This window comes from Halorhodospira halophila SL1 (assembly GCF_000015585.1).
Taxonomy (GTDB): domain Bacteria; phylum Pseudomonadota; class Gammaproteobacteria; order Nitrococcales; family Halorhodospiraceae; genus Halorhodospira; species Halorhodospira halophila.
The window spans coordinates 1,122,109-1,572,829 of sequence record NC_008789.1 but is presented as its reverse complement, the minus strand read 5'-3'; the positions used below and the strand labels follow the sequence as shown (position 1 = coordinate 1,572,829).

General features: G+C 67.5%; 415 protein-coding genes, 5 tRNA genes, 1 other RNA gene, 6 pseudogenes and 3 riboswitches (2 of these 430 running past the window's edge). Of the genes and pseudogenes, 237 read left to right on the top strand and 190 right to left on the bottom strand.

The window, feature by feature from the left end:
• From bamA to dnaE, 6 genes are all read left to right on the top strand, one after another.
• A protein-coding gene (gene bamA / locus HHAL_RS07375; RefSeq protein ID WP_011814247.1) for an outer membrane protein assembly factor BamA crosses the window boundary here: on the top strand, nt 1–208 show its final stretch. The gene continues 2,135 nt to the left of window position 1, outside the view; the window shows 208 of its 2,343 coding nt (coding positions 2,136–2,343); its start codon lies off the left edge, out of view; its stop codon occupies nt 206–208.
• 221 nt (nt 209–429) lie between these two features.
• The gene (gene fabZ / locus HHAL_RS07370; protein ID WP_041595097.1) at nt 430–891 is read left to right on the top strand and encodes a 3-hydroxyacyl-ACP dehydratase FabZ; all 462 of its coding nucleotides are present in this window, start codon (nt 430–432) and stop codon (nt 889–891) included.
• On the top strand, nt 888–1,664 hold the full coding sequence (gene lpxA, locus HHAL_RS07365) for an acyl-ACP--UDP-N-acetylglucosamine O-acyltransferase (RefSeq protein WP_011814245.1): 777 nt from the start codon (nt 888–890) through the stop codon (nt 1,662–1,664). Before fabZ ends, lpxA begins: the two co-directional genes overlap by 4 nt.
• Nucleotides 1,665–1,697: 33 nt before the next feature.
• A complete protein-coding gene (gene lpxB / locus HHAL_RS07360; RefSeq protein WP_011814244.1) occupies nt 1,698–2,837 on the top strand; it encodes a lipid-A-disaccharide synthase in 1,140 nt (379 codons plus the stop codon).
• Nucleotides 2,834–3,421 carry a ribonuclease HII gene (locus tag HHAL_RS07355; protein ID WP_011814243.1) on the top strand — a complete coding sequence of 196 codons (588 nt, stop codon included), beginning with the start codon at nt 2,834–2,836 and terminating at the stop codon, nt 3,419–3,421. The genes lpxB and HHAL_RS07355 overlap by 4 nt, the downstream gene beginning before the upstream one ends.
• A 63-nt stretch (nt 3,422–3,484) precedes the next feature.
• Nucleotides 3,485–7,036: a DNA polymerase III subunit alpha gene (dnaE, locus tag HHAL_RS07350; protein WP_011814242.1), complete on the top strand. Its 3,552-nt coding sequence runs from the start codon at nt 3,485–3,487 to the stop codon at nt 7,034–7,036.
• On the opposite strand, the gene HHAL_RS07345 is transcribed toward dnaE, so the two are convergent.
• Nucleotides 7,033–7,758 (bottom strand): HAD-IA family hydrolase, encoded by a 726-nt coding sequence (locus tag HHAL_RS07345; protein WP_011814241.1) that lies wholly within the window; start codon nt 7,756–7,758, stop codon nt 7,033–7,035. The two genes, dnaE and HHAL_RS07345, sit on opposite strands and share 4 nt — an antisense overlap.
• Nucleotides 7,759–7,900: 142 nt before the next feature.
• On the opposite strand from HHAL_RS07345, the gene HHAL_RS12645 reads away from it, so the two are divergent.
• The 5 genes from HHAL_RS12645 to frdD are packed head-to-tail and all read left to right on the top strand — an operon-like array spanning nt 7,901 to nt 12,533.
• A complete protein-coding gene (locus HHAL_RS12645; RefSeq protein ID WP_011814240.1) occupies nt 7,901–9,205 on the top strand; it encodes a transposase in 1,305 nt (434 codons plus the stop codon).
• A 52-nt stretch (nt 9,206–9,257) separates the two neighbouring features.
• Nucleotides 9,258–11,030 (top strand): fumarate reductase (quinol) flavoprotein subunit, encoded by a 1,773-nt coding sequence (gene frdA / locus HHAL_RS07335; protein WP_011814239.1) that lies wholly within the window; start codon nt 9,258–9,260, stop codon nt 11,028–11,030.
• The gene (locus HHAL_RS07330; RefSeq protein WP_011814238.1) at nt 11,027–11,791 is read left to right on the top strand and encodes a succinate dehydrogenase/fumarate reductase iron-sulfur subunit; all 765 of its coding nucleotides are present in this window, start codon (nt 11,027–11,029) and stop codon (nt 11,789–11,791) included. The genes frdA and HHAL_RS07330 overlap by 4 nt, the downstream gene beginning before the upstream one ends.
• Nucleotides 11,788–12,186, top strand: a complete 399-nt coding sequence (locus HHAL_RS07325; RefSeq protein ID WP_011814237.1) for a fumarate reductase subunit C — start codon at nt 11,788–11,790, stop codon at nt 12,184–12,186. The genes HHAL_RS07330 and HHAL_RS07325 overlap by 4 nt, the downstream gene beginning before the upstream one ends.
• Entirely contained in the window at nt 12,183–12,533 is a 351-nt protein-coding gene (frdD, locus tag HHAL_RS07320; protein ID WP_011814236.1) for a fumarate reductase subunit FrdD, read from the top strand. The genes HHAL_RS07325 and frdD overlap by 4 nt, the downstream gene beginning before the upstream one ends.
• 4 nt (nt 12,534–12,537) lie before the next feature.
• Here frdD and HHAL_RS07315 read toward each other — a convergent pair whose 3' ends face one another.
• Complete coding sequence (locus HHAL_RS07315) at nt 12,538–14,634, bottom strand: putative bifunctional diguanylate cyclase/phosphodiesterase (RefSeq protein ID WP_011814235.1); 2,097 nt, start codon at nt 14,632–14,634, stop codon at nt 12,538–12,540.
• A gap of 8 nt (nt 14,635–14,642) precedes the next feature.
• Nucleotides 14,643–15,497 carry a fumarylacetoacetate hydrolase family protein gene (locus tag HHAL_RS07310; RefSeq protein ID WP_041595096.1) on the bottom strand — a complete coding sequence of 285 codons (855 nt, stop codon included), beginning with the start codon at nt 15,495–15,497 and terminating at the stop codon, nt 14,643–14,645.
• Nucleotides 15,498–15,609: 112 nt separating this feature from the next.
• On the opposite strand from HHAL_RS07310, the gene HHAL_RS07305 reads away from it, so the two are divergent.
• The 3 genes from HHAL_RS07305 (at nt 15,610) to tilS (ending at nt 18,383) form a co-directional block, all read left to right on the top strand.
• On the top strand, nt 15,610–15,993 hold the full coding sequence (locus HHAL_RS07305) for a hypothetical protein (RefSeq protein WP_011814233.1): 384 nt from the start codon (nt 15,610–15,612) through the stop codon (nt 15,991–15,993).
• 105 nt (nt 15,994–16,098) lie between these two features.
• Nucleotides 16,099–17,055 carry an acetyl-CoA carboxylase carboxyltransferase subunit alpha gene (locus HHAL_RS07300; RefSeq protein WP_011814232.1) on the top strand — a complete coding sequence of 319 codons (957 nt, stop codon included), beginning with the start codon at nt 16,099–16,101 and terminating at the stop codon, nt 17,053–17,055.
• A 5-nt stretch (nt 17,056–17,060) separates the two neighbouring features.
• Nucleotides 17,061–18,383 (top strand): tRNA lysidine(34) synthetase TilS, encoded by a 1,323-nt coding sequence (gene tilS / locus HHAL_RS07295; RefSeq protein ID WP_011814231.1) that lies wholly within the window; start codon nt 17,061–17,063, stop codon nt 18,381–18,383.
• Here the strand turns inward: tilS and HHAL_RS12640 are convergent.
• Nucleotides 18,365–20,350 carry a M1 family metallopeptidase gene (locus HHAL_RS12640; RefSeq protein ID WP_011814230.1) on the bottom strand — a complete coding sequence of 662 codons (1,986 nt, stop codon included), beginning with the start codon at nt 20,348–20,350 and terminating at the stop codon, nt 18,365–18,367. The two genes, tilS and HHAL_RS12640, sit on opposite strands and share 19 nt — an antisense overlap.
• A 111-nt stretch (nt 20,351–20,461) precedes the next feature.
• Here HHAL_RS12640 and HHAL_RS07285 point away from each other — a divergent pair, with 111 nt between their 5' ends.
• From HHAL_RS07285 to truD, 8 genes are all read left to right on the top strand, one after another.
• Entirely contained in the window at nt 20,462–20,908 is a 447-nt protein-coding gene (locus HHAL_RS07285) for a helix-turn-helix domain-containing protein (RefSeq protein WP_011814229.1), read from the top strand.
• Between the two features lie 90 nt (nt 20,909–20,998).
• Complete coding sequence (locus HHAL_RS07280) at nt 20,999–22,654, top strand: CTP synthase (protein WP_011814228.1); 1,656 nt, start codon at nt 20,999–21,001, stop codon at nt 22,652–22,654.
• Nucleotides 22,641–23,477: a 3-deoxy-8-phosphooctulonate synthase gene (kdsA, locus tag HHAL_RS07275; protein WP_011814227.1), complete on the top strand. Its 837-nt coding sequence runs from the start codon at nt 22,641–22,643 to the stop codon at nt 23,475–23,477. The genes HHAL_RS07280 and kdsA overlap by 14 nt, the downstream gene beginning before the upstream one ends.
• 15 nt (nt 23,478–23,492) lie before the next feature.
• Entirely contained in the window at nt 23,493–24,779 is a 1,287-nt protein-coding gene (gene eno, locus HHAL_RS07270) for a phosphopyruvate hydratase (protein WP_011814226.1), read from the top strand.
• Between the two features lie 39 nt (nt 24,780–24,818).
• Entirely contained in the window at nt 24,819–25,091 is a 273-nt protein-coding gene (ftsB, locus tag HHAL_RS07265; protein ID WP_011814225.1) for a cell division protein FtsB, read from the top strand.
• A complete protein-coding gene (gene ispD / locus HHAL_RS07260) occupies nt 25,091–25,819 on the top strand; it encodes a 2-C-methyl-D-erythritol 4-phosphate cytidylyltransferase (protein ID WP_011814224.1) in 729 nt (242 codons plus the stop codon). Before ftsB ends, ispD begins: the two co-directional genes overlap by 1 nt.
• A complete protein-coding gene (gene ispF, locus HHAL_RS07255; protein WP_041595513.1) occupies nt 25,819–26,307 on the top strand; it encodes a 2-C-methyl-D-erythritol 2,4-cyclodiphosphate synthase in 489 nt (162 codons plus the stop codon). The genes ispD and ispF overlap by 1 nt, the downstream gene beginning before the upstream one ends.
• A gap of 20 nt (nt 26,308–26,327) precedes the next feature.
• Nucleotides 26,328–27,320 (top strand): tRNA pseudouridine(13) synthase TruD, encoded by a 993-nt coding sequence (gene truD, locus HHAL_RS07250; RefSeq protein WP_242464072.1) that lies wholly within the window; start codon nt 26,328–26,330, stop codon nt 27,318–27,320.
• A gap of 19 nt (nt 27,321–27,339) precedes the next feature.
• On the opposite strand, the gene HHAL_RS07245 is transcribed toward truD, so the two are convergent.
• A complete protein-coding gene (locus tag HHAL_RS07245) occupies nt 27,340–27,909 on the bottom strand; it encodes a Smr/MutS family protein (RefSeq protein WP_011814221.1) in 570 nt (189 codons plus the stop codon).
• An 89-nt stretch (nt 27,910–27,998) separates the two neighbouring features.
• Here HHAL_RS07245 and surE point away from each other — a divergent pair, with 89 nt between their 5' ends.
• The 7 genes from surE (at nt 27,999) to HHAL_RS07210 (ending at nt 33,363) form a co-directional block, all read left to right on the top strand.
• On the top strand, nt 27,999–28,754 hold the full coding sequence (gene surE, locus HHAL_RS07240) for a 5'/3'-nucleotidase SurE (protein ID WP_011814220.1): 756 nt from the start codon (nt 27,999–28,001) through the stop codon (nt 28,752–28,754).
• Nucleotides 28,754–29,416, top strand: coding sequence for a protein-L-isoaspartate(D-aspartate) O-methyltransferase (locus tag HHAL_RS07235; protein WP_011814219.1), 663 nt, complete (start codon nt 28,754–28,756; stop codon nt 29,414–29,416). Before surE ends, HHAL_RS07235 begins: the two co-directional genes overlap by 1 nt.
• Nucleotides 29,417–29,998, top strand: coding sequence for a YqaA family protein (locus HHAL_RS07230; RefSeq protein WP_041595094.1), 582 nt, complete (start codon nt 29,417–29,419; stop codon nt 29,996–29,998). It abuts the gene before it with no gap.
• A gap of 7 nt (nt 29,999–30,005) precedes the next feature.
• Entirely contained in the window at nt 30,006–30,743 is a 738-nt protein-coding gene (locus HHAL_RS07225) for a peptidoglycan DD-metalloendopeptidase family protein (RefSeq protein ID WP_011814217.1), read from the top strand.
• Nucleotides 30,744–31,001: 258 nt separating this feature from the next.
• Nucleotides 31,002–32,012, top strand: a complete 1,011-nt coding sequence (rpoS, locus tag HHAL_RS07220) for an RNA polymerase sigma factor RpoS (protein WP_011814216.1) — start codon at nt 31,002–31,004, stop codon at nt 32,010–32,012.
• An 86-nt stretch (nt 32,013–32,098) separates the two neighbouring features.
• Nucleotides 32,099–32,965, top strand: a complete 867-nt coding sequence (locus HHAL_RS07215; RefSeq protein ID WP_011814215.1) for a response regulator — start codon at nt 32,099–32,101, stop codon at nt 32,963–32,965.
• A gap of 38 nt (nt 32,966–33,003) precedes the next feature.
• Nucleotides 33,004–33,363, top strand: coding sequence for an ArsR/SmtB family transcription factor (locus HHAL_RS07210; RefSeq protein WP_011814214.1), 360 nt, complete (start codon nt 33,004–33,006; stop codon nt 33,361–33,363).
• A 59-nt stretch (nt 33,364–33,422) separates the two neighbouring features.
• Here the strand turns inward: HHAL_RS07210 and HHAL_RS07205 are convergent, their stop codons facing one another.
• From HHAL_RS07205 to HHAL_RS07195, 3 genes are read right to left on the bottom strand one after another with little or no spacing between them, the layout of a single operon-like run.
• Nucleotides 33,423–34,760: a DUF1302 domain-containing protein gene (locus tag HHAL_RS07205; protein WP_011814213.1), complete on the bottom strand. Its 1,338-nt coding sequence runs from the start codon at nt 34,758–34,760 to the stop codon at nt 33,423–33,425.
• Nucleotides 34,761–34,766: 6 nt separating this feature from the next.
• The gene (locus tag HHAL_RS07200; protein ID WP_011814212.1) at nt 34,767–35,612 is read right to left on the bottom strand and encodes an outer membrane lipoprotein-sorting protein; all 846 of its coding nucleotides are present in this window, start codon (nt 35,610–35,612) and stop codon (nt 34,767–34,769) included.
• Between the two features lie 3 nt (nt 35,613–35,615).
• The gene (locus HHAL_RS07195) at nt 35,616–38,213 is read right to left on the bottom strand and encodes an efflux RND transporter permease subunit (protein WP_011814211.1); all 2,598 of its coding nucleotides are present in this window, start codon (nt 38,211–38,213) and stop codon (nt 35,616–35,618) included.
• Nucleotides 38,214–38,335: 122 nt separating this feature from the next.
• Between HHAL_RS07195 and HHAL_RS07190 the strand changes: the two genes are divergently transcribed.
• From HHAL_RS07190 to HHAL_RS07155, 8 genes are all read left to right on the top strand, one after another.
• Entirely contained in the window at nt 38,336–38,671 is a 336-nt protein-coding gene (locus HHAL_RS07190; protein ID WP_144446113.1) for an ArsR/SmtB family transcription factor, read from the top strand.
• 79 nt (nt 38,672–38,750) lie between these two features.
• A complete protein-coding gene (locus HHAL_RS07185; protein WP_011814209.1) occupies nt 38,751–40,061 on the top strand; it encodes an ATP-binding protein in 1,311 nt (436 codons plus the stop codon).
• A gap of 42 nt (nt 40,062–40,103) precedes the next feature.
• Entirely contained in the window at nt 40,104–40,640 is a 537-nt protein-coding gene (locus HHAL_RS07180; protein ID WP_011814208.1) for a response regulator transcription factor, read from the top strand.
• A gap of 94 nt (nt 40,641–40,734) precedes the next feature.
• Nucleotides 40,735–41,172 (top strand): DsrE family protein, encoded by a 438-nt coding sequence (locus HHAL_RS07175; RefSeq protein WP_011814207.1) that lies wholly within the window; start codon nt 40,735–40,737, stop codon nt 41,170–41,172.
• Between the two features lie 106 nt (nt 41,173–41,278).
• Nucleotides 41,279–41,938, top strand: a complete 660-nt coding sequence (locus tag HHAL_RS07170) for an ABC transporter ATP-binding protein (RefSeq protein ID WP_244857300.1) — start codon at nt 41,279–41,281, stop codon at nt 41,936–41,938.
• The gene (locus HHAL_RS07165) at nt 41,935–44,466 is read left to right on the top strand and encodes an ABC transporter permease (RefSeq protein ID WP_011814205.1); all 2,532 of its coding nucleotides are present in this window, start codon (nt 41,935–41,937) and stop codon (nt 44,464–44,466) included. The genes HHAL_RS07170 and HHAL_RS07165 overlap by 4 nt, the downstream gene beginning before the upstream one ends.
• On the top strand, nt 44,459–45,622 hold the full coding sequence (locus HHAL_RS07160; protein ID WP_011814204.1) for a lipocalin-like domain-containing protein: 1,164 nt from the start codon (nt 44,459–44,461) through the stop codon (nt 45,620–45,622). The genes HHAL_RS07165 and HHAL_RS07160 overlap by 8 nt, the downstream gene beginning before the upstream one ends.
• A gap of 10 nt (nt 45,623–45,632) precedes the next feature.
• Nucleotides 45,633–46,535, top strand: coding sequence for a universal stress protein (locus tag HHAL_RS07155; protein WP_011814203.1), 903 nt, complete (start codon nt 45,633–45,635; stop codon nt 46,533–46,535).
• Nucleotides 46,536–46,550: 15 nt separating this feature from the next.
• Here the strand turns inward: HHAL_RS07155 and HHAL_RS07150 are convergent, their stop codons facing one another.
• Both HHAL_RS07150 and HHAL_RS12635 read right to left on the bottom strand, forming a co-directional pair.
• The gene (locus tag HHAL_RS07150) at nt 46,551–46,979 is read right to left on the bottom strand and encodes an acyl-CoA thioesterase (RefSeq protein WP_244857299.1); all 429 of its coding nucleotides are present in this window, start codon (nt 46,977–46,979) and stop codon (nt 46,551–46,553) included.
• A 52-nt stretch (nt 46,980–47,031) separates the two neighbouring features.
• On the bottom strand, nt 47,032–47,901 hold the full coding sequence (locus HHAL_RS12635; protein WP_187147850.1) for a MotY family protein: 870 nt from the start codon (nt 47,899–47,901) through the stop codon (nt 47,032–47,034).
• 441 nt (nt 47,902–48,342) lie between these two features.
• On the opposite strand from HHAL_RS12635, the gene pufB (HHAL_RS07140) reads away from it, so the two are divergent.
• Entirely contained in the window at nt 48,343–48,570 is a 228-nt protein-coding gene (gene pufB / locus HHAL_RS07140; protein ID WP_011814200.1) for a light-harvesting antenna LH1, beta subunit, read from the top strand.
• A 12-nt stretch (nt 48,571–48,582) separates the two neighbouring features.
• Nucleotides 48,583–48,777, top strand: a complete 195-nt coding sequence (gene pufA / locus HHAL_RS07135; protein WP_011814199.1) for a light-harvesting antenna LH1, alpha subunit — start codon at nt 48,583–48,585, stop codon at nt 48,775–48,777.
• Nucleotides 48,778–49,058: 281 nt separating this feature from the next.
• Here the strand turns inward: pufA and def are convergent, their stop codons facing one another.
• From def to HHAL_RS07100, 7 genes are all read right to left on the bottom strand, one after another.
• Nucleotides 49,059–49,547, bottom strand: a complete 489-nt coding sequence (gene def, locus HHAL_RS07130) for a peptide deformylase (protein ID WP_011814198.1) — start codon at nt 49,545–49,547, stop codon at nt 49,059–49,061.
• Nucleotides 49,548–49,634: 87 nt separating this feature from the next.
• On the bottom strand, nt 49,635–49,850 hold the full coding sequence (locus HHAL_RS07125; RefSeq protein ID WP_011814197.1) for a light-harvesting protein: 216 nt from the start codon (nt 49,848–49,850) through the stop codon (nt 49,635–49,637).
• A 14-nt stretch (nt 49,851–49,864) separates the two neighbouring features.
• Complete coding sequence (gene pufB / locus HHAL_RS07120) at nt 49,865–50,044, bottom strand: light-harvesting antenna LH1, beta subunit (RefSeq protein WP_011814196.1); 180 nt, start codon at nt 50,042–50,044, stop codon at nt 49,865–49,867.
• A gap of 588 nt (nt 50,045–50,632) precedes the next feature.
• Nucleotides 50,633–53,377, bottom strand: a complete 2,745-nt coding sequence (acnA, locus tag HHAL_RS07115) for an aconitate hydratase AcnA (protein ID WP_011814195.1) — start codon at nt 53,375–53,377, stop codon at nt 50,633–50,635.
• Nucleotides 53,378–53,442: 65 nt separating this feature from the next.
• The gene (gene hflD / locus HHAL_RS07110; protein ID WP_011814194.1) at nt 53,443–54,072 is read right to left on the bottom strand and encodes a high frequency lysogenization protein HflD; all 630 of its coding nucleotides are present in this window, start codon (nt 54,070–54,072) and stop codon (nt 53,443–53,445) included.
• Nucleotides 54,069–55,220: a tRNA 2-thiouridine(34) synthase MnmA gene (gene mnmA, locus HHAL_RS07105; RefSeq protein ID WP_011814193.1), complete on the bottom strand. Its 1,152-nt coding sequence runs from the start codon at nt 55,218–55,220 to the stop codon at nt 54,069–54,071. Before mnmA ends, hflD begins: the two co-directional genes overlap by 4 nt.
• Nucleotides 55,221–55,304: 84 nt before the next feature.
• Nucleotides 55,305–56,312, bottom strand: a complete 1,008-nt coding sequence (locus HHAL_RS07100) for a LysR family transcriptional regulator (RefSeq protein ID WP_011814192.1) — start codon at nt 56,310–56,312, stop codon at nt 55,305–55,307.
• 276 nt (nt 56,313–56,588) lie between these two features.
• On the opposite strand from HHAL_RS07100, the gene aceA reads away from it, so the two are divergent.
• The 3 genes from aceA to clpA all read left to right on the top strand — a co-directional run bounded on the left by aceA (nt 56,589) and on the right by clpA (nt 60,662).
• Nucleotides 56,589–57,857: an isocitrate lyase gene (gene aceA / locus HHAL_RS07095; RefSeq protein WP_011814191.1), complete on the top strand. Its 1,269-nt coding sequence runs from the start codon at nt 56,589–56,591 to the stop codon at nt 57,855–57,857.
• Between the two features lie 131 nt (nt 57,858–57,988).
• Nucleotides 57,989–58,309: an ATP-dependent Clp protease adapter ClpS gene (gene clpS, locus HHAL_RS07090; RefSeq protein ID WP_011814190.1), complete on the top strand. Its 321-nt coding sequence runs from the start codon at nt 57,989–57,991 to the stop codon at nt 58,307–58,309.
• Between the two features lie 82 nt (nt 58,310–58,391).
• Complete coding sequence (clpA, locus tag HHAL_RS07085) at nt 58,392–60,662, top strand: ATP-dependent Clp protease ATP-binding subunit ClpA (RefSeq protein ID WP_011814189.1); 2,271 nt, start codon at nt 58,392–58,394, stop codon at nt 60,660–60,662.
• 61 nt (nt 60,663–60,723) lie between these two features.
• On the opposite strand, the gene infA is transcribed toward clpA, so the two are convergent.
• The 3 genes from infA to aat all read right to left on the bottom strand — a co-directional run bounded on the left by infA (nt 60,724) and on the right by aat (nt 62,514).
• The gene (infA, locus tag HHAL_RS07080) at nt 60,724–60,942 is read right to left on the bottom strand and encodes a translation initiation factor IF-1 (protein ID WP_011814188.1); all 219 of its coding nucleotides are present in this window, start codon (nt 60,940–60,942) and stop codon (nt 60,724–60,726) included.
• A 121-nt stretch (nt 60,943–61,063) separates the two neighbouring features.
• Nucleotides 61,064–61,774 (bottom strand): arginyltransferase, encoded by a 711-nt coding sequence (locus HHAL_RS07075; protein WP_011814187.1) that lies wholly within the window; start codon nt 61,772–61,774, stop codon nt 61,064–61,066.
• A complete protein-coding gene (gene aat / locus HHAL_RS07070; RefSeq protein ID WP_011814186.1) occupies nt 61,771–62,514 on the bottom strand; it encodes a leucyl/phenylalanyl-tRNA--protein transferase in 744 nt (247 codons plus the stop codon). The genes HHAL_RS07075 and aat overlap by 4 nt, the downstream gene beginning before the upstream one ends.
• 52 nt (nt 62,515–62,566) lie before the next feature.
• Between aat and HHAL_RS07065 the strand changes: the two genes are divergently transcribed.
• On the top strand, nt 62,567–65,140 hold the full coding sequence (locus tag HHAL_RS07065) for a DNA translocase FtsK (protein ID WP_081432195.1): 2,574 nt from the start codon (nt 62,567–62,569) through the stop codon (nt 65,138–65,140).
• A 9-nt stretch (nt 65,141–65,149) separates the two neighbouring features.
• On the opposite strand, the gene HHAL_RS07060 is transcribed toward HHAL_RS07065, so the two are convergent.
• A complete protein-coding gene (locus HHAL_RS07060) occupies nt 65,150–66,343 on the bottom strand; it encodes a GGDEF domain-containing protein (RefSeq protein ID WP_011814184.1) in 1,194 nt (397 codons plus the stop codon).
• Between the two features lie 168 nt (nt 66,344–66,511).
• Between HHAL_RS07060 and lolA the strand changes: the two genes are divergently transcribed.
• From lolA to serS, 3 genes are all read left to right on the top strand, one after another.
• Nucleotides 66,512–67,138 (top strand): outer membrane lipoprotein periplasmic chaperone LolA, encoded by a 627-nt coding sequence (gene lolA / locus HHAL_RS07055; RefSeq protein WP_011814183.1) that lies wholly within the window; start codon nt 66,512–66,514, stop codon nt 67,136–67,138.
• Entirely contained in the window at nt 67,135–68,418 is a 1,284-nt protein-coding gene (locus HHAL_RS07050) for a replication-associated recombination protein A (RefSeq protein WP_011814182.1), read from the top strand. Before lolA ends, HHAL_RS07050 begins: the two co-directional genes overlap by 4 nt.
• Nucleotides 68,419–68,505: 87 nt before the next feature.
• Entirely contained in the window at nt 68,506–69,783 is a 1,278-nt protein-coding gene (serS, locus tag HHAL_RS07045; protein ID WP_011814181.1) for a serine--tRNA ligase, read from the top strand.
• Nucleotides 69,784–69,906: 123 nt separating this feature from the next.
• Here serS and HHAL_RS07040 read toward each other — a convergent pair whose 3' ends face one another.
• Nucleotides 69,907–70,587: a Bax inhibitor-1/YccA family protein gene (locus HHAL_RS07040; protein WP_011814180.1), complete on the bottom strand. Its 681-nt coding sequence runs from the start codon at nt 70,585–70,587 to the stop codon at nt 69,907–69,909.
• A gap of 213 nt (nt 70,588–70,800) precedes the next feature.
• Here HHAL_RS07040 and thrH point away from each other — a divergent pair, with 213 nt between their 5' ends.
• Genes thrH through HHAL_RS07020 form a run of 4 tightly spaced genes read left to right on the top strand, consistent with a single transcriptional unit; the run spans nt 70,801 to nt 78,017 of the window.
• Nucleotides 70,801–71,409 carry a bifunctional phosphoserine phosphatase/homoserine phosphotransferase ThrH gene (gene thrH, locus HHAL_RS07035; protein ID WP_011814179.1) on the top strand — a complete coding sequence of 203 codons (609 nt, stop codon included), beginning with the start codon at nt 70,801–70,803 and terminating at the stop codon, nt 71,407–71,409.
• A 33-nt stretch (nt 71,410–71,442) separates the two neighbouring features.
• Nucleotides 71,443–71,979 (top strand): metallophosphoesterase family protein, encoded by a 537-nt coding sequence (locus HHAL_RS07030; RefSeq protein WP_011814178.1) that lies wholly within the window; start codon nt 71,443–71,445, stop codon nt 71,977–71,979.
• 9 nt (nt 71,980–71,988) lie between these two features.
• Entirely contained in the window at nt 71,989–75,927 is a 3,939-nt protein-coding gene (gene hrpA / locus HHAL_RS07025; protein ID WP_011814177.1) for an ATP-dependent RNA helicase HrpA, read from the top strand.
• Complete coding sequence (locus HHAL_RS07020; protein WP_011814176.1) at nt 75,924–78,017, top strand: tRNA(Met) cytidine acetyltransferase TmcA; 2,094 nt, start codon at nt 75,924–75,926, stop codon at nt 78,015–78,017. The genes hrpA and HHAL_RS07020 overlap by 4 nt, the downstream gene beginning before the upstream one ends.
• Here HHAL_RS07020 and HHAL_RS07015 read toward each other — a convergent pair.
• Entirely contained in the window at nt 78,003–79,292 is a 1,290-nt protein-coding gene (locus HHAL_RS07015; protein WP_011814175.1) for a hypothetical protein, read from the bottom strand. The two genes, HHAL_RS07020 and HHAL_RS07015, sit on opposite strands and share 15 nt — an antisense overlap.
• Nucleotides 79,293–79,406: 114 nt before the next feature.
• Between HHAL_RS07015 and HHAL_RS07010 the strand changes: the two genes are divergently transcribed.
• The 4 genes from HHAL_RS07010 to HHAL_RS06995 all read left to right on the top strand — a co-directional run bounded on the left by HHAL_RS07010 (nt 79,407) and on the right by HHAL_RS06995 (nt 83,345).
• Nucleotides 79,407–79,970: a hypothetical protein gene (locus tag HHAL_RS07010; RefSeq protein WP_011814174.1), complete on the top strand. Its 564-nt coding sequence runs from the start codon at nt 79,407–79,409 to the stop codon at nt 79,968–79,970.
• Between the two features lie 20 nt (nt 79,971–79,990).
• Nucleotides 79,991–81,565: a BCCT family transporter gene (locus tag HHAL_RS07005; RefSeq protein ID WP_011814173.1), complete on the top strand. Its 1,575-nt coding sequence runs from the start codon at nt 79,991–79,993 to the stop codon at nt 81,563–81,565.
• A gap of 6 nt (nt 81,566–81,571) precedes the next feature.
• Entirely contained in the window at nt 81,572–82,168 is a 597-nt protein-coding gene (locus HHAL_RS07000) for a methyltransferase domain-containing protein (protein ID WP_011814172.1), read from the top strand.
• Nucleotides 82,169–82,256: 88 nt separating this feature from the next.
• Nucleotides 82,257–83,345 carry an SO_0444 family Cu/Zn efflux transporter gene (locus HHAL_RS06995; RefSeq protein ID WP_011814171.1) on the top strand — a complete coding sequence of 363 codons (1,089 nt, stop codon included), beginning with the start codon at nt 82,257–82,259 and terminating at the stop codon, nt 83,343–83,345.
• On the opposite strand, the gene HHAL_RS06990 is transcribed toward HHAL_RS06995, so the two are convergent.
• From HHAL_RS06990 to HHAL_RS06980, 3 genes are all read right to left on the bottom strand, one after another.
• On the bottom strand, nt 83,342–84,139 hold the full coding sequence (locus HHAL_RS06990) for a response regulator transcription factor (RefSeq protein WP_011814170.1): 798 nt from the start codon (nt 84,137–84,139) through the stop codon (nt 83,342–83,344). The two genes, HHAL_RS06995 and HHAL_RS06990, sit on opposite strands and share 4 nt — an antisense overlap.
• Nucleotides 84,140–84,199: 60 nt before the next feature.
• On the bottom strand, nt 84,200–84,742 hold the full coding sequence (gene msrA, locus HHAL_RS06985) for a peptide-methionine (S)-S-oxide reductase MsrA (RefSeq protein WP_011814169.1): 543 nt from the start codon (nt 84,740–84,742) through the stop codon (nt 84,200–84,202).
• 87 nt (nt 84,743–84,829) lie between these two features.
• Nucleotides 84,830–86,182, bottom strand: coding sequence for an OmpP1/FadL family transporter (locus tag HHAL_RS06980; RefSeq protein ID WP_011814168.1), 1,353 nt, complete (start codon nt 86,180–86,182; stop codon nt 84,830–84,832).
• Between the two features lie 283 nt (nt 86,183–86,465).
• Here HHAL_RS06980 and HHAL_RS06975 point away from each other — a divergent pair, with 283 nt between their 5' ends.
• The 3 genes from HHAL_RS06975 to HHAL_RS06965 are packed head-to-tail and all read left to right on the top strand — an operon-like array spanning nt 86,466 to nt 89,467.
• Nucleotides 86,466–86,924, top strand: a complete 459-nt coding sequence (locus HHAL_RS06975) for a PaaI family thioesterase (protein ID WP_011814167.1) — start codon at nt 86,466–86,468, stop codon at nt 86,922–86,924.
• Complete coding sequence (locus HHAL_RS06970; protein WP_011814166.1) at nt 86,917–87,375, top strand: PaaI family thioesterase; 459 nt, start codon at nt 86,917–86,919, stop codon at nt 87,373–87,375. Before HHAL_RS06975 ends, HHAL_RS06970 begins: the two co-directional genes overlap by 8 nt.
• A gap of 1 nt (nt 87,376) precedes the next feature.
• Nucleotides 87,377–89,467: a S9 family peptidase gene (locus HHAL_RS06965; RefSeq protein ID WP_011814165.1), complete on the top strand. Its 2,091-nt coding sequence runs from the start codon at nt 87,377–87,379 to the stop codon at nt 89,465–89,467.
• A gap of 63 nt (nt 89,468–89,530) precedes the next feature.
• On the opposite strand, the gene HHAL_RS06960 is transcribed toward HHAL_RS06965, so the two are convergent.
• Together HHAL_RS06960 and HHAL_RS06955 are read right to left on the bottom strand one after the other, a co-directional pair.
• A complete protein-coding gene (locus HHAL_RS06960) occupies nt 89,531–89,986 on the bottom strand; it encodes a NapC/NirT family cytochrome c (RefSeq protein ID WP_011814164.1) in 456 nt (151 codons plus the stop codon).
• A 22-nt stretch (nt 89,987–90,008) separates the two neighbouring features.
• The gene (locus HHAL_RS06955; RefSeq protein ID WP_011814163.1) at nt 90,009–91,619 is read right to left on the bottom strand and encodes an ammonia-forming cytochrome c nitrite reductase subunit c552; all 1,611 of its coding nucleotides are present in this window, start codon (nt 91,617–91,619) and stop codon (nt 90,009–90,011) included.
• Nucleotides 91,620–91,775: 156 nt separating this feature from the next.
• On the opposite strand from HHAL_RS06955, the gene HHAL_RS06950 reads away from it, so the two are divergent.
• Complete coding sequence (locus HHAL_RS06950) at nt 91,776–92,228, top strand: hypothetical protein (RefSeq protein ID WP_011814162.1); 453 nt, start codon at nt 91,776–91,778, stop codon at nt 92,226–92,228.
• Nucleotides 92,229–92,281: 53 nt separating this feature from the next.
• Here the strand turns inward: HHAL_RS06950 and ccmI are convergent, their stop codons facing one another.
• The 10 genes from ccmI to HHAL_RS06900 form a co-directional block, all read right to left on the bottom strand.
• Nucleotides 92,282–93,178 carry a c-type cytochrome biogenesis protein CcmI gene (ccmI, locus tag HHAL_RS06945; RefSeq protein WP_011814161.1) on the bottom strand — a complete coding sequence of 299 codons (897 nt, stop codon included), beginning with the start codon at nt 93,176–93,178 and terminating at the stop codon, nt 92,282–92,284.
• A 15-nt stretch (nt 93,179–93,193) separates the two neighbouring features.
• Nucleotides 93,194–93,721 (bottom strand): cytochrome c-type biogenesis protein, encoded by a 528-nt coding sequence (locus HHAL_RS06940; protein WP_011814160.1) that lies wholly within the window; start codon nt 93,719–93,721, stop codon nt 93,194–93,196.
• Entirely contained in the window at nt 93,718–94,251 is a 534-nt protein-coding gene (locus HHAL_RS06935; RefSeq protein ID WP_011814159.1) for a DsbE family thiol:disulfide interchange protein, read from the bottom strand. Before HHAL_RS06935 ends, HHAL_RS06940 begins: the two co-directional genes overlap by 4 nt.
• Entirely contained in the window at nt 94,248–96,272 is a 2,025-nt protein-coding gene (locus HHAL_RS06930) for a heme lyase CcmF/NrfE family subunit (protein ID WP_011814158.1), read from the bottom strand. The genes HHAL_RS06935 and HHAL_RS06930 overlap by 4 nt, the downstream gene beginning before the upstream one ends.
• Nucleotides 96,273–96,274: 2 nt before the next feature.
• The gene (gene ccmE, locus HHAL_RS06925) at nt 96,275–96,724 is read right to left on the bottom strand and encodes a cytochrome c maturation protein CcmE (RefSeq protein ID WP_011814157.1); all 450 of its coding nucleotides are present in this window, start codon (nt 96,722–96,724) and stop codon (nt 96,275–96,277) included.
• Nucleotides 96,725–96,727: 3 nt separating this feature from the next.
• Nucleotides 96,728–96,916 carry a heme exporter protein CcmD gene (gene ccmD / locus HHAL_RS06920; RefSeq protein WP_011814156.1) on the bottom strand — a complete coding sequence of 63 codons (189 nt, stop codon included), beginning with the start codon at nt 96,914–96,916 and terminating at the stop codon, nt 96,728–96,730.
• Nucleotides 96,916–97,740, bottom strand: coding sequence for a heme ABC transporter permease (locus tag HHAL_RS06915; RefSeq protein ID WP_011814155.1), 825 nt, complete (start codon nt 97,738–97,740; stop codon nt 96,916–96,918). Before HHAL_RS06915 ends, ccmD begins: the two co-directional genes overlap by 1 nt.
• Before the next feature lie 93 nt (nt 97,741–97,833).
• Nucleotides 97,834–98,502 carry a heme exporter protein CcmB gene (gene ccmB, locus HHAL_RS06910; RefSeq protein ID WP_011814154.1) on the bottom strand — a complete coding sequence of 223 codons (669 nt, stop codon included), beginning with the start codon at nt 98,500–98,502 and terminating at the stop codon, nt 97,834–97,836.
• 9 nt (nt 98,503–98,511) lie between these two features.
• Nucleotides 98,512–99,189, bottom strand: coding sequence for a cytochrome c biogenesis heme-transporting ATPase CcmA (ccmA, locus tag HHAL_RS06905; RefSeq protein ID WP_011814153.1), 678 nt, complete (start codon nt 99,187–99,189; stop codon nt 98,512–98,514).
• A gap of 127 nt (nt 99,190–99,316) precedes the next feature.
• Nucleotides 99,317–99,658: a high-potential iron-sulfur protein gene (locus HHAL_RS06900; protein ID WP_011814152.1), complete on the bottom strand. Its 342-nt coding sequence runs from the start codon at nt 99,656–99,658 to the stop codon at nt 99,317–99,319.
• Nucleotides 99,659–99,837: 179 nt separating this feature from the next.
• On the opposite strand from HHAL_RS06900, the gene HHAL_RS06895 reads away from it, so the two are divergent.
• Genes HHAL_RS06895 through apbC form a run of 3 tightly spaced genes read left to right on the top strand, consistent with a single transcriptional unit; the run spans nt 99,838 to nt 103,199 of the window.
• Complete coding sequence (locus HHAL_RS06895) at nt 99,838–101,616, top strand: ABC transporter transmembrane domain-containing protein (RefSeq protein ID WP_041595092.1); 1,779 nt, start codon at nt 99,838–99,840, stop codon at nt 101,614–101,616.
• Nucleotides 101,617–101,641: 25 nt separating this feature from the next.
• The gene (locus HHAL_RS06890; RefSeq protein ID WP_011814150.1) at nt 101,642–102,064 is read left to right on the top strand and encodes a molybdenum cofactor biosynthesis protein MoaE; all 423 of its coding nucleotides are present in this window, start codon (nt 101,642–101,644) and stop codon (nt 102,062–102,064) included.
• A 37-nt stretch (nt 102,065–102,101) separates the two neighbouring features.
• Nucleotides 102,102–103,199 carry an iron-sulfur cluster carrier protein ApbC gene (apbC, locus tag HHAL_RS06885; protein ID WP_011814149.1) on the top strand — a complete coding sequence of 366 codons (1,098 nt, stop codon included), beginning with the start codon at nt 102,102–102,104 and terminating at the stop codon, nt 103,197–103,199.
• Between the two features lie 40 nt (nt 103,200–103,239).
• On the opposite strand, the gene HHAL_RS06880 is transcribed toward apbC, so the two are convergent.
• From HHAL_RS06880 to HHAL_RS06870, 3 genes are read right to left on the bottom strand one after another with little or no spacing between them, the layout of a single operon-like run.
• The gene (locus HHAL_RS06880) at nt 103,240–103,983 is read right to left on the bottom strand and encodes a glutamine amidotransferase (protein ID WP_011814148.1); all 744 of its coding nucleotides are present in this window, start codon (nt 103,981–103,983) and stop codon (nt 103,240–103,242) included.
• 57 nt (nt 103,984–104,040) lie between these two features.
• Nucleotides 104,041–105,279 carry a GGDEF domain-containing protein gene (locus HHAL_RS06875; RefSeq protein ID WP_011814147.1) on the bottom strand — a complete coding sequence of 413 codons (1,239 nt, stop codon included), beginning with the start codon at nt 105,277–105,279 and terminating at the stop codon, nt 104,041–104,043.
• A gap of 31 nt (nt 105,280–105,310) precedes the next feature.
• Entirely contained in the window at nt 105,311–106,480 is a 1,170-nt protein-coding gene (locus HHAL_RS06870) for an HD-GYP domain-containing protein (protein WP_041595091.1), read from the bottom strand.
• Nucleotides 106,481–106,590: 110 nt separating this feature from the next.
• Between HHAL_RS06870 and HHAL_RS06865 the strand changes: the two genes are divergently transcribed.
• Complete coding sequence (locus tag HHAL_RS06865) at nt 106,591–107,154, top strand: class I SAM-dependent methyltransferase (protein ID WP_011814145.1); 564 nt, start codon at nt 106,591–106,593, stop codon at nt 107,152–107,154.
• 1 nt (nt 107,155) lies between these two features.
• On the opposite strand, the gene HHAL_RS06860 is transcribed toward HHAL_RS06865, so the two are convergent.
• The gene (locus HHAL_RS06860; RefSeq protein WP_011814144.1) at nt 107,156–108,331 is read right to left on the bottom strand and encodes an HD-GYP domain-containing protein; all 1,176 of its coding nucleotides are present in this window, start codon (nt 108,329–108,331) and stop codon (nt 107,156–107,158) included.
• A 231-nt stretch (nt 108,332–108,562) separates the two neighbouring features.
• Nucleotides 108,563–108,736: riboswitch (cobalamin riboswitch) on the top strand.
• Nucleotides 108,737–108,866: 130 nt separating this feature from the next.
• On the opposite strand from HHAL_RS06860, the gene HHAL_RS06855 reads away from it, so the two are divergent.
• The 14 genes from HHAL_RS06855 to HHAL_RS06790 are packed head-to-tail and all read left to right on the top strand — an operon-like array spanning nt 108,867 to nt 123,685.
• A complete protein-coding gene (locus tag HHAL_RS06855; protein ID WP_011814143.1) occupies nt 108,867–109,982 on the top strand; it encodes an ABC transporter substrate-binding protein in 1,116 nt (371 codons plus the stop codon).
• Nucleotides 109,975–111,066 carry a FecCD family ABC transporter permease gene (locus HHAL_RS06850; protein WP_011814142.1) on the top strand — a complete coding sequence of 364 codons (1,092 nt, stop codon included), beginning with the start codon at nt 109,975–109,977 and terminating at the stop codon, nt 111,064–111,066. The genes HHAL_RS06855 and HHAL_RS06850 overlap by 8 nt, the downstream gene beginning before the upstream one ends.
• Nucleotides 111,063–111,851: an ABC transporter ATP-binding protein gene (locus HHAL_RS06845; protein WP_011814141.1), complete on the top strand. Its 789-nt coding sequence runs from the start codon at nt 111,063–111,065 to the stop codon at nt 111,849–111,851. Before HHAL_RS06850 ends, HHAL_RS06845 begins: the two co-directional genes overlap by 4 nt.
• On the top strand, nt 111,848–112,627 hold the full coding sequence (gene cobM, locus HHAL_RS06840) for a precorrin-4 C(11)-methyltransferase (RefSeq protein ID WP_011814140.1): 780 nt from the start codon (nt 111,848–111,850) through the stop codon (nt 112,625–112,627). The genes HHAL_RS06845 and cobM overlap by 4 nt, the downstream gene beginning before the upstream one ends.
• A 12-nt stretch (nt 112,628–112,639) precedes the next feature.
• Nucleotides 112,640–113,464, top strand: coding sequence for a sirohydrochlorin chelatase (locus HHAL_RS06835; RefSeq protein WP_011814139.1), 825 nt, complete (start codon nt 112,640–112,642; stop codon nt 113,462–113,464).
• 12 nt (nt 113,465–113,476) lie between these two features.
• A complete protein-coding gene (locus HHAL_RS06830) occupies nt 113,477–114,145 on the top strand; it encodes a precorrin-8X methylmutase (protein WP_011814138.1) in 669 nt (222 codons plus the stop codon).
• Entirely contained in the window at nt 114,142–115,437 is a 1,296-nt protein-coding gene (locus HHAL_RS06825) for a bifunctional cobalt-precorrin-7 (C(5))-methyltransferase/cobalt-precorrin-6B (C(15))-methyltransferase (RefSeq protein ID WP_011814137.1), read from the top strand. Before HHAL_RS06830 ends, HHAL_RS06825 begins: the two co-directional genes overlap by 4 nt.
• The gene (gene cobI / locus HHAL_RS06820) at nt 115,434–116,186 is read left to right on the top strand and encodes a precorrin-2 C(20)-methyltransferase (protein ID WP_011814136.1); all 753 of its coding nucleotides are present in this window, start codon (nt 115,434–115,436) and stop codon (nt 116,184–116,186) included. The genes HHAL_RS06825 and cobI overlap by 4 nt, the downstream gene beginning before the upstream one ends.
• Nucleotides 116,183–116,923: a cobalamin biosynthesis central domain-containing protein gene (locus tag HHAL_RS06815; RefSeq protein WP_011814135.1), complete on the top strand. Its 741-nt coding sequence runs from the start codon at nt 116,183–116,185 to the stop codon at nt 116,921–116,923. Before cobI ends, HHAL_RS06815 begins: the two co-directional genes overlap by 4 nt.
• Nucleotides 116,923–117,321 carry a cobalamin biosynthesis protein gene (locus HHAL_RS06810; protein ID WP_011814134.1) on the top strand — a complete coding sequence of 133 codons (399 nt, stop codon included), beginning with the start codon at nt 116,923–116,925 and terminating at the stop codon, nt 117,319–117,321. Before HHAL_RS06815 ends, HHAL_RS06810 begins: the two co-directional genes overlap by 1 nt.
• A complete protein-coding gene (gene cobJ, locus HHAL_RS13040; protein WP_011814133.1) occupies nt 117,318–118,625 on the top strand; it encodes a precorrin-3B C(17)-methyltransferase in 1,308 nt (435 codons plus the stop codon). Before HHAL_RS06810 ends, cobJ begins: the two co-directional genes overlap by 4 nt.
• A 9-nt stretch (nt 118,626–118,634) precedes the next feature.
• The gene (gene cysG, locus HHAL_RS06800) at nt 118,635–120,089 is read left to right on the top strand and encodes a siroheme synthase CysG (protein ID WP_011814132.1); all 1,455 of its coding nucleotides are present in this window, start codon (nt 118,635–118,637) and stop codon (nt 120,087–120,089) included.
• A gap of 15 nt (nt 120,090–120,104) precedes the next feature.
• A complete protein-coding gene (locus HHAL_RS06795; RefSeq protein WP_011814131.1) occupies nt 120,105–122,498 on the top strand; it encodes a helicase-related protein in 2,394 nt (797 codons plus the stop codon).
• A gap of 5 nt (nt 122,499–122,503) precedes the next feature.
• Nucleotides 122,504–123,685, top strand: coding sequence for a BaiN/RdsA family NAD(P)/FAD-dependent oxidoreductase (locus HHAL_RS06790; protein ID WP_011814130.1), 1,182 nt, complete (start codon nt 122,504–122,506; stop codon nt 123,683–123,685).
• Here HHAL_RS06790 and HHAL_RS06785 read toward each other — a convergent pair.
• The 4 genes from HHAL_RS06785 to HHAL_RS06770 are packed head-to-tail and all read right to left on the bottom strand — an operon-like array spanning nt 123,682 to nt 127,736.
• Nucleotides 123,682–125,055, bottom strand: coding sequence for a sigma 54-interacting transcriptional regulator (locus tag HHAL_RS06785; RefSeq protein WP_011814129.1), 1,374 nt, complete (start codon nt 125,053–125,055; stop codon nt 123,682–123,684). The two genes, HHAL_RS06790 and HHAL_RS06785, sit on opposite strands and share 4 nt — an antisense overlap.
• On the bottom strand, nt 125,052–126,539 hold the full coding sequence (locus tag HHAL_RS06780) for a sensor histidine kinase (protein ID WP_011814128.1): 1,488 nt from the start codon (nt 126,537–126,539) through the stop codon (nt 125,052–125,054). Before HHAL_RS06780 ends, HHAL_RS06785 begins: the two co-directional genes overlap by 4 nt.
• The gene (locus tag HHAL_RS06775) at nt 126,536–127,396 is read right to left on the bottom strand and encodes an ATP-binding protein (RefSeq protein ID WP_049751504.1); all 861 of its coding nucleotides are present in this window, start codon (nt 127,394–127,396) and stop codon (nt 126,536–126,538) included. Before HHAL_RS06775 ends, HHAL_RS06780 begins: the two co-directional genes overlap by 4 nt.
• The gene (locus HHAL_RS06770; RefSeq protein WP_011814126.1) at nt 127,356–127,736 is read right to left on the bottom strand and encodes a PAS domain-containing protein; all 381 of its coding nucleotides are present in this window, start codon (nt 127,734–127,736) and stop codon (nt 127,356–127,358) included. The genes HHAL_RS06775 and HHAL_RS06770 overlap by 41 nt, the downstream gene beginning before the upstream one ends.
• A gap of 169 nt (nt 127,737–127,905) precedes the next feature.
• On the opposite strand from HHAL_RS06770, the gene HHAL_RS06765 reads away from it, so the two are divergent.
• Both HHAL_RS06765 and HHAL_RS06760 read left to right on the top strand, forming a co-directional pair.
• Nucleotides 127,906–128,289, top strand: a complete 384-nt coding sequence (locus HHAL_RS06765) for an SEL1-like repeat protein (protein WP_041595090.1) — start codon at nt 127,906–127,908, stop codon at nt 128,287–128,289.
• A gap of 82 nt (nt 128,290–128,371) precedes the next feature.
• Complete coding sequence (locus HHAL_RS06760; protein ID WP_011814124.1) at nt 128,372–128,857, top strand: thioredoxin fold domain-containing protein; 486 nt, start codon at nt 128,372–128,374, stop codon at nt 128,855–128,857.
• Nucleotides 128,858–128,899: 42 nt separating this feature from the next.
• Here the strand turns inward: HHAL_RS06760 and HHAL_RS06755 are convergent, their stop codons facing one another.
• The 5 genes from HHAL_RS06755 to HHAL_RS06735 all read right to left on the bottom strand — a co-directional run bounded on the left by HHAL_RS06755 (nt 128,900) and on the right by HHAL_RS06735 (nt 133,472).
• Nucleotides 128,900–129,145, bottom strand: a complete 246-nt coding sequence (locus HHAL_RS06755; RefSeq protein ID WP_011814123.1) for a hypothetical protein — start codon at nt 129,143–129,145, stop codon at nt 128,900–128,902.
• Between the two features lie 127 nt (nt 129,146–129,272).
• On the bottom strand, nt 129,273–129,665 hold the full coding sequence (pyp, locus tag HHAL_RS06750) for a photoactive yellow protein (protein ID WP_011814122.1): 393 nt from the start codon (nt 129,663–129,665) through the stop codon (nt 129,273–129,275).
• Nucleotides 129,666–129,679: 14 nt separating this feature from the next.
• Entirely contained in the window at nt 129,680–131,770 is a 2,091-nt protein-coding gene (locus tag HHAL_RS06745; RefSeq protein WP_011814121.1) for an AsmA family protein, read from the bottom strand.
• A 63-nt stretch (nt 131,771–131,833) separates the two neighbouring features.
• Nucleotides 131,834–133,138 carry an NAD(P)/FAD-dependent oxidoreductase gene (locus HHAL_RS06740; RefSeq protein WP_011814120.1) on the bottom strand — a complete coding sequence of 435 codons (1,305 nt, stop codon included), beginning with the start codon at nt 133,136–133,138 and terminating at the stop codon, nt 131,834–131,836.
• 13 nt (nt 133,139–133,151) lie between these two features.
• Nucleotides 133,152–133,472: a c-type cytochrome gene (locus HHAL_RS06735; protein WP_011814119.1), complete on the bottom strand. Its 321-nt coding sequence runs from the start codon at nt 133,470–133,472 to the stop codon at nt 133,152–133,154.
• Between the two features lie 90 nt (nt 133,473–133,562).
• Here HHAL_RS06735 and HHAL_RS06730 point away from each other — a divergent pair, with 90 nt between their 5' ends.
• A complete protein-coding gene (locus HHAL_RS06730) occupies nt 133,563–134,513 on the top strand; it encodes an SDR family NAD(P)-dependent oxidoreductase (RefSeq protein ID WP_011814118.1) in 951 nt (316 codons plus the stop codon).
• On the opposite strand, the gene HHAL_RS12625 is transcribed toward HHAL_RS06730, so the two are convergent.
• Nucleotides 134,492–136,510: a hybrid sensor histidine kinase/response regulator gene (locus tag HHAL_RS12625; protein WP_011814117.1), complete on the bottom strand. Its 2,019-nt coding sequence runs from the start codon at nt 136,508–136,510 to the stop codon at nt 134,492–134,494. The genes HHAL_RS06730 and HHAL_RS12625 overlap by 22 nt on opposite strands.
• Before the next feature lie 190 nt (nt 136,511–136,700).
• Here HHAL_RS12625 and HHAL_RS06720 point away from each other — a divergent pair, with 190 nt between their 5' ends.
• Nucleotides 136,701–137,153: a DUF2141 domain-containing protein gene (locus HHAL_RS06720; RefSeq protein WP_049751500.1), complete on the top strand. Its 453-nt coding sequence runs from the start codon at nt 136,701–136,703 to the stop codon at nt 137,151–137,153.
• A 38-nt stretch (nt 137,154–137,191) separates the two neighbouring features.
• On the opposite strand, the gene HHAL_RS06715 is transcribed toward HHAL_RS06720, so the two are convergent.
• Both HHAL_RS06715 and HHAL_RS06710 read right to left on the bottom strand, forming a co-directional pair.
• The gene (locus HHAL_RS06715; RefSeq protein WP_011814115.1) at nt 137,192–137,458 is read right to left on the bottom strand and encodes a nucleotidyl cyclase domain-containing protein; all 267 of its coding nucleotides are present in this window, start codon (nt 137,456–137,458) and stop codon (nt 137,192–137,194) included.
• Between the two features lie 74 nt (nt 137,459–137,532).
• Complete coding sequence (locus HHAL_RS06710; RefSeq protein ID WP_011814114.1) at nt 137,533–137,988, bottom strand: c-type cytochrome; 456 nt, start codon at nt 137,986–137,988, stop codon at nt 137,533–137,535.
• Between the two features lie 214 nt (nt 137,989–138,202).
• On the opposite strand from HHAL_RS06710, the gene HHAL_RS06705 reads away from it, so the two are divergent.
• A complete protein-coding gene (locus tag HHAL_RS06705) occupies nt 138,203–138,862 on the top strand; it encodes a cytochrome b/b6 domain-containing protein (protein ID WP_011814113.1) in 660 nt (219 codons plus the stop codon).
• 39 nt (nt 138,863–138,901) lie between these two features.
• Here the strand turns inward: HHAL_RS06705 and HHAL_RS06700 are convergent, their stop codons facing one another.
• Nucleotides 138,902–139,666 (bottom strand): SDR family NAD(P)-dependent oxidoreductase, encoded by a 765-nt coding sequence (locus HHAL_RS06700; RefSeq protein ID WP_011814112.1) that lies wholly within the window; start codon nt 139,664–139,666, stop codon nt 138,902–138,904.
• 121 nt (nt 139,667–139,787) lie between these two features.
• A complete protein-coding gene (locus tag HHAL_RS06695; protein ID WP_011814111.1) occupies nt 139,788–140,612 on the bottom strand; it encodes an alpha/beta hydrolase in 825 nt (274 codons plus the stop codon).
• A 133-nt stretch (nt 140,613–140,745) separates the two neighbouring features.
• Between HHAL_RS06695 and HHAL_RS06690 the strand changes: the two genes are divergently transcribed.
• The 5 genes from HHAL_RS06690 (at nt 140,746) to HHAL_RS06670 (ending at nt 145,271) form a co-directional block, all read left to right on the top strand.
• The gene (locus tag HHAL_RS06690; protein ID WP_011814110.1) at nt 140,746–141,396 is read left to right on the top strand and encodes a hypothetical protein; all 651 of its coding nucleotides are present in this window, start codon (nt 140,746–140,748) and stop codon (nt 141,394–141,396) included.
• Nucleotides 141,397–142,087: 691 nt separating this feature from the next.
• The gene (locus HHAL_RS06685) at nt 142,088–142,570 is read left to right on the top strand and encodes a winged helix-turn-helix domain-containing protein (protein ID WP_011814109.1); all 483 of its coding nucleotides are present in this window, start codon (nt 142,088–142,090) and stop codon (nt 142,568–142,570) included.
• Complete coding sequence (locus HHAL_RS06680) at nt 142,567–143,079, top strand: hypothetical protein (protein WP_011814108.1); 513 nt, start codon at nt 142,567–142,569, stop codon at nt 143,077–143,079. The genes HHAL_RS06685 and HHAL_RS06680 overlap by 4 nt, the downstream gene beginning before the upstream one ends.
• An 83-nt stretch (nt 143,080–143,162) precedes the next feature.
• Complete coding sequence (locus HHAL_RS06675; protein WP_011814107.1) at nt 143,163–144,767, top strand: Na/Pi cotransporter family protein; 1,605 nt, start codon at nt 143,163–143,165, stop codon at nt 144,765–144,767.
• Nucleotides 144,768–144,899: 132 nt separating this feature from the next.
• Nucleotides 144,900–145,271: a sensor histidine kinase gene (locus HHAL_RS06670; protein ID WP_011814106.1), complete on the top strand. Its 372-nt coding sequence runs from the start codon at nt 144,900–144,902 to the stop codon at nt 145,269–145,271.
• A 158-nt stretch (nt 145,272–145,429) separates the two neighbouring features.
• Here the strand turns inward: HHAL_RS06670 and HHAL_RS06665 are convergent, their stop codons facing one another.
• The 3 genes from HHAL_RS06665 to HHAL_RS06655 form a co-directional block, all read right to left on the bottom strand.
• Nucleotides 145,430–146,119, bottom strand: a complete 690-nt coding sequence (locus tag HHAL_RS06665; protein WP_011814105.1) for a TorF family putative porin — start codon at nt 146,117–146,119, stop codon at nt 145,430–145,432.
• Nucleotides 146,120–146,213: 94 nt separating this feature from the next.
• Nucleotides 146,214–146,849 (bottom strand): magnesium transporter, encoded by a 636-nt coding sequence (locus HHAL_RS06660; protein ID WP_011814104.1) that lies wholly within the window; start codon nt 146,847–146,849, stop codon nt 146,214–146,216.
• 149 nt (nt 146,850–146,998) lie between these two features.
• A riboswitch (M-box (ykoK) riboswitch) is annotated at nt 146,999–147,180 on the bottom strand.
• A gap of 285 nt (nt 147,181–147,465) precedes the next feature.
• The gene (locus HHAL_RS06655) at nt 147,466–148,467 is read right to left on the bottom strand and encodes an MBL fold metallo-hydrolase (protein WP_049751496.1); all 1,002 of its coding nucleotides are present in this window, start codon (nt 148,465–148,467) and stop codon (nt 147,466–147,468) included.
• 324 nt (nt 148,468–148,791) lie between these two features.
• Here HHAL_RS06655 and HHAL_RS06650 point away from each other — a divergent pair, with 324 nt between their 5' ends.
• From HHAL_RS06650 to HHAL_RS12620, 10 genes are all read left to right on the top strand, one after another.
• Entirely contained in the window at nt 148,792–149,094 is a 303-nt protein-coding gene (locus tag HHAL_RS06650) for a DUF3006 domain-containing protein (protein ID WP_011814102.1), read from the top strand.
• Between the two features lie 239 nt (nt 149,095–149,333).
• A complete protein-coding gene (locus HHAL_RS06645) occupies nt 149,334–149,684 on the top strand; it encodes a hypothetical protein (RefSeq protein ID WP_011814101.1) in 351 nt (116 codons plus the stop codon).
• A gap of 169 nt (nt 149,685–149,853) precedes the next feature.
• Nucleotides 149,854–151,077 (top strand): ComEA family DNA-binding protein, encoded by a 1,224-nt coding sequence (locus HHAL_RS06640; protein WP_011814100.1) that lies wholly within the window; start codon nt 149,854–149,856, stop codon nt 151,075–151,077.
• A gap of 418 nt (nt 151,078–151,495) precedes the next feature.
• Entirely contained in the window at nt 151,496–151,684 is a 189-nt protein-coding gene (locus HHAL_RS13320) for a hypothetical protein (protein WP_144446111.1), read from the top strand.
• Nucleotides 151,685–151,918: 234 nt separating this feature from the next.
• Entirely contained in the window at nt 151,919–152,434 is a 516-nt protein-coding gene (locus tag HHAL_RS06635; protein ID WP_041595088.1) for a hypothetical protein, read from the top strand.
• Between the two features lie 110 nt (nt 152,435–152,544).
• Nucleotides 152,545–153,231 carry a hypothetical protein gene (locus tag HHAL_RS06630; protein WP_011814098.1) on the top strand — a complete coding sequence of 229 codons (687 nt, stop codon included), beginning with the start codon at nt 152,545–152,547 and terminating at the stop codon, nt 153,229–153,231.
• Nucleotides 153,232–153,770: 539 nt separating this feature from the next.
• Entirely contained in the window at nt 153,771–153,974 is a 204-nt protein-coding gene (locus tag HHAL_RS06625) for a hypothetical protein (RefSeq protein ID WP_041595086.1), read from the top strand.
• A 15-nt stretch (nt 153,975–153,989) separates the two neighbouring features.
• Nucleotides 153,990–154,361, top strand: coding sequence for a hypothetical protein (locus HHAL_RS06620; RefSeq protein ID WP_041595085.1), 372 nt, complete (start codon nt 153,990–153,992; stop codon nt 154,359–154,361).
• 754 nt (nt 154,362–155,115) lie between these two features.
• Nucleotides 155,116–155,769 carry an SOS response-associated peptidase gene (locus HHAL_RS06615; protein WP_011814096.1) on the top strand — a complete coding sequence of 218 codons (654 nt, stop codon included), beginning with the start codon at nt 155,116–155,118 and terminating at the stop codon, nt 155,767–155,769.
• A gap of 257 nt (nt 155,770–156,026) precedes the next feature.
• The gene (locus HHAL_RS12620; RefSeq protein WP_011814095.1) at nt 156,027–157,706 is read left to right on the top strand and encodes a GGDEF domain-containing protein; all 1,680 of its coding nucleotides are present in this window, start codon (nt 156,027–156,029) and stop codon (nt 157,704–157,706) included.
• Between the two features lie 196 nt (nt 157,707–157,902).
• On the opposite strand, the gene HHAL_RS06605 is transcribed toward HHAL_RS12620, so the two are convergent.
• Nucleotides 157,903–159,435, bottom strand: a complete 1,533-nt coding sequence (locus tag HHAL_RS06605) for an IS3 family transposase (RefSeq protein WP_011814094.1) — start codon at nt 159,433–159,435, stop codon at nt 157,903–157,905.
• A 45-nt stretch (nt 159,436–159,480) separates the two neighbouring features.
• Here HHAL_RS06605 and HHAL_RS12615 point away from each other — a divergent pair, with 45 nt between their 5' ends.
• Nucleotides 159,481–160,410: a ComEA family DNA-binding protein gene (locus tag HHAL_RS12615; protein ID WP_011814093.1), complete on the top strand. Its 930-nt coding sequence runs from the start codon at nt 159,481–159,483 to the stop codon at nt 160,408–160,410.
• Nucleotides 160,411–160,731: 321 nt separating this feature from the next.
• On the opposite strand, the gene HHAL_RS13465 is transcribed toward HHAL_RS12615, so the two are convergent.
• On the bottom strand, nt 160,732–161,259 hold the full coding sequence (locus tag HHAL_RS13465; protein WP_011814092.1) for a DNA polymerase Y subunit UmuC family protein: 528 nt from the start codon (nt 161,257–161,259) through the stop codon (nt 160,732–160,734).
• 142 nt (nt 161,260–161,401) lie between these two features.
• Between HHAL_RS13465 and HHAL_RS06590 the strand changes: the two genes are divergently transcribed.
• Nucleotides 161,402–161,773 (top strand): DUF2237 family protein, encoded by a 372-nt coding sequence (locus HHAL_RS06590; protein ID WP_011814091.1) that lies wholly within the window; start codon nt 161,402–161,404, stop codon nt 161,771–161,773.
• 150 nt (nt 161,774–161,923) lie between these two features.
• Here the strand turns inward: HHAL_RS06590 and HHAL_RS06585 are convergent, their stop codons facing one another.
• Complete coding sequence (locus HHAL_RS06585) at nt 161,924–164,374, bottom strand: DNA/RNA helicase domain-containing protein (RefSeq protein WP_011814090.1); 2,451 nt, start codon at nt 164,372–164,374, stop codon at nt 161,924–161,926.
• Nucleotides 164,375–164,382: 8 nt separating this feature from the next.
• A complete protein-coding gene (locus tag HHAL_RS06580; protein WP_011814089.1) occupies nt 164,383–164,745 on the bottom strand; it encodes a nucleotide pyrophosphohydrolase in 363 nt (120 codons plus the stop codon).
• 469 nt (nt 164,746–165,214) lie between these two features.
• Between HHAL_RS06580 and HHAL_RS13035 the strand changes: the two genes are divergently transcribed.
• Nucleotides 165,215–165,496 carry a helix-turn-helix transcriptional regulator gene (locus tag HHAL_RS13035; RefSeq protein WP_011814088.1) on the top strand — a complete coding sequence of 94 codons (282 nt, stop codon included), beginning with the start codon at nt 165,215–165,217 and terminating at the stop codon, nt 165,494–165,496.
• A gap of 18 nt (nt 165,497–165,514) precedes the next feature.
• Here HHAL_RS13035 and HHAL_RS06575 read toward each other — a convergent pair.
• Both HHAL_RS06575 and tnpB read right to left on the bottom strand, forming a co-directional pair.
• Nucleotides 165,515–165,850: pseudogene (locus HHAL_RS06575) on the bottom strand (transposase); the annotation flags it as partial.
• 138 nt (nt 165,851–165,988) lie between these two features.
• On the bottom strand, nt 165,989–166,591 hold the full coding sequence (gene tnpB, locus HHAL_RS13030; RefSeq protein WP_081432185.1) for an IS66 family insertion sequence element accessory protein TnpB: 603 nt from the start codon (nt 166,589–166,591) through the stop codon (nt 165,989–165,991).
• Between the two features lie 538 nt (nt 166,592–167,129).
• Between tnpB and HHAL_RS13310 the strand changes: the two genes are divergently transcribed.
• Nucleotides 167,130–168,116 (top strand): hypothetical protein, encoded by a 987-nt coding sequence (locus HHAL_RS13310; protein ID WP_011814086.1) that lies wholly within the window; start codon nt 167,130–167,132, stop codon nt 168,114–168,116.
• A gap of 159 nt (nt 168,117–168,275) precedes the next feature.
• On the opposite strand, the gene HHAL_RS13025 is transcribed toward HHAL_RS13310, so the two are convergent.
• The 3 genes and pseudogenes from HHAL_RS13025 to HHAL_RS13020 all read right to left on the bottom strand — a co-directional run bounded on the left by HHAL_RS13025 (nt 168,276) and on the right by HHAL_RS13020 (nt 171,108).
• Nucleotides 168,276–168,428: a transposase gene (locus HHAL_RS13025; RefSeq protein ID WP_187147848.1), complete on the bottom strand. Its 153-nt coding sequence runs from the start codon at nt 168,426–168,428 to the stop codon at nt 168,276–168,278.
• Nucleotides 168,429–168,460: 32 nt separating this feature from the next.
• Nucleotides 168,461–169,619 (bottom strand): annotated as a pseudogene (locus tag HHAL_RS06560) (IS3 family transposase).
• Nucleotides 169,620–169,791: 172 nt separating this feature from the next.
• Nucleotides 169,792–171,108: a WD40 repeat domain-containing protein gene (locus tag HHAL_RS13020; protein WP_187147847.1), complete on the bottom strand. Its 1,317-nt coding sequence runs from the start codon at nt 171,106–171,108 to the stop codon at nt 169,792–169,794.
• Between the two features lie 405 nt (nt 171,109–171,513).
• Between HHAL_RS13020 and HHAL_RS13735 the strand changes: the two are divergent.
• Nucleotides 171,514–172,242, top strand: a pseudogene (locus HHAL_RS13735) (IS256 family transposase); the annotation flags it as partial.
• Nucleotides 172,243–172,281: 39 nt separating this feature from the next.
• Here the strand turns inward: HHAL_RS13735 and HHAL_RS06545 are convergent.
• Nucleotides 172,282–173,438, bottom strand: a protein-coding gene (locus HHAL_RS06545; protein WP_144446176.1) for an IS3 family transposase whose coding sequence is annotated in 2 segments (ribosomal slippage) — nt 172,282–173,186 and nt 173,186–173,438 — 1,158 coding nt in all. Because the reading frame shifts where the segments join, the coding sequence is not laid out codon by codon here.
• 79 nt (nt 173,439–173,517) lie between these two features.
• Between HHAL_RS06545 and HHAL_RS13730 the strand changes: the two are divergent.
• A pseudogene (locus HHAL_RS13730) lies at nt 173,518–174,302 on the top strand (IS30 family transposase); the annotation flags it as partial.
• A 6-nt stretch (nt 174,303–174,308) separates the two neighbouring features.
• Here HHAL_RS13730 and HHAL_RS12610 read toward each other — a convergent pair.
• The 4 genes from HHAL_RS12610 to HHAL_RS06520 all read right to left on the bottom strand — a co-directional run bounded on the left by HHAL_RS12610 (nt 174,309) and on the right by HHAL_RS06520 (nt 176,685).
• Complete coding sequence (locus HHAL_RS12610; RefSeq protein WP_081432182.1) at nt 174,309–174,641, bottom strand: DUF2779 domain-containing protein; 333 nt, start codon at nt 174,639–174,641, stop codon at nt 174,309–174,311.
• A gap of 12 nt (nt 174,642–174,653) precedes the next feature.
• Nucleotides 174,654–175,238: a hypothetical protein gene (locus tag HHAL_RS12605; RefSeq protein WP_049751490.1), complete on the bottom strand. Its 585-nt coding sequence runs from the start codon at nt 175,236–175,238 to the stop codon at nt 174,654–174,656.
• Between the two features lie 34 nt (nt 175,239–175,272).
• Nucleotides 175,273–175,536 carry a hypothetical protein gene (locus HHAL_RS06525; RefSeq protein WP_041595081.1) on the bottom strand — a complete coding sequence of 88 codons (264 nt, stop codon included), beginning with the start codon at nt 175,534–175,536 and terminating at the stop codon, nt 175,273–175,275.
• 147 nt (nt 175,537–175,683) lie between these two features.
• On the bottom strand, nt 175,684–176,685 hold the full coding sequence (locus HHAL_RS06520; RefSeq protein ID WP_011814080.1) for a helix-turn-helix transcriptional regulator: 1,002 nt from the start codon (nt 176,683–176,685) through the stop codon (nt 175,684–175,686).
• A 183-nt stretch (nt 176,686–176,868) separates the two neighbouring features.
• Here HHAL_RS06520 and HHAL_RS06515 point away from each other — a divergent pair, with 183 nt between their 5' ends.
• Nucleotides 176,869–178,110: a ComEA family DNA-binding protein gene (locus HHAL_RS06515; protein WP_011814079.1), complete on the top strand. Its 1,242-nt coding sequence runs from the start codon at nt 176,869–176,871 to the stop codon at nt 178,108–178,110.
• A gap of 465 nt (nt 178,111–178,575) precedes the next feature.
• Here the strand turns inward: HHAL_RS06515 and HHAL_RS06510 are convergent, their stop codons facing one another.
• The 3 genes from HHAL_RS06510 to umuD all read right to left on the bottom strand — a co-directional run bounded on the left by HHAL_RS06510 (nt 178,576) and on the right by umuD (nt 181,098).
• Complete coding sequence (locus HHAL_RS06510; protein ID WP_011814077.1) at nt 178,576–179,304, bottom strand: hypothetical protein; 729 nt, start codon at nt 179,302–179,304, stop codon at nt 178,576–178,578.
• A gap of 94 nt (nt 179,305–179,398) precedes the next feature.
• Entirely contained in the window at nt 179,399–180,670 is a 1,272-nt protein-coding gene (gene umuC / locus HHAL_RS06505) for a translesion error-prone DNA polymerase V subunit UmuC (protein WP_011814076.1), read from the bottom strand.
• The gene (gene umuD, locus HHAL_RS06500; RefSeq protein WP_011814075.1) at nt 180,670–181,098 is read right to left on the bottom strand and encodes a translesion error-prone DNA polymerase V autoproteolytic subunit; all 429 of its coding nucleotides are present in this window, start codon (nt 181,096–181,098) and stop codon (nt 180,670–180,672) included. The genes umuC and umuD overlap by 1 nt, the downstream gene beginning before the upstream one ends.
• 299 nt (nt 181,099–181,397) lie before the next feature.
• Between umuD and HHAL_RS13010 the strand changes: the two genes are divergently transcribed.
• Together HHAL_RS13010 and HHAL_RS06495 are read left to right on the top strand one after the other, a co-directional pair.
• Nucleotides 181,398–181,982: a porin family protein gene (locus HHAL_RS13010; protein ID WP_011814074.1), complete on the top strand. Its 585-nt coding sequence runs from the start codon at nt 181,398–181,400 to the stop codon at nt 181,980–181,982.
• A gap of 543 nt (nt 181,983–182,525) precedes the next feature.
• Complete coding sequence (locus HHAL_RS06495; protein WP_011814073.1) at nt 182,526–183,557, top strand: IS30 family transposase; 1,032 nt, start codon at nt 182,526–182,528, stop codon at nt 183,555–183,557.
• Here HHAL_RS06495 and HHAL_RS13005 read toward each other — a convergent pair.
• The gene (locus tag HHAL_RS13005; protein WP_081432181.1) at nt 183,487–183,909 is read right to left on the bottom strand and encodes an Arm DNA-binding domain-containing protein; all 423 of its coding nucleotides are present in this window, start codon (nt 183,907–183,909) and stop codon (nt 183,487–183,489) included. The two genes, HHAL_RS06495 and HHAL_RS13005, sit on opposite strands and share 71 nt — an antisense overlap.
• A gap of 314 nt (nt 183,910–184,223) precedes the next feature.
• Nucleotides 184,224–184,298 (bottom strand) — tRNA-Val (locus HHAL_RS06490).
• A gap of 117 nt (nt 184,299–184,415) precedes the next feature.
• On the opposite strand from HHAL_RS06490, the gene gltX reads away from it, so the two are divergent.
• Both gltX and HHAL_RS06480 read left to right on the top strand, forming a co-directional pair.
• Nucleotides 184,416–185,834, top strand: coding sequence for a glutamate--tRNA ligase (gene gltX / locus HHAL_RS06485; protein ID WP_011814072.1), 1,419 nt, complete (start codon nt 184,416–184,418; stop codon nt 185,832–185,834).
• Between the two features lie 66 nt (nt 185,835–185,900).
• A tRNA-Ala gene (locus HHAL_RS06480) sits at nt 185,901–185,976 on the top strand.
• Between the two features lie 150 nt (nt 185,977–186,126).
• Here the strand turns inward: HHAL_RS06480 and HHAL_RS06475 are convergent.
• Entirely contained in the window at nt 186,127–186,669 is a 543-nt protein-coding gene (locus HHAL_RS06475) for a CIA30 family protein (protein ID WP_011814071.1), read from the bottom strand.
• Nucleotides 186,670–186,883: 214 nt separating this feature from the next.
• Between HHAL_RS06475 and HHAL_RS06470 the strand changes: the two genes are divergently transcribed.
• The 4 genes from HHAL_RS06470 (at nt 186,884) to recD (ending at nt 196,581) form a co-directional block, all read left to right on the top strand.
• The gene (locus HHAL_RS06470; protein WP_011814070.1) at nt 186,884–187,261 is read left to right on the top strand and encodes a thiol-disulfide oxidoreductase DCC family protein; all 378 of its coding nucleotides are present in this window, start codon (nt 186,884–186,886) and stop codon (nt 187,259–187,261) included.
• A gap of 77 nt (nt 187,262–187,338) precedes the next feature.
• Nucleotides 187,339–190,833 carry an exodeoxyribonuclease V subunit gamma gene (gene recC, locus HHAL_RS06465; RefSeq protein WP_011814069.1) on the top strand — a complete coding sequence of 1,165 codons (3,495 nt, stop codon included), beginning with the start codon at nt 187,339–187,341 and terminating at the stop codon, nt 190,831–190,833.
• Entirely contained in the window at nt 190,820–194,542 is a 3,723-nt protein-coding gene (recB, locus tag HHAL_RS06460) for an exodeoxyribonuclease V subunit beta (protein WP_011814068.1), read from the top strand. The genes recC and recB overlap by 14 nt, the downstream gene beginning before the upstream one ends.
• Entirely contained in the window at nt 194,539–196,581 is a 2,043-nt protein-coding gene (recD, locus tag HHAL_RS06455) for an exodeoxyribonuclease V subunit alpha (protein WP_011814067.1), read from the top strand. Before recB ends, recD begins: the two co-directional genes overlap by 4 nt.
• 282 nt (nt 196,582–196,863) lie before the next feature.
• Here the strand turns inward: recD and thiC are convergent, their stop codons facing one another.
• Nucleotides 196,864–198,474 carry a phosphomethylpyrimidine synthase ThiC gene (thiC, locus tag HHAL_RS06450; RefSeq protein WP_011814066.1) on the bottom strand — a complete coding sequence of 537 codons (1,611 nt, stop codon included), beginning with the start codon at nt 198,472–198,474 and terminating at the stop codon, nt 196,864–196,866.
• 89 nt (nt 198,475–198,563) lie between these two features.
• Nucleotides 198,564–198,669, bottom strand: a riboswitch (TPP riboswitch).
• Between the two features lie 52 nt (nt 198,670–198,721).
• Here thiC and HHAL_RS06445 point away from each other — a divergent pair.
• Nucleotides 198,722–200,011 (top strand): glycerate kinase type-2 family protein, encoded by a 1,290-nt coding sequence (locus HHAL_RS06445; protein ID WP_242463951.1) that lies wholly within the window; start codon nt 198,722–198,724, stop codon nt 200,009–200,011.
• Nucleotides 200,012–200,103: 92 nt separating this feature from the next.
• Nucleotides 200,104–200,433 (top strand): 4a-hydroxytetrahydrobiopterin dehydratase, encoded by a 330-nt coding sequence (locus tag HHAL_RS06440; RefSeq protein ID WP_011814064.1) that lies wholly within the window; start codon nt 200,104–200,106, stop codon nt 200,431–200,433.
• Here HHAL_RS06440 and moaC read toward each other — a convergent pair.
• Nucleotides 200,430–200,945, bottom strand: coding sequence for a cyclic pyranopterin monophosphate synthase MoaC (gene moaC, locus HHAL_RS06435; protein WP_011814063.1), 516 nt, complete (start codon nt 200,943–200,945; stop codon nt 200,430–200,432). The two genes, HHAL_RS06440 and moaC, sit on opposite strands and share 4 nt — an antisense overlap.
• A gap of 30 nt (nt 200,946–200,975) precedes the next feature.
• On the bottom strand, nt 200,976–201,668 hold the full coding sequence (gene gpmA, locus HHAL_RS06430) for a 2,3-diphosphoglycerate-dependent phosphoglycerate mutase (protein ID WP_011814062.1): 693 nt from the start codon (nt 201,666–201,668) through the stop codon (nt 200,976–200,978).
• A 137-nt stretch (nt 201,669–201,805) separates the two neighbouring features.
• On the opposite strand from gpmA, the gene HHAL_RS06425 reads away from it, so the two are divergent.
• The 5 genes from HHAL_RS06425 to HHAL_RS06405 are packed head-to-tail and all read left to right on the top strand — an operon-like array spanning nt 201,806 to nt 205,237.
• Nucleotides 201,806–202,279, top strand: a complete 474-nt coding sequence (locus tag HHAL_RS06425) for a CYTH domain-containing protein (RefSeq protein ID WP_011814061.1) — start codon at nt 201,806–201,808, stop codon at nt 202,277–202,279.
• A complete protein-coding gene (locus tag HHAL_RS06420) occupies nt 202,267–202,809 on the top strand; it encodes a L,D-transpeptidase (RefSeq protein ID WP_011814060.1) in 543 nt (180 codons plus the stop codon). Before HHAL_RS06425 ends, HHAL_RS06420 begins: the two co-directional genes overlap by 13 nt.
• A 25-nt stretch (nt 202,810–202,834) precedes the next feature.
• Nucleotides 202,835–203,875 carry a beta-N-acetylhexosaminidase gene (nagZ, locus tag HHAL_RS06415; protein WP_011814059.1) on the top strand — a complete coding sequence of 347 codons (1,041 nt, stop codon included), beginning with the start codon at nt 202,835–202,837 and terminating at the stop codon, nt 203,873–203,875.
• 37 nt (nt 203,876–203,912) lie between these two features.
• Nucleotides 203,913–204,506, top strand: coding sequence for a hypoxanthine-guanine phosphoribosyltransferase (locus HHAL_RS06410; RefSeq protein WP_011814058.1), 594 nt, complete (start codon nt 203,913–203,915; stop codon nt 204,504–204,506).
• Complete coding sequence (locus tag HHAL_RS06405; protein ID WP_011814057.1) at nt 204,506–205,237, top strand: S-methyl-5'-thioinosine phosphorylase; 732 nt, start codon at nt 204,506–204,508, stop codon at nt 205,235–205,237. Before HHAL_RS06410 ends, HHAL_RS06405 begins: the two co-directional genes overlap by 1 nt.
• Before the next feature lie 78 nt (nt 205,238–205,315).
• On the opposite strand, the gene HHAL_RS06400 is transcribed toward HHAL_RS06405, so the two are convergent.
• Genes HHAL_RS06400 through HHAL_RS06380 form a run of 5 tightly spaced genes read right to left on the bottom strand, consistent with a single transcriptional unit; the run spans nt 205,316 to nt 212,005 of the window.
• Nucleotides 205,316–206,122, bottom strand: coding sequence for a peptidoglycan binding protein CsiV (locus HHAL_RS06400; protein ID WP_011814056.1), 807 nt, complete (start codon nt 206,120–206,122; stop codon nt 205,316–205,318).
• Nucleotides 206,119–209,628, bottom strand: coding sequence for a transcription-repair coupling factor (mfd, locus tag HHAL_RS06395; RefSeq protein WP_081432180.1), 3,510 nt, complete (start codon nt 209,626–209,628; stop codon nt 206,119–206,121). Before mfd ends, HHAL_RS06400 begins: the two co-directional genes overlap by 4 nt.
• Nucleotides 209,567–209,953, bottom strand: coding sequence for a DUF4870 family protein (locus HHAL_RS06390; protein WP_011814054.1), 387 nt, complete (start codon nt 209,951–209,953; stop codon nt 209,567–209,569). Before HHAL_RS06390 ends, mfd begins: the two co-directional genes overlap by 62 nt.
• 40 nt (nt 209,954–209,993) lie before the next feature.
• Nucleotides 209,994–210,896, bottom strand: a complete 903-nt coding sequence (locus HHAL_RS06385) for a carbon-nitrogen hydrolase (protein WP_011814053.1) — start codon at nt 210,894–210,896, stop codon at nt 209,994–209,996.
• The gene (locus tag HHAL_RS06380) at nt 210,893–212,005 is read right to left on the bottom strand and encodes an agmatine deiminase family protein (protein WP_049751487.1); all 1,113 of its coding nucleotides are present in this window, start codon (nt 212,003–212,005) and stop codon (nt 210,893–210,895) included. The genes HHAL_RS06385 and HHAL_RS06380 overlap by 4 nt, the downstream gene beginning before the upstream one ends.
• Before the next feature lie 124 nt (nt 212,006–212,129).
• Here HHAL_RS06380 and sfsA point away from each other — a divergent pair, with 124 nt between their 5' ends.
• From sfsA to lolD, 3 genes are read left to right on the top strand one after another with little or no spacing between them, the layout of a single operon-like run.
• Entirely contained in the window at nt 212,130–212,855 is a 726-nt protein-coding gene (sfsA, locus tag HHAL_RS06375; RefSeq protein WP_011814051.1) for a DNA/RNA nuclease SfsA, read from the top strand.
• 4 nt (nt 212,856–212,859) lie between these two features.
• Nucleotides 212,860–214,104, top strand: coding sequence for a lipoprotein-releasing ABC transporter permease subunit (locus tag HHAL_RS06370; protein ID WP_011814050.1), 1,245 nt, complete (start codon nt 212,860–212,862; stop codon nt 214,102–214,104).
• Nucleotides 214,097–214,813: a lipoprotein-releasing ABC transporter ATP-binding protein LolD gene (lolD, locus tag HHAL_RS06365; RefSeq protein WP_011814049.1), complete on the top strand. Its 717-nt coding sequence runs from the start codon at nt 214,097–214,099 to the stop codon at nt 214,811–214,813. The genes HHAL_RS06370 and lolD overlap by 8 nt, the downstream gene beginning before the upstream one ends.
• Here the strand turns inward: lolD and HHAL_RS06360 are convergent.
• The gene (locus tag HHAL_RS06360) at nt 214,810–215,370 is read right to left on the bottom strand and encodes a DUF2062 domain-containing protein (RefSeq protein WP_011814048.1); all 561 of its coding nucleotides are present in this window, start codon (nt 215,368–215,370) and stop codon (nt 214,810–214,812) included. The two genes, lolD and HHAL_RS06360, sit on opposite strands and share 4 nt — an antisense overlap.
• 168 nt (nt 215,371–215,538) lie before the next feature.
• Between HHAL_RS06360 and HHAL_RS06355 the strand changes: the two genes are divergently transcribed.
• The 7 genes from HHAL_RS06355 to HHAL_RS06325 are packed head-to-tail and all read left to right on the top strand — an operon-like array spanning nt 215,539 to nt 222,827.
• Nucleotides 215,539–217,626 carry a ComEC/Rec2 family competence protein gene (locus tag HHAL_RS06355; protein ID WP_187147845.1) on the top strand — a complete coding sequence of 696 codons (2,088 nt, stop codon included), beginning with the start codon at nt 215,539–215,541 and terminating at the stop codon, nt 217,624–217,626.
• A 60-nt stretch (nt 217,627–217,686) separates the two neighbouring features.
• Nucleotides 217,687–218,319 carry a MotA/TolQ/ExbB proton channel family protein gene (locus tag HHAL_RS06350; protein ID WP_011814046.1) on the top strand — a complete coding sequence of 211 codons (633 nt, stop codon included), beginning with the start codon at nt 217,687–217,689 and terminating at the stop codon, nt 218,317–218,319.
• Entirely contained in the window at nt 218,316–218,738 is a 423-nt protein-coding gene (locus tag HHAL_RS06345; RefSeq protein ID WP_011814045.1) for an ExbD/TolR family protein, read from the top strand. Before HHAL_RS06350 ends, HHAL_RS06345 begins: the two co-directional genes overlap by 4 nt.
• A gap of 9 nt (nt 218,739–218,747) precedes the next feature.
• The gene (gene msbA / locus HHAL_RS06340; RefSeq protein ID WP_011814044.1) at nt 218,748–220,568 is read left to right on the top strand and encodes a lipid A export permease/ATP-binding protein MsbA; all 1,821 of its coding nucleotides are present in this window, start codon (nt 218,748–218,750) and stop codon (nt 220,566–220,568) included.
• 4 nt (nt 220,569–220,572) lie between these two features.
• On the top strand, nt 220,573–221,556 hold the full coding sequence (gene lpxK, locus HHAL_RS06335) for a tetraacyldisaccharide 4'-kinase (RefSeq protein WP_011814043.1): 984 nt from the start codon (nt 220,573–220,575) through the stop codon (nt 221,554–221,556).
• Nucleotides 221,553–222,326, top strand: coding sequence for a 3-deoxy-manno-octulosonate cytidylyltransferase (gene kdsB, locus HHAL_RS06330; protein WP_011814042.1), 774 nt, complete (start codon nt 221,553–221,555; stop codon nt 222,324–222,326). The genes lpxK and kdsB overlap by 4 nt, the downstream gene beginning before the upstream one ends.
• Before the next feature lie 12 nt (nt 222,327–222,338).
• Nucleotides 222,339–222,827 carry a low molecular weight protein-tyrosine-phosphatase gene (locus HHAL_RS06325; protein WP_011814041.1) on the top strand — a complete coding sequence of 163 codons (489 nt, stop codon included), beginning with the start codon at nt 222,339–222,341 and terminating at the stop codon, nt 222,825–222,827.
• Between the two features lie 57 nt (nt 222,828–222,884).
• Here the strand turns inward: HHAL_RS06325 and rne are convergent, their stop codons facing one another.
• Nucleotides 222,885–225,671 carry a ribonuclease E gene (rne, locus tag HHAL_RS13000; RefSeq protein ID WP_011814040.1) on the bottom strand — a complete coding sequence of 929 codons (2,787 nt, stop codon included), beginning with the start codon at nt 225,669–225,671 and terminating at the stop codon, nt 222,885–222,887.
• Between the two features lie 398 nt (nt 225,672–226,069).
• Between rne and HHAL_RS06315 the strand changes: the two genes are divergently transcribed.
• Complete coding sequence (locus tag HHAL_RS06315) at nt 226,070–227,047, top strand: RluA family pseudouridine synthase (RefSeq protein ID WP_011814039.1); 978 nt, start codon at nt 226,070–226,072, stop codon at nt 227,045–227,047.
• A complete protein-coding gene (locus HHAL_RS06310; RefSeq protein ID WP_011814038.1) occupies nt 227,044–227,994 on the top strand; it encodes a S49 family peptidase in 951 nt (316 codons plus the stop codon). Before HHAL_RS06315 ends, HHAL_RS06310 begins: the two co-directional genes overlap by 4 nt.
• Nucleotides 227,995–228,055: 61 nt before the next feature.
• Here HHAL_RS06310 and HHAL_RS06305 read toward each other — a convergent pair whose 3' ends face one another.
• Nucleotides 228,056–228,637 (bottom strand): Maf family protein, encoded by a 582-nt coding sequence (locus HHAL_RS06305; protein ID WP_011814037.1) that lies wholly within the window; start codon nt 228,635–228,637, stop codon nt 228,056–228,058.
• A 91-nt stretch (nt 228,638–228,728) separates the two neighbouring features.
• Here HHAL_RS06305 and HHAL_RS06300 point away from each other — a divergent pair, with 91 nt between their 5' ends.
• From HHAL_RS06300 to HHAL_RS13570, 8 genes and pseudogenes are all read left to right on the top strand, one after another.
• The gene (locus HHAL_RS06300) at nt 228,729–229,241 is read left to right on the top strand and encodes a YceD family protein (RefSeq protein WP_011814036.1); all 513 of its coding nucleotides are present in this window, start codon (nt 228,729–228,731) and stop codon (nt 229,239–229,241) included.
• Between the two features lie 50 nt (nt 229,242–229,291).
• Nucleotides 229,292–229,471 carry a 50S ribosomal protein L32 gene (gene rpmF / locus HHAL_RS06295; RefSeq protein WP_011814035.1) on the top strand — a complete coding sequence of 60 codons (180 nt, stop codon included), beginning with the start codon at nt 229,292–229,294 and terminating at the stop codon, nt 229,469–229,471.
• A 58-nt stretch (nt 229,472–229,529) separates the two neighbouring features.
• Nucleotides 229,530–230,561, top strand: a complete 1,032-nt coding sequence (gene plsX, locus HHAL_RS06290; protein WP_011814034.1) for a phosphate acyltransferase PlsX — start codon at nt 229,530–229,532, stop codon at nt 230,559–230,561.
• A complete protein-coding gene (locus HHAL_RS06285; protein ID WP_011814033.1) occupies nt 230,558–231,529 on the top strand; it encodes a beta-ketoacyl-ACP synthase III in 972 nt (323 codons plus the stop codon). The genes plsX and HHAL_RS06285 overlap by 4 nt, the downstream gene beginning before the upstream one ends.
• Before the next feature lie 39 nt (nt 231,530–231,568).
• Entirely contained in the window at nt 231,569–232,522 is a 954-nt protein-coding gene (gene fabD / locus HHAL_RS06280; protein WP_011814032.1) for an ACP S-malonyltransferase, read from the top strand.
• 29 nt (nt 232,523–232,551) lie between these two features.
• Nucleotides 232,552–233,307: a 3-oxoacyl-ACP reductase FabG gene (gene fabG, locus HHAL_RS06275; protein ID WP_011814031.1), complete on the top strand. Its 756-nt coding sequence runs from the start codon at nt 232,552–232,554 to the stop codon at nt 233,305–233,307.
• Nucleotides 233,308–233,441: 134 nt separating this feature from the next.
• Nucleotides 233,442–233,681: an acyl carrier protein gene (gene acpP, locus HHAL_RS06270; protein ID WP_011814030.1), complete on the top strand. Its 240-nt coding sequence runs from the start codon at nt 233,442–233,444 to the stop codon at nt 233,679–233,681.
• An 88-nt stretch (nt 233,682–233,769) separates the two neighbouring features.
• Nucleotides 233,770–233,850 (top strand): annotated as a pseudogene (locus HHAL_RS13570) (hypothetical protein); the annotation flags it as partial.
• A 53-nt stretch (nt 233,851–233,903) separates the two neighbouring features.
• Here the strand turns inward: HHAL_RS13570 and mnmE are convergent.
• Genes mnmE through rpmH form a run of 5 tightly spaced genes read right to left on the bottom strand, consistent with a single transcriptional unit; the run spans nt 233,904 to nt 237,676 of the window.
• The gene (gene mnmE, locus HHAL_RS06265) at nt 233,904–235,313 is read right to left on the bottom strand and encodes a tRNA uridine-5-carboxymethylaminomethyl(34) synthesis GTPase MnmE (protein ID WP_011814029.1); all 1,410 of its coding nucleotides are present in this window, start codon (nt 235,311–235,313) and stop codon (nt 233,904–233,906) included.
• Nucleotides 235,271–236,923 carry a membrane protein insertase YidC gene (gene yidC, locus HHAL_RS06260; protein WP_011814028.1) on the bottom strand — a complete coding sequence of 551 codons (1,653 nt, stop codon included), beginning with the start codon at nt 236,921–236,923 and terminating at the stop codon, nt 235,271–235,273. Before yidC ends, mnmE begins: the two co-directional genes overlap by 43 nt.
• A 6-nt stretch (nt 236,924–236,929) precedes the next feature.
• On the bottom strand, nt 236,930–237,163 hold the full coding sequence (gene yidD, locus HHAL_RS12995) for a membrane protein insertion efficiency factor YidD (protein WP_081432178.1): 234 nt from the start codon (nt 237,161–237,163) through the stop codon (nt 236,930–236,932).
• A complete protein-coding gene (gene rnpA / locus HHAL_RS13455; RefSeq protein WP_011814027.1) occupies nt 237,148–237,516 on the bottom strand; it encodes a ribonuclease P protein component in 369 nt (122 codons plus the stop codon). The genes yidD and rnpA overlap by 16 nt, the downstream gene beginning before the upstream one ends.
• 19 nt (nt 237,517–237,535) lie before the next feature.
• Nucleotides 237,536–237,676, bottom strand: coding sequence for a 50S ribosomal protein L34 (gene rpmH / locus HHAL_RS06250; RefSeq protein ID WP_011814026.1), 141 nt, complete (start codon nt 237,674–237,676; stop codon nt 237,536–237,538).
• Nucleotides 237,677–237,905: 229 nt separating this feature from the next.
• Here rpmH and dnaA point away from each other — a divergent pair, with 229 nt between their 5' ends.
• The 4 genes from dnaA (at nt 237,906) to gyrB (ending at nt 244,113) form a co-directional block, all read left to right on the top strand.
• On the top strand, nt 237,906–239,255 hold the full coding sequence (gene dnaA / locus HHAL_RS06245) for a chromosomal replication initiator protein DnaA (protein ID WP_011814025.1): 1,350 nt from the start codon (nt 237,906–237,908) through the stop codon (nt 239,253–239,255).
• 220 nt (nt 239,256–239,475) lie between these two features.
• Nucleotides 239,476–240,576, top strand: a complete 1,101-nt coding sequence (dnaN, locus tag HHAL_RS06240; protein ID WP_011814024.1) for a DNA polymerase III subunit beta — start codon at nt 239,476–239,478, stop codon at nt 240,574–240,576.
• A gap of 5 nt (nt 240,577–240,581) precedes the next feature.
• Nucleotides 240,582–241,631, top strand: a complete 1,050-nt coding sequence (gene recF / locus HHAL_RS06235; protein ID WP_011814023.1) for a DNA replication/repair protein RecF — start codon at nt 240,582–240,584, stop codon at nt 241,629–241,631.
• A 58-nt stretch (nt 241,632–241,689) separates the two neighbouring features.
• Nucleotides 241,690–244,113 carry a DNA topoisomerase (ATP-hydrolyzing) subunit B gene (gyrB, locus tag HHAL_RS06230; protein WP_011814022.1) on the top strand — a complete coding sequence of 808 codons (2,424 nt, stop codon included), beginning with the start codon at nt 241,690–241,692 and terminating at the stop codon, nt 244,111–244,113.
• Nucleotides 244,114–244,162: 49 nt separating this feature from the next.
• Here gyrB and HHAL_RS06225 read toward each other — a convergent pair whose 3' ends face one another.
• From HHAL_RS06225 to glyQ, 4 genes are read right to left on the bottom strand one after another with little or no spacing between them, the layout of a single operon-like run.
• Nucleotides 244,163–244,909: a lysophospholipid acyltransferase family protein gene (locus HHAL_RS06225; RefSeq protein WP_011814021.1), complete on the bottom strand. Its 747-nt coding sequence runs from the start codon at nt 244,907–244,909 to the stop codon at nt 244,163–244,165.
• On the bottom strand, nt 244,906–245,454 hold the full coding sequence (gmhB, locus tag HHAL_RS06220) for a D-glycero-beta-D-manno-heptose 1,7-bisphosphate 7-phosphatase (protein WP_011814020.1): 549 nt from the start codon (nt 245,452–245,454) through the stop codon (nt 244,906–244,908). The genes HHAL_RS06225 and gmhB overlap by 4 nt, the downstream gene beginning before the upstream one ends.
• A gap of 8 nt (nt 245,455–245,462) precedes the next feature.
• On the bottom strand, nt 245,463–247,553 hold the full coding sequence (gene glyS / locus HHAL_RS06215; RefSeq protein WP_011814019.1) for a glycine--tRNA ligase subunit beta: 2,091 nt from the start codon (nt 247,551–247,553) through the stop codon (nt 245,463–245,465).
• Complete coding sequence (gene glyQ, locus HHAL_RS06210) at nt 247,546–248,460, bottom strand: glycine--tRNA ligase subunit alpha (protein ID WP_011814018.1); 915 nt, start codon at nt 248,458–248,460, stop codon at nt 247,546–247,548. Before glyQ ends, glyS begins: the two co-directional genes overlap by 8 nt.
• 131 nt (nt 248,461–248,591) lie before the next feature.
• Here glyQ and HHAL_RS06205 point away from each other — a divergent pair, with 131 nt between their 5' ends.
• The 5 genes from HHAL_RS06205 to glnG all read left to right on the top strand — a co-directional run bounded on the left by HHAL_RS06205 (nt 248,592) and on the right by glnG (nt 254,072).
• On the top strand, nt 248,592–249,656 hold the full coding sequence (locus tag HHAL_RS06205; protein WP_011814017.1) for a tRNA (5-methylaminomethyl-2-thiouridylate)-methyltransferase: 1,065 nt from the start codon (nt 248,592–248,594) through the stop codon (nt 249,654–249,656).
• Nucleotides 249,643–249,876: a sulfurtransferase TusA family protein gene (locus tag HHAL_RS06200; protein ID WP_011814016.1), complete on the top strand. Its 234-nt coding sequence runs from the start codon at nt 249,643–249,645 to the stop codon at nt 249,874–249,876. The genes HHAL_RS06205 and HHAL_RS06200 overlap by 14 nt, the downstream gene beginning before the upstream one ends.
• Before the next feature lie 136 nt (nt 249,877–250,012).
• The gene (gene glnA / locus HHAL_RS06195) at nt 250,013–251,428 is read left to right on the top strand and encodes a glutamate--ammonia ligase (RefSeq protein WP_011814015.1); all 1,416 of its coding nucleotides are present in this window, start codon (nt 250,013–250,015) and stop codon (nt 251,426–251,428) included.
• A gap of 162 nt (nt 251,429–251,590) precedes the next feature.
• Entirely contained in the window at nt 251,591–252,664 is a 1,074-nt protein-coding gene (glnL, locus tag HHAL_RS06190) for a nitrogen regulation protein NR(II) (RefSeq protein WP_011814014.1), read from the top strand.
• Nucleotides 252,657–254,072 (top strand): nitrogen regulation protein NR(I), encoded by a 1,416-nt coding sequence (gene glnG / locus HHAL_RS06185; protein ID WP_011814013.1) that lies wholly within the window; start codon nt 252,657–252,659, stop codon nt 254,070–254,072. The genes glnL and glnG overlap by 8 nt, the downstream gene beginning before the upstream one ends.
• A gap of 26 nt (nt 254,073–254,098) precedes the next feature.
• Here glnG and HHAL_RS06180 read toward each other — a convergent pair whose 3' ends face one another.
• From HHAL_RS06180 to HHAL_RS06170, 3 genes are read right to left on the bottom strand one after another with little or no spacing between them, the layout of a single operon-like run.
• Nucleotides 254,099–255,097, bottom strand: coding sequence for an NAD(P)H-dependent glycerol-3-phosphate dehydrogenase (locus HHAL_RS06180; RefSeq protein ID WP_011814012.1), 999 nt, complete (start codon nt 255,095–255,097; stop codon nt 254,099–254,101).
• 4 nt (nt 255,098–255,101) lie between these two features.
• Complete coding sequence (gene secB, locus HHAL_RS06175) at nt 255,102–255,623, bottom strand: protein-export chaperone SecB (protein WP_011814011.1); 522 nt, start codon at nt 255,621–255,623, stop codon at nt 255,102–255,104.
• 6 nt (nt 255,624–255,629) lie between these two features.
• Nucleotides 255,630–256,070 (bottom strand): rhodanese-like domain-containing protein, encoded by a 441-nt coding sequence (locus tag HHAL_RS06170; protein WP_011814010.1) that lies wholly within the window; start codon nt 256,068–256,070, stop codon nt 255,630–255,632.
• Between the two features lie 127 nt (nt 256,071–256,197).
• On the opposite strand from HHAL_RS06170, the gene HHAL_RS06165 reads away from it, so the two are divergent.
• From HHAL_RS06165 to HHAL_RS06150, 4 genes are read left to right on the top strand one after another with little or no spacing between them, the layout of a single operon-like run.
• Nucleotides 256,198–257,346, top strand: coding sequence for a murein hydrolase activator EnvC family protein (locus HHAL_RS06165; protein WP_011814009.1), 1,149 nt, complete (start codon nt 256,198–256,200; stop codon nt 257,344–257,346).
• A gap of 27 nt (nt 257,347–257,373) precedes the next feature.
• Nucleotides 257,374–258,621, top strand: a complete 1,248-nt coding sequence (locus HHAL_RS06160) for a S41 family peptidase (protein WP_011814008.1) — start codon at nt 257,374–257,376, stop codon at nt 258,619–258,621.
• Nucleotide 258,622: 1 nt separating this feature from the next.
• Nucleotides 258,623–259,441 carry a divergent polysaccharide deacetylase family protein gene (locus HHAL_RS06155; protein ID WP_011814007.1) on the top strand — a complete coding sequence of 273 codons (819 nt, stop codon included), beginning with the start codon at nt 258,623–258,625 and terminating at the stop codon, nt 259,439–259,441.
• A complete protein-coding gene (locus tag HHAL_RS06150) occupies nt 259,438–260,004 on the top strand; it encodes a DJ-1 family glyoxalase III (protein WP_011814006.1) in 567 nt (188 codons plus the stop codon). The genes HHAL_RS06155 and HHAL_RS06150 overlap by 4 nt, the downstream gene beginning before the upstream one ends.
• 19 nt (nt 260,005–260,023) lie before the next feature.
• Here the strand turns inward: HHAL_RS06150 and ubiB are convergent, their stop codons facing one another.
• The 10 genes from ubiB to lptM form a co-directional block, all read right to left on the bottom strand.
• Nucleotides 260,024–261,685 (bottom strand): ubiquinone biosynthesis regulatory protein kinase UbiB, encoded by a 1,662-nt coding sequence (ubiB, locus tag HHAL_RS06145; protein ID WP_011814005.1) that lies wholly within the window; start codon nt 261,683–261,685, stop codon nt 260,024–260,026.
• Nucleotides 261,682–262,260: a ubiquinone biosynthesis accessory factor UbiJ gene (locus HHAL_RS06140; RefSeq protein WP_011814004.1), complete on the bottom strand. Its 579-nt coding sequence runs from the start codon at nt 262,258–262,260 to the stop codon at nt 261,682–261,684. Before HHAL_RS06140 ends, ubiB begins: the two co-directional genes overlap by 4 nt.
• 13 nt (nt 262,261–262,273) lie before the next feature.
• The gene (locus HHAL_RS06135; protein ID WP_011814003.1) at nt 262,274–263,023 is read right to left on the bottom strand and encodes a class I SAM-dependent methyltransferase; all 750 of its coding nucleotides are present in this window, start codon (nt 263,021–263,023) and stop codon (nt 262,274–262,276) included.
• Nucleotides 263,024–263,069: 46 nt separating this feature from the next.
• Entirely contained in the window at nt 263,070–264,398 is a 1,329-nt protein-coding gene (gene hslU / locus HHAL_RS06130; RefSeq protein ID WP_011814002.1) for an ATP-dependent protease ATPase subunit HslU, read from the bottom strand.
• A gap of 4 nt (nt 264,399–264,402) precedes the next feature.
• The gene (gene hslV, locus HHAL_RS06125) at nt 264,403–264,957 is read right to left on the bottom strand and encodes an ATP-dependent protease subunit HslV (protein WP_011814001.1); all 555 of its coding nucleotides are present in this window, start codon (nt 264,955–264,957) and stop codon (nt 264,403–264,405) included.
• An 86-nt stretch (nt 264,958–265,043) separates the two neighbouring features.
• On the bottom strand, nt 265,044–265,958 hold the full coding sequence (gene xerC, locus HHAL_RS06120) for a tyrosine recombinase XerC (protein ID WP_011814000.1): 915 nt from the start codon (nt 265,956–265,958) through the stop codon (nt 265,044–265,046).
• A gap of 2 nt (nt 265,959–265,960) precedes the next feature.
• On the bottom strand, nt 265,961–266,671 hold the full coding sequence (locus HHAL_RS06115; RefSeq protein ID WP_011813999.1) for a DUF484 family protein: 711 nt from the start codon (nt 266,669–266,671) through the stop codon (nt 265,961–265,963).
• Between the two features lie 18 nt (nt 266,672–266,689).
• A complete protein-coding gene (dapF, locus tag HHAL_RS06110; protein WP_049751694.1) occupies nt 266,690–267,538 on the bottom strand; it encodes a diaminopimelate epimerase in 849 nt (282 codons plus the stop codon).
• A 19-nt stretch (nt 267,539–267,557) separates the two neighbouring features.
• Nucleotides 267,558–268,814: a diaminopimelate decarboxylase gene (lysA, locus tag HHAL_RS06105; RefSeq protein WP_011813997.1), complete on the bottom strand. Its 1,257-nt coding sequence runs from the start codon at nt 268,812–268,814 to the stop codon at nt 267,558–267,560.
• Nucleotides 268,811–268,927, bottom strand: coding sequence for an LPS translocon maturation chaperone LptM (lptM, locus tag HHAL_RS13725; protein ID WP_420842063.1), 117 nt, complete (start codon nt 268,925–268,927; stop codon nt 268,811–268,813). Before lptM ends, lysA begins: the two co-directional genes overlap by 4 nt.
• A 156-nt stretch (nt 268,928–269,083) precedes the next feature.
• Between lptM and tal the strand changes: the two genes are divergently transcribed.
• Entirely contained in the window at nt 269,084–270,190 is a 1,107-nt protein-coding gene (gene tal / locus HHAL_RS06100) for a transaldolase (RefSeq protein WP_011813996.1), read from the top strand.
• 54 nt (nt 270,191–270,244) lie between these two features.
• On the top strand, nt 270,245–271,081 hold the full coding sequence (locus HHAL_RS06095; RefSeq protein ID WP_011813995.1) for a symmetrical bis(5'-nucleosyl)-tetraphosphatase: 837 nt from the start codon (nt 270,245–270,247) through the stop codon (nt 271,079–271,081).
• 8 nt (nt 271,082–271,089) lie between these two features.
• On the opposite strand, the gene ampD is transcribed toward HHAL_RS06095, so the two are convergent.
• The 13 genes from ampD to HHAL_RS06030 all read right to left on the bottom strand — a co-directional run bounded on the left by ampD (nt 271,090) and on the right by HHAL_RS06030 (nt 284,861).
• The gene (gene ampD, locus HHAL_RS06090) at nt 271,090–271,650 is read right to left on the bottom strand and encodes a 1,6-anhydro-N-acetylmuramyl-L-alanine amidase AmpD (protein WP_011813994.1); all 561 of its coding nucleotides are present in this window, start codon (nt 271,648–271,650) and stop codon (nt 271,090–271,092) included.
• Between the two features lie 77 nt (nt 271,651–271,727).
• Entirely contained in the window at nt 271,728–272,678 is a 951-nt protein-coding gene (locus HHAL_RS06085; RefSeq protein ID WP_011813993.1) for a carbohydrate kinase family protein, read from the bottom strand.
• Nucleotides 272,679–272,705: 27 nt separating this feature from the next.
• Nucleotides 272,706–274,172 carry an aminomethyl-transferring glycine dehydrogenase subunit GcvPB gene (gene gcvPB / locus HHAL_RS06080; RefSeq protein WP_011813992.1) on the bottom strand — a complete coding sequence of 489 codons (1,467 nt, stop codon included), beginning with the start codon at nt 274,170–274,172 and terminating at the stop codon, nt 272,706–272,708.
• Nucleotides 274,173–274,174: 2 nt separating this feature from the next.
• Nucleotides 274,175–274,672, bottom strand: coding sequence for a thiol peroxidase (tpx, locus tag HHAL_RS06075; RefSeq protein ID WP_011813991.1), 498 nt, complete (start codon nt 274,670–274,672; stop codon nt 274,175–274,177).
• A 40-nt stretch (nt 274,673–274,712) separates the two neighbouring features.
• On the bottom strand, nt 274,713–276,095 hold the full coding sequence (gene gcvPA, locus HHAL_RS06070) for an aminomethyl-transferring glycine dehydrogenase subunit GcvPA (protein WP_011813990.1): 1,383 nt from the start codon (nt 276,093–276,095) through the stop codon (nt 274,713–274,715).
• Nucleotides 276,096–276,124: 29 nt separating this feature from the next.
• Complete coding sequence (gcvH, locus tag HHAL_RS06065; RefSeq protein ID WP_011813989.1) at nt 276,125–276,517, bottom strand: glycine cleavage system protein GcvH; 393 nt, start codon at nt 276,515–276,517, stop codon at nt 276,125–276,127.
• A 54-nt stretch (nt 276,518–276,571) separates the two neighbouring features.
• Nucleotides 276,572–277,654: a glycine cleavage system aminomethyltransferase GcvT gene (gcvT, locus tag HHAL_RS06060; RefSeq protein WP_011813988.1), complete on the bottom strand. Its 1,083-nt coding sequence runs from the start codon at nt 277,652–277,654 to the stop codon at nt 276,572–276,574.
• 91 nt (nt 277,655–277,745) lie between these two features.
• On the bottom strand, nt 277,746–279,395 hold the full coding sequence (locus HHAL_RS06055; RefSeq protein ID WP_011813987.1) for an ABC transporter permease: 1,650 nt from the start codon (nt 279,393–279,395) through the stop codon (nt 277,746–277,748).
• A gap of 5 nt (nt 279,396–279,400) precedes the next feature.
• Entirely contained in the window at nt 279,401–280,408 is a 1,008-nt protein-coding gene (locus HHAL_RS06050) for a Fe(3+) ABC transporter substrate-binding protein (protein WP_011813986.1), read from the bottom strand.
• Nucleotides 280,409–280,499: 91 nt separating this feature from the next.
• Nucleotides 280,500–281,711: an FAD-dependent monooxygenase gene (locus HHAL_RS06045; protein WP_011813985.1), complete on the bottom strand. Its 1,212-nt coding sequence runs from the start codon at nt 281,709–281,711 to the stop codon at nt 280,500–280,502.
• Complete coding sequence (gene ubiH / locus HHAL_RS06040) at nt 281,708–282,949, bottom strand: 2-octaprenyl-6-methoxyphenyl hydroxylase (RefSeq protein WP_011813984.1); 1,242 nt, start codon at nt 282,947–282,949, stop codon at nt 281,708–281,710. The genes HHAL_RS06045 and ubiH overlap by 4 nt, the downstream gene beginning before the upstream one ends.
• Nucleotides 282,950–282,951: 2 nt before the next feature.
• Entirely contained in the window at nt 282,952–284,310 is a 1,359-nt protein-coding gene (locus HHAL_RS06035) for an aminopeptidase P N-terminal domain-containing protein (protein ID WP_011813983.1), read from the bottom strand.
• Nucleotides 284,307–284,861 (bottom strand): UPF0149 family protein, encoded by a 555-nt coding sequence (locus tag HHAL_RS06030; protein WP_011813982.1) that lies wholly within the window; start codon nt 284,859–284,861, stop codon nt 284,307–284,309. Before HHAL_RS06030 ends, HHAL_RS06035 begins: the two co-directional genes overlap by 4 nt.
• A gap of 117 nt (nt 284,862–284,978) precedes the next feature.
• Here HHAL_RS06030 and HHAL_RS06025 point away from each other — a divergent pair, with 117 nt between their 5' ends.
• From HHAL_RS06025 to HHAL_RS12595, 6 genes are all read left to right on the top strand, one after another.
• Nucleotides 284,979–285,191, top strand: a complete 213-nt coding sequence (locus tag HHAL_RS06025) for a TIGR02449 family protein (RefSeq protein WP_011813981.1) — start codon at nt 284,979–284,981, stop codon at nt 285,189–285,191.
• 3 nt (nt 285,192–285,194) lie between these two features.
• Complete coding sequence (locus tag HHAL_RS06020) at nt 285,195–285,485, top strand: cell division protein ZapA (RefSeq protein WP_011813980.1); 291 nt, start codon at nt 285,195–285,197, stop codon at nt 285,483–285,485.
• 45 nt (nt 285,486–285,530) lie between these two features.
• Nucleotides 285,531–285,714, top strand: a non-coding RNA gene (gene ssrS, locus HHAL_RS12990) — 6S RNA.
• Between the two features lie 68 nt (nt 285,715–285,782).
• Nucleotides 285,783–286,394, top strand: a complete 612-nt coding sequence (locus tag HHAL_RS06015) for a 5-formyltetrahydrofolate cyclo-ligase (RefSeq protein ID WP_011813979.1) — start codon at nt 285,783–285,785, stop codon at nt 286,392–286,394.
• Complete coding sequence (locus HHAL_RS06010; RefSeq protein WP_011813978.1) at nt 286,391–286,855, top strand: EVE domain-containing protein; 465 nt, start codon at nt 286,391–286,393, stop codon at nt 286,853–286,855. The genes HHAL_RS06015 and HHAL_RS06010 overlap by 4 nt, the downstream gene beginning before the upstream one ends.
• 131 nt (nt 286,856–286,986) lie before the next feature.
• On the top strand, nt 286,987–287,997 hold the full coding sequence (locus tag HHAL_RS12595) for a glucosaminidase domain-containing protein (protein ID WP_049751475.1): 1,011 nt from the start codon (nt 286,987–286,989) through the stop codon (nt 287,995–287,997).
• 19 nt (nt 287,998–288,016) lie between these two features.
• Here HHAL_RS12595 and HHAL_RS05995 read toward each other — a convergent pair whose 3' ends face one another.
• Both HHAL_RS05995 and ilvA read right to left on the bottom strand, forming a co-directional pair.
• Nucleotides 288,017–289,129: a polysaccharide deacetylase family protein gene (locus tag HHAL_RS05995; RefSeq protein ID WP_011813976.1), complete on the bottom strand. Its 1,113-nt coding sequence runs from the start codon at nt 289,127–289,129 to the stop codon at nt 288,017–288,019.
• A gap of 25 nt (nt 289,130–289,154) precedes the next feature.
• Nucleotides 289,155–290,726, bottom strand: coding sequence for a threonine ammonia-lyase, biosynthetic (gene ilvA / locus HHAL_RS05990; RefSeq protein WP_011813975.1), 1,572 nt, complete (start codon nt 290,724–290,726; stop codon nt 289,155–289,157).
• A 71-nt stretch (nt 290,727–290,797) separates the two neighbouring features.
• On the opposite strand from ilvA, the gene rpiA reads away from it, so the two are divergent.
• Together rpiA and HHAL_RS05980 are read left to right on the top strand one after the other, a co-directional pair.
• The gene (rpiA, locus tag HHAL_RS05985; RefSeq protein WP_011813974.1) at nt 290,798–291,457 is read left to right on the top strand and encodes a ribose-5-phosphate isomerase RpiA; all 660 of its coding nucleotides are present in this window, start codon (nt 290,798–290,800) and stop codon (nt 291,455–291,457) included.
• A 23-nt stretch (nt 291,458–291,480) separates the two neighbouring features.
• Entirely contained in the window at nt 291,481–291,690 is a 210-nt protein-coding gene (locus HHAL_RS05980; protein WP_200343001.1) for a DUF2905 domain-containing protein, read from the top strand.
• Between the two features lie 8 nt (nt 291,691–291,698).
• Here the strand turns inward: HHAL_RS05980 and HHAL_RS05975 are convergent, their stop codons facing one another.
• Nucleotides 291,699–291,938, bottom strand: coding sequence for a MoaD/ThiS family protein (locus tag HHAL_RS05975; RefSeq protein ID WP_011813972.1), 240 nt, complete (start codon nt 291,936–291,938; stop codon nt 291,699–291,701).
• A gap of 111 nt (nt 291,939–292,049) precedes the next feature.
• On the opposite strand from HHAL_RS05975, the gene menA reads away from it, so the two are divergent.
• The 3 genes from menA (at nt 292,050) to HHAL_RS05960 (ending at nt 294,462) form a co-directional block, all read left to right on the top strand.
• Nucleotides 292,050–292,988, top strand: a complete 939-nt coding sequence (gene menA / locus HHAL_RS05970) for a 1,4-dihydroxy-2-naphthoate octaprenyltransferase (RefSeq protein WP_011813971.1) — start codon at nt 292,050–292,052, stop codon at nt 292,986–292,988.
• 126 nt (nt 292,989–293,114) lie between these two features.
• A complete protein-coding gene (locus HHAL_RS05965) occupies nt 293,115–293,582 on the top strand; it encodes a DoxX family protein (protein ID WP_011813970.1) in 468 nt (155 codons plus the stop codon).
• Between the two features lie 10 nt (nt 293,583–293,592).
• Nucleotides 293,593–294,462 (top strand): PH domain-containing protein, encoded by an 870-nt coding sequence (locus tag HHAL_RS05960; RefSeq protein WP_011813969.1) that lies wholly within the window; start codon nt 293,593–293,595, stop codon nt 294,460–294,462.
• 13 nt (nt 294,463–294,475) lie between these two features.
• Here HHAL_RS05960 and HHAL_RS05955 read toward each other — a convergent pair whose 3' ends face one another.
• Together HHAL_RS05955 and HHAL_RS05950 are read right to left on the bottom strand one after the other, a co-directional pair.
• Nucleotides 294,476–295,849: an ABC1 kinase family protein gene (locus tag HHAL_RS05955; protein WP_011813968.1), complete on the bottom strand. Its 1,374-nt coding sequence runs from the start codon at nt 295,847–295,849 to the stop codon at nt 294,476–294,478.
• Complete coding sequence (locus tag HHAL_RS05950; protein ID WP_011813967.1) at nt 295,846–296,370, bottom strand: c-type cytochrome; 525 nt, start codon at nt 296,368–296,370, stop codon at nt 295,846–295,848. Before HHAL_RS05950 ends, HHAL_RS05955 begins: the two co-directional genes overlap by 4 nt.
• A 140-nt stretch (nt 296,371–296,510) precedes the next feature.
• Between HHAL_RS05950 and HHAL_RS05945 the strand changes: the two genes are divergently transcribed.
• The 5 genes from HHAL_RS05945 to HHAL_RS05925 all read left to right on the top strand — a co-directional run bounded on the left by HHAL_RS05945 (nt 296,511) and on the right by HHAL_RS05925 (nt 301,764).
• Nucleotides 296,511–297,185 (top strand): hypothetical protein, encoded by a 675-nt coding sequence (locus HHAL_RS05945; RefSeq protein ID WP_144446107.1) that lies wholly within the window; start codon nt 296,511–296,513, stop codon nt 297,183–297,185.
• Between the two features lie 2 nt (nt 297,186–297,187).
• Nucleotides 297,188–297,736, top strand: a complete 549-nt coding sequence (locus tag HHAL_RS05940; RefSeq protein ID WP_011813965.1) for a DUF2058 domain-containing protein — start codon at nt 297,188–297,190, stop codon at nt 297,734–297,736.
• A 365-nt stretch (nt 297,737–298,101) separates the two neighbouring features.
• Nucleotides 298,102–300,210, top strand: a complete 2,109-nt coding sequence (locus tag HHAL_RS05935) for a molybdopterin-containing oxidoreductase family protein (RefSeq protein WP_242464206.1) — start codon at nt 298,102–298,104, stop codon at nt 300,208–300,210.
• A complete protein-coding gene (locus HHAL_RS05930) occupies nt 300,207–300,986 on the top strand; it encodes a 4Fe-4S dicluster domain-containing protein (RefSeq protein WP_011813963.1) in 780 nt (259 codons plus the stop codon). Before HHAL_RS05935 ends, HHAL_RS05930 begins: the two co-directional genes overlap by 4 nt.
• Nucleotides 300,979–301,764: a formate dehydrogenase subunit gamma gene (locus HHAL_RS05925; RefSeq protein WP_011813962.1), complete on the top strand. Its 786-nt coding sequence runs from the start codon at nt 300,979–300,981 to the stop codon at nt 301,762–301,764. The genes HHAL_RS05930 and HHAL_RS05925 overlap by 8 nt, the downstream gene beginning before the upstream one ends.
• Before the next feature lie 61 nt (nt 301,765–301,825).
• Here the strand turns inward: HHAL_RS05925 and HHAL_RS05920 are convergent, their stop codons facing one another.
• The 3 genes from HHAL_RS05920 to thpR all read right to left on the bottom strand — a co-directional run bounded on the left by HHAL_RS05920 (nt 301,826) and on the right by thpR (nt 304,221).
• The gene (locus HHAL_RS05920) at nt 301,826–303,130 is read right to left on the bottom strand and encodes an NAD(P)/FAD-dependent oxidoreductase (protein ID WP_011813961.1); all 1,305 of its coding nucleotides are present in this window, start codon (nt 303,128–303,130) and stop codon (nt 301,826–301,828) included.
• An 8-nt stretch (nt 303,131–303,138) separates the two neighbouring features.
• Entirely contained in the window at nt 303,139–303,462 is a 324-nt protein-coding gene (locus HHAL_RS05915) for a c-type cytochrome (protein ID WP_011813960.1), read from the bottom strand.
• A gap of 234 nt (nt 303,463–303,696) precedes the next feature.
• Nucleotides 303,697–304,221, bottom strand: a complete 525-nt coding sequence (thpR, locus tag HHAL_RS05910) for an RNA 2',3'-cyclic phosphodiesterase (RefSeq protein ID WP_011813959.1) — start codon at nt 304,219–304,221, stop codon at nt 303,697–303,699.
• 162 nt (nt 304,222–304,383) lie between these two features.
• Here thpR and HHAL_RS05905 point away from each other — a divergent pair, with 162 nt between their 5' ends.
• From HHAL_RS05905 to HHAL_RS05900, 3 genes are all read left to right on the top strand, one after another.
• The gene (locus HHAL_RS05905; protein ID WP_011813958.1) at nt 304,384–304,677 is read left to right on the top strand and encodes an aldo/keto reductase; all 294 of its coding nucleotides are present in this window, start codon (nt 304,384–304,386) and stop codon (nt 304,675–304,677) included.
• A gap of 526 nt (nt 304,678–305,203) precedes the next feature.
• Nucleotides 305,204–305,431 carry a type 1 glutamine amidotransferase family protein gene (locus HHAL_RS13295; protein ID WP_144446106.1) on the top strand — a complete coding sequence of 76 codons (228 nt, stop codon included), beginning with the start codon at nt 305,204–305,206 and terminating at the stop codon, nt 305,429–305,431.
• A gap of 62 nt (nt 305,432–305,493) precedes the next feature.
• Nucleotides 305,494–305,805 carry a hypothetical protein gene (locus HHAL_RS05900; protein ID WP_011813957.1) on the top strand — a complete coding sequence of 104 codons (312 nt, stop codon included), beginning with the start codon at nt 305,494–305,496 and terminating at the stop codon, nt 305,803–305,805.
• A 719-nt stretch (nt 305,806–306,524) separates the two neighbouring features.
• On the opposite strand, the gene HHAL_RS05895 is transcribed toward HHAL_RS05900, so the two are convergent.
• Complete coding sequence (locus tag HHAL_RS05895) at nt 306,525–309,206, bottom strand: hypothetical protein (RefSeq protein ID WP_011813956.1); 2,682 nt, start codon at nt 309,204–309,206, stop codon at nt 306,525–306,527.
• A 56-nt stretch (nt 309,207–309,262) separates the two neighbouring features.
• Nucleotides 309,263–309,478 (bottom strand): helix-turn-helix transcriptional regulator, encoded by a 216-nt coding sequence (locus HHAL_RS12590; RefSeq protein WP_011813955.1) that lies wholly within the window; start codon nt 309,476–309,478, stop codon nt 309,263–309,265.
• Nucleotides 309,479–312,013: 2,535 nt separating this feature from the next.
• On the opposite strand from HHAL_RS12590, the gene HHAL_RS05890 reads away from it, so the two are divergent.
• The 7 genes from HHAL_RS05890 (at nt 312,014) to HHAL_RS05860 (ending at nt 322,902) form a co-directional block, all read left to right on the top strand.
• The gene (locus HHAL_RS05890; RefSeq protein WP_011813954.1) at nt 312,014–313,993 is read left to right on the top strand and encodes a type I restriction-modification system subunit M; all 1,980 of its coding nucleotides are present in this window, start codon (nt 312,014–312,016) and stop codon (nt 313,991–313,993) included.
• Nucleotides 313,994–314,162: 169 nt separating this feature from the next.
• Complete coding sequence (locus HHAL_RS05885; RefSeq protein ID WP_049751470.1) at nt 314,163–315,110, top strand: Abi family protein; 948 nt, start codon at nt 314,163–314,165, stop codon at nt 315,108–315,110.
• On the top strand, nt 315,107–316,396 hold the full coding sequence (locus HHAL_RS05880) for a restriction endonuclease subunit S (protein ID WP_011813952.1): 1,290 nt from the start codon (nt 315,107–315,109) through the stop codon (nt 316,394–316,396). Before HHAL_RS05885 ends, HHAL_RS05880 begins: the two co-directional genes overlap by 4 nt.
• The gene (locus HHAL_RS05875) at nt 316,393–317,397 is read left to right on the top strand and encodes a GIY-YIG nuclease family protein (RefSeq protein WP_011813951.1); all 1,005 of its coding nucleotides are present in this window, start codon (nt 316,393–316,395) and stop codon (nt 317,395–317,397) included. Before HHAL_RS05880 ends, HHAL_RS05875 begins: the two co-directional genes overlap by 4 nt.
• A 119-nt stretch (nt 317,398–317,516) precedes the next feature.
• Nucleotides 317,517–320,696: a type I restriction endonuclease subunit R gene (locus HHAL_RS05870; RefSeq protein ID WP_011813950.1), complete on the top strand. Its 3,180-nt coding sequence runs from the start codon at nt 317,517–317,519 to the stop codon at nt 320,694–320,696.
• A gap of 30 nt (nt 320,697–320,726) precedes the next feature.
• Nucleotides 320,727–321,905 (top strand): hypothetical protein, encoded by a 1,179-nt coding sequence (locus HHAL_RS05865; RefSeq protein ID WP_011813949.1) that lies wholly within the window; start codon nt 320,727–320,729, stop codon nt 321,903–321,905.
• A gap of 211 nt (nt 321,906–322,116) precedes the next feature.
• The gene (locus HHAL_RS05860; RefSeq protein WP_011813948.1) at nt 322,117–322,902 is read left to right on the top strand and encodes a hypothetical protein; all 786 of its coding nucleotides are present in this window, start codon (nt 322,117–322,119) and stop codon (nt 322,900–322,902) included.
• 95 nt (nt 322,903–322,997) lie between these two features.
• On the opposite strand, the gene HHAL_RS13720 is transcribed toward HHAL_RS05860, so the two are convergent.
• Complete coding sequence (locus HHAL_RS13720) at nt 322,998–323,147, bottom strand: hypothetical protein (RefSeq protein ID WP_081432172.1); 150 nt, start codon at nt 323,145–323,147, stop codon at nt 322,998–323,000.
• 34 nt (nt 323,148–323,181) lie between these two features.
• Nucleotides 323,182–323,529, bottom strand: a pseudogene (locus tag HHAL_RS13565) (transposase family protein); the annotation flags it as partial.
• A gap of 239 nt (nt 323,530–323,768) precedes the next feature.
• On the opposite strand from HHAL_RS13565, the gene HHAL_RS13290 reads away from it, so the two are divergent.
• Nucleotides 323,769–326,261 carry a DEAD/DEAH box helicase family protein gene (locus HHAL_RS13290; protein ID WP_187147888.1) on the top strand — a complete coding sequence of 831 codons (2,493 nt, stop codon included), beginning with the start codon at nt 323,769–323,771 and terminating at the stop codon, nt 326,259–326,261.
• Between the two features lie 98 nt (nt 326,262–326,359).
• On the opposite strand, the gene HHAL_RS13285 is transcribed toward HHAL_RS13290, so the two are convergent.
• The 7 genes from HHAL_RS13285 to HHAL_RS05815 all read right to left on the bottom strand — a co-directional run bounded on the left by HHAL_RS13285 (nt 326,360) and on the right by HHAL_RS05815 (nt 334,055).
• Nucleotides 326,360–327,049, bottom strand: a complete 690-nt coding sequence (locus tag HHAL_RS13285) for a hypothetical protein (protein ID WP_144446104.1) — start codon at nt 327,047–327,049, stop codon at nt 326,360–326,362.
• A 67-nt stretch (nt 327,050–327,116) separates the two neighbouring features.
• Nucleotides 327,117–328,263, bottom strand: a protein-coding gene (locus tag HHAL_RS05845; protein WP_200343002.1) for an IS3 family transposase whose coding sequence is annotated in 2 segments (ribosomal slippage) — nt 327,117–327,938 and nt 327,940–328,263 — 1,146 coding nt in all. Because the reading frame shifts where the segments join, the coding sequence is not laid out codon by codon here.
• A 513-nt stretch (nt 328,264–328,776) separates the two neighbouring features.
• A complete protein-coding gene (locus tag HHAL_RS05835; RefSeq protein WP_011813942.1) occupies nt 328,777–330,015 on the bottom strand; it encodes a tyrosine-type recombinase/integrase in 1,239 nt (412 codons plus the stop codon).
• Nucleotides 330,016–330,291: 276 nt separating this feature from the next.
• A tRNA-Phe gene (locus HHAL_RS05830) sits at nt 330,292–330,367 on the bottom strand.
• Between the two features lie 54 nt (nt 330,368–330,421).
• Nucleotides 330,422–330,694: an oxidative damage protection protein gene (locus HHAL_RS05825; protein ID WP_011813941.1), complete on the bottom strand. Its 273-nt coding sequence runs from the start codon at nt 330,692–330,694 to the stop codon at nt 330,422–330,424.
• 81 nt (nt 330,695–330,775) lie between these two features.
• A complete protein-coding gene (gene mutY / locus HHAL_RS05820; protein ID WP_011813940.1) occupies nt 330,776–331,852 on the bottom strand; it encodes an A/G-specific adenine glycosylase in 1,077 nt (358 codons plus the stop codon).
• A gap of 4 nt (nt 331,853–331,856) precedes the next feature.
• The gene (locus HHAL_RS05815) at nt 331,857–334,055 is read right to left on the bottom strand and encodes an AsmA family protein (protein ID WP_011813939.1); all 2,199 of its coding nucleotides are present in this window, start codon (nt 334,053–334,055) and stop codon (nt 331,857–331,859) included.
• A 120-nt stretch (nt 334,056–334,175) separates the two neighbouring features.
• Here HHAL_RS05815 and HHAL_RS13450 point away from each other — a divergent pair, with 120 nt between their 5' ends.
• The 3 genes from HHAL_RS13450 (at nt 334,176) to HHAL_RS05805 (ending at nt 334,968) form a co-directional block, all read left to right on the top strand.
• Nucleotides 334,176–334,316 (top strand): hypothetical protein, encoded by a 141-nt coding sequence (locus tag HHAL_RS13450; RefSeq protein WP_011813938.1) that lies wholly within the window; start codon nt 334,176–334,178, stop codon nt 334,314–334,316.
• 5 nt (nt 334,317–334,321) lie between these two features.
• Entirely contained in the window at nt 334,322–334,861 is a 540-nt protein-coding gene (gene moaB, locus HHAL_RS05810; protein WP_011813937.1) for a molybdenum cofactor biosynthesis protein B, read from the top strand.
• A gap of 30 nt (nt 334,862–334,891) precedes the next feature.
• Nucleotides 334,892–334,968: transfer RNA gene (locus tag HHAL_RS05805), tRNA-Arg, on the top strand.
• A 15-nt stretch (nt 334,969–334,983) separates the two neighbouring features.
• Here HHAL_RS05805 and HHAL_RS05800 read toward each other — a convergent pair.
• Nucleotides 334,984–336,294 (bottom strand): NAD(P)/FAD-dependent oxidoreductase, encoded by a 1,311-nt coding sequence (locus HHAL_RS05800; RefSeq protein WP_011813936.1) that lies wholly within the window; start codon nt 336,292–336,294, stop codon nt 334,984–334,986.
• A 23-nt stretch (nt 336,295–336,317) separates the two neighbouring features.
• A complete protein-coding gene (locus HHAL_RS05795; RefSeq protein ID WP_049751466.1) occupies nt 336,318–337,337 on the bottom strand; it encodes an alpha/beta fold hydrolase in 1,020 nt (339 codons plus the stop codon).
• A 164-nt stretch (nt 337,338–337,501) separates the two neighbouring features.
• Here HHAL_RS05795 and HHAL_RS05790 point away from each other — a divergent pair, with 164 nt between their 5' ends.
• Together HHAL_RS05790 and HHAL_RS05785 are read left to right on the top strand one after the other, a co-directional pair.
• Nucleotides 337,502–339,535, top strand: coding sequence for a transglycosylase SLT domain-containing protein (locus tag HHAL_RS05790; RefSeq protein WP_011813934.1), 2,034 nt, complete (start codon nt 337,502–337,504; stop codon nt 339,533–339,535).
• A 106-nt stretch (nt 339,536–339,641) separates the two neighbouring features.
• Nucleotides 339,642–340,694 carry an AI-2E family transporter gene (locus HHAL_RS05785; protein ID WP_144446103.1) on the top strand — a complete coding sequence of 351 codons (1,053 nt, stop codon included), beginning with the start codon at nt 339,642–339,644 and terminating at the stop codon, nt 340,692–340,694.
• Nucleotides 340,695–340,761: 67 nt separating this feature from the next.
• On the opposite strand, the gene HHAL_RS12585 is transcribed toward HHAL_RS05785, so the two are convergent.
• The 9 genes from HHAL_RS12585 to HHAL_RS05740 all read right to left on the bottom strand — a co-directional run bounded on the left by HHAL_RS12585 (nt 340,762) and on the right by HHAL_RS05740 (nt 350,761).
• Nucleotides 340,762–341,322: a Spy/CpxP family protein refolding chaperone gene (locus HHAL_RS12585; RefSeq protein WP_011813932.1), complete on the bottom strand. Its 561-nt coding sequence runs from the start codon at nt 341,320–341,322 to the stop codon at nt 340,762–340,764.
• 91 nt (nt 341,323–341,413) lie between these two features.
• On the bottom strand, nt 341,414–341,794 hold the full coding sequence (locus HHAL_RS05775; RefSeq protein WP_011813931.1) for an MAPEG family protein: 381 nt from the start codon (nt 341,792–341,794) through the stop codon (nt 341,414–341,416).
• Between the two features lie 115 nt (nt 341,795–341,909).
• Nucleotides 341,910–343,289 carry an AMP-binding protein gene (locus tag HHAL_RS05770; protein WP_011813930.1) on the bottom strand — a complete coding sequence of 460 codons (1,380 nt, stop codon included), beginning with the start codon at nt 343,287–343,289 and terminating at the stop codon, nt 341,910–341,912.
• Nucleotides 343,286–344,287, bottom strand: coding sequence for an o-succinylbenzoate synthase (menC, locus tag HHAL_RS12580; protein ID WP_011813929.1), 1,002 nt, complete (start codon nt 344,285–344,287; stop codon nt 343,286–343,288). Before menC ends, HHAL_RS05770 begins: the two co-directional genes overlap by 4 nt.
• A 2-nt stretch (nt 344,288–344,289) precedes the next feature.
• Nucleotides 344,290–345,141 carry a 1,4-dihydroxy-2-naphthoyl-CoA synthase gene (gene menB / locus HHAL_RS05760; protein ID WP_011813928.1) on the bottom strand — a complete coding sequence of 284 codons (852 nt, stop codon included), beginning with the start codon at nt 345,139–345,141 and terminating at the stop codon, nt 344,290–344,292.
• Between the two features lies 1 nt (nt 345,142).
• Entirely contained in the window at nt 345,143–345,913 is a 771-nt protein-coding gene (menH, locus tag HHAL_RS05755; RefSeq protein WP_011813927.1) for a 2-succinyl-6-hydroxy-2,4-cyclohexadiene-1-carboxylate synthase, read from the bottom strand.
• A 3-nt stretch (nt 345,914–345,916) separates the two neighbouring features.
• A complete protein-coding gene (gene menD, locus HHAL_RS05750; RefSeq protein ID WP_011813926.1) occupies nt 345,917–347,590 on the bottom strand; it encodes a 2-succinyl-5-enolpyruvyl-6-hydroxy-3-cyclohexene-1-carboxylic-acid synthase in 1,674 nt (557 codons plus the stop codon).
• 12 nt (nt 347,591–347,602) lie between these two features.
• Nucleotides 347,603–348,991: an isochorismate synthase gene (locus HHAL_RS12575; RefSeq protein WP_244857314.1), complete on the bottom strand. Its 1,389-nt coding sequence runs from the start codon at nt 348,989–348,991 to the stop codon at nt 347,603–347,605.
• A gap of 171 nt (nt 348,992–349,162) precedes the next feature.
• Nucleotides 349,163–350,761, bottom strand: a complete 1,599-nt coding sequence (locus HHAL_RS05740) for a methyl-accepting chemotaxis protein (RefSeq protein WP_011813924.1) — start codon at nt 350,759–350,761, stop codon at nt 349,163–349,165.
• 220 nt (nt 350,762–350,981) lie between these two features.
• Between HHAL_RS05740 and HHAL_RS05735 the strand changes: the two genes are divergently transcribed.
• The 11 genes from HHAL_RS05735 (at nt 350,982) to HHAL_RS05685 (ending at nt 362,352) form a co-directional block, all read left to right on the top strand.
• Complete coding sequence (locus HHAL_RS05735) at nt 350,982–352,550, top strand: PAS domain-containing hybrid sensor histidine kinase/response regulator (RefSeq protein WP_049751463.1); 1,569 nt, start codon at nt 350,982–350,984, stop codon at nt 352,548–352,550.
• Nucleotides 352,551–352,563: 13 nt separating this feature from the next.
• Nucleotides 352,564–353,004 (top strand): GIY-YIG nuclease family protein, encoded by a 441-nt coding sequence (locus tag HHAL_RS05730; protein ID WP_011813922.1) that lies wholly within the window; start codon nt 352,564–352,566, stop codon nt 353,002–353,004.
• The gene (locus HHAL_RS05725) at nt 352,995–353,591 is read left to right on the top strand and encodes a carboxymuconolactone decarboxylase family protein (protein ID WP_011813921.1); all 597 of its coding nucleotides are present in this window, start codon (nt 352,995–352,997) and stop codon (nt 353,589–353,591) included. Before HHAL_RS05730 ends, HHAL_RS05725 begins: the two co-directional genes overlap by 10 nt.
• Before the next feature lie 43 nt (nt 353,592–353,634).
• A complete protein-coding gene (locus HHAL_RS05720) occupies nt 353,635–355,422 on the top strand; it encodes a glycoside hydrolase family 15 protein (RefSeq protein WP_011813920.1) in 1,788 nt (595 codons plus the stop codon).
• The gene (locus HHAL_RS05715) at nt 355,419–356,789 is read left to right on the top strand and encodes an alpha,alpha-trehalose-phosphate synthase (UDP-forming) (protein ID WP_011813919.1); all 1,371 of its coding nucleotides are present in this window, start codon (nt 355,419–355,421) and stop codon (nt 356,787–356,789) included. The genes HHAL_RS05720 and HHAL_RS05715 overlap by 4 nt, the downstream gene beginning before the upstream one ends.
• Nucleotides 356,786–357,727, top strand: coding sequence for a glucokinase (locus HHAL_RS05710; RefSeq protein WP_011813918.1), 942 nt, complete (start codon nt 356,786–356,788; stop codon nt 357,725–357,727). Before HHAL_RS05715 ends, HHAL_RS05710 begins: the two co-directional genes overlap by 4 nt.
• A gap of 48 nt (nt 357,728–357,775) precedes the next feature.
• Nucleotides 357,776–359,089: a GAF domain-containing sensor histidine kinase gene (locus HHAL_RS05705; protein WP_011813917.1), complete on the top strand. Its 1,314-nt coding sequence runs from the start codon at nt 357,776–357,778 to the stop codon at nt 359,087–359,089.
• Entirely contained in the window at nt 359,082–360,245 is a 1,164-nt protein-coding gene (locus HHAL_RS05700) for an alkaline phosphatase family protein (RefSeq protein WP_011813916.1), read from the top strand. The genes HHAL_RS05705 and HHAL_RS05700 overlap by 8 nt, the downstream gene beginning before the upstream one ends.
• Nucleotides 360,229–361,251: a 6-carboxytetrahydropterin synthase gene (locus HHAL_RS13715; protein ID WP_242464236.1), complete on the top strand. Its 1,023-nt coding sequence runs from the start codon at nt 360,229–360,231 to the stop codon at nt 361,249–361,251. Before HHAL_RS05700 ends, HHAL_RS13715 begins: the two co-directional genes overlap by 17 nt.
• 3 nt (nt 361,252–361,254) lie before the next feature.
• The gene (queE, locus tag HHAL_RS05690) at nt 361,255–361,884 is read left to right on the top strand and encodes a 7-carboxy-7-deazaguanine synthase (RefSeq protein ID WP_011813914.1); all 630 of its coding nucleotides are present in this window, start codon (nt 361,255–361,257) and stop codon (nt 361,882–361,884) included.
• An 81-nt stretch (nt 361,885–361,965) separates the two neighbouring features.
• Nucleotides 361,966–362,352: a DUF3775 domain-containing protein gene (locus HHAL_RS05685; protein ID WP_011813913.1), complete on the top strand. Its 387-nt coding sequence runs from the start codon at nt 361,966–361,968 to the stop codon at nt 362,350–362,352.
• Nucleotides 362,353–362,367: 15 nt separating this feature from the next.
• Here the strand turns inward: HHAL_RS05685 and HHAL_RS05680 are convergent, their stop codons facing one another.
• The 3 genes from HHAL_RS05680 to HHAL_RS05670 all read right to left on the bottom strand — a co-directional run bounded on the left by HHAL_RS05680 (nt 362,368) and on the right by HHAL_RS05670 (nt 363,858).
• Nucleotides 362,368–363,042 carry an alpha/beta hydrolase gene (locus HHAL_RS05680; RefSeq protein ID WP_011813912.1) on the bottom strand — a complete coding sequence of 225 codons (675 nt, stop codon included), beginning with the start codon at nt 363,040–363,042 and terminating at the stop codon, nt 362,368–362,370.
• Nucleotides 363,039–363,389, bottom strand: coding sequence for a metalloregulator ArsR/SmtB family transcription factor (locus HHAL_RS05675; protein ID WP_041595069.1), 351 nt, complete (start codon nt 363,387–363,389; stop codon nt 363,039–363,041). Before HHAL_RS05675 ends, HHAL_RS05680 begins: the two co-directional genes overlap by 4 nt.
• A 100-nt stretch (nt 363,390–363,489) precedes the next feature.
• A complete protein-coding gene (locus tag HHAL_RS05670) occupies nt 363,490–363,858 on the bottom strand; it encodes a phasin family protein (protein ID WP_011813910.1) in 369 nt (122 codons plus the stop codon).
• A 224-nt stretch (nt 363,859–364,082) separates the two neighbouring features.
• On the opposite strand from HHAL_RS05670, the gene HHAL_RS05665 reads away from it, so the two are divergent.
• The gene (locus HHAL_RS05665; protein WP_011813909.1) at nt 364,083–364,292 is read left to right on the top strand and encodes a cold-shock protein; all 210 of its coding nucleotides are present in this window, start codon (nt 364,083–364,085) and stop codon (nt 364,290–364,292) included.
• 145 nt (nt 364,293–364,437) lie between these two features.
• Nucleotides 364,438–366,993: an alpha-glucan family phosphorylase gene (glgP, locus tag HHAL_RS05660; protein ID WP_011813908.1), complete on the top strand. Its 2,556-nt coding sequence runs from the start codon at nt 364,438–364,440 to the stop codon at nt 366,991–366,993.
• A 14-nt stretch (nt 366,994–367,007) separates the two neighbouring features.
• Here glgP and malQ read toward each other — a convergent pair whose 3' ends face one another.
• Genes malQ through glgC form a run of 3 tightly spaced genes read right to left on the bottom strand, consistent with a single transcriptional unit; the run spans nt 367,008 to nt 371,495 of the window.
• On the bottom strand, nt 367,008–368,501 hold the full coding sequence (malQ, locus tag HHAL_RS05655) for a 4-alpha-glucanotransferase (protein ID WP_011813907.1): 1,494 nt from the start codon (nt 368,499–368,501) through the stop codon (nt 367,008–367,010).
• Complete coding sequence (locus HHAL_RS05650) at nt 368,498–370,171, bottom strand: glycoside hydrolase family 57 protein (RefSeq protein WP_144446172.1); 1,674 nt, start codon at nt 370,169–370,171, stop codon at nt 368,498–368,500. The genes malQ and HHAL_RS05650 overlap by 4 nt, the downstream gene beginning before the upstream one ends.
• 58 nt (nt 370,172–370,229) lie before the next feature.
• Complete coding sequence (gene glgC / locus HHAL_RS05645; protein WP_011813905.1) at nt 370,230–371,495, bottom strand: glucose-1-phosphate adenylyltransferase; 1,266 nt, start codon at nt 371,493–371,495, stop codon at nt 370,230–370,232.
• A gap of 78 nt (nt 371,496–371,573) precedes the next feature.
• Between glgC and glgB the strand changes: the two genes are divergently transcribed.
• Nucleotides 371,574–373,820: a 1,4-alpha-glucan branching protein GlgB gene (glgB, locus tag HHAL_RS05640; protein WP_011813904.1), complete on the top strand. Its 2,247-nt coding sequence runs from the start codon at nt 371,574–371,576 to the stop codon at nt 373,818–373,820.
• Entirely contained in the window at nt 373,817–375,250 is a 1,434-nt protein-coding gene (gene glgA / locus HHAL_RS05635) for a glycogen synthase GlgA (protein ID WP_011813903.1), read from the top strand. Before glgB ends, glgA begins: the two co-directional genes overlap by 4 nt.
• Nucleotides 375,251–375,278: 28 nt before the next feature.
• Here glgA and HHAL_RS05630 read toward each other — a convergent pair whose 3' ends face one another.
• Entirely contained in the window at nt 375,279–377,300 is a 2,022-nt protein-coding gene (locus tag HHAL_RS05630; RefSeq protein WP_011813902.1) for a YgiQ family radical SAM protein, read from the bottom strand.
• A 125-nt stretch (nt 377,301–377,425) separates the two neighbouring features.
• Between HHAL_RS05630 and HHAL_RS05625 the strand changes: the two genes are divergently transcribed.
• Nucleotides 377,426–377,845: a secondary thiamine-phosphate synthase enzyme YjbQ gene (locus tag HHAL_RS05625; protein WP_011813901.1), complete on the top strand. Its 420-nt coding sequence runs from the start codon at nt 377,426–377,428 to the stop codon at nt 377,843–377,845.
• Between the two features lie 93 nt (nt 377,846–377,938).
• Here the strand turns inward: HHAL_RS05625 and HHAL_RS05620 are convergent.
• From HHAL_RS05620 to HHAL_RS05595, 6 genes are all read right to left on the bottom strand, one after another.
• Nucleotides 377,939–378,014, bottom strand: a tRNA-Ile gene (locus tag HHAL_RS05620).
• An 81-nt stretch (nt 378,015–378,095) separates the two neighbouring features.
• Complete coding sequence (gene rpoD / locus HHAL_RS05615) at nt 378,096–379,904, bottom strand: RNA polymerase sigma factor RpoD (RefSeq protein WP_011813900.1); 1,809 nt, start codon at nt 379,902–379,904, stop codon at nt 378,096–378,098.
• Nucleotides 379,905–380,005: 101 nt separating this feature from the next.
• On the bottom strand, nt 380,006–381,850 hold the full coding sequence (gene dnaG, locus HHAL_RS05610) for a DNA primase (RefSeq protein ID WP_011813899.1): 1,845 nt from the start codon (nt 381,848–381,850) through the stop codon (nt 380,006–380,008).
• Between the two features lie 54 nt (nt 381,851–381,904).
• A complete protein-coding gene (locus tag HHAL_RS05605; protein WP_011813898.1) occupies nt 381,905–382,366 on the bottom strand; it encodes a GatB/YqeY domain-containing protein in 462 nt (153 codons plus the stop codon).
• A gap of 19 nt (nt 382,367–382,385) precedes the next feature.
• Complete coding sequence (gene rpsU / locus HHAL_RS05600; protein ID WP_011813897.1) at nt 382,386–382,601, bottom strand: 30S ribosomal protein S21; 216 nt, start codon at nt 382,599–382,601, stop codon at nt 382,386–382,388.
• Between the two features lie 99 nt (nt 382,602–382,700).
• Complete coding sequence (locus tag HHAL_RS05595) at nt 382,701–383,612, bottom strand: lysophospholipid acyltransferase family protein (protein ID WP_011813896.1); 912 nt, start codon at nt 383,610–383,612, stop codon at nt 382,701–382,703.
• Between the two features lie 164 nt (nt 383,613–383,776).
• On the opposite strand from HHAL_RS05595, the gene HHAL_RS05590 reads away from it, so the two are divergent.
• The 17 genes from HHAL_RS05590 to HHAL_RS05510 all read left to right on the top strand — a co-directional run bounded on the left by HHAL_RS05590 (nt 383,777) and on the right by HHAL_RS05510 (nt 398,412).
• Nucleotides 383,777–384,322 (top strand): hypothetical protein, encoded by a 546-nt coding sequence (locus HHAL_RS05590; RefSeq protein WP_011813895.1) that lies wholly within the window; start codon nt 383,777–383,779, stop codon nt 384,320–384,322.
• Nucleotides 384,323–384,595: 273 nt separating this feature from the next.
• Complete coding sequence (gene dtd, locus HHAL_RS05585; protein WP_011813894.1) at nt 384,596–385,060, top strand: D-aminoacyl-tRNA deacylase; 465 nt, start codon at nt 384,596–384,598, stop codon at nt 385,058–385,060.
• 64 nt (nt 385,061–385,124) lie between these two features.
• Nucleotides 385,125–385,718, top strand: coding sequence for an imidazoleglycerol-phosphate dehydratase HisB (gene hisB, locus HHAL_RS05580; protein ID WP_011813893.1), 594 nt, complete (start codon nt 385,125–385,127; stop codon nt 385,716–385,718).
• Between the two features lie 2 nt (nt 385,719–385,720).
• Entirely contained in the window at nt 385,721–386,371 is a 651-nt protein-coding gene (gene hisH, locus HHAL_RS05575) for an imidazole glycerol phosphate synthase subunit HisH (RefSeq protein ID WP_011813892.1), read from the top strand.
• Nucleotides 386,368–387,108, top strand: coding sequence for a 1-(5-phosphoribosyl)-5-[(5-phosphoribosylamino)methylideneamino]imidazole-4-carboxamide isomerase (gene hisA / locus HHAL_RS05570; RefSeq protein ID WP_011813891.1), 741 nt, complete (start codon nt 386,368–386,370; stop codon nt 387,106–387,108). Before hisH ends, hisA begins: the two co-directional genes overlap by 4 nt.
• Nucleotides 387,098–387,862: an imidazole glycerol phosphate synthase subunit HisF gene (gene hisF, locus HHAL_RS05565; protein ID WP_011813890.1), complete on the top strand. Its 765-nt coding sequence runs from the start codon at nt 387,098–387,100 to the stop codon at nt 387,860–387,862. Before hisA ends, hisF begins: the two co-directional genes overlap by 11 nt.
• Nucleotides 387,859–388,203 (top strand): phosphoribosyl-ATP diphosphatase, encoded by a 345-nt coding sequence (locus HHAL_RS05560; RefSeq protein WP_011813889.1) that lies wholly within the window; start codon nt 387,859–387,861, stop codon nt 388,201–388,203. Before hisF ends, HHAL_RS05560 begins: the two co-directional genes overlap by 4 nt.
• A gap of 44 nt (nt 388,204–388,247) precedes the next feature.
• The gene (gene tatA, locus HHAL_RS12570; RefSeq protein ID WP_011813888.1) at nt 388,248–388,541 is read left to right on the top strand and encodes a Sec-independent protein translocase subunit TatA; all 294 of its coding nucleotides are present in this window, start codon (nt 388,248–388,250) and stop codon (nt 388,539–388,541) included.
• Nucleotides 388,542–388,585: 44 nt separating this feature from the next.
• On the top strand, nt 388,586–388,939 hold the full coding sequence (gene tatB / locus HHAL_RS05550) for a Sec-independent protein translocase protein TatB (RefSeq protein WP_011813887.1): 354 nt from the start codon (nt 388,586–388,588) through the stop codon (nt 388,937–388,939).
• Nucleotides 388,936–389,730, top strand: coding sequence for a twin-arginine translocase subunit TatC (gene tatC, locus HHAL_RS05545; RefSeq protein WP_011813886.1), 795 nt, complete (start codon nt 388,936–388,938; stop codon nt 389,728–389,730). The genes tatB and tatC overlap by 4 nt, the downstream gene beginning before the upstream one ends.
• A gap of 86 nt (nt 389,731–389,816) precedes the next feature.
• Nucleotides 389,817–392,654 carry a 2-oxoglutarate dehydrogenase E1 component gene (locus HHAL_RS05540; protein WP_011813885.1) on the top strand — a complete coding sequence of 946 codons (2,838 nt, stop codon included), beginning with the start codon at nt 389,817–389,819 and terminating at the stop codon, nt 392,652–392,654.
• 51 nt (nt 392,655–392,705) lie between these two features.
• A complete protein-coding gene (odhB, locus tag HHAL_RS05535) occupies nt 392,706–393,995 on the top strand; it encodes a 2-oxoglutarate dehydrogenase complex dihydrolipoyllysine-residue succinyltransferase (RefSeq protein WP_011813884.1) in 1,290 nt (429 codons plus the stop codon).
• A 66-nt stretch (nt 393,996–394,061) separates the two neighbouring features.
• On the top strand, nt 394,062–395,483 hold the full coding sequence (gene lpdA, locus HHAL_RS05530) for a dihydrolipoyl dehydrogenase (protein ID WP_011813883.1): 1,422 nt from the start codon (nt 394,062–394,064) through the stop codon (nt 395,481–395,483).
• 100 nt (nt 395,484–395,583) lie between these two features.
• On the top strand, nt 395,584–396,423 hold the full coding sequence (locus tag HHAL_RS12565; protein ID WP_011813882.1) for an META domain-containing protein: 840 nt from the start codon (nt 395,584–395,586) through the stop codon (nt 396,421–396,423).
• 2 nt (nt 396,424–396,425) lie between these two features.
• Entirely contained in the window at nt 396,426–397,073 is a 648-nt protein-coding gene (locus HHAL_RS05520; RefSeq protein WP_011813881.1) for a class I SAM-dependent methyltransferase, read from the top strand.
• Nucleotides 397,074–397,164: 91 nt separating this feature from the next.
• A complete protein-coding gene (locus HHAL_RS05515; RefSeq protein WP_011813880.1) occupies nt 397,165–398,133 on the top strand; it encodes a patatin-like phospholipase family protein in 969 nt (322 codons plus the stop codon).
• 9 nt (nt 398,134–398,142) lie between these two features.
• Nucleotides 398,143–398,412 carry a hypothetical protein gene (locus HHAL_RS05510; RefSeq protein WP_011813879.1) on the top strand — a complete coding sequence of 90 codons (270 nt, stop codon included), beginning with the start codon at nt 398,143–398,145 and terminating at the stop codon, nt 398,410–398,412.
• Nucleotides 398,413–398,415: 3 nt separating this feature from the next.
• Here the strand turns inward: HHAL_RS05510 and HHAL_RS05505 are convergent, their stop codons facing one another.
• Genes HHAL_RS05505 through HHAL_RS05480 form a run of 6 tightly spaced genes read right to left on the bottom strand, consistent with a single transcriptional unit; the run spans nt 398,416 to nt 405,974 of the window.
• Nucleotides 398,416–398,997, bottom strand: coding sequence for a class I SAM-dependent methyltransferase (locus HHAL_RS05505; RefSeq protein ID WP_011813878.1), 582 nt, complete (start codon nt 398,995–398,997; stop codon nt 398,416–398,418).
• Nucleotides 398,998–399,003: 6 nt separating this feature from the next.
• Nucleotides 399,004–400,023 carry an ABC transporter ATP-binding protein gene (locus HHAL_RS05500; protein WP_011813877.1) on the bottom strand — a complete coding sequence of 340 codons (1,020 nt, stop codon included), beginning with the start codon at nt 400,021–400,023 and terminating at the stop codon, nt 399,004–399,006.
• Complete coding sequence (locus tag HHAL_RS05495) at nt 400,020–400,997, bottom strand: ABC transporter ATP-binding protein (RefSeq protein WP_011813876.1); 978 nt, start codon at nt 400,995–400,997, stop codon at nt 400,020–400,022. Before HHAL_RS05495 ends, HHAL_RS05500 begins: the two co-directional genes overlap by 4 nt.
• Nucleotides 400,997–402,331: an ABC transporter permease gene (locus HHAL_RS05490; RefSeq protein ID WP_011813875.1), complete on the bottom strand. Its 1,335-nt coding sequence runs from the start codon at nt 402,329–402,331 to the stop codon at nt 400,997–400,999. The genes HHAL_RS05495 and HHAL_RS05490 overlap by 1 nt, the downstream gene beginning before the upstream one ends.
• Entirely contained in the window at nt 402,328–403,440 is a 1,113-nt protein-coding gene (locus HHAL_RS05485; protein WP_011813874.1) for an ABC transporter permease, read from the bottom strand. Before HHAL_RS05485 ends, HHAL_RS05490 begins: the two co-directional genes overlap by 4 nt.
• A gap of 2 nt (nt 403,441–403,442) precedes the next feature.
• Nucleotides 403,443–405,974, bottom strand: coding sequence for an ABC transporter substrate-binding protein (locus HHAL_RS05480; RefSeq protein ID WP_011813873.1), 2,532 nt, complete (start codon nt 405,972–405,974; stop codon nt 403,443–403,445).
• Nucleotides 405,975–406,253: 279 nt separating this feature from the next.
• Here HHAL_RS05480 and HHAL_RS05475 point away from each other — a divergent pair, with 279 nt between their 5' ends.
• The 4 genes from HHAL_RS05475 to HHAL_RS05460 all read left to right on the top strand — a co-directional run bounded on the left by HHAL_RS05475 (nt 406,254) and on the right by HHAL_RS05460 (nt 410,890).
• Nucleotides 406,254–407,258, top strand: coding sequence for a YhdH/YhfP family quinone oxidoreductase (locus HHAL_RS05475; protein ID WP_011813872.1), 1,005 nt, complete (start codon nt 406,254–406,256; stop codon nt 407,256–407,258).
• Between the two features lie 61 nt (nt 407,259–407,319).
• Nucleotides 407,320–408,225 (top strand): methylisocitrate lyase, encoded by a 906-nt coding sequence (gene prpB, locus HHAL_RS05470; RefSeq protein ID WP_011813871.1) that lies wholly within the window; start codon nt 407,320–407,322, stop codon nt 408,223–408,225.
• A complete protein-coding gene (prpC, locus tag HHAL_RS05465; protein ID WP_011813870.1) occupies nt 408,222–409,343 on the top strand; it encodes a bifunctional 2-methylcitrate synthase/citrate synthase in 1,122 nt (373 codons plus the stop codon). Before prpB ends, prpC begins: the two co-directional genes overlap by 4 nt.
• 101 nt (nt 409,344–409,444) lie before the next feature.
• Nucleotides 409,445–410,890, top strand: coding sequence for a bifunctional 2-methylcitrate dehydratase/aconitate hydratase (locus tag HHAL_RS05460; RefSeq protein ID WP_011813869.1), 1,446 nt, complete (start codon nt 409,445–409,447; stop codon nt 410,888–410,890).
• A 58-nt stretch (nt 410,891–410,948) separates the two neighbouring features.
• On the opposite strand, the gene HHAL_RS05455 is transcribed toward HHAL_RS05460, so the two are convergent.
• Nucleotides 410,949–411,305, bottom strand: coding sequence for a hypothetical protein (locus HHAL_RS05455; protein WP_011813868.1), 357 nt, complete (start codon nt 411,303–411,305; stop codon nt 410,949–410,951).
• 184 nt (nt 411,306–411,489) lie between these two features.
• Nucleotides 411,490–412,266, bottom strand: coding sequence for a class I SAM-dependent methyltransferase (locus HHAL_RS05450; protein WP_011813867.1), 777 nt, complete (start codon nt 412,264–412,266; stop codon nt 411,490–411,492).
• Between the two features lie 118 nt (nt 412,267–412,384).
• On the opposite strand from HHAL_RS05450, the gene HHAL_RS05445 reads away from it, so the two are divergent.
• The 3 genes from HHAL_RS05445 to HHAL_RS05435 are packed head-to-tail and all read left to right on the top strand — an operon-like array spanning nt 412,385 to nt 416,217.
• Nucleotides 412,385–413,821 carry an aminotransferase-like domain-containing protein gene (locus HHAL_RS05445; protein ID WP_011813866.1) on the top strand — a complete coding sequence of 479 codons (1,437 nt, stop codon included), beginning with the start codon at nt 412,385–412,387 and terminating at the stop codon, nt 413,819–413,821.
• Nucleotides 413,822–413,874: 53 nt separating this feature from the next.
• Nucleotides 413,875–415,536, top strand: a complete 1,662-nt coding sequence (locus HHAL_RS05440) for an ABC-ATPase domain-containing protein (protein WP_011813865.1) — start codon at nt 413,875–413,877, stop codon at nt 415,534–415,536.
• Nucleotides 415,537–415,569: 33 nt separating this feature from the next.
• Nucleotides 415,570–416,217 (top strand): SDR family oxidoreductase, encoded by a 648-nt coding sequence (locus tag HHAL_RS05435; RefSeq protein ID WP_011813864.1) that lies wholly within the window; start codon nt 415,570–415,572, stop codon nt 416,215–416,217.
• A 10-nt stretch (nt 416,218–416,227) separates the two neighbouring features.
• Here HHAL_RS05435 and HHAL_RS05430 read toward each other — a convergent pair whose 3' ends face one another.
• The 3 genes from HHAL_RS05430 to HHAL_RS05420 are packed head-to-tail and all read right to left on the bottom strand — an operon-like array spanning nt 416,228 to nt 421,406.
• Nucleotides 416,228–416,419, bottom strand: a complete 192-nt coding sequence (locus tag HHAL_RS05430; protein WP_011813863.1) for a YgaP family membrane protein — start codon at nt 416,417–416,419, stop codon at nt 416,228–416,230.
• 53 nt (nt 416,420–416,472) lie between these two features.
• Nucleotides 416,473–419,970: an FAD-dependent oxidoreductase gene (locus HHAL_RS05425; RefSeq protein ID WP_011813862.1), complete on the bottom strand. Its 3,498-nt coding sequence runs from the start codon at nt 419,968–419,970 to the stop codon at nt 416,473–416,475.
• Nucleotides 419,967–421,406, bottom strand: a complete 1,440-nt coding sequence (locus tag HHAL_RS05420) for a DUF4139 domain-containing protein (protein ID WP_041595066.1) — start codon at nt 421,404–421,406, stop codon at nt 419,967–419,969. Before HHAL_RS05420 ends, HHAL_RS05425 begins: the two co-directional genes overlap by 4 nt.
• Before the next feature lie 76 nt (nt 421,407–421,482).
• Between HHAL_RS05420 and HHAL_RS05415 the strand changes: the two genes are divergently transcribed.
• On the top strand, nt 421,483–423,558 hold the full coding sequence (locus HHAL_RS05415; RefSeq protein WP_011813860.1) for a TonB-dependent receptor family protein: 2,076 nt from the start codon (nt 421,483–421,485) through the stop codon (nt 423,556–423,558).
• Nucleotides 423,559–423,653: 95 nt separating this feature from the next.
• Nucleotides 423,654–424,559, top strand: coding sequence for a DMT family transporter (locus tag HHAL_RS05410; protein WP_011813859.1), 906 nt, complete (start codon nt 423,654–423,656; stop codon nt 424,557–424,559).
• An 8-nt stretch (nt 424,560–424,567) separates the two neighbouring features.
• Here the strand turns inward: HHAL_RS05410 and HHAL_RS05405 are convergent, their stop codons facing one another.
• From HHAL_RS05405 to gltB, 4 genes are read right to left on the bottom strand one after another with little or no spacing between them, the layout of a single operon-like run.
• Nucleotides 424,568–425,038: an NUDIX domain-containing protein gene (locus tag HHAL_RS05405; RefSeq protein WP_011813858.1), complete on the bottom strand. Its 471-nt coding sequence runs from the start codon at nt 425,036–425,038 to the stop codon at nt 424,568–424,570.
• Nucleotides 425,007–426,101 (bottom strand): uroporphyrinogen decarboxylase, encoded by a 1,095-nt coding sequence (gene hemE / locus HHAL_RS05400; RefSeq protein WP_011813857.1) that lies wholly within the window; start codon nt 426,099–426,101, stop codon nt 425,007–425,009. Before hemE ends, HHAL_RS05405 begins: the two co-directional genes overlap by 32 nt.
• Nucleotides 426,102–426,111: 10 nt before the next feature.
• Nucleotides 426,112–427,521 carry an FAD-dependent oxidoreductase gene (locus HHAL_RS05395; RefSeq protein ID WP_011813856.1) on the bottom strand — a complete coding sequence of 470 codons (1,410 nt, stop codon included), beginning with the start codon at nt 427,519–427,521 and terminating at the stop codon, nt 426,112–426,114.
• Nucleotides 427,522–427,562: 41 nt separating this feature from the next.
• The gene (gltB, locus tag HHAL_RS05390; protein ID WP_011813855.1) at nt 427,563–432,023 is read right to left on the bottom strand and encodes a glutamate synthase large subunit; all 4,461 of its coding nucleotides are present in this window, start codon (nt 432,021–432,023) and stop codon (nt 427,563–427,565) included.
• A 260-nt stretch (nt 432,024–432,283) separates the two neighbouring features.
• On the opposite strand from gltB, the gene HHAL_RS05385 reads away from it, so the two are divergent.
• A complete protein-coding gene (locus HHAL_RS05385; protein WP_011813854.1) occupies nt 432,284–432,718 on the top strand; it encodes a MaoC family dehydratase in 435 nt (144 codons plus the stop codon).
• Between the two features lie 25 nt (nt 432,719–432,743).
• Here HHAL_RS05385 and aroE read toward each other — a convergent pair whose 3' ends face one another.
• The 4 genes from aroE to hemB are packed head-to-tail and all read right to left on the bottom strand — an operon-like array spanning nt 432,744 to nt 436,554.
• Complete coding sequence (aroE, locus tag HHAL_RS05380) at nt 432,744–433,556, bottom strand: shikimate dehydrogenase (protein ID WP_011813853.1); 813 nt, start codon at nt 433,554–433,556, stop codon at nt 432,744–432,746.
• A 15-nt stretch (nt 433,557–433,571) separates the two neighbouring features.
• Nucleotides 433,572–434,822 (bottom strand): inorganic phosphate transporter, encoded by a 1,251-nt coding sequence (locus HHAL_RS05375; RefSeq protein WP_011813852.1) that lies wholly within the window; start codon nt 434,820–434,822, stop codon nt 433,572–433,574.
• A gap of 3 nt (nt 434,823–434,825) precedes the next feature.
• Nucleotides 434,826–435,500, bottom strand: coding sequence for a TIGR00153 family protein (locus tag HHAL_RS05370; RefSeq protein ID WP_011813851.1), 675 nt, complete (start codon nt 435,498–435,500; stop codon nt 434,826–434,828).
• 4 nt (nt 435,501–435,504) lie between these two features.
• On the bottom strand, nt 435,505–436,554 hold the full coding sequence (gene hemB / locus HHAL_RS05365) for a porphobilinogen synthase (RefSeq protein ID WP_011813850.1): 1,050 nt from the start codon (nt 436,552–436,554) through the stop codon (nt 435,505–435,507).
• A gap of 166 nt (nt 436,555–436,720) precedes the next feature.
• On the opposite strand from hemB, the gene HHAL_RS05360 reads away from it, so the two are divergent.
• Nucleotides 436,721–436,966: a hypothetical protein gene (locus HHAL_RS05360; protein WP_011813849.1), complete on the top strand. Its 246-nt coding sequence runs from the start codon at nt 436,721–436,723 to the stop codon at nt 436,964–436,966.
• 101 nt (nt 436,967–437,067) lie between these two features.
• Here HHAL_RS05360 and HHAL_RS05355 read toward each other — a convergent pair whose 3' ends face one another.
• From HHAL_RS05355 to HHAL_RS05345, 3 genes are all read right to left on the bottom strand, one after another.
• Nucleotides 437,068–437,955, bottom strand: a complete 888-nt coding sequence (locus HHAL_RS05355) for a phosphoribulokinase (protein WP_011813848.1) — start codon at nt 437,953–437,955, stop codon at nt 437,068–437,070.
• A 47-nt stretch (nt 437,956–438,002) separates the two neighbouring features.
• Complete coding sequence (gene rpe / locus HHAL_RS05350; protein ID WP_011813847.1) at nt 438,003–438,683, bottom strand: ribulose-phosphate 3-epimerase; 681 nt, start codon at nt 438,681–438,683, stop codon at nt 438,003–438,005.
• A gap of 98 nt (nt 438,684–438,781) precedes the next feature.
• Nucleotides 438,782–439,738: a LysR family transcriptional regulator gene (locus HHAL_RS05345; protein WP_011813846.1), complete on the bottom strand. Its 957-nt coding sequence runs from the start codon at nt 439,736–439,738 to the stop codon at nt 438,782–438,784.
• 198 nt (nt 439,739–439,936) lie between these two features.
• On the opposite strand from HHAL_RS05345, the gene HHAL_RS05340 reads away from it, so the two are divergent.
• The 8 genes from HHAL_RS05340 to fba form a co-directional block, all read left to right on the top strand.
• The gene (locus tag HHAL_RS05340) at nt 439,937–441,358 is read left to right on the top strand and encodes a form I ribulose bisphosphate carboxylase large subunit (RefSeq protein WP_011813845.1); all 1,422 of its coding nucleotides are present in this window, start codon (nt 439,937–439,939) and stop codon (nt 441,356–441,358) included.
• Nucleotides 441,359–441,377: 19 nt separating this feature from the next.
• Nucleotides 441,378–441,737: a ribulose bisphosphate carboxylase small subunit gene (locus tag HHAL_RS05335; protein ID WP_011813844.1), complete on the top strand. Its 360-nt coding sequence runs from the start codon at nt 441,378–441,380 to the stop codon at nt 441,735–441,737.
• Nucleotides 441,738–441,915: 178 nt separating this feature from the next.
• Complete coding sequence (locus HHAL_RS05330) at nt 441,916–442,722, top strand: CbbQ/NirQ/NorQ/GpvN family protein (protein WP_011813843.1); 807 nt, start codon at nt 441,916–441,918, stop codon at nt 442,720–442,722.
• Nucleotides 442,723–442,762: 40 nt separating this feature from the next.
• The gene (locus HHAL_RS05325; RefSeq protein ID WP_011813842.1) at nt 442,763–445,108 is read left to right on the top strand and encodes a nitric oxide reductase activation protein NorD; all 2,346 of its coding nucleotides are present in this window, start codon (nt 442,763–442,765) and stop codon (nt 445,106–445,108) included.
• Between the two features lie 129 nt (nt 445,109–445,237).
• Nucleotides 445,238–447,244, top strand: coding sequence for a transketolase (tkt, locus tag HHAL_RS05320; protein ID WP_011813841.1), 2,007 nt, complete (start codon nt 445,238–445,240; stop codon nt 447,242–447,244).
• A gap of 48 nt (nt 447,245–447,292) precedes the next feature.
• Nucleotides 447,293–448,477 (top strand): phosphoglycerate kinase, encoded by a 1,185-nt coding sequence (locus HHAL_RS05315; protein WP_011813840.1) that lies wholly within the window; start codon nt 447,293–447,295, stop codon nt 448,475–448,477.
• A gap of 32 nt (nt 448,478–448,509) precedes the next feature.
• Entirely contained in the window at nt 448,510–449,946 is a 1,437-nt protein-coding gene (pyk, locus tag HHAL_RS05310; RefSeq protein WP_011813839.1) for a pyruvate kinase, read from the top strand.
• 33 nt (nt 449,947–449,979) lie between these two features.
• Nucleotides 449,980–450,721 carry the 5' portion of a class II fructose-bisphosphate aldolase gene (fba, locus tag HHAL_RS05305; protein ID WP_011813838.1) on the top strand. 323 nt of this gene lie beyond the right edge of the window, so only the first 742 of its 1,065 coding nucleotides appear in the window; its start codon is at nt 449,980–449,982; its stop codon lies off the right edge, out of view.

Sequence of the window (450,721 nt, the reverse complement as noted above, 5' to 3'; positions counted from 1 at the left end):
CCGCCTGGATGAGTACGAGTTCGACAGAGAGATCATTCCGGATGGTCTGGATCGGGTGGACCTGAGCGAGCTGCGGGCCGCGGCCGGTGTCTCGCTGATCTGGATGTCGCCGGTGGGGCCGCTGACCTTCAGTCTGGCCGAACCGCTGAACGACACGGGGGACGACGAGACCGAGACCTTCCAGTTCTCGCTCGGGACGGAATTCTAGGGCTGCCACGGCAAGGCGCGCAGGGCGGCCGACGGCCGTCCGCCGCCCCGCCGGGTCGTTGGGGACGCGTCTCAACCGGGGGCCGGGTGTGTTAAGCTCTGCCGCTTGTAGCTCCGTCCGCGGGCGCGGGCAGCCTGCCGGAGCGGCAGGTGAGTCGGGCGGACGGAGGGCGAGGGGCGGTACGCCCCGGTGTGACCGGATCTGAAGACGGAGGAGACAGCGTGAGCGAGCGTGACGCGCAAGGCGCAACGGACATCGAAGGCATCATGAACCTGCTGCCGCACCGGTATCCGCTGCTGCTGATCGACCGGGTGCTCGATTTCCAGCCCCACGAGCATCTGGCCAGCATCAAGAATGTCACCATCAACGAGCCGTTCTTCGTCGGCCATTTCCCGCAGAAACCGGTGATGCCCGGCGTTCTGATCCTTGAATCGCTGGCCCAGGCCTGCGGCATGCTCGCGTTCAAGAGCGTCCAGGATACGCTGACCGACAACGACGTTCTCTATCTGGTGGGGATCGATAAGGCGCGCTTCAAGCGCCCGGTTCAGCCCGGGGATCAGCTCCGCCACGACGTCTCGGTGCGCCGGGTGACGCGGGGCATCTGGATCTTCGAGGCCCGTGGCAGCGTCGACGGTGAGCTGGCTGCCGAGTGCGAGATCCGCTGCACGGTGCGTACGGTTTGACGCGAATCCACCCGAACGCCCTGGTCGATCCCAAGGCTCGCCTCGGTGAAGAGGTCGAGGTGGGGCCGTTCAGCGTCATCGGTCCGGATGTGGAGATCGACGAGGGGACCTGGATCGGCCCCCACGCGGTTATTCAGGGCCCGACCCGCATCGGTCGGGACAATCGGATCTATCAATTCGCTGCGCTCGGTGAGGCCCCCCAGCACAAGGGGTACCAGGGGGAACCCACCGAGCTGGTGATCGGTGACGGCAACACCATCCGCGAGTTTGTTACCTGCCACCGCGGTACCGCTCAGGGGCGGGGCGAGACCCGGATCGGGGATCACAACTGGCTGATGGCCTACTGCCACATCGCCCACGATTGCCGCCTGGGCAATCACCTGCTGTTCGCCAACTCCGCCTCGCTGGCTGGACACGTGGACGTCGGCGATCACGCAACCCTGGGCGGCTTCGCGTTGGTTCACCAGTTCTGCCGCATCGGCCCCTACGCCTTCTGCGGGTTCGGCAGCGGCATCAACCGGGACGTGCCGCCGTTCGTCACGGTCTCCGGGCAGATGGCTGTCCCCCACGGCATCAACTCGGTCGGGCTGCGTCGGCACGGCTTCTCGCGGGAGCGTATTCGGGATATCAAGCGTGCCTACCGCACGATCTACCGCCAGGGTCTTCGGCTTGACGACGCCCGCGAGGCGTTGTGTCAGCAGCTCAGTCACTCCGCGGACGTGCAGGGCATGGTCGATTTCATCGACAACAGTCAGCGCGGCCTGTTGCGCTGAGGCCACCATCCGCCGGCGTAGGGGGGTCTGATCATGGCCAGTCCCAGGGTGGCGATCCTCGCCGGTGAGCTCTCCGGCGATGTCCTCGGCGCCGGGCTGATGCGCGAGCTCCGTCGCCGGTCGCCCGGTGTGCAGTTCGAGGGCATCGGCGGGCCGGCCATGGCAGCCGAGGGGCTCGAGTCCCTGGTCCCCATGGAGCGGCTCTCGCTGATGGGCGTGACCGAGATCGTCCGGCATCTGCCGGGGCTGCTGCGGCTGCGTGCCGATCTCGCCAGGCGGTGGCGCGAGGCCCCGCCGGACTGCTTCATCGGCGTCGATCTGCCCGACTTCAATCTGGGTCTGGAGCGGCGCTTGCGCGCCGCCGGCATCCCCACCGTCCACTACGTCAGCCCAACGATCTGGGCCTGGCGTCCCGGGCGGGTCAAGGGGGTCCGGCAGTCGGTGGACCGGATGCTGACCCTTTACCCCTTCGAGGAGAAGTTCTACGCCGAAAGCGGCGTGGATGCCGTGTGTGTCGGCCATCCGGCCGCCGACCGCTACCCGATGCAGCCCGATACCGGGGCAGCGCGCCGGACGCTGGGCCTGGCCGAGGACGCCACGGTGGTGGCGTTGCTCCCCGGCAGCCGGAGCAGCGAGATCGATCGCCTGCTGGAGCCCTTCCTGGGCGCCGCGGCGCTGCTGGCGCAACGGCCGGATGCGCCGGATTTCGTCATCCCCGTCGCTGCACCGCGGTTGCGCGAGCGGATCGAGGCAGCGGTGGCCCGTCACGATATCCGCCTGCGGACCCGTCTACTCGAAGGCGATACAGCCACGGCGGTCACGGCGGCGGATGTGGCATTGACCGCCTCGGGGACGGCAACCCTGGAGGTCATGCTGGCCAAACGGCCCATGGTGGTGGCCTATCGTCTGTCGCCGCTGAGCTACCAGATCATTCGCCGCCTGATCCGCGTGCCCTGGGTGTCGCAGCCCAATCTGCTGGCGGGCGAACCGCTGGTGCCGGAGTACTTCCAGTCTGACGTCGATCCGCAGATCCTTGCTGAGGCAGCGGCGTACTGGCTCGACGACGCCCCCGCCCGCCTGCAGCTGGTGGGCCGTTTTCGCCACCTCCACGAGACGCTGGCCCGGGGCGCCGATGCGCGGGCGGCGGAGGCGGTTCTCGAGGTGCTGCAGTGACCCCCTCGCGCGGTGCATGGGGGGTGGTGGGCGTTGACGAGGCCGGACGCGGACCCTGGGCAGGGCCGGTGGTTGCCGCGGCGGTGGTCCTGGCGGAACCGATCGCCGGGGTTACCGACTCCAAACGGCTTTCCGCGCGGAGCCGCGAGCGCGCTGCAGCGCTGATCCGTAGCGAGGCCGTGGCCTGGGGGGTAGGGCGGGCCGATGTTACCGAGATCGATGCCTTGAATATTCGTCGTGCCACCTTCCTGGCCATGGCCCGGGCGGTGGCCGTGGTGGCCGAGACCAGCCCGATCGCCGAGGTGCTGGTGGATGGTCGAGAGATCCCGGACGATCTGCCCGCCCCGGCGCGACCCGTAGTGGGTGGGGATGCGCTGGAGCCGGCCATCTCCGCAGCCTCGATCCTGGCCAAGACCCTGCGTGACGCCGAGATGGTGCTGCTTGACGAAGCCTACCCGGGGTACGGTTTTGGGCGGCACAAAGGGTACGGCACGGCCGAACATCGTCGGGCCCTTGAGGAGCTCGGTCCGTGCCCGATGCACCGGCGCAGTTTTGCACCGGTACGCCGGCTGCTCGGTGGCTGAGCGCCGCAGCGCTCGATCCACCGGACTCGTTCCCGACCGCCACCCTGATATCCTGACGCGACCATGAGTGAAGACCCTCCGCCCTTCGTCCACCTGCGCTTGCACAGCGAGTTCTCGCTGGTCGACGGCATCGTCCGAATCAACGAGGCGGTGTCGGCGGCGCGCGAGGCCGGTATGCCCGCGGTGGCCATCACCGATCAGTCGAACCTGTTCGGGATGGTCAAGTTCTACCGCGCGGCGCTGGCTGCCGGGGTCAAGCCGATCATCGGTGGCGATGTGTGGCTGGCGGACGACACCGTGGAGTTTGGCTACGCCCGGCTGACGCTGCTGTGCCGGGATCGCGGTGGCTACCGGGCGCTGTCGCGCCTGCTCAGCCGGGCCTATCGCGAGGGCGCCTGCGGCGACATCCCGGTGATCCGGCGGGAGTGGCTGCAGGCGGATGCTGGCGGGCTGTTGGCCCTCTCCGGCGGCGCCCAGGGCGATATCGGCCAGGCCCTGTTGCGCGGTGACGAGGCCACCGCCCGGCGATACGCCGAGGAACACCGCCGGACTTTCGGCGAGGACGGCTTCTATCTGGAGCTCCACCGGCTGGGACGGCCGGGGGACGAGCGCCACCTGCACGCCGCCGTCGCATTGGCTGCCGACGAGGATCTACCGGTGGTGGCGACCAACGATGTCCGCTTCATGCGTCCGGAAGACTACGACGCCCACGAGGTGCGCGTCTGTATCCATCAGGGGCGCACGCTGGACGATCCCAACCGGCCGCGCCACTACACCGAGCAGCAGTACTTCGCTGATGCGGCGGACATGGCTGAGCGTTTCTCCGACCTGCCGGAGGCGCTAGAGACTAGCGTCCGCATTGCCGAGCGCTGCAGCGTCGACCTGGAGCTCGACACCAACTACCTCCCGGACTTTCCGGTCCCCGAGGGGCACACGGTCGCCTCGTTCCTGCGCGCCGAGTCCGAGCGTGGCCTGACACAGCGGCTCGAGCAGCGCGGTCTGGCGGAGGATGAAGACGCCGACGAGGTGGAGGCGACCTATCATCGGCGGCTCGATCACGAGCTGGCGGTCATTGAGCAGATGGGGTTCCCGGGGTACTTCCTCATTGTGGCTGACTTCATTCGCTGGGCGCGGGATAACCACATCCCGGTGGGGCCGGGGCGCGGTTCCGGGGCGGGCTCACTGGTCGCCTACGCCTTGGGGATCACCAACCTCGATCCCCTGCGCTACGATCTGCTCTTCGAGCGTTTCTTGAACCCCGAGCGGGTGTCCATGCCCGACTTCGACGTGGACTTCTGCATGGAGCGCCGCGACGAGGTCATCGAGTACGTCTCGGATCGTTACGGCGCCGAGAAGGTCTCACAGATCGCGACCCACGGCACCATGGCGGCGCGGGCCGTGGTCCGCGACGTGGGGCGCGTCTACGGTCACGCCTTCGGTTACATGGACCGGATCGCCAAGCTGATCCCCTTCGAGATCGGCATGACGCTGGATAAGGCGTTGGAGCAGGAAGAGGACCTGCGCGCCGAGTACGACAACGACGAGAACATCCGCGAGTTGATCGATACCGCGCGCAGCCTCGAGGGGATGGCGCGCAACGTCGGTAAGCACGCCGGCGGTGTGGTGATCGCCCCCACGGATCTGACCGATTTCTCGCCCCTCTACCGGGATCCGGAGGAGCGCGAAGACGCCGAAGCCTGGAAGGTGGCCACCCACTTCGACAAGGACGACGTCGAGGCGGTGGGCCTGGTCAAGTTCGACTTCCTCGGTCTGCGCACGCTGACCATCATCGACTGGACCGTGCAGGCGGTGAATCGCATCCTCGAGCAGCGCGGTGAGCGGGCGCTGGATATCGACGGGATCCCGCTGGATGACAGTGCCACCTTCGATCTGCTCAAGCGCTGCGCCACGACCGCCGTCTTCCAGCTGGAATCCCGCGGCATGAAGGAGCTGATCAAGCGGCTCCAGCCCGACAGCTTCGAGGATATCGTCGCCCTGGTGGCGCTGTTCCGGCCCGGGCCGCTGCAGTCGGGTATGGTGGATGACTTTGTCGAGCGCAAGCACGGCCGCTCGGCGGTGGCCGGCTACCCGACCCGGGAACTGCACCACCCGGATCTGATGCCGGTGCTCCAGCCCACCTACGGCGTCATCCTCTACCAGGAGCAGGTGCAGCGGATTGCCCAGGTCCTCGCTGGCTACAGCCTGGGGGAGGCGGACCTGCTTCGCCGCGCCATGGGCAAGAAGAAGCCCGAGGAGATGGCCAAACAACGGGCCAAATTCCTCGAGGGGGCCCAGGCCCGCGGCCTCTCCGAGGGTCACGCCACCGGCATCTTCGACCTGATGGAGAAGTTCGCCGGCTACGGCTTCAACAAGTCGCACTCGGCGGCCTATGCGCTGCTCTCCTATCAGACGGCGTGGCTCAAGTGCCACTTTCCCGCGCCGTTCATGGCCTCGGTGCTGTCCTCGGACATGGACAACACCGACAAGGTGGTGATCTTTCTCGACGAGGCCCGGGCCATGGGGCTCGAGGTGCTGCCGCCGGATGTCAATCGCAGTGACAAGCCGTTCCGGGCGGTGGACGAGCGGACCATCGTCTACGGTCTGGGGGCCATCAAGGGGGTCGGGGAGTCGGCGCTCGATGCGGTGCTCGGCGAGCGCGATGCCCATGGCCCCTTCGGCGATGTCTTCGACCTGTGCCGGCGGGTGGACACCGGGCGCGCCAACCGCCGGGTGCTGGAGGCCCTGTGCCGTTCCGGGAGCCTCGACAGTCTGGTCCCCAACCGCGCCACCGGGATGGCGCAGATCCCGGCCGCGCTGGCTGCTGCCGAGCAGGTGACGCGGGATCAGGCGGCCGGGCAGACCGACCTGTTCGGTGGTCCCGCCGAGGCGGTGATCGCCCCAGGCGGGGCCGGGGAGGAAGTCGCCGAGGAGCCCGAGTGGCCCGAGGAGGAGCGCCTGGCCGCCGAGAAGGCCACCCTCGGCCTCTTTCTCACCGGCCACCCGATCGACCGCTACGAGCACGAACTCCCTTACCTGGCCACCGATCGCTTGCAACGTCTGGCCAGCGGCGCCGGCGGTAGTGGCGGGGATGGGAACGGCGGTCGGGGGCGGTCGGTGACGGCTGCCGGGCTGGTGGTGGCGTTGCGCGTGCGGAGCACTTCCACCGGGGGCCGCCTGGCGACCCTGACTCTGGACGACCGGACCGGCCGGATCGAGGTGGTGCTGTTCCCGGAGGCGTTCAGCAAGAATCGCCACGCCTTGGAGAAGGACGCGCTACTGGTGGTTCGCGGAACGCTGGATTACGACGACTTCAGCGGCGGCTACCGGATCACCGGGGAGGAGGTGCTGGACATTGCCCAGGCACGGGAACGGGCGGCCGGACGGTTGGTGATCCCGGTGAGCGCAGCGCACGCTGCCAACGGGCTGGTGCCGCAACTGCGCCAGTTGCTCAGCAGCCACGCCGGGGACAGCCCGGTCCACGTCGATTACCGTCATCCGCGGGCCCGCGGGCGGGTCGTCTTCGGTCGCAACTGGACGGTGACGCCCAGCGATGAGCTGATCAAGCGGCTCGAGGCCGTGGTCGACGGACGGGTCGGGGTCGAGTACCCCCGCTAAGCGCCCATACTGTGGACGGCGATCAGGTCGTCGATTCCCATGGGGACGCCCTCGGGGCCATGGTCCAGGTCGTCGATGACTGCCGCGGCCCCGGTGAAGTCGTCGTCCCGGGTCCAGAGGTTGTGGGTGATCAGGGTGGGGATGCCCGCCGCACGCGCAGCGCGCAGCCCATTGACTGAGTCTTCCACGGCCAGGGCGGCGCGGGCCGGAAGCCGGAGCGACCGCAGCGCCGCCAGATAGGCCTCGGGGTCGGGCTTCTTGGCGGCTACGTCGTCCCCACAGATGTACACCTCGAAGACCGATTGGAGCGGGGCGGGCAGTACACCGTTGAACAAGGCCTCGACGTTGGCGCGGGCGCTGGTTGTGACCACGGCGAGGCGGATGTCGCGTTGCCGGGCCTCGGCGATGATCCGCTCGATGCCGGGGCGGGGTGGTATGCACCCGGTGCGCAGACGCTCGGCATAGAAGCGATTCTTGGTCTCGTGTAGTTGCCGCGCCAGCGCGTCGATGTCCCCGTGCCCGGCGGGAGGCGGCTGTTGGCTCAGGGCGTCGCCGAGCCGCTCCCGGCCTCCGGGGACGGCGTTGAGTAGGCGGCGGTAGGTGTTCTCATCCCAACGGTGCGGTAGGCCGAAGGCCTCGAAGGCGGCGTTGAATGCCGGTAGATGGCCCGCCCCCTCGGTATCGGCCAGGGTGCCGTCGACATCAAAGAGCAGCGCTTGCATGTGGTTTCCGGTCTCCAGGGTGTCGGGTCCGTGGCGGCGCCAGCGTTATCATCTTAGGGTTCTTGACCCGTCCGGGAAAACGGGCTGGAGTAACCCCGTCGACGGACTCGCCGTATCCGCATGATCCGGAGGAAAGCATTGCATGGCTGAGGGTCGCCCGAAATACTCGCCGGAACTTCGGCGCAAGCTGGTCGAACTGGTCGAGGCGGGACACACACCGCAGGAACTGGCGCGCACCTACGAGCCAGCGGCCAAGACGATCCGCCGCTGGTATCAGGAGGACCGACAAGAGGCCAGCGAGCGAGGCAGCGGAAGCGCCAGCACGGGCCGCGCCGGCAAGGCAGGGAAAAAGCGTGGAGGAGCCACAGGCGCCTCGGCGTCCTCGGGCCGTTCCGGGGAGCAGGGGGGCGCGGCGAAGACCCGGGGTAAGCCGGGGAGTAGCAAGGGGCGCCGGCTCGCGGGCAAGCGGGTCCTGGAGAGCCCGGCGCCGGAGGCCGATGCCGGAGGGGCGACAGCGGAGTCCATCGAGGCCGAACAACCTGAGGAGGCCCTCCCTTCGGTCACCGGCGAGGTGATCGTCGAACCCGAGCCCGAGGTCGTCGTCGATGAGCAGCGCGATCCCGCGGATGAAGCGGAGGGCGCAGCCGACGCGGAGATGGATCCGGAGGAGCTGCTCGAGATCGGCCTCGAGCGTGCCGACCGGGGAGACGCGGTGTACGACTCGGAGGGCCCCGAGGCGGCACTGCCGCTCTATCAGGAGGCGCTCGATCTCCTCGATGCGGCGATCAGTGCCGGGGTCGGAGGGGATGCTGCGCGGCGCGATTGGGGCATTACCCTGGAGCGCTTCGGTGATGCCATCTTCGAGGTCGACGGAGCGGGTGCCGCCCGGCCCTGCTACGAGGCGTGGTGCGATCTGGCCGAGGCCCTGGCCACCGAGCATGCCACGGCCCAGTCGCTGCGGGACTGGAGCGTGGCGCTCGGTCGGTACGGCCAGGTGGTGCTGGTCGAGAAAGGGCCCGAGGCGGCGCTACCCTACTATCAGCAGGTGGTTGAACTGCGTGAGGACATCGTCCGCGAGCGGCAGAGCGCGGACGCCTACCAGGACTGGGCGCTGGCCCTGGAGCGCTATGGCGCCGTGCAGGAGGCGGTGGAAGGGCTGGCCGAGACGGTTGAGACCTACCGCCATGCCCTCGAGGTCCGCGAGGCTCTCGCCGAGCAGCACGATACGCCGCAGGCCCGTCGGGCCCTAGGGGTGGCCCAGGAGCGCCTGGCGATGGCGGTACTTGCTGCCGACGGAGCCGAGGCCGCCCTGCCGTACTTCGAACAACTGGCGGAGCTCTTCACCGAGCTGGCCGAGGAACTTGGTACCGAAGAGGCCGACGCCGAACGGCGGCAGGCCGATACGATGCTCGGCAAGGTGCAGATGGCGGCGCTGGACCTAGAGTGATTCGGCCCGTGGCGGGTGACAGCCGAGCGGGTCCGGGAGCGCAGGAGGTGCGTTGGAGACGATAGAATCGATCGATTGCGACCTGGTTGTCGTTGGCGGGGGCGGTGCCGGGCTGCGCGCCGCCATCGCCGCGGCGGAACAGGATCCCGGGCTGCGCATCGCCCTGGTCTCCAAGGTGGTGCCCATGCGCAGCCATACGGTGGCGGCGGAGGGTGGGGCTGCCGGCGTGGCCCGCGAGGACGACAGTCTGGAGGGTCACTTCAACGACACCGTGGCCGGTGGCGACTGGCTCTGCGATCAGGATGTGGTCGAGCGCTTCGTCGCCGAGTGCACCGCCGAGATGGTCCAGCTCGAGCAGTGGGGGTGCCCCTGGAGTCGGCAGGAGGATGGCCGGGTCCACGTCCGGTTCTTCGGCGGCATGACGACCCAGCGCAGCTGGTATGCGGCCGATAAGACCGGGTTCCATATGCTGCATACGCTCTTTCAGACCTCGCTGCGTTATCCGAGCATCCAGCGCTACGACGAGTACTTCTGCTCCGACCTGCTGGTGGATGATGGCGAGGTCTGCGGGGTGCTGGCGCTGGAGATCGCCAGCGGACGGCCGGTGCGCTTTGGCGCCCCGGCGGTGGTTCTAGCCACTGGCGGGGCCGGGCGGGTCTACGGGCAGAACACCAATGCCGGGATCGTGACCGGCGAGGGCATGGCCATGGCGCACGCCCAAGGGGTTCCCCTGCGCGATATGGAGTTCGTGCAGTGGCATCCCACCACGCTGCCGGGCAGCGGTATCCTGATCACCGAAGGGTGCCGCGGTGAGGGCGGTATCCTCACCAACTGCGATGGTCGTCGCTACCTGCAGGATTACGGTCTCGGTCCGACCGAGCCTTGGCCACGCCCGAAGGCGATGGAGCTGGGCCCGCGGGATCGGCTCTCCCAGGCCTTCTGGTACGAGGATCGCGCGGGTCGCACGGTCTCCACGCCCCAGGGCACGGTCGTGCAGCTCGATCTGCGCCACCTGGGCGAGGCGCGCATCCTGGAACGCCTGCCGATGATCACCGAAGTGGCTCGCCGCTATGCCGGGGTGGATCCGGTCCGGGCCCCGATCCCGGTGCGTCCTGCGGTCCACTACACCATGGGGGGGATCCCCACGGACGCCGACGGCGCGGCCCCGCTTCCGGGGTTGTTCGCGGCCGGAGAGTGCGCCAGCACCGGCATCCATGGCGCCAATCGCCTCGGGTCGAATTCGCTCGCCGAACTCCTGGTCTTCGGTCGGGCAGCCGGGCAGGCAGCCGCCCGGCGTGCCCGCACGGCAACACGGCGGCCCCATCGCGTGGTGGAGCGGTTGGCCGCCGAGGCGTTGGCCCCACGGCTCGCGTTGCTGGACAACGACGGTGGCGAGCGGCTGGCCGTGCTGCGCGCGGGACTCCACCAGGCCATGGAGCAGGGCGTCGGGATCTTCCGCAACGAGACGGGGCTGGAACAGGCCTGCCATGCCCTCGCGGTGCTCCGCGAGCGCGCGGCCCGCGGGATTCGGCTGGACGACCGCAGCCGGCCGTTCAACACCGAGTGGCTGACAGCCATGGAGTTCCGTGACAGCCTTCAGGTCGCCGAGGCGATGGCCTGGTCGGCACGGGCGCGCAGGGAGTCCCGTGGCGCCCATGTGCGCGATGACGCCCATACCGAGCGGGATGACGAACGCTTCCTGGTCCACACCCTTGCTTACCCGGGTGGTGAGACTGGGCCGGTGATCGATCACGCGCCGGTAACCATTACCCGTTCCGAGCCGCGGCGACGGGCCTATGGGGCCGAAGGGGAGGGCCGGTCGTGAGCGAGTGGCAGCACATCACCCTCGAAGTGCAACGCTACCACCCGGAGCAGGATGCCGCCCCGCGCTGGCAGCGTTACACCGTGCCGTATACGCCGGATATGTCCGTTCTCGAGGGCCTGCAGTACATCAAGGACCATCTGGATGGCACCCTGACCTTCCGCTGGTCGTGTCGCATGGCGATCTGCGGAAGCTGTGGCTGCATGATCGACGGCGAGCCTGAGCTGGCCTGCCACGTCTTCCTCCGTGATTACGCGCCGGGGCCGGTGCGCGTGACGGCACTGGACCATTTCCCCATTCAGCGGGACCTGGTCATCGACCACACCGACTTCCTCGAGAAGCTGGAGACGGCCCGCGCTTACCTGATCCCGGCTGACGACCGGACCCCCGCTGACGGGACTTACCGGCAGACGCCCGAGGAGATGTCGGACTACTACGCCTACGCGCAGTGCATCAACTGTCTGCTCTGCTACGCTGCTTGCCCGCAGTACGGCTGGCACCCAGACTTCCTGGGACCCGGGATCCTGGCGCTGGTGCAGCGGTACAACCTGGATCATCGGGATGGGGGTAGTCGGGCCCGAGAGGGGGTAGTCGATGCCGAGGAGGGTGTCTGGGGGTGCACCCTGGTTGGCTACTGTTCCGAGGTCTGTCCCAAGGGGGTCGACCCGGCGCGCGCGATCAATCAGAACAAGCCCGCGAGCAGCGCTCGCTATCTGCTCGACTGGCTGCGCCCGGGCGGCCGCAAGCGGGAGGGCTCGGAATGAGTCGGCCGCACGCTTACCGCCCGACCATGCGCGGCTGGTGGCAGCGGCACCCGGCCTACCGCCGCTACCTGTTGCGGGAAGGGAGCAGCGTTCTTCTAGCCCTCTACGCGATCTGGCTGCTGATCGGGGTGCTGTGCCTGGCTGCCGGAGAAGCAGCCTACGAGGGGTGGCGGGCACTGCACGGCCATCCCTGGCTGTTCGGTCTGCACCTGGCCGCGCTGCTGGCTGCTATCTTCCACGCCGTCACCTGGTTTCGGCTGCTGCCCCTGACGTTGCCGGTCCTGCGCTGGCGCGGCTACCGGCCCACGGACCGAATGCTGGTATGGGGCGGCTGGGTGCTCTCGGCCGTCCTCTCGGGTGGCGTCTGCCTTTACATCCTCGGAGGGGCTGGATGAGACGTTCCCACGAACCGCCGCTGTGGCTGCTCTTCGGCGCCGGGGGGCTGCTGGCGGCGCTGCTTGGTCCGGCACTGATCCTGTTGACCGGCATCGTGATGCCCGTCGCCGCGGAGCATGGGGTCGAGCTGCTGGGCTACCAGTCGATGCGGGAACTGCTGGCCCGGCCGGTGGTGGGTCTGGCGGTGGCTCTGGGGCTCGGGGTGGTGCTCTGCCACGCGGCCCACCGGATCTACCACACCCTGCGCGACCTCGGGGTCCGGGCCGGACGGGGTACCTGGTGGGCGTGTTACGGCAGCGCCGGCGCCGCGGCGCTGGTCGCCGTGGGCGCCGTCCTCACCCTGTAGTGGGCTACGGCGGATCATTGGACGCTTGCGCGCTGCAGCAGCGCAGGTGGGGATGGGGCTCCGGGCGCGCCCACAGGAAACCCTGGGCGACCCGGCACCCGGCGTCGATCAGCTGATCGCGTTGCTGGATGGTCTCCACCCCTTCGGCCACGACCTCCAGGCCGAGCACGTGGGCCAGCTGCAGGATGGTATCGACGATGGAGCGGGATTCCGGCGTCGTCCCCATGTCCCAGATGAAGCCGCGGTCGATCTTGACCCGGTTGATCGGTAGGCGCTTGAGATAGAGCAGGGACGAGTAGCCGGTCCCGAAGTCATCGATGCTCAACGATACCCCCGCCCGGCGCAGAGCGGCCAGTCGCTCCAGGGTGCGGGGGCTGAGGTCCATGATGGTCGATTCGGTGATCTCCAGTTCCAGGCACTGGGCCGGCAGGCCTGTCTGCTCCAGGGTGCGCCGGACGGTCTTCTCGATGTCGCCGTTGTGGAACTGGGCGGCGGACAGGTTGACAGCCACCCGGCCGAATTCGCGCCGCTGGTCCAGCCAGGTGCGGCCTTGCTGACACGCCTGCAGCAGGATGTCCTCGCCGAGGGCGGCCATGGTTCCGACCTCCTCGGCCACGGGGATAAAGGCGCCGGGGGTCAGCAGCCCCCGTTCGGGGTGGTGCCAGCGCACCAAGGCCTCGATGCCGACGACGCGGCCGGTGGTCAGGTCGACCTGATGCTGGAAATAGGGGATCAGCTCGCCCCGCTGGAGCCCCTGGCGCATCTCCTGGGCAAGGTCCAGCCGGCGCTGGGCCCGCTCGGTCAGCTCCTCGGCATAAAAGCACGTGGTATTGCGGCCCTCCGCCTTCGCGTTGTGCAGCGCCGAGTCGGCGTTGCGGATCAGCTCTTCCACGGTTTCGCCGTTGTCGGGATACATGCTGATTCCGATGCTGCATCGGCATTGGAACCAGCGTTGGCTGTACTGGAAGGGCCGCTCCAGCTCCTGGTGGACCGTTTCAGCGCAGGCCAGGGCATCACGGTGGTCGCGGATCTCGGCCAGGCAGATGCTGAACTCGTCGCCACCGAGACGGGCTAGGGTGTCGTCGGCACCCAGGCGTGCCTGGAGTCGGTGGGCGACCTGACGGAGGATGCGATCGCCGGCGGTATGGCCCAGGCTGTCGTTGACGTCCTTGAAGTGATCCAGATCGATGAACAGCACGGCCAGCTGCTCTTCGGACTGGCGGGAACGTTCCAGGGCGCGTGCCATGCGGTCCTTGAACAGGAGCCGGTTGGCCAGTCCGGTGAGCGCGTCGTGGTAGGCCTGGAACTGCAACCGCTCCTGGGAGCGCTTGAGCTCGGTCAGGTCGCTGAAGACCGCGATGAAGTTGATGACCTCGCCGTAGGCGCCGGTGACCTTGCTGATGGTGACCCATTTCGGCTGCAGCGTCCCGTACTTGGTGCGGTCCCACAGCTCCCCGGACCAGCTGCCTTGCTGGTGGATGGACTCCCACATGACCCGGTAGAAGTCTGCGTCGTGGTGGCCCGACTGCAACACCCGGGGCGTCCGTCCGAGCAGTTCTTCCTCGGCGTAGCCGGTGATCCGCGTGAAGGCGTCGTTAACCTGGAGGATGCGGCTGTCGGCGTCGGTGATCAGGATCCCGTCGCGCGTAGCGGTGAAGACCTTGGCAGAGAGCTGCAGCCGCCGCTCCATCTCCTTGCGCCGGGAGATGTCACGCAGTGTCGCGCAGCACAGGGTCTCGTCGTCCAGGTGCAGGGGAGTGAGCACGATTTCGAACCACAGTCGCCCGCCCTCCGGGGAGGTGTGGATCCACTCGAAGCGTTGTGCGCCCTCGCTCACTGCGGCACGAAGCAGGCTTTGGACCCGATCCGCTGCCGACGCGCCGTCCGGCTGTATTTGGGGGGAGATAGCCTCCGGGCGCAGCCCGATCAACTGCTGCGGATCGTCCCAGCCGAGCATGCGGGCGGCTGCCGGGTTGCAGGCGACGAAATGGCCATCGCGCAGCACCAGCATACCGTCTTCGCTCTGTAGGAAGAGGGTCTGCGTCAGACTGCTCGACAGTGCCCGGGTGGAGGTGGTGGGGGAGGCCAAGTCGTCTTTCACGGCTCAGCTCACGAATCCGGTGCCACAATGCGATTACGCAGCGTACCGAGTCCCTCGACCTCGGAGGTCACGATATCGCCGGCCTGCAGGAAGCGGGGCGGCGTGCGCGCAAAGCCGACGCCGGCGGGGGTGCCGGTGGCGATGATATCCCCCGGGATCAGGGTCATGACCCGTGACAGCTCGGCGATGATCCTGGGGATGGAGAAGACCATCTCGCCGGTGTGCGACTGTTGCTCGGTGGTGTCGTTGATCCGGCAGGAGAGGGCGAGGTTGTGGGGGTTCGGCACCGCATTGGCGGTGGTGATCCAGGGCCCCATCGGGCAGCTGCCGTCCACCGATTTGCCGAGGAAGAACTGCTTGTGTCGGAACTGCAGGTCCCGCGCGGAGAGGTCGTTGACGACGGTGTAGCCGAAGACGTGCTGAAGGGCGTCCTGTTCGCGGATGTGTCGTCCGCCCCGGCCTATGACGACCGCGAGCTCCACCTCCCAGTCCAGCTCGCTGGTGACGGACGGGTCGAGGATGAAATCGTCGTAGGGACCGGCGACACTGGTTGTTGCCTTGGTGAAGACCACCGGGGCTTCGGGCAGGGCGAGCTCATCGCCCTTGGCCTGCTGGGATTCCCGGGCGTGGTCGGCGTAGTTCAGCCCGAGGCAGATCACATTGCGCGGTGGGTGTGGCAGAGGCGCGAGGAAGGTCAGGGCCTCGGCGGTGACCCGTGGCCAGTCGTAGCCGGCTTCGGGGACGGTGCCGGCGCATAGGTGTTCACCCAGATCCCCGGGAGTGGGGGATACCGCCCAGCGGTCGCCCTGCTCGTGAACGGCGATCCGGGAAACGCCTTGATGACGGACGGTGGTGATGCGCATGGTGCCGTTTCCGCGTGTGGGGTTGCGATCGGGCCTGCCAATCGCCATTGTCCCGCAAATGGCGCCGTGCGTCGACGGTGGTGCACTCGGGGCCATCGGAGGAGGGGTGTAGATGCACGATCACGCTGGCGATGGCCCCCTGGAACGGCGGGTGCTTGAGGCCATTCGGCGAGTGGCTGCAGTCTTCGCCGATCCGCTCCTGGCGCCGCTGGATGCTGGCGCCGATGGTGTGGCCGAGCGCCCGCCTGCGGAAGGTGACGAGCAGCCCGAATATGTGCTGGCGTTGACCAGCACCGCCGGATGCCGGGTCGAGGTGCGCATTCCGGAGGCGGATCTGCTGGCGCTGGAGGGAGATGGCGTTGCCCATTCGGTCTATCAGACCCTGGTGCGTGAGTGCGGCGCCCACCTGGCCGAGCGCGAGACGCTGATCGTCACCACTCGCGGGCGTCCGGGTCCGGGCCAGTTGTTCCGTGTTTATCGACAGCGGCTCGGGTAGGCCAACCCGCCGTCCCCACAGGGGTTTCGCTTCTGGTAAGGTACGGCCAGCACGCAGGCTGCCTGCGGTATTCGCCCGCCCATCCGAGAGGTCAACGGGGAGCTCATGACCAAGAACTTTCTGGATTTTGAGCAGCCGATCGCCGAACTTGAGGCCAAGATCGAAGAGCTGCGCAACGTCGGCCAGGATTCCGAGGTCAACATCAACGAGGAGATCCAGCGCCTCGAGGCCAAGAGCCGCTCGCTGACGGAGAAGATCTTCTCCTCGCTGAGCGCCTGGCAGATCGTGCAGCTGGCCCGTCACCCCGAGCGCCCCTACCTCTTCGACTACATCGAGCGCATCTTCACCGATTTCCAGGAGTTGCACGGGGATCGGGCCTACGCGGACGATGCCGCGATCGCCGGCGGCGTGGCCCGTTTCGACGGGCGGCCGGTGATGGTTATCGGGCAACAGAAGGGGCGGGATACCAAGGAGAAGGTGCGCCGCAACTTCGGTATGCCCCGTCCCGAGGGGTACCGCAAGGCGCTGCGGCTGATGCGCATGGCCGAGCGCTTCGGGCTGCCGATCTTCACCTTCATCGATACGCCGGGCGCCTATCCCGGGGTCGGGGCCGAGGAGCGCGGACAGAGCGAAGCTATCGCCCGCAATCTTGCCGAGATGGCCCAACTGCGCGTGCCGGTGATCTGCACGGTGGTGGGTGAGGGCGGATCGGGCGGGGCGCTGGCAATCAGTGTCGGCAACCGGCTGCTGATGCTGCGCTACTCGGTCTATTCGGTGATCTCGCCCGAGGGGTGCGCCTCAATCCTGTGGAAGAGTTCGGAGCGGGCCGCCGATGCCGCCGAGGCGATGCAGATGGCGGCCGAACGGCTCCACGACCTGGGCATCGTCGATCGCGTCATCCCCGAGCCGCTGGGCGGTGCCCACCGCGATTACGAAGCCATGGCCGAGACGCTGCGCGAGGCGCTCCGCGAGGAGTGGGCGCGGGTCGGCCAGATGAGCCCGGATGAACTGGTGGCGGACCGCCACCAGCGCCTTGCCGCGATCGGCCAGCCCCAGGGGTAACGGCCGTGCTGGACCGCCGGGTGCTGGTGGCTCGATTGCTGGGCCTGGCGCCCGCGGCCGCGGCTTACCGCGTCGCGTTCAGCGGCGGGCGGGACTCCACCGCTTTGCTGCATGCCCTTGCCGAGGTTCGCGACCGGCTTCCGGCCCCCTTAGCCGCTGTCCACATCGATCACGGTCTGCATCCCGAATCGGCCCGCTGGGCCGAGGCGTGTGAGAGCGTCTGCGAGCGCCTCGGGGTGGGGCTGGAGTGTCGCCGCGTGGTGGTTCCGCCGTCGGCCGGTCAGGGGCTGGAGGCTGCGGCCCGCGAGGCTCGCTATCGAGCCTTCGGCGAGCTCTTGGCCGCGGGGGACTGCCTGGTTCTGGCCCACCACGCTGATGATCAGGCGGAGACCTTTCTGCTCCGGGCGCTGCGCGGTGGGGGGTTGCACGGTCTCTGTGCCATGCCGGCCTGGCGGCCGCTGGGACGGGGCCGGCTGGTGCGTCCCCTGCTGGAGGTGCCGCGCACGGCGCTGACCGCCTACCTGCAGTCCCGGTCCCTGGACTGGATCGAGGATCCGGCCAACCGAGATCCCGCCCATGACCGGGTCTATCTGCGCGAGCGGGTGCTGCCGGTGCTCGCTGCACGTTGGCCGGATGCCACCGGACACCTGCAGTCGGCAGTGGCCTCGTTGCAAGCGGATCAGGCCCTGCTGGGCGGGTATCTGGACCGTGATCTGGCGACGGCGCGTGCCGCCGATGGCCGCCCCGCGGTGGCGGAGCTGCGGCGCCTCATGCCGTATCAGCGTCAGGCGGTGGTACGGCACTGGTTGGTCTGCTCTGGCTATCGCCCGCCACCGGGGCGCCGCTTGGCCGCCGGCGTGCAGGCGCTGATCGAGTCGGGCCCGGATGCCCAGCCGGAGTTGCGGTGGACGGATGGGTGCATCCGGCGCTATCGGGGGCGGCTCTACCTGTTGGCTGCCGTCCCGCCGCCTGCAGATCCCGAGCCGCGCCCGCAGGCCTGGGCCGGGCAGGGGCGGCTGATCCTCGCCGGCGGGGCGTTGTCCGCGCAGTGGAGCCCGGCGGGGATCGATCCCGAGCGGCTGGCGCACGGGGTCACGGTGGTCTTTCGCAGCGGGGTGCTGGAGGTGGCGGCGCGGCGCCGGCTGCAGCGGCTGTACCAGCGTCTCGGCGTGCCGCCGTGGGAGCGCGATCGGGTGCCGCTGCTGTTCGCGGGCAGCCGCCCCGTGGCCGTGGCTGGGTACGGTATTGCGCCCGGTGAACGGGCCAGGCCGGGGTTGCGCATCGTCTGGCAGCCGTCTCGCCCTGCGGCTCAGTCGCCGTCGAACTGATCGGCCAGCGGTAGACGCAGACCGTGGCGATCGGCGGGTTCGTAGAGTCCGGTCTCGGCGTCGCCGCGGGCACTGCCGAAACCGACGTAGCTGTGGCGGCCGTAGCGCGCCAGACGCTGCAGCGCCTGGCGCGCCTGCTCTCGATCCTTAGCGGCGAGGACGATCAGCGGTTGTCCGCCACCGGTGGTGCTGGCCCAGGCGACGGTGTCGTGGTCCACGGGGCGGATGCGCTCGGTGATGCACGACTGCGCCGCCTCCAGGTGTTCGCCGACGGCCTCTCGGGGCGCCACGATCAACAGCGGGCGATCCCGGTCGGGTTCGCCGGGTTCGACATCGCCGCGCAAAGCCTGGTTGGCGGTTGCCTCCAGGTCTTCCCAGGCGCTGACCAGGGTCACAGATTCCGCCAGTAGGGTGTCACGTAGGATGGCCACCCCCTCGCCCAGGGCCAATTGTCGGTACACATGCTGATCGGGGTCGGCCTGCAGGTAGCGGGGGCGCGTTTCGCTGGCGAGTTCGATGCGGGTGCGCTCTCCGGGCTGCAGGTGGATCTCCTGCTCGTTCAGTCGGCCCTCGTCGCCCTTGAGGGCGACCGGGATGGAGACCGGATAGCCTTCCTCGTCCCAGTCGATCTCGACCTCGACCCGGTACCGGTCGTCGCCGTCGCGGGCAACGGTCAGCGTGCGTTCGTCCATCTCAAGGTCTGGGAGCTCGGTGGCTGAAAGGAACCACCGGAAGAGCGCCTGGATCGTTTCGGTCTCAGCGTCGTCGGCCTCGGCGGCGTCGCTGAAGGTGGCCTCGAGATCCGGCCAGCCGGCCTCACGGTGGACTTGCTGCTCATAGAACCGGCGGATCGCCTCGTCGAAGCCCGCCTCCCCCAGGGTGCGGTGCAGGGTGTGGAAGAGGGAAGCGCCGCGCTGGTAGCCGACGATCTCATCCGCCGAGCCGCGATTGTGCCGGAACTCGCCCAGCGGGTAGTCGGCTACCTCGGGGAGGGCGGCCTGGCTGCGCAACCAGTCACCACGCAGGCGGCGGGCCTCGTCGATATCCCGCTGCAGGGCCTGGTGGTAGTCGCCCATGTAGTAGGTCAGCGCTTCATTCCAGTTGCCGTCGTCATAGTCGGTGTAGACGCCGCGTCCCCACCAGTTGTGGACGACCTCGTGGGGCAGCGAGGTGTCCGGGATGAAGGGCAGGGGGATCACCTGCTCGCCCAGGGCGGTGAATCCGGCGAAGGCCAGCCCCACGGGGTAGGGAGTGGCCAGCACCGAGAAGGTCTCGTGTGGGGGTGGGCCGATCCACTCGCTGTACTCGTCCAGGTAGGCCGCGGTGCGTTCCAGATAGGTCTCGTGGTGCTCCGCCAGGGTCTCCGGGAAGAAGGTGTGGACGGTCCCGTGCCGAGCCTCGCGGGTGCGGTGCTGCCACTCGCCGGCGAACAGGGCGATGCCGAGTGCCGGTGCCGGGTGGTGGAATTCGACGCGGCGCAGTCCGTCCTCACTCTGCTCCTCGGCCCGCGTCCCCTCGGCGACCACTTGGAGCGGCTCGGGCACAGCGATGATCAGCCGGTAGCCCATCCGCCGCGATGCCGGACGGGGGTGCCAGCCGGCTGCCGCCTCGAGCCAGGCCCCCTCGGTGTGCAGGTGGCTGCCCCGGCCCTGTCCGTCGGGTTCGCCGGACCAGCGCAGCCGGGCTTCGGTGGCCTCGTCCGGATGCAGGATGACGCCCCGCTGACCTAGGGTCTCGACCCTTCCGGCGGTCAGTTCGGTCTGATCGATCCGAAACCCTGGGCCAACCGCCAGGGACAGCGGCTCTTCGTCCGGCAATCGCAGGGCCATGCGCCCCTCCAGGCGGCCGTCTTCGGGGTGCAGCCGAACGTCCATCTCGGCTTGAGGGGTGTCGGGCCACGCGGCCACGGCCGCCGCCGGCAGGGCGGCGAGAAGGAGAGCGGCGAGGATCCGGGTAGGCCTGCGCATATCCGGAGCATAGCGCAGTCACCCCGGCTTCGTCGCCCAGCCACTGCGGGACAACCAGCAATTGTCGTAACGACAACTGCCTTTTTGGGTCGCCGTTCTTACGCTGCCCTCATGGCAAGAAAAACCCCACGTGATCAGGCGCGGGCCGAGTTCGCAGAGCGGTTGCGGCAGGCCATCCACCGGTGTGGAATCGGTCCCCGGGAGTATGCCGAGCTGGGCCGCAGGGTCGGGGTCTCCAAGCAGGCCGCCCGCCTGTGGGTCGAGGGGCAGAACCTGCCGACCCGCGAGAACATCGCGAACCTCGCTCAGGTCCTTGGGGTGCGTCAGGCCTGGCTGGAGTATGGGGAAGGGCCGATGTATCCGGTGGCGACGGCCGAGCCAGATAGCGCTGAATATCGCCTTTGCGGCCCCCCCGGCCTCGATGAGCGCGAGGCTCGCCTGATCGTCGCCTACCGCCGGCTCGATGTCGCCTCACAAGCCGCTCTGGAGCACATCATCGACCGTATGATCCCGCGCAACGGGGCCGGCCCTGACGGGCCGCATAGCCGGGACTCCTGACCGATCCGTGCGTTGTGGGCCTACCCCCCTTCTGGTAAGGTTCCGCCATTCTGTTTCCCGGTCCATCCTTCCCTCAGCCTGGCTCTGTCCATGACGCGTTATCTATTTATTACTGGTGGCGTGGTTTCCTCCCTGGGTAAGGGCATCTCGGCCGCTTCCCTGGGGACCATCCTGCAGGCGCGCGGTCTGAGCGTGACCCTGATCAAGCTCGACCCCTACATCAACGTCGACCCGGGTACCATGAGCCCGTTCCAGCACGGCGAGGTCTACGTCACTGACGACGGTGCGGAGACGGACCTGGATCTGGGGCACTACGAGCGGTTCGTCCGCGCCCCGGTCAGCCGTCGCAACAACTTCACCACCGGTCGGATCTACGAGAGCGTGATCCGCAAGGAGCGCCGCGGCGACTACCTCGGCGGGACGGTGCAGGTCATCCCCCACGTAACCGACGAGATCAAGCGGTGCATCCAGGAGGGGGCCGACGACGTCGACGTCGCGCTGGTGGAGATTGGCGGCACGGTGGGCGACATCGAGTCGCTGCCCTTCCTCGAGGCGATTCGCCAGATGGGGACCGAACTCGGGCGCGAGCGGTGCATGTTCATGCATCTGACCCTGGTGCCGTTCATCGGCACGGCTGGGGAGATGAAGACCAAGCCGACTCAGCACTCCGTCAAGGAGCTGCGCTCGATCGGCATCCAGCCGGATATTCTGGTCTGCCGCGCGGCGCACCCGATCCCGGAGGAGGAGCGCCGGAAGATCGCGCTGTTCACCAATGTCGAGCCGCGGGCGGTGATCGCCGCGCTCGACGTGCCGAACATCTACCAGATCCCCGAGGAATTGCACCAGCAGGGCCTGGACCATATTGTCGCCGAGAAGTGGGGCTTGGAGCTGCCTCCGGCCAACCTGGCGGATTGGCACCGGGTGGTGGAGATCATGTCCAACCCGGAGGGGGAGGTCACGGTGGCCATGGTCGGCAAGTATGTCGACCTCACGGACGCCTACATGTCCCTCAACGAGGCGCTGCGCCATGCTGGTATCCAGACGCGTCAGCGGGTGAATATCCGCTACGTGGATTCGGAATCCCTGGAGCGCGAGGGGTGTTCGGCGCTGGAGGGGGCGGATGCCATCCTGGTGCCGGGCGGTTTCGGGCAGCGCGGCATCGAGGGCAAGATCGAGGCCGTGCGCTTCGCGCGTGAAAGCCGGATCCCCTATCTCGGCATCTGCCTGGGCATGCAGTTGGCGGTGATCGAGTATGCGCGGCACCAGGCGGGGCTGGAGAACGCTCACAGCACCGAGTTCGTCCGGCACCCGCACCATCCGGTGATCGGCCTGATCACCGAGTGGATGACCGACGAAGGCGAGGTGGAGCAGCGCGACGAGGCCGATGACCTGGGCGGCACCATGCGCTTGGGTGGGCAGCCGTGCCGCCTGGCTGCCGGGACCCTGATCAACCAAGTCTACGGCAAGGATCGCATCGTCGAGCGTCACCGCCACCGGTACGAGTTCAACAACCACTACCGCGAGCGCCTGGCCGAGGCCGGCCTGAGCTTCTCGGGGTGGTCCCAGGACGGTCGCCTGGTCGAAGTGGTGGAACTGCCCGAGCATCCCTGGTTTATTGGCTGCCAGTTCCACCCGGAGTTCACATCCACGCCACGGGATGGGCACCCGCTGTTCGCAAGCTTCCTGCGGGCGGCGATCGCCCACCGCGATGGCACTGCGCAGGCATTCAACCATGAGCAGCATTGAGCTCTGCGGTTTTCGGGCCGGCATCGAGCAGCCGCTGTTCCTGATCGCCGGCCCGTGCGTGGTCGAGTCCGAGGCGCTGGCCCTGGAGAGCGCCCTGGAGCTGCGTGATCTCTGCGCTGAGCTCGGGGTGCCGCTGATCTACAAATCCTCTTTCGACAAGGCCAACCGCTCATCGGCGCAGAGCTATCGTGGCCCCGGGATGGAGGCAGGTCTGCGCGTGCTGGAGCGCGTGCGCCGCGAGGTTGGGGTGCCCGTGGTCACCGATGTCCACGAGGATACCCCGCTCGACGAGGTGGCCTCGGTGGTCGATGTGCTCCAGACCCCCGCGTTCCTCTGCCGTCAGACCAACTTTATCCAGCGGGTGGCTGCCTGCGGGCTGCCAGTCAACCTGAAAAAGGGCCAGTTCCTTGCCCCTTGGGACATGACCCATGTCGTCGACAAGGCGCGCGCGACCGGCAATGAGCACATCCTGGTTTGCGAGCGCGGGGTGTCTTTCGGCTACAACAACCTGATCTCCGACATGCGGGCGCTGGCGGTGATGCGCCAGACCGGGGCGCCGGTGGTCTTCGACGCGACCCACTCGGTGCAGCTGCCCGGGGGGCAGGGCCACGCCTCGGGGGGGCAGCGGGAGTTCGTGCCCGTGCTGGCGCGCGCCGCGGTGGCCGCGGGCGTGTCGGGGCTGTTCATGGAAACCCATCCGGATCCCGATGCCGCGCTGTCCGATGGCCCCAATGCGTGGCCGCTGGATCGTATGCGCGAACTCCTCGCGACGCTGATCGCGCTGGATCGCGTCGTCAAGGAGCAGGGATTCGCCGAGCAATGAAGGAGCGACTGAATCATGGCGAACATCGAGCGTGTCATCGGCCGCGAGGTCCTCGACTCTCGCGGTAACCCGACCGTCGAGGCCGACGTCTGGCTGGACGACGGCAGCTTCGGTCGGGCCGCGGTGCCCTCCGGCGCCTCCACCGGGAGCCGTGAGGCGGTCGAGCTGCGTGACGGCGGGGGGCGTTACAACGGCAAGGGGGTGCGCACCGCGGTGGAGAACGTCAACACCACCATCCGCGAGGCGCTCCAGGGGGGGAGTGCCGACGATCAGGCCGCTCTGGACCGGCAGCTGATCGACCTCGACGGCAGCCCCAACAAGGACCGTCTTGGTGCCAACGCCATCCTCGCCGTATCCATGGCCGTCGCCCAGGCGGCAGCGCGCAGTCGCGGTCTGCCCCTCTATCGCCACCTGCAGCAGGAGGGGTCCGCTGCCCAGCTGCCGGCCCCGATGATGAACATCCTCAACGGTGGGGAGCACGCCGACAACAGCGTGGATATCCAGGAGTTCATGATCATGCCCATCGGGTTTGATCGGTTCTCCGAGGCGCTGCGCTGCGGTGCCGAGATCTTCCATGCGCTCAAAAAGGTCCTCCACGAGCGTGGGCTCTCCACTGCCGTGGGCGATGAAGGTGGCTTCGCCCCGGATCTGCCCTCCAACGAGGCGGCCCTGGAAGCCATCATCGAGGCCATTCAGCGCGCCGGCTATCAGGCCGGTGATCAGGTGGCCCTGGCTCTGGACGTGGCCAGCTCGGAACTCTATCGCGACGGTCGCTATCACCTCGCCTCGGAAGGGCGGGACTTCGACGCCGCCGGGTTCGCCGATTACCTGGCGCAGCTCGTCGATAAGTATCCGATCGTCTCCATCGAGGACGGCATGGATGAGTCGGACTGGGACGGCTGGAAGGTGCTGACCGAGCGCCTGGGTGGTCAGATTCAATTGGTGGGCGACGACCTGTTCGTCACCAACCCGCAGATTCTGCAGCAGGGGATCGACCGCGGCATCGCTAACTCCATCCTGATCAAGCTCAATCAGATCGGGACCGTGACCGAGACCCTGGAGGCGATCCGCATGGCCGACGAGGCCGGCTACACTTCGGTGGTTTCTCACCGCTCCGGGGAGACCGAGGATGTGGCGATCGCCGACCTGGCCGTGGCCACGCGGGCGACACAGATCAAGACCGGCTCGTTGTGCCGCTCCGATCGGGTGGCCAAGTACAACCAGCTGCTGCGGATCGAGCAGGAGCTCGGCGACGACGCCCGGTACGTGGGTCGAGACGCGCTGCGTCCTGAGCAGGGGTAGGTCAGTGATCGCCGCGTGGGGCCGTCCCAGGAGGGCGCCATGCGTTGGGTGAACGGGTTGCTCGCTGTGCTGCTGGTCCTCTTGCAGGCCCAGCTCTGGTTTGGGCAGGCCAGTATTCCCGGCTTGCTCGAACTGCGCGGTGCCGTGGCCACGCAGCAACAGCAGAACGAGCAGGCCGAGGCGCGCAACGAGGCGCTGGCGGCCGAGGTGGAGAATCTTAAGGAGAGCACCGAGGCCCTGGAGGAACGGGCCCGTTATGAACTCGGTATGATCCGGGACGACGAGGTCTTCTACCAGGTTGTGGAGGAGTAATGGGGCGCTACTGGGCGGTGATACCGGCGGCCGGTGTGGGCCGGCGTATGGGGGGCGGGGATCGCCCCAAACAGTATCGCCTGCTGCTGGGGCGGCCGGTGATCGGCTGGGCCCTGGAACGGCTGCTCGGTCACCCGAAGGTGGCCGGGGCCGTGGTGGCGTTGGCCGCCGACGACCCCCACTGGGACGCCCTGGGACTGGACAGGCAGGTGGCGGGGAAACCCGTGCACCGCGTGGAAGGGGGGGCAGAGCGGCGTGATTCGGTTCGGGCCGCGCTGGCCTACCTGGGCGGGATCGCCAACCCCGAGGATCGGGTGCTGGTCCACGACGCCGTACGGCCGTGCCTGAGTGCGGCCGAACTGGACCGACTGATCGACGAGGGGGGGGCAGCCGTCGACGGCGCCCTGCTGGCGACCCCGGTCCGCGATACCCTCAAGCGCGCCGATGGCGACTGCGTCGGTGCCACCGTCTCCCGGGAGGGGCTGTGGCAGGCCCAGACGCCTCAGCTTTTCCCGCTGCGGCGTCTGTCGGCGGCGCTGGACGCGGCCTTGGCAGCTGGTGTGGCCGTCACCGACGAGGCCCAGGCTGTGGAATGGCATGACGGCCAGCCGCGGCTGGTCACTGGCGAAGCCGGCAATCTGAAGATCACCCATCAGGCTGACCTGGATCTGGCTGCTGCCGTGCTTACGGCGCAGCGGGCGGCCACGGAGAGGGAGCAAACCGCGTGATTCGCATTGGGCAGGGTTTCGACGTCCACCGGTTCGCCGGCAAGGGCGAGGGTTTTCGGCTGGGCGGGGTCGCGGTCCCGTACCACAAGCGGTTGGAGGCCCACTCCGACGGCGATGTCCTCCTGCACGCGATCACCGACGGCCTGCTCGGCGCCTGTGGGATGGGGGATATCGGTCGCCACTTCCCGGACGACGACCCGCGCTGGCGGGACGCCGACAGCATCGGTCTGCTGGCCTCGACGCTGCGTTTGGCTGCCGAGGCCGGATGGGTGCCGGTGAATGTCGACGGCACGGTGATTGCTCAGGCCCCTAAGCTGGCTCCCTATATCGGTGCCATGCGCCAGGCCACCGCCGACGCCATGGAGCTGTCGCCCGGGGCGGTGAACGTCAAGGCGACGACCAGCGAGCGCCTCGGCTTCACCGGCCGGGGAGAGGGGATCGCCGCGATGGCAGTGGTCCTGGTGGAATCGGCCCCGGGGCGGGGTTGATCCGGGCCCACGGCGGACCCTTGGGCACGGCGCGCCTGCGCGCCTGCCCCGAGGACTTCCGCGTGGATGAGCAGCTGCCGTTTCAGCCCTCCGGGGTGGGCGAGCACTGCCTGATCCAGGTTTGCAAACGCGGCTGGACGACCGAGGCTGTCGCCAAGATATTGGCGGCTCGGGCGGGGGTGTCGCGGGGCGCCGTGAGCTTTGCCGGTCTCAAGGACCGGCACGCAGTGACCACCCAGTGGTTCTCGGTGCATGCGCCGAAGGCGTGCCCGGCGCTGCTGCCGGGATGTTTAGAGGACGGCGTCGAGATCGTTGCGGCTACCCGCAACGCCCGCAAGCTGCGCCGCGGCGCGCTCGGCGGCAACCGCTTCCGCCTGCTGGTTCGCGAAGTATCGGCGCCGCGTCGGGCGGTGGAGCGCCGCCTGCATGCCATTTCCCGGCGGGGCGTCCCCAACTATTTCGGGCCCCAGCGTTTCGGGCGCGGGGGGCGCAACCTGCAGCAGGCGCGGGCCTGGTTGCTCGAGGGCGAGCCGGTCCGAGGTCGTACCGTGCGTGGGCTACTGATCTCTGCGGTGCGTTCGGATCTGTTCAACCGAGTGCTGGCCCGGCGGGTGGCAGCCGGTACCTGGGATACGTTGCTGGCCGGAGAACGGGCGGCGCTCGATGGAACCGGTAGCCATTTTCCGGTGGTGGCGGTGGATGCCCCCCTCCGGCGGCGTGTCGCCCAGGGGGATGTCCATCCCAGCGGGCCTTTGCCCGGGGTTGGTGGGGATCGGCCGGAAGGTGCGGTGGCGGCGCTTGAAGACGAGGTCCTCGCCGAGGAGCCCGAGCTGCTGGCCGCACTGGCCGAGCGCGGGGTGCGCGCCGACCGCCGTCCACTGCGCCTGATGCCCCGGCAGTTGGTCTGGCACTGGCCCGACGCACAGACCCTCTCTCTCGACTTCACGCTCACCGCCGGGGCCTACGCCACCACGGTGATCGCGGAAGTCTTGGAGACCGCCGCGGAAGAGTGACATCGCTCCTGCCCCGGGGTTACCGCGGGCCCGGCTTGCGCAGCAGCACGTAGACGGCGCCGGTGCCGCCGTCACTCTCCGGTGCCGAAGCGAAGGCCAGCACGTCGTCCCTACGCCGCAGCCAGTGATCGACGGCGACCTTCAGCACCGGCTGCGGCCGCTGCGATCCGCGCCCCTTGCCGTGGATGATGCGCACACAGCGGTGGTTGCGTTCCGCGGCATGCGCCAGGAAGAGCGTCAGCTCTCGGTAGGCCTCACGCCGGGTCAGTCCGTGTAGATCGAGTTGGGCTGCCGGCGGGTAATGGCCGCGCCGCAGCTGTCTCAGCACGCGGCGCTGAACGCCGGCGCGGTAGTAGAGTAGCTCCTCCCCGGTTTCAACTTCGGCCGGGTCGGGCGGGGGCTCGAGCAGGCTCTCGACCACCCGACGCTCGTCGGCTTCACGCTGGATGGGCCGCGGTGGGGGCGGCGGCGGGCGCCTCTCGGTCTGATCGTTGTCGTAGCGGCGCACGTCGGCCATGGCCTGACGGAACAGGGCCGTTTCATCCGCCGGATCCCGCGAGTCGCCACTGCCGTCTTGTTGGTCGCTCATGCCGAACCCCCACGGTGGTGCTCCGGGACACGTTATACTGCCAATCTTGGCGGCAACTGTGTGTTCGAGGCTTCGCCTGCAGGAGCAAGATGTACATTCTGATCAGCAACGACGATGGTTACCAGGCCGAGGGGATTCTGAAGCTGGCTGAACGGTTGGGTACCGTGGCGAGGGTGACCGTGATGGCCCCGGAGCGGGATCGCAGCGGGGCCAGCAACTCGCTGACGCTGGAGGATCCCATCCGCGTCCATCCCATCGAGCCCGACCGGTTCCGGGTCCAGGGCACACCGACCGACTGTGTGCACTTGGCGCTGACAGGGCTGCTGGAGGAGGATCCGGACATGGTCTTCTCCGGCATCAACGCCGGCGCCAATCTGGGCGATGATGTGCTTTACAGTGGCACGGTGGCAGCGGCGATGGAGGGGCGCTACCTCGGCCTGCCGGCGGTCGCCATCTCGCTGGCCGGTACCTGGGCGCCGGTGCACTACGACACCGCCGCTCGGGTCGCCGTGAAACTGCTTGAGCAGATCCAGGATGACCCGCTCCCCCCGGACAGTATCCTCAACGTCAACGTGCCGGACCTGCCCTGGGACGAGATCCAGGGGTTTCACGCCACGCGGCTCGGCTGCCGGCATCGCGCCGAGCCGGTCATCAAGCAGCACGACCCGCGGGGGCGCACCATCTACTGGGTGGGGCCCCCGGGCTCGGAGCAGGACGCGGGTCCCGGGACCGATTTCTACGCCGTACGCAACGGGTTTGTCTCGGTGACCCCGATCCAGGTCGATCTAACCCGGCATGCGGGGCTCGAGCAGGTCCGCGGCTGGCTGGACGGGGTGACGTGGTGATGCGCGAGCGGAACGCAGCGGGGATTGGCATGACCTCTCAACGGACCCGGGATCGGCTGGTGGATGCATTGGCGGCCCAGGGTATCCAGGACGAACGGGTGCTCTCGGCGATGCGCGAGGTGCCCCGGCACCTGTTCGTCGACGAAGCCCTGGAGAGCCGCGCCTACGAGAATACCCCGCTACCCATTGGCGAGGGGCAGACGATCTCCCAGCCCTGGGTGGTCGCACGGATGACCGAGCTGCTGCTCGAGCCGGGGGTCCCGGAGCGGGTGTTGGAGGTGGGGACCGGCTCCGGCTACCAGGCCGCGGTGTTGGCCCGGCTGGTTCCGCGGGTCTACAGCATCGAGCGGATCGGTTCCCTGCTGCGCCGGGCCCGAGAGCGGCTGCAGGCGGTCCGCCTGTTCAACTGCCAGCTTCGCCACGGTGATGGCTATGAGGGGTGGCCGGAGTACGCCCCCTACGACGGCATCATCGTGACCGCGGCGCCGGACGCGCTGCCGGAGGCGCTGCTTGAGCAGCTCGCCGACGGGGGGCGTTTGGTTGCACCGATCGGTGGCGCCGGCTATCAGGAGCTTCTGGTGGTGGATCGTCGGGGGGATGCGTACGAGCAGCGCCGGGTGGCCGGAGTCTCGTTCGTGCCGATGCTTGAGGGGCGGGTCTGAGTGCGAGTGTTCGGGCCGTTGTACAGCTGGACGGTGCGGTGGGCCGGCCACCGTCGGGCCCCCTGGGCGCTGGGTGGGCTCAGTGTCGCTGAGTCCTCGGTGTTTCCGATCCCGCCGGATGTCCTCCTGGCCCCGATGGCTCTGGCGCGGCCGAATCGGGCCGCATCCTTTGCCCTCATCGCCACGGTGGGGTCGGTGCTCGGTGGGCTGATCGGTTACGCCCTCGGGTACTTTGCGCTCTACCTGGTCGAGCCGTGGATCGAGGCGGCCGATTACGAACAGGCCTATCGGACGGCGGTGGAGTGGTTCCGCGAGTGGGGATTCTGGGTGGTCCTGGTGGCCGGTTTTTCGCCCATCCCGTACAAGGTCTTCACGGTGGCGGCCGGGGCGACCGGGGTTGCCCTACTGCCCTTTATTATCGCCTCGCTGCTGGGTCGCGGGGCGCGGTTTTTCCTGGTCGCCGGCCTGGTAGCCTGGGGTGGCGCTCGGCTTGAGCCCTGGTTGCTGCGCCACGTCGAGCGGCTCGGGTGGATCAGCGTCATCGTGTTACTGCTCGGAATACTGTGGGTCAAGTACGGGTAGCCGTCCGATGCTGGGCACCGCGTCGCGCATCCTGGTCTGGGCCTTGATCCTCCTCCTGATACCCGGTTGCGCGACGCTCTGGGACGGTGACTGGGAGGAGGATGGCCACCGGCGAATCTATCTTTACGAGGTGCAGCCGGGCGACACCCTAAGCCGCATCGCCTGGCGACATGGGTTGCGTGTCGAGCAGCTGCAGCGCTGGAATGAGCTATCCAGTCCGGACCAGATCCAGGCCGGGGCGTATCTGGTCCTGAACCCGCCAGGCGGTGCCGCGGACGGCGACGACCCGACACGGGATGCAAGCGAGGCACCGGCGGGTGACACCACCAGCGAACCGCCGCCCCCTCCGGATGATCCCCCCGCCTATGAACTCGACTGGGTCTGGCCTGCCGAGGGCGAGGTGCAGAGGTCCTATGCCACCGATAGTGGGGGCAAGAGCGGTATCCAGATTGGCGGTTCGGAGGGGGACTCGATCCGCGCTGCGGCCGATGGCGAGGTGGTCTACAGTGGTAGTGGGCTGCGGGGGTACGGCAATCTGGTCATCCTCATGCACGATGATCGCTTCCTGTCGGCCTACGGCTACAACCGCACCCTCAAGGTTCAGGAAGGGGATCGAGTCAGCGGTGGGGATCCGATTGCGGAGATGGGGCGTGCACCCGGGGCCGAGGCAGCCAGTCTACACTTCGAGATCCGCATCGATGGCGAGGTGGTGGACCCGGAGGCCTACCTCCCGGCGCGAGATTAGGACAGGTTAAAAAGAAGTCGAATCGTTCATACTTTTCCTATTGCGCTCTTGCCGGTTTGGTAATAGCTTAACCATAGAAATTTGATTACCGTCAAAACAACGATCATCAATGCGAGGGTTGAAAGCGCCTCGCAGCAGGGGGTTTGGAGGCGGCGCGGCCGCGCCGGGAGTTGACCAAGGAGCTGATCCTCCATCGGCTGTCCAAGGAAGCCGGGCGGGGAAGCCCGGCGAGCGGTTAGAGACCACTGGGAGGTCCATATGACCCTCGATACGGCGGTTGTCAGCGTGCACGCGTACGCTGATGTGGACGCAGAGCGCGATCCCCCGATGATCGATGACCCCGGCGAGCTGATCCAGCCCTACGGCATCGATGAGGGCAGCGAGCCCGAGCCGGCTCGCCGGCCCCGTAGGAGCCGATCCAGCACGGAGTGTCGCACCGCGCTGGACGCCACGCAGCTCTACCTGAATGAGATCGGCCACGCCTCCCTGCTCACGGCCGAGGAGGAGGTCGCGCTGGCGAGACGCGTTCAGCAGGGCGATGCGGCAGCCCGGGCGCGCATGATCGAGAGCAACCTCCGGCTGGTGGTCAAGATCGCCCGGCGCTACATGAACCGCGGCCTCGCCTTCCTGGACCTCATCGAAGAGGGCAACCTGGGGTTGATCCGCGCCGTGGAGAAGTTTGATCCCGAGCGCGGGTTCCGTTTCTCGACCTATGCGACCTGGTGGATCCGGCAGACCATCGAGCGCGGCATCATGAATCAGACACGCACCATCCGGCTGCCGATCCACGTCATCAAAGAGATCAACCAGTACCTGCGGACCCAGCGCCGCCTGACCCAGACACTGGATCACGAACCCACGGTCGATGAGATCGCCGATGCTATGGGGCGTTCGCCGGAAGACGTCCGACGCATGCGCGGTCTCAACGAGGGGACCACCTCGGTGGATGTGCCGATCGGCAAGGATTCCGACCGGGTGCTACTCGACGCCATTCCCGACGAGACGCAGGGCATGCCGGAGAATGTCCTCGAGGACGACGACGTCGTGCGGCATCTGCAAGACTGGCTCGGCTTCCTCACTGACAAGCAGCGGGCCGTGCTGGAGCGGCGTTTCGGGCTCAACGGCCACGAGCGCTACACGCTCGAGCAGGTGGGCACGCAGGTGGGGGTGACCCGCGAGCGGGTACGACAGATCCAGATCGATGCACTGCGGCGGCTGCGCGAGCTCATGGAGCGCGATGGCTACTCCCAGGAGGCGGTCTTCGGCTAGCGCGGGGCCCCGCGCAGGGATCAGGGCGCACCTACGGCAAAGGGTCGGGGATTTGGTAAGCTGACCCGGTAGCCGTAGGAGGCGTCATGGCGAAGAAGCTCCACATCCTGGTCGTGGACGACGCGACCTTCACCCGGGATCTAGTCAAGAAGGGGGTCAAGCTTGGCTACCCCGGGTTCGTCGTGCACGAGGCTGCCAACGGTCGGCAGGCGCAGGCGAAGCTGACCACCGGTGGCTTTGATCTCGTCCTTTGTGACTGGGAGATGCCGGAGGTCAGCGGCCTCGAGGTGCTCGAATGGATGCGCTCCGACGAGAATCTTTCCGACATCCCGTTCGTGATGATCACCAGCCGTGGGGATCGGGAGCACGTGGTTCAGGCGGTGGAGCGCGGCGCCACCAACTACATCGTCAAGCCGTTTACCAATGAGAAGCTCTTCGAGGTGGTGACCCGGGCGCTGACCAAGTCGCTGGGGGTCTCCGCCAAGGCGCTGAAGAAGCTGGGCGGGGCTGAATCCCAGGTCCAGGGGGGCGACTCGGCCGCCGTGCTTGCTGGCGGGCTTTCGGGTGATCTGAATATCGCCGAACGCCTGGAGACCGACGCCAGCGTGCCCAGCTCCCGCAAGGAGCGTGCAACGCCTCGGGATAAGGTCATCGCCCAGGTGCGCCACTCGGGCGGCACGATTGGCTGCCTGGTCAAGGAGATCGACTTCAACCAGGTGGTGGTGGTCTTCAAGCGGCCCGAGCGCATGCCGACCCTGCTCGATCAGGCCACCTTCGATTTCACTACCGACGAAGACGGGCGGACCTCCCGCGTCAACGCCTATATTCACGCCCTGCAGGCGGCCGAAAAGCGCCAGGATACTGATATCCTGCGCATGACCCTGCGGTTTGTGGATGACGATCCCGATAAGCAGGATCACCTGGGGTACTATTTCACTGTCATCGACGGCTGAGAGCCGCGTTGCATTCGCGAAGCAGTCCGGAGCCGACCATGTCGACGGAAACCGTGCAGCCAGAGATCCAGAGTAGCGCACCCGACGAGGGCGTGATACCGGACCCGACGGAGATGGACACGCGGGCCGCCGATGCCGCGGCCTTCCTCAAGGCCCTGGCCAACGAGCGGCGGTTGATGATCCTCTGCCATCTGGTCGCCGGGGAGCGCTCGGTGGGTGAACTGGAACAGCTCCTCAAGATGCGCCAGCCGGCCCTGTCACAGCAGCTAGCGCGGCTGCGCGAGGAGGGGATCGTGGCCACACGGCGCGAGTCTCGAACCATCTACTACCGCCTGGCTAGCCCCGAGACCGAGGCCCTGCTGGAGCGCCTCTACGAACTCTTCTGTCAGCGCTCCTAGCGGGCCGGAGGCGGCGCCCCCCGGCGACCCCTGGCGGGTCTCGTGGGGGCGTCTACGGCTCAGAAGCGATAGCGGACTCGGGCGTAGAGGTTGGAATCCCGCTTGAACTGCCCATAAAAGGTGTGGTCGCTGTCGCCGCCGAACAGGTTTCCTCCCACCGAATAGCTCAATGCATCGGAGGCGCGGTAGCGCACCGACGGCCGTAGGTAGTAATCCTCGTCGTCCGGCGAGTAGAAGGCGAACAGCGAGCCGATCAGGTTGTCCCGCCACACGCTGTAGGTGAGCCGGGTGGTGAGCACCTGGCGGTACTCCTCGGGGAGCAGGTCGTCGTCCGCCTGCCATCGGGCCTCCAGGTCGTCGTAATCCTGTAGCCACTCCAGGTAGTACTGCAGACCCACGTCGAAGTTTGTCGCCGCCTCCCAGGTGTAGCCCAGCAACGCCCGGAACTCCGAGTTCGGGACCTGCACGCTGCGATCGCCGTCGCGGTTGTCCACCGAGTCGTAGTAGCCGACCTCGGCGTTGGCAATGCCCGGGCCGAGCCGATCCCGGATGCTGGCGCCGTAGGCGTTGAGCCGGGCGTGGGTGAGGCGGTCGTTGGCCTGCTCCTCCGGCTGCGGGAAGAAGCCGCGGTAGAAGTACCCGGCCAGCTCGGCGCTGCCGATGCGGTGGGTCAGCCGCGCCGCCAGCTCACCGTCGTCCGGGAAGCTGTCCGGGTCGTCGGCGGGTGGCGATTGCTCGGTTTGGCGCTCCTCACGGAGGTCAAAGTAACTCAGCCGCTCCCCGTTCGGATAATCGTCGGGTTCGAAGACGGGGGTCCAGACCAGGTCCAGGGTCACGTTGTCGCCGTACCAGGTGCCGCGCACCGCATCGGAGGGACCCTGCAGGTAGTCCTCGTCGCGGCCGGTGAGGAACGAGTTGAAATCCTTGGGGAAGAGATCGTTGATGAAGAGCAGATCGCCGGTCCCCCAGGCCAGTACCTGACGACCGACCCGCATGTCCAGCCGCTGCCCAACGGGGAAGGCAACCCGAGCCTCGCGCAGCTCGCCGCGGATCTCCTCCTTGACCTGGTCGGCCACGCCGTCACCGCGGACCCGGAAATCGAATCGGCGCCAGTCCCCCCGCGCCTCCAGGCGCAGGCGGGCCTCGGCCAGGTTGTAGTCCTTGTCCAGGACCTGGTTATCCCGGGTGTGGTGGCCGCCGGCGATCTCCACGAAGCCGTCCACCTCAAAAGGGAGCCACTGCTCCTCCTCGTCCCAGGGGTCGTCCGCCCACGGATCGTCGTCCCAGTCGGCCAGGGCCGGCGAGCCGACCCCGGCGGCCAAGGCCAGGCCCGCGATCCAACGGGGCGGGCGGACACGGCGCCCGGACCGGGCGCCGACGACGCTTGCCGTGCTCATGGTGATCTACCTCCCTAACCAGTCGCGGGGCGGGTTACGCAGGCTGCGCTGGGTGAAGACGCTCTCAGGGAGCCCCAGGTCGTACTCCTGACCGCGGAACTGGACCTCCGTATGGCCGCCCATGCGTTCGTCTTCGACACGCATGCGCATCGCGGTGGGGTAGCCGTCGATCTCCTCGACGTCGGAACTCTCGATACGGCGGTAGACGCTGCCGTCGCTGTCCTCGTACTCGGTGATCAGGGGCAGGTAGGTATCGCGGTCGATCCATGTCGTGTAGGCCGCGAACTCCACGTTGCTATCGTCCCGCGGGGTCGAGCGCACCTGGTAGTGCTCGTCGGTGACCTCGATCAGCTCGTGGTCGTCGTCCTCCAGGTGGCGGCCGGAGACGTCCTCATAGAAGACGTGAGACCCGACGAAGCTGGTCCGCTTGTCGCCCGGAGCGATGCGGCGTTCCAGATCCTGGTCCGGCAGGTAGAGCCAGCGGTCATCATCGCCGCCGGGGTGTTTCTCGACCAAGAAGACGACCCCGCGGAACTCGGAGGGGCGGCTGAAGGCGACCAGGTATTGCTGATCGCCGCCGTCCTCGACATCCCGGCGAAGGATGGTGAATTGCCGGGTCTGGGTCCGGTCGCGGTCATCCACGATCCGCATGCGCGCCTCGGAGCGGCCATCCTCCCCGGCGTAGTAGGCGGCCAGGTTGGCTCGTTCGACGATCTCGGCGACATCGGTATCGTGCCCCTCGTCGGCCCCCGCCCACGGGGCGGCGAGCAGGAGCGCCGGGAGCAGTGTGGTCATGCCGCGCCAGCGCGGGCGGCCTGGAGTTTCCTTGCAGCGGTTGAGGTCTCGGTCCATGGGTTATACCTCCTGTTGCGGTTGCGCCGTTTGCTGGGCGCGGGGGAAGAAAAGCCGGGGGGCGAAGGCGACGATCGCCGGCAGGGCCAGCAGGGTCACCAGCGCCGAGGCCGCCATGATGCTGGCCAGGAAGGTGCCCACGGTGATGTACGGCACCAGGGGGGCGGCGAGTAGCGGCAGGAAGCCCACCGCGATGACGATGGCGTTGCGCGTGATGGCGCACGCCGGCTCGCGGAAGACCTGGGTCAGGGCGCTGCGCCATTCTCGGGTCTCGGCGAGGGCCATGCGCAGGCGCTGGATGAAGTGGATGGCGAAGTCGACCGACAGGCCGATCGACAACGACGAGAGCACCGCCACCGGCATATCGTAATCCTTGCCCACCAGCCCCATGACGCCGTAGATGAAGGCGATGGTGACCGTCAGCGGCAGCATCGCCAGTACACCCAGCGTCAGGGAGCGGAACAGGGCGATCATCATCACCAGCACCACGGCGAAGGCGGAGAGCAGGGCAAAGAGCATCCCTTCGACCATCTCCCCCTGCCAGACCAGGTTGATGTAGGTGGCGCCAGCCCAGTCGAGTTCCACGCCCTCCGGCGGGGGGTGCTCGGCCACGAACGCATCCACGGCGTCGAGGACCCGGGCCATATCCTGGTTATCGCCGCTGGGCAGCTGCAGCCAGACGTTGGCCTCGGTGTAGTCCGGGGTCACGAAGCGCCACAGATCGTGGGGGCGGTGGGAGCCCTGGAAGCTGAGGATCGCCTGGGAGACGCCGCCGGAGGTCCCCGGCAACCGGTAGTCCTCCGGCTCGCCGCTGATCAGCTCGCGGTTGACGGTCCGCACTAGGTCGGCCAGGGAGTTGGCCTTGCCGACCACACCGGCCTCGACCAGGTGCTCCTGGAGTTCGGCCATCCAGCCCAGATGCTCCGGACTCTGGAAGGCGCGGGTCTCGGTGCGTGCCGCTTCCACGGCATCGAGCAGGGCCTCCCAGTGCTCGGCCTCGTCCAGATCGACCTCGAAGAGCAGGTCGTCGATCTCGGTGGCCAGTGCCTCCATTCGATCGCCGATCGGTCCCTCGTCGGCGGCTTCGGCGTTGAGCCGCTCCCAGCGCTCTTGCAGCTCGAAACCGTCGTCTTCCGCAGCCTCCAGGATCTCCTGCGCCTCGGCATCGAGGCGTTCGGCGACCTCCTCCAGGCCGGTCTGGCGCAGTCGGATATACGCCTCGTAGGTCCCGGCGAAGCGGTCGTTGAGGACCTCGTCGGCGACGCGGATATCGTGGTTCGCCTTGAACCAGCGGGTCGGGTTGTCGTTGATCTGGATCTGCGTGATCCCGAAAACCGCGACAGCTACCAGGACCACCAGTCCGCCGACGATCCAGGCGCGGCCACGCACGGCCAGGCGGCCGGTGGTATCGAGCACGGCGCACATCCGTGACCCCTCGGTGTCGTTCTGCTGGCGCCGGACCCGCTCGGCCATGCGGTCGAGGTTCTTGCGGGACAGGCTGCCGACGTAGGCCGGGATGAAGGTCAGGGTCAGTACCAGGGCGAGGAGCACCCCAAAGCTGATAAAGCCGCCGAACACCTGCACCGGCGGGATCGGCGTGAACATCAGTGAGGCGAACCCGACCCCGGTGGTCAGCGCGGTGAACAGCACCGGCTTGTAGAGCCGCTCCATGACCCCGGCCATCACGCGCCGCGGGTCATCGCCGGGTCGGTAGCGGTCGGCGAAGTTCGACAGGACGTGGATGGAGGCCACCACGGCGATGGGCATCAGGAAGATGGGGATCATCGAGCTCATGATGTGCACCGTGAAGCCAGTGCCGATGAGCAACCCCATGGTGGCGATCACCGTGGTCATGGCCAGCAGCATGGGGGCGATGACCAGGGGGATGTTGCGGAAGAAGAAGAGCATCACCAGGAAGATGATCAGCCCGGCCAGCGGTGCCGAGATCGCCATCTGTTGGAACATCTCCACGCCGAAGGTGTCCTGGGCCACCGGCTGACCGGTGATATGGAGTTCGTCCTCGATGCCGAGCGCCTCGGCGGCGGCGCGGATCTCACCGGCGATGCGGTGGCTGTGGTCCTTGCTCTCGATGGGTACGAAGATGCCGGCGGCGGTGCCGTCCTCGGAGGCCAGGGTCCCCTGGTACATGGGCAGCCGCTCGACGGCAGCGCGGATCCGGTCGGCCTCCTCTTGGGTCTCCGGTGGCGTGGGAATCAGCCAGTCGTAGTCGATGGTCCCCGGCGCCGCCTGCTCGACGTTGTCCACGGCGGCCATGGAGAGCAGGTCGCGTCGGACCACGCCGTCGATCTGCTCGATGGCCCGGGTCAGCTGGTAGTGCGCGGCGAGGGAGTCCGGGTTAAAGACCCCCTCTGGATGGTCGTCGTTGACCTGGCCGACGACGATCATATCGTGCAGGTTGAACTGCTCCTGGACCTGGTCGTGGAGGATCCGGTCGGCCTGGTTGGCCGGGAGCATGTTCTCCGGGTCGGTGTCGATCTGGATACGGGGGATGAGCACCCCCAGGGTGATGGCCAGCAGGGCCATCGCTGCGAAGATCCATCGCCGGTGGTCGATGCACCAGCTCGCCAGCCTCTCGCCCATCGGGAACTCCCTTTTTATAATGGATTCGCTCACTTGTATATGAGAGTATATGCATATACTGCTACACGCATCAATAGTCGCCGGGGCCTGCCCGGCGCGGCGGAGGGGGTGAGGTTATGGGCATGGGAGAATCCCAACCGGATGCAGAGACATTGGCGTTCATCGCCGCGCAGTTCCGGGCGCTGGGTGAGCCGCTGCGCCTTCAGCTGCTCCACGCCCTGCGGGATGGTGAGAAGAGTGTTGGGGAGCTGGTGGAGCTCACCGGCTCTTCGCAACCGAACATCTCGCGGCACCTGAGCGTGCTGCGCCAGCACGGCCTGGTGCGGCGGCGCAGTTGCGGAACACTGGCCTACTTCGCCATCGCGGCCCCCCACGTCTTCGATCTGTGTGATGCGGTGTGCGGCGTCCAGGGGGGCGGGCAGCCGGCGTCCGCGCCGCGTCAGCCCGACGTGCCGTAATCCTTGCGGGCCTGTCCGGCGGGGGGCGGTTAGCTGTTAGACTGAGCCGCCATCGACGGGTCCACAGAAGGCGAACAACATGGCCGCAGGAACAGAGGGCGTGCCGCGTTTCGAGCCCGCCCAGGCGGTGCGCATCCTCGCCTGGATGCGCATCACCGCCACCACGGGGCAGATGATCACTGTCCTCTTCGTCCATTTCGGACTGGGCCTGACCCTGCCGCTGGTGCCGCTGCTGCTGACGATCACCGCGCTGGCTGCATGGAACGTCTTCGCCTTCTGGCGCCTGCGCAACACCCCCGAACAGATCTCCCAGCCCGAGGTCGTGTTCAACGTCCTCATCGATGTCGTAGCGCTCACCGTGCTCCTCGGGCTGACCGGCGGTCCCTCTAACCCCTTCGTCTCGCTCTACCTGGTGCCGGTGGCGCTGTCCGCCGTGGCCATGCCGGCCAACCTGGCCCTGGTCGTAGCAATCCTCTGCCTTGTCCTCTACGGGCTTCTGCTGGCGGTCTATCTGCCGATGGAGGGCCCGCACCCGATCATCGGGGGCGATTTCAACCTGCACATGATCGGCATGTGGGTGAACTTCGTGATCTCCGCCTGGATGATCACCGTGTTCGTCCGTTTCATGTCCTCGGTCCTGCGCCGGCAGGACTGGCGCCTGTCGAGGGCCCGGGAGCATACCCTGCGCAACGAGCAGATCGTGGCCCTCGGTACCGTGGCTGCGGGCGCGGCCCATCAACTCGGGACGCCGCTTTCGACCATGTCCATGGTCGTCGACGAGCTGCGCCAGGAACGTCGCGATGACACCGAGCTTCAGCAGGATCTTGACCTGTTGCGCTCGCAGCTTGCGGTGTGCAAGGAAACCCTGGAAGATCTCAAGGACGCCGGGGCAGCTGGCAGTGATCAGGGGGGACGCACGGTCTCACTGCAGAAGCACGTGGCGCGTATCGTGGATACCTGGCGGCTGATGCACCCGAAGATCGAGCCCAGCGTGGAGTATCAGCAGCCGTTCGTGGATGTCGAGATCAGCCAGGATCCGACGCTCATGCACGCCCTGCTCAATCTCCTGAACAACGCCGCCGAGGCGTCGCTGGAGAATGGCTGCAGTGGGGTCGAGGTCTCGATCAGCAGCGACGGTGGCAAATTGACCCTGGTGATCGATGACGAGGGCACGGGGCTCGACTCCGAGCGCGTGCGTACCGCAGGTCGGGTGGTGCAGACCACCAAGCCATCGGGCATGGGGATCGGGCTGGTGCTTGCCAATGCGACCGTGGACCGTTTCGGCGGCAGTGTCACCCTGATGGATTCACCGAAGGGCCGGGGGGCACGAACGAAGATCGAGGTCTCCCTCGAACGGCTGCGCGCGGACCACAACCGCGGCAGCGACTGAGGGAGAGAGCCGGTGAGGCTTGAGGAGGAGAGGAGGTGAACCATGTTGAACGGGCCATCGATCCTGATCATCGATGACGATACGACCTTCTCCCAGGTGCTGGGGCGCTCGCTCTCGCGCCGGGGCTGCCACGTGGACTCGGCCGAGGAGCCCGAGACCGCCTTGCAGAAAGCGCGCAGTCAGCAGCCGCAGTACGTGGTGCTGGATCTCAAGCTCGGTGAGCACTCGGGGCTCAATCTGGTCGAGCCCCTCAAGGATGCACTCCCGCAGGCCCGCATCCTGGTGCTGACCGGATACGCGAGCATCCCCACCGCCGTGGAGGCGATTAAGCGTGGGGCTTACAACTACTTGCCCAAGCCCACGGATGCCGACACCGTGCTCGCGACCCTGGAAGGCAAGCCTGCCGCTGAGCCGGAAAAGCCGCCGCAGAAGCCGATGTCGCTGCGCCGCCTCGAGTGGGAGCAGATCCAGCGGGTGCTCAATGAGCACGACGGCAACATCTCGGCGGCGGCCCGGGCGCTGGGGATCCATCGTCGCACCCTGCAGCGCAAACTGAGCAAACGGCCGGTCAAGCAGTAGCCGCCTGCGATTTGCATGGGTATGAATGCTTCGCTATGTTGCCAGCTGAGGTCGATCACCGGCCTCGTCCATGCACGCAAGGAGCCAAGCCAAGATGCGAGCTTTCAATAAGGTAGTGGCGGCGGCTGCACTGAGTGTCGCCGGCGTGGGCCTGGTCCAGGCCGATAGTCACGGTCCGGATAAACTGTTCGTCAGCGTGACCTCCGAGGATGTGCAGACCCAGGGGTTTGCCATGATCCTGGCGACTCAGGGCATGCAGCAGGGTCAGGAGCCGCGTGTCCTGCTCTGTGGCCCCGGCGCCGAGATGGCCACGGAAGACTACGAGGCCGACGCCCTGGACCCGGCGGGCGCCAATCCGCAGCAGATGATGCGCAGCCTGATCGGCGAGGGCGTTCAGGTGGATGTCTGTGCCATCTTCCTGCCGAACACCGACTACACCGAGGACGACCTGATCGAGGGCGTGGGTGTGGCGGAGGCGCCGGAGGTGGCCGAGTACATGGCTGATCCGAGTGTCCGCTACTTCTCCAACTGACGGAACGGCTGCCGGGCGGCACAGCGCCGATCGGCAGCCTCTGCGCTCCCGGACGGGTCGTGACGGGGGCGAGGCTGAGGATAGCCCGCTGATCCGTTTGCTGGGGGTGCGCAAGGGCTACCCGGAGGGCGGGGGGGTGCGTGTGGTCCTCGATGGGCTCGACCTCGTCATCCGGCGTGGCGAATCCCTGGCCGTGGTCGGACCAAGTGGCTCGGGCAAATCCACCCTGCTCAACCTGATCGGCGCGATGGAAGGGCCGGATGCTGGCACGATCGGTTTCGGCGGCGAGGATCTGACGACGCTCGACGAGACGGCCCGGACGCTCTTCCGGCGCCGCCATCTCGGGTTCATTTTCCAGCAGCTCAATCTCGTCCCCACCCTTACGGTCCTGGAGAATCTCCTCCTGCCACTGGAACTCAACGGCGTCCTGAACCGCGAAGGGCGGCGCTACGCACGGGAGTTGCTCGAACGGGTCGGCCTGCAGGGCCGAGAAGATACATTCCCGGAGCTCCTCTCTGGCGGCGAGCGACAGCGCGTGGCGGTCGCCCGCGCCCTGGTGCACGGCCCTGATCTGCTGCTCGCCGACGAACCGACCGGTAGTCTCGACGGGGCCACGGCGCAAACGGTGCTCGGACTCTTCAACGAGCTTCGTCGTGAGCGCGGCATGACCGCACTGATCGCCACCCACTCCACCGATGTCGCCGCGGCGGCGGATCGCGTGGTGGCGCTGCAGGGTGGTCGGCTCCAGGAGGTGGCTGCGGCGTGATCCTCGCCCGGGCCGGATGGCGTCACCACCTGCGCCACCCGTGGCAGGGGGCGCTGGCGATCCTCGGGGTGGCGCTCGGGGTGGCGGTCGTGGTGGCCGTCGAGCTGGCCAACGCCTCCTCGGAGCGGGCTTTTACACGGTCCGCCGAGGCCCTGGCCGGAGAGGCCACCCACCGGATCACCGCTGGGACCGCCGGCCTCGATGAGGCGCTTTATACCGAACTCCGGCGCTCCGGTATTCGTCCCGCTACCCCGGTGGTGGAGGGGCACGTCTCCGGCCCGGACGGGCCGCTGCGCGTGCTTGGCATCGATCCCTGGGCCGAAGCCGGGGTGCGGGACGCGGTGGCCGGCGCTGCGCGCGCCGTTGATGCCGGTGCGTGGCTCGAGCGGGACGATCTGGTGGTGCTCTTTCGCGAGGATGCCGCGCGGTTAGGGGTGACCGACGGCGACACTGTGGCGGTGGAGATCGGCGGGCGCAGCCACCGGCTGGAGGTGGCCGCCGTCGCCGAGGCCCCGGACCGACTCACTGCCGAGGGGCTTCGGGATACCGTCGTGGTGGATGTGGCCACCGCCCAGGAGCTCCTCGGCCGGGTCGGACGCCTCGATCGCATCGACCTGGTGATCCCCGGTGGGGTGGCCGGTGAGGCCCGGCTCGCCCGCATCCAGGAGCTTCTGCCCAATGCCGCGGTGATCAGCGAGGCGCAGGAGGGGGCTGCCGCCCTCGACGAGATGACCGCGGCGTTCCGTCTCAATCTGACCGCCTTCAGCCTGCTGGCCCTGCTCGTCGGGGCACTGCTCATCTACAACGCCATCTCCTTCTCGGTGGTCCAGCGGCGGGCACTGATCGGTCGCTTGCGGGCTCTCGGGGTGGGGCGCGGGCAGGTGTTCCGCTCGGTGGTCGCCGAGGGAGCCGCACTCGGGGCCCTGGGTACACTCGTCGGCCTCCCGCTCGGCTACCTCCTGGCGGATGGCCTGCTCGAACTCGTCACCCGGACCATCACCGATCTCTACTTCGTCCTCAACGTTCGCGAGGTCGCGCTGGCGCCCTCTGCTTTGTTCATGGCTGCGGCGCTGGGGCTGTTGGCCGCTGCGGTGGCGGCCGCAGCGCCGGCCTGGGAGGCTGCCTCCGTCGCGCCGCGCACCGCCCTGGACCGGGCCTCACTGGAGGGGCGTGCACGGCGTTGGGTCCGGCCCCTGGCGGGGGGCGGGTTGCTGCTCGCTCTACTCGGGATCGGTCTCCTGTGGGGGGGTACCGGGGGGCTGGTGGTGGGCTTCGGTGGGGTGTTTGCCCTGCTGGTGGGCGCTGCGCTGATGGTGCCCTGGGCCGTCGGGGTGCTGGCCGGCGCGCTGGCCGGCCCGGCCGGCTGGATGCTCGGTGCACCGGGCCGCATGGCCGCGCGTGGCGTCGGCGCCGGGCTTTCGCGCAGCGGGGTGGCGGCGGTTGCGTTGGTGGTCGCGGTGACGGCGGTCATCGGGGTTAGCGTGATGATTGACAGCTTCCGCGGCAGTCTGGCGGCCTGGCTCGATAGCACCCTGTCGGCCGATGTCTACGTCAGCGCCCCGTCCCGGACCGGCGAATCGCCCCCGACGTTGCCCCCACAGCTCCGCGAGCGCCTCGCCGCAGTCGCGGGCGTCGAGTCGGTGGCCACGTCCCGCCAGTTGCGGGTGCCCTCGGAGTACGGCGAGATCCAGTTGCGCGCCTTCGACCACGGGCCGATCGGGGATGCCGGGATGGCCTACAAGGCGCAGGCGCCTTCGGCCTGGACGCGTTTCCGGGACGGTGAGGGGGCCTATATCACCGAGCCCTTTGCCGCACACCATGGGCTCAAGCTCGGTGACCGCATGGTGGTCCGGACCCCGTCCGGCGAGCGAGTGTTGCCGGTGCTGGCCGTGGTTTATGACTACACCACCAGCCAGGGGGCGGTGTTCGTCGCCCGCAGCTTCTACGACGCGCACTGGGAGGACGAGGCCATCGACGGGCTGGCGGTCCACGCCGGGCCGGGGGTCGACCCCGACGCTCTGATCGCCGCGCTGCGCGAGGCTGCCGGCGAGCAGGCCGACCTGCTCACCTTCCGCTCCGATGCCGAGATCCGGCGTCTTTCGCTGGACGTGTTCGACCGCACCTTCGCGGTGACCCGGGTCCTGCAGCTATTGGCCGCCATCGTCGCCGCGGCCGGGGTGTTCGGCGCCCTGCTGGCGCTCTCTCTGGAGCGCAGCAGTGAGGTGGCCGTGCTGCGCGCCCTGGGGTTGACCCCGGCCCAAGTGTGGACGCTGGAGCTGGCCCGTACCGGGCTGTTGGGCGTTTTCGCCGGGCTGCTGGCCATCGGACCGGGGTTGGCGCTGGCCCTGGCCCTGACCGACGTGATCAATCAGCGCGCGTTCGGCTGGAGCCTGCAGTTCCAGGCGGACCCGCTGTTGCTGGGCCAGGCAGTTGCGTTGGCCACGGTGGCCGCCTTGCTCGCCGGGCTCTATCCGGCCTACCGTGCGGCCCGAGTCCCGCCGGGGGAGGCGATGCGTGAGGATGGCTGAACGGATCGCCAGGCTGCGCCGGGCTGCGGCCTGTGTCCTGCTCGTTCTGGTTGCGGGGTGTATGGATCCACCGGAGGGCGAGGACGCGGCCGAGCAACAGCGCATTACCGTGGCCGGGGCGCTCTCCGGCGAGCAGGATGCCGAGGGGTACGCGCGGGCGCTCGGGCCGCGCCCCCTAGTCTTCCCAGAAGATCATGGCCCCCATCCCGCTTACCGCCACGAGTGGTGGTACATCACCGGCAATCTGTTCGATGAGGATGGTCGCCACTTCGGGTTCCAGATCACCTTTTTCCGGTTCGCCCTGCGTCCCGAGCCGAGTCCGCGGCCATCGGCGTGGGGGACCAACCAGCTCTGGATGGCCCACTTCGCGGTAACCGACACCGAGGGGGAGACCTACCACCACTTCGAGCGGCTGGCACGAGGAGCCCTCGGACTCGCCGGTGCCCAGCCCGATCCATTCCGGGTCTGGCTCGAGGATTGGGAGGTACGCGGTACGCCGGGTGCCGGCCTGGCGCAGTTGCAGACCCGTCTGGAGGCCGGCGGCGTGGAATTGGTGCTGGACCTTGAAGCCCGCAAGCCGATCGTCTTCCAGGGGGAAGACGGGTACAGCCAGAAGGGGGACGCCCCCGGGAACGCCTCCTATTACTACACCGTCCCGCGGCTTGGGGCCGAGGGGCGCGTGGTGGTGCCCGACGGCGAACACGCGGTCTCGGGCACGGCCTGGATCGATCGCGAGTGGGGCAGCAGCACCCTGAGCGAGGAGCAGAGCGGGTGGGACTGGTTCTCTATTCAACTCGACGATGACCGCGAACTGATGTTCTACCACCTGCGCCGGGAGGATGGCAGCATCGACCCGAGGAGCAAGGGCGGATGGGTGGACGAGGACGGCCGCCATCGAGTCGTGACCCGCGACGATGTGACCCTGGAGGTGCTCGACCACTGGACCAGTCCGGATGGTGAGGCCACCTATCCGGCGCGCTGGCGGCTAGACTACCCGGAAGAAGATCTGACGCTGGAGCTCGAACCGGTCCTGGCCGATCAGGAGCTGCGCGACGGGTTCCGGTACTGGGAGGGTGCACTGCGCGGTCGTGGCCAGGCCGCGGGGCGTCCGGTGACCGCCGTGGGGTATGCCGAACTGACTGGATACGTCGACTAGGAGGGGTGTCGTGCACAAGATCCTTTATGCCACCGACCTGAGCGAGCGGACGGAAGCTGCGGCGCAGCGCAGTGTGGAGCTGGCCCGGCGTCACAGCGCCGAGTTGCGGGCCGTGCACGTCATCGAAGCCGACCTCGAAGAAGAGACCCTCCGATTGCTGTTCCGTGAGCAGGGTGCCGGGGCGCAACAGGCGACCCGCGAACTGGAGCAGGCCGGCGAGGCGCGAATGACCGAGCAGCTCACTGCGATCGCCGGAGACGGGGCGGCCCCGAGCTGGACGGTCGGGTGTCGGTGGGGGCGTGGAGCCAGCGAGATCGCCGCAGAGGCCCGGGACTGGGGCGCCGATCTGGTGGCGATTGGCGCCCACGGTCGGCGCGTCGTCCGTGATCTGTTCCTGGGGGCGACCGCCGAGCGGCTGACCCACGAGTTGTCCGCGCCGATCCTGGTGGTCAAGCGTCCACCCCGGGGGGCGTACCAACGGGTCCTGGTGGCGGTGGACGGGTCGCCGCGCTCGCGCCGAGCCGTCGAGATGGCTGCCCGCCTGGCCCCCGATGCGCGACTGCACCTACTGAGCGTTCACGACACGACACCGCTGGAGCGGATCTATGGGGCCGGTGAGGGGGCCGCACAGGAGCTTCAGGCAGCCCTGCAGGCCGGACGGGAGCAGACGGCGGAGGAGCTGAGTCGGTTGGTGGCAGAGCTGCCGATGCGCGACCGTATCGCCCACTATGAGGCACGCAGCGGGAATCCGGCGACGGTGATCGATCAGGTCGCGGGGGAGGCGGACATCGATCTGGTGGCGATGGGCACCCGCGGCCTGTCACGCTGGCAGGGGGCGCTGCTGGGCAGCGTGGCCCGACGTGTCGCCCACGAGAGCGAGCGTGACCTCCTGCTCACCAGCGGTGAAGGGTGAGGGCCGCACTGCTGATCAAGCGCTTGATCGGGCACAGAAGGTGTCGAGAAAGCGCTCCGGGGTGCGGCGCGGCCGGCGGGCGGCATAGTCGAAGAAGGCAATGGTCGTGCGGGCGCGGGCGATCTCCCGGGCATCCGCCGAACGCTCGACGCGGTAGAACAGGTCCGCCCGGCTGCGCCCGATCGCCCCCACCCCGACAGCGATGGAGAGGACGTCTCCGTAGAACGCCTCGGCGCGGTAGGCGATTTCCAGTTCGCTGACCACGATCCCGGCCCCACCGCAGTCCCCTTCGCTGAAGCCGTGGTGGCCGAGGAAGGCCACCCGCGCTTCGTGCAGCAGGGAAACCAGCGCGTCATTCCCCAGGTGGCCGCCGTAGTTGACGTCGGTGATGCGCACCGGTAGCTCTGCGGAGTAGGGCAGTGGCTCGGGTAGTTCGATCTTCATCTTCGACATAGTAGGGGTTGATGGCTGCGGCGGCTTGCCTGGAACACGGAACCTAGAGCGCCGTGCGCAGCTCCACGCGGCGGTTGCCTGCCAGTTCGTGGATGTCCTGCTCGGCGTCCTCGTCATCGATCAGCCGCGCCTCGACCTCGATACGATCCTCCGGTAGCCCCAGATGCACCAGTTCGTCCCGCACGGCGGACGCGCGCGCCTCGGCGAGCTGCTCGTTGACCTCCGCGCTGCCCCGAGTGTCGGCGTAGCCGATGGATAGTATGACGCCCCAGTGGGGGTTGTCCTCGACGGCGCGCACGAATCGCCGGATTTCGTCCAGGGCGTTGCGTGTCAGGTCGTCACTGCCGGTGGCAAAATAGACCTCGGTCCGCGGCCCGCGTGGCAGTCGCGGCAGATTGCCCTCCCAGGTGGGGCCGTCGCTGTCCGCCATCGGCTCGCCAGTGCGGCCGGGGATCACCTGGCCGCGGGTGGCGGTGCCGGCGTCAACACGTTCGTGACGGGCAATGCATTCGCGATAGTGGCCCAGTGCTCGCTGGAAGGCGGCTGGCGTTAGGCCGATCTCGACCAGATCGCCACTGTAGACGGCCTCGTAGCGGATCTGGGGCTCGCGACCGTCCCGCAAGGCATCGAGCAGCCGTTGCGTGGTCCGGCGGCTGAAACGCAGGGTACGGGCGTCGGGGTGCAGCCGCACGGATTCAACGTGGCGCCGTTGATCCCCGCCCCAGACGGGCTGACCGATATAAAGATCGCCGGTGATTTCTTCCCGCGGCGGCCGATTGGCAAAGAAACTCAGATACTGTCGACCGTCGTGCCGGTAACTGATCAGCGCCACCCCTTGACCAGGTATTTCGTGCGCCATATGGCACCCGGAGCGCCCTTCGAAGGCGTGCCACTGGGCGCTGTGCGGGTCCATGCGGTGCGTCTGCTGGCCACCGGCCGCCTGGGCGCTTACGCAAATTGCCGCAGTAGCGCAAAAACCGATTGCAAGGGTCCGGGTACGGTGTTTCATCATATCTTCGGTATCGGCATTTGCGCAGGAAACTGAAGTGGTGGGAAAAGGATTCCACAAGGGGCTACAGGGGTGCGGTTATACGCCACCACACAACGCCCCCATTCCTGCGTTAGTGTTTAGGTCATCGTGGAGGTCGAGCGCTGGACCGGATACGGAAGGGCTCGACACACGAACGAACCTCGAAGACTGGACGGGCCCAGCGTACCGATCCAGCGCTTTGAGGAAGGCCGGCAGCAGCATGCCGGTCGAAACGGAAGTCCCACGTTAGCGTGGGCGACCACCCCCTACCGCGCGGGGGTAGAGCGCGGTACCGGCTGAAACGCTGAACGGAGGACGAAACGTATGGCCGATAACATGTCGCTGACGGGCCTTAGCGATGAGGAAGCTAAGGAGTTCCACAGCATCTTCATGCAGAGCTTCCTGATCTTCACGGCGGTTGCCGTCGTGGCCCACTTCCTCGCTTGGGCCTGGCGTCCGTGGATCCCCGGTGCCGAGGGCTACGGCTCCGTCATCGAGGGTGTTCACAACGTGACCGCCGCTGTTTCCCAAATTGCGCCGCTTGCTGGTTAAGGAGATAGAACCATGTGGAGACTCTGGAAGCTTTACGATCCGCGCCGCGTCCTGATCGGCATCTTCTCCTGGCTGGCCGTGCTGGCCCTGGTGATCCACTTCATCCTGCTGAGCACTGACCGGTTCAACTGGGTCGGTGGTGCTGCGGTCAGCTCGGTGAGTGAGTCCGCTGAAGAGGTGTCCGCTCTGCCCCCGCGGCAGGTCTGACACCCGATCCCGGGTGACTCAGGAGTCTCTCCCGTTCGTCACGAGCGGGAGAGATTCTTCCCGGGTCTTCCTGCCGGACGCGGCAGGATATGAGGAAAAACGGGGCATACGCCCCGTTTTTCTTTGTTACTCCGCACCAGTCTCCGATCTCCTTTAGGGTGCTATCGGTTGTCACCGGCGCCCACCAGCTTGGTTGGGCGCCCGGGCGAGTGCGTCCGGGCGCCCGTTTTTTGTCGAGCGGGGATCGATCGGGGATGACCTCGCCCCCGGTAGGGGGTCTGCTAGCCGCGGAGAAGGCGGCTGGCGCCGATCTTCAGGCGCTTCCAGAACGGCAGCCGGTCGATAAACAGCGTCCCATCCAGGTGGTCGATCTCGTGGTGCAGGCAGACGGCATCTAGGTTCTCGAGCTTGCAGTGGAACCGTTCGCCAGCGGTGTCCTGGGCACGGACACTGACTCGGGTTGGGCGCCGGACCAGGCCTTGCTGGCCGGGGACCGAGAGGCAGCTCTCTTCGATGTAACCGGGTAAACTGCTGCCGGTGATCTCCGGGTTGATGAATACGCGTGGCGCCTGGGCGGGCTCCGTGCAGCAGACAACAATGCGCTGGCGGACATCTACCTGCGGGGCTGCCAGACCGATCGCCGAACGGGCGTGCATGGTCTCGATCATGTCGTCGACCAGTTCGCACAGCGCCTGGTCGAAGCGCTCCACCGGGGCGGATGGTTGTCGAAGGCGGGGATCGGGGTGTTCGAGGATCTCTAACGTGGCCATGGGGGTTCCTGACAAGAAAAGGGGCGAGATCCGCGGACCCCGCCCCAGTGTCGAGCCGTCAATGGGCTGACATCCGCAAAGGCGGATTTACACCATCGACTCGCGCGTTGCCAGCGCGTCGCCCTCGGCAATCTCCGAGGCCGGGATCTCGGCCGCGGCGTTGCCCTCAAAGTAGCTGGGGTACCAGCTGGTGTTCGTCAGGATCGCGCCGTGCACCAGCAGGGCGATCAGCAGCACAACACCCAGCAGCAGCGGGAGGCCGACGCTGGGCTTGACTACGAGCCAAATACGAGCTTGGTTCATGTGTTAACCCTCCCTTAACCGAGCCACGGCGAGTAGGCGAAAGCCAGCACGTGCGCAACCACGGCGATGCCGAAGAAGATGCGCGCGCCGTCGAGCACATAGCTGTGCAGCTCCTCCGCCTCCGGCAGGGTCAGCCCGGACGGCCAGACCCTGTTCGGGTCGTCGAAGTCCACGAAATCGTCGCGATCTCTCATAGTAGCTACTCCTTTTATGAAAGGCGTTAGCCTCCGAACCACCCGCCCAATCAACCGGACTGGAGATGGAGCGGGCACCATCCAAATGTCGCAGGGTTAGATAAACAAGAAGGGCGGGTGGCGGTCAACGCTCGGGGGCGCGGTGCCGCACGGGGTGCGCTGCCTTGCCGCGCCGCCCTGCGCGATCACCGCAGAAAAACGTATAACTACGCGCCAACTGCCCGTTTGTGAAGGGTGTGCGGCAAAATGCCGTCCCTTTGCGCAACGGCCTTGGCTGGGCAGGCTGGGGCGGACACGATGGGTTTCCGAGAATCCCGTGATTTGAATCGATATTCTACGGAAAAAATATGCCCCGGTGGCCTGTTTTGTCCCTGAAGATACTGGATATAAACCCCGGTGGCAGGAATTCATCGGGGCGCGGGCTGATTGACGCAGCGGGATTCGGTGTTAATTCGGGCGCTTTCGGAGGTTTGCCAACACGGGATCGGACGGCCCGTAGCAGACGCTCTGAGCGTCGTCTGACAGCCTGCGGGGAAGGGGCGGGGGTGGCCCGCGGCCACCCCCTTGTCCTTCGGTCTGAGTCGGCGCTCAGGCCGTGCCGGCCAGCCCACGCAGCACGTAGTGCAGGATGCTGCCGTGCCGGTAGTATTCCCACTCCTGAGGGGTATCAACGCGCACGCGCGCCTCGAAGGTGGTCTCCGTGCCGTCGTCGCGGCGGGCTAGCACTCGAACGGTCCGGGGCTGCTCGGTAATGCCTTCGATGTCGAAGGCCTCGTCCCCCTTGAGGCCGAGGGTCTCGGCGTTCTCGCCGTCCTGGAACTGCAGCGGCAGGACCCCGAAGCCGACTAGGTTGGAGCGGTGGATGCGCTCGTAGCTCTCGGCGATGACCGCCTTGATGCCCAGGAGATTCGTGCCCTTGGCTGCCCAGTCCCGGGAGGATCCGGTGCCGTACTCCTTACCGGCGAGGACGATCAGCGGGGTGTCTGCCTGCTGGTAGCGCATCGAGGCATCGTAGACACTGGTCTGCTCACCGCTGGGCACATGCGTGGTCCAGCCGCCCTCGGTGCCCGGCGCCATCTTGTTGCGCAGGCGCACGTTGGCGAAGGTCCCGCGCATCATGACCTCGTGGTTGCCGCGTCGTGAGCCGTAGGAGTTGAAGTCTTTCGGCGCGACGCCCTGCTCCTGCAGATACTGCCCCGCGGGGCTGTCCGGATGAATGGCACCGGCCGGCGAGATATGGTCGGTGGTGATCGAATCGCCGACGTAGATCAGGCAGCGTGCGCCGCGGATGTCCTGCAAGGGTTGCGGCGTCTGGTTCATGCCCTGGAAGTAGGGCGGGTTCTTGACGTAGGTCGACTCGCGCCAGTCGTAGAGCTCGCCGGAGGGGGCGTCGATGCTCTGCCAGGCGGCATCGCCGTCAAAGACATTGGCATACTGCTCGCGGTACATCTCGGCGGAGATGTTGCCGCGGACCAGGTCGGCCACCTCCTGCTGGCTCGGCCAGATGTCCTTGAGGTAGACATCGCGCCCCTGGTTGTCGGTGCCCAGCGGCTCTTTGTACAGGTCCCGGGCCATGGTGCCGGCCAGGGCGTAGGCCACCACCAGCGGCGGCGAGGCGAGGTAGTTGGCGCGGACATCTTGGTGGATGCGGCCCTCGAAGTTGCGGTTGCCGGAAAGCACCGAGGTCACGCAAAGATCGCCCTCGCGAATGCCCTCGGCCACCGCCTCGGGGAGGGGGCCGGAGTTGCCAATGCAGGTGGTGCAGCCAAAGCCGACCACCGAGAAGCCCAGGTGCTCGAGGTCGTCGAGCAGCCCGGCCTGCTCCAGATAGGCAGGTACCACCTGGGATCCCGGCGCCAGACTGGTCTTGACCCACGGTTTGGGCATCAGGCCGCGCTCGCGTGCCTTCTTCGCCACCAGCCCGGCGGCGACCAGCACAGCCGGATTGGAGGTGTTGGTGCAAGAGGTGATCGCTGCGATCACCACATCGCCGTGCTTGAGCATCTCCTTGCGGCCGCCGATCTCAATCTCCACCGCACCGCGCTCGTGGGCATCGTCGATCCCCGGGGCGCTGTGGCCGCCCTCCGATTCGAAGTGCTCCTCGGCTGCATCGGTGGGCACCGTGTGATGGGCGCGCAGGTGGTCCTGCAAGGTCTGCTTGAAGCTGGCCTTGGCCGCGTCCAGCGAGACGCGATCCTGGGGCCGCTTGGGGCCGGCGAGGCTGGGGACGACGGTGGACAGGTCGAGCGACAGCGTGTCGGAGTATTCGGCCTCGCGGCTGCCGGTCTCCCGCCACATGCCTTGGGCCTTGGCGTACTGCTCGGTTAAGTCGATGAGTTCCTGTTCCCGGCCGGAGAGCTCCATGTACGCCAGGGTCTCCTTGTCCACCGGGAAGATGCCGCAGGTGGCGCCGTACTCCGGGGCCATGTTGGCGATGGTCGCCCGGTCGGCCAGGGGCAGGTGATCGAGGCCGTCGCCGAAGAACTCCACGAATTTGCCGACCACGCCCTTCTTGCGCAGCATCTCGGTGACGGTGAGGACCAGGTCGGTGGCCGTTGCCCCTTCGGGGAGCTTGCCTTCGAGCCGGAAGCCCACCACTTCAGGGACGAGCATACTGATTGGCTGGCCGAGCATGGCCGCTTCGGCCTCGATGCCGCCGACGCCCCAGCCGAGGATGCCCAGGCCGTTGATCATGGTGGTGTGCGAGTCGGTGCCCACCAGGGTGTCGGGGTAGGCCTGCGGGGTGTCGCCGTTCTCATTGCGGAAGACCACCTGCCCCAGGTACTCCAGATTGACCTGATGGACGATGCCGGTCCCCGGCGGGACGACGCGGAAGTTGGAGAACGCCGTCTGGCCCCAGCGCAGGAACTCGTAACGCTCCCGGTTGCGCTGGTACTCGATCTCGGTGTTGAGCTGCAAGGCCTGCCGGTTGCCGAAGTGGTCGACCATGACCGAGTGGTCGATCACCAGGTCGGCCGGGGAGAGCGGGTTGATCCGGCTCGGGTCGCCACCCAGGTTCTTCATGGCGTCGCGCATGGCGGCCAAGTCCACCACCGCCGGGACGCCGGTGAAGTCCTGCAGGACGACCCGTGCCGGGGTAAAGGCGATCTGGTCCTTGGGCGTGGCTTTGGGATCCCAGTTGAGGACTGCTTCGATATGCTCGCGGGTGACGTTGACGCCGTCTTCCTTGCGCAGCAGGTTCTCGAGCAGGATCTTCAGGGAGAAGGGCAAGCGATCGACGTCGTAGTCGCGGCGTGGCCCGTCCAGGCTGTAGATCTCGTAGGCCTTGCCCCCGGCTTGCAGGGTGGTCCGCGCGTTGAAGCTGTCCGTCATGATCCCTCCAGTGGTTGTGCGATCAGCGCTTCTTATAGTGTATCGAATCAGTCCTGATGCGTCGCTCACGCCTCAGTGGGCAAGGCCTCGAGAAGATCCCGGGCCGCTCCGGCAATGGCCTGGCGCCGGAAGAGCAGGGTCATCCGGCCGCCGCCGTTGTCCCGCCACAGGCTGGCGCCGCGGATGCCGCACAACAGCAGGGCGCGGATCAGCGCCGCGTTGCGCTCGTTCTCGAGGTGCTGCTGCTCGCCGCGGATCATCAGCCGCGGGCCCATCTCGCTGATGGTCTGGCTGTAAAGGTCACCGACGCTGCGGATGACGCTCGTATGCGCGGGATTCTCGAAGTAATCCGCCTGGCTACGGGCCTGCTCGATGCCCTCGGCGATGCGCTGCAGCACGGCCTGGCGCTTCATGAGGCGGCGCTCGAGGTGGAAGATGCTGGCCACGTACCGTGTGGTATCGGCCTCTTGGGGATCCTCGAGCTGCTCGACCACCCGGCGCAGCCCCGGGGCGAGGCGCGCGGCGCCGTAGAGGGCGTCCGTGGAGCCGTCGTACTCCCCGAGTAGGCCCTCGATCAGGGGCTCATACCGGCTGGTCTCGGTGTCCCCGGTGCGTGCAACCTCACGGATGCACTGCACGGACTGCATGATGACAGCCAGGGTCAGGGCCTGCTCCTGTTCGCGCGACTCGCTCACACCACCTCCGTCGATTGCGTCTGCAGGGCCGGCGGGGCGCTCCGGTCGGCCGGGTGCGCGGTGTCGATGACCCCCCCACCCAGGCACTGTTCACGATCATAGAGAACCAGGTGCTGCCCCGGGGTCGCCGCCCGCTGGGGTTCATCGAAACGGAAAACCACCCGACCGCCTTCAGCGTGGGACAGCTGGCCGGCCTGCGGCTCCTGGCGGTAGCGCACCTGAGCATGCAGCCGGGCCCCCTCGGCGGGCACCGGCGCAAGCCAATGGAAGGGCTCGGTCGAGACCGCGGCACTCTGGAGCCAGGGATGGTCGTGGCCCTGGACGACGAACAGTGCGTTGCGCCGCGCGTCCTTGCCGGCCACATACCAGGGTGCGGAGGAGTCCCGGTTGCGATCGCCGCCGATGCCCAGCCCGCGGCGTTGCCCCAGGGTGTAGAAGGCCAGCCCGCAGTGGCGGCCGATTTCCCGCCCGTCCTCGGTGAGGATCGGCCCGGGGTGGGGGTCGATGTAGCGCTGCATGAACTGCGTGAAATCCCGCTCGCCGATAAAGCAGATCCCGGTGCTGTCCGGGCGGTCGAAGTTGGGTAGCGCCGCCGATCGGGCCTCGGCGCGGACCGTCTCCTTGGTGCTGTCGCCCAGGGGAAAGCGCACGGCGTCCAGTGCCTGGCGCGGGACGCCGGCGAGGAAGTAGCTCTGATCCTTGCTCGGATCGATGCCGCGCAGTAGCGCCGGCTCGCCGTCGCCGGCGCGGCCGGTTCGGGCGTAGTGGCCGGTGGCGACGGCGTCGGCCTCGAACTGCTCCCGGGCGTGACGCAGGAAACGGTCGAACTTGACGTGCCGGTTGCACAGGATATCGGGGTTCGGCGTGCGCCCGGCGCGCAGTTCCTGCAGGGCGTGCTCGAAGACTTCTCGCCGATAGTGCGCGGCGAAATTCACCCGGCGGATGGGGATGCCCAGGTGCTCGGCCACGGCCACCGCGGCGGCGATGTCGTCCTCGGCGGAGCACTGGGTCAGGGTGTCGTCGTCTTCCCAGTTCTTCATGAACAGCCCGATCACCTCGTGACCGGCGCGGACCAGGCGCAGTGCCGCAACGGCGGAGTCCACTCCACCCGAGAGGCCGACGACGATTCGCTTGGGGGATTCAGTCATGGGGCCGGATCTGTCAGATGTCCCGGGCCGAGAGGCTACCACAGTCCGAGGGTGGCCCCGGTAGGCCGGGGGCGAGCCGGACGCTCATTGCGGCTGACGGCCGGGGACCAGCACGCTCTCCTGACTGCCCGCGATGCCGTCCCACTCCGCTGCCTGGCCGAAACCCTGGGGGTCGATCAGTTCCAGGAAACGGCGGGCCTGCGGGGAGAGGTAGCGCCCGCGGCGCAGCATGACGCCGTAGGTGCGGCGCGGGAAGATCTCGGGGAGGTCGCGAATGGCCAGCTGTTCCTGCCCGGTCAAGCAGATGGCGCTGGCGATGCCGACACCGAAGCCGAGCTCGACGTAGCGCTTCATGATCTCCCAGCCGCCCACCTCGAGGCGGACCTGATACGGCACGCTATGCTGCTGAAAGATCAGGTTGACCAGGCGCCAGGTGGTCAGCTGGCGGGGCGGCAGGATCAGTTCGCCGGCGGCCAGGTCCTCGAGAGTGATCTGTTCCTTCTCCGCCAGCGGGTGGTTCAGCGGGGTGATCAGCTTCAGGTCGAAGGTGTGCGTCGCCCGGTAGACGATATCGTCAGGCAGGTCGAGATTCGAACCGACGGCGATATCCACCCGATCCTGCTGCACGGCATGGATCTGCTCCTCGCCGATGAGGTTGTGCAGGCGGACGTGGACCTTAGGGTGGTGCACCATGAACGAGCGCAGCAGATCGGGCAGGACGTAGAGCGAGGTCGACTCGCCGGCGGCGATGTCCAGGTGGCCGAGCTGTTGTCGACGGTTGCGGGCGACGAACTGCTCGGGCAGCGAGTCGATGCCCTCGACCAGCGGTGCCGCGACCTCGTAGAGCCCCTCGCCGTCGGGCGTCAGCCGGATGCGCGGGCCACGGCGCTCGAACAGGGTGATCCCCATCTCGCGCTCGAGGGCCTGGATCTGCAGCGATACGGACGGCTGGCTCAGCTCCAGGCGCTCGGCGGCGCGGGAGATGCTGCGCTCCTGAGCGGCGTGGCAGAAGGCGCGCAGTTGCTTGAGCCGGTTGTGTCGATAGTAATGACGAGGGGACTCGTGATCCAAGGCTATTCGATCTTCAGTCATTGGGCCGATCAATATGCAATATAGTTTGGGAAATATTGTCAAATGCTGCGGCGCGCCATACTATCAATGACGCGTTAGTCAGGCGCGGCAGCGCGCCACCCGGCTGCAGACGCCTGCCAAACGCAGCGGTACGGGTTCTGGGCCCCGGGTTAACCCCGCCCGGGGTTCGTGCCCCACGAGGGCAACCGCGACGGCCCCTCGGGCCGACAGCCATTGACCGTCATACAAGATTTTCGGGGGTACGGTGTACCAGCCCGACTTGGGAGGCAGAGACTGATGTTGAAAGATCAAGCGGCGATTGAGCGTGACTGGGCGGAGAACCCGCGCTGGAAAGGGGTGCAGCGGGGCTACGGGGCCGATGAGGTCGTCCGTCTCCGGGGGACCGTGCACGTCGAGTACAGCCTGGCGCGCCAGGGTGCAGAGAAGCTGTGGCAGTCCATGCACGAGATGCCCTACGTCAACGCCCTCGGCGCCCTGACCGGCAACCAGGCCCTGCAGCAGGTCAAGGCCGGGCTCAACGCCATCTACCTCTCGGGCTGGCAGGTGGCCGCCGACGCCAACCTCGGTCAGACCATGTATCCCGACCAGTCGCTCTACCCGGCGAACTCAGTCCCTGCGGTGGTCGATCGCATCAACAACGCGCTGCTGCGCGCCGACGAGATCAACCACGCCGAGGGCAACCCGCCGTTCGACTTCATGAAGCCCATCGTGGCGGACGCCGAGGCCGGTTTCGGCGGCGTGCTGAACGCCTTTGAGCTGATGAAGGGGATGATCCGCGCCGGTGCCGCGGGGGTCCACTTCGAGGATCAGCTGGCTTCGGTGAAGAAGTGCGGCCACATGGGCGGCAAGGTGCTGCTGCCCACCCAGGAGGCGGTGCAGAAGCTCATCGCTGCGCGCCTGGCGGCCGACACCATGGATGTGCCGACCATCCTGGTCGCCCGTACGGACGCCGAGGCGGCAGACCTGCTGACCTCCGACGTGGACGACAACGACAAGCCGTTCATTACCGGCGAGCGCACTGCGGAGGGCTTTTTCCGCACCAAGCCGGGCATCGAGCAGGCCATCAGCCGCGGCCTCGCCTACGCCCCTTACGCCGACGTGATCTGGTGCGAGACCGGCAAGCCGGATCTCGAATTCGCCCGCGAATTCGCGCAGGCCATTCACGAGAAGTATCCCGGCAAGCTGCTCGCCTACAACTGCTCGCCGTCGTTCAATTGGGCGGGCAACCTGGACGAGGCCACCATCCGCAAGTTCCAGGATGAGCTCGGTAAGATGGGCTTCAAGTTCCAGTTCATCACGCTGGCCGGCTTCCACTCGCTCAACTACTCGATGTTCGAGCTGGCCCGCGGCTACAAGGAGCGGCAGATGGAGGCGTACTCCGAGCTGCAGCAGGCGGAGTTTGCCGCGGAGAAACACGGTTACACCGCGACCCGTCACCAGCGGGAGGTGGGCGCCGGCTACTTCGACCAGGTCACCAACGTGATCCAGGGCGGCCAGTCCTCGGTGACAGCGCTGAAGGGGTCGACGGAGGAAGAGCAGTTCTAACGTCGGTCGCGCCCCGACGCGCGAAGCCTCAGGACCCCGGGACGGTGTAGCCACCGCCCCGGGGTTTTTTTATGGTGACGGTGCGCTCTGACATTGGCCGGTTCGCGCGCGACTCTATAAAATGAAGGGCGATGACCGACGAGCCGAACCAAGACGACCCGCAGGGCCCCGAGGTTGAAGCGGCGAAGCCGTCGCTCAAGCAGCCACCGATGTACAAGGTGGTGCTGCTGAACGATGACTACACGCCGATGGATTTTGTGGTCGAGGTGCTGCAGCGCTTCTTCAACAAGGATCGGAGCCAGGCGACCCAGATCATGCTTCACGTGCACACGCGGGGTAAGGGGGTGTGTGGCGTCTACAGTCGGGACGTGGCCGAGACCAAGGTCTCCCAAGTCAACGACTACGCCCGCGAGCACGAGCACCCGCTACTGTGTACGATGGAGGAAGCTTGAATCGTTCCAGGAACCGTGGCGCGGTTGTCCGGTCCAATCCGGGGGTGGTTCCCCGGTCAAGCCCCAGGCGAGGTAATAGGGCATGCTAAGTAAAGAGTTAGAGTTCACGCTCAATCTGGCTTTCAAGGACGCACGGGAGAAGCGCCACGAGTTCCTCACCGTTGAGCACCTCTTGCTGGCCTTGACCGACAACCCCGCTGCCTCGCAGGTGCTCAAGGCCTGTGGCGCCGATCTCGAGCGGCTGCGGGGGGAGTTACAAGCCTTCCTGTCCGAGACCACGCCGCTGCTCCCGGTAAACGACAGCCGCGAGACGCAGCCGACGCTCGGGTTCCAGCGGGTCCTGCAGCGCGCCATCCTCCACGTGCAGTCCTCCGGCAAGCGTGAGGTCACCGGAGCCAACGTACTGGTGGCCATCTTCAGCGAGCAGGAGTCCCAGGCGGTCTACTTTCTGCACAAGCAGAACATCTCTCGCCTGGACGTGGTGAACTACATTTCCCACGGCATCTCCTCGGTCGGGGGTGAAGAAGACATGGGCAAGGAAGAGAGTGGCCCGGCGGATGAAGAGGGCGCAGCGGAGCCGACCCAGGGCGGGTCGCCGCTGGAGCAGTACGCCACCAACCTGAATCAGCGGGCCCGCTCCGGGCAGATCGACCCGCTGATCGGTCGTCGTTACGAGATCGAGCGGACGGTCCAGGTGCTCTGCCGGCGCCGCAAGAACAACCCGCTGTTCGTCGGCGAGGCCGGTGTCGGCAAGACCGCCATCGCCGAGGGGCTGGCCAAGCAGATCGTCGAGGGCGAGGTGCCGGAGGTGCTCCGGGAGAGCACTATCTACTCGCTGGATCTCGGTGCCCTGGTGGCCGGTACCAAGTACCGTGGCGACTTCGAGAAGCGCCTCAAGGCGTTGCTCCACCAGCTCAAAAAGGACAGCGGCTCCATCCTGTTCATCGACGAGATCCACACCATCATCGGAGCTGGGTCGGCCTCCGGTGGGGTGATGGACGCCTCGAACCTGATCAAGCCGATGCTCGCCTCCGGCGAGCTGCGCTGCATCGGATCGACCACGTATCAGGAGTACCGCGGTATCTTCGAAAAGGATCGGGCCCTGGCCCGGCGCTTCCAGAAGATCGATGTCAGCGAGCCGTCGGTGGAGGATACCGTCCAGATCCTCAAGGGGCTGAAGAGCCGCTTCGAGGAGCACCACAATGTCCGCTTCACGGAGCCAGCCCTGCAAGCGGCGGCGGAGTTGTCGGCCAAGTACATCAATGACCGGCGCCTGCCCGACAAGGCCATCGACGTCATCGACGAGGCCGGCGCCCGGCTGCGCCTGCGCCCGCGCTCGAAGCGGCGCAAGACGGTGGGCCTGCCGGATATCGAGTCGATCGTGGCGAAGATCGCGCGGATCCCCCCCAAGCGGGTCTCCAGCCAGGACATGAAGGTGCTCGAGAACCTCGAGGGCGAGCTCAAGGGACTGATCTTCGGTCAGGACGAGGCCATCGAGAGCCTGGCGTCGACCATCAAGATGTCTCGGGCCGGGCTGGGTACGCCGGATCGGCCGGTGGGCACCTTCCTGTTTGCCGGTCCCACCGGCGTGGGCAAGACCGAGGTGACCCGACAGTTGGCCGAGGTGACCGGTGTCCAGATGATCCGCTTCGACATGTCCGAGTATATGGAGCGGCACACCGTCTCGCGGCTGATCGGTGCCCCTCCGGGGTACGTCGGCTACGACCAGGGCGGGCTGCTCACCGAGGAGGTCATCAAGCACCCGCACTCGGTACTGCTGCTCGACGAGATCGAGAAGGCCCATCCGGACGTGTTCAACCTGCTGCTGCAGGTGATGGATCACGGCACGCTGACGGACAACAACGGCCGCGAGGCGGACTTCCGCAACGTGGTGCTGGTGATGACCACCAACGCCGGGGCTGAGGAGATGAGCAAGCGCTCGATCGGCTTCACCAACGAGAGCGACACCCAGGACAGCATGGAGGCGATCCGGCGGACCTTCTCCCCGGAGTTCCGCAACCGCATCGATGCGGTGGTGCAGTTCCAGCCCCTGGGTCAGGACACCGTGCAGCGGGTGGTCGACAAGTTCATCCGCGAGCTGTCGGTGCAGCTGGCCGAGAAGCGTGTCACCCTGGTCGTCGACGGCGACGCGCGACGGTGGATCGGGGAGAAGGGCTATGACCCGCAGATGGGTGCACGCCCGATGGCCCGAGTCATCCAGCAGCACATCAAGAAGCCGCTGGCCGAGCAGCTGCTCTTCGGCGAGCTGACCGGTGGTGGCGAGGTCGAGGTCACGGTCGAGGATGGCGAGCTGACCATCCACGTCCGGGAGAGGGATACCGAGGGGGCGTAGGCCCGACGGGCCGGTGCTTCCGCCAGCCCCGGCCGAGCCGTGCTTGGCTGGGGTTGGCCCGTTACCGCTCGCGGTAGACGATGCGCCCCTTGTTCAGGTCATACGGGGTCAGCTCGACCGTGACCTTGTCCCCGGTCAGGATGCGGATGTAGTGCTTGCGCATCTTCCCGGAGATATGGGCCGTGACAACGTGGCCATTCTCCAGCTCGACGCGGAACATCGTATTGGGCAGGGTGTCGACGATCACCCCCTGCATGCGGATGGAGTCTTCCTTCGCCATGCGCCTCTCTGATCCGTGGTCGCTGCGGTCGGATGGAGCCCCATTTGTGCGGGGCCTCTAAACGCGCGAACTATACCGGCCTGCGGCCTCGGCGGCAAGGTGGGGCCTGCTCGCCAGTGGGTTATTCTTGAGCCCGCCACCCGCGCCCATCGAAGATCTCGTGTGGCCGGAACGACGCCTTATAGGCCATCGCCGGGGCATCGGCGATCCAGTACCCCAGGTACAGGTGCTGTGCCCCCAGTCTTCGCGCCTCGGAGAGCTGCCAGAGCACGGCGAGGTTGCCCAGGCCGCGGTGCTCGGCCTCGGGGGCGTAGAAGGTGTAGACGGCGGACAGGGCGTCGGGGAGAACATCGGTGACCGCGACCGCTAGCAGCGATCCCTGCGCTTCGGTGCGTAGCTCATAGAAAACGGTGGTGCACCACGGGGCAGCAAGGAATCCCTCGGCCTCCGCGTGGTCCGGGTTGGCCATACTGCTGCGCGGGTGCCGGTGGTCGATGTAGCGCCGGTAGAGGGCTAGGTGCTCCTGGGTCATGACCGGTGGGCAGGCGGTGACGTGGAGATTGGCGTTGGCGCGCTGACATCGGCGGTGTCGCCGCCGTGGTCGAAACCGGGCCACCGGGATGCGCAGGGACTGGCAAGCCTTGCAGCCCGGGCAGTGCGGGCGGTAGACATAAGGTCCGCTGCGCCGGAATCCCTGCTCGAGCAGGAGTTGGTAGCGGTGGTCGTTCAGCCGAAGGGTCGGCGAGAGGAACTCGAGCCGCGCCGTTCGCCCGGATACGTAGGCGCACTCGTGGCAGTGCGTGCGCAGCAGAGTGATCCGGCTGCGGCTCACGGCCCCTCCCGATGGCGGTGTTCAGAGACGGGGTCGAGCTCGGCCTCCAGCGTCCACGGTGGTGGGCGGTGCGGCGCCCGCAGTGCCGGCTCCAGGCGCCTCAGGTATTCGCTGCGCGGGATCTCGCGGACGCCCAGGCGGGCCAGGTGGGGGTTGCTCATCTGGCAGTCGAATAGTGCAAAGCCCCAGCGCCACAACTGTGCCGTGAGCCACGTCAGGCCCACCTTGGAGGCATCCTCCATGCGGCTGAACATCGACTCGCCGAAGAACGCGCCGTTGAGAGCGACGCCGTAGACCCCGCCGACCAACTCCCCATCCAGCCAGACCTCAGCGGAGTGGGCGCATCCCTGCAGGTGCAGCTCGGTGTAGGCGGCGATCATCTCTCGGGTGATCCAGGTGCCGTCCTGATCGGGACGGGGGGCGGCGCAGCCGGCCACGACGGCCTCGAACTCGGTATCCAGGGTCACCTGCATGCGGGTCTGGTTGAGGCGCCGCCGCAGGCTGCGGCTGATGCGGAAATCGCCAGGCAGGAAGACACCCCGGGGGTCGGGGCTCCACCAGAGGATCGGCTGTCCCTCGCCGTACCAGGGGAAGATCCCGTTGCGGTAAGCGCTCATCAACCGCTCGGGGGAGAGGTCGCCGCCCACCGCCAGCAACCCGTTGGGATCGGCCAGGGCCTGATCCGCAGCGGGGAAGGGTTCGTCCGGGACGTGTTCATTGAGCCAGCGTAGCCGCCGCATGGGTAAACCCGGTCTCCTCTCCTCGGGCAGGTTCGCCTCGAAGCGTCCTTGCATGATACCGCCCGGCTCCGGCGTCGTGCAGTCGTCGGCCGGGCGACTTGCCGCTGCCGCGGTGGTCACTGACAATGATGGATTGATTCCTGCAAAGAGTAAGCGATCCGTGGCGGAGCCGGAAGAACAACGCGGGGACGAACCGTTTCTCGGCCATCAACTGCAGCGTCGCCTGCGCGAGGCGGCCATGGTGCTGCTCGGCGGCGTGGCCGCCTTCATGCTTCTGGCCCTGTGGAGTTACGACGCCGACGACCCGAGTTGGAGCCGCGTGACCGCGGTGGCCGATGTCGATAACTTCGGCGGGATCGCTGGTGCCTGGTTCGCCGATATCGCGCTGGTGCTGTTCGGTTATCTGGCCTTCCTGGTGCCCCTGTTCATGGGGTGGGCCGCCTACCGTGTGTTCCGCATGCTGGATGAGCCCGGGTTTGACCCGCTGGCACTGACCGTCCGCTCGGTGGGGCTTCTCCTGGCGCTCTTGGCCGGTGCTGCGCTGGCCAGCCTGCACTTCGAGGGCGAGGCGCTGCCCTTAGGGGCGGGCGGGTTGCTCGGTGAGCTGAGTGCCGGCGAGTTGGAGAGCTGGTTGGGGTTCGTGGGGGCGTCGCTGATGGCCGGTGCCCTGTTCCTCGCGGCGCTGACCCTGGCTACCGGTTTCTCCTGGCTCGCCCTGTCCGAGTGGGTGGGGCGCTGGACGCTGGCGTTCGCGCGGTGGTTACGGCATGTCATCTATCGGCTCTTCGTCGGCGGCGCTCTCCGCGGCCTGGGTGGTCTGCGCGCACTGCGCCGGCGGGCGGCCGAGCGGCGCGATGAGCGGACGGCCGCCCGCCAGGAGCAAGCGGCGACACCGCGCATTGCGCCGCCTGCGGACCAGGAAGAGGGTGGGGCGGTACGCAAGGCGATCCGGCTGCTCCCTCGCTCCCGCAGCGAGGGGCCGCCGGAACAGGTCATCGACCCACCGCCGGTGCAGCGCGAATCGGCCGCCACGGAGAAACCCCGCCGGCCTCGCAAGGCGGAGCGCAAACGCAGTCAATCCGCCGGTGGGGGTGGCTCGCCGGTGCCGCCCGTGGAGCTGCTTGACGAGCCACCGACCGGCAAGGGGGGCTACAGCCGGGAGGCGCTGGCGACCATGTCGCAACAGGTTGAGGAGCGGCTGCGCGACTTCGGCGTCGAGGTCCAGGTGGAGACCGTACAGCCCGGGCCGGTGATCACCCGCTTCGAGGTTTTGCCGGCTGCCGGCGTGAAGGTCAGCCAGATCTCCAACCTGGCCAAGGACCTGGCGCGGGCCATGTCCGTGCGTTCAGTCCGCGTGGTCGAGGTCATCCCCGGTAAGTCCACCGTGGGGCTGGAGATCCCCAACGAGCAGCGGGACGTCATCGCGCTCTCGGAGATCATCCGCTCCCAGGAGTACGGGCGCATGAAGTCGGCGCTAACGGTGGCGCTGGGCAAGGACATCGGTGGCAATCCGGTAACGGCCGATCTGGCCAAGATGCCGCACCTGCTCGTGGCCGGCACCACCGGGTCCGGAAAATCGGTGGGGATCAACGCCATGATCCTCTCACTGCTCTACCGCAACACGCCGGAGCAGACCCGACTGATCATGGTCGACCCGAAGATGCTGGAGCTCTCCGTCTACGACGGCATCCCGCATCTCCTCGCGCCGGTGGTCACCGACATGAATGATGCCGCCAACGCCTTGCGCTGGTGCGTGGCCGAGATGGAACGGCGCTACCGCCTGATGGCGGCGCTCGGGGTGCGCAACGTCACCGGTTTCAACGACAAGGTGCGTGCGGCGCGTGAGGCCGGCGAGCCGCTGCTCGATCCGCTGTTCGATGCCGGCGATCCCAACGAGCAGACATTGGATAGTGACACCCCGCAGGCCCCGGAGCTCGAGGAGCTTCCGTTCATTGTGGTGGTGGTGGACGAGTTGGCCGACATGATGATGATCGTCGGCAAGAAGGTCGAGGAACTCATCGCGCGGCTCGCGCAGAAGGCTCGGGCCGCAGGCATCCATCTGATCCTAGCGACCCAGCGCCCGTCGGTGGATGTGATCACCGGCCTGATCAAGGCCAACATCCCGACCCGGATGGCCTATCAGGTTTCTTCCAAGGTCGATTCGCGCACCATCCTCGATCAGCAAGGTGCCGAGGCCTTGCTCGGCCACGGCGACATGCTCTACGTACCGCCGGGGAGCGGGATGCCCCAGCGCGTGCACGGCGCCTTTGTCTCCGACGCCGAGGTGCATCGGGTGGTGGAGCATCTCAAGGCGGTGGCCGAACCGGAATACCTGGACGAGGTGCTTCAGGACGCCAGCGAGTCGGCACCCATCCCCGGCCTGCCCGGCGAGGGGAGCGGCAGCAGTGGCGGGGGCGGTGGGGAGAGCGACCCGCTCTACGATGACGCTGTGCGTATCGTCACCGAGACGCGTCGGGCCTCCATCTCTGGCGTGCAGCGGCGGTTGAAGATCGGCTACAACCGCGCCGCGCGACTGGTCGAGGAGATGGAGTCCGCCGGGGTGGTCGGTCCGCTGCAATCCAATGGCGGTCGCGAAGTCCTGGCGCCGCCGCCCCCGGACGCCTAAGCGGCTGGATCAGGCCCTGGCGGCCAGGCGTTCCGTGCCGGCGCCACCGATGGCGTTGCCGCCGTCCGCCTTGACGGCGTACATCCGCTGATCGGCGGCGCTGATCAGCTCCTCCAGGGAGCCATTGACCTCCGCCTCGGTCAGCTCGGCCAGCCCGGCGCTGGCGGTCAGCGGGGAGCCGTCCGGGCGGTACCCCAGCCCGTCCAGCAGCAGACGACGCAAGGCTCCCTCGGCCCCTGGCAGCGGGGTATTGGGGAAGAGGATGAGGAATTCCTCGCCGCCCCAACGGATCAACAGGTCCGTCTCGCGCAGGCGGCGACGGAGCGCGTGGGCGGCCTGATAGAGCGCGGCATCGCCGACCTCGTGGCCGTAATCGTCGTTGATGGCCTTGAAACGGTCGAGGTCGATGAACGCCACCGTCATCGGTGCCCCATCGCGCCGGGCGAGGGCGGCCTGCCGTTTAAGTAGCTCTTCACCGTGGGCGCGGTTGATGCAGCCGGTCAGCGGATCCCGGGAAGAGCGTTCCACCAGCTGGGCCATGAAGTGGAGTTGACTCAGGCTGGCGGATGCGGCGACCAGCGTGATCAGCCCCAGCAGCCAGAGGGCACTGTACTGAGCCCCCCAGTCCACAGTGGCGATATCCAGGGCGGCCATCAGGGCCTTGGCCAGGAGCATCGGCAGCGCGTAGATCAGTGCCTCGACGGCTGTCAGGGGGAAAACGCTCAGACCGGCCATCATGACGAAGGGCAGGAAGGCGTAACCAGCCGCAGCAGCTGCTGCGGCCCCGTGGCTGGCGACACTGCCGATGAGCGCGTGCGAAAAGACATAAAAGACCGTCGGGATGGCGAACAGCAGTCCCAGCGCGACCCAGCCGCGTGACAGCTCAGCGGTGTTGCGCAGGCCTACCGCCAGCCCGAGGAAGGCGAGGCTGATGATCACTCGGCCCAGGGCGAGGAGCTGAGCCTGCTCACGGGGGAAGAAGATCACGTCCATGATGATCCACAGCGGCGTGAGCACGGCCAGCAGCAGGGCGATCATGCGCACCCGGCCGATGATGATGCGGGCACGTTGACGGCCCAGGAGGGTGTCGTGCTGCCGGGGGCGCAGCAAGCGACCCCGCTCATCGGGCGGTACCTCACCGAGGATGGCGAAGATCCGGTGGCGGACCAGGCGGTAGAACGCTTCTGGGGTGCTGCCGGGCAATGGCTCCTCCGGGGGGCAGGTCGGGGTCACGGGACCTTCACAATACCATGGGGGGCATGGGGGCGTTGGCCCGGCCTGCTGGCACCGGGGCGTGACGCCCCGCGTCAGCAGGGCTATCCTGAACGGTTGGATTGGCGCATCTGCACGCAACCTAGAGGCACGACGCCCATGAAACGAACCGCAACCCTCCTCGTCGTCGCGCTGATACTGGCCCTGAACACCGCCCAGGCCGGGCAGCTACAGGCGCTGGAGGACTACTACCGCGACGTGGAGACCGTGCAGGGGGTATTCAACCAGTTTACGCTGGATGACCGGGGGCAGGTGATCGAGGAGTCCTCCGGCGACTTTGCCATCCACCGCCCGGACCGTTTCCACTGGTCCTACGCCGGGCCGTTCTCCCAGGAGATCATTGCTGACGGTGAGCGGCTGTGGGTCTACGACGTGGAGCTCGATCAGGTGACCGTGCGGGATCAGCGCGCCGTCCTCGGCAGTGCGCCGGCGCAGCTGCTCTCCGGCGACTACGCGGATCTCGAGGAACTCTTCGAGCTGGCCGAGACGGAGGACTACGTCCGGCTCACCCCCCGAGACGGCGGCGAGGCGTTCGACGAGGCCCGACTGGGCATGCGTGACGGCCACCCGAGCGCCCTGGAGATCGACGACGCCCTAGGGCAAGTGACCCGGGTCGAACTCGACGAGGTGCGGCTCAACGATGCCGTGGACGAAGAGCGCTTCCGCTTCGAGCCGCCCGAGGGGGTGGATGTCTACGAGGCCGATCCGGACGAGGGCATCCGTTGACGGCAGCGCCAAGCGCACCGCTGGCCGAGCGCATGCGCCCGAGGAGCATCGAGGAGATGGCCGGGCAGGGCCACCTTCTCGATACCGGTCGCGCGCTCGCGCAGAGCGTCGCGGCCGGACGGCCGCACTCCATGATCCTCTGGGGCCCGCCGGGGAGCGGTAAGACGACGCTCGCCGGTCTGGTGGCTGAGCACGCCGAGGCCCGGTTCCTCACCCTCTCCGCAGTTGCCGCCGGGGTGCGGGAGATTCGGGCCGCCATGGCCGAGGCGACCGACCTCTGGCAGGCCGGTCGGCGCACCGTACTCTTCGTCGATGAGGTGCACCGGTTCAACAAGGCGCAGCAGGACGCCTTCCTGCCCCATGTGGAGGACGGTACGGTGGTCTTCGTCGGGGCCACCACCGAAAACCCTTCCTTCGAGCTCAACAAGGCGCTGCTCTCCCGGGCGCGCGTCTACATGCTCCGCGCCCTGGACGAGGCGGCCCTGACGAACCTGCTCGAGCGGGCGCTGAGCGACCCGGAACGGGGGCTCGGTGGCCGCCAGCTGCAGGTGACGGAGGCGGCCCGGGCGCTGCTCCTGCGCGCAGCCGACGGGGATGCCCGGCGATTACTCTCGGCCCTGGAGATTGCCGCGGATCTGGCTGAATCGGGGGTGCTCGATGCCGAAGTGGTCACCGAGGCCGTGGCCGGCGGGGCCCGGCGTTTCGACAAGGGTGGCGACGACTTCTACGACCAGATCTCGGCGTTGCATAAGTCGATTCGTGGCTCGGATCCGGACGCCGCCCTGTACTGGTTGGCGCGCATGCTTGATGGCGGCTGCGACCCGCTCTACATCGCCCGTCGGCTGATCCGGGTGGCCTCGGAAGACATCGGCAATGCGGACCCCCGCGCCCTCCAGGTGGCGCTGAATGCCGCCGAGGCTTATGAGCGCCTGGGCTCGCCAGAGGGCGATCTGGCCCTGGCCCACGCCGCCGCGTACCAGGCCTCGGTCCCCAAGAGCAACCGTGTCTACACGGCCTGGCAGGCCGCCGAGCAGGACGTGCGCCGGCACGGCTCGCTGGAGGTGCCGATGCACCTGCGTAACGCCCCGACCGGGATGATGAAGGAGCAGGGCTTCGGTAGTGGTTACCGCTACGCCCACGACGAGCCGGAGGCCTTCGCCGCCGGCGTCGAGTACATGCCGGATGCGCTCGCCGGCACCCGTTACTATGAACCGAGCGATCGCGGGCTGGAGCAGCGCATCGCCGAGCGCTTCCGGCGGCTGCGTGCCCGGCAGGGGTGATCGGTGCCGTGGCGCCGACCGCCTGGAAGTCTTTAAAATGCCCGCCGCCCATGGCGCCCGCCCCGGAACAAGGAGCCTGCGACACCCATGATCGACCCCAAACTGCTGCGTAACGATCCCGAAGGCGTCGCCGCCAACCTGGCGCGGCGCGGATTCGAATTCGATGCGGCCGGCTACCGGGCGTTGGATGCTCGGCGGCGTGACCTTCAGCAGGAGACGCAGACCCTGCAGAACCAGCGCAACGAGCGCTCCAAGGAGATCGGAGCGGCCAAGAAGCGCGGTGAGGACATCGAGCCGCTGAAGGCGGAGGTGGGTCGCATCGCCGAGCGGCTGAGCGAGGCCGAAACGGCCCTGAACGAAGTGCAGGAGCAGCTCGATGAGCTGCATCTGGGCCTGCCCAATCTGCTCGATGAGCAGGTCCCCGATGGTCAGGACGAGGAAGACAACCGCGTACTTCGCCAGTGGGGCGGGATCCCGGCACTGTCCTTCAAGCCGCGGGATCACGTCGACCTCGGCGAGCTGCTGGGCGGGATGGATTTTGAGGCCGCCGCGCGTATTGCCGGGAGCCGCTTCGTCACCCTCAGCGGCCCGCTGGCGCGTCTGCACCGCGCCCTGACCCAGTTCATGCTCGACCTGCACTGCCGGGAGCACGGCTACACCGAGGTCTATGTCCCGTATCTGGTCAATGCCCGCTCCCTGACCGGTACCGGGCAGCTACCCAAGTTCGAGGACGACCTGTTTCGCGTCGAGCACGATCCGAGCCTTTATCTCGCCCCGACGGCCGAGGTGCCGGTGACCAACCTGGTCCAGGAGCGGATCGTCGAGGACGCCGACATGCCGTTGCGTTTCGTCTGCCATACGCCGTGCTTTCGCTCCGAGGCCGGCAGCTACGGCAAGGACACGCGCGGCATGATCCGTCAGCACCAGTTCGAGAAGGTCGAGCTGGTGCAGGTCGTGCGCCCCGGCGAGTCCTGGGATGCCCTGGAGGCTCTCACCGGCCACGCCGAGACCGTACTGCGCCGCTTGGCGCTGCCCTACCGGGTGGTCTCGCTGTGTGGCGGGGACATCGGCTTCTCGGCGGCGCGCACCTACGACCTGGAGGTGTGGCTGCCCGCCCAGGAGCGCTACCGCGAGATCTCCTCCTGCTCGAACTTCACCGACTTCCAGGCCCGCCGACTGCAGGCGCGCTGGCGCAATCCGGAGACCGGCAAGCCGGAGCCCGTGCACACCCTCAACGGCTCCGGACTGGCGGTGGGCCGCTGCCTGGTGGCGATCCTGGAGAACTATCAGGAGGCCGACGGCCGGGTGAACGTCCCCGAGGCCCTGGTCCCGTACATGGGTGGGCAACGGCTCCTGGGGGACTGAGCACCGCGGCGAGCCAACGCCCCGGGCGGACACGCGTCGCTGAATGCTAGGGAGAGGATCTCCGGGATGGAAAGAGGGGGCCGGGCATCGCGCCCGGCCCGATTCGTGCCCCGGTGTGGCGGGTTACTCGTTGGCCAGGCCAAGCAGGTGCAGCAGGCTGGTGAAGAGGTTGTAGATGGCCACGTAGAGGGTGATGGTGGCCATGATGTAGTTGTCCTCGCCGCCGTTTACCATCTCGCTGGTCTGATAGAGGATCAGCCCGCTCATCAGGATCATGAACATCACGCTGACCGCCAGCGACAGGCCCGGCATCTGCAGGAAGTACGCGGCCAGGGCGGCGACGAAGGCCACCAGGATGCCGGCGAAGAGGAAGCCGCGCATGAAGCTGAAGTCGCGCCGAGTGGCCAGGGCGTAGGCCGACAGGCCGACGAAGATCGCCGCCGTGCCCCCAAAGGCCATCATCACCGTCTGCCCGCCGTTGGGCAGCCCCAGGTAGAGGTTGATGATCGGCCCCAGGGTATAACCCATGAACCCGGTCAGGGCGAAGATCGAGGCCAGCCCCCAGACGCTGTTGCGAAGGTACTGGGTCAGGAACAGAAGGCCGAAGAAGCCGCCGAGGACGACGAAGATGTTCAGCCGCGGTGCGTCGGTGAGGACGGCCATGCCGGCCGTGACCGCGCTGAACGCCAGCGTCATCGACAGCAGGATGTAGGTGTTGCGGATCAGGCGGTTGGTGGCCAGCGCCTGGGTGGCGGCACCGCCAGTAGCCGTCGCGACGCGACTATCGGTATAGCGCTCGGACATAGGGTTTGCCTCCTTGTTCGTATCCGTGATCGTGGGCCGCAGGGTCTGCGGCTAGCGCGCCCATTATCGACGTTCCGGCCGGTCAACGCTACATTATCCGCCGGGTCGCGCCGTTTCGCTTGCACCCGGCATCCATTATGAATAGATTGGCGGCGCATTCGCGCCGACCGGGGCTGAGCGCGCCCGGGAAACGCTCGCCAGGAGGACAATCGCTTGAACATCGTCTGTCTCGATCTCGAGGGCGTGCTGGTTCCGGAGATCTGGATCAACCTCGCCGATATCACCGGTATCGACGCCTTCCGTGCCACGACGCGCGACGTGCCGGACTACAACGAGCTGATGACCATGCGCCTGGCGGACATGGACAGGCATGGCCTGGGGCTGGCCGACATCCAGTCCGTGGTCGCCCGGCTCGAGCCGTTGTCGGGCGCCCGGGAGTTCCTCGATGGCCTGCGCGCCGATTACCAGGTCATCATCCTCTCCGATACCTTCTACGAGTTCGCGCGGCCGCTGATGGCCCAGCTCGGCTGGCCGACGCTGTTCTGCCACAGCCTCGAGGTGACCGAGACGGGCCGGATTGCCGACTTCCACATCCGCCTGGCCGATCACAAGCGTCAGGCCGTGGAGTCGCTGCGCGGGCTCAACTTCCGTGTGGCCGCTGCGGGCGACTCCTACAACGACACGCGGATGCTCGGCGCAGCCGACCAGGGCATCTTCTTCTGCCCGCCTGCGGAGATCGCCGAGCAGTTCCCGCAGTTCCCCGTTACCCACGATTACGGCGCCCTGCGCCAGGCCTTGGACCAGGCCTTCGCACGCGCCTGATCGCGACCGCCCTGCGTCAGGGAAGGGGTCTCCATGCGAGTAGGTATCATCGCCGATACCCACGGCTTCCTCGACCCGCGCATCGCCGACCACATCGCCGAGTGTGACCTGGCGGTGCACGCTGGCGATGTGGGCGGGGCCGACGTGCTCTGCGCCATGCAGCCGCGGGAGGAGGTGATCGCCGTTCGTGGCAACGTCGACGGACCGGAGACGTGGCCGGACCACGAGGCCCATATGCTGGAGCAGCTGCCGGCCCATTCGGTGCTGGATCTGCCCGGGGGCGAGCTGGCGGTTATCCACGGGGACGGCTACGAGCCTGCCTCGCGGCGTCACGAGCGGCTGCGTGCGGCGTTCCCCCGGGTGCGCGCCATCGCCTGCGGGCACAGCCACCAGCTGGTCGTCGACGACGCCGCCGACCCCTGGGTGCTCAACCCGGGCGCGGCGGGCCGTGTGCGGGTGAAAGACGGGCCGTCGATGCTCATCCTCACCTGTCAGGAAGATGGCTGGTCCGTCCAGGTGGTGCAGCTGCCGCCGCGCAAGTACCGGGCCATCACCAGCAACGAGGAGTAGTCAGCGCTCGTGGGTGGCGTACCGCGCCAGCTTCGTGAGCTGCGCCAACGTATCGAGGGCGCCTTCGGCCCGCAGCGACCGCCGCTGCGTCGGCGTCTGGCCGGGCTGGAGCGCTGTGCCCGGCAGGGTCGCCCCTTCGACCGGGGAGTGGCCCGCCTGGAGCAGGATCTGGCCGACTCCGAGGCCGAGGTTACCCGGCGCCGGAGTGAGGCGATCGCCCTCGAGTACGACCCTGATCTGCCGGTGGTTCAGCGCCGCGAGGAGCTGCTCGAAGCGCTGCGTGAGCACCAGGTGGTGGTGGTCTGCGGGGCCACCGGCTCCGGGAAGTCGACCCAGCTCCCCAAGATGTGCATGGAACTCGGTCTCGGCACCCGGGGGCTGATCGGCCACACGCAGCCCCGGCGCATCGCCGCCCGGGCGCTCGCCGAGCGGCTGGCCGAGGAGACCGGAACCCGGGTCGGCGAGACGGTAGGCTACAAGGTCCGCTTTACCGACCAAGTCGGTGAGCAGAGTCGGGTCAAGCTGCTCACCGACGGCATGCTGCTGGCCGAGATCCAGTCCGATCGACACCTGGACGCCTACGACACCCTGATCATCGATGAGGCCCACGAACGCAGCCTCAACATCGACTTCATCCTCGGCTACCTGAAACGCCTCCTGCCGCGTCGTCCGGATCTGAAGGTCATCGTCACCTCGGCGACCATCGACCCGGAGCGTTTCGCCGAGCACTTCGACGGAGCGCCGGTGCGGGAGGTCTCCGGGCGGACCTACCCGGTGGAGATCCGCTATCGCCCTTATGAGGAGCGCGAAGGCGTCGAGCAGCCCCAGGCGGTGACCGAGGCGGTCCACGAGCTCGCCCGGGAAGGCCGTGGCGACGTGCTCGTCTTCCTCTCCGGGGAGCGGGAGATCCGCGAGTGCGCCGAGGCGCTGCGCAAGAACCCGCCCCGGGGTACCGAGATCCTGCCGCTCTACGCCCGACTCTCCAGCGCCGAGCAGCAGCGGGTCTTCCACCCCGGCTCCGGGGGGCGGCGGGTGGTGCTCGCCACCAACGTGGCGGAGACGTCCCTGACCGTCCCCGGGATCCGCTACGTGGTGGATACCGGGCGGGCCCGGATCAGCCGCTACAGCCACCGGACGAAAGTCTCCCGTCTGCCGGTGGAACCGATTGCTCAGGCCTCCGCGGATCAGCGCGCCGGCCGGTGTGGCCGCGAGGCCCCGGGTATCTGCATCCGCCTCTACAGTGAGGAGGATTACGAGAGCCGGCCCCGTTACACCGATCCGGAGATCCTGCGGACCAACCTCGCCGGCGTCATCCTGCAGATGAAGGCCATGGGTCTGGGCGACATCGAGCGCTTCCCCTTCGTCGAGCCCCCCGAGCGGCGCTATATCAACGATGCCCTGCGCCTGCTCTTCGAGCTCGGGGCGGTGGATGAAGGTCGCGAACTCACGGACCTGGGCCGCCGTCTGGCGCGGATCCCGGCGGACCCGCGCATCGGCCGCATGCTCCTCGCTGCCCGCGAGGCCGGTGTCCAGCGCGAGATCCTGATCATCGCTGCGGCACTGTCCGTGCAGGATCCCCGCGAGCGGCCCATGGAGGCGCAGGAGGCCGCCGATCGGGCCCACGCGCGGTGGCACGATCCGAAGAGCGATTTCGCCGCCCTGCTGCGACTCTGGGACGATTACCAGGCGCAGCGCCGCGGCCTTTCCCGGCGCAAGCTCACCCAGTGGTGCCGCGAGCATTTTCTGGCCCCGCAGCGCATGCGCGAGTGGGCCGATATCCGACGGCAGTTCGCCGAGATGCTCAAGGAGGCGGAACGCCTCCGCAGCAGCGGGGCCGGGGAGGCGCAGGACGCCACGCCTACGGCCCGGACCGCGGAGGCAGAGTTCCCCTACGAGGCGGTCCACCGGGCCCTGCTCACCGGCCTGCTCAGCCAGGTGGCCACCCTCCACGAGGACCGCATCTACCTGGGGGCACGCGGCGTCAAGCTGCAGATCTTCCCCGGTTCCGTGCTGGCACGGCGCCGGCCGAAGTGGATCGTCGCCGCTGAGCTGATGGAGACCAGTCGCCTCTTCGCCCGCACGGTCGCCGAGATCCGCCCGGAGTGGGTGGAACAGCTTGCCGGCCATCTGGTCTCGCGCAGCTACGGTGAGCCGCGCTGGGAGAAGCGCGCCGGGCGCGTCGTTACAGAAGAGCAGGTGAGCCTGTTCGGACTGACCCTGGTCGCCGGACGCAAGGTCGACTACGGGCGCATCGACCCGCAGGAGGCGCGGCGGTTGTTCCTGCGCGATGGTCTGGTCGCCGGCGAGATCCGCACCCGTGGCGCGTTCCTGGCCCACAACCAGGCCCTGGTCGACGAGGTGGAGCGCCTCGAGGCCAAGGCGCGGCGCCGTGACGTGCTCGTCGACGAGGAGCAGCTGGTGGCCTTCTACGACGCCCGCCTCCCGGCGCACATCCGCGACGCTCCGGCCTTTGAGCGCTGGCGGCGGCGGGCGGAACGCGACGACCCCCAGTGCCTGCACATGACCCGCGAGGCGCTGATGCGCCGGGAGACGGACGACATCTCGGCGGAGCAGTACCCGGATCGGCTGACGGTGGCCGGGGTGGAGGTGGCCCTGGAGTACCACCTGGAGCCGGGCAGCGAGCGGGATGGGGTGACCGCGCTGATCCCGGTGGCGGCGCTCAACCAGCTGCCGCCCGAGCCCTTCGAATGGCTGGTGCCGGGGCTGCTGCAGGAGAAGGTGACCGCGCTGATCCGCGGATTGCCCAAGGCCCTGCGCAAGCACTTTGTGCCGGCGCCGGATTTCGCCCGCGCCGTGCTCGAGGCCGTGCCCCATCGCGAAGGGGCGCTGACCGACGCGGTGGCCCGCCACCTGCAGCGTGTCACCGGGGTGGAGCTGCCGCCGGGTGCCCTGGAGGCCGTGGATCTGCCGGAGCACCTGCGTATGGCCTTCCGTGTGGTGGATCGCGACGGCCACACCCTGCAGGAGGGGCGTGACCTGCTCGTCCTGCAGGCGGGGCTGAGCGAGGCGGCCAGCGAGGAGTTTGCCGTCGCCGGCGGTGGCAGCGGGGCCGGCCCCGGTGCCGAGTGGCACCGCGAAGGCATCACCACCTGGGACTTCGGGCCGCTGCCGGAATCGGTGGTACTGGAAGAGGGCGGTGTCCGCTTCCACGGGTACCCAGCGCTGCGGGACGACGGCGACTCGGTGACGCGGCTCCTGCTCGATGCTGCCGAGCCCGCCGCGGCGCAGACCCACGCCGGGGTGCGCCGGCTGTTCATGCTGGCGTTGCCGCAGCAGGTGCGGGCGCTGCGCAAGCTCGATGAACTCAAGGCCCTGCGGTTGAAGTACCGCGGTCTGGGCAGCGATGACGAGCTGCGCGACGCGCTGCTGCGGGCGGTCTTCGACCGCTGTTTCCTCGCCGACGGGCTGCCCCGGGATGCCGACACCTTCGAGGACCGCCTGGCCGTCGGGCGTGGCGAACTGGTGCCGCGCGCCCAGTCGCTGTGCGCCGCCCTGGACGACGTCCTGACCCGTTACCAGTCGCTGCGCAAGGCGCTGAAACAGCTGAACAGCCCGGCGTTGCTCGAGAGCCTGCGGGATGTCGACGAGCACCTGAACAGCCTGGTCTACCCCGGCTTCCTGGAGGACCTCCCCCCGCAGCGCCTCGACGAGTTGCCGCGCTACCTGCGCGGCCTCGAGCGCCGGGTCGAGAAACTCAGACTCGACCCGGCCAAGGATCGCGCCCCGCTGCGCACCATCCGTCCCTGGCATGAGCGGGTGCACCAGCGTCTGGCCGCCCGGGCCGAGCGCGGGGTGCCGGATCCGGTCCTGCAGCGACTGCGCTGGATGCTGGAGGAGTACCGGATCTCGCTGTTCGCCCAGGACGTGGGTGCGCGGGAGAAGGTCTCGGAAAAGCGCCTCCAGGAACTCTGGCGGGAGGTGGCGTGAGCCGCCGCACGGCGGTGCTCGCTGGACCGCCGCAGTGGGGGCGCGACCTGGCCGCCGGGCAGCTGCCCGATAACGCCCGGATCTGTTGGATCGGCGAACCGCCGGCGGCGGGCCTGCCGGAGGCTGTCACCCGGCTGGCGGCGCGGGATGGTCGCCGGGTGCTCGGACGCACGGTGGATATCCTGGTCTACGATGCCCACGCCGGGCTCGACGCCGACGCCCTGGGCGCCGCGGCCGGTTCGCTGCGCGGTGGAGGCCTGCTGGTCCTGCTGACGCCGGCGTGGGCCGAGTGGCCGACCCGCCCCGATCCGCTACTCGGCCGGCTCATCCCGGCCGGACATGGGCGGGACGAGGCCGGTCAGCGCTTTCTGCGGCGCCTGATGGCCGAGCTTGAGCAGGATCCGAGCGTCACCCTCTGGACCCCGGAGCAGCCGCCGCCGGCACTCGAGCCGACGCCGCCGGCCGCGCCGGGCGGGGCCTACGCCTACGGCTGCCTCAGTGCCGATCAAAAGACCGCTGTGGAGGCGGTGATGCACGTAGTGACCGGCCACCGCCGCCGCCCGGCGGTGCTGACCGCCGATCGTGGCCGGGGCAAGTCCGCGGCCCTGGGCATCGCCGTGGGCGAACTGCTGCGTCAGCGGCGGGTGCAGCGGGTGGTGGTCACAGCGCCGACGATCCACGCCGCCGAGGGTCTGCTCGACCACGCGGCCGAGCGTTGCGGCGGGGAGCGGGTCGAGCGTCGGCGGCTGCGCTGCCACGGTGCCGAGGTGGTCTATCGCGAACCGGAGGCGCTGCGCGAACGCCCGGAGAGCGGCGATCTGCTGGCGGTGGACGAGGCCGCGGGGCTGCCCGTGGATCTCCTTGCCCAGTTGCTCGAGCACGCCGGGCGGATCGCGTTCGCCACCACCGTGCACGGCTACGAGGGCAGCGGTCGCGGCTTCGATCTGCGCTTCCGGGCCATCCTCGATGCCGAGACACCCGGCTGGCAGGCGGTCCGTCTTGAGGCGCCGATCCGTTGGGATCGCAACGACCCGCTGGAGGCGTGGTTGGGGCGGGTCCTCTGTCTGGACGCGGAGCCGGCCACCCTGGAGGACGGCGGCGGCTCAGCGGCGGAGATCGTCCCCGTCACGCAGGATGCGCTGGCGCAGGAGGAGCGCCGGCTGCGTCAGGCCTTCGGGTTGCTGGTGGCCGCCCACTACCGCACCCGCCCCTTCGACCTCCATCAGCTCCTCGATGGTCCGCGCCGCCACCTCTTCCTGGCGGAGGAGGCGGGTGCGGTGGTCGGGGTGGTGGTGGCCGCTGAGGAGGGCGGGCTGGACCCGGAAACGGCCCACGAAGTGTGGGCGGAGCGGCGTCGCCCCCATGGCCACTTGTTGCCGCAGGCGCTGGCCACCCACGCCGGGATCGAAATGGCCCCCACCGGCCGTGCCTTGCGCATCCAGCGCATCGCCGTGCATCCGCGGCGACGGGGGCACGGCATCGGTGCCGCACTGGTGGCTGCGGTGACCGAGCGGGCCCGCGGGGCCGGCTGTGCCCTGGTAGGGACCAGCTTCGGGGCGACCCCGGGGCTGATCGGCTTCTGGCGGGCCTGCGGAATGCACGCCGTGGCGGTGGGAGCCCGGCGGGACGCCGCCAGCGGCGAGCACTCGGCGTTGATGGCGCGGGGGCTGGATGAGCAGGGGGTTGCCTGGGTGCGCCAGGCCGGATTCCGGTTGGGTGCCGGAGCCCCCGCGCTCCTCGGGGAGCCCCTGGCGCGTATGGAGCCGCAGGTCGTGCTGGCGGTGCTGCGTGCGGCGCAGGGTGCCGAGCCGCCGGTGCTGAGCGATTGGCAGCGGCAGGAGCTGGTCGGGTTTGCCCACAGCCTGCGCGGCTACGCAGCAGCCCTGCCGGCGTTGTGGGTCCTGGCCGAGGTGGTGCTGATGGATCCGCACGGGTCGCGCGGGCGCATGGCGCATTGCGAGGCGGCCTTCATCGGCAAGGTCCTGCAGCACCGCCCGTGGGCGGATACGGCGCAGCGTCTGGGAGTCCCGGGGCGGCGCCCGGCGCTCGCGGCGCTGCGCCAGGCGGTGGCCGATTCACTCCCGGAATGACCGGCCGAGGGCCTCCATGCGCGCCCGCTGCTCGTACTCCTGCTGGCGCTCGATCTCCTCGGGGTCGTCCGGGTTCGCGGGGCAGCGGCCCGAATGGACCAGGGTCAGTCGGCTTAGGCACTCCTCGTAGAGTTCCGGGGTCTCGTAGTGGCACTGGCCGCAGTCGGGCATGTGCTGGGTCAGGGTCTCATTGCCCTCATTGAGGGCGATCCGCACCGAGGCGTCGTTCTTGCAAATGTGGTCGTGGTCGGTGACCACCACCTCGCCGTTGCCCTCGGGAATCTGCATCAGGCAGCGATCGCACAGCTCCCGGGTGCGCCGCTCGACCTCCTCGACGATGTGCGGATGCCGCGGGGCGAGCAGGTTGAAGCGTTCCCAGCTCTCCCGATCGTGCTGGCGTCGACCGCGGTCCGAGGAGGTCTCACTGCGGATGGGGATGTGGTGCCGAGGGTCCCCCTCGCTGGCAGCGCGGGCGGCCTCACGGGTCTCGCGCCGGCGGCGCTCCGAGCGGGCCGCGAGATCGAACTTCTTCACGGTCTCGGCCAGGTGGATGTCCTTGCCCTCGACGATGTAGGGCCGCAGTTCCGAGCTGCCCTCCGCCGCGTAGCCCTGGGGGGTGCCGTGGCTGGGCATGGGGGCCCAGAGGATGGGGCGGCCCGAGAAGGCCGCTGCGGTCTCGCAGGCTCGTCGCACCGCATTGGGGTTCACGCCGCGGCCGCCATCCAGGTGCAGGTGCTCCCGGGGCAGGGCGTAGATGACGTAGCGCTGCTGCTCCATCGGCGACTCGATCACCAGGCTGGCGTGATGACCTTCTGGGGAGTGCTGGTCGGTGGCCACCTCGAGTTCGGGCAGGCATTGACGGATGCTGTCGGCCAGCGCCGCGGAGAGTTCCGGGTAAGGCCCGCCGCGGGCGGCGACCTGCCGGCGGCGCTGCTCCCGCTCGCGCGCCTCGCGGTGCCGGCGCCAGGCGGGGATGAGCTTGCTCAGTGCGGCGCCGAAGCAGAGCAGCCCGAACAACAGGAAGACCGGTGCCAGCCCGCTGAGGGTTTCGTACACTGCCCGGGGTAGATCGGGGGCAGGACGGCTGATCAGACTAGGGAGCAGGCTGATGATGAAGAAGATGGCGGCGCCGCGCTGCCAGTACTTAACGTCCCGCGCCACCTGGGCGTTGAGGCCCTCGGCCTGGCGTTCGTAGGAAGCGGCCACCGCCCAGATGAGCAGTGCCAAGACAGTGGCTACGATACTGATGCCGGTCAGCGCCATGGCCCCGATCATAGAGCGGGTTTCCGGCGTCGGCAATGTGCCGCCGGACGGGGAGAGAACCCCCCGGGTTGGGTGAGCGACGGTATTTGCATTACCATCACCGGGTTATCACATCACGGAGGCTCCATGAGCGAGTACGAGCAAAACGTGAACACCGAGGAACATTCCGACCCGCGGGCGCTGAGCATCAGCGAGATCGTCGAGCAGATGCGCATCGTTCGGGTTCGGTACACCCTGGCCGACACCTCGGCCTACGTCCGCTACCTGCCGCGATTCGACCCGCAGCCTGAAGATCTGACCGTCCACGTTGACCCCTTCGCCGAGCACCACGAGGGTGCCGAGATCACCGGGGAGTTCCGGCTTCCGGAGCTGGTGAACGAGCTCATCCACGCCTATATCCGGGTCCACGTCTTCGCGAGCCGCGAGCAGCGCAACTACTTCGTCGGCGGTTTCGACAATGCACTGACGCAGCTCGATTTCGTCGGCGGTGGCTTCGGCTTCAATCGCCTGTGGATCACCGTGGGGACGACGAACATCGGCGTCCCGGTGTGCATCTATCTCGGGCAGCGGACCGCCGTGAACCGCCAGCCCACCGTCTCACTGGTCGACCACCGCGAAAGTTCCCGCGGTGATGTGGTCTACCGGGCCGTGGGTGGCTACGGCGATCACGTCGGCGAAGAGTACTTCTAGAGCACCAGGGGGGGCGAATCGTGCGTGCACAGAAAGGCCCGCTGAAAGGGCTGAATATTCCGTTGACGGGCACGGCCACGCTGATCGTGCTCGCTTTCCTCATCTTCGGTGCCTGGGATCCGGAATACGCCGAGACGGTCTTCGAGGGCATCAGCGGCTGGGTCATCGAGACCTTCAAGTGGTACTACATCGGGGTCGTCGCGTTCTTCCTGCTCTTCGCGCTGTTCCTGATGTTCAGCCGCTTCGGTGACCTCAAGCTTGGGGACGACGACCGGCCACCGGAGTTCAGTTACTTCGCCTGGTTCTCCATGCTCTTCGGTGCCGGTATGGGCATCGGCCTGTTGTTCTGGAGCATCGCCGAGCCGGTCTGGCACTTCCAGGGCAACCCCTTCATCGACGAGGGTGAGACGGCCGCCGCGGCTGACTCGGCCATGCGCCTGACCTACTTCCACTGGGGTATGCACCCGTGGGCCATCTACGCCATCGTGGCGCTTTCGCTGGCCTTCTTCTGCTACCGCAAGAAGCTGCCGCTGGCCATCCGTTCGGCGCTCTATCCGCTCATCGGCAACCGCATCTACGGCCCGATCGGCCACGCGGCGGACGTCCTGGCGGTCTTCGGCACCATCTTCGGCGTGGCCACCTCCCTGGGGTTCGGTGCAATCCAGATCAACACCGGCCTCAACGAACTCACCGGGCTTGAGCTCAGTGTCACCAACCAGCTGCTGATCGTCGCCGTGGTCACCCTGATTGCCGTGGGTTCGGTGATCTCCGGCGTGGGGCGGGGCGTGAAGGTCCTCTCGCAGCTGAACCTGATCCTCAGCGCCGTGATCCTGCTCTTCTTCCTGAGCTTCGGGCCGACCCTTTATCTGCTCTCGAGCTTCGTCCAGGGCATCGGCGACTACCTGCAGAACGTGGTCTACCTCAGCTTCTGGACCGACGCCAGCGGGGCCCGTGAGGCCGGCGACTGGCAGCTCTCGTGGACGGCCTTCTATTGGGGCTGGTGGATCGCCTGGGCCCCCTTCGTGGGTATGTTCATCGCCCGCATCTCCCGCGGTCGCACCATCCGCGAGTTTCTGGGCGGCGTGCTGCTGGTGCCGACCCTGCTCGCCCTGGGCTGGCTGACCGTCTTCGGTGGCACCGGCCTGTACCAGGAGCTCTTCGGTGCCGGGGGGCTGGTCGAGGCGGTGTCCGAGGATGAGACCATCGCCCTTTACTACACCATCGAAGCGGTGGCCCCCGGGGTGATTGCCACCATCTTTGCGGCGATCGCCACGGTCCTCATCGCCACCTACTTCATCACCTCGTCGGACTCGGCGACGCTGGTGGTGACCATGCTGCTGTCTGTCGGCAACACCGAGCCGCCGACCTACCAGCGGGCCTTCTGGGGCGTGGCCGAAGGCTGCGTGGCCGCGGTACTGCTGGTGGCTGGTGGCTTGGTTGCCCTGCAGGCGGCGGCCATCGTCGCGGCGTTGCCGTTCTCGCTGCTGATGCTGCTGATGTGCTACGCCCTGATCCGCGGGCTGCAGGAGGAGAAGCGGCGTATGCAGCTCTCCTGGCAGCCGGGGCAGGGGCCGCCGGCGGCACCGCATCTGTGAGCGGTTGTGAGCGGTGACCCGGACCCCCGTCGCGCGCCCTGGGAGGCGCGCTGGCGGGAAGGGCGCACCGGCTGGGACCGGGGCGGGGTAAGCCCCACCCTGGAGGCCTGGCTGTCGGCTGGGGTGATCCCCGGCCGGCGCGTCCTGGTCCCCGGGGCCGGGCGGGGCTACGAGGTCGAGGCCCTGGCCCGGCGCGGCTATAAGGTCACGGCGGTGGATATCGCCGCCGAGGCCTGTCAGCAACTACGCGACGGCCTGGACGCGGCCGGGGTGGAGGCCCGGGTGGTCCAGGCCGATCTGCTGGCCTGGCAACCGGACACCCCCTTCGACGCCGTCTACGAGCAGACCTGCCTGTGTGCCCTGGATCCGGCCGACTGGCCGGCCTACGAGCAACGCCTGTACGGCTGGTTGCGCCCCGGTGGGGTGCTACTGGCGCTGTTCATGCAGACTGGGGCCTCCGGTGGCCCACCCTTCCACTGTGCCCTCCCCGAGATGGCGACGCTGTTCGACAGCGAGCGCTGGCAGTGGCCGGCCGAGCCGCCGCGCCAGTGGCCCCACCCCAGCGGCCGCTGGGAGGAGGCGGTGCGGCTGCTGCGGCGTTGATCGCCGGCCGTCCCGATACCGCCGATCCCCCTTCGAAAATCCAGCCGACGCGGGCACCATAGGGGCCGGACCAACCGGGGGCAGCCCCATGATCGCGACCGCCATCGAAGCCGGCACCAACATCCTCGACATCACCGTGGCCGTGGCGCCGTGGCTGCTAATCGGCCTGGCCCTGGGGGCGGTCGTCCAGGTATTGGTTCCCACGGACCGGCTCCGGCAGTGGCTGGGCGGGCAGGGCATCGGTGCGGTGTCCCGGGCGGCGGTGATCGGTGCCCCGCTGCCGCTCTGCTCCTGCGGTGCCATCCCCACCGCGCTTTCCCTCCACCGCAACGGAGCGTCGCGGGGGGCGTCGACGGCCTTCCTGGTGGGTACGCCGGGGATCGGCATCGACTCCGTGGTGCTGACCTGGGTGCTGATGGGCCCGTTCATGGCGGGCTCTCGGGTGGTCGGCGCCGTGGCTACGGCCATCGCCACCGGGCTGGCCGTGGAGCGGGTTGCGCCGGGGCCGGTGGGGCCGGCGAGCCAGCGCGACGGCTGCTGCGACGCGGGTTGTGACGGGGGCGCGGCGGCCGAGGAGAGTGCTGCCAAGGGCGGCCCGCTCCGCCGCATGGGCCGGGTGATGCTCGAACTCATCGACGACATCGGCACCTGGGTGGTCATCGGCCTGATCCTGGCCGGGCTGATGCTCACCTTCGTTCCCCCGGGATCGCTGGCCACCTGGGGCAGCGGCCTGTTGGCCATGGCCGTGCTGGCCCTGGTGGGAATCCCGCTGTACATCTGCGCCACGGCGGCCACACCGGTGGCTGCGGCGATGCTGATCGCTGGGGTCTCCCCCGGGGCGGTGCTGGTCTTCCTCATCGCCGGACCGGTCACTAGTCTGGCCACGCTGCTGGTTCTGCGGCGCGAACTGGGAACTGCCGCGGTGACCGCCTACCTGGGGAGCATTGTCGCCGCGGCCCTGGCCGTAGGCCTGCTGATCGACGGGGTGGTGTCGCTGGGCGGGCTGGAGCCGACGGCGATGGTCGGGGCAGCCCGGGAGGTGTGGCCGGACTGGATCGAGCGCACCGCCGCCGGCGTCATGCTCACGCTGATCTTCGCCCCGGCTCGGCGGGCGGTCTGGCGCGCCGCCCACTGGGCCTGGTTCGTGGCGCGCGGTGGGCGAAGCGCCCGCGCCTAGCTGAACAGGCGCAGCAGCGTCTGGCGGGCTGTCTCGGGCTCGAAGGGCTTGTCGCAGATGGTGTCCACCCCGGCCTGGGCGACCCCCGCCAGGCTGGCCTGATCCGGCGTCGAGCTGATCATGAGGATGGGCAGGTGGAGGAACTCCGGCTGCTGGCGGACGTAGCGGGCCAGCTCGGCGCCGTCCATCTCCGGCATGTTGTAGTCGGTGACGATCAGATCGAAGCTCGATCGGTGCAGCGCCTCCACCGCCTCCCGGCCATTGCTGGCCTCGACGAAGTGATCCGCGCCCAGGGTCTCGAAGACCCGGCGCAGGTAGCTGCGGGCCATGCGGCTGTCGTCCACCAGCAGGAAGCGCAGGGTGGTGATGTCCACGTGGTCGAGTTCGAACTCCTGCTCGCTGAGCAGATCGACGCTGGCGCGCACCGCCCGGTCCAAGTCCTCGGCGGAGAACGGTTTGGGCAGGATGGCCATGACCCCGGATTGGCGCAGGGTCTCTAGCTGCTGGCGGTCGCGCACGCTGGAGACCAGCATGAAGGGCTGATCGGCCGTGGCCGGGTCGTTGCGCAGCTCCAGCAGGAAGTCCTCGGCGGTGCCGTCGGGCAGGTACATGGCGCTGATCACCAGATCCGGCCGCATGGCCCGGAAGCGTTCGCGGGCCTCGGCCAGCGAGGCGGTCGCCTCCAGGTGGTGAATGCCGGCCTCGCGCAGGCTCTCGGCGAGGATGCGGCGCTGCACGTCCGAGGGCTCCACCAGCAGCACGGCGAGCTCGGAGACGGTGATGGTCGGGGTCATACCCTGGCTCCTTGCAATGATTCCGACCGCTGGCAGTATGCGCCAGGGCGGCGGTTGCGGCTAGCCTTCGGCGAACCGGTCCGGGTAGCGCTCCCGGGCGCGGGCGATCTTCGGCGCGATCATCGCCCGGCAGTAGGGCGCCTCCGGGGCGCCGTCGTAGTAGCGCTGGTGCTCTGGCTCGGCGGGATAGAAGGTGTAGAGGGGCTCCACCTCGGTGACCACCGGTGCCGGCAGTTCGCCGGCGGCGTCGATCTCGCCGATCACCTCGACGGCGGTGCGCCGCTGCTCCTCGTCGGTGTAGAGAATGATGGAGCGGTACTGGCTGCCCACATCCGGCCCCTGCCGGTTGCGCTGCGTGGGGTCGTGGATGGTGAAGAAGACCTCGAGCAGCTCACGGTAGCTGATCTGCTCGGGGTCGAAGCGCACCTGCACCACCTCGGCGTGGCCCGTGGTGCCGGTGCAGACCTGGCGGTAGGTGGGGGCCTCGACCTCGCCGCCGGCGTAGCCGGAGACGACGGCCTCCACGCCCCTTAGGCGCTGGAAGACCCCCTCGATGCACCAGAAGCAGCCGCCGCCGAAGGTCGCCGCGCGGGTCTCTGCCATGATCACTCCTCCTGCCCGTGAACACCCTGCCATTGTGGCATCGTCCGCCGCCGGACGCGCGGGGGGCCGCGCCCGGCGGCGACGCCCCTAGAAGCGCCAGTTGGCCGAGGTGGTGAAGACCTGGACGTTGGACTCGTACTCGCCGGTGACGCCACCGAAGTCCTCGGCTACCTCGATGTCGGCGTCGTCGAGCCAGATGTAGGTGTAGCCGAAGTCGACGCGGAGCTGATCGGCCTGGGCGGGGGACCAGGTACCGCCGACGGCCAGCCAGGTGCGGTCCTCGTCGGGGATGCGCGGCGTGCGGTTGCTGTCGCCGGTGGGGGTCTGGTCGTAGGCGAGGCCGGCCCGCAGGTCCCACTGCTCGCTGGCGTCGTAGCGGGTGCCCAGGGAGAGGAACCAGGTGTCGTCCCAGTCGTATTCTTCGTAGGCCTGCTCGTCAGTAACTGCGTAGGAATTTTGTCCCTGAGGAATTCCGACAATACCGTCATCGAACTCAATGGCGAGCTCCTCGAAATCGCTCCACTGGGTCCAGGTGGCGTCGGCGAGCAGGGTCCATTGCGGGTCCAGCTGGTGGCTGACGCCGAGGTTGAGGCTGGCCGGGATATCCAGATCCGCCTCGCCACCGGTCTCATCCACGGTGACACCCCCATCATCCACTAACTCCGCCTCGCCGGAGAGGGTATGGCCGAGGCCGTGGCGGTAGGCGACGCCGAGTTGGGTGTCCTCGGTGACGGCGTAGTGGGCGCCCAGGTTGAAGCTATACGACCAGCTGTCGCCGTCGACGGTGAGTTTCCCGTCGTTAGCTGGTGTTGGTGTTGGTGTTGGTGTTGCAGGCGTTGTAGAAAAATCTGTCTCCGGCGCCATTGTGGACAACGTCGCATCGGCGTACTGGGCCGACACCCCGAGGCCCAGGGCGAGCTGCTCGTCCAACCGCCAGCCGAGCTGCGGGTTGATGTCGACGGTGACCAGATCGGTGTTGACGGCGTCGTAGCGGCCCACCCAGTCCTCGGGGTAGTCGGTCTCCAGGCCGTAGGGGACGTTGATGCCGAGGCCGGCGCGCAGGTCCGGGGCCAGGTCGAAGCCGGCGTAGAAGACCGGGGCCAGGGCGCTCTCGCCGCCGCTGGCACTCAGCTGGCCGGTGTCACCGCCAACCGCACTCCAGCCAGGGTCGCTGTCTGCCTCAAAGTCGAAGGTCGGGTCGATGTAGCTCAGCACCAGCTCGGCCTCGGGGCCGCGGCCGGCGTGGACCCCCAGGGTGGCGGGGTTGAAGAACATGTGGCTGATGTCCCCGGCGTCGGCGCTGCGCCCGGCGAAGGCGCTGGCGAGCAGCGAGGCGCTCTGCTCCTGGAGCTGGAAGGCGGCGCCGTGGGCGCTGGTGGCGATGCCGCCGAGGGCGAGCAGGCAGGGCGCGAAGTAGACGGCACGGCGTGTCAGGCGCATGGTTTCCTCCTGGCGCTGGGTGTTGTTGTTGTGTCGTGGTCAGCCGTTCCTCCGGGTCACGCGGCCGCCCACCGGGGCGGGCAGCGGTTCAACGGTAGGCCGGTCTTTGCTGCGGGATCAATAGCTTGGCCGAACGGGTTGTGTGCACCTGCAGCACCCCGGTGCGCCGCGCCGCCCGGCGCGTTGCTTGATCTCTGCCGGCGGGCTCGTAGACTGGGCGGCGTCACCACCCACGTGACGGCGGCCTCACACCGCGCAGGCCGCCGCAGCCAAGGGACAGAACATGACCGCAGAGACGGACAACGCTGCCGGGATCGGCCTCGAGCACGCCCGGCGGCTCTTTCGGGGCTCGCCCCACGGGGCCCTCATCGGCCTGGAGCTGGTGGAACTCGGTGCCGAGTACCTGATCGCCCGGGTGCCGTACCGCCCGGAGCTGATCGGCAACCCCGAGACCGGGCACATCCACGGCGGGGTGATCACCACCTTGATCGATCAGAGCTGCGGGGCGGCCGTGCTGATGGCCACCGGCCCGGAGGAGCGTATCGTTACCCTCGATCTGCGGGTCGATCACCTGCGGCCGGCGGCCCCGGGGCGGGATGTCTACGCCCGCTGCGAGTGCTACCGCCTGGCCAACGAGGTGGCCTTCGCCCGGGCCGTCGCCTACGAGGATGACCCGGCGGAGCCCTTCGCTACCAGCATGAGCGCCTTCATGCGCCTGCGCGAGGGGGTGGGGCGTGGCTGAACTGCTGGAACAGGTTCGCGCCGCCCGTGCCGCCGGCGATTACGAACGCCTCACCGACCTGGTGCCCTACGCCCGCTTGATCGGCATGCGCTTCGAGGCGTGCCCCGAGGGCGAAGGCCTGTGCATCCGCCTGCCGTACCGGGACGATCTCATTGGCCGGCCGGGCAGCGGCTCGCTGCACGGCGGGCTGCTGGGGGCCTTCCTGGAGCACGGCGCGATCATGCAGATCCTCTGGGAGGGGCAGAGCTGCTATCTGCCGCGCATCATCAACTTCCACGTCGACTACCTGCGCCGCGGGGCGCAGGAGACTACCTACGCCGCCGTGGAGATCCGACGTCAGGGGCGCCGCGTGGCCAACGTCCACGCCAGCGCCTGGCAGTCGGATCCCAAGCGTCCCATCGCTGCGGCGCGGGGGCACTTCCTGCTGACACCGCCGGAGGGGACCGACTGATATGACCGAGTCGACGCCGCAGCCGCCCCGGGCCGCCGAGACCCCCGAGGTGATCGAACGCTTCGGGGTGCGCCGCACCGACCCCTACGCCTGGTTGCGCGATCCGAACTGGCGGGAGGCGATGCTCGACCCGCAGCAGCTGCAGTCGTCCATCCGTGCCCACCTGGAGGCCGAGAACGCCTACACCGAGGCGGTGCTGCAGCCGGTGGCCGGGCTGCGTGAGCGGCTTTTCGCCGAGCTGCGCGGGCGGATCAAGGAGGAGGACGCCTCGGTCCCCGATCCCGACGGCGCCTACGAGTACTATGTCCGCTTCCGCGCCGGCGGGCAGCACCCGGTGGCCTGCCGTCGGCCTCGCGGGGGCGGGGCCGAGGAGGTGCTGCTCGATGGCGACGCCCTGGCCGAGGGGCACGCTTACTTCCAGCTCGGCGACTGGGCGCACAGCGACGACCACCGCTACCTGGCCTACGCCGTGGATACCAGCGGTGCCGAGGCGTACACCATTCGCTTTCGGGATCTTGCCGGTGGGGCCGATCTGCCGGATGCCCTGGAGCAGGCCCGCGGCGACTTCGTCTGGGCCGGCGACGGCCAGACCCTGCTCTATACGGTGCTCGATGACGAGCACCGGCCGCGCTGGGTTTATCGCCACTGTCTTGGCACCGATTCGGCCAGCGACGCGCTGGTCTACGAGGAGACTGATCCGGGGTTCTTCGTCGGCCTGGACCGCACCGAGAGCCGGCGCTACGTGCTCATTGAGACCCACGATCACACCACCTCGGAGGTCCACGCTGCGCTGGCCGACGACCCGGCGGCCGGCTTTCGCTGCCTCATGCCCCGCGAGCGCGGGGTGGAGTACGCAGTCAGCGACAGCGGCGACCGCTGGCTGATCCTGACCAACCGGCAGGCGCAGGACTTCCGCATCGTCCAGGCGCCCCTGGAAGCCCCGGAACCGGGGCATTTCGAAGAGGTCGTGCCCCACCGCCCCGGGGTGCTGATCCACGATATGCTGCTGTTCCGGGAGCACCTGGTGCGCCTGGAGAGCGAGGATGCGCTGCCGCGCATCGTGGTCCGTCGTCTGGGCGACGGCGCCGAGCACAGCGTCGCCTTCGACGAGGCGGCCTACGCGCTGGGCATCTCGGGCGGCTTCGAGTACGACACCACCACCCTGCGCTTCAGCTACTCGTCGTTGACGACGCCGGGCCGGGTCTACGACTACGACATGGAGACCCGGGTGCGCAGCTTGCGCAAGGAGCAGGAGATCCCTAGCGGGCACGATCCGGCCGCCTACGTGGCGCACCGCATCGAGGCCACGGCCCCGGATGGTGAGCGGGTGCCGATCTCGCTCGTCCACCGCGCGGATCTGCAGCCGGGCCCGGATACCCCGCTGTGGCTCAACGGCTACGGTGCCTACGGCATCAGCCAGCCGGCGGCCTTCTCGCCGCATCGACTGTCGCTGGTCGACCGCGGCTTCGTCTTCGCCATTGCTCACGTGCGCGGCGGCAAGGAACGCGGCTACCGCTGGTACGACGCCGGCAAGCTCGAGCACAAGCCGAATACCTTCAGCGACTACATCGCCTGCGCCGAGCACCTGATCGACGCCGGTTACACCGGGGCCGGGCGGGTGGTGGTCCACGGCGGCTCGGCCGGCGGCATGCTCGTCGGCGCCGTGCTCAATCAGCGCCCGGAGCTCTTCGGGGCCGCGGTGGCGGATGTGCCCTTTGTGGATGTGCTCAACACCATGAGCGACCCGAGCCTGCCGCTCACCCCGCCGGAGTGGCCGGAGTGGGGCAACCCCATCGAGGACGAGCGGGCTTTCCATACCATCCTCGGCTACTCGCCCTACGAGAACATCCAGGCGCAGGCCTATCCGCCCATCCTGGCCACCGCCGGGGTCTCGGATCCGCGGGTGACCTACTGGGAGCCGGCCAAGTGGGTGGCCCGTCTGCGTGCCCTGAAGACCGACGACAACCCGCTGCTGCTGCAGACCAACATGAGCGCCGGCCACGCCGGGCCGGGCGGTCGCTTCGACTACCTGGAGGAGGCGGCCTTGCGCTTTGCCTTCGTGCTCTGGGTCTTCGGCCGGGCCGTGGGCTGATCGGCCCGCCGCGCAGGGCCCGGCCCGCCGCCGGAGAGATCATCCGGTGACGGGACGAGCCGGCTAGGGCCGCTTCATCCGCTGGAGCTGCCGGTCGTGGCCGGAGTCGTGGCACGCCATACAGGTGGCGGCGTGTTCCATGTAGCGGTTGTGTCGGGCGATGAAGAACGGCTGCTCCTCGGCGATGGCGTCGGTGATGTGGCAGTCGACGCAGTTCTCGGTGGTGTCCTCGGGGTAGCGCGGCAGGGGATCGTTGTGGGGGTTGATCTGTCCGGTGACCGTGAGCCAGACCTTGCGCGTCCCCTGGAGCTTGTCGTAAGCGAAGCCCTTGGTGTGGCACTCGATACAGTCCACCTGCCGGTGCTCGCTCTGATCCCAGGAGGTCTTCTCGTAGGCGTGGCAGGCGGCGCAGAAGTGGTTGTTGATGGTCAGCTGATGGGCGCCGTAGCCGCCGCCCATCAGAATCGCCACCACCACCAGCAGCAGCGCGAAGATGCCGAGGGAGCCGAGGCGTCTCATCCGTGGGGTCCTCCGCGTGGTGTCAGCGCAGACGCTCGTTGCCTTCCCAGATCTTTTCCGCCTCCGGGAGCGGTTCCAGGTACTCGAGCCACGGGTGCGAGGCGAGGTGCTCCTCGTCCATCTGGAGCGCCCGGCTGTGCTCCATGATCGGCGGTACCAGCTCCTCGATGGGGGCGGCGAAGAGATCCGGGGCAATGGCGTAGTCGCTGGCACGCAGGGCCAGCTCCACGGCGCGGTCGCTGTACTGCTGGGACGAGGCCAGGGTGTCGAGGGCCTTGCTCGGGTTGTGGGCGCCGGCGCTGTTCTCGGCCGAGACGTAGTCCCAGTGCCACTGGCCACGGCGGATCAACTGCCGGGCTTCGTCGAGCAGAGCGCCGTCCACCTGTTCATCGTCCAGCTCCCGGGCCAGGCGCACGGCCTCGTGGGCGCGGACGGACTTCTCCTGGGCGATGTTCAGCTGCCGCCAGACCCGCTCCTGGTGGTATTCGGTGCGCTCGCGCAGCCAGCTCGGGGATTGGTCCTCATGACAGCTCTGGCACGCCTTCTCGATCATCTCCTCGCTGCTCAAGGGCGAGGTCAGGTGGTGCGAGGTGATGTCGGCGCGCCCTTTGCTGACCCGGGGCATATGGCAGTCAGCGCAGGCGACGTCCGCCTCGGCGTGGACGCTGCCCTGATACATCTCGAACTCCGGGTGCTGGACCTTGATCATCGGCGTCTCGGAGACCGGGTGCACCCAGTCGACGAACTGCCCCTTGAAGCCGTCGCGCTCCGGATCGCCGTCCTCCTTGAACTCGAACATGTCGCCCGGGTCCAGGCCCTCGTCCCACGGTAGGTGCGGCTTGGCGGCCACGCCGTGATCGCCGTCCTCGAAGTAGTACTCGACGTGGCATTGGGCGCAGACCAGGGAGCGCATCTCCTGGGTAGACTTGTTGCGCCAGTCCTTGCCCTGACGATCGAGGTACGCCTTCAGCGGCACGCTGGTGATCCTCAGCCGCATGTCGTCGTTGGGATCGTGGCAGTTGGTGCAGCCGATGGCGTGGTCCGCCGGATCGTGGATCTTGCGGTAGTCGTGGAAGTTCGAGGACCAGAAATCGTCGCCCTTGGCCTCCAGCAGCTGTGGCATGGAGTTGCCCTTGCAGTTCCAGCAGGTCGCCGGCAGGTCTGCTTCCTCGCTGTAGCGGTTGATCCGGTCGGTGGTGGTCACGTCGATGACGGCGTAGGTGTGCCCGCGGGCGCGTTCGTAGTGCCACGAGAACGGGTAGCCTAGCCACAGGTTCTTCAGGTACGGCTGGGCGTGCTTGTAGCCCTCGGGCAGAGGGTTCTCGCCGTCGTGCTTGTGGTGGGGCACGGAGCCGCCGTACTCGGTCATCACCGTGTCGTCCCAGTTCTTCTGGTAGGAGCGGTACTGCGGCAGGTGGCGGAAGGCGCTGTTGCCGATGCCGAGGCTCCACTCGTCGATGTCGTCGGCGGAGGTATCCGTGTCAGGGGCGTCGTGCGAATCCGTGGCGGTCTCCTCGTCGGCGGTGGCGCCGTCCGCCCCATCGTAAGCAGCGGTGGAAGCGAGACCGACGATGATCCCGATCAGGGTGAAACCCAGTACGGCTGCCCTCAGTTGACGTGTGCGCTCGCCCATTGTTCCCACTCCTCGGTAGACCGAGCCGATCACTGTCATCGTAGTGCTCAATGTTTACGGCCGTCCAATACAGAACCTTGCATGTCCGCGTGCCCGGCGGCAGCCTTGAACGTTGGTGCAGACCGATCATCCATCGCAGAGCAGGGGAGGAGAGACATGGCCGAAACCCGGCAGGGCCCGCCCGGCGGGAAGAAGCAGCGGCCGAAGAATCTGCCGCGCTGGGCCAGTTGGCTACTGGCGGTGGGGGTGCTCTTCGGAGCGGCGGGCCTGATCTGGCAGAGCCTGCCCGGCGGGGGCTTCAGTACCGATCTGAGCCGCATCGGGCAAGGGGAGCCGGTCGGGGTACTGACCCACGAGACCGCCAATCCGACGAGCATGGGGATCATGGATCAGCTGGACGGACTCGGTGAGGTGGAGCGCGCCGGGGTGTCGTTCATTGTCGCCGATCTGGGCACGCCGGAAGGGCAGGCGTTCGCCGATCAGTACGGGGTGAGCACCGCCGGCGTGCTGATGTTCTTCGATGCCCAGGGCGAGTTCCAGGATGCCCTGGCGCCCCCGCGGGATGCGGCGGAGATTCGTGATATGGCAGCGGAGGTCGGCGGCGGCTGACCGCCGGCGCAGGGTGCGGGGTTGTTGACCCCGCACCCTGCCGATGGAGGGCGTCAGCCCTCGCCTTCGGGGAGCTGTCGCAGGTTCGACTGGATGGCCTGGGCCTCTTGGGACTCCGGCGGCACGACCTCCAAGAGATCCTCCCAGTAGGAGCGCGCCTGATCGTAGTCCGCCTGGTTGTAGGCCGCCGTTCCGGCCAGCCACAATGCCCGGACATGGCCCGGATCGATCTCCAGCGCCCGTTCCAGATACTCCATGGGTTCGCCCTGGAGATTGCCGGTGGTGGCCGCCAGGATATCGGCGTACTCGGCGAGCAGGCTCGGGTCGTCGTCGGCCCCCAGGTCCAGGGCCCGCCGGAAGGCGTTCTCGGCCTCGTCCAGGTTCTCCAGGTAGATCATGGTGCGGCCGTAGAGCACCCACCCGGTCGGATCGTCGGGGCTCTGTTCCAGGCGCTCGCGCAGTTGCTGCGCCATGGCCTCGATCTCGTCCGGATCGTGCTGCTGTGGCTGCCCCGGGGCCTCGCCCTGCTGCTGGCGATCCGGCGTGGTGGGCGTGCCGGCCTGGGTGAAGGCACGCTCGTCGCCCAGGGAGTGGTACATGGACAGGGCCAGCACCGGCACCGCCACCGCGCTTAGCGTGGCCGCCGCGGCGACCACGCCGCGGCGGGCCCGGGGCATATAACCGGCCTGATCCTCCTCGCTGTCGATGGCCCCGCTCTGGACCAGATCCCGGTCCAGGTCGGCGATGGCCGCATCGTACTGCGCCCGGCTCAGCGTGCCGTTATCCAGGTCTTGGTCGAGCTCGCGGATGCGGTCCCGGTGGATCGCCGCGTTGATCTGGCGGCGGGATTGCGTCCGCGTCTGTGCCACATCCCGCAGCAGCGGGAAGAGCACGAAGATCAAGGCGATGATGCAGAGGACCACAATGGCCCCGACGAAGGCTCCACTCATCGATTCCCCCTTGGGTTAGTCGCCGCGCCGGAAGCGTTCCAGCGCCCGCCGCTCGGATTCGCTCAGGTCGGTCTGCGCCGCCTTCTGCTGACGATGGCGGACGACCTGCAGCCAGGCCACGCCGCCGATGACCAGCAGCAGGAAGGGGCTGACCCAGAGCAGGGCGGTGTTCATCTGCAGCGGCGGGTTGTAGCGGACGTAATCGCCGTAGCGGGCTGTCATGAAATCGACGATCTCGTCCTTGTCGTAACCGTCCACGGTCATCTCGTAGACCCGGCGGCGCATGTCGCCGGCCAGCTCGGCCGGCGACTCGTAGATGGTCTCAGTCTGGCAGACGGTACAGCGCAGCTGCCGGACCAGGGTGTAGTACTGCTCCTCCTGCTCCTCGGTCTCGAACTCCAGGGGTTCACCGATGGAGACCGCACCGGCCGGGGCCGCCATGGCCGCGCCAGCAAGCAGGAAAAGCGCCACGAGCAGCTCGCGGAGCCCCCGCGGGGTCTCGCCGCGGCGCGCCTGCAACGCTGTAAACAGTCTTGTGCTCATGACCGCTCTGCCTCCAGTTCCTCGATCAAGGGCAGGATGTCGTTACGCAGCACCTCGGCGTTGACCGGTCCGATGTGCTTGTGCCGGATGATGCCTTCGGCATCGAGTACGTAGGTCTCGGGGGTGGCGTACACGCCCCACTCCATGCCGGCCTCGGCCCGCGGGTCGTAGGCGATCTCGCGGAACGGGTCGCCGAAGAACTCCAGATAGCGATGGGCATTCTCTCGGCTGTCGCGATAATTGAAGGCGTGGATCGGGATCCCGCGGTCGGCCAGCTGCCGCCAGTAGGTATGCTCGTGGCGGCAGCTGTCACACCACGAGGCCCAGACGTTGACCAGGGCGATCTCTCCGATGAAATCGTCCCGGGTCAGGGTGACGCCGGCATCGCGCAGCGACTCCAGCTCGAAGTCCGGTGCTGGTTTGCCCACCAGCGGTGAGGGCAGGCTGCGCGAATCCAGAGTCAGCCCCACATACAGTAGCCCCAGGACCGGCAGGGTCAGCAGGAGCGGGAGGAGCAGTCGCTTGTTCATGACTGCGCCTCCGCCGAGGCTGGCCGCACCACGCGATTATCGCTGCTGTCGATGTTGGCCTCGGAGACCGTGCGCCGGTCGCCGGCCATGCGGTAGCGCCGGTCCGCGGCCGCCAGGAACCCGCCGAAGGCCATCAGCAGACAGCCGGTCCACAGCCAGAACATGTACGGCTTGTAGTAGAGCCGCATGGTCCAGGCCCCTCCACCCAGGTCGTCTCCCAATGAGACGTAGACATCGCGGGTCATGCCGCGGTTCAGCGAGGCCTGGTGCATGGGCATCTGCGGCTGTGAGTCGTAGAAGCGCAGCTGTGGGAAGAGCACGTCGATGACCTCGCCGTCCTGGTTGAGGACCTCGACGGTAGCCTGTTGGGCGTCGAAGTTCGGGCCGCGGACCACCTCGCTGTCGAGCATGCGGAACTGGTAGGCGCCGGCCGTGGCCGTATCGCCCGGTTCCAGCCGGACGTCCCGCTCGACCTCGTAGGTGTTGACCATGGCGATGGCCATGACCACCAGGGCGAGACCGGCGTGGGCCAGGTGCATGCCGAAGAAGCTCGGCCGCAGGGCGGCCTGCAGCGCCGTGGCAACGCCCTGCTGACGTCGGCGGTTGAACCGGCGGACCAGGTCCGTCCCGGCGGTGAGTAGGATCCACGCCGCCAAGCCCAGGCCGAAGGCGGTGAGCGGGTTCCAGGCCCCCATGGTCAGCGGCCAGACGCCGCCGATCAGCGCGCTGACCAGCAGGATCCAGCGCAGCTGCCGGACCGTCTCCATCGGATCCGACTGCTTCCAGGAGACCACCGGCCCGATGCCGATCAGGAACAGCAGTGGCAGCATCAGCGGCATGAAGACCGCGTCGAAGTAGGGCGGCCCCACCGAGATCTTGCCGAGATCGAAGGCGTCGAGAGCCAGCGGGTAGAGGGTGCCGATGGCGATGGCCGCACAGGCGACCACCAGCAGCACGTTGTTGGCCAGCAGCAGCGACTCCCGAGAGTACCAGCCGAATACGCCGCCCAGCCCGACCTTCGGGGCCCGCCAGGCATAGAGCGCCAGGGAGCCGAGGAGCGTGACGGCGAGGATCGCCAGCAGGAACACGCCTCGGTCCGGGTCCGTGGCGAAGGCGTGGACCGAGGTGATCACGCCAGAGCGGACGATGAACCCGCCGAGGATGGTGAGCGCGAAGCTGACGATGGCCAGCATCACGGTCCAGACCTTGAACCCGCCCCGTTTCTCGGTCACCGCCAGCGAGTGGATCAGGGCAGTGGCAGTGAGCCAGGGCAGCAGGGAGGCGTTCTCCACCGGGTCCCAGAACCACCAGCCGCCCCAGCCGAGCTCATAGTAGGCCCACCAGGAGCCGAGGCCGATGCCCAGGGTCAGGAAGCCCCAGGCGGCGGTGGTCCACGGCCGCGACCAGCGCGCCCAGGCGGCGTCCAGGCGACCGCCGATCAGCGCCGCTACGGCGAAGGCGAAGGCCACCGCGAGGCCGGTGTAGCCAATGAACAGCAGCGGCGGGTGGATGATCATCCCCGGATCCTGGAGCAGCGGGTTCAGGTCCGTGCCCTCGGTGGGTGCCGGGAAGATCCGCTCGAAGGGATTCGAGGTGAGCGCGGTGAACGCGATGAACGCCACCGCCACCATGCCGAGCACCGCCAGCACCCGCGCCAGCATCTCGCGGGGCAGGGCGCGGCTGAACACCGCGACGGCGACGGTCCAGGCGCTCAGGGTCAGGACCCAGAAGAGCATCGAGCCCTCGTGGCCCCCCCACACGCCGGTGATCTTATAGACCAGCGGCGGCGCGGTGGCCGAGTTCTCGGCCACGTAGCGGATGGAGAAGTCGTTGGTCACGAAGGCCGCCGTCAGGATCAGGTAGGCGGCGAGCAGGAAGACGAACTGCCCGACGGCCAGCGAGCGGCCGGAGTTCATCAGCCGGGCGTCGCCGGTGGCGGTCCCGACCAGCGGCAGGATCGACTGGATGACGGCCAGGCAGAAGGCCAGGATCAGGGCAAAATTGCCGAGCTCACCAAGCATCGTTAGTAGTCCCCGACTTCATCGACGGAGTGTTCGACCCGGTCCAGGGCCTCTTGTGCCTCGGCCGGCATGTAGTCCTCGTCGTGACGCGCCATGACGTTGTCCGCCTTGAACACCCCGTTGGAGGTGATCCGGCCCTCGACAACCACGCCCTGACCCTCGCGGAAGAGGTCGGGGAGGATGCCCTCGAAGTCGACGGGTACGCTCGCCTCGGTGTCGGTGACCCGGAAGCGGACCTGCGTGGAGTCGCTGTCACGCTCCACGGAGCCGTCCTCGACCAGCCCGCCGATGCGGAAGTGCCGCTCGGGCATGTCGGACTTGGCCATCACCTCGGACGGCGTGATGAAGAAGGTCATGTTGTCACGGAAGGCGTTGAGAACCAGCGCCGTGGCGACACTGACCCCGGCGACCACACCGAGTACCAAGAACAGCCTCTGGTGTCGCTTCTTCATCGTTTAGTCCCCCTGCGATTGTGCGGCCGTCGACCGTTGCGACTGCCGCTGAAGCATGGCCTGCAGGCGACGGCGGCGGCGGCCGACCAGCAGCCACTCGATGAGCAGCACCGCTGCCACCATGCCAAACGACCCCCAGACGTAGGCGGCGTGGCCGCCCATGGTCAGGAAATCACCAATCCCGTCCCACATCAGGCTTCTCCTCCCGATTCCGCAATGCGTTGCTCCCGCGCGGTCTCGTCAGCAGCCCGCTCGCGCTGATCGCGGGTGAGGCTGCCGGCTGCCGCCGCCCGGGCCCACTCCTTGCGCGACTCGCGGCTCAGGGCCTCGACCTGGGCGCGGCGCAGGACGATGGCAGCCGAATAGATCCAGAAGGCGGCGGTCATCAGCAGCAGCGCAGCGAGCATCGAGTCGGCCATGCTCGGACCGTCCGCGCGGATGACCGAGGCGCCCTGGTGCAGGTTGTACCACCACTCTACGGAGAAGTAGATTATCGGCACATTCACTGCGCCGACAATGGCCAGCAGCGATGCCGCCCGGCCGCCTTTCTCGCGGTCGTCGGAGGCGGCGTGCAGGGCGATATAGCCGAGGAAGAGGAAGAGCAGGATCAGTGTCGAGGTCAACCGGGCGTCCCAGACCCAGTACGTTCCCCAGGTGGGGGCGCCCCACAGGGCGCCGGTCCACAGGCCCAGGAACGTCATCAGCGCCCCGGTGGGGGCGATGGCCCGGGCCATGATGTCTGCCATCTTGATCCGCCAGATCAGGTAGATGGCGCCATAAAGGGCCATCAGCAGATAGAGGAACATGCCCATCCACGCCGCGGGTACGTGGATGAACATGATCCGGTAGCTGTTACCCTGCTGGTAGTCGGGGGGTGCGACAAAAAACCCCACGTAAAGCCCCGCCGCGGCGAACAATGCGGCGGCCGCCCACAGCCAGGGCACCAGACGCTGGGCGAGCACATAGAAGTTGGCCGGCGCCGTAAACTTGAGCCAGGGAATGGATCGAGCGCTCATGCGGTTTATCCCGTCGTTCTCCGTAGCGCGTTTGTCACTACGCCTTTGATCCCGGAAACGGGTGTCAAGTTCCCGTTACGCGGACGGTGTCGTTCAGTCCAGGGCGATGCGCAGGGCGCCAGCGATCGCCAGCGGCACCAGCGGAACCGCCAGGGCGAGCATGGCGCCGAGCAGCGATAGGTGCGCCTGGTAGGAGGCGTTGAACATCGCCTCCGAGACTGCTCCAGCGCCCAGCACCAGAACGGGTACGTAAAGGGGCAGGATGAGCAGCGCCATCAGGGCCCCGCCGGCCCGCACGCCCAGGGTCATGGCCGCCCCCACCGCGCCGAGCAGGCTCAGCACCGGGGTGCCCAGCAGCAATGATAGCGCGAGTACCAGCAGCTCCGCCCCCTCCAGACCCAGCGAGTAGCCTAGGGCCGGGGAGAGGATGACCAGCGGCAGCCCCAGCGACAGCCAGTGGGCCACCACCTTCGCCAAGGCCACCAGCGCCAGGGGCTGTGGCGACAGCGCCAGTTGCTCCAGGGTGCCGTCGCGCCAGTCATCGGCGAAGAGGCGGTCGAGCGAGATCAGGCTGGCCAGGGCCGCGGCGACCCAGACGCCTCCGGGGGCCAGGGTACGCAGCTTGTCTGGCTCGGGGCCGATGGACAGGGGGAATAGGGTGATGACGATGACGAAAAAGGCGACGACGGTCAGTACGTCCTGACGGCGCAGGACAATCAGCGAGACGTCGCGCCCAATAAGTGTCCAGAGAGACCTCGCCATGGCGTTGTCCTAGTCCAGATCCAGGATGCGCGGCTCGGGTAGGCCGTCGATGGATTGATGGCTGGTGGTGATGACCAGGCCTCCCTGCTCCAGGTGGGCGGCGATGCGCTCGAACAGCCAGGCGACGGCGCGTCGGTCCAGCGCGGTGAGCGGCTCGTCCAGGATCCACAGCTGCGCCGGGGAGAGCAGTAGGCGCGCCAGCGCCGTCCGCCGGCGCTGGCCCTGGGAGAGGTAGCGAACCGGAATGTCCTCGCGCCCCGAAAGCCCGGCCTGCTCCAGCGCGTCGAGGCGTTCGTCCAGGGTGCTCGACTCGCCGCGCAGCCCCTGGTGGATCTGCAGATTCTCCAGAGGGGTCAGCTCGTCCTTGACGGCGTCGCGGTGGCCGACGTAGAGCATCTTTCGGCGCGCCTGATCATCCAACCGGCGTATGCGCTGACCGAGCCAGCGAATCCGCCCGCGGGCCGGTTCGGTCAGGCCACAGAGGGTGCGCAGCAGTGTCGTCTTGCCGCTGCCGTTGCGCCCGCGCACGAAGAGCAACTCACCGGGGCCGAGGGCGAAGGAGAGGTCCTCGAAGAGGAACTCCTCGCCGCGGCGGCAGGCGAGTCCCTCGACCTGCAGGCGGGCGGCGCCGTTGTCTTCGGGCGCGTGCTGTTGCTTGTTCGGTGTATCGCTGCTTAGGGCGTCCATCGTCGGTCCCGGGTTGCCTCCGATGCCCTGTGGCGATCGCGCTCAGGGTATAAAAAAGGGAGCGCCGCCGGGCGCCCCCTTGTCGTTCCGCCAGGCTGGCGGAATCGCTCGCGCGATGGCGAGCAGTTTACGCCGGGGCGTAGACCGAGCACCAGCCCTCGCCCTTGACGAGGACGTCGGTGAAGCTCGGGTGCTCGCAGTAGCCCCAGTCGCCGTCCACGTAGTCCACCCAGAACTGGCAGTTCTCGCAGAGCTGGCCTTCCTGGTAGCGGGCGTGGTCGGTATCGGCGACGTCGTTCACGTAGTCGTGATCGTGGTCGTCCTCCGCCTTGGGCAGATCTTCCACGTCATCGGGCAGACCAGCCACGGCGGTGCCCTTGGTCACCAGCGTGGCCAGCGGGATGGCCGCCACGGCCATGGCGCCGGTCTTGAGGAATTTGCGGCGATCACCGTCGATCGGGTTGCTCATGCTCACCCTCCTTTCGGTCTTCTTCGATGGGTGTCACCGTGTGACACGGACGTTCTGATTTTGTTCCGAGGAGCTACCGGGGCGAGGGTGCCTCACCGGCCAACACGCGGCTCGTGTCCGTATCACGCAGGATGTAACCTTACTCGTCCACCTACTGCCGAGGCAAACGGAGTCGCGCCCTGGGACGTCGATCGACACTGCTGCGCCTGCTGCGGATGCTCCGCCCGTACCGCTGGCGCCTGGCCGCCGCGGCTGTTGCGCTGCTGATTGCAGCCGGTGGCGTGCTGGCCATCGGGCAGGGGCTGCGCCTGGTCATTGACCACGGGTTCGCCGACGGCGATCCGGCGATGCTCGACCGCGCCCTGCTGGCTACGCTAGCGATGATCCTGATCCTCGCCCTGGCCTCCGCCACCCGCTATTACCTCATCACCTGGATCGGAGAACGCCTCGCTGCGGATCTGCGCGGGCAGCTCTTCGATCGCCTGCTGCGTTTGGAGCCGGCGTTCTTCGAGCGCACCGGCGCCGGTGAGGTTCAGTCGCGGCTCACCGCCGATACCACGGTGCTGCAGAACCTGTTCGGATCGGCGCTGTCGATCGCCCTGCGCAACGCCCTGACCCTGGTCGGTGCCCTGGTGTTGCTGTTCGTTACCAGCCCGCGGCTGGCGACGCTGGTGGTGGTGGGGATCCCACTGATCTTGATCCCCATCTTCGGGTTCGGGCGGCGCGTGCGCAGCCTCTCCCGGGATAGCCAGGATCGGGTTGCCGATGTCGGGGGGTACGCTGGTGAGTCCCTCCACGCCATCAGCACGGTCCAGGCCTTCGGTCACGAGGCCGAGGATCGGCGACGCTATGCCGCCCGGGTCGAGGCGGCCTTCGCCACGGCTATCCGTCGCACCTGGCAGCGGGCGTGGCTGACGGGGGTCGCCCTTCTGTGCGTCTTCGGCGCGGTGGGTGCTGTTCTCTGGCAGGGCGGCCACGACGTCCTGGCCGGGCGGATGACGCCTGGCGAGCTGTCGGCCTTTGTCTTCTACGCGGTGCTGGCCGCCGGTTCGGTAGCTGCCATGGCCGAGGTGGCTGGGGAGATCCTTCGCGCCATGGGGGCCACCGATCGCCTCTTCGAGCTGATCGATGCCGAACCCAGGATCCGCGCGCCGACCCATCCGCAACCACTGCCCCAGCCGGTTCGCGGAGAGGTGCGTTTCGATGCTGTGACCTTCGCCTACCCGGCACGGGCCGAGCAGCCGGCCCTGCGTGGGGTGACCCTGAGGGCTCGCCCCGGGGAGCGGGTGGCGCTGGTAGGGCCTTCCGGGGCGGGCAAGAGCACGCTGCTGCAGTTGCTGCTGCGGTTCTACGACCCGGACGCCGGCAGTGTGCGGCTCGACGGCGTCGACCTGCGCGGGGTGGATCCGGCCGAACTGCGCCGATGCCTCGGGCTGGTGGCCCAGGAGCCAGTGCTCTTCACCGGGACGGCCGCCGAGAACATTCGCTACGGCCGTCCCGAGGCCAGTGACACCGAGGTGCGGGCGGCGGCGCGCGACGCCAACGCCCTCGGCTTCCTCGAGCAGCTGCCCCAGGGGCTGGAGACGGAGCTCGGCCCGGGTGGCGTCCAGCTCTCCGGGGGGCAGCGCCAGCGCGTGGCCATCGCACGGGCCATCCTGCGCGACCCAGCCGTGTTGCTGCTCGACGAGGCCACTAGCGCGCTGGATGCGGAAAGCGAGCAGGCCGTTCAGCAGGCTCTGGAGTGCCTCATGGTCGGCCGGACGACGCTGGTCATCGCGCACCGGTTGGCTACGGTGGTGGCCGCTGATCGCATCGTGGTACTGGATCAGGGGCGCGTCGAGGCGCAGGGGACCCATCGAGAGCTGCAGGCGCACAGTCCGCTGTACCGGCGTTTCTGTGCCCTGCAGCTGGGTGCTCTGGAGATCGAGACGCCTGGAAACGGGTCGCCCGTGTCATAATGACGCACAATGGCGAGGAGGTGGCATGAATCGCGTGACCGACGACCCCATCGCGCTGGAGCCGCTGCTGACCGAGACCGCCGACCCCTCGGCCGGGGCCCTGGTGGTCTTCGGCGGCACGGTGCGGGATCACCACGAGGGGCGACGTGTGGCGGCCATCGCCTACTCGGCTTATCGCCCGATGGCCGAGCGTGTGCTCGCCGAGTTGGAGGCTGAGGTGACCGAGCGCTACGGCGTGCAGGCGTGCCGAATCGTGCACCGCGTTGGCGAGTTGGCTGTGGGCGAGGAGAGCGTGGTGGTAGTGGTGCGTGCAGCCCACCGGGCCGAGGCCTTCGAGGCGGGGCGCTACGCCATCGACACGCTGAAGGTCCGGGCGCCATTCTGGAAGGACGAGCATTATGAGGACGGGACCCGCGCGTATCAATCGGGTGTGCCGCTGGCACCCTGACTGGCGCGGTAGGGACAACGACTGCCGGGGGAACGGTATGACGAATCTGACCCGCGAGGCCGTGGAGCAGGGGGTGAGTCAGGTCCAGGATTACTACTTGGGCACGGATCTGATTTCCGCCGGGTGCCTGGGTGAAATCACTGTCGACGGTGAGAGCGTCCGCGTAGAGGTGTCGCTCGGCTACCCGGCCGGGGGGTACCGCGAGACGCTCACCGACGAGTTGCGCGGGGCGATCCAGCAAGCCACCGGGTGCCGGGATGTTCAGGTGTCGGTCCAGACGCGGATCCACGCCCACGCCGTGCAGCCGGGGGTGAAAGCGCGGGACGAGATCAAGAACATCATCGCCGTTGCCTCCGGCAAGGGGGGGGTGGGCAAGTCGACGGTTACGGCCAACCTGGCGCTCGCCCTGCAGGCCGATGGCGCCCGGGTCGGCGTGCTCGACGCCGACATCTACGGCCCGAGCCAGCCGCGTATGCTCGGTGTTCGCGGGCAGCCCGAGTCGAAAGACGGCAAGCACATGCAGCCGATGCTCGGGCACGGCATCCAGGTGATGTCGGCCGGCTTCCTGGTCGACGAGGAGACCCCGATGATCTGGCGTGGCCCCATGGTCACCCAGGCCCTGGAGCAGCTGCTCACCGAGACCGCGTGGGAGGCGCTCGACTACCTGATCGTCGATATGCCTCCGGGGACCGGCGACATCCAGCTCACCCTGGCCCAGAAGGTGCCGGTCAGCGGTGGTGTGATCGTCACCACCCCCCAGGACATCGCGCTGCTCGATGCGCGCAAGGGGCTGCGCATGTTCGAGAAGGTGGATGTGGCGGTGCTCGGCATCGTCGAGAACATGAGTACCCACATCTGCTCGAACTGCGGCCATGAGGAGCACATCTTCGGCAGCGGCGGCGGGGCGGCCATGGCCAGCCAGTACGGGGTGCATCTGCTCGGCTCGTTGCCGCTGGACATCACCATCCGCGAGCAGTCGGATAGCGGCTACCCCACAGTGGCCGCCGACCCCGAGGGCCGGATCGCCACCGACTACCGACACATGGCGCGCAGTGTGGCGGCTCAGCTCTCGCTGCGCGAGCGCAGCACCGGCAGCGCATTCCCCAACATCGTCGTCGGCGGTTCCTCTGAGTAGCTGGCGGCCGGGGGCGCGGCCACGCAGCCCGGGCCGCTAGCTAGCGTGCCCAGGCAGTTGCGTAGCCAGCGAAGCGCTTGAGCAGCCCCGTCGCCTCTGGCGTCGCCTCGACCCCGCGGTAGAGGGCCAGGGGGGTGAAGCCCTCCCGGCGCAGGTCGGGGCGGCGCTGGAAGATGTAGCCGCGGGTGATGGCGGTGTCGAATTCCGGGTGGAACTGCACGCCCCAGGCGTGTCTTCCCCAGCGGAAGGCCTGGTAGGCGTCGTGATCGTTGGCGGCCAGCGTGACGGCCCCCTCCGGGAGTTCCAGGACGGACTCCTCGTGGGTGACGTGGGCCGGGAAGCGCTCCGGCAGGTGGGCGAATAAGGGGTCGTCGCCGGCCGGCGCCAGGCGCTGGACCGAGACCGTGCCGATCTCCCGGCCCCGTGGGTTGGGTCCGGCGCGTCCGCCCAGCGCGTGGGCCAGCAACTGGTGGCCGTAGCAGATCCCCAGAATCGGGATATCCGCGTGAGCGGCCCGGGACAGCCATTCGGCCGCCGCCTCGCTCCACGGCTCGCGATGGGAGACCATTGCCGGCGAGCCCGTGACGATGATTCCGGCCGAGCGTAAAGGGTCCGGCAGGGAGGCGGGGCCGTCAGTGGCGTCTACGGTGCGCCAGGGCGTGCCCCCCAGGCCGGCGCCGATCCAGTCCTCAAAGTCGCCCTGCCAGCGCAGAGGGGGCAGGGTGCGTCCGGTCTTGATGACCCACACCGTCTCGGCGTAGGTGGTGTTGTGCTCGCTCCTCATGCCGGAAAGCTCCTTATCGGCAGTCTGCAATCCCGTAGTGGTTCTCGCGGTGGGTTTCTACCGAGCCAGGCGGTTGCGTCCGCCCTTCTTGGCCCGGTAAAGCGCCTGGTCGGCGGCCTGGACGACGTCGTCGGCGCTCGCCGAGGTGGATTCGGGCTCGGCGACGCCGATGCTGATGGTAATCCGGGTCTCCTGCTCACCCCGCTGGCCCGAGCGTTCGCGACTGCCACGCTTATCGTCCGCCGGCCGGTCGGCGCTGCGCAGGCGAAACGGGGTGTCGGCGATCGCCTGGCGCACGGCCTCCAGTGCCCCGACAGCCTCATCCGGGCTGCGGCCCGGAAAGACCACGGAGAACTCCTCACCGCCGTAGCGGAAGGGCCGGCCGCCTGCGCCGACACGGCCGATATTTGAGGCTACACGGCGCAGCACCTGGTCGCCGATCTCGTGCCCGTAGGTATCGTTAAACGCCTTGAAGTGGTCGATGTCCATCATGGCGATGGTGTAGCGGCCGCTCAGCCCCTGCGTCAGGGTGTCCATAGCGCGCCGGTTGGGCAAGCCGGTGAGCCCATCACGGAAGGCCATGCGGTGGGCCTCCTGCAACACGGCGAAGAGCAGCAGGTGGAGGGCGACGACGGCCAGCAGGGTAGGCAGCACCAGGCTCCCGTGGCGCATCAGGCTCAGCTCCAGGCCGACGGTTGCCGTGACCAGCGCGCTGAAGGCGCCGATATGGGGCGGGTTGGGGTGGAGCAGGGCCCAGGAGAGCAGGCCGGCAACGGCCAGGACGCCGAGCAGCAGGCCCTGGTCGGGTAGACTGCTCCAGCTGCTGACGGCCGCAGGCAGGAAATGCGTCGCCGCCAGGGCCTCCAGCCAAGCCGGCTGGTGGCGGAAAAGGCCCAGCACCAGCAGGACCTGCAGCACCAGGGCCGCGCAGCGCCACAGCCCATCCCGGCTTAGCAGACCGCGTTCGTCGAGTAGCGCCAGGATCAGGATATTGATCGGCAAGAGGATGGCAGCGGCTGTGACGCCGTGGGCAGGTGAGGGCGCTACGCCCAGGCCAGCGATCGACAGGCTGATGACCGCCGCCTGGAGGGCCAGGTTGGCGCGCCGGTAGAGCAGCGCCAGCACGGCCACGAGGCCGCCCCCGACGCCAAGAATCTCCAGCTGGTGGGCCTCCAGCAGCGCGACCGCGGGGCGCGGGAACGGGGCGTTGAGCACGAGGATCCAGCCTGCCAGGGCGGCTAGCACCAGCAGGTGGAGCAGCCAGGCGGAACTGAGCAGGCGTTGTAAGGCGGCCATTCGGTCTCCGTCGCGGCAGCGTCAGGGCAGCCTAGGAATCGTAGCCCCACAGCGAGGCGAGCTGGAAGCGCTGCGTCAGCTGGTGCGTGGGCTCCAGAGAGGCGACGCTGGGCATGTCCGTCTGGCTGGTGTCCCGGTAAAGGGGGCGCGCCGTGGGCTGGCCGTTGGCCTTGATCAGGACCGCCACCACCGGATTGGCCCCGCGATGGCCGCGGTGGATGACGACCCCGCGTTCGCCGCTGTCCAAGGCGACAAAACTGCCGGCCGGGTAGATGCCGATGGTCTGGATCAGCCCCGAGAGGATATCCCGGTCGTAGATCTCTCCACTCTGATCCATCAGTTCCAGCAGGGCTTCCCGGACCGCGGTGGCGGGTCGGTAGACACGGTTGCTGATCATCGCCAGGTAGGTGTCGGCGAGGGAGAGCAGTCGCGCTCCCCGGCAGATTTGATCTTTGCGCAGGCCGTTGGGGTAGCCGCTGCCGTCGAGGCGTTCGTGGTGTTGGGCGACGACCTGGATCCAGGTTGTATCCTCGACCCCGGCGGCGGAGAGGCGTTCGACCGAACGTATCGGATGCTCTTCCAGATCCCTGCGCTGGTTGGCGTCGAGCGGCGTAGTCTGCTGGGCCAGGCGATCCTGGGTCTCGAGCATGCCGATGTTCGCCGACAGGGCAGCGAGGACGATGGAGCGTCGCTCGCTGTCCGGGATGCCCAGCTGGCTGCCGACGACGTCGCAGAGGACCGCCTGGCGGATCGGGTGGCGGATGGAGTAGGCAAACGCCTCATCGAGGTGAGCGGCACCGATGGCGGCATCGGCGTCGCGCTCGACCAGGTCGCCGATGCGGCTGGCCAGGTGGTCGAGGCGGCGGAGGAAGCGCTCGTTGTCCTCGCCGACCCATTTGAAGGTCTCTTGCAGCGCTCGGGAGATCTGATAGATCAGGTCGAAGGGGTTGCGGAAGGCGGCCAGGGCCAGCTCGCGACGCCTCGAGATCCCGCCGGTGTCCTCGCGTCCGGCAGCGACGTGGTAGGGGGTCCGGCCGATCTGCAGCAGCCGCTCCAGCTGCTCTCGGGAGCGCAGGATCGATCCGCGCCGCAACAGCAGATGGCCGTAGGCGTCCTCAATATCATAGGGGACGGGCTTACCGACCACCAGGTCGTTCGGCTGCACGGTGGCGCGCTTGGTGGGGATGGCCCGCTGATTCATGGTCTCTGACTCGCTACCGTGTCGAGGCATTCTATCAAGGAATACGCGGGTATACTCCGGCGTTCAAGGGGTGATACTCGCCGAGTCGTCCGAGGCTGCGTGGAGGTGCAGTGTTCCTGGAAGCGTTGATCTTCGTCGTTACGCTGGGGGGGATGCTGCTGATCGTCGGCTATACGATGGTCACCGGCATCTCGCCGCTGCCCTCCAGTCGCTTGGGTCATGAGCTGGTTCGGGCGGCGCTGCCGGCGGAGCTGGAGGGCACGGTGGTCGAGGCCGGTTCGGGGTGGGGTGGCCTGGCCCGCAGCGTCGGGCGCAGGTGCCCGCGGGCCAGGGTCATTGGCTACGAGCTCTCGCCCCTGCCGTGGCTCTTCGCCTGCGTGCTGCAGTGGCTGTGGCCGGTGCCCAACGTCGAATTCAGGCGCCGCGATCTGCGCCGCGTCTCCTGCAGCGATGCCGCCGCGGTGGTCTGTTACCTGCACCTGGAGGCCATCCGCGAGCTGGAGCCGCGATGGCGGGCGGAGTTGCCGCCCGGTGCGCTGGTGGTCAGCAACACCTTCCGCATACCCGGTTGGCGGCCCAGCGCGATCTACCAGCCCCCGGTGCGGTTGGACGCCCCGGTCTACGTCTACCGGATCCCGCAGGCCTACTGCGGCCGCGTCGAGGCGCGCAGCTAGCTCAGCGGACCCCGTGACGGCCGCGGATCGCTTCGATCTCGACGCTTCGGCGCAGAAAGGCCGCCACGCACTCGGCGCACAGCTTCCCGGCCGCCGCTTCGGCGTGCAGGGTGTCGGCGGCCTCGGTAAACCCCCAGGGGCGCTTGTAGGGGCGTTCGCTGGTCAGGGCGTCGAAGACGTCGGCTACGGCGACGATGCGCCCCTCCAGAGGGATCTGGTCGCCGCGCGCACCGGTCGGGTAACCGCTGCCGTCCAGGCGCTCGTGGTGGTAGGCGACGATATTACGCATGATGGCCGCGCGTCGGTCCTCGCTGAGGCCCAGCTCCTCGGTCATGGCCAGCACCATGGCCACGCCGCGGCTGACGTGTTCGCGCATCTGCGCGAACTCCTCCTCGGCGAGTCGCCCCGGCTTAAGGAGGATGCCGTCCGGGACGGCGATCTTGCCCACGTCGTGGACCGGCGCGAACTGGTAGACCATCTCGATGTATTCGTCGCTGAGGGGGTGGGTCTGGGCCAGTTCCAGGGCGATGAGGCGGCTGTACTCCGCCATTCGTGACAGGTGTCCCCCGGTCTCGTCGTCCCGCGCGCGCCCGAAAGCCATGGCCGTGCGTGCCGCACCCCGGAGGGTCTGCGTAGTGCGGATGGAGGTGATTGCCAGCAGGCGACCCAGGTCGATGTACGGCGCTAGCTGCTTGACGATCGGGCCCTGGAAATAGCCGGGCTGGCGGGAGTTGAGGAACAGGAAGCCGACGAAGGTCTGCTCGTGGTGCAGCGGCAGGATCATCCCGGAACGTAGACCGCTCTCGCGGATGCTGGCGGTATGGCGGCGGGGGCTGGGGTGGTCCTGGTAATCGTCGATGATCCGTACGCCCGGTGCCTCGGCGAGGGCACGCAGGGTGGGGGTATCGGCCAGGTTGGTCTCGTAACGATCCAACGGGCTGGGTGCATCGCCGCCGGCGCCGTAGGTCTTGAGCCGATCGGCGTCCGGCTCGTAAATGGCCACGGCGATGCGGTGGACCGCACCGTGGGGCAGCGCCTGGTTGATATGGGCGCGCAGTCGTTCGAAGCGTTCGCTGAGCCGTAGGTGCGGCTCCTGGTCGCTGAGCGGCAGGACATCGAGTGCCCCGGTTTCGGTGGCATCGCCACAGAAGGACGGAAGGTGTGCCTCTTTGCCCATGACATCTCCGGCGGGGGGTCGGGAGGGGTCGCGGGCGTCCATACCCTTAACGCGCACTTGGGAATCCTGCCACAAGGGGGCGGTCCGTGGCTATTGACCTCGTCGCCCCGCCGCGTTGACAGGCGGCAGCGCCCGCCCGTAGAGTCCAGCCTCCCCAGGTGACCCGGCAGTTGGATCCATGCCGGGGCCGTCCGTTCGGTGTAAGGCCCGTGCGGCGCCACCGCGGACGGTCGGGAAGTCGGTGCGCACTGTGCCCTGCGCGGGCGCAGGCAAGTCCGGCGCTGTCCCCGCAACGGTAGGCGAGTGCGGGCGCTGCATCGCCACTGCATCCACGGTGTCCCCGGCACCCGGTGCGGGAAGGCGCGGCGCTTGGGGCTGGGGCCCCGCTCGCAAGCCCGGAGACCGGCCTGGGGGCCGCAGCCACACGGCGGGGAACCGTGCGTGGCGGTGACGGTCGTTGCATCCGCGCCCCGGCGCGCCCGTTTCCGACCCGCCCCCCCGCATGGCGTACCCGGATCCAGTGACTGGAGGAGCCATGCAGCGTCATCCGTGCATCGCGCTCGTCGCGGGGATCGGTTTGATCCTCGGCGGGTGCGGAGATACCCCCAACGACGAAAGCCGCGATGGGCCCGCGCAGGATACCCATGAGGTCGAGGATATGCTCGGCCGCAGCGTGGAAGTTCCGGAGGCGGCGGAGCGGATCGCCACGGTCAATGTCGATGCCTTCCGCATGGCGCTGCACCTGGGTGTCGAGGATCGCCTGGTCGGAATCCCCAGCGACATGTTCGGCTCGCGCTTTTCCGAGGCCAAGCCGATCGAAGTCCGCGCCTTCGGTCGCCTGGACGAGGTGGCCATGGTCGGCGGCGGCCAGCCCGGGTCGGAGTTCAGCGCCGAGCGGGTGCTCGCCACCGATCCGGATCTGTTCATCTACTGGGCCTTCAGCCGCGGCGACGACGACGAGGCGATGGCCGAGCAGGCCGAGCGCTACCAGCAGCAGCTCGGCGTCCCCGTGGTCGCGGTGAATACCCTGGGCCGCGAGCGGGCCTCCGAGGAGGCCATTGAGGCGCAGATCGAGCAGGCCTATCGGCTGCTCGGCACCGTGACCGGTCGCGAAGAGCGGGCGGAAGAACTGCTCGATTTCTACGATGCGACGGTCTCCGAGGTGCAGGAGCAGGTCGCCGACGAGGAACCGCCACGGATCTACCTGGCCCACCGGCGCAACCTCTACAACCACGTCTCCTTCTACTTTCCCGTCGAGCAGCTGGGTGCCGAGCTGGTGACCGCTGGTCGGCCCGGTGGTGACGGCGAGGTCAGCGCCGAGGAGCTGGTGAGCTGGGATCCGGCGCACATCTTCCTCCACACCCCGTCCCGGGCCAGCCGCGTCGCCCGTGACGAGGTCCTGGATGATGAACGGCTCTCCGGGGTAAAGGCCGTCGAGGCGGAACGCATCCACCGCTTCAAGGGCACCTACATGGGGTGGGATCTGGCCACCGGGCTGATCGACCTGGTGCACATGGCCCGGGTGCTCTACCCGGAGGCTATGGCCGACGTCGATCTCCGGGATCGCGGTGAGGAGATCCTGGAGGTCTTCTACGGCGACCCCGGGCTGTACGATCGGCTCCAGGAGCTCAGCAGCCTGGACGATGACTGAGTTGACCGCCGATAGCGCCTCCCGGCCAGCGCCTCCCGGCGGGCTGCTCGATGATTACGCGCGGGCGATCTGGTGGAAGACCCTGATCCTTTTGGGCCTGGCTGCGGCCCTGGTGGCGACGTTCGTTCTTGGCCTGGGACTCGGCCCCATGGGGATCCCGCTGAGCGAGGTGGTGCAGGCGGTGCTGGGTCGGCCGCTGGGGGCGTCGTGGGTCAGCGCGCAGACCGAGAACGTGGTCTGGAACATCCGCCTGCCGCGCCTGGCCACCGCCGTCGTGGCCGGCATGGGGCTGGCGCTCGGTGGGGTGATCCTGCAGAGCCTGCTGCGCAATCCGATGGCCTCACCGTTCACCCTGGGGATCGCCTCCGGCGCCTCGCTGGGGGCGGCGCTGGCGATCATCTTCGGGTTCTCGGCCTTCGGCGTCTACGGCATCGTCGGCAATGCCTTCCTCTTTGCGATGGCGGTGTCGCTGCTCATCCTGCTCATCGGGCAGTGGAAGGGGGCGACGCCGATGAGCCTGATCCTCGCGGGGATCGCCCTGATGTACTTCTTCGGGGCCACCACGACGCTGCTGATCTACTTCGCCGACGCCGATGCCACCCGGGAGGTCATGTTCTGGAGCGTGGGCAGCCTCAGCCGTGCCGACTGGGAGAGCTTCGTGTTCATCACGGTGGCGTTGACGGTCACGCTGCCGGTCTTCCTGTGGAAGAGTGGCGACCTGAACCGACTACTGCTCGGTGATGAAACCGCCACTAGCCTGGGGATTGCCGTCGGGCGCCTGCGCATCGGACTGATGTTCCTGGTGGCGCTTCTCGTGGCGGTGACCGTCGCCTTCACCGGTGGGATCGGCTTCCTGGGGCTGGTGGCGCCCCATCTGGCCCGGCTCCTGATCGGTTCGGATCACCGTTTCCTGATCCCGGCTGCAGCGCTGATCGGCGCACTGCTGCTGGCCCTGGCCGACTTGGTGTCGTTGCACGCCTTCGCTTCGGTGGTGCTGCCGGTGGGTGTGGTGACGGCCTTCATCGGCTCGCCGCTGTTCATCTACCTGATCCTGCGTCGCCGCGAAGGAGGGTCGGGACCGTGACCCGTCCGGCCATCGAACTACGAGGTGTTCGCTACGCCTATCGGCGCAGCGAGGTCTTGCAGGGCGTGGATACCCGCGTAGCCGCCGGCGAGGTGGTGGCCCTGATCGGGCCCAACGGCTCCGGCAAGAGCACCCTGCTCAAGTGCATCACCGGCATCCTGCGGCCGCGCCACGGGCACATCACCATCGCCGGTGAGCCCGTGAAGGGGCAGCGCCAGGCCCGCATCGCCCGCTCGCTCTCCTACGTCGCGCAGACCACCGATGCCGTCTACCCGCTGACCGTACTTGAGAGCGTGTTGCTTGGCCTGCGCCGGGCGAGTTGGCGTCACGACCCGGCCGATCTTGCCCGTGCCGAGGCGGTGCTCCAGCGTCTGGGCATGGCCGACCTGGCCCAGTCACCGCTGACCGAGATCAGCGGCGGGCAGCGGCAGAAGGCGGCCATCGCCCGGGCTCTGGTTCGCCAGACCCCCTTCCTGCTCCTCGATGAGCCGACCAACCACCTGGACATGAAGCACAAGCGCGACGCCATCGAGATCCTCACCGAGTGTGCGCGGGAGCAGGGGCAGGGGGTGCTGGTGGTGCTCCACGATATCAACATCGCCGTACAGCTGGCCGACCGCATCGTGCTCCTGCGCGACGGCCGGGTGATGGCCGACGGCCCGCCGCAGGCCGTCATCGACACGCCGACTCTGCGTGCCGCCTACGACGTGGACGTTCACGTCGTCGAGCATCAGCGGGCACCGTTTGTGGCCGGTTACCAGTTGCAAGAGAGGGGACGCGGATGAAGGGGGAGGTCTGGTTTGTGGGGGCCGGTCCCGGGGCGGCCGATCTAATCACGGTTCGCGGGCGGGATCGGGTGGCTGCGGCGGACGCCGTGCTCTACGCCGGTTCGCTGGTGCCGGCCGAGGTGCTCGACTGGGCGCCGGCGCACTGCGAGGTCGCCGACTCCAAAGGGATGACCTTGGAACAGATCCAGGACTGGCTGCTCGAGCGCGCCCGCGCCGGGGGCTGTGTGGTCCGCCTTCAACCCGGTGATCCGGGGCTATACGGGGCCTTCGTGGAGATCGTGCGCCCGCTGGACGCCGCGGGGATCCCAGTCCATCTGGTTCCCGGGGTCACGTCGGCCATGGCCGCGGCGGCGGCGGCCGGCGAGAGCCTGACCCTGCCGGAGGGCACGCAGACGGTGATCTTCACCCGGGTGGAGGGGCGCACCCCGATGCCGGCGGGGGAACAGCTTGCCGATCTGGCGCGGCACGGCAGCACCCTGTGTGTCTACCTGTCGATCACCCTCCTGGAACGCCTGGCCGATGCCCTGCGCGGTGGCGGCTGGGACGACGACGCCCCGGTGGTGGTGGTCCACCGCGCCTCCTGGCCCGGGGTCGAACAGGTCCTGCGTACCTGCATCCGCGACCTGGCCGCGGACTGCCGCGCGGCGGGGCTCAACAGCCAGACCATGATCCTGGTCGGTCCGACGCTCGGGGCGCGGGAGGCGGCACCGGCGGCGCGCTCACGGCTTTACGACCCCGGTTTCGGCCACCGTTTCCGCCGCCGCGAAAATTGAGGAACGACATGCATGACTGACTGTATCCTGTTGATTGGGCATGGCTCGCGCCAGGAGGACGGCAACGAGGAGATCCGCCGGTTCGCCGACCTGCTGGCCGAGCACTACCCGGATTGGCTGCTGGAGACCTGTTTCATCGAGTTCGCGGATCCGCTGCTTGGCGAGGGGCTGGATCGGGCCGCGGCGCGGGCGGATCGGGTCATCGCGGTCCCACTGATCCTTAACGCCGCCGGGCACGTGAAGCTCGAGGTGCCCGAGCAGATCGAGGCTGCCCGTGCCCGGCACCCGGGGGTCGATTTCCGTCTGGCGCGCCATCTGGGCGTGAGTGAAACGACGCTGGGCCTGGTCGAGCGCCGCCTGCGTGACGCCATGCAGGCCCTGAGTGTGCCCGATCCGCGGACCACCGGGGTGATCCTGCTGGGTCGCGGATCCTCGGATCGTACGGCCAACGGGGAGTTGGCGCGGCTGGGCCGCTGGCTCTACGAGGGCGGCGAGCACGAACTGGTCGATATCGCCTTCACCGGCGTCACCCACCCCCGCCTGGAGGCCGTGGTGCGGCGTCACTCCCTGTTGGGCATGACGCAGCAGGTGGTCCTGCCGTATTACCTGTTCACCGGGCGGCTGATCGAGCGTATTGAGCAGCAGGTGGCGCGTCTGCGGGTTCAGTACCCGCAGACGGCGTTCGCCCTGGCGGATTACCTCGGTTTTGAACCGGAGGTCTTCGCACTGATCGCCCAGCGGGTGGAGGAGGCGCGTGCGGGACAGGCGATGCTCGAGTGCGACGGCTGCCCGCACCGCGCGGCGGCCGCGCACCACCACCATCACCACCACCACTGAAGAGGTGCGAGGATGTCTCGCGAGCCGTCCGTGACCGAGCAGCAGACCGCCTCCGGGCGCCAGATCGAGGCGTGCTCCTTCGCCCGCGTCGACGCCGAGGCCGGGGATCGCAGTGCCTACGACGCGGCGCAGTGGGCGGTGGTCCGGCGCATGATCCACGCCACGGCGGATTTCGACTTCAATGGCGTGACCCGCTTCCATCCCCGTGCTGTGACCGCGGGGATGGAGGCCATCCGCGCCGGGGCGCCGGTCTTCGTCGACGTGGAGATGATCCGTGTCGGTCTGTCCGCCGCGCGGCTGGGGCACTTCGGGATCGAGGCGCACTGCCTGATGGCGGACCCGCGGGCGGCGGAGCGGGCCCAGCAGGCGGGGACCACCCGAGCTGAGCAGGCGGTTGCCCTGGCCGCCGAGCAGGGGTGGCTCGATGGCGCCATCGTAGCCGTGGGTAATGCCCCGACGGCGCTGCGAGCAGTCCTTGAGCGGATCCACGGTGGCGTGGTGGCGCCGCGATTGCTGATCGCCATGCCGGTCGGGTTTGTCGCTGCCGCAGAGTCCAGCGAGGAGGCCATGGCGCAGCAGCAGGTGCCGTGGATCGCCACCGCCGGGCGCAAGGGCGGGACGCCGCCGGTGGTGGCCTGTCTGCACGCCCTGCTCGCCCTGGCCGAGGAGGGAGACGGGTGACCCCGGTCTGCACCATCGTCGGTGTGCTCGATGACGGTCCCGACGGGCTGGCACCGGTGGCCCGTGAGGCCATTGCCGGCGCCGATCTGCTCATCGGCGGACGCCGGGTCCTCGAGGGCTTTGCCCCCCTGGCCCCCGGAGCACAACGCCGGGACCTGACCGGCGCCGTGGCGGAGGTGCCGGCCTGGATCGAGACCGCGGCCGCCGAGGGGCAGCGCGTGGTGGTCCTCGCCAGTGGCGATCCGCTCTGCCACGGCATCGGTGAGCGGATCACCAGCCACCTCGGGGCCGAGCGCTGCCGGGTCCTGCCGGCACCGTCCCTGGTGCAGTTGGCGTGCGCCCGGCTCGGTTGGCCCGTGGCGCAGACCGCCATCGCCTCGGTCCACGGCCCAGTGGCTGGCGACTGGTCGGCGCAGACGGCGGCGCCGGAGCATCCGCTCAGCGGCGTGCTGCGCGCGCTGGCCGATCACGACCGGGTGGCGGTCTACACCACCGGCGAGAACGGTGCCGACTGGTTGGCCCGGCAGCTGCAGGCAGTGGGGTATCGCGACACCGAGCTGGAGGTGGCAGCGGTCGCCCGCATTGGCCGGGAGGACGAGGCGCTCTACCCGCCGGCCCCCCTTGGCACCGCCGCGGCGCGCCACTATCCGCAGCCCCATGTCGCCCTGGTGCGGCGACGGGCGACGCTGGACTGGCCGTTCGCGGGCGTTGACGAGGCGTTCGCCCAGCGTCGGCCCCAGCGCGGTCTGATCACCAAGCGGGAAGTGCGCGCGGTTACGCTCGCCGGCCTGGCGCTGACCCCGGACAGCCGGGTCTGGGATATCGGCACCGGCTCCGGTGCGGTGGCTCTCGAGGCCGCGCGGCTCTGCCCCCGGGGGCATGTCTGGGCGATGGAGCGTCGTGCCGAGGATCTGGCCATCGCCGAGGAGAACCGGCGCCGTCGCAGGGTGGGCAACGTCACCCTCCACCACGGTCGGGCGCCGCAGGGGCTCGACGCCTGGCTGGATCCGGATGCAGTCTTCATCGGTGGCTCGGGCGGGGCGCTGGGCGAACTGATCGACCTCTGCCTACGGCGGCTGCGCCCGGCGGGGCGGTTGGTGATCAACCTGGTCACCCTGGAGAATCTGCACCAGGCCACGGCCCGGCTCGACGCTGCCGCGGCGGCCGGCGTCGCGGACTGGGAAGCCATCCAGCTGCAAGCCCATCGCAGCGGTGAGCTGGCCGGGATGCGCACGTTCCGTGCTGAGAACCCGGTCTGGATCCTCATGGCGAACAAGACGGAGAGCGCATGACGACGTCGGCAGGGCGATTGATCGGGGTTTCCCTCGGCCCCGGGGACCCGGGCTGGATCACCCGCCGGGCCTGGCAGGTCCTCCAGGGGGAGGCGCGCTGGGCCTATCCGGTGCGCGCCGAGGGGCAGTCCAGCTACGCCCTGGAGATTGTCGAGCGGGGCGGATTGGTGGCGCCGGCCGACGCCATGCCCCTCGTCTTTCCGATGACCCGCGATCCGGCCACCCTGGCGTTGCATTGGGCGCAGGCGGCGAAGGCGGTGGCGGCGACTCTGGGCCAGGGGCAGGACGTCGCCTTCCTGGTCGAGGGGGATGCCTCCACGTACGCGACCTTTGGCCACTTGGCGCGCACGGTCACCGCGGAGGCCCCCGGCGCTGAGGTCGAGACGATCCCCGGGGTGGCCTCCTTTCTGGCAGCGCCGGCGCGGGTCGGCTGGCCGCTGGCCAGCCAGGACGATGCCTTGGCGGTGCTGCCCGGTGGCTACGGCATGGAGACCGTGGAGCGGCTGCTGCCGGAGGTCGATACGCTGGTGCTGCTCAAGGTCAAACCGCTGCTTGCAGAGGTGATCGACCTGCTCGAGGAGCAGGGGTTGAGTGACGCCAGCGTCTTCGTCGAGCGCGTGGGGACTCCGCAGGAGCGAGTGGTCACCGACATCGCCCGATTGCGCGGCGAGACGGTTCACTATCTGTCGTTGCTGATGATTTGCAAGGGCCGCGCCGATTCGCGCAGCGAAGGAGCCGGAGCCGGGTGAGGGAGACGGGCGAAGGGGTGTTGCTGGTGGTGGTGACCCGCGGCGGTGCGGCCAGCGCAGCCCGCCTGGCCGGGATCTGGCCCGAAGCCGAGATCCTGGTCACCGAGCGTGTTGCCCCGTTGCTGGCCGATCACTCGGGGCGTTGCACCCCGGTGGCGGCCGGGGCCCTGGGCAGCGCCCTGGCGGAGCGCTTCGCGGGGGCGCTGCGCCAGGTCGTCTGCTTCTGCTCGGTGGGCGCGTGTGTGCGTCTGCTGGCCCCTTTGCTGGTCGACAAGACCCGCGACCCCGGGGTGGTCAGCGTGGATGAGTCGGCACGTTTTGTCGTCGCGGTGCTTGGCGGTCACCTGGGTGGCGCCAACGCCTGGACGCAGCGGATCGCCGAGGAGCTCGGAGCCGCACCGGTCATCACTACGGCCTCGGACCGCCGCGGGCTCCCAGCGGTGGATCTGCTCGGCCAGGAACAGGGTTGGCAGGTGGTGGCGTCCACGTCCGCCTTGCGGGCTGCGGCGGCAGCACTGCTCAATGGCGAGCCGGTGGCCCTGATCGAGGAGGCCGATACCTGGCGCCCGGCCACACCGCCGCCGCCCAACCTGTACCGCCTCGACGACCCGGCGGCGCTGGATGCGCGGGCGTACAGTGCCGTGCTCTGGGTGAAGGATGAGGCGCCCTCGGTGGACTGGCAGGCGCGCCTGGGCGATCGGCTGGTACGCTACCGAACCGCGCATCCGGGGTCGTAATGGTGCGCGTGGTCGTGGGGATCGGCTGTGATCGCGGAACGGCCACCGAGACTGTGACCGCCGCGGTGTCCGCCGCCTTGGCCGAGGCCGGGCTGTGTGCGGCCGACGTGGTGGCGCTAGCCAGCATTGACCTCAAGCGCGATGAGCCGGCGCTCCACGCCCTGGCGCGGGTCCATGGCTGGCCCCTGGTTTTCTATCCGGCGACGCAACTGGCGGCGATCCCGGTGCCGCACCCCTCTGAGGTCGTGCGCCACCATACCGGGACCCCAGCTGTCGCCGAGGCGGCGGCGCTGTGTCGGGCCCATGCCGACAGCGCCGATCTGATCATCGAGAAACGCCGCTGGCGGGGCGAAGACGGACGCAACGCCACGGTATCGATAGCGAGGCTGAACGAATGACAGGCGATGTTCCCCCTCCGGGGCGGATCCTTCTGGTAGGGATCGGCCCGGGTGACCCGGCGCACATGACGGCGCGGGCCCGCGAGGCGATCGCCGAGGCCGAGGTGGTCATCGGTTACCAGACGTACCTCAAACTGATCCCGGACCTGCTGGAAGGCAAGACGGTGATCGGCAAGGCCATGACCGAAGAGCTCGATCGCGTGGAGGCGGCCTGGGAGGCTGCCCGAGGCGGGCAGGTTGTGGCGCTGGTCTCCTCGGGCGACCCCGGGGTCTACGGCATGGCAGGGCCGACCTACGAGTTTCTGCTTCAGCACGGCTGGCAGGGCCGCGCCGGGGAGGTGCAGGTGGAGGTGGTCCCCGGGGCCTCGGCGCTCTCCACCTGCGCCGCCCTGGTCGGCGCGCCCCTGACCCACGACTTCTGCACCATCTCGCTCTCGGATCTGCTCACCTCCTGGCCAGTGATCGTGCGCCGGCTCGAGGCCGCCGGGCGGGGGGATTTCGTTACGGTTCTCTACAACCCGGCGAGCAAGCGGCGGCAGGCGCACATCGGCCGCGCGCAGGAGATCCTGTTGCGTTACCGCGACCCGCAAACCCCAGTGGCGGTGGTCCGGTCGGCCTATCGGGAGCGGCAGCAGGTCCAGCATCTGTGCCTGGAGGAGCTCCATCGCGCCGAGCCGAGCATGCTCAGCACGGTGATCATCGGCAACCGTTCGACCCGCTGCGAGCACGGGCTGATGGTGACCCCCCGGGGTTATACGGCCAAGTACGCCGAGGGCGGTGCCCCCGTGTCGGGGGAGCAGCGCGGGCAATCGCTTAGCCTGGGGCTGGACGGATGGCCTGTGGTCCTGCGGCAATGGTTGCGCGAACAGCCGGCGCCGAGCCTGGAGGCCGCTGCGGCGCATTTCGACGTCAACTGGGCGGAGGCGCTGGCGGCCGTGGCGGATGACGTAGCGGAGCCGGATACCCCGTTTCTGACCAGTCGGATTGAGGTCTCGGACCTGGCGGCCCATCTTGAGGAGTGCCGCGAGTGGCCCCGAATCCGGGCCGTGGTGCCGGGGCCGGCCGGAACGCGGATGGTCTGCTCGGTGGCGGGGGCCGGGCTCTACTACGACGGTGAGACCCTGGTCCTCGGCGCCGGCGGAGGCCGGGTCGAACTCCACTGGCAGCGCGTGGCCGGGGCGTGGGCCCTGGCCGGCGCCTGCCAGCACTGCAGCCTCGAGCTGGTCGATGCCCGCGGCCGGGGGCTCTTGTCCCTGCAGCGGGTGACGGGGAAGAACCGACCCATGGACCCATCCGGGGGGTGAACTGAACCCATGCACCACTACCCGATCTTCCTCAAGCTCCACGGTTGCCGCTGCCTGGTTGTGGGCGGCGGCGAGGCGGCTGCGCGCAGGGCCGGGGATCTGCTCCGGGCCGGCGCGCGGGTGGAGTTGATCGCGCCGGTCCTGGCGGCGCCCTGCGAGCAACTGCTGGATACCAGCCCCGGCGAGCTCCACCACCGCGCCGAGCCGTTCGCGGCGGGTATGGAGGAGGGCGCGGCGCTGGTGGTGGGGGCCAGCGGCGATGAGGCCACCGACCGTACCGTCTATGAGGCGTGTCGTGCCCGGGGGATTCCCGTCAACGTTGCCGGCCGGCCGTCGCTGAGCACCTACATCACCCCGGTCCAGGTGGATCGCTCGCCCCTGCAGCTGGCGGTCTCCAGCGGTGGCGCCGCGCCGGTGCTGGCAAGGCAGATCGCCAGTCGGCTAGAGACACTGCTGCCGGCGGCCTACGGCCGGCTGGCACGCCTGGCCGGACGGATGCGGGAGCAGGTGCGGGTGGCGCTGCCGGACAAGGACTGGCGGTTGCGGTTCTGGGAGCAGATCTTCGATGGGGCGGCGGCGGAATCGGTGTTGGCAGGGCGCGAGGCCGAGGGGGAGGCCGAACTGCTGCGCCTGCTCGAGCAGGAACAGGCCCGGCCGGCCCCGCAGGGGGAGGTCTTCCTGGTCGGCGCTGGCCCCGGGGACCCCGATCTACTGACCTTCCGTGCGCTGCGCCTGATGCAGCGGGCTGACGTGGTGCTCTACGATCGTCTGGCGGCGCCGGCCCTGCTGGATCTGGTGCGCAAGGAGGCCGAGCGGATCCCCGTGGGCAAGCGCCGCGGTCGGCATACACTGCCGCAGGAGCGGATCAACGAGCGGCTGGTGGAATTGGCGCGTGCCGGTAAACGGGTCCTGCGTCTCAAGGGCGGTGACCCATTCCTCTTCGGCCGCGGCGGTGAGGAGATCGAGGGGCTGATCGAGCAGGACATCCCCTTCCAGGTGGTGCCCGGCATCAGCGCCGCCCAGGGGGCGGCGAGCTATGCCGGTATCCCGCTCACCCACCGGGATTACGCCCAGACCTGTCGCCTGCTCACCGGTCACCGGCGGGCCGGGCACCCGCAGATGAAGGCCCACGCGCCCTATCGCCAGGACGAGACACTCATCATCTACATGGGCCTGGTCAACCTCGAGGCGGTGTGCGAGCAACTGTGCGAGTGTGGGCTGCCGCCCGAGCATCCGGCTGCGGTGGTGGCCCAGGCGACGACGCCGCAGCAGCGCGTGGTCCTCGGCAATCTGCGGACCCTGGCTGAACGGGTCCGCGCCGAACGGGTGGAGAGCCCGGCGCTGGTGGTGGTCGGTCCCACGGTGCAGTTGCACCCGCGCCTGGGCTGGTACCGCGGCGAGGCGGAGGACCGCGATGCGGCGGCCAGCATCGACCCGTGCTGGACGGGCGGCATGCGCGACTGATTCGGTCGATGGGCGATGAGTGACGAACGGGGAAGGACAGCGCTGCCCATCGATTCACTGCGGCCGGACTTCCACCGGGCGCTGGAGCAGGGCCACTGCGTGGTGGCGGCCGCGACCGGCTCCGGCAAGTCTACCCGACTGCCGGTCTGGGCGGCGGACGCTGGCGGGCCGGTGCTGGTCGTCCAGCCCCGCCGTGTGGCGGCCACCAGTCTGGCCGGTTTCGTGGCCGCGCAGTGCGGTACCGCAGCGGGGGACGAGGTCGGTTACGCCGTCCGCCTGGAGCGCCGCTACTCGGAGCGGACCCGGGTCCTCTTCGTGACCCCCGGTGTGGCCCTGCGCTGGCGGGCCGAGGGGCGATTGGCGGGGTTCCAGACGGTGATCCTCGACGAGTTCCATGAGCGGCGCTGGGACACCGACCTACTCCTCGCGTTGCTGCGCGCCGATGGGGGCCAGCGCCTGGTGATCACCTCGGCGACCCTGGAGGGGGAAAGGCTCGCGGCCGCGTTGGACGGGACGTATCTGGAGTCGCCGGGGCGCGGGTACCCGGTGGATGAACGCCATTGTGGCGAGCAGCCACGGGCCATGCCGCAACGCAAGGACCTCGGCAAGCGATTGGCTGCAGTGGTGCGGCGCGCACTGGCGGAGACGGCCGGGGACGTCCTCGCTTTCCTGCCCGGGCAGGCTGAAATCGAGGAGGCGCGGCGCAGTCTCTCCGGGGTGGAGGCTGAGGTGGTTCGGCTCCACGGCGGGGTGCGACTGTCCGAGCAGCGCCGGGCCCTCGAGCCGGGTTCGGCCCGGCGTGTGGTGCTGGCCACGAATATCGCCGAGACCTCGCTGACCGTGCCGGGGGTGACGGCCGTGGTGGATAGTGGCCTGGAGCGCCGGACCCTGCGCCGCAACGGCCGGACCGTGCTTTCCCTGCAGCCCATCTCCCGAGCCAGTGCGGCGCAGCGGGCCGGGCGTGCCGGCCGCCTGCAGCCCGGCACCTGCTACCGCCTCTGGGGGCACGCGGCGCCGCTGCCCGAGCACGCGCCCCCGGAAGTGTTGCGCGAGGATCTGACTGAACTGGTGCTGGCTGCGGCCGGTGCCGGCTACCGGGTCGCCGAGCTCCCCTTCGTGGATACGCCGCGCGAGGAGAGCCGGGAGCAGGCCGAGGGGCTGCTGCGGAGCCTGGGTGCCCTGGATGCCTCCGGGCGGATCACGACGCGGGGCCAACGGCTGTTTCGCATGCCGGTGGATCCGGAGCTGGCCCACCTGGTCCTGGCCATGCCCGATGTCGAGACGGGGGGGCTGATGGCCGACTGGGTGGCCGGGCTGGCGGCGGGGGATCGCTGGCTGCAGGTTCGGGGCGATAGCGACGAGTGCGAGGCCCTGGCCGGGTTGCTTGGGCAGCGCTGCGATGCCCGGTTGCGCGTGGCGGCGCTGCGCTGCGAGCGGCTGCCTGGTGTGCGGATCGACACGCGGGTGCGGGAGGAGGGGCGTCGGCTGGCGGGTCAGCTGCGTGAGCTCCTCGATCTACCGGCTTGGCCCCGGCCGGTTTCCGAGCCGATGAACGAGGGTGTACCGGGTCTGGACTCTGGGCGGATGGAGCGGGCCCTGACCGCCGCCGCCCGGGCGATGCCGACGTGGCTCTATGTGCGTCGCGGGCGCAGGCGGCAGGCGCTTGGCAACGGTGCCGGCGATGAGGTGGTGCTCGGCGAGCACGCCTGGTTTCCGGAGGAGGCCGAGGCGGCCCTGGTCCTCGGCACGCACAGCGTCCCCGGCAAGGGCACCCGGCAGACCATCAGCCTGGCTACGGCCCTGGCCCCCATGCCGCTGCAATGGGTCGTTGCCAGCGGCGCCTGCAGCGAGGGAATCAGCGAGCCCGCATGGACCGGGGAGCGGCTGACGGCGCGGCGCGAGTGGTTGTTTGCCGGGCGCTGCATCGGGAGCGAGGAGGTGGAGCCGGAGGGCGCCGCGGCGCGCGAGGCAGCGGCCGAGCTGATTCTCGAAGACCAGCTGCTGGCGCCGGCGGGTAGCCGGCTCCAGGACGATCTGGAGGCGTGGTCCCTCTATGTCGCCCTCGGGTATGCGGAGGGGGCGGTGCCCGAGGCACGGGCGTGGCTGCTGGAGCAGCTCGAGCGGCTGGGCGTGGAGCGCGGCGAGGACCTGACACTGCTTGAGCCCGAGGATCTGCGCTTCCCCGGGGTGCCGGAGTGGCAACGGCCGGATTTCGACGAACGCTATCCCCGCCGGGTCCAGCTCCCCGATCTCGATCTGCGCATCCACTACCATGTGCGGCGCCGCGAGGTGGTGGCCGAGAAGGTGGGCGGCATCCGCCGCACGGATCCGAAGCGTTGGGAACTGCCCGCCTGGCCGGGCTGGCGGGTGCGCTTCCAGCGAGCCAGTCGCGTTGTCGACATTCGGTAGGAGTGATGACGGAACAGATCGATGTGATCGTGATCGGCGCCGGTGCGGCCGGGCTGATGTGTGCCGCCACTGCCGCCGGGCGGGGCCGGCGGGTGGTGGTGCTCGATCACGCCCGCAAACCCGGACGCAAGATCCTCATGTCGGGAGGTGGGCGGTGCAACTTCACCCACCTTCACAGCGGGCCGGAGCACTTCCTGTCGGCCAACCCGCGGTTCTGCATCTCGGCGCTGCGACGTTATCCGCCGGCCGCCTTCCTGGAGCTCGTGGAGCGCCACGGCGTTGCCTATGAGGAGCGTGAGCCGGGACGGCTATTCTGCCGCGAATCCGCCCGGCCCATCCTCGACCTGCTGCTCAGCGAAGGTCGCCAGGCCGGGGTCGAACTGCGCATGGGGACCGGGGTGCGCAGCGTCCAGGCGACGGCGGAGGGTTTCGCCGTCGCCACCCCGACCGGAACCTTGCACGCCGAGGCGTTGGTGGTCGCTACCGGCGGGCTGTCGATCCCCCGGATGGGGGCCAGCGGCCTCGGATACGCCATTGCCCGGCAGTTCGGTCTGCCGGTGCAGCCCACGCGCCCTGCGCTGGTGCCGCTGACTTTGCCGGAGCACCTGCGCCGGCCGATCGGGGATCTGGCGGGCATCAGCGTGCCGGTCCGGGTGCGCTGCGCCGAGGCTGAGTTCAGCGACGATCTGCTGATCACCCACCACGGGCTGAGTGGGCCGGCGGCACTGCAGGCCTCTAGCTATTGGCAGCCCGAGGTGCCGCTGAGCCTGGATTGGCTACCGGGTGTCGCCCTGCACGACGAGCTTGCCGAGGCGCGGCGCAGGCGCAGCAAGCGGGCTTTGCACCGTTGCCTGGAGGCGCACTTGCCGCGGCGTCTCGCCCGGGTGCTGTGCGATCTGGAGGGGTGGTCCGGCCCATTGCAGGGGTTCAGCAACCGGGGCCTGGAGGCGGTGGCGCAACGGCTTCAGGAATGGCGGCTGACCCCGGCCGGTACGGCGGGCTACGCCAAGGCCGAGGTGACCGCCGGCGGGGTCGACACCGACGCGCTGTCGTCCCGGACCCTGGAGGCGCGTGAGGTGCCGGGGTTGCATTTCGTCGGCGAGGTGGTCGATGTCACCGGGCAGCTGGGCGGGCACAACTTCCAATGGGCGTGGTCCTCCGGCGTGGCCGTCGGCCAGGCGATCTAGTTGTCCTCGTTCGGATCGGTGCCGCCCTTGAAGTCGGCCACCTGGAGGTGGTGGCGACCGAGCAGGCGGTAAAACTCGGTGCGGTTGCGGCCGGCGAGCCGGGCAGCCTGGCTCACATTCCCCTCGGTGAGCTTGAGCAGGCGGATCAGGTAGTCGCGCTCGAACGCCTCACGGGCCTCCGCCAGCGTCGGAATCGAGGGCTCCTGATCCTGGTTCAGCGCCTGCCGTACCAGGCGCTCCGGCAGGATCTCGTTGGTGCTCAGGGCCACGCACTGCTCGATGACGTTCTGCAGCTGGCGCACGTTGCCCGGCCACTCGGCCTGGACCAACGCCTCGATGGCTTCCGGTGACAGGTCTTCGACCTGGCGCCCGTGACGACGCGTGGCCTCGGCCAGGAAGTGCCGGGCCAGCAGGGGGATGTCTTCACGCCGTTCGGCCAGCGGGGGCAGGGCGAGGGTGACGACGGCCAGGCGGAAGTAGAGGTCTTCCCGGAAGGACCCGTCGGCGCGGGCTGCCTCCAGGTCGCGGTGGGTGGCGGAGATGACGCGCACGTTGATGGGGATCGGATCCCGTCCGCCGACCGGTCGGATGACCTGCTCCTGGAGGGCCCGCAGGAGCTTGACCTGCAGCTGCAGGGGCATATCACCGATCTCGTCGAGGAACAGGGTGCCGCCGTCGGCGTCGCGGAATAGGCCGGCGCGATCCCGATCGGCGCCGGTGAAGGCGCCGCGGACATGGCCGAAGAGTTCGGATTCGAGCAGGGTCTCAGGGATGGCGCCGCAGTTCACCGGGATGAACGGCCCTTGCGAGCGGGGGCTGTTACCGTGCACGGCGCGGGCGACGATCTCCTTACCTGAGCCGCTCGCTCCCTGGATCAGGACATTGGCGTCGGAGTCGGCCACCAACAGGGCACGCTCAAGGACCTCTTCCATGCGCGGGCTGCGGGTCACCAGGCCGTGACGCCGACCGGCTTCGCGGGCGGTATCGGAGGTCTGCCCGCCGCGGGCGGTGAGGGCCTTCTCCAGTTGCTCGAGCAGTTCAGGGGGGTCGAAGGGCTTGGTGAGGAATTCGTGCACGCCACGGCGGGTCGCCTCGACCGCGTCCTGGATGGAGCCGTGGGCGGTCAGGATGATGACGGGTAGCGCCGGCCAGCGTTCGCGTACGGCATCGAACAGCGCCAGCCCGTCCATGCCTTCCATGCGCAGGTCGGTGATCACGGCGTCCGCGGGCTGGCGCTCCAGCTCGGCCAGGGCCCGTTCGCCGCTTTCGCACGTGGTCGGTGCGTAGCCGGAGGCCTCCAGGCGCATCTCCATGAGCCGGCAGAGGCTCGGGTCGTCGTCGACGACGAGGATTCGTGGACGTTCACTCATACGTTGGCTCGCTGGGTATCGGTGGGTAGCCACACGCGCATGTTCGCCCCGGGGCCGTCGGATCGCGTCTGTGCGTGGATCGTACCGTTGTGGGCATTCAGGCACTCGTGGACCAGGGACAGGCCCAACCCGCTGCCCTTTACGGAGCCGCTGCCGCTGGTCGCGCCCTGACGGAAGGGCTCGAAGATCAGGGAACGCTCGTGCTCGGGGATGCCCTGGCCGCGGTCCTGCACTTCGAGGATCACCCCGTGGTCGTCACCGCGCAGGTGCAGATCGATGGGCCGGTTTTCCGGAGAGAAACGCAGGGCGTTCGAGAGCAGGTTGTCGACTACGGTGGCCATCAGCTCGCGGTCACCCTCGATCTCCGCCGGTTCCAGGTGGGTGCGTATCTCGATGCCGCGGCGCTGGGCCGTCAGCTGGTGTCGCTCGGCCACTTCGTGCACCAGTGCGGACAGGTCCAGGCGGGCGAAGCGGGCAGGGCGGGCCAGGGCCTCGCCGTGGCGCGCGAAGCGCAGGAGGTTGTCGATCTGGCGGCGCAGTTCATGGCCGTTCTCGCGGACGATGTCGGCGATCTCCTCGCGCCGTTGCGGGTCCCCGTTGAAGGCCGGGTCCCGGAGGAGTTCGGCGCCTTCCAGGACGGCGGCCAACGGGGTCTTGAGTTCGTGGGAGAAGTGGCGCAGCAGCCGCTGGCGCTGGTTCTGCAGGTCAGCCAGTTGTCGGCGCAGATCGTCCAGCTCGCCGCCGAGGTTCTCCAGATCCCGGGGGCCGCGGATCTCCACGGGGCGTTCGAAATCCGCTGTTCCCAGGCGGCGGATGCTGTCCCCGAGGGCCTGGATCGGTCGGTGGATGCGTCCGGCGAAGTAGAAGGTAAAGGCCAGCGTGATCGGCACCGCGGCGAGAAGGTGCCAGACAAAGATCTGGTGGGCCCGATCGGAGAAGGCCTGGACCTGCTCAACCTCCTCGTCGATACGCCGGTAGCCCGCCGCCGAGATGCTCGCCACGGAACGGTGTAGCGCCAGGCTCAGCTCCGGGACCCGCATGGCGGTCTCGGGACGGTCCGGCCCGAGCAGGTGCAGGGTGGTCAGTAGCGTGGACTCGATGACCCGCAGCCCCTGATGGAGCCAGGTGGCCTCCTCGGGGCCGAATGCGCCCGGTGGGGCGCCGGCGGCGGCCAGTTCACGGCGCCAGTGGCGGTACTCCTGAAGCGCGGTCGGGTCGTTATGGGTGGCGTAGCGGCGGGCGGCGCGCTCGATGTCCATGGCCACGCGGGCCATGTGGGCGCTGTTCTCGGTGACGCCGACGGCCTCGTAGATGGCGATCTGGCTGTCGCTGGCCAGACGGTCCACGGACCAGGCGGCGATGGCCAGCGCCAGGATCAGCGGTGCCGCGACCACGGCGAAACCGGTCAGGAGCAGTCGCAGCAGGGATTTGGCAGGGCCGAGCGGGTTGCGCAGCCCGGCTGCGACGGACGGCCAGCGCCTCATGGCGACCCGTCGCCGCCCTGGGCCCAGTCCAGTACCGAATACAGATCCTCCGGTGCCACCGGCTTGGTCAGGTAGTGGTCACAGCCGGCCTGCCGCGCGCGCTCGCGGACATCGTCCAGGGCGTGGGCGGTGAGCATGACGATGGGCGTGCGCGGTACCCGGTGCTGCTGCTCCAGGCTGCGGATTCGTGCTGCCGCCTGATCGCCGTTGGTGTGAGGCATCTGCATGTCCAGGATCATCAGCTCCGGTTGCGCCTCTTGCCAGGCCTCGACGGCCTCGGCGCCGTCGGTCACGGTGGTTACGGCCCACCCCGCGCGCTCAAGCAACGTGCTGAGCAGCAGGGCGTTGGTTGGCTCGTCCTCAGCGAGGATGGCCTGCGGCGTATCGTGGTGCGCTCCCGGGCGGCTCGGTGTCCGGGGGCGATCCGTGTCGACCGCCGCTGGCACGATGGCGTCACATGCGGGCAGTTCGACCGTGAAGCTGAAGGTCGTCCCGCGGCCTTCGGCGCTCTCTACGTCGATCCGACCCCCCATGAGTCCGACGAGTTCCCGGCAGATCGCCAGGCCAAGCCCGGTCCCCGGGGTTTGCGGCACCCCCTGATCGCCGCGGGCGAACGGTTCGAAGATGGTGGCGCGGATGGATTCAGGGATCCCCGGGCCGGTGTCGGCCACCCGGAAGGAGATGCGCTGATCGTGCTGGGGCGTGATGTGAACGTCGACGGATCCGTGCTCTGTGAACTTGATGGCGTTGCCGACGAGATTGGCGAGGATCTGTCCGAGACGGGTGGGGTCGGCGTACACATGCTCGGGCAGGCGTTCATCCAGCTGCCAGTTGAGGCGCAGGCCCCGCTGCAGCACCGGTGAGCGCGCCCTGGTCATCCCGCAGTGGGTTGGCGTAGACCTGGACGGGGAAACCGCTGCCGTCGCTGCGCCAGACGTGGTCCTGCCACGCTTCCAGGGGCTCGCCGGTCTCGAGGACCTGGTAGATGGGGCAGTCCTGTTCCGGGTAAGGACGGCCATCGGGGTGCGTGTGGTGGGTCAGGGCGTGGGCCGACTCGCCGATGACACTGGCCTCGTCGGGGAACCCGAACAGCCGCAGCGCGGCCGGATTGAGAAAGGTCAGTAGCCCCTGGCAATCAACACCGATCACGCCCTCGCCCAGGGCCTGGAGGATCTGCCGTGGCGGGATCTCAAGCATGTTCGCCGTCTTGCCTCCATGCCGACTTTGGAACGTGCGTAGGGTGTCATACAAATCGTCTATGATAACGCGCGCGCCCCTTCTTGGTGCCGATCGCATCGTCGCGGTGCGACAGCGAGTCGATCCTGCGTTACGCTGCGGCTTTCCAGATGATCTCCGGAGAAGACCCATGCAGCTGAAACGCAACCAACGCTTCTGCCTGGCCGCTGTCCTGGTCCTCGGGGTGGCCGGATGGTCCGGAGGGGCTTTCGGCGAGGAGTCGGCAGAGGTCTCCGACGAGGACGAGGAGCTGAGCGAGGCCGATCAAGCCCTCAACAAGGCCTTTGAACTCCATGAGGAGGGCGATCTGGACGCCGCCTATGACGCCTTTCAAGATCTGGCCGATCAGGGGGATGCCGAGGCCAAGGTTCAGCTAGGCTGGATGTATCTGGAGGGCCATACCATGGATCCGGATATGGAGCGCACCGCCGAGCTTTGGGAACGCGCAGCGGAGGCGGGTCATGAGCGTGCCGGGCAATTGCTCAACGCTGTGTTGCCCGGGGTGGAGCACTGAACTAGGTGCCAGGAGTGGGCTGCCCATGACGCGGCGTGGCCAGCCGTTTGATAGACACCGCGGATGAGGGAGTGAGCGATCAATGAGTCGAGCGATGCGTCAGGGGATCCTGGGCCTGCTGGGCGGTGCGCTGTTGATGGTCGGCTGTTCCGACGGCACGCCGGGGGAGTCCGCGAAGGCGGACGTCTTCGATCAGCTGGCCGATAGTCACTACATCACTCACGGGGAGAGTGACTTCCGGGTCTACGCTGTCAAGGACCCGCACTGCCCGGCGTGTACCAACCTCAAGAATGCCGTGGAGAACGGCGCCACGCCGAGTGTGGAGTGGCGGTGGGTGCCGGTCGGTTTCCTCGGTTCGGGCGCCCAGGCGGATGCGGCGGCGATGATCGAGGACGAGAAAGACATCGATGGCTACGATGCCGTCCAGGCCAACATGCAGCTCGCTCAGGATTTGGGCGTGCGCAGCGTCCCCACCGTCTTCTACCGCGATACGGACGGCGAGGTGCGGTTTTTTGTCGGGGGGGATCAACAGGCGCTCGATGCCCTCGAGCGCATGGCCAGCGAATAGTCCGGCATCCGGCCCCGGGTGCTGTCCCCGGGGCCGGCGTGGTTACGCCTCGTCGTCCCAATCATCTCCGGCTTCGTCGTCGGCTCGCTCGACGTGCTCGGCGACAAAGCGGAGGTAGTCGGCCAGGTCCGCGCCGCTCATGTAGTTCCGCGCGAACGACAGGGTCCCGAGCATCAGCGCCTCCACCGTGGCCATCGGTTCGTCGTCCTGGTGATCGACGGCTTCGAGGCCGAGGGCCTGCACCTGTCTGGCAAGGTCGGTGTTGAGTCTGGGGGTCTCTTCGCTCATGCGGCTCCCTCTGGCTTGGGCGTGCGCCCGATCGGCTTAGGCGAGCCCCTATTATCCCCGAGCCCGCCTGCTATGTGCCACGCCCAGTGCTGCGCCGAGCAGCAAAAGGCCGTGGTAGCCGCCGCCATCAGGCTGCCGGGGCGCTGATCCGTTTGACGAAGATCCAGTAGGTATCTCCGCTGAGCGCCCGCTTCATGTGCACCCGCACCTTCGTCGGCGCCATGCGGTAATCGAAGGTGTAGTCGAAGATCTCGTTGAGGTCACCGTGCCGGACACCCTCCTGGAACCGGCCGTAAAAGGCCTCCGTGTGCCCGCACGGTGCGACGTCGTTGAAGAAGTCCCGGCCGATCATCGCCTCTGGATCACGACCGGTGATCGCACCCTCCGTGGCGTTGTAGAGCAGGATGCGCCCGTGCTGGTCGATCTGGATGACCCCGAAGGGGAGGTCGTCGATCTCCTCCGGGGTCATCGCGGCGAGCCGATTTTCCAGGTCCTGGCGGCCGAAGATGAGTGTGCCCATGCAGCTGCTCCCTGCTAGAAGAAACTCTCCAGCTCCTCGCGGAGGCGCCGTTCAGCGTCGTCCCGCTGCTCTTGAGCCTCTCGTTCGAGCCGCTCCCGTTCCTGCTTGGCCTCCTGTTCGAGGCGCTCCCGTTCCTGCTGAGCCTTCTGTTCCAGGCGCTCGCGCTCCTCGTCCACACGCTCGTCAAACTCTTCGCGAGCCGCGCCGAGGCGTTCCAGGCGCTCTTCACCCAGTGCAGCGGCGAGGTCGAGTCGGATGTCCGGGTCGAACAGGAAGCCGGAGATCTCCAGCGGTACCGTGGCTCCGGCAAGGTGATACAGGAGCGGCGCATCATCTTCCGACAACCCATCGGGGAACGTCGCCCGCACCCGGTAGTCGATCTCCTCGGCGAGGATGTCCGCCGAGCCCTCCCCGGTGGCATCGAGCAGGGGGGACTCGAGCAGCAGGTCGTCGTTGCGGGCGACGCCATCCTCGAGGGTGAAGCTGGCGGTCAGGTCGGAGAAGTCCGTCCGTTCCGCATCGCCGGGCGGCTCGGGGGAATCCTCCCGGCGCAGTTGCGCCGCGGCCTCGCGGATCTTGTGGGGAATGTTGAGGCCGAGCAGATTGCCGTCTTCGGCGGCGATGTGCCCCGAGCCGTCGAAATCCTCGATCAGCCCGTGGAGGTGGGGGCCACCGCCGCTGCCCTCGAAGTGGAACTGACCCGTGCCGTGGAGCCAGTCGCGGCCCAGCAGATCCTCGAGCAGCGGGGCGAACGCCACACCCTCCAGCGAGGCGGCCACATCGAAGGCGGGGTCGTCATCGCGGGCGTCGAGCCACGCATGACCGGCCAGCTCGCCCTCGTAGAGGTGCGCTTGCAGGGACTCGGCGCCGAGCTCCCCATCAGCACCGCTCAGCAGGGCTTCGAAGTCGGTGACTGTCAGGTCGGCGGCGCGGAGCTCGCCGATGCCAACTCGGCCATCCAGGATCAGTGGCCGCAGCGGCTCCAGGGGAAAGTCCAGCGCCACCTCGCGCAGGTCGCCGAGGCCCTCCGGTCCGCCGTTATCGTTCGCAGTGGCCGTTTCGCCGTTGCCATTGCCATTGGCTTCTCCCTCGGCGGCCTCCGGCGGCAGATAGCCGTCGAGGTCGATCCGATCGAGCTGTGCGGCGAACTCGATGGTTGGCTGCTCAGGCTCGATGGCCGCCTGAGCCTCGACGCGGCTGTCGTCGAGGTCGAGGATGAGGCGCGTGACGTCGATGCGCTCCGCCGTGGCATCGATGGTTCCGGAGCCGCTGAGGCTGCGCATGACCTCGGGGTCCGTGGTCTCGGGCGGCTCCTCACCGAGGGCCTGGAGCAGGCCCTTGGGGTCGAGGGGATCCAGAGTCCAGCTGGCTGCTATCTCCGGGCCGGCGTCGGTCTGACTCAGGCGGGCCTCGCCGGAGAAAGCCACGCGCTCTTCGTCGCCGACGAGCACGTCGGCGCGCACGCCCACCGGCTCGTCCAGGCGCAGAGTGTCCACCTCCAGGTTCAGCGGGTCCAGCTGGATCTGCCGGTCTTCGCTGCGGTCCTCCCAGTAGACGGCTCCTTCATGCAGCCGCAGTCCGCCAATCACGATCCCGCCGAGGGCCTCGAGATCGGCAGGGCTGTCCTGCGCCGGGCTTTCGGAGTCCGCGGATTCCTGCGCCGCGGTGTCGTCTTCGTGCTCGTCCTCAGCGGCGGCGAACCGTTCGGCCAGGTCCGCCCAGTTGTCCCGGCCATCCTCGTCGCGCATCAGGCGTACGATCGGGCGCTCGAGCTCGACGGCGCGGGTATGCAGCTCGCCGCGCAGTAGGGGCCAGACCTGTACCGCCGCCGACAGCCGGTCGATTTCGACAAACGGCTCGTCGTAGTAGCCCTCGGCGTCGGCCAGGGTGACGCGTCCGATCTCGATACCCAGCCAGGGGAAGAACGACCACTCGATCTCGCCCTCGATCTCGAGCTCCCGGCCCAACTCGCGCTCGGCGAGTTCGGCCAGGTCGTCGCGGTAGTCGTTGGGGTCGATCACCGTAGCCACCACGGCGATGGCGACGCCCAGGGTCACGATCAGGGCGAGGAGGATCAGCAGGAGCCACTTGAGCAGGCGCAACATCGCTGAATGAGTCCTTTCCGCGTGTGGTTGCGGGCCACTCTAGCGTGGCCGGGCACCAATCCGCTATCCGAACATGTCCTTGGTGATCGACTCGTACCACCCAGGGGCGTAGATGGCCTCGATCTGTCGGAAGTCCTGGTCCTCGTCTTCCGGGCTGAGCCCACCGGAACCCTCAACCTCCCGGATCTCGCCGTCCCGGTGTTCGAACACCGCCGCGATGGTGAAGGCCCACTCCGGCGAGACCAGGCTGTAGCAGGTGTTGACCGTGGGGAAATCGGGAGTTGGTTCGCCGGTGAGTTCGCCGACGATGGTGGCGGCGACCAGTTTGCCCTGATTGTTGGCGCTGTGGGCCGACTTGGGCATGGCCCCGGCGATGGCCGCGTCGCCGATCACGTAGACGTCGTCGTGCTTTTGGGACCTGAAGGTCTCCTGATCCACCGGGCACCAGCCACTGTCATCCACCAGATCGGCCTTCCAGGCGATCGCGCCGGCTCTCTGCGGCGGGATGAAGTTGATGACGTCACCCCGGTGTGCCTGGGCACCCCCGTCGGTGAAGACCTTGCGATCCGACACCGAAAGCCGCTCCGGGGCGCCGCCCTCGGAGCCGGGGACCCACTCGATCATATCGCCGTAGAGCTCCTCCCAGCCCTGCTTGAACAGACTCTGCTTCGAGAAGCTGTCTTTCGGGTCGAGCCCCAGGACCTTGGCGCGCGGCTTGTGGGACTTGAGGTAATGGGCGATCAGTGCCATGCGCTCGTAGGGCCCCGGCGGGCAGCGGAAGGGGTCCTCTGGCGGGCAGACAATGACGGTGCCGCCGTCGTCCATGGCCTTGATCTGTTCCCGCAGGATCCGGAAGGGTCGCCCGCCCTCCCAGGCGTGCGGGATCTGTTCGGTATCGTCCTGGTCGATGCCCTCGATTCGTTCCCAGTCGAAGTCGATCCCGGGGGCCACCACCAGACGATCGTAGCGAATGGGATCGTGGTTGCGAGGGAGGACCCGCTTCCCGGCCAGGTCCAACTCCTCGGCGCGATCGTGGATGACTTCCACTCCATGGCGTTCGCGCAGGTTGTCGTAGCCGTGGCCTAGGGTCTCCAGGTCCCGAAATCCGCCGAGGTACCAGTTGCCTGCGTAGCAGGTGTAGTAGGTCTCGTTGGGCTCGATCAGGGTGACCCGCAGGTTAGGGGCGTTCTGCTTGAGGTACCGGGCCACGGTGGCGCCCGCGGAGCCGCCACCAACCACGGCGATGCGCGCATCCAGCTGGGTGCGGGCCAGACTCGGGCCCGGGAAGCCGGCCAGCCCGAGGGCAGCCAGCGTTCCGCCGGTGGCGCCCAGGCGCAGGAATTCGCGTCGGGAGAGTCGTCTGCGCATGGTCGAAGGGCCCTCAGTCGAGTTCGCTCAGGTAAGCGGCAAGCTCGCGGAGCTCTCCTTCGCTGTACCCGGTGGCGTGACGGTCCATCACGGTGGGGTTGCGCTTGCCCTCTTGGAAGTCTTTCAGGTGCTCGACCATCAGGTCCTCGTCCCAGCCGGCGATGGGCGGCATGGTGTCGGCCCCCTGGCCTTGCGGCCCGTGGCAGGCAAAGCAGCTCTGGCCGATGAGTTCACCTCGGGTGAGCGAATCGTCGTCTGCCTGGACGGGGGCGGCGAGGAAGAATCCCCAAAGGGCGATCGGGATGGCGATATGGGATGGTTTGCTGAAGGGCATCGCTCGAGTCTCCTCCCTTTGATGTCGAGCGCGGCGCGATTAAGCTGCAAAGTATAAGCCACGATATCAGCCCCACGGAACGGCCTGCCCATGAGAAAACCCCACGAGTGGCTGCTCGACGCATCCATCTATTTCTCCTTTGACCGCAGTGGCTCCGAGCGGCACGCCCGAACCTGGCCCGGCTTCCGGGATCGTTTGCGAAGCGGGCCCGACGAGGCACTGACCGGCCTGGTCACCGGCGGCAGCCGGGGCATCGGTGCGGCTGCCGTGCATCGCCTGCGCGGGATGGGCCACCGTGTGCTGAGCTGCGGTCGCTCGGAACAGGCCGAGGATACGGATTACCGTACGCTGGATACCGGGGACTGGGCGGCTGTGGCGCGCACGGTGGAGACACTGCCGCCCCTGGACTTCATCGCTCTCAACGCCGGGGCGATGCCGGAGCGGTTCACGTTGAACGCCGACGGCGTCGAGCTACAGATGGCCTCTCAGCTCTTCGGCCACTACCTGCTCGTCCACAATCTGGCGCGGGCCGGCAAGCTGCGCGAAGGGGCCCGGGTGGTTTGGATGAGTTCCGGCGGGATGTACCTTCAGCGCCTGCATCTGCGCCACCTGTTCGAGAACGACCGCTACGACAAGGTGGCGACCTACGCCAACGTCAAGCGCGCGCAGACCATCGTCAACGCGCAGATGGCGCGCATGCCCCTGTTTCGCAACGTCGGGTGCTTTGCCATGCACCCGGGGTGGGTTGATACGGCCGGCGTGCGCGAGGCCATCCCGGGGTTCTGGCGCTGGACGCAGGGCCGGCTGCGGACCCCGGAGCAGGGGGCGGACACACTGGTCTGGCTGGTCACGCGCGCCAGTTCCGGGGAGGGCGCCGCGGATGCCTCTAGCGCGCTCGAGTCGGGCGGCTTCTACTTCGATCGCCGCCGGGTGTCCCCCTACCTGGTCCCCGGAACCCGGGAGACCGCCACGGAGCGAGAAGCGCTGCTCGAATACCTGGAGCGGTTACTGGCGCCGTATCAAGTCGGGGTAACTCCCTGAGCGCCCGGAGGATCGCTACGGGCCACGTGACTGCGCAGATCCGCAGCGCGGACCGGCTTGAGCAGATAGCCGTCGGCGCCGGCCTGCTCGCAGGCCGTACGCACGGGGGGTGCGTCTTGGGCCGTCAGCATGGTGATCGGCGTCCGCCGCCGGCCGGTTTCGGCCTCTTCACAGCGGATGCGCCGCACGACCTCTGGACCTTCCAGACCAGGCATCTGGACGTCGAGGAGCAGGTGGTCCGGGCCCCGATCCCGCCAGGCTGCCAGCGCCCCCGGGCCGTCATCCACGAGGAAGACATGCGCACCCATCTGCTCGAGCAACGCCTGGGTGAGGCGGGCATTGATCGGTTCATCGTCGGCGACCACCACGCGGACGCCATTAAGCGGTTTTTCCGTCTGCTGTGCAGCCATGCTGCCTTGCTGGCTTCGCGTAGCTGGGGTCGACAAGTTGGCTGCCGAAGCTGGCAACGGTAGCAGCAGGGTGAATTGGGCGCCGGGTCCGTCGCGGCGATTCGCGACGTCGATGGAGCCCCCCATGGCGCGAAGGAGCTCCAGGCAAATGCGCAGGCCGAGGCCGATCCCGCCGTGCTCCTCGGTGACCCGTTCGCCCTGAAAGAACCAGTCGAAGATGCGCTCGCGCTCGGCTTCACCGATCCCCGGGCCGGTGTCCAGGACCCGTATCCGGATCCACTCCTCGCCGACACGGGCCAAGCGGACCGTTACGTTGCCCGAAGCAGTAAATTTGACCGCGTTATCCACCAGATTGCTGATTACTTGGCCAACTCGCTCGCCGTCGCCCTCGACCAGCCAGGGTTCTGCGCCCTCGGTGGCGATCTCGATCGTGACCGCCGGTTTTGCCCGCGCGGATTCGACCAACTCGACCTGGCGGCGGACGACATCCAGCAGGTCGAAGGGTTCGTGTTTGAGGTTCAGCCGGCCGTGCTGCAATCGCGCCAGATCGAGAAGCATATCGATCAGGCCTTCCAGCTTCTCGCCGGCGCGCGCGCCCAACGACAAATGCGCTCGCTGCTCCTCGCTCAGCGGTGTCTCCGAGAGCATGTCGATCGCGCCGAGCAGGGCATTGAGCGGGGTGCGCAGATCGTGACTGACGGCATTGAGGAACTGGGTCTTGATCCGGTTGGCGCCCTCGAGCTCTTTGCGGATCTCTTCTCGATGCAAGTATTGGCCCAGAAGCAGGGCGCTGCGTTCGATCAGCCGCTGTTCTTCGGGCAGGAAGGGGTCATCGCCCAGCCCAAGCTGCGCATCGTAGCCCACCGTGATCTGACCGACCCCTTCGCCCCTGATGTGGATCGGGGCGCTAAGGCGCGCCCCCATTTCCGGCGTCGGCTCGTCGGGTGGATAGCGCCTGTCCCGGTAGGTGATGGCGGCGCGGCAGGCGTGTTCGTGCAGAAAGCCAGTGGGCAGGTGCTCGGCGATGGCCGTCAGGGTATCCGGGATACTGGTGGCACGGTGGGTCAGCATGGCGACGCCGCCTAGGCACTCTGCCTCCTTGACGCGCTCGCGCAATTGCCGCGCCATTTCGCCGGCGGTCTGCTCCGCCCGGAAACGATCGGTGATATCGCTATGGGCGATGACGGCCCCCTCCGGCGTGCTGTCTTCGTCGAACCGTAGCGGGGTGGCCTGCATAACGAACCATCGCTCGCGGTCCGGCCCGGGGCAGGGGTACTCGTGGTGGGCAAAAGGCCGGCGACCGGCGAGCAGATCCTCGATGCGTTCCAGGACCACCGCCGCATCGGCGTCGCCAGCTTCGCGGGCATTGCGCAGCGCGGCCATGTAGTCGGCACCGATGCCCACCTGTTCCTGCGTTGCTTGCCCGTCCTGGGCGAAGCGGCGCCAGGCCCGATTGGTCAGGCGGATGCGGGCCTGTAGGTCGATGACCACAATATGGGCATCCAGAGCATCCAGGGTTGCCTGAAGCAGCTGGAGGCCCTGTGTGGATGATCCCTGCGTTCCCCGCCGAAGCAGTTCAAAATGCACGATCGATGGTCCCTCTCGCGTGCGCGCTCGCGACGCCCCCCGCCAGCGTGGCACGCTCTAAGATACGGCTATACGGTCAGTCTAACCAAAATCCTGCCTGGGCAAAGGGGTATAGGGGGTTTACCAGGGAGGGCCCAATGGGAGAGTTTGCGAAGTGCAGGTTCGTGTAGGTCAATGCAGGAGATCGATCGTGCGTGCGATCACCCCGGCCTGGCAGGGTCCGGCGCTCCGGGTTGCGGGCTGTGTGGCCCTGTTGATGGGTATCAGTCCTGCGATCGCGGCAACCTTGCAATTGGAGATCCTGCTGCCCAAGGCAGGTCAGGGCAGTGTCTACGTCGCCGTCTTCGACGATCCAGAAGCCTTCCCGGATCCGGATGGCGCGCTGATCCGTAAGGCTCGCCCGGTCGAAGGCGACGCGGTTGCATTGACGATCTCCGACCTGGTGCCCGGTGAGTACGCCGTAGCGGCCTTTCAGGATCTGGACGGCAGCGGGGATCTGACCACCAACTTCCTCGGCATCCCGCGCGAGCCAGCAGGTTTCAGTCGCGGAGCCATGGGTCGGATGGGGCCGCCCGATTTCGCCGATGCGGCGTTTACCGTGGACGAAGAGGGCACCAGCGTGACGCTGGACCTGCGGGACTGAGGCCGTGTGCTTGGAGCAGGTCATTGCCTGCCCAGACCCTACGCGGCATTCGGCCCCGATCCCGGCGGCACGATGGAGACGCGGTTGCGACCCTGGTGCTTGGCGGCGTAAAGCGCGCAATCGGCGCGCGCCCCCTGGGCCAGCACAGCGTTGACGCGCTGATCGTGGGCTTGCTGCCTGTCCAGCAGGATCGCGCCGCCGATGGTGAGGATGGCGACGAGGGCGGCGAGCAGGAAGCCAATGCCGATCAGGAGTAGTGCGCCGACGCCGATGCGTGGGCGGTATCGTGCGGGGAACAGGGCCATGGCAGGCGGGCTTCCATGCTCGCGAAAGGCGGACGGGGCGCCCCTCGGGGCGCCCCCTGTGGATCGTTAGACGATCAGTTGTCTCGATAGTTGTCGTGGCAGGCTTGGCAGGACTCTGCGACCTGCATAAATGGGCCCTGGATATCGCTCAGATCCTGCTCGCCGCCCTCGGTCGCCTCGGCCAGCTCCCGGGCTGCGGCCTCGAAGTCGGCCATACCCTGCTCGAACTCTTCCCACTCGTCCCAGATGGCCGTCTTGGCGTCGGTGTCGCCGCTATGCGGCCCACCCTCGAACCCCTCCAGGCCCATGCGGCTTAGATCCGCTACACGCTGCGCGTTGCGGGCGAATCGCTCTGCATCATAATCGATTTCGCCCTGGGCCATATCCCCCATGGGGCCGAAGTTGCCGCCGATCACGGTCAATACGGCCTGGCGGTATTCGATCTGTTCCTCGTCGGACTGGGCCATGGTCGTTCCGGCGAGCAGGCATCCGGTGGCGAGGGCCAGGGTCGTGGTCATCAGTCTGCGCATGGTGCTTCCTCCTTCGCGGTTGCGTGGGCGTGAAGCCCCGCGTGGCCAGTCCATTCTCGGCACCCGAACCAGCGTAGTTGGCAGCGTGATTCGGATCAAATGCCGCTGCGACGCTGGGCGCATGACAGCAGACAAGCGGAGACGCTAGCCTGGTGAGGCGTAGGGTGCAGACAGTCGGTCGGATACGGTCGCCCGGAGACATAGCGGGAGGACGATGAGCGAACGGCAGCGGGTCTTCATCTGGGATCTGCCCACGCGGCTGTTTCACTGGGGGCTGGTCTTGGCGCTGGGCCTGTCCTGGTATAGCGCGGAGCAAGGCCTGTCCGGATGGGACCTGCACAAGTGGAGCGGCTACGCGGTCTTGACTCTGGTCCTGTTCCGGATCCTGTGGGGGTTCGTGGGGAGCGAGACAGCGCGTTTCCGTGATTTCCTGGCCGGGCCGCGAACGGTCGGGAGGTATTTGGTGGGGTGGTGGCGCGATCGCACCCCCAGCCGCGGCCACAATCCCCTAGGGGGCTGGGCGGTGATCGTTCTGCTGGCCCTGGTGCTGGCGCAGGCGGTGACGGGGCTGTTCGCCACCGACGATATCCTCCGCAGTGGCCCGCTGACCGGTTGGGTCGGCTCCGACCTGGAGCGGACCATGACCCGGCTGCATACGCAGATCTTCGATGTACTCCTGATCCTGGTGACCTTCCATGTGGCGGCCATCGCGGTGTATCGCTGGGTACGGGGCGAGCGCTTGCTGGTGGCGATGATCAGCGGTTACAAGCGCAATGGCTTCGCCCCGCCATGGATCGCCCCCCTGTACCGTGCGGTGGTCGCCGGGACAGTCGCCGCGGGGGTGGTGTGGCTGCTCCTGGTGACGGCGCCGTGACGGCAGCGGGCCACCGTGCAGCGGCCCGCGCGCGGTAGCTTAGTGTGCCGTCATCCCGCCATCGACCATGTAGTTGGACCCGGTAATCCCGGAGGCGGCCTCGGAGAGCAGGAAGGCCGCCACCGCAGCCACTTCATCGTTGTTGACGTAGCGCCCCAACGGGATGCGGGCCGTAAACCCGCGTTTGACCTCGTCGCCATGGCCGGGGCTCACCTGATCCTCGATGGAGCGCATCATCCGGTTGTCCACCGGGCCCGGATTGACAGTGTTGACGCGAATCCCCTCGGGCCCGAGCTCTGCGGCGGCGGTCCGCATCAGCCCCATGACGGCGTGTTTGCTGCTGACGTAGGGGCTCAGTCCCGCCGCCCCCCGGACACCGGCAACGCTGGCGGTGATCAGGATGCTACCGCCCTGGGCGCGCCGCAGAGCGGGCAGGGCGGCCTGGATCCCGTAGCGCACGCCATGCACGTTCACGGCGAAGACTTGGTTCCAGACGCTGTCATCTGCATCCTCCAGCGGACCGGCTTGGCCCTCGATGCCGGCGTTTAGAAACAGTCCGTGCACGGCGCCGAAACGCGCCTCGGCTTCCTGGATCATGGCTTCGTTATCGGCCTGGCTGGAGACATCGACGGCCATCGCGGCCGCGCCGTCGCCCAGCTCCTCTGCAAGCCGTTGAACGCCTTCGGGCTCGCGGTCGGTCAGCAGCAGGCGTGCCCCCTGCGCGTGGAGATGCCGTGCCGTCGCCTCGCCAATGCCCCCGGCCGCGCCGGTGATGACGATGACCCTGCCTTGTGCTCGGTTCATGGTGGATTCCCCTTCTCTGAGCCGGTGAGCTTGGTGGTACGAACACGGGTCGGTTAGACCGCAGACGCTGCCCCTCTCCCGAGTGAACCATGAGTGTAGGCGGTCTTCCACCGACGCAGTGTTACAGCAGGTGCTGCTCCAGGAAATGCTGCAGTCCCGCCCGGTACCGGTCGCCGCTGGTGAGGAACCCAGTGTTGTGATCTCCCCGGATGGTGAGTCGTTCGGCACTGGCCGATGCGGCCGCACGCAGATCCTCGGCGTGGTGATAGGGGATGATCTCGTCGTTGCGGCTGTGGATGATCAGCGTGGGGGCGTCCACCTCCGCCAGGTAGTCCGCGGTTGCGTACTCCAGACGGGTCAGCCAGCGGGTCGGGTAGAACGGGTAGAGGTCGCGAGCCACCGCTTCAGCGGAGGAGAAGGTCGACTCCAGGATCAGCGCGCCTGGGGGGATCTGCCGCGCCGCGCTGGCTGCGAGGGCACCACCCAGGGATCGGCCGTGGAAGATCGTGAGCTCGCGGGGCACGTTCAACTCGTCGCGGACCCAGCGGGCCACGGCCCGAGCGTCCTCATGTAGCCCCCGCTCATGGGCGGAACCCTCACTGCGCCCATAACCCCGGTAGTCGAAGATGACCACATCCAGGCCGAGATCGCGGAGGATGGCGATGGTGTCGAGGCGGTGGGAGATGTTGCCGGCGTTGCCGTGGAAGAAGACCACAACCCCACGGGGACGATCGGCGGCGACGTGCCAGCCGTGGAGGGTGATCCCCCCGGCACTGGGTATGGCAAGGTCCTGGTAATCCCAGCCGCGGTCGGCGGGTGAGGCCTGCAGCTCCCGGGTCGGCACCTGCGGGAGGTGGACCAGGCGCTCCTGCGCCAGGAAGAGCAGCGCACCGAACCCCACGTAGACGAGCCCCGCGGCCAGGGCAAGGCTCAGCAACAAGCGCACGGTTCTCTCTACGGCTTTTTCGCCCTTATGGTCTGGCGATGGTAACGGCTCCCTCCTGGGCAGGGCGAGTATCCGGGTTCGGTTCGCTACATTGACGGGCCAGGGGGCAGTGCTGCAGAGGGCGGCGGTGGCTATGCAAGGAGTCAGGCTCGGCGGGTATGCCGTGGTGCTGGCCCTGGCCGCAGGATCGGTTGCGGTGGGGGCGGGGCAGGACGTGGCCCCTTCGCCGGGGTCTGCCGACCGCCCATCCTATGTCGGGTTCTACGTGGGGCAGAGCGCGCAAAACCGCCTGGTCCACATCGTCAGTCGATGGTCGGCCAGTCGGCAGGAGAGTTATCTGGTCGGCCTCGTCTACGGCACCCGGGTCGCCCGCTGGGGGGCGCTGGACTGGGAGGTCGAGGGGCAGCTGGCGCGCCATACCGGCATGCAGCGCCACGGGGAGGTCAATGGCGTACTGGTGGCACGCTGGACGCGGTTCCCCTGGGATCGCTGGCTGGACACCCGGGCCGCCTTCGGTGAGGGTTTGTCCTGGGCGACGCAGGAGCCACGCATCGAGCCCCGCGGGGATAAGGACGACGACGAAGACTCGGCGCAGCTACTGAATTACCTGCTACTCGAGATCGAAGGCAAGCCCCCGGGGCGGGACTGGAGCGGTTTTGTGCGTATCCATCACCGCTCCGGGGTCTTCGGGCTGTTCAGCGGGGTCCGGGGTGGTTCGAACTTTGTGGGTGCGGGAGTGCGTCGCTATTTCCGGCCTTGCCGAGCCCAGAAACCACCGGTTTGAGGGAAGGCGAGAAGGTCGCGTTTTAACCGGCGAAAACGAGATCCTGCTCGCCACTTTCATCCTGTAAGCGAAAGGAGAAAGTGGACCGTGTCGGGAACGGGCCGTTGCAGCGTCAAAACAAAGTCCCTATAATCCGGGAAGTCAAGTCTCAAGTGGGCCATAAGAGGTAACCACAAAGGCACAGATGGACGATCCGAGTAGTCGAAGTCGATCTCCCGGCGGGGAGGCTCGCCGTGCCGAGGCCCGCCGCGCCCTGATCTAACCTCAGCCGCCCCGCCAGCCGCCGCCCGGCGGCGACCTGCGGAGCGGCCGGGTTCGACGGGCCGGCCCTCCGCACCGCAAGCTTCCCCTCCGCCCTGAGATCTTCGGATGCCAGGCAGTCACGGATTGCCTGCGTTGCCGATTTTTATCAATCCGCTTCCGGGTGGATTGGGGAGGTTTTTTGTCTGATTCCGAGAGGCGGGCTCAGACGAAAAACACTCCCCTTCGAAGGCAGAAACGGCCAAGTGCGGAGGGGTTCATGGCCTATGGTTTTCCTGCAGTAAATCGCTTCAATCGCAAGCGTCTTGCTCTCTTTTCCCCGTGGGCGTTCGAGCCTCCGGACCAACGTGCGATCCGTCGGGCCCTAGATGGCCCGCGTTGTTGCGCGTCGACCAACCGGAGGATGGAACCATGATGGGGAGAGAGAGCTATGAACAACGGCTGCTTCGAGACGCTGCTCGCCTCTGTACCGCGCCTGACCTCGGGTCAGCGGCAGGCGCTGTTGCGGGCTCTGATGAGCGAAACCGCGGCGGGCGGGCCGGATCCGGTATCAACCTGTGGGGACGGTGGCGCAGCGCACTCGGGGCCCGCAGAGTCGCTGTCCGTGCGCGGGCTGGTGATTGACCCGGCCCGTCACGAGGCCCGGGTTGAGGGTCGCGCCGTCGAGTTGAGCCGCACACAGTTCCGTCTGCTGCATTTCCTGGCGGCGCATCGCCATCGCGTGGTGACGCGCGATGAACTCATCCGCGGCGTCTGGGGGCCGCGTGCCTATCTGGAGTCGCGAACGGTGGATGCGCATGTTCGCCGGTTGCGACAGGCGCTGCGTCCGGCCGGATATGACCGCATGATCCGCACGGTGCGCGGTGTGGGGTACCACCTGGATTCAAGCCGAGCCGAGAAGGAGGCAGCATGAGCTTTGAAGTCATTCGCGGATACGTCAGCGAAGTGGGGAAGGCCCGGGAGGCGAAAAGCGGTCGGGGCACGGAACGCTTTAACGTGTCGGTGCGCGATACCGAGGGTCAGATCCGGAATCTGGAGTCCGTGGAGCTGTTCGGAAGCCTGGGGGAGCGGCTGAGCACCGGGGCTTCGGTGGTGCTCGTGCGGCATTGGGACCGCCGCGGCCGCGGGCGGCTGGTTGCCGGCCACGTAGACGGCGAGACGGAAGTCCACCGCTTCCCTGCTGAATTCCTGGGGGGGTGGGGCATCGGTATCTGTGCCCTGCTGCTGTCACTCGGCGCGGTGACCACTGGCTGGCTGGGGGCCCTGCTCGCTGTAGCCCTGGCCGTGCCCACCGGCCTACCGCTGGTGCTGGTTGGTCAGCGTGAGGTGCAGGTGAAGTTCGAGACCTACCGTATCCTGCGTGAGGAGGGCCTGCTCGGCAGCGAGGAGTCGATCAGCGGCTCTCAACAGCAACGAGCGTGATGCGCGCCTAGGCTTCTGCGTTGCTGGCCAGGGGCCATCTTGTTGCCCTCAGTTTTGCTCCGGGATCTGGGAACGTTGATGCGATGGAGCTGATCAATCTACTGGCCGGCATCCTGCTCATCCTCTTCGGGCTGCGTTTCCTGCGCAAGGGCATTGCGCGGACCCTGGGCGGTGATCTCCTGGACTGGCTGCAGGGGTTTACCCGTACCCGGGGGCGCGCCCTTGTCGGTGGTGTGGCCGGCGGGGCGCTGATGCCGTCGTCGACGGCTACGGCGATGCTCTCGGTACAGATGACCCGCCACGGCCGCGTGTCCTGGCGCAACGTGCTAGCAGTGCTGCTCGGCGCACAGCTGGGCAGTACGGTGCTGGTTCAGCTTGTCTCTTTCGATCTGCAGGACTACCAGGGGCTCTTCCTGGCGGTGGGGGCGTTCCTCTTCCTGTTCCTGGAGGCCGCGCGACCGCGCGGTGTGGGTCAGACGTTGCTGGCCTTCGGCTTTATGCTGCTCGGCATGGGGTTGCTGAGCGAGGCGGCCGTGGCCATGGGGTCGGATCCGGCGGTCGAGGCGCTCTTCGAGGCTCTGGGCCAGTTACCGCTGCTGCTGATGGTCGCGGCCGTGCTGCTGACCCTGCTGGTCCAGAGCGCGACCGCCTCCATTGCGGTGGCCCTGGCTCTGGTGGCGGGTGGGCAGATTAGTCTGGAAATGCTCCTGCTCTGGGTCCTGGGCGCGAACATCGGCCTTTGCCTGACTGTGCTCATCGCGGGTTGGGGCGATGTGCAGGGACGCCGTCTGGGCCTGGCCGTGCTTATGGTCAAGCTGCCTCTGGCGGCGGCCATCGCAGCCCTGTTGTTGGCTCTGCCCGGGCCGCCGCCGGAAGGCTGGGTCGGCGGGTTGCCGCAGCAGGCTGCCTGGGTCCATACGCTGTTCAACCTGCTCGCGTGCCTGGCTGTTCTGGTAGCCCCCGCTCTGGAACGCTGGGTCAGTGCCCTGACCCCGGATCCGGAAACGCCCGAGCGGCCTGCCGTCGCCCGCCTTGATCCGTTACTGCTGGATAACCCGACGTTGGCGATCAATGCCGCCATGCGCGAGACCCTGCGGGTGTTCGATGCCCTGCACCTGACCGGGGAGATCGTCGTGCAGGGGCTGCGCCAGTCCCATTTGCCGGCCCATGCCGCCACGGAGGTTGAGGCGCGCACTCAAGACATCCAGCGGGTCTGTGAAGAACTGACCGAGTTTCTCGATGGCATTCCGGACGACTCCCTCAGCCCCTCGGACCAGGCGCTGAAGGACACCCTGGATGACTTCATGCGCGAACTGCCCATGATTGTTCGCACCCTGGGGCCGGACATGCACGATCAGGTCCGTCGGCTGCTCGAGCACCATGAGGAGTCCGTGGAGGCCTCACGGCCGCTGCTGCTGGAAGCCGCTTCTCGGTTCACCCAGCAGATGAATACCGTGGCCCGCATGCTCATGCGCGAGCGTCCGGAACTGGGTCGCAAGATCCTGATGCGAAAGCAGGAGACCAGCCGCTGGCTGATCGAGGCCAAGCGGCACCAGCCCGGGCTTCCTTACCCGGCCTGGGAAGTGCTTGACGGTTTTCAGCAGCTCAACCGGCGGCTCAGCGGCGTGGTCTACGTCTACTGCCATGACGAGCCGGGCATGGACGCCCTGCAAAGTGAACGAGATTAGAGTTGACCCGTACCGCGATCTTCCCCGGAACCGATCGAGCTCGCCACGCTCATCGAGACGATCGCCCACGATGCGCGCTATGAGTTCGGTGCCGGTTCCGTTGAAGCCGAGGGGGAGGGGCGATCGGTCACCGTGATTCCGGGGCCCGCACTCACCGTCCAGGCGGACCGGTACTTGCTGCGGGCGGTGATTGAGAACGTCCTACGCAACGCCTTGCAGCACACCCCGGCGAACAGCAACGTCACGGTAACCTGGCAGCAGGCAGGGGAAGGGGCCGAGATCCGGGTCTGCGACGAGGGCGCAGGGGTCCCTGAAGATGAACTCGAGCGGATCTTTGAGCCGTTCCGGCGTCTGCCTTCCGGCACTCGACGCGGTGGTCACGGGATTGGGCTGGCCATCGCGCGCCATGCGGTCGAGACCCTGGGTGGTGCGATCAAGGCGCGCAACGGCGATCCGCACGGCCTGGAAATCGTCCTCTACCTGCCGCGTGGCGGTCGGGGATGATGCCGAGGGTGGAGCGGCTGCGCACCCGCGAATGGCAGCGGGGGGGGGGTGTACCGTCTCCGTCGAACAGCCCCGGAGCAGAGCCCATAGCCGCCGGGGTTGCATTGCAGGGAAGCCGGCGAATCCCCATCGGCTCCGCCGGCTTCCCTTCGCCTGGGCTAGAAGCTCACGCTGTAGCCGGCGACGAAGACGTCCTGTGCGCCGCTCTCATCCCGCGAGCCGTAGACCAGCGAGATCTCGCCGACGTCCACTGCGCGGCTGACGCCCAGCTCCCAGAAGGCGTCCCCGCTCGCGTCGTCCGGGTCGTCGTAGCCGATGGTGGCATCGAGGGCGATGTCCTCGGCCACGTCAAACCCGTAGCCCAGGGCGTAGACGATGCTGCCCGCGGCATCACTGTCGTCGGCGTTGGCCATGTAGGCGAGTTCCGCCCCCAGGCCGCGCCAGCCGGCGCCGAGGATCACCTCGCCCTCATCGGCGTCGTCCTGCTCCGGGTAGTAGGCGTACTCGTAGGCGAGGCTCAGGTCCACCTCGCCGGCGGTGAAGCCGTAGCCCAGGTATGGCACCACCTCTTGCCCCTGCTCATTCCCGTCCAGTGTCGAGACGGCGGTCCCGAGGAAGGGCCCGCCCGGATGGCCGTACTCGATGCCGCCCTGGGCGACGGCGTTGTTCTTGCTCACCGATTCGCCGGTGTCGAGGTAGTCGCTGAAGACCCCGAACTCGAAGGTGGTCCGCTCGGCCCAGTCCTCGGCGCTGGCCGTCGGCAGGGCGAGTGCGGCGGCGCTCAGGGTCAGCCCCGCAGCCGCGGCGCGGCGGGGCTGCGGTGTACGCATGGTCGTCGTGTTCATCATCCTGCTCTTTTGGTTCGTCGGTTGGTCTGAAGGCCCCGGGCGCTGGTCGGTGGCGGCGCGCCCGGGGCGTCTTCGCCGGGTTCGTTGGCAGCGCTCAGGCGACGTCGATTCCGATCAGCATCGCGGCGAGGCTGAAGTAGATCGTGACCATGGTGAAATCCTTGACCGTGGTCATGATCGGGTCGCTGGCCGGGACGTGGTCGACGCCGATCTTCAGCAGGCCGTAGGGGATCAGGAATCCGATGGTGGTGGCGATCGGCAGACCGAGGGCCAGTGCCCCGCCCACGGCGAGGCCGACGCTCGGATCCCCCTGCCACAGGGAGGCCGCGATGCCGCCGATGATGCCCATGACCACGCCGAGGACCAGGCCGATGACCAGCTCACGCCCGACCATGCGCCAAAGATTGGCGGTGGAGACGTGGCCGAGGGTAAACCCCCGGGCGAAGGCGGTGGTCGACTGCGTGCCGATGTTGCCGCCCATGTCCATGACGACGGGGATGAAGAAGGCGAGGACGATCAGAGCCTCGAGGCTCTCCTCGAAGCGCTCCACCTGTCCGCCGACCAGCAGCCCGCCGGCCATGACGATCAGCAGCAGCCCGCCGCGGTAAAGGATCGGGTAGTGGATCGGGCCGTTGAGCATGCGGTCGCTGCGGGCCTTATCGATGTCCCGCAGGGCGTTGTCGGCGAGATCGCTGGCGGTGTGTTTCTGTGTGGTGTCGTGGTTGGCCATGGTTACGCTCCTCAAGCTCGGTCAGGGTTGATCCGAGCCCGCGAGGCGAGGCCGCCGGAGCGCTACCAAGAAGGCCGGTCGCCGGGCGTTCGCCGGGACGGTGCAGCAGGGCACCGGGCTGCGCCCACGCCTGTGGGAGCAGGCGTGCGACCAAGTCCCCTTCGTAGAGCTTCGGCACTGTGCGACTCAAAGGCCGCGCGCAGGGCGCGGGCCGCGGTGTGCATTAGACCAAGCCTTCGTTCGGCAGGGCCTGTTCAACCCATTGGCGTCTCTCGACATTTCTGGGCAGCACACCTTGTCGGCACAGGAGCCTCACCTAACGGGACTCGCTGTAGGGGCGTATTCAAACCGAGCGCCTTTTCGGGATCAATTGGTTCCGCGTCCGTGTCATGGAAATGTCAAGAAAAGAAGGTGCGGTTCGGCGTGGGCAACAGCGTTCCAATCTCAGGTGTCTTGCTCGGGCGCAGGATGAAAGAGTCTGGCGCGCGCCGGGGAATACTTGCCTCTCGGCTCTGCGAAGCGATGGGGCGGCTGTTTGACAGTGGCGTCGGACTCCCAAATGGATCTTGCGCTATGGCGGGAGGGATGACGGCCTCACTACGCTAAAGTGATGGGCTCATCGAACACAAGCATCATCCTGTTCCTGGATATCCCGCACCCGAGCCGGCCCGAGGCCGTCGATGGCCTCAAGCTCGGAGACCGAAGACCACGGCCGGCCATCGATCACATCCTCGGCCCGAGTCGGACCGATGTGGATGATCTGCTCAAGGGTCTCAGCCGGTGCCTGATTGAGGTCGATGCACCCGGCACCCGCCCCGTCTTCTGGTTCCCGGTCAGTCCCAGGCTCGTGGTCGCCGGCAACCACGGACCCAGATACCTCGGTGTGCACGCGCCACTCGCCACCGCTGCAGCGCATGCGGATGGTCCCGTGCGCGCCGGTGCCGAGCATCTCGGCGCCCATACGTTCGATGCGGTCAAGGACCTCGCCGTGCGGGTGGCCGTAGGGATTGCCCTCGGCGTATTGCACCACGGCGTAATCCGGGTCTACGGCCTCGAACCACTCCGTGGTCGTCGAGGAGCGGCTGCCGTGATGGCCGAGTTCCAGGACGTCCGCGCTGACGTTCACCCCGGCGCGCAGGATGGCGCGCTCTCCGCTGCCCTCGATGTCGCCGGTGATGATCGCGGAGCAGGCCCCGTAGTCGAGGCGGATGACGAGATTGCGGTCGTGGAGGTGGCTGCCTGAGGTCTGCTCACCGGGGTGGAGGGTGGTCACCTCCAGTCCGCCGAAGGTTCGGGAATGCCCGCGGGTGGGCTCGACGTAGCGAACCCCGCTGCCGAGGGCGGCGTCGAGGAAGGCCTCGAAGGTCTGGGTGCTGTGCTCGTCGCCGGAGTACCAGAGCGTATCTACCGACTTCTCTTCCAGGACGGACACCAGGCCGCCGATGTGATCCGCGTGGGCGTGGGTGGCGACCATGAGATCGAGCGCCTGCACCCCTTTGCCGCGCAGCGGGGCGATGGCGTCCTCCCGTCCCCGGCCGCCGTCGATGAGCACGTAGTGGCCATCAGCGGCGACGAGGGTGGCATCGCCCTGGCCGACATCGAGGAAAGTGAGCGTCATCGATGCGGTGGACGGGGAGGCAGTCGCGACCAACAGGACGGAGAGGGCGAGGGCGCGCCCAAGCGCGCATCGCCGTGGGTGTCGGCTCATCAGCGCGCGCCGTATTGCCAAGAGGAGTGTTGAGCCTGGCGAAAAAAACGACGATTGGCAAGGTTCCCCTCATGCCGCGGCGCCCGGCATGCTGAGGGGGGCGGGCCGGAATGCCTGCTTGCTCATGCGATCAGGGAGGATCGAACCGTGAGGAGCGTTGAGCGTACGGTGGCCGTCGCGCTCGTCTGGGCGGGCGTGGCGTCTGCAACCGGTTATACGGAGGAATCGAGGATCATGGATGAAGAAGGCACACGGTCGGACAGCTCGTCGGCCGACGCAGCGACGACGCCGGCAACGGTCGATGCTATCGAAGACGGGGTGGCCCGCCTGCTCGTCGGTCTGGATCCGGCAGCGGTCTACGAGGTCGAGGTCGATCGGCTGCCCGAAGGGGTGGAGGAGGGTTCCGCCCTGCGGATTGAGGGGGCGCTGACGGACGGCCTGCGCAAGGCCCACTTCACGCTCGACCCGGCAGCCACAGAGGCGCGCCGCGAGCGGGTCCGGACAAAACTCGATCAGCTGCGCGGGCGCAGCGACTGACGGCCGCTCCGCTGTCCCGAAGACGGCCAGGGCCTGGGGTGAGCAGGGTTTGATCAATCGCTGCAAAGCACCGCGCGGCGGCGATCCGCTCATCCTATCCACACCATTTTCCACAGGTTTTGTGGAAACGGTCGGTGCGTGATCTTCGGCTGGCCGTTGAGTCGGAGTGGGCTTACGCTGGCGTCGTCGGGACCACTGGGTGCATTCTGTCGGCTGATCCAACGTTGGAGCCTGAAGTGATGAGCGACACACCCGAGCAGCTGCTGCAAGCTTACCTGGACGAGGTCCGTGCCGCTCGGCCGGCCGATTGCGAGCGGACCCTGATGTGGCACCTGATGAAGCTGGTTGAGGAGCACGGAGGTGACCTCGACGGCGCGGCACACCAGGCCGAGGCGCAGCTCGAGCAGCCGCCGCACGTCGATATCCAGGCCTGGACGGCGTCCCTGATCGATGAGCTTAGCAAGGCGCTGCTCGCTGCGGTCTCCAGCGCCGAGGCGCTCCAGGCGAGCCTCGATGCCAAACGCCACGATCCGGGCAACCCGGACCAAGAGATGCTTGCCGAGCTCGAGCGCCACCTCCCGGAGCAATAGTTGTCGGTTGCGGTCGTTGAAGCAGTCTTGGGGTGGGGCCGGCCATCATGAGCCTTAGCCTTGCGGTGCTCGTTGTGGAGCTGGCGGGCCTCGGGATGGGGGGCGCTGCCATCATGCTGGATGCGCGCAAGCCCTTCCCCGCGTAACACCTGCACCGGTGGGGAAGGCGATGGGCCTGTTCAATCTCGGCAAGAAGGACGCCTACGGCAAGCAGCGGCGCGTTGAGCACCGCGGCAAGTACCTGCGGGCCAGTCGCACCGGCGGCGTGGCGCTGCGCGCCCAGGCCCGGGCGGCGGGTGTGAACCTCACCGCCAACACCCGGCGCGGTGTCCGGGCTTCGATGACGCCGGCGAAGAACACCCAGGTGGCCTTGCAGAACGGCCGTTTCATCCTGCGCGGACGCTACGGGAACGGGCCGACCAAGCTGAACCTCTCCAAAAGCGGTGCGACGGTCTCCACGCGCAACCGGCTCGGCTCGTTCAACTGGCTCAAGCCCAACCGCTCCTCGGCGAAGCTCTTCGGCGTCCAGGTCCGGGGGCAGAAGGCGGCCCAGCTTCAGGTCTTCTATATGCTCTTCGCCGCCGTTGTCGGTGGCGTGCAGCTGCTCCTGATGCTCATTGGCGGGCTGCTGCGCGGCGCCGTTGCCCTCGGGCAGTGGGTGGGTGACCACGTGCACGCCCTGCCGCGGCGTTGGCGCAATGCCCGGTTGCGCCGCCAGCGCGGGCGGATCGACGAGGCCGTTGAGCAGGCGATCAACCGCTGGGACGCGGACCGGCTCAGTGCTGCAGTCGCCCTGGCGGTTGCCCTATGGGGGCGCGGTGAAACGCTCAAAGCGGGGTGGCACCGCGTCCAGCAACGTGTCACCCAGAATCCGGGCTTTGAAGCCCTGCCCCGATCACCGGAGGTGTTCGAAGAGGTCGCTGCCGAGCTCGAGCGCTGCCGGGCCGCGGTGAAGCTGACACAGGATGCGCATCGGATCGTGCTCGCGTTGCTGGCGGAGGCCGCTACGCAAGGGATGGACGGGGGGCGGCGGGCAGAGCTGCTGTTCGATGCGGACGATCTGGCCCTGGCCCGGGGTCCGCGGACCGTGCTGCAGGAAGAGCTGCTCGAGATCTTCGCCGACCATGCGCAACTCTGTCTGGAGCCGGCCTTGCCGGTGGACACGACACAACGGCAGTGCGGCCGATCCCGCCCAGGGCGTGACCTGTCGCAGGGACTGATCGACCTCAACACCGCCTCCATCGAAGAGCTTCAGGTGATCCCGCACATCGGCCCGGAGCGCGCCGAGGCGATCGTCGCCATGCGACCGATTCGGCGGATCGAGCAGCTTGAAGAGGTCGACGGCATCGGACCGAGCCGGCTCGCGGAGATTGCCGAACAAACCCGGGTATGAGTGCGAGCGATGAAACGGAGGACCGTGGCTGTAGAGCTTAGGCTCGCTTTCCACAAAACCTGTGGATAACTATGTGGAGAAACTCGACCGAGGCCTTGGCGTGAGGGCATGCGAGGCTGGGTGGACAAAGACTGATCAGCGGTGCATGCTTTTAAAATCAATAACCTAGCGATTCGCTTCCATGGATCAGCGGGTTGCCAGGCGTCAGATGGGCGCTTGTGCAGAAGCAGGCGCTTGATGACGGCCTCGATCGGGATTGTCAACCCCGCTTTGCGGAATGTGCTCGGCCAGCTGCGTGAATCCCCGGGTTGTGGCGATGGGATCTACCGCAGGATCAGCGTCGCGAGGCGCAGCGGGCCGTTCAGAGGTTCGCCGATGTAGTCCCCGGCCGCCGCCCCTCACCTGGACAGTGATGTAGGTGGCATATGGGCGTTCATCCAGGGTAGTTGAGTTCACCGGCGAGGGTCACCGCAAGGTCTGGGCTAAGCTGCGCCTGCAGCGGTGGCGGGAGCAGTACAACCACAGCTGGCTCCTGGAGCGCCATGGGTTCCGGTCGCCGGCGCAGGTTCGTGCCGACTACCTTGAAGCCACGCCGATGGCGGCGTGACCATGCTTACGGGATGCCTAGGGATCCGGTGTCCTTTTCTTGCGCAACGTTGGTCTTTTGCTAACCTCGATTTCTGAGATGGAAAGGCTGGCGGCCGGGTGGAAGGCCGCCATTGTCCATGCATCACTTGGGGGATTACCTTAGGGCATGCGCTGTTCGCGATCGTTGATAAATTCAGGTGCGCTGCTTCTGTTCGCGCCAGCGGTCACCCAAGCAGCGTTTGACCGAGACCCATTGAATTACGGCAAGATTGCACTGCACCAGTATGCCAGCGCCAGCCCGGCTGGTGAGGATGTGGCGGGCTACAGCCTGGAGGTGTCGTCGATCTTTCACCCGGATTTTATCGACTTCAACCCCGATGTTCTGGCGATGATCGGGTGGGGCGCGTACAGCGACACGGTGGACTATCAGCGGTTTTCTGCACTAATCGGAATTCCCTTTGAAAGCCCGGCGGCGATTCGGTTCTCGCAGGCCTCGCGCGCCTACGTCGCCGGTGGATTCGAGTATCAGAACGCCGACATCGGTACAAATGACCGGGATACCGCACCGACGGTTCGCATTGGAGTCCGAGAACGCCATGGCTCGTTCGAGGTAGACGTCCACGGTCGGCTCGTGGCTGGCGATTTCGATTACTGGGCCTCGGCGGCCGCTGTTCACTACCCCGTAACGGAGGGGTGGGATGTGTTCGGCGGCGCGGAGCTTTGGGATGGTGATTTGGGGGGGGTCGCTGGTGCCTCAGCGAGGTTTTGACGAAGTCGATGGATTTCCGTGCGTCGGAACGAGGGAGGGCGGCAGTAAGCCTTGGCCGCTTTGGCACCGGGGGCGCAGTGCAGAGCGCGCAGTGTCCAGAGGAGGAGTGAATGATGGGGGTTCAAAAAATTCCGACGGCTGCAGTGATGTTCGGTGCGACGGCCCTCGCGCTTACTGGTTGCCAAGCCTACGAGGCCGCCCAGTCAGCAGCCGGAATCTACGAGGGATATCGAACCTACGAGATGGCTAGCGACGTCCGCGATGCCGAGCCGGTCTTCGATGGCGTTGAGCGCGTCGCCGTCGATAGCGATCTGCTCGAGCACGACGGCGAGGACGAGCAAGCGATCGAGGCCGCCTTCGACGAGAACTTCGCCTGGGCCGTCGAGCAGACCCTGGAGGCCGCCGATCTGGATACCGAGGTTACGACCGCCGAGCAGGCGGACAACCCGGATTTGGTGGTTCAATTCCGTCAGGAAGGACACGACGGCTTCGTGGAGCGCTGGACGATGGGCGATCGTCTACTCGGTGACCTGTATTTCCACAGCATGCCCGCCGGCGCGATCGAGGACGAGGCTGAAATGACCGCGGCCAGCGATCACGAAGGCCTGTTCGAGACGATCCAGGGCACCGTAGCGACCCGGGCCCTGGCCACCCGGGCGCAGCAATTGGAGGCCAAAGAGGAAGCCGGCGAGATCGATGCCGAGACGCACGAGAATCGGATGCAGAACTACGTCGACGCCGTTAATGACATCGACTGGATCAAGCCGGAGCACGAACCGAAGCTTGCCGGCGACTGATCCGTCCGGATGAGCCGCCCCGTTGCGGCCGAGCGATGGCGCGGAGCGCATCGCTTTTGACCCCTCACAGGCAGGGCTATCGGGCAGCGAGAATGTCCAGACGCGGAAGGTACGGCCACAGGTCGTCGCGGACCTCAAGGGGGCTGAGTCTCCCCTTGTGGTTACCGGCTACGCAAGCCTTCAAGAACTCGTCCGCCTGGCCGGACCTTTACCGTCCGGCGGACCAAGTGGATGCTCAATACCCTGATCGATCGGAACCCGGATGCCTACCGGGATCGGGCCGGCCGGCTGTGCCGCTACCCAGAGCATCGCGCGCGGACCTACGCCCTGGGCGAGACGGAGGCGGATCGCGACGGCGCTCGGCGTATCCGGGAGCTCCTGGACACGCTCTACGGCGTTCTCCAGCTTGCCGGGAGCGAGATCGGGATGAGCGGCTCCGCTCCTCCCGGGCCGCGCTGGTCGAGCATCTGTGCGGAACGCAGAGGGCGCAGAGAGAGTTTCAGATCAGCTGCTCCCCGAAGGAGAAAACGACAGGCGCCATGCTTGAACAGCTGGATTCAGGGCCGCCGATGCCGGAGAACCATCTGTCCGTCCCGCTGCCGGGCTGGCTCACCGACGTGGAGGCGTGGGAGGCGGCCTGCGCCCATGATCGCAGCGTGCTGGGGCAGGTCCTCGAGGAGGTCCGGGCGATGAGCGGTAACCGGGAGCAGGCCAAGGTAAAGCACCTGCTTTATCTTGCCTAACACCACACGCAGGTGTTGGCCTTCGACAGCTGCCTGATCGCTTTGGCGTACCTGCATGAACGGCTGGTGAAGGAGGATTACCGGCTGTCCATCTGGCAGGCGACGGCCGTGGCGCTTCGCCAGCGGCTGTCCCAGGACCCGGAGGATGGCGACCTTGATGAGAGGAGCGCGGAGCTTCTCGGCCGATTCGTTGAGCGCCTGCCGGAGGCGGAATGGCAGCAGCTTCCCTTGCGGAAACGGCGCGCCCTGGAGGAGATGGGGTATGTATTGGACGCCTTCCAGAAGCAGGCCTCCAAAGACCGGGATACAAGAACGCTTGAACGCATACAGAGAACTGCTGGGCATTCTCCATTGGGAGCGCTCTTCCCTTGCCACAGGAGAGCCTGATTGGGAGGCTCTGGCCGATGGCTGGCTGGCGCTGATCCGGCCCTACTGGTATCGGCATTTGATCGAGCGCCGAGGGCGGGGGCCGATGCGTCTCAGTAAGCTGCGTCCCGTTCTCATCGAGGTCGAGCATGAGCTCGGCCCGCAAGTGCGGGAGCATTTCGCCATGCTGCCTCTGCAGAGTGCTACCGAAGACCGCGTGATAGCCGCGATTCTGGGATTCTCACCTAACCGGGTGAGAACAGCTTGAGAGGCATGCCCGCTGCCGGTGCTTAGCTAACGACTGGAGTTGACGCCCTTTCGTGGGGACCTTGATGCTTAGGCTGTTAGTGGCCACGTAAACTGACCCACACAGCGGAGTGGGTCCGAGGCGGTGGCCATTGACACTCATTGGCCGCACTCGGTTCCGGAATCACACGGAGTGTCGTTTCTGCGCACCCCACGTTGGCCGTTTTCCAGTTCATTGAGGGGTGCCACACCCCCCCCCCAGACGCCGTCACTGGGTTTTGGGGTCACGTCCGCCCAGTGCGAAAGCCGCGAACCGTCGACGGAAGCGGGGTAACTCCAAGATCGGTGCGCTCGTAGCCGATGGTGTCGAGCGTGTGCACGATGACCGACTCCTGCTGCGTTCCGGTGGCGCGGTGGCTACACCGGTCGCGTTGCGGGTTGTAGCCGTGGTGGTCGTGGCCGGATCACACAACGGCCCCGAGGCCGTGCCACAATCGTTTTCGGTCCCCCGAGTACGGAGTCTGTCACTGTGTGTGGCCGGTTCGCCCGTTACGCTCCGCATTCCCGAATCATGCGAGCGCTTCGCATCGATTACGACGACTGCGGCGAACTCTCACCTGACTACAACGTACCGCCGGGCACGCAGCAGCCGGTCGCCGTGTCTTGCGATCACGGCAGGCATCTCTTGCCGTTGCTTTGGGGATTTCGGCCATGGTGGGCCGACGCCAGCCAACCCGCACCGATCAACGCCCGGGCGGAGACGGTCGCCTCCAGCCCTTACTTCCGCTCTGCATTCGCCCATCGCCGCTGCCTGATTCCAGCCAGCGGTTGGTTCGAGTGGCAAAAGGCCGAACAGGGGAAGGTTCCGCACTTCATCGCCTCCCGGGACGACGACCTGCTGTGCTTCGCGGGTGTCTATGAGCCGGCCACCGAAGAACGGGCGGCGTCCTTCGCAATCATCACGCAGCCGTCGAAGGCGCATCTGCAGCCTCTCCACGACCGCATGCCGCTCGTCCTCGCGCCCGAGTGCTGGGACGAGTGGCTGGATCCCGAAATCAGTGATCGGAAGTCCGTGAAAGCGGCAACTCGCGGCCTAAATATGGCGCAGCTGGTCGCACATCCGGTCAGCTCTCGGGTGAACACACCCAAGAACAACGGTCCTGACTTGATTCGCTCCCTCTAAAGAGTCAGTTGTTCGCAACGGGCGCCGGCTGGCAGTTCATCAGAGCGGCGTCGATGTTTCGACGAAGTGCCATCACCCTTCCTTGGGGGGCCGCTTGTAAGGATGTACCAAGGGCCATTTATGCAGGTCGGCGAGTTGTGCCAGACTTGCCGGAACAACTTTCGAGACAATGATCGTCCGATGATCCACACGGGGCGCCCCTCGGGGCGCCCCGTGTGGCGCGCCCCCCTTTTAGCGAGCACGGAAGCCCGCCTGCCATGGCCCTGTTCCCCGCACGATACCGCCCACGCATCGGCGTCGGCGCACTACTCCTGATCGGCATTGGCTTCCTGCTCGCCGCCCTCGTCGCCATCCTCACCATCGGCGGCGCGATCCTGCTGGACAGGCAGCAAGCCCACGATCAGCGCGTCAACGCTGTGCTGGCCGAAGGGGTACGCGCCGAACTGCGAGCCGGCTACGCGGAACTCGAGCGGTTTCTGGAGGCCCGGGAACCCCGCTATCGGCGGGCCCATGAAAAGGCCCGACAGACCATCGAGGAGCGCGGGATCGAGGAGACCGACCTCGAGGCCCTGGCGAAGCGGCTCAGCGAGGAACTCGGCGACCCGGTCCACGTCTACATCGTCACCCCGGAGCTGCGCATCAGCCGAACCACCTTCGAGCCCGACGAAGGATTGGATTTCACTATGGAGGGCATGGAAGATGCGCACGGTATGCTCAAGACTGCGCTCGCCGAGGACCAAGTCCTGATCGGGCCACCCACCCTTGAGCTGGTAAGCCGGGAGTTCCGCTTCTATACCTATGGCCCGCTCGGCGATGACGGCTACGCCCTGGAACTGGGTCTCAGCCCGGCGTTCATCGATGAAGTGTTCCGAGGCATGGAAGAGCGCTTGGACCAGCGGGCGCTTTACGAGGGCGAGCTCTTCTTCCTGGTCAATGGCCAATGGCTGATCTCTCTAGGCCTGGACCCGGCTCTGCAAGAGTTGAACAAGGCCAAGGCCTTCGCCGAGGTCCCGACGCAGCAGGACCAAAAGCTGGAGCGTTTCCAGCGCGCCGTCGGGCAACGGGGCCTCTACCGGCCAGAAACAACGGACCAACCCCGATCGTATTACGCCTGGCTCAACCGCATTGAACTCGACGACGATGGCCACCACTTGGACATCCTCGCCCGGCTGGAAATGCAACACCCCGGTTCTGAGGATGTGCGTAAGATCTGGATTGCGGTGCTAGTCGGCACGGGCGGACTCGTCGTCCTGGCCACTGCGCTCTTCCACCAGATGGCACGCCGGCTATTGGTCACCCCACTGCGACAGACAGCCCAAGCGGCGGCTGCGAGACAGACGGTACCCATCCACGGCCCCGTCCGCTGGATCCACGAACTGCGCCTGCTCGCCTGGCAGATCAACCGCGGACTGGCGCGCAGTCGGCGAGAAATCCATGCGCTGGACCAACAGGCGCAACACGACCGCCTGACCGGCCTGCTCAATCGCAGCGGCCTCGACCAACAGATCGCCACCCAGGTGGCCCAACACCAAGAGACCGGCAAACCCCTGGCGATGCTGCTGATCGATCTGGACCACTTCAAACGGGTCAACGACGAGCACGGCCATGCCGTCGGCGATAAGATCCTCCGCCATCTCGCCGACCAGCTGCGTGCCGGGGTCCGCGAGGCCGACATCGTCGGCCGCTGGGGCGGCGAGGAGTTCGTGATCCTGCTACCCGCCACCGGCCTGGACGGAGCACAGCAGTCAGCCGATAAGCTGCGCAGGGCTCTCGCCGACCATCCGGTGCTCAGGCAACACGGGCTGACGGCAAGCTTTGGGGTCAGCGTCCTGGCTAGCGAAGACAGCGACCGCGACCTCTTCGAGCGCGCCGATTGCGCGCTTTACGCCGCCAAGCACCAGGGCCGCAATCGCGTCTCCATCGTGTCGCCGAGCTGATGGCACGGACGGATAACCCGCGTCCCTCGTCGTACAGCGCTTTGATCCGATGAATCATGACCCACTCCTTCATGGTCCCCGCCTTCCGCAGCTTGGTCAGGCGGCCGACGGTACGGTCTCTCGTGGCCAGGGGCCACCCGAAGGTGGGTCAATTCTGATGGCCGGCTGGGGTATGCGGCTATTTTCTTGGACTGGTTCATGCTGCAATTCCGAGGCTGTCTCGGTACTCAAGAGGGCTCCGGCCTCCTAGCGACAGCTTAACGCGTTTTCGGTTGTACCATTGCAGATAGGCATCGAGTTTCTCGATGAACTGCTCAAGGGTCACGCCGTGCCAGTCACGGGTATAGAAGAACTCGGCCTTCAGGCGTCCAAAGAAGCCTTCACAGGCGGCGTTGTCTGGCGTACAGCCTTTGCGTGACATCGACCGGGTCAGGCCGGCTAACTCAATGCGGGATAACCACCCAGGCCAACGATAGTGCGCCCCGCGATCGCTATGAACCACCGGCTTCTCATCGTCTTTAAGCACCGCAACGGCGTAATCGAGCATCGTGTTCACCAGCTCAGCATCAGGCCGGGTTCCCACCGTCCAACTGACCGCCAGCCCGTCGAAGCAGTCGATTAACGGGGATAGGTAGACCTTGCCGGCCGGAATCTGAAACTCGGTGAGATCGGTCAGCCACTTGCGGTTAGGCGCCGGTGCACTGAAGTCCCGGTTAACCACGTTCTCAGGGGCCGGAGTGATTTCGCCGCGGTACGAGCTAAAACGACGGCACTTGGTCGTCTGGACAACGAGCTGCTCCTCCGCCATGAGCCGCCGGATCACCTTCTCGGAGATCACGATGCCAAGACGGTGGAGTTCGACGCGGATGCGTCGGTAGCCGTAACAGTAGTGGTTGTCCTCAAACAGACTACTGACAAGGCCACGAAGGGCGCTGTACTTCTCCGGCCGTCGCAGCCGAGCCCGATGGTAGAAGTAGCTGCTACGGGCTAGGCGCAGCGGCGTGAACAGCTCCGTGAGCGAGTAGATGTTTCGGAGGGCGTCAACCAGCAGGGTCTTCTCCTTGTTCGTCAGGAGCTGCAGGTTGACGCCGTGGTCTTTTTTTAACAGTTCGTTCGCTTTTGTTAGCAGATCGTGTTCAAGCTGAAGGCGGTGGACGCGCCGTTGCAGCGTTTCGATCTCTTGCTCCAGGGCGCCACGTTCGCTTTGCGAGGTCGTATCGTCACGCGGTTTCATTGGGGGGCGCGCCTCGGCACCGAGTAAGCGGTCCTTCCACTTGTACAGCACCTGCCTGCTGACGCCCACCCTCTCGGCAACCTCTGAAGCCGCCCCTTGCCGGGAACATAGCTCAATGACGGCCTCCCGCTTAGTCTCATCCGACGAAGGAGGCTTCGTTAAGCTGGCGCTCGATCCGGTACGCAAGTCGGGCTCACGCTCCAGAACCCAATGGCTTAGCGTTTCGACACCAGGATAACCTAGCGCCTTGCGAGTCCTCGCTAGACAACGGCCATGGGTCATGTAGTGGTCAACGGCCCTTTGCTTCTGTTCCGCCGAATACCTTGGTTTGCGCTTCGATCGCTTCGGCAAATCACCGGTTGCTGCGTAAATGTCATACCAGCGCCGCAGGTTCTTCTTCGACGGATACCCGAGCTCCCGGACGGTAACTGCCGCGTTCTTGTCGTACTGGATGTAGAGCTCTACTGCCTTGATCCGCTGCTCGTACGTGTACATGGACTACTCCCATCTTGTAGTCCAAGTTTTTATCCGCACCCCACTGTGGGTCAGTCTACGTGGCCACTAACAGCGAAGCTCTTCGGCGTCCAGGCCCGGGGGCAGAAGGCGGCGCAGCTGCAGCTGATCTACATGGTCTTCGCTGCCATCGTCGGCGGTGTGCAGCTGCTCTTGATGCTCATTGGCGGGCTGCTGCGCGGCGCCATCGCCCTCGGGCAGTGGGTCGGTGACAACGTGCACGCCCTGCCGCGGTGGTGGCGCAATGCCCGGCTGTGCCGGCAGCGCCGGCGGATCGACGAGGCCGTCGAGCAGGCGATCAACCGCTGGGACGCGGACCGGCTCAGCGCCGCCTTCGCCCTGGCGGTGGCCGTCTGGGGGCGGGGTGAGGCGCTCCAGGACGGCCAGCGGACGCACCGACGGGTCAGCGAGAAGGCGGGATGGGTCGCGCTTCCGCGCTCCCCGGAGGTCTTCGCGGAGGCGGCACAGGGACTTGAACATTGCCGCGCCGCCGTTCAGCCGAAGGAGGATGCGCACCGGATCCTGATCGCACTGCTCGCCGAAGTGGCGGCCGAGAAACTGGAGGGGTCCCGGCGGGCGGCGCTGCTCTTTGAGGCCGATGACCTGGCCCTGATCCAGGGCCCACGGACGGTGCTCCAGGAGCAGATGCTGGAGATCTTCGCTGATCACGCCCAGCTACAGATCGAGCCGGCCCGGCCGGTGGATGAGGCGACGAAGCCATCCTCAGCGCGGTCGGCTCGTGGTGCACCGGGGGCGGGGCAGGGCGACGAGCCGACGGGGCGCATCGACCTCAACACGGCCTCCATCGAAGAACTCCAGGCGATCCCCCACATCGGCCCGGAGCGCGCCGAGGCGATCGTCGCCCTGAGACCGATCCGGCGGATCGAGCAGCTTGAGGAAGTCGACGGGATCGGCACGAGCCGCCTGGCGGAGATCGCCGATCAGGTGAAGGTGTGAGTGGGCGCGGGAGGAGCGTGCCGCGGCGGTAGAACTGAGATCCCCTTTCCACAAAACCTGTGGAAAACCGTGTGGAGAACGTCGACCGAAGCCTTGCCATGAGGGCATTCGAGGTCGACTGGATAACCCGTAGCCAGTGCTAAAGCAACGGCAAATCAGCAACCTATCGTTACCCTTCCATCCGTCAGTGGGTTACGAGGCGTTTGCTGGGAGCTTGTGCAGAAACGAGCGGTCAATGACTACCGCGACCGGCAATGTCAACCCCGGGCGGCCCTGCTGTTTTCGCCGAGAACGACCCGAGGGTGTCAGCTGAGCATGCCATCACCGTTCGCCGTGCCTGTGGTGGAGGGGGGCGATGGACGCGTTCTCGCGCACCGGAAGGAGCCCAGCCAGGGCACCCACCTTTGTGCCTGTACCTAGAGGGCTGTTGTGCATAACACCATCTGTGGGCACTAACGCTCCCCCCGCCTCACGGACCCAGAACACCAGGTCCGCCGATTGAGCCCGCGCCGCGTAATCCGCCACGGCCTCGCGCAGCGCCGGCTTGTCACGAACCGGCGTGCCGAAAGTACGCGAGCAGACGATCTGCTGCCGGGGCGCCGGTTCGCTTTCAAGGTCGTGGCAGGCGCAGCCCCGCAGCTCCTCCGCCGTTCGCGCCAGGGTCACGGGGAAGTGCTGACGGATCCGCCGCGGGGGTAACCTGGCGAGATCCTCGGTGGTCTGAATGCCGAGCTCAGCCAGGCGATCGGCGAGCCGTTGGCCGACACCCCAGACCGCGTTCTCCGGGGTGGTGTTGGTACCGCTGGCACTGATGCTGCTCCGGCGGTGCATGAATGATGCGGCTGCCATCCCCGAGGTGACTTCCCCAAACAGGAGGTCATCACCCGCGACAATGTCGGGGTGCGCATCGACGGGGTGCTTGACTACTTCGGGCGCCGGTGGATGAGCACCCCTGCCGCATGATCCCCCATCTTCGGAGTTGGAGATCGCAATGAGCCAGCCTTTCGAGTCCCTCAATGTGCTCGGCCAGCCCCTCGCGCCTTGTAGCACTCAGCCTTTGACCGGCTTTTACCGGGACGGCTGCTGCAATACTGGTCACGAGGACGTTGGAATCCACACGGTCTGCGCCCGGCTGGACGAGGCGTTTCTGAGCTTTACCCGGGAGCAGGGCAACGACCTGACGGCCCCCAATCCGGGCATGGGGTTTCCCGGCCTTCAGCCCGGGGACCGATGGTGTCGTTGCGCCGGCCGCTGGATGGAGGCCTACCGCGCGGGAGTGGCTCCGATGGTGGATCTGCACGCTAAGCATGCCGAGACCCTGGCCGTGATTGACCTCGATACGCTGAAGGCCTACGCGCTCTGAGTGAGGGGGCAAAGCCACTGGCTCGGCGCTCCGATTTGCGCCTGTCAACCGGGGTCGACTAGTGCGCCCTGCTGGCCCGCGATTTGGGGCCGGGCGCGCTCTTGGTGGTGAACCACGCCGATTTCGACGGCCGTGTCGATACCCCTAGAGTCAGGCAACGGTGCCCTTGAACTCTCCCAGTATCCGAAGATCCCGCGCCTGCTCTTCCTCAAGCACGATATCCTCATAGCCTGGGGTCAGGGTGTCGCAGGCCAGGGTAATCCGTGAGTGCTGCCATTGGCCGTCGGCCGAGGTGATCTTCTCGCTGTAGTACCGTTTTACAGTCAGCGCAGAATTGTTGTCCGGGTCCTGGATATCCCGGTGGTACGCGAGCACGACCCGGCCGTGCCGCGATCCACCGGGGTTGGCCTCGAAGAGGCACCAGGCGCCATTCGGGATGCGCCGATTCATGGACTCTCCTTTGACGCGTGCAACGAACAACCCGCGGCGGGCGCGGTAGAGTTCCGGCAAAGCAATCCAAGTCTCCGTCTCTTCAAGGCGCTCCGCCTCAGCGAATCCCGCCTGAAACTCTCCGGCAGCGGCCTCCAGTTCGATAAACGGCACAGCGTTATCCGCTGGCGTGACTGCTTCGGCGGGGATAGTGCGCGGTTCATCCTCCGCTTCGGTCGATGACTGTTCATCCAGGGGAATGACCGGCGCCGGCTGCAACGTCGAAGCCTCCGTATTGTCCGAAGGCTGGGAGAAAGCGGCCTCGATCTCCTGCCGGAAGTAGGCCTGTGTCTCCGGATCCGTGCAGTGGATCAGGCACCCCTTGAGGCCGCGGCTCATCAAGGTTCGATAGGTGTTCTTGATAATCGCGTCCGCCCGGGCGTCGCACTCTTCCGGGGCCTCCTTGCGAGCAGTCTTGTAGCCGTGAAGGGATCGGTCCGTGCGGGCCCGTTTGGAGGGCTGGGTGACGACGTGGCCGTTGCGCACGATCAGGTCGGGGCCAATGATCACCCCCACGTAGTCCATCTCCAGACCTTGTACCGTATGGATGCATCCGACTTGATCGATCGAGTGCGTCTTCTCCAGGTAGCGTCCCTCGTCCTCGTAAAGATTCCACCGCATGAAGAGATTCTCTTCCGGGAACGTGATATCCCACGCGCAGGGGTCTTTCTTGCTGATCCAATCCCAGCAGTAACCGGCCACCAAACGAGCCCTGGAACCGTTGCCGTCTAGTTCCACAATGCGCTGGTAGAGGGTTCGGGGGGAGTCAACGGCTTCTAGGTGGTAACGGATGCCGTGCAGGTCCTTCTGAGCCGTGTCGCGGATCTGGAGAGCTTGATCGAGCCACGCCAGGTAGCCGTCGGAACCGCTGCAGCGGAACTGTGACTGCAGTGCGGCGCGATGGATGGTGGCCCCCTCAGCGCGTGCCCAGCGCTCGATTTCCTGGATGGAGCCGGTGTCGTTCCAGGTGACCTGCTGCGCCTCATCGACGAAAAAGACGCTGGTCCGGGCCGCGCGGATGATGTCACGGATCTGGTTGGTTCCAGCGCGCTGCCACCGCGAGCGCTCCTGAAGGCGGTGGGCTTCGTCAACGAGGAGCCCATCCATTTCGTCACGCTCCGCGTTGTCATACGCGGCGGACCCTTTGAAGAGGTTGCTGAACCGGGTTTTGGTCAGAGTGCCCGTCAACCGTCCTTCGTAGACCTGCCGCGGCGCCCGGTTCGGAGTGACGTAGTGGACAGTCTGGTGGCGCTTGGTCAGTTCAACCAGCAAGTTGATGGCGACTACGGACTTTCCCGTGCCCGGACCTCCTTCGACGATCAGTACCTGCTTGCCGAATTCCTGAGCGATAGTCCCGACTTCCAGGGCAGCCTCGTAGGCAACCTTCTGGTCGTCGATCATCAGGAAGTCTCGGTTGCCGCGGATCAGACGGGCGAGGGAACTGGCCAAGTCTTTGGAGGGGCGGATACGCCCTTGGTCGATGCGATAAAGGACGCGGCGATGGTCACCGTACCGGACATACCTCCGAATGAACGCGCGCAGCTTTTGTGTGTCGTGCCGGAGGAAGAGCGGGGCGCACTGCAGATAGCGGTCGTAGAGTGGTTCCTGGAGGCCGCTGCCGTCGGTGCAGTTGTGCAGATAGGCGCACGGGGTCAGCCGAATCCCGCCGTTCTGCACAGCTTCGTTGAAATCCTCCAGTAGCGTGCTGTAACTCCACGCCTGATAGGAGGGGTGAGTGGTTTCCCGGATCCCACCGCCTAGGAGTGTGCGAACGATGGCGTCCTTGCCGGTAGCCTCGGCGTGCTGCCACTGCTTGAGCTCAATGATGACGCAGGACTCGCGTTGTTCGTCATCGAGGCCAGATATGATGACGTCTACCCGCTTGGATGTCTGCGGGATGCGGTACTCCACAGCGATGCCGGCGTCATCCGGGATGTTCGGGTCCTCGACCACGTTCTTCATGTAGAGCAGGGACTGCTCCCAGGATCGGCGTTCGCTCTCACTGACCCCGCCCATACTGCGTCGGGTCATGGCTGCGAGGATGCGATCCGAGATCCGGTTATCCGCTACATCCGTGAGGAAGGTGCTCTTGTCGCCGCTATAGACAAGCATCAGGGTCTTTAAAGATCGGTGTACTTGTCAGACCGCCCGAAGGCGCGGTCCGGCGGATACTTGGCTTCGTTTTCAGCAATCTTATCGCGGACGGCCGCGGCAAGATCCAACTCCAGCCGATTGGCCAGCAACAGCGTATAGATCTGGATGTCCGCCAGTTCACGACGTACCTCTGCTAGCTTTCCCACCGGCAGGCTGTCAGAGGCCTCGTTGCTCAGCCATTGGAAATGCTCGACGAGTTCCCCGACCTCGCCGGCCAGGGCCATAGCCAGGTTCTTCGGGGTATGGAACTGTGACCAGTCGCGCTCGGCGACGAAACTGTGTAGCTGCTGCTGGAACTCTCGGAAGGACTCAGGGTATTGGTCGGACATGATCCTGGTCGTTCGTCGTCAGGCGAAGAAGCGTCCCAGCAACGCGACACCTGTCGCCAGGATGACGTGTTTGCAAGACTCCGAGGGTATCATCCAATGACGCACTTGGGAGCGTCACGGCGGGGGAGGGGGGCGCTGTGAGACTTAAGCGACCCAGAGCCTGGTGGAAGAGGCTTAAGCCGCAGGGAAGTTGGTGGGCGGCGCTGGGATCGAACCAGCGACCCCTGCCGTGTGAAAGCCATCAGACTGTCCCGAGGAACAAGCGCTTACGCTATAAAGGCGCGACCAATCAGTCGTTTACAGTTACTGGAGATTACTCCACGTTACGGCGAATGACAAGTTTTTGCCTATGCAGTACTGCATGAGTACTGCATAGATCTGGGCTTCTGGGGAGCGGTCTGGGTCCCAAGCCGGTCGGTGTGGTCGCTGATCCCTTACAGGGTAGTGAACCCCAAACAGGACAAGGCGCATGCACCGACCACCGCTTCTCACCACCAACGATCTTGCACAGTACCTCGGATTAGCGCCTGGTGCGATTCGTGCCAGGCTCTGTCGAGGTCAGGATTTGCCTCCCTACATCAAGCTAGGCCGCCATTACCGCTGGCGCCTGGACGACGTGGACGCCTGGCTTGAGAGTAGGGTGGAGTACCCAGGGGCTGAGCCGGCCAAGTTATTGAAGAAGGGCGCGCCGCGCAAAGGGCGTCCTCGGAATTCCTCGTTCACCGACTCGATGCAAGGGAGGTCTGGATAGTCGGTTCTGAATAACGGGTTACTCGTGTTTCTTGTTCCGTTTCGGGCATGCGGCCGACATCGTCGGCGCGGAGTGGACATCGGGGTGACCCTCCATGGACATCCGCTGCAGGAGCGCCCGCAGAGCAAGCCGCAAAAAGGCGGCCATCGCCCGGAGTAGCAGTCGGATGTTGTGCCCGGCCGCGGCGAGCACCGCGTTCATGGCATCGCCGAGGCGGCCCTTGAGCCGGCACCGGTCCATGCGCCCGTCGATCTTCATGTGGCCGATCACCGCCTCCACCGCCGAACGCCGCCGCATCTCTCGTCGCAGGCGGCGGGTATCGACGCCCCGTTTATGTGCTGAGTGAAAGACCTTCATGCCCGGTAAACCGAGCGCTGTCACGCCCGACGGTTATTATCCGCTTAAGGCCTGCTGCATCCTTCCAAACCCTTGCGCCCAGCCTCATAACCGGCGCGGCGCTGGGCGAGACTCAAGGTATAGTCAGATTCAGTCCTACTCAAGCAATGCGGCGAACTGCGTCCAGGTCAGCGCCTCCACGGTCTGTACCTGAGCGCCCCCCACGCCGAACTGACCCTGCTCGAGGCGTTTGCTCCACACGCAGTAGCCGTCGCCGTCGAAGTAGAGCAGCTTCATCAGGGTGCGCCGGCGATTGACGAAGATGAAGCCCTGCCCACTGAGCGGATCCCGCCCGAGGTGGCGACGCACCAGCGCGGCAAGACCATCGAACGAGCACCGCATGTCCGTCGCCCGGGTACACAGCCACAGGCGCCGCGGCGGCGTCAGCACCCCGGGGCCCGCCGGATCCGCAGAAGACCCCGGCGCCGAGGTCCAACTCGACCCCCAGGGCGCAGCGTCCTGCTTACCCCGGAGGGGGTCGTCCGATGGCGAGGCGCCCGGTAACGAAAGCTCAGCGAACAGGCCACCAGCGGGCTCTGGCGCCGAAGGCGTCGGCTCCGTCGCCTCGGCCGGTTTCGGTGCCGCGCTCGGTGCCACCGCAGCGGCCTGCAGGTGTCGGCGCCAGGCGGTGAAGGTGCTCTCGGCCACGCCCTCTTGCGCGCAGAAGGCGCGCTTGCGCTCTTGAGTCCCGCCGGCCATCGCCACCTCCGTGGTCGCGGATCAAAACACGGGGCCAAGCTAACCGGTGGACGTTACGGTGGATACACGGGGTTCACCGGACGCATACCAGCGCGCCGGTGAACAGGGCATGCTCGGTGGCCATGACAGCTCCTCGCTTGGGCGGGGACGGCGAGGCACAACATATAGGCACAGATGCTTAACCGACTACCCCGCGGCAACCTCCTGACAGCCACACGATCCGCGAAGGGACCCAAAATCCGCGATAATCGACTGGTTCCGCCCCTGAAAGGCGAAGAGCAGGCTGCGGGCATCGAGATTTTACAAGACCGTGATGTAGTTCTGCCCGCGCCGCCAGGCCGTCTCGGCGATGCCGACAGCACGGACGCTGCTGAGGTCCTGCTGAGCAATGGCGAGCCGCTTCCACGTAGGTAGTGGTTGAGGATCCGCCAGATCGCAACAGCTAACCTTCCGTGTTGTACGTCATGATGCAATCCCTTATGATCTTAGAGCCCTTTGCGTGTAACGTCGACCAAAAAAAAGAAAAAGGACGATACGGATGCCCCACACCAATAAAAAAGCCATCTCTCGCTGGACCATCTACAGCTCAACCATTCTCCTGAGTAGTCTGTTGCTTGGTGGTTGTCTCAGCAGCGACGACGATGATGACGATTCGAATGGGGAAACTGACGAATCACCGCCTCAGGCAGCTTCCGATGCGACAATGAAAGAAGTCGCTCAATTCGTGACCGAAGACCTGGTGCTTCTAGATCTCTGGAAGCGCACTGGAGAATACCTCGAGCACTACGGTTGCGCTAGCGAAGAAGAAGACGAGCCGCCCGACTGCCCCGAGAACGGGACATTAACGCTCGCGGACCAAACCCTGACGTACGAGCAGTCCCGGTTCCACAGCTGGCAATCTGAGCTTGGTGATGAATATGTCGAACGGGACGGCACAATTCGAGCTTCCAGCATAGGTCCTGTTGACGAAGGTCCGAGCGATAGTGAGGGGTATTTTGAAGTCGAATACACGGATAGATTCTTTGATGGCGGCGGAAACCAGCTCCCTGGAGAGCTCGAAGTAGAAGGTGACTACTCAAGATCGTACCGCGACACGACTAGCGTACCCAGAGTCATTACGGTTGATTCAGGACTCACCGGCCGCTGGCACGAGGATGATGAGCTATTCGAAATCCGATGGGATTCCGACTTCACCTGGGAGCAGGAAACAATTAATCCCTATCGGATGCGTATATCGGGTGGCTTTGGCTGGTATTTAGAAGATGACGGTGAGAAAGTCTACGGGTACGACGAAGGATACGCCGAGGTCTCCACTGAAGTCGACTTGAAGTTTGACCAATGGAACTGGAGTGCCTTTGAGGATGAAGCGCACGGATGGATTTGTGACGGGGAAATCCGCGTAAAACACCCCGACGGGTACGATTTACGAATCAAGTACAGAAACGACGGAGCCACCGTTACTGATATAGAGGGTGGCGGAAGCATTCATCTGGAATGGGATGAGTTGAGGTGGGAGGGCTCATAGCCTAATTCATCTTATAGGTTCTCCGGACGCTGCCTGGCCGTCGGCGGGGCAGCATCCAATGAAATGAACCTGTGTACCGACAACCTCGGGTCTTCACGGATTCCATCATTGTGATGTGTCCCTCGGCGGCGCCGCCGAAAGTGCTCTCTGAGCGCCCGTTCATGCCTGCACGATCGGGTCGTTCAGGTGACGGACCAGAAGCTTGAAATACTCCATGTCCCGGAAGCCGTAGGCCTGGCGCTTGACCGTCTTGATCCGGTTGTTGAGCCCCTCGATTGTCCCGCTGGTGATCGGGTGTTCGAAGTAAGCCAAGATGGTCTTACCCAGCGAACGTGGACACGGTGTTAGCTATTAAGCCGGGCCTCGTAGTCGTCCGGGGATAGGTACCCGAGCGTGCTATGAAGACGCCGGCGATTGTAGTAGCCCTCAATGTATTCGAAGACGGCCTCACGCATCGAGGCCCGCGTGGGGAATTTCTCGCCATGCAGGGCCTCGACCTTCAGGGAACGGAAAAAGCTCTCGTTGCAGGCATTGTCGTAGCAGCTGCCCTTCGCGCTCATGCTGCTGATCAGCCCGTAGTCGCTGATGAGCCTGCGGTACGCACGGGAGCAGTACTGGCTGCCACGATCCGTATGGACGATGACACCCGTAGGGTAGCCTCGCCGTTCCAGGGCCATCTGAAGCGCCTCACAGGCCAGTTCAGCGCTCATCTGCTCGCGCATATGGCCCAACCGATCACTTTGCGGCCACAAAGATCCAGGACGACCGCGAGATAGAGCCATCCTTCGCCGGTCGCCAAATACGTGATGTCGCCAGTCCATTTCTGGTTCCGCTGCTCGGCTTCAAAGTGCTGGGCCAAGTGGTTTGGCGCGACCGGCAGGCTGTGAGCCGAGTTCGTCGTCACCTTAAACCGGCGTGACGTGCGTGCCCGGAGGCCCTGACGGCGCATGCTCCGGGCCACGGTTTTGCGATTGGCCGACACGCCTTGCCCGTCCAGCTCTCGCGTCAGTCGAGGCGCTCCAGAGCGTTGCCTGGAGTCTTCGAAGGCCTCTTGCACCTGCCCATCAAAGGCCTGCTGGCGTTCTTCCCGTGCGGCGCGGGCCGCCTTGTTCCGGCACCATGCGTAGAAGCCGCTGCGAGCGACGCCAAGGACGCGGCACATCGCCTGGATCCGGTGCTCGTGACGCTGCTGATCGATGAACGCGTACTTCACTTCTGGTTTTTCGCGAAGTACGCCGCGGCCTTTTTTGTGATCGACAGCTCCTCATTCGCTTCCGAGAGCTGACGCTTGAGCCGGGCATTCTCCTCGGCCAACTCCCGCTCTCGCTGCGAGCGGTCCGCTTCGTTCCGGGCCTTGGTGCGCCACTGGTAGATCTGCGGCGGTTGGAGCCCCAGCTGCTGGGCCGCCTCGCTGACGCCGACGCGCTCGGCCAACGCCAGCGCCTCGTCTCGATAGGCCGGGCTGTAGCGTGTGCGCTTGGATTTCGTCTTGGTCTTGCTCATCTGAATAGCTTGCCTCGTCATGGATCACCTCGTCGAATGGTAGCTATTGAGGTGTCCACGGTTGGTGGGCAAGACCAGTTTCCAGGCCAAACCGGTGCGCTGGACCATTACGCGATCAACGACAACCTTTATGACATGACAAAACCGACTTTTCCAGCAGCCTAGTAGTTTTTCAAGGGGGATCAATAGCTAAGATTGTCCCGCCGCTATCGCCACTATATATAGCATGTTCGGTTGGCACGACAGCCCGCACGTGGTCTTCATGTTCTGCAAAGACCCACTTCTTTTCACCCGTTTTCGAATCGATTGCCCGAACTTTTCCGTCAAGGCTTCCGCCGTATACCACGTCGCCAAGTTCTTTAACGGTGTAAAACCCACCGGACTGTATGTCCTCATAAGCCCACTGCTTCTCGCCTGTATCAGCGTCAAGCGCCCTTATAGAGGTGTCGCTGCCCGCGTAAACTGCTTCCTTGGTTGCTGCAACACTCAAGAAGTTTTTGTGGGGGCTTTCTGGCCCCTCGTAGACCCATTTCTCTTCTTCTTGTTCTACGTCGAAAGCGCGTATAGTTGTATCATGACCGGCGCTAAATACAGTCCCGCCCGCTACCGCAACGCCTCTGGCTTGACGATCATGTTGTCCGATAACCTGTTTCCTTGATCCTTTTTCAGCGTCTATCTGAAGGACGCTCCCGCTTGATTTTGCAGCATATACGGAGTTGTCGGCTGCGGCAACGTCATAAAAAGATCTGTTACCGTCAAACACCCATTTCTCTTCACCTGTTCCAGAATCAATTGCGCGGACGGTGCTATCATAACCATCTTTTATGCTTGATGCACCGCCTCGGGCAGCGCTGTAGACTGTGCCCTCATAGTTTTCAACGCTGTAGATAAAGTCAAAATGCTCCTCAAAAACCCATATCTCGTCCCCACTTTTTGCGTCTATGGCGCGGACCGTCTCATCGTTGCCGCTGCTGTAAACGGTGCTATCATACGCTGCGAGGCTACGTACGACTCCATCATGCTTTTCAAATATCCATAACACATCGCTCGAGCTTAAAATTTTTTCCGAATTCAGCGTAGTTGATTCTTTCGCTGGATAACGGGTGCCACGCTCGTCGTCAACTTCAAGAACAACATGGTAAGTCGATTCCTTTTCCAGTCCCTTGATTTCATGTGGAGAGCTGACGTCTTGATCCATGCTCCCATCGTAGGTGGCGTAGTTAGCTGGATCGGTTAAAATGTCCTCGTCCTGGCCGTAAATCAGATTGTAGGTCACATCCTCAGAGTCAAGCCACTCAGCTTTAAGGCTGGATTCACTGGGTTCGAGAGTTAATTCATGTGTTACCTCCGGCGTATCACTCTCGTGCTCCGTTTCATCGTTGTCGCTCGATGAGTTACAGGCTATACACATCAGGATAAAGCACGCCCCCATAAAGATCCTTAGCGTGATTTTCTGTACACTAATCTGAGGGGTTTTGTTATCAACCATAGTGAACCTCATGCGATCACCCAGCTAGAGGGCTGATGGTTATTTGGGAGGTCTACGGGTGTGAAAAGTTATCCGAGCCTATCCTGCCGGCACCTTAGCGCAGACTATCGATGGCAAGTATAGGTCGTGCGTGAAGGGGAGGCATATTCTGCTAGTCGGGCACGTTGTCGCAGAATGGGCGCAGTATACGCGGAACTCCCTAGTCACGAAGATAACTCGAAGGTAGACACTTCGGCGATTAGTTAGCGACGGAAATCTGGTCTTGCAGTAGAGTCCCCAGGAATGCGTAAAAGCTACAGCAGGGCAGCTGTAGTGGGGTGGGCTTCAGGGAGGTGAAGGGCCACCGCCGACCCCGTTAGGATTCGGGCCAGTAAACGAAGAAACCCAATCGAATGGAGGTCCGCGATGGCTGATAACAGGTTCGCACTGCTGGAGATGGCTGAGAAGGGTGGCGACGTCGACTTTCTGCGCATGCTGGTCCATGAAATCGTCCAGCAGCTCATGGAGGCCAAGGCGGACTCGATGTGGGGGGATCAGCGCCATTAGCGCACGGACTATCGCAACGGCTACCGTAGCCGGCGCTAAGACAGACGGGTCGGCTCCATGGAGCTAAAGGTGCCGCGTCTGCGCCACGCCAACTATCTGCGCTCGTTCCTGGAGCCGCGGCGGCAATGTAGCAGGCGCTCGTCGGGGTTGTTCAGGAGGCCTATATCCAGGGGGTGTCGACCCGCTCCGTCGACGAGCTCGTCAAGGCCGTCTGCATGGAGGGGATCTCAAATTCGCAGGTCTCGCGGCTGTGCCAGTTCATCGACGAGGGGGTGGGGGCGTTCCTGAGCCGACCGAGCGAGGGGCGCTGGCCATTTCTTTTGCTCGATGCCACCTACATCAAGGTCCGCGAGCACGGCCGGGTGATCTCTAAGGCCTGCCTGATCGCGGTCGGCGTCAACACCGTAGGGCGCTGGGAGGCACTGGGCCTGTCGTTGGGGTCGAACGAGACGGAGGGGTTCTCGAAGCAGTTCCTCCGCGAGGTCATCGGTCGGGGTTTGACGGGTGCGGGGTCGAGCTGGTCATCTGTGACGCTCACCGGGGCTCAAACCCGCCGTTGAGCAGGTGCTTTCGGCGAGCTGGCAGCGCTCTGCCGGGTGGTCTTACCCAGCGAACGTGGACACGGTGTTAGCTATTAAGCCGGGCCTCGTAGTCGTCCGGGGATAGGTACCCGAGCGTGCTATGAAGACGCCGGCGATTGTAGTAGCCCTCAATGTATTCGAAGACGGCCTCACGCATCGAGGCCCGCGTGGGGAATTTCTCGCCATGCAGGGCCTCGACCTTCAGGGAACGGAAAAAGCTCTCGTTGCAGGCATTGTCGTAGCAGCTGCCCTTCGCGCTCATGCTGCTGATCAGCCCGTAGTCGCTGATGAGCCTGCGGTACGCACGGGAGCAGTACTGGCTGCCTCGATCCGTATGGACGATGACCCCCGTGGGGTAGCCTCGCCGTTCCAGGGCCATCTGAAGCGCCTCACAGGCCAGTTCAGCGCTCATCTGCTCGCGCATGGCCCAACCGATCACTTTGCGGCCACAAAGATCCAGGACGACCGCGAGATAGAGCCATCTTTCGCCGGTCGCCAAATACGTGATGTCGCCAGTCCATTTCTGGTTCCGCTGCTCCGCTTCAAAGTGCTGGGCCAAGTGGTTTGGCGCGACCGGCAGGCTGTGAGCCGAGTTCGTCGTCACCTTAAACCGGCGTGACGTGCGTGCCCGGAGGCCCTGACGGCGCATGCTCCGGGCCACGGTCTTGCGATTGGCCGACACGCCTTGCCCGTCCAGCTCTCGCGTCAGTCGAGGCGCTCCAGAGCGTTGCCTGGAGTCTTCGAAGGCCTCTTGCACCTGCCCATCAAAGGCCTGCTGGCGCTCTTCCCGTGCGGCGCGGACAGCTTTGTTCCGACACCATGCGTAGAAGCCGCTGCGAGCAACGCCAAGGACGCGGCACATCGCCTGGACCCGGTGCTCGTGACGCTGCTGATCGATGAACGCGTACTTCACTTCTGGTTTTTCGCGAAGTACGCCGCGGCCTTTTTTGTGATCGACAGCTCCTCATTCGCTTCCGAGAGCTGACGCTTGAGCCGGGCATTCTCCTCGGCCAACTCCCGCTCTCGCTGCGAGCGGTCCGCTTCGGTCCGGGCCTTGGTGCGCCACTGGTAGATCTGCGCCGGCTGGATCCCGAGTTGCTGGGCCGCCTCGCTGACGCCGACGCGCTCGGCCAACGCCAGCGCCTCGTCTCGATAGGCCTGGGTGTAGCGTGTGCGCTTGGACTTCGCCTTGGTCTTGCTCATCTGAGTAGCTTGCCTCGTCATGGATCACCTCGTCGAATGGTAGCTATTGAGGTGTCCACGGTTGGTGGGCAAGACCAGATGGCTGTATCGCTACGTCCTGGACCGGCTGTGCTACTGGCAGTGGTCTCCCGAGCAGATCGCCGGCAGACTGGCGCGTATGAACCCCGAGGATCCTGAGGCTCGCGTCAGCCACGAGACCATCTACGCGGCGATCTATGCCCATCCCAAGGGCTCGCTCAAGCAGGAGCTGATCCGGGCGCTTCGCCGCCAGAAACCGCAGCGCGGGCAACGGCGGCGCACGGCCGCGCGAGGCGGCTCGATCGCCCCGGAGCACCTGCGCATCGCCTATCGGCCTGAAGAGATCGAGCAGCGGCTGATGCCCGGCCACTGGGAGGGCGACCTGATCAAGGGCGCCTACAACCGCTCCTCGGTCGGCACGCTGGTTGAGCGCAAGACCCGCTACGTCGTACTGAGCAAGATGCACGACGGTACCGCCGAGGCCGCCCTGGAGGGCTTCCATCGGCAGATGAGGCGCCTGCCGGCAATCCTGCGTCAGAGTCTGACTACGACCGGGGCAGCGAGATGGCCTGCCATGAGCGGCTTGCCCGGCGGTTGAATCTGTCGATCTGGTTCGCCGATGCGCACGCGCCCTGGCAGCGTGGCAGCAACGAGAACACCAACGGCCTGCTGCGCCAGTACCTGCCCAAGGGCGCCGATCTCAGCGAGCCGAGCCAGACCCAACTCAATGATATTGCGCGGCTTCTCAACCAGCGGCCACGCAAGGCACTGGACTTCAGAACGCCCGAGGAGGCCATGACTGAAGAGCTTCAGGCCTTCTCGAAGACTGTTGCGCTTGATTCTTGAGATCAGCTAGTCTCGCACGACCCGTAGCAGATCCCACAGCCGGTCCTGAAGGGCGGCTAAGGGCTCAGCGAGATCCGGTAGCGCATCGGCGAGTTCGCCGAGGACCCGCCGCTCAAAGCTGGAGTAAACGACGATCGATCCGCGGTCACCGAGTGCGTTGAGCAGTGCCTCGGCAAGCGGGCGCCGGGGATCGGTATCGGCGGTAGCCAGAAAGTCCGTGTGCTCCGGGGCGACCCCGGGGGCTCGTTGGATATGGCAGGAAAACTGGAACGGCAAGGCCTGGAACGGCGAGGTTCCGGGGTAACGGGGTAAGGCCGGCTGCGCGGTCTCGAAATCCAGGAAGAAGAGAGGCTAATCCACGCCCTGAACGGCTTCACCCAGGTCGGGATCGGTCCAGGGGTGCCCCTTGGCAACGGCGTCTCGGACCCGCTTCTGAGCGCCGGTAAGCGGGTAATCGTCGGGGATGGCGTCGATGGTTGTGACACCCTGCTCGAGGAGGCCCTGGTAACGCTCGCCGGCCAGATACGGTAGCTCCTCGATCGGGTGCTCGGGCCACTCCCTGTCAGCAGAGCAGTGGTTGTAGAACGGGCAGGGGTAAGGGCTAAAGCACTGCTGCCCGATTTCGATCTGGGGTGGTGTTGTACGGGCGGCAACCTCCTGGAAGGAGACGACCTGCGTCTCGATCCACTCACGCCACTGCTCGCAGGTTCTGGTCAGCGGCTCGAACCGAAAGAACTCCTGGGGGTCGTGCGCGCCGCCCGGGTAGACGTAGTCACGGTCGATCAACAGCAGCCCGGCATCGCGTACCGGGATGCCGGCACCGGTGAGGATCCAATACTGGATCGCCACGTCGAGCTGGAAAACCTCCTTGGCACGCGTGGCGCCCTTGACCTCGACCAGGTCCCACCCGTCACCGTTTCGAACGAGCGCGTCCACTCGGGTCAGGACCTGTTCGTGCTCCAGAGCGGCTTCAAAGATCGCCGGTACGCCCCGGGTCGGCCATCAGCGCCTGTGTTTGCTCGAGGGCCTGACGCGTGTGCCGGTAATCCGCTTCGACGAGCACCCCGGATGGATAGCGCTGCTGAGCCAATTGCCCGAGTCGGTGGCCCTGGTCGAAGATCGCCTGCAACTGGGGATCAGGCGGCGTGGCTCGCCAGGGCTCGTGGACCGCATACCAGAGCCGAAGCGGGCACTGCCAGCCGGCGATGAAGCGGGATTTGGACAGGCGGGGCATGATCGCAGAGCGCTCCCCCGGTTTCTTTGGAAAGGGCCCCGGGTGGCTTCCATGCCCGGATCCGCGATCGGATCCTGCCCGGGATGATGTAATGACAACAAACGGCTGCGACATCTCATGTCGCGGTTGGCGGCCGGTTATGGTTCTTTATTCGTCGTACAAGTCGGCCGCAGCCCGAAGTTCGGCGGCGAGCTCGTCTCGCAACGCTTGCGGCTCGAGGACCTGCACCGCCTGCCCGAAGCCGAGCAGCCACCAGCGCAGTTGTGCGGTCAGGGGCACCGTGGCGCGCAGGCTCCACCAGCCGTCGTCGCAGGCTTCGATCCGTTGATCCTCGGACAGCGGCGCCTCCGTAAGATGCTCGGCCACGCCGGCGCTGATCCGCAGGTGCAGGGCGACGGGTTCGTTGGTGTCGGGCAGATCGAAGGCCCGCTGCTCGTGGATGTAGGCATCCAGGTCGAAGCCCGCCGGCGGGGCAATCGGGTCGTCGAGCAGCTCCACCGCCTCGAAGCGGTGCAGCGCCATCTGCCGGACATCGGTGTAGTCGCGCAGCGTCGCCACCACGTAGCTGACCGGATCGCGCATAACCAGCCCGAGCGGATGCATCCGGTAGCTTCGCAGCTCGCTGCCCCGGCTACGCGGGCGGTAGTGGACGTAGAGCTGCCGGCCCTCAAGGAGTCCCTGGCAGATCCGGTCGTAGACCCCCGGGTCGACGTCCGGGGCGAGTAGGGGCTGGGAACGGGTCAGGACGCGGACACGATTCGGCCAGTGGGAGAGCTGCGAGCCGCCTTGGTTGAGGACCCGCTTGGCCGCCTCGAAGTGCGGCCGCAGGGCCCGTAGCGCCTCCGGAGCCAGCAGAGCGCCGAGGTGGAGCTCGGCAAGCCGGAAGGCCAGCGCCGCCGCCGGCGAGAGACCGGGGACGTCGAGCACCGGCGCATCGGCGAGCCACGACCAGTGCTGCTCGTTGCCCACGCTTTCGCAGACCAGCGCGAATTCACTGGAGAGGGTGTTGAGATCGCGCTGGACGGTGCGCAGCGAGACCGCGTAGCCCTCGCAGCGCAACCGGTCGTGGAGTTGGCCGGCGCTGATCCCCCGCGGCTGGCGGGGGATGTGCTGGAGCATCGTCCACTGACGCAGAAGGCTGTCGGTCATCGCTCGGTCCGTGTGCGATCGAGGTATTTCTACGGCACATCATGCGGGATTGAAAGAGGTCCGGGGAAGCCCGCAGTTCGGGAAGGATGGTCTCCGAATGCGACGACAGATGGTGTCGCGGGGGTGGTGTAGAAGGGCATGCCCGCCGCTATAGCGGATGACGGCACACCGGTGAGGAGCGTGATGGCCCTGTTTAATCTCGGCACGAAGGACGCTTACGGCAAGCAGCGGCGCGTCGAGCACCGCGGCAAGTACCTGCGGGCCAGTCGCACCGGCGGCGTGGCGCTGCGCGCCCAGGCCCGGGCGGCGGGCGTGGATCTTACCGCCAACACCCGGCGCGGCGTCCGGGCTTCGGTAACGCCGGCGAAGAACACCCAGGTGGCCCTGCAGAACGGACGGTTCATCCTGCGCGGTCGCTACGGGAAGGGGCCAACCAAGCTGAACCTCTCCAAGAGCGGCGCGACGGTCTCCACGCGCAATCGGCTCGGCTCGTTCAACTGGCTCAAGCCCAACCGCTCCTCGGCGAAGCCCTTCGGCGTCCAGGTCCGGGGGCAGAAGGCGGCGCAGCTGCAGCTGATCTACATGGTCGTCGCTGCCATCGTCGGGGCGGTGCAGCTGCTCTTGATGCTCATTGGCGGGCTGCTGCGCGGCGCCATCGCCCTCGGCCAGTGGGTCGGTGACAACGTGCACGCCCTGCCGCGGTGGTGGCGCAATGCCTGGCTGCGCCGACAGCGCCGGCGGATCGACGAGGCTGTCGAGCAGGCGATCAACCGCTGGGACGCGGACCGGCTCAGCGCCTCCTTCGCCCTGGCGGTGGCCGTCTGGGGGCGGGGTGAGGCGCTGCAGGACGGCCAGCGGACGTACCGACGGGTCACCGAGAAGACGGGATGGGTCGCGCTCCCGCGCTCCCCGGAGGTCTTCGCCGAGGCGGCCCAGGGACTTGAACATTGCCGCGCCGCCGTTCAGCCGAGGGAGGATGCGCACCGGATCCTGATCGCGCTGCTCGCCGAAGTGGCGGCCGAGAAACTGGAGGGGTCCCGGCGGGCGGCACTGCTCTTTGAGGCCGATGACCTGGCCCTGATCCAGGGCCCACGGACGGTGCTCCAGGAGCAGATGCTGGAGATCTTCGCTGATCACGCCCAGCTACAGATCGAGCCGGCCCGGCCGGTGGATGAGGCCTCGAAGCCATCCTCAGCGCGGTCGGCTCGTGGTGCACCGGGGGCGGGGCAGGGCGACGAGCCGACGGGGCGCATCGACCTCAACACGGCCTCCATCGAAGAACTCCAGGCGATCCCCCACATCGGCCCGGAGCGCGCCGAGGCGATCGTCGCCCTGAGACCGATCCGGCGGATCGAGCAGCTTGAGGAAGTCGACGGGATCGGCACGAGCCGCCTGGCGGAGATCGTCGATCAGGTGAAGGTGTGAGTGGGCGCGGGAGGAGCGTGCCGCGGCGGTAGAACTGAGATCCCCTTTCCACAAAACCTGTGGAAAACCGTGTGGAGAACGTCGACCGAAGCCTTGCCATGAGGGCATTCGAGGTCGACTGGATAACCAGTAGCCAGTGCTAAAGCAACGGCAAATCAGCAACCTATCGTTACCCTTCCATCCGTCAGTGGGTTACGAGGCGTTTGCTGGGAGCTTGTGCAGAAACGAGCGGTCAATGACTACCGCGACCGGCAATGTCAACCCCGGGCGGCCCTGCTGTTTTCGCCGAGAACGACCCGAGGGTGTCGGCTGAGCATGCCATCACCGTTCGCCATAGGTGGAGCGGGGCGATGGATGCGTTCTCGCGCACCAGGAGGAGCCCAGCCAGGGCACCCACCTTTGGGCGTGTGCCTAGCGGGCTGCTGTGCATAACGCCATCCGTGGGCACTAACGCTCACCCCCGCCTCACGGACCCAGAACACTCAATAGGTGATCGACGCCTGGCGCGTCCAGTCGGTCAAAGGGAACCTTTATCGCGCCGCCCTGGTACCAGTCTCCCCCGAAGCGATCCACCAGATGCTTGCGCTGTTCGCGAGCGACGTACTCCGTCACGTACAGATGCTCCGTTGAATAGCATACGGCCCGAAACAGCGTCCTTGTTCCGCGGGTAAAGATCAGCTCACTGGCGCCCGGGCGGTACTGTGGCCAGCCTTGGCACAGCCGTTCGACCTTCGGTCGGTTGTGCTCCGCAAAGCGGGCAATGATCGCCTCGGTAGTGGCTGCGGCGTGCTCCCTTGGGGCGCTCGCCTTCGGATTCCGGATAACGCCGGTCCGCTCCTCCTCCGGTGCATTTGCCAGAACCTCATCGAGCGCTAGGACGTAGGCGACGCTCTGAGTCAGTTCCCCCGGGACGTCATCCTGCCAGCACACCAGGAGATCGACGGTCAGATCTGGATGTGCGGTTAGGTCCCGGAGCATCCCGCTGCTGTGAAGCTTGAATTCGATACTGATGCGCTCCCATTCGTCGTCACGGAGCCAATAGCCGAGCGCGTCCAGATGCTTGGAATGGGCATACCCCATTGAATGCGGGCAGATCTCAAAGGAGTCGATCGCGAGTTCGAAGGGCAGGTAGGGGCGTAACTGCCCGAGCAGCAGATAAACCCCCGTTTCTGCATTCGGCGGGTAGACAAGCATGAGCGCCTCCTTGGCAGTAACCCGTAAGGGGACACGTACCACGGCAAACGCTCGCAGGGGTAGTGGGGCGGCACTCCACTGGGCACATCGCGACTCACCCCACCACCGGCAGATCCGTCCACCGCGTCGTGTAGGCCGGGGAGAGGTAGTCGCGGCGCATTCGCCATTCGGCACGCCCCCGGCGTTGGACGCCGTAGGTCACGGCAGCGCGGCCGTGGCGACGGTTGATGGCATCGACCGCTTGCATCAGGTCCGCCGATCGAGCCCGCGCCGCGTCGTCGGCGAAGAGATCACCGGAGATCCCGGGAGCCTGGAGTTCCCCGAGCATCACGCCGGCCTTGATGTAGGCGTGGCCGGGGCGCCAGAGCTCCTCGGCGATCCGAAGGGCAACGGCCAACAGGTCGCGAGTGTCGTCCGTTGCAATCGTCAGCCGCCGCGTCGCCGTGGGCATGTGCTGCGGCTCCGCGGTCCGGTGCGGGTCGGTGCGAAGAAAGACGGAGAGGGCGGCGGCGTGCTGTCCGGTCTCGCGCAGGCGCTCCGCGGCGCGCACCGCGTAATCCGCGACGGCCTCGCGAAGCGCCGGCTCGTCACGAACCGGCGTGCCGAAAGTACGCGAGCAGACGATCTGCTGCCGGGGTGCCGGTTCGCTTTCAAGATCGTGGCAGGCGCAGCCCCGCAGCTCCTCCGCCGTCCGTGCGAGGGTCACGGGGAAGTGCTGACGGATCCGCCTCGGCGATAAGTTGGCGAGATCCTCGGCGGTGTGAACGCCGAGCTCAGCCAGGCGATCGGCGAGCCGTTGGCCGACACCCCAGACCGCGTTCACCGGGGTGGCCCGCAGCGCCCGGGCCCGCGCTGCCGGATCGCGCAGGCAGGCGACGCCGTGGCGTTCGGGATCCTGCTTCGCGGCATGGTTGGCGAGCTTGGCCAACGTCTTGGTCGGGCCGATGCCGACGCATACCGGCAACCCGACATCGCCCCGGATGCGGGCGCGGACCTCCTGGCCGAAGCGTTCGGTGTCGGTCAGTGTGTCGAGCCCGGTGAGATCCAGGAACGCCTCATCGATCGAGTAGATCTCCACCGCGGGGGCGAGTGCCTCGAGGGTGCGCATGACCCGCGATGACAGATCCGCGTACAGGGCGTAGTTCGACGAGAACACCGCCGCGCCCGCGGCCCGCAGGCAGTCGCGGACACGGAAGTACGGCTCACCCATGGGCACGCCCAGCGCTTTGGCCTCCGCGGAGCGGGCGACGATGCAGCCGTCATTATTGGACAGCACCACCACCGGTCGCCCCACGAGATCCGGCCGAAAGAGCCGCTCGGCGCTCGCATAGAAGCTGTTCACGTCGACCAGCGCGTAGACCGGCATCAGCGCAGGGCGTGGATGACGAACGTAACCACCCCGAAGATCTCAAGCATCTCCGGCTCGGCAATATCGATCGGCGGGAAGGCGTCGTTCTCGGCGACCAGGCGCAGCGTCGGCCGGAGCTCCAGCCGTTTGACCGTAAGCTCGCCCTGCCAGGCGGCGATGACGATGTCCCGGTGCCGAGCCTCGAGGGCGCGATCCACCACCAGGACGTCGCCGGGGTGGATGCCGACGCCAAGCATCGACTCGCCGGCGGCGCGGACGAAGTAGGTCGCGGCCGGGTGCTCGATGCAGAGCTCGTTGAGATCGAGGGCCCGGTCGACGTAGTCCTGAGCCGGGGAGGGGAAGCCGGCGGCAACGCGCTCCAGAAAGAGCGGGCGGCGCAGCGCGGCAGGCTCCCTGGCGCAGGTCTGCAGGTGGGTCACGGTCATGACGGGTGCGGTTCCACGGACACAGGGCTGTAACTTTATTCAGCTTTATGCGGTGTCGTCAAACCTAGGACGACCAAGTTGTTGCGAGGCTACGCGCCTGGGGTGGACGCTTGTTCCCAAGGCCGGAAGTCTACGAGTGACTGGACGGAGCGCGTGCTCTGTAGAAAGACTGGGTCACTACGGGGCCACACCGTGGCCGGAGCCAGACGGGACAGGCACATCCCTTTTGAATTCACATCATCTTTCGGGTTCAATGCTAACCGGGCTGACATTGCCGCTATCGAGGGGAGTGAGAGAGCATGGATCGAACAAGGACTGTGACGCTCGTAGGCATCTCTGCGCTGTGTCTCTCCGGGGCTGTGATGGCACAAGCGCCAACTGCGGGGGATAGTTATGCGGGGGGCCAAATAGCATCTGCCACTTATGGCGAGGATGACGTCCCGCAACTTGGCATCACTGTTGATGGTGATGCCGACCTTACAGGGTTAGTAGGGCGTGTCGGAACGTATGTGAGTGAATACGTATCGGTAGAGGGCCGCGCCGGATTTGGCATTGGCGATGATTCGGTAACGGTGTCGGAAGGTGCTACCTCTGTAGATGTGGACGTTGAGCTTGATTACCTCTTCGGTGGTTATGTCCGTGGTCACCTCCCTGTTGGGGACGCCCTAGCACTGTATGGGATCGTGGGCTTAACGGGCGGGCAGATGACTGCGGAGGCAAACGGATTCAGCTACAGCCAATCTGATACCGGAGCTTCATTCGGAGCCGGTGTAGATATTCATGTTGGTGATGCCGCTAGCGCGAACTTCGAGTACATGCAGTACCTCGATGAGGCAGGTTACGAGATTGATGCGCTAAGTGCTGGTCTGGTTGGACGTTTCTGACTGGTAGTGTGCAACAGCCCACCGGATGGAACTGCCCGTCCAGTGCGTATAGTCCGGTGGCCGTGAACCCCCACCCGCCCCACGGCGCCGCGGGGCCGCCGGAGCCTCGGCGGTCCTTTTCGGGTGGGGGCGTCGTCGGCTAGGGGAGTGCCCGCTGGATACCACCACGGCAACCGAACCGCCTTCGGCCCCGGCTCGGTGGCGGTATCCAGCGTCCGTGCCCGACGGCTCCGCTCCCGCCCGCGTGCTGACGCACGCCGGCTCGCCTGGTCGGCGACCGAAGCCCGCCAGCGCCTCCTTGGCCACCCAGCGCCTCGACTCCGGAACCGCCCGGCGCCATGCCGAGCACCGCGTCTCCGCCCACCCCGGCCCTGGCTTGGTGCCCCCGCCTGTCACGCCCGCCCGCTATTGTCCGCTTAGGGTATGCGGCTATTTTCTTGGACTGGTTCATGCTGCAATTCCGAGGCTGTCTCGGTACTCAAGAGGGCGTAGGCTCAACTTTCAAGCGCAACACCCATGCCCAGAGCGGGGTAGGATGTTGCGATGGCGAACGGATACCAGCATCTCAGTGATCAGGAGCGCGCCGTCATCTTGAGTGAGCGCAGCCGTGGCAGCAGTGCGCGGGCGATCAGCCACCTTCTCGGGCGCAGTCCGTCGACGGTGACCCGGGAGTTGGCCCGCGGCAGCGACCCCGCGGCAGAGACGGCGTACTGCCCGACGCAGGGCGCGCAGGAGTACCGCGCCCGACGGCGCCGCTGCGGTCGCCCCGCCAAGCTGGTTGAGGGCGGATGGCTGTATCGCTATGTCCTGGACCGGCTGTGCTACTGGCAGTGGTCTCCCGAGCAGATCGCCGGCAGACTGGCGCGTATGAACCCCGAGGATCCTGAGGCTCGCGTCAGCCACGAGACCATCTACGCGGCGATCTATGCCCATCCCAAGGGCTCGCTCAAGCAGGAGCTGATCCGGGCGCTTCGCCGCCAGAAACCGCAGCGCGGGCAACGGCGGCGCACGGCCGCGCGAGGCGGCTCGATCGCCCCGGAGCACCTGCCCATCGCCTATCGGCCTGAAGAGATCGAGCAGCGGCTGATGCCCGGCCACTGGGAGGGCGACCTGATCAAGGGCGCCTACAACCGCTCCTCGGTCGGCACGCTGGTTGAGCGCAAGACCCGCTACGTCGTACTGAGCAAGATGCACGACGGTACCGCCGAGGCCGCCCTGGAGGGCTTCCATCGGCAGATGAGGCGCCTGCCGGCAATCCTGCGTCAGAGTCTGACCTACGACCGGGGCAGCGAGATGGCCTGCCATGAGCGGCTTGCCCGGCGGTTGAATCTGTCGATCTGGTTCGCCGATCCGCACGCGCCCTGGCAGCGTGGCAGCAACGAGAACACCAACGGCCTGCTGCGCCAGTACCTGCCCAAGGGCGCCGATCTCAGCGAGCCGAGCCAGACCCAACTCAATGATATTGCGCGGCTTCTCAACCAGCGGCCACGCAAGGCACTGGACTTCAGAACGCCCGAGGAGGCCATGACTGAAGAGCTTCAGGCCTTTTCGAAGACTGTTGCGCTTGATTCTTGAGATCAGCCCATTCACGCGCGACGGCCTCGAACGTGTGCGCATCGGCTGACGCGGCCGCGTGTCTTTGGGTCCTGCGGTGCTGAATGGGGTCGACGCCATCCGCGAGCAGGGAGCGTGCCTCGTCTCGCTGCTCCCTGGCTTTCGATAGTGGTACCTCGGGGTAGACGCCGAGGCCCATCGTTGCCTCGCGTCCGGAAGGTCGCCGGTAGCGGAGTTGCCATTGCTTGGCGCCGTTGCGCTTGACCAGCAACACGAGTCCGCCGCCATCAGCGAGCTTGATCTGCTCTTTGCCTTCAGGCGTCTTTGCCGTCCGGCACTGGCGGTCGGTCAGTCTGTTGATACCCCGGGTCATGCCCCCTCCCGTGATACCCGTACTGCTCGGTGACACGATCGCTCGACGTGATCCCGCGTAGAGTTAAGGGGTTGTCAGCAGCAATACGTTTGACACCGGGTCGCTAGCGCGGGCTCCGAAGCATGCGCGCTCGCGGTGTTCTTGCCCGCGCTGTGGGTAGTAAGCGTCGTGCCGCCGCTTACACCCACACCAGTACCCACACAAGAGGGTCGCCCGCCGTAGACGGTAGTGAATAGGATGAGACCTAAATCTTTGTAGGATCAGGCCCTTGGGAGCGGAGGGTAGGCTTTGTTAGATGTTGCGAAACGTAAATTTGGTGGGCGGCGCTGGGATCGAACCAGCGACCCCTGCCGTGTGAAGGCAGTGCTCTCCCGCTGAGCTAGCCGCCCAACTCTTGAGCTGCGCATCTTAACGGCCCCGTGCCCTCGCGTCAAATGGGGCGCGTCGGCGGTGTCGCTTTTGATAGCATACCGGCCTTCAGCACGGGGAGAAGGAAAAAGGCCACCATGACCATGATCCGTACGCGTTTCGCGCCGAGCCCGACAGGTTACTTGCATATCGGCGGTGCCCGGACCGCTCTCTACTCCTGGCTGCACACCCGCCGACACGGGGGGCGTTTCGTGCTGCGGATCGAGGACACGGATCGCGAGCGCTCCACGCCGGAGGCGGTGAATGCGATCCTTGAGGGTATGGCCTGGCTGGGGCTCGATTACGACGAGGGCCCGTTCTATCAGACCGAGCGCTATGACCGGTATCGCCAGCACCTGCAGACGCTGCTCGACGCGGGGCAGGCGTACTACTGCTACTGCACCAAGGACCGCCTGGAGCGTCTGCGTACTGAGCAGCAGGCGCGCAAGGAGAAGCCGCGCTACGACGGCCGTTGCCGCGATCTGGACGGGCCGCCCTCCGAGGAGGTGGCCGACGAGCCGGTGATCCGTTTCCGCACCCCGCTCGAGGGGCATGTGGTGGTCGAGGACGCCATTCGGGGCAAGGTCCAGTTCCTCAACTCGGAACTCGATGACCTGGTGATTGCGCGCGGCGACGGTTCGCCCACCTACAACTTCACGGTGGTGGTGGACGATCTGGAGATGGGCGTGACCGACGTCATCCGCGGTGACGACCACCTGAACAACACCCCCCGTCAGATCCACCTCTATCAGGCGCTCGGGTTCGAGCCGCCGCGCTTCGCGCACGTGCCCATGATCCTGGGCGAGGATGGCAAGCGCCTGTCCAAGCGGCACGGGTCGGTCAGCGTGCTGCAGTACCGCGATGAGGGGTACCTGCCCGAGGCGCTGCTCAACTATCTGGTGCGTCTCGGCTGGTCGCACGGCGATCAGGAAGTTTTCGGTGTCGACGAGCTCATTCAGCTCTTCGATATCAACGAAGTGAACCACTCGGCCTCGACCTTCAACCCCTCCAAGCTGCAGTGGCTCAATCAGCAGCACATCATGCGCGCCGAGCCCAACCACATCGCCCGGCATCTGGGGCCGTTCCTGGCTGAGCGGGGCGTCGATCCAGCCGAAGGTCCGGCGCTGGAGGCGGTCGTGCGCACCCAGCAGGAGCGGGCCAAGACGTTGGTGGAGATGGCCGACAACAGCCTGTTCTTCTACCGTCGGCCGGAGGCCTACGAGGAGAAGGCGGCGCGCAAGAACTTCAAGGAGGGCACCGCCGAGATTCTCGAGCACTGCCAGCACTGCTTCTCGGGGCTGCCGAGCTGGGATGCGGAGTCGATCCATGGGGTTGTCACCGAGGCCGCTGAGGCCTTCGATGTGAAGATGGGCAAGGTGGCACAGCCGCTGCGGGTGGCTGTTTCGGGGAGTGCGGTCTCGCCGCCGATCGACGCCACGCTGGAGCTGCTTGGTCGTGAGGAGACGGTGGCCCGGGTGGGCCAGGCCGCCGAGTGGGTCCGGCAGAACGTTGGTTAATCGAAGTCGGGGAGGGGTGTTGACGACCCCGAAAGCCATCCCTAGAATACGCACACATAACGCAACGGGGCCATAGCTCAGCTGGGAGAGCGCCTGCATGGCATGCAGGAGGTCGGCGGTTCGATCCCGCCTGGCTCCACCAAACAAAGGACAAAACAGTCCTCCGCAAAGCCCTGAGCCGGAATACGGCTCAGGGCTTTTCTTTGTTGGGGCGTTCGTAAGCGAACCGTCCCGTCTGGGACAGACGGCCTGGCCGCGCCGGTCCCTGACGGCGCACCTAGCCGGTCGCGGCTCAGGGGCGTGTCGCGCTGAGCCCCAGCCGAGCGATCTCCACGCGTGCCTCGAACGCTGCCCCGTAGGCAACCACCGCCACCGATGTGAGCCGGGCCGTATCGAGTTTCGCCCGCAGTCCCCGCGGTTCGAAGGCCGTGAAAGGGACCACGACGTCTTGCCAGTCTTCCGCGACGGGCAGGGGAGCGCGGTAGTGCTGCCACGGCTGCCGGGTGTCGGTACTGCGCACGTGCAGGTAGTAAGGGCCAGGGGTTCCGCGTACGGTAGCCCCGAACCCAGACCAGGCACTGGCATTAAAGGCCTCGCCGGTCGGAGCGAGCGGTAGTCGGCTCTGGATGAACCCGCCGTTGTTCTCGAGCCGGACCTGCCCGCTCAGCTGGAGGGCTGGTCCGCACTCGGTCTCGACGATGCCGGCCTGCATGTCCGAGCGCCCGCCCATGACCCGGTCGGTGAATCCTTGCCACGCGGTGCCGATCGCCGCCCGGCCGTCCGCGGAGGCGAAATCGTCGAGCAGGTAGGCGGCAGGCGATTCCGTTCCGGGCATGGTGGGCTCCTTCCGGGGCTGAGTGGCCGCGGGCCAACAGTCCACGATGGTGATCTCGGCGTTGATCTCAGCTTATCCGCGGGGCTGGCCGATGGCCAGGGTGGGCTGCAGGCCCTCCGCCTGCCGGTCGAGTAGATGCCCCATGTTTTGTGGGCTGCCTGATGCTATGCTGAGATCTAGAATCGTTCCAGATAAATACGGTAAGGAGTCCACCATGACCGCATCCACCACACGACCGGTCGTATTCTTCGATGGGCAGTGCCCCGTCTGCAGCCGCGAGATCGGTCTCTATCAGCGCCTGGATACCGCCGGGGCGGTGGAGTGGCGTGATCTCCACGCGCCGGGCGCCCTGGACGACACCGATCTGACCTGGGATCAGGCGATGCAGCGCTTTCATTGCCGGGACGTCGATGGAGTGATGCGCAGCGGGGTCGATGCCTTCGCCCTGGTCTGGTCGTATCTCCCGTACTGGCGCTGGGCGTCGCGGATCGTCCGGGGGCTGGGACTGGTCAGGCCCATGGAGCCGCTTTACGATTGGTATGCGCGCCGTCGCTACAGCCGGAGCTGCTCGGTGCAGGGGGACTGCCGCTAAGCGCGGCGCCCTGGAGCACGCCCGGACGGCAGTGACGCAGGTGCGTGTGACCCGATTCCGGCGGAAAGGAGCCCCGCTTGGCGGCCGAGCCATCCATCGAACCTGGTTTCCTGACCATCCACGGCAATCGGCTGGAAGACCTTCGGCAGGTGGCCGTGGAGTGGGTGCAGCGGCACCCACTCGCACCCCTTGAGGACGAGGTGTTCCTGGTCCAGAGCAATGGTATGGCGCAGTGGCTGCGCCTGGCCTTGGCTCGCCACCCGGATTCGGAGCAGGGCGGTTGCGGGATCGCTGCGGCGGTCTCGATGCAGTTGCCGGCGCGCTTTCTCTGGTCGGTCTACCGTGCGGTCCTAGGCCCGGAGGGCGCCCCGCGGGAATCCCCCTTCGGCAAGGACCCGCTGCTCTGGCGGCTCGCGCGCCTGCTTCCCGCACTCCGCGATCACCCTGGGTTTGAGCCGCTGCGCGGCTTCCTGGCCGATGATCCCGATGGGCGCAAGCGTTATCAGCTCGCTGCACGGATTGCGGATCTCTTTGATCAGTACCAGGTCTACCGTGCGGACTGGTTGGCGGACTGGTCGCGGGGCGAGGACGTCTGCCGCGATGCACGTGGACAGGCGCGCGATCTGGACGATACGCAGCGCTGGCAGGCTTCGCTCTGGCGTGCGGTGTGCGCGGAACTTGCCGAGGTGGCGGACGAGGCGGGCCAGGCCACGGTCCATCAACTCTACCGGGAGCGCATCGCGAGCCTGGACACCGCGCCGGCAGACTTGCCGCGTCGGGTGATCGTCTTCGGCATCTCGTCGCTTCCGCGCCAGACACTGGAGGCGCTGCAGGAGCTGTCGCGTTTCGCCCAGGTGCTCGTCTTTGTTCACAATCCCTGCGCCTTCTACTGGGCGGATATCATCGCGGATAAGGATCTGCTGCGTGCCGACCCCGGGCGGCGGCCACGCAAGGCCGGCATGCCCGAGGTCCTGCATCCGGAAGAGCTGCACAATCACGCCCACCCCCTGCTCGCCGCCTGGGGCAAGCAAGGGCGCGACTATATCGGACTGCTGGATGCCCACGAGGATCCCCAGGCCCATCCGCACCAGGCCCTGGCCCAGGCGGGCGAGCGCATCGATCTCTTCCGTGGCCCGGCGACCGGATCTCTGCTCGGCCAGCTCCAGGACGATATCCTCCACCTGCGTCCGTTGGCCGAGACCCGGGAGGCCTGGCCGGCGGTCGGCCGCGAAGATGCGTCGCTGCAATTCCATCTGGCCCACAGCGCCCAGCGCGAGGTCGAGGTTCTCCATGACCGGCTGCTCGCCGCTTTCTCGGAGGACAGCTCGCTGCGCCCGCGCGATGTCATCGTGATGGTGCCGGATATCGACGCTTACGCACCGCACATCGAGGCCGTGTTTGGTCGCTTCGATGCCGGCGATGCGCGCCACATTCCCTATACGGTGGCCGACCAGGGCGAGCGCGGGCTGGATCCGCTGCTCATCGCCCTGGAGCAGCTTTTGAGCCTGCCCGAGTCGCGTTGCGGGCTGAGTGACCTGCTCGATCTGCTCGAGGCGCCGGCGTTGCGGCGGCGTTTCGGGATCACCGAGGCGGACCTGGCCACCCTGCACGGCTGGGCAGAGGAGGCCGGGGTCCGCTGGGGACTCAATCGCGAGCAGCGCGCCGGGCTGCAGTTGCCCGAGGGACTGGAGCAGAATACCTGGCGCTTCGGTCTGCGGCGTATGCTGCTCGGCTACGCCGTCGGCGCCGGGGAGGCCTGGTCCGGGGTCGAACCGTATCCGCAGGTGGGCGGGCTCGACGCCGCCCTCGTCGGGCGCCTGGAGCGGCTGGTCGGCGCCCTGGAAGGCACCTGGGGCGAACTGCGCGAGGAGGCCACCCCGGAGCGGTGGGGCGAGCGGCTGCAGCGGCTGCTGGGGACCTACTTCGACCCCTCCGGCGAGGTGGAGTCGTTGACCCTGGAGCGGCTGCGCGATGCCCTGGAGAAGTGGCAGCGTGACTGCGAGACCGGGGCGTTCGCCGAGCCGCTGCCTCTGAACGTGGTGCGCGAGCACTGGCTGCAGGCGCTGGAGGATACGCGACTGAGCCAGCGTTTCCTGGTCGGGGCGGTGAACTTCTGCACCCTGATGCCCATGCGCGCGATCCCCTTCCGCCACGTCTGCCTGCTCGGGATGAACGATGGCGACTACCCGCGCAGCCCCACCCCCCTGGATTTCGATCTGATGGCTGACGATTACCGGCCCGGCGACCGCTCGCGCCGCGAGGACGATCGCTACCTCTTCCTGGAGGCGCTCCTCTCGGCCCGGGATCGGCTCTACATCAGCTGGATCGGCCGCAGCGTGCGTGATAACGAGCCACGTCCGCCTTCGGTGCTGGTCGGTCAGCTGCGCGATCACCTGGCCGCCGGCTGGCGCCTGGCCGACGAGGAGGAGGCCGGCGGTCTGCTCGAGGCGTTGACCGTGGAGCACCCGCTGCAGCCGTTCAGCCGCCAGAATTTCCGCACGGAGCCCTCGGCGCGCCACTACACCTACGCCCGCGAGTGGTGGGCGGCCCATCAGGGCGATGAAGCCGGGTCCGGGCCGCGGGTCACGACGCTGCCCGAGCGGCCGGTGGAGGATCCGCCGGCGCCGATCACACCCGAAACCCTGGGGGCGTTGCTCAAGCAGCCCGTACAGACCTTCTTCAACCGTCGCCTGGGGGTCCGGTTCGAGGATGATCCACTGGCCAGCGAGGATCAGGAGCCCTTCGGGCTCGACGGGCTGACACGCTGGCAGATGCGCGAGGTGCTCTTCCTGGCCGGGCAGGAGGCGGCCGGGGATCCCGAGATGCGCCGCGAACGGCTGGCCGCCGAGGCGCAGCGGTTGCAGCGCACCGGCGCGCTGCCGCTGGGCCCGGCCGGTACCGTCTGGGCCGAGACGCTTCAGATCGAAGCCGATGAGCAGCTGGAGCGCTACCACCGGCATCTGGCTACCTATCCCCATGAGCTGGAGCCGCTGCAGCGGCTGATGCACCGCCATGGGGATTGGCAGCTGGAGGGCGGGGTGGATGGGATCCGCAGTGACGGGCAGCGGCGCGTGCGCCTGACGCACCACCTCAGCCGCCTGGGGGTCAAGCGCCGGGAGGTACGCTGGCGCTTTGACCTGCTTGCCACGCCGTGGGTCACCCACCTGATGGCCAACGCGGCCGCGGAGCCGCTGACGACCGTGGTCGTCGGACACGACATCGACGTGGCCCTGGCGCCGCTGGAGGCGGGGCAGGCCCACGAGCACCTGAGCCAGCTGCTCGCCGGCTGGGCCGAGGCGCAGCGCCGGCCGCTGCCGGTGCCCTGCCAGCCGACCTGCGCCTGGCTGACCGCGCAGGACGAGGAGCGCGGTGATCCGGCGGCCGCGGCCGAACGGGTCTATGCCGGGGATGACTACACGTGGGCGGCCGCCGACGCCCACGATCTGCGCGCCTTCCCGCGGGCGGCGGACTGGCTGGAGGATGCGGCCTTCCCGAGCTGGCGCGACGCGCTCTACGCGCCCCTGTGGCGGGCGGTCAAGGAGTACGCGGAGGACGGCGATGGGCACGGCTGAGGACGCCAAGCCCCTCGAACCGCTGCGCTTCCCGCTGTACGGATCGCGGCTGATCGAGGCCAGCGCCGGGACGGGCAAGACCTACACCATCGCCGCGCTCTACCTGCGTCTGGTCCTCAACCACGGCCGTGAGGCCGCGTACGGGCAATCGCTGACCCCGCCGCAGATCCTCGTGGTGACCTTCACCGAGGCGGCCACCCGCGAGCTGCGTGAGCGCATACGCAGCCGCCTGGCAGAGGCGGCCGCGGCGTTTCGGGATCCGGATCAGGCCGTGGAGTTGGATCCGTTCCTGGATGGGCTGCTGCGGGAGTATCCGCAGCGCGCAGAACGGGCCCAGGCAGCCCGGGTGCTGGAGCTGGCCGCCGAGTGGATGGACGAGGCGGCCGTGGCCACCATCCACGCCTGGTGCTATCGGATGCTGCGCGAGCACGCCTTCGACAGCGGCAGTCTGTTCACCCAGGATCTGGAGACTGACCCCGGCGAGCTGCTCGCCGAATCGGTCCGCGACTACTGGCGGACTTTCGTCTATCCCCTCGACCCGGAGGCCTTCCAGCTCTTCCGGCAAGCGGTGGGGGCTGCGGATCCGGATGCCCTGCAAAGGGCGCTGGCGCGTCTGATCGGCGCCGATGAGGAGCTCGCCGACGATGCGGATGACCCCCTGCTCGAGCCATCCGGCCTGGCCGAGCGCCTGGGCGCCTGGCACCAGGCACTGGAACAGCTCAAGGCGCCTTGGCGCGACGAGCGGGAGGCGGTGGAGGCCGAGTTTCTCGATCTGCACCGTCGCGTACTCAACGGCACGAAGTACAAGAACCCGCAGCAGTTGCTCGAGCGCATGGCGGCCTGGGCAGACGATCCGGCCCAGCCGGTGCCTCTGACTGACAAGGGTAAGCCCGACCCGGGCCTGCTCGAGCGCATGAGCGCCACCGGTCTGGCGGACCCATCGCGACATAAGAAGGGCCAGAGCCTGCCGGCCTCACTCCATCGCGCCTTCAAGGCGCTGGATCGTCACGTGGAGCTGGATGCGCCCGGGGTGGCCATCCTGCGGGCCGCCGCTCGCTGGATCACCAGGCGTTTTCAGGCGGAGCAGCGCCGCCGGGCGCAGCTCGGTTTCCAGGATCTGCTCACCCGGCTGCGTGATGCCCTGCGGGGCCCCGGGGGGGCGCGTCTGGCGCAGACCATCCGCAGCCAGTTCCCGGTGGCGCTGATTGACGAGTTCCAGGACACCGATCCGGTTCAGTACGAGCTCTTCGAGACGGTCTACCGGATCGCGGACAATGATCCGGGGCTGGGGCTTTTCCTGATCGGGGATCCCAAGCAGGCGATCTACGGGTTTCGCGGGGCGGATATCCACAGTTATCTGCGCGCCCGGGCGGCCACCGAGGGGCGACACTACACGCTGCCGCGCAACTTTCGCTCCAGCGAGGCGCTGGTTGGCGCGGTCAACCAGCTCTTCGCGCGGGCCGAGGGGAGCTGGCCGGCGGGCGCCTTCGCCTTCCGGGGCGGCTCTGGGGGCGGGTTGCCCTTCCACCCGGTGGAGGCCCAGGGGCGTGGCGAGTTCTTCGAGGAGGCGGGGGCGGAGCATCCGGCGCTGAACCTTTGGTGCCATGACCCTGGCGTGTCGGTGGCGAAAAACGCCTACCTCCCCACCTACGCCGAGGCGTGTGCAGCGCGTATTGTGGCGTTGCTCAACGGCGGTGCGGCGAGACCGGCGGTCACCGGGTTTCGCCACCCGGGCGGTCATCTGGAGCCGGTGCGCCCGCGGGATATGGCCGTGCTGGTGCGCAACCACACCGAGGCGAGCGCCATCCAGGAGGCGTTGGCCGCCCGCGAGGTGCGCAGCGTCTACCTCTCCGATCGGGATTCGGTGCTGGCCACCGCTGAGGCCGACGACCTGGTGCGCTGGCTGCGCGCCTGTGCCGAGCCGACGGATGAGGGGCTGGTGCGGGCGGCCCTGGCCACCCCCACCCTGGGACTGGCGCTGAGCGAGCTCGACCGGCTGGTGACCGATGAGCTGGCCTGGGAGCGGCGCATCGAGCAGTTTGGCGAGTATCGTCGGTTGTGGCGCAGCCGCGGGGTGCTGGCGATGCTCCACCGCCTGCTGCACGACTTCGGCGTGCCGCAGCGGCTGTTGGCCATCAGCGGCGGCGAGCGGTCGCTGACCAATCTGCTCCACCTTGCCGAGCTGTTGCAGCAGTGGGCGCGCGAGCACGACGGTGAGCAGGCGCTGATCCGCCACCTGGTGGAACTGCGCCAGCAGGCCCGCAACGGGGTGGAGGATCAGATCCTGCGCCTGGAGAGCGATGAGGATCTGGTCAAGGTGGTAACCATCCACAAGTCCAAGGGGCTGCAGTATCCGTTGGTCTTCCTGCCCTTCGTCTGCACCTTCCGCCCGGTCACCGCGCGGGACGCCCCCCGACGGGTGCCGGATCAGCACGGGCGGTTGCGCTGGCGTTTCGAGCTGGATCAGGAGGACGTCGAGGCGGCCGACTCCGAGCGCCTGGCCGAGGACCTGCGCCTGTTCTACGTCGCCTTGACGCGGGCGCAGCACGCCTGCTGGGTCGGTATGGCGCCGATCACCCAGGGCAATACCAAGCGCAGCCTGCTCGAGCGCAGCGCAGCGGGCTATTTGCTCGCTGGACCGGATGGGGTGGAGCCCGGTGGGCTCGGGGCGGTGCTTGAGCAGGCCGCGGCTGCAGATCCGGCCATCACCGTCAGCGAGCCGCTGCTCGATGAGGCCAGTCGCTTCGTCGGTGATCCGGCGGCGCCGCCGCTCGGTGAGCCGTGCCAGCCCCGGCGACGGGCCGCCGATGCCTGGTGGATTGCCAGCTACAGTGCTTTGGTTCGCCACGATACCGCCGGTCGTGCTCGCTCGGCGCCGGCGAGCGCCGCCGAGGATGTCCTGCGCGAGGAGTCGGGGCACGCCCTTGTCCAAGAAGCGGGGGGGGATGCTGGCTCGTGGCACGGCTTTCCGCGCGGTCCGGATGCCGGCACCTTTCTGCACAACCTCCTGGAGTGGGCCGCGACGCAGTTGGGGCTGGCCACTGCCGGCGCGCAGCCCGAGTGGCTGGATGCCGAGGTCGAGCGGCGCTGCCGCTTTCGCGGTTGGGACGGGCAGGTGGCGACCGTGCAGGGCTGGCTGCGCGCGCTGCTCGGCGCCGAGCTGTCGTTGCCCGGTGCGCAGACGACCCTCGCGCTGGGACGGCTACCGACCTATCAGGCGGAGCTGGAGTTCCTGATCGAGACCCAGCCGCTGCGCGCGGATCGGCTTGACGACCTGGTGTGCCAGCACCTGTTGCCGGGGCGTGCCCGCCCGCCGGTCGCCCCGGCGCGGCTCAACGGCATGCTCAAGGGGTTCATCGACCTGGTCTGCTGCCATGAGGGCCGCTACTACGTCGCCGACTATAAGTCCAACTGGCTCGGAGGTGGCGATGGCCATTATGCCCCGGAGTACCTGGAGGCCGAGGTGCTGGAGCGCCGCTACGACCTGCAGCTGGTGATCTACACCCTGGCGCTGCACCGGCTCCTGCGCGCACGGATGCCGGATTACGACTACGATCGCCACGTCGGTGGTGGCTTCTATCTCTTCCTGCGCGGCGTCCAGGCGCCGGGGCAGGGCGTGTTCCACGCGCGTCCGCCGCGGGCCCTGATCGAAGAGCTCGATGGGTGGCTGCGCGACGGGCCCGATGGGCCGCAGGAGCAGACGCTGTGAGCGTGCGGGTCGATCAGGAGGCGATCCTCAGGTGGCTGCGTGAGGCCGAGGCGCTGGGCTGGCTGCGCCCGTTGGATGGGGCCCTGGCGGAGTTCCTGCGTGAGCAGGTGCCCGATGCGCCGCCGCTGCTGTTGCTGGCCGCAGCGCTGACCAGTCATCAGGCGGGCCGTGGGCATGTCTGCCTGGATCTCGATCAGCTCTGGGAACGGGCCGAGCCGGTCCTGAGCCTTCCGCCGGAGACCGTTGACGCGCCCGAGCCGGTGAAATCGCCCGCGGCACTCCTGGACGCCGCCGGCGGTCGCGATGCGTTCGAGCGGCAATTGGAGTGCCCGGAACTGGTGGGCAGAGGCCCCGGTTCCACACCGCTGGTCCGCGACGGACCGAGGCTCTATCTGCGCCGCTACTGGGCCTGCGAGCGCACCATCGCACGGGTGGTGCAGCAGCGCGTGGATGCAGCGGCGCAGTGGCGCGCGCAGCTCGACCCGGCCACGGTCCGGCGCTGGCTGGATGGGTTGTTCGGCGCGCCTGGGGGCGATGGCCCGGATTGGCAGCGGGTCGCCTGTGCCGTGGCCGCCGGCAGTGGTTTCAGTGTTATCACCGGCGGACCGGGTACCGGCAAGACTACGACGGTGTTGCGTCTGCTGGCGTTGCTGCAGGGGCTCCACGGCGGGGCCCTGCGCATCCGCCTGACGGCCCCCACCGGCAAGGCGGCGGCACGGCTGAACGCGAGCATCGCCGGGGCGGTGGATCGGCTGGGGCTGGAGGAGCTGGACGGCGGCGCCGAGCTGCGCGCGCGGATACCCACCGAGGTGGTGACAGTGCACCGGCTGCTGGGCGCAGGCGGTGGACGGCGCTTTCGCCACCACGCCGGGGAACCCCTGGCCGCGGATGTGGTGGTCGTGGATGAAGCGTCGATGATCGACGTGGAGTTGATGGCGGCGTTGCTGGAGGCCCTGCCGGATGGGGGCCGTCTGGTGCTGCTTGGTGACAAGGACCAGTTGGCCTCGGTGGAGGCCGGGGCCATCCTTGGCGAGCTCTGCGCCCGGGCAGATCAGGGCGGTTATTGGCCCGATACCGCCGAGTGGCTAGAGGCGGTCAGCGGCCAGTGCATCCCGTCGGCGCTGATCGATCCCACCGGCGGTGGTCTCGACCAGCATGTCGTCATGCTTCGGCACAGCCACCGGTTCGGTGCCGACAGCGGGATCGGGCGCTTGGCTCGGGCGGTGAATGCCGGTGATCAGGCGGCGGTCGAGGCTTGGGGGTATGGGCACGAGGGCGATCTGGCGCGGGTGCAGCTTGCCGACGGAGAGCAAGACCCGACGCTGATCCACTGGGCGGTGGACGGCGGGCAGACCGGCCTGGGCTACGCCGCTTATCTGAGCGACATCCAGGAACTGCGACCGGGCCCGGATGCCTCCGCTGGGGAGTACGCCGGCTGGGCCTCGCAGGTGCTGGAGACGCACGGGGCGTTCCAATTGCTGGCGGCGCTGCGGCGCGGACCGTACGGGGTCGAGGCCCTCAATGAGCGCCTTGCCGCGGCGCTGCGCCAGCGGGGGCTGATCCGAGGTGAGGGGGCCTGGTACGAGGGCCGACCGGTGATCGTCACGCGCAACGATTACGGCCTGGGGCTGATCAACGGGGATATCGGCATCGCCCTGCGCGTCCCGCGCTTCCTGGTGCAGAGCCCGGAGGCGGGGGGTGCCGGGGAGGAGCGACAGAAGGTGCTGCGTGTCGCCTTCCGCGCCGCCGATGGCAGCGGACGCATCCGCTGGGTCCCGCCCCATCGGCTGGAGTCCGTGGAGACGGCATTCGCCTTGACGGTGCACAAGGCCCAGGGTTCGGAGTTTCGCCACGCAGCCTTATTGCTGCCGGATCGGCCCAGTCCGGTGCTCACCCGTGAGCTCCTCTACACCGGCATCACCCGGGCCAGTCAGTGGTTCACCCTGCTGGAGCCGCAACCGGCCGTGCTGAAGGCGGCGGTGCGCCAGCGAACCGTTCGTGGTGGCGGCCTGCGGGCCATGCTCGAGGCTGCTGGCTAGGCGGCTGCTGCCGCGGCGGGTCCTTAGGCGCTCGAATCCTGCGGGCCGCGAGGCGGTGAGGGCGCAAAAAAAGGCCGCCCCGGAGGGCGGCCGAACGTCATCGTCATGTGGAGTCGGGAAGCTTGCTTGCTGGCGGCTGGGGCGGGCCGCCGGGTGTTTCAAAGAACCGTTGGCGATGCGTCGAACGTCACGGTTTTCAATCTAAGCCACCGAACGCTTTAGGTCTAATCTTTAGATGCAACCCGTTCGATAGTCAAAAACGATCATAAGCCCAATCCGGGCTCAGAGTTCCTGACTGATCGCCATGGCGCAGTGGCGGGGCCCGCACATCGAGCAGAACGCCGCCTCCTTATGGGACGCCTTGGGCAGGGTCTCGTCGTGATAGGCGCGGGCCCGTTCCGGATCCAGGGAGAGGTTGAACTGATCCTCCCAGCGGAACTCGTAACGGGCGCGCGAGAGGGCATCGTCACGATCGCGTGCCCCGGGGTGCCCGCGGGCCACGTCGGCCGCATGGGCCGCCGCCTTGTACGTGACGATGCCGGTGCGCACATCGTCGGCATTGGGCAGGCCCAGGTGCTCCTTGGGGGTCACGTAGCAGAGCATCGCTGTGCCGTGCCAGCCGATCTGGGCGGCGCCGATGGCCGAGGTGATGTGGTCGTAGCCGGGAGCGATGTCGGTCACGATGGGGCCGAGGGTGTAGAACGGCGCCTCGAGGCAGGCCTCGCTCTGTAGCCGCATGTTCTCCTCGATCTGGTTCATGGGGATGTGACCCGGCCCCTCGATAATGACCTGCACGCCGCGCGCCCAGGCGCGTTCCGTGAGTTCGCCCAGGGTGCGCAGCTCGGCCAGCTGCGCCTCGTCGGAGGCATCGGCGACAGAACCAGGGCGCAGGCCGTCACCGAGCGAGACGGTGATGTCGTAGCGGGCCAGGATCTCGCAGATCTCATCGAAACGTTCGTAGAGGAAGCTCTCGGCCTGGTGGTGGCTGCACCACTTGGCCATGATCGACCCGCCGCGGGAGACGATTCCGGTCAACCGCCCGCGGGCCAGATCGACGTGGCCATGCCGCACGCCGGCGTGGATGGTGAAGTAGTCCACGCCCTGTTCGGCCTGTTCGATGAGGGTGTCGCGGAACACCTCCCAGGTCAGGTCTTCGGGGCGGCCGGCCTTCTCGAGCGCCTGGTAGATCGGTACGGTGCCGATCGGCACCGGCGAGTTGCGGAGCAGCCAGGCGCGGGTCTCGTGGATGGCCTCGCCGGTGGATAGGTCCATGACCGTATCGGCCCCCCAGCGCACGGCGTGGATGAGCTTCTCCAGCTCCTCCGGGATGCCGGAGCTCAGCGGGGAGTTGCCGATATTGGCGTTCACCTTGACCTTGAGATGGCGGCCGATGGCCATTGGCTCGGCCTCCGGGTGGCAGTGGTTCGCCGGGATCACGGCCCGCCCGCGGGCGACTTCATCGCGCACGAACTCGGCCGACAGGCCCTCACGCAGGGCGATGTACTCCATCTCCGGGGTGGTCACTCCAGCCCGCGCGTAGTCGAGCTGGGTGCACGCGTCGGTGCCGCGGTCGGCGATCCAGGGGGCACGGATCGGGTGGATCCCCCGCGCCGGGTCGAGCTCCGCCTCGGGGTCCGTGTACGGGCCGCCGGTGTCGTAGACCCGCAGCGGCGGATTCTCGCGCGGTCCGTTCGGGGTCTGGGTTGGGCTCTGGACGATCTCTCGCAGGGCCACCCGCAGATCATCCCGGCTTCCCTGCAGGTAGACCCGATGCGAGGCCGGGAACGGGCCGGCCGCAGCGCAGGCGCGCTCTCGGACAGCCTGGCTGAGCGGGCAGGTGCTGGTGTCGCGGGTCTGGTCCGGGGTCGGCGGACGGGTGGTTGCGGAATCCATGTCGGTCACGGCTCCATCTCCCTTGTTGAGTGCCAGGTGGAGACGGAGCGGGGCGGGTGTGCAGCGCTGCAGCGCAGCCCGAGGTTGGCTCGGTACACCCGGAAGCTCCCTACGCCGGTACGAACCGGATCAGGTTCCAAGGGACTCTCTCAGCCCGCCGGCCCGGTGGCCGGGCGGGCACCCCCGCTTCCGTCTTGCACTGCATTAGAGCATTAGCGGGTCAGGTGTGCAAAGATGCGGGTAGGGCATGCAGGAAGCGGAGGTTGCCATGGGCGCGGAGCGCCGGAACCATCGGGAGTGGCTTGAACGCTGGTTTCAGGCGGCTTTGACGGCGGTGGATCCGGCCCGATGTCTGCCGCCGATGCTGCCCGAGCCCGGGGCGGGGAAGACGGTGGTGGTTGGGGCCGGCAAGGCGGCGGCCTCGATGGCTGCCGCCGTCGAGGCGAACTGGCCCGGCCCGCTGAGCGGGACGGTGATCGTACCGTACCGGCATGCGGCGCCCACGCGCAGCATCGAGGTCCGGGAAGCCGGTCATCCCGTCCCCGATGAGGCCGGCGTGGCCGCCACGCAGCGCCTGCTCGGACAGCTGGAGGGACTGGAGGAGCGCGATCTGGTCCTGGTGCTGCTCTCCGGTGGCGGATCGGCGCTGTTGACGGCGCCCGCGCCGCCGCTGACGCTGGCCGATAAACAGGCGACCACGCGGGCGTTGCTGCGCAGCGGTGCGCCGATCGACGCGATCAATACGGTGCGTCGACACCTGTCGACGGTTAAAGGCGGGCGGCTCGCCCTGCGCGCTCATCCGGCTCGGGTGGTGACCCTGCTGATCTCCGACGTCCCCGGAGACGATCCGGCGACCATCGCCTCCGGTCCCACCAGTCCGGACAGCTCCACGCCGGAGGACGCGCGCCGGCTCCTGGACCGCTACGGGGTGCCCTGCGGAACCTCGGTGGCAGAGGCGCTGGATCGGGCGCAGTTGCCTCCGAGGCCCGATGACCCGCGCCTGCGCCGGGTCTCTTGCCACGTCGTCGCTGGCGCGCAGGCGGCACTTCAGGCGGCGGCACAAGCGGCGCGGGCGGAGGGGATGACGCCTTTGGTGCTCGGCGACACCATTGAGGGCGAAGCCCGCGAAGTGGCCCGTGTACTCATCGGGATGGGGCGTTCCTGCCGGCGCTGGGGCGCCCCGGTACCGCCCCCCTGTGTGCTGCTCTCCGGTGGCGAGACCTCAGTGACCGTGCGCGGCTCAGGCCGCGGCGGTCGCAATACCGAGCTGGCCCTGGCGGCCGCGCTGGCCGCCGAGGGTATACCGGGATTCCACCTGCTTTGCGCGGATACCGACGGGATCGATGGCAGCGAGGACAACGCCGGCGCCGTGGTGGACCCGGCAAGCCTGGCACGCGCCCGCGCCCATGGACTCGATCCGTGGGCGTACCTGGCCGACAACGACAGCTACGGCCTGTTCAAGGCCGCGGGGGGGCTGCTTCATACTGGGCCGACTCTGACCAATGTCAACGACTTCCGTGCGCTGCTCATCCCCTGAGTGAATCCCGCGGGCTGTTTTGGGTGTCTCCTCTGCCCGTCATGCACCTAGACTGGGGGGACGCCTGATCAACGACGGTGGAGGTTGGCGCCATGAGTTTGACCGACAAGACGTGCGTGCCGTGCCAGGGTGGTGTGGCACCCATGGATCGGCAGCAGGCCGAGCAGATGCTGGTGCAGGTGCCGGAGTGGTCGCTGGACACCGACGCCCGCATGATCTATCGACGCTTTAAATTCCGTAACTTCATCGATGCGCTGTCTTTCGTCAACCGAGTCACCGAGGTGGCCGAGGCGGAGGACCACCACCCGGATATCCTCCTCGGATACGGCTACGCCGAGGTGCGGATCCAGACGCACAAGATCGAGGGGCTGCACGAGAACGACTTCATCCTGGCGGCCAAGGTGGACGCGCTCGGCGCTTAGCCGGGATCGTCACCCCAGTGCCCGGAGCGTCCGCCCCGCTTGTGGACGAGGCGGACGCCACCGATCTCCATGCCTCGGTCGAGCCCCTTGCACATGTCGTAGACCGTCAGCAGGGCGGTCTGCACCGCGGTGAGGGCCTCCATCTCGACACCGGTGGGGCCGGTGGTCTCGGTCCGGACACGGCACTCGACACGGTGGGTGGCTGTTTCCGGGGTGAGGGTCACCTCGGCGTGACTCAGTGCGACGGGGTGGCAGAGGGGCACCAGGTCGGCGGTCCTTTTGGCCGCCATCAACCCGGCTATACGCGCGGTCCCGAGGGCATCGCCCTTTTTCAGCTCCCCGGCCTGCAGCGCTGCGAACGCTGCCTCCGAGAGCCGGATCCAGCCTTCGGCGACGGCCACCCGCCGGGTGGCCGGTTTCTCGCCGACGTCCACGATGTGTGCCTCGCCGCTGCCGGTCAGATGGGGAAGCGGCGAGGCGGGGTCACGATCCCGGGAGGACTCATCGGACATCGGTGCGTCTCCTCCGCGGCGACCGCGGTCTCAGTCCTGCACGTAGTAGCTGCGCTGCACGCTCAGGTCCTCGGCCAGTTCGTAGACCAGGGGGCGGCCGGTGGGGATCTCCACCTTCATGATGGCATCGTCGGCCAGACCGTCGAGGTGCTTGACCAGCGCGCGCAGGCTGTTGCCGTGGGCGGCAATCAGCACGCAGTCGTGCTGCCGGAGGGCCGGCGCGATTTCCCCCTCCCAGCAGGGCAGCACGCGCTCCAGGGTCAGCTTGAGCGATTCCGTACCTGGCAGCTGTTGCGGGTCTAGGCCGGCGTAGCGCGGATCGTGGCGCGGGTGACGCTCGTCCTCGGCATCGAGTGCCGGGGGCGGCGTATCGTAGCTGCGCCGCCAGATGTGGACCTGCTCGTCGCCGTACTGCTCGGCCGTCTCCGCCTTGTTCAGGCCAGTGAGTGCGCCGTAGTGGCGCTCGTTGAGCCGCCAGTCCTTGATCTCGGGGATCCACATGCGGTCGAGTTCGGCGAGGCTCAGCCAGAGGGTGCGAATGGCCCGCTTGAGCACCGACGTGTAGGCGACCTGCGGAGCGATGCCCGCCTCGCGCAGGGCGACACCGGCCTCGCGGGCTTCGTTGATCCCCTGGTCGCTTAGGTCGACGTCGTACCAGCCAGTGAACCGGTTTTCCAGGTTCCAGATGCTCTGACCGTGACGCAGTAAGACGAGTTTCGGCATCAGGTTCACACCCTCCGTATCGGAAAGGGCGGACAGTGTAATCGCTCGGGCCGGTATGGGCGAGGGGGCTCTGCTGTGACGGCGCGGGCTGCGGCTTGTATGGTAGCGCCAGTCACACGCTTCAAGTGGAGGATGAAGTGGCGCAAGAAATCGAGCGCAAGTTCCTGCTTGTAAACGATCAATGGCGTGAATACGCAGACGCGGGGCAGCGTATGCGTCAGGGTTATCTGGTCGGTGCCCAGCGCGCCTCGATTCGGGTCCGGGTGGCCGGCGAGTACGCGTGGCTGAACATCAAGAGCGCCACCTTAGGGGTGGAGCGCCGCGAGTACGAGTATCCGATCCCGCTGCGGGATGCCGAAGAGATGCTTGCAGAACTCTGCGAGCGACCGCAGATCGAGAAGGTGCGCTACGAGGTGCCGTGGGCCGGGCATACTTGGGAGGTCGATGTCTTCGAGGGCGATAACGAGGGGCTGGTCGTCGCCGAGATCGAGCTGAGCGATGCCGAGGAGGCGTTCGAGCGCCCCCCCTGGATCGGTGAGGAGGTCTCGGACGACCCGCGCTATTACAACGTCTGCCTGATCCAGCACCCCTTCAGTCAATGGGCGAAGTGAGCAACATCCCGTCGAGCCGCTGGCTGAGTGTGGATCTGCTGGCGCAGCGGCTGACTCTGCTCGAGGGAGAGACGGCGCTTGGCGTGTATGCGGTGGCCACGGGCGCCCGAGGCGCCGGTGAGCGCAATGGCAGTGGTGGCACCCCGCGAGGCTGGCACTGCGTGCGGGCACGGATCGGTGCCGGTGCCCCGAGCGGTGCCGTCTTCGTGGGCCGTCGCTGGACCGGCGAGGTGTGGACACCGACCCTGCATCACGACCACCCCGAGCGCGACTGGATCCTGAGCCGCATCCTGTGGCTCTCCGGCCTGGAGCGCGGGGTGAATCGGCTTGGCGCAGTGGATACCATGAGACGGTTCATCTACATCCACGGGTGCCCGGATAGCGAGCCTGTTGGCGTACCGTGCTCCCACGGATGCGTTCGTATGCGTAACGCGGCCGTGATCGACCTGTTCGATGCGGTGACTGGAGGCACCCCGGTTTGGATCGGTCCGCCCTGGCCGACCCGGCCCGTGCCGGCCAGGGCTGGGTGATCGGGGCGACAGGGAGGAGCACGCCATGCTGGGCCCGCTCATGATTGGAATCGCGGGGGGTGAACTCCCAGCGCAGGCGCGAGAGCTCCTGCGGCATCCGGCCGTCGGTGGGGTCGTTCTCTTCACGCGTAACTTTAAAAATACGCAGCAGCTTCATGATCTGACACAGTCCATTCACGCCGTGCGTGAGCCGCCCCTGCTGGTCGCTGTCGATCAGGAGGGCGGCCGCGTGCAGCGCTTTCGGGAGGGCTTCACCCCGCTGCCCGCCGCTTCCTGGTTCGGTCGATTGTACGATCTCGATCCCGATCAGGCCCGGCAGAGTGCGCACCGGGCGGGGTGGGTGATGGCCGCGGAACTGCGCGCCTGCGGGGTGGATCTGAGTTTCGCGCCGGTTTTGGATCTCGATGGGGGGGTGAGCCACGTGATCGGTTCTCGCGCCCTGCACCGTGAGCCGGCCGCGGTGGCGCGGCTCGGTCACGCCTGGATGCGCGGCATGCGTCAGGCGGGGATGGCGGCGGTAGGCAAGCACTTCCCGGGGCACGGTTCGGTCGAGGCCGACAGCCACGTGGCCTTGCCCTGCGATGACCGTTCACTGGCAGAGATCGCGCGTCGGGATCTGGTACCCTTTCAGCGCTTGGCGGCCTCGGGACTCCCAGGGGTCATGGCTGCGCACCTGGTCGTCCCCGATGTCGACGACCGGCCGGCCGGTTTCTCCCCACGCTGGATCGGTGACATCCTGCGCCGCCGGGTCGGCTTCCTCGGTGCGGTCTTCAGTGATGACCTCGGCATGCGCGGGGCGGAGACCGCCGGTACCATGTTCGACCGGGTGGATGCGTGCCTGGGGGCGGGCTGCGATGTGGCGCTGGTCTGCGATCCGGCCGAGGCCGAGGCGCTGCTCGGCGAGGCGTCCGGGGATCGCTGGCTGGATCCCACGTCGGCGCTGCGTCTGGTACGCATGCACGGCCGACCGGCGCCCGGGTGGCCCGAGTTACGGGCGGACGGCGCCTACCAGACAGCGGTCTGCGAATTGACCGAGGGCGTTCCCGGGTTCGGGGCGCCGGGGTGAAGACACCGAAACAGAGAACAGTACCAGGAGGGCTGCAATGCCTTGGGACGATGCCCCGGATCTGCGCGGGGCCGAACTGATTCATGACCAGTGGGCCATCGATCAGGCCCTGGATCGGATGGCCAGGGAGATCACGCAGGACCTTGGTGGCCGCAACCCGCTGATCCTGGGTGTCATGATCGGTGGCATGATCCCCGCCGGGCGGTTGCTGCCGCGGCTCGATTTCCCGCTCGAGGTGGACTACGTCCACGCCACGCGGTATCGCAACGAGCTCAGCGGCGAGGAGCTGGTCTGGCACGCCCTGCCTACGACGCCGATCGAAGGGCGCGACCTGCTGGTGGTCGATGACATCCTCGATGAGGGCAACACCCTGGCCGGGATCATCGACGCCTTCCGCAGCGCAGGTGCCCGTTCGGTGCGCACGGCCGTGCTGGTCGATAAGCGCCACGACCGCAAGTATCAGGGGCTGTGCGCCGATTACGTCGGCTTGGAAGTGGAGGATCGCTACGTCTTCGGCGCCGGGATGGACTGTCGGGGCCTCGGCCGCAACGCGGACGGCATCTACGCCATCGATCAGCGCATCGAACAGGCGGCGAAAACCCAGCAAGAACCGGATACGGAGGAGCGTTGATGAGTGTCGGCATTATCGGCGGGACGGGGCTGACGTCCCTGGAAGGGCTGGAAATTACCCGCCGCGAGGTGGTCCGGACCCCGTTCGGCGAGCCTTCGGCCCCCCTGATTCACGGTACGTTCCGGGGCCACAATATCACCTTCCTGGCCCGCCACGGTCATAGTCACAACATTCCTCCGCATCAGGTCAATTACCGGGCCAACATCTGGGCCCTGCGTCATGTCGGGGTCGATCGTGTGATCGCCGTGGCTGCCGTCGGCGGCCTCGGGGAGGCCTACGCGCCGCGCCGGATCGCCATCCCGGACCAGATCATCGATTACACCCACTCGCGCATCTCGACGTTCCACGATCAGGATCTGGAGCACGTCACCCACATCGACTTTACCTATCCCTACGACGCCACGGTGCGGGAGTGGCTGCTCTGTGCTGCCCGCGACGCCGGTATCGACGCGGTGGACGGGGGGACCTACGGCGCGACCCAGGGCCCGCGCCTGGAGACCGCTGCGGAGATTCGCCGGATGCGGCAGGACGGCTGCGACCTGGTGGGGATGACCGGGATGCCGGAGGCAGCGTTGGCCCGCGAGGCCGAGTTGCGCTACGCCCACTGTGCCGTAGTGGCCAACTGGGCGGCTGGCATGGGGGATGGCGAAGAACTCTCCATGGACGAGATCCGCGAGCACCTGATCCACGGCATGGAGGCGGTGCGGAAGATGATCGCCTCACTGAGCTAGGCGGGGCGCCCAGCCCCGCTTCTCCCGGCGCCACCCGCCGACGCGGCCTCAGATCGGTGCCCCGAAACCGGGTGCACCTCAGTCCTCCGGAGGGCGGTCGGCGGGGTGGATAACCATCAGGACACCGAGGGCCGGATGGTCCAGATAGTGCAGCTCGCCGCTGCGCATCCGGCGGTGTTCGCTCATGCGGTGGAGGGGGGCCCGGATCTGCTCCGCGGAATCAATCTCGCGCCCTACCGCCCGCCAGTGCAGGCGGAGGTCCACCACTGCATGCAGAAACCGCTCGCGGTAGATGCGGATCAACCCGAAGGCCGCAGGCTGGTAACGCGGATCGCGGAACTCCTGTCCGCTGGCCTCGGCCTCGGTGGGCGGGGTCCAGTGATAGGGCACCGGCACCGCTACGGCGCGGTCCCGACCGAAACCGGGCTGCAGCCAGGCCAGGTGGTACAGGGGCTGGTAGGCGTCGGAGCGCGTCAGCTCCCCCCAGTGGGCGGTCAGGCGCCGGCGTTCCGTGGGCAGGCAATGGAGTCGGGCCTCTTCCGCGTCCAGATCATCGGTATCGATCTCCGCCGCTGCCGGGTCGTCTTCGATGCCCAGTTCCTGGCGGTTGGCGTGGTCGTCCCCGCATCCAGCCGGGATCTGCCAGAGCGGATAATGCGGCAGGTCGGCACGCGTCGGCCACCGCTCGGCGTGGCGCCCCCCCTGTTCCCACTGTCGAAAGACGATGACCTCAACCTCGTACCACTCCTCGGCCTCGGAGGCCTGAGCCGGCACCGCAGCGCTTCCACCCTCGCCGCCGATCCAAAGCAGCAGGATCGCGCTGAGCACCGCCGTCGCAGGGGAGGTCCGCCGTGGTCTGTGCTTGCCGGGGTCGGGGTGGCTCATCCCGCTACCTCCTCGCTGGCGTGGAGTCTCTCCAGAAGCCGCTCCATCGCCTCGAATCGGGCCGTCTCGTCGCTCAGGTCATCGCTGAGGTGCAGCCGCTGCTGATTGTCCAGGCGGTACTTGCCCGGTTCCTGCTGGACCATCTGCACCAGGCGCCCGGGATCGATCTGCGGCTGCGGGCCGAAGTGGATCGTGCCGCCGGAGGGGCCCGCCTCGACCTTGCGGATGCCCAGCGCCTCGGCCCGGAGTTTGAGAGAGGCCGTGCGGAAGAGGTTGCGCGCCGCATCGGGCAGCAGCCCGAAGCGGTCGATCATCTCGATCTGCAGCTCCTCGAGCTCGGCATCACTGCGGGCGCTACTGATCCGTTTGTACTGAACCAGGCGGGTATGTACGTCCGGCAGGTAATCCGCCGGGAGCAGCGCGGACAGGCGCAGATCGACCTCCACGCCGGTGTCGAGCTCGGCTTCCGGAGCGGGGTCCCGCCCGGCCTTGAGGTCTTTGACTGCCCGTTCCAGCAGCTGGCTGTAGAGCGTGAACCCGACCTCCTGGATCTGCCCGCTCTGTTCATCACCGAGCAGCTCGCCGGCGCCGCGGATCTCCAGGTCGTGGGAGGCGAGGGCAAATCCAACGCCCAGATCCTCGAGCTGCGAGATGGCCTCCAGCCGTTTAAGCGCGTCGGCGGTCATTGCGTTCGGCGGCGGCGCGAGTAGATAGGCATAGGCGCGATGGTGGGAGCGCCCCACGCGACCGCGGAGCTGGTGCAACTGGGCCAGCCCGAATCGGTCCGCCCGGTGGATGATGATGGTGTTGGCCGTGGGGATGTCGATCCCCGACTCGATGATTGTCGTGCAGACCAGGATATCGAAGCGCTGGTGGTAGAAGTCGAGCATCACCTGCTCGAGCTCCCGTTCGCGCATCTGGCCGTGGGCGACGCCAATGCGTGCCTCCGGCATCAGGTCCCGCAGCTGATTGGCAGTCCGCTCGATGGACTTCACGTCGTTGTAGAGGAAGTAGACCTGCCCGCCGCGCTGGAGCTCCCGCTGACACGCCTCACGGATGAGACCATCGCTCCACTCTTGAACGAAGGTCTTCACCGCCAGGCGGCGTTCCGGGGGGGTGGCGATGACGGACAGATCCCGGATCCCCGCCATGGACATGTTCAGGGTGCGCGGTATCGGCGTGGCGGTGAGGGTCAGGACATCGACCTCGGCGCGCAGTCGCTTAAGCCGTTCCTTCTGCCGGACCCCGAACCGCTGCTCCTCATCGATGATGACCAGGCCCAGGTTCTTGAACTGGACCTCACTGCCGAGCAGCTTGTGGGTGCCGATGACCACGTCGGCCTCGCCGCTGGCAATCCGTGCCAGCGTCTTCTCGTTGCCCTTCTTGCCGGTAAAGCGCGACAGCGACTCGATCCGCACCGGCCAGTCAGCGAAGCGGTCGGCGAAGTTCTGATAGTGCTGCTGGGCCAGCAGGGTCGTCGGCACCAGCATGGCCACCTGTCGCCCCGCTTGAACGCCGGCGAAGGCCGCGCGCATGGCGACCTCAGTCTTGCCGAAGCCGACATCGCCGCAGACCACCCGGTCCATGGGCTGGTCGGAGCGCAGGTCATCGAGGACGGCCTGGATGGCGGCCTGTTGGTCCGGGGTCTCCTCAAAGGGGAAGGCGGACGCAAAGGCTTCGTAGGCCTCGTCATCGAACAGGCAGGCATCGCCGGCCCGGGCCTGACGCCGCGCGTAAAGATCGAGCAATTCGGCGGCGACATCGCGGGCGCGCTTGGCCGCATGGCGGCGCGCCTTGTCCCACTGATCACTGCCCAGGCGGTGTTGAGGAGCCTCGTCGGCGTCGGCGCCGGTGTAGCGGGAGATGCGATCCAGAGCCGAGACCGGCACGTACAGTTTGTCACCGCCGGCGTACTCCAGGGTGAGGAACTCGGTGGTGACATCCCCCACGCTGAGGCTCTGCAGGCCGACATAGCGGCCCACCCCGTGGTCCTCGTGGACGACCGGGGCGCCCTCGTGCAGATCGGAGAGGTCGCGGATGACCGCTGCCGGGTCCGTCGAGGCGCTCGAGCGGCGTCGCCGGCTCTGTCGAGCGCGTTCGCCGTAGAGTGCGCTCTCCGGGATGATGGCGATGCCGTCGATGCGCGCGCCTGTCTCCAGCGGCGCGACGGTGATGGCCGCCGGCACGTCGCCGTCGAGGAAGTCGCGCCAACCCTGAACCGATCGGGCCTCGATCCCGGACCGGGTCAGTCGTTCCTGCAGCCCCTGCCGACGTCCGGCGCTCTCGGCGGTGAACAGAATCCGCCCCGGGTAGCCGGCGTGGAACTGTTCGAGTCGCTCCAACGGTCGGTCCGCCTGCGGGCGAGCTGCCAGCTCGGGGAGTGCGTCGACGTCGGCGTCGCTCCCGCGCCCCGGCTCGCCGTGTAGGACCACCTGCGGGCGGCGGTTGAGCCCGGCGCGCAGCTCGTCCCCGTCGAGGAAGACGCGTCGCGGAGGCAAGGGCGGGCGATCCATGTCTCCGGTGCGCTGTTCGTAACGGTCCTGGACCTGCTGCCAGAAACCGTCTGCAGTGGCGTCGGTGCCCTCGAGACGGATGGCCAGGGTGCCCTCGGGCAGGTAGTCGAACAGCGTGGCCGTCTCTTCGAAGAACAGCGGCAGGTAGTATTCGATCCCGCCGGGAATGCGGCCCTCGCTGACGGCGCGATAGAGGAAGCTGCGCGCTGGATCGCCCTCGAACTCGGCGCGGAATGCCTGGCGGAAACGGGTGATGCCGCCTTCGTCCGTCGGGAATTCTCGGGCCGGCAGCAGCTCGATGGCATCGACCTGATCCGTGGTGCGCTGAGTCTCCGGGTCGAAGCGGCGCAGGCTCTCCACCTCGTCGTCGAACAGGTCAATGCGATACGGCGTCTCGCCGCCCATGGGGAAGAGGTCGAGCAGGGCGCCGCGCACCGCGAATTCGCCATGCTCGCCTACTTCCGGCACGCACCGATAGCCGGCGGCCTCCAGGCGGCGGCGCATGGGCTCGATCTCCAATCGGTCGCCCGGATGCAGCATCAGCGACCGGCCCTCTAACCAGCCGCGCGGCGGTAAGCGATGCATGAGCGTGGCCGCCGGGACCACCAGCACGCCCCGGGTCATCGCCGGCAGGCGGTAGAGCCCGAGCAGGCGCTCCGAGATGATGTCCTGATGCGGGGAGAAGACATCGTAGGGCAGGGTTTCCCAGTCCGGGAAACCGAGCACCGGCACGTCATCGCCGAGGAAGAAGCCGACCGCCTCCTGCAAGGCGGCGGCCTGCTGCGGCGTCCCGGTAACGGCGATGACTGGGCCGTCGTGCTGCCGGGCGGCCTCGGCGATGGCCAGCGGCTGGGCAGCGCCGAGCAGCCCGGACCAGTCCCGCCGCTCGGCGGGACGTTGGGGGAGGGGCAGGTCGCCGAGCAACACGTCGTTAACCGCTCCGGCTCCAGCCAAACAGCCAGGTCTCAGGGTCCGGGATCGGTTCGCGCGCATTGAGCTGGCGCATCCCGTAAATGCACCGCACGAGCAGCCAGATGGTCAGGAAGACGCCGAGCAGAAAGCCCAGGCCGTAGAGCGGCATGGTGATGATGGCTACCGCGAAGATCAGAAGGCCGATCCAGAAGGTGTTGATCTGGAACTGGTAGTGGCTCTGGACCCACGCGGCGGCGTCACGACGCTGCATATAGGCAACGATGACGCCGATGACCGCCGTCAGGCCGATGAACAGGCTGCCCAGGTGCAGGATGTAGACCGCCCACGGGGCGATGCCGGGGGGCGTATCGTTGGGCGACAGCTGGCTGTTTTCCGTCTCTTGCATCGGTTCGCCTCACACTCGCGGACACCAGAGGCTGTGCATGTTACCAGCCCGCCCCGGCGCCGTCCTCCGCGTGCCGCGGTTCGTCGAGGTAACGCCGGGTGAGGCCGCTGTAGCACTCGATGCGCCGGTCGCGGAGGAAGGGCCACATGCGCCGGACTACCTCGGTGCGACTCGGGTCGATAGCGACGACCAGGACGGTCTCCTCATCGCCGGCCCGGGCAAGGACCTCGCCCTGCGGACCGCAGACAAAGCTGCGCCCCCAGAAACGGGCGGCCGGCTCGGTGCCGACCCGGTTGCAGGCCGCCACCGGCAGACCGTTGGTGATGGCGTGACCGCGCTGGACCGTTTCCCACGCCTCGACCTGCCGCGCTTGCTCGTCGTCGGGCTCGTCCGGGGCAAAGCCGATGGCGGTCGGGTAGAGCAAGATCTCGGCCCCGGCCAGGGCCATCAGCCGGGCTGCTTCCGGGAACCACTGATCCCAGCAGACCAGTACGCCCAGGCGCCCCACGGAGGTGTCGATGGGGGTGAAGCCAAGGTCGCCGGGGGTGAAGTAGAACTTCTCATAGTATCCCGGGTCGTCCGGGATGTGCATCTTACGATAGGTGCCGGCGAGCGAGCCGTCGCGCTCAAGGACCACCGCGGTGTTGTGGTAGAGCCCCGCGGCGCGACGCTCGAAGAGGGAGCCAACGACGACCACCCCGTGCTCCGCGGCGGCCTGACCCAGGCGCTCGGTGCCCGGACCCGGGATGGGTTCGGCAGCGTCGAAGTGGGCGGGGTGCTCCTCGTAACAGGGGTACGGCCCGCAGTGCAGTTCCTGGAGCAGGACCAGTTCGGCACCGGCCTCGGCGGCACGGGCGATCCCGGCCACCGAACGCTCGAGGTTCGCCTGCCGGTCGTCGCTGCAGGGATGCTGGACCAGGCCCAGCAGGTAGTTCCGGCTCATGCCTCGTGGACCCTCCGCGTGGCCTCCGCCCCTGTGGCCAGGCCGTCGATGATCACGCCCGCTGGCAGTTGCATGGTGGCACAGTGCACACTCCCGCCCTGACGAATGAGATCCTGGGCCGGTACCCGAACGATATCGCGTCCTGGGCAGGCCTGGGCAAGTCGTGCGCAGGCGATGGCGTCTGCAGGATCGTCGTAAACCGGGACCAGCACGGCACCGTTGACGAAGACGAAGTTGGCGTACGTCGCCGGGAGTCGATTACCGTCTTCATCGTGGATCGGCGCCGGGAGCGGCAGCTCGACCAGCCGGTAGGGATCACCGTTGCGGGTGCGGGCGGCTTGCAGCTCCTCGCGCAGCGCCCGCAGCGGCGCGTAATGGGGGTCGTCCGGGTCTTCGCAGACGGCGTGGGCGATCGTGCGCCGATCGACGAATCGCGCCAGCATATCCACGTGACCGTCGGTATCGTCGCCGCACAGCCAGCCCGACTCCAGCCAAAGGACGCGGCGGATGCCGAGGCGCGCGCGTAGCTGGGCCTCAACCTCTTCGCGGCCGGTGTCCGTATTACGGTTGGGGTTCAGCAGGCAGCGGGTCGTGGTCAGCAGGGTGCCCGCGCCGTCGCTGTCGATGCTGCCGCCCTCAAGAATCCACTCGATCCGCCGGTACGACTCGCCCCCAATCACGCCCTCCTCAGTGAGCCTGCGGGTCAGACGGTCGTCTTCATCGGCGGGATAGCGCTCGCCCCAGCCGTTGAACCGGAAGTCGAGCAGCTGGGCCCTCCCGCCGGCGCGCCGGACGGTGATCGGTCCGTGATCCCGTGCCCAGACGTCGTTGGAGGGGGCCTCCGTGAAGATCATGCGCTGGGGGGAGACTCCGGCGGAGCGCAGGCGGTTGCGGACCCGCGCGCTGGTGCGGCTGTCGGGGCAGACGATGAGAACAGGCTGGTAGCGCGCCGCGGCTGCGGCGAGGCGCTCGAAACACGCCTCGGCGGCGGCGAGGTGCTCGCCCCAGTCGCCGCTGGCATGGGGCCAGGTCAGCATCAGCGCGGCCTGGGCTTCCCATTCGGCGGGGAGGCGTGGGTGCTGACAATCGGGGTGAACGGGCGCGGACATGGCGTTGGGTCGGATCCCGAAAAGGCGACCGGGACTATACCCGATCATCGCGTCATGTAAAGGGTATGAGCGGCGCGCTGCGGACGCGTAAACTGAGCGCTGATCATGCGCCGGGAGCCTTTCCGTGGAGTTCGAGCAGGTGTTGACGGAGGCGCGACTGGTTCGGCGCTACCGACGGTTCCTCGCCGATGTGGAGGACGCCTCCGGTCAGCAGTGGACCGTTCACTGCCCCAACACCGGATCGATGCTCGGTTGTACCGAGCCCGGCGCGCGAGTCTGGCTCAGCCACTCCACGCGCCCCGGGCGCAAGTACGCTCAGACCTGGGAGTTGGTCGAGTTGCCGGGGGAGGTGGTGGTGGGGGTGCACACCGGGCGCGCCAACGCCCTGGTCGGCGAGGCGCTGGACGCCGGTCTGCTCCCAGAGCTGTCGGGCTATGCGTCACGGCGGCGTGAGGTCCGTGTGCCGGATGCGCCGATGCGTGCCGATTGGCTCCTAGAGGGCCATCCAGGAGGGGAACCGCCGTGCTTTGTCGAGGTCAAGAACGTGACCGCAGCGGTTGAGCACGGCCGGGCGCTGTTCCCCGATGCGGTCACCGAGCGCGGACGACGCCACCTGGAGGTGCTCACGGAATGGGTCCGTGGTGGGGGGCGGGCGGCGCTGGTCTTCTGCGTGCAGCGCAGCGATGCGCAGGAGGTGCGCCCGGCGGAGGCGATCGATCCGCGTTACGCCGACGCCCTGCGCGCGGCTGCGGCGGAGGGCGTCGAGATCCGCGCGGTCCGGCTGCATCCGAGCGCCACCGGGATCCGGCCCGATTGCGCCCTGCCGGTCCACTATCAAGAGGAGCCGTAATCCGTTGTTCCGACCTGTAGAGCTGTTCATCGGCCTTCGTTACACCCGGGCCCGGCGGCGTGGGCACTTCGTCTCTTTCATCTCGATGACCTCGATGATCGGCATCGCCCTCGGCGTTGCAGCGCTGATCACCGTGCTTTCGGTGATGAACGGTTTCGAGCGGGAGCTGCGCGAGCGGATCCTCGGAATGGTTTCCCACGCTGAAGTCCACGGCGCTCAGCGTCAGGTGGAGGATTGGCCCGGGGTGCTTGAGCGCGCCGAGCGGCATCCCCGCGTTGTCGGTGCCGCCCCCTTCATCGATGGCGAGGTCATGGTGACCCGTGGGGGCCAGGTCAGCGGGACTTTGATCCGTGGCGTGGATCCCGATCTAGAACCGAGTGTCTCCGATGTCCTGGATCAGGTGATCGCCGGGGAGGCCAAGCTGGAGGCCGGGGAGTTCGGGCTGATCATGGGCTCGGCCCTGGCTCGCGAACTCGGTGCACGAGTGGGTGACCGCATCACCGTGATCACCCCCGAGGCCCGTGTCTCCGTGGCCGGTGTGACGCCCCGCATGCGGCGGTTCACGCTGACCGGTATCTTCGAAGTGGGGATGCACGAGTACGACCGGACCTTGGCCATCGCCCACATCGAGGATATGGCGCGGGTCAAGGGGATGGGGGATGGGGTCAGCGGGATCCGGCTCAAGCTCGACGATATGATGGCTGCCCCTTGGTTGGCCCGCGAGGTGGCCGACGACCTGCCGGGGCAATACCGGGTGGTGGACTGGACCCGGCAGCACGCCAATTTCTTCCGCGCAGTGCAGACCGAGAAAACGGTCATGTTCGTCATTCTGGCGCTGATCGTCGCGGTAGCCGCCTTTAACATCGTTTCGACCCTGGTCATGGTGGTCCGCGATAAACAGTCCGATATCGCCATATTGCGAACGGTGGGACTGAGCCCGGGCAGCGTCATGGCGGTCTTCATTATCCAGGGCGCGGTGATTGGCGTGGTAGGAACCCTGCTCGGGGTCGCCGGCGGTGTGTCACTGGCGCTCAATGTCGAGAACATCGTCCCGGCGGTGGAGCAGTTGCTCAACTTCGAGTTCCTGCCCGCCGACGTCTACTACATCAGCGATCTGCCCTCGGAGTTGCGCGGCGAGGACGTTGGGCGGATCACGGTACTGGCACTGGCGCTGTCGCTAGTCGCTACGCTCTACCCGGCGTGGCGGGCGGCGCGTACAGAGCCCGCGGAGGCGTTGCGTTATGAATGAGGCCGAGGTGGTCATCGATTGTCGGCGGGTGGCCAAACACTTCAGCGAGGGCCCACAGGAGGTTGAGGTCCTCAGCGGGGTGGATCTCAGCGTGCGCGCCGGCGAGCAGGTGGCCGTGGTGGGGCCGTCCGGTTCTGGCAAGAGCACCTTGCTGCACATCCTCGGGGGGCTCGATACCCCCTCCGCGGGCGAGGTGCAGGTCGCCGGCGAGCGCATCTACACCCTGAAGCAGGCAGCGCGCGGGCGCCTGCGGAACCAGGCCCTGGGCTTCGTTTACCAGTTCCACCACCTGCTGCCGGAGTTCACCGCGCTGGAAAACGTCGCGATGCCACTGCTCATCCGTCGGGTGTCGGCTGCACAGGCCAGGACGGCCGCGGCCGAGCTGCTGACGCGCATCGGCCTGGAGGCGCGCATGAGCCATCGCCCGTCGGAACTCTCCGGCGGGGAGCGGCAGCGGGTAGCCATTGCCCGGGCGCTGGTGACGCGACCGCAGTGCATCCTCGCCGACGAGCCCACCGGCAACCTGGACCGGCATACCGCCGAGCGGGTTTTCGGCATGCTGCAGAGCCTCAACCAGGAGTTCGGGACCGCGCTGGTCTTCGTGACCCACGACCTGGATCTGGCCCACCGCACCGAGCGCGTCTACAAGCTCGAGGATGGCTGCCTGCAAGGGCAGGGCGCCCAGGCGGCGGAGGCCGCCTCGAGTTAAGACTCCTCGCTACGCTGCTCCTGCGCGTCGGTGCTTCGGCGTCGGTGGGCAAAGCGGACGCGGCGCTGGTGGCGCTCGCGGTGGACGGCGTAGCGCCACGTCAATAACACGGCGATGTAGGTCAGGCCCCCGGCGATCACCCCCAACACCAGTGACCCGGTGACCACCGGCTGCCACGCCTGGTGGAGGTTGCCCAGGAACCACTGGAACGCATTGTCGTAGTCGATCGGTTCGAACTCGACGCCAAGCAGCCAGGCGCCGGTGCGGTAGCTGGCGTAGATCATTGGGCCCATGGTCAGGGGGTTGCTCACCCAGACCAGGATGACGGCCAGGATCAGATTGACGCGCACCAGGATGGCGATCACGGCGGCTAGCAGCATCTGCAGGGGAATGGGCAGGAAGGCGACAAATACCCCGATCGCCACGCCACCGGCGGTCGAACGGCGGTTCAGATGGAACAGGAACGGGTCCTCCAGCAGCCGTCCCAGGAATGCGAATCGCCCCTGGTGCTTGAGCCGCTGCAGATCCGGCAACGCTCCTTTAAGCCACCGTCGCATGGATGCTCCTCGATGCTACCTACCGCCTGGGCCGCCGTTCGAACGGATGGGTTGGCATCTTTTGGCCGTTCTCGGCTAGCCTGACCCTAAGACACTTATCCGCGCACATGCCAAGGATGGCTGATGCGAGCAGGATCGCTTGCCTTCGCGGCCGGAATCGTACTGGTCGTGAGCGTGTTACGGGAGCCCCCCGGGGCCTTCTCGGTGGCAGCAGTGGCCGCCTCCGGGGTCGTGTGGGGTCTGCTCGCCCCGCGCGGCTGGCGCTGGCCGGCTGCCGGGCTCCTAGGCTGCGCCTGGGCGCTGCTCAGTGCCTGCTGGCTTTTGGCCCATGAACTTGCCCCTAGCCATGACGGCACCGACGCCTGCCTGGAAGGGCAGGTCGTTTCCGTCCCTGAGATTGAGAGTCACCGTGCTCGCTTCGAGTTCCGGCCTGACGGCGTGCTCGATGGCGAGCTGCTGGAGCCATTGCCGCGACGCATCCGCGTGGATTGGTATGGGGCGACGGAGGAGCCAGCGCCGGGGGAGCGCTGGCAGCTGTGCCTTCGCCTGCGCGCCCCCGATGGATTCCTCAATCCGGAGGGCTTCGATTACCAGCGGTGGCTGTTCCAACGCCGGATCGGCGCGACGGCCTATGTGCGGGAAGCGGAGCAGGCCGAACGCCTGTCCGGCGGCTGGCGAATCGATAGCGTGCGGACTCGGATCGCCGACGCCATGGCCGAGCGGCTCGGCGATTCGCGGTACCTGGGCTTGGTCCAAGGGCTGGGCGTGGCCGTGCGCGATAGGATCGGCGATGACCAGTGGGAGGTGCTTTCGGTCACCGGGACGGCCCACCTGCTAGCGATCTCGGGGCTGCATATCGGTCTGGTTGCCGGCCTCGCCGGCACGCTGGCCGGCGGACTCTGGCGTGTGGTTCCGTCGCTGGTTCGCCGGGTTCCCGCCCTGATTGCCGGCACCCTGGCCGGGGCGCTGGCTGCAGCCGGTTATGCCGCCCTGGCCGGCTTCACCCTACCCACTCAGCGCGCGCTGCTCATGGTGCTGGTCTTCGCCGGCGCGCTCCTGCTGCGCCGCCCGTTAAGCCCCTGGCACAGCCTCGCCGTGGCGGCTGCCGCGGTGCTCGCCCTCGACCCCTGGGCGCCGCTGGGGGCGGGGTTCTGGCTCTCCTTCGGGGCGGTGGCGATCATCCTGGCAGCTACAACGGGTCGCCCGATGCAGCGCGGTCCCCTACCATGGCTGCGGATCCAGGTGCTGGTGGGGGTCGGCATGCTACCAGCGACTGCGGTCTGGTTCGGGCACCTGCCGCTTCTCTCGCCGCTGGCCAATCTCGTAGCCGTGCCCTGGGTCAGCGTATCGGTTGTCCCCCTGATCCTGACCGGAGTCGCGCTCCAGCCCGTGGTGCCAGAGTGGTCCGGCGGGTTGTGGCAGGGTGCGGATGCCGCCCTCGGGGTGCTGATGCGTGTGCTCAGCGCGCTGGCCGAGTTCCTCGGTGCCGTTGAGGTGCCCACCCCATCGGTCGGAGCGGTGGCGCTGGCCGCTGTCGGTGTGGCTCTGGTGCTGGCTCCTCGGGCCGTGCCCGGGCGGTGGCTGGCTGGGCCGTTATTGGCGTTGTTGCTCCTGGGGCCCGGCAGTAGCGGAGGCGGTCCCTCCGGCCGCGTGGTGGTCTTCGATACCGGCGGAGGTCTGACCGCTCTGGCCTGCGATGGCCGTCAAGCGGTGGTCTACGGCGGGGGTCCCGGAGGGGGGCTCGACGCGGCGAGCGTTGCTGTCGAGCCGTTTCTCGAAGCCCGGGGGCTGACCCTCAAGGCCTGGCTGGTGCCGCGCGAGCAGGCCCCCTGGGATGGCGCCGTCGCCGAGGCGCGGCAGCGTTGGGACGATGCCGAGTGGCGGGGGGCTGGACAGGATACGACGGCCGAGGCGACGGAGTGGTCCCTGGGGCGGCTGACGCTGCAGGAGACGCCCCTCGGCGACGAAGAGTGGGGCCTGGATGTCGAGGGAGAGGCGGGTACCGTATCGCTGCGACCGGACCTGGAGAACGACACGAAGGGGTTGGTTGTCGGCGCCGCCGGATGTGACGAGGACCGCCAGGCGTGCAGTGCGGCGGTTGAGTTGAAGGACGGTCGTTTGTTGCGTTCGGACGAGCAGGGCGCGCTGACTTTGATCGAAGACGGCGATGCGTGGCGGGTAGACAGTGAGCTGCAGCGCAGGGGGCGGGTTTACCATCAGGCCAGTCCGGCTGCGTTGGCGCCCGGGATGCTTTAAAATCCGCCGCCACGCCCACCCGTTCCGGACTGAGCGCCTTGACCGACCCGGGGAGTGATCATGCTTGAGCTCATCCAGGCCGGTGGCTGGCTGATGATACCGATCCTCATCGGTTCCGTCCTGGCCCTGGCCATCATCATCGAGCGATTCTGGACCCTGCAGCAGAGACGCATCCTCCCGGAGCCGCTGCGCGGGCGGGCCTGGCGCCTGGCGCAGGAGCACGAGTTAGAGGCCCACCATCTCGAGACCCTCAAGGAGAGCTCGCCCCTCGGTCGGATCCTGGCGGCCGGCCTGGCCAATCGGCACCACGGCCGCAGTGTCATGGCCGAGGCGATCGAGGATGCCGGCCGCCATGAAGCCCACCGCCTCGAGCGCTACCTGAACACGCTGGGCACCATCGCGGCGATCAGCCCGCTGCTCGGGCTCCTGGGCACCGTGATCGGCATGATCAAGGTCTTCGGGGCGATCAGTGCCGAGGGTCTGGGTGATATGGCCGCCCTCTCGGGGGGGATCGCCGAGGCCCTGATCACCACCGCATCGGGGTTGACCATCGCCATCCCGGCGCTGATGGCGTATCGCTACCTGCGCGGCCTGGTCGACGAACGGGTAGTCGAAATGGAGCAGGAGGCGATGCTTCTGCTCGAGGCCAGCGATCCTGAGCGTCCGGTACAGCGAGCCCGGGGGGCCGCTTGAACCTGCGGCGCCGGCAACGCCGGGACGAACCGGAGCTCAATCTGACGCCGTTGATCGACGTCGTCTTCCTGTTGCTGATCTTCTTCATGGTGACCACGACGTTCGTCGATCAGGTCGGCCTCGATATCACGCTGCCCGAGGCCGAGCAGGAGACCGAAGAGGCCCAGCCTCAGCTGCTCGAGATCGGCATCAGTGCCGAAGGCGAGTATTTCGTTGACGGCAATCCGCTGGTAAATCGGGAGATGAACACCCTGGTCCGGGCGCTGGAGGAGGCCCTAGAGGCCGGCGAAGTCGCCGGTATCGTCGTGCGCGCCGACGCCGATGCCCCGCATCGCGCGGTGGTTCGCGCCCTCGATGGCGCCGGCCGAGTCGGCATCGACCGCGTTTCGATCGCCACCACCCGATCCGACGACCTTTAGGGAGACGGTTTGAGTACGCAAGCACAGGCTCCCGGCCAGCCCTTACCGGATGGCGCACAGGCGCTCAAACAGGACCGCAGAACCTGGCCGACGTTCCGCCGGCTGTTTATCGGGTACGTCCTGCCGCACTGGAAGGTGGGGGTGGTGGCGATCCTCGCGATGCTGGCGCTGGCTGGCACGCAGACCGGCGTGGTGGCGTTGATCCGGCCACTGCTCGATGACGGCTTCGTGGAGCAGGATGCGGCCACGATCCGCTTCTATGCCCTATTGCTGATCGTCTTCATCGTTTTCCAGGGGATTGCCCACTTCACCTCGCATTACCTGATGACCTGGATCGGTCGGCAGCTGGTCAAGCGGCTGCGGCTCGATGTCCACGATCGGCTGCTGGTCATGCCCAACTGGGTCTTTGATCAGCAGTCCTCGGGACGGCTGGTCTCCAAGCTCACCTACGAAGCGGAGCAGGTGGCCGGTGCGGTAACGCGGGCGGTTCTAAGCCTGATCCAGGACGGCGCGCGGGTGGTCTTCCTGCTCGGCTATATGACCTACCTCTCGCCGTGGCTGATGCTGATCGTGCTCGGGGTCCTGCCGGTCGTGGGCGGGATCATCGCCTACATCACCAAGCGTTTCCGCAAGATCAGCAAGCGCATCCACCACGCGGTGGGCGGGGTCGGCAGTGTGGCTGAGGAGAGTGTCCACGGCTACCAGGTGGTCAAGGCGTTCGGGCAGGCGGATCGCGAGCGGCAGCGATTCGAGCGCGTCAACGAGCGCAATCGCAAGCAGTTCATGAAGTTCATGGCCACCAAGTACGCCTCGGTGCCGCTGATCCGCCTGGTGGCCGGCATTGCCCTGGCAGTGGTGATCTACCTGGTCACCGTCGATGCGGTGGTCGAGACCATTACCGTCGGTACCTTCGTTTCGTTCGCCGGGGCCATTCTGCTGCTGAATCCGCCGCTCAAATCCCTGGTCGCGGTCAACGCCACGATCCAGAAGGGGCTGACCGCGGCGCAGAGCATCTTCGATGTCGTCGATGCCCCGCAAGAGCCGGATCACGGCTCCCGGACCATCACTCGGGCCGAGGGGCGCGTCGAGTTCGAAGGCCTGCGTTTCTCGTACGGTGGCGACCGCGAGGTCCTGTGCGGGATCGACCTGGACGTGCGGGCCGGCGAGACGGTGGCGCTGGTGGGCCCCTCGGGCAGTGGTAAGACGACATTGGTCAACCTGCTGCCGCGCTTCTATGAGCCGACCGAGGGCGAGATCCGCCTCGACGGGGTTCCGTTGCAGGCGTACCGCCTCGCCGACCTGCGCCGGCAATTCTCCATGGTGGGGCAGAATGTAATGCTGTTTAACGCCTCGGTGGCGGAGAACATCCGTTTCGGCGCGCAGGGTCCGGTGAGCGATGAGCAGGTCCGAGCGGCGGCAGACGCGGCCAACGCCACGGGCTTTATCGAGGCCTTGCCCCAGGGCTTCGAGACCGAGGTGGGCGAGGACGGCGTGTTGCTCTCTGGCGGGCAACGTCAGCGCATCGCCATCGCCCGGGCGGTGCTCAAGGATGCGCCGATCCTGATCCTGGATGAGGCGACCTCGGCACTGGATACGGAGTCCGAGCGGCACATCCAGGGGGCGCTGGAACGCCTGATGGAGGGGCGAACCAGCTTCGTGATCGCTCACCGGCTCTCTACCGTGGAGAACGCCGATCAGATCCTGTTCCTGGACGGCGGCCGTATCCTCGAGCGCGGGACGCACCGCGAACTGCTGGATCGGGGAGGGCGCTACGCTGGCCTCTACCGCATGCAGTTCGAAGACCGGTCCGAGCCGCAGTCGGAGGGGTAGGCGGGTGTCAGTCCCGGGGTTCTGGCTTGAGGATGGTCTGCCGGCGCGGGCGCTCGCCCCGCTCGCGGCCCTCTACGGGGCGGGCGTAGTGCTGCGCCGGGGGCTTTATCAGCGCGGCTGGTTGCACCGTCCGGCGTCCCCGGTGCCGGTGATCGTCGTCGGCAACCTTTTTGTGGGCGGCACCGGCAAGACCCCCCTGGTGGCGTGGCTGGTCACCCAGCTGCGTGAATACGGGTGGCACCCAGCCATCGTCGCCCGTGGCTACGGCGGCCGGGCGGGGAAGGGGCCGGTGGCGGTGACCGCCGACTCGGATCCGGCCGACTCGGGGGATGAACCGCTCCTGCTCGCCCGGCGCTGCGCTGTGCCGGTGTTCGTCGGCAGTGATCGTCCGGCCACCGTCCAGGCTGCCTACCAGGCCGGCTGCGACGTGGTGGTCAGTGACGACGGCTTGCAGCACTACCGGATGCGCCGGGACGCGGAGATCGTGGTCCTCGACGCGCATCGACGATTGGGCAATCGGCGACTGCTGCCAGCCGGGCCACTGCGTGAGCCGATCGGGCGCCTGGCTGGCGTGGATATCGTCGCCGTCAATGGGGACGCGGTCCCGGAAGGGGATTGTGTATTCCATCTGCAACCGGGCGCACCGCGGGCCGTAGACGGGAGCCAGCGGCCCTGGCCGGGCGGGGAAGCCCACGCCGTCGCCGGCATCGGTCATCCCGAGCGGTTCTTTGCCTCCCTGCAGGAGGTCGGGATCGGTGTGGCGGAACGCCACGTTTTCCCGGATCATCACGCCTATTCCTCCCAGGATCTTTCCTTCGCTGACGAGCGACCGATCATCATGACCGAGAAGGATGCGGTGAAGTGCCGTGATCTCCCGCAGGCGGACCGGCTCTGGTACCTGCCTGTCGAGTTGGAACCGGGATGCGAGTTGACTGCCGCGGTGTCCGGGCTGCTGACTCGGCTGCACGCCCGGGAGGGCCGGGTATGAGCACGCCGGCATTCACTGTGGTCATCCCGGCGCGGTACGGAGCCTCGCGGCTGCCGGGCAAGCCGCTGGCCGATCTGCTCGGCGAGCCGGTGGTCCAGCACGTCTACCGGCGCGCGGTAGAGAGCGGCGCCGCCCGGGTGGTCGTGGCGACCGACGACGCGCGGATCGAGTCGGCCTGTCGCGATTTCGGGGCGGAGGTCTTGCTGACCGCCCCCGACCATCCCACGGGGACCGATCGCATCGCCGAGGTGGTCGATCGTCTGGCATTGGTTGACGAGGCTATCGTGGTGAACCTGCAAGGCGACGAGCCGCTGATGCCCCCGGAGCTGGTCGCACTGGTGGCCGAGCGGCTCGATACGGATCCGGACGCGGCCATTGCCACTCTGGCGACCCCGGTCACCGCCGCGGACGAGCTCTTCGAACCGTCGGTCGTCAAGGTAGTGCGCGATCACCGTGACCACGCCCTCTACTTCAGCCGCGCGCCGGTCCCCTGGGACCGGGACCGCTTCGACGGGATCGATGATGGCGCCGTCGCTGCGGGGGGCTGGCTCCGCCACCTAGGACTCTACGCCTACCGGGCCGCCTTCCTTCGCCGTTTCCCGGGGCTCGAGCCGGCTCCGCCAGAGCGGCTGGAGTCTCTGGAACAGTTGCGAGCGCTATGGCACGGTTTCGCGATCCAGGTGGCCGCCACCGACCAGCGCCCGGGGCCGGGTGTCGATACGCCGGCCGATCTCGAGGCGGTAGCCCGGCGGCTGCAATCAACCCGATAAGGAAATGGTGTTATGTCCGAGGACAAACTGCGTGTGCTGCTCGTCTGCATGGGCAATATCTGTCGATCGCCAACGGCGGAGGGTGTGCTGCGCCAACGCCTGCGCGAGGAGGGGATCGAGCAGCTGGTAGAGCTCGATTCAGCGGGTACCCACGACTTCCACACCGGCAAGAGTCCAGACCAGCGCGCCCAGATGGCAGCGCAGCGGCGGGGGATCGATATCAGCGATCTGCGCGCCCGGCAGGTGGAGCGTCACGATTTCGAGGCCTACGATCTGATCCTGGCGATGGATGAGGCCAATCTGGGCATCCTGCAGGCCGACTGCCCGCCGAAGCATGCCCACAAGATCGGGCTATTCCTCGATTACGCGCGCGACCGCAGTGAACGGGAGGTGCCGGATCCTTACTACGGTGGCGAGCGGGGTTTTGAGCACGTCCTCGACCTGATCCAGGAAGCTGCCGATGGACTGATCGCCGAGGTCCGTCAGCGCCAGCAGCGCTGAACCGCTCCTGCGGGCGGCGAGGTGCCGCCCGCAGGGCTTCTCTTCTACCAGCCGGTCTTACTCGGCCCTCTCCGCATCTTCCGCATTGACCGAAGCGCCATCCGAGTCAGGCGCCGTGGCATTCTGCGCACCAGATGCCTGGGTCTTCGGCTTGCGCGGACGGCCTGAGCGGACGTGCTTGCGGCGGCCGGATGTCTCTGCCGGTTCCTCGGCCTGTTGTGGCGCGTTGGTTGCCGCGGCAGGTTCGGCCGCCTCTGCCTGGTCGGATCGCGATGCGTCGGCGTCCTTAACCGATGGGGCAGCGCCTTCCTCGGCCGCCTTCGGCGGCTTCGCGTCGTCGGTCGGCTGCGCCCGTTGATCGGCGGCTTTGCGGGAGCTGGTACGACGCGCCTCGGTGCTGCCTCCCTGAGTCGTCGCCGCCTCGGGCTGCGTTCCCGGCTCAGAGGGCTTTTCGGCCGCCTGGTCGCGAGTTGCCGAAGCCGCTGAGGCAGTGCCCGATGCATCCTGAGTGGCGGAGGACTCAGCAGCCGTGTCGCCGCTGTCACGCGCGGTAGCCGCCGAGCCTGACTGCCCGTCGTCCTGCTCCGACCCGTTGTTGGATCGCCGGCGGCGGCGACCCCCGCGGCGGCCTCGACGGCTGCGTCCGCTTCTCCCGGAGCCACTGGAGGAGCGGGCCTCGGAGGTTTGGGTGGTGTCTTCCGGCGTCGACTCCTTGGCGCCCTCCGGCTGCGGGGTCCCGGTTTCCGTATCGGGGGTCTCGGTGTCGGCAGTGGTCCCGGCCTTGGCGCTGCTCTCGCTCTTGCGCTTGCTGCTTGCCTTGCTGCCCCGGTTGCTCCGCTCCTTGCCTTCATCCTGGGCTTGCGCCGTCTCGGCGGACGAGCCTTGGGGGCCCGAGTCGCCCTCGGTCTGGGCGCGCTGCTGCTGTCCGTTGCCGCCGTCGCCGGTGCCCCGCCGACTGCGTCCGCCACCCCGGGAACGGCCACCGCGTCGGGTGCCGCGCTTGCTCTGGCCGCCGTTGCGGCCGCCACGCTCCTCGGAGGCCTCCGGCTCAGCCTCAACGCGTCGAGGGGACGCCTTGTCACGGGGTGAATCGCCCTCCGTAAGGCGTTCTTGATCGGTGGAGTTCTGGAATAGCAGTCCGCGCAGCCGACGGAAGATGGAGCTCAGAGGGGCGTCTTCCCCTTGACCCTCCGCGCCCTGGCCGGTCGGTCGCTTTCGCTCCTCGGTGCCGGAGGCGGGGCCCGGAGCGGGTGCACTGGGGGTAACCCCCTGGACGGCGGGCGCCGGAGGGCGACTGGCGGGCAGGCCAGCCTCGATGACCGTCGGCTCCGCTGCCGGAGTGGCCAGGTTGTAGCTACTGCCGCTCTGCTCCGGGCCTTCGTCGGTGCGCATGCGCTGAATATCGTAGTGCGGGGTCTCCAGATTGCGGTTGGGGATCAGCAGGATGTGCACGCCGTAGCGGTGCTCGAGTTCGGCGATCTGGGCCCGCTTCTCGTTGAGCAGGAAGGTGGCGACCTCGATGGGGAGCTGTGCCAGGACGCGCCCGGTCTTCTCCTTCATCGCCTCTTCCTCGATGATCCGCAGGATCGACAGCGCCAGGGACTCGACGCTGCGCACCGTCCCCTGGCCACCGCATCGGCCGCAGACCTCCTGGTGGGCCTCGCCGAGGGACGAGCGCAGGCGCTGCCGAGACATCTCCAGCAGCCCGAACCGGGAGATCCGCCCGATCTGCACCCGCGCGCGATCAGCCTTGACCGCCTCGCGCAGCCGGCTCTCGACCTCGCGCTGGTGGCGGGGTGGGCCCATGTCGATAAAGTCGATGACGATCAGGCCGCCGAGGTCGCGCAGACGCAATTGCCGGGCGATTTCGTCGGCGGCCTCGAGGTTGGTGTTGAGGGCCGTCTCCTCGATGTCGGCACCCTTGGTGGCGCGCGAGGAGTTGATGTCGATGGAGATCAGCGCTTCGGTATGGTCGATGGCGATGGCGCCGCCGGAGGGCAGGCGAACATCGCGTTGAAACGCCGACTCGATCTGGCTCTCGATCTGGTAGCGCGAGAATAGCGGTACCGGATCGGTGTAGTGCTTGAGTTTCTGCCGGTTGTACGGCATGACCTGGTCGATGAAGTCGCGTGCCTTGGAGAAGACTTCATCGTCGTCGACCAGGATCTCGCCGATATCCGAACGCAGGTAATCACGCAGCGCGCGGATGATGACGTCGCTTTCCTGGTACACCAGGAACGGGGCCGCGCGCTCTGCGGTGGCGTTCTGGATGGCATCCCAGAGCTTCAGCAGGTAATCCAGGTCCCACTGCAGCTCTTCCGTGCTACGTCCAACGCCGGCGGTGCGCACGATCAGCCCCATCCCTTCCGGGACATCCAGCTGGCGCAGGCTCTCGCGGATTTCCGCGCGATCCGACCCCTCGATCCGCCGGGAAACTCCCCCGGCACGCGGATTGTTGGGCATGAGCACCAGGTAGCGCCCGGCCAGGCTGATGTAGGTGGTCAGGGCGGCGCCTTTGTTGCCGCGCTCCTCTTTGTCGACCTGCACCAGGACCTCCTGGTTTTCGCGCAGGCCGTCCTTCGGGGAATTGCGCTGGCCGTCCGCCGAGGTGAAGTAGGCCGGCGCGATCTCCTTGAAGGGGAGGAAGCCGTGGCGCTCTGCGCCGTACTGGACGAACGCCGCCTCGAGGCTGGGTTCAACCCGGGTGATGATCCCCTTGTAGATGTTGGCTTTTTTCTGCTCGCGGGAGGGTGCCTCGATGTCGAGATCGTAGAGGATCTGCCCATCCACTAGTGCAACGCGCAACTCTTCCGGCTGAGTTGCGTTGATCAGCATTCTTTTCATGGGTGCGCAATCTCCGCAGCCCTGCCGCCATCGCTACAGGGCGCCCGAGCAGGACGGGCCGGGGGGCCGGCATCGCATCGGGCCCGGCCGCTGCCCGCTCGGGCCACAGCGGTGGCGCCGACCAGGCGGCAAGCCAGACCATCCAGTGCGACAGTTCCGTCCGTGTCATCCGCGCTCGACTCCTGAAGGGGCGCAGGGCATGTTCGTCGTGGTCAAGTGGTCCCCGCCGCCATGGGCGCGGACCCGTTGTCTCGTCTGGCGCTGCTATCAGCGCCGCACGGCGTGCGACGCTGTGTGAAACCCGTCGCGGCGTCGCGTGAATCTGGACACCACGTGCGACTAATTGTATCAGTGACTTGCGTCGCCCTTCAAATTCCTTCTTTTGCTAGAATCCGCCTATGAGCGCCTCTGATCCCAAGGTTCGACACCATCAGGTACTGGCCGACGAAGCCGGGCAGCGAATCGACAACTTCCTCCTGCGACAACTCAAGGGTGTACCGCGCAGCCGAGTCTACCGCCTGCTGCGGAAAGGGCAGGTGCGTGTTGATGGTGGCCGCGCCAAGCCCACGCGCCGGTTGAGTGCCGGCGAGGTGGTGCGCATACCACCGGTTTCGGGGCAGCGCCAGACAAGCCAACCCGCCTCGGGGGGGCTCCCTGATGGCCTGGAGGCGCGGCTGCGCCGCGGTGTGCTCTATGAGGATGAGCGCCTGCTTGTGCTGGACAAGCCCTCGGGGCTGGCCGTCCACGGCGGCTCCACCGTGCGCCTGGGTCTGGTGGAGGCGCTGCGAGGCCTGCGTCCGGATCTGCCCTTTATAGAGCTGGTGCATCGACTCGACCAAGAGACGAGCGGATGCTTGATGCTGGCCAAGCGTCGATCGACGCTGCGTCGGCTCCATGAACAACTCCGGCAGGGCAAGGTGGAAAAGCATTACACGACGCTGCTGGTCGGGCCGTTGCGAGGCGTGACGCCGCTGCGCGTCGATGCGCCGCTGGAGCGTTTGCCAGGCGCGCCTCGGGAACGGCAGGTGCGTGTCAGCAAGCAGGGGCGGGCGGCCGTGACCGAATTCCTGCGGAAGCAGTCCTGGCCGCAGGCGACCCTGGTCACCGCACGCCTGGAGACCGGCCGCACCCACCAGATTCGGGTCCACGCTCGGCACATCGGCCACCCGGTGGCGGGCGATGAGCGCTATGGTGATCGTGGGGCGAACGCCACAATGCGGGATTACGGGCTGCGCCGGCTGTTTCTGCACGCCTCGTCGCTGCGTCTCCAGCATCCGGATACCGGGGAACCCCTCTGTATCGAGGCGCCGCTCAGCGATGAGCTGAAGGCGGTCCTCGAACGGTTATCGCATTCACAAGACGAGGAGTCAGCATGAGCGAAGAGACGTCGGAGCGTGATGCGCTTCTGGAGCTGCTAAAGGAGAATATCCGCGAGCAACGTCGAGCACGGCGCTGGCGCCTGATCACCCGCGGCGCCATCCTGGTGGTGGTCGTCCTAGTCGCCGTTTCGCTGGGGCGCCTGGACTTCGCCGCGGACGAAGAAATCGGCCCGCATACGGCGGAGGTGCGCATCGACGGCCCGATCATGTCGGATTCCGCGGCCAGTGCCGAGCAAGTTATCCGCGGGCTGGAGCGCGCCTTCGAGGCCGATGACGCAGCGGGTGTGGTGCTGCGTATCAACAGCCCGGGCGGGAGCGCGGTGCATGCCCGGCAGATTTATCAGGAGATCCGGCGCCTGCGCGAGGAGTACGAGGACATCCCGGTCCACGCCGTCATCGAAGATATCGGAACCTCCGGGGCTTATTACGTCGCCGCTGCTGCTGACCAGATCCACGTCAACGAGTCGAGCATCGTCGGCTCGATCGGGGTCATCATGGGCAGCTTCGGCATCGGTGAGGCCCTGGAAAAACTCGGCATTGAGCGGCGGGTCTACACCGCTGGCGACGACAAGGCCTTCCTCGACCCCTTTGCCCCGGAGGATGAGGCCCATGTCGAACATGTGCGCACCATGCTCGACGATATCCACGGCCAGTTCATTGCCGCCGTGCGCGACGGGCGCGGTGAGCAGATCGACGCGGCCGGTGCCGACGAGGATCGCCTCTTCTCGGGGCTGATCTGGACCGGGCAGCAGAGCCTCGACAAAGGGCTGGCCGACGAGATTGGCAGCGTGCGCAGCGTCGCCCGCGACGTGATCGGCGAGGAGGAGCTGGTCGACTATACGGCGCGGCGTGATTTTCTCTCGCAGCTTGCCGAGCGTTTCGGCACCGCCGTCGGTCAGGGGGTCTACCAGTCGCTAGAGACGTTCGAGCACCAACCCCGCTGATGCGGGCCCGTGAGCGGGTGCCCTGCCAGGCCACGGGGCCGCACCCCGGCAGGGCATCCGCTCAGGGCAGTCGATACCCCTTGCCCCGGAGGAGGCGTGCGAGGCCGATCAGCGGCAGGCCGATTAGGGCCGAAGGGTCGTTGCTCTCGACCGACTCCAGCAGTGCCGCGCCGAGACCCTCAGAGCGTATGGCGCCAGCACAGTCGAGGGGCTGATCGGCCCGGACGTAGCGGTCGATGGTTTCCGCATCGAGGGTCCGGAACCGGACGCGCACCGTCTCCAGCAGGTGCTCCTCCTCGTCATCCTGGCGTACGCTGATCGCGGTCAAGAACCGTACGACCTGCCCAGAGTAGTGGCTCAGCTGCTCCCGGGCACGCTCCTCGCTGCCGGGCTTGCCGAGGATCTCGGCGCCGAGCGCGGCCACCTGATCGCTGCCGATCACCAGGGCCCCGGGGTGGCGCTTGGCCACTGCGTAGGCCTTCTCGCGGGCGAGCCGCACCACGGCCTCCTCGGGGGGCTCCGTAGCCGCGATCCGCTCCTCGATGGCGGCGGCGTCCACCTCGAACGGAATGCCCAGGCGCTCGAGCAATGCCCGGCGATAAGGCGATGCCGAGGCCAGTATCAGCGATCCTGAATCTGACATGGCGAGAACCCGTTGGTTTGCAAAGCCGTGCACCCTAGCGCCGTAAACAGCGCAATGCCAGCACTTTACACTACCCGGTGGCAGGGCTAGTATGCAGGCCCTTATGTTGCCGGATGCGCTGGCTCCAGACGATTTTGGCGCGCCGTCGCGTGCCCACGAAGGCACCCTGGCGCTGCCGACGATGCCACGCCTGTCGCCATTGCTGGCGACGCAGGAGGGGCAGGTCTGGGCACGCCTGGAAGGGGGCCTGGATGAGGCTGGCCGGCGGGTCCTGGAAGGCCGCATCGAGGCGAGCGTGCCGCTGACCTGTCAACGCTGTCTCGGGGTCTACCACCACCAGGTGGCCGGGGCCTTCCGGGTAGTCATTGTGGCGACCGAGGAGGAAGGCGAGGCATTGCCGGACGAGCTCGAACCCTACGTCAGTGGCGCGGCGGTCCGGCCCCTTCAGGTCATTGAGGAAGAGATCCTGCTGGCTCTGCCGGTGGTGGCCAGACACTCGGGAAACGACTGCGGGGCCCCCGAACACGGCGCCGGGGTGGAGCGAGAGGCGCTTAGCCCGTTCGCGAGCCTGCAGGGCAGAGTTCGGCGTCAAGCGGACGATTAGTCCGAAGCGCGCCGGCCGAGAATTTTAGAACCGATCGGAGTAAGAACAGCATGGCCGTACAACAGAACCGCAAGACGCCCTCCAAGCGTGGCATGCGTCGCTCGCACGACAGCCTGAGCAAGCCGACGCTGTCCACGGAGCAAAACACCGGTGAGACGCATCGTCGCCACCACATCAGCGCCGACGGCTATTATCGGGGCCGTAAGGTGACCCGCGGGCAGGACGACTGAGCTGCCTCGGCGTGGTCGTCATCGCAGGCCAGAGCCCAGCAGTTGAGCGGGTGGGGGCATGACGAGCCAGATAACTCTGTCGCTGGACGCCATGGGCGGGGATCACGGACCAAGTGTCGTGGTCCCCGCTGCTTTGCAGGCCCTGGAGCGTCATCCGCACCTTCATCTGGTACTGGTCGGGCAGGAAGAGACGCTGCGCGAGCACCTCCAGGCTGGAAATCAGGGGGATAGCGGGCGTCTGAGCATCCGCCACTGCACCCAGGTCGTGGCCATGGACGAGCCGCCCTCCCACGCGCTGCGCTCCAAGAAGGACTCGTCCATGCGGGTCGCCCTGGAGATGGTCAAGACCGGGGAGGCAGACGGTTCGGTCAGTGCCGGCAATACGGGCGCGCTGATGGCGACCGCGCGCTATCTGCTCAAGACCCTTCCGGGGATCGACCGGCCGGCGATCATGAGCACGATCCCCACGCTCGGGGGTGCCACGCACATGCTCGATCTCGGTGCCAACGTCGATTGCACCGGCGAGCACCTCTTCCAGTTCGGGGTGATGGGTGCAGTAGCGGCCGAGGCAGTGCACGGGCTGGAGCGTCCGCGTGTCGGCCTGCTGAACATCGGCGAAGAAGAGATCAAGGGCAACGAGCAGGTCAAGCACGCGGCAGAACTCCTGCTCGAGTCCGAAGAGATCCACTACGCCGGGTATATCGAGGGCGACGGCATCTACAAGGGCGAGGCCGATGTGGTCGTCTGCGACGGTTTCGTCGGCAACGTGGCGCTGAAGACCAGTGAGGGCGTGGCGACGCTGATCTCCGAGTACATGCGGATGGAGTTCCGGCGCAATCTCCTGTCGAAGATCGCCGGGGTTGTCGCGCTGCCGGTGCTGCGCGCCCTGCGACGGCGGATCGACCCCCGTCAGTACAACGGGGCGAGTCTGCTCGGCCTACGGGGAGTCGCCCTCAAGAGTCACGGCTCGGCAGACAGCTTTGCCTTCGGCCGGGCCATTGACACCGCGGTTCGCGAGGCCGAGCAAGGAGTCCCGGATTTGATCAATGCGCGTATCGAGCGGCTGCTGGGGGCGAAGGAAGGGGCGTGAGGAACGCAAGGATTATCGGCACGGGGAGCTATCTTCCCGAACGGGTGGTCACCAATCAAGATCTCGAGCAGCACGTCGAGACCTCCGATCAGTGGATCCGTGAGCGTACCGGGATCTGTGAGCGGCGGGTGATCGGCGAGGACGAGGTCTGTGGAGACCTCGGCCGGATTGCCGCACAACGCGCCCTGGAGGCTGCCGGGGTCAGCGGGGACGAGATCGATCTGATCATCGTCGCGACGTGCACCCCTGACCGCATCTTCCCCAGTACGGCCTCGTCGCTCCAGCGCGCCCTGGGGGTTCGTCCGGGGGCGGCGGCGTTTGATATCGCCGCAGCGTGCTCCGGCTTTATCTACGCCCTGGGGATTGCTGAGCGTTTTGTGCGCTTCGGCGACGCCCAGCGTGCCCTGGTCGTCGGTGCGGAGGCGATGACCCGAATCCTCAATTGGGACGATCGGGGGACCTGTGTGCTCTTCGGGGACGGCGGCGGCGCCGTGGTCCTGGAGGCTTCTGAGGAGCCCGGGGTGCTCTCCACCCACCTGCATTGCGACGGGCGTTACGAGCCCTTGCTGTACGTGCCATGGGGGCCGGGGCGTGGTTATGCCGCGCTGGGGGCCGAGAGCGGCTATATCCACATGCGAGGGAACGAGGTGTTCAAGGTGGCTGTGAACACCTTGACGCGGATCGTCGAAGAGACCCTGGATGCCGCCGGTGTCGATAAAGGGGAGGTCGACTGGCTGGTCCCGCACCAGGCGAATATCCGCATCATCCAGGCCACTGCCAAGAAGCTCGACCTCCCGATGGAGCGCGTCGTCGTGACGGTGGGTGAGCACGGCAACACGTCGGCAGCCTCGATCCCGATTGCCCTCGATACCGCAGTGCGCGACGGTCGCATCCAGCGCGGTGAGACCCTGCTGCTGGAGGCCTTCGGCGGCGGATTCACCTGGGGATCGGCGCTGGTGCGCTATTAAACAGCCCGCCCTGAATCAAGATTCCGTGCAGGAGCAGAGATGAGCAAGCAAACCCCGGAACTTGCGATGGCCTTTCCCGGCCAGGGTTCCCAGGCGGTCGGGATGATGGCGCCGTGGCAAGATCACGATACTGTGCGCGCGACTTTTCGCGAGGCCTCCGAGGCCCTGGGGTACGACCTCTGGGACCTCGTCGCCAATGGTCCCAGCGAAGAGCTCGATCGTACGGATCGCACCCAGCCGGCCATCCTGGTGGCCAGTGTGGCGCTGTGGCGTGTCTGGCAGGAGCGCGACGGCGCAGAGCCGGCGGTGCTGGCCGGGCATAGCCTGGGTGAATACAGCGCCCTGGTCGCCGCCGAGGCGCTGCAGCTGGGTGACGCCGCGGCACTGGTGGCTGAACGTGGCCGCTACATGCAAGAGGCCGTGCCGGCCGGCGAGGGCGCCATGGCGGCGATCATCGGCCTGGACGACGACCGGATTCGCGAGATCTGCGCAACCGCCGCCCAGGGTGCCGTGGTGCAGCCCGTGAACTTCAATGCTCCGGGACAGGTGGTCATTGCGGGGAACCATGAGGCCGTTGAGCGGGCCGGTTCCGCTGCGAAGGAGGCGGGCGCCAAGCGCGTTCTGCCGCTACCGGTGAGCGTACCGTCCCACTGTAGCCTGATGCACCCGGCCGCTGAGCGCCTGGCGCAGCGCCTGGAAGAGGTGGTCATCAACGAGCCGCGCCGGCCGGTCATTCACAATGTCGATGTCTCGGTGAGCCGGGATGTCGCCTCCATTCGCCGCCGACTGGTCGAGCAGCTTGCCAGTCCCGTGCGCTGGACGGAGACGGTACAGAAGATGAGCGCCGATGGCGTCCAGGTCGTCGCTGAGTGTGGGCCTGGCAAGGTCCTGACCGGATTGACGCGGCGCATTGACCGCAGCCTTCAGGGGGGCACGCTTAGCGAGCCCGAGGCCTTTGACGACATGCTGCGCCGTTTCTCGGCGAGCAGCTAATCCCACCCGGACAGTTTCAAGGAGGCAGCGTGCACGGCAAAGACGACCTGCAGGGCCAGATCGCTCTGGTAACCGGGGCGAGCCGGGGCATCGGCCGCGCCGTCCTCGAGGCCCTCGGCCAAGCTGGCGCTACGGTGATCGGAACCGCAACCAGCGATCAGGGTGCTGAGGCGATTCGCCAGCGCCTTGCCGAAGCCGGGCTCCAGGGCACCGGTATGGCGCTGGACGTCACCGACTCGGAGCAAGTCGGCGAGGTGGTGACCGCCATCGGCCGCGACTTCGGTGCCCCGACGATCCTGGTGAATAACGCGGGCATCACCCGCGACAATCTGCTCATGCGGATGAAGGATGATGAGTGGGATCAGATCATCGATACCAACCTCAGCTCCGTCTACCGCATGAGCAAGGCGTGCCTGCGCGGGATGATGAAGGCTCGCGGCGGGCGCATCATTAACATCGGCTCGGTGGTCGGGGCCATGGGCAACGCTGGTCAGGCCAATTATTCTGCCGCCAAGGCCGGCATCATGGGCCTGACCAAGTCGATGGCCAGGGAGCTCGGTGCGCGTAACATCACCGTGAACACGGTGGCCCCCGGTTTTATCGAGACCGACATGACTGCCGCCATGAGTGAGGATCAGCGGGCGGCGCTGATTGGCAATGTGCCGCTCGAGCGGCTCGGTAGCCCGGAGGACATCGCCGCGGCGGTCACCTTCCTGGCATCGCCGTCTGCCGGCTACATCACTGGCGAGACGCTGCATGTGAACGGCGGCATGTACATGGCTTAAAAAAACTTTTCAAACAACGGGTTGAGTTTGGTTCAGGATTCCGCAGGGGTGTTCTGGTACTCAGCGGACTGTTCCCCTACAATACGCGCCGCAGCCGGAAGACTGCGCCAATTAGAACCTCGGAGGACCTTTTAATGAGCAGCATCGAAGATCGCGTCAAGAAAATCGTCGTCGAGCAACTGGGGGTCAAAGAGGAAGAGGTCACTGGTGAGGCCTCGTTCGTGGACGACCTTGGCGCCGACTCGCTGGACACCGTCGAGCTCGTGATGGCGCTCGAGGAAGAGTTCGAGTGCGAGATCCCCGACGAGGAAGCCGAAAAGATCACAACGGTCCAGCAGGCCGTGGACTACATCAAGAAGCACCTCGAGGGGTAAAGCCCCCGGGGCCACAGTCTGAAGGCGCAGCGGGGCCGATCCGGTGGATCGGCCCCGATACATTCCGCGCCTTGAAGGGCACAAGGGTATGGATGATCGAGCCGTTGTCGTAACTGGACTGGGGGTGGTTTCCCCGGTCGGGAACTCCGCTGCCGAGGCCTGGTCCGCAGTGACCGAAGGCCGTAGCGGGATCCGGCCCATTACCGAGTTTGACACGTCCAGCTATTCTTTTCCGATACAGAAGCCGGAGAAGATCCGCCCTAGCAGCGCCTCATGGCTAACGCGCCCGGTGATCTCGCCGAGCGCCGTCTGCGCCCGACGCAGCGCCTCGGCGACCAGCTCCTCCTGCCCGCCCCGCCGGGCGACCACCAGCGCTTCCTCCAGCTCCTCCCCGGCTCGATCCAGCGCCTCGATGTGTCGATGCCGAGCCGCCCAGGCGTCCTCTCCCGCCTCACGGTCCACCAGCGCCGCCAGCCCGCGCCGAAGCGCCTCGATACCCGCCCCGGTGTGCGCACTCACCCGCGCCCTCCGGACATGGGCACCCACCTCACTCTCTCCTTCCCAACCTGCCTCGTCCCCGCTGGCATCAATCTTATTCACAATCACCACCACCGGACGCGGCGCCTGCTCCGCAATCCGCGCCCGCAGTTCCTCGTCCAGTGTCTTCCCTGCCTCGATGACCACGAGCAGCAGATCGGCCTCCGAGGCCGCCGCCCGCGCCCGCCGCGCACCCTCGGCCTCAATCTCATCCTGGGCCTCCGCATCCCGCAGCCCGGCGGTGTCCAAGAGCTCGGCGTGCCGCGATCCCAGCGCCGCCCACTGCCGGACCACGTCCCGCGTGGTACCCGCCTGTGCCGAAACGATCGCCGCCTCCTCGCCGCTGAGCACGTTGAGCAGGCTCGACTTCCCCGCGTTCGGCGGGCCGACGAGCGCCACCCGGATCCCCTCCCCGAAACGCACCCCGGCCGCCGCCCGTCGCCGGATCTCCGCCAGCTCCGAGCCCAACGCCTCGATCTCGGCCGCGAGCTCCGGTGGGTCCGCCGGTACATCCTCATCCTCAGGAAAATCCAGGAACGCCTCGATCAGCGCCCGAAGATCGATCATCCGATCCGCCAGCCCATCGACGCGTTGGCCGAACGCCCCGGACAGCGCCCGTAGCGCTGCGCGGCGCGCGCCGTCGGTCTCCGCTTCGATCAGCGAGGCCACCGCCTCGGCCTGCGTGAGATCCAACCGCCCGTTCAGGAACGCCCGCTCGGAAAACTCTCCAGGGCCGGCTGGCCGCGCCCCAGCTGCGCATAAGGCCTCGAGCACCGCGGTCACCGCCGCCGGGCTGCCGTGCCCCTGCAGCTCAACCACGTCCTCGCCGGTGTAAGACCCCGGCCCCGGAAACACCAGCACCAAGCCGTGATCCAGGGTCTCCCCGCGTGCGTCGCGAAACCGGCGCAAACCGGCCTCTCGGGGCGCCGGCAACGGTCCCGCCACCTCTTCGGCGACCTCCAGGGCCCGCGATCCGGATACCCGAACGACAGCGACCCCGCCCTGACCGGACGGGGTCGCCATCGCGCAGATCGTATCCGCGTCGTCGTCTTCTAGGCCGTGTCGGACTTCTCTACCTGACGCAGTATGTACCATTGCTGTGCGATCGACAGGATGTTGTTGGTCAGCCAGTAGAGTACCAGCCCTGCCGGGAACAGCATGAAGAAGCCCGTGAACACGAAGGGCAGCACCTGCATCACCCGCTTCTGGATCGGATCCATCGGCGGCGGGTTCAGCTTCATCTGCACCAACATGCTCGCGCCCATCAGCAGCGGCAGGATGAAGTACGGATCGCGGCTCGACAGATCCTGGATCCACAGCATGAACGGTGCATGGCGCAGCTCAACGCTCTCCACCAACACCCAGTACAGGGCGATGAACACCGGGATCTGCACCAGGATCGGCAGACAGCCGCCGAGCGGATTGATCTTCTCCTTCTTGTACAGCTCCATCAGCGCCTGATTCATCTGCTGCCGATCATCCGAGTAGCGCTCCCGGATCTGCTGCATCTTCGGCTGAACCTTGCGCATCTTCGCCATCGAGCGATAGCTGATCGCCGACAGCTTGTAGAAGGCGATCTTGATCAGCAGCGTGAGGATCAGGATCGCCACGCCCCAGTTCTTCACCAGGTTTTCGATCTGATCCAACGCCCAGAACAGGGGGTTGGCGAGGATCGTCAGGAACCCGTAGTCGACCGTCAGCCGCAGGTCATCGACATCCAGCGCCGACCCCACCGCCGTGAGTCGGTCCTGCTCCTTGGGGCCAACGAACAGATGGTTGGTCTTCTGACCACTCTCCCCGGCCGCCACCTGCAGCCAGGGCGACGACATCCCCAGGAGGTAGGTCTCCTGCGGCAGGGCCCGGGTGTAGTACCGGTAGGTCTCGCCCCGCTCCGGGATCATCACCCCAAGAAAGTAGTGCTGGAGCATCGCCGCCCAGCCGTCGCGCTCGTCCTGCGACAGATCGGAGTCTTCCATGTCACTGAACGAGATCCGGCTGAAGCGATCCTCCTGCGTGTAGAGGGAGCCGCCGGTGAAGCTGTGGATGTACCACGGGGTTGTCCCCGCCGGGTCCGGGCGCCGCCGCAGCTGCACGTACTGGAAGCCGGCCCAGTCGTCCTCGGCGTTGTTCTCCACCTCGTGGCGCACGTCGACCAGATAGCTATCGCGACGGAAGGTGTAGACCTTGCGCACCTTGACGCCGTCTTCCTCCCAGATCAGCGGGACCTCGAGCGTATCCTCGCCCTCGGCCAGTTCGAACTCGTCCTGATCCACCTCGTAACGAGCATCCCGGCCCGGCGCAGGCCCGTCGCCACCGAGTCCAGCCTGGGCGACAAACAACGGCTCGCCCTCGTCGCGCAGCAGCCGGTAGGGCGTTGGATCGTCCGAGGCCTTCTGATGCTTGAGCAGGTCCAGCTGCCGGATGTCACCACCCTGCGTGCTGATCTCCGCCTCGATCAGATCGGTCTTCACGCGGACCCGCTTGGCATCCTCATCGTCCGGGTCCACCACCCCTTCAGCCATGGGGTCCCCAGCGTCCGGCTCCTCGGCCCGGGACGGCGCGTCCGGCGCCTCCTGATCGACTTCCGACTCCTGCTCTTCAACCACCGGCTCCGCAGGGTCCATCTGCTCCCGCTCCCAGGCGAAGTACAGCAGCAGACTGATCCCGGCCAGGGCGATCAGGAGGATGAGGCGTTGATTCTCCATGGGGATCTACTCTCGCGTACGGTCGGTGCGCTCCGGCACGGGGTCGAGCCCGCCCGGATGCCATGGGTGACATTTGCCCAGTCGTTTCGCTGCCAGCCACCCCCCACGCAACGGGCCGTGCCGGGAGATCGCCTCTGCAGCGTATTCAGAACAGGTCGGGAGGAAACGGCAGCGGGGCCCCAGGAACGGGCTGACCGCGTACTGATAGGTTCGAATCACACCGATCAGGAGCCATCGCATGGCCGCCCCCGCGCGTGCGCCCAGAGTTCCTCCAGGGCACTGAATAGGGTGGCGTTGTCCGCCTCCGCGACGGCCCCGCGCACCCCGACGACAAAATCGTGGTCCGGCAGGCCGCCCTGCCGGACCCGGAAACTCTCGCGGATGATCCGCTTGACTCGATGCCGCTGTATGGCCAGACGCAGCACCCGCTTGGGGACTGCCAGGCCCAGCCGCGGGCGCCCGCACTGATTCTGCCGTGCGCTAACGCGGAAGTAGCGGTTGGCTGTCCGCCATTCCGGGGCGCGAAGCACCCCCTCGAATTCCCTCCGCCGCAGCAGCCGTGCGCCCCGCGGGAACCTCTCGTCGGCCGACAAGAGGAAGCCGGGACCCGGATCAGGCCGTCGGCGTAAGACGCTTGCGCCCCTTGGCGCGGCGCCGCTTGAGCACGAGGCGGCCGCCCCGCGTGGCCATCCGGGCACGAAACCCGTGGGTTCGCTTGCGCTTGATATTACTCGGCTGGTACGTGCGCTTCATGGTTAACGACTCATTGATTGGGAAAGGGTCGGGAGGCCGTCCTCCGGCCAGTGAGCCGCGAATCTACTTCGCCATCAAGGGCCTGTCAATTGCTACAGCGACGCATGACCGGGCCTGTGGATAACGATGAAAACCTGTGGATAACCACCCCACCCCCCTTTAAACTATGCCGTCCACGATCCCCGGCCTCACCGGCCCCACCACCCGGAACAACGAGGTAGCCGTCACCATGGACGACTCGCTCTGGAGCGCGTGCCTTCAGCAATTAGAGCGCGAGATCCCCGAGCAGCAGCTCAACACCTGGATTCGTCCCCTGCAGGCGCACCTCGAGGGTGACGCCCTGCGCCTCTACGCACCGAACCGCTTCGTCCTCGACTGGGTGCGCGACAACTTCTCGGCCCGCATCGGCGAACTGCTCGCCGAAATCCGCCCCGATGAGCACCTGCGCGTAGAACTGGAGATCGGCTCGCCCCCGACGCCCGACCAGCGCGAGGCCGCCACCGGCGCCACGCGCGCCGCCCCAGCGCAGCGCAGCTCCGAGCCCCGTCAACGCCCCGTGGACTCGAACCTGAATCCCGGGTTCACCTTCGACTCCTTCGTCGAGGGCAAGTCGAACCAGCTGGCCCGCGCAGCCAGCATGCAGGTCGCCGACAACCCCGGCGGTGCCTACAACCCACTATTTCTCTACGGCGGTGTCGGACTGGGCAAGACCCACCTGATGCATGCCGTGGGCAACGCCATACGGACCGCCCGCCCGGAAGCACGTGTGCTTTACCTCCACTCCGAGCGTTTCGTCGCCGAGATGGTCAAGGCGCTGCAACACAACGCCATCAACGAATTCAAGCGCCACTACCGCAACCTGGACGCGCTGCTCATCGACGACATCCAGTTCTTTGCCGGCAAGGAGCGCTCGCAGGAGGAGTTCTTCCACACCTTCAACGCTCTGCTTGAAAGCGAGCAGCAGGTGATCATGACCTGCGACCGCTACCCGAAGGAAGTCAACGGTCTGGAGGAGCGCCTTAAATCGCGCTTCGGGTGGGGGCTGACTGTGGCCATCGAGCCGCCGGAGCTCGAGACCCGTGTTGCCATCCTCAAGAGCAAGGCCATCCGCGACGGCGTCGACCTACCCGACGAGGTGGCCTTCTTCGTGGCCAAGCGTCTACGCTCCAACGTCCGTGAGCTCGAGGGCGCCCTGCGGCGCATCACCGCCAACGCCCAGTTCACCGGTCGCGCCATTGATGTCGACTTTGCCAAGGAAGCCTTGCGGGATCTCTTGGCCCTGCAGGACAAGCTGGTCACCATCGACAACATCCAAAAGACCGTGGCCGCCTATTACAAGATCCGCGTCGGCGATCTGCTCTCCAAGCGCCGCAGCCGTTCCATCACACGACCCCGCCACATGGCCATGGTCCTGGCCAAGGAGCTGACCTCGCATTCGCTACCGGAGATCGGCGACGCCTTCGGCGGGCGCGACCACAGCACGGTTCTCCACGCCTGCCGCAACATCAAGTCGCTGATCGAAGACGACGCGCGCCTCGCCGAAGATTACGACAACCTGTTGAGAACCTTGAGCACTTAGCCCGGCGTAAGCTGTGGAAAACCTGCGGAGTGATCCAAGGGTGAATTCCATCCCCAGGTTTTCCACATACACCGCACCGCCCGCCCTGGTGTTTGTTGTGGATCTTTTCTCCCTTTTGAGACAGTGTCTTATCAACACTTTCCACAACTTGACGCGGTGCCAATAACAACAACAAGCTTTCTCTTTCCTTAAGCAGTCATTACAGCCAACGAGGACGAACATGCGCTTCGAGGTCCAACGCGAACCCCTGCTCGCCGCCCTCCAGTCGATCGTCGGCGTCGTGGAACGCCGCCAGACCCTGCCGGTTCTTGGCAACATCCGCGTCGAAGCCCGATCGCAACAGCTGCAACTCACCGCCACCGACCTCGAGGTGGAACTCGTCGCGTACCTTGAGGCCAACACGAAAGACGAAGGTGTGATCACGCTTCCAGCACGGAAATGGCTGGATATATGTCGAAATCTTCCGGAAGGTGCGTCGATCAGCATCGAAGCCAATCAGGATCGGGCGACCCTGCGCGCCGCCAGCAGCCGCTTCTCCCTGGCCACCCTGCCCGCCGATGAATTCCCCGAGGTCGAGTCCATCGGCGACACCGAGGCCGTCGAGATCCCGCGCGGCGAACTCCGCCGACTCATCGAGCGGACGCACTTTTCCATGGCGCAGCACGACGTCCGTTACTACCTCAACGGCCTGTTGCTAGAACTCACCGGGAGCGGCGCTCGCGCCGTGGCCACCGATGGCCACCGCCTCGCCCTCGCCGAGAGTGACAGCCCGGTCCAAGTGGCCCAACCCCGCCAAGTCATCGTCCCGCGCAAGGGCGTCCAGGAGTTGCTTCGCCTGCTCGACGATGCCGATGAGCCTGCCACCCTCGAGTTCGGTACCAACCACGTCCGGGTCACGCTGCAGTCCGTCCGTCTGACGTCCAAGCTGATCGACGGCGTATTCCCCGATTACAATCGGGTTATCCCCCAGGATGGCGACAAACACGTCCTGATCGATCGCCAGTACCTGCGCCAGGCCCTGACCCGGGTGGCCATCCTCTCCAACGAGAAATATCGGGGCATCCGCTTCGCCGTGGAGGGTGACACCCTGCGGATCGGCTCCCACAACCCGGAACAGGAGGAGGCCGAGGAGGAGCTGGGCATCGAGTACGGTGGCGAGGCCGTGGAACTCGGCTTCAACGCCAACTACCTCCTCGATGCCCTCGGTGCCCTGGATACCGAGCGCGTCCAAGTGACCCTGACCGACGCCAGCAGCAGCGGCCTGATCCGTGCCGAGGGGTCCGACAATGCGCGCTACGTCGTTATGCCGATGCGCCTCTGAACCGAATGGAACGCCTGGAGGTCCACGGCTTCCGGAACCTGGCCGATACCCAACTGCGGCCCCATCCCCACCTCAACGTGGTGACCGGGCCGAATGGCGCGGGAAAGACCAGTCTGCTCGAGGCGATCTACTTCCTCTCTCGGGTCCGTTCATTCCGCACCCGGCAGAACGACCGTCTCATCGGCTGGGGGGCCGAGGAGGCCCGCGTGGTCGCCGTGCGCGGCCACGACCGCCTCGGTGCCGCCCGTACCCCCGGCCACACGCGACTGCGGCTGAACGGTGCCGATGCCCATACCCGCTCGGCCCTGGCCGCTCGGCTTCCGGTTCAGCTGATGAACACCGAGCACCAGCGGCTGCTCCTTGACGGTCCCCGGGTGCGCCGCCAGTTCCTCGACTGGGGGACGTTCCACCTGGAACCGGACTACCGCGAACTGGCCCAGCGTTATCAGCACGCCCTGCGCCAGCGCAACGCCGCCCTTCGGGTCGGCGACCGGCGCAGCGAACAGGCCTGGACCCCGGTCCTCATCCGTTGTGCCGCCGCCGTGGACGTTGCCCGCCAGCGGTTCATTGAGGCCCTGCGTCCCATCTGGAGCGAATTCGCCCGGCAGTGGCTGGGCCTGGAGAGCCTGGAACTGCGTTACTACCGGGGGGCTGCCGCCGAATTGCCGTGGGAACGGGTCCTCGATGAGCAGCTCGAGCGCGACCGCACTGCCGGGTTCACCCACCGCGGCCCCCACCGGGCCGATCTGATCCTCAGCCGGGATCGCATCCCCGCTGCCGATGCCCTCTCGCGGGGTCAGCAGAAGCTACTGGTGGTGGCCCTGCTGATCGCCGAGGTGAAGCTCTGGTCCCGCCAGGGGCTGACCCCGGTGCTGCTGATCGACGATCTCCCCGCCGAGCTGGATCCGGCGCACCTGCACACCGTGCTGGATACGGTGACCGGTGATCCCACCCAGGTCTTTCTGACCGCTATCGACGGCGCTGCGCTGCCGACCGATCTGCCCCCGGGACAGTGGTATCAGGTATGCGAAGGGAGGGTGTCAGCGATGGTATAATGGCCTTTTACGACCGGCACTTCGGTCCAGACGTACCCTTGTAGAGGCTGAATCATCGATGACGACGGAGATTACGCCGCAGTACGACTCGGAAAGCATTCAGGTGCTGCGTGGCCTCGACGCCGTCCGCAAGCGCCCGGGCATGTACATCGGCGATACGGACGACGGTACCGGCCTCCACCACATGGTCTTCGAGGTCCTCGATAACTCCATCGACGAGGCGCTGGCCGGCCACTGCTCCGAGATCACCGTCACCCTCCACGCCGATCACTCCGTCACCGTGACCGACAACGGCCGCGGTATACCAGTGGACATCCACGCCGAGGAGGGCGTCCCCGCTGCGCAGGTGATCATGACCGTGCTGCACGCCGGCGGGAAGTTCGATGACAACAGTTACAAGGTCTCCGGTGGTCTGCACGGGGTCGGTGTCTCCGTCGTCAACGCGCTCTCTGAGCGCTTGCGCCTGGTCATCGAGCGCGAGGGCAAGGTCCACGTTCAGGAGTACGCCGATGGCGCGCCGGTCACCTCGCTCAAGGTTGTCGGCGAGACCGAACAGACCGGGACGCGCATCACCTTCAAGCCGTCCGAGGCGATCTTTACCGAGGTCCAGTACAACTACGATATCCTCGCCAAGCGCTTCCGCGAGCTCTCCTTCCTCAATCCGGGGGTGCGCGTCGTCCTCAAGGACGAACGCACCGAGAAAGAGGATGTCTTCGAGTACACCGGCGGGATCCGCGCCTTCGTTGAACACCTCAACCGCAACAAGACTCCGCTTCACCCGACGGTGTTCTATGTCACCGCCTGGCGGGATGGGGTCGGCGTGGATGTGGCCATGCAGTGGAACGACTCCTACCAGGAGAATATCTTCTGTTTCACCAACAACATCCCGCAGCGTGACGGCGGCACTCACCTGGCCGGGTTCCGCGGCGCCCTCACCCGCACGGTCAATGGCTATCTCGAGGCCGAGGGGTATCTCAAGAAGCTCAAGTCGACGCCCAGCGGCGAGGACGTGCGCGAGGGGCTGACCGCTGTGGTCTCGGTCAAGGCCCCGGATCCCAAGTTCTCCTCGCAGACCAAAGACAAGCTCGTCTCCTCCGAGGTCAAGGGCATCGTCGAGTCGCTCCTCTCCGAGTCGCTGCAGACATTCCTTGCAGAACACCCGCCGGAGGCCCGCGCCATCGCCGAGCGCGTCATCCAGGCCAGCCGGGCCCGCGAGGCCGCGCGCAAGGCCCGGGAGATGACCCGGCGCAAGGACGCGCTGGATATCGCCGGCCTACCGGGCAAGCTGGCCGACTGTCAGGAGCGCGATCCGGCTAAGTCGGAGATCTACCTGGTCGAGGGCGACTCCGCCGGCGGTTCTGCCAAGCAGGGGCGCGATCGCCGTACCCAGGCGATCCTCCCGCTCAAGGGCAAGATCCTCAACGTCGAGAAGGCGCGATTCGACAAGATGCTCTCCTCGGCGGAGGTCGGCACCCTCATCACCGCGCTCGGCTGCGGCATCGGCCGTGACGACTTCGATCCGGACAAGCTCCGCTACCACCGGATCATCATCATGACCGACGCCGATGTGGACGGCTCCCACATCCGCACCCTGCTCCTGACCTTCTTCTACCGGCAGATGCGCGAGCTGGTCGAGCGCGGCAACGTTTATATCGCCCAGCCACCGCTCTACAAGATCAAGCGCGGCAAACAGGAACACTACGTCAAGGATGAACGCGAGCTGACCGAGTATCTCCTGGAGCTCGCCCTGGACGGCTCAGCCTTGCACCCTGGCGGGGGCGCACCTCCGATCAGCGGCGAGGCTCTCGGTCGGCTGGCACGCCGCTACTACGAGGCCATGGAGCTCATCGAGCATGTCTCGCGGCGCTGGGACTCGGCGATCCTCGAGCAGATGACCACGCTGGCGCCGCGTACCGAGGACGACATCACCGACGCCCAGGCCATGCAGGCGTGGTTCGATCAACTGGTGCAGCAGGTCGAAGCCGCCACGGATGCCAGCATGCGCTATCGGGTGACGGTCCAGCGCGGCCCGGATGGGGGCTTCCAGGAGGCCATCGTGACCCGGCGTCGCCACGGTCTGGATCAGGAGTACCGCTTCAATCCGCAGTTCTTCCTGTCGGCGGAGTACGACACCCTGAAGGCCCTGGCCTCGCTGCTGGACGGCCTCCTCCACGAAGGGGCCGAGGTGGTTCGCGGCGAACGCCGTCGGCCGGTTACCAGCCTGCGCGAGGCGGTGGAATGGCTGATGGAGGAGGCCAAGCGCGGGCAGACCATCCAGCGCTACAAGGGTCTGGGTGAGATGAATCCGGATCAGCTTTGGGAGACCACCATGAACCCGGAGACCCGCCGGCTCCTGCGGGTGACCATCGACGATGCGGTGGCCGCCGACGAGATCTTCACCACGCTGATGGGGGATCATGTCGAGCCGCGGCGCGATTTCATCGAGCGCAACGCGCTGGCGGTCTCCAACCTCGACGTCTGATCCCGATGCCCCTCCGGACCGGCGGTCGCTCCGGAGGGGCCGCCGCCGGTTACCGGGCCGCTGGGCGGCTCTCCAGCTCCGCCATCCGCGCCTCGATCCACGCCTCGACCTCCGTGGTCACCTCCTCCGCGCTGCGGCCCTCGGTGGCGACCGGCGGGCCGACATGGACCTGGATCTGTCCAGCCCGCCGCAACGGGCTGTTCCGGCCCCAGAAGCGACCGGCATTGTGGGCGACGGGCACCACCGGGACACCGGCGCGGATCGCCAGCTGTGCCCCGCCGCTACGGTAGCGGCCCTTCTGTCCCGGGGGCACGCGCGTCCCCTCTGGAAAGACCACGACCCAGCGGCCCCGTTGCAGGCGGTCGGTCCCCTGTTCGATCACTTGTTGCCGTGCGGTCCCCCGCGCCTTGCGGTCGATGGCGATGGGCTCAAGCAGCCGCAGCCCCCAGCCGAAGAAGGGGATGCGCATCAGCGACTCCTTGAGCACCCACGTCTGCGGCGAGAACCACTGGAGCAGCGCTAGCGTCTCCCAAGCCGACTGGTGCTTGGCCATAACGACGGCGGCGTGGTCGGGGCGGTTCTCCAGGCCGTGGACCCGGTAGTCGAGCCCGCAAAGCCAGCGCGCCGACTCGATCACCAGCCGTCCCCAGGCGGTCAGAAAGCGATAGCGGAGTCGGTAGCCCAGCGGGTAGGTCAGCATGCCCAGTATTGCCCACAGCGGTGCCGTCAGGGCCATGAGCCCCAGGTGCAGTGCGCTGCCAACCCATTCGCGCGGGGTACCGCCCTTGACCTTCATGCCCCTTCTCCCTCCTCGAGTAGCGCTGCCACAGCCGCCGCTAGATCAGCGTGGACCTCCGTCCCCGGAGGTAGGCCCGCACGGGCGAGCGTACCCTCGCCCTTACCAGTGCGCACCAGCACCGGCCGCGCCCCCACCGCCGCGGCGGCCTCCAAGTCCCGGGCCGAGTCGCCGATCACCGGGACCCCCTGCAACGGTTCGCCGAGACGATCGGCCAGCTCTCGGTAGAGCCCCGGAGCTGGCTTGCGGCAGGTGCAGCCGTCGTCCGGGCCGTGGGGACAATAGGCGAGCGCGTCGATGCGTCCGCCCCGGGCGGCGACGGTCCGCTCCAGCTTGTCGTGAATCGCCGCCAGCGTCTCTGCGTTGAACAATCCCCGAGCCAGCCCCGACTGGTTGGTGGCGATGGCCACCCGCCAGCCGGCCCGGGTCAGCCGGGCCATGGCCTCGATGCTGCCCGGGATGGGCACCCACTCCTGCGGGCTGCGGATGAAGGCGTCGGAGTCGTGGTTGATAACCCCATCCCGATCGAGGATGACCCACGGCATGGCGGCGCTCAGCCCGGCAGGTGGGAGAGGTCCGCCACGGCGCGGAAGGCGTGACGGACGGCTCCGAGGAGTTCCAGCCGGCGTTGGCGGACAGCTTCATCCTCGGCCATCACCATAACGTCGGTGAAGAAGCGGTCCACCGGCCCGTGCAACTCTGCCAGCGCCGTGAGGGCGGCATCGTATTCGCCGCGGTCGATCCGAGGACCTGCCACCGACCACGCCTCGCGCAGCGCCTCGGCCAGTGCCCGCTCGGCGGCCTCGCCGTCCGCCTCGACGGCCTCGGGCCGGGTCTGCGGGTCGACCTCGGCACGGCGCAGGATGTTGCCAATGCGCTTATTCGCCTCCCCGAGCGTCTGCGCCTCGCTGCGCTCGCGGAACGTCGAGCACGCCACCAGGCGGCGGTGGAAATCGAGGGGCGACGACGGAGCCACCGCTGCCACCGCTTCGAAGACCTCGGCGGCGTAGCCGCGCTCGGCATAGTAGCCGCGCAGCCGCTCGTGACAGAAAGCGGCAACCTGTTCGGCGATGCCTTCGGTGCTCACGCCGCACTCGTCGGCGATCATCCCGGCTGCGGTATCGAGGAATTCGCGCAGCGACAGATCGTGGCCGCCCTCGATCAGGCAGCGCAGCAGACCGATGGCGGCCCGCCGCAGCCCGAACGGGTCCTTGTCCGCCGAGGGGGCGCCGTCGGCGGCGAAGATCCCGACCAGCGTATCGATGCGATCGGCGATACTGACCGCCTGCCCCTCCGGAGTCTCAGGCAGTGCATCCCCGGCGTAGGCCGGTCGATAGTGGGCGGCGATGGCCGCAGCCACCGCGTCGCCCTCGCCGTCGGCGCGGGCGTAGTGACCGCCCATGATCCCCTGTAGCTCGGGAAATTCGTCGACCATCTCGGTGACCAGATCGCACTTGGCTAGCAATCCGGCCCGGCGGGCTGCCTCAACGTCCGCCCCGATCCGTTCGGTCACCAAGCCTGCCAGGCGGCTGATCCGCTGGCTGCGCGCGTGCAGATCGCCCAGGCTACGGTGGAAGACCACCTGACGCAGCTGCTCGAGCCGTTCGCCCAAGGCCAGGCGGCGATCCTGCTGCCAGAAGAACTCGGCGTCGGCCAGGCGCGGACGGATCACGCGCTCGTTACCGTGACGGACCTGCTGGGGATCTTGGCTCTCGATGTTGGCGACGGTGATGAAGCGCGCCAGCAGCTGGCCGTCGGTGCCGCGGACGGGAAAGCAGCGCTGGTGGCCCTGCATGCTGGAGATCAGCGCCTCCTCGGGGATCTTCAGGAAGCGTTGGTCGAAGTCGCCGGAGAGTGCCACCGGCCACTCGACCAGCCCGGTGACCTCGTCGAACAGTGCCTCCTCGCCCACCGGCACGCCGCCGGCACGCTCTGCCTCCTGGCGGACGCCGGTCTCGACGCGGCGCCGGCGTTCGACAAAGTCAGCCACCACATGTCCCTGCTCCTCCAGAAGCCGCTCGTAGGCGCCCGGCTCAGGGATCTCGATGCCCCTGCGGCCGCGTCCGTGGAAGCGGTGCCCGTAGGTGATCCGCCCGGTGGGGATGCCGAGGATGGTACCGGGGATCACCTGTTCACCGAGCAGGGCCACTGTCCAGTGCACGGGGCGCACGAACTCCACCTCACCGCTACCCCAGCGCATGCGCTTAGGGATCGGGAGCCGGCCTAGCGCTGCCTCCACCAGCCCGGGGAGGATCGTCTCGGTGGCCTCGCCGGGCTGGACCCCCCGCCATACCAGACGCGGGCCCTTGTCGGTCTCCACGCTGTCGAGCGCATCGACATCGACGCCGCAGGAGCGGGCGAACCCCTCGGCGGCCTTGGTGGCCTGCCCTGCGGCGTCGTAAGCGGCCTCGACCTTGGGCCCGAGACGCTCGATCTGTTCATCGGCCTGGCGGGTGTCCACGCCCTCGAACCGCACGGCCAGCCGGCGCGGCGTGGCGAATGCCTGAACGCCCACGGGCTGCAGGCGCTGCTCCTCGAGCGCGCTGGCCAGGTCGTTCCGGAAGGCGATCATCAGCCGCTGCAGGGCCTTGGGGGGCAGCTCCTCGGTCCCGATCTCGATGAGCAGGGGGCGGCGTTCAGCCATGGGTGGACTCCTTATCCTGCAGCAGCGGAAAGCCAAGTTCCTCGCGCGACTGGTAGTAGCCCTGCGCCACGGTGCGGGCCAGATTGCGTACCCGCAGGATGTAGCCCTGGCGCTCGGTGACCGAGATGGCGCCCCGCGCGTCGAGCAGGTTAAACGTGTGCGAGGCCTTGAGGACCTGCTCGTAGGCTGGCAGCGGCAGGCCCTCCTCGACGAGGCGTCGGCACTCCTGTTCCTGGTGTCCGAACGCCGCAAGCAGGGCCTCCACCGGCGCCTGCTCGAAGTTGTACGCCGACTGCTCGCGTTCGTTCTGCAGGAAGACGTCGCCGTAGGTCACCGGTCCCGCGTCGGTGTGCGTCCAGACCAGGTCGTAGACGCTCTCCACGTTCTGCAGGTACATGGCGATGCGCTCCAGCCCGTAGGTGATCTCGCCCATCACCGGCCGGCAGTCGAGCCCGCCCACCTGCTGGAAGTAGGTGAACTGGCTGATCTCCATGCCGTTGAGCCACACCTCCCAGCCCAGGCCCCAGGCGCCCAGGGTGGGGGACTCCCAGTCGTCCTCGACGAAGCGGATGTCGTGGATCTGTGGATCGATGCCAAGCTGCTCCAGGGAGCCCAGGTAGCGCTCCTGGAAATCCGCCGGCGATGGCTTGAGCACCACCTGGAATTGGTAGTAGTGCTGCAGGCGGTTGGGGTTGTCGCCGTAGCGCCCGTCGGTGGGCCGGCGTGACGGCTGGACATAGGCAGCGTGCCAGGGCTCCGGGCCCACGGCGCGCAGGAAGGTTGCCGGGTGGAAGGTCCCGGCGCCCACCTCGATGTCCAGCGGCTGCAATACCACACAGCCCTGCCGGGCCCAGTACTGCTGTAGGTTGAGGATGAGTTCCTGAAAGTCCCGCGGTAACTCGGCCAAGCTCGCCTCCGTTGGTCCCGTCGGCTCTGTGCGCAGTAGCGGCGCAGTATAGCGATCTGTGCCGGGCACTTGCACGGGCTCAACGGCGGGTTTGGTAGAATTTCGCTTCCATTCCGATACAACCGCGTGTCATGCCCGAGCAACCGAAAGCCGTCGCACTCATCTCCGGGGGTCTCGACTCCATGCTGGCCGCCCGCGTGGTCCAGGATCAGGGCGTGCATGTGGAGGGGATCAATTTCTACACCGGCTTCTGCGTCGAGGGACACACCCACGCCATCCGCGGCAAGGACCAGGATCGCCCCAAACGCAACAACGCGCTGTGGGTGGCCGAGCAGCTGGGCATGCCGCTGCACATCGTCGATGTCATCGAGGAGTACAAGGAGGTCCTGACCAATCCCCGCTATGGTTATGGCGCCAACCTCAACCCTTGCCTCGATTGCAAGGTCTTCATGGTGGGCAAGGCCCGCGAGTGGATCCAGGCCAACGGCTTCGACTTCATCGTCACCGGTGAGGTCATCGGTCAGCGGCCCAAATCACAGACGCGGGACAAGCTGCCGGTGATCACCCGCGATGCCCAGGTCGAAGACCTCCTTCTGCGTCCGCTTTCGGCGAAACTCCTCGAGCCGACCCGCCCCGAGCGCGAGGGTTGGGTGGACCGTGAGCGCCTCTATGAGTTGCACGGTCGGTCGCGGAAGCCGCAGTTCGCGCTGGCGCGCAGCCTGGGGCTCGAGAGTTGGGCGCAGCCTGCCGGCGGCTGCTGTTTCCTTACTGACGCTTCCTACTCGGCCAAGCTCGCCGATCTGTGGCAGGCGCGCGGCGCTCGGGCCTACGATCTGGACGACATCATGCTCCTCAAGGTCGGGCGGCATCTGCGCCCGCGCGAGCACTTCAAGCTGATCATTGCCCGCGAAGCCGGAGAGACCCGCTTCCTGCAGGGCTATAAGCGCTCCTACCCGCATCTGCGCACCATTAGCCACGGTGGGCCGGTGGCATTGATCGACGGCCCCGTGGACGACCACGACCTGGAACTGGCCGCCCGTCTGGTGGCTCGCTACTCCTCCGGCCGCAACGCCGAGCAGGTGGATCTGGAATTCGAGGATACGGACGGCCAGGTACGAGCGCTCTCGGTGCCGCCCATGGCGACCGATAGCGTTCCCGACGCGTGGTATGTGGGAGGCGCCCATGGCGACGACTGAAGAACTCGACTGCCGCCATCTCCTTTGCCCCCTGCCTGTGATTCGCACCCAGGCGCAGGTGGCTCGGCTAAGCGTCGGCGACGAGCTCGAGGTGGTGGTTACGGACCCCGGGGCCCTGGAGGATATCCCTGCCTGGTGCCGGGTCCATGGCCACGAGGTCGTGGGTGCCCGCGAGACGGGCGATGAGCATCGGATTCGCATCCGCGTCGGCGGTTCGTGACCACTGCGCGGGCGCAGCGTCACGCCGCGGGTGCGTTGGGCCGCGAAATGCCCCACAATAAGTCGCGGCTGCGGGGCTTTGCACCTTCCCGGCGCACGCTCCGCCCAATTGATTCCTTTGCAGAGGCTGTGAGCTTATGGCGCGTACCGGAGAAGATGTCCTCAAGCTGATCGAGGACGAAGACGTCAAATTCGTCGACCTTCGCTTTACTGACACCCGCGGCAAGGAGATGCACGTGACCTTGCCGGCCTCCCAGGTCGACGAGGATCTGTTCGAACACGGCTCCATGTTCGACGGCTCCTCGATCCAGGGCTGGAAGGGGATCCAGGAGTCGGACATGATCATGCTCCCCGATCCCGACTCCGCCACCCTCGACCCCTTCTACGATGAACCCACCCTGAATCTGGTCTGCGACATCCTCGAGCCGAGCACCCTGCAGGGCTACGACCGGGATCCGCGTTCGGTGGCCCGGCGCGCCGAGGCATACCTGGCCTCCACCGGCGTGGGTGACACCGCCCTGTTCGGTCCCGAGCCGGAGTTCTTCGTCTTCGACGACGTCCGCTGGGGCGCCGACATGAGCGGGACCTTCTACAAGATCGACTCCGAAGAGGCCGGCTGGAACTCCGAGCGGGTCTACAAAGACGGCAACATCGGCCACCGCCCCGGTGTGAAGGGCGGCTACTTCCCGGTACCGCCGGTAGACTCGCTGCACGACATCCGTGCCGCCATGTGCCAGGCGATGGAGGAGATGGGCCTGGAGCCGGAGGTCCACCACCACGAGGTGGCGACCGCTGGGCAGTGCGAGATCGGCGTGGCTGCTCGCACCCTGGTCAAGAAGGCCGACGAGCTGCAGACGCTCAAGTACTGCGTGCACAACGTCGCCCACGCCTACGGCAAGACCGCCACCTTCATGCCCAAGCCGCTGGTGGGCGACAACGGCAGCGGCATGCACGTGCACCAGTCGGTCTCCAAGGGCGGTAACAACATCTTCGCCGGGGACCAGTACGGCGGGCTCTCCGAGGAGGCGCTCTACTACATCGGCGGCATCATCAAGCACGCCAAGGCGATCAACGCCTTCGCCAACGCCTCCACCAACAGCTACAAGCGCCTGGTGCCCGGCTTCGAGGCGCCGGTGCTGCTCGCCTACTCGGCGCGCAATCGCTCCGCCTCGGTGCGGGTGCCCTATGTGGCCAACCCCAAGGCGCGGCGGATCGAGGTCCGCTTCCCGGATCCCACAGGCAACCCGTACCTGACCTTCGCCGCCATGCTGATGGCCGGTCTCGATGGCATCCGCAACAAGATCCACCCCGGCGAGGCGATGGACAAGGACCTCTACGACCTGCCGCCGGAGGAGGAGAAGGAGATCCCCAAGGTCGCCTTCCAGCTCGACGAGGCGCTCGAGGCCCTGGACAACGACCGCGAGTTCCTCAAGCAGGGCGGAGTCTTCTCCGACGACCTGATTGACGCGTACATCCAATTGAAGATGGACGACGTCACGCGCCTGCGCATGACCACCCATCCGGTGGAGTTCGACATGTACTACAGCGTCTAAACCCTTCGGGGCGGATGCTGTGTACAGGGGGCGGGGCCGGCTGGCTGCCGCCCCTTTTTATTGCATTGCACCCGGATGGTGCAGTCACCGTACGCCTGCGCGTGCATCCGACCGCGCCCATCGGGGGTGTCGGGGTGGCCCGGGCTTTGCACAGGGATGGACATGGAAGATCACGAGCGCGACCCATCGCAGATCCTCGAGGAGCTGACGACCGCCGTCCTGCTGGTGGATGACCGGGTGCGTATCCTCCACGTCAACCACGCCGCCGAGACGCTGTTCCGGGTCAGTAGCCGACAGGTGGTGGGCCAGACCCTGGGGACGGCACTGCGCGGGGCGGAACTGCTCGAAGAGCTCATCCGCCAGACCCAGCGTACCGGCGGGGCCTACACCCAGCGCGAACGTCGCCTTCCGGTCCGCGGCGATCGCCCGGTGACCGTCGACTGCACCATCACCCCGGTCTCCGCCAAACGGGTGCTGATCGAGATCGCCGAGGTGGACCGTCACGCCCGTATTACCCGCGAACAGCACCTGCTGTCACAGAATCGTGCCGTACAGGAGCTGATCCGCGGACTGGCCCACGAGATCAAGAACCCGCTCGGCGGCCTGCGCGGCGCGGCGCAGTTGCTGGAGGCCGAGCTCCCGGAGCGCGACCAGCGCGAGTACACCCAGGTCATTATCCGCGAGGCGGACCGCCTGCAGCAGCTGGTGGACGCCCTGCTCGGTCCCAATGCGCCGGCCCGTGAGGAGCCGGTCAACATCCATGAGGTCCTCGAGCGCGTCCGTTCGCTGGTCATCGCCGAGGATGCCGAAGGCCGCGCAGAGGCGCCAGCGGTGGCGCTCCAGCGCGACTACGATCCGAGCATCCCGCCGGTCACCGCCGAGCACAATCACCTGGTCCAGGCGGTGCTCAACCTGGTGCGCAACGCCCGTCAGGCCACCGGGCCAGGGGGGACCATCACCCTGCGTACGCGCACCCAGCGTCAGTTCACCATCGCCGACAAGCCCCACCGCCTGGTGGCCCGCATCGACATCATCGACGACGGGCCGGGGATCCCCCTCGATCAGCAGGAGCAGATCTTCTATCCGATGGTCACCTCGCGCCCCGAGGGTACCGGTTTGGGACTGCCCATTGCGCAGAGCCTGGTCAGCCGCCTCGGTGGCCTGATTGAGTGCGTCAGCGAACCGGGGCGCACGGTGTTCACCATCTGGTTACCCATGGAGACGGAAAATGACTGAGGCCGAATCGCAGGTATGGGTGGTGGACGATGACCGGTCCATCCGCTGGGTGCTGGAGAAGGCGCTGCGCCGCTCCGGCCACGGTGTCCGCACCTTCGAGAGCGGCGATGCGGCGCTGGAGGCGCTGCGCCGGGAAGAGCCCGATGTACTGATCACCGATCTGCGCATGCCGGGGCTGGGCGGTCACGATCTGCTCCAGCAAGTCCAGGCGTCCACGCCGCAACTGCCGGTGATCGTGATCACCGCCTATTCGGATCTCGATGCGGCGGTTAGCTCCTACGAGGGCGGCGCCTTCGAGTACCTCCCCAAGCCCTTCGATGTGGACGAGGCGGTGGATCTGGCGGGCCGGGCCATCGCCAGTCGGCGCAAGGGCGCCGCGGCGGAAGCCGCGGGGGGAGGCTCCGCCGATATCCTCGGTGAGGCGCCGGCCATGCAGGAGGTGTTTCGCGCCATCGGTCGGTTGTCGCGTTCCAGCGTCACGGTGTTGCTCACCGGCGAGTCCGGTAGCGGCAAGGAGTTGGTGGCCCGCGCGCTGCACCGCCACAGCCCGCGTTCCGACGGTCCCTTCGTCGCTCTGAACATGGCCGCCATCCCTCACGACCTGATGGAATCAGAGCTTTTCGGGCACGAAAAGGGGGCCTTCACCGGGGCGCAGCAGACTCGCCGCGGGCGTTTCGAGCAGGCCGACGGTGGTACGCTCTTCCTCGACGAGATCGGCGATATGCCCGCCGACCTGCAGACCCGCTTACTGCGGGTGCTCGCCGACGGTGAGTTCTATCGGGTGGGTGCCCATACCGCCATGAAGGTGGATGTACGCATTATCGCTGCCACCCACCAGGATCTGGAGCAGCGGGTGGTCGAGGGGCGTTTCCGCGAGGATCTCTACCACCGCCTGAACGTGATCCGCATCCAGCTGCCGCCACTGCGTGAGCGGCGTGAGGATATCCCGGCCCTGGCCCGCCGTTTCCTGGCGGCCGCCGCCCAGGAGCTCAACGTCGACCCGAAGGCGCTGCATCCCGATGTGGAGCGCGAACTGATGCGGCTCGATTGGCCCGGCAATGTGCGTCAGCTGGAGAATACCTGCCGCTGGCTGACGGTGATGGCCAGCGGTCAGGAGATCGTCCCCGAAGATCTGCCAGCCGACCTGCGCCGAGGCAGTCCCGGCGGCAGCCCGGGTGGCACGGACAGCGGCAGCGGCGACTGGGAGGCGGTCTTGGCGCGGTGGGCCGAACAGGCCCTCGACGGTGGCGAGGATCACCTGCTCGACGACGCCTTGCCACGCTTCGAACGGGTCCTGATTCGCGCCGCGCTGAGCCGCAGCGGCGGCCACCGCCAGGAGGCCGCGCGGTTACTCGGCTGGGGTCGGAATACGCTGACGCGCAAGATCAAGGAGCTGGGCATGGACTGAGCCGCCGACGGTTCGCTTCCCCGCGGTCAGTCGTCGAATTCGGCCTTCGGTGTCCGCTCCATGAGCTCGCGGACCGCCTGCTCGAGTGGGGTGTCGCCGCTGACCACGCGGTAGACCATGTTGCAGATCGGCATCTCCACGCTGTGGCGCTCTGCCAGACTGTGCAGCTCGGCGGCGGTGCGCGCACCTTCGACGGTGCTGCCCACCGAGGCCAGGGCGGTCTCCACCGTCGCCCCCTGCCCGAGGGCGAAGCCGAAGCGCCGATTGCGGGACTGATCGTCGGTACAGGTCAGCAGCAGGTCGCCCATCCCGGCCAGGCCGATGAGGGTCTGCGGGTCGGCCCCGAGTGCCGCGCCGAGGCGGGAGATCTCCGCCAAGCCCCGGGTGACCAAGGCCGCGCGGGCGTTGGCGCCGAGGCCGAGCCCGTCACTGGCGCCGGTCGCGACGGCGAGCACGTTCTTCACCGCCCCGCCGAGTTCGACACCGGTCATATCGGTACTCGAGTACGGCCGGAAGCGGTCGTTGTGGAAGGCGCGGACCACTTCGGCGGCAAGGTCCGCATCATCGGCCGCCACGGTGATCGCGGTGGGCAGACCCTGCCCGACCTCGGCGGCGAAACTCGGTCCAGAGATGACCGCCATGGCGGGGGCCGGATCGAGGCCCGCCTGGACGACGTCGTGGAGGAAGCCGCCGGATTCCGATTCGAGACCCTTGGTCGCCCACACCACCTTGCCGGGCCGGTAGGGCGCGAGGCGTTCAATCAGGCCGCGGAACGCGCTGCTCGGGACGGCGATCAGCAGCCAGTCGGTCCCGCCGAGGGCGGTCTCCAGGTCTGCGGTGGCGGTGAGGCTGTCGGGCAGTGGGCAGTCGGGCAGGTGGCGCTGATTCACCCGCTCGGCGTTGATCGCCGCTGCGTGCTCTGCCTCGCGGGTCCACAGCCGGACCGCGTGGCCGTTGCGTCCGAGCACCGAGGCCAGGGCGGTGCCCCAGGCCCCGGCGCCGAGCACCGCAATGGTGCTGGCCACGGCGTTACTGCCTCCCCCCGTTGTCCGGGCTGCCGGACGGGGCACTGTCGCTGGTGCCCTGCTCGCGACGCTGCTTCTGCTGCTGATACAGGGATTCGAAATTGACCGGTGCCAGCAGCAGCTGCGGGAAGCCGCCCTTGACCACCAGGTCGTTGATCGCCTCGCGGGCGAAGGGGAAGAGCTGCGCGGGGCAGTAGGCCCCGAGGACGCGCTCCATGTCGGCCTCGGGGAAGCCTTCGAGGCGGAAGACCCCGCCCTGCTTGACCTCGCAGAGGTAGGCCGTGCGCTCGTTGTTGCGCGCGGTCACGGTGATGGTGAGGACCACATCGTAGGTGTTCTCGCCCAGCGGCTGGTGCCGGGTACCCAGCTCCACGTCCATCTGCGGCTTCCACTCATCGCGGAACGCCTCCGGGGCGCCGGGCGCCTCGAAGGAGACATCCCGCAGGTACATCTTGGCGATCTGAAACCGCTGCCGCTGGCCCGTGTCGGCGGCGCCGGTGCTGCCGTTGCCGTTGTTCTCTGCCATGGTCCCTTACCCCTTCTTGACGTTCTCCATCGGGTACCCGCTGCCCTGCCAGGCCCGCAACCCGTGCTTGAGCCGATAGACGCGGGAGAATCCGGCCTTGCGCAGCTTGCGCCCGACGCGCGCGGCCTGCGGCCCCTGATCATCGTAGACAATCAGCGGCGGGTCATCGGCCGTCTCCTTGCGTAGCTTGTCGATCAGCTGATCAAACTCCGCCTCGGGCAGGCTGAAGGCGCCGGGCAGATGACCGCCGTCGAACTCCTTGCGCGGGCGCATGTCGATGAACCGGGCCGACTCGCGGTTGTACATCCGCGTGGCGGTCTCGGCGTCGATCATCTTCACACCGCTATACCAGTGGAAGAGCTCACCGCCGATCCACCAGCCGAGGATCAGCACGAAGGCCAGGACCAGGCCCCAGTTGTTCTGTGCGAATTCGAGGAATTCCTGCATGGACGCTGCCGTGCCTCTGTCACCGGGATCAAGCCGGGGATGATACCAGCCGTCCGCGGTGCCTGCAGGTCTGAGCGGCGTGATCGCGGTACCATGGGCGCCTGGTGGCAAGGCAGTGGAGAGGGGCATGGCCGCGAGGCGACGGCTGATCACGGGCCCAATGTTCGGCGTCGTGCTGATGGCGCTGGCCGGGGGGGTGTCGGCGGACTACGAGCGCGAGCGCGAACAGCTCGAGGCCCTGCGTGATGATCTGGAGGCGATCCAGGAGGATCTCGCCGCCGACCGTGCCGCGCGCGATGAGGTCGAGGAGGCGCTGTCGCAGCTCGAACGCCAGGTCTCCGAGGCCACTCGCGAGCTGGAGCGCCTGCGCGCGGAGCGTGCCGAAGCCCGGGGCCGCGTGGCCGAGTTGCGCGAGGATTATGCCGAGGAGGCCGAGCGCCTGGGCCGCCACCGCGAGACCCTGGCCGAGCAGATCGTCGCCGCCTACGTCAGTGGCGGCGACGATCCGTTGCGTCTGCTGCTCAACCAACAGGATCCGGCCGGCGCCCAGCGTCTTTTGGTCTACCACGACTATTTCAACGAGGCGCGGGCCGGACACATTGAGGCGGCCATGGCCGAACTGGAGAGCCTGGCCGCCCTGCGCGAGGAGCTTCGGGAAGAACTCGCTGAGCTTGAACGTCTGGAGGAAGCGACCCGGGAAGAGCGTGAATCCTTGGCCGAACAGCGCGCCGAGCGTGACGCCCGGCGCGAGGAGCTGGAGGCGCGGATTGCCGAGCGGGATGCCGAGGCGGAGTCCCTGGAGGCCGAAGTGGCCGAGCAGGAAGCGCTGCTTGAGGATCTGCGTCAGCGGCTGGCGGACGTGCCCGACGAGGCGGCTGAGGTGGAGGCCTTTGGCGAATCCCGGGGCAACCTGCCGTGGCCGGTGGATGGCGAAGTGGACGAGTCGTTTGGTGAAGCCCGCGGCGGCGGACTGGAGCGCACCGGCGTGGTGATCGCCGCCGAGACCGGGGACGAGGTGCACGCGGTGGCGCCAGGCCGTGTGGTCTTTAGTGATTGGTTGCGTGGCCTGGGACTGCTGGCCATTATTGACCACGGCGATGGCTATCTCACGCTCTACGGCCACACCGAGTCGCTGTATGTGGACGTCGGAGAGTGGGTGGAGGCCGGTGATCTGGTGGCCACCGTGGGCAACAGCGGCAGCCGCCGGGATGCCGGGCTGTACTTCGAGATCCGCGAGGGTGCCGAGCCACGCAACCCGCTGAATTGGCTACGCTGAGTACGCCCGCCCAATGAAGGAGCTGCGATGCAATCCTGGAGCCTGACCCTGGCCGCCGCCCTGCTTGCGCTGTTCGTCGGCCCGGCCGTCGCCGATTCGCCGGCGGAGGCCGAAGACGACCTGCCCATGGCGGAGCTGGAGCTGCTGAGCGAGGTCTACAGTCGGATCAAGCGGGACTACGTGGATGAGGTGGATGACGCGGATCTGTTCCGGGCGGCGATCCGCGGGATGCTCTCGGAGCTGGATGCCCACTCGAGCTACCTCGACGAGGATGAACTCGAGCAGCTGCGCGAGGGCACCCGTGGCGAGTTCGGCGGCGTGGGCTTGGAGCTGAGCCGCCAGGACGACGAAATCCGCGTGGTCGCGCCCATCGATGACACCCCGGCCAGCCGGGCGGGGTTGCAGGCCGGTGACGTCCTCCTGCGCATCGACGGCGACACCGTGCGGGGGGCCAGCCTCAACGAGGTGGTGCAGCGCCTGCGCGGTGAGCCGGGCAGCGTCGTCGAGGTGACCATCAGACGAACGGAGGACGAGGGCCGGACCCGTACCCTCGAACTCGAGCGCGACACCATCCAGGTGGAGAGCGTGCGCGCCCGGATGCTCGAGCCGGGTTACGGCTACGTGCGTATCAGCCAGTTCCAGGAGCGCACCGCCAGCGACCTCTACCCCGCCCTGGACCGCCTGCTCGAAGAGGCCGATGGTGCCCTCGACGGCCTTATCCTCGATCTGCGCAACAACCCGGGCGGGGTCCTCGATCCGGCCGTGGCGGTGGCGGACGCCTTCCTGACCGAGGGCCGGATCGTCTACACCGAGGGGCGCATGCGTCAGGCGCGCATGAGCTTCGACGCCACTCCGGTGGATCGGGCCCGAGGTGCGCCGATGGTGGTGCTGATCAATCGGGGCTCGGCTTCGGGCTCCGAGATCGTCGCCGGGGCCCTGCAGGATCACCGGCGTGCCGTGATCATGGGTCGGGCCAGCTTCGGCAAGGGGTCGGTGCAGAGTGTGTTGCCCCTCGACGGGGCCGCCATGAAGCTGACCACCGCCCGGTACTACACGCCCGATGGGCGCTCGATCCAGGACGAGGGGATCCAGCCGGATATTGTCGTCGACAATCTGCGTCTGACGGAGACCGAAGACCGCGGGGCGGAGGGGGTCCTGGATGCGCCCGAGGATGCCGAGGACGCCGAAGAGGCGGCGGAGCTGGCCAAGGATGACTATGTGCTCAGCGAGGCGCTCAACCTGCTCAAGGGGCTGCGCGTGTTCGAGGGGCGCTGACGTGTGGGGGATCCGTCGATGGTTGGTTGCCGGCCTGCTGCTGCTTTGGAGTGCGCCGGCGTTGGCGCAGGACCCCGGGGGCGCGGAGTGGATGCCGTTCCCCACGCCGGAGGTAGACCCCCCCGCGGGTCGGCCGGCGGCGTTGATCATCGACGATATCGGCGACGACTGGGCGGCGGGCGTCCGTAGCATCGATCTGGCCGAAGGCGTGACCATCTCGGTGCTGCCGCACACCCCCCACGGCCGAAGCCTCGCGGAGCGCGCCCATGAGCGCGGTCACGAGGTGATGCTTCACCTGCCCATGGAGGCGAAGAACGGCGCTGACCCCGGCCCCGGGGCGCTGTTCCTCGACATGGATGAGGAACAGGTCCGGAAGACCATCGCTCGCGCGCTGAAAAGCGTGCCCCACGCCGCCGGCGTCAACAACCACATGGGTAGTCTGATCACCCGTCATCCCGGGCATATGACCTGGTTGATGGAGGAACTGGCAGCACGCGAAGATCTCTACTTCATCGACAGTCGCACCTCGGCGCGCTCGGTGGCACAGCAGATGGCCGAGGAGCACGGCGTGGACAACGCCGTGCGCCACGTCTTCCTCGATCCTCGGCGCGACACCGAGGTCATCGCCGAGCAATTCGAGCGCTTCGTGACGCTGGCACAACAGGGCGATGGGGCGATCGCCATTGGTCATCCCTACCCGGAGACCCTGGATCTGCTCGAAGAGGAATTGCCGCGGCTTCGCGAGCGGGGTGTGGCCCTGGTGCCCGCTAGCGAGTTGGTTGATGAACCGGCCACCGATCCGTTAAAGGGAGATCGATGATGAGTGTACGAGTTCTGGTTCCGCTGGCCCACGGCTGTGAGGAGCTGGAGGCGGTCACGGTGATCGACCTGCTGCGTCGGGCCGGTGCCGAGGTGGTGGTCGCCGGCCTGGAATCGGGCACGGTGCGCGCCAGCCGCGGGGTTCAACTGGTCCCGGATACCGAGCTGGACAGGGTCGTGGAGGAGACCTTCGACCTGATCGTGCTGCCCGGCGGGCTCGGCGGCGCCGAGCGGCTCGAGGGGGATGCGCGCATCGCCCGCATGCTGCAGGCGCAGAACGAGCGCGGCGGCTGGATCGCCGCCATCTGCGCAGCGCCGCGTGTGCTCGCCGAGGTAGGGGTCCTGCAGGGGCGTCGCGCCACCGCCTTCCCCACGCAGCTCGAGCGCCACGGCATCGAGCCGGAGGACAGCGCGGTGGTGATCGACGACAACCTGATCACCTCGCGCGGGCCGGGCACAGCGATGGACTTTGCCCTGCGCCTGATCGAGGTGGTCTACGGCGACGAGAAGGCTGCGGAGGTCGAGGGGGCCCTGCAACGCCCGCTGTCCCACCAGCGCTACTGAGCGGGCCTGCCGTGGCGGTTCAGCGCCGCCACGGCAGGGCGAGGATCAGGGCCAGCAGCCCCAGTCCGCCCAGGCCCCAGGTGGCGGGGGGCACCTCGGCCCACGCCTCCAGAGGCGCCTCGCCGGTCTGGGTCAGGACCGCGGCGATAATCAGCGCGGCACCGGCGATGGCGGCGTAGACCCGTCGATTGCCGCGATCCACCTCCCGGCGTAGCTGTTCCATCTCTTGGCAGTGGCGGTGGAGTTCCACACGCATGCTGGCCAGGTCGTCCAGCCCGCGGTCGATCCGGTTGGGCAGCTCCGGGAGCTTATCCCCCCACTCCGGCAGTTGCTTGCGGATGTTGCGCAGTGCCGCCGCCGGACCCAGCTCCTCACGCATCCAGCGCTCGAGAAACGGCTTGGCGGTGGTCCACAGGTCCAGGTCCGGGTAGAGGTTGCGACCGAGCCCCTCGATGTTGAGCAGGGTCTTCTGCAGCAGCACCAGCTGGGGCTGCACCTCCATGTTGAATCGTCGCCCGGTCTGGAACAGCCGCAGCAGCAGTTGAGCGAAGGAGATCTCGTGCAGCGGCCGGGCGAAGGCCGGTTCGCAGACGGTCCGGATGGCCGCTTCGAACTCCTCGACACGGGTCCCGGCCGGTACCCAGCCCGACTCCACGTGCAGTTCCGCTACCCGCCGGTAATCGCGGTTGAAGAAGGCCATGAAGTTGCCGGCCAGGTAGTGGTGATCGGTGGGGGCCAGCGAGCCCATGATGCCGAAGTCGATGGCGATGTAACGCGGCTCGGTGGGCCGCGTGGGATCGACGAAGATGTTTCCCGGGTGCATATCCGCGTGAAAAAAGCTGTCGCGGAAGACCTGGGTGAAGAAGATCTCCGTGCCGCGCTCGGCGAGCTTCTTGAGGTCGATACCGTGGGCCTTGAGGGCCTCCATGTCGCTGATCGGCAGGCCGTGGACCCGCTCCATGACCATCACGTTCCGCCCGGTGTAGCGCCAGTAGACGGCCGGGACATAGAGCAGCTCCGAGCCCTCGAAGTTGCGCCGCAGCTGCGAGGCGTTGGCCGCCTCGCGCATGAGGTCGAGCTCGTCGTAGAGGTTCTTCTCGAACTCGCGGATAACGTCCACCGGGTGCAGTCGACGGGCATCGGGGACGTAGCGCTCGGCCAGGGCGGCGGCCGTGTGGAGCAGATCCAGGTCACGGCGGATGACCGCCGGGATGCCCGGGCGTACCACCTTCACCACCACTTCGCTGCCGTCGTGCAGCTGGGCGCCGTGGACCTGGGCGATGGAGGCCGAGGCGATGGGGGTGTCGTCGAAATGGGCGAAGACCTCTTCGATCGGACACCCGTAGGTCCGCTCGACGATGCGCCGGGCATCCTCGTGGGGGAACGGTGGCACCCGGTCCTGAAGTCGTGCCAGCTCCCGGGCGACGTCGGTGGGGAGTAGATCCTGGCGGGTGGAGAGGATCTGCCCGAGCTTGACGAAGATCGGTCCCAGCTCCTCGAGGGCGCGCCGGACCCGGACCCCCCGGGGCACCTTGCGCCGTATCCAGCGCCAGGGCATGAAGATCACCAGGAAGCGCAGCGGGCGGAAGATGGGTGCGGCGAGGACGACGTCGTCGACGCCGTTGCGGAGCATCACCAACTGGATCCGGGTCAGGCGCAACAGGCGACGCGGTCCGATCATCCCCGCCCTCTTTCGAGCCGCTGGATGCGCACGGCCAACCGATCAGCGTCGGCGCGCAGGTGATCGACCTCCTCGAGAAAGGCGCGGGCGCGCTGGGGCTCCGGCACCAGGCCGGACTCCTCGGTCAGCCACTCGCCGAGGTCGCTGGCGCCCTGCCGGGCGCTGTCGCTCAGCCAGCGGCCGGTGCTGCGCAGGGTGTCGGCGCTCCACTGCGCCAGGGGATCACCCAGCAGCCGCGCCAGCGGCTCCTGCCAGTCCGGGCGAAGGCAACTGACCAGGTTGCGCAGGTGCTCGACCACCGCCACTTCGCCGCGGATGCGCAGCCGCCCGACAGCGTCCCCGCCCTGGGTCAGCAGCGCGCCGAGCGCCTCGCGACTGGCGCTGACCTCGGCGTCGATCTCCGCGTCGGCGTCGGCTCCGCTGCCACAGAGGGAGACCCCGGCCTCGGAGAAGCGCACGACGATCTGCGGGAAACCCTCCACGCTCAGACGCACCCGCCGGCCAAGCAGCGGGGCCAGCAATTCGGCGGCGTCGGGATCCAGCTGGATCCAGCGATTGATCAGGGCGTCGAGCATGGCGTCGGCGTCTTCAGTAGACCCAGCCAGTGTGGATGGCAGCCACCCCGGCGGTGAGCAGCGTGTAGTCGCAGTCCTCGAAGCCGGCGTCCTCCATCATCTCCTTGAGTGCCGGGGCCTCCGGGTGCATGCGGATCGACTCGGCCAGGTAGCGGTAGCTCTCCGAGTCGTTGACCACCAGCTTGCCCATCATCGGCATGATGCGGAAGGAGTAGAGATCGTAGAGGGGTCGCAGGGCCGAGACATAGACGTGGGAGAACTCGAGGATCACCGCCCGCCCACCGGGGCGCAGCACCCGGCGCATCTCGGCCAGGGCATTCTCCTTGCGGGTGACGTTGCGCAGCCCGAAGCCGATGGTCACCCGGTCGAAGGAGCGGTCCGGGAAGGGCAGTTCCTCGGCATCGGCGAGGACACAGGCTGCTTGCTCGCCGACCCCCTCGTCGATCATGCGGTCGCGCCCGCGGGCGAGCATGGAGAGGTTGATGTCGCTCATCACCACCCGGCCCTCGGTGCCGACCTTGGGCAGTGCCAGGCTCGCCAGATCGCCGGTGCCCGAGGCGAGGTCGAGCATCTCGTGGCCTGGCCGCAGGAAGGTCTGCCCGATGGTCTGGCGCTTCCAGATACGGTGCAGGCCGCCGGACATGAGGTCGTTCATGAAGTCGTAGCGGTCCGCCACCGAATCGAAGACCGATCCGACCCGCTTGGCCTTCTCCTCCAGCGGGACCTCGCGGTAGCCGAAGTGGGTGGTGTTGTCGTCGCTCACTCTGTCCTCTCCTACCCGTCCCTGCGGGTTGTCGCGGATGGGCCGGTTACAGGATGTACCGACTCAGATCCTCGTCTTCGGCCAGTCCGGCCAGGTGCTCGTCCACGTAGGCGGCGTCGACGGTGCGGGTCTGGCCGCCGTGGTCAGCCGCCTCGTACGAGAGCTGCTCGAGCAGGCGCTCCATGACCGTGTGCAGGCGCCGTGCGCCGATGTTTTCGGTGCGCTCATTGACCTGGCGCGCGATCTCGGCGATGCGCCGCACACCGTCATCGGTGAACTCCAGGGTCAAGCCCTCGGCGGCCATCAGCGCTTGATACTGTGCCACCAGCGAGCTGCTCGGCTCGGTGAGGATGCGCACGAACTCCTCGGTGCCCAGGGCGTCGAGCTCGACGCGGATGGGCAGCCGGCCCTGGAGCTCGGGGATCAGGTCCGAAGGCTTGGCGACGTGGAAGGCGCCGGAGGCGATGAACAGGATGTGGTCGGTGCGCACCATGCCGTGCTTGGTGGAGACCGTCGCGCCCTCGACCAACGGCAGCAGATCGCGCTGCACGCCCTCGCGGGAGACATCCCCCCCGCCGCTCTGCTCGGCACGCTTGGTGACCTTGTCCACCTCGTCGAGGAAGACGATGCCCTGCTCCTCCACGCGCTGAACGGCCTCAGCCTTGACCTCTTCCTCGTTGACCAGTTTCGCAGCCTCCTCGTCGCGGAGGACGCGCTTGGCTTCGGCAACGGTCAGCTTGCGGCGCTGGGTCCGCTCCTGGCCCATGTTGCGGAACAGACCCTGCAGCTGGTTGGACATCTCCTCCATCCCCGGCGGGGCCATGATGTCCACGCCGGGGCCGCTGGCCTGGACCTCGACCTCGATCTCGCGATCGTCGAGTTCACCATTGCGCAGCTTCTGCCGGAACTTCTCCCGGGTGCGGTTCTCCACGTCCTCGGGACCGCCGCCGCTGGGTCCGGGCAGCAGGGTGTCGAGCAGGCGATCCTCGACGGCCCGGTCGGCCTTGTGACGCATCGCCTCCATGGCCTCTTCGCGGACCAGCTTCAGGGCCAGGTCGGTGAGATCGCGAATGATCGACTCGACGTCGCGGCCCACGTAACCGACCTCGGTGAACTTGGTCGCCTCGATCTTGATGAACGGTGCCCGCGCCAGCCGCGCCAGCCGCCGGGCGATCTCGGTCTTGCCGACGCCGGTGGGGCCGATCATGAGGATGTTCTTGGGGGTGATCTCGCTGCGCAGGGGTTCGTCGACCTGCATGCGCCGCCAGCGGTTGCGCAGGGCGATGGCCACGGCGCGCTTCGCCTCGCCCTGGCCGACGATGTGCTTGTCCAGCTCCTGGACGATCTCGCGCGGGGTCATCGTGGCTTCGGACATGTCGTTACGACTCCTCACGGGTCTCGGGCAGCGTCTCCACAGTGATGTGGCGGTTGGTATAGACGCAGATGTCGCCGGCGATCTCCAGCGCCCGTTGGGTGATCTGGTCGGCGGGCAGGTCGGTGGATTCGAGCAGCGCCCGGCCGGCGGCCTGGGCGTACGGCCCGCCGGAACCGACGGCCATCAGGTCGTGCTCGGGCTCGATGACGTCTCCCGTCCCGGAGAGGGTTAGCAGAGACTCGGTGTTGGCGACGACGAGCAGGGCCTCCAGGCGGCGCAGGACGCGATCGGAGCGCCACTCCTTGGCCAGCTCGACGGCGGAGCGAGCCAGCTGACCGTGGTGTTTCTCGAGTTGCGCCTCGAAGCGCTCGAACAGGGTGAAGGCGTCCGCGGTGGCCCCGGCGAATCCCGCCAGTACTCGTCCGTGGTAGAGCCGGCGGACCTTGCGCGCGTTGCCCTTGAGCACCGTGTGCCCGAGGGTGACCTGCCCGTCTCCGCCAAGGGCGACTTGGCCCTCCCGGCGGACGGCGAGGATGGTGGTGCCGTGCAGTGTTTCCAAGATCGGCCTCCTGAGTGTTCGCGCCAGCCATTGTACCCGAGAGCATCGCCCGCGGGTCGACGCTGCCGCCGCGAGCGCCCGCCTGCCTAATCGTTGTCAGGGTCTTTGCGCCGTCGGGCCCGGGGGTGGGCCTGGTCGTAGACCTGGGCGAGGTGCTGGAAGTCGAGGTGGGTGTAGACCTGGGTGGTGGAGATGTCGGCGTGGCCGAGCAGTTCCTGGATAGCGCGCAGATCGCCGCTCGACTCGAGCATGTGGGTGGCGAAGGAGTGGCGGAGCATGTGCGGGTGGACGCGCCGCTGGACCCCGCGCAGGTGGGCCAGGCGCTGCAGCCGGCGCTGAACCGTCCGGGCACCCAGGCGTCCGCCGTGGCGACCGACAAAGATGGCCGTCTCCTCGGCGGACGCCCAAGCCGGCCGGTGGCGCAGCCAGGCGTCGAGGGCGCGCAGCGCCTGGCGTCCCACCGGCACCACTCGGTCCTTGGCGCCCTTGCCCCGCAGGACCCGGACCAGGCCGTCGCGCCGGTCGAGGTCCATCATGTTGAGCCCGATGACCTCGGAAAGGCGCAGGCCGCTGGAGTAGATCAGCTCGTAGAGTGCCGCGTCGCGGGCCTGCAGGGGATCCCCGGGGTCTGCTCCGTCGAGGAGTCCGGCCACCTCGTCCGGGTCGAGGGTGCCGGGGAGGCGTCGGCGCGTCTGCGGTGGGCGGACCTCAGCGGCCGGATCTGCGGCGACGGCGCCTTCGCGGATCAGGAAGCGGTAGAAGCTGCGCAGCGCCGCGAGCTGGCGGCCCAGGGTGCGGCCGGCCAGGCCGCGGCGCCGCTGGTGGGCCACCCAAGCCCGGACCACATCGTGGGTGACCGCCGCCCAGCTCGCCAGGCCGCGGTCGGTGCAGAAAGCAGCGAAGGCGTCCAGGTCCTGGCGGTAGCGCCGCCGTGTCGGTTCGGCTAGGCGGCGCTCCGAGGCCAGGTGGCGGTCGAAACGCTCCAACCAGCCCCGTTCCATGCCTAGCCCCGGTGGAGCAATCGGTCGAGTACGCGCGCCGCCGTGGTGCCGAGCCGGCGCAGGAAGACCGTGCCCTGCCCCGGATGGTAGCGCTGGGGATCGCTGCTGCCGATGCCGAGGACGCCCACGGCCCGCTCATCGATCATCGGCACCAGGGCCGCGCTGGCCACCGCCGTCTCGGTATCCGGGAAGATGGTGCGTACCTGGGCTTCGGTGGGGGTCCCACAGCTGGGGCGGCCGCGCTCAAGCAGGGGCCGGAAACAGGTCAGCGCCGGATCGCCAGCATCGAGGATCTCAGGGATGGGCGCGTGGGTCTCGCCGCCGGCCGCTTCGGGGGCGATCAGCAGCAGCCCCACGGCATCGGCCTGGAAGCCCTCGCGCAGTCCGGCACGCAGGGCCTCCACGGCGGCCTGCAGGTCGTCGGCGGCGAACAGGTCGAGGGTTAGCTCGTGGAGCCGCTCGGCGGTCCCTTCGTTCTGGCGGGCCACCCGCACCATGTCGTCGAGGCGCCGGCGCAGGCCTGCGCTCTCCTCGCGCAGGACCCGAACCTGGTGTTCGATCAGTGAGGTGGCGTCGCCGCAGTCGTGGCGCAGCTCCAGTCTTGCGAGGAGCTCGGGATGGCGGTGCAGCAGGTCGGGGTGCTCCGCCAGGTAGGCGGCCACCTCGGCCTCGTCGAGTAACGGGGCCTCATCACGCTTGGCGCTCTCTGTCACACCGTTCGTCCTGCTTGCTTAGCGGGTCGGTCCCCGGGGCGTCGCCGCGGCGGATGCGGGAAGCTCGATCTCGCCGCGGAAAACGGTGCGAGCCGGGCCGGTCATCCACACCGAACGCCCAGGACCGAGCCAGTGTATCACGAGCACGCCGCCGGTCAGCTCCACAGTCACCGGTGCGTCGAGCCAGTCGCGCAGCCGGCCGGCGACCACTGCGGCGCACGCCCCGGTGCCGCACGCGGGGGTCTCGCCGACTCCGCGTTCGAAGACTCTCAGGCGGATGCGGTCGCGGGTGCACACTTCCATGAAACCGACGTTGACCCGCCGGGGAAAGCGCGGGTGACGTTCGATTTCGGGGCCGAGTTCAGCGACCGGTGCCCCGGTCATGTCGTCGACGCGCAACACGGCGTGCGGGTTGCCCATGGAGACGGCGCCGATCGTCTGCTCCCCGCGGCTGGTGGCCAGCCGGTAGGCCTCCTGTCGCACTGGGGCCTGGAAGGGGATGCGCGCGGGTTCGAGTTCAGGGGGGCCCATGTCGACGCTGACCTGGCCGTCGTCCCGGGGTTCCGCCTCGGTGATGCGGCCGTCGGTCTCGATGCGCAGGACCCCCGGGGCGGCCAGCCCTTCGTCAACCAGGAAGCGGGCCAGGCAGCGGACACCGTTGCCGCAGTGCTCCACCTCGGTGCCGTCTGCGTTGAAGATCCGGTAGCGGACATCAGCGGCGATGTGGGCAGGCGGCTCGGCGATAAGCAGCTGGTCACAGCCGACCCCGCGCCGCCGGTCGGCCAGGGTGCGGATGGTCTCGGGGGTGAGGTGCAGGCGCTGGCGGATGCCGTCGAGGACGACGAAGTCGTTGCCCAGCGCCTCCATCTTGGTAAAGCGCACCGCGTCAGCCCTCCGGCAGGAGCGATTCCCCGCTCATCAGCTCGTCGATGGTCTCGCGCCGGCGGATCAGGTGCGCCTGGGTGCCGTCCACCAGCACCTCGGGCGGTCGGGGCCGGGCGTTGTACTGCGAGGCCATGACGGCACCGTAGGCGCCGGCGCTACGGATGGCCAGCAAGCCGCCGGCGGCTGCCGGCAGCGTGCAGTCGCGGGCGAAGGTGTCGGCGGATTCGCAGACCGGTCCGACCACGTCCACCGGTCGAAGTTCGGCTTCCGACGGGGTGACCGCCTCCAGGGTGTGGGCGGCGTCGTAGAGCGCTGGGCGCAGGTAGTCGTTCATGCCGGCGTCGACGATGGCGAACTCCTTGCCGCCGTTGTGCTTGAGATACTCGATGCGGGTGAGCAGGATGCCGGCCTCGGCAACAATGGCGCGCCCGGGCTCGACCAGGACGGATACGCCAAGGTCGCGCAGCGGCGCCGAGATCGCCTCGATGTGCTCGGCCGGGGTTGGCGGCTGCTCATCGATGTAGTGCACGCCGAGGCCACCGCCGGCGTCGATGTGGTCCAGGGAGATGCCCTGCTCCTGCAGTCGCCGGGCCAGCGCCGCCAGCCGTTCTGCCGCCTCGGTCAGCGGTGCCACCGAGAGCAGTTGCGAGCCGATGTGGCAGGCGATGCCACGGACCTCGAGGCGCGGATCGTTAGCCGCTTGGAGGTAGAGGGCCTCGGCCTCCTCCAGGGCGATGCCGAATTTGCTCTGGGCCAGGCCGGTGGCGATGTAGGGGTGGGTCTCGGGGTTGACGTCGGGGTTGACGCGCAGGGCCACCGGCGCCGGGGTGTTCTCGGTGGCGGCCACGCTGGCGATGCGTTCGAGTTCGGCAGCGGACTCCACGTTGAAGCAGCGGATACCGGCTTGCAGGGCGCGACGGATCTCGTCGGTGCCTTTGCCAACACCCGAGAAGACCACCCGCGCGGCGTCCCCGCCGGCGTGCAGCACGCGTTCGAGCTCGCCGCCGGAGACGATGTCGAATCCGGCTCCGTGGCGGGCGAGCAGTTGCAGCAGGGCGAGGTTGCCGTTGGCCTTGACGGCGTAGCAGACGTCCCCGGCGACGCCGAGGGCGCTCCGGTAGAGTGCCCAGCGCTCCTCGATGGCGGCGCGGGAGTAGACGTAGCACGGGGTGCCGAAACGTTCGGCGAGCTCGTCCAGGGGCAGTGCTTCAGCCCACAGGCGATCGGCGTAGCGGGCGAAGCCAGGGGGTGTGCTCATGATGGCTGCTCCTCGCCGTCTTCGTCGGGGAGGTAGAGGTCGGCTTTCTGGCCGCAGGCGCCGGCGAGGACGAGGACCAGCACCAGCGCCGCCCAACGGCATCCGGTACCCATGAGCGTCTCCACGGATTGGCGGTAAACCCGCCATTATAGCGGCTTGGGCCGGCCATGGTGAGGGCTGTCGATCCCGGTTCGTGCGCGGTTTCCGTCCCTGAACCCCCTCGTTATACTGATCCAACCATCAGAGAAACTAGGGCATTGAGAGGGGCCATGACGGAGAATCCGCTTCGAGGGCTGGCCGGCGTCGGGCAGAGCGTCTGGTACGACAATATCCATCGCGGCATGCTGCCGGCGGAGTTGGAGCGCCTGGTCCGGGAGGACGGGCTCAGCGGCGTGACGACCAACCCGGCGATCTTCCAGAAGGCCATCGGTGGGACCGAGGCCTATGATGAGGCCATCACCGCGGCGGTCCAGCAGGTCGGTCGCGACCCGGAAGCGGTCTTCGAGGCCCTGGCCATGGGTGATATCCGGGCTGCGGCGCAGGTGTTGCGCCCACAGTACACGCAGAGCGATGGCTTGGATGGCTATGTGAGCATGGAGGTCTCCCCGCAACTGGCCGACGACGCCCGCGGGACTGTGACGGAAGCCCTGCGCCTCTATGCGGATGCCGGTGAGCCCAACGTGATGATCAAGGTCCCCGCGACGCCCGCCGGCGTTGAGGCCTTCGAGGAGCTGACGGTGCGGGGCATCCCGGTCAACGTGACGCTGATCTTCGGGGTGGAGCGCTACCGGCAGGTTGCCGAAGCCTATGTGCGCGGTCTGGAGCGCCGCCGCCAGGCGGGCGATTCGGTCGCCGAGCCGGCCTCGGTGGCGAGCCTGTTCATCAGCCGGCTCGATGCCAAGATCGACCCGCTGCTTGCCGACAGCGGTTCCGCGGATGTGCAGCCGGGGCAGGCCGCGATCGCCAACGCCCGGGTCGCCTACTCGGTGTACCGGGAGATCTTCCACGGCGCCCCCTTCGCTGCACTGGCCGAGGCCGGGGCGCGGCCGCAGCGCCTGCTCTGGGCCAGTACCGGGGTCAAGGGCGAGCGGTATCCCGAGACTTACTATGTCGAGGCGCTGGCCGGCCCGGAGACGGTCACCACCCTGCCGCCAGCCACCTACGAGGCGTACCGCCGCGATGGTCAGCCGCGGGAGCAGCTGACTGCGCAGCTCGAGCAGGCCCCCGCCGTGCTCGAGGCCCTGCGCGCCGGGGGGATCGACCTCGACGCCATCCTCGACGAGCTCGAGCGCGAGGGGATCGACGCCTTCGTTCAGGCCCATCGGACCCTGCTCGATGTGCTCGAGAAAAAGCTGCAGGCCGCCGCCGCGACGTGAGACCCTGACCGCCGCGAGATCACGTAGGCGTCATGCATAGGAAGGAGGCTGGCATTGGCCACGTACGCGATCGGTGATATCCAGGGATGCTGCGACCCGCTTAAACGACTGCTGGAGCAGATTCGTTTCGATCCGGCCCAGGACACCATCTGGTTCGTCGGTGACCTGGTCAATCGCGGTCCGGACTCGCTCGGGGTGCTGCGCCTGGTGCGCAACGAGCTGGGCGACCGGGCGATTACGGTCCTCGGCAATCACGATATCCACCTGATGTCGGTCTGGAGTGGCCACGGCCGGCTGAAGAACTCCGATACCCTGCGCGGTACCCTGGATGCCCCGGATGCGGACGAGCTGATCGAGTGGCTGCGGCACCGGCCGTTGATGCACGTCGATGAGCGGATGGGCTACGCCATGGCCCACGCCGGATTGCCGCCGGCCTGGAGCGTGGCCGAGGCGCAGCTCCGGGCCCGAGAGCTGGAGCGGGCCCTGCGCGGTGAGATCCCGTTGGACGATCTGATGGACAATATCTACGGGAACCGGCCCATCGAGTGGTCGGACGATCTGGAGGGCTACGACCGCCTGCGTTTTATCACCAACGCCTTCATGCGCATGCGCTTCGTTGACGGTGAGGGGCGGTTGCTGTTGCGCGAGAAGGGGCGCCCGGGCGCCGCCCCCGAGGGGCATTACCCGTGGTTCATCGCCCGCCGGCGCCTGCGGGGGGCGCGCGATCCGGTGAAACTGGTCACCGGGCACTGGTCGCTACTCGGGTTCCACAATGACGACGGCGTGCTGAGCATCGACACCGGCTGCCAGTGGGGCAACACGCTGACGGCGGTGCGTATCGACGACGGTAGCGAGGGGGTATACAGCCTCAAGTGCCCCGAACACGACTGATCGACGGCTCAGAGCGCCTCTAGCAGCCGCGGCCAGTCGAAGGCCGGGCCCGGGTCGGTCTTGCGGTCGGGGGCGATGTCGCTGTGGCCGACGATGCGGCTCGGTGTGATTTTCGGGTAGTGGCGGCGCAGGGTCCGCACCACCTGGATCAGGCTCGTGTACTGGGGCTCTGGGTACGGTGTCTGCTCATCCCCTTCCAGCTCGATTCCTACCGAGAAGTCATTACACTCCGTGCGCCCTCCGAAGGCCGACCGGCCGGCGTGCCACGCCCGGCGATGGAACGGCACGTATTGGGTGACGGCGCCCCCCCGGTCGATGAGCAGGTGCGCCGAGACGCGCAGATCGGCGATCGGTGCGAAGGCGGGGTGGGCCTGTGGATCGAGGCGGTTGGTGAACAGGCAGTCGATCCAACCACCGCCGAACTCCCCGGGGGGCAGACTGATGGCGTGGATGACCAAGAGGTCGACGGCGCAGCCGGGCGGACGCGGGCCGTGGTTCGGCGATGGACAGTGACGAACCGGGTGGAGGAACCCGGTCTGGGGATCGAGGGTGTAGGGGCCACTGGACACGGCACGGCTCCCGGAACCGCAAATAAGAAGCCCCCGCCGGGGCGGGGGCTCCAGGATACCATCGCTACGGGTTCGCCTTAGCGGCCGATGGCCACGTCCAGGCTGGTGCCGAAGGCCGACTCGTAACGGCTCTTGAAGCTCTCGGCGTCGATGGTGTGGTTCTGCGTGCCGCTCTGCTCGACCTTGATCGCACCCATCAGCGATGCGATGCGCCCGGTGGTCTCCCAGTCCAGGTCGCGCAGCAGGCCGAAGAGCAGCCCGGCGCGGAAGGCGTCCCCGCAGCCCGTGGGGTCGGCCACCTGGCTGATCGGGGCCGCGGGCACGTGGATGATCTGGCCGTTGGTGTAGATGTGCGAGCCTTCGGCGCCGCGGGTGACGATCAGTGCGTCGACCTTGTTGGCGATGTCCTCGAGCTCCATGTGGGTCTTCTCGGTGAGCAGGCGCGACTCGTAGTCGTTGACCGCCACCCAGGTGGCGCCCTCGACGAACTCGCGCAGCTGGTCACCGTCGAACGCCGGCATGGCCTGGCCCGGATCGAAGATGAAGGGGATGCCGGCGTCGACGAACTGCCGGGCGTGCTTGACCATACCCTCGGGACCGTTCGGGGCCACCACGCCGACTTTGCCACCCGCGTCGGTGGGGACGTCCACCTTGTGGGCGTCGCCCATAGCGCCCGGGTGGAACGCCGTGATCTGGTTGTCGTCCATGTCGGTGGTGATGTAGGCCTGGGCGGTGTAGTGCTCGTTCAGCGTGCTGATATAGCGCTGATCGATCCCGTGGCTTTTCATCCAGTCGGCGTAGCTGCCGATGTCGGCGCCGACGGTGGCCAGGGTCAGGGGCTCCTCACCGAGCATCTTGAGGTTGTAAGCGATGTTGCCGGCGCAGCCGCCGTACTCGCGGCGCAGCTGCGGCACCAGGAACGAGACGTTCAGTATGTGGACCTGCTCCGGCAGGATGTGATTCCGGAACCGGTCGTGGAACACCATGATGGTGTCGAAAGCGACAGAGCCGCTGATAATGGCGGACATTGAATCCTCCTTGTCGTGGGTGTTCGTTTAGCCTTCCCAGCGCAGATCAAGCTCACGTGCGGCCTTGACGTCGTCGAGCCGGCGCACGGGCAGGCGGTACGGCGCGCCCTTGACCATGTCGATGTTCTCGCGGGCCTCCTCGCGGATGCGGACCATGGCGTCGACGAAGCCGTCGAGTTCGCGCTTGGACTCGGTCTCGGTCGGCTCGATGAGCAGCGCCTCGGGGACCAACAGCGGGAAGTAGGTGGTCGGCGCGTGGTAACCAAGATCGAGCAGGCGCTTGGCGAAGTCCATGACGTTGGCGCCAAGCTCCTTGGCCTCGTGCTTGAGACTGACGATGAACTCGTGGCTGGCCCGACGGTCCGGGTACGCCACCGTGAAACCGGCCTCGCGCAGCCGGGTCATCAGGTAATTGGCGTTGAGCGTCGAGTATTCGGCCACCCGCGGCATCCCCTCGCGCCCGAGCATGCGCACATAGGCGTAGGCGCGCAGGAGCACCCCGGAGTTGCCGTTGAAGGTGCACAGCCGGCCGATGGAGTTCGGGCAGTCGCTCTCGGTGAGCCATCGGTAGTGCTCCCCCTCCTTGGTGACCCGGGGAATCGGCAAGTAGGGGAGCAGGCGCTCGCTGACGCCGACCGCGCCGGCACCCGGCCCGCCGCCGCCGTGGGGCGTCGAGAAGGTCTTGTGCAGGTTCATGTGAATGACGTCGAAGCCCATGTCGCCGGGCCGCGCCTTGCCGAGGATGGCGTTGAGGTTGGCGCCGTCGTAGTAGAGCAGGCCGCCGGCCTCGTGCACAGTGGCTGCGATCTCCTCGATACGGCGCTCGAAGACGCCCACCGTGGAGGGGTTGGTCAGCATGATGCCGGCGGTCTGCGGCCCGACCGCCGCCTTGAAGGCGTCCATGTCGACGTCGCCGTCGGCCCCGGTGGGGATCTCGCGCACCTGGTAGCCGCACATGGTGGCGGTGGCCGGGTTGGTGCCGTGGGCGGCATCGGGCACCAGGATCTCGGTACGGCCGTCGTCGCCGCGGGCGTCGTGATAGGCGCGGATCATGGCCACGCCGGCAAATTCGCCCTGGGCGCCGGCCATCACCGACAGGGTGACGTCCTGCATGCCGGTCACGACGGCCAGGTCCTGCTGGAGCTCGTAGATGCAGGCCAGGAAGCCCTGCCCCGTCTCATCGGGCGCCAAGGGGTGGCGCTCGAGGAACTGGGGCAGCATCGCGAGGTTATTGGCACCCCGCGGGTTGTACTTCATGGTGCAGGAGCCCAGCGGGTAGAAGTGGGTGTCGATGGAGAAATTCTTCTGCGACAGCCGGGTGTAGTGCCGGACCGTCTCCAGCTCCGAAACCTGCGGCAGTTGCGGTTGGCGCTGGCGGCGGAAACGGCGCGGGAGGCTGTCGGCCCCGGGCGCCTCGGCGGGGGCCTGGGCGTAGGCACGCCGGCCCTCGCGGCTGATGTCGTAGATGAGCACGGCTTCGGACTCCTCAGTCATGTTCACAGGGCGCGCTGCACGTCGTCGTAGTCGGGTTCCTCGGCGATCTCGGGGACGAGCTGGGTGTAGGCCACCTGCCCCCCTTCGTCGATGATCACCACGGCCCGGGCGCACAGGCCCTCCATGGGGCCTTCCTCGATGCGCACGCCGTAATCCCGGGCGAAGGCCGCATCGCGCATGGCCGAGAGCATCGCCACGTTGCCGACGCCCTCGGTGCCGCAGAAGCGCTGCTGGGCAAAGGGCAGATCGGCGGAGACGGTGGCGAAGGTCACCCCGGTGTTATCGCGGGCGAGCTCGTCAAAGCGCTTGGCCGACGCGCCGCACACTGGGGTGTCGAGGCTCGGCACGATGTTGAGCACCAGCCGACGACCGGCAAAGTCGGCCAGTCGGTGGTCCTGCAGCTCGCCGTCGACGAGTCGGAAATCCGGGGCTGCCGAGCCGGTGCCCGGCAGCTCACCGCAGGTACGGAACGGGGTGCCCTTAAGGGTGACGGTTGCCATGGCGCGATACCTCCTCCGCGACGGTGCGCGGTTGTGGGGCTCAGGCGCGGGCGCGCTGCCCGGTGTTGCGCAGGGCATCGGCCAGCGCCGCAGCGAACCGGTCGATCTCCTCGGAGGTGCGGGTCTCGGTGGCGCAGATGAGCAGCGCCGGCCCCCACTCCGGGAACTCCTGACTGAGGTCGTAGCCACCGAGCACGCCGCGGTTGGCGAGCATCGGCAGGACTTCCTCGGCAGGCGCTGGGATCCGCACGGGGACCTCGTGGAAGAACGGACCATCGAACAGTCGCTCGACGCCGTCGATGGCGGTCAGCTTCTGTACCAGCTCACGGGTACGCTCATGGCTGACCGCCGCCACCCGGGCGAGCCCCTCGGCGCCAAGCAGGGAGAGGTGAACGGTGGCCGCGGTGACCATCAGCCCCTGGTTGGTGCAGATGTTGGAGGTCGCCTTCGAGCGGCGGATGTGCTGCTCCCGGGCCTGTAACGTCAACGTATAGCCGGTTCGCCCGTCGGCGTCGACCGTGCGCCCCACGATCCGGCCGGGCAGCTGACGCACGTGCTGCTTGCGCGTGGTCATGTAGCCGAAGTAGGGGCCGCCGGAGGAGAGCGGGATGCCCAGGGGCTGCCCCTCGCCACAGGCGATGTCGGCCCCCTCGGTACCCCACTCGCCGGGCGGGGTCAGCAGGGCCAGGGCGACCGGGTTGCAGACGGCGATGACCAGGGCGTTCAGGCCGTGGGCCCAGTCGGTCAGCCGGTCCACCTCCTCGAGGGCGCCGAAGAAGTTCGGCTGCGGGATCACCACCGCGGCGAAGGGCTCATCCTCGAAGCGGCCCAGCGCCTCGGGGTCGATGCGCCCAACGGTATCGTCGAGGGGCGCCTCGACCAGTTCGATGCCCTGGTTGGCAACGATGGTCTCGACCACGCGCCGGTAGTACGGGTGCACGCTGCGCGGCATCAGCACCCGCTTGCTCTTGACCTTGCGGTTGGCCCGCACCGCCATGAGCACCGCTTCGGCCAGCGCGGTCGCGCCGTCGTACAGGGAGGCGTTGGAGGCGTACAGCCCGGTGAGCTCCGACATCATGGTCTGGAACTCGTAGAGCAGCTGCAGAGTGCCCTGGGACGCCTCGGCCTGGTAAGGCGTATAGGCGCTGTAGAACTCACCACGGGTGGTGATCTCCCAGACCGCCGCCGGCACATGGTGGTCGTAGGCGCCGGCGCCCACGAAACAGGCCGGCTGCACGTCCTGCGCCGCGCGGCGACGCATGAGCTGCGTGACCTCCATCTCGTTCATCCCGGCGGGGATGGCGTCGATGGAGGCCTTGCGCAGCGACTCGGGGATTTCGTCGAAGAGGTCCTCGATCCGCTCGACGCCGATAGCGTCGAGCATCTCGCGGACCTCCTGCTCGGTATGCGGTACAAACGGCATCGTTCGGGTCCCGTGTTAGTGGACGGGCTTCAACCCTCGTCGGCCACCAGCTCTTGATAGGCGGCGGCATCCAGAAGACCGTCGATCTCGCTAGTGTCGGCGGGCTGGATGCGCATAATCCACCCATCGCCGTAAGGGTCGGTGTTCACAGCCTCGGGGTTGTCGGCCAGGGCCTCGTTGCCCTGCGTGACCTCGCCACTGATCGGGGCGTAGACGTCGGAGGCCGCCTTGACCGACTCAACCACCGCGCACGCCTCTTCAGCCTGGACCTGGGTTCCGGCTTCCGGCGGCTCGACGAAGACCAGATCGCCCAGCGACTCCTGGGCGTGCTCGGTGATCCCCACCGTCACGCTGCCGTCGGCTTCCACGCGGACCCACTCGTGGTTGCGCGTGTACTTGAGGTCTTCAGGTACCTGACTCATGGGATGCGTTCCTCGCAATTCGGGGATGAATTCGTGTCTAAAACCGGAGAAGGGTTAGACGCACACCTTACCATGGCGGACGAAGGGCGGTTTCACCCGCCGCGCAGCGGCCTCGCGCTTGCGGATGACCACGCGCCAGTCGCCCTCGGCGCCAGCCGGGACGCGGGCCAGGGCGATGGGCCCGCCGAGGGTCGGCGAGTGGGCGCCGCTGGTGATGACCCCGTCGCCGGCGTCGGTGCGCACCACGTAGCCCTCACGGGCCGGGGCGCGACCCTCGACCAACAGGCCGATCAGGCGCCAGGCGGCGCCGTGGCGGCGCTGTTCCTCAAGGGCTGCCCGGCCGATGAAATCGCGGTCTTCGGGATCCCACGCCACGGTCCAGCCCAGTGCGGCCTCCAGGGGCGTGGTCTCCTCGTCCATCTCGTGTCCGTTGAGGTTCAGCCCGGCCTCCAGGCGCAGGCTATCGCGGGCACCGAGCCCGCACGGCTGGGCGCCGGCCTCGGTCAGTCGGTCCCACAGTGCCGGGGCCTGGTCGGCCGGTAGGATCAGCTCGAAGCCGTCCTCGCCGGTGTACCCGGTGCGCCCGGCAAAGATCTCGCCGATCGCCGCCGCCTGGAACGGTTTGCAGGCCAGGGCCGCGGCGGCCTGGTCGCCGAAGAGCTGCTCCAGCACAGAGGCGGCTCGCGGGCCCTGCACGGCGATCATGGCCAGATCGTCTCGGGCCTCCGCCGTGACGCCGGCGGCGTGGGCCTGCTCCAGCAGTCGCGGGCGCACCTTCTCGCGGGTGGCCGCGTTGGAGACCACCCGATAAGACGCGTCCTCGCGAAGGTAGACGATCAGGTCGTCGACGACGCCACCGCGCCCGTTGAGCAGGCAGCTGTAGAGGGCCTGGCCGGGGCGTCCATCGAGCTTGGCGACATCGTTGGCCAGCTGTTCGCGCAGGAGGGCGCGGGCGCCGGGGCCGGAGAGGTCGGTCACGGCCATGTGGGAGACGTCGAACAAGCCGACGTCGCTGCGTACGGCCTGGTGTTCGGCGAGCTGGGAGCCGTAGTGCAGCGGCATCTCCCAGCCGGCGAAGTCGACCACGCGGGCGCCGGCGCCCACGTGTTGATCGTAGAGCGGGGTTCTTTGCGGCATCTCTGGAATCGGTCGCTAGGGTGGCGAAATACTATACGCACAAAGTCCGATAAACCCAAATGACGGGCACGCAAGCCCCGGGGGCCGGGGCTTAGCGACCACGGATCGAGCCCCGTACCAGCAGGATCACGGGCAGCAATCCGACCCCCACCAGCGTGATGGCGGGCACGGCCGCCCGCTCCCAGACCCCCTCGGTGGTGAACTCGTAGATGCGCACTGCCAGTGTGTCCCAGCCGAAGGGCCGCAGCAGCAGCGTGGCCGGCATCTCCTTCATGACATCGACCCCGACCAGCAGGAGTGCAGTGAGCAGTCCCGGGGCCAGCATGGGCACGTAGATCCGCCGGATGACCTCGCGATCACCGGCCCCAAGGCTCCGCGCGGCATCGCGTAGCACGGGCCGGACCCGCTCCAGGCTGCTGTCCACGGCGCCGTAGGCGACCGCCATAAAGCGCACCACGTAGGCGAGGAGCAGCGCGAAGATGCTGCCCGCGAGGAAGGTGGTGCCGAGTCCGCCCCAGGGGCCAACCAGGTTGGCGATCAAGTGATCGAGCCAGGTCAGGGCCAGCATAATCCCCACTGCGAGGACGGCGCCGGGCAGGGCGTAGCCCAGGGTCGCCGCAGTGACCGCGCGCTGGGTCAGCCGGTCCGGCTGCACCCGGCGGGCGTAGGCCAACAGCAGTGCGATGAGTACGGTCAGTGCAGCGGCGCTGGCGCCGAGGGTGAGGGTGTTCTGGATCAGCGACCAGTAGGTGCTGTCCAGGTCCTCCAGGCGGCGCGAAGCCCAGATCAGCAACTGGATCATGGGCAGCACGAAGCCCAGCGACAGCACGGTGCTGGCCGCGGCGGTGGCCGCCCAGCGGCGCCAGCCGCGCAGCTGGATGCGTTCCAGGTGCTGGGTGCTGCCCTGGGAGAAGCGTGCCCGACCGCGCGCACGGCGCTCCACCCACAGACCGGCGAGGATGATCAGCAGCAGGATCGCCGCGAGCTGGGCAGCGGCGTTGATGCTGTAGAAACCGAACCAGGCCCGGTAGATCGCCGTGGTGAAGGTCTCGAAGTTGAAGATGGCGACGGCGCCGAAGTCGGCCAGCGTCTCCATCAGGGCGAGCGCCGTGCCGGCGGCGATGGCCGGCCGCGCCATGGGCACGGCCACCCGGAAGAACGCTGCCCAAGGGGTTAGCCCCTGGATGCGCGCTGCCTCCAGCGGCCCCCGGCCCTGGCCGAGGAAAGCCGCGCGGGTGAGCATGTAGACGTAGGGGTAGAAGACCAGCGTCATTACCAGCACCACCCCGGGCGCCGAGCGCACCGAGGGCAGTTCAAAGTCCGGTCCCAACAGTCCCCGCAGGCCGGTTTGCAGCGGGCCGGCGTACTCAAAGAAGCCGATGAACACGAAGGCCAGGACGTAGGCCGGCACCGCCAGCGGCAGCATCAGCGCCCAGTCGAAGAAGCGGCGCCCGGGGAACTCGCAGACCGCCGTCAGCCAGGCCAGGCCCACGCCCAGGGCCATCACCGCGCTGCCCACCCCGAAGATGAGGATGGCGGTATTGCGCAGGATCTCGGGCAGCAGCGTACTGGCCAGGTGACGCCAGACCTCGTGATCCGGATTCAGCCACGAGAGCAGCGTCACCAGGATTGGGGTGAACAGCAGGCCCCCGGCAAGGACGGCAAAGACCCGCCAGGGGCCGATACGCTGCCAGAATCGGCGCAGCCGAGGGCTGCGCGCCGGACGCGGTAGCGAGAGCACGCCGCTTACCGGTACCCGGCTCGGTCCATCAGCATGGTGGCCTCACGCTGAAGCCGGCCCGCCTCGCTGACATTGATGGTGTCGGGCTCAAACTCCCCCCAATTGGCGACGATGGGGTCGAGATCGACGCCCTCCACCGCGGGGTATTCGAGGTTGATCGCGGCGAATTGCTCTTGAGCGTCATCGCTGGCCAGCCACTCCAGCAGCTTCTGCGCTTTCTCGGGGTTGGAGGCGTGCTGGGTGATTCCGGCCCCGGATACGTTGACGTGGGTACCGTGGCCGTCCTGATCGGCCCAGAAGACCTCAACCGGGAAATCGGGGTTGTCGCGGAGGACCCGGCCGAGGTAGTAGGTGTTGGTAATGCCCACGTCGCACTGTCCGGCCTCGATGGCTTCGAGGACCGCGGTATCGTTGGAGAACGGCGAGGTGGCCAGATTGTCGACCCAGCCCTCGACGATGCGGGCCGTCTCTTCCTCGCCCTCGTGGTGAAGCATCATGGCCACCAGCGACTGGTTGTAGACCTGCTGCGAGGTCCGCAGGCAAAGGCGCCCCTCCCACTTCTCGTCGGCCAGATTGGCATAGCTATCCAGCTCCTCCGGGTCGACGCGCTCAGGACTGTACATGATGGTGCGCGCGCGTACCGAAAGCCCGAACCACCGGTCGTCCGGATCGCGCAGGTGCTCTGGGATGCGTCCGCGCAGCTCGGATGAATCGAGCCTGGCGAGCAGGTCGTTCTCGGTGGCCTGGTGGAGGTTGCCGGCATCCACGGTCAGCAGGATATCCGCCGGGGTGCGCTCGCCCTCGGCCTTGAGGCGCTCCATCAGCGGCCCCGCGTCGTCGGTGACGAAACGCACGGAGATCCCGGTTTCTTCCGTGAAACGCTCGAGGATCGGGCTGATCAGGTGGTCCTGGCGGGCCGAGTAGACCGTCAGCTCGTCGTCGCCGGTATCGCAACCGGTGATCAGGACAGCACCAGCAATCAGCGCGGTTGCCACAGGGATCGGGCGGAACATGGGCACTCCCTCGTTTGGTCCACAACAGAAATCGATGATAATGATTCGCGTTTCTAGCTGGCAAGCGCCTTATTGCCCTGACCGGATGGTTTTAGATGCGTGGCCCCCGGGCGAGTGCGGGGAGATCGCCGTGGAGGCCCATCAGGCCGGTGATCAGGACCTGACGCAGCGGTGGCAGGTGGGCCGCGGTGCGCAGGGCGGTCCCTCGCAGCAGGGGCAGGGGGCCGGCCTGGACCCCGAAAAGCCACTGAACCATATCCAGGCCGTTCTGCATGCGGGCGTTGCTGCCGCGGCGGCGCCGCTCGTAGCGCCGCAGGGGGCCGATGCCGCCTGGATCGCGCCCCGTACGGTGCGCCTCGAGCACGGACTCGACCAGGGTGGCGGCATCCAGCAAGCCGAGGTTGACGGCCTGTGTGGCCAGCGGATGGACGGTATGAGCCGCGTTGCCGACGAGGGCCAGCCGCGGGCCGATGTAGCGTTCGGCCCGGCCGCGGATCAGGGACATCGCCTGGCGGGCCGATGAGCCCTCGACGCTGCCGAGCATGGCGCCGCTGGCGACCTCAAGCCGCTGGTGAAACGCATCGGCATCCGCCTCCAGGAGCTGTCTGGCGCGGGCCCGCGGTACGGGCCAGAGCAGGGCCGACTCGTGGTCGTCCAGGGGCAGCAGGGTCAGCGGCTCCTCACCGCAGAAACGCTGGCGGACGGTGCGCCCGGGGTGTCGCTCGGTGCGGATCCGGGCTATCACCGCATCCTGCCCGTAGCCGGCGCGGCGCCAGCGGATGCCGGCCAGTTGGCGCAGTGGTGAGGCGTCACCGTCGGCGGCGACCAGTAGCTGGGTGGTGAGGGCCTGGCCATCCTCTAGGTGGAGGGTCAGCCGATGCCCTTCGACGGCCATGTCGCGGACCGGGCCCGTGGCCAGGCGGCGGGTTTGTGGTAGGGCATCGAACAGCTCACGCAGTGATCGATCGATGACGCCGCGCTCGACCACGTGGCCGATGCGCGTCTCGCCGACCTCGCAGGCGTTCAGGGTGAGATGGGCCGAAGCGTCACAGTCCTCCAGCTCCAAGGCCTCGATCGGGTGGGTTCGGTCCCGGGTGACGGAGGGCCAAGCGCCGAGGTGCCGAAGGACACGCTCGGAAACGACGTCGATCACAGAGTGCCGGGGCTCACTGCCGGCCGTCGGGGCTACGCACACCTCGGCGGCATCGAGCAGGGTGACCGCCAGGCCCTCGCGGGCCAGACCGACCGCTGTCGCCAGTGCCGGTGCCCCGGCCCCCTGGATGATGACGTCGGCATCCTTCACTGGGCGCTCTCCCCGCTGTCTGGTGGTCGACAGGCGGCGGTGGCCAGCGGACCGACCCGCCCCGCGCCGGTGCACAGCAGGGCGCGCCGGATCGGTGGGCAGCGCTGCAGGGTGGCGAGTGCCCCGCTGCGTGCCAGGCGCAGGAGTGGGTGCGCGGAGGCGAAGCCGCCGACCAGGCTGTTGGTGAACAGCCGGGTTCGCCAGAGGTCCTCGGAGCGCCGCCGCACATAGGCCTTGAGCAGCGGTTCGGCCCCCGGGTCGCCACCGCCGGCGTGGCTCGTCGCGACGAGTTCGGCCAGGGTAGCCGCATCGCGCAGGGCGAGGTTAAGCCCCTGTCCGGCGACCGGGTGCAGGGTGTGGGCGGCGTTGCCCAGCAGCAGCACCCGACCGGTGTACGGGCTCGGGGTGTGCCGTTCGACCAGCGGGTAGATGGAACGCGGGCCGCAGTCCCGGAAGGGTCCCAGGCGGTAGCCGAATGCCTGCTGCAGGGCCGCCAGGAATGCGGTCTCATTGCCGCTCCGATAGGCTTCGGCCCGTTCTGGGGGCAGTGACCAGACGAGGGCGCACCGCCCCTCGGCGATGGGCAGCAGCGCCAACGGGCCCTCCCGGGTGAACCGCTCGAAGGCCCATCCCTGGTGGTGGCAGGTCGGAGTCAGGGTGGTGATCACGGCGCTCTGGTGGTAATCGCGACTGCGTACCGGCAGCTCGGTGAGCGTCCGCGTCCGTGAGTGGGCCCCGTCGGCGGCGACAAGTAGGCGGCCGCGCAGCCGCTGCTCGCCGTCGCCCCCGCTGGTGGTCACGCGGACCTGATCACTGCCCTGCTCCACGGTCTGGACCTGCGCCGGACTGATCAGCGTGATGCGTTCGTCAGCGGCCAGGCGCTGCGCGAGCGTGGCGCCCATCTCGCGATTGGCCAGCAGCCAGCCGAGGGCATCGACGCCCTCCTCCTCGGCGTCGAAGTGGACGAAACCCCAGCCGCCCTGCTCCGAGACGTGGATGTGTCGGATCGGGGTCAGGCCTGGGCGCACCGGTCGCCACAACCCCCAGGCATCCAGGACGTAACGGCTCGATGGGGCGAGCGCGGTATGCCGCTCATCGAAACTGGGTTGTCCGCTGTGCTCCGCTGGCACCGCCTCGATCACCGCTACGCGCAGCCCGGCCCGGGCCAGTCCGCAGGCCAGGGCGCCACCGACCAGGCCGCCGCCGGCGATGATGATCTCGTAGGGCTCGGTGTCCAACGTCAGTCGAAGTCTCCACTTTCCTCGTAGCCTGCGCCGCGCACGGCGCCCATCAGATCCTCAATGGCCTCGGGGGTCTTCGGCACCCCGCTGGTGAGGATGCGCGGGGTCTCCCGCTCGACAACCACGTCGTCCTCGATGCGAACGCCGATCCCGTGCCAGCGTGGATCCACCTCCTCGCTGCCCGGCGGGCAGTAGAGCCCCGGCTCGACGGTCACCACCATGCCAGGCTGGAGGACGCGCCACGCTCCCTCTACTGCATAGCTGCCGACGTCGTGTACGTCCAGTCCCAGCCAGTGACCGGTGCGGTGGGGGAAGAAGCGCCGGTGGGCGCCCTGCTCGATCAGTCCGTCCACCTCGCCCCGGAGCCAGCCGAGATCCACCATGCCCTGGGTGAGGATGCGCGTGGCGGTGCGGTGGAAGGCGTCGAAGTCGTTGCCGCTGCACACTTGCCCGATGGCTGCCTCCTGGGCCTCGAGGACCACGTCGTAGACGGCTCGCTGCTCGGCGCTGAAGACCCCGCTGACCGGGAACGTGCGGGTGATATCGGCGGCGTAGCCGTCCACCTCGGCGCCGGCGTCAATGAGGACCAGGTCGCCCTCGTGCAGTGTGTTGCGCAGGGTGACGTAATGAAGTACGCAGGCGTTGGCGCCCCCAGCGACGATGCTCGGATAGGCGGCCTCGCCGCCGTGTCGGTGGAAGATGCCGAGCAGCTCGGCAGCCAGCGCGTACTCGGGCATCCCCGACTGGACGGCCTGCATGGCGCGCCGATGCGCCGCCACCGAGATGCCGGCTGCCCGGCGCATCGCTTCGAGCTCGGCGGGGCGCTTGATCAGCCGCTGCTCGTGGATGTTGCGGTCGAGCAGCTCGATGCGGTCCGGGGCGACGGCCTGGCCCCGGGCTCGCGCCCGCCCGGCCTGCAGCCACTGCAGGAGCTGGCGGTCCCAGTGCTCGTCGCGGCCCAGCGGCGCGATCATCCGTTCCCGGCCGACGAGCAGGTCGGGCAGTCGCTGATCGAGCTCTCCCAGCGGCCAGGCCTGATCGGCGCCGTAGGCCTGGCAGGCGGCCTCGGGGCCGGTGCGCGCCCCGGCCCACCGTTCCGCCTCCGGGTCGCGCTCACGGACGAACAGCACATACTCGCCCTCGGGCCGGCCGGGGGCGAGCACCGCCACCGCGTCGGGTTCGGGGAAGGCGGTGAGGTAGCGGAAGTCGCTGTCCTGGCGGAAGGGGTGGTCCACATCGCGGTTGCGGGGCTGTTCCCGCGCCGCTGGGACCACCACCACCGCGCTCTCACCGATGCGCCGAGCCAGGGTCTCCCGCTGCTCGCAGGCAAGCTGGGTGAAATCGATGGTCTCGTTCATGGATCCTGGGCCTCGACGCTGGGGTGGCCCATGTGCTCCCGACAGAGCAGGACGCCGACACGGATATACTCCAAGAGTTCGGTATACGACGCCTCGTCGTCTTCGTCCTCGGCCGGTTCGGCGGCGACCCGGGAGATCTCCGCCAGGTCGCTGAGAAACTCGCGGACCTCGGCGGGCAGGTCGGTGTCCTCGCCGGGCTCGGTTCGCCCGAGCCCGAACAAGAACCCGCTGCTCCAGGCGGCCAGCGCGCGGACGCGGTCACCGAACGGTTCGTCCTCGGCGGGCAAGAGCGGCGCGAAGCCCATGGCATCGTCCGCGAGTTCCGTAGCGGTTTCATCGTAGAGTAGGGTCAGCGTCTCCAGGCAGGCCCGCGCCGCCTCGCCGCGCGGTTCGGTATCGGCCAGAACCTCGGCGATCCAGTGGGCCTGACCCGCGTCGCCGGTACCGCTGAGCATACCGGTGAGCATGCCGTGGGCCTCGGCGGCGCCCACCGGGGTGCCGACCGCCTCGAGGACTTCGGCGACCCCTTGATAACGTTGTCCGGAAGCCATGGCTCGTCCACCCTCGTCTGTCGTCGATCAGGGATGGTCCCATCCTAACAGTGGCGCCGCTGATTGACCGGGCCCGACCGGGGCACTATAGTCGGCGATCAGGGGAGGTGACTCCAAGTGTCTGATTACTCGGTCGAAGAGCTGGTGCGTCTGGAGCAGCGCATCGAGCAGCTGCTGCGCCAGCACGAGCGCCTGCGCGAGGAAAACCGCCTGCTTCGCGAGGCGCAGGAGCAGCTCCAGGCGGATCGGGCGGCGCTTCAGGAAAAGAACGAACTCGCCCGTTCCCAGATCGAGTCGATGATCAGCCGGCTCAAGGCGATGGAGCAGTAGCGCATGACCGAAGCGGTCAAGGTACGCATCCTGGATCAGGACTTTACCGTCGCGTGTCCTGAGGACGCCAAGAACGAGTTGCTGCAATCTGCCGATTATGTGGATCGCAAGATGCGCGAGATCCGCAAGAGCGGCAACGTGGTCGGCACGGACCGGGTGGCGGTGGTGGCGGCGCTGAACATCGCCTACGAACTGCTCAGCGTGCAGGCCGAGAACGAGCAGTTGGCGGACGTGCGCCAGCGCCTGGCCCGGCTCGACGCCCGCATCTCCGAGGCGGTCGACGGCAGCTCCTGAGATCGCTTGCACGAAGCGCCGCGGTGGGTGATCATGAAATCACGACATCCCCTGCGGTGTTCGATCTCAGGCCGAGTTATCTTGAGCCTCAGAGCAATGCCCAAGGGACCGGGCGTGGGTTGACCGGTGTGCATGTCCGCCGCGAGCGGAAAGCCTAAGGCAGCTCCCCCCGTCCCTACCTGAACCGAAGGGTTCAAGGGCAGGCCTGTACGGCATGCGCGGGGGGTGTCCTTATTTCTTCTGCCCCGGTACCCCGCAAGATCCCCTTCGCCCCCCGTTATTCCGAGGAGTGCCGCCGTGGAGGCCAAGCGCGACATCCGTCGCCGATTGCGCAACCGCCGACGCCGGATCCCGGCCGGCGAGCGCCGTCGCGCCGAGCTGCGCCTGCGTGACGAGACCCTCAGGCTGGTCGAGACCCAGGGGGTGCAGCGGGTGGCCGGTTACCTCGATGCCGACGGCGAGGCGCCCACCGGGGCGATCCTCAACGCGCTGCACCAGCGCGGGCAGGCGATCTATCTGCCGGCGCTGCGCCGACAGTGCCGGCGCATGGGCTTTCGCCGCTGGGCCCCCGAGGCGCCGCTGCGCCCCAATCGTTACGGTGTCCCCGAACCGCCGCCAGGCCTGGCGGCAGAGCTGCCGGTCCGGGATCTGGATCTGGTGCTGGCGCCGCTGGTCGCCTTCGATCCCGCCGGGCGCCGACTGGGTATGGGCGGGGGGTTCTACGACGCCACCTTCGCGAGGTTGCGGCGGTACCCCTGGCACCCGCCGCGCATCGTGGGCCTGGCGTTCAGTTCCCAGGAGGTGGCGCAGTTGCCCGGCGACGCGTGGGATCTGCCCCTGGAGGGGGTGATCACCGAGCGCGGCTATGTCAGGCTGCCGGTGCGTACGGTCGGATTGGGGAGCGCATGAACCGCTGGGTGATGAAGTCCGAGCCCGATGTGTTCGGCATCGATGATCTAGCCGCGGCGCCGCAGGGTACGGACCGATGGGACGGGGTGCGTAACTATCAGGTGCGCAACATGATCCGCGACCACATGCGCCCCGGCGATGCCGCCTTCTTCTACCACTCCAATACCCGTCCGCCGGGGGTGGTCGGGGTGATGGAGGTGGTCAGTGGCCCCTACCCGGATCCTACGGCCTTCGATCCGGACGACCTCCACTACGATCCGAAGAGCACCCCGGAGGCCCCACGCTGGTATTGCGTTGATGTCCGTTTCCGCGAGCGCTTGCCGCGGCAGGTCACCCTGCAGGAACTGCGCGAGTGTCCTGATCTGGAAGGTTTCCCGCTGATCCGGCGGGGCAACCGCCTGTCCATCGTCCCGGTCACCGAGGCCCAATGGGCGGTCATTCGCCGACTCGCTGAGGGCTGAGCGAGGCCGCCTGCCCCGGGGCGCCCGCAGTAGCCGGGCTCATTTTCCGCTGGCCGTGGCCGATCCCCTTCTACGAGGCTGGTGTCATCGTTGCGGCGCCGGCCACAGTCGATCGATAAGGAGCCGACGCGATGATGACCGAAACCGGGATGAAAGACTGGCGCATCGGCCGCTGGGTGGCCATCAGCGCGGGCCTGGCGGTCCTCGTCGCCGCGCCGGTGGCCTACTGGGCTTATCAGTCCACCGAGGAGCGGGTCGAGGGGGAGTCTGCTGAGCCGCCATCGGACGTGGTGGATCCGGAGCCGTTCCGGGTGCCCGAGCTGACCTTCGTCGAGGCCGATGGCAGTGAGGCCATGCTCGAGCGGCTGCGTGAGCGCGGTGGGGAGCAGTGGCCCCCCGACGCACAGGTCCCGCCGGTGACCGCCGCCAGCTTCCCCGACGATCTCGCCGAGGTGGACGTGCAGACCCGCAAGGAGGTCTTCTTCCGCATCCTGACTCCCATTGTCCTGGCCGAGAACGCCCGTCTGCGCGAGGCGCGGGAGTTCGTGGCCGAGGTCGGGGAGCGCCACGAGGCGCTCGAAGGGGCTGCCCGCGAGCGCCTGGAGGGCCTGGCTGCGCATTATCGAGTCGATCTCGACGACGACGGGGCTATCGAGGAGCTGCTGCGCCGCCTGGATGAGATCCCGGCGGATATGGCGGTGGCCCAGGCCGCCAACGAGAGCGGCTGGGGGACCTCACGCTTTACCCGACAGGCCAATAACCTCTTCGGCGAGTGGACCTGGACCCAGGAGGAAGGCCTGGTACCCGAGCGCCGCGGCGAGGGCGAGACCCACCGTATTCGGGTCTTCCCTTCCCTGCAGCGATCCGTCCGCTCCTACTACTTCACCCTGAACGTCGGTCACGCCTACGACGAGCTGCGCGATCTGCGGGCCCGGATGCGCGACGAGGGGGGAGAGCTCGACGGGGAGGCTTTGAGTGCGGGGCTGACCGCCTACTCGGAGCGTGGCGAGGCTTACGTGGAGGAGGTGCGGTCGATGATTCGCTTCAACGAGCTCCAGCGGCTCAACGGCCTGCGTCTGGAGGATGTGGAGCGGCAGCCGACGGAACTGGCGCAGGCCGAGGCGGAGGCGGACGGGGAGTGACCGCCTCCGCCGCCCGGGCTCAGTCGTTCAGCCACTGCTTGCTGAACCAGAAGAAACGCCCGCTGCCGTCGCGGTGCGGGGCTGTGCAGTTATAGCGGGCACGGCCCTGGCCGAAGGGCTCCTCGGCCTGGACGGCGAAACGCGTCTGCTCGTCGTCCAACCACTCCACCTCCATGGCCCCCTGACCGCTGGCAAAGCAGTTCAGCCGGCCGGCGCCGACATCGTGATCCTCGGCCAGCTGGATCTCCATGCGGGGTGGGTTGTTGTCGTCGTCGAGGAGCGGATCGAAGGGCTCCATCGTCTCGATCGGCAGCGGTAGGCTGTTGGCGCGCAGCTCGAAGTCGTCCATGTCGCCGAATTGCTCGTTGACCGCGAAGCGCGGCAGGGCACGCTTGTCACTGAGCGGTCCGACGGCCCCCGAGTGCTGCCCGAAGGCGGTGTACCCCTTGTCGCGCAGCAGTTCGGCGAGTTCCGGATCGTATTCGCCGAACGGATAGGCGTAGAGCTTGGGGTCGGTGTTCACATCCTCGCCGAGCTCCTCCTGCAGGCGTCTCTGGGCGTTGTTGACGTCCTCGCGCATGCGCGCCCGCCACGCCTCATCGTCCTCCTCGTCGTGGTCCCGGCGGACCAGGTAGTCGTGGCTCGAGGAGTGGTTGGCGAAGCGAACCAGCCCGGAGTCGCGCATCTCGCGCATCTGATCCCAGTCCATGTAGGCGGAGCGGCCGGAGTCGACGTCGTCCGTGGCGACGAAGACGGTCATCGGCCAGTCGCGCTCTTTCAGGCGCGGGAACGCCTCTTCGTAGACGGACGCGTAGGCGTCGTCGACCGTGATCGACACCGTGCGCTCGGGGATCTCGCCGCCGTGGCGTAGGATGTCGATGACCCACTCGATCGGCCAGACGTTGAAGTCCTCCTCCTCGAGGTAGTCGAGCTGCGCCTCGAACTGCTCGAGGCTGACGCTGGTCGAGGGGTAGCGGTCCTCGCCGAAGCGGTGGTACATGAAGACCACTGCGCTGCCCTGGGGGTCGGCTTCCGGATCCTTCTCCGGTGGGTTCTGCCCGAGCGCGTGGCTGGTGCCTGCCGTCAGGGCGGCCAGGGTGACACCAGCCGGCAGCCAGGTGCGTGGGTGCATAGGGGATCTCCTCATGTGAGCAGGCTCAACTCAGGAAAAGTTTGTAGGCCGGATTGTCCGTTTCCTCCACGAAGCTGTAATCGAGCTCGTGGAGGAACTCCTGGAAGGCCTCGCGCGCCTCGGTGGGTACCTGGATCCCGCACAGCACCCGACCGTAGGCGGCGCCGTTGTTGCGGTAATGGAACAGGCTGATGTTCCAGCGTCCGCCCAGGCTGGCCAGGAACTGCATCAGGGCACCGGGGCGCTCCGGGAACTCGAAGCGGTAGACCACCTCGTCGGCGACCCCGTGACCGCGGCCGCCGACCATATGACGCACATGGACCTTGGCCATCTCGTCCTGGGTCAGGTCGAGCACCGGATAGCCCTGCTCGCGCAGGCGATCAACCAGCGCGTGCCGCTCCTCGCTCCCGTTCTGCAGCGCCACGCCGGCGTAGACGTGGGCGGTGTCCGGGTCGGCCATGCGGTAGTTGAACTCGGTGATCGGCCGCTCGCCGATGGTCTCGCAGAAGCGCCGGAAGGCCCCCGGGCGCTCGGGGATGGTGACCGCCAGCACCGCCTCGCGGTGCTCGCCCAGCTCGGCGCGTTCGGCCACGTGGGAGAGCCGTGAGAAGTTCATGTTGGCGCCGCTGTTGATGGCCACCAGGGTTTCGTTGCGGATCCCGTGCCCGCTGGCGTACTTCTTGGCACCGGCCACGCCCAGGGCACCGGCCGGTTCGAGGATCGAGCGGGTCTCCTCGAAGACCTCCTTGATCGAGGCGCAGATCTCGTCGGTGCTGACCAGCACCACCTCGTCGATGTGGCGGCGCAGGATCGGCCAGGTGTGCTCGCCCACCTGGCGCACCGCCACCCCGTCGGCGAACAGCCCCACCTGGTCGAGGCGGACTCGCTCGTCCCGATCGAGGCTGGTGGCCAGGGTCGGTGCATCCTCGGGCTCGACGGCCACGATGCGGATATCCGGGCGCAGCTGACTGATGTAGACGGCGATGCCTGCCGCCAGCCCTCCACCGCCTACCGGGATGAATACGGCGTGGATGTCGCGCGGGTGCTGGTGGAGGATCTCCATGCCCACCGTGCCCTGCCCGGCGATGACGTCGGGGTGGTCGTACGGCGGGATGTAGGTCAGGCCGTGGCTCTCGATCAGCTCCTGCGCCTTGGCCGAGGCCGCGTCGTAGCCGTCGCCGTGCAGGACCACGTTGCCGCCGAAGCGGCGCACGGCATCCACCTTGATCTGAGGCGTGGTCCGGGGCATGACGATGGTCGCCTCGATCCCGAGCCGCCGGGCCGAGAGGGCCACGCCCTGGGCATGGTTGCCCGCCGAGGCGCAGATCACCCCGCGCTGGCGGGCTTCCTCGGAAAGGCGGATGATGCGGTTGTAGGCGCCGCGTAGCTTGAAAGAGAAGACCGGCTGGAGGTCTTCGCGCTTGAGCAGCAGGTGATTGCCCATGCGTGCCGAGAGGATGGGGGCGGCCTCCAGCGGCGTCTGCTCGGCAACGTCGTAGACGCAGGCGGTCAGGATGCGCTCGAGGTAGGCCCGTTGATCCTGTTCCAGGGCCGGTTTGTCGGCGTCGGGCTTGACTTGGTTATGATGGGTAGCCATATCGCCTACAGCATACCGCTAGCGGCGGTCGTACCGAACCCACTCGAAGCAAATCAGATTCAGGAGTCGAGATGAGCGATCAGGGAAAGCGTCTGGCCGCCGAGGCGGCGCTCGAATACGTCGAGGAGGATGCCTACGTGGGCGTCGGCACCGGCTCGACGGTGAATCTTTTCATCGATGCTCTGGCGGATATGCGCGATCGCATCGCCGGTGCGGTCTCCAGCTCCGAGGCGAGTACGCAACGGCTGCGCGATCGCGGTATCGACGTGATCGACCTCAATAGCGCCGGCCGCCTGCCGGTGTACGTCGACGGCGCCGACGAGGCCAACCGCTTCCTGCAGCTGATCAAGGGGGGCGGCGGTGCGCTCACCCGCGAGAAGATCGTTGCCTCGGCGTCGGATCGGTTCGTCTGCGTGGCCGATGACGGCAAGATGGTCGATGTCCTCGGGGCCTTCCCGCTGCCGGTGGAGGTGATCCCGATGGCGCGCAGCACCGTGGCCCGGGAACTGGTCCGTCTCGGGGGGCGGCCGGAGCTGCGCGAGGGATTCACCACGGACAACGGCAACGTCATCCTGGATGTCCACGGTCTGTCCATCACTGAGCCGATCAAGCTTGAGCAGACCCTGAACAACATCCCGGGTGTGGTGACCAACGGCATCTTCGCCCTGCGCCCGGCGGATCTGCTGCTGTTGGGCAGCGACTCGGGCGTGCGACGTCTCAAGGCAGAGTAGCAGGCGCACCACGGGAGGTGGCCGTGTCGGACATCCCCCGGATGCTGATCGTCCTGGGCGTCCTGCTGGTGCTCGTCGGGCTGGCCTGGCCCTGGATCGACAAGCTCGGTCTGGGTCGCTTGCCCGGCGACATCGCCATCGAGCGGGACGGCTTCCGTTTCTACTTCCCCATCACCACCATGCTGGTGATCAGTGGGGTGGTTACCCTGCTGCTGTGGTTGTTCCGCAAATAACCGGCGGCTCAGCCACCACTGACCGGCGGCAACAGGATCAGGGTGCTGTCCTCGTTCACCGGAGTGTCCTGCGGGACGAGCGTGTCGCCCATGGCCACGGCCACTTGCGGCAGGTGGCTGGCTAGCTCGGGACAGGCGTCGGCAGCCGCATCCAGCGCGGCGGCCACGGTGCCCTCAGTCGGCGCCGGGAGTTCCAGTCGTGTCGTGCCGGCGGCCTCGGTGAGTACCCCGTACAGCTCCATCCGCATGGCTGTCCCCCTCCCGTGTCAGACTGGACCTCTCCCCGCGGACCGGTCACAATCGCCGCATCCCGGCGCGGTTCGCGCTCCGTTCGTTCTTGCTGCTGAACAGGTTCTCGCATGGATCGGTCGATGACGCAAATGTCCCCGCGCCCGTCCTGGCCGACGATCGTCTGGCACGCGATCCGGCCGCGCACGCTACCGCTTTCCCTGTCCCCGATCCTCGCGGGGTCCGCTGTGGGGTGGGTAGAGAGCGGCGTCCTGCGCCTCGACGTGACCCTGGTGGCGGCGTTATCGACGGCAGCGATCCAGATCGGGACCAACCTGCAGAACGACGCCGCCGACACCCTGAACCAGACCGACAGCGCCGAGCGCATCGGTCCGGTGCGGGTCACCGAGCGCGGTTGGCTGACTCCGCGGCAGGTCATGGCGGCCGCCTACGGTGCCTTCGCCCTGGCGCTGTTCTGTGGTCTCTACCTGGTGGCGATCGGCGGCCTGCCCATTCTGGTGCTCGGCATCCTCTCGGTACTGGCCGGATACGCCTACTCCGGCGGCCCGTTCCCGATCTCCCGCGGTCCGCTGGGGGAGTTGTTTGTCATCTTCTTCTTCGGGTTGGTCGCCGTCGGCGGTGTGGTCTACCTGTATACCGGGTCGATCAGTCCACCCGCGCTGGTGATGGGAGTGACCCTCGGGCTGCCGGCCGCAGCCGTGCTGCTGGTCAACAATCTGCGTGATCGCGAGGGCGACCGCGAGGCCGGGCGCGCGACGCTGGCCATCCTGCTCGGACCGGTGGGTTCGGTCTGGTTGTTCGGTGGCCTGCTCGCCGGTGTGGCGCTGGGGCTGCTCGGTATGGTTGCGTTCGGCGTGCCGTGGACCGGCGCCGCCCTGGGGCTGGCTGTGCTGCCCTTCGGGGTAAGGATCTGGCGCGCGCTGATGGGCGCGGCCAGCGGCGAGGATTACAATCAGTGCCTGGCCCGCACCGGGGTGTTCCAGCTGCTGCTCGCCCTGGTCGCCGGGGCCGGGTTGGTGGTCGGGGCGTATCTGCACGGGGCCGCGTAGCGGCCCGGCAGGACGCGGCGCCGCGGATTGTTGATAGGGTCCGGGCCAGGCGCTATGGTCCGGCTGATTGCCTGCGCGGCGGTGCCCGCGCCGGTTTCACATCGACAGTCAGAGAGGCTAGCGATCATGCAAACGGCGCGAGATCTGCTTTTTGGGGGTGTGGCTCCGACCACGCTGGTGGCCGATGCCGGGCTGACCGCGCTGCGGATCGGCGCCGGTTTGATGATGGCCGTCGGCCACGGCCTCCCCAAGATCCCTCCGCAGGAGGGGTTCGTCGGCATGGTGGAGGGGCTCGGCCTGCCCCTGCCGCTGTTCTTTGCCTGGCTGGCCGGGGTTGCCGAGTTCTTCGGCGGCCTGCTGCTCGCCGCCGGTCTGCTCACCCGTCCCGCTGCGGCCGCGATCCTCGGCACCATGCTGGTGGCCGCCTTCGGGGTGCACTTCGCTGCGGGTGATCCGCTGTTTGCCGTCGATGGCCCGAGCGCCGAGATGGCCGTGCTTTACGCGTTCGTCGCCCTGGCGTTCATGCTGGTCGGCTCCGGCCGGATCGGTATGGACCACCTGGTGCGGGAGCGTTTCGCGCGGCTGATACCCTGAGGGAGGAGTCATGAACGAGGAAGAGGTCAACACGCCCGCGGAAGAGACTTGGACGAGCCGGCTGGGGCGCTGGGTCAACATCGCCCTGGCCATCGGTGCCCTGGTCTCCCTGATCGGGACGTTCATCGTCTGGGGCGAGGGCGCGTTCGGCTTCCTGCTGGCGTTTGTCGTCCTCTTCCCGGCCGCCCTGGTCTCGGCGTTGATGCGGTGGTGGCCGCGGCATTCGGCCCAGGGGGTGCGGGATGGCCTCGGGTGGCGGCGCCGCCTCTACATCACCGCGGCCGGTATCGCCTTCGCATCGCTCACCTGCCTGCTGATCGGTGTGGGCTGGTTCGGCACCGCGCCCGGGACCATGCTGCTGGTGGCCGGCACCATGCTGCTACCGCCGGCGGTCATCCTGGGGCTGCTGGCGTTCTCCTTGCGCGACCGCGAGCGCCTGGCGGAGTCTGCGCTCGGTCCCGACGAACCGATCGTCTACCAGGCCGAGGTGCACTGGGGCGTATTCATCCCCAGCATTCTGGTCATCACCGCGACGCTGGTGCTGTTCATAGCGCCACTGGGTACGGTGGGGCACGTCCTGGCTACCATCCTCTACCTCATCGTGCTGCCAGCCACAGCGGCCCACGCGCTGACTGTCTTCCTCAACACCGAACTGGAGCTGACCCCGAACAAGCTGGTTGCTAGCACCGGGCTGATCGTGCGTACGTCGCGGGTCTTCGATCGGGAGCACATCCAGGCAGTGGGGGTCAACTACGGTTGGCTGGGCCGCATACTCGGCTACGGTCGGGTGGGCGTCATCTGCAAGGATGGCACCAGCTTCAAGGTGCCCGGCGTCGTCGATCCCGACGGTCTGCGCCACATCGTCACTCGCGGGCTGTAACCACCCCTGGGGACTAGCCGGGGGCGGTGGTTCCCGGCGCTGCGGCGCCGGGGGCGGCCGTCAGGTAGGGGTCGATCAGTCCTTGTAGATCGACACGCGCCTGTAGGCGCCGGCAGAGCATGAAGATACCCATGAACTTGCGGTGCAGAAACAGCGTGTCCGACGCCGGTGTGCCGGCAAAGCGGTCGCTGAAGAACATGGTCCGCCCCCGGTGGTAGACCCGCTCGAACAGATCCGAGGCGCCGAAGTCGTATGCGCCGGGGTGACGCAGCGGTTCGCTGGTCATCTCCAGCAGTTCCAGCAGCGAGCCGACTTGCTCGGCCGAGGCCTCCGGCTCCAGGTAGCCTAGTTCCCGCGCGCACGCCTCGAGGCTGTCACGATCCCGATCCCGGGCGGCGCGTCCCAGGCGTCGATAGATCTCCACCAGTTCCGGGCGCACCGAATGCGTGGCACCGAAATCGAGTAGCACCACGCGGCCCTGCCCGGCGTCGTAGAGGAAGTTGCTGAAATTGGGGTCGGTCTGTACCAATCGGAATTCGAACAGCTCGCGGAGCGCGAGGCGGCTGAGCAGGGAGGCCGCGTGGTCGCGCAGCGCGGCGGCCTCCCCGCCCCGGTCGGCCAGCTGGTCGATCGGCGTGCCGTGGACGTAGTCCATGGCGAGTACCCGGGGGGTGGACAGGTCCCGGTGGACCCCCGGCAGAACGATCTCCGGGTCGTCCCCAAGCGCTCGACCGTAAGCCTCCAATGCATCCGCCTCGGCCTCGTAGTCGGCCTCCCGGTGGAGCTGTTGCCGTGCCTCGTCGAGCAGGTTCTCGATCCGCAGGCCGCGGGGCATGATGCCGCCGTGGCGGAACACGAATCCGAGGTTGTCCAGGTCGCTGTCGATGCTCTCCCGCACCCCGGGGAACTGAATCTTCATCGCCAACTCACGGCCATCGGCTGCAACCGCCCGGTGTACCTGGCCGATGGAGGCGGCGGCGATGGGCGTGAAGTCGAACTCCCGGAAGCGCTTCAGCCATCCCTTGCCGAGCTCGCGGCGCAGCACGCTGTCGAGCTGGCTCAGTGGCATCGGGTCGGCCTCGTGGCGCAGCGCGCCCATGATCTCGGCAACCTCGGGGGCGAGGATGTCGGTGCCATCCATCGACATCAGCTGGCCCATCTTCATGACGGCGCCACGCATCCGCCCGAGCCGTTCGGTGATCCGTCGTGCGTGCGCAGGCGAGAGCTCGATGCGGCCCTGCCCTTCTTCACCGCTGCTCAGTTCACGCAGGCCGTTCCAGCCGATCCCCAGGGCCAGGTCCCCGGTGGCCCGCCCCAGGTGATAGAGGCGGCCCCACCGACTGCTGGGCACGGCGCGGCTGCGCCGCTCGTCCTTACCGCGGGTCATGCGTCCTCAAGGGTGGAGAGCATGTATTCGATGGCCTTGATCAGGTCGTCCTCGTCGGCCCGTCCGCGGTAGGCCGGCATGGCCCCCTTACCGCGCAGGGTCGCGTCGAGCAGCTCGTCCAGATCGCGGGAGCGGTCGGCCCAGTCCGCTTCCTGGCCGGTCACCGGAGCCCCGGCAATCCCGCGGTCGTGGCACGAGCGGCAGCTGGGTGCCGTGCCGCTGCGGTAGATGGCCAGTCCGGGATGGTCTTCGTTGTCTTCATTGGCGTGACTGGCCACCGGCTGTGCCACGGCCTCCTCTTCGGCCCGGGCGGTATCATCGGTAGCGACGCCGTTATGATCGGCCTCCGCCGGGGGTGCCGCGTCCTCCTGGGCGGCCTCCATCGGATCCTCTGCGGCCTCGAAGGCCTCCCCCTGCTCGTCCGTTTCGGGGCTTTCGTCCGGGGCGGACGAATCGTTGCAACCGGCCAGGGCCAGCAGCCCCGCCGCCATCAGCGCCAACATCCAGTACCGCACGTGCATGGTGCACTCCTCTTGCCGAACACGGTGTATCCGTCCCCTGCAGTGTAGGCTGGGCGCGGCCTTCCGTCACGCTTTAGCGGTTCACTCGGGCCGCGCGCATCGCGCCTCTGGTAAGGCCGGACCGGTAGTCAGTAAGCTGTATGGCAGTGTCAACTCTGGGGGTGCCCATGCATTGGAGTCGCGAGTCCTGGATCGGGCTGGCCGCGGTCGTCTTCGCCCTCCTGATCTACTATCTGCTGCACTGGGTGGGCATGGCTTTTCTGGATGCCATCTGGGCGGGCCACGGGTTGGAGCGCGGGGCTCCGGTGGCGGTGCTCCTCGGCCCCTTGGTGCTGGCCTTGGTCCTGGTGATCACCGCTGTGGTGGCGGCGGTACCGGCTTGGGGCCTGCTCTTCGCCATGGGGGTGGGGCGCTTCCTCGGTCACCGGGCCGGATTGTGGCCGCTACTCGGGCTCAGCGCCCCCGAGGGCGAAGATCTGCGCGCCCATCTTGGCCCCGGGCGCCACGCGCTGCGCACCGCCCTCGAGGCTGTGGTGGGCGTCGGTCTGTTCGTGCCGCTGGGTCTGCTCTACGGCAGCATCCTGGTCGCCGTGGGCGGTGGTGGGGCGCCCAGCGTACTGGTCACACTGCTCGGCTATGGTCTCGGTTTCGTCCTGGCCTGGGCGACGATGCGTCTGCTGGTCCGCTACTGGGGGCGGTTGGAGGCCCTGCGGGCCGACGCCCTGGCGCAGCTCGAGCGCGGGGCGCTGTGGCTCGATTTCATCGGGCAGCGTATCCTGCGCCAGCTCAACGGCGGTCGACTTCCGCGGGAGTAAAGATGGCGAACTCGTTGCATGACCAGCTCCTCAAGGCGGGGCTGGTGGATGAGAAGAAGGTCAAGCAGGCCCGGCGGGCCACGCCCAAGAAGAACAAGAAGAAGAAGGGCAAGGCCGCCGCCGAGCAGCCTGCCGAGCCCAGCGCGGCCGAGCGGGCCCGCCGTGAGGAGGCGGAACGTTCCCGGGCGCTCAACCGGCAGCGGCAGGCCGAGGCCGAGCGCAAGGCCGTGGAGGCCCAGATCCGTCAGCTCATCGAGACCCACCGCCAGGGGCGCGACGGAGCCGAGCTGCCCTACAACTTCCAGCACGGCAGCGTCATCCGCCAGCTGCTCGTGACCCCCGACCAGCGCGATCGCTTGGCTCAGGGGCGTCTGGCCATCGTCTGCCAGGAGGGGAGCTACGAGCTGGTGAGCCGCGAGGGGGCCGACAAGATCGCTGAACGCGACCCTGCGCGGGTGGTGGTCTGTAACGATCCTGCGGCCTCCGCCCAGGGTCCGGACGATGAGGACCCCTATGCCGGTTATGAGGTCCCCGACGATCTGATGTGGTAGCCGGTCGGTACGACCCTGCTGCGACCGAACAAGCAAACGCCTGCCTCTCACCCTCCAGGCGGGTCGGGGAAACGCCGCTCACTCTCTTCGGCAATGATCCCTCGCGCTGTCTCCGCCTCCCTCGGCGGCAAAGAATTGATCATATTCATTAGATTGCACCCGTCTGGGGAAGTGCGGCAGACTGCCTCGCTCAAGCGCGTGTTGGTCAGAGGAGAGTTGCCGTGCGGAAGTGGCGAGCTTTCGATCCCCGTCGGCGAGCCCTGCTTCAGGGGAGTCTGGCGGCTGGGGCGGCCACTGCGGTCGGGGTCCCGGAGAGTGCGCAGGCCCATCCCCGGGTACCGCGTAGTGCGGAACCTGCGCGAGCGATGGAGGACCACGTCTTCAGCTGGTGCAATCTTTGCCCCTGGCGCTGCGGTGTCATCGTCCGCCGCGATGACAACGGCCGGATCGCGCGTCTGGAGGGCAATCCTGATCACCCCCAGAACGAGGGGTTGCTGTGCTCCCGCGGGCATGCCGGGGTCATGGATGTCTACAACCAGGATCGGATCAAGCAGCCGCTGCTGCGCGACGGGCCGCGCGGCAGCGACCGCTGGCGGCCGGTGAGCTGGGACGAGGCGCTGGACTTGATCGGCGAACGCTTGCGTGCGGTTCGCGATGAGCACGGCCCACAGGGGATTTCCGTTCTCGCGCACAGCTACTGGAAAAAGCCCTATCACCGTCTGGCTCAGGCGCTCGGCACGCCCAACTTCATCGATTCGGTCTGGGCCATGTGCCTCGGTCCGCGAATGCTCTCCTACGAACTGGTGGCGGGCCGTCCGCTGACGGGCATTGAGACGCTGGACGTGCGCCGTACCCGCTACTTCCTCATCTTCGGACGCAATCTGGCCGAGTCGTTCCTGAACGGCGAGGTCCGTGACTGGATGCGGGCGCTCGCCGATGGCGCCAAGAGCGTCTACGTCGATCCGCGTCACACCATCACGGCTGATCGCTCCCACGAATGGCTCCCGATCCGGCCGCTGACGGACCACGCCTTGGTCCTTGCGCTCATCCATACGGTCATCGAGGAGGAGCTCTACGATTCGGCCTTCGTCGAGGACTACTGCACCGGCCTCGACGAGCTACGGGAGCGGGTGGCCGGCTATACACCCGAGTGGGCCGCCGAGGAGACCGACATCGACGCGGCGGACATCCGGCGAATCGCCCGGGAGATGGCCGAGGCGGCGCCTGCGGTTCTCGCCTATGCGCCGCGGCGGATGGCACGCACGCGCAATGACGTGGGTCTGGGGGTTGCGATCGCCGTGCTGAACAGCCTGTTCGGCGTTTGGGATCGGCACGGCGGGATCTTTCGGCCCCAGCGTCTGGAGATCCCGGAGCCGGATCTGCCGGAATTCCCGGAATCGGCCGCGGAGCCGATCGATGGGACCGGTGTCCCCGATCGCTACCCGCTCGCCAACCCGCAATTCGGGTTGGCGAGCACGTTTTGGTCGGCGCTGGCGGCGCAGGATCCGTATCCGGTCAAGGCGATGATCGCCGCCGGCAACAATGCCATGAAGAACACCGGGTTCCCGGGGGTGGTCCGGAGGGCGATCGATCAACTGGACCTGTTCGTTGCCACCGATATCCAGCCCAACGAGACGAACCGTCTGGCCGATGTCATCCTGCCGGAACCCAGCGCCTTGGAGCGCTACGACGACCTCCAAGAGGGCTGGGGATACCGGGGTTGGATCGCCGTGCGCATGCCGGGGATGGAGGCGCTCCACGACACCCGGGACCCCTGGCGGATCTGCCAGGGTATCGCTGCACAACTCGGCCTGGAGGACTATTTCCCCCACGGCAGCGTGCGCGAGCTCATCGAGGACCGCCTGGAGAAGGCCGGGTACGACTTCGAGGCGCTCGCCGAGAAGGGCGTGATCACGACGGAGGCGGATCCGGCCCACAACTTCCCCCGGGAGCACGGGGCGTCGTCACGGTTCGACACCCCCAGCGGCAAGGTTGAGCTGGTGCCGTCGCGGCTCGTGGAGCACGGGCTGGACGATGCCCTGGATTACCGTCGCGAGGTCGAACGCGGAGGCGGAGAGCTGCACTTTCTCTTCGGACGTGTCAGCTTCCACACGCATACGCGTACCCAGAACAACCCCTGGCTGGCCGGGTTCATGGAGGAGAACCCGCTCTGGATCCATGAAGAGACCGCCTCGGAGCGCGGCATTGTCGACGGAGATACCGTCGAGGTGATCGACAGCCGGGGGTGTCGGGAGGTATTCCACGCCCGGGTCACCGCACGGATCCGTCGCGATGCCGTCTACACCGCGCACGGCTACGGGCGTGATGATCCAAGACTCTCCGTGGCCCACGGTCGCGGTGGATCTGCAACCACCTTTGCCAGTCCGGATATCGATCCGACCAGTGGTGCCGCGGCCATGCTGCGCGGGCTGGTCCACGTGCGCCGTATTGAGCCTTCCGAGGGGGTCTCATGAGCCGCGATTACATCATGCTCGCCGATACAACACGCTGCATCGACTGCAAGGCGTGCGTCGTGGCCTGCCGCGCGGAGTGGGATGTACCGCTCGGCCATAGCCGGGACTGGGTGGCTAGCGCTGAGACGCGCACCGAGCAGGGGCAGCCGCAGCTGCACTTCTTCCCGGGACGATGCCAGCACTGTGATGAGGCGCCGTGCATCGACGCGTGCCCCACGGGTGCCGTGTTCAAACGCCAGGATGGGCTGGTCCTTCTTGAGCCGGCGCTGTGCTCCGGGTGTGAGCTCTGCGTGCCGGCGTGTCCCTACGGGGCCCGCTGGCTCGATCCGCGTACCGGGGTGGTGGATTCGTGCACGTTCTGCCAGCCGCTGATCGACGCCGGTCGGCAGCCGGCGTGCGTCGCCAGTTGTCCGACGGACGCCCTGCTCTTCGGCGATGCGGCGGACCCGGACAGTGAGGTGGCCCGGCGCCTTGAGGAAGATGGGGACTGGTTCACGCTGAGCACCGACGAGGTCGATTGCAAGCCACGGCACTATTATCGCACCGGTGACCGGGAGGTGCCCGAGGCGATGCTGCCGGAGCCCCCGGACCCGTATTGGACGCAGCGGGCATCGGAGTCCCTGGTCAATCCGTTGGCCAAGCTGGGGATCGGTGGCATGGCGGCGCTGTTCGCGGTAGCCGGAGCCAAGCGATTCCTCGACCGCCGGCGCGGGATCGCGGAGCAGGAGCCGTCGGGCGAGAAGCAGGCGACTCCGCGAGGGGGTGACGATGAGTGAACAGCTTAAGACGCAGGCGGGGAGTGGTTCGCAGGAGCTGCCGGAGCGGATTCGCATCCGGGACCGGGGCGGCATCGCCCTGCACTGGTTTAACGCCGGATGCTGGCTGGTGCTGGTCCTGACCGGGCTTGGGCTGAGTACCGGCGATAGCTGGCGACTGGTGCCGGCCTTCTGGCCGGAGCTGATGCAGGGCCTGTTTGGCGGCAACCGGCTGCTGATCAACGTCCACATCGCGGTCGGTCTGGTATGGATCGTCGGTGTCCTCACTTACCTGGCGCTGCGCTGGCGCAGCCACGTGGTGCCTTTCCTGCACGAGGTCCTGGTCGTCACGCCGCGCGATTTGACCCGTTCGCTGTGGATCACCGGCGTGATCCTGGGGCGTCTCCTCGGCTTGTTCCGCCAGGTCGAACTCCCGCCCACCTACAAGCTCAACGCCGCCCAGCGGCTGCTGGGCACTACGGTCGTTCTGGGCTCGGTGGCCATAGCGCTCAGTGGGCTCTACCTCTTTCTGGCGCCATCGCTGCTCAGCTTCCCGGACAGCTCCGTCTACGGCGCGCTCTACCGCACGTCTGTGCTGCTGCATGCCGCTGCGGTCTACCTGATCCTCATGGCGCTGGTCGCCCATATCTACTTCTCGACCGTGGAGCACAGGCCGGCCCTGGAGGGGATGCGCTCAGGCTATCTCAGCCTGGAATTCCTGCGCCGCGAGCGCCCGCTTTGGTATCAGGAGATCGTGGAGCGGTATCGCTCCGGGGAGTCCTCGGTCCGCGATGAATGATGGTGGGTGTCCGGTCGCCGGGCCCGGGCGGGACCCTGTTCGCCCGGGCCCGGCTGGGCGCTTAGCCGAAGATATCCTCGGTGATCGATTCGTACCAGCCGGGGGCATACATGGCCTCGATCTCCCGCTGGTCGCGATCGGCATCGAGAGGGCTGAGCCCGCCAGCCCCTTCAATCTCGGTGATCTCGCCCTCCTGGTGTTCGTACACCCCGGCGATGGTGATGCCCCATTCCGGGGAAACGAGGCTGTAGCAGGTGTTGACCGTCGGGAAGTCGGGCAGGCTGTCGCCGCGTAGGTCGCTGGCGATGGTGGCAGCCACCAGCTTGCCGTGGTTGTTGGCCGCGTGGGCGGATTTCGGCATCGCTCCTGCCACAGCGGCGTCACCGATGATGTAGATATCGCTGTGGCGGGTTGATTCGAAGGTCTTCTGGTTCACGGGGCACCAGCCGGTGTCGTCGACCAGATCCGCCTCCTGCGCGATGGCACCGGCCCGCTGGGGTGGGATGAAGTTGATGACGTCCCCGGTATGGGCCTGTGCGCCGCCGTCCGTGAAGACCTTGCGGTCGCTGACGGAGATCCGCTCCGGTGCGCCGCCCTGGGAGCCCGGAATCCATTCGATCATATCGCCATACAGTGCCTCCCAACCCTGCTTGAAGAGGTCCTGTTTGGAGAATGTCTCCTTGGGATCGAGACCGAGGATCTTGGCGCGCGGCTTCTCCTGCTTGAGGTAGTGGGCGATCAGCGCCATCCGCTCATAGGGGCCGGGTGGGCAGCGATAGGGCTCTTCAGGTGGACAGACAAGCACGGTGCCGCCGTCCTCGAGATCCTTGAGCTGGCGCCGGAGTACCTCGAAGGGCCGGCCCCCCTCCCAGGCGTGGGGGATCGCCTCGGTGTCCTCCGGGCCCATGCCCTCCACGCGGTCCCAGGCGAACTCGATACCCGGGGCGACGATGAGCCGGTCGTAGGTCAGCTTGCCGTTCGTGCGGGTATCGACCTCCTTGCTGCCCGGGTCGATGGCCATCGCGCGGTCGTGGATGACCTCGACGTCGTGGCGGTCACGCAGGTTCCCGTAGCCGTGGCCAAGGGTCTCAAGTTCCCGGAAGCCGCCCAGGTACCAGTTGCCGGCGTAGCAGGTGTAGTAGGTCTCGTTGGGCTCGAGGAGGGTGACGCGCAGACCGGGCGCGTAATGTTTCAAGTATTTGGCTGCGGTCGCTCCAGCGGAGCCGCCGCCGATCACGACGATCCGGGCGTCGAGCTGCTGACCGGCATGAGCCGTCAAGGGTCCGACCAGCGGGCCGAGCGCAGCGACGCCCAGGCTGCTGGCGCCCAGCTGCAGGAAACTGCGGCGCGAAATGGATCCTCTCATGGTGTCCCTCACTCCTCCAGTTCGCTGAGGTACTCGGCGACTTCGCGGATCTCTTCATCGGTATAACCGGTCGCGTGCCGGTCCATGACCGATGGATTCCGCTTGCCCTCACGGAACCCCTTCATGAAGTCCTCCATGATCTCGGGGTCCCAGCCGGCGATGGGGGGCATGCTTCCGGCCCCCTGGCCCTCTTCTCCGTGGCAGGCGAAGCAGCTGTTGGCAATCAGCTCCGCGCGGGAGATGGTGTCGTCATCGCTGGCGTGGGCCAGGCCGAGCGTGGTCCCTGCCAGCAGGCTGATGCACGTCCTCAGGATCTTTCTATGCCTCTGCATGGTCCTTAGCCCTCTTGCGTGACTGACGCGGGATGGCCGGACATCATCCTACATATTCACGGAATGGCATGCACCAATGTTCAAGGACCCTTGCCTGCACGATCGCCGAGACCGTGCGCGCGTGACTGCGACGCCCTCGTCCTTCCGGGCGTGTGGAAGGGCGAAGCATCGGCGCCTCGACGATATGGCGGCCGCCGAAGCGATCACCAGCGGCACACTGATGACTACACCGGCCTAGCCTTCGCCGAGGGGCAGCCGCCAGGCACCGGCGCGGTGATACTCCGGCCCTTCCGCACGCGTGACGGAAGCCACGAGCGTCAGTTCGTCCACCGGCCACTCCAGCGAAGCCGCAGGATGCGGACCGCTCGGGGTCGCCTTGCGAAAGAGGGTTACGTGGGGGTGCAGCGAGCGGCGCTCGGTGCGCAGTCCCCGGCGCCGCAGCTCGCGGCGTAGCCGGCGGTGCAGCGTCTCCAGCGCGTTCGGGTACTCCGTCGGCGCCATCCACACCACGCCGCTCCGCACGAAGTGGCCGAAACGGTCGAGCCGGAGCACAAAGCCGCGGGCCTCGCGGGTCGCGGCCGCCGCCGCCTCGGTGGCCCGCTCCGGATCGCTGTTGCCGAGAAAGGCCACGGTCAGGTGCAGCCGCTCCGCGGCGACCGGCCGGCCGATCCGTCCGAGTTCGCCCTGCACCGCGGTGAGGCGCTCGCGCAGGTGCGCCGGTGGCCAGAGGGCGAAGAATAGCCGTTGCCGTTCTGTCATGGCGCGGAATCTTCCCGATGAATGCTCAGGTGAATGCTCGCCAGTCACCACCCCATGATGCCAGGGCCGTCCGGCAGCACGCCGTGTCCGGTCGCCAGGGCCGGACACAGGAGGCATGATCGAGGGTGGATGACTCATGCGGGGGGGACCCGAGGAGGGGCGATGCAGCGCGAGGTTCTATTGCCGGACGGCGAGCGAGTTCCGGCCCTCGGCCAGGGGACGTGGCATATGGGCGAGCGCCGCGCCGAGTGCGACTCGGAGGTCGCAACACTGCGGACGGGTCTGGATTCGGGGCTGACGCTCATCGATACTGCCGAGATGTATGGCGACGGCGGCGCCGAGCGGGTGGTCGAGAATCGCGCGGCGCTGGACGTGACCCTCACCGAAACGCAGCGCGCCGAGTTGGACGAGCTGTTCCCGCCTCCGGACGGTCCACGTCGGCTGGCGATCGTGTAGCGCGGAGAGTGGTCACCCCGCTTCTGATGGTGGCAAGGAGGTGGCTTGATGAGGAGGAATGGGCCGGCACGCGCCCCGTTCGGGGCAGGCGGCGCCCCAGGGGCCGACCAGGCCGGGACCCAGATGGGGGGTGGGCACAGGTTCGTCGCCCACTCCGGCGACTTTGCTAGCCTATGAGGTTGGCTCTGGCAAGCGCCATGCCCCCAGGGGAAACCCCTGGCGGAGATTATCGAACGGCTCAACGACCTCTCCGCGCCGAGGTGGACGCTAGCTATCCGTATGGAGCGGCTTTTAGGAGGAGTGCGGGACGCCCGCGGACGTTGCGAGGGAAGGAGATGGTGGCCGGGGACTCCACCAGAAGGATTGTATAAGCGTCTGTTTTGGAACCATCTAAGCGGGAAACGATGCGTCCACTACCCACATCACTACCCACCTCGATCGGCGCACAGTTTACTGAGTCTTCAGCGGTTCGTTGCCCACTCCTACGGCCTTGCTAGCCTGATCCTCAAGGGTTGAAGAAGGCCGGATGGAGGCTAGTAACGATGGCCGGGAACACATGATCGAAGGGCGCCCATGCAGTGCGCACCCGGCCTGTGATCTGGAGGTGAGGATGGCCGGTGGCACCTACGTCGATATCTCGGTTGCCGACGCGACCACCAGCGGCAAGCAGGTCACCGCACCGGCCTGGCCTGCGCATCCGCAGTGGATCGCTCAGTTCCTGGCCGTGCTCGGCATCCGGATCAAACACTCGTAAAACCACGTGCCGCCCCGGCAACCACGGCCCGGGGTGGCTTCTCTGGCGAAGAGGTATGCACGATGACGATGATACCACGCAGTGCTCGCGCCGAAATCGACCAAGACGGCAAGACGCTACGCACGAGCATCGAACTCTCCGAGCTCGATGAATGGATGCGCGCCGCGTACGAAGCTGGGGTCAAACAGGGTGCCGAGGAAGCCCGGTCCAAGCGGCGCATCGATCCCCGCCGGGAATGGCCGAAAACAGACCCGGGGCGTTCGGTCGAGCTGCTGCGTCAGCGTGCTGCCCGCGAGACGGGATTGGCACCACGCGCGATCGACAAGCTGATGGCCAACGACGACAATGAGCCGGCCGCCATCCTGTTTGATTAGTCGCGCTCGCGCACGATCTGGAGGCGGATACCCACCTTCTGCAACCGGCGCAGCGGAGTGCGATATTGGATCGGCCAGGCCAGGCCAGGCCGGTGCGCGAGCACGGCGCGACGGGGCTCGTGCGGCCGAAGGGCACGTCGTGCATACGGGATTGTTGGTTTGGCCGGAGAGGACGGTTTGTATGGACGGCCGTGCGAGAATTGTCAGCAACATTTCACGTTATTGGTTCTGGGCAAACCGGCATCTCCAACAAAACCAACAACACTGGACGCAGCAGGTGGCCTGCCCTGGCTAGTTGTCTGAGGACCAAGATCCCCAGGCGCGGCGCGCTCTGGTCGCGAGGTTCGCCAAGCATAACGTCGACCCCCGGTACCGATGGCCATGGGATCGTGGGCATGCTGGCGCCCTGCGCGGCCAGGAGCGTGTCGTGCTGCCCACACCGCATGGCGCGAGCTTGCGTAAGCTGCTGATTGAGTCAGCCGGCCCGGATTACGCCTTATCAGGGCCGATACGCAACGCAGGACCCGCCGGGGAGGCACGCTGTTTCCGATTTAATCCTCGACGGGCGTTCTACAGTCGGCACCTTTGCTGCCCGGGTATTCCAGCCGCAAACGTCCGTGCCGGCCCGGCGGCCAAATGTAGACGGCCTTGGGGGTTCGCTGCCGCGCACCAGAGGGTGTCTCGTCGCGCCCTGTTACCCCTGTGGTACAGCCACCGGCTCACGGCACAGGCTGTACCCTCCACTGCCGCCGGCTGCGCCAACTTCCAGCCTCCTCGATCCGTAACCCGTCAATCACGCGACCCGCGTGGCGTTCGATCCATCGGCCCAATCGTCGCCTATTAATACGTTCCGGTTCGCCCGCGATTTCTTGAAGCGCTTCGAGTAATGCACCTCGATTTTCGCTCGGTGCAGCGCCTGGAATGCCGTCATGCGCGTCGCTAATAAGATCGGCTACACGTACGGGTCTATCATCATATCGTTCATACCAGATATTGACGAGCGCGCGGAGCAATACGGTCTCCGGATCGGCCTCGTAATTTTTCTGGATTCCGGCTGCGGGATCCTCAACGCCAAATCGCGTTAGGCCCTCGTGCTTCAGCCACATAATACACCGGCGGATTTGGGCATCCCATTGCTCATAGCTGCCCATCAGCCCTTTCCCTAATGCTGGCGCCCCGGCCGAGATAAATCCACGTAACACGGTCAGTGCTGCGGCGCGATAGTGTAACCATCGCTCTTGGATGCGGGCTACCGGATCGAATGGAAAATTAAGACGCTCTGGGTTCTCGACCGCGTGGTCGATCGTCGCAACAAGAATACGTCGGCTCAGGTCACCTACCACCCGCAGGTTGTTGCCAGTTGCGGTAATAAGAACATTCGTCGGTACCGTTACCTCTTCACTCGCTCCCAATTTTCTGTCTCGAAATCTGCACGCAGTAAGGATTGCGCATAGCGTGTCAGACTCTAACGGACCGCTGATGTTATCCAGCAAGATGGTAGATGGCCCCGCCATGAGCGCCGACATAAGCCGTTTACGCTGCTCCTCTGTTTGCTCACTCCACGGTGACTCTTCCGCGCAAGAGCCGCCCAGCCACGACGTGGCCTTCGCCGCCTTGCTTTTCCCGGTCCCGGCTCGGTATGCGTTCCAAGCGAACGCCGGCGCGGTATTTAAGACGGGACGTTGGACGGCAGTCAATAAAGCAGCGAGTTGAATACCTCGGCTCACGTCTCCGACGAAAGGGAAATGCGCGAACGGCTCCCATAGCTTTTCTACTGCAGCTCGCACATCCGAATGATCCGGGTTTTTTGGGATCCGCGGCCAACGCTCCGGGTTATCTGCGGTTAGCAACAGTCCCGTCTGCCGGTCATACCCCGGTGTGTCGAGCAGCGAACCATCGGGGCGAAGAATTGGTCCGCGGATAATACCCTGGAGTTCGGGTACGCTCCACTCACCGCGGTAAGCGAGATAACGCTTCGCTAGATCCGCTGGCGAATCGATGACAACTAATTTTTTCTTTTTTTCATTATAACGCTTCCAGCTTGCGATTTCTTCCATATGAGTACGGAGCCAGGGCAACTCAACATGGTGGATCTCTTTGTCGTCAATCACGCGAACTAGCTGGCCTCCGCGCTGGAATACGACCCCGGCTTGTCGAATCAATTTGTCAACCTCTTGCAACAGCTGTGGACTTTCGCCGCACTCGACGGTTAAAGCCTTCGACGCCCAGAGCAGAATGAAGTGACTCCCGCCGTGCGCGTGACTGTAGATATACGGACGTCCACCGCTATAGAGGTTCGCCCAAGCTACACGGGAGTTACCCTCGCAGCCTGGTTCTAATGGGTCCGCAAAACGCTCCCCGTGCCACCTCTCGGGATTTTCTAGCAGTTTGGCAACCGTGACGTGCGTGCCGCTGGAATGCTTGAGCACGAAGCCCCCGTGGAGCCTTTTGTTTTCTACCGCATCCAGCAGTTTTAGCCGATGCGCCCTTTGATGTTCTGGTTTCGTGCTAGCTACTTGTTCCTCAACCCAGTTTCTCTTGGCCTGCTCCTGCTCGGCATGCTTTTGAATACGTTCATCCTGTTTTATCGACTCCGCGTGTTTGCGTTCCGTTTCTGTTAAATCTGGAAGGGTTGTTACGGTTGATAGTGGCTCGGCGTATGTGTTCCTTGTCTCGGCGGGTCTCCGACGCTGTTCGAGTGGCGGTTCGCAATGTGCCCCCGCGACCTTATCTAAGTACTCAGGCCGCCAGACCGTCGGATCGACGGCGCTTTTTTCGTCTAAAGAACCGGCTTTGCTAACGTGGTAGAATCCGTGTCCAGTCAACCAAAGGCGCTGATGCAGCACTTTGCCGGCACGTGGGATATCACGCGCATCCGATACCAGCACATAACAGCGCAGTCCCCTCTGGGCTATCAGGCACTCGCCAGTGTCTTGGCTGTAAATCCAAGAAGTACTTCCATCAGCGAAAACCATAGGCGCGGAATCGATCCCCGGCCAGGCCTCGCGCAGCACGGACAGCAGGTCGCTACGGCTTACGGCGCGCTCGTGACCACGAGGCGGGTGGTGAACGATCAAAAGCCACCCCGGAGCTGCGGGCCAATCAAAAAATTCACGCGTCACCGAGATGTCATTGCTTTGGCGAGATTTTCTGGATGTAATCGGCGAGCGTTCGACCGTTGAAAGACCGTAAGCCAATGCCTGATTTGGCTTTAGTGAGTTAATCAGGTCTGCGAGTTCGCTCGGCGTTGCGCAGGTTCTCTGTTGGTAGAAACCGCGAACTAACGGTTGGCCAGGGTCGTTTTCTATGTTCTGACCAGAAATCGAGAAGCTCTCGGTGAGCCGACTTGGGCCCGTGGCGGTTATAACCGATACCTTTGCTGATTCCTCTATGGTTTTCATTGTGCTGACTCCAGTGATTGGTCCTCTTCTTCTGCGAAACGAAGATGCAGGTCGGGCTAGAAGTCTGCTTGATGGCGGCGGGAAATCCATTCCTCAATGTCGCTTTCCCGCCAGGCGATGGCACGCTCACCCAGTTTTATAGGTTTTGGGAAGCCACCTTCCTTTACTTTTTTGTAAATCGTCGATCGGCCAAGGCCGACGCGTTTGATAACGCTGTTGATACGGAGCAAGCGCTCGTTGGGTTTAATGCCGGCAGTTTCTGGATGAGCCATCGGTGTCCTCCTCGTGTTGTCCAGTTACGTGTCCGTAGACGTTAAGGAAGAGCGCTGCTTGTGTTTGTCGTCAATGACATGGAATGTGGCCTCATTGAGTGCATTCGCGTGACGCGGACCCGCATTGGTCGGCGTCTGAGTAACGGTCAGCTGCGCGGCGGCCGGTGAGGCAGAGGCTGATAAAACGGCGTGTCGAACTAGCTGTGATATAGGGGGGCGTGGCGGGTGGCTGTGGCGCCTTGGCAGGGACTTCTAGTTCTAGTCCACGTCGGATGCGTTTGAGGGTTGACTAACACTAGTCCGCTGGAGGCATGAAGACATCAATGCGTGCGGCGACGAGGCGGGTCGGAGATGGCCGCCGTACGCAATTCGGCTCAGCCCCGAGGGGCACCAGTCTTGGATCTACCTGATGGCCATCCTGTTCCGGCTTGTTCTTGGAGGGATAGCGGGCTGCAGGTGCGGCGCATGAACTACTGCCTGGGCCGATGCTCGCAGTGCTGCTTTACGCAACTTTCACCCAGGTTCTCTTGAGCCGGCTGAGGTCAGCCTTTGCGTATCACCACTTTCTGGCGGCCCTACTCACTGGCAGCTTCGTGCTGATTCCGGCATTGGTGGCGATGTTGACGCTGCGGCGTTTGGCGCCGGGGCGCGCTGGTCGGTGTCCTGATCGTCCTGCCGTTGCTGTTGGCCTGTTGGACGGCGCGGGCCGTTGTACTCGTATCTCAGTCGCTCGTCGCGCTCTTCGGCATCGCCGCCTATATCAGGTGGGTGTCCTACAAACTCATTCCTCAGGTGGTGTGCAGCGGTTGCCTTCGGATTGAGCGTCGGCTGCGGCGATTCCTACGCCGAAGGTGTACCGCGCGGTACACGGGGAAAACCGGGCGGTACACGCCGGCTCACCGCGCGGGTGGTCGCTTCGTGCTGAAAACTGCGCAGTACACACAGAGCACCGTGCGGTACACCGGTGGGTTCTTAAGGTACGCAAACCCCCTAGTACAGGGGGCGGTGCGCCAATGGGCGAAATACGAGGGAATTGGGTGCAGAACATCGGAGCCGGCCTTGGCAGAGTTTATTCAAGTCATCGTGCCCCGAGTACGAAAGGGAAAAACCGGGGTGATGCCCCCAGCGTTGCACAGCTGGGGTGGCTTGGGGCTGGCCTTGGGGGAAATCGATGTGACTGCGTGTTGTGACCGACTAGGTGTCCCAATGTTCGTGACACGCGTACGGCTCGATACCACCCGGCTCATACAAGGGGGGTATTGCGCCCGTCTGTTCAGTAAAACGCTGATCAGGCGGAAAATGGGCAGAATGTGGGGTGGTGCCACCCGGCTCATACGAGGGGGGTATCGGCCCCGTTTGGTTCGCAGCGTGTTGATTCGCCAGCTTTTGGGAAATGCCAGGCGTGGTGCCACCCGGCTCATACTAGGGGGGTATCGGACAGGGCAGAAGTTGCAACCTGTTGATACCCCTGAGTTACGCGAAATCGAAAGGGGCGATACCTCCCGGCTCATACAAGGGGGGTATCGAACCCCCCTGGTTCGCAGCGTGTTGATTCGCCGGCTTTTGGGAAGCGCAAGGCGTGGTGCCACCCGGCTCATACAAGGGGGGTATCGAGCAGAGCATAAAGTGCAACCTGCTGATAATCCCGGTCCACGCAAAATCAAAAAGGTCGCTACCCCCCGGCGCATACTAGGGGGGTATCGGAAAGGGCATGGTTCGCAGTGGCCTGATTCTGCGGGTGTACGCAATAACGAACGCATCGCTACCACCCGGCTCATACAAGGGGGGTATCGACCCCCTCTGTTCTGCAAGCGACTGAATGAAAACGAATTGGGAATCGCCAGGGGTCGCACCACCCGGCTCATACAAGGGGGTATCGAACCTCCTCTGGTTCGCAAGGTTTTGATTCGCCGGCTTTTGGGAAGCGCCAGGCATGGTGCCACCCGGCTCATACAAGGGGGGTATCGACCCCATGAGGATCATTAACCTGTTGATTGTTCGTTGCGCGGCCGCGAGCGCGGGAGCAGGAATCGCAGGGCGGTTCTGTAAAGGGGGTATCGGGGGGGGCAGTACCCCTAAGAATTAACCAAAACGGGTATCGGAGGTCATTATGTCCACACGCGGATAACGCTCAAGCGCTGAAGATCACGCCCGTGTGTGCAAGGTCGATCGGCGGTCGCACCCCCCCGCCGAACCCCGCAAGAGCCACTTGACTCTCAAAGTCGGGCCCTTCCGGGGTACACATGTCAGCGCGGAAGCGACACGGATTGTCGCCTTGGTCATCTACCCTGCGAGGTCGGTTGTCATTGACAGTGGATCTCTGCCGAACCGCCAGCCGTGCTTGCGCGTTACTCCAGCTTCGCGTCAGAAGGACTCCAACGGTTGTGACCTAGGGGCTTGATAACGCCTAATATCCCCATGCGCTTGGCGGGTGGATGCCCCGCCCGGGGCCAAGCAGCGCCATCGCGGCACCTGGATACGGTGCGCGGTGCCGGAGACAGGACCTCCAGTTCGAACAAGCAACAAGGAGCTGCCTTGAACACCGAGAATCACTCCCAGATGGCCGGATTCATCTGGTCGGTCGCCGACCTGCTGCGCGGCGATCTCAAGCAATCCCAGTACGGACGGGTCATCTTGCCGTTTACCCTGCTGCGGCGGCTGGAGTGCGTCCTGGAGCCGACCAAGGAGCAGGTGCTGGCCGCGGCGAAGGAGCACGCGGACAAGCCGCTGGGGGTGCGCGAGCGGCTTCTGCGCCGGGCGGCCGATCAGCCTTTCTTCAACACCTCGCCGCTGACCCTGGGGACGCTGTCGGACACGCAGACCGCGGACGACCTGATGAGCTACGTCCAGTCGTTCAGCCCCGATGCCCGAGAGGTCTTTGAGCACTTCAACTTCGAGGACTTCGTCCAGCAGCTCTCGGCGAACAATCTGCTCTACCAGGTGGTGCAGCGCTTCGCGGCCATGGATCTCAGCCCCGGGCGGATCTCCAACTTCGGCATGGGCTCGATCTTCGAGGAGCTGATCCGCAAGTTCGCCGAGAGCTCCAACGAGACCGCCGGTGAGCACTTCACGCCCCGCGACGTGGTCCACCTGACCACCTCGCTGGTGCTCACCGATCAGGACGACAAGCTGCAACCGCACAGCGTGGTCACGGTCTATGACCCGGCCGCCGGCACGGGTGGCTTCCTCTCCGAGAGTGACGCCTACATCCAGCAGGTCAGCGATAACGTGACCGTTTCGCTGCACGGCCAGGAGCTCAACCCGGAGTCCTACGCCATCTGCAAGGCGGACATGCTGATCAAGGGCCAGCAGGTCGAGAACATCAAGCTCGGCAACACCCTCTCCGACGACGAGCTCGCCGGCGAGCGCTTCGACTTCATGCTTGCCAATCCGCCCTTCGGCGTGGAGTGGAAGAAGGTCCAGAAGCAGGTCACCGACGAGCACAAGCGCTGGGGGTACAACGGCCGCTTCGGACCGGGCCTGCCCCGGGTCTCCGACGGCTCCCTGCTATTTCTGCTGCACCTGGTGAGCAAGGTCCGCGATCCGCGGGAGGGTGGCTCGCGCATCGGCATCATCCTCAACGGCTCCCCGCTGTTCACCGGCGGGGCCGGTAGCGGCGAGTCGGAGATCCGTCGCTTCCTGCTTGAGCGCGACCTGGTGGAGGCCATCGTCGCCCTGCCCACGGACATGTTCTACAACACCGGCATCGCCACCTACGTCTGGATCCTCTCCAACGACAAGCCGCCGGAGCGCCGCGGTCGGGTGCAGCTGATCAACGCCACCGAGCGTTACAGCAAGATGCGCAAGTCGCTCGGATCCAAGCGGCAGTACATCGACGATACAAACATCGACAACATCGTCCGCCTCTACGGCGCCTTCGAGGAGAGCGAAGAGAGTAAGCTCTTCCCGGTGGCGGAGTTCGGCTACCGGCGGATCACCGTCGAGCGGCCCCTGCGGCTCAACTTCCAGGCCAGCGAGGAGCGCATCCGCCGGATCCTCGACGAGAAGCCGATCCAGAAACTCGACGAGGACACCCAGGCCCGCCTCCTGGCCGCCTGCGAGGCCATGGACGGCCAGATGCTCTACCGGGACCGGCAGGCGTTCACCCGCGACCTGAAGCGTGCCCTGGAGGAGCGGGAAGTGAAGCTCGGCGCGCCACCGATGAAAGCGGTCCTCAACGCCTTATCCGAGCGCGACCCGGAGGCCAAGCCGTGCACCGACGCCAAGGGCAACCCGGAGCCGGACACCAGCCTGCGTGACCACGAGAACGTGCCGCTGACCGAATCCGTCTACGACTATTTCGAGCGCGAGGTGCGCCCGCACGTCCCCGACGCCTGGATCGACGAGGCCAAGCGTGACGCCCAGGACGGCGAGGTGGGCATCGTCGGCTATGAGATCCCCTTCAACCGCCACTTCTACAAGTTCACCCCGCCGCGCCCGCTCGAAGAGATCGACGCGGACCTGAAGGTCTGCACGGACCGGATCAAGCGGATGATCGAGGAGCTGTCGGCATGATGGGCGGGGCAGCCGTCTTCGCGGCGATCGAGGGCGTCGGGGCGGCGTGCGCCGCGGCGTTGAGTGAAGAGCCTCTAGCGGCTACACTGTTCAGTAACAAAACCCGCCAAGGCTATGCTCCTCGGAGTACCCTCAAATCGGCGGGTTTCTTCTTTTCCGGGTGCTGAACATGGAGTTCGGCAAGCCCGCCACCACTGTCGACGAGCAGATCCAGATCCTTCGTCAGCGGGGCATGCAGATCGACGACGTCGATCGCGCCCGCCATTACCTGCAGCACATCAATTACTACCGGCTTACCGCTTACTGGCTTCCGTTCGAGGAAGATTACTCCACCCATCAGTTCCGTTCGGGGGCCCGGTTTGAGGATGCCCTCAACCTCTATATCTTTGATCGCGAGTTCCGGTTGCTCTTGCTCGACGCGATTGAGCGGATCGAGATTTCCGTTCGCACCCAGTGGGCCTACTACCTAGCGCTCACCTACGGGGCTCATTCGTATCTTGAGCCAACCCATGCGGTACGCGCCGACTGGCATACGCAGAATCTGGCGGCCCTTCGGGAGGAGGTTGGCCGGTCGAAGGAACTCTTTATCCGGCACTACTCGGCAAAGTATTCCACTCCAGCAATGCCGCCGGTCTGGTCCGTCTGTGAGGTCATGTCGCTGGGTTTACTCTCCCGCTGGATAACCCAGCTGCGGCCTGCCGACCGCAAGCGCATCGCCGCCGTGTACGGGCTGGATCAGAGAACCTTCCAAGGGTTTATCCGCCACCTGACCTACGTACGCAACCTTTGCGCACACCATAGTCGGGTCTGGAATCGCAGCCTGACGGTGACCATGGAACTGCCCAAGAAAAAGCCAGTGCGGTTGTTGAGACACCTTCACTACCAAGCGAAGCGTGAGATCTACAACACGCTGGTGATGCAGGCTTACTTCCTTGACCAGATCAGCCCCAGGCACCACTGGCGAGAGCGGCTATTGGCCCTTATTGACGTGCATGACGTCGATCCTGCGCGGATGGGCTTTCCGGACGGCTGGAGGCTGGATCTCTTCTGGGCGACGGCTCAAGGTGACTGGGGCGGCCACTCTTCCGGAAAACCAAGTGGAAAGGAGGATACATGAGTTTCCCGGCGTATCCCGAGTACAAGGATTCTGGGGTCGAGTGGCTGGGGGAGGTGCCGGAGCATTGGTCCGTCAGTGCGCTGAAGCGTGTTGCGCGTCTCGAAAGTGGCGACGCGATAAGCAGCGATCACATCAGTGAAGAGGGGGAGTATGCCGTTTACGGCGGGAATGGCATAAGGGGTTTTTCATCTGGATACACTCACGACGGTTTTTACCCTTTGATTGGGCGCCAAGGAGCTCTTTGCGGTAACGTCAATTACGCGAAAGGAAGGTTCTGGGCATCTGAGCATGCGGTTGTTGTTTGGCCTGGAAGACAAATTGACGGTTTTTGGCTCGGTGAGCTTCTTCGCTCAATGAATCTTAATCAATATGCGACATCGGCTGCGCAACCGGGTTTGTCGGTTGAGACTATTGAAAATCTTTATGTTCCTGTTCCGCCGGATGAAGAGCAACAAAAGATAGCGGAGCTCCTCGACCACGAAACCGCCCGTATCGACGCCCTGATCGAGGAGCAGCAGCGCCTGATCGAGCTGCTCAAGGAGAAGCGCCAGGCGGTGATCTCCCATGCCGTCACCAAAGGCCTCGACCCCGATGTGCCGATGAAGGACTCCGGCGTGGAGTGGTTGGGGGAAGTGCCGGCGCATTGGGATGTCGTGAAGTTCGTCCGGTGTGCAAAAATTGCTGAGGGTCAGGTTGATCCAAAGCAGGAGCCATATAGGAGCATGATGCTTGTTGCTCCAAATCACATTGAGTCAGGGACTGGACGACTCATGGCTCGTGAGACTGCAGAAGAGCAGGGGGCAGAGAGTGGCAAGTATTATTGCTATGCTGGCGACGTAATATACAGCAAGATTCGACCGTCATTGAGAAAAGCATGTGTAGCCTACGAAGATTGCCTATGCAGCGCTGATATGTATCCTCTCAGGGCGCAAAGTGGGGTGTATGGCGATTATCTGCGCTGGACGATTCTGTCTGAATCGTTCTCGACGCTAGCTTTTCTGGAATCAGAGCGCGTGGCGATGCCGAAAGTCAATCGGGAGTCGATTGAAGAGATTCGAATCCCTATGCCGCCACCGGAAGAGCAGCTACAGATATCCCGTACCCTCGAAAAAGAAACGGCCCGCATCGACGCGTTGATGGAGGAGGCTGAATCGGGTATCCAGTTGCTCCAAGAACGCCGCTCCGCCCTGATCTCCGCCGCCGTCACCGGCAAGATCGACGTGCGTGACTGGGCGCCGCCGGCCGCTGCCGAACCGGAGCAGGAACGCGAAGGAGCGGCGCTATGAGCTACGGCCGCAGCATTCGCCTCTTCCTGGTGGACGACTCCCCCCATGGGTTGATGACCGCCGAGATCGTCAACTGGACCGGGCACGTGCTCATGGGGCCGCGCAGCCGGTTGAGCGAGCTGGTCCAGCGCCCCGAGTGTGGGCGGGCCGGGGTGTACTTTCTGGTCGGTGCGGATCCGGACAACAGCCTGCGGCCATTGGTCTACATCGGCGAGAGCGACAACGTCGCAACGCGCCTGCAGCAGCACAATCGGCCTGAGGACAAAGGCGGGAGGGATTTCTGGGAGCGGGTCTGTCTGATCACCAGCAAGGATCAGAACCTGACCAAGGCGCACGTGAAATATCTGGAGAGCCTGCTGCTGCGCAGTGCCAAGGAGCTGGGCCGTTGCACGCTGGTCAACGGCACCGGACACGACTACGAAAACCTGCCGGAATCCGACCGGGCGGACATGGCCTATTTCGCCGATCAGATCCGTGTCGTACTGCCCGTCCTTGGTCTGGACTTCCTGCGCTCCGCAGCGCCGCGAAGGGAGGCCGCCCGCCCGGAAGAGGAGCGACAGGAACAGGCCCCGACCTTCCGGCTCGAGCTGCCCAAACACGGTCTGGTGGCCACTGGCCGGGAGCACGACGGTGAGTTCTTCGTGCTCGAAGGCTCGGCGGCACGCGCCCAGTGGACCGGTCCCAGCGGCGGCTACCAGGCGCTGTTCAATCAGCTGTGCAGTGATGGGATTCTCGTCGACGACGGCCAGGGGCGACGCCGCTTCGCCCAGGATCAAGGGTTCAACAGCCCCAGTGCGGCGGCCGCGGTGGTCTCCGGGCGAACGGCCAATGGCCGGGTTGCCTGGCGCGTCGACGGCACCAACGAGACCTACGCAGAGTGGCAGGATCGCCAGGTTCAGGCGGCACAACCGGATGCCAGCGCGGACGGTGCCATCAACACCACGGCGGCCGGATCCGACGTGGAAGGTGAGAGCGAGTCGGGTACGCCGCACCCCGTGTGACCGCGGCCGTGAACTCGGCGCGCTGAATGGGTACGGCTGGCGCGCTCGCCAGGGAGTGGCCGATGATGTTCCACTAATGCCAGTGGGGCATTCTGGCCGGGGGAAAAGGATGACCGGGCATGGCTGATAGTCGCGAAGCACCCTTCCAACAGGACATCATCGACGAGCTGCGCGCCGCTGGCTGGCTCGTCGGCGAGGCGGGCGGCTACGACCGCACCCACGCCCTGTATCCTGAGGATCTGATTGGCTTCGTCCAGGAGGCCTACCCGGAGCGCTGGGAGAGGTTCACCAAGAACAACCCGCAGCACCCCGAGCAGGCGCTGATCAAGGCGACCGTCCGGGAACTGGAGAAGCAGGGCACCCTCGATGTGCTGCGTCACGGCTTCAAGGTCCCCGGCGTGCGCATCGCCACCTGCAGCTTCCGGCCCGACCACGGCATGAACCCCGAGGCGCAGGCTCGCTACCGGGCCAACCGGCTGCGCGTGGTCCCCGAGGTCTCCTACTCCCCCCACGCCCGCACCGGAGAGTACAACCCGCGGCTCGATCTGGTGCTCTTCGTCAACGGCATCCCCACGGCGACACTGGAGCTTAAGAGCGCCTTCAAGCAGTCCGTTGAGCAGGCCAAGCGGCAGTACCGCAACGATCGCCCCCCGAAGGATCCGGTCACCCGCAAGGAGGAGCCGCTGCTGAGCTTCAAGCGCGGCGCGCTGGTGCACTTCGCCGTCAGTCAGAACGAGGTGGCCATGACCACCCGCCTCGCCGGCGCCGAGACGACCTTCCTCCCGTTCAACCAGGGCACACCCGACGGCGGCGCCGGCAACCCCCCGCCGCCCGACGCCGACACCTACGCCACGAGCTATCTCTGGCGCGAGGTCTTCCAGCCGGATGCCTGGCTGAAGATCATCGCCCGCTTCCTGCACCTGGAGCGCAAGACCGAGGAAGAATTCGACGGCAAGCGCAAGACCCGGGAGAGTCTGATCTTTCCCCGCTACCACCAGTGGGAGGCGGTCAATCGCCTGCTGGCCGCCACGGCCGAGGAGGGCGCGGGCCGGCGCTATCTAATCCAGCACAGCGCCGGGTCCGGCAAATCCAACTCCATCGCTTGGGTGGCCCACCAGCTGGCCGCGCTCTACGACGACGACGGCAACCGGTTGTTCAACTCGGTGATCGTCGTCACCGACCGCACCGTTCTCGACGACCAGCTCCAGCGCACGATCTACCAGTTCGAGCACGCCCAGGGGGTCGTCCGACCGATCACCCGGGAGGTCGGTAACCAGAGCAAGTCCGAGCAGCTCGCCGAGGCCCTGGCCGAGCAGACGCGGATCATCATCGTCACCATCCAGACCTTCCCGGCGCTTTTCGATGCCCTCGACGCCCGGCCGCAGCTGGCCGAGGGGCGCTATGCGGTTATCGCCGACGAGGCCCACTCCTCACAAAGCGGCGCGGCAGCGAGCAAGCTCAAGACCATCCTCGGTGCCGATGCCCCGGAGACCGACGAGGTCAGCGCCGAGGAACTGCTCGATGCGGCGGTGGCAGCGCGCAAGCCCACGGAGCGGATCAGCTACTACGCCTTTACCGCCACGCCCAAGGGCAAGACCCTGGAGCTCTTCGGCCGGCCGCCAGACCCGGAGCAAGGGCGGAGCAGCGAGAACCTGCCGCAGCCGTTCCACGTATACTCCATGCGCCAGGCCATCGAGGAGGGATTCATCCTCGATGTGCTCAAGAACTACACCACCTACCGCACCGCCTGGCGCCTGGCCCACCCGGATGACCAGGCCTATGAGGTCAACTCGCGCAAGGCCTCGGCCAAGCTCGCCCGGTGGGTGAAGCTCCACCCCTACAACATCGGCCAGAAGGTGGAGGTCATCGTCGAGCACTTCCGCACCCGGGTACGCCACCTGCTCAACGGCCAGGCGAAGGCCATGGTGGTCACCGGCAGCCGGCAGGAGGCGGTGCGCTACGCCCTGGCCCTGCGCCAACACGTGGAGGCGCAGGGTTACAACGACGTGCACGCCCTGGTGGCCTTCTCCGGCAGCGTGCCAGCGGATGACACCATCCCCGAGGAGGTCACCGAGCACAGCGCCCAGCTCAACCCCGGGCTGAACGGCCGCGATCATGCCGAGGCGCTGGATACCGACGATTACAACGTGATGATCGTCGCCAACAAGTACCAGACCGGCTTCGATCAGCCGAAGCTCTGCGCCATGTACGTCGACAAGAAGCTCCAGGGCGTGGACTGCGTGCAGACCCTCTCGCGGCTCAACCGGATCTTCCCCGGCAAGGAGACCTTCGTCCTCGACTTCGTCAACGACGCCGAGGAGATCCTCGCCGCCTTCCGGCCCTACTACAACAAGGCCGAGCTCGCCGACGTCTCCGACGCCAACGTGGTCTTCGACCTGCAGCGGACCCTGGATGCTGCCGGGGTCTACCACTGGGAGGAGGTCGAGCAGTTCGCCCGCGCCTTCTTCGACCCCAAGGCCAAGAACGCGCAGCTCAGCACTGCCTGTCAGCCGGCCAAGGAGCGTTTTACCCAGCGCTATAAGGCGGCACAGGAGCAGCGCCAGGCCTGGCAGGAGGCCAAGCGCCAGGCCGAGCGCAACGGGGACGAAGCGGGTGTCTCGCGGGCCGAACACGAGATCAAGGAGGCCGACGAGGCCCTGGATGAGCTGGATCTCTTCCGCAAGAACCTGCAGAGCTTCGTGCGCAGCTACGAGTTCCTCTCGCAGATCGTCGACTACGACGACGTGGAGCTTGAGCAGCTCTGCGTCTATGCCAAACACCTCCACCCGCTGCTGCGCGTCGACCGGCTTGACGAGGAGGCGATCGACCTCTCCGAACTGGCGCTGACCCACTACCGCCTGACCAAGCACCAGGAGCAGCGGCTGCAGCTTGAGGCCCGCGACGAGGCGGGGGATTACAACCTCCAGCCGGTCAGCGAGGTCGGCTCCGGCAAGCCGCACGCCCCCGAGAAGAAACCCCTGGCGGAGATCATCGAACGGCTCAACGACCTCTTCGGCGCCGAGGTGGACGAGCAGGACAAGCTCAACTTCGCCCAGGGCGTGGCGGACCGGATCGAGCGCGACGAGGCGGTCATGGCCGAGGTCCAGCGCAACAACCCGCAGCAGCTCATGCACGGTCAATTCCCCGAGCGGGTCGCCGACATCGTGCTCGATGCCATGCACGACCACGAGAAGCTGTCCATGGAGATCCTCGACGACAAGGAGAAGGGGCGCGACTTCGCGCTGCTGATCCTGCAGCTGCTGTCGATGCGGGGGGAGCCCGCGTCGCGGCGCGTGTGATTCGGCCACTGAAAAGGAGGTACGGGGCCGATGCCCAACTACGCCGATATGCTCCTCAGGCACGAGGAGAGCAGCGGCTTTATCAAGGCTCGCAGGGCCCCTCTGGGGTTTACCGACGGCCGTGATGAGGCGTGGTTACGTGACCTTTTGGCCGACAACCCGGATGTTCTGCCGATCGAGGAGATCGACCCGTCCTTTGCGCCGTTAGCCCCCCTCTGCACCGAGCTTGAGACCGAGGCGGGTCCGGTAGACGCCGCCTTTATCAATCCCTCCGGCCGGCTGACCCTGGTGGAGTGCAAGCTCTGGCGCAACCCGGAAGCGCGGCGAAAGGTGATCGCGCAGATCCTCGATTACGCCCGGGCGATTGCCCAATGGGACTATGCCGACCTCCAGCGCCGGGTGGCCTCCGCCTCCGGAGACAAGGCGAATCGACCGTTTGAGGCCGCCCGGCAGCTGCAAACGGACCTGGACGAGGCCGTCTTCGTCGATGCAACGGCCCGCGCCCTGCGAGAGGGGCGATTCCTGTTGCTGATCGCAGGGGATGGTATCCGTGAAGGGGTCAGCGGGATGACCGACCTGATCAGCCGCAATGCGGCCCTTGGCTTCAGCTTTGGCCTCGTCGAGGTCGCCCTGTATCAGTTCGGCGAACAGGGGCTCGCGGTCCAGCCGCGTGTCATCGCCAAGACCCACACGATCGAGCGAACCTTTGTGGTCATGCAAGGTCCCAATGGCGCCGTCCTTCAAGAGGGTGAGGGCGACGCGGACCAACCGTCGCAATCGCGCCCTACCGAGGACGAGGTGGCTTGGTGGGAGCCGTTAACCCGAATCGCCTTCAATGACCCCGAGCAGGAGCCACCGGTCTACCGCCCACGCAACCACGTGAGGGTCGCCATGCCGTCAACCGGGATGTGGGTGACGGCGTTTCGTGCCATGAGCCATGGCATCTGCGGCGTATTTCTGGGCGGTAGGAAGCCCGAGCGCCTCGAGGTGCTCGACGCCCTGAACGAGGAGCGCGAGCAGATCCTAAGCGAACTCCCTGAGGGGACGCACCAGGGCATGGACGGCACTGAAGAGCGCCCCGGATTTGCCATCTACGCCCAGCTCGACGACTTCGCCAGCGACGAGGCGTGCCGCGCCTGGCTGTCGGAGCAGCTTAATCGGTTCGTGAATGCGTTTCGTCCGCGGCTCAAGCGTGTGGAGAAACGCTGATGGTGTTGCGCCTGGTTCTGGGTGGAAGCTTTATGCGGCGGAAGCGCAGGATAATGCGTTACGCCGCGGAACCGCCGCATAACGCGCATCGAAAGGTCTTGGACGTCGAGCGCAAGGCCTTGGTTTACTGGCGATGTTGCCGCGGTCCGTGGGCTGGGTTGGGATGTTACGCGGCGGTTTGGCCGTCTATTTAAAGTTTGGCAGATTCAGAATGAACTACGAAGATAGAGTTGTCTGCTTTCTTGACATTTTGGGATTTCGGGGCCATGTGGCAGGAACGATCGATCCTGATGGTACCGAGGAAAAGGATCGTACCGATCACCTGATCGCGGCTTTTGAAGGCATAAGGGATATCCTCGATATCGATCGCCAGCAAGACCGGGAAGGGGAGGAGGTCACTCAGTTCTCAGACTCCGTGGTCATATCTTTTCGAGCAACCGAAGAAAGCGGCGTGTTCTATGCTCTGCTCAATATTATGTGGGTGCAGGTAAATCTCGTGCTTAGGGGTATCCTTTGCCGGGGAGCGGTGGCACAAGGGAAGCTCATTCATACCCCAAAAGTTTTGTTCGGTCCTGGAATGGTTGATGCCTATGTACTCGAATCCAAGGCCGCCCTATACCCCAGGGTGATATTAGATGAGTCCATCATAAACTTGGGAGCCAGGGCGCACGCAAGACACCATCTTCCCGAGCATGAGGTGCAAAGCATCATGAGTCTGCTCGAAAAGGACTCCGACGGAATGTACTACATAAACTATGTAACCGGTGCTCAATCCGAGCTTGACGATCCGGAACTTGATTACCCCAAGTACCTGTACTGCCTGCAACAAATCGTAGAGTCGGGTCTCGCAGTAAGGGATCCCTCGGTTGCTGTTAAGTACCGTTGGCTCCGGGAAAAACTACAGCCCCATATCGAATCGATTAAGACAGGAGTAGCGGAAAATCGGCCGGAAGGCGATGAACTCCGGGATGCATATGAAAGTATTCCGGACCTGTAGTGGTAAAATGCCCAACAAAGCCATGCAGCCGACGCTCGTGCCTCGCGCGGCTGATGGGTGCCGTCCCGAATCGTGTGGGTGACTCAGTCATCAGGTCAGGCGGCCGCCGGCCTACATGTTGTGCCGTAGGGTGACGCCGGCAGATGGGTGAGCTTGCCGCCGATGAGATAGCACACGGTGATCAGGTTGCGCGTGGTGCGAAAGCCTCGGGCGCGCGCCTTGGCCGCCTGGATCTGGGCGTTCATCCCCTCGACGGAGCCATTGGACAGGCGCGAGTCGAAGGCGTTGACACAGGGCCTCGAACAGCTGCGTGAACCCGCTCTCCGGCCGCGCCCAGGGGACCTCGACCTGCGAGGTCTTCCCGCAGTCCTGGCAGCGCACCCGCGGCACCGCGGCGTGGATGTAGGCCTGGTGCTCGAAGAAGTGCAGGTGCTGCCAGGTGCGCTGGCGCGTGCCGTGGACCGGCTGCCCCTCAGCGCCGCAGGCCGGGCAGGCGAAGCGGCTGCCGCTGGCGAAAGTGACATCGAAGTCGATGCGCTTGGCCTCGACATCGAAGCGGATGTCGCTGACCTCCCGGGGCGCACTCAGCCCCAGCGCGGCGGTGAACAGGGCGTACTCGGTGGCCATGACAGCTCCTCGCTTGGTTGGGACGGCGAGGCACAACATATCGGGTCAGGCCGTCGGCCTACTACCCCCGCGGCAATCAGGTGTCACCTATACAATCCGCGAGAGGACCGGTAATACCGCTCTTATAAACCCCATCACCTTCTTCAACTAATTTGAGAGTATGGGTTCTCATTGCCCCGTTAATTATGTTACAAGCAAAAAATGGCACGCTATCGATCGAAAATGCAGGAGCACAAATAATGACTGTAGATTTTTCTAACTTGGCCCGAGGTAGCGGTGAAGTAATTACTGAACCGAGGAAAATATTCACAACTCTTCCAAGTAAAGACAAAAAGTTTTCATATTTGAGGGATGTCCAAGGTCAAGTCCTAGAACGTTGGTACGAGCGCCGTAAAGAGAAAGATCTTATAATAAAAATGAACACTGGCAGTGGCAAGACTACTGTCGGGCTGCTAATACTCCAAAGTTCTCTCCGAGAAAAAATATCACCAGTCGTCTATGTTGCTCCAGATCGGTTCCTGGCGGATCAGGTGCTTAATGAAGCTACTTTGCTCGGAGTTGAAGCGACAAATAATGAAGACGATCCAGGATTTACGGCAGGTCGAAAAGTTCTGGTTACCTATGTGCATAAACTATTGAATGGACGCTCACGATTTGGCGTAGGCGAAGAAGGCAGAAAAATAGAAATTGGCACTTTGTTAATCGATGATGCTCATGCTTGCCTCGAAACTACGCGAGATCAATTCAAGATAACAATTCCAAGTAACCATTTAGCCTACAGTAAAATCTTAGACTTATTTTACGATTCACTTTATGATCAAAGCCCTCGGGCAGCACTGGATATACGATCAGGTGATCCATTCTCATATCAAGAGGTGCCCTTCTGGGTGTGGCAGCAGAAAAACGAAGAACTTGTTAAAATCTTGCACGAGCATAAAAGCGACGACAGCATCAAGTTTAATTTTCCACTTATTGCTGACGTTCTACAGCTCTGCCGTTACGTAATTGGTGGCAGTGAGATAGAAATCGCGCCGACCTGTATTCCAATAGATGTCATACCGTCCTTTGCATACGCACAAAGGCGCATCTACATGACAGCGACGCTCTCTGACGATAGCGTCTTAGTTACCGAGTTCAATGCGGATCCAGAAGCGATCCATAAAGTCATTACACCGAAAACAGCGGATGATCTTGGCGAGCGGATGATCCTGGTCCCACAGGAAGTCAATCCAGACATACAACTCCCATCTATAAAGGGAATGCTTCAAGGGTTCGCTAAGAAATATAATGTTGTCGTGATTGTTCCTTCCCTCCGGGCAGTAACGCAATGGAAGGATATATCAGATCAGATCCTCATCGCCCAAAACATGACTGCTGGCGTGAGACGTCTTAGGGATGAGCACGTTGGTTTATCAGTTCTTGTCAATAAATACGATGGCATTGACCTGCCTGACGGGGCCTGCAGGATTCTTGTGATTGATGGTTTGCCAGAAGCGCGCTCCTTGATCCAGCGCACCGACACTGCCGCGCTTGATGAGACTGAAGTCACTCTTCGGAGACAAATACAAAGGATCGAACAGGGTATGGGCCGAGGAGTTCGGTCTAATGATGATCACTGCGTTGTATTGCTTGTTGGAGCTGGATTAAGCCGGAGACTTCATTCCGCAAAAGGACGTAAAAAGTTTACGCCGGCGACCAAGGCGCAGTTAGACTTATCTGCAGAGCTTGCCCAGCAATTGGAAGGTGGCGGTGTCGCAGATCTCGAAAATGTAATTAGTAAATGTTTGGATCGTGATCCAGGCTGGATAGAGGCTAGTAAAAGGGCGCTAGTCGACGTTGAACCACCGAGCGAGGGGCGCTTGGAGCCATCGGCTGTGGCATTAAGGCAAGCATTTAATACAGCGTTGGTAGGGCAATTCCCAAAAGCGGCTGAAATTATACAGAAAGCTGTTAATTGTGCGGAGGAAGCGCGACTAAAGGCGTGGTTGAAAGTCAGGTTGGCCGAGTTGAAGAATTTTTATGACCCGTCCACGGCGCAGGAAATACTATTGTCTGCGCATAAGCAAAATCGTCAAGTGACACGCCCTCTTAGAGGTGTGGGCTATCAGAAGCTGTCGATCGCAACGGATGCTCAGGTATCAAAAGTTATTCAATACAGGCAAGAAAGCTTTCTTGAACACAACGATTTGCTCTTGTGGGTGAATGAACTTAAAGCAGACCTTAGGTATTCGCCGGAACATCCAAACCAGCGATTTGAGAGGGCTGTTGCCGATATTGGGCGACTTCTTGGATTTGCGACGCAAAGACCAGAAATTGATTTTGGGCAAGGCCCGGATGGTTTATGGGCGCTCGATGGTGGTCGATTCCTTGTTCTTGAGTGCAAGAACCGTTCAGAAGCTGATGTGATTGCAAAGGGTGAGGTAGATCAGTTGTCGGGTTCAATGAATTGGTTCGTTGACAGGTATGGGGAAGTTCCTGAGGCCATACCTGTTATGGCTCATCCAAAGTATGTCTTGGATAAGCAGGCGTCGCCGCCGGAAGGGATGAGGATAATATCGGAGAAGCAGCTAAAAGACTTGATCGACGCGTTAACCAAATTTGCCGAGTCTCTTGGCGCTCCTGGGATGTTAGAAAATCCTAAGCGAGTGCACGAGGCGTTACACGATCATGGCCTATCGTCCACAGAATTCATAAGAACGCACACGAGGGACCCTTCACGTAAGGGTATATAGGCTTTTATAGCCCGACCGCCTGCTGGTCGCCCCCACTGCGTAGAATCAAATTTCAAGCGCAACACCCGAGAAAAAAGAGAAGATTTTCGGCGTTCAGGCTAGAGGTTAGTAATAGCTTTGGTTGCTGCAATAATAACCTTGAGTGCATACATCCCACGAGCAGCTGCCTCATGGGATTGATTCGACTTGACGACGACTTCCCCGCGGGCCGCTACTTTATCTCGATTTGAGCGGCTTATCGTATGGGAGGGCTCTATGCAAAGCGTTTTTAGGGCATTCTGCCAGTAAGCGTGCTGACGGCTTGGGGATCCGGCATCAGGATTTCTAGAGGGGTGGTGGTGAACGACAAAGGCTTCGGCAATCCCGAGCCCTTCTGAAAACCTCTCCCAGCGCTTGAGATCCGGCAGACGATGAAAATGAACCGTCAGTAATGGCTCTTCAGGTTGATGGCCTTCCAAGTAGCTCTCGATAAGCTTTCTCTGCTCGCGTGCCGTGAACCCGGGTTTCTCTCTGGTCTCGGGGTTGCCGTGGAGTAGTTGCCAGGCCCGCCTAGCCATCTTCTTCTCCGATGGCGTGGTTGGTGGGTCGATGAGGTTGTCTCCGTTTTCGAGGTTGGCGGATCGGCACCTCAAACTCGGCGGCAGGCGGCGAAGGGACTCGACGTACCCCTCGAGCGTCTCGTCCGACCAGGGGTACGCAAACGGGGCCGCGAGGGCCTGACCCCGCTCATGCTGGTTGATGGCCTCGATGAGCAGAAGGAGGTATTCGACCGGGTGAGGTGGACCCATCCGTCTGGACAGGTAGCCGGGGTTCAGAAGTAAACCTCCGCCCCTGTCATTGGGCCGATGCCCGGGGTCATGCCAACCCATAGACCTCGGCCGGTGTTGCCTCGTCCAGGCCCTGATTGGGCCGGCGGTGGTTGAAGTATTCGAAATAGGTCTCGAGGCCTTTGAGCAGGTCGAGGACCTCCCGGAATTCGTGGAGGTAGACCAGCTCGTACTTCACGCTGCGCCACAGGCGCTCGACGAAGATGTTGTCGTAGACGCGCCCGCGGCCATCCATGCTGATAGCGACCTCCGCGGTCTTCAAGCGATTGGTGAACGCCTCGCTGGTGAACTGCGTTCCCTGATCGGTATTGAATATGCCGGGCATTCCAAAGCGCTGGAGAGCCGTGTCCAAGGCTTCCAGGCAGAACGCGGTGTCCAGGGTGTTCGACAGTTCCCAGGCCAGTACAAAGCGGCTGTGCCAGTCGATGATCGCCACCAGGTACATGAACCCGATCGGCATGGGTACGAACGTGATATCCGCCGCCCATGCGTCGTTGGGTGCTCGAGGTGGATGGTCGCGCAACAAGTACGGATAGACCGGATGCTGAGGCTGCTTGCGGCTCGTGTGGGGCCCCGGTGCAATGGCCTGCAGCCCCATTTTGCGCATCAGTCTCTGGATGCGCTTGCGATTGACCGGCCACCCCCGCCGGCGCAGCGCCGCGGTCATCTGCCGGGAGCCGTACCACGGGGTATCCAGATACTGCCGGTCGATCGCCTCCATCAAGGCGAGCTCCTCGCTGGAGACCGCCACCGGTCGGTAGTCATAGGTGCTCCGCGGCAGTCCCAGCAGCCGGCATTGCTGCGCGACCGAGAGCTGCGGATGATCGGGCTCGATCAAGCATCGCCGGTCACGACTCCGGGGGGGGTGCATTTTTTTTCAGCCAGGTCAGCTCCATGTTCAGCCGGCCGATCTGCTCGTAGGCTTGGGCCAGCTCAGACTCCTGGTGCTTCTGCGCTTCCCTGGCCGCTCCGCTCTGGAAGAGCTCACCGGCGTTATCCCGCAGCTGCCCCTTCCACTGGGCGACCTGCGTTGGGTGGACCCCATACTCGCGAGCGAGCTCCTGGCTTGTCTTCATGCCCTTGAGCGCCTCGAGGGCGACCCTCGCCTTGAACTCCGGACTGTGACGTTTGCGCTTCGCTGCCATGGTCCGAGAACCTCCGCGTGCTGGTGCCATCGTAACGCGGAAGGTTTACTTCTCGGCCTGTCCAGATTTTGGGGTCCACTTCACCTTTAGGCACCATGGCCGCCGCCCCGGCGACGCCGTCCTCCGTTCGCGCTATTCGAACATCGCCGCGGACCGCTGGCTGCTCTACGACTACCTGCTGTTGTCTCTTAACGCGATTCTCGCCCGGTTACCCCGGGTAGCGTCGGCTGTGGATGATCGCCTCGGCGCGGCTCGGGCCGATATGGACGACCTCGGCCCTAGCGCGGGGCGGGGTTGAGGTCGATACAGCTTGCCTATGCGGAGCTCTGAAGCGACGCTCCTTGTTCAGTAGCCGCTTGGTCGGGGCTGTCGCCATCGCCGCCGGCGAGCAAATTGCCGTCCTGTTCAGCAGCAGCCTCTCATTCCCTGGAGGCATCGCACGTCAGCTCGGCGGCAGTTGAGGCGACAGACCGTGACGCGGATGTCATAAACACAACGGCCGGGGAGGCGGTGACCCGCGCAAGCGACCGTGTGGGCAACCGACTAACGGTCCCGGTCAGCCGTTGGCTCTGTGTCGCTTGCCTCCCGAAGCTCGTCCAGGTAATCGGCCCACTGCTGCAGCATGACGCCACGTTGCTCGATCCATTGAGTGCGGTTGTAGGCGCGGCCGTGGGCGTCGCGAACCCGGTGGCCCAGCTGCATCTCGACGATTTCGATCCCCCAGCCAAGCCGTTCGACCAGGATGGTGCGGGCGGCTGCGCGGAAGCCGTGCGCCACCATGCGCCCGCCATAATCCAGGCGCTTGAGCGCGGCCGTGAGGGTGTTGTCGCTAATCGGCCGATCCGGGGTCCGTCCTGAGGGGAACAGATAACGGCTGCTGCGACTGATCGGCTCCAGCTCGCGGAGTATGGAAATGGCCTGCCTTGGCAGCGGTGTCACCAGGGGGTCACCGTCTTTGCTTGGCTGGTAGTCCCAGGTGCCGCTACTCAGATCGAACGCCTGCCACTCCGCGGCTCTTAGCTCGCCGGGCCGGCAAAACACGATGGGCGCAAGCTGCAACGCGGCGCGGGTCGTGGGCTGCCCGCGATACCCGTCGATAGCCCGCAGCAACGGCCCAAGTTCCGCTGGCTCCGTGATCGCGGGGAGGTGGCGCGTCTTTGGCGAGCGCAGCATCCCCCGCAGATCTGCAGTGGGGTCGCGGCTGCCTCGTCCGGTAGCGATGGCATATCGGCATACCTGCCCAATGAGGGTCTTCACGCGGTGCGCGGTCTCAACGTGCTCCAGCGCCTCGATACGCCGAAGTGCTTCCAGGACGTCGGGTGGTTCAATCGCGCTCACTGGCCGGCGGCCAAGCTTCGGGAAGGCGTATTGCTCCAGGCGACGAAGATTCCGGTTCGCGTGGGACGCAACCACCTTGTGCCGGTGGACAGCGTCCCACCACTCACGTGCGACGGCCTCGAACGAATGGGTGTCGGCGGAGGCGGCTGCCGAACGCTGCGCCTTGCGTTGGTCAATCGGGTCGATACCGTCGGCAAGTAGCGCGCGCGCCTCATCACGGCGCTCCCGCGCCTTGGACAGCGGAACGTCGGGGTAGACCCCCAGTCCCATCGTCGCCTCGCGCCCTGAGGGTCGCCGGTAGCGGAACTGCCACTGCTTGCCGCCGTTGCTCTTGACCAGGAGGACCAGTCCGCCGCCATCAGTGAGCTTCAGCTGCTGCTTGCCCTCGGGAGGCTTCGCCGTTCGGCACTGGCGATCCGTCAGCTTGTTGGTTCCGCGACCCATACCCCCCTCCCGTGATCCCTGCCTAGCGGGGACGACACGCCCGCCGTGAGCAGCCGCAAGGGCCGCTTCGGGCGTCGGGTTGTGGGTACTGAGCGCCGCCGCGGGCATGGCTTTGTGGGTAGTGGGGTCTCCCGCGGTGGGTACTACCCGCTCCAGTACCCACTATGATGCTAGCTGACCCTGGATGGCTTCGAACAGCGTTAGACCCCAAATGCCCGTATAGAGCGGCTTTCAGGAGGGGTGCGGGACGTCCGTGTACGTTGCGAGGGAAGGAGATGGTGGCCGGGGACGGAATCGAACCGCCGACACTGAGATTTTCAATCCCATGCTCTACCGACTGAGCTACCCGGCCAACGGCTGCGTATTCAAGCTGAAACGGCCCCCGGAGTCAAGGGGCGGGGTGGTTTCAGCTGTGGTCGGGGCTGAAATCCGGCGGCGGCGCCGAGCCCTGGCCGAAGAAGAAGTTCTCCATTTCGCGCTCCAGGAAGGAGCGGGCCTTGGGGTCGGCCGGGGTGAGCCGGTACTCGTTGATGAGCATGGTCTGCTGCTGCACCCACATGCTCCACGCCTGTTTGCTGACGTTGTCGTAGATCCGCTGACCCAGCTCGCCCGGGTATGGCGGGCGGTCCAGCCCATCCGCCTCCTGTTGGAGCTTCACGCAGTGCACCTTTCTCGACATGCTGCCCTCTCGGTGGGTGTGAGCGTCCGGATAGTGTACCGATCCGGTCCATGTTGCCGCCAGCGTTCTGCGGTCTCCGGCTCAGGCTACCGGGTAGCCGGCGTCGCGAAGGATGCGCAGGATCGGTGCAGGGAGTCCGGGCAGGGTATCCTGCCCCGGCCGGAACCAAATCCGCTGCGGATCGGGTTCGCCGATATCGGGGGTCGCCGCGTTCCAGCGCAGCCGAGTCGGCTGCATGATCAGCTCGAAGTGGGTCAGCGCGTGGTGGCGGGCCGGTAGGTCTCCGGCGGGTTCGCAGCGTGCGCCCAGGCGGAGGGCCCGTGTCACCGGGTCCTCGCTGGGCGGGCACTCCGGCAGCGACCAGAGTCCGCCCCAGATCCCGGTGGCGGGGCGGCGCTCCAGCAGCAGGGCATCGGCGTGTTCGATCAGCAGCAGGCGGACCTCGCGCCGAGGGCGCTGACGTGCCGGACGGGGGGCCGGGTAGGTCTCCGGGTTGCCGGCGGCCCGGGCCGTGCACGACGCGGCCAGTGGGCAGGCGTTGCACGCCGGGTCCCGCGGCGTGCAGACCAGCGCCCCAAGGTCCATCAGGCCCTGGTTGAAGCGGCGGCACTCCGCCTCCGGGGTCAGCGCGGCGGAGAGTGCCCATAGCTGCTTGGCCACCGGGCTGCGTCCGGGCCAGCCCTCGACGCCGGCGAGCCGCGCCAGCACCCGTTTGACGTTGCCGTCGAGGATCGGGGCCGGCTGGCCGTGGCCCAGCGAGCGGATTGCGCCGGCGGTGGAGGGCCCGATGCCGGGCAGTGTCTGCAGCGCCGATAGTTCGGCCGGCAGCTGCCCCCCCCAATCCGTCTGGATCCGCTGCGCCGCGGCGTGCAGGTTGCGGGCGCGGGCGTAGTAGCCCAGGCCGGCCCACAGCGCGAGGACGTCATCCAGCTCGGCCGCGGCCAAGGCGGCGACGTCCGGGTAGCGTTCCATGAAGCGCTCGAAGTAGGGGACGACGGTCTCCACACGGGTCTGCTGCAGCATGATCTCGGAGATCCACACCCGGTAGGGCGTGGCCGGCTGCTGCCAGGGCAGGTCGTTTCGACCGTGCTGCCGCTGCCAGGCGATCAGTTGCTCCTGAAGTGCCTGGCAGCGCTCCGGTGTGGCCCAGCGGGACATCCGCTCAGCGAAGCCGCCGCAGGATGCTGTCCGCCTCCTGACGGATGCGCTCCTCGGCGCGGTCGGTCTGCTCCTCGAGCTCCTGTTCAATGCGCTCCCGGAAGCCCTCGCGGATCTTCTCCTCGGCCTCGTCGAGGCGCTGCTGGGCCTCGCGCAGACGCCGGATCTCCTGCTCGGTCAGCGCAGCGCGGAGGTCGAAGCGGATGCGTGGGCTGAACAGGTCTCCGCTGAACTCCAGGGGCACGGTGACGTCCTTGAGTTCGCGGATCGGGCGGCCGTCGGCGTCCTCCAGGTTGTCGATCACCGATAGGCGTACGCGGTAGTCGATGGTCTCCCTGAGCAGGTTGGCGTGACCGGCGCCACGGGCGCGAAGGATCGGCGATTCGGCGCGCAGGTTGTCGTTGTGGATCTCGCCGTCGCGCAGCTCGAAACTGGCCGAGAGGGAGCCGAAATCCGTGCGTGCCTCGTCCTCCGGCGGTTCGGGCCGGGGCTGGGCGCGGACGCGGGCTACACCCTCGCGGAACATGTGCGGGATGTTCAGCCCCAGTACGGCCCCCTCGGTGACATTGAGCTCGGCATCGCCGCGGAAGTCCTCGATCAGCTGTTCAAGGTTCTCGCCGCCGCCCTCGCCCTGCAGGGCGAAGCTGCCCCGCCCGTGGAGCCAGTCCCGTTCGAGGAGATCCTCGAGCAGCGGCGCGAACTGCACCTGGTCCAGGCGGTGGTCGAGTTCGAAGTACGGATAGTCGCCGCGTGCGTCGAGGAAGGTGTCGGCGCGGTAGTCGCCATCATAGAGCCGGGCCTCGAGGTCGGCGATGCCCACACGGCCGTCGCTGCCGCTGAAGTCGCCCCGGACCTCCTGCAGGGAGAGCCCGGAGAGGATCAGCTGGCCGATCTGCAGCCCGCCGTCGAGCTCCAGGGTGCGCAGCGGCTCCAGCGGCAGATCGAGGGCGATCTCTTCCAGGTCCGGCAGCCCCGCGTCGGGTGCCGTCGGCTCGTCGACGGCGCGCCGTTCCTCGGCGGGCAGGTACCGGTCCAGGTTGATCTCGTCCACGGTCAGATTGAGCGTGACCTCGGGGCCGGTCCAGTCGTCCACCCCGCCATCGAGGTCGATCCGCGTGTCATCGAGGTCCAGACCGAATTCGGGCAGGAGCAGACGCTGGCCGTCGAACTCGATGAGGCCGGCACCGCCCACGCGGGTCATTGCCGTGGGGTCCGCCGGGGTGGGCAGGCCGATGTCCAGCCGGCTGAGGGCGGTGCGCAGGTTGAACGCCGGCAGTTGCCAGTCGAGCTGACCGTGGGCCCCGGTGCCGTCCAGCTCCAGATCGGCCGCTGCCTCCAGGGCGATCCCCGCCCCGGTGACTTCCAGCTCCGGCCACTCGATCCGCAGGGGGGCGCCCAGGCCGATACGGCCGTTGCCGGTCACGCCCAGGCGCTGCTGCCGACCCGGCACCTGGTCCCCCTGAGCGTCCACCAGCATCTCCAGCCCGTCCAGGTCGAGCTGTTCCATGGCCTGGTCCAGGGTGGCCTGCAGGCGCAGCTGTCCGTCGATCCTGGGCAGCTCGGCGCCGTGGCCGAGCCAGCTGGCCTGCAGGGCCACCGGCTGGCCCAGTCGCAGTGCCTCGACATCCAGGTCGAAGCGCTCGACCTCCTTGCGGTCATCGATGCTGCGGTCTTCCCAGAGCAGCTGACCGCGGCGGACCTGCAGCCCGCCGAAGGCGGCGTCGCGAAGCATGGGCGGCAGCTCGCCCGCCGGTGCCTCCTCCTCGGGGTCAGCCGGCGGGGCTTCGTCATCGACGAGGCGCGCCACCAGGTCCTCCCAGTTCCCCTCGCCCTCTTCGTTGACCATCAGGCGGGCGACGGGCGCCTCGATGCTTAACAGCCGGGTCTCCAGCTGGCCCCAGAGCAGCGGCAAAAGTCGGACGGCCGCGTCGGCCTGCTCCACCTCGAGGAAGGGGTCCTCATGGAATCCTTCCCGGTCGGCGAGGGTGACGCGCCCCACCTCCAGGCCCAGCCAGGGGAAGAAGGAGAGTCGGATGTCCCCTTCGATGGTCAACTCGCGCCCGGTTTCCGCTTCGACGGCCGCCGCGATGTCGTCGCGATAGTCGTTGGGGTCGAAGACCACGCTGACCAGCGTCGCTGCCACCACCAGCAGGGCGAACAGCCCGACCACGGCGAAAAGGAGCCACTTGAGTATCCGGAGCATAACCGAGTCCTGCATTGACCGTTTCCGATGGGCGGGCATTCTACCGTGTTACGCCGTGAGGTCTGCCCCTCGGGATACGCCGGCTGTTATCGTACTGGTAACGTCGCTCAGGAGTCCGCCATGCGCTTGTACCTCTACCTGGTCGTCGGGCTGATGATCCTCATGCTGGTCTGGACGTTCTTTCTCTGGGATCCCGAGGAGATGATCCCGCCGGCCACCGAGCGTGAGGCACCTGTCCACCCCGAGGAGCAGCAGGAGTAATCAACGTGGCAGGACATGCCGGCGACGTGTTTCAGCCCCTGGCCCTGGCGGTGCTCACTGTTTCCGATACCCGCGGGCTGGCCGAGGACACCTCCGGGGCGGCCCTGGCTGAGCGTCTGCAGGGGGCCGGTCACGTTTTGGCTGGGCGCGTGATCGCCCCGGACGACCGCTATCGGATCCGCGCCGAGGTCTCGGCATGGATCGCCGATTCCCGGGTGGACGGGGTACTGATCAGTGGCGGCACGGGGCTGACAGCGCGCGATGTGACGCCGGAGGCGGTGCGTCCGCTCTTGGATCGCGAGATCCCCGGTTTCGGCGAGCTGTTTCGGCAGCGCTCCTTCGAGGAGATCGGCAACGCGACCCTGCAGTCACGGGCCGTGGCGGGTGTGGCCAACGCCACGCTGATCTTCGCCCTGCCCGGATCCACCGGCGGATGCTGTACCGCCTGGGATCGGGTCCTGGCCGATCAGCTGGATGCCCGCACCCGCCCATGCAACTTCGCGACCCTGCTGCCGCGCATGCGCGCCTCCGAACCCTTGGCGTAGCGGCCGAAATTCGGTAGGCTACACCTCCTACCGCCCGTAGCTCAGCCGGATAGAGCGTCGGCCTCCGGAGCCGAAGGTCGCAGGTTCGAATCCTGCCGGGCGGGCCACCTTCCCGATCCTGCCTAGGCGGCAGATCCCCCTCCCTGATCGGCAAGCACCGCGTCGGCGGCGAGTGCGCCCGAGCGTAATGCGCCGTGCTGGGATCCGTGGGCGCGGTGATCGCCGCAGGCGTAGATGTCACCTCCGAGCCGCGCCGGCTGGTACGGGTGGGTCAGCGCCGGCGGCGTCTGAACCGGCTGTCCGTAGGGGATGCGTTCCAGGCGCAGCGGGCGCCAGTGATCCACCCCCGGCCCGAACCAGTCGCGCAACTGTCTGACGGCCTCGCGTTGTAGGGAGGGGTCGTCCCGGTCCTGCCCCTCGCCGAGCACAGTGGCACTGACCAGGTGCCAGCCAGGCGGCGCATATTCGGGGGCCACCACACTGGGTGCCGCCAGGTGCAGTATGGGCCCTTCCCCCTCGCCGTTGAGTACGATCAACGGTTCGGTCACCGGCGGTTCCGGCGCGGCGAACTGCAGGCAGGTTACTGGCCGGCCCGCGGCGGTGGGGTGCCCGGTCAGACGGGTGAAGGCTGGCCCGTCGGTGGCGACCACGACGGCATCGGCGCTCAGTTGCTCGCCACCCGCCAGCGATACGATGGGGCCCTGCTCAATGCCCTGTGCGGCAGTCCCAAGGCGCAGCCTCACCCGGTCGGCGGGGAGTTGAGCAGCCAGCTGGCGCGGCAGGTCGCCGACGCCGCCGGCGGGGATGGCTGCATCGCCCTCGGCGAACATGCGGAAGACGAAGTTCAGCAGTCGGGCCGAGGTCTGGAGTTGGGGGTCGAGGAGAACGCCGCCGAATAGCGGCCGCAGGAAGCGCTCGACCATCCGTGCCGAGAAGCCCTCCGCGGCGAAGGCTTCGGCGCTGCTTTGCTGCGGCCCGTACAGGGGACGCTCGGCATCGCCGCGGCGCAGGCGGGCCCGCAGGCGGGCGATGCGTAGCTTGTCGCCGAGACTGCCCACCGGGGCCTGTAGGGTTTTCAGCAGCGCCTGCGGGGCGCGGAACGGATCGCTGAGCCGGTGCAGTCCGCCCTCGGTGCGGATCAGGGCGCCGGGGGCGTACCGGCGCAGCTGCAGCGCGTCCAGGTCGGCGCGGCTGCGCAGCTCCGGGTAGGCGGTCAGTAGCACCTGGAAACCGCGGTCGAGCTGGAAGGCCGGCTCCTCGCCGCTCGCCGGGCTGCCGTCCAGCCGCAGGCGGTCGGTGCGAACGCGTCCGCCTACCTCGTCGCCGGCTTCCAGCAACTCCACACGGGCGCCGCCGGCCGCTAGATCACGTGCTGCGGCGAGGCCGGCCAGGCCGGCGCCGATGACAACTACTTGCGGATTCTCCCGGGGCATCCTGCTCCTCCGTCGGTGCGGGCCTAGAGGTCGTGTCGCTCCCGCCACTGCTCGATGGCGGCCGCCGTTTCGGCCGGACACTCCTCCTGCGGGAGGTGGCCGCAGGCCTGCAGTTCCACGCGCTCGGCGTTGGGCAGGGCGTCGGCCACCCGGTGGGAATCGGCTGCGGGGATGACTTCGTCCTCGACGCTGATGATGACCTGCGTCGGGGTCTCGACCCCCTCCAGAGGGCCGCGTACCTGCAGGGCGTCGGTCAGCGAACGGTGCATCAGTTGCCCCCAGGCACGGTCCCAGCCGGCCATGGCGGTGTGCAGGCTAAAGCGTGCCTCCCGCTCCGGGGTGATGGCGTCGGTATCGTAATAGGAGCGTTCGAGCAGTTCGGTGCTCCGGCCCAGCCAGCGCCCGCCCAGCAGGCTGAGGCGCTTGGCCTGCGGCAGCTGCGCCAGCCATTTCGGTAGCGTGGGTCGTTCGAGGGCGGCCATGGGGTTGATCAGCACCAAGCCTGCGACCCGTTCGGGGGCCTGCCGTGCCGCCTCCAGGGCAATCACCCCACCGGCGGAGTTGCCCACCAGCACCGCCTGCTCCTGCCCCAATTCGTCCATAAGGCTGAACAGGTGGGCGACGTCAGCCTCGAGGGTGAAGGGGTTCGGCCCCTCGCCGCGGTAGTCGGGCTTATCACTCAGGCCGTAGGGGATCTGGTCGTAGGCCACGGTATAGCGGTCACTGCCCAGGCTCGGGAGCAGCGGTTCCCAGGTCACCGTGCTGAAAGAGAAGCCGTGAAGCAGCAGCCACGCCGGCTTGTCGGAATCGGCGTGCTCCTCGCCGGCGGTGACGTAGTGCAGCTGCAGCCCGTCCGGGAACCCTGGGAACGGCACAGTGATGAAACGGCTCTGATCCCCGCCGAGCTCGCGGCCGTCCTGGACGCCGTCCGCCGGCTGAGTGGAGATCATGAATGGTCCGATGGCCAGGACCAGGGCGGCGAGCACGATCAGGCCGCCCACCACGATACCGATACCCTGCAGGATGGTGCCGACAGTCCCCACGCGCATCCCCCTTGCTGATGATCTGTCCGGGGCAAAGGCTACCACGGCCATGGCTGCACTTGTCCCTGCGTGCGGCGGCCTGTGCAGTTGACCTGCGGGGGTGCCGGCGCTAGCGTTCGGGGAGGCTTGGCTATCACGCGCACCCGCGCCGGAGTCCCGAGAGCATGGTCCCTTCCGGCGGTTATCGTGGCTTCGTCCTGGTCGCACTGTTCCTGGTCCTCGGCCTCTCCGCAGGGGTCGCCGGTCCGGATCGGGGCTGTCCGGACGCCGACCACGGTGAACGCTTCCACGAGGCCCTGGAGGCGGCCCGGGACGATGATTGGTCCCGGGTAGCGGAGCTGGAGCCCTGCCTGGGTGATCCGCACCCGATGGCTGCTTACCTGGAGTTCCACCGCCTGCGCAGCGCCCTGCCCGAGCTCGATCCCCGGCGGGTGGTGGATTATCAACAGCGCCATGCCGATACGCCGCTGGCCGATGTCCTCAAGCGCGTCGCCGTGCGCCGTTACGCCGAGGCCGGGGATGACGCGGCGGTGCGTCGGGTCACCGACGAGCCGCCGTCCCGCCTGGCGTTGCGTTGCCACTGGTGGCAGGCCCATCTGGAGACGCGCCGGGGCGAGGCCCTGGCCTTTGCCCGGAGTGCCTGGCATGCCGGGGTGTCGCGGCCGGCAGCCTGCGACGGCCTGTTCGAGGCGGCCCGCGAGGCTGGCGTCATCGATGATCGGGCCGTCTGGCAGCGCATGCGCCTGGCCTTCCGCAATGACCAGCCGGGACTGCTGCGTTATTTGGAAGGTCTGCTCGGCGGCGAGCGTTGGTTGGCTGCCGCCGAGTGGCTGTACCGTCTTGAGCAGCAGCCGACGCGGGTCGGTGACGTGGATGAGGGGTTGCCACCGCGCCTGCGCCGTCAGGTGACCGCCGACGGGCTCTACCGGCTGGCCCGGGAAGACACGGTGGCGGCCCGCGAGTACCTGGAACGGATCGGGGAGGATCTGCCGGATCTACCGGCCGGCGAGCGCCGGGAGGTGTTCGAGCGCGTCGCCTGGTACTCGATCATCCGCGGCGTCCCCGAGAACCGGGGGTGGGTCGACCGCTGGCTGGCCGAGCACGGCGGCGAGGAACTCCTGGAGCAGCGCATGCGCCGCGCGGTGATCGAGGAGCACTGGACCGACCTGGTCTTCTGGTCGGCGCGCCTGTCGGAGGGGTCCGTCCGCACCGCCCGTTGGCAGTACTGGCTCGGGCGGGCCCAACTCGAGTTGGGCGATGCGGCACGGGCTCGGGAGCATTGGCGAGAGGCGGCCGGGCAGCGCTCCTTCTGGGGGTTCCTGGCCGCCGAGCACATCGGTCAAGCCTATGCGCTACAGGAAGTGAGCTCGGAGCCGGATCCGCCCGCTCCGGATCCGGCGTTGCTGCGGGTGCGCCTGCTCTACCAGGTCGGGGAGTTGCGTCTGGCCCGGGACGAATGGGGCCGCCTGTTGCAGGATCGCGGTGCGGCCGAGCAGCAAGCCCTGGCGGCCCACGCCTACAGGCAGGGCTGGTATGAGTTGGCCATAGCGGCTGCCAATCGGGCCGGAGCGGTCGAGGCCCTGCAGTGGCGCTTCCCCCACGCCTACCGCGACGCCTTCCAGCGGGTGGCGGCGGATACCGGCGTCGAATCGTGCCTGTTGATGGCAGTGGCTCGACGCGAATCGGCCTTCCATCGTGATGCCGTCTCTCCGGCCGGGGCCCGCGGACTGATGCAGCTGCTGCCAGGAACCGCGCGGCAGTTGGCCGAGGAGGGTGGCCGGCCAGGGCCGGATGTGGGCGGACTATTCGATCCCGAGCTCAATGTTCGCCTGGGCGCCGAGTACCTGCAGAAGCTGCTGGAGCGGTTCGATGGCAACCGGCTCAAGGCCCTGGCGGCCTACAATGCCGGCCCGAGCCGGGTAGCCGGTTGGCTGGAGCAGGAAGGGCGGCCGCTGGACGTGTGGATCGAATCGATCCCCTACCATGAGACCCGCCGCTATGTGCAGGCGGTGCTGGCCTACCGGACCATCCTGGCCCATCGTGGCGGGCTGGAGCAGGTGGCGTCAGTGGTCTCCCGCGACGAGGTGGCCCAGGTGTACGGTGAGGCCGTCGACGGTCGCGAACCGGCGGCGGTGCGCCTGAGCCGGAACCCGATGGGTGAAGCGATGCCCCCGGGGGATGGCCGCCGGGAAGACTGAGTTGCCCCCTGTGCCCCTGTTACCCTGATCCGGGTTGGCCCGGCGCGGCTTGGCCGCGCCGGGGCGTATCCGTGTGTGGAGTCGCACCAGCGTTAGGGAAACGGACGTGACCATACTGAACCAGAACGGGGGGCCCTCCACCTGGCATTGGCTGGTGGGCGGAGCTGCTGTCGTGATCATCCTGGCCGGGCTCCAGGCGGTCTCCGGCATCGTCAATCCACTACTGCTGGCGGCGTTCCTGGCCATCGCCTCGGCGACGCCGCTGAACTGGATGCAGCGACGCGGCGTGCCCGCGGTCTTGGCGGTGATGATCCTCTTCCTTGGCGTGGGGCTGCTCTTCTTCCTGCTCTTCCACGCTCTGCGTGGCGCGGTGGAGACCATGGCCACCCAGGCGCCGGAGTATCAGGAGCAGTTGACCATCGTCTTCGGCCAGCTGCGTGAGTACGTCGTATCCATGGGGGTGCCGCCGGAGAGCCTCCCCGAGCAGATTCCGCTGCCGGCGGTGGGGACGCTTACCGATGCGGCGGCGACGGTCGCCAGCGGTATCGGTCAGTTTACGGCGGCCACCTTCCTGGTGCTGCTCGCCTTCATGTTCCTGCTCCTGGAAGAGAGCACGTTGCCCGGCAAACTCTCGGTCGCCTTCCCCGCCAGCCGTCGGGCGCGGGTGCGTACCCGGCGGTTCCTGCGCGCGGTCGATCGCTACATCTTCATCAAGAGCGCCACCAGTACCCTGACCGGCGTGATCATCGGTACCGGGTTGTGGCTCATCGGCGTGGATTTCCCGATCCTCTGGGGGATCTTCGCCGGGCTGCTGAATTTTATCCCCACGGTGGGGTCGATCATCGCCGCCGCCCCTGCGGTGGCGGTGGCCCTGCTCGGTGGGGGGCTGCTCGATGCGGTGCTGACGGTGGCCCTGTATGTGGCGGTGAACGTGGCCATCGGCAGCATTACCGAGCCGCGCCTGATGGGGCGCACCCTGGGGCTGTCGCCGCTGGTGGTGCTGATCTCGTTGATGGTCTGGGGGTGGGTGTTCGGGCCGGTCGGGATGTTGCTGTCGATCCCGCTGACCATGATCGCCAAGCTGGCCCTGGAGGCGCAGCCAGAGACTCGCTGGATCGCCGTGCTGCTGAGCGACCGCGCCGATGAGCGGATCCGCTGACAGCGGTTAGACCGCCGCCGGATCGGGTGAGCCGGATCCGGCGGCGGATAGCGGTCGGTCCCAGCGGTCAGCGCCGCGGGCCGAACTCCTTGCGGAAGCGCTCGCGCTGCTCGTCGTCGAGCAGGCCGATCATCTCGTTGCGCATGCGCACCCGCTCGGCGAGCAGCTCGCCCTGGAGTTCGGACATGCGCCCGTGGAGTTCCTCGATGGCCTCGGGGTCCGGCCGTTCGACCGCCATCAGCTCGGCCATGTCGTCGCGCATCTCGGCCAGCTCGACCCCCACATGGGCCTCGAACTCCCGATAGGCGCGGCGGAGCTTACGCATCTCGGCGAGCTTCTCGCCTTCGAGTTCCAGGTCCCAGAGCGGGGTGCGCGGGTCTCCGAACCCGCCCTCGAACCCCCCGCGCATCCAGTCCCAACAGGGACCGTAGCCCAGTCCGGACCCCATGCCCATACCGGGCTGCTGCATGGCCCCGGCGCCCGGTCCGGCCGGGCCGGGCCCGAAGCCCTGCCCCATGCCGTCTCCACGCTCGACCTGCGCCGCGGCCAGTCCGCTGCCGAGCAGTGCCGCGGTGGCGAATGCGACCAGCGGGGCGGCCCTGCCGCCGTTACCAATTCGTCCTACCATGGTCTTGTCTCCCTTGATTCTCTCCATCGATACGGGACTGGGGCAGTCTAGCGATTGCCCCCGAACCCTCCCAAGACGGGCGGGCAGCGGTTCAGGCCGCCGCTGCGGCCAGGAACAGGCCGATGATGCAGGCGAACGCGGCCATCCAGGCCAGGCTGCGCAGGTTGGCCTGGTCACCGATATAGAACAGCCCGTAGGCGATGCGCAGCAGGACGAAGAGCACCGCCAGGGTGTCGATCAAGCCCTGCGCGGCCCCGACCTGGTGGGCGATGATCACCGCCGCGGCGAAGGGTGGGAACGCCTCGTAGCCGTTTTGCTGCGCCCAGTGGGCGCGTTTCGGCCACCCCTCCTGGCGGTCGAGCCACTCCCGGGGTCGGGCGTTGTCGAACTGCCCGCCACCGAATTTGGCGGCGCCGGCGAAGGCCATGGGGAGGATGGCGGCGACGAGGACCATCCAGTAGCCGAGGGACATGGGCATCTCCTTGCGCTGGCTGCGGTCCCCGATCCGAGGACCTACGCTGCCAGTCTAGGGCAAATCTTGTCCCTGCGCCTACGGTCCGGTGGTGGGCAGTGGCTCGCGCCTGGGTTCAGGGGGCCTGGTCGCGCAGCCGCTCGGCGCGCTCGATCAGCTCGGCTCGGCGGACCTTGAGCCCCCCGGAGTCGGGCAGTGGATACCAGGCCACGGGGGTCATGTGGGGGCTCAGGCGGGCACGCACCCACGCCCGCAGGTCGGTGGCGGGGAGTGCGTCGTCGCCGGTCTTTACGAAGGCGACCGGGCGCTGACCGAACTCCCGATCGTGGCGCGGGACCACCACGGCCTCGCGGACCGCCGGGTGCTCGCGTAGCACCCGTTCGATGGCCTCGGGCTGGATGTTCTCGCCGCCACTGATGAACTGGTTGTCGCGGCGGCCGAAGACGGTCAATCGTCCCGCCTGCCAGTGGCCCAGGTCGCCGGTGGAGAACCACCCGTCGGCATCGGTCAGCGGGGCCACGGTGCCGCGGTCGAGGTAGCCGAGGCACAGGGTATCGCCGCGGACGCGGATCTCGTCGTGGTCGATGCGCAGCGCCCGGTACGGGAGGATCCGGCCCCCGCCGTGCAGTGCCGGCCAGGTGGCCACCTGGGCGGTCATCTCGGTCAGGCCGTAGCTCATGTAGCACGGCAGGCCGCGCGCCTGCGCCTCCTCGAGCAGTTCGGTGGCCACCGGGCCGCCGCCGAGCAGCACGCAGCGCAGCTTTGGCAGGGGGTCACCGGCGCCGCGCAGCAAGCGGTGGAGCTGCGTCTCGACCATCGACACGTGGCTGACACGGTAGGCCGCCAGGAACGTCGCGTCCTCGCTGCGTCCCCCGACCACCATCGGCACCCCGGCCTCCAGGCAGCGGAAGACAATGCCCAGCCCGCCGACGTGGAAGAGCGGGAGCGAGAGTAGGTAGCGGTCCGGGGGGCTCAGCGGCAGGTAGTCGATCGCCCCCTGGGCGCTGCGCACATAGTTGGCGTAGCTATGGGCCGCGATCCGCGGTGCTCCGGTGGATCCCGAGGTGGCGACCCCAGCGCAGGGGGCATCGGGGCGGAAGTGCCTGTGCAGGCTGCTGGCCGGTTCACCCGGGGGGGCGTGGCCGGTGTGTTGAAGCTCGGCGCCCGGCGCCGGGATCCGGCCGGCGATGCCGTGTTCGGCCAGGAGTTGTTCCAGGGCGGGCTCCGGCATGCGCTCCGAGACCGGCAGTACGCGGGCCCCGGCGCGCAGGATCGCCAGCCAGTCGATGACCCCGGCGGTGCTGGTGGTCATGCGCAGCGCCGTCCACGTCCCGGCGCCGAGGCCCTGCGCCTGCAGGGCGGCGGCCCGCTGGCTGACCGCGTCGTCGAGGCCCGCGAAGGTGTAGGCCTGTCCCGGCTCAATGATCGCCGGGTGGTTCGGCCACTGTTGCCTGGCACGTGTTAGGCGGCATGGGAAGGCCTCGGAGGGGATCATAGCAGCGGTACCTCCGGGCTGAGCTGCTCGCGGGAGCGTACCGGCTTGGCGGCGTGTCCGGGCTGACTGTGCAGGGGGGCGAGCAGGGCCTCGGGCCAGGCGCCGAAGGTGTCCAGCCCGGGCGTGGTGCGCACCCCCCAGTGGGCGGCCAGACGGGCGTAGAGGTCCAGGGTGAGGTTGCTCTCGAAGGCGGCGCTCAGGACCACCGGCACGCCGGCGTCGGTCGCCGCGTCGATCCACGCCCGGGTGCGGCTTAGTCCGGTCAACATGGGCTTGAGCACCACAGCGCCGAGGCCGGGTGTGGTCAGGTCCGCCTCCGGGGCTTCGCGCAGGGTCTCGTCCCAGGCGAAGGGGATGGCGGTCAGCGAGGGCCAGCCGGCGTAGGAGGTGCCGGGCTGCAGGGGCTCTTCGAGGAAGGCTACCCGTTCGGGGGTGAGGCCGGCGCAGAATCGGGCGGCCTGCTCGCGGGTCCAGCTGCGATTGGCGTCGAGCCGCAGATGGGTGGTCGGCGGGAGGCGGCTGAGCAGCCGCACCACGCGATTCTGGTCCTCCTGCACGGTGGCCCGGCCCACCTTCACCTTGACGCAGGGGCCCGGTGGGGGGTCGGTGGGCGTCTGCTCGTGGCCCACCAGGCGGCAGCTGGCCACCTGCGGTGTGCTGCCGAGGGGCGTGGTCAACTGCAGCCAGCCGGCCTCCAGACCGAAGCGTGCGGCGGGGGGCAGTCCCTGAAGCGGCGCCGACTCGCCGGCGCACGCCTGCTGCAGAAGGTGGCCGGCCTCCCCCGCTCCGGCGGCGAAGAAGCGCCGGCAGGCATCCATGCACTCGTCCAGGCCCTCGGCGCTGAACCCCGGCAGCGGGGCGATCTCCGAAACCGCCCGCCGCCGGTCCTCGGTCTCCCAGAACAGCAGCGCGCCGTGACGCTCGGTGACCGGCGCCGTGCCAGGGCGCAACGTCACCCGGTAGCGGCAGAGCTCGACCGAGCGCAGCCGGGCGGTCACGATCAGGGGTTGTGCTTGAAGCGCCGGAAGTCCGGCTTGCGCTTCTCCAGGTAGGCGTTGCGCCCCTCCTGCCCCTCTTCGGTCATGTAGAAGAGCATGGTGGCGTTGCCGGCGAGCTCCTGGATGCCGGCCTGACCGTCCACCCCAGCGTTGAAGGCGGATTTGAGTGCGCGCAAGGCGATCGGCGAGTGCTCCAGGATACGCTGGCACCAGGCGATCGTCTCCTGTTCAAGCTCCTCCAGGGGCACCACCGTGTTGACCAGGTCCATGGCCTGTGCCTCCTGGGCGTCGTACTGACGGCACAGGAACCAGATCTCCCGTGCCTTCTTCTGGCCGACCACGCTGGCCATGTAGCTGGCCCCGAAGCCGCCGTCGAAGGAGCCCACCCGCGGCCCGGTCTGGCCGAAGCGGGCATTCTCGGCGGCGACGGTCAGATCGCAGATCAGGTGCAGGACGTGGCCGCCCCCGATGGCGTAGCCGGCCACCATGGCGATCACCGGCTTGGGGCAGGAGCGGATGTCGCGCTGCAGGTCGAGCACGTTCAAGTGGTGCGTGCCCTGTTCGTCCTGATAGCCGGAGTCACCCCGCACGCGCTGGTCGCCCCCCGAGCAGAAGGCCAGGTCGCCGTAGCCGGTCAGGATGACAACGCCGATTTCCTGATCGAAGCGGGCGTCGGCAAGCGCCTGTTGCATCTCGAGGACGGTCTGCGGGCGGAAGGCGTTGCGCACCTCCGGCCGATTGATGGTGATCTTCGCGATCCCGTCGGCCTTGTGGTAGAGGACGTCGGTATAACCGCTGGAGCAGTCGGTCCAGTACAGGGCCGGTTTGATGGAGTTGGGATGCTCTTCGCTCATGTCAGGGATGCTCACCGGTGCAGATGCTTTGAATGACTGCGGCCACCGCCTCCGGGGCCTCGGCGTGGCAGTTATGCCCGACGCCATCGAGTTTGGCAACCGTCAGCCCGGGGGTTTGTGCGGCCAGGCTGTCGGCAATGGCCGAGAACTTGCGGTCACGCTTGCCGGCGATGTAGGCGCAGGGCGCCGACAGTCGGCGCAGTGCCGGACGTAGGTCCGGTTGTCCCGATAGGCTGGCGGCGCGCAGCGTTGCCGCCAGGTGCTCGGGGCGGTGCCGGGCGCGGCGCTGGATCAGCGCCTGGCGGCGCGGGTCGCTCAGATCCGCGAAGACCGGCTGGCGATACCACGCATCCAGGCTCTCCTGCCACGGCCCGGTCTCAAAGCGCTGCGCCCAGGCCGCATCGTGGCGGCGGCGTTCCTCGCGCGCCGTGGCGTCCTGCAGTCCGGGGTGGGCGCCCTCGAGGATCAGGGCGCTGAGCCGATGCGGGTACCGGTCGGCCAGGGCCAGGGCCAGGCGTCCGCCCAGCGAGTAGCCGACCAAGGCGAAGCGCGGTGGGAGCTCCGGGACCAGCCGCGCCCACAGGGTGTCCACCAGTGCCTCGAAGGTCGTGGCCGGAGGTAGGGCACCATCGTGTCCGGGCAGGGGCGGGGCCCAGCAGCGCAGGGTGGGGGGGAGGGCCGCGGTTACCGGCTGCCACTCCTCGGGGTCGCCAAGGAAGCCGTGCAGAAAGACCAGATCGACGGTGCGGGTCGTGGGCACCGGATCCGCCATGGCTCACAGCGCCTCGAGCGTGCGGAATAGGTTGGCCATCTGTTCGCTCCCGGCGCCGGGCGGGCAGGCCACCTCGATGACGCTGCCGCCGGGACGGGTGCACGCCTCGCGATGGGCTGCCTCGAGGCTGTCGCCGTCGGTGCACTGCCAGTAGGGCAGGCGGAATTGTGCGGCGGCCTGGGAGAACCCGTAGCCGTGGGGCATGCGGAACAGACGGCGGTGTGCGTCGTCGCCCTCGCTGCGGGCCGGCAGCAGATCGAAGATGCCGCCACCGTCGTTGTTGAGCACCACCACTACGCAGGTGTGCCGGGCCTGGTCGAGCAGAGCCAGGCTGTTGAGGTCGTGGAGGGCCGATAGGTCGCCGATCACCAGGGTGACGCCGTCCGGGTGGTGGTGGGCGAAACCCGCGGCGGTGGCGATCAGTCCGTCGATGCCGCTGACCCCGCGCTGGGTGACGCAGGGATTGCCGTGCTTCGCCACGGCGAACAGGTCGACGGCCCGGATGGGCAGGCTGTTGCCAGCGAACAGCGCCATCCCCGGGGGCAGGGTCCGGCTGAGTCGCTCGGTGGCGGCTGGCTCGGCGAATGGCTCGTTGGCCAGCGCTGCAGAGCGGGTCTCGGCCACTCTGGTCAGCGCTTCGGTGAGCCCGGGCAGCGGTGGCTGGGGCGCGGCGGGGCGCAGGGCCCGGGCCGCGGTGGCGATATCCGCCTGGACGGTGGTGGCCTGCCAGTCGGGATCCAGGTCGTGGTCATCCCCGGTGATCAGCCAGCGCTGCGGCGCGTGCTCGGTCAGCCACGCCGGCAGGCGGCGGCCGGTGAGCCGGCCGCCGAACTGCACCACCTGGCGCGCCTGACCCAGGGCCGCGCGGCCGGCGGCGGTGGCCAGCAGGTGTTCGGCCCCGCCGAGGATGCAGGGGTGTGCGCGCAGGCGCAGTTGGCTGCTGGGATCGGCGAGGATCGGGATATTGCCGGCAGCAGCGGTCTCGAGGACTGCCTCGGCCTCCTCGGGGTTCAGTCCGCCGGCGACGAACAGCTGGGGCGGCTCTGCCGGGCCCAGGGGCGGCGCAGCCGCCCGGGGGGCGCGCCGGGGTGGCAGCGGCGGCGCCACCGGAGGGTGTTCCGTGCCGCCGTAGAGCGGCTCGCGCAGCGGCACGTTCAGGTGGATCGGGCCGGTGGCCCCGGCGCCCGTGGCCTCGGCCAGGGTGGCGTCCAGGCGGCGGTTCAGCCAGTGGCCGCAGAGCGTGGCCTCGGGGGGTGGCAGGGCCAGTGCCGCGCGCACCAGGGGGGCGAACAGGTCTTCCTGCGGCATGGCCTGGTTGGCACCGCAGTGGTGCAGCTCGGGGGGGCGGTCGGCGGTGATCACCACCAGGGGTAGGCTACTCTGCCTGGCCTCGGCCACGGCGGGGTGGAGGTTCGGCGCTGCCGTTCCCGAGGTGGTGATCACCGCCACCGGTCGCCGGCTGGCGCGGATCAGGCCTAGGGCGTAGAAGGCCAGTCCGCGCTCATCGAAGTGGGTGTGCAGGGTCAGGTCGTCGCCACGGTCGGCGCGTCGCGCCGCGGCCAGTGCCAGGGGAGCGCTGCGGCTCCCAGGGGCGATGCAGACGTCGTGCACGCCGTGACCGCGTAGCCGATCGAGCAGGCTGCCAGCCCAGGTGGCGTTGAGGTCCTCGGTGCGCAAGCCGCCCCCCGGCTAACCCTGCACGGCAGAGAGGAAGGATTCGATCTTGGCCTCCAGCTCCTGCCACTCGGCTTCCGGCTCGGATCCTCGGACGATGCCTACGCCGGAGTAGCACCAGGCCTGGTCGCCGGCGACCAGGGCCGAGCGGATGGCCACGGCCAGCTCCGAGGCGTCGCCGGAGAGCAGGCCGATGACTCCGCTGTACCAGCCGCGGTGGAAGCCCTCCTGACGGCGGATCAGGTCCTGGGCACGGCGGCGCGGGAAGCCGCAAACCGCCGGGGTCGGGTGGAGGGCATCAAGCAACTGGTGATCGCCGACCCCCGGGCGCAGGGTGGCCTGGATGGGCAGTCTGCGGTGCTGGATGCGGTCGAGCTTGAGCACGCTGGCATGTTCCGGCGCGTCGATCCGGATCGCCCAGGGCTCGAGTTCCCCGCGGATGTAGCGGGTGACCCAGGCGTGCTCGCGGACCAGCTTGGAGTCCTCCCGCAGGGAGGCCTCCAGCGCCGCATCCTCGGCCTCGGTCTCGCCGCGGCGCACGGTGCCGGCCAGGGATTCGGTCTGGACGGACCGGCCACTGCGGAAGAACAGGCGCTCCGGAGAGCACCCCATGAAGATTCGTCCGGCGTGCTCGATGGCGAAGCAGTAACTGCCATCGGTGATCGCCGACCAGCGGCGTAGGGCGTTAAAGGCGGCCAGCGGGCGGTCCAGCCGGAGCGCCACCTGCCGGGCCAGCACCGCCTTATGCACGTGGCCCTGTTCGATATCGTGGAGGATGGCCCGGATGCGGCTGCTGCACTCGGCGAAGTCCAGATCCTCATCGCGTTCGATGACCCGGGAGGGGCGGTGCTCGGCCTCGGTGGTCGGGCGCAGACCCTCCAGGAGTGCGATCAGTTCGTCCTGGCGGTGCTGCAGCTCGCTGGCGCTCTCGGCGTAGAGGTTGGCGCTCAGCTGCTGGCCGGCGCTGGTGCCCTGCAGCTCCAGCGCCGGGAGCAGGGCGAGACTCGCCGGGAAGCCCTGCCACTCGCCGGCACCGGCCTGGCCGTCGAAGGAGAAGGCGCAGAGCAGGTGGACCCCGGGGTGCTTCGCCAGGGCCTGGGCGCGGCGCAGCAGGGTCGGGTGGTCGTCCGGGGAGTCCGCCGTGTACTGCCAGGCTGTACCGATACCGGCCAGGCGGATGGTCCCGGCCCGGTCCTGCCAGTAGGAGCGTGAGGCCAGCGGGTTGGTCTCGAGCCAGACGAGCGGATCCATCTCCGGGAAGGACACACTGGCCCGCAGGAGCCCCGGGTTGTTGAACTGCCACTGCCGCACCTGCGCAAGCAGGTCCTCGATGGCCTGCTCCGCAGGGCCGCGGGGCTTCCCTCGATGGTGGCCGGCATTACCGCTCGGCGGAGTGCTCGGCACGTTGGCACATTGCGGGCTTTGAGGCATTGCGATCCAGGGTTGGTGGTCCTGCGCCCGGGACGGATCGAGTTGTTGCGCAGAGCTTATACACTACCTGAACACGCACTCGCGCGCACGGGGCGCGCGCGAGTGCGTGCACGAGGCATCGCCCCGTCAGGGTCGGATAGCGGATCAGCGGCGACGCACGAATCGACCGGTCAGGGCCTCGATGCCGGCGATGCGCTCGATGACCGCCTGTAGGCGCTGGTCGGTTTGCAACGACTCGCTGGTCACCCGTTCGGCCACCCCCTCGATGCTGGAGACGCTGCGCGCGATCTCCTGCGAGGTGGCCCCCTGCTGCTCGGTGGCGGTGGCGATCTGGCCGGCCATATCGCGGATCTCGTCCACCGCGGCCTGGATCTCCTGCAGCGACTGGCTGGACTCGTCGGCGTGGGCGAGGGTCTGCTCGGCACGGTTGCGGCTCTCGCGCATGGCTTCGACGGCCTCCGCTGAGCCGCTCTGTAGCGACTCGATGATGGCATCGATCTCGCGGGTCGATTCCGCGGTCTGCCCGGCCAGCTTGCGCACCTCCTCGGCCACGACGGTGAAGCTGCGTCCCGCCTCGCCAGCCCGCGCCGACTCGACCGAGGCGTTGAGGGCCAGAAGGTGGGTCTGCTTGGTGATCTTGCCGATGAGCGTGGCCGCCTTGCCGATGCGCTCGGCCTCGCCGTTGACCCGCTCGATGGTGGTCGCGGCGTTCTCGATGCCCTGGACCAGTGAGCGCACCGCAGCGGTGCTCTGCTCGACGGTCTGCCGACCCCGGTCGGTCTGCTTGCCAGCCCGCTCGGTGGCATCGGCGGTGGCCGAGGCGTTCTGGGCCACTTCCTGCACCGTGGAGCTCATCTGTTCCATGGCGGTGGCCACGCTGCGGGTCTCGTCGCTCTGCTGCTGCGCCTCGTCGCGTACCGCCTGCATCGACTGGCGGGCCCCGGCGGCCTCCTGGGACAGCTGACGGGCGTCGTCACCCAGGCGTTTGGCGATGGCCTGGGTCTCGGAGGCCTGGTGGATCAGGGCCAGCTGGATCGAGGCGCCGTGGTCGCGGCGCCCGAGGTAGATCTCCTCGCTGAGTGGGTCGTCGAGCAAGGCGCGGGCCTGGTCGCGCGCACCGCGGAGTTGGCGCAGCATGGGCAGGCTGGCTGCGCCGAAGGCGGAGACGCCGGCGATGCCGACCAGCAGCTGGAGCCCGGTGCCGATAGGCAGCAGCGCGGCCAGGATGACGCCGAGTAGTGCGGCCGTCCCCCCGGCGGCGAGCCACACGCCGCTCCCCACTGCCCGCCGGCCGATCAGTCCGGCGGGCAGTGCCCCCTTGTCCGGTTCGGCGGCGCGCAGGCGCTTGTAAGCGCGCTCGGCTCGGGCGACCACCGCCTCGTCATTGATCTGCTGACGTACCGACTGGATCTCGGTGATGTTGCCCGCGTCGTCGCGGATGGCCGTTGCGTAGGCGTGAACCCAGTAGTGATCGCCGTTCTTGCAGCGATTCTTGATGATTCCCATCCACGGCTGCCCGGCCTGCAGGCGTTGCCACATGTGCTCGAAGACCACCCGGGGCATGTCCGGGTGGCGGATGACGTTGTGCGGCTGCCCGATCAGCTCTTCCGGCTGGTAGCCGCTGATGCGCACAAAGTCCTCGTTGATATAGCGGATCCGTCCGCGGGAGTCGGTAGTCGACAGGATGTTGGCGCCATCCCAGACGGCAACACGTCGCTGCGTGACCGGGTCATTGACTCGCAACGCGGCGTCCTCCTTAGTGTCCGCGGCCGCGCGGCCGCAACGGTTCTAATGTAAGATCCAGAGTACGGTCTTTTGCCGACGGAGTCATCGCCCCGGGCTGCGGTTTGTGCGAGCGGGCAGGGGTTGGGGCGGATGCCGGTGCGGGGCTACAGTACAACCGTAGGGGAGTGGTCACCGATGGCTGTGTACCGCTCGTTGCCGCGCTGTTGAGGGTGAACATTTGCCCAGTTCGAACCACGAGTCCGATCCGGACGACTTAATCACCCGGGCCGCCGCGTCCGTGGGGCTGGGTGCCTGGCGGATCGGCCTCGCCACCGAGTGTATCGAGCTTTGTCCGCGCGCCCGGGCCCTCTTTGGCCTGGAGGATCCAACCCCGCGTCCGGCCAGCGAGGGGCTGGCCTGCTACGTCTCCGAGCACCGTCAGCAGCTGCAGGACGCCTATCGCCAGTGCATCGACTACGGCACTGCCTACGACGTCGAATTCCAGGCCCTGACCGCCGGGGGTGGGCGGCGCTGGCTACGGGCGACTGGAACCCCGGTGTATGACGCCGCCGGGCAGATCACCGCGGTGGCCGGCGCCCTGCTCGATATCGACGACTACAAGGCGCGCGAGGCAGAACTTGCCGAGGCGCGGGTGGCCGCCGAGCGGACCGACCGGGCCAAGTCCGAGTTCCTCTCGGCGATGAGCCACGAGCTGCGCACCCCCCTGAACGCCATTGTCGGTTTTGCGCAGCTGATCTACGCCGACGAGGAGCTGGATACACGGACCCGCAACGAGTACCTGCGCCATATCCTCAGTGCCGGCTGGCACCTGCGTGATCTGGTCGGCGACATCCTGGACCTGGCACGGATCGAGGCCGGCAGGGCTTCGCTGGCGCCGGAAACCGTGCGCATCCCTGATCTGTTGCAGGATTGCCTGCGCCTGGTGCGGGATCAGGCCGCCGAGTACAGCGTCAGCCTGCGCCTGGAAGAGCCCGAGCATCCCGTAGGTGTGTGCGTCTGGGCGGACCGGCTGCGGCTCAAGCAGGTGGTGCTGAACCTGCTGACCAACGCCATCAAGTACAACCGTGAGGGCGGCTCGGTGGTCCTTAGCTACGGGCGCGACGCCGCCGGGCAGGTCTGGGTCGACGTGGTGGATAGCGGGCTGGGGATCGACCCGCAGTGCCGCGCCGGCCTGTTCGAGACCTTCGACCGCCTGGGGCGCGAGACGGGCAGCATCGAGGGTGTAGGAATCGGGTTGCCGCTGGCTCTGCGGCTCAGTCGCCTGATGGGCGGTGAGTTGCAACTGGTCGATAGCGTGCCGGATCAGGGGTCGCGTTTTCGCCTGACGCTGCCGGGGATCGATGCCGAGGGCTGGGATCGGCATCATACGCCCAGCCTCGACCCACGGTTGATGGAGGAGCGCGCCGACGACCCGCCGCTGCGCCTGCTGGCGGTGGAGGACAACCGGGTGAACATGCTGCTGCTCAGCGGTCTGGTGGCCAAGCGTCAGGGCGTGGAGCTGTTCGAGGCGTTCGATGGACGCACGGGCCTGGAACTGGCGCAGCGGGTCCAGCCGGATCTGATCCTGCTCGACATGCACCTGCCCGACACTGACGGCTTCGCCCTGGCCCGGCAGCTGCGCGCCATTTCGGAGCTCGAGGCGGTGCCGCTGGTGGCGGTCAGCGCCGACGCCAGCGATGAAGTGCGCCGCAGGGCCCTGGACGAGGGGTTCAACGAGTACATCGTCAAGCCCTTCGAGCTGGAGCAGCTCGATGCGCTGATCCGGGAGGTCCGGTTGAGTCGCTAGCCGGAGGGCCGCGGTGCAGGAGGACGCCACCACCTACTGCCTGACACTGTTCGTGACGGAAGCGATGCGGGTCGCGGTCGGGCGGCTCGGCGTGGTGGCGATTCCGGCCGGCTGGTGGGTGTACACGGGCAGCGCCAGGCGCAACATGGATGCCCGGATCGCACGGCACCTGCGCCGGGAGAAGCCGCAGCGCTGGCACCTGGATTACCTGACGAGTGATTCGCGGGTCATTGTGGTTTCGGTCACCCGGCACACCGAGCCGGAGTGTCAGCGCAACCGCCGCAACGGCGGTGTTGTAGTGGTGCCGGGCTTCGGTGCCAGCGACTGTGCGGCCGGGTGCGGTAGCCACCTACGCTGGCTCGGGGCGACACCCGACCCGATCACCGCGGGGTCCGCGGGCGCCGCAGTCGGCTGCTCCCTGTACCCCCTGGAACGAGGACACCCATGTACGTAGATCCCATGCCCCTGAGTGCCTACCCGTGGTACCTGCGCCCCTGGTTCTGGTGGCAGCGGCGGCGTGCCGGGTCGGTGGCGGAGCCGATCCGCCTCTGGGCGCGCCGGCCTCGGCTGCTGGCGCCGTTGCTGTTGCTCGGTGCTGCCTTCGAACGCCGGCGGGCCGGTCTGGAACCAGGGTTGCGCGCCCTAGTGGGCCTGCGCGTGGGGCAGCTCAACGAATGCCCCTTCACGGTTGATCAGAACGCCCACAGCCTCCATCAACAGGGCGTGGCGTGGGAGAAGATCCGCACCGTCGCCGATTGGGCCGAGCAGGAGGGGTTTACCGGGCGCGAGCGGGTGGTGCTCGGCTACGTCGAGGCGGTCACGCGCAGTGAGACCCCGGTCAGCGCCGACGTGGTCGGGGCGGTGAAACGCCACTTGGATGATGACGCCCTGATCGAGCTGACCGGGCTGGTGGCATTCCACAACATGACCACCAAGTTCAACAACGCGCTGGACGTTCCGCCCCAGGGGCTGTGCGTGCTGACCGTCAACGAGCGTGGCGAGGCGGTAGCCTGGGAGGCGAACCCGGCCCGGGGGAAGTAGAGTATCCTCCGGAGAGTGTGGATCCGAGCGACGAGGAGGTCCCGTGAGCACGCTCGACCAAGCCCTGATTGGCAACTGCGCGTTTGCCGCCCTGGTCAACCGCCAGGCCGAGATCACTTGGGCGTGCATGCCCCGCTTCGATGGCGATCCGGTCTTCTGCTCCCTGCTCGGCGATCCCGCGGCCGGTGCCGGCGCCGGGCGTTTCGCCGTCGAGCTGGAGGGGCTGGCCCGCACCGAGCAGTGGTATGTTCGCAATACCGCCATCGTGGTGACGCGGCTCTACGACCACCAGGGCGGGGTGGTGGAGGTGACCGATTTCGCCCCCCGCTTCGAGCAGTTCGGCCGCACCTTTCGCCCGGTGGAGCTGATCCGTCAGGTCCGTCGGGTTGCCGGCTCACCCCTGGTCTCTCTGGTGGTGCGGCCGGTGTTCGATCACGGCCGGTCGTTGCCCAGCGTGACTCAGGGCAGCAACCACGTGCGCTACGTCGGCCCGGGCCAGGTCCTGCGCCTGACCACCGACGCCTCGTTGACCGCGGTCCTGGACGAGACCCCGTTCATCCTCGAGGACGACCTGACGCTGGCCTTCGGTCCCGACGAGACCCTGCTCCAGTCGGCCCGTGAGACCGGCTACCAGTTCTATGAGCACACCCTAACCTATTGGCAGGAGTGGGTGCGCAACCTGGCCATCCCCTTTGAGTGGCAGGAGGCGGTGATCCGCGCGGCGATCACCCTCAAGCTCAACACCTACGAGGACACCGGTGCGGTGATCGCCGCGGTGACCACTTCGATCCCCGAGGCCCCGGACACCGGCCGCAACTGGGATTACCGTTACTGTTGGCTGCGGGACGCCTACTTCGTGATCAACGCCCTCAACCGCCTGGGGGCGACCAAGACGATGGAGCACTACGTGCGCTTCATCATCAACACCACTGCCCGCAACGAGGGGCGGTCGCTGCGGCCGGTGTATCGCATCAACGGGCGTGATGACCTTTACGAGACCATCGCCTACGGCTTGCCCGGATACCGGGAGATGGGGCCGGTGCGCATCGGCAACCAGGCCTACGAGCAGCAGCAGAACGATGTTTACGGGTCAGTGATCCTGGCCACCGCGCACTTGTTCTTCGACGAGCGGCTGCGCCGCCGCGGCGATGAATCGCTGTTCCGCCGTCTCGAGCAGCTCGGTGAGCAGGCCGTCGCCGTCTACCGCGAGCCGGATGCTGGCCCCTGGGAGTTCCGCGGCTTTGAAAAGGTGCATACCTTCTCGGCGGCGATCTGTTGGGCGGCTGCCCGGAACCTGCGTGCCATCGCCGCCAAGCTGGGGTTGATGGAGCGGGCTGATTACTGGCGCCGCCGGGCCGACGAGATGGCCGACACCATCCGCAACAGCGCCTGGAACGAGCAACGCAACAGCTACATGGCCAGTTTCGGCGGCCAGGACCTCGACGCCAGCCTGATGCTGCTCTACGAGTGGGGGTTCCTGCGTGCCGGAGACCCGCGCCTGGCCGGGACCGTGCGCGCCGTCGAGCAGGAGCTGCGCCACGGCGACTTCCTCTTCCGTTACGTCCACGAGGACGATTTCGGCAAGCCCCACACGGCCTTCACCACCTGTACCTTCTGGTACATCGACGCCCTGGCGGCGGTGGGCCGTGAGGCCGAGGCCCGCGCACTGTTCGAGCGCCTGCTCGAATGTCGCAACCACGTGGGTCTGCTCTCGGAGGATATCGATCCGTACACCGGAGAACTCTGGGGGAACTTCCCGCAGACCTACAGCATGGTCGGTCTGATCAACTCCGCAATGCGCCTGAGTCGCAGTTGGGAGGAACCGCTGTGAGTCGACTGGTAACCGTTTCCAATCGTGTGGCCTTGCCCAGCCAGCTGCAGGCCGCGCAGGGTGGTCTGGCCGTCGGCCTGCGTTCGGCGCTGGAGGAGTCCGGTGGCATGTGGTTCGGTTGGGACGGCGGCGTGGACGAACGCATCGACGGGTTGCGCCAGCCCCGGGTCCAGACCGCCAACGGGGTGCGCTACGCCACCCTGCGCCTGAGTCGCCTCGAGTACGATCGCTACTACCTGGGCTACGCCAACCAGGTGCTCTGGCCGCTGTTCCACTACCGCATGTCCTTCGTCCACTGCCGGCGCGAGCGCATCGAGGGCTACTGGGAGGTCAACCGGCTGTTTGCCGAGCATCTGCCACCGTTGCTCGAGGGCGACGAGATCATCTGGGTCCACGACTACCACTTCATTCCTCTCGGGCAACTGTTGCGCGAGCAGGGTGTCGAGGCCCCCATTGGTTTCTTCCTGCACACCCCCTTCCCGCCCTGGGACGTCTTCCGCGCCCTGCCCGGTCACGAGCCACTGCTCGAGGCGCTGTGCCGGTACGATCTGGTCGGGTTCCAGACGCGCATCGACCGGGACAACTTCCTCGATTGCCTGACCCACTACCGCCCGCAGCTGCAGCGCCCACGGGCCGAGGTGTTCCCCATCAGCATCGATGTCGATCAGGTGGCCCGGGAGGCGCAGCGGGGCTACAACTCCCAGCAGGGGCGGCGGCTGCAGCAGAGCCTGCGCGACCGTCGGTTGATGATCGGCGTCGACCGGCTCGATTACAGCAAGGGCCTGCGCAACCGGTTCGAGGCCTACGAGGCGCTGCTCGAGCAGCACAGTGAGCACCGCGGGGACGTGGTCTTCCTGCAGATCGCCCCGGTCTCCCGTGGCGATGTACCCGAGTACGAGGAGATCCGCCAATACCTGGAGTACCTGGCTGGCCACATCAACGGTCGTTTCGCCGAGTACGACTGGGTGCCGCTGCGTTACCTCAATCGCGGTTTCCACCGTTCGAATATCCTCGGCTTCCTGGCGCGTAGCGACGTCGGGCTGATCACCCCCATGCGTGACGGCATGAATCTGGTGGCCAAGGAGTTTGTCGCCGCCCAGGATCCCGGCGATCCGGGGGCGCTGGTGCTGTCGCGCTACGCTGGCGCTGCCGAAGAGCTCGATGGCGCGGTGCTGGTCAATCCCTACGACGTGGATCAGATGGTTGATGCCATGCACCAGGCGCTGACCATGCCGCTGGGGGAGCGGCGCGAGCGCTGGCAGCAGATGATGGACGCGCTACGCCGACAGGACGTGCATCGCTGGCGGAAGGATTTCATCCAGGCCCTGCACGATGCCCACCGCGCACGGGGTTCGGAGGCGCTGTGACCCGTTACCTGCTGGCCGATATCGGCGGCACGCACACCCGCATCGCAACGGCCGGGCCGGGCGAGGCGCCGGGGACGGCGACGCGGTACCGCAATCGGGACCTCTCCGGCCCCACCGAAGCGCTGCAGCGTCACTGCGCGACGCACGACGGTGACGAGTGGTGGGTGGCCGCGGCGGTTGCCGGGCCGGTGGCCGATGGGCGCGTGCAGCTGACCAATCTCGGTTGGCAGGTCGAGGCCGACGAGCTGGCACGACGGACCGGTGCGGTCCGCGCCGAGCTGGTCAACGACTACCAGGCCCTGGCCCGGGCCTTGCCCGAGTTGCAGCCGGCCGAGCACTGCGCGCTGCTGCGCTCCGGCACGCCGGTTACGGGTACGCCGATGGCGGTGCTCGGTCCGGGGACCGGCCTGGGGGTCTCCGGCGTGGTGCCGGCCGCGCAGGGTTGGGGGGTGATTGCTGGCGAGGGCGGTCACGTCACCCTGGCCGCCGCCGATGAGACCGAGGCGGCGTTGCTCGCCGCTCTGCGCGAGGAACTCGGCCACGTTTCCGCTGAGTCGGTGCTCAGCGGTGCCGGGCTGAGCCGCCTCCATCGGCTGTTGCACGGGGTCGAGGCGTCTCCGGAGGCCATCACCGCCGCCGATCAGGAGGCCGATCCGGCCGCCCGGGAGACCTTCGACCGCTTCCTCGGGTTCCTCGGCGGGACGGCCGGCAATCTGGCCCTGACCCTGGGCGCGCGTGCCGGGGTCTTCCTGGCCGGGGGGATCTTGCCGCGCCTGGCCGCGTCGCGGCTCACAACCTCGCCGCTGCTCGAGCGCTTCTTGGCGAAGGGGCGTTTCCGTGCCTATCTGGAGCCAGTGCCGGTGCAGCGGATCGACGATCCGGCGGCGGCCGCGCTGCTCGGCCTGCGGGCGTGGCTCGATGACTTGCGGTACCCTTGAGCCAGCGCTGGTTTTTGAGCATCCCGTTGCACGCGAGGTCGGCTGACCATGGCATCTTCCCGGATATCCCCGGACGAGGCGCATCGCCTCGAGGCCCTGGCGCGCTACCAGGGAGGAGCGGATGGGCCCGAGGTGGCCTTTGAGCGCCTTGTCGGCCTGTGTGCGCGGATCTTTGATGTGCCCATCGCCTTCATCTCGCTGATCGAGCGCGAGCGGCAATGGTTCAAGGCAGCCCGCGGGCTGGGGATCGAGGAGACGCCGCGCGAGATCGCCTTTTGCAACTGCGTGATCCAGACCGGGGACCCGCTGGTGGTCACCGATACCCATGCGGATCCGCGTTTCGCCGACCACCCGCTGGTTACTGGGCCCCCGCACCTGCGTTTCTACGCCGGGGTGCCGTTGGTGGTTGAGGGTGGGGCGCGCATCGGCACCCTCTGCCTCGGCGACCGCCAGGCCCGCACCCTGTCCGACGCCGAGCTGGCGACCCTCCAGGAGCTGGCGGAGGTGGTGGTCGACGAGTTCGAGCTGCGCCGGGCCAACCAGCGCCTCGATGAGGAGCGGGCGCGAGCCGAACGGTCCGCGATCGAGCTGCGCCGTATCAACCTCGAGCTGCAGCAGGCCCGCGAGGAGGCCGAGCGCGGTAACCGGGCCAAGAGCCAGTTCCTGTCGAGCATGAGTCACGAGTTGCGGACACCGCTTAACGCGGTGCTCGGCTTTGCCCAGATCCTCGAGCAGGATCCCCGCGAGCCGCTTTCCGAGCGCCAGGCCGGTTACGTCGATCAGATCCTCGGGGGTGGCCGTCACCTGCTGTCGCTGATCGATGACATCCTCGATCTTTCCCGCGTCGAGGCCGGTCGGGTGGAACTCAAGCCGGAGTGGGTGGCGCCGGGCCTGCTGGTCGACCAGTGTGCCGAGCTGCTCGGTCCGATGGCCACCGACGCCGGGGTGCACCTGTCCGTGTACGTGGCCGAGGCCGTTCCGGCATCCATCTGGGTGGATCCACGGCGCATCCGCCAGGTGCTGTTCAACCTCGCCAGCAATGCCGTCAAGTACAACCGGCCGGACGGGCGGGTGGAGGTCGAGGTCGAGGCCCCGGCGCCCGACCGGATCCGCTTCCGGGTGCGGGACACCGGGATCGGTATCCGCGAGGAGCGCCAGCGCGAGGTCTTCTACCCCTTCAACCGCCTGGGTCTGGAGTCCTCGGAGGTGGAGGGGACCGGCATCGGTCTGGTGGTGACCCGCCGCCTGGTGGAGCAGATGGGCGGCGAGATCGGTTTCTCCAGCGCGCCCGGCGTGGGGTCGGTCTTCTGGGTCGATCTGCCCGGCGTGGTGACCGCGGACGAGGTCTCGAGCGATGGATAGACCCAGCTACGAGGGCAGCGGCCTGGTCAACCTGATGGCGTCCCTGGGCCGTGCCTTCGGGGCGGCGTCCAGCCACTATCCGGCCCTGGATCCTGAGCCGGAGCTGGGGCTGGAGGAGGCGCGCACGGTCATCCTCTGGATCATGGATGGCCTCGGCGATCACTACCTGGCCAGGCAGCCGGGCAGCAGCCTGGCGCGGGATCGGGTGCGGGTGCTGACCTCGGTCTTCCCCGCCACCACCTCGGCGGCCTTGACCAGCATCATTACCGGGCGTCCGCCGCGGGGGCACGGGGTCACCGGCTGGTTTATGTACGTCCACGAGCTGGGGGCGGTCACCGCCTGGCTCCCCTTCGGTCCGCGGGTGGGCAAGGGGCAGTGGTCCAGCATCGAGCCGGAGAGCGCCGAGCTGCTGCAGCGCGACCCGATCTGGGATCGGTTTCAGGCCGAGACGCACGTCGTTCAACCCTCCTGGCTGGTCGACACGCCGTATAGCCGGGCGGTCACCGGGCGCTATGCCCGCCGGCACGGCTATCAGGGGTTGGACGAGCTGCGCGAGGTGCTGGTGCGCATCGCCCGCGAGCCCGGTCGGCAGCGACGGTTCGTCTACGCCTACTGGCCGGACCTGGATACGCTGAGCCACCAGCACGGTGTCGACAGTGCAGCGGTGCGCGACCAGTTCCGCTCCATCGACATCGCCTGGCAGCGGCTGCTCGATGGCCTTCAGGGCACCGACACCGTGATCCTCGGCACCGCCGACCACGGCCTGATCGATACTGCCCCCGAGCGGACCCTCTATCTGGGGGACCATCCGGAGTTGGCCGAGATGCTGGCCCTGCCGCTGTGCGGCGAGCCCCGGGCGGCCTACTGCTACCTGCGTCCGGGCACCGAACTCGACTTCCAGTCCTATTGCCGCGAGCGCCTGGGTACGGTCTGCCAGGTCGCCCGCTCCGAGGAGCTCCTGGCGGCGGGTTGGTTCGGGCCCATGCCGGAACACCCGAAGCTGCGCCGGCGGATCGGTGATTGGGTGCTGCTGCCGGCCGATGGCTGGGTGATCAAGGACCGGCTGGTGGGCGAGGGGCGCTTCGCCCAGGTGGGGGTGCACGGCGGGGCGTCGGCGAGCGAGCAGTGGGTGCCGCTGATTGCCGCACGGCCGTGATAACATCACCGGGATGGAATCCCTGCTCTACACCGCCGAGGTCCCCTTCGAGGCCGCGCGCCGCGACGGCCGGGGCTGGCACGGTCACTCCTTTCGGCTGCGTGCCCGAGTCCGCGCCGATGGCGGCGCGGCGGATCCGGACGCCCTGGCCGGGGCGTGCGCGGCTGCAGTAGCACCGCTGGACTATACCCTTCTCAACGAACACCTCGACGATCCCGCCGACCCCCGAGTGCTCGACGAGCTGGGCCGGCGCCTGGAGGCTGCCGGGGTCGTGCCGCACCGACTGGCGCTGCGCAGCGCCCCGGACCGCGGTGTTGGCCGCGAGGGTGGAGCCTGGGCCTGGCGGGCCTTCCGGTTCGAGGCGGCGCACCGTCTGCCGTACGTTCCCGAGGGGCATCCCTGCGGGCGCATGCACGGGCACGGGTACCTGGTGGTCCTTGAGGCCGCCGGCGGCGATCCCGAAGCGCTGGGCGAGGCGTGGGCGCCGCTGGGGCAGGCCCTGGATCGCGCCTGCCTGAACGATTTCCTGGACAACCCCACCAGCGAGCTGATCGCGGTGTGGCTCTGGGAGCAGCTGCGGCCCCGGTGTCCCGGGCTGATCCGGTTGCATGTCCATGAAACGGAGCACTCCGGCTGCACCTACGACGGCGCGCAGCACACCATCTGGAAGGCTCAGCGCTTTGAGGCCGCCACCTGCGTGGCGGATGCGGACGACACCCGGGCGCGGCTGCACGGGCACGGCTACCGGTTGCGGGTGCACGTTACCGCGCCACTGGATCGGGTGCTCGGTTGGACGTTGGACTACGGGGATGTCAAGGCGGCCTTCGCGCCGGTGCGCGAGGCCCTGGACCACCAGCGCCTGGACACCATTGCCGGCCTTGAGTCCGGGGATGTGGCCAGTCTGGCCGCTTGGGCGGCCCGTGCCGCGCGCCAGCGCCTGCCGGAGCTCCTTCGCGTCGACTGCTACGAGCGGGATGGTGTCGGGGCCATCGCCTGGCCGGAGTGAGCGGTGAGCTACGCCGTCCACAGTCTGTTCTACACCCTGCAGGGCGAGGGTGCGCGCAGTGGCCGGCCGGCGGTCTTCCTGCGCTTCGCCGGTTGTAACCTGTGGAGTGGCCGGGAGGCCGATCGAGCGACGGCGGTCTGCACCTTCTGCGATACCGATTTCGTGGGTACAGGTGGCCCCGGTGGCGGCCGCTTCGCCGACGCCCCCGAGCTGGCGGCGGCGGTGGCGGCGTGGTGGCCCGGCGGTGGTGAGCCCTACGTGGTCTGTACCGGCGGTGAGCCGGCGCTGCAGCTGGACGCGGCCCTCGTGGCGGCGCTGCACGCTCGGGGGTTCGAGGTCGCGGTGGAGACCAACGGCACGCTGCCCCTGCCGGCCGGTGTGGACTGGATCTGCGTGAGCCCCAAGGCAGGGACCGAGCTCGCCATCACCGCCGGCGATGAACTCAAGCTGATCTATCCGCAGCCCGGGGCCGAGCCGCAGCGGTTCACCCACCTGGCGTTCCGCCGCTTCTACCTCCAGCCCCTCGATGACAACCAGCGCGGTGCCCATACCCGCGCCGTGCTGGATTACTGCCGCGGGCATCCCCAGTGGTGGCTGAGCGTCCAGATCCACAAGGACCTGGGTATCCCCTGAAGCGGTCGAGGCCGCTTGCGCTGAGCCTGGGACCGAGGCAACGTGAATTCTGGGGTCGGCCAATGGCGAGGGGAGGGCATCATGTTCGAGGTCAGTCTGGACACCGTCTGTTTTATCATCCGCAAGTGCCGGGAGTTCCAGGCCAAGGAGGCTGTGGTGATCCCCGACTCGCCGGATGGCCCCGAGGACGACTGGGCGCTCCAGGTCCTCGCCGATCACGCCGACGATCTGAGCGTGCAGGAGCTGCGCGCCACCTTCGAGGACATGGAGCCGGCTGAGCAGGCCGAGGTCGTGGCGCTGATGTGGATCGGCCGCGGTGATTTCGATGTCAGCGAATGGGCGGAGGCGCGCAGCGAGGCGAAGTCGGCGTGGAACCCGCGCACCGCCGACTATATCCTTGCGACGCCACTGGCGGCCGATTATCTGGAGGAGGGGCTCGACGCCTGCGGCTTCGACTGCCAGGAATGACCTCCCGCCGGCCGGCTAGGCCTGGGTGGTCAGCCGGCTCGTCAGCCATAGGTCCAGGCGCTGGATCTCGGGCATGCAGACGGCGTGCTCCATCGGGAAGTCGTGCCACTCCACCGGATGACCGGCGTTCTCCAGGGTGGCTGCCGCCTGGCGGCCGAGTTCGATGGGCACGATCGGGTCCTGCACCCCGTGGGCCATAAAAACCGGCGGGCGAGGCCCTCTGCCGCCGGTCTCCGCGCCGCTGGGCAGCCACCCCGATAAAGCGATGACCCCGGCCGGCTTCATGGCCGTGTTCAGGGCGGTGTAGAGGGCGGTGGCGGCCCCCTGGGAGAAGCCCGCGAGGAACAGGCGCTCGATAGGAGTGCCGCGTTCCACTTCCCGGCGCATCAGGGCCTCCACCTGCAGGCGTGCCTGCTCGATGCCCGCGGTGTCCTCGTCGATGCCGCCGCCGCCCAGGCCGCGGATGTCGTACCAGGCCGGCATCGACATGCCGCCGTTGACTGTCACCGGCTGCGCCGGGGCGTGGGGGAAGACGAAGCGCACGCCGTGACCGGCACTCTGGTGGAGCTCATCGACGATCGGTGCGAAGTCGTGGCCATCGGCGCCCAGGCCGTGGAGCCAGACGACGCTGGCGGATACGTTCTCGCCGGTGCATTGCTCGACGCACTCGAGCAGGGGGGTGTCGTTCATGCTTGATCCTTGGTGACTCGGTTGGTCATCTGAGCCAGCCGCTCCTGGTCCTCCGGGTGCCAGGCCACGGCGTCGCTGGCCTGTAGCGCCGCATCGAGGATCGACTCCACCCATGGCGGCTGGTCCGGCTTGATCCGGTAATGGACCCATTGCCCGTGGCGACGGTATTCGACCAGCCCGGCCTCGCGGAGCATGGCCAGATGACGGGAGATCTTGGGCTGGATGATGTCCATTGCTGCGGTGAGTTCGCAGACGCAGAGCCACCCCTGGCGGCGCAGGAGGAGAAGACAGCGGAGCCGGGTCGGATCGCCGAAGAGTCGGAACAGGTGGTCGGGCGTCAGGGCCATGGGACTAGGGTAGGGGGCGGCGCGTATTCGTTCAACCGAATGGCGAACGCGCAACCGCCGCCCCTGCGGGGCAGGAGCGGCGGGTCAGGTCATCGGCCGTTCAGGCGGCCTTGCTGCTCTTCGGGGCCAGGTTGCTGGCGCCCTCGCGCATGGACTGCTGCAGATCCTCGGTCATGGCCTGGCTGAGCTCGGCCAGGGTTCGGGCGTCCTTGGCCAGGCTGTCCGAGGTCTCGCGGGCCGCCTCCACGCTCTTCTGCAGATAGCTCTGCAGTTGCTCGGGCGATTGGACGTCGCTCGCCTCGCGCAGGTTGCCGAGTGTGGCATCGGTGTAGCGCCGCGCCATGTCCAGCTGGTAGTCCGCCATCTTCTCCCAGTGCTCGAGCATCTTGCTGTTCACCCCGTGGAAAGGCGTCGCGTAATTGCCGAACTGAGTCTGCATCTGCTTGATCATGTCCTGATAGTTCATCATCGCCATCGCTCCGGTTGCGCCGTTGGAGAGGTCTTCTCTCACTTGTTGCCCTGCAGCATAGCAGCGCCGATGGTGCGGCGCAACAAAATTGATGTAAAAAAACCTCGGGCAGCAGGTTGCGAGGCTTTGGCTTTGTGCCAATATATGGGGTGCGACCGCCAGTAAGACCTGACCCTGGTCCCGTGGAGGTCGCGTCACGATGATTAATACAGAGGTTGTTTGAGATGTCAGAGCGTCAACAAGGTACGGTTAAGTGGTTCGACAACGCCAAGGGCTACGGCTTCATCAGCCGCGAAGGGGGTGAAGACGTGTTCGTCCACTTCCGTGCCATCCGGGGCGACGGTTTCCGCTCCCTGGACGAGGGTCAAGCGGTCGAGTTCAGCGTGACCCGCAGCCCGAAGGGCCTGCAGGCCGAGGACGTCGCCGCGGTCTAACCCGCTGCCAGAGCGGTAGTAAGCTGCAAGTGAGAGAAAGGCCCGCCCCCGGCGGGCCTTTCTCGTTGCGGGGGTGGTGTTCGAGCGTGTGTGCCCCCGCAACCTGTGCTAAACAGGGGGGTCTACAGAGGGAGTTGCCCCACCCATGTCCGAACGCGTCTTCACCCTGGAAGTCCACCCCAATCTGCCACCCTCACTCGGCCGCCTGCGCGAGCTCGTCGACGACCTCTACTACTCGTGGGATCGGCGCGTGCGGGGCTTGTTCTACCAGATCGACCCGGAATGCTGGGAGGCCAGCGGCCACAACCCCAAGGTGTTCCTGCGGCGGGTGTCTCAGGAAGCGCTGGAGCGGGCCGCCCAGGATCCGACCTTTATTGAGGATTACAACCGGACACTCTCCGCCTACGACACCTACCTGGAGCAGGAGACTTCGCCGGAGGTGACCCCGCACCTGGATCCGGGACAGGACCTGGTGGCCTACTTCTGTGCCGAGTTCGGGCTCCACGAGAGCCTGCCCCTCTACTCCGGGGGGCTGGGGATCCTGGCCGGTGACCACTGCAAGGCCGCCAGCGATCTGCGCGTACCGTTGGTTGCCGTGGGCCTGCTCTACCGTCAGGGCTACTTCATCCAGACCATCGATCATGAAGGGTGTCAGGTCGCCCACTACGTACCCACCGAAGTGGCCCAGCTGCCCGCCTACCCGCGTCAGGACGGCGACGGCGAGGAGCTGCGCGTGTTCGTCGAGTTGCCCGGGCGCACGGTTCAGCTGCGCATCTGGTCAGTGCGGGCCGGGCACGTGCGCCTCTATATGCTCGATAGCGATGTTCCGGAGAACCGCCCCGAAGATCGCTCGATCACCTATCAGCTTTACGGCGGCGGCAGCGAGATGCGGATCAAGCAGGAACTCTGCCTCGGTATCGGCGGGGTGCGGGCGCTGCGCAAGCTGGGCGTGATGCCCACGGTCTGGCATCTCAACGAGGGCCATTCGGCCTTTCAGCTCGTCGAGCGTTGCCGCGAGTGGGTGGCCGCCGGCACTGACTTCGCCACGGCCCTGGAGGTGGTCGCCGGGACCTCGGTTTTCACCACGCATACCCCGGTGGCGGCTGGGCACGACATCTTCGACCCGGAGATGGTGCGGGAGTATCTGGACGCCGCGCTGGGAGAGAGCGGGCTGGATCTCGATGCCCTGCTGGAGCTGGGTAACGGCCGGGCCGAGCATCCGGGCTTCAACATGACCAGCCTGGCCCTGCGGGGGTCGCGCTTTCACAACGGCGTCAGCCGGATCCACGGCCGCGTGGCCTCGGAGATGGAGGCCCGCATATGGCCGGATGTCCCGGCTCAACAGAACCCCATCCACTCCATCACCAACGGCGTCCATGTGCCGACCTTCCTCGCCCAGGAGTGGGGCAACCTCTTCGATCAGCGCTGGCCGGCCTGGCGGAGTGAGCTGAGCAATGAGGCGTTTTGGAGCGTCGTCGACGAACTGCCCGACCATCGCTACTGGAGCATGCGCCAGAGCCTGAAGTCGCAGATGCTCCGCGATGTCTGTGCCCGGGTCGAGGCCCGATGCAAGCGCAACGGCATGGCCGAGGCCATGATCCGCCGCATGACCCGCTATATCCGTGATCCCGAGGCCGATGTGCTGGTGCTCGGCTTCGCCCGCCGCTTCGCGACCTACAAGCGGGCTCTGCTGATCTTCCGCGACCTGGACCGGCTCAAGCAGCTGCTCAACGACCCCGAGCGGCCGATGATCCTGATCTTTGCCGGCAAGGCGCATCCGCACGACGAGCAGGGTCAGGCGATGATCCAGCGCATCCACGAGCTGACCCTGGATCCCGATCTGATCGGCCGGCTGCTGCTGCTCGAGAACTACGACATGGCGCTGGCCCGCAAGCTGGTGACCGGGGTTGATGTGTGGCTGAACAACCCGGAGTACCCCCTCGAGGCGTGCGGGACGTCCGGCCAGAAGGCGGCCATCAACGGCGTGATCAACCTCTCGGTCCTGGACGGCTGGTGGGACGAGGGCTACGCCGGCGATAACGGTTGGGCCATCTACCCCCACGCCCCGGGGTTCGATCCGGATTACCGCGACGGTGAGGAGGCCCGGGACCTCCTGGATACGCTGGCCGGCGAGGTGGCGCCGCTCTACTACGATCGCGGCGAGCGTGGCTATTCGGCCGGCTGGGTGCAGATGTCCAAGGCGTCGATGCGCAGCACGTTGCCCCGCTTCAATGCCCAGCGCATGGTCATGGACTATGTGCGCGACCTCTACGGCCCGGCCGCCCGGCAGCAAAGGCGTCTGGCGGAGGAAGAGCTGGCGGGGGCGGCCGGGCTGGCGGCGTGGAAGGAGCACGTCCTGGCCTGCTGGGACGGGACGGCCCTGGAGCTGGTCGACGACGCCCCTGCCAGTCTGTATCACGGCGAGTCCCTGCGCCTGCGGGTCAAGGCGCAGCTCAATGGCCTCCGGGCCGAGGATGTCACCGTCGAGTGCCGTTTCAGCCCGGTGCCCCACCCGCGGGATCCGGCCCGGACCCAGCGGTTCGTCCTCTCGGCCACGGACCAGGATGACGCCGGGGATCCGCTCTTCACCCTCGACATCCAGCCACGGCTCAACGGCCTGCAGTACTTCCGCATCTGCATGTATCCCAGCCACCCGCTGCTCGCGCACCCGCTGGAGCTGGGGCGGATGCGTTGGCTCTAGGCCTCCGACGGGGCCTAGAGCCGGCCGTAGAGCCGGTTGAGGTCGTACAGCTGCCCGGCCAGGGAGTCGGGCAGCCACTCCCAAGCAAAGCGCCAGCGCCAGTTGCCTTCGGTGGTGCCGGGGACGTTCATGCGGTGTTCGCCGTCCAGCTCGAGCAGGTCCTGTAGGGGGATGACGGCCACGCTCGCCACCGAGGCCAGGGCGGCTCGAGTCAGGGGCCAGGGCATCGGCTCGGTCGGGTAGCCCAGGTACGCGTGGACCCGCTCCACGGTCTCCGGCGCGAGACCGGCGTACCATCCCACGGTGGTGTTGTTATCGTGGGTACCGGTGTAGACCACACTGTGGCGGTGGTGGTGGTGCGGCAGGTAGGGGTTGGCGGCGTCGCTGTCGAAGGCGAAGTGGAGGACCTTCATCCCCGGCAGGGCGAAGCGGTCGCGCAGGCGCTCCACGTCCTCGGTGATCACCCCTAGGTCCTCGGCGACCAGCGGGACCCGCCCGAAGCGTTCCTGAACGGCCTCGAGCAGAGCGTCTCCGGGGGTCGCTTCCCAGTACCCGTCCCGGGCCGTGGGGGCCTCGGCGGGGATGGTCCAGCAGGCGCTCAGGCCACGGAAGTGGTCGATGCGCACGAAGTCGAACAGTGCCAACTGTGTGGCCAGGCGCTCGAGCCACCAGCCGAAGCCATCGGCCTGCAGCTGCTGCCAGTCGTAGAGGGGGTTGCCCCAGCGCTGCCCCTCGGCCGAGAAGTAGTCCGGTGGGACGCCGGCCACCACCGCTGCCTGCCCCTCGCTGTCGAGTCGGAAGCAGGCCCGCCGGGCCCAGGTGTCGGCGCTGTCGTGGGCGACGAAGATGGGGATGTCGCCGAAGAACCGGACGCCGCGTTCCGCGGCGTAGTGGCGCAGCGCCTGCCACTGGGTGAAGAACAGGTACTGCTCGAAGACCTGCTGGTCGATCCGGTCGGCCAGGCGGGTGGCTGCCGCCTCCAGCGCCGCCGGTTCCCGATCGCGTTCGGCGGTGGGCCACTGCCACCAGGGCAGGAGGTCATGCTCCTCGCGCAGCGCCGCGTAGAGGGCGTAGTCTTCCAGCCAGTGGCCGTGCGCCTGGCGGAAGGCGGCGATCTGAGCCTCGGTCGTTGCGTCGTTGCGATCGCGCAGGCGTTGTCGGGCGCGGCCAAGGCAGGAGCGGCGCCACGCCCGCAGCGCGACGGGGTCGTCGCCGGTCTCCGGGGGCTGGATCTCCTCGGGGGTCAACCAGCCGAGTTCGACCAGCGTGTGCAGGTCGATGTAGCACGGCTCACCGGCGTGCACCGACAGGCCTTGATAGGGGCTGAGGTCGTCGTGGGTGGGGCCCAGCGGCAGCATCTGCCAGATCGTGAAGCCGGCCTCGGCGAGCCAGTCCACGAAGCGGTAGGCGTGGTGCCCCAGGTCGCCGTTGCCCCCGGGCCCGGGCAGTGCGCTGACGTGCAGCAGCACGCCGGCGCGGCGCCGCTCGGACAGTCCCGCGCCGCTCACGGCTCTGCGCGTCCGTGCCGCATGACGCCGCCGCGCTCGGGCTGGCCGCGGCCCTGGCGGGCGAAGGCGTGGCTGAGATGCTCCGGCGGCTCCTGGCCCAGGGTGTGGTAGAGGGCGGCGAGCTGGACGCGGTAGAGGTGGTCGAAGTCCCGGATCACCTCGGCGGGGTTGTAGTCGCCGAACCACCAGAACCAATCGGAGCTCTCGCAGATGGCCAGCTGCGCCTCGGCCCGGATGCGGGTGGCCTCGTCGAGTTCCCCGGCGCGCTGATCGAAGGCCTGCTTGGCCTCGGCGAGGAGCTCCCAGGCGCGGTCCTTGTCCACCTCGCCGATCCAGGTGGATAGGGTGCCGTAGACCCAGCTGCCGGCCACCAGTCGCTGCAGATCGCGAGGTTCGGTCTCGTCGGCGGCCTCGGCAAAGGTGGTCAGGATCAGCCCCGGGTGTTCGGCCAGGCGCTGGTAGAGCCCGTTCAGGAAATGGAAGCCGTTGGCCGGGTAGTGCTCCCAGGCGTTCTCACCGTCCATGATGACCGAGATCACGGTCTGTTCCGGCGCCTCGCAGCCGGCGGCGATGGCCTCCATGCGGCTGACCAGGTTGGCCACGGCGTCGTCGCCGTGCCAGTCGGAGAACTCGAAACCGATGGCATCGGAGAGTCCGTCGTCGCGGAAGAAGCAGCGTGTGGCCGCGTGGCCCTCGGCTTCGGGGTGCTGCGGGGCGAGGGTGTAGGCGCGGTGCCACTGGCCGTTCCCCCCGCCCTCTGCGCCCAGGCTGTTGTCGAGCACTGCACCGCCACTGGCCGTCCAGCGGAAACCGTACGATTGGAGCAGCGCGAGCGTGGCCTGGCTGACGGCCCCCTCCGACGGCCAGCAGCCGTGCGGGCGGTGGCCGAAGGTGTGTTCGAAGATCTCCAGGCCGCGCGCCAGGTGCCAGCGCGCCCGTTCCTCGCCACCGGGGTATTGATCGACCACCGGCATCGGGCTCGCGGGCCAGGATTCGCGGGCGGACTGCAGGTCCTGGAGTAGGGGCAGGATCGGGTGGGCGTAGGGTGTCATCGACAGCTCCACCCGTCCGGTCTCGGCCAGGTGCCGATAGCGGTGGGGCAGTCCCGCGAGCAGTTCGCCGATGACACCGAGCAGCTCGCGCCGATCGTGGAGGGTGAAGCCGTCGCCCTTGTCGATCAGCCGCTGGACCCGTGGTTCGCTGCGGCGCACCGTCTCGCCCATCCAGCCCAGGTGGTACCAGGTGATCAGGTCGACCAGGAAGGCGTCGCTGAGGTAGCGCATGCTGGCCGGGTGGGCGCTGACCGTCTCGGCGATCTCGAGCAGGTGTCGGAAGGCGGGGAACGGGTCCGCCAGCCGCTGGCGGTTGATGCGCTGACACTGCTCCACGAGCTGGCGGCGTTCCGGGTTGTTGACCGGCAGGGTGGGCATGGCCAGGGCGCGCAGCAGGGGGTCGCGCAGCCGTTCGCCGCTCTCCAGGAAGCCGGCGATCTGGCGGCTGTAGTCCTCCAGCTGCTCCAGGAGTACCGGCGAGAAATTGACCACGGCGCGGGCCGCTGGGTTGGCCTCGAGGTGGGCCGCCATGTCGGCGTAGTCCTTGATGCCGTGCAGGTAGGTCCACGGCAGCAGGTAGTCGCCGGTGCCGGGGTCGAGGTAACTCGGCTGGTGCATGTGCCAGCAGAGCACCACGCGCACCGGTGGGTTTTCTGTCGGGTTCGCGGCGCCGGTATCAATAGACAACGTGGATCTCCTGACCGAGCATTTCCGGAGTGACGAGGACGACGCCGTTGGGGCTGACGGTGAAGCGTTGGGCGTCGGCTTCCGGGTCTTCACCGATGACCGTGCCCGCCTCGATGTGGCAGTACTTGTCGATCACCGCGTTGCGGATGCGACAGCCCGGGCCGATGTGGGCTTCGGGGAGGATGACCGAGTCCTCGACCCGGGTGCGCTCGTCGACAATCACCGAGGAGAAGAGCAGCGAGCGGCGCAGTTGCGCCCCCGAGATGATGCACCCCCCGGAGACCATGGAATCGACCACCGTCCCGCGGCGGTCCTCTTCGTCGAAGACGAATTTGGCCGGGGGTAGTTGCTCCTGGAAGGTCCAGATGGGCCACTCGCGGTCGTAGAGGTTGAGTTCCGGGGTGACGTCGATCAGCTCGAGATTGGTCTTCCAGAAGGCGTCGATGGTTCCCACATCCCGCCAGTAGGCCTGCTCTCCGGTGCTCAGATCGCGGAACGGGTAGGCCACCACCCGGGCCTGGTCGATCAGCTGCGGGATGATGTCCTTGCCGAAGTCGTGCTCCGAGCTGGTGCGGGCGTCGGCCCCGAGGGTCCGAAAGAGGAAGTCCCGATTGAAGACGTAGACCCCCATCGAGGCCAGCGCCCGATCCGCACGGCCGGGGATTGGTGCAGGCTGGGCCGGCTTCTCGTCGAAGCGGACCACCCGGTTTTCTTCGTCGATGGCCATGACCCCGAAGGCGGTGGCCTCCTCGATCGCCACCTCCAGGCAGCTGACCGTGACATCCGCACCGCGCTCGACGTGGTAGGCAAGCAGCGGCCCATAGTCCATCTTGTAGATGTGGTCACCGGCGAGGATGAGGACGTAGTCGGGGTCGTGCAGCCGGACGATGTCCAGGCTCTGGTACACCGCATCGGCTGTGCCCAGGTACCAGGAGTCGGCGATGCGCTGCTGGGCGGGTAGCAGCTCGATGAACTCGCCGAAGTCGCTGGAGAGAGAGCTCCAGCCCTGGCGGATGTGGCGGATCAACGAGTGGGCCTTGTACTGGGTCAGGACGCCGATCCGCCGCACGCCGGAATTGATGCAATTGGACAGGGGGAAGTCGATGATGCGGAACTTGCCGCCGAAGGGCACGGCCGGTTTGGCGCGCCACTGGGTCAGCTCGTGGAGCCGCGTGCCGCGGCCGCCGGCGAGGATGAGGGCCAGGGTGTCGCGGGTCAGGCGGCTGACGAAACGGGGGGAGCGCTGGGGTAACACGTCGGGTCTTCCTGACAACTGGGGCTTTGGGAGCAGTATGGACGCCTTTTCCGCGGATCGACAGGGTATTCACCACCGATGGGCGGCCCATCCGGGGCGAGCGGCACCGCAGCGGCGCCTGAGCGGAGGTCAGGCTTGAATCGCGTTAGCCAACAGCGCGCCGAGGCCGAAGAGCGCCAGCGGATCGCCGAGGGGCGCCACTCGGATCCCTTCGCCTACCTCGGCGGCCCCCACGGCCCGAGCCGGCGGGTGCGCATCTACCACCCGGAGGCGGCGGCAGTGGCCTTTAGCGAGGGCACCGAGGTGCCGCGCGTTGCCGGCACCGACTTCTTCGAGGCGCCGCTGCCCGAGGCCCTTGAGGCGCCGTACCAGGTCTGCTGGCGGGATGCCGGGGGTGCCTGGCACACCGCCTACGACCCTTACGCCTTCCCGCCGGTGCTCTCGGAGTTCGACCTGCACCTCTACGCCGAGGGGCGGCACTGGCACGCTCAGCGCTTCCTGGGGGCGCACTGCACCACGGTTGACGGGGTGGCAGGCGTGGTCTTTTCGGTTTGGGCGCCCAACGCCGAGCGGGTCAGCGTGGTGGGGGATTTCAATCGCTGGGATGGGCGCCGCCACCCCATGCGCCTGCGCCTGGAGGCCGGGGTCTGGGAGCTGTTTATCCCCGGGGTGGAGCCGGGGGCCCTGTACAAGTTTGAGCTGCGGGGAGCCGGCGGCTGCGGGCCGCTGCTCAAGACCGACCCCTGTGGCCGGCGCTACCAGCACCGGCCCGAGACCGCCGCCGTGGTGGAGCCGCCCGAGGCCTACCCCTGGGGGGATGATGCGTGGATGGAGCGCCGCCGGCGCGAGGGGAGCGCCTGGCAGCAGGCACCGTGGTCGATCTACGAGGTGCATCTGGGCTCCTGGCAGCGGGATGTCGGGGGGGGGTTCCTCGACTACCGCACCCTGGCCCACGAGCTGGTCGACTACGTCCAGCGCACGGGCTTCACCCACATCGAGCTGCTGCCGATCACTGAGCACCCGTTGGACGACTCCTGGGGGTATCAGGCCACCGGCTACTTCGCCCCGACCAGTCGGTTCGGCGAGCCGGACGCGTTTCGCTACTTCGTGGACTACTGCCACCGCCACGGTATCGGCGTGATCCTGGACTGGGTACCGGCTCACTTTCCCCGGGACGCATGGGCCCTGGCCCGTTTCGACGGTACGCCGCTCTACGAGCACGCTGATCCCCGGCAGGGCGAGCACCGCGACTGGGGGACGCTGATCTTCAACTTCGGTCGTAACGAGGTGCGCAGCTTCCTGCTCTCCAGCGCCCTCTACTGGCTGGAGGCCTACCACCTGGACGGGCTCCGGGTGGATGCGGTCGCCTCGATGCTCTACCTGAACTACTCCCGCGAAGACGGGGACTGGGTGCCGAACATCCACGGCGGCAACGAGAACCTGGAGGCCATTGCCTTCCTGCGCGAGGTGAACACCGTCACCCACGGCGAGCAGCCGGGGACCTGCATCATCGCCGAGGAGTCCACCTCCTGGCCCCAGGTCACGCGGCCCACCTACCTCGGTGGGTTGGGGTTCACCATGAAGTGGAACATGGGCTGGATGCACGACACCCTGACCTACCTCGGCGAGGACCCCGTCCATCGCCGCTACCACCACGACCAGCTGACCTTCGGCCTGCTCTACGCCTTTACCGAGAACTTCGTCCTGCCGTTCAGTCACGACGAGGTGGTCCACGGCAAGGGCAGCCTGCTCGACCGCATGCCCGGCGACGACTGGCAGCGCCTGGCGAACCTGCGCCTGCTCTACGCCTACCAGTTCACCTACCCGGGCAAGAAGCTGCTGTTCATGGGCTGCGAGATCGGCCAGCGCAGCGAGTGGGACGCCGATGCCACGGTGGACTGGGCGGCCCTGTCCGACCCGCGCCACGCCGGCGTGCAGCGTCTGGTCAGTGATCTCAATGCGCTCTACCGTGGCGTGCCGGCCCTCCACCGCTACGACTTCGCCGAGGCGGGTTTCGCCTGGGTGGATTGCCACGACGCCGAGCAGTCGGTACTCAGCTACCTGCGCCGCGGCGATGCCGGGGAGCAGGCGCTGGTGGTCCTGAACTTTACGCCGGTCCCCCGCCACGGCCACCGGCTGGGCGTGCCGGCCCCCGGGCGCTGGACAGAGCGGATGAACACCGACTCGGCTTACTACGGCGGATCGGACCTGGGCAATGCCGGCGGTGTGCTCGCCGAGCCGGTGCCGTGGAGTGGCTACCCCTACTCAGTGACCCTGACCCTGCCACCGCTGGCCGGCCTGGTGCTGGTCGGGGAGGGGGCGTGAGGGTCCTCTTCGCCACCGCCGAGGCGTGGCCCCTGGCCAAGACGGGCGGCCTGGGCGATGTGGCCTTCGGCCTGACTCGGGCCCTGGCTGAGCTCGACTGCGACGTGCGCCTGCTGATGCCGGCCTACCCGGGGACCGTCGAGCAGCTCGAGGGCGAGGTCCGCCGGCACACCGCAGAGCTGGCCGGAGAGGGTGTGACGCTGATCGAGGGCCGGCTGCCCGGCACCGGGGTCGGCGTCTGGCTGCTCGACGACCCGCCGCTCTTCGCCCGGGTCGGCGGGCCCTACGCCACCGCCGGGGGCGACGCCTGGCCGGACAACCACTGGCGCTTCCTCCGCCTGTCGCAGGTGGCCGCCGCCCTGGCGGCGGGGGATCTGCTGGACTGGCGGGCCGAGGTGCTCCACGGCAACGACTGGCAGACGGCGCTGGCGCCGGTCTTCCTGCGCGACCGGGCCGACCGGCCCGCAACCGTCTTCGGCATCCACAACCTGGCCTACCGCGGGCTCTTCCCGGCGGAGCTCTACCCGCGGCTGGGGCTGCCCGCGGAGCTGTGGCAGCCCGAGGGACTGGAGTTCTACGGCCAGCTGGCCTTCATCAAGGGGTCGCTGGTCTTCGCCGACACCCTGGTCACCGTCAGCCCCACCTACGCCCGGGAGATTCAGACGCCGGCCTTCGGCTGGGGGCTGGACGGACTGCTCCACCACCGGCGGGATCGATTGTTCGGGATCGTCAACGGCATCGATACCGCCACCTGGGATCCCGGCAGCGACCGGCATCTGGTTGCCCAGTATACCGGCCCGGACGACCGGGCGCGGGCCGCCAACCGCCGGGCGGTGGCCCGGGCGGTCGGCCTGAGCGAGGGCGAGGGGCCGATCCTCGGGTTCGTCGGGCGGCTGGTGGAGCAGAAGGGTGTGGATCTGATCCTGGCGGCGCTGCCGCGGCTGCTGGCCGCCGGGGCGCAGCTGGCCTTGTTGGGCGCCGGGGATCACCGGCTGGAGACGGCGCTGCGCGCCGCCGCCGAGCAGCACCCGGGGCAGGTCGGCGTGGTGATTGGCTACGACGAGGCCCTGGCCCACCAGATCGAGGCCGGCAGTGACCTGTTCCTGATGCCGTCGCGCTTCGAGCCGTGTGGGCTCAATCAGCTCTACTCCCTGCGCTACGGCACGCCGCCGGTGGTCTACCCCACCGGCGGGCTGGCGGACACGGTGGTGGATGTGGATGCCCATCCGCAAAGCGGGAACGGCTTCCACCTGGCGGCCTCCGACGGCGCTGCCCTGGCCGCAGCGGTGGAGCGGGCCCTGGCGCATTGGCAGGACCGCCCGACCTGGCACGCCATCCAGGCCCGGGGCATGGCCGGTACGTACTCGTGGGCGGCCTCGGCGCAGGCGTATCAGGACCTGTACCGGCAGGTGGTGGCGAGTCGGGGCTGAGGGCCCGCCCAGCGCCATCCCGAGAGGCTCAGCGCCGGGCCTTGCCCCGCGGCCGGCGCGGGCCGCGCCGGGGCCGGTTGTCGGCCGTCGGGGGTTTCTGCCCCTGGCGGCGCTTGCCGTCCGGGGTCCGCCGCCCCTCGCCGGAGGTCCCTGTGCCCGGCGGCTGGTGGGCGGGGATGAGGTGGCGCTTGCTGTTGCCGATCAGATCCTCGCGCCCCATCCGCTGCAGCGCCCGGCGCAGCAGCGGCCAGTTCTCCGGATCGTGGTAACGGAGGAAGGCCTTGTGGAGCCGGCGCGTGCGCAGACCTCGCGCGGTGCGCACCGGCGTGCCGCCGTCCGACCCCACGGGCCGCAGCGGGTCGCGGCCGCTGTGATACATGGCGGTGGCCAGGGCCATGGGCGTGGGCAGGAAGGCCTGGACCTGGTTGGGCCGAAAGCCGTTGCGCTTGAGCCACAACGCCAGTTCGAGCATGTCCTCGTCGGTGGTGCCCGGATGCGCGGCGATGAAATACGGGATCAGGTACTGCTCCTTGCCCGCTCGCCGGCTGTAGTCCTCGAACAGCGCCTTGAAGCGCTCGTAGGTGTCCATGCCCGGTTTGAGCATCTGCGCCAGTGGCCCGGGCTCCGTGTGCTCCGGGGCGATCTTCAGGTACCCGCCGACGTGGTGGCTGACCAGCTCCCGCACGTACGCCTTGGAGTGGATGGCCAGGTCGTAGCGTACACCGGAGGCCACCAGCACCTTCTTCACCGCGGGCCGCTGACGGGCCTGCCGGTAAAGGTTGATCAGTGGCTCGTGGTCGGTATCGAGATTGCGGCAGACGCGCGGGTAGAGGCACGACATGCGCCGGCAGTGGGCCTCGGCCTTCGGGTCCTTGCAGCCCATGCGGTACATGTTGGCGCTGGGTCCCCCGAGGTCCGAGATCACCCCGGTAAAGCCCTCGGTGCGCTCGGCGATCTCGTCGATCTCACGCAGCACCGATTCCTGGGAGCGTGACTGGATCAGGCGCCCCTCGTGCTCGGTGATGGAGCAGAAGCTGCAGCCGCCGAAGCACCCGCGCATGATGTTCACCGAGAAGCGGATCATCTCCCAGGCGGGGATGGGGCGCCCGGCGTAGGCCGGGTGGGGCGCCCGGGCGTAGGGCAGCTCGTAGAGGGCGTCCAGCTCCTCGGTGCTCAGGGGCAACGGCGGCGGGGTGATCCACACCTCCTGGGCACCGTGGGCCTGGACCAGGGTGCGGGCGTTGTGCGGATTGGTCTCCTGGCGGGTGATGCGTGCCAGCTCGGCAAACCGGTCCGCATCCTGGCGTACCTGCTCCCAGTCCGGGACCCGCAGCACACCTTCGGCCCGGGCCGGATCCGGTTCGTCGGCGCCCGGGGCCGTGCGGGCGTAGGCGATGCCCCGCACGTCGTGGATCTCTCGGGCCGGCTCGCCGCCGGCGATGCGGTGGGCGGCCTCCACCAGGGCGCGCTCGGCGTTGCCGTAGAGCAGCAGATCGGCCTTGGCGTCGAGCAGCACCGAACGGCGGACCTTGTCGGACCAGTAGTCGTAGTGGGCCAGGCGGCGCAGACTGGCCTCGATGCCGCCGAGCAGGATGGGGGTGTCGCGGTAGGCCTCGCGCAGGCGCTGGCTGTAGACAATGGTGGCGCGGTCGGGCCGGCGGCCGCCCTCATCGTCGGGGCTGTAGGCGTCGTTGCTGCGGCGCCGGCCATCGGCGGTATACCGGTTAACCATGGAGTCCATGTTGCCGGCGGTGACGCCGAAGAACAGGTTCGGGGCCCCCAGGGCCTGGAAGTCGCTGGTGTTGCGCCAGTCGGGCTGGGCGATGATGCCGACGCGAAAGCCCTGCGCCTCGAGCAGGCGGCCGATGATCGCCATCCCGAAGCTCGGGTGGTCGACGTAGGCGTCGCCGGTGACCAGGATGACGTCGCAGCTGTCCCAGCCAAGTTCGCCCATCTCGCGCCGGGACATGGGCAGAAACGGGGCCACGCCGAAGCGGGCCGCCCAGTAAGGGCGGTAGGAGAATAGCGAGGGGGTCTTCGAGTCGTCCACCCGGGCATGGTAACCGGCTGAGGAGGTCCCGTCATGGGGCGCCCCGAGGGCCGCGGCAGCGGCTTGAGCCGACCCGGGGGCAGCGCTACCGTGGCGGATCCGAATCAGCGAGCGGGAGTCCGGCCATGAAGATCGAACAGCAGACCCTCACTGTCCAGACCCGCGGACGCGGCACCCATGAGCTCACCCGCTCGTTGGCCGAGGCGATCCGCGAGCAGGGCGTGACCCGCGGCCTGGCGCACGCCTTCTGCCACCACACCAGCGCCTCGCTGATGATCACCGAGAACGCCGACCCCACGGTCCGTGCCGACCTGGAGCGGTTCATGGCCCGGGTGGCGCCGGATGGCGACCCGATGTACGAGCACGATATGGAGGGCCCGGACGACATGCCGGCCCACATTCGCAGCGTGCTCAGTGGCAGCGGCGTCACTGTGCCGATCAGCAGCGGCCGGCCGGCGCTGGGGACCTGGCAGGGCCTCTACCTCTGGGAGCACCGCAGCGCAGGGCACAGCCGGAAGGTGACGCTGACGTTGTTCGGGGAGTGACGGTGCCGGGGCACGATCGGGTCATGTGGGGCGCCGAGGAGGTGAACAGGAACGGAGCGGTTGTTAGGTAACCTACTGATCGTTCCGGATAAGTGGTGGGCCCGGTCGGATTCGAACCGACGACCAAGGGATTATGAGTCCCCTGCTCTAACCACTGAGCTACAGGCCCGCAGAGAGGTGGTGGATACCGGGTAGGGATCCAAACACAACACCGGGGCGCCGGCAATGGCGCCCCGGTGGGTCGGGAAGGTTACTCTTCGAGGAAGCTGCGCAGCCCGTCGGAGCGGGTGGGGTGGCGCAGCTTGCGCAGCGCCTTGGCCTCGATCTGCCGGATCCGCTCACGGGTGACGTCGAACTGCTTGCCGACCTCCTCCAGGGTGTGGTCGGTGTTCATGTCGATGCCGAAGCGCATGCGCAGGACCTTGGCCTCGCGCGGGGTCAGCCCCGAGAGCACCTCGCGGACCGACTCGCGCAGTCCCTCCGAGGTGGCCGAGTCCACCGGCGAGGTGACGCTGGTGTCCTCGATGAAGTCGCCCAAGTGGCTGTCCTCGTCGTCGCCGATCGGCGTCTCCATGGAGATCGGCTCCTTGGCGATCTTGAGGACCTTGCGCACCTTGTCCTCGGGCATCTCCATGCGCTCGGCCAGCTCTTCGGGGGTGGCCTCGCGGCCCATCTCCTGGAGCATCTGCCGCGACACCCGGTTCAGCTTGTTGATCGTTTCGATCATGTGCACCGGGATGCGGATGGTCCGCGCCTGGTCGGCGATGGAGCGGGTGATCGCCTGCCGGATCCACCAGGTGGCGTAGGTCGAGAACTTGTAGCCGCGCCGGTACTCGAACTTGTCCACCGCCTTCATCAGGCCGATGTTGCCTTCCTGGATCAGGTCGAGGAACTGCAGCCCGCGGTTGGTGTACTTCTTGGCGATGGAGATCACCAGGCGCAGGTTGGCCTCGACCATCTCCTTCTTGGCGCGGCGGGCCTTGGCCTCGCCGATGGACATGCGGCGGTTGATCTCCTTGATCTCCGCCACCGAGAGGCCGTTCTTGTCGGCGATCTCCTTGAGTTCTGACTGCGCCTTGCGGATCGCCTCGGCGTGGGGCTGCAGCCGCTCGGCACGCTCCTCGCCTTCGGCCAGCAGGTCGTCCAGCCAGGTGGGGTCGGTCTCGCGGTCCTGGAAGCTCTTGACGAACTCCTTGCGCGCCATGCGCCCCTCGCGGGTGCACAGGTTCATGATCTCGCGCTCACGGGCGCGGATCGTATCCACCGTGCCGCGCAGCCGGTCGGCCACCGCGTCGACCACCTTGGGGGTGAACTTGATGCTGAGGAAGACCTCTTCCAGTTCGCCGCGCAGCTCGGCAATGCGAGGGGACGCCGAGCCCTCAGTGGCCAGGACCTCCTGCATCTCGTTGTAGGCGGCGCGCAGACGCTCGAAGAGCTCGGCCACGGCCTCCGGGTCGGGGCCGGTCTCGGCGCTGGTCGCCTCCTCGTCCTCGTCCGCAGCGGCCTCCGGGGCGGCAGGGGCCTCCGGCGGTTGCTCGGAGTCGTCTTCGCGATCCCGGAATCCGGCGACGATATCGGTTAGCCGGGCCTCGCCCTCCTGGGCGCGATCGTAGAGCATGATCAGCTGGCGGGCTGCCTCCGGGTAAGAGGACAGCGCGGCCAGGGCGCGGTCGAGCCCGTCCTCGATGCGCTTGGCCAGCTGGATCTCGCCCTCGCGCGTGAGCAGCTCGACACTGCCCATCTCGCGCATGTACATGCGCACCGGGTCCGTGGTGCGGCCGAACTCCGCGTCCACTGCGGCGAGGGCAGCGGCGGCCTCCTCGGCCTCGTCCTCGTCTGTGGCGACAGTGGTTTCGGCGAGCAGCAGTTCGTCCGAGTCCGGGGCCGTCTCGTGGACGTTGATCCCCATGTCGTTGATCATCCCGATGATATCGTCGATTTGATCCGGGTCGACGATATCGTCCGGGAGGTGGTCGTTAACCTCTGCGTAGGTTAGGAAGCCCTGCTCTTTGCCCTTGGCGATGAGCTGCTTGATTTGCGACTGTTGATCCTGTGACATAGGCGATCGGTTTGATCCGCGGTTGCTCGGGGAAGGCGCCGCTGGTGCGGAACCGTACAGTGTAGCGCTTAAAAGCGGGTTTCTTCAAGGGTGGCCCATTCTTAGAGTCGAAAGGCCGCCCGAAGTTCCCGCATCTCCTGCTCTTCATCGGCGCTGATCCGGCCGCGCTTGAGCCGATCCATCAGCAGCTGCAGTCGCGTTGCTTGGCGCAGCAGCTCCTGCTCTCGGTCGATGGTCTGATCATCCTGCCCGACCTGGTCCAGCGCTCGTACCAACCGCTTCTGCTCGTTGTGGATGATCTGCTCCTCGATGCGCATGAGGGCATCCTGAAACTCCTGTTGATGGTCTCCCTCGGCCATGGCGGTCCGCTGCCAGGCTGCGAGCCGGTGCAGCGGGGCCTCGTGGGGCGTATCGCGGAACCGCTCTAGGATCCTTGCCGTGGTCATGTTGGGTTCCGTGCGGGCCAATTCAAGGAGCTGTTGCAGTAATTCTAGTCCAGGAGTGTCGCGGTCAGCGAAGCGGTCGGGGTCGCCGGCGTGGGTGGCCAGCTGGGGCTGCTGCAGCAGCAGGGCGATGGCGTGGCGCACCGGCGTTCGCTGGAGGCTCGCTTCGGGCGTGCGCGGGGCGCTGCGGCCCTGCGGTGCCGGGTCGTCCCGCGGTGTCTCGGCGCGGCCTTCCAGGATGCGGTCGATGCGTTCCGGCTCGGTGCGGGTCAGTTCGGCGAGTTGGCCGATGAGCGTCTCCCGGATGACGCCGCGAGGCAGTCGGCGGAGCGAGCCGCTGGCGCGTTCGAGGAGGCGGGCGCGGCCGTCGACGGTGGTGAGGTCACACGCCTCGCCGAGGCGGGCCAGGTAGAACTCGATCACCGGCGTGGCGGTCGCGAGACGGTTCTCGAAGGCCTCGCGGCCCTCGCTGCGGACCAGATCGTCGGGGTCGGTGCCCTCGGGGAGCAGCAGGACGCCGACCTCTCGGTCGCCCTGCAGGACCGGGAGGAGGTTTTCCACAGCGCGCAGTGCGGCGCTACGGCCAGCGTCGTCGCCGTCGAAGCAGAGAACCAGCTCGTCTGCGGAGCGCAGCAGCAGGGTCGCTTGCTCGGCGGTGGTCGCGGTGCCCAGGGTGGCTACGGCCCCGGGGATGCCCTGCTGGGTCAGGGCGATGACGTCCATGTACCCCTCGACCACGATCAGTCGCCCGGGGCGGCGTTCCGCCTGCAGGGCCTGGTAGAGTCCGTAGACCTCGCGGCCCTTGTGGAAGATCGGGGTCTCCGGGGAGTTGAGGTATTTGGGTTCGCCCTCCGACACGACTCGGGCGCCGAAGGCGACGACCCGGCCGCGGCGATCGTGGATCGGGAAGGTGATGCGGTCGCGGAAGCGGTCGTAGGTCTTCTGGTCGCGCTCGATCACCAGGCCGGCGCGGATGGCCGGTCGGGGGTCGTTGAGCTGGCGGAGCAGGTTGTCCCAACCCGGCGGCGCGAACCCCAGGCCAAAGCGGGCGGCCACCTCGCCGGAGATGCCGCGCTGGCGGAGGTATTCCACAGCGCTCTGGCGTGCGGGGTGGTTGCGCAGGGCGTCGCGGAAGAACTGGTCGGCGTGGGCCATGGCCCGGTAGAGCGGGGCGAACTCATCGGCAGGCCGGCGTGCACCGCCGGTGTCCGGGATCTCCAGGCCGACCCGGTTGGCCAGCTCCTCGATGGCCTCACGGAACTCCATGCGGTCGTGTTCCATGAGGAAGCGGATGGCCGTGCCGTGGGCACCGCAGCCGAAGCAGTGGTAGGTCTGTCGTTCGGGGCTGACGTTGAACGAGGGGGTGCGCTCGTCGTGGAAGGGGCAGCGTGCCTTGTAGTTGCTGCCACCCGGGCGCAGGGGCACCCGCTCGCCGACAACAGCGACGATGTCGGTGCGTTGCAGCACCTCATCGATGAACTCGTCAGGGATCCGCCCGGCCATCGGCCAGCCTCCGGGGTCTGGAAGGGTCCAGACGATGTCGCGCGGCGAGTGGGATCAGCCGCCGAGGCGGGCCTTGACACGGGCGCTGACGGCGCCGAGGTCGGCCCGGCCCTGGAGCTTCTCCTTGAGCGGCCCCATGACCCGGCCCATATCCTTGATCGATGCGGCGCCGGAGGCGCTGATGGCCTCCTCGATCAAGGCGTCGATCTCCTCATCGCTGGCCGCCTGCGGCAGGAACTCCGAGAGGATCTCGATCTCCCGCTCCTCGGCCTCTGCTCGGGCGGTCTCGCCGGCGTCGCGGTACTGCTCGGCGGATTCGCGACGCTGTTTGACCGCCTTGGCCAGGACGTCGATGGCCGCGCTGTCATCGCTGGCGAGATCGCAGCGCTCATCCACCTCGCGCTGCTTGAGAGCGGCGCTCGCCGAGCGCAACACCGCCAGCCGCTCCTTATCGCCGGAGCGCATGGCGGCCTTCACCGCTTCAAGCACGGTTTCTTTGACGCTGGATGCGGCCATCGGTCCTGGTTCCGGGCGTTTAGTAGGGCCGCTGGCGCCGCTGCTGCTCGCGGTTGAGCCGCTTCATGTGCCGCTTGACGGCGGCGGCCTGCTTGCGCTTGCGTACTTGCGTGGGCTTTTCGTAGTACTCGCGCCGGCGGATCTCGGACAGCACGCCCGCTTTCTCGCAGGAACGCTTGAAGCGGCGCAGGGCCACCTCGAATGGCTCGTTTTCGCGGACTTTCACAATCGGCATGCGCTCATCGACCCCTTAGTCTTTGTCCATGGCTGTTGTCGATCCGGGCACTTCAACCCAGAGATAGCCGACTAGTTTAGTTGCCAAGAGGGGGTGCTTTCAAGCTCGACGGCGCCGTTTTTTCGGGTAGGGCGAAGTGCCGTCCGGCTGGGTGTTGAAGCGCTTATAGGTCCACTGGTACTGCGCCGGCACGCGGCGAACGCACTGCTCGACCCCGCGGTTGACCGCTGCTGCGGCCACCGCGGGGTCCGGATCCGCTACGGCCTCCTCGGCGGGAAAGAAGTGCAGATCGAAGCCACGCCCGCCGGGGAGTCGCTCGGCGAAGGCGAGCAGTGGCACCGCCCCTGAACGTTGGGCGATGCGCCCGGCCAGGGTCATGGTCTTGGCGGGGACGCCGAAGAAGGGCGCGAAGGGTTCGCTGCCGTCCGGCTCCTGGTCCGGCAGGATGCCAACTACCTCCCGGCGGCCGAGGGCGCGGAGCACGCCCCGTACACCCTGAGGGCCGGCGGGGAGCAAGCGCGCCCCATTGCGCGAGCGCCCGGCGAGCAGGATCGGCTCCAGCGCGGGTTGGCGCGGGGGGCGGTAGAGGGCGGTGAGCGGCTGCCGGGCCGCCACCCAAAGGTTGAGCAACTCCCAGCAGCCGATATGCGGGGCGAGCAATAGGACGCCCCGCTCCTCGCCGAGGGCCTGATCGAAATGCTCCTGGCCATGGACCTGGCGCACCCAGCGCAGCACCTGTTCCGGGGGGCGTTTGAAGACCGGGGCGAGTTCCAGGGCGGTCTTGCACGTCTCCTGCAGGGTGCGGCGGAGCAGGCGGCGCCGCTGGTGGGCATCCTGCGCCGGGAAGCAGAGCCGCAGGTTGATCTCCGCCACCCGTTGTGGCCGGTTGGGCAGGTGGGCCAGCGCGGCACCGATGGTGGTGCCAGCGGCGTGCAGCACGGGCAGGGGGGCCCGCGCCAGGATGCGCAGGGCCAGATCCAGGCTTCGTGGTGGGGTTGGCTGTTGCGTCATGGACACAGCTAACCTGTTTCGACGGCGGCGAGGCAACCCGCGCGGTGGTGTTCAGGGGCAGGGTCGCTAGACTTGTCCGGTAAGGTGCGCCAAGCGCCGGGGCGGACCATTGGCGCTTTGGCGGCACCCGGGTTTTTTCAACAGGACGTCAGGAGAGGATCGCTATGAGCGGCAACCAGCCGATGGAAGAGATGGTCCGGAACTGGACTGAGATGCAGCAGCGCATGTGGGATACGTGGCTGCAAACGGTGCGCGGCATGCAAATGCCCACCGGTGTCTCCCAGGCGGATGACTGGCAGCAGCACTATCAGCAGAACCTGGAGGCCTGGGAGAAAGCGGTCCGAGAGGCCCTCGACGCCCAGGTTCAGTGGGCCCAGAAGTGGGCGCAGCAGGCCGGTGCCGGCGAGAACGCCAGCGAGGGTATGCAGGAGGCGGTCAAACAGACCCAAGAGATGATGAAGTCGTGGACCGAGGCGCAGAGCAAGCTCTGGAATGCCTGGTTCGACAGCGTGAAGAATATGGATCCGTCCCGCATGGCGGAGCAGTGGGACTCGGAGGGGCAGCGCGTGCTCAAGGCCTGGCAGGATGCGACCAAGCGGGCCCAGGAGGCGATGCAGGAGCTCTCCGGCGTGGCGGCCACGGGCGGCAGTGGGCAGCAGAAGTCATCCGCGGGGCGCAGCAGCACCTCGGGCGGTACCAAGAAGGCCTGACGGCCCGGCAAAAAAAAAAGCCGACGCGTCCTGCGTCGGCTTTAACCCGCTTCCCTCGGGCCGTTTGGATGGGGGCCTTACTCTTCCGTGAGCGGTCCCTGAAGGCCGAGCGATCCCTCGCCCCATCCAGGCTCCCGCACAATCGACTGCGCTCTTCCGGTAAGCGACAGGGATTCGATTGCCGGTAGCCGAGGTTTACAATGCCTCACCGCCGGTGGCGGGGGAATCAGGGGGTGCCGGAGTGCTTGTAAGAAAAATCCTATATCTCTCGCGATGATCACCGTTATTCAACGTACAGGCAGTGCCCGGGTTCGGGTTGGTGGCGAGGTCGTTGGCGAGATCGAGCGTGGCCTGGTGGCGCTGGTCTGCGCCGTTCACGGCGATGGTTCGGCGCAGGCCCAGCGCCTGGCCGAGCGGGTGCTCGGCTACCGGGTCTTCCCGGATGCCGAGGGGCGTATGAATGGCTCCGCCCTCGATCTCGGGTGCGGCGTGCTGGCCGTACCGCAATTCACGCTGGCTGCGGATACCCGCAAGGGCATGCGACCGAGCTTTGGCCCCGCGGCCGATCCGCAGACCGGCCAGGCGCTGTTCGAGACCTTCCTTGAGGCCCTGCGCGAGCGGGCCACGGGCCCCGTGGCCAGTGGCGTGTTCGGGGCGGACATGCAGGTCGAGTTGGTCAATGACGGCCCGGTGACCTTCTGGCTGGAAGCGCCGCCGAGGCCCGCTGGCCCCGTGTGATATCCTCGGTCGCCCGTCGGGCGGAAGGCCCGTCAACGATTCCAACTGCGAGGGCGTCACGGCCATGGCCAAGCGAACGGCAGAAGTCGAGCGCACCACCGGCGAGACCGCTGTGCGGGTGTGGGTGGATCTCGACGGCGAGGGGGCGGCGGAACTCGATTGTGGGGTCCCGTTCTTTGAGCACATGCTCGCTCAGGTGGCCCGCCACGGTGGCGTGGACCTGCGCGTTCAGGCCAAGGGGGACACCTGGATCGACGACCACCACACCGTCGAGGATGTCGGCATCGCCCTGGGGCAGGCGCTGGCCCGGGCGTGGGGTGATAAGGCCGGTCTGACCCGCTACGGCCACGCCTACGTGCCGCTGGATGAGGCCCTGTCGCGCGCGGTCCTCGACCTCTCGGGGCGGCCCGGACTGGTCTACAACGCCGAGCTGCCGCGGGCGCACGTCGGGCGATTCGATACCGAGCTGGTGGAGGAGTTCTTCCGTGCCCTGACCAGCCACGCCGCCATGACCGCCCACCTGGATGTGCTGCGCGGCCGCAATGCCCATCACATGGTCGAGTGTCTGTTCAAGGCCTTCGGGCGTGCCCTGCGCCAGGCCGTTAGCACGGATGAGCGTGCCGGTGGTCGGGTTCCTTCCACCAAGGGGGCCCTCTAGCCATGAGTCGCGTGGCCATTGTCGATTACGGGATGGGCAACCTGCGCTCGGTCTATCGCGCCCTGGCCCACGCCGCCGGCGGCGAGTCGGGCCTCGAGGTGACCGCCGATCCGGATCAGGTACGGGCCGCCGACCGAGTGGTATTGCCCGGTGTCGGCGCGATCGGCGACTGCATGATCGAACTCAACCGCCTGGGGCTGACCGCCGCGCTGATCGAGGCCGCGCGCAGTCGCCCTTTCCTCGGTATCTGCCTGGGGATGCAGGCGCTGCTGACCTACAGCGAGGAGAGCGGCGGGGTGGATGGCTTGGGCGTCTTGCCGGGGCGTGCCGTGCGTTTCCCGGACGGCGAGCGTGATGGCCGGGGCCGGCCGCTGAAGGTCCCGCACATGGGTTGGAGCCGGGTGCACCGGCCCTGCCGCCATCCGCTGTGGGACGGCATCGAGGACGGCACCTGGTTCTACTTCGTGCACAGCTACTACGTGATCGCTGACGACCCGGGCATCATCGTCGGTCAGGCCGATCACGGGTGCCGTTTCGCCGCCGCCGTCGCCGATGGCCCCTGCTTCGCCGTGCAATTCCATCCGGAGAAGAGCCAGGACGCGGGCCTGCGCCTCTATCGCAACTTCCTCGACTGGGACGGGAGCTGGACGTGATCGTAATCCCCGCCATCGACCTCAAGAACGGCCACTGCGTGCGCCTGCGCCAGGGCCGGATGGACGACGAGACCATTTTCGACGCTGACCCCGTCGCGGTGGCCGGACGCTGGGTGGAGGCCGGCGCCGAGCGCCTCCACCTCGTGGATCTGGACGGCGCTGTGCGGGGCGAGCCGGCCCACGAGCAGACCATCCACGCCATCGCCCGCGCCTACCCCGACACGCCGCTGCAGATCGGCGGCGGCATTCGCAGTCGCGAGACGGCCCTGCGTTATCTGGAAGCCGGCGTGGGTTACGTCATCGTCGGGACCCGGGCGGTGCGCGAGCCGGCCTTCGTCGAAGAGCTCTGTCGCGAGATTCCCGGGCGCGTCTGCGTTGGCCTGGACGCGCGGGGCGGCTACGTGGCCACCGACGGCTGGGAGCAGACCTCCGAGGTGGCCGCCGTGGACTTGGCGCGCCGCTTCGAGGACGCCGGTGTGGCGGCGCTGATCTTCACCGATATCGGTCGGGACGGAATGATGCAGGGGTGCAACGTCGAGGCCACCCGTGAGCTGGCGCGGGCCGTCTCCATCCCGGTGATCGCCTCCGGCGGTGTCAGCAGCCTGGAGGACGTGCGCAGCCTGGCCGGTAGCCCCGAAGGCATCGCCGGGGCGATCGTGGGCCGCGCCATCTATGACGGTGGCCTCGATCTGGCCACCGCGATCCGCACCGCGCAGGAGGTCGGCGATGACCGCTAAGCGCATCATCCCGTGTTTGGACGTCGACGCCGGCCGAGTGGTCAAGGGGGTGCGCTTCGTGGATATTCGCGATGCCGGCGACCCGGTGGAGATCGCCCGGCGCTACGACGCCATGGGGGCCGACGAACTGACGTTTCTCGACATCACGGCCAGCCACGAGGAGCGTGAGACCATCTACGATGTAGTGGAGGCCGTGGCCGGCCAGGTCTTCATCCCGCTGACCGTAGGCGGCGGCGTGCGCAGCGTGGCCGATGTACGTCGCCTGCTCAATGCCGGTGCCGACAAGGTGGCCATCAACACCGCGGCCGTCCATCGCCCCGACTTCGTCCGCGAGGCTGCCGAGCGCTTCGGCTCCCAGTGCATCGTGGTGGCGGTGGACGCCAAGCAGGTGGAGGACGATCCGCCGCGTTGGGAGGTCTTCACCCACGGCGGGCGTAACCCCACTGGGCTCGAGGTGGTCAGCTGGTGTCAGCGCCTGGTGGCGCTGGGGGCCGGCGAGATCCTGCTGACCAGCATGGACCGGGACGGCACCCGCGCCGGGTTCGACCTGGGGCTGACGCGGGCCGTGGCCGATGCGGTCTCCGTCCCGGTGATCGCATCGGGCGGTGTGGGCGAGCTGGAGCACCTGGCTGACGGGGTCGACGACGGGGGCGCCGACGCGGTGCTGGCGGCGAGCATCTTCCATTTCGGCGATCACACCGTCGGCGAGGCCAAGGCGCACATGGCGGAACGGGGGATCGAGGTCCGACGATGAGCAATGCCGCGAGCGAGCGAACGGCAGCCGACACCCTGCGGGCGCTGGCCGAGACCATCGAACAGCGCCGCGGCGCGTCGGCGGATACCTCCTACGTGGCGCGGCTCCATGACAAGGGGCTGGACGCCATCCTCAAGAAGGTCGGCGAGGAGGCCACCGAGGCGGTGATCGCCGCCAAGGGCGGCGAGCGGGAACAGGTCGTTTATGAGACCGCCGATCTGTGGTTCCATACTCTCGTCATGCTCTCGGCCAGCGGTGTCTCGGTCGATGAGGTGCTGGCGGAGCTGGAGCGACGCGTGGGCCGCTCGGGTCTGGACGAAAAGGCGGCCCGCGGCGAGTAGCAACGCACAACAGAAGGCGCCTCAGGGCGTCGGAGGGTGAGGAGATGGGATTCAATATCTGGTCGTTGCTGATCATTCTGCTGATCGTGGCGCTGCTGTTTGGAACCAAGAAGCTGCGCAACATCGGCGGTGACCTGGGTGGCGCCATCCGCGGCTTCAAGGAGTCGATGCGCGAGGGTGAGGAGGAAGAGGCGCAGAAGCGCGCAGACGGTGAGTCCTCGGACGAGCCGGAGCCGCTGGAGCACCAGGACGAGCCCGCCCCCGAGCAGACGACCCAGGCCCGGGAGAGCAGTTCAGCCCGCCAGAGTGCCGAGCACCACGACCGCAGCACCTCGTAAGAGGCGCCGGCGTGCCTCCGTTACCACCCTGACGCAGGATCGCCATGTTCGACCTCGGCTTCTGGGAAGTCCTGATCATCTGCCTGATCGGCTTGCTGGTGCTCGGTCCCGAGCGCATGGCGCGGACCGTGCGTGTGCTCGGCCGCTGGGCCGGCAAGGCGCGCTCCTCGTTCAATGCCACGCGCCGGGAGGTCGAGCGCGAGCTGCGGATCGAGGAGATCCGTAAGGCCGGTGAGTCGGTGCGCCGCGACGTCGAGGAGACCCGTCAGGCGTTCAAGGGTGCCGGGGACGAGGTGGAGCGGGAGACCCGAGAGGCCCGCCGTGCTGCCAGGCTCCGTAAGGCCGAGGAGTCCGAGGGTGGCAAGCCACGGGCTGCCGATAAGGAGCAGGATCAGTGAGCGCCGGCGGTCCCGAGCAGAATCAGGGTGGTGAAGAAAAGCTGCAGGAGGCGCCGCTGCTTAGCCACCTGAAGGAGTTCCGCGATCGCCTGCTGCGCGTCGTGGTGGTGGTCCTCGGCGCGTTCCTGCTCTTCTACCCGTTCCGCGATACCCTCTATCGCTGGATCTCGGGGCCGCTGCAGGAAGTCCTCCCCGAGGGCACCTCGATGATCGCCATCAAGGTGGCCTCGCCCTTCCTGATCCCCATGAAGCTGGCCCTGGTGGCGGCCATCTTCGTCACCGTGCCGTACATCCTTTACCAGCTCTGGGCCTTCGTGGCGCCGGGGCTCTATCGCCACGAGCGGCGGATGATCTGGCCGCTGCTGATCTCCAGCACCGGCTTGTTCTACCTCGGTGCGGCCTTCGCCTACTTTGTGGTCTTCCCGATCGCCTTCCGCTTCTTCGCCCTGGTTTCCCCGGAAGGCGTGCAGATGATGACGGATATCGGCGAATACCTGTCGTTCGTGCTGACCCTGTTCTTCGCCTTTGGTGCGGCCTTTCAGGTGCCCATCGCCACCATTCTGCTGGTGCGCAGTGGCATCTCCACCCGCGAGAGCCTGGCGGCCAAGCGCCCCTACGTGATCGTCGGCGCCTTCGTGGTCGGCATGATGCTCACACCGCCGGATGTCCTCTCGCAGGTGCTGCTGGCTGTGCCGGTGTGGCTGCTTTTCGAGATCGGCATCCTGCTCGCCGGACGAACACAGCCATCCGCGGCCGCCTCACCGGATGGCAGCGGGGGCGATCAAGGTTAGCGCGGGGGTGGCGGGATGGACCCGCAGCGGCACTGCGCCCCCGCGCACGGGTTCTCTCCGTTCGTTCCGAGCCTTAGAGTGGTGGCATGACTGATCGCGGCCTTTTCGAACAGCTTCGCAACACCTCCCACCTGCACGGCGCCAATGCGGCCTTCATCGAGGACCTGTACGAGACGTACCTGGCCGATCCCAGCCGCGTGGACCCGGAGTGGCGGGCCTATTTCCACAGCCTGACCCAGGAGCTCGGCGACGGCGAGGATATCCCGCACAGCCCCATCCGTGCGCGCTTCGAGCAGCACGGGCGGGATAACGGCGGCACGCCGGCGCGGGCCTCCGGCGCAGCCCAGGGCGGGCTAAGCGCTGAGGCTGCCGAGAAGCAGGCGGCGGTGCTGCGGCTGATCAACTCCTACCGCTTCCGTGGCCACCAGGCGGCGGATATCGACCCCCTGGATCTGCGCCCGAAGCCCCCGGTACCGGATCTCGATCCGGCCTTCCACGGGCTGTCGCCCGCCGATCTCGACCAGTCGTTCAACACCGGTTCCCTCTTCGCGCCCACGCAGATGCCGCTGCGCGAGATCATTGCGCAGCTCGAGGAGGTCTACTGCGGGCCTATCGGCTCGGAGTACATGCACATCACGGATACGGCTCAGAAGCGCTGGATCCAGGAGCGGCTCGAGGGGACCGGCTGCCGCCCGCGTCTGGGTGCGGCGCGCAAGAAGGAGATCCTCGAGCGGCTGACCGCTGCCGAGGGCATCGAGAAGTACCTGCACTCCAAGTACGTCGGCCAGAAGCGCTTCTCGCTCGAGGGCGGGGATGCGCTGATCCCCCTGCTCCACGACCTGATCCAGGGTGCCGGGCGTGAGGGTGTCAAGGAGATGGTGCTTGGCATGGCCCACCGGGGCCGCCTCAATGTGCTGATCAACATCATGGGCAAGGACCCGGGCGATTTGTTCGCCGAGTTTGAGGGGCACCAGCCCGACGGCTTGCAGGGCTCCGGCGACGTCAAATACCACATGGGCTTCTCGTCCGACATCCAGACCCCGGGTGGCCCCATGCACGTGGCCCTGGCCTTCAACCCGTCGCACCTGGAGATCGTCAACCCGGTGGTGGAAGGATCCTGCCGGGGGCGCATGCGCCGCCGCCGGGATCCCCAGGGCAAGCAGGTGCTGCCCCTGCTCATCCACGGGGATGCCGCTTTCGCCGGGCAGGGCGTGGTCATGGAGACCTTCCAACTCTCCCAGGCGCGGGGCTTCTATACCGGCGGCACCGTGCATGTGGTGGTCAATAACCAGATCGGGTTCACCACCTCCCATCCGCAGGACACCCGCTCGAGCCACTACTGCACCGAGGTGGCGAAGATCGTTCAGGCGCCGATCTTCCACGTCAACGGCGACGACCCCGAGGCGGTGGCGTTCACCACGGCCCTGGCCCTGGACTACCGCAACACCTTCCGCCGCGACGTGGTCATCGATCTGATCTGCTACCGCCGCCACGGGCACAACGAGGCCGATGAGCCGGCGGCCACGCAGCCGATGATGTACCAGAAGATCCGCAACCAGCCGCCGGTGCGCCAGCGCTACGCCGAGCGACTGGTGCAAGAGGGGATCCTCGGCCCCCGGGAGGCCGAGGAGATGGTCGCCGCCTATCGCGAGGCCCTCGAGAACCGCGAGGTGGTGGCGTCGAACATCCTCACCGGGGTACGCAATGACTACGCGGCGAATTGGGCCCGGTTTGTTGGCGCCGAATGGAACGAGCCGGTGGAGACCGCCGTCGACAAGGAGCGCCTGCGCGGCCTGCAGGGGATCCTCGACGCCCTGCCGGACGGCTTCGAGCTCAATCCGCGGGTGGCCTCGATCATGGAGAGCCGGCGCAAGATGGTCGCCGGGGCGTTGCCGCTGGACTGGGGCTTCGCCGAGACCATGGCCTACGCCACTCTGCTGCAGGATGGGTACCGGGTGCGCCTGACCGGGCAGGACTCCGGGCGTGGTACCTTCTTCCACCGCCACGCCGTTCTGCACAACGCCCGGGATGGCTCGAACTTCGTACCGCTGCAGGACGTCACCACCGAACCCCAGGATTTCGTGGTCATCGATTCGCTCCTCTCCGAGGAGGCCGTGCTCGGTTTCGAGTACGGCTACGCCACCACGGAACCGGATACCCTGACCATCTGGGAGGCGCAGTTCGGCGATTTCACCAACGGAGCGCAGGTGGTCATCGACCAGTTCATCGCCGCGGCCGAGGCCAAGTGGGGGCGGTTGTCGGGCCTGACCATGTTCCTGCCCCACGGCTATGAGGGGCAGGGGCCAGAACACTCCTCCGCTCGCCTGGAGCGCTATCTGCAGCTGTGTGCCGAGTACAACATGCAGGTCTGCGTGCCCACCACGCCGGCGCAGTTCTTCCACATGCTGCGGCGGCAGATGCTGCGCCGCTACCGCAAGCCGCTGGTGGTGCTCACGCCCAAGAGCCTGCTGCGGCATAAGCTGTCGACCTCGGGGCTCGACGACCTGACCGGCGGCCACTTCCACAACATCATCGACGAGGTGGATGATCTGGACCCGGCCGCCTGCCGCCGGGTGGTGCTGTGCGCCGGCAAGGTCTACTACGACCTGCTCGAAGCCCGTCGGCGGGAGAGCCGCAACGATGTCGCCATCATCCGGGTCGAGCAGCTCTACCCGTTCCCGGAGAGGGCACTGCGTATCCTGTTGGCCGAGCGCTACGCGGCGGCCACCGAGGTGGTCTGGTGTCAGGAAGAGCCCAAGAACCAGGGAGCCTGGTACTCCACCAACCACCACCTCTACAACTGCATGGGGCCGGATCAACGGCTGCGCTACGCCGGACGTGCCGCGGCGGCCTCGCCGGCCGTCGGCTACCCCAAGCGCCACCACGATCAGCAGCGGGCGCTGGTCGAGGACGCGCTCGCCTAGCCGGCACGTGGCAACGGAGTCCGCACGAGAACACCAGAGAAGGGGACCTGCATGAGCGTCGAGATCAAGGTTCCAGCGCTGCCCGAGTCCGTCAGTGAGGCGACAGTGGTGGCCTGGCACAAACAGCCCGGGGAGGCGGTGACCCAGGACCAGAACCTGGTCGACCTGGAGACCGATAAGGTTGTCCTGGAGGTCCCGGCCCCCGCCGACGGTGTGCTGGAGGCGATCGACCGGGCCGTGGGCGATACGGTGACGCCGGACGACGTCCTCGGCCGTGTCGAGGCGGGTGCGGCCCCGGCGGCCGAGGTCGCCTCGGCGGCAGCCGCGGGCGGACAGGCGTCGGCGGAGTCGGCCCCGGGGAGCGCCGGTGACGCGGCCTCCGGCGCGGCCCCGCCGGCGGCGGAGGCCCCGGCTCCAGCAGCCAGCCTGGATGGTCTGAGCCCGGCGGTGCGCCGACTGGTCCGCGAGCACGGGCTCGATCCGGCGCAGATCGAATCGTCCAGTGGGGACGGGCGCCTGACCAAGGAGGACGTCCTGCGCCACCTGGAGCGTCGCGCCGAGGCCGAGGCGGCGCCCACAGCGGCTACAGCGCCGCAGAGCGCTCCCGCCGAGGAGTCCGCCGCAGCCGCCCCCCTGGGGGGGCGGCCCGAGCAGCGGGTACCGATGACCCGCCTGCGCCAGCGCATCGCCGAGCGGCTGGTCGAGGCGCAGCAGAACGCGGCCATGCTCACCACCTTCAACGAGGTGAACATGCAGCCGGTGATGGATCTGCGCGCCCGTTACCGCGAGCGCTTCGAAAAGGCCCACGACGTGCGCCTGGGTTTTATGTCGTTCTTCGTCAAGGCGGCGGTGGAGGCCCTCAAGCGCTACCCGGCGGTCAATGCCTCCATCGATGGGCAGGACATCATCTACCACGGGTATTACGACATCGGCATCGCCGTCTCCTCGCCGCGCGGCCTGGTGGTGCCGGTGCTCCGCGATGCCGATCGCCTCTCCTTCGCCGAGATCGAGGCGCAGATCAACGAGCTCGGCAAGCGCGCCCAGCAGGGCAAGCTGAGCATGGACGAGCTCACCGGCGGGACCTTCACCGTTACCAACGGCGGCATCTTCGGCTCGCTGCTCTCCACGCCGATCATCAACCCGCCGCAGAGCGGCATCCTGGGGATGCACAAGATCCAGGAACGGCCGGTGGTCGAAGACGGTGAGATCGTGGTCCGGCCGATGATGTACCTGGCCCACACCTACGACCATCGCCTCATCGACGGCCGGGAAGCCGTGCAGTTCCTGGTGACCATCAAGGACTGCATCGAGGATCCCGCCCGCCTGCTGCTCGAGGTCTAGCGGCGCAGGCCCCTCGTGGGCCGGATGCGTCCGAGCGCACACACAACCACAGAACAGGGTCGCAACATGTCCAATCACTACGATGTCATCGTCATCGGTGCCGGTCCCGCCGGCTACAGCGCTGCCATCCGCTGCGCCCAGCTGGGCATGCGCACCGCCGTGGTCGACGCCTTCGTCTTCAAGGACGGCGAACCCGCCCTGGGCGGGACCTGCCTGAACGTCGGCTGCATCCCCTCCAAGGCGCTGCTCGACAGCTCCGAGCAGTACCACAAGGTCACCCACCAGCTCAGCGCCCACGGCATCACGGCCCAGGGGGTGGAGCTGGATGTCGAGAAGATGATCGCCCGCAAGGATCGGGTGGTGAAGGACCTGACCGGCGGCATCCGCCAGCTGTTCAAGGCCAACAAGATCGAGTGGCTGCACGGCCACGGTCAGCTGGTCGAGGCGAAGACCGTGGAGGTGCGCCGTCCGGATGGCAGCACCGAGCGGCACAGCGCTGACTCCGTGGTGCTGGCCACGGGCTCGCAGAGTGTCGAGCTCGGCGCCGCACCACTGGATCACGAACGCATCGTCAACTCCGATCGGGCCCTGGACTTCACCGAGGTCCCGGAGCGACTCGGTATCATCGGCGCCGGGGTCATCGGCCTGGAGATGGGGTCGGTGTGGAGCCGGCTTGGTTCCGAGGTCGTGCTGCTCGAGGCGCAGGACGAGTTCCTCGGGCCGGTGGACCGCCAGGTGGCGCGCACCGCGCAGAAGGAGTTCAAGAAGCAGGGCCTGGACATCCGCTTGGGCTGCCGGGTGACCGGCACCCGGGTCGATGGCTCGGTCACGGTCTCCTACGAGGACAAGAACGGGAAGCAGGAGCTGGAGGTCGATCGCCTCATCGTCTGCGTCGGCCGTCGCCCGAACACCGACGACCTGTGCTCCAAGGAGGTGGACCTGCTCCTCGATGAGCGCGGCTTCATCAACGTCGACGAGGACTGCAAGACCAACCTGCCGGACGTCTACGCCGTCGGTGACGTGGTCCGCGGCCCGATGCTCGCCCACAAGGGCCAGGAAGAGGGGATCGTGGTGGCCGAACGGATCGCCGGTAAGGGGGGGCACCTCAACTACGAGACCATCCCCTGGGTCATCTACACCGACCCCGAGATCGCCTGGGTGGGCCGGACCGAGGAGCAGCTGAAGAAGGCCGGCATCCCCTACAACACCGGGGTTTTCGGCTTCGCTGCCAATGGTCGGGCCCGCGCCATGGATCAGACGGCGGGGATGGTCAAGCTCATCGCCCACGCCGAGACCGACCGGCTGCTCGGGGCCCATATCATCGGCCCGCAGGCCTCCGAGCTCATTGCCGAGGCCGTGGTGACCATGGAGTTCGCCGGTTCCGCCGAGGACATCGCCCGGACCATCCACGCCCACCCGACGCTCTCCGAGACGGTCCACGAGGCGGCCCTGGCCGTCGGCAAGCGGGCGATCCACAAGGCCAACTGAGCCGGCTCAGGCCCCCGCGCCGCCCCCGCCCGGGGGCGGCCGCCGGTCGGGTCAGCGCCAGCGGCCCCGCTGGGCGACAGTTTTGGGGTATTCTGGAGCCATGACCGCCCTTCGTACCTTCGCTCCCGCCGTTACTGTCTGGCTGATGCTGCTCTTGCTGGCCGCCTGCGCTGCCCCCGAACAGGCGCCGGACGCCGAGGTGGTCCCGGCCCCCGAGGAGACGCCCCCAGCTCCGTCGGCGGAGTCCGCCGAGACGCCGGACACCGCGCCGGAGCCGGCGCCGGGGCTGGGTACCGTCGACCAATCCTTCGTCGCTCGTGGCCAGGAACCTGGCTGGATGCTGCGCATGGACGGGGAGCAGCTGCGTCTGCTGGCCGACTACGGCCAGGTCGAGGTCACCGCCGAGCAACCCGCCCCGGAGACCACGGACGCGGGTCAGCGTTATACCGCCGAGACCGACGACGGTCGGTCGTTGGAGGTGGTGGTCGAGCAGGCGCTGTGCGCCGACTTGGCCACGGGCATGCCGCACCCCTATCGGGTGCACTACCAGCTCGACGGCGAAGGGCACCGTGGCTGCGGCGGCGATCCCCACGCGTTGCTGACCGACGGCGGGTGGCAGATCGTCGCCGTCGACGGCCAGTCCCCCGAGACGGTGGTGACCCTGAGCTTCGATTGCGAGGGAAGGGTGCACGGGCAGGCGCCGTGCAATCGTTACCTGGGCGGCTACCGGCTCACCGGCGAGCGGATCGTATTCAGTGGCCTGGCCGCCACCCGCATGGCCTGCAGTGATGCCGACCTGACCGAGGCCGAGCAGCGCTATCTCGGCGTGCTGGCGGATGTCCATTTCCTCTACATGCCCGACGAGGACCGTCTGCGGTTGATGACCGCCGACGGGAGGCGCCTTGAGGCGATCCGCACGGGGGCCGAGGGGGCGCCGTGAGCATGCGTCCGTGTCCCCTCTGTACCGATGCGGCACGGTTGTTCCACCGCGCCGAGCGGGACTACTACCGGTGCCCGAGTTGTGCCCTGGTTCATGTGCCGCCGGATCAGCACCTGTCCACGCCGGACGAGAAGGCGGTCTACGACCAGCACCAGAATGCGGTGGACGATCCGGGGTATCGGCGTTTCCTGGCCCGGGTTGCCGATCCGCTGATGGCGACGGTGCCGCCGCCGGCGCAGTTGCTCGACTTCGGCTGTGGCCACGGCCCGGCCCTGGCGGCGATGTTCCGGGAGGCGGGGTACCGGACCGCCGTCTACGACCCCTTCTACTACCCCGACCCGGCGCCGCTGCGCGAACGCTATGAGCTGGTCACCGCCACCGAGGTGGTCGAGCACCTGGCCGAGCCGGCCGCCGAGCTCGACGGCCTCTGGGGGTGTCTGCGCCCCGGGGGATGGCTGGGCATCATGACCAAGCGGCAGCCGCCCGCTGAGGCGTTCCCGACCTGGCACTATCTGCGCGACCCCACACACGTGGCCTTCTACGCCGAGGCGACCTTCCACTGGCTCGCCCGGCGCTGGGGGGCGCAGCTGTACCTGCCGCGCAGTGATGTGGCCCTACTGCACCGCCCGGCCGGCGCGGCGTCGCCGTGACGACAGCGGCATCCGGACTTGCTATGTTCAGAGGGTGCCCTGCAGCAGCACCCGGTATCACGCCCCCACGCCCCCGAGTCGAGGATCCGAAGTGACACGAGACCTGCCCGATCGCCCGCGACGGCATACCCTGAAGATGATGGTCAGCGCATCCATGTTGCCGCTGGTGGGGATGTCGGCGGCCCCCCTCTCCGGTGCCCGGGCCGCCGAAGGGGAGGGCGGGCCGCGTATTGGCCTGGCGCTGGGCAGTGGCGGGGCCCGCGGCCTGTCCCACCTGCTGGTCTTCGAGGCCCTCGAGGAACTCGGTGTGCGGCCGCACCGGATCAGTGGCTGCAGCATCGGCGCCATCATGGGCGCGCTCTACGCGGCCGGCCTGAGCGCCGAAGAGATCCGCGCGGGGATCGACGAACTCGTCGCCGATCAGGACGAGAACTGGCTGCGGACCCTGATGGGCGGCAAGTGGCGACAGTGGCTGGACTTCGTGCAGCCGTCCGGGCGCGACGGCGGGCTGGTAGAGTCCGACGCCTTTATCGCTCACCTGCGTAAAAAGACCGGTGTATCGCGCTTCGGTGAACTCGAGATCCCGCTGCAGGTGGTGGCCACCGACTACTGGGAGCGTGAGGCGGTGGTCTTCGACGCCGGGGCGCTCTGGCCAGCGGTGCAGGCGAGCATGGCGATGCCCGGGCTGTTCAGCCCGGTGTCCTACCGCGACCGCGTGCTGGTGGATGGCGGGCTGACCAATCCGGTGCCCTTCGATCTGCTTAGCGAGGATTGTGATGTGGTCGTGGCGGTGAACGTGCTCGGCAGTCGCGAGGAGGGCGGGGGCGAAACCCTGAACAATCCCGCCTATCTGGACAACATCTTCAACACCTTCCAGATCATGCAGTACTCGATCCTGCAAGAGAAGAGACGGCGCGAGGCGCCGGATATTCTCATCAGCCCGGAGATCCGCGATATCCGCGTGCTCGACTTCCACAAGGTGGACACCATCCTCGAGCAGGCGCAGTCCGAGGTCGATGCCCTGCAAGACGAGCTGCGCGAGCTGCTCGACCAGTGGTGATGCGGGCCGATGGTTGAACTGTTCGACACCGGCCGGATCATCGACGCCATCCTGCTGCTGATGGTCCTCGAGGGGGCGCTCCTCTATCTGGTTTACCGGCGTAGCGGGTGGGGGCTGGCCCCGGGGACCCTGGTGACCACGCTGGCGGCGGGTGGCTTTCTGCTGCTGGCGCTGCGCGCGGCGCTGACCGATGCCGCCTGGTACTGGGTCTCGGCGTGGCTGCTGGCGGGGTTGGCGGCGCACCTGGCCGATCTGTGGCAGCGGCTGCGCCCGCAGTGATGGCTACACCTTATAAGCGGCGAAGCAGCGCATGACCCCGCGGGCCTGGCGCGAGGCGTCGTCGATCCGGAACCCCGCCGCTCGGACGGCCGCTTCGGTATCGCGGTTCAAGTGGCAGCCGCCGCTCAGCGTGGTCCAGGCCGGCTGGATGCGATCCTGGATCCGGCCCGCCAGCCCCGGAGAGCGGACATGCTCGAGCATGCGCAGCACCCCGTCGCCGTCGAGGACCCGACGGATCTCCGCCAGCCCCGCCGCCACGTCCCCCACGCTGCAGAAGCTCAGGCTGGTGGTGACGGTGTCGAAGTGGCCCGCCGGGAAGGGCAGCGCCTCGGCGCGACCCACGCACAGCGGGGCCTGCGGCGCCCTGCGCCGGGCCCGGCGCAGGGCTGCGGCGTCCGGATCGATGCCCCAGACCGTGGTCCCTGCCGGGTACAGTGGCAGTGTCCGCCCGGTCCCGCACCCCACCTCCAGGACCCGACCCCGGGCCCCGTCGACCAGCGCCTGGCGCCAGCGACCCATGCCCAGGCGCTCGCAGACGGCCATGCCGGTGTCATAGAGCCACGGGATACGCTCGACGCCACGCATCGGGGCCTACTCGCGCAGCCAGCAGGCGGCGCGGTGCTCCGGGTGGGGCCGGAAGTCCGGGGGCGGCGGGTCCAGCTCGCAGCGGTTGACCATGGCGTACGGACAGCGTGGATGGTAGCGGCAGCCGGAGGGTGGCTGGATCAGGCTCGGGGCCTCGCCCCCGGGGACCGGGCGCGGCCGTCCGGCGTTAGCGGCGTCGGGATCCCCGAGCGCGCTGAGCAGGGCCTCGGTATACGGGTGCTGCGGGCGCTGGAGCAGCGCGCCCACCGGCGCCTGTTCGATGATCCGTCCGCCGTACATCACCATGGCTCGGTCCACGTAGTGGCGGACCGTGGAGAGGTCGTGGGTGATGTAGAGCAGGGCCAGCCGGTGCTCCTGCTGGATGCGATGGAGCAGGTTGAGGATCTCCACCCGCACCGAAGCGTCGAGCATGGAGACGGGCTCGTCGGCGATGATCATCGCCGGGCGCAGCAGCAGGGCGCGGGCGATGACCACACGCTGCTGCTGCCCGCCGCTGAGCTGGTGGGGAAACTTCGCGGCAACGTCGGCCGCCGGTGTCAGGCCGACCTCCTCCAGGGCCGCCTTGATCCGCCGCCAGCGCTCGGCCCGCGGGCGAACGCCGTGGATGATCAGCGGCTCGGCTAGAATCCGCTTCACCTCCATGAACGGTGGCAGGGCCCCGTAGGGATCCTGTTGGACATAGCCGACCTGGGCCCGGTACGCCTTGAGGGCCGCGCCGTTGAGCGCACCCAGCTCGGTACCGGCAAAACGCACCGAGCCCGCGGTGGGCCGGTGGAGAGCGAGCAGGGTGCGCGCCAGCGAACTCTTGCCGCAGCCGCTCTCGCCCACCACAGCGACGGCCTCCCCGGCGTCCAGGGTGAAGGTGACGCCGTCGACGGCGTGTACCGTGCCGGTACGCAGGAAGCCCCACTGACGCAGCTCGAAGTGGGTGTAGAGGCCGTCGACCCGGAGCAGGGCCTCGTCGGCGCCGACGGTCGGTTGCGCCATGGGTGCGTGCGAGCTCATTGTCCCCCTCCCGAGCGGTGGTGAAGCCAGCAACGAACCCAGTGGCGGGTGTCGTAGGCCACCTCCGGGGGCGGCTCGCTGCAGCGCTCGAAGGCCTTTGGGCAGCGCTCGGCGAAACGGCAGCCGCGCGGAGGCTCGAGCAGGCTCGGCGGGCTTCCGGGGATGGCGCGGGGCGGCTCCTCCTGATGGAGCCGCGGGACCGAGTCCATCAGCAGCCGTGAGTAAGGGTGAGCGGGCTCGCCGAAGAATGCCCCGGCGCTGGCGGTCTCCACCACCTGGCCGGCGTACATCAGGGCCACGCGGTCGGCGAGCTCGCTGGAGGTGGCGATGTCGTGGGTGATCAGCACGAAGCTGACCCCGCGTTCGGCCTTGATGCGCTTGAGCACGTTCATGATCGACGCCTGGGTCAGCACGTCGAGGGCTGAGGTGGGCTCATCGAGGATGACCAGATCCGGTTCGGTGACCAGGGCCATAGCCAGCACGGCCCGTTGGCGCATGCCGCCGGAGAGTTCGTGGGGGTAGCGGCGCAGGAAGTCCGTGGCGATGCCGACCTCTTCGAAGGCGGCCGCGGCCCGCCGCTGGGCCTCCCGCCGGCCCAGTCGATGATGGACCCGCAGCGGTTCGGCGACCTGCTCGCCCACCCGCACCACTGGGTTGAGGGCGTTCATGGCGGCCTGCATCACCAGGGCGATCCGCACCCAGCGCACCTCGCGGCGAAAGCGCTCTTCCGAAAGGCCGAGCACCTCGCGCCCGTCCAGGCGCATCTGTCCGCTGGGGGCGTGGGCGTTGCGCGGCAGGGTGCGCAGCAGGGTTCGAGCCAGCGAGCTCTTGCCGCAGCCGGATTCGCCGAGTATGGCCAGGGCCTCATTGCGGCGCACCTCAAGGTGGACGCCGTCGACCGCCCAGAGTGTGCCGCGCTCGGTGGCGTACCCCAGGCGCAGATTCTCGATCTCGAGCAGCGGAGCGCCGGCCATCAGATGCTCCTCAGCCGCGGGTTGAAGATCCGGTCCAGGGCAAAGCCGAGCATGGCAAAGCCGAGCCCGGTCAGCATCAAGAGCGCCGCCGGTGACAGCACCCAGTAGTAGAACCCGTGGTAGAGCGCGCTCTGGGCCTGGGCGTCGTGGAGGACCTTGCCCCAGGTCGGTAGCACCGGGTCACCCAGGCCGAGGACCGCCAGCGACGCCTCCAGGAAGACGTACGTGGGGATCAGGGTCACGAAGGTCGGGATCAGTACCGGCAGGATCCGCGGCACCATGTAGCGCAGGATGATCCGCCCGCCGCTGGCCCCGTAAGCGCGGGCTGCCTCGATGTAGGGTGCCTGGCGGATGGGCAGGAGCATGGAGCGGTACATCTTGATCCCGGCGCTGAATATGCCCAGCACCACCACCACGCCGAGCATCAGCCAGATGCTGGTCGAGTAGAGGGTGCCGATCATCACCAGGATGGGCAGCAGCGGCAGGATGATGTTCACCTCGGTGAGCCGCTGGATGGTGGCGTCTACCCAGCCGCCGTACCAGACCCCGGTGGCGGCGATGATCAGGGTGGTGATCGTGGTGCCGACGGCGGCCAGCAGCCCAAAGGCCAGCGCCACCGGTGTGCCCCAGAGCAGGGCGACAGCCAGATCGCGGCGCTGGTGGTCGGTGCCGAAGGCGCCGTGGACCTGCCCGTAGACGACCAGGTCAGCGTGCATCCGGGCCAACTCCTCAAAGTGCACCGTCTCGATGATCAACTCGTAGGTGCCGCCGCGCACCACCGGGTTCGGCGTGCCGGGCTCGGCGTCGGTGAACAGGCCGACCTGGGGCGGGAAGCCCAGCCGGCTTTCCAGCTGCCGGTCCTGGGAGATCGAGAAGCGTTCCCGCTCGCCGATCCGCCGGGCGTCGATGGGGATCTCCTGGCCGTCCGGGGTGCGCCAGTAGACCCGTGCAAAGGGCTGGCCCTCCTCGAACTCCGCCTCGAGGAACAGGTTGATCTCCGAAGGGAAATCGTCGTACGGAAAGTCCACCTTGAGGGTGGTGGTCTCGAGCCGGGCCGCGCCCAGGTCCTGGGTCTCGGTGGGCGCGTCGTCGCTGGAGGCAGTGATGGTGCGCGGCGCCTCGCCACCGAAGAGCCGATCGGTCCATGCCGGGCTGGCGTTGACCGGCAGATCCTGCCAGGCATCGCCGCCGCGCCAGAGCTTCTGCGCCTCGGAGTAGGGGATGGCGGTGACGGCGTAGACCGCGGTGGCGAGCAGCATGGCGATGATCAGCAGCCCCACCACGGCCGAAGGGTAGCGTCGTACCTGGGTGAGTCCGTCGCGCCAGCGGATCATCGCTGCCCCCCGTCGATACGGACCCGCGGGTCCAGGATGGCGTAGAGGAAATCCAGCAGGAACACGGTGACCGCCAGCAGGTAGGCGAAGACGACCACCGAGCCGATGATCACCGGCGTGTCACGGTGGCCGATGGCCTCGAACAGCAGTGTCCCCAGGCCCGGCCAGTTGAACACCTGCTCGAGGATGATCGCCCCGCTCCACAGGCCGATGAGCATCAGCAGGAAGCTGGTGATGATCGGCGAGAGCGTCGGCCGCAGGATGTAACGCTGCTCGACCAGCGCGTCGGGTAGCCCCTTGGCCCGGGCCATCTCCACGTAGTCCTCGCTGGAGTGGATGAGAAAGAAGGTTCGCCACGAGTAGATCGATATGAAGATCTGGGCGATGAACATCGCCGCCACCGGCAGGGCCATGTGCCGGATCACGCTGGCCGCGTAGGCCCACGGGTCCTCGGGCGGCGGTACCGCCACCATCCCCCCGGTTGGCAGCAGCGGGAAGATGAAGGCGAACAGCAGGATCAGGAAGATGCCGTAGAACCACGCCGGGGCCGCCGAGGTGGGGGCCAGGCCGATGACGCTCTGGTCCAGACGGCTGCCGTAGCGCCGGGACAGCGACAGGGCGGCGAAGACCGAGACGAAGAACACCAGCAGGTTGGCCGTGCCGAAGAGCAGCAGCGTCGCCGGGAGCCGCTCGACGATGATGTTGTAGACCTGCCGGGATCCCGCGTCGCTGTGCATCTGCTCGGCGCGCCCGAGGTCGAGGGTCATGGCCGCGCGCAGGTAGTCGAAGCTGCGCAGGATGAACGGCTCGTCGAGACGCAGGCGCTCGACCTCCAGGTCGATCTGCCGCTGCATCAGCTCCTCGCGCTCCTCCGAGTCCAGATCCTGGAAGGCCGGGTCGCCGCGGACCTGCTCGGCGACCTCGCCCTGGATCTGTGCCATGCGCAGCTCGTCCACCTGGCCGCCCATGTTGGCGATGAGGATGGTCAGGTAGACGCCGACCAGCACGGTCAGCAGCAGCGCGATCACCCGCTTGGCGGTGAAGACCCCCAGATAGCGAAGGTCGCGCAGCAGGGAGGCGGTACGGCTGGCGGGTGCGGCGGTGGCCACGGTTACTCCTCCTCCTCGCCGTCTGCTTCAGCCTCGCCGGCGGGCAGCGTGGCGAAGGCGTGGGTGGCGAAGGCCGGCAGGGCCACGCTCTGCGAGGTGACCGCTAGCTCCAGGCTGTTGGCCCCGGTGCCCAGCGCCTCCAACTCCTCGGCCGGGACGCGGATATGCCACTCCCCGCCTGCAGCGGGTTCGGCCTCGCGCTCCAGCACCAGCTGGTCGTTCTTGTCGAAGAGCAGGAAGCGCGCCGCCTCGATCTCTTCACCCGGGTAGGCTTCGCCGGCGTAGGTGATGCGCACCGTCAGCTCCAGGTCATCGCCGCGCTCGACCAGCAGCGGCCCGTCGATCTCCAGTTCCGGGATCCGCGGATCAGTAAAGCGCAGCCACTTGTCCGACGGGTCCGGGTGGTCGGCGTAGCGGCGCAGGACGATGCTCCCCTCCACCGGGCGCACCGAATGCAGGTAGAAGGGGCCGTCGTCGACCCAGAAGTGGCCGCGCTCCCGGTGCCACTCGCCCAGGGCGCGGTAGCGCTCGGCGGCCTCGCCCTCGCGCAGCCACGTGCCGAGGACGTCCTCGAAGGGCACCTGCTCGCTCTCGGTGGCGGCCTGCAGGTAACCCCGGAGGATCTCCAGGCTGGGGCCGGAGACCAGGTTGAGCCACTCCACGTCCATGCGGTCGGCCTTGCTGGAGGAGAAGGCCAGCTCGCCGCCGCGTTCGGCCTGGATGCCCAGGTTGAGTACGTGCCAGGGCAGGGCGCCGGGGATGCGGGCGGCGACGAGGTTTTCGGCGTCCGGGTAGACCTGGTCGCTGTAGACCTCGACGGTCAGGGGGTCGGTATCGATCATGCGCCAGCCGCGGAAGTTGCGCTGGTAGACCTCAAACTCTGGCAGATGCGATGGATCGAACAGCGGGCTGTCCTCGTCGGCCCGGGCGAAGCTGAGGATCCACGGCAGCACCACGTCGGCCACCGAGACCTGTGAGCCATCGTGCCAGCGCCGCTCCAGGTAGTCGTCCTCGTAGTGGAGCACCACCCGCGAGCGTGCGGTCAGCCCGTCCTCGTGCCGGTCGTCGACGGTGAGGATGCGCTGCTCCTCCGGGTCCCAGTCGATCCAGGCGTCGCCCGGGATCTCGATCTCCTCGGTGGTCTCCAGCGACACCCAGTCCAGGGTGCGAGAGACCGGCGCGTCTTCGGTCACGGTGACCTCGGCCGACTCGATGCGCTGCGGCCAGTAGAGGCCGGTGAAGGGGTCGGGCAGCACTGCCGAGTCGGTCAGGCCGCGCAGGATCATCCGGTCGAAGATCCAGTTACTGCCCGCGACCGGGTTCCAGGGCTCGGTCAGCATGCTCGGGGTGGCGGCCACCACCCGGCCGCCCACGCGGTCGCTGAAACGCAGGGTGAAGGGCCACAGCTGAGAGCCCGAGAGCCCCCCGGCCAGGTCCCCGGCGACTTCCAGATCGGCGGCGTGGGGCCAGACGCTGAGCTGATCGACCAGCCAGATGCGCGCCGAGTTCTCCATGGCCAGTTCGAGCCCCTCCTTCATGAGGGTCTGGCGCTCCTCGACACTGCTGTAGTCGCGCCGCTCCAGGCGTTCGGCGGCGGTGCTGAACGCCTCGGTGGGGTCGTACGCCTGCCACAGTGGATCGGGACGGCCCCGGGGCGTGTAGTAATAGTTCAAGTCGTCGCCAATGTCCCGGTTGATCACCGTCGACACCCAGGCGCCGGTGTAGATGTGCCAGCGCCCGGCCGCCGGGTCCCCGGTCATCCAGATCCGCGACGCCTCCTCCGCCGTGCGGTAGAGGCGCTCGACCGCGAAGCCGAGGTCCTCCATGAGGTTGGCGATGTAGTCGCCGACCCGCTCGCGGTTGTCCTCGGTGCGAATGAGTACCGACAGGGTCACCGGCTCCCCCTGGTAGTACCAGCGGCCGCCCCGGCGCTCGGCGCCGAGGGCTTCCATCTCCTCGGCGATGGTCGCCTCGGCGCGGTCCGGGTCGTGGCGGTACTCGAGCTCCAGGGATCGGGCGGTCTCCGCCAGGCGGGCGTAGTCCGGGAAGGCGGTGTTGATCGGCAGATAGCGGGGGACGGCGAGGCCACCGAAGAGCTCCTCGGCCACATAGCGCCGGTCGACGAGGCGGTTGAGCGCCTCGCGGATGCGGGGCTCCTGGAACGGATTGAGCCGCTGATCATCCTCGAAGGCCGCCGGGTTGAGGGTTAGTTCGATGGCCGTGCCGTGGGAGAGAAAGTGGCCGACCTGGTCGGAATCCTGCGCCTGACGGAAGATCGTGGCGCTGTCGATGCCCTGGGTGAACAGGTGGTGTGAGCCGTGCTCGATCAGCGCAGTGAGCCGGCCCGGGTCGGACTCCTCGGTGAAGACCACCTCATCGACCAGGGCCCCGCGGCGATCGGCCGGCTCACCAGGTTCGCCCCGGTTGCTGGTTTCGGTGTCTGCGCCGCGCTGTTCGCCGATCATCAGCACGGCGGCGATCGCCCCGGCGATCAGGGCCAGCACGGCCAAAGGGAGATAGGTGCGCGGCGCCATGGGTCGTGCCTGTGAATCCTCGCTGCGGGGTCGGTTTTTGACCGCAGCTCATGGTGCACCAAGCGCCGCGCGGGGTCCAACGGAGGGCTTGACCCGGTGCGCGCCCAATGGACCGCGAATCGGAACATTGTTGGGAATAATGGTTATTGCGCCGCATGGCCCGCGATGAGCGTCCATAGAGGGCTAAAAGGTAATGTAACCTTTTGTCAAAAATAGGATTTGGGAAGCAGTAAAACGCTGTTGTAGACTCGCTGAGCGGGCTGTCAGAGGTGACCCAGAATGCAAAATTTCCAGGCGTGGCGCGTGTCGGAAGCCGGCAAGGAGGATCAGGGTGGGGTTGTGACCCTCGGCGGCGACGATCTGCCGGCCGGCGATGTCCTGATCCGGGTGGCCTACTCCTCACTGAACTACAAAGACGCCCTGGCCGTTACGGGCCAGGGCAAGATCCTGCGTCGTTTCCCCATGACCCCGGGGATCGACGCCGCTGGCGTCGTGGCGGCCAGCGACAGCGCGGACGTGGTCCCCGGGGATCGGGTCCTGGTCACCGGCTGCGGGCTGGGCGAGGTCCACGACGGGGGGTTCGCCGAGTACGTGCGGGTCCCTGCCGACTGGGTCGTGCCGGTCCCGGCGGAAGTCACCGTCCGTGAGGCGATGGCGCTCGGCACCGCGGGTTTCACTGCAGCCCTGGCGCTGATCCGCATGGAGGCGGCCGGGCAGACCCCGGCGTTGGGCGACGTGGTGGTGACCGGGGCATCGGGCGGTGTCGGCAGTATCGCCGTGGACCTGTTCAGCAATGCCGGCTACCGGGTGATTGCGGTCTCCGGTAAGGAGCCGGCCGCGGCGTACCTGCGCGGGCTGGGGGCTGCCGAGGTGGTGGCCCCGGACGCCATCGGGCTCAGCGAGCGCCCGCTGGACCGGGCCCGCTTTGGCGGCGTGGTCGACACGGTGGGTGGCCCGCTGCTGGCCGGCCTCCTGCCCCAGGTCGAGGAGTACGGCAACGTCGCGGCCATCGGTCTGGCCGGGGGCGTCAAGCTGGAGACCACCGTCATGCCCTGGATCCTGCGCGGCGTCAGCCTCCTCGGGATCAGCTCGGCCAACTGCCCGCGGGGGCTCCGCCTGGAGGGCTGGCGGCGCCTGGGCGACGACCTGCGCCCCCGCGACCCCGAAGGTTATATCACCCGCGAGGTGGCGCTGGAGCAGTTGCGGGACGCCGCCGAGGCGGTGCTTGCCAGGCAGGTCACCGGCCGGACCCTGGTCCGGGTCGGCGGCGATACGGTCGCCTGATCCCGATCGCCTGATCCGAGCGATCCGCTGAATCCGATCACCACACGGAGCGAACAGAAACATGACAGAGCAGTCATCCGCCGGGCGGCGGTTCCGCGACGCGGTCGCGGACGAACGCCCGCTGCAAGTGGTGGGGGCCATCAATGCCTACTCGGCACTGCTTGCCGAGCGGGCCGGGTTCCGGGCGCTGTATGTCTCGGGGGCGGGGGTGGCCAATGCCTCCTACGGTCTGCCGGATCTGGGGATCACTCAGCTGGCGGACGTCGTCGAGGATGTGCGGCGCATCACCGACGCGACCCGTACCCCGGTGCTGGTGGATATCGACACCGGCTTCGGCGGGGCCTTCAGTGTGGCCCGCACCGTCCGGGAGCTGACGCGAGCCGGGGCGGCCGCGGTGCACATCGAGGATCAGGTCCAGGCCAAGCGCTGTGGGCACCGCCCGGGCAAGGAACTGGTCTCCACCGCCGAGATGGTCGACCGGGTGAAGGCGGCGGTGGATGCCCGTACGGACCCCGAGCTGGTGGTCATGGCGCGGACCGATGCCCGGGCCTCCGAGGGGCTCGAGGCGGCCGTGGAGCGCGCTGAGGCCTATGTGGAGGCCGGCGCCGATATGGTCTTCGCCGAGGCCATGCACAGTCTGGACGATATCCGCGCCTTCACCGACCGCGTGCCGGTGCCGGTGCTGGCCAACATCACCGAGTTCGGCAAGACCCCGTACTTTACGGTGGAGGAGTTGCGCGAGGCGGGTGCGGGCCTGGTCCTGTATCCGCTGTCGGCCTTCCGTGCCATGAGCCGGGCCGCTGAAGCGGTCTACGGTGCCATCCGTGCTGACGGTACCCAGGAGCGGGTGCTCGATCGCATGCAAACGCGCGAGGAACTCTACGAGGTACTCGGTTATCACGACTACGAGCGCAAGCTCGATGAGCTCTTCGGGCGCGACGGACGAACAGGAGGAGGACAGCGATGACGGGTAAGAAGACGGGTGCCGGGCTGCGCGGCCAATCCGCCGGGGAGACGGCGCTGTGTACGGTGGGGCAGGAGGGGACCGGCCTGACCTATCGCGGCTACGATGTCCGCGACCTGGCGGCGCAGTGCGAGTTCGAGGAGGTGGCCTACCTGCTGCTTTACGGCGAGTTGCCGGACCGCGCCGGGCTCGATGCCTACAAGCGCCGCCTGTCGGGCATGCGCGAGCTGCCCCCGGCGGTCAAGGCGGTGCTCGAACAGATCCCCCGGGACGCCCACCCCATGGACGTGATGCGGACCGGCTGCTCCATGCTCGGTACCCTGGAGACCGAGACCGACTTCGCGCAGCAGGCCGACGTCGCCGATCGTCTGCTGGCGGTCTTCCCGTCGATCATCACCTACTGGTACCGCTACAGCCACGACGGCGTGCGGATCGACACCGACAGCGATGAGGATTCGATCGGCGGCCACTTCCTCTACCTGCTCCGCGGCGAGCGCCCCAACGAGCTGCACAAGGACGTGATGCACGTCTCGCTGATCCTCTACGCGGAGCACGAGTTCAACGCCTCCACGTTCGCCGCGCGGGTCTGCGCCTCCACGTTGTCCGACATGCACTCGGCGATCACCGGCGCCATCGGGACCCTGCGCGGCCCGCTCCACGGCGGCGCCAACGAGGCGGCGATGGAGATGCTCGAGCAGTGGTCGAGCCCCGAGGAAGCGCGGCGCGAGCTCTCCGGGATGCTCGAGCGCAAGGAGAAGGTGATGGGCTTCGGCCATGCCGTCTATACCGAGGTCGACCCGCGCAACGCCGTGATCAAGGAGTGGTCCCGGGAACTCGCCGAGGAGGTGGGGGACGACACCCTGTTCCCGGTCTCCGAGGCCGTGGAGCAGATGATGTGGGACGAGAAGGGCCTGTTCGCCAATGCCGACTTCTACCACGCCTCCGCCTACCGCTTCATGGGGATCCCCACCAAGCTGTTTACGCCGATCTTCGTGATGTCCCGGCACAGCGGGTGGGCCGCCCACGTCATGGAGCAGCGGGCGAAGAACCGCATCATCCGCCCGAGCGCCGACTACACCGGCCACACCCTGCGGACGGTGCCGCCGATCGATCGCCGTTAATGCCGCCGGTTCGTGACCCGCGGTCGCCGTTGCCCGCGACGGCCGGCCCACTGCGACCGCGAAGCGATCAACTTGTAACTGGTTCTTAAGGAAGCTTGCCCATGTCCGGAGACATCCGCAGCGCCCAGCGCCCCGACCCCGATGCCGAGCTGGTGGCCATCGCCGACTACGTCAGCGGGACCGCCATCGACTCCGCCGAGGCCTACCAGACCGCCCGCCACTGCCTGATGGACAGCCTCGCCTGCGCCATGATGGCGCTCGACTACCCGGCCTGTACCAAACTGCTCGGCCCCATCGTCCCGGGGGCCGAGATGCGCGACGGGGTGGTGGTGCCGGGCACCGCCCATCGGCTCGATCCCGTGCAGGGGGCGTTCAATATCGGCGCGCTGATCCGCTGGCTGGACTTCAACGATACCTGGCTGGCGGCGGAGTGGGGCCACCCTTCGGATAACCTCGGTGGCATCCTGGCGGCGGCCGATTACGAGAGCCGTCGGCGCCTGGCGCTGGGTCAGACACCGCTGACCATGCGCGAGGTGCTGACTGCGGCCATCAAGGCCCACGAGATCCAGGGCGTGCTGGCGCTGGAGAACAGCTTCAACCGTGTCGGCCTCGACCACGTCCTCCTGGTGCGACTGGCGACCACCGCGGTGGCCACGCAGCTGCTCGGCGGCAGCCGCGAGGACATCATCAACGCCGTCTCCAACGCCTGGATCGACGGCGGCGCCCTGCGGACCTATCGCCACGCCCCGAACACCGGCTCGCGCAAGAGCTGGGCCGCCGGGGACGCCTCGGCCCGCGGGGTCCGGCTGGCGCTGATGAGCCTCACCGGCGAGATGGGCTACCCGTCGGCACTCACCGCCCAGGGGTGGGGCTTCCAGGACGTGCTCTTCCGCGGGGAACCGATCCGCCGCTCCCAGGCGTACGCCAGTTACGTCATGGAGCACGTGCTGTTCAAGATCTCCTTCCCCGCCGAGTTCCACGCTCAGACCGCGGTGGAGGCGGCCCTGCAGCTGCACGCCGAGGTGGCGCCTCGACTCGACGAGGTCGACCGGGTGGTCATCGAGACCCAGGAGGCGGGGGTGCGGATCATCGACAAGACCGGCCCGCTGAACAATCCTGCCGACCGCGACCACTGTCTCCAGTACATGGTGGCGGTGCCGCTGATCTTCGGCCGCCTGACCGCCGCCGACTACGAGGATGCGGTGGCGGCCGACCCGCGTATCGACGCCCTGCGCGAGCGCATGGAGGTCTCCGAGAACGAGGCCTTCTCCCGGGACTACATGGACCCGGAGAAGCGCTCCATCGGGAACGCCGTGCAGGTCTTCTTCAAGGATGGCTCCAAGACCGAGCGCATCGCCGTGGAGTACCCCATCGGCCACCGGCGTCGCCGTGACGAGGGGATCCCGGTGCTGGAGGAGAAGTTCCGCAACGCCCTGGCGGCGCGGTTCGCCCCGCGGCAGGCTGGCGCCATCGAGGCGGCACTGTCCGACCAGGCGGGTCTGGAACAGATGCCGGTCCACGCCTTTATGGATCTGTGGCGGGCCTGACCCGCCGGTCGCCGCCCCCCCCCCCCCCCGGCGGGCACGACGCCCGCCGGGGGGGGGGTCAGAGATCGAAGAAGCCGCCGAAATCGTCGAATAGCCCGCCGTCGTCAGCGCCGACGTCGCCCTCCATGGCGGCGGGGCTGAGGCCGAGATCGCCCGGGCTGACGCCCATATCCTCAGCGACGGCCGCGAAGGCCCGCTGCATCTCGGCGTTGAGGGTCATCCCGGCGAGTAGGGTGCCCAGGTAGGCACCGCCGCCGACGGCGGCCGCAGTGCCCAGCAGCCCGGGCCCACGCCCGCCCCGCCCCGAGCGGGCCTGACTGGCCTCCATCAGGTGCAGCCGATTGATCAGCTCCCGATCCCCCGACTCCAGGATCGTGCGCCGCGCCTCTTCTGCTCGCTTCTGTCGCCGATTCATGATCCACCTCCTCTCCCGTCCCCGGGGGGGGACCGCCATGATTGGAAGCTATGCGCCCGGAGTGCGGGCTTCAAGGCAGCCGCGGTGCGGTTATGCACTGGTGGCGGAGGGTGGGCAAAAAAAACGCGGCCCCTGGTCGAGGGGCCGCGTCGTCCTGCCCGTGCGCCTGGGGCGCCGGGTGGCCTCAGGACTCCAGCGGGCGGTAGGCCACCTGCTGGATGAAGTCCACGTCGTTGCGGTAGTACGGCTTCTGCAGATCGCCGTAGCGCTCGACGTTGATGAAGCCGGCGTCCTCGAGCAGGTGCGTCAGGTAGTCCTGGCGCAGCGGGTACATCTTCAGCTGGAAGGTGGCTCCGTCGGCAAAGACGTACTGGAAGCGCGCCATGGTGCGGTGTAACTCGGCCGGGCCGACATCCACGCCCTCACCCGTGTAGCAGTAGGTGTGCTTGGAGCTGTAGCCGTTGTCGAGCATGTCGTCGTAGTTGCGCTGATCGATGATCAGCATCCCGCCCGGACGCAGCACGCGGTACATCGCCAGCAGTGCGGTGCGGCGATCCTCGTGGTCGAACAGGTGGGTGAAGGAGTTGCCTAGGCACACCGCAGCGTCGTACTGCTCCGTGCCCATGACCTGGTCGAGCTCCAGCCAATCGACCGCCCGGCTGTCGGCGAACTTGACGCCGTACTTCTCGGCGTTCTCGCGGGCCTTGATCAGCATGTTCTCGGAGCCGTCGACGGCGGTCACGTCGAAGCCGGCCTTGGCCAGAGAGACAGCGTTGACACCGGTTCCGGTCGCCAGGTCGATGACCTTCTTGGCGCCGTGGGCGCCCACCAAGCGGTTGTAGAAAGCGCCTTCGCGGGCCAGGCGGGTCTCCCAACCCACCAGGTCGTCCCAGTAGTCGGCAAAACCGGGGGTATACTGCTCGTACTGCCAGCCTGCTTCGGCGTTAAGGGCCTGCGACATTATTCCATTCCTGCGTTGCTTCTCGGGATCGACGACTATCATCACTGTAATCGACGGCCCGATACAGAAGCAGTTTCCGACATTATGAACCGGTACAGTTGCGGTAGACTGGGTCCCCATGACTACACCACTCTACGAACGGGTGGCCGAGACGCTGGCTCATCAGATCGAGCAGGGCGTCTACGCGCCCGGGGATCGTCTGCCCGGACTGCGGCGTCTGCGCCGGCACTTCGGGGTGAGCATGGCCACCATCGTCGCCGCCTGCGAACTCCTTGAGCAGCGCGAGGTCCTCGAGGCCCGACCCCGCTCGGGGTTCTTCGTCCGCGAACGGGCGACAGCGAGCGCAGCCCCCAGCGAGCAAGTGGACGAGGTGGATGCGCCGAGTCTGGTGCTCGGCCAGGAGCGCGTCCTCGACCTGGTGCGCGCCCACCACGAGCCGGATGTGGTCTCGCTGGGGGCGGCCGCAGCGCCGGCGGCGTTCCTCCCGGCCGCGGCCATGGACCGCAGCTTCGCCCGGGTGCGTCGCCGCCAGCGCGAGCGGGTCAATGCCTACGACTTCCCGCCGGGGTGTGCCGAGCTGCGCACCCAGATCGCCCGCCGCATGGCCTACGCCGGCTGCAGCCTGTCTCCGGACGACATCGTGCTCACCGCCGGGTGCCAGGAAGCGATCACCCTGAGCCTGCGCGCCGTGGCCGAGCCCGGCGACGTGGTGGCCATCGAGTCGCCGACCTTCTACGGCATCCTTCAGGCCATCGAGTCCCAGGGCATGCAGGCCCTGGAGGTGGCCACGGACCCGCATTCCGGGATGATCCCCGAGGCGCTGGAACGGGCCCTGTCGCGTTGGTCGATCCGCGCCTGTGTGCTGATGCCCACCTTCGGCAATCCGTTGGGGCACGCCACCCCGGAGTCGCGCAAGCAGGAGCTGGTGGGGGTGCTCAGCGCCCACGGCGTGCCCTTAATCGAGGACGATGTCTACGGTGAGCTGGCCTTCGACGGTACCCGGCCGTGGGCAGCGAAGGCCTTCGACGCCCACGGCGAGGTGCTCTACTGCAGTTCCTTTTCCAAGGTCCTCGGTGCCGGGCTGCGGGTCGGCTGGGTCGCGCCGGGCCGTTACCGGGACCGCCTGGTCTATCTCAAGTACGCGACCAGTCAGGCCACTTGTACCCTGAGTTCGTTGGCGGTGGCCGACTACCTGGAGCAGGGCGGCTACGACCGCTTCCTGCGCCGGGCCCGGCGCAACTACGAGCGGCATGTGCGCTGGGTGGCCGGCCTGGTACGCCGCCACTTCCCGGAGGGCACCCGGGTGACGCGGCCGCGGGGCGGTTTCGTGGTGTGGGTGGAGCTCCCGGCCGGCTGCGATAGCCTGGAGCTGCAGCGCCGCGCCCTGGCCGAGGGAATCAGCATCGCCCCCGGTCCCGTCTTCTCGCCCACCGGCCGGTACGGACGCTGCCTGCGGCTCAACTGCGCCCAGGCCGACGTGCCGGCGACAGAGTGGGCGCTGCAGCGGCTCGGCGCCCTGGCCATCGGCGAGGATCGCGGCGACGTGCGCGGCTGAGCCGGGCCCAGGCCCTTGGCCGGGGCGGTCGGCCTCGGCTACCGTGTGCCGCCATGGAACAGCTGCAGACGCTCCTCCAGCGCCTCGACGGTCGAGGCTACAAGGCGTACAAGGACATCCAGGGCCGCCACGCGTTCCCTGGTTTCACCCTGTGCGTCGACAAGGTCCAGGCTGACCCCTTCGCCGCTCCCTCGCGGATGCGGGCCGTCGTACCGTGGCAACAGGTCGCCTTACCGGAGCCGGCCCTGGCCGGAGAGCCCCGGCGCCGCGCGGCGCGCGACTATATCGCGCGGGCCTTCGCGAACGAAGCAGACGGTGAGCAGGCGGTGCGCATCGATGCCGGCGCGCAGACGGTGCTCGATCGCAGCGCCGTGCTGTTCACCGATGCCGGGGTCGAGCTGCGCTTCACCGTTGCCTTGCCGGCCCGGGGGCGGACCATCCTCGGGCGCCAGGCCGCCGAGATCCTCTGCCGGAAGCTGCCGCGGATCGTCGCCGGGGCTACCGAGGCGCAGCGGCTGGATGCCGCCGCGCTGGAGCGCCACTGCGCGGCGGTGGAGGACCAGCACGCCCTGCGCGGACAGCTTGCCGAGCGTGGTCTGGTCGCCTTTGTCGCCGATGGGGCCGTGCTGCCGCGGCGCTCCGGCGTGGACGACCGGCCCTTGGCGGACGCCATCCCCTTCGACAGCCCCGATTCGTTGCGGGTGACGCTGGAGGCGCCGAACGCCGGCTCGATCTCCGGCATGGGGATCCCGCGCGGGATCACCCTGATTGTCGGGGGTGGCTTCCACGGCAAGTCGACCCTGCTCAACGCCCTGGAACTCGGTGTCTACGACCACAGGCCGGGGGACGGGCGTGACGGTGTGGTCAGCCTTGAGGACGCGGCCAAGATCCGCGCCGAGGATGGTCGGGCCGTGCACGCCGTGGATCTCTCCCCCTATATCGGCGAGCTCCCCTTCGGCAAGTCCACGACCGCTTTTTCTACCGATCTGGCCTCCGGCTCCACCAGCCAGGCGGCGGCCCTGCAGGAGGCGCTGGAGGCGGGCTCGCGGACCCTGCTGGTCGACGAGGACACCTCGGCCACCAACTTCATGATCCGCGATCGGCGCATGCAGGCCCTGGTAGCCCGAGACGCCGAGCCGATCACCCCGCTGGTGGATCGCATCGCCGAGCTGCGTGACCGGTACGGGGTCTCGACCCTGCTGGTGATGGGGGGCTCCGGCGACTATCTGGATAGCGCCGATACGGTGATCCAGATGCAGGACTACCGCCCGGCGGACGTCACCGCCGAGGCGCGCCGCGTGGCGACCGAGTACGCCACCGGGCGCCACGCCGAAATCCGTTCGCCGCTGTCCTGGCCGGCCATGCGGGCCGTGGACGGGCGGACGGTGCGCACCGAAACCAAGCCCGGTAAGCGCAAGGTTCAGGGCCGGGGCCGGGATACCCTCCTGGTGGGCCGCGAGGCCATCGACCTGCGCGCCGTGGAGCAGATCGCCGATGCGGCCCAGGTGCGGGCCATCGGCCTGCTGCTCGAGCGGCTCGCCGACAGCGGCCGGGTCGAGGATCCGCCGGCGTGGGTAGCCGAACTGCTGACGCGCCACTGGGCACAACTGCTGCCCCGTCCCGACGGCGATCTGGCCCGCCCGCGGACGATCGAGGTCATGGCTGCGCTCAACCGCCTGCGCGGTGTCCGTTTCAACGCCGACGGCGTAGGCTAGGTTGGAACAGGCCATCGGAGCGGAGGGCAGAGCATGCGGGTGCTGATCATCGGGGCCCACGGGCAGGTGGGACGGCGGCTGGTGGAGCGGCTCGCGCCGAGCCGTCACGAGGTGCGGGCCATGGTCCGCGACCCGGACCAGCAGCCGGCCCTGGCGGCTGCTGGGGCCACCGAGACGGTGGTGGCGGATCTGGAGCGCGACTGCAGCCAGGCGGTCCGCGGCACCAACGCCGTGGTCTTCACGGCCGGCTCGGGGCCCCATACCGGTACCGATAAGACCGAGGCGGTGGACCGCCGCGGGGCGCTGCGGATCATCGACTTGGCCGAGGCGGCCGGAGTGGATCGCTTCCTGATGGTCTCATCGATGCGCACCGAGTGTCCGGAAGAGGCCCCGGAGCGGCTGCGGCCGTATCTGGATGCCAAGCGCGAAGCCGATGAACGCCTGCGCAATACGGCCATGGACTGGACCATCCTGCGGCCGGGGCGGCTGCTCAACGAGCGGGCGCGAGGCAAGGTGAGCCTCGGTGAGGGGCTGCCCTACGGCGAGATCCCGCGGGACGACGTGGCCGCGCTGTTGGCGGCCCTGATCGACGCTGAGGCGGCGTCGCGGCGCACACTGGATGCCGTATCCGGCGAAACCGCCGTGCGCGAGGCGGTCCGCCGGCTCGGTGTTCGTTCCTGAGCGGCTCGCGCTACTTGGCGCAGGTCTTCAGACCCAGCGGGATGTAGGCCGGGCAGACCCCGACAACGGCGGTCGCCAGCGGGATCAGGCCGATCCACCCCCAGGCGGTCTGCGGACCGATGAAGGCTAGGGCGATCAGGCAGATGCCCACGATGGCACGGATGGCGCGATCCACGGTGCCCATGTTCCTGCTTACGTCCATTGCGTCTCCTCCTTGGGATCGGGTTGCGAGCCTGATATCCGGAGTATTGCATATCAATCCGCTGCCTGTCGCCGCAGCAGGCGCTCCACCCAGGCGGCGGTGAGCCGGTCGAGCAGGCGGTTCTGCTGCTGCCGTGCAGCCAGGTTACCGAGGTCGATCCAGCCCAGTGGCTGATCCTGCTCAGCGCACGAGAAGACGGCCCGGGTCCGTTCGCCGGTCTCCGGATCGAGCTGCCACTGCAGGCACTGGGCGCAGACGCCCTTGAGCATGCACTGCATGGGACTGCCTACGGTGCCGACCGCCTCCAGGTGGTCCGGAAAGTAGCCGGAAAGGCCATCGGCCAGCGCCCGCTGGAAGCCGGACAGCAGGCCGGTGCCGCCCACCACCAGGATCCGGTCGACGGCCGCCAGGGGCAGGCTCGGGCCGTCGGGGGCGATCTCGCCGTCGCCGTAGCGGCGCACCAGGTCCACCATGTCGGCGCTGATGACTGCGGTGTCCTGCGGGCGACGCGGCTCGAACGCCGGTTCGCGGGCGGTGGCCCAGACGATCTGATCGGCGCCGGCCTCAAGCTCGTCGGGGTGGTCGATCTCGGTGGCGCTGCCGAAGGCGGCGATGTAGAGCACACGGTTGCCGGCCTCACGCAGCGCGGAGCCGATGTCGTGCATGACCGCAGCCCCCCAGCGGCCGGCGACCACCATCACCGTGCGGTCTTCGGGGATCTCCGTGGGGGCGCCGGTGGGCCCCATCAGCACCAGCGGGTCGCCGGGTTGCAGGTGGGCGGCAATACGCGGGGCCGCCCCCCACTGCAACAGCATCAGGCGGATGCAGTCGCCGTCGATCCCGGTGCCGGAGACGGTCATTAGCGGGACCTGAAGCCGGGTGCCCTCGATGACCGGGCTGTGGGTCTCCAGGGTCTGCAGGCGGAAGAACTGTCCGGGGCGGAAACGCGCCGCGGCCAGTGGGGCGCGCACCCAGATCTCGGCCACGGCCGGGCTCGGCTGCTCCACCGAGACCACCCGCGGGGTCAGCCGCGCCGCCAGGTTGTCCAGGAAGGCGCGCGCCTTGCGCCCGGGCTGCATGGGCAGCCCGCCTAGGGCAGCCAGGACTTGGGGGTAGCTGCGCCGCGCGGAGGCGATGGCTTGTACCACGCTGCCGGCGAAGGTGGGGTGTGTGTCGCCGATGAACGAGACGGTACGCCCGGCCGACTGATAGGAGGTGAACGGGCCGACCTCCGGAGCCTTGCAGTGTTCGCCGGCGGCGATGGGCTGCAGCCCCTTGCGCCGATAGCCGTAGGGTCGGTAGTGGATGCCCTGCAGTTGCAGGCTGCCTGGGTACTCATGGGCGTAGATGGTGTTGGGCACGGTGCCCGCGGCGACGAAGATCGAGCGGGCAGTCAGCTCGGTCTCCCGCCCGGTGGCGTACCAGCGGCCGCCGTCGTGGCGCATGCGCCGAAAGACCACCGACTGCACGTGCTCGTGTTCGTCGAGTCGGACGTGCAGGGGTTCCAGTCCTTCGGCGTAGAGGATGCCCTCCTCCAGGGCCCGGCTCAGCTCCTCGTGGTTGCGCACGTAGGCCGGCGAGGCGGTGAGGCCCTTGCGGTAGGCGATGGTCACCCCGCCCCAGGCCTGAAGCAGTGGCGCGAACTGCGGCGCCTCGCCGGCGGCCCGGGCCCGCTCGCGTTCGGCGCGGACGGCGCGGCCGTGGGCCAGGAACTCATCGAGGATGGCCTGGTCCTCGGCCCCGAGCTCGGTCCCGAACCCGGTGCCTTCAGCGTCCAGTGCCTCGTAGTGATCGAGGACCTTTTCGACCTGGGCAATGTAGTGGGCCTGGACCTCGGTGGCGGTATCGACGGCGGTCAGTCCGCCGCCAATGACCACCGCCGGCATGCGCACCTGCAGGTTGGCGATGCTCTCGCTTTTCCCCGCGCCGGTTAACTGCAGGGCCATGAGGAAGTCGTTGGCCTGGCGCATGCCCCGGGCCAGGCTGTTGCCGACGTCCAGCACCCGCGGGTAGCCGGCCCCGGTGGCCATGCAGACGTGGTCGAAGCCCAGCGCCCAGGCATCCTCCAGGGTGAGGGTGCCGCCCAGGCGAACGCCGCCGTGGACCGCGTAGCGCTCCCGCCGGGCCAGGGTGAGGTAGATGAGCTTGAGGAAGTTCTTGTCCCAGCGGTTGGTGATCCCGTACTCGGCGACCCCACCGAAACCGTAGAGGGTCCGGGTCTCCAGCGGTTCCCAGACCCGCGACCAGTCGCGGATGGGTCCGTCGAGCCACTCCCGGGGCAGCGGTTCGATCTTTAGCCCATCGACGGCCACCACAGTGCAGCCGGCCATGGTCAGGTGATGGGCCATGGTGAAGCCGGCGGGCCCCTGGCCGGCGATGAGCACCCGGCGGCCGTTCTCCTCGGCGGGCAGGTACTGATCGGCGCGCAAGGGGTTCCAGCGCGCCAGCAGATGGTAGAGCTCGACGCCATAGGGCAGCCCGAGCACGTCGGTAAGGGTGCGAGTCTCGATCTGCGGGATGTCCACCGGGTCCTGCTTCTGATAGATGCAGGCCTTCATGCAGTCGTTGCAGATCCGGTGGCCGGTGGCCGGGACCATGGGGTTGTCCACCATCGCCACGGCGAGTGCGGCGAGCGGGTGGCCGTCCCGGTAGAGGCGGTTCATCTCCGAGATCCGCTCCTCCAGCGGGCATCCGGTGAGCTGAACCCCCAGCGGGTCCGCCTTGTAGCCGAGTTCCGGATCGCCCTTCTTCTCCGGGAAGCCGCGGGAGCAGAAGTCGCCCTCGTGGTCGTGGCAGTAGATGCAGTAGTGGGCTTCGGCGCTGACCTGGCGTTGCGGGGCGCGGGCATCGGTGAGCTCGAAGCCATCCCGGTTGCGCCAGCGGGCACGGGGAGCGTGGAAGCGGACGGGCTGGCCCCGTGGCCCCGTCGCCTCGGACTCCAGTTCGACCAGATGGGCGTGGTCCACGCGCTGCGGAAGCCGAAAGGCCGCCCACCCGGCAACGGCCGCCTGCCCCGGCGCGGTGTGCAGGGCAGCGGCACACCAGTCCAGCAGGCGCTCCCGCTCGACCTCGGTGTCGGTCTCGGCGGCGTACTGCCCGGCCAGTCGGGCGACGGCCAGCTCCCGGTCTCGGCGGTTGAGCCCCCGGGCCTCCAGGGCCTCATCCAGCCAGGTGTCGAGCTCGGTAAACGAGGTGTAGTCGGGGATCTGGCGTCGGCGAGCGCGCTTCTGGATCCAATCCCGACGGAAGGCCATGACCTCGGCGTCCCGGGTGAGGGCGTCGCGGACGTCCTGCAGCGGCTCCTGGATGTCGAAGGCCTCGGCGAGGAACGCCTCCAGATAGGGTGCCGTGGCGATCAGCCACTCCCCCAGGTGACGGTTGCTCAGCGTCGGGCCGGCGGCGGGGTCGCGCCGGGTCCGGAGCTTCGCCGCCAGCTCCGGGGCTGCGGCCTCCAGGCGCTCCAGGAAGCGACGGTCGAGCTCCAGCAGGCCGGCGCGGTGTTGCAGGTCCGCATAGCGAAGGCCATCCAGGGCAACAGGGTCTTCGGTCATTCCTCTCGCTCCACGCGCACCCGGTATTCCAGGGTCGCCTCGTCGTCGGCCTCCAGCGCCAGATCCCAGAGCGCCCAGCGGCCCTCGGTGCGTGTCGGCTCGTGGCTGGTCTCAAGCAGCTCCCAGTCCCCGGGCAGACGCTCTTCGAGCTCGACCCGGGTGGCGGTCTCGCCGCGGTTGCGCACGCGGATTCGCCAGGCGGCCTCGAAGCCCTCGGCCTCTTCGAGCCTACGGCGCTCCTGCAGGGTGCGCTCGCCGGTCACGGTGAAGGCGGGTCCCAGATCCACCTCGACCTCGTCCCCGGCGGCGGTCCCTTGAATCCGCCCTTCGCCGACCGGCTCGGTCGCCCCGGGTGGCCCGGTGAGCAGGGTGACCCGACCGGGGGGCAGGTCGGTGCCCGCCTGCCAGCCGGCCACGCGCCGGGCCGCCGACTGCTGCGGGCGGTCCGGCTCGGCGCCGGCGTCGCCGCGCAGCCGGTGGTGGCGGTTGAAGGCCTCGGGCGTTTCACGGAACAGGTGGATGCGGTGGCTGCGGCCGGCCAGCAGGTCGTAGCGCTCGGCGGTCTGGAAGCGGGGCAGGCCGCCCACTCGGTCGGCCGTAACCGACTCGGCCTGGGCCAGGGTGCGCATGGCGTCGTCGTCGAGGCTGGCGCCGATGAAGGTCAGTTTGGCCTGGCGCAGGTCGAGGCCGGTGCCGTTGTCCACGCGGGCGTAGCCGTCCAGGCGTGCCGGCTCGTCTTCGGCGGCGTGGAGCTGGTATTCGGCACGCCAGGTGAGTCCGTCGCTACGGTAGGCCAGAGTGGCGGGGTGGGTACCGCCGCTCTCGCTGTCCACGGTCAGCTCCAGGGTGGGGGAGCCGTAGAGGTGGCCCGGCCTCTCCGGGAAGGCAAAACGCGTGTCGCCGTCCCGGGGCAGCGGGTGGACCGCCGCCTCGGTGGCGACGATGGCCTCGTCCGCATCAAAGGCGAGCAACCGGGCGCGTTCCCAGTCCCCCTGGGGGTGGGCACGGTAGCGGATCTCGCTGCCGAGGTGGTGGCGGAGGAGGGCGTCCTGGTCGAGGTCGCCGGGGGTGAACGAGGCGGCGGTGACCTGCGGACGGTGTTCGGAATCGAGGCTCACCGTACCGGCATCGAGATGTTCCGGCACGTCCGCCAGGACGAGCCGCGCCGGCCCGTCGGGGAGCCCGATCTCCCGGGTCTCGCGGAACACTGCAGCCCCCCGCAGGTAGACGCTGACCGCCAGCGCCGTGCGATCCTGTCCGTCGCTGATGACCTCACGCTCCCCTTCCGGCAGCGTACGGGTGCTGAGGGGCGGCGGCTCGAACTCCGCCGGTGCGGTCTCCGCGCCGTAGGCGGGGGTGGCCAGGGCGAAGAGCAGCATCGGGGTGGTGAGCATGGGCAGCGGGGCAGGCGTGATTGGGGTGAGCCGGCGAATCATCGGTGGTCCTGGTGCGCGGCGCAGATCAGGGTCGAATGTAGCACGCGGGCCTGGCGCCTTTCTCGGGGGACTGTGGGTGGGGTTATCGCTGGCCCTCGGTCCCACCGGTCCGGCGCTCGGCGCGGAGGCGGCGCTGCCGCCGGTGGTCGCCACCGTGCCGCGGCTCGACGTGGACCCCGACGACTACCCGGCGGCCGTCTCCGTCGTCGGCCGCGAGGCCTACGCCAGCGGCCGGCGCCTCTCCCTGGATCAGGGCCTCGATCGGGTCCCCGGCGTGCATACGCAGAACCGCTACAACGCCGCCCAGGACCTGCGCCTGTCGGTGCGCGGGTTCGGGGCCCGCTCACCCTTTGGGGTGCGCGGCATACGGGCCTTGGTCGACGACGTGCCGTACACCGTGGCCGACGGCCAGAGCCAGCTCGACGCCCTGGACCCGGCCTTTGTGGAGCAGCTGGAGGTCATCCGCGGGCCGGCCTCCGCCCTCTACGGCAACGCCGCCGGCGGTGTCTTCCGCTTCACCACCCTGGAACCCCCGGAGAGCGGCGAGTTCCTCGGCGGCGAGGTGCTCTTCGGCAGCCACGGCGAGCGGGCCCAGCGGGTCTGGGGCGGTCGTGCCGAGGAGGCCTGGCGCACGGCGGTGACCGCCTCCAACCAGGAGATGGACGGCTACCGCGACCATTCGGGCGCGGCGCAGCGCCGACTGAATATCAAGCTCGACCGCGATCTGGCCGGCGGCGAGCGGCTGCGCTTTATCGCCAACCTCCTCGATGCGCCGGAGGCTCAAGACCCCGGCGGGCTGAGCCGCGAACAGGTGCGGGACGATCGTCGGCAAGCGACGGACAACGCCGTGGACCGTGACGCCGGCGAAGAGGTGGAGCAGCAGACCGGTGCCGTGATCCTCACCGCCGAGCCGTCGGCCACCGAGTTTTGGGAGGGGCGGGCCTTCCTGCAGCGCCGGGACTTCTACCGGCGGAACCCGTTCCCGGGTGGTAATGGTGACCCAGGCGGCATTGTCACCTTTGAGCGCTACTACGGCGGCGTCGGCGGCCGTCACGTGCGGCGTACCGAGGCCGCCGGGCGCCCGGTGCAGGTGTCGGTGGGCACGGACGCCGAGTGGCAGTACGACGACCGGCAACGGTACGTGAACAACAACGGTCGTGAGGGTGAGCGGACCAACGATCAGCGGGAGCGGGCCCAGGTGGTGGCCGGCTACCTGCAGGCGGACTGGGAGGTGGCGCCGCGCTGGCGGCTGGTCGGTGGCGGGCGTCTGGACTGGACTCGGCTGAGCATCGATGATCGCGAGGCGGGGTTGGATACCGACAGTCAGACCTACACCGAGCCCAGCTACCTCGCCGGGGTGCGCTACGCCGTGGCCGAGGACCACAGCCTCTACGCCAAGGCCAGCTCCGCCTTCGAGACGCCGACGCTCTGGGAGCTGTGGGACCGGGACGCCGGGGGCATCGACGACACCATCGAGCCGCAGCAGGCGCGCTCCGTGGAGGTCGGCGTCAAGGGGCGGGCCCTGGATCGGCGGCTGCGCTACGAGCTGACCCTCTTCCAGGTGCGGACGGAGGATGAGCTGGTTCCGCAGGAGGATGCAGACGGCCCGACCCGGTATGCGAACGCCGGCGAGACTCGCCGGCGTGGCGTGGAGTTGGGGGTGGAGGCCTTCCCCACGGAGCGCCTGGAGGTGACGGCCGCCCTGGCCTACGGGCAATTTACCTTCCGGGATTTCGAGACGTCCGAGTTGGAGGGCGTATCCGGCGCCGAGGACCCCGATCAGGTTCGTGGCAACCGCATCCCCGGTGTGCCGCGGGCCCACGGCTACCTGGAGACGGCCTGGCAGGCCCCCAGCGGCTGGCGCTGGGCCGCCGATGTGCGCGCCAGCGAGGGCATCTGGGCCGACGACCGCAACACCCAGCGCAGCTCCGGCTATACGGAGGTCGGCCTCCACGCCAGCCGGACCTTCGTCACCGACGCCTACGAGGCCGAGCCCTTCTTCGGGGTGAACAACCTCTTCGACGCCACCTACGACGCCAACGTGCGCATCAACGCGGCCAACGAATCGGATAACAGTCTGGAAGACGGTGGCTACTTCGAGCCGGCCCCGGAGCGGACCATCTACGCCGGTATCCGCTTCGCGACCTACTGAAACCGCCGGCGGGAGGCGTTACCCTCGCCGGCGTTGCCGGCCTTCCGGCCCTACCTGCGCCCGCGCCGGGCCGTCCAGTAAGGAGACGTACACCCATGCCGAGGAGTGCCACGCCGTACGCTGCCCAGGACCGGGCCAAGGGCCTGATGATCGCCGCCGCCGGGGTGACGGCGCTGAGCTTCGATGCGGTGTTGGTGCGCATGGCCGGGGCCGAGGGCTGGGACGTGGTCTTCTGGCGGGGGCTGTTGATGGCGCTGGCGGTCAGCGCTCTGCTCTTCGCCACCCAGGGTCGCTACACCCTGCGCATCTGGCGCCGCGGCGGCCGGGCCGCGGCGGCTTCCGGGCTGCTCTTCGGGTTGAACTCGATCCTCTTCGTCTTCGCCGTGCTCAACACCCACGCCGCCAACGTGCTGGTGCTCTTCGCCACCGCGCCGCTCTTCTCGGCGGTGTTCACCTGGCTCTTCCTGCGTGAACCGATCCAGACGCGGACCTGGTGGACCATCGCCGCGGTGATCGTCGGCATGGCGGTGATCTTCAGTGGCCCCGCGGAGCCCGGCGGGCGGCTGGGCGACCTGGCGGCCCTGCTGGCCGCCGCCAATATGGGTGCCAATCTCACCCTGTTGCGCGCCCGGCCGGAGATCAACCGCCTGCCGGTGGTGGCCACCGGCGGTGTGGTGGCCGCCGTGTGCGCGGCGCCCTGGGCGGCGCCGCTGGCGCTGGGCTGGGATAGCTACGCGGTGCTCGGGGTGATGGGCCTGGTGCAGATGCCGCTGGCGCTGCTGCTCATCGCCCAGTCCACCCGGTATCTCCCCTCGCCGGAGGTGAGTCTGGTCCTGCTGCTTGAAGCGGCGCTGGGCCCGGTCTGGGTGTGGCTGGTCTTCGCCGAGGTGCCGCCGGTCCCGTCGATGCTCGGCGGCGCGGTGATCCTGCTGGCGCTGCTCGGATACTTTGCCCGGGATGCCTGGGAGGGGGCCGTGGGGTGGCGATACGGGCGCAGCTGATGCTGGGCTCAGGCGTCGTCGTGCACCGGCCTGGTGATCCGCGCCTCCGCCCAGTCGAGGACCTCGCGAACGCGCGGTGAGGCGAGCCGGTACGCCTCGGCCGGCGTGACCCAGCGGTACTCGTGGTGTTCGGGGCGGCCAAGCTCCGGATTGATCCCCAGGACGACGCGTCGGGTGGTGGTCTCGGCGAGGTAGTAACGGGCCACCTTGCCCTGGGCGTAGGGACCGGTCTCGAAGTAGTGATACCCCCAGCGGAAGCTCAGCTCGGTGATCCCGGCCTCCTCCTGGACCTCGCGGCGGGCCGCCTCGAGGGGTTCCTCGCCGGTTTCCACCTTGCCCTTGGGAAAGTCCCAGTACTGGAAGGCGCGCAGGAGCAGATAGAGCCGCCCCCTCTCGGCGAAGCGCACCGGAATGACGCCCGCCGAGAGGGTGCGCTGTCTCCGCCGCCTACGACGTGGCCGAGGTGGCCGTTGCGTCATGGTAGGCCGGCGAGAGTTCGTGGAGGGCCCGGATCATGGCATCGACATTCTCCGGCGGCGTCTCCGGCTGGATGCCGTGGCCAAGGTTGAACACGTGGCCCGGACCGTGGCCGAACTCTTCCAGGCAGCGGGCCACCTCGCGGCGGATGACCTCGGGGTTGGCGTGGAGCATGCACGGATCGAGGTTCCCCTGCAGGGCCACCCGGCCGCCGATCCGGCGCCGGGCGTCGGCCAGCGAGGTCGTCCAGTCGAGGCCGACGCCGTCACAGCCGGTGTCGGCGATATCCTCCAGCCACTGGCCGCCGCCCTTGGTGAACAGGGTGACCGGGATACGACGCCCCTCGCGCTCGCGGGGGAGTTGCTCGAGGATGCGCTGCATATAGGCCAGCGAGAACTCCCGGTAACGCACCGGATCCAGGGCCCCGCCCCAGGTGTCAAAGATCATCAGCGCCTGCGCGCCAGCCTCTACCTGGCCGTTGAGGTAGTCGGCCACGGTGTCGGCGAGCTTGGCCATCAGCCGGTGCGCGGCCTCCGGCTCGTTGAAGAGCAGACTCTTGCTGGCGGCGAAGGTCTTGCTCGAGCCGCCTTCGATCATGTAAGTGGCCAGGGTCCACGGGCTGCCGGTGAAGCCGATCAGCGGCACCTGTCCGTTCAGCTCCTTGCGGCAGGCTGCCACCGCATCCATGACGTAGCGCAGCTCTTTCTGGGCCGAGGGCTGGGGCAGCCGGTCGATGTCGGCGGCGGTCTTGACCCGGTGCTCGAAGACCGGCCCCTCGCCGGTGACGAAGTTCAGGCCGAGCCCCATGGCCTCGGGGATGGTGAGGATGTCCGAGAAGAGAATGGCGGCGTCGAGCTCGTAGCGCTCCAGCGGCTGCATGGTCACCCGGGCCGCCAGCTCGGGGCTGCGGCACAGGCCCATGAAGCTGCCGGCCTGGGCCCGCACCTCTCGATATTCGGCCAGATAGCGGCCGGCCTGGCGCATCATCCAGACCGGGGTCCGGTCCACGGGCTGGCGCTGGAAAGCGCGCAGGATTCGATCGTTCTTGAGCTCAGAGCTGCTCACCGCGTCACTCCTATACCTGTAGGTGATCAAGGATGCCCTTGGCTGCCTCACGGCCTTCCCAGACAGCCGTCACGACCAGATCGGAGCCGCGCACCATGTCGCCGGCGGCGAAGATCTTCGGGTTCGTGGTCTGCCCGAAGGGTCCACCCTGCCGGGTGACACGCACCTGGCCCCGATCGTCGAGCTCGACGCCGTGCTGCTCCAGCCACTGCGGCGGGCTGGGCCGAAAGCCGAAGGCGATGATCAGGCTATCGGCCGGCAGCACCTCTTCGGAGCCGGGCACCGGCTCCGGGCGGCGTCGCCCGTGTTCGTCCGGGGCACCGAGCTCGGTCCGGACTACCTTAACCCCTTCGATGTGGTTTTCTCCAATGACTTCGATCGGCTGGCGGTTCCACAGGAACTCGACCCCCTCCTCTTTGGCGTTCTCGACCTCGCGCCGGGAGCCGGGCATGTTCTGCTCGTCCCGCCGGTAGGCACAGGTGACGCTGGCTGCGCCCTGGCGAATGGCCGTGCGGTTGCAGTCCATGGCGGTGTCGCCGCCGCCGAGGACCACCACCCGCTTGCCGTGCAGGTTGATGAAGTCGTCCTCCGAGGCCTGCCAGCCCTCCTCGCGGTTGATGTTGGAGACCAGGTAGGGCAATGCCTCGTAGACCCCGGGCAGGTCCTCGCCGGGGAAGCCACCCCGCATGTAGGTGTAGGTGCCGGTGCCGAGGAAGACCGCGTCGTACTCGGCAAGGAGATCATCGAAGCCGACATCCTGGCCGACCTCGGTGTTCAGGCGGAACTCGACGCCGATGCCTTCGAGGATCTCTCGGCGGCGGCGGACGATGTCCTTGTCGAGCTTGAACGGCGGGATGCCGAAGGTGAGCAGACCACCGATCTCCGGGTAGCGGTCGAAGACCACCGGCCGAACCCCGTTGCGGGCAAGGATGTCGGCGGCGCCCAGTCCGGCGGGGCCGGCGCCGATGACGGCCACCCGCCTGCCGGTGTCGACCACGTCGCTGACATCGGGCCGCCAGCCCAGGCGCAGGGCCTCATCGCTGATGTACTTCTCCACCGAGCCGATGGTTACCGCGCCGAACCCGTCGTTGAGGGTGCAGGCCCCCTCGCAAAGGCGGTCCTGCGGGCAGACCCGGCCACACACGTCGGGCAGGGTGTTGGTCTTGTGAGAGAGCTCGGCAGCCGCGAACAGGTTGCCCTCGGCCACCAGCTGCAGCCAGTGCGGGATGTAGTTGTGGACGGGGCACTTCCACTCGCAGTAGGGATTGCCGCAGTCGAGGCAACGCCCTGCCTGGGCGGCGGCGGTCTGCTCGTCGTAGCGGCCGTAGATCTCGGCGAAGCGACGGATGCGCTCGTCGACCGGGACCTTGTCCGGGTCGCGGCGCGGGATCTCGAGGAATTGGAAGACACTGCTGGACATGGCTGACTGTTCCGTCCGTGCTCGGGCCCCGCCGGCGGCCGTCAGGCCGCCTGGCGGAGCGTATCGAGGATGGTGTGAAGATCGGCGGCCTTCGGCTTGACCAGCCAGAAGCGGGGCAGGTAGCCGCGGAAGTCGTCGAGGACCGCCCGTCCCCACACGCTGCCGGTCTCGGCCACGAACTCGCGGATCAGCTCGCGCAGGTAGTTGCGGTGAGCCTCCATGTTCTCCGACTGCAGTCGGTGGATGTCGATGAGCTCGTGGTTGTAGCGATCGGCGAAAGTGCCGGCCTCGTCGAGGACGAAGGCGAGACCGCCGGTCATGCCGGCGCCGAAGTTGACGCCGGTGGGTCCGAGCACGCAGACCACGCCGCCGGTCATGTACTCGCAGCCGTGATCGCCGACCCCCTCCACCACCGCGGTGGCCCCCGAGTTGCGGACCCCGAAGCGCTCGCCGACGGTGCCGGCGGCGTAGAGCCGGCCACCGGTGGCACCGTAGAGGCAGGTGTTGCCCATGATGGTGGTCTTGCGGGCCTCGAACCGGCTGCCCTGGGGCGGGTAGAGGACCAGCTTGCCGCCGGCCATGCCCTTGCCGACGTAGTCGTTGGCGTCCCCCTCGAGCACCATGTGCAAGCCGCCGGCGTTCCACACGCCGAAGCTCTGCCCGGCGGTCCCGGTCAGGCGCAGGGTGATGGGGTGGTCCGCCATGCCCTGATTGCCGTGGCGGCGGGCGATCTCGCCGCTGAGCCGCGCCCCGATGGAGCGGTTGTTGTTGCGCAGCGTGTAGTGGAACTCGCCGCCGGAGCCGGCCTCGATGGTCGGCAGGCAGTCGGCGACCATCTGCTCGGCGAGCTCGCCCTTGTCGAAGGGCACGTTGGACGGCTCCAGGCAGCGCTTGGGCTTGTCCTCCGGCACCCCGCCGTCGGAGAGGATCGGCGAGAGGTCCAGGCGCCCCTGGCGCTCGGTCTCGCCGGGCAGGACCTCCAGCAGATCGGTTCGGCCGATGAGATCCTCCAGCCGGCGGACACCCAGAAGCGCGAGCCACTCGCGGGTTTCTTCGGCGACGAAGCGGAAGTAGTTGGCCACCTTCTCGGCGGTGCCGACGAAGTGCTTGAGCCGCAGGACGTTGTCCTGGGTGGCCACGCCCGTGGCGCAGTTGTTCAGATGGCAGATGCGCAGGTACTTGCAGCCGAGTGCCACCATGGGCGCGGTGCCGAAGCCGAAGCTCTCGGCGCCGAGGATGGCCCCTTTGACCACGTCGAGACCGGTCTTCATGCCGCCGTCGGCCTGGAGGCGTACTTTGTCGCGCAGGTCATTGGCGCGCAGGGTCTGGTGGGTCTCGGTCAGGCCCAACTCCCACGGGCCACCGGCGTACTTCACCGAGGTCAGCGGGCTGGCGCCGGTACCGCCGTCGTAGCCGGCGATGGTGATCAGGTCGGCGTAGGCCTTGGCCACGCCGGCGGCCACGGTGCCGACACCGGCCTCGGCCACCAGCTTGACCGAGACCTGGGCCTCCGGGTTGACCTGCTTGAGGTCGAAGATCAGCTGCGCCAGGTCCTCGATGGAGTAGATGTCGTGGTGAGGCGGCGGCGAGATGAGGGCCACGCCGGGCTTGGAGTAGCGCAGCCGGGCGATCATCTCGTTGACCTTGTGCCCGGGCAGCTGCCCCCCCTCGCCGGGCTTGGCGCCCTGGGCCACCTTGATCTGCAGGACCTCGGCGTTGACCAGGTAGTGCGGGGTCACGCCGAAGCGCCCCGAGGCGATCTGCTTGATCTTCGAGACCCGGTCGGTGCCGTAGCGGGCCGGGTCCTCGCCGCCCTCGCCGGAGTTCGACCGGCCACCGAGGCGATTCATGGCCATGGCCAGCGCCTCGTGGGCCTCCGGTGAGAGCGCGCCGAGGCTCATCCCGGCGGAGTCGAACCGGGTGAGGATGTCGTCGATGGGCTGCACTTCGTCCACCGCGATGCCCTGATCCGGCACCTTCAGCCCGAGCAGGTCGCGCAGGGTGGCGGTGGGGCGCTGGTTGACCGCGTCGGCGAAGCGCTTGTAGGTGGCGTAGTCGCCGTCCTCCACCGCCTGCTGGAGGTAGGAGACCACCTCGGGGTTGTAGCAGTGGTACTCGCCGCCGTGGACGTACTTGAAGACGCCGCCCTGATCGAGGAGCTCCGTGGCTCGGTGGGCGCGGCGGGCCAGCTCGCGGGCGTCGGCCTCCAGGTCGGAGAAGTTCATGCCCTGGATGCGGTTGGTGGTGCCGGTGAAGCACAGGTCCACCACCTCGTCGGCCAGGCCCACGGACTCGAACAGCTGCGCGCCGCGGTAGCTGGCGATGGTGGAGATCCCCATCTTGGAGAGGATCTTGTACAGCCCCTTGTTCAGCCCCTTGCGATAGTTGAGGCAGAGCGCCTCGACGTCGCCCTCCATCCGCCCCGAGCGGGCCATCTCGGCCACCACTTCGTAGGCCAGGTAGGGGTAGACGCAGGTGGCGCCGTACCCGATCAGGCAGCCGATATGGTGGGGATCGCGGGCGGTGCCGGTCTCGACGATGAGGTTGGCGTTGCAGCGCAGGCCCCGGGCCACCAGGCGGTGGTGCACGGCGCCGGTGGCGAGCAGAGCGTGGATGGTCAGCCGGCCGCGCTCAACCCGGCGGTCGGAGAGCACCACCAGCGTGGAGCCGGCCCGGACGGCCGCCTCGGCCTCGGCGGCGACCGCCTCGATGGCACTGCGCAGGTTCAGCTGACTGGGGTCGTAGGTCAGGTCGATGACCGTATGGGCGTACTCCGGATCATCCAGCGCCTTGATGGCGGCGAACTTGGCCCCGGAGAGCACCGGCGAGTCCACCGTGATGCGCTTGGCGTGGTCCTCGGATTCGTCGAACAGGTTTTTCTCGCGCCCCAGGCAGGTCTCGAGCGACATCACGATCCGCTCGCGCAGCGGGTCGATGGCCGGGTTGGTGACCTGGGCGAACTGCTGGCGGAAGGTGTCGTACAGCGCGCGGACCCTGCGCGAGAGTACCGGCAGCGGGGTGTCGTCGCCCATGGAGCCGACGGCCTCCTGGCCGCCCTCGGCCATGGGCTTCATCACCTGGTCGCGCTCCTCGAACGAGATGCCAAAGAGCTTCTGATGGACATCGAGGGCGTTCTGGTCGAGCTGCGGGCTCTTGCCGTCGAACCCGGCCAGGGGCTCGAGGCGGCGCAGGTGCTCACTGAGCCAGGCCTTGTAGGGCTTGCGCCGCATCAGCCGCTCGTCGATCTGCTCGGGGGTGAGCAGCTGCCCGGTCTCGGTGTCGGCGGCGAGCATCTCGCCGGGTTTGAGCCGTCCCTTGGCCACTACCTCGGCGGGGTCGTAGTCCCAGACGCCGATCTCCGAGGCCAGGGTGATGTGGCGGTCGCGGGTCATCACCCAGCGCGCCGGACGCAGCCCGTTGCGATCCAGGGAGCAGGCGGCGTGGCGGCCGTCGGTGAGGACGATGCCGGCCGGCCCGTCCCAGGGCTCGCAGTGCATCGAGTGGTACTCGTAGAACGCCCGCAGGTCCGCGTCCATGGAGTCGACGTTCTGCCAAGCCGGCGGCATCAGCAGGCGCATGGCGCGGAAGATGTCCATCCCACCCTGGAGGAGCACATCGAGCATGTTGTCGAGGCTCGAGGAGTCGGACCCCTCGCTGTTGACCAGCGGGTGGACCGCTTCCATGTCGGGGATGAGCGGCGTGTTGAGCGTAAAGGCCCGGGCGTTGGCCCAATTACGGTTGCCCTGGATGGTATTGATCTCGCCGTTGTGGGCCAGATACCGGAAGGGTTGGGCCAGGCGCCACTGGGGCAGGGTGTTGGTGGAGAAACGCTGGTGGAAGACGCAGAGGGAAGAGGCGAGGCGCGGGTCCTGGAGGTCCTGGTAGAACGCGGGCAGGTAATCCGGCATCACCAGCCCCTTGTAAGAGAGGACCCGGCCCGAGAGGCTGGCGACGTAGAAGACCTCGTCTTCGCTGCTGATCGCCTTCTCGGTGAGTCGTCGGGCGATGAACAGCCGCCGCTCCAGGTCCTGGGCCTCCATCCCCGGATCGGCATTGACGAAGGCTTGCTCGATCCGGGGACAGGTCTGGAGGGCCTGGGCCCCCAGCGCCGAGGTGTCTACCGGCACCTCGCGGAATCCGGCCGGCTCCAGCCCTTGGCTGCGCAGCGCTTGGCGCAGCGCCTCGCGCGCCGCTTCGGCGAAGCCCTCCTCGGGATGGAGGAACAGGCTGCCCACGGCGAACTGCTCGTCGAGGTCCAGCCCGGCCTCGTGCGCCACCGCCCGCAGGAAGGCGTCGGGTTTGGTCAGTAGCAGGCCGCAGCCGTCGCCGGTCTTGCCGTCGGCGGCTACCGCGCCGCGGTGGGTGAGTCGCCCGAGGGCGGCTACGGCGGTTTCGATGAGCCAATGGCTGGGGTTACCATCCATATGGGCAATCAGCCCGAAACCGCAGTTGTCTCGTTCGAAGCTGGGCCGGTACAGGCCGGGTGCGTTTTCGTCCGTCACGGTCGCCTCTGGATGCTGCGGGGTCGTTTTTTGATGGGGCGGCCGGTCCGCTATGCCCGGTGTGCCGCCGGTGTCGATCACCCGCCGACAAAAGCGGGACGGTAGTATATTCACGAGCCTCTGTGGGCGCAAACGCCGAGTGCGGGTGGTTCGGCGCGCCGTCCCTGTGGTCTTTTTGCCCTGGCGCGTGTCAGAGTGACAACCCATTCACCATCCGTATTTGCCGGGGGTCGGCGCCGGCAGCGATCGGGAGCGCGCGTATGGTTCACGAGTTGCAGGGTTACTGCGTGGAGGATCTGGAGCCGGGGATGGCCGGGTCGTATACGCGGACCGTCACCGAGGCGGATCTGGTCCTCTTCGCGGGTCTTTCCGGAGACAACAACCCCGTCCACATCAACGAGGAGTTCGCCTCGACGACCTTCGCCAAGGGGCGGATCGCCCACGGGCTGTTCCTCGGTGGGCTGATCTCCTGCGTCCTTGGCACCCGCATGCCGGGGCCCGGCGCCATCTACCTGGGGCAGCAGCTGCGTTTCCAGGCCCCGGTGCGCATCGGCGACACCGTCCGCGCCGAGGCGACGGTGCTCGAGGTCGATGCCCAGCGGCGCCGGGTGCGGCTGGATACCCGCTGCTACGTGCGCAAGCGTACCGTGCTCACCGGTGAGGCCGAGGTGATGGTCAACAGCCGCGAGGAGTAGCCGCGGTCGGGGCGGGTGGGCCGCGTCAGGCCCCGATGCGCAGCGCCTCGATCACCGGGGCCGTTTGCGGGTAGGTGCCGCGCCACTGATAGAAAGACTCCGCGGCCTGCTCGACCAGCATGCCCAACCCGTCACACACGGTGACGGCGCCCCGGGCCCGTGCCCAGGCCATGAACGGCGTGTCCTCGTCCGCGTAAACCAGATCGTAGGCCGTGGCGCCGGGGGCGAGGAGGTCGTCGGGCAGTGGCGGCATCTCGCCCTGTAGTCCGGCGGCCGTGGTGTTGATGACCACCTCGAAGCGTTCCCCGGCGAGTACATCGAAGCCGCAGGCACGGATCCGGTGGTCGTTGCCGGCCAGTGCCTCGGCTCGGTCCACTGTGCGATTGGCGATCACCACTGTCCGCGGGTCTTCACCGAGCAGGTCGTGCAGCACCCCCCGGGCGGCGCCGCCGGCGCCGAGCAGGAGCAGCCGTCGGCCGGCCAGGTCGATGCCGTGGTTGGTCTGCAGGTCGCGCAGCAGGCCGATACCGTCGGTGTTGTCGCCAAAGTGCCGGCCGTCGGGCTCGGCGCGCAGGGTGTTCACGGCGCCGGCGGCCCGCGCCCGATCGCTGAGGGTATCGGCGAAGGTGTACGCCGCCCCCTTGAACGGCACGGTGACGTTGAGCCCGTGCCCCCCGCCGGCGAAGAACGCCTCGGCCACGGGGGCGAAGTGGTCCTCCGGGGCCCACAGGCGGTGGTAGTGCAGATCGGCACCCACCTCGGCGGCGAAGCGGGTGTGGATCTGTGGCGACTTGCTGTGGGCAATCGGGTTGCCGACGACGGCGTAGTGATCGCTCATGCGGTGTTTCCCGGTTTAGCCGAAGCTCCAGTAGAGCAGATAGAAGAAGATGACGGCCAGGATGCCGCCGGCGGGCAGGGTGACCAGCCACGACATGAACACTCCGGTCACCACCCGCAGGTCGATGGCGGCGAGACCGCGGGCCAGGCCGACGCCGAGCACGGCCCCCACCAGCGTGTGGGTGGTGGAGATAGGCAGGCCGATGCCCGAGGCGGTGACCACGGTCCCGGCGGTGGCCAGGTTGCAGGCGAACCCGCGGCTTGGGGTCAACTGCGTGATGTTCTTGCCGACGGTGGCGATGACGTGGCGGCCGAGCATGAGCAGGCCGGCGACGATGCCCACGGCGCCCAGGACCAGGATCCAGATGGGTACCGGCGCCTCGGCCTGGATCTCGCCGCTGGTCACCGTGGCCACCACCGCGGCGACCGGGCCGACGGCGTTGGCTACGTCGTTGGAGCCATGGGCGAAGGCCATGGCGCAGGCGGTGATGATCATCAGCACGGCGAAGACCCGCTCGACGTTGCGGAACTGGTAGCGCCGGTGTGGGCGCTCATCGAACCGGGTGCGGTGGATGGCCACCTTGCCGGCCCACGCCATGGCCAGGCCAATACCCAGGGACAGCGACAGATTGGTGGTGAAGCCCAGGTCCAGCCCGATGTGCTGCAGCCCCCGGAAGAGGGTGATCACGGAGACAAAGAAGCCAGTGAGGAAGATATAGAATGGCACCCACTTCTTGGCCGCCTCAAGGGGGTGGCGGCGGTCGAGCACCAGCACCTGCACGGAGCGGAACAGTGCGAAACTGACGACTGCGGCGATCAGCGGCGAGGTCACCCAGCTGGCTGCCACCTGCCCGACGGCCGGCCAGTGGATGGCGCCCCAGCCGAGCCCGGCGATGCCGAAGCCCACCAGAGCGCCGATGATCGAGTGCGTGGTGGATACCGGCCACCCCCGCCAGGACGCCACCAGCAGCCAGCAGCCGGCAGCGGCAAGGGCGGCCAGCATGCCGAAGACGAGGATCTCCTCCTCGCCGACCAGGGACGAGGTGTCGACGATCCCGCCACGCACGGTGGCGGCCACCGCGCCACCGGCGAGCACCGCACCGGCGAACTCGAAGATGGCGGCGATCACCACCGCCTGGCGGATGGTCAGCGCCCGCGAGCCCACCGAGGTGGCCATGGCATTGGCTACGTCGTTGGCGCCGATGCCCCACGCCATAAACAAGCCAAACGCAGCGGCGAGGAACAGGTAGACGACCGCGTATTCCATGCCTCAGCGTGCGAGCAGGATCTGGAACCGTGCGCCGGTCTGTTGCGCACGATCGGCCAGGGTGCCCAGAGCCTCGATGATCTGGTAGAGGAACATGACGTCCACCGGGTAGAGGTCGCGCTCGATCTCGAACAGCTGCGAGCGCAGCTGGACCTGCATGCGATCGGTCTCTGCTTCGACGTCGTCGAGTTTTTCCAGCAGGCTCTCGACGATCTCCAGTTCCGCACCGCGGAAGCCAGCCTCGACCAGTTCGTCGAGTTCGCGCACCGAGGCCTTAGCCTGGCGTGCCGCCTCGATGCCCTGGTCGAGCAGGCCGAGGGTGGCCTCGATCAGGGCCGATGGCCACTGCATCTGGCGGCCGATCATCAGCCCGGCGATGTCCTTGCTCTTATTGGCGATACGGTCCTGGGCGCGCAGCAGCTCTAGGAAGTCGCGCCGGTCCCAGGGCATGAACAGGTCCGGGGGGAGGTGGGCGCGGATCTCCTTCTTCAGCCGATCCGCCTCGTGCTCGTGGTGGACGATCTGGCGGTGGGCGTCGCGCATGCGCTGCACGTCGCCCACCGCCGAGGCCCGGAAAAGCTCCGGCAGCACCTCCACGCAGTCGACCACCTCGGCCATGTGCTGCTGCAGAGGGGCGACCGGTGAGGAGCCGAAGATCCGGGCGAAGTAACTTTTCAATGTATCAGCCCTCTTCCCGGAGCCACTCGGCCGCCGCCCGCGCGTGGTAGGTCAGGATGCCGTCGGCACCGGCACGGCGCAGCGACATCAGCGCCTCGAGGACGCATTCGCGCTCGTCGAGCCAGCCGTTCTGGGCGGCGGCCTTCAGCATGGAGTACTCGCCGCTGACCTGGTAGGCGAAGGTCGGGACGCCGAATTCGTCCTTGATCCGCCGGATCACGTCCAGGTAGGGCAGGCCCGGCTTGACCATGAACATATCGGCCCCTTCCTGCAGGTCGAGGGCTACCTCGTGCAGGGCTTCGTCGCTGTTGCCCGGGTCCATCTGGTAACTGTCCTTGCCGGGGCCGGCCACGCCGCTGCCGAGGTTGTCGGACGACCCCACCGCATCGCGGAACGGACCGTAGTAGCAGGAGGCGTACTTGGCCGCGTAGGAGAGGATGCGCACGTTGCGGTGGTCGTGGGACTCCAGCGCGCTGCGGATGGCGCCTATGCGGCCGTCCATCATGTCCGACGGGCCGACCACGTCGGCACCGGCCTCGGCGTGGGACAGCGCCTGGCGGACCAAGACCTCGACGGTCTCCTCGTTCATGACGTACCCGGTCTCGTCGATGAGACCGTCCTGCCCGTGGCTGGTGAACGGGTCCAGGGCGACGTCGGTCATGACGCCCATCTCGGGGACCGCGTCCTTGACCGCGCGCACGGCGCGCTGGGCGATGCCGCTCGGGTTGTAGGCCTCCCGCGCATCCTCGCTCTTCACCTCGGCCGGGGTGACCGGGAAGATGGCGATCAGCGGGATACCAAGTGCGTGCAGTTCCCGGGCCTCGTGAACCAACCGATCGATGGTCATGCGCTCGACACCGGGCATGGAGGGCACCGGCTCGGTGCGGTCCTCACCGTCGAGGACGAAGACCGGCTGGATCAGGTCCTCTGGGCCGAGTCGGGTCTCCCGCATGAGCCGGCGGGAGAAGGCGTCGCGGCGCATCCGGCGAGGGCGCCGTAAGGGGTAGCCGCCATTGAACTGCGGTTGGGAGCTCCGTGTCACGACCGCCTCCATTGTTTCACGCTGCCTTCGAAGGCCTTGATTATGCCCGCTCCCCCGGCCGTGCCCAAGGGTCCGGTCCCGGGGAACTTGACGCAGTGGCCGGGTGTCAGTGTGGTTGAGGCGTGAACAGCCGATTCACCTCGATTGATTCCAAATCGCCATAGAGAGGAGAGGGTTGATGCGTAAGCTTGCGACTATCCTGGGGATCCTGACCGTCGCTGGCGGACTCACGCTGGCGGGCTGCGGCGGCGGTGACGATTTCGAGGAGCTCGACGAGTTCGAGGAGATGCCGGAGGGTGATGAGCCGGCACCCATGGATGAAGACGAGGCCTTCGACGAAGACTTCGAGGATAACTTCGACGACGATTTTGACGACGGCTTCGAGGATGACTTCGGCGACGAGGATCTCGAAGAGGAGTTCTAAGTCGTGATGGCCCGGGCCAGCGGGTCAGGCGTACGTAAAGAGGGGGGTGCCACGCGGTGGCACCCCCCTCTTTTTGCTTCATTGAGGTGGGCTGCTACCGTCTAACGGGTGCCCTTGAGCTTGCGGCTGCGCTCGACAAACTCGTGGATGATCGGCGTCATGATCAGCTCCATGGCGAAGCCGGTCTTCCCGCCGGGGACCACCATGGTGTTGCGCCGGGACATGAACGAGTCCGGGATCATGTTCAGCAGGTACGGGAAGTCGATCCCGAAGCGCTCCGGCTGACGGAAGCGGATCACCGTGAAGGACTCGTCCGGTGTCGGCACGTCCCGGGCAATGAACGGGTTGGAGGTGTCCACCGTGGGTACGCGCTGGAAGTTGATGTCCGTCCGCGAGAACTGCGGCGTAACGTAGTTCACGTAGTCCGGCATGCGCCGCAGGATGGTGTCCACGGTTTTCTCCGCCGTGTAGCCGCGCTCGGCGCCGTCGCGGTGGATCTTCTGGATCCACTCCAGGTTGACGATGGGCACCACGCCGACGAGCAGGTCCACGTGCTGTGCGACGTTGTGCTCCTCGGTCACCACGCCGCCGTGCAGCCCCTCGTAGAACAGCAGGTCGCTGTCCTGGCCGGCGTCCTCCCAGTCGGTGAACTCGCCGGGCTGCAGGCCGTAGGGCTCCGCCTCCTCGTCGCTGTGGAGATACTTGCGGCGCCGACAGATCCCTTCCTGGCCGTAGCGGTGGAAGGAGTTCTCGAGTTCACCGAAGACGTTGGCCTCGGGCCCGAAGTGGCTCAGGTTGCGTCCCTCCTCGGCGGCTCGGGCCAGCTGGTCACGCATCTCCTGGCGGTTGAAGCGGTGGAAGGCGTCGCCCTCGATCACCACCGGGGTGACCTGCTCACGGCGGAAGATGTGCTCGAAGGCGTTCTTGACGGTGCTGGTCCCTGCCCCGGAGGAGCCTGTGACCGCGATGATGGGATGCTTCTCGGACATGGCTTGACCCTCTTGCTCGCTTACTGAAGATTCCCTTGGACGCGAGCTCAGCCGGCGCGGTGCGCAGCCTCGAGCTCCTTGCGCATATCGGCAATGGCCTGGCCGTAATCGTCGGCGCCAAAGACCGCCGAGCCGGCCACGAAGGTGTCTGCGCCGGCCTCGGCCACCTGACGGATGTTCTCGGCCTTGATCCCGCCGTCGACCTCGAGACGGGCCCCGGGGTTCAGCTCGTCGATCAGTCGCCGGGCTTCGCGGATCTTGTCGACGGTTCCGGGGATGAACTTCTGCCCCCCGAAGCCGGGGTTGACCGACATCAGCAGCACCATGTCGACCTTGTCCGCGACATAGCGCAGGCAATCGAGCGGCGTGGCCGGGTTGAACACCAGGCCGGCCTTGCAGCCGTGCTCGCGGATCAGGCTCAGGGAGCGGTCGACGTGCTCGCTGGCCTCCGGGTGGAAGGTGATCCAGTCGGCACCGGCCGCGGCGAAGTCCGGGATGATTCGGTCCACCGGCTTGATCATCAGGTGCACGTCGATGGGCGCGGTGATGCCGTGATCGCGCAGCGCCTGGCAGACCAGCGGGCCGATGGTCAGGTTGGGGACGTAGTGGTTGTCCATGACGTCGAAGTGGATGACGTCGGCGCCGGCCTGGAGCACGGCGTTGACCTCATCGCCCAGGCGGGCGAAGTCGGCGGACAGGATGGACGGTGCGATCCACGGCTTGTTCATGGGTACTCCTCCCGGCTTGAACCCAGGGCGCCACGGCAACCTAAGGCCGGGGCGCCCCGTGGGGAACTAAGGATTGATGATTATTGGAATAAACGGGCTCACGGAACGGCCTGCAGCGGTGGTTCCTGCGGGGGCGCGACGCCCGGGGTCTCGGGGACCTGCCAGTGCCGGTGGGCCTCGTCGAGGATGAACTGGCGGAATGCCTCGGCGGCCGGCGACAGGCGCTTGCCCGAGCGGTGTACCAGGTACCACTGCCGCTCCAGGGGGAAGCCCTCCACGTTGAGCACGCGTAGGCGGCCCAGCTCCAGCTCCAGGGCCACCGTGTGGATCGAGACGACGCCGAGGCCGAGTCCGGCCTGTACCGACTGTTTGATGGCCTCGTTGGAGCTCATCTCCAGCCCGCCGCGCAGGTTCATGCCGCGCTCCTCGAGCACGCGCTGTACGGCGTTGCGGGTGCCCGAACCCTGCTCGCGGAGCACGAAGAGTTCGTCCTGCAGGCGCTCGAGCGGAATCGGTGAACCGTCGGCCAGCGGGTGGTCTGGCGCGGCGATGATCACCAGCGGGTTGGGCATGAAGGCCTCGGCGGCGACGTCCAGCCCCTCGGGGGGGCGGCCCATGACGGCCAGATCCATTTCGTTGTCTTGGATGCGGCGGATGACTCCCTCCCGGTTGGTGACCTCCAGCTGGAAGGTCACGCCCGGCTGGCGCCGGGTGAAGGCGGCGAGCAGATCGGTGGCGAAGTAGTTGGCGGTCGAGGCCACCGTCAGCCGCAGGCGCCCGCTGTTGAGCCCGCGCAGGGCCTCGAGGCCGTCGGCAAGCTCGCGCAGCTCGGCGGAGATGCGTTGAGCATAGCGCCGCACCTCCTCCCCCGCCTCGGTGAGGTAGATTCGTTTACCGATCTGCTCGAACAGTGGCAGCCCGACCTGTTGCTCGAGCTGTTTGATCTGCATGGAGACCGCCGGTTGCGTGAGATAGAGCTCCTCGGCGGCGCGCGTGAAACTGAGGTGTCGGGCTACAGACTCGAACACCTGTAGCTGCCGTAGTGTGATGTTCATCCTCCTGGGCCTCCCCCTCGGCTTGTTAATAATTGAAAGCTTATCCAAATAGCAAAAACAATTTCTTTTTCTTCTTGAGTGGCAAGGCTATGCTGTCACGAGACATGCCGCAAGGGGCATCGAGAAGGACCGGCGCTGCAGGGAAGGCCCCGGGGGCGTGTTTGGACTTAAAAGCAGAAACGCTTGAGGAGAGGATCGATGGCTAGCAAGACGTACACCGCGGGCGTCAAGGACTATCGGGAGACCTACTGGGAGCCCGATTACAAGATCAAGGATAGCGACCTGTTGGCCGTGTTCAAGGTGACGCCGCAGCCCGGCGTAGACCGCGAGGAGGCTGCCGCTGCGGTCGCGGCCGAGTCCTCTACCGGCACCTGGACCACGGTCTGGACCGACCTGCTCACCGACCTGGAGCACTATAAGGGCCGCGCCTACAAGGTCGAGGACGTGCCGGGCGACGACGAGGCCTTCTACGCCTTCATCGCTTACCCCATCGACCTCTTCGAAGAGGGTTCGATTGTTAACGTGTTCACCTCTCTGGTGGGCAACGTCTTCGGTTTCAAGGCCGTGCGCGCCCTGCGCCTGGAAGATGTGCGCTTCCCGCTGCACTTTGTGATGACCTGCCCCGGGCCGCCGAACGGCATCCAGGTCGAGCGGGACAAGATGAACAAGTACGGCCGCCCGCTGCTCGGCTGCACCATCAAGCCGAAGCTCGGCCTCTCCGCCAAGAACTACGGCCGTGCCGTCTACGAGTGCCTGCGCGGCGGTCTCGACTTCACCAAGGACGACGAGAACGTTAACTCCCAGCCGTTCATGCGCTGGCGGGATCGCTTCGAGTTCGTCATGGAGGCGATCCAGAAGGCCGAGGAGGAGACCGGCGAGCGCAAGGGCCACTACCTCAACGTCACCGCCCCGACGCCGGAGGAGATGTACAAGCGTGCCGAGTTCGCCAAGGAGCTGGGCGCACCGATCATCATGCACGACTACATTACCGCCGGCTTCTGCGCCCACCAGGGCCTGGCCAACTGGTGCCGGGACAACGGCATGCTGCTGCACATCCACCGCGCCATGCACGCCGTGCTCGACCGCAACCCGAACCACGGCATCCACTTCCGGGTCCTGACCAAGATCCTGCGCCTGATGGGCGGCGACCAGCTGCACACCGGCACGGTGGTCGGCAAGCTCGAGGGCGACCGCCAGTCGACGCTGGGCTGGATCGATCTGCTGCGCAAGCCCTACATCGAGGAGGACCGCTCCCGCGGCCTGTTCTTCGACCAGGACTGGGGTGCGATGCCCGGGGCCTTCGCCGTCGCCTCCGGCGGCATCCACGTCTGGCACATGCCGGCGCTGCTGTCGATCTTCGGCGACGACGCGGTCTTCCAGTTCGGTGGCGGCACGCTGGGCCACCCGTGGGGCAATGCCGCCGGCGCTGCGGCCAACCGCGTGGCCCTGGAGGCCTGCGTCAAGGCGCGCAACGAGGGGCGTGAGCTCGAGAAGGAGGGCAAGGAGATCCTCACCGAGGCCGCCAAGTCGAGCCCCGAGCTCAAGGCCGCCATGGAGACCTGGAAGGAGATCAAGTTCGAGTTCGACACCGTGGACAAGCTGGACACGGCGCACCGGTAAAGGGGAAGGAGACTGAGCAATGAGTGAGATCCAGGATTACAACTCCAAGCTGTCCGATCCGAACAGCCGTCGCTTCGAGACCTTCTCCTACCTGCCGGAGATGAGCGACGCCGACGTCCGCAAGCAGGTCCAGTACATCGTCGACCAGGGCTGGAACCCGGCTATCGAGCACACCGAGCCGGAAAACGCCTTCGACCACTACTGGTACATGTGGAAGCTGCCGATGTTCGGGGAGACCGATGTGGACGCCATCCTCAAGGAGGCCGAGGCGTGCCATAAGGCGCACCCGGAGCACCACGTGCGCCTGATCGGTTACGACAACTACCGGCAGACGCAGGGCACGGCGATGGTGATCTATCGGGGGCCCATCGACGCCTAGCGGTGACGCGGTCCCGGGCCGCCGCCCGCTCCTCGGGGCGGGCGGCGGCACCGGCGGCTGATTCAGCCACCGCTTTTCGCATGGTGTCCGGGTTCGTCCACGGAGGGATGGACAACGCACCCCGCACGGGGCGCGGCCCGGTCACTATCCGAAAAGCCAGTACCCGAGCGGAGGGGCGATGACCGAGCACGATGTAGACCAGTATCGCGTCACGGAAGCGCCGTACTACCGGCCGGTGACCGACGAGGTCGACCTCTACGAGGCTGCCTATCAGGCCCGCATGCCCGTCATGCTGAAGGGGCCGACCGGCTGTGGTAAGTCGCGCTTTGTCGAGTACATGGCCTGGAAGCTGGGGCGTCCCTTGGTCACGGTGGCGTGTAACGAGGACATGACCGCCGCCGATCTGGTCGGGCGCTACCTGCTCGATGCCAACGGGACCCGCTGGCAGGACGGGCCGCTGACCACCGCGGCACGCATCGGCGCCATCTGCTACCTCGACGAGGTGGTCGAGGCGCGCCAGGACACCACCGTGGTGATCCACCCGCTCACCGACCACCGGCGCACCCTGCCGCTGGAGAAGAAGGGCGAGCTGGTGCACGCCCACTCCGATTTCCACCTGGTGATCTCCTACAACCCCGGCTACCAGTCGTTGATGAAGGACCTGAAGCAGTCCACCAAGCAGCGCTTCGGGGCCCTGGACTTCGACTACCCGGAGGCCGCCGCCGAGGCGGAGATCGTCGCCCACGAGTCCGGCGTCGATAGCGACGTGGCCGACAAGCTGGTGCAGATCGCCCACCGCGCCCGCAACCTTAAAGGTCACGGGCTCGATGAGGGGATCTCCACGCGCCTGCTGGTCTACGCCGGCAACCTCATCGCCAAGGGCATCGAGCCGCGCTCGGCCTGCACCATGTCGCTGGTCCGGCCGCTGACCGACGATCCGGACATGCGCGAGACGCTGGATCAGGCGGTGGCGACCTACTTCTGAACAGCCGGGTGATCACCCGGGGGCAGTGCGGGAGATTGCGATGACGGTGCGTCTCGAGGACTACCGCGAGACCCTGGTGGCGGCGGATCCGCGGATCGCCGAGACCCTGGAGGCGAGCTTCGCCGAGGCGTCGCGGGTGATGTCGCCGCGGGGGTTGCACAACTACCTGGAGGGTGCGCGGGCCCTGGCCGAACTCGGCCGCGGTGCCGACCTGGTCATCGGTTATCTGGAGGCGATGCCGGCGGTGGCCAAGGAGGTCGGTGAGGACGTCCTGCCCGAGGTGGTCACCGCCGCCATGAAGCTCTCCTCCATGGTCAGCGGCCAGGTGATCGCCCTGCTGCTGGCCGGGCTGCCCACGGCCGCGCGGCGGCTCGGCGATCCGGACTTGCTGCGCCAGTTCCTCAACCTGGTCCATCAGCTCTCGGCCAAGGCCCCGCGCGGCCTGCGGCCGATGCTCGAGAACCTCGACGAGCTCTTCACCAAGCTGACCCTCGGCGGATTCCGACGCTGGGCGCTGTGGGGGGCCCAGGCCCACGCCCGCGACTTCGAGCAGCAGCGGGGTTACTTTGGCCTGCAGACCGCCGACAGCCAGGCGATGCTCCAGCAGGAGCGCCGCGGCACCCTGCTGGTGGACAACCAGCGCAAACTCAACTTCTATCTGCGGGCCCTGTGGGCGCGTGACTTCTTCATGCGCCCGACCTCGGGCGACTTCGAGACCCGCGAGGGGTACAAGCCGTTCATCGAGCAGCGGGTGATCCACCTGCCCGATGCCTACGACGATTACCACGGACTGCCCGGCAAGGAGCTCTACCGAGCCGCGGCCGCCCACGCCGCCGCGCACCTGTTCTACACCACGGAGCCCTTGTCGCCGGAGATGCTCAATCCGGCGCAGATGGCCGTGATCGGTCTGATCGAGGATGCCCGGATCGAGGCGCTGGCCATCCACGAGTTTCCGGGGCTGCAGCGACTCTGGCAGCCCTTCCACCAGGCCCGGGCCAGGGAGCGCGCCGGCGAGGACCCGGACCCGGTGGTCGAGCGCCTGGAACGGGCCGCCCACGCCCTCATCGACCCGGAGTACGCCGACGAGGATCCCTGGGTGCAGCAGGTCCGCGAACTCTTCGCCTACCACTTCGCGGATCGGCCACGGGATGTGGGGCTCTCCTGGGAGTTGGGCATGGAGCTGCACAACAGCCTGGCCCAGCGCTATTCCATGCCTTCGGCCCGGGTCCTGGAGCGGGTCGCCGTTCCCTACCGCGATGACAATCGCTATCTCTTCGCCAGCGACGAGGACGAGTGGCTCGAGGCCGAATATGTCCCGGCCAGCCACCGTCAGGTGCGCCGCCAGGTCAACCTGATGGAGTTCGTCAACGAGGTCGATTGCGAGCTCGCCGGCGACGACGCCCAGGAGGTCTGGGTCCTCGGCACGGAGCTCTTCCCCTACGAGGACTACGGGGTGAGCTACAACGAGATGGAAGGGGTGGAGCCGGTCAGCCCGCCGTTCCACTACCCGGAGTGGGATTACCAGGTCCAGCTCAATCGCCCCGACTGGGTCACGGTGGTCGAGCGCCGTCCGAAACGCGGCGACCCCGAGGTCATGGATCAGGTCCTCAAGGACTACCGCCCGGTGGCCAGTCGGCTGCGCTATCTCATCGACGCCCTGCAGCCCCAGGGAGTGATCCGCGAGCGGCGGCAGGAGGACGGCGACGAGCTGGACATCGACGCGGCGGTGCGCTCCATGGTGGATCTGCGCCTGGGCATGAGCCCGGATCCGCGCATCAACACCCGGTATATCCGCAAGACGCGGGATCTCTCGGTGCTGCTGCTGCTCGACCTCTCCGAGTCCACCAACGACCCGATGGGCGGTAGCGAGAAGACCGTCATCGAGTTGACCCGGGAGGCCACGTCGTTGCTCGGCTGGGCCATCAACGGCATCGGTGACCCCTTCGCCGTGCACGGCTTCTCTTCGGACGGTCGGCACGATGTGCAGTATTACCGGTTCAAGGACTTCCATCAGCCGTGGGGCGAAGAGGCGAAGTCCCGCCTGGCCGGCATGCGCGGGCAGTACTCGACTCGCATGGGCGCGGCAATGCGCCACGCCGGGGCCCACTTGGTCCGCCAACCGCAGCGACGCAAGCTGTTGCTGATTGTCACCGACGGAGAGCCCCACGACGTCGATGTGCGTGATCCGCAGTACCTGCGCCACGATGCCCGCAAGGCCGCCGAGGAGCTGTCCGCCCGGGGAGTCACCAGCTACTGCCTGACCCTGGACCGGGATGCGGACGCCTACGTGTCACGGATCTTCGGGGCCAACGGGTACTCGGTGGTCGAGCAGGTCGAGCGCCTGCCGGAGCGTCTGCCGGCGGTCTTTGCCCAGCTGACCCGGTAGCGCCTTATTCGGACCATCAGAACGGTTTGCTTTTGCCGACCGGTCGCGATCCGTAGAGTTTCGGGGCAGTATGGCGGCAAGCTCGACCTGGGCCGCATCAGAACAATATTCCATTGAGGGAGGTAGAACATGGCGTCGACCGAACTGAGCCGACGAGAGCTCGCCAACGGCATTCGCGCCCTGGCCATGGACGCTGTCCAGAAGGCCAATTCCGGCCATCCCGGGGCGCCGATGGGCATGGCGGATATCGCCGAGGTGCTGTGGCGGGACTACCTGCGCCATGCGCCGCAGAGGCCGGGCTGGTTCGACCGCGACCGCTTTGTCCTCTCCAATGGCCACGGTTCGATGTTGCAGTACGCACTGCTCCATCTGAGCGGTTACGACGTCTCCGTCGACGACCTCAAGAACTTCCGGCAGCTGCACTCGCGCACGCCGGGCCACCCGGAGTACGGCTACACCCCCGGCGTCGAGACCACCACCGGGCCGCTGGGCCAGGGGTTGGCCAACAGCGTCGGCATGGCGCTGGCCGAGCGGATGCTGGCGGCGCGCTTCAACCGCCCTGGTCACGAGATCATCGACCACTACACCTACGTCTTCATGGGCGACGGCTGCCTGATGGAGGGGGTCTCCCACGAGGCCTGCTCGCTGGCCGGCACTCTCGGCCTGGGCAAGCTGATCGCCTTCTATGACGACAACAGCATCTCCATCGACGGCAACGTCGAGGGCTGGTACACCGAGGACGTCCGTCAGCGCTTCGAGGCCTACGGCTGGCAGGTGATCGGTCCCATCGACGGCCACGACGGCGAGGCCGTGCGCCAGGCCATTGAGCAGGCGCGCGCCGACACCAGCCGTCCCACGCTGATCGACTGCAAGACGGTGATCGGCTTCGGTGCGCCGAATCAGTGCGGTACCGCCGGCGTGCACGGTGCGCCGCTGGGCGAGGAGGAGATCGCGGCCTGTCGCAAGGAGCTCGGCTGGGAGCACGGTCCGTTCGAGATCCCCGACGCGCACTACCAGGCGTGGGATGGTCGCGGCCGGGGCGAGGAACTCCTGCAGGCCTGGGGCGAGCGCCTTGAGGCGTACCGCAAGGAACACCCCGAGCTGGCCGATGAGCTGGAGCGGCGGATGCGCGGCGAGCTGCCGGGCAACTGGCAGGAGCTGGTCGCCGAGGGCCTGGAGAAGTTCGCCGGCGGCAAGAAGGACGCCACTCGCAAGAGCTCCCAGGCGGTGCTCGGCCACTTCGGCCCGCACTTGCCCGAGCTGCTGGGTGGCTCTGCCGACCTGACCGGCTCCAACAACACCTGGTGGGACGGCTGCTCGACGGTCAGCCAAGCGCAGGCCGACGGCAACTACGTCTTCTACGGTGTCCGCGAGTTCGGGATGACGGCGATCATGAACGGCGTCGCCCTGCACGGCGGGTTCATCCCCTACGGCGGCACCTTCCTGATCTTCTCCGACTACGCGCGCAACGCTGTGCGCATGGCCGCGCTGATGAAGCAGCGGGTGGTGATGGTCTACACCCACGACTCCATCGGCCTGGGCGAGGACGGCCCCACCCACCAGCCGATCGAACAGCTGGCCAGCCTGCGCCTGATCCCCAACCTGCACGTCTGGCGCCCGTGCGACGCCCAGGAGACGGCTGCGGCCTGGGCGGCGTCCATCGCCCGCGAGGACGGCCCGAGCATGCTGGCGCTGTCGCGCCAGGGCATGGAGCCGCAGCAGCGCAACGGCGAGCAAGTCCGGTCCATCTCCCGTGGTGGCTACATCCTCAAGGAGGCCGGTTCCGGCAAGCCCGAACTGGTGATCCTGGCCACGGGCTCCGAGGTGGATCTGGCCATGGCGGCCCGCGAGCAGCTCGAGGCCGAGGGGCGCGCGGTGCGCGTGGTCTCCATGCCGTGTGTCGAGGCGTTCTGTGAGCAGGACGAGGCCTACCGGCAGCAGGTCCTGCCCGGTGACGTGCCGCGGGTGGCCGTCGAGGCCGGCGCCACCGGCCTGTGGCAGGGCTGGGTCGGCCAGTGTGGCCTGGTGGTTGGCATCGACACCTTCGGCGAATCGGCGCCGGGGCCCGAGCTCTACGAGCACTTCGGCCTGACCGCGGACAACGTCGCCACTGCGGGTCGGCGCGTCCTCGGCTGAGGGCGCCGGCCCGAGCGCAGAACAAGAATCGACGAGAGGAGAGTGGCCGTGAAAGCGAAGCGCATGACCGATCTGGACCTGACGGGCAAGCGGGTGCTCATCCGCGAGGATCTGAACGTGCCGATCAAGGACGGCCAGGTTGCCGACGACACCCGCGTGCGCGCTGCCGCCGAGAGCATCCGCCAGGCCATGCAGGCCGGTGGCCGGGTGCTGGTGATGTCCCACCTGGGGCGGCCCAAAGAGGGCGAGTACGACGCCGAGGCCTCGATGGCCCCGGTGGCCCGCCGCCTGGGCGAGATTCTCGGCTGTGAGGTGCCGGTGGTGCGTGACTGGCTGGAGGGCGTGGATGTCCCCGAGGGCGGGGTCGCGCTGGCGGAGAACGTGCGTTTCCAGCCCGGCGAGACCAAGGACGACGAGGCCCTGTCCCGGCGTATGGCAGCGCTCTGTGACGTCTTCGTCATGGACGCCTTCGGCACTGCGCACCGGGCCCAGGCCTCCACCCACGGTGTGGCCCGCTTCGCCCCCGAGGCCTGTGCAGGCCCGCTGCTCAGTGCCGAGCTGGAGGCCTTGGGCAAGGCTCTGGATAACCCGGCCCGGCCGATGATCGCCATCGTTGGCGGTTCCAAGGTCTCCGGCAAGGTCCAGGTCCTGGAGGCGCTCACCCACAAAGTCGATCAGCTCATCGTCGGCGGCGGGATTGCGAACACCTTCATCGCCGCGGCGGGCTACTCTGTGGGCAAGTCCCTCTACGAGGCCGACTTCGTCGACACCGCCAAGCGTCTGATGGAAGAGGCGCGGGCCAAGGGCGGCGAGATCCCGATCCCCGAGGACGTGGTCACGGCCAGGGATTTCTCGGCGGACGCCGAGGCCCACGTCCATCCGGTGGACGCCGTGCCCGACGACGAGATGATCCTCGACGTTGGGCCGCAGACCCGGGCCCGCTACGACGGCATGTTGCGCAACGCCGGTACGGTGGTCTGGAACGGGCCGGTGGGGGTCTTCGAGATGGCGCCCTTTGCCGGCGGCACCCGGGCGCTGGCCGAGGCCATTGCCGCCAGTGACGGTTTCTCCATTGCTGGTGGCGGGGACACGCTGGCCGCGGTGGAGCAGTTCGGCATCACCGACCAGGTCTCGTACATCTCCACCGGCGGTGGCGCCTTCCTGGAGTTCCTCGAGGGGCGCGTTCTGCCCGGCGTTGCGGCCCTGGAGCAGCACGCGGCAGCGCACTCGTGATCGACGCGGTAATCAGGCAGGGAGCCGGTGGCATGATGCCCCGCAGAACCAAGATCCTGGCGACCCTCGGGCCGGCGACGGATCGCCCCGAAGGGCTGGAGGCGGTCCTCGCCGCCGGGGTGGATGTGGTCCGCATCAACCTCTCCCACGGCGAGGCCAGCGACCACCGCCGGCGGGTCGAGGCCGTCCGGACCTGGGGCGAAGCCCACGGCCGGCGGGTGGGCGTGCTGGTGGACCTGCAGGGGCCGAAGATCCGGATTGAGCGCTTTCGCAATGGCCCGGTCCTCCTGCGCCGCGGGGACCCCTTCATCCTCGATCCTACCGTGGATCCCGATGCCGGGGACCAGACGCAGGTCGGGGTCGCCTACCGGGCCCTGCCCGACGACCTGCACCCCGGCGACGAGCTGCTGCTCGACGACGGCCGCCTGGTGGTGCGGGTCGAACGCATCGAGGGGACCGCGGTGCACACCAGCGTGCAGGTCGGCGGTGAACTCAGCGATCGCAAGGGCATCAACCGCCGCGGTGGCGGGCTTTCGGCGCCGGCGCTCACCGACAAGGACCGGGTCGACATCGTCACCGCCGCCGAACTGGCCGCCGACTACGTGGCGGTGTCGTTCCCGCGGTGTGCGGACGATATCCACGAGGCCCGCCGGCTGCTGACCGAGGCCGGTGGGCGGTCCGGGATCGTGGCCAAGATCGAGCGGGCCGAGGCCCTGGACGCCGCCGAGGAGATCATGGATGCCGCCGACGCCATCATGGTCGCCCGCGGCGATCTCGGCGTGGAGATCGGCGACGCCGCCCTGCCCGAGGTTCAGAAGCAGCTCATCCAGACCGCCCGGGCCCGGAACCGGGTCGCCATCACGGCGACCCAGATGATGGAGTCGATGATCGACAATCCCATCCCCACCCGGGCCGAGGTCTTCGACGTTGCCAACGCCGTGCGGGATGGCACCGACGCCGTGATGCTCTCGGCAGAGACCGCCACCGGCTCGTTCCCGGCCGAGACCGTGGCCGCCATGGACCGCGTCTGCCGGGCCGCCGAGCGCAGCCGTACGGTGACGGTCTCCCACCACCGGCTGGACGAGCACTTCACGCAGGTCGACGAGACGGTGGCCATGGCGGCGATGTACGCCGCCAACCACTTCGCCATCAAGGCGCTGATCGCCATCACCGAGTCCGGAGGGACGGCCTCGTGGATGTCGCGGATCAGCTCCGGGCTGCCGATCTACGTCCTCACCCGCCACCCGGAGACCCGGGGCCGGGTCACCCTCTACCGTGGCGTCTACCCGCTGGAGTTCGATGCCGAGCAGGAGGACCTCAACGCCCTCAAGAGTCGGCTGCTGGCCCGTCTCTCCAAGCAAGGGCTGGTCAGCCAGGGGGACTACGTCCTGGTGACCCACGGCGAGGAGCTCGGCGCCGCAGGGGGCACGAACACGTTGCGCATCGTCTGCGTGGACGATTATCTCTAGAGTGAATGCATAGATAGCGGAGGAGTCGAAACTATGGCGATGATCACCCTGCGACAGCTGCTCGATCACGCAGCCGAGCACGGCTACGGCATGCCGGCGTTCAACGCCAACAACATGGAGCAGTTGCACGCCATCATGGAGGCGGCCAAGGAGTGCGACAGCCCGGCCATCGTCCAGGCGTCCGCCGGTGCCCGCAAGTATGCCGGTGTCCCCTTCTATCGGCACCTGATGGAGGCCGCCGTGGAGTCCTACCCGGACGTGCCGCTGGTGGTCCACCTCGACCACGGTGCCAATCCCGGTGCCTGCATGCGCGCCATCCAGTCCGGGTTCACCTCGGTGATGATGGACGGCTCCCTGAAGGAAGACGGCAAGACCCCGGCCGACTACGACTACAACGCCAGCGTGACCCGGCGCGCCGCCGAGATGGCCCACGCCGGCGGTGTCTCCGTCGAGGGCGAGATCGGTGTGCTCGGCTCCCTAGAGACGGGTGAGGCCGGCAAGGAGGACGGCGTCGGCGCTGAGGGCAAGATGGACAAGGACAAGCTCCTCACCGATCCCGAGGAGGCGGCCCAGTTCGTCCGCGATACCCACGTCGACGCCCTCGCCATCGCCTGCGGCACCAGCCACGGTGCCTACAAGTTCACCCGCCCGCCGACGGGCGACATCCTGGCCATCAGCCGGATCAAGGAGATCCACCAGCGTCTGCCGGACACCCACCTGGTGATGCACGGCAGCTCCCAGGTGCCGCAGGAGTGGCTGGAGCTGATCAACCGCT

Bases quoted from the DNA above. Each gene is read 5' to 3' on its own strand.
- HHAL_RS06350 (WP_011814046.1), top strand. From the start codon at position 217,687: ATGCTTGAGCTCATCCAGGCCGGTGGCTGGCTGATGATACCGATCCTC.
- HHAL_RS06140 (WP_011814004.1), bottom strand. From the start codon at position 262,260: ATGCTCGACGCCCTGATCAATCGCTGGATCCAGCTGGATCCCGACGCC.
- HHAL_RS05330 (WP_011813843.1), top strand. From the start codon at position 441,916: ATGACCGAGCACGATGTAGACCAGTATCGCGTCACGGAAGCGCCGTAC.
- HHAL_RS06645 (WP_011814101.1), top strand. From the start codon at position 149,334: ATGAGCGACACACCCGAGCAGCTGCTGCAAGCTTACCTGGACGAGGTC.
- tnpB (WP_081432185.1), bottom strand. From the start codon at position 166,591: ATGGCCGGCGGGACTCAAGAGCGCAAGCGCGCCTTCTGCGCGCAAGAG.
- HHAL_RS05725 (WP_011813921.1), top strand. From the start codon at position 352,995: ATGTACGTAGATCCCATGCCCCTGAGTGCCTACCCGTGGTACCTGCGC.
- HHAL_RS05605 (WP_011813898.1), bottom strand. From the start codon at position 382,366: ATGGCCGCATCCAGCGTCAAAGAAACCGTGCTTGAAGCGGTGAAGGCC.
- mutY (WP_011813940.1), bottom strand. From the start codon at position 331,852: ATGTCCCGCTGGGCCACACCGGAGCGCTGCCAGGCACTTCAGGAGCAA.
- gcvPA (WP_011813990.1), bottom strand. From the start codon at position 276,095: ATGCCGTTTGTACCGCATACCGAGCAGGAGGTCCGCGAGATGCTCGAC.
- yidC (WP_011814028.1), bottom strand. From the start codon at position 236,923: ATGGAGAATCAACGCCTCATCCTCCTGATCGCCCTGGCCGGGATCAGT.
- gmhB (WP_011814020.1), bottom strand. From the start codon at position 245,454: ATGCCGTGGGTCATCCTCGATCGGGATGGGGTTATCAACCACGACTCC.
- plsX (WP_011814034.1), top strand. From the start codon at position 229,530: ATGACGAGCCAGATAACTCTGTCGCTGGACGCCATGGGCGGGGATCAC.
- HHAL_RS06935 (WP_011814159.1), bottom strand. From the start codon at position 94,251: ATGAACAAGCGACTGCTCCTCCCGCTCCTGCTGACCCTGCCGGTCCTG.
- surE (WP_011814220.1), top strand. From the start codon at position 27,999: ATGTACATTCTGATCAGCAACGACGATGGTTACCAGGCCGAGGGGATT.
- HHAL_RS06020 (WP_011813980.1), top strand. From the start codon at position 285,195: ATGACCGAAGCGGTCAAGGTACGCATCCTGGATCAGGACTTTACCGTC.
- cobI (WP_011814136.1), top strand. From the start codon at position 115,434: ATGACGACGTCGGCAGGGCGATTGATCGGGGTTTCCCTCGGCCCCGGG.
- tpx (WP_011813991.1), bottom strand. From the start codon at position 274,672: ATGGCAACCGTCACCCTTAAGGGCACCCCGTTCCGTACCTGCGGTGAG.
- HHAL_RS06580 (WP_011814089.1), bottom strand. From the start codon at position 164,745: ATGTCCGACCAATACCCTGAGTCCTTCCGAGAGTTCCAGCAGCAGCTA.
- HHAL_RS05875 (WP_011813951.1), top strand. From the start codon at position 316,393: ATGAGCTACGGCCGCAGCATTCGCCTCTTCCTGGTGGACGACTCCCCC.
- HHAL_RS06305 (WP_011814037.1), bottom strand. From the start codon at position 228,637: ATGTCAGATTCAGGATCGCTGATACTGGCCTCGGCATCGCCTTATCGC.
- cobJ (WP_011814133.1), top strand. From the start codon at position 117,318: ATGACAGGCGATGTTCCCCCTCCGGGGCGGATCCTTCTGGTAGGGATC.
- HHAL_RS07280 (WP_011814228.1), top strand. From the start codon at position 20,999: ATGACGCGTTATCTATTTATTACTGGTGGCGTGGTTTCCTCCCTGGGT.
- menB (WP_011813928.1), bottom strand. From the start codon at position 345,141: ATGAGCGAAGAGCATCCCAACTCCATCAAACCGGCCCTGTACTGGACC.
- HHAL_RS05965 (WP_011813970.1), top strand. From the start codon at position 293,115: ATGCAAACGGCGCGAGATCTGCTTTTTGGGGGTGTGGCTCCGACCACG.
- acpP (WP_011814030.1), top strand. From the start codon at position 233,442: ATGAGCAGCATCGAAGATCGCGTCAAGAAAATCGTCGTCGAGCAACTG.
- rpe (WP_011813847.1), bottom strand. From the start codon at position 438,683: ATGAACAAGCCGTGGATCGCACCGTCCATCCTGTCCGCCGACTTCGCC.
- HHAL_RS06360 (WP_011814048.1), bottom strand. From the start codon at position 215,370: ATGCGACGGTGGCTTAAAGGAGCGTTGCCGGATCTGCAGCGGCTCAAG.
- HHAL_RS06310 (WP_011814038.1), top strand. From the start codon at position 227,044: ATGAGCGAAGAGACGTCGGAGCGTGATGCGCTTCTGGAGCTGCTAAAG.
- tkt (WP_011813841.1), top strand. From the start codon at position 445,238: ATGGCGTCGACCGAACTGAGCCGACGAGAGCTCGCCAACGGCATTCGC.
- nagZ (WP_011814059.1), top strand. From the start codon at position 202,835: ATGCTGGGCCCGCTCATGATTGGAATCGCGGGGGGTGAACTCCCAGCG.
- lpxB (WP_011814244.1), top strand. From the start codon at position 1,698: ATGGCCAGTCCCAGGGTGGCGATCCTCGCCGGTGAGCTCTCCGGCGAT.
- HHAL_RS06880 (WP_011814148.1), bottom strand. From the start codon at position 103,983: ATGAGGAGCGAGCACAACACCACCTACGCCGAGACGGTGTGGGTCATC.
- cobM (WP_011814140.1), top strand. From the start codon at position 111,848: ATGAAGGGGGAGGTCTGGTTTGTGGGGGCCGGTCCCGGGGCGGCCGAT.
- ccmA (WP_011814153.1), bottom strand. From the start codon at position 99,189: ATGGACGCCCTAAGCAGCGATACACCGAACAAGCAACAGCACGCGCCC.
- dtd (WP_011813894.1), top strand. From the start codon at position 384,596: ATGATCACCGTTATTCAACGTACAGGCAGTGCCCGGGTTCGGGTTGGT.
- HHAL_RS07200 (WP_011814212.1), bottom strand. From the start codon at position 35,612: ATGGACCGAGACCTCAACCGCTGCAAGGAAACTCCAGGCCGCCCGCGC.
- HHAL_RS13465 (WP_011814092.1), bottom strand. From the start codon at position 161,259: ATGGCAGCCGCATCATTCATGCACCGCCGGAGCAGCATCAGTGCCAGC.
- tatA (WP_011813888.1), top strand. From the start codon at position 388,248: ATGGGATTCAATATCTGGTCGTTGCTGATCATTCTGCTGATCGTGGCG.
- pufB (WP_011814200.1), top strand. From the start codon at position 48,343: ATGGCCGATAACATGTCGCTGACGGGCCTTAGCGATGAGGAAGCTAAG.
- HHAL_RS05420 (WP_041595066.1), bottom strand. From the start codon at position 421,406: ATGATTCGCCGGCTCACCCCAATCACGCCTGCCCCGCTGCCCATGCTC.
- HHAL_RS06760 (WP_011814124.1), top strand. From the start codon at position 128,372: ATGAGTCGAGCGATGCGTCAGGGGATCCTGGGCCTGCTGGGCGGTGCG.
- HHAL_RS05625 (WP_011813901.1), top strand. From the start codon at position 377,426: ATGAAGATCGAACAGCAGACCCTCACTGTCCAGACCCGCGGACGCGGC.
- HHAL_RS06035 (WP_011813983.1), bottom strand. From the start codon at position 284,310: ATGAACGAGACCATCGATTTCACCCAGCTTGCCTGCGAGCAGCGGGAG.
- HHAL_RS07285 (WP_011814229.1), top strand. From the start codon at position 20,462: ATGGCAAGAAAAACCCCACGTGATCAGGCGCGGGCCGAGTTCGCAGAG.
- HHAL_RS06995 (WP_011814171.1), top strand. From the start codon at position 82,257: ATGATCGCGACCGCCATCGAAGCCGGCACCAACATCCTCGACATCACC.
- gcvH (WP_011813989.1), bottom strand. From the start codon at position 276,517: ATGAGTCAGGTACCTGAAGACCTCAAGTACACGCGCAACCACGAGTGG.
- moaC (WP_011814063.1), bottom strand. From the start codon at position 200,945: ATGTCCGATGAGTCCTCCCGGGATCGTGACCCCGCCTCGCCGCTTCCC.
- HHAL_RS05560 (WP_011813889.1), top strand. From the start codon at position 387,859: ATGAGCAATGCCGCGAGCGAGCGAACGGCAGCCGACACCCTGCGGGCG.
- HHAL_RS06650 (WP_011814102.1), top strand. From the start codon at position 148,792: ATGGATGAAGAAGGCACACGGTCGGACAGCTCGTCGGCCGACGCAGCG.
- HHAL_RS06680 (WP_011814108.1), top strand. From the start codon at position 142,567: ATGAGCTTTGAAGTCATTCGCGGATACGTCAGCGAAGTGGGGAAGGCC.
- HHAL_RS07100 (WP_011814192.1), bottom strand. From the start codon at position 56,312: ATGACTGAAGATCGAATAGCCTTGGATCACGAGTCCCCTCGTCATTAC.
- HHAL_RS05775 (WP_011813931.1), bottom strand. From the start codon at position 341,794: ATGTCCCTCGGCTACTGGATGGTCCTCGTCGCCGCCATCCTCCCCATG.
- rpoD (WP_011813900.1), bottom strand. From the start codon at position 379,904: ATGTCACAGGATCAACAGTCGCAAATCAAGCAGCTCATCGCCAAGGGC.
- ubiB (WP_011814005.1), bottom strand. From the start codon at position 261,685: ATGATCGGACCGCGTCGCCTGTTGCGCCTGACCCGGATCCAGTTGGTG.
- HHAL_RS13035 (WP_011814088.1), top strand. From the start codon at position 165,215: ATGCACCGACCACCGCTTCTCACCACCAACGATCTTGCACAGTACCTC.
- HHAL_RS05385 (WP_011813854.1), top strand. From the start codon at position 432,284: ATGGTTCACGAGTTGCAGGGTTACTGCGTGGAGGATCTGGAGCCGGGG.
- HHAL_RS06410 (WP_011814058.1), top strand. From the start codon at position 203,913: ATGCCTTGGGACGATGCCCCGGATCTGCGCGGGGCCGAACTGATTCAT.
- ccmB (WP_011814154.1), bottom strand. From the start codon at position 98,502: ATGGCGAGGTCTCTCTGGACACTTATTGGGCGCGACGTCTCGCTGATT.
- HHAL_RS05405 (WP_011813858.1), bottom strand. From the start codon at position 425,038: ATGACGCAACGGCCACCTCGGCCACGTCGTAGGCGGCGGAGACAGCGC.
- rpiA (WP_011813974.1), top strand. From the start codon at position 290,798: ATGAGCGATCAGGGAAAGCGTCTGGCCGCCGAGGCGGCGCTCGAATAC.
- HHAL_RS06325 (WP_011814041.1), top strand. From the start codon at position 222,339: ATGTCCGAGGACAAACTGCGTGTGCTGCTCGTCTGCATGGGCAATATC.
- secB (WP_011814011.1), bottom strand. From the start codon at position 255,623: ATGGCAGAGAACAACGGCAACGGCAGCACCGGCGCCGCCGACACGGGC.
- HHAL_RS05815 (WP_011813939.1), bottom strand. From the start codon at position 334,055: ATGCTCCGGATACTCAAGTGGCTCCTTTTCGCCGTGGTCGGGCTGTTC.
- msrA (WP_011814169.1), bottom strand. From the start codon at position 84,742: ATGGCAGAGACCCGCGCGGCGACCTTCGGCGGCGGCTGCTTCTGGTGC.
- pyp (WP_011814122.1), bottom strand. From the start codon at position 129,665: ATGGGCACACTCATCTTCGGCCGCCAGGACCTGGAAAATCGGCTCGCC.
- HHAL_RS06085 (WP_011813993.1), bottom strand. From the start codon at position 272,678: ATGTCCGCCATTATCAGCGGCTCTGTCGCTTTCGACACCATCATGGTG.
- HHAL_RS06770 (WP_011814126.1), bottom strand. From the start codon at position 127,736: ATGCTTGAGATCCCGCCACGGCAGATCCTCCAGGCCCTGGGCGAGGGC.
- ilvA (WP_011813975.1), bottom strand. From the start codon at position 290,726: ATGGCTACCCATCATAACCAAGTCAAGCCCGACGCCGACAAACCGGCC.
- HHAL_RS12595 (WP_049751475.1), top strand. From the start codon at position 286,987: ATGATGACCGAAACCGGGATGAAAGACTGGCGCATCGGCCGCTGGGTG.
- HHAL_RS05860 (WP_011813948.1), top strand. From the start codon at position 322,117: ATGAACTACGAAGATAGAGTTGTCTGCTTTCTTGACATTTTGGGATTT.
- HHAL_RS05490 (WP_011813875.1), bottom strand. From the start codon at position 402,331: ATGATCCGCTGGCGCGACGGACTCACCCAGGTACGACGCTACCCTTCG.
- rne (WP_011814040.1), bottom strand. From the start codon at position 225,671: ATGAAAAGAATGCTGATCAACGCAACTCAGCCGGAAGAGTTGCGCGTT.
- HHAL_RS05670 (WP_011813910.1), bottom strand. From the start codon at position 363,858: ATGATGAACTATCAGGACATGATCAAGCAGATGCAGACTCAGTTCGGC.
- HHAL_RS06950 (WP_011814162.1), top strand. From the start codon at position 91,776: ATGGCCGAAACCCGGCAGGGCCCGCCCGGCGGGAAGAAGCAGCGGCCG.
- HHAL_RS05410 (WP_011813859.1), top strand. From the start codon at position 423,654: ATGCCGAGGAGTGCCACGCCGTACGCTGCCCAGGACCGGGCCAAGGGC.
- dnaE (WP_011814242.1), top strand. From the start codon at position 3,485: ATGAGTGAAGACCCTCCGCCCTTCGTCCACCTGCGCTTGCACAGCGAG.
- pufA (WP_011814199.1), top strand. From the start codon at position 48,583: ATGTGGAGACTCTGGAAGCTTTACGATCCGCGCCGCGTCCTGATCGGC.
- rpmH (WP_011814026.1), bottom strand. From the start codon at position 237,676: ATGAAGCGCACGTACCAGCCGAGTAATATCAAGCGCAAGCGAACCCAC.
- HHAL_RS06625 (WP_041595086.1), top strand. From the start codon at position 153,771: ATGCTTGAACAGCTGGATTCAGGGCCGCCGATGCCGGAGAACCATCTG.
- umuC (WP_011814076.1), bottom strand. From the start codon at position 180,670: ATGCCGGTCTACGCGCTGGTCGACGTGAACAGCTTCTATGCGAGCGCC.
- HHAL_RS05340 (WP_011813845.1), top strand. From the start codon at position 439,937: ATGGCTAGCAAGACGTACACCGCGGGCGTCAAGGACTATCGGGAGACC.
- HHAL_RS07300 (WP_011814232.1), top strand. From the start codon at position 16,099: ATGACCAAGAACTTTCTGGATTTTGAGCAGCCGATCGCCGAACTTGAG.
- pufB (WP_011814196.1), bottom strand. From the start codon at position 50,044: ATGAGAGATCGCGACGATTTCGTGGACTTCGACGACCCGAACAGGGTC.
- ccmD (WP_011814156.1), bottom strand. From the start codon at position 96,916: ATGTGGGACGGGATTGGTGATTTCCTGACCATGGGCGGCCACGCCGCC.
- HHAL_RS05900 (WP_011813957.1), top strand. From the start codon at position 305,494: ATGACGATGATACCACGCAGTGCTCGCGCCGAAATCGACCAAGACGGC.
- frdD (WP_011814236.1), top strand. From the start codon at position 12,183: ATGAGACGTTCCCACGAACCGCCGCTGTGGCTGCTCTTCGGCGCCGGG.
- HHAL_RS06205 (WP_011814017.1), top strand. From the start codon at position 248,592: ATGCCCGAGCAACCGAAAGCCGTCGCACTCATCTCCGGGGGTCTCGAC.
- HHAL_RS06830 (WP_011814138.1), top strand. From the start codon at position 113,477: ATGTCTCGCGAGCCGTCCGTGACCGAGCAGCAGACCGCCTCCGGGCGC.
- HHAL_RS05460 (WP_011813869.1), top strand. From the start codon at position 409,445: ATGTCCGGAGACATCCGCAGCGCCCAGCGCCCCGACCCCGATGCCGAG.
- HHAL_RS05895 (WP_011813956.1), bottom strand. From the start codon at position 309,206: ATGAAAACCATAGAGGAATCAGCAAAGGTATCGGTTATAACCGCCACG.
- HHAL_RS05665 (WP_011813909.1), top strand. From the start codon at position 364,083: ATGTCAGAGCGTCAACAAGGTACGGTTAAGTGGTTCGACAACGCCAAG.
- gyrB (WP_011814022.1), top strand. From the start codon at position 241,690: ATGACGACGGAGATTACGCCGCAGTACGACTCGGAAAGCATTCAGGTG.
- HHAL_RS06510 (WP_011814077.1), bottom strand. From the start codon at position 179,304: ATGCTTGTCTACCCGCCGAATGCAGAAACGGGGGTTTATCTGCTGCTC.
- HHAL_RS06640 (WP_011814100.1), top strand. From the start codon at position 149,854: ATGGGCCTGTTCAATCTCGGCAAGAAGGACGCCTACGGCAAGCAGCGG.
- HHAL_RS06590 (WP_011814091.1), top strand. From the start codon at position 161,402: ATGAGCCAGCCTTTCGAGTCCCTCAATGTGCTCGGCCAGCCCCTCGCG.
- HHAL_RS06655 (WP_049751496.1), bottom strand. From the start codon at position 148,467: ATGACGCTCACTTTCCTCGATGTCGGCCAGGGCGATGCCACCCTCGTC.
- HHAL_RS05445 (WP_011813866.1), top strand. From the start codon at position 412,385: ATGACTACACCACTCTACGAACGGGTGGCCGAGACGCTGGCTCATCAG.
- mnmE (WP_011814029.1), bottom strand. From the start codon at position 235,313: ATGGTACATACTGCGTCAGGTAGAGAAGTCCGACACGGCCTAGAAGAC.
- HHAL_RS05825 (WP_011813941.1), bottom strand. From the start codon at position 330,694: ATGTCGAGAAAGGTGCACTGCGTGAAGCTCCAACAGGAGGCGGATGGG.
- HHAL_RS06735 (WP_011814119.1), bottom strand. From the start codon at position 133,472: ATGCCCTTCAGCAAACCATCCCATATCGCCATCCCGATCGCCCTTTGG.
- mfd (WP_081432180.1), bottom strand. From the start codon at position 209,628: ATGCGCGCGAACCGATCCCGGACCCTGAGACCTGGCTGTTTGGCTGGA.
- HHAL_RS05950 (WP_011813967.1), bottom strand. From the start codon at position 296,370: ATGCACGTGCGGTACTGGATGTTGGCGCTGATGGCGGCGGGGCTGCTG.
- yidD (WP_081432178.1), bottom strand. From the start codon at position 237,163: ATGCGATGGCTCCTGATCGGTGTGATTCGAACCTATCAGTACGCGGTC.
- HHAL_RS06850 (WP_011814142.1), top strand. From the start codon at position 109,975: ATGACTGAGTTGACCGCCGATAGCGCCTCCCGGCCAGCGCCTCCCGGC.
- HHAL_RS05520 (WP_011813881.1), top strand. From the start codon at position 396,426: ATGCGTCCGTGTCCCCTCTGTACCGATGCGGCACGGTTGTTCCACCGC.
- HHAL_RS06790 (WP_011814130.1), top strand. From the start codon at position 122,504: ATGACGGAACAGATCGATGTGATCGTGATCGGCGCCGGTGCGGCCGGG.
- HHAL_RS05510 (WP_011813879.1), top strand. From the start codon at position 398,143: ATGGTTGAACTGTTCGACACCGGCCGGATCATCGACGCCATCCTGCTG.
- menH (WP_011813927.1), bottom strand. From the start codon at position 345,913: ATGGCGGATCCGGTGCCCACGACCCGCACCGTCGATCTGGTCTTTCTG.
- HHAL_RS05835 (WP_011813942.1), bottom strand. From the start codon at position 330,015: ATGGGTCGCGGAACCAACAAGCTGACGGATCGCCAGTGCCGAACGGCG.
- HHAL_RS05650 (WP_144446172.1), bottom strand. From the start codon at position 370,171: ATGCACCAGCCGAGTTACCTCGACCCCGGCACCGGCGACTACCTGCTG.
- HHAL_RS06515 (WP_011814079.1), top strand. From the start codon at position 176,869: ATGGCCCTGTTTAATCTCGGCACGAAGGACGCTTACGGCAAGCAGCGG.
- aroE (WP_011813853.1), bottom strand. From the start codon at position 433,556: ATGAGCGATCACTACGCCGTCGTCGGCAACCCGATTGCCCACAGCAAG.
- mnmA (WP_011814193.1), bottom strand. From the start codon at position 55,220: ATGACTGAATCCCCCAAGCGAATCGTCGTCGGCCTCTCGGGTGGAGTG.
- HHAL_RS05505 (WP_011813878.1), bottom strand. From the start codon at position 398,997: ATGCGTGGCGTCGAGCGTATCCCGTGGCTCTATGACACCGGCATGGCC.
- HHAL_RS06630 (WP_011814098.1), top strand. From the start codon at position 152,545: ATGATGGGGGTTCAAAAAATTCCGACGGCTGCAGTGATGTTCGGTGCG.
- HHAL_RS06525 (WP_041595081.1), bottom strand. From the start codon at position 175,536: ATGCCCCGCCTGTCCAAATCCCGCTTCATCGCCGGCTGGCAGTGCCCG.
- HHAL_RS06380 (WP_049751487.1), bottom strand. From the start codon at position 212,005: ATGTCCGCGCCCGTTCACCCCGATTGTCAGCACCCACGCCTCCCCGCC.
- HHAL_RS07065 (WP_081432195.1), top strand. From the start codon at position 62,567: ATGATACCGCCCGGCTCCGGCGTCGTGCAGTCGTCGGCCGGGCGACTT.
- HHAL_RS06160 (WP_011814008.1), top strand. From the start codon at position 257,374: ATGCAATCCTGGAGCCTGACCCTGGCCGCCGCCCTGCTTGCGCTGTTC.
- tatB (WP_011813887.1), top strand. From the start codon at position 388,586: ATGTTCGACCTCGGCTTCTGGGAAGTCCTGATCATCTGCCTGATCGGC.
- HHAL_RS06420 (WP_011814060.1), top strand. From the start codon at position 202,267: ATGGGCGAAGTGAGCAACATCCCGTCGAGCCGCTGGCTGAGTGTGGAT.
- HHAL_RS05375 (WP_011813852.1), bottom strand. From the start codon at position 434,822: ATGGAATACGCGGTCGTCTACCTGTTCCTCGCCGCTGCGTTTGGCTTG.
- prpC (WP_011813870.1), top strand. From the start codon at position 408,222: ATGACGGGTAAGAAGACGGGTGCCGGGCTGCGCGGCCAATCCGCCGGG.
- HHAL_RS06300 (WP_011814036.1), top strand. From the start codon at position 228,729: ATGCAGGCCCTTATGTTGCCGGATGCGCTGGCTCCAGACGATTTTGGC.
- aceA (WP_011814191.1), top strand. From the start codon at position 56,589: ATGTTGAAAGATCAAGCGGCGATTGAGCGTGACTGGGCGGAGAACCCG.
- HHAL_RS06170 (WP_011814010.1), bottom strand. From the start codon at position 256,070: ATGCAGGAATTCCTCGAATTCGCACAGAACAACTGGGGCCTGGTCCTG.
- HHAL_RS06755 (WP_011814123.1), bottom strand. From the start codon at position 129,145: ATGAGCGAAGAGACCCCCAGACTCAACACCGACCTTGCCAGACAGGTG.
- HHAL_RS07325 (WP_011814237.1), top strand. From the start codon at position 11,788: ATGAGTCGGCCGCACGCTTACCGCCCGACCATGCGCGGCTGGTGGCAG.
- HHAL_RS05945 (WP_144446107.1), top strand. From the start codon at position 296,511: ATGGCAGTGTCAACTCTGGGGGTGCCCATGCATTGGAGTCGCGAGTCC.
- HHAL_RS07310 (WP_041595096.1), bottom strand. From the start codon at position 15,497: ATGCGCATCACCACCGTCCGTCATCAAGGCGTTTCCCGGATCGCCGTT.
- HHAL_RS06930 (WP_011814158.1), bottom strand. From the start codon at position 96,272: ATGCTTGGTGAGCTCGGCAATTTTGCCCTGATCCTGGCCTTCTGCCTG.
- HHAL_RS13450 (WP_011813938.1), top strand. From the start codon at position 334,176: ATGCGCTTGTACCTCTACCTGGTCGTCGGGCTGATGATCCTCATGCTG.
- HHAL_RS05790 (WP_011813934.1), top strand. From the start codon at position 337,502: ATGGTCCCTTCCGGCGGTTATCGTGGCTTCGTCCTGGTCGCACTGTTC.
- HHAL_RS07195 (WP_011814211.1), bottom strand. From the start codon at position 38,213: ATGGGCGAGAGGCTGGCGAGCTGGTGCATCGACCACCGGCGATGGATC.
- HHAL_RS13310 (WP_011814086.1), top strand. From the start codon at position 167,130: ATGCCCCACACCAATAAAAAAGCCATCTCTCGCTGGACCATCTACAGC.
- HHAL_RS06990 (WP_011814170.1), bottom strand. From the start codon at position 84,139: ATGACCCCGACCATCACCGTCTCCGAGCTCGCCGTGCTGCTGGTGGAG.
- HHAL_RS13295 (WP_144446106.1), top strand. From the start codon at position 305,204: ATGGAGGCTAGTAACGATGGCCGGGAACACATGATCGAAGGGCGCCCA.
- HHAL_RS06965 (WP_011814165.1), top strand. From the start codon at position 87,377: ATGACCGAGTCGACGCCGCAGCCGCCCCGGGCCGCCGAGACCCCCGAG.
- HHAL_RS05955 (WP_011813968.1), bottom strand. From the start codon at position 295,849: ATGACCCGCGGTAAGGACGAGCGGCGCAGCCGCGCCGTGCCCAGCAGT.
- HHAL_RS05865 (WP_011813949.1), top strand. From the start codon at position 320,727: ATGCCCAACTACGCCGATATGCTCCTCAGGCACGAGGAGAGCAGCGGC.
- rpoS (WP_011814216.1), top strand. From the start codon at position 31,002: ATGACCCTCGATACGGCGGTTGTCAGCGTGCACGCGTACGCTGATGTG.
- HHAL_RS05475 (WP_011813872.1), top strand. From the start codon at position 406,254: ATGCAAAATTTCCAGGCGTGGCGCGTGTCGGAAGCCGGCAAGGAGGAT.
- HHAL_RS06315 (WP_011814039.1), top strand. From the start codon at position 226,070: ATGAGCGCCTCTGATCCCAAGGTTCGACACCATCAGGTACTGGCCGAC.
- HHAL_RS06690 (WP_011814110.1), top strand. From the start codon at position 140,746: ATGCAAGGAGTCAGGCTCGGCGGGTATGCCGTGGTGCTGGCCCTGGCC.
- HHAL_RS07305 (WP_011814233.1), top strand. From the start codon at position 15,610: ATGCACGATCACGCTGGCGATGGCCCCCTGGAACGGCGGGTGCTTGAG.
- gltX (WP_011814072.1), top strand. From the start codon at position 184,416: ATGACCATGATCCGTACGCGTTTCGCGCCGAGCCCGACAGGTTACTTG.
- HHAL_RS07190 (WP_144446113.1), top strand. From the start codon at position 38,336: ATGGGAGAATCCCAACCGGATGCAGAGACATTGGCGTTCATCGCCGCG.
- HHAL_RS05940 (WP_011813965.1), top strand. From the start codon at position 297,188: ATGGCGAACTCGTTGCATGACCAGCTCCTCAAGGCGGGGCTGGTGGAT.
- HHAL_RS06675 (WP_011814107.1), top strand. From the start codon at position 143,163: ATGGAGCTGATCAATCTACTGGCCGGCATCCTGCTCATCCTCTTCGGG.
- lolD (WP_011814049.1), top strand. From the start codon at position 214,097: ATGAATGAGGCCGAGGTGGTCATCGATTGTCGGCGGGTGGCCAAACAC.
- kdsA (WP_011814227.1), top strand. From the start codon at position 22,641: ATGAGCAGCATTGAGCTCTGCGGTTTTCGGGCCGGCATCGAGCAGCCG.
- HHAL_RS13005 (WP_081432181.1), bottom strand. From the start codon at position 183,909: ATGACCCGGGGTATCAACAGACTGACCGACCGCCAGTGCCGGACGGCA.
- HHAL_RS06150 (WP_011814006.1), top strand. From the start codon at position 259,438: ATGATGAGTGTACGAGTTCTGGTTCCGCTGGCCCACGGCTGTGAGGAG.
- HHAL_RS05590 (WP_011813895.1), top strand. From the start codon at position 383,777: ATGAGCGGCAACCAGCCGATGGAAGAGATGGTCCGGAACTGGACTGAG.
- HHAL_RS06975 (WP_011814167.1), top strand. From the start codon at position 86,466: ATGACCGCAGAGACGGACAACGCTGCCGGGATCGGCCTCGAGCACGCC.
- HHAL_RS06405 (WP_011814057.1), top strand. From the start codon at position 204,506: ATGAGTGTCGGCATTATCGGCGGGACGGGGCTGACGTCCCTGGAAGGG.
- HHAL_RS13720 (WP_081432172.1), bottom strand. From the start codon at position 323,147: ATGAACGCCCAGATCCAGGCGGCCAAGGCGCGCGCCCGAGGCTTTCGC.
- ispD (WP_011814224.1), top strand. From the start codon at position 25,091: ATGGGGCGCTACTGGGCGGTGATACCGGCGGCCGGTGTGGGCCGGCGT.
- kdsB (WP_011814042.1), top strand. From the start codon at position 221,553: ATGAGCACGCCGGCATTCACTGTGGTCATCCCGGCGCGGTACGGAGCC.
- ftsB (WP_011814225.1), top strand. From the start codon at position 24,819: ATGCGTTGGGTGAACGGGTTGCTCGCTGTGCTGCTGGTCCTCTTGCAG.
- HHAL_RS05870 (WP_011813950.1), top strand. From the start codon at position 317,517: ATGGCTGATAGTCGCGAAGCACCCTTCCAACAGGACATCATCGACGAG.
- HHAL_RS06890 (WP_011814150.1), top strand. From the start codon at position 101,642: ATGAATCGCGTGACCGACGACCCCATCGCGCTGGAGCCGCTGCTGACC.
- HHAL_RS06685 (WP_011814109.1), top strand. From the start codon at position 142,088: ATGAACAACGGCTGCTTCGAGACGCTGCTCGCCTCTGTACCGCGCCTG.
- HHAL_RS07205 (WP_011814213.1), bottom strand. From the start codon at position 34,760: ATGAGCACGGCAAGCGTCGTCGGCGCCCGGTCCGGGCGCCGTGTCCGC.
- HHAL_RS06710 (WP_011814114.1), bottom strand. From the start codon at position 137,988: ATGCGCAGACTGATGACCACGACCCTGGCCCTCGCCACCGGATGCCTG.
- HHAL_RS05440 (WP_011813865.1), top strand. From the start codon at position 413,875: ATGGAACAGCTGCAGACGCTCCTCCAGCGCCTCGACGGTCGAGGCTAC.
- glnA (WP_011814015.1), top strand. From the start codon at position 250,013: ATGGCGCGTACCGGAGAAGATGTCCTCAAGCTGATCGAGGACGAAGAC.
- HHAL_RS12620 (WP_011814095.1), top strand. From the start codon at position 156,027: ATGGCCCTGTTCCCCGCACGATACCGCCCACGCATCGGCGTCGGCGCA.
- HHAL_RS12585 (WP_011813932.1), bottom strand. From the start codon at position 341,322: ATGGTAGGACGAATTGGTAACGGCGGCAGGGCCGCCCCGCTGGTCGCA.
- HHAL_RS06980 (WP_011814168.1), bottom strand. From the start codon at position 86,182: ATGCGCCTGACACGCCGTGCCGTCTACTTCGCGCCCTGCCTGCTCGCC.
- HHAL_RS06475 (WP_011814071.1), bottom strand. From the start codon at position 186,669: ATGCCCGGAACGGAATCGCCTGCCGCCTACCTGCTCGACGATTTCGCC.
- gcvPB (WP_011813992.1), bottom strand. From the start codon at position 274,172: ATGACTGAGGAGTCCGAAGCCGTGCTCATCTACGACATCAGCCGCGAG.
- thiC (WP_011814066.1), bottom strand. From the start codon at position 198,474: ATGGATTCCGCAACCACCCGTCCGCCGACCCCGGACCAGACCCGCGAC.
- HHAL_RS06955 (WP_011814163.1), bottom strand. From the start codon at position 91,619: ATGGGCGAGCGCACACGTCAACTGAGGGCAGCCGTACTGGGTTTCACC.
- lysA (WP_011813997.1), bottom strand. From the start codon at position 268,814: ATGAGCACACCCCCTGGCTTCGCCCGCTACGCCGATCGCCTGTGGGCT.
- HHAL_RS06855 (WP_011814143.1), top strand. From the start codon at position 108,867: ATGCAGCGTCATCCGTGCATCGCGCTCGTCGCGGGGATCGGTTTGATC.
- rpmF (WP_011814035.1), top strand. From the start codon at position 229,292: ATGGCCGTACAACAGAACCGCAAGACGCCCTCCAAGCGTGGCATGCGT.
- hisF (WP_011813890.1), top strand. From the start codon at position 387,098: ATGACCGCTAAGCGCATCATCCCGTGTTTGGACGTCGACGCCGGCCGA.
- HHAL_RS07245 (WP_011814221.1), bottom strand. From the start codon at position 27,909: ATGAGCGACCAACAAGACGGCAGTGGCGACTCGCGGGATCCGGCGGAT.
- HHAL_RS06960 (WP_011814164.1), bottom strand. From the start codon at position 89,986: ATGAGACGCCTCGGCTCCCTCGGCATCTTCGCGCTGCTGCTGGTGGTG.
- prpB (WP_011813871.1), top strand. From the start codon at position 407,320: ATGACAGAGCAGTCATCCGCCGGGCGGCGGTTCCGCGACGCGGTCGCG.
- cysG (WP_011814132.1), top strand. From the start codon at position 118,635: ATGCACCACTACCCGATCTTCCTCAAGCTCCACGGTTGCCGCTGCCTG.
- HHAL_RS06385 (WP_011814053.1), bottom strand. From the start codon at position 210,896: ATGAGCCGGAACTACCTGCTGGGCCTGGTCCAGCATCCCTGCAGCGAC.
- def (WP_011814198.1), bottom strand. From the start codon at position 49,547: ATGGCCACGTTAGAGATCCTCGAACACCCCGATCCCCGCCTTCGACAA.
- HHAL_RS06665 (WP_011814105.1), bottom strand. From the start codon at position 146,119: ATGATGAACACGACGACCATGCGTACACCGCAGCCCCGCCGCGCCGCG.
- HHAL_RS06875 (WP_011814147.1), bottom strand. From the start codon at position 105,279: ATGGCCGCCTTACAACGCCTGCTCAGTTCCGCCTGGCTGCTCCACCTG.
- eno (WP_011814226.1), top strand. From the start codon at position 23,493: ATGGCGAACATCGAGCGTGTCATCGGCCGCGAGGTCCTCGACTCTCGC.
- HHAL_RS05975 (WP_011813972.1), bottom strand. From the start codon at position 291,938: ATGCGGATGGAGCTGTACGGGGTACTCACCGAGGCCGCCGGCACGACA.
- HHAL_RS05355 (WP_011813848.1), bottom strand. From the start codon at position 437,955: ATGTCCGAGAAGCATCCCATCATCGCGGTCACAGGCTCCTCCGGGGCA.
- HHAL_RS06810 (WP_011814134.1), top strand. From the start codon at position 116,923: ATGGTGCGCGTGGTCGTGGGGATCGGCTGTGATCGCGGAACGGCCACC.
- HHAL_RS07185 (WP_011814209.1), top strand. From the start codon at position 38,751: ATGGCCGCAGGAACAGAGGGCGTGCCGCGTTTCGAGCCCGCCCAGGCG.
- HHAL_RS07010 (WP_011814174.1), top strand. From the start codon at position 79,407: ATGAGCGAGTACGAGCAAAACGTGAACACCGAGGAACATTCCGACCCG.
- HHAL_RS07030 (WP_011814178.1), top strand. From the start codon at position 71,443: ATGCGAGTAGGTATCATCGCCGATACCCACGGCTTCCTCGACCCGCGC.
- HHAL_RS12635 (WP_187147850.1), bottom strand. From the start codon at position 47,901: ATGGACCCGCACAGCGCCCAGTGGCACGCCTTCGAAGGGCGCTCCGGG.
- clpS (WP_011814190.1), top strand. From the start codon at position 57,989: ATGACCGACGAGCCGAACCAAGACGACCCGCAGGGCCCCGAGGTTGAA.
- lpdA (WP_011813883.1), top strand. From the start codon at position 394,062: ATGTCCAATCACTACGATGTCATCGTCATCGGTGCCGGTCCCGCCGGC.
- HHAL_RS05885 (WP_049751470.1), top strand. From the start codon at position 314,163: ATGGAGTTCGGCAAGCCCGCCACCACTGTCGACGAGCAGATCCAGATC.
- HHAL_RS05500 (WP_011813877.1), bottom strand. From the start codon at position 400,023: ATGAGCTCGCACGCACCCATGGCGCAACCGACCGTCGGCGCCGACGAG.
- dnaN (WP_011814024.1), top strand. From the start codon at position 239,476: ATGCGCTTCGAGGTCCAACGCGAACCCCTGCTCGCCGCCCTCCAGTCG.
- HHAL_RS05480 (WP_011813873.1), bottom strand. From the start codon at position 405,974: ATGGCGCCGCGCACCTATCTCCCTTTGGCCGTGCTGGCCCTGATCGCC.
- glgB (WP_011813904.1), top strand. From the start codon at position 371,574: ATGGGCGGCCCATCCGGGGCGAGCGGCACCGCAGCGGCGCCTGAGCGG.
- HHAL_RS06860 (WP_011814144.1), bottom strand. From the start codon at position 108,331: ATGGGCAAAGAGGCACACCTTCCGTCCTTCTGTGGCGATGCCACCGAA.
- HHAL_RS06440 (WP_011814064.1), top strand. From the start codon at position 200,104: ATGAGTTTGACCGACAAGACGTGCGTGCCGTGCCAGGGTGGTGTGGCA.
- hslU (WP_011814002.1), bottom strand. From the start codon at position 264,398: ATGTCCGAAGCCACGATGACCCCGCGCGAGATCGTCCAGGAGCTGGAC.
- HHAL_RS06900 (WP_011814152.1), bottom strand. From the start codon at position 99,658: ATGAGCAACCCGATCGACGGTGATCGCCGCAAATTCCTCAAGACCGGC.
- HHAL_RS05450 (WP_011813867.1), bottom strand. From the start codon at position 412,266: ATGTCGCAGGCCCTTAACGCCGAAGCAGGCTGGCAGTACGAGCAGTAT.
- HHAL_RS12565 (WP_011813882.1), top strand. From the start codon at position 395,584: ATGACCGCCCTTCGTACCTTCGCTCCCGCCGTTACTGTCTGGCTGATG.
- HHAL_RS06470 (WP_011814070.1), top strand. From the start codon at position 186,884: ATGACCGCATCCACCACACGACCGGTCGTATTCTTCGATGGGCAGTGC.
- HHAL_RS06660 (WP_011814104.1), bottom strand. From the start codon at position 146,849: ATGGCCAACCACGACACCACACAGAAACACACCGCCAGCGATCTCGCC.
- HHAL_RS05435 (WP_011813864.1), top strand. From the start codon at position 415,570: ATGCGGGTGCTGATCATCGGGGCCCACGGGCAGGTGGGACGGCGGCTG.
- HHAL_RS05425 (WP_011813862.1), bottom strand. From the start codon at position 419,970: ATGACCGAAGACCCTGTTGCCCTGGATGGCCTTCGCTATGCGGACCTG.
- serS (WP_011814181.1), top strand. From the start codon at position 68,506: ATGATCGACCCCAAACTGCTGCGTAACGATCCCGAAGGCGTCGCCGCC.
- glgP (WP_011813908.1), top strand. From the start codon at position 364,438: ATGTCCGAACGCGTCTTCACCCTGGAAGTCCACCCCAATCTGCCACCC.
- HHAL_RS05685 (WP_011813913.1), top strand. From the start codon at position 361,966: ATGTTCGAGGTCAGTCTGGACACCGTCTGTTTTATCATCCGCAAGTGC.
- gcvT (WP_011813988.1), bottom strand. From the start codon at position 277,654: ATGCCGCAAAGAACCCCGCTCTACGATCAACACGTGGGCGCCGGCGCC.
- HHAL_RS07160 (WP_011814204.1), top strand. From the start codon at position 44,459: ATGGCTGAACGGATCGCCAGGCTGCGCCGGGCTGCGGCCTGTGTCCTG.
- glnL (WP_011814014.1), top strand. From the start codon at position 251,591: ATGGAAGATCACGAGCGCGACCCATCGCAGATCCTCGAGGAGCTGACG.
- glyS (WP_011814019.1), bottom strand. From the start codon at position 247,553: ATGGCTGAACGCCGCCCCCTGCTCATCGAGATCGGGACCGAGGAGCTG.
- HHAL_RS06795 (WP_011814131.1), top strand. From the start codon at position 120,105: ATGAGTGACGAACGGGGAAGGACAGCGCTGCCCATCGATTCACTGCGG.
- HHAL_RS06915 (WP_011814155.1), bottom strand. From the start codon at position 97,740: ATGAGCGCTCGATCCATTCCCTGGCTCAAGTTTACGGCGCCGGCCAAC.
- HHAL_RS06835 (WP_011814139.1), top strand. From the start codon at position 112,640: ATGACTGACTGTATCCTGTTGATTGGGCATGGCTCGCGCCAGGAGGAC.
- xerC (WP_011814000.1), bottom strand. From the start codon at position 265,958: ATGGAACGGGGCTGGTTGGAGCGTTTCGACCGCCACCTGGCCTCGGAG.
- aat (WP_011814186.1), bottom strand. From the start codon at position 62,514: ATGCGGCGGCTACGCTGGCTCAATGAACACGTCCCGGACGAACCCTTC.
- umuD (WP_011814075.1), bottom strand. From the start codon at position 181,098: ATGACCGTGACCCACCTGCAGACCTGCGCCAGGGAGCCTGCCGCGCTG.
- HHAL_RS05325 (WP_011813842.1), top strand. From the start codon at position 442,763: ATGACGGTGCGTCTCGAGGACTACCGCGAGACCCTGGTGGCGGCGGAT.
- HHAL_RS05905 (WP_011813958.1), top strand. From the start codon at position 304,384: ATGCAGCGCGAGGTTCTATTGCCGGACGGCGAGCGAGTTCCGGCCCTC.
- HHAL_RS05915 (WP_011813960.1), bottom strand. From the start codon at position 303,462: ATGCAGAGGCATAGAAAGATCCTGAGGACGTGCATCAGCCTGCTGGCA.
- HHAL_RS07235 (WP_011814219.1), top strand. From the start codon at position 28,754: ATGCGCGAGCGGAACGCAGCGGGGATTGGCATGACCTCTCAACGGACC.
- acnA (WP_011814195.1), bottom strand. From the start codon at position 53,377: ATGACGGACAGCTTCAACGCGCGGACCACCCTGCAAGCCGGGGGCAAG.
- HHAL_RS05430 (WP_011813863.1), bottom strand. From the start codon at position 416,419: ATGGACGTAAGCAGGAACATGGGCACCGTGGATCGCGCCATCCGTGCC.
- hisH (WP_011813892.1), top strand. From the start codon at position 385,721: ATGAGTCGCGTGGCCATTGTCGATTACGGGATGGGCAACCTGCGCTCG.
- HHAL_RS06520 (WP_011814080.1), bottom strand. From the start codon at position 176,685: ATGACCGACAGCCTTCTGCGTCAGTGGACGATGCTCCAGCACATCCCC.
- HHAL_RS06050 (WP_011813986.1), bottom strand. From the start codon at position 280,408: ATGTTCCGCCCGATCCCTGTGGCAACCGCGCTGATTGCTGGTGCTGTC.
- odhB (WP_011813884.1), top strand. From the start codon at position 392,706: ATGAGCGTCGAGATCAAGGTTCCAGCGCTGCCCGAGTCCGTCAGTGAG.
- HHAL_RS05925 (WP_011813962.1), top strand. From the start codon at position 300,979: ATGAGTGAACAGCTTAAGACGCAGGCGGGGAGTGGTTCGCAGGAGCTG.
- pyk (WP_011813839.1), top strand. From the start codon at position 448,510: ATGATGCCCCGCAGAACCAAGATCCTGGCGACCCTCGGGCCGGCGACG.
- hemB (WP_011813850.1), bottom strand. From the start codon at position 436,554: ATGGAGGCGGTCGTGACACGGAGCTCCCAACCGCAGTTCAATGGCGGC.
- HHAL_RS05770 (WP_011813930.1), bottom strand. From the start codon at position 343,289: ATGATCCCCTCCGAGGCCTTCCCATGCCGCCTAACACGTGCCAGGCAA.
- HHAL_RS05335 (WP_011813844.1), top strand. From the start codon at position 441,378: ATGAGTGAGATCCAGGATTACAACTCCAAGCTGTCCGATCCGAACAGC.
- HHAL_RS05540 (WP_011813885.1), top strand. From the start codon at position 389,817: ATGACTGATCGCGGCCTTTTCGAACAGCTTCGCAACACCTCCCACCTG.
- HHAL_RS05700 (WP_011813916.1), top strand. From the start codon at position 359,082: ATGGATAGACCCAGCTACGAGGGCAGCGGCCTGGTCAACCTGATGGCG.
- HHAL_RS12590 (WP_011813955.1), bottom strand. From the start codon at position 309,478: ATGGCTCATCCAGAAACTGCCGGCATTAAACCCAACGAGCGCTTGCTC.
- HHAL_RS12645 (WP_011814240.1), top strand. From the start codon at position 7,901: ATGGCTGAGGGTCGCCCGAAATACTCGCCGGAACTTCGGCGCAAGCTG.
- fabD (WP_011814032.1), top strand. From the start codon at position 231,569: ATGAGCAAGCAAACCCCGGAACTTGCGATGGCCTTTCCCGGCCAGGGT.
- HHAL_RS05995 (WP_011813976.1), bottom strand. From the start codon at position 289,129: ATGCACCCACGCACCTGGCTGCCGGCTGGTGTCACCCTGGCCGCCCTG.
- HHAL_RS13010 (WP_011814074.1), top strand. From the start codon at position 181,398: ATGGATCGAACAAGGACTGTGACGCTCGTAGGCATCTCTGCGCTGTGT.
- HHAL_RS06745 (WP_011814121.1), bottom strand. From the start codon at position 131,770: ATGTTGCGCCTGCTCAAGTGGCTCCTGCTGATCCTCCTCGCCCTGATC.
- HHAL_RS07150 (WP_244857299.1), bottom strand. From the start codon at position 46,979: ATGAAGATCGAACTACCCGAGCCACTGCCCTACTCCGCAGAGCTACCG.
- HHAL_RS05675 (WP_041595069.1), bottom strand. From the start codon at position 363,389: ATGGCCCTGACGCCCGACCACCTGTTCCGACTCTTCGGCGATCCGACC.
- HHAL_RS13285 (WP_144446104.1), bottom strand. From the start codon at position 327,049: ATGGGTCCACCTCACCCGGTCGAATACCTCCTTCTGCTCATCGAGGCC.
- hisB (WP_011813893.1), top strand. From the start codon at position 385,125: ATGGCCAAGCGAACGGCAGAAGTCGAGCGCACCACCGGCGAGACCGCT.
- HHAL_RS05880 (WP_011813952.1), top strand. From the start codon at position 315,107: ATGAGTTTCCCGGCGTATCCCGAGTACAAGGATTCTGGGGTCGAGTGG.
- HHAL_RS07125 (WP_011814197.1), bottom strand. From the start codon at position 49,850: ATGAACCAAGCTCGTATTTGGCTCGTAGTCAAGCCCAGCGTCGGCCTC.
- ccmE (WP_011814157.1), bottom strand. From the start codon at position 96,724: ATGAAGAAGCGACACCAGAGGCTGTTCTTGGTACTCGGTGTGGTCGCC.
- HHAL_RS06495 (WP_011814073.1), top strand. From the start codon at position 182,526: ATGGCGAACGGATACCAGCATCTCAGTGATCAGGAGCGCGCCGTCATC.
- glnG (WP_011814013.1), top strand. From the start codon at position 252,657: ATGACTGAGGCCGAATCGCAGGTATGGGTGGTGGACGATGACCGGTCC.
- HHAL_RS05595 (WP_011813896.1), bottom strand. From the start codon at position 383,612: ATGACGCAACAGCCAACCCCACCACGAAGCCTGGATCTGGCCCTGCGC.
- clpA (WP_011814189.1), top strand. From the start codon at position 58,392: ATGCTAAGTAAAGAGTTAGAGTTCACGCTCAATCTGGCTTTCAAGGAC.
- HHAL_RS13020 (WP_187147847.1), bottom strand. From the start codon at position 171,108: ATGGTTGATAACAAAACCCCTCAGATTAGTGTACAGAAAATCACGCTA.
- HHAL_RS06870 (WP_041595091.1), bottom strand. From the start codon at position 106,480: ATGAATCAGCGGGCCATCCCCACCAAGCGCGCCACCGTGCAGCCGAAC.
- HHAL_RS05935 (WP_242464206.1), top strand. From the start codon at position 298,102: ATGGAGGACCACGTCTTCAGCTGGTGCAATCTTTGCCCCTGGCGCTGC.
- HHAL_RS05960 (WP_011813969.1), top strand. From the start codon at position 293,593: ATGAACGAGGAAGAGGTCAACACGCCCGCGGAAGAGACTTGGACGAGC.
- lptM (WP_420842063.1), bottom strand. From the start codon at position 268,927: ATGGGTACCGGATGCCGTTGGGCGGCGCTGGTGCTGGTCCTCGTCCTC.
- HHAL_RS05455 (WP_011813868.1), bottom strand. From the start codon at position 411,305: ATGAATCGGCGACAGAAGCGAGCAGAAGAGGCGCGGCGCACGATCCTG.
- HHAL_RS07015 (WP_011814175.1), bottom strand. From the start codon at position 79,292: ATGATCGGGGCCATGGCGCTGACCGGCATCAGTATCGTAGCCACTGTC.
- HHAL_RS07040 (WP_011814180.1), bottom strand. From the start codon at position 70,587: ATGTCCGAGCGCTATACCGATAGTCGCGTCGCGACGGCTACTGGCGGT.
- dapF (WP_049751694.1), bottom strand. From the start codon at position 267,538: ATGGAGGCGCTGGGCAACGACTTCGTCGTCCTCGACGGCATCCGCCAG.
- HHAL_RS05345 (WP_011813846.1), bottom strand. From the start codon at position 439,738: ATGAACATCACACTACGGCAGCTACAGGTGTTCGAGTCTGTAGCCCGA.
- HHAL_RS06940 (WP_011814160.1), bottom strand. From the start codon at position 93,721: ATGAGCACAAGACTGTTTACAGCGTTGCAGGCGCGCCGCGGCGAGACC.
- HHAL_RS05395 (WP_011813856.1), bottom strand. From the start codon at position 427,521: ATGTCCAGCAGTGTCTTCCAATTCCTCGAGATCCCGCGCCGCGACCCG.
- HHAL_RS06765 (WP_041595090.1), top strand. From the start codon at position 127,906: ATGCAGCTGAAACGCAACCAACGCTTCTGCCTGGCCGCTGTCCTGGTC.
- HHAL_RS06010 (WP_011813978.1), top strand. From the start codon at position 286,391: ATGAACCGCTGGGTGATGAAGTCCGAGCCCGATGTGTTCGGCATCGAT.
- HHAL_RS06165 (WP_011814009.1), top strand. From the start codon at position 256,198: ATGGCCGCGAGGCGACGGCTGATCACGGGCCCAATGTTCGGCGTCGTG.
- recF (WP_011814023.1), top strand. From the start codon at position 240,582: ATGGAACGCCTGGAGGTCCACGGCTTCCGGAACCTGGCCGATACCCAA.
- HHAL_RS06445 (WP_242463951.1), top strand. From the start codon at position 198,722: ATGCAGGAAGCGGAGGTTGCCATGGGCGCGGAGCGCCGGAACCATCGG.
- menA (WP_011813971.1), top strand. From the start codon at position 292,050: ATGGATCGGTCGATGACGCAAATGTCCCCGCGCCCGTCCTGGCCGACG.
- rpsU (WP_011813897.1), bottom strand. From the start codon at position 382,601: ATGCCGATTGTGAAAGTCCGCGAAAACGAGCCATTCGAGGTGGCCCTG.
- HHAL_RS07175 (WP_011814207.1), top strand. From the start codon at position 40,735: ATGCGAGCTTTCAATAAGGTAGTGGCGGCGGCTGCACTGAGTGTCGCC.
- HHAL_RS05920 (WP_011813961.1), bottom strand. From the start codon at position 303,130: ATGAGAGGATCCATTTCGCGCCGCAGTTTCCTGCAGCTGGGCGCCAGC.
- HHAL_RS06715 (WP_011814115.1), bottom strand. From the start codon at position 137,458: ATGGCCCTGTTCCCCGCACGATACCGCCCACGCATCGGCGTCGGCGCA.
- HHAL_RS06390 (WP_011814054.1), bottom strand. From the start codon at position 209,953: ATGCAAGAGACGGAAAACAGCCAGCTGTCGCCCAACGATACGCCCCCC.
- HHAL_RS06605 (WP_011814094.1), bottom strand. From the start codon at position 159,435: ATGTACACGTACGAGCAGCGGATCAAGGCAGTAGAGCTCTACATCCAG.
- dnaG (WP_011813899.1), bottom strand. From the start codon at position 381,850: ATGGCCGGGCGGATCCCTGACGAGTTCATCGATGAGGTGCTGCAACGC.
- apbC (WP_011814149.1), top strand. From the start codon at position 102,102: ATGACGAATCTGACCCGCGAGGCCGTGGAGCAGGGGGTGAGTCAGGTC.
- HHAL_RS05930 (WP_011813963.1), top strand. From the start codon at position 300,207: ATGAGCCGCGATTACATCATGCTCGCCGATACAACACGCTGCATCGAC.
- HHAL_RS06730 (WP_011814118.1), top strand. From the start codon at position 133,563: ATGAGAAAACCCCACGAGTGGCTGCTCGACGCATCCATCTATTTCTCC.
- HHAL_RS06700 (WP_011814112.1), bottom strand. From the start codon at position 139,666: ATGAACCGAGCACAAGGCAGGGTCATCGTCATCACCGGCGCGGCCGGG.
- HHAL_RS06740 (WP_011814120.1), bottom strand. From the start codon at position 133,138: ATGCGCAGACGACTCTCCCGACGCGAATTCCTGCGCCTGGGCGCCACC.
- HHAL_RS13290 (WP_187147888.1), top strand. From the start codon at position 323,769: ATGACTGTAGATTTTTCTAACTTGGCCCGAGGTAGCGGTGAAGTAATT.
- HHAL_RS06780 (WP_011814128.1), bottom strand. From the start codon at position 126,539: ATGAGGCGCTGGCCGTCCGTCGCAGCCGGGCTGCGCAACCCGCTCGGC.
- HHAL_RS06400 (WP_011814056.1), bottom strand. From the start codon at position 206,122: ATGAGCCACCCCGACCCCGGCAAGCACAGACCACGGCGGACCTCCCCT.
- lolA (WP_011814183.1), top strand. From the start codon at position 66,512: ATGAAACGAACCGCAACCCTCCTCGTCGTCGCGCTGATACTGGCCCTG.
- HHAL_RS07345 (WP_011814241.1), bottom strand. From the start codon at position 7,758: ATGCAAGCGCTGCTCTTTGATGTCGACGGCACCCTGGCCGATACCGAG.
- HHAL_RS07180 (WP_011814208.1), top strand. From the start codon at position 40,104: ATGTTGAACGGGCCATCGATCCTGATCATCGATGACGATACGACCTTC.
- HHAL_RS05495 (WP_011813876.1), bottom strand. From the start codon at position 400,997: ATGGCCGGCGCTCCGCTGCTCGAGATCGAGAATCTGCGCCTGGGGTAC.
- HHAL_RS05705 (WP_011813917.1), top strand. From the start codon at position 357,776: ATGGCATCTTCCCGGATATCCCCGGACGAGGCGCATCGCCTCGAGGCC.
- HHAL_RS06785 (WP_011814129.1), bottom strand. From the start codon at position 125,055: ATGAGTGAACGTCCACGAATCCTCGTCGTCGACGACGACCCGAGCCTC.
- ccmI (WP_011814161.1), bottom strand. From the start codon at position 93,178: ATGAGTGGAGCCTTCGTCGGGGCCATTGTGGTCCTCTGCATCATCGCC.
- infA (WP_011814188.1), bottom strand. From the start codon at position 60,942: ATGGCGAAGGAAGACTCCATCCGCATGCAGGGGGTGATCGTCGACACC.
- HHAL_RS06705 (WP_011814113.1), top strand. From the start codon at position 138,203: ATGAGCGAACGGCAGCGGGTCTTCATCTGGGATCTGCCCACGCGGCTG.
- HHAL_RS05800 (WP_011813936.1), bottom strand. From the start codon at position 336,294: ATGCCCCGGGAGAATCCGCAAGTAGTTGTCATCGGCGCCGGCCTGGCC.
- HHAL_RS05360 (WP_011813849.1), top strand. From the start codon at position 436,721: ATGCGTAAGCTTGCGACTATCCTGGGGATCCTGACCGTCGCTGGCGGA.
- HHAL_RS06585 (WP_011814090.1), bottom strand. From the start codon at position 164,374: ATGCTTGTCTATAGCGGCGACAAGAGCACCTTCCTCACGGATGTAGCG.
- HHAL_RS06225 (WP_011814021.1), bottom strand. From the start codon at position 244,909: ATGAAGGTCAAGGGCGGTACCCCGCGCGAATGGGTTGGCAGCGCACTG.
- gpmA (WP_011814062.1), bottom strand. From the start codon at position 201,668: ATGCCGAAACTCGTCTTACTGCGTCACGGTCAGAGCATCTGGAACCTG.
- HHAL_RS07225 (WP_011814217.1), top strand. From the start codon at position 30,006: ATGCTGGGCACCGCGTCGCGCATCCTGGTCTGGGCCTTGATCCTCCTC.
- HHAL_RS05680 (WP_011813912.1), bottom strand. From the start codon at position 363,042: ATGAACGACACCCCCCTGCTCGAGTGCGTCGAGCAATGCACCGGCGAG.
- thpR (WP_011813959.1), bottom strand. From the start codon at position 304,221: ATGACAGAACGGCAACGGCTATTCTTCGCCCTCTGGCCACCGGCGCAC.
- HHAL_RS12640 (WP_011814230.1), bottom strand. From the start codon at position 20,350: ATGCGCAGGCCTACCCGGATCCTCGCCGCTCTCCTTCTCGCCGCCCTG.
- recB (WP_011814068.1), top strand. From the start codon at position 190,820: ATGGGCACGGCTGAGGACGCCAAGCCCCTCGAACCGCTGCGCTTCCCG.
- dnaA (WP_011814025.1), top strand. From the start codon at position 237,906: ATGGACGACTCGCTCTGGAGCGCGTGCCTTCAGCAATTAGAGCGCGAG.
- HHAL_RS06200 (WP_011814016.1), top strand. From the start codon at position 249,643: ATGGCGACGACTGAAGAACTCGACTGCCGCCATCTCCTTTGCCCCCTG.
- HHAL_RS07215 (WP_011814215.1), top strand. From the start codon at position 32,099: ATGGCGAAGAAGCTCCACATCCTGGTCGTGGACGACGCGACCTTCACC.
- HHAL_RS07210 (WP_011814214.1), top strand. From the start codon at position 33,004: ATGTCGACGGAAACCGTGCAGCCAGAGATCCAGAGTAGCGCACCCGAC.
- tal (WP_011813996.1), top strand. From the start codon at position 269,084: ATGACGGAGAATCCGCTTCGAGGGCTGGCCGGCGTCGGGCAGAGCGTC.
- HHAL_RS06030 (WP_011813982.1), bottom strand. From the start codon at position 284,861: ATGGCTTCCGGACAACGTTATCAAGGGGTCGCCGAAGTCCTCGAGGCG.